Genomic DNA, 461,373 nt, shown 5'->3' with positions numbered 1-461,373 from the left:
TTCCATTTGAGCAAACCCTACAGCCTCGGCTAACTGCTCTTCTTGCAAACCTGTCGTTTGCCAAGCTATTTCAGCGATAGTTGCCGTATAATCCAAATGTTTTTCTGCTGGTAATGTTGTCATCAACGTTTGATTAGCTGCTCTACTAGCAATATGAATAATTGCAGCAAATAAATCCTGCTCTTTATTACCAGTTGCAGCTAATGCATGCTGCTCAGCAACTGGTATCCACAAGTCTGCTGGAAGCTTCCATAATTTAAGAAGCTCCGCTCCGCATTCAGCCCAACTAAAGCCAAACACTTCTTGCTGCTTTTTCCATGGCATTTCACCACTAGTATCCATCAATACCTGTTGGGTAAGTTCAGCATTATTCTCTAAAGCTACTAATTGCCCTATATCATGCAGTAGTCCAGCAACAAACAATTTCTCTTTTTTTCTAACTTTACAGGCAGAGGCAAGTTCTCTACCTATCAAGCCACAATGAACCCCTACTTGCCAGAAGTAATCTATATCAACGTCTTTTACATTCTCTGAAACCGAGGATACCGCTGAGGTAGCTAAAGCTAGGTTGAATAACTCTGCCATTCCAATAACGGAAATAGCCCGAGAAACTGTGTCAATTTGAGCAGAAAAATTATATAACGGGCTATTCGCCAATTTTAAAATTTTAGCCGTAAGCGCAGGATCTAACATGACTACTTCAGAAATATCATCTACAGTAGCACTGTCGCTCTCAATCAAGTCCTGAAGACGAATCACAATATCAGGTAATGTAAATAGTTCACCTGCTTTCTGTGCAAATTCCAGCGCAGTGGCCATAGTTTTCTACCCCTTATTACTGCTTTAGCTTTGGTTAAAGCATAGAATAAAAAGTATCATCCTACAGCCAGATTAAATTGACTAAAAAAGATCAGAAAGAAGTAAAAAAAACATTTAAATTACTTTTAGCATTAAAAGTCTAGCAAAATCCGTAATTACATATCTCTCGGGCTGTCAGGTCATAAATATCGTATTTTCCAGGTGCATAGTAAGTCTCACCATATGGGCTATACACCTGAAAGATATACCAACCACTTTTATCATTTGCAGCAGGTTGTGCGACATAATCGTTCTTACATTGGCTTTGGATTTCTTTATACTCCCACTTGTACACACTGAAATATTGAGCATACTTAAAGTTTGCCAAGGGATAACGGCCCCAATATCCAGAAATCGTTACTTGGTTATCATTCCCATCTTTCAACCAATACCAGTCACTGCCATCTTCCTTTGCACAATAAACTTTCGTCCATGCTGCATTCGCTGTTGAATAAATCAAACAAGCAGTAGCAAACACCAATCCAAGATAGCTTTTTTTAAATATGTCCATGTGTCATTCCCTTTAATCTTTAAAAAAGATTAAACAGCATAGAACTAAATGAAGAACTATAAATCAGTAATTGTGTATAAATGTGTGAATAGTTGTAATCAATAAGTACAAAAGTACTAATTATCTCTCCCTACTACCTTTGTGCATACAATGAAGAAGCTGTATTAGACAACCTATGCTTAACAATCGAAAAACCAGTAGCATCTATTAGTTAGTTTTTTTCAACTACCCATAAAAGCAAAAAAAGGGTTTTTCTCTTCGATCATTGCTGAAGTTATTGAAGACTTGGATTTTGGCAATTCGTTGGATTGGGTGGCTACAACGATGGAGTACTAGAAAGGCTGGATGACTTAACTGGTCGTACTATTGGCAATGCTGATTTCTTTTCTATTGACGACTTCAAGAAAGTTCAAAATCAAGAACTATATGAACGCTTATTAAATGAATTTCCTGGTTGGTTACGCGAGGCCAAAAGAATAGGTATTCTCAATTAACCTAAGAGGCTGACAACAGCCTCTTGATCTGAATAATGCTCCAAAGAACACCTCTAATCAATGGTTCTAAACATTTAGATAAACAGCTTGAGCAATTTCTTGACATGCCTTGGACAATCCATAGCTCAAGTTAATCATCATCTTCGTCTTCATCATCACTCACTACATCAATTACAGCACCACCTACTTTGAATGGAACCTTAGCAACTTCAATAGTGGCATCAACAGCAGTACCTATAATTGTACTCACACAGCCATTCAATAGAGTAGTGACTAAAGCTAAAGCCAGTATATTGGTAACTGATTTTTTAGATATCATCAAAATGTCAACCCTAGTATAATAAGATTGCAGTATAATGGCTTTTTTAGCTTTCGCCTACTTTGCATTTGATATAAATTTTTCAACTTCAGCATAAAACCTGGATGGTTCGTTTTGCACCCAATGATTAGCCCCTTCAAATCGAACATTATCTAGCGTTTTGATGAACTTAAGAGCCCGCTCACAACCCTCAAGGCTTTTGGAACCCCAGAAGTAAATTTTGGGAATTGAAAGCTCCTCATAAACTCTTCCCCAACTGACAACACCGCGACTATCTTGAGTTGCATGCTGAGAATAAATTTCACTTGCGGTTTCCCCCAAAACAATAGATTCACAGCGCCTGACAGAAGAAAGGTATTTTATTCCAGCACCATGACGCCAAGAAAGTGAGAACTGCTTTGCAAAACCATTTCCTTTAACCCAGTAATCAAATTCCTGTTCATTTAAACAAGAATATTGCTCAGATATTATTTTAGATAAGACAACATTTTCTTCATGCAGCCCACCTTCAGCATTGATAAAGCCTTGAATAATGCCATTTCTATCCAGCTGGCATACCAAAGTTGAAGTATCTCCCCCCCATGAGTGCCCCAACAAAAAACATTTATCAATACCCAACAGCTTAAGTGCCTTTAAAATACGCTTTGCTTGAGTCTCTGTACTATGAGAAATATGTGAGGCTGGAGAATAACCATAACCACACATATCAAACAAAACTAAATTGTAGTTAGGCAACCAATCAATAGCATCAGAGAAGCATAAGTGAGACTCACCCAACCCATGTATGAACACTAAGGTATCTTGCGAGTCTACATAAGTTGAGAATAAGCAATAAAGCTTGTCACCCTCAATCTCTAGCCATTTTTCATTGAGCATATTACCCCCTCAAAGCACTGATAAATATATGCAAGCTAAACTATGCTACAGTACGTAATTTGCCGATTATAACCTAAAGGGTCCTGCTACTGGCTTAGTTTTAGCTGTTAACTTTTTCCTGAATGCTAAATTGAGCATGGCTAATCACTCTCAGCTGACATCAAGCTTGGCTTGAATGAGTTTCAGAGGCTCATAAAACATACATGCACACTAGCCGAGGTGACACAACTATTCTAAGCTTCTAGTAAGCAAGAGAAACAACATGGACTACGAGAATGTTACAGCCCAAACCAATACAACATCCTTTGTATGAACTTCTACAGGATGAAAAGATTAAGGAGTTTAATAAAAAGCGAGCTGCTGGTGAAACATGTGACTTCTCAGGTGGACACTTTCGAGGGCTTGACTTGAGAGGTATAAATGCTGATGGTCTCAACTTTTCAGGCGCTTACTTTCGTGCTGCAGATCTAAGAGGGGTTGATCTTTCCAATGCCAATATAGAGGGTGCCAGTTTTGCTGATGCAAAAATATCAGGCGTTTACTTTCCCAAACAAGTAAGCCCTGAAGAAATTCGCCTATCTGTCGATAAAGGCACTCGTGTAAGGTATCGTTAAAATATCCACTATAGGCTTATGTTCATATACAAAATACAGACTTTTTTATAAAACTCTCTTAAAAAGCCTGGTAATTAACTTACGTTGATTATCTTTAGCGTAATCTACAACCAAAACAATACTAGTCTAATACCTGATCTAATAGCATAACCGTATAATCGTCCACACTTCATTCACAGCTCTTGTATTTTTAAAAATCAACTGGTTTTATTGTGGAATTAAGTGTCGTTTTGATATCTTACACAGTCGCACATGAGTATCAAACAATATAACTATTAGCTAATGATACAGGCTCCAGGGAACTTAAATTATAGGACTAAATTAAGTGAACACTTTATCCAAAGCAGCTGTTTTCACAGCATTATTAAGTAGTACAAGTGTATTTGCTTCAACGTATTATGAGCTGGGCGAAGAAGCCAACGATGCCCTAGCAGGATTATCTGAACACTGTGTTGAAGCATTATTAAAAGTTAAACTAAAAGAAGGCAATTCTTGGATTGGCTCTAGTGCTAAGTGGTATAACCAGAACAATAATTATGGTTATAATTTTGATGTATTTTATAGACTAGGTTTTTCTACTGAAAAATTAGCCACCATTCACCTAACAGGAAAATACATTCCAAATCCACCAGCCGATGCATCAAGCTATAAGTATTCCTGTAGTGTAAGCTGGGAAAAATAAACCACATTCATAATAGTGATTTTTTAGGGCTAGTTTTGCTCCGGCGAACAGGCCCTAAATACCTTCTTTATTAATACACTATCATTTATTTTTTTTACCACATAGATAGTTACAAATATTAAGCCAACAATGCTATCATTAATATTTTGCTACACCATAGTTTTCCATTATTACTGATACTGCCCCATCTATATACATTGTACTCAAGGCTTTCTCTACTTTAGTAATCACCTCTTTCGAAACCTTCTGTGAAAAGACCATATATTGTTCTTTTGTAATAAATGGATTATCAACCAATATAATTTTACCTTTAAATTCATTATTCTTTTTTATATTCCATCCCAACCCAAGATTATGGTAAAACATTGCTTCAATCCTTTTATGTAATAACATCTTGTACCCTTGATCAATCGAGTGCAATGCAAAAATAGTTACTCCTTTAACCATTCCCAATCGCTTTGCAGAGTTAGTGCCTTGTAATACGCCAAAAGCGAACCCTTTGAGTGAGTTTTCACCATTAAACTCAAACGAATTTGTAGTTAGTTTTGCAAATGTATATTGCATCTTATACAGAGGAGTTGAATATTGGTAGATTTTCTCCCTATCCTTATTTTTGGAAAGACACAAAAACACATCCAACGCTCCACTTTTCAAATACTCCTTTAGTCGTGATATTGGCATATCTATATTGATTGATACTATTTTTATATTATTCTTTTCAAGTCTTTTATTCAGATCAGCTATAATATCAACACAAATGCCTTTTGCATTATCATCTTCTATAAAGTATCTCGGAGGCGCTTTTGATTGAAATGCTGTTTTTAGTTCAATCCCTAGTGCAACATTAAAATGAACCGCTCCAATAAGACCAAAAAAGATGAACTTCTCTTTGACAAGCATACGTTTTAACTACTTAAAACTGAATCATTAAAATAGACTAACTTTTAATTGTAGCAGATCCAACAAGGATAGCAGTTTAAAACTCATCATTTATATCAAAAGCCAAAGGGGAAAACATATAGCTTAACTATTCAATTAAATACTATGTCTTTATCCAGACATATACATCACATCCGTTCTTAGCACATATTTCGTACCTTCCGTTAATTTTTCTCCTTCATGCCAGGTTTCGTGGACAAACATCAGCACCTTCCCTGCTTCCGGCTTAACACTAAAACCACGAAAGAGAGTATCACCTCCTTGATAGCCATCATTCAAATAGATTAGAAAACTTAGCCGGCTTTCTAAGCCATCTTCCTTTAAACGACCATCTTTGTGCATTTTGAAACGCTGCCCTGGCGTATACTTGTAAAAGCGAAACTGACGAGATAAGCATTGCGCAGTACAACCATTCAATACAGGAAGCTCAACTTGCTCTAGTATGTGCCAGAACTGTTGAGCTAATTCAGGATCGTTAAGAAAAACCCTTTCGTTATTCCGAACAAACGGCATGGATTTATAGCCATTGTGGGTTCGCAAAGTGGCTTCGTCAAAACCAATATTTTCGGCTTGTTCAATTAGCTGGACACATTGATCACCTGATATAAAATCATCGATTGTCCAGATTCCTTCATTAATATGCTTAATAAACATATAAAACTAATATCTCTTGTATATAGGCCAATCATTTGGATCTATACTTAGATCTTTATCATCAAAGCTTTCAGATTCTATCTGTATTTCATTTCCGAAAGGATCAAGAATACAGGCAGCATATCCACCTGGATGAGAGCACATTAATGTAAACTTTACTCCCTGGTCTCTTATTTTTTTACAATATGACAAAAATTTTTTTTCTAAAAAGTATGTAAATATGGCAATTCGTCTTTGACTTCTATTCTTTTCCCTTATTTCTCTATCCATTTGTAGACGTATCCCAATTTCATCACTTTCTACACATTTAGGTACAAAAAAGTCTCTTTCTTGCTTAAAACCCAAAGTTTCAACAAAAAAAACTTTCGCAATTTCGGCATCATCCACAGGAATAAATATAAATATCTTTGGCATATTAGCAATCTAATTTTGATATTGGTCTTTGGCTTACAGGGGCTTCAGCTCTCGCCTTTTTAATTTGTTTAGATGCCCCCTTATAAACCTTAGCATCCAACTCTTCTAGAGTTCTTAACTCAGTTTTATAAAATGAGCTTCTATGTTTTGCAGCATATTCACCTATATCAATAAATACATAACCTTCTTTATGTCTATCTCTTATCCACTGAGCATTTGCTTCATTTGCAATTATTTCCCAATTTTTTGAGCCAAACCTTTCCATTACCGCCCCAGACTTTTCCATAAGAGATGTCCAGTCTTTCTTAATTGTTCTAAACTCTTCATTTGGTCTGAGTTTCCTCATATTTTTTGCATATGCTTCTACTGCTGCTTGCCCCTCTCCTATGAGTACGTAACTTGCAAGCCCTAAAGGATCAATCCAATGTACAGGATTTTGAACGTAGCTATATAAATTATTACCACCTAACAACCCAATTGGATCCTGATTAATAAACCGCCCTAACCCTGGATCATAATACCGGTGTCGGTTGTAGTGTAGTCCGGTTTCTTCATCAAAATATTGGCCCTGAAACCGTAGGTTATTTTGGATATGCTCAACTTGTTTTCTCGCTACATTACCATAAGCGCGATATTGAACGGACCAGACGATGTTGCCTAGCCCGAATATTTCATCAGATATCAAAGATTCTGGGCATTCTGGCTAAATAGTTTGCTTCAATTTCCGAGAAGCCTTGGTGGTTCCAAGGCTTGAGGGAAATGGAGCAAAATATAACGCCAGAAAGTTCAGAAATTTGATAAACAGACTTGAGTATAAATTATACCAATAATAAAAATGCTAAAGGCTTTGGTATCACTGAGCTACATGGGGTTTTTCTGTGGTTTGATGAAATATTCGGGCTAGCATCACTGATTCCTTGTGGAGTACCTAAATGATCCAGGTGATAAAAATAAACCTGATTATCCTGCACTAACGCGAGTGGTCGAAAAGATTCCAGCTCATATAAGTAGGTCTTATGAATGTTCTGTCTTGTTTCTGAAAGCAGGACATCGCCATTCCAGAGGAATTGGCCGTTTAGAGCCTCATTGTTATAAGCAGCTAAAAATCTAGCAGTCAATAAACTGATTCAATAGACCAAATTGTTAAAGAACATTAAAAACTTGAACGTTAGGTCTTGCTGTGTAAGTCAGCTATTTTCAACACATATTGCTCACTGTAGTATAATAACCCTTTTAAGGTGCCACATTACTTTAAACAGCTTGCTATAAGGTGAGTAGCAATGAAAGACCTAAACCTAGCATTTCTCTATACGTTACACCAAAGCAGGTCGAGCTAAAAATCAAAGTACTTGTCATTTGGAAAAAGCTCTTTTAGTTGGTTTATTGAATCAGAAGTCAGCCTATCTTCATCATAGGCTGAACCCAAGACAGACCTAAAAACGCTGTATTCAACTGTCTCACCTAACGGAAACAGCTCAGATATTTTAAACTTTCTTAAGGGTGAATCCTGCAATAAGATACTTGCTCTTCTTAGTACTAAAATTTCACACCAACGTCCATAATCTGGAATTTTTTTAATAAACTCAACATTAGCAGCCAATTCAACCAATAAATATGAACTAAAATAATCGCTAGATAACAGTAGTTCAAGAACAAGCGACCTTTTCTTTTTTGGGGTTATCTCATTAATAATTGCTTCTAACTGATCAATATTTAAAATTAATGATACCAGCTTGTTAACAAACGTACTTGCTCTCTTATGCTGGATATGCTCAGCATTATGTTCAATGTAGTTCATATATGCTCTATCAAGCAACTGAGCAGTTCTTTGGCTATTTGGAATAACTAAAGCCAAAAAATCCGGTCTCTCAGATATCTCTACAAACTGTTCGTCTACACTTAAACTATTAAAATAAATATAATCCACAATTAACAATCTCTCATATAACTTGGAAGCCCTCTCTTTCCAGCTTTAAATGGTCGACCACCTACTTTACCGCCATTAAACCGAATAAATTTCGCAATTCTTTTTTCTGCATTTCTCAACTTATTAATAGCGGTATTACCTGCTTTAGTAGGCTCAAGAAGCTCACCAAGTGACTTGTTCAACGATTTACTCAACCCTTTATTCGATTCTAGAATTTCTCCATTAGCTTTAATTTTCGCAACTGTTTTTCCTTTTGTATCCTCAACATGAAAGTGAATAGGGTCTGCATGCTCTCGTACTATATCATGATAATTATGTACAACTCTTAGTTTGTCATTTTCTAATAGCACTCGACTAGGCAGTGATGGCTTGCCACTTAACCCTAAAGGATCAGTCCAAGCAATGGGGCTAGGAGTATATTGATATAAGTTATCCCCGCCATCCAACCCTATCGGATCCTGATTAATAAACCGCCCTAACCCTGGATCATAATACCGGTGTCGGTTGTAGTGTAGGCCAGTTTCTTCATCAAAATATTGGCCCTGAAACCGTAGGTTGTTTTGAATATGCTCAACTTGTTTTCTAACAACACTGCCATAAGCCCGATATTGAACGGACCAAACGATGCTACCTCTGGCGTCGCTGATTTCCTGGGGTGTGCCTAATTGATCCAGGTGATAGAAATAAACCTGATTATCTTGTACTAACGCAAGTGGTCGAAAAGACTCTGGTTCATATAGGTAGGTTTTATGGATGTTCTCTCTTGTTTCTGAGAGCAGAACATCGCCATTCCAGAGGAATTGGGTTTCACCAAAGCTGTTTTTTTTACTGATTCTTCGTCCGAGTGCATCGTATGTAAACTCAGTAGTTTGGCTGGCGTTTTCAACTTTAATCAGTTGGTTTGCGTGATTATAGGTATAGCGGGTGACCAGTTTGCCATGCTTGCCCCGTTTTTCGGCGGTTAAATTACCACGACTGTCGTAGGCAAAATGGCGATCTCCTTGAAATAATAGGCGGTTACCTTGGGAATGGCCGTTTGGCTGATCGGTTTGCGCTAAAATAGTACCTGCTGGGTCGTGGGCAAAGCTTTCTTTTATCATGCCATTGACGACAGTTAACCGATCTAAAGCATCGTATTGAAACTGAGTTTCGCCTTTTTTTAAGTCTTTGATTAAGGCTAGGTTACCCGCATTGTCGTATCCGTATTCCCGTTGGATGATTAACTGCCGTGTTTCTCGGCTACCGACTCGATGGCGGGTGAGTCTTCCCATAATGTCGTATTCAAACTGGCTTTCGACTACCCCTTGAATACGATTGACTTCTCGGCCTTGGTTATCACGCCTTACCTGGGTGATCAGCTGGCCGTTTAAGGCGACATCCGTAAATAAACCATCTGGCGTATAGCGGTAATTGATGCTTTGCCCATCGGGCAGAGTAGTGCTAGTGCGGTTACCCAATGGGTCGTAACCGTGGCTGATAGTTTGACTATCTTGGCTTTCTTCGGTGAGTAAGCCAAGGGCATTATAGGTAAAGCTGAGTTTACGATGATTATTATTGGCTTCAGTCAAGCGCCCGGCAGCATCGTATTGAAATGTGCTAACTTCACCATCACTGGTTTGTTTTTCAAGCAGTAGTCCCAGTTTATTGCGTTTAAATTCGGTGATGGGGATACTAGGCTGATCGGGGCTTTCTGTTGTGCTTGTTGTTTCTGTTGCGTCCGCTGTTTTAGGTTCGCTGGTTGGAAGTCTTGGTCCGTCGATATGTTTTATTAGCTGACCAGATTTGTTGTATTCATAATGTTGCTCACGGCCATCAAAACCCACTTCTTGAATTAGATTTTCATTTAAATCATAAATCAGTTGATAGGTTTCACCATTTTCGTTTTTGAGGCCAGTTAGGTTACGCTCGGTATCATAAAAATACTCAAACACTTGGCCAGCAGGGTCAATGCGTTTTTTAACCTGTGCTAGCCCTTCATATTCATACTTTGTGGTACGCCCCACTTCATCAGTAAAAGCGGTAAGCTGTCCTGCGGGGTTATACGCCAGTTTAATCTGTTTGCCATTGGGTAATTGTGCAGCAATTGGCTGACCAAGAGCATCATATTGATAGTAAGTTTGGGCTCCCTGGCTGTCTTGGCTGGCGACTACCTGCCCAAGCTGATCATAACGGTATTGGGTGATTTGGCCTTCGGCATCGGTTTGGCTGACTAATTGTGCTTGTTCATTCCACTGTAACTGCCGTGCATTACCCATGGCATCGGTGATTTGCACAGGCAGGCCAAGGGCGTTGTAATCAATTTGAGTTTGGTTGGCTTCTGGATCAAGGGTTTTGACTAATAGCCCTCGCTCGTCGTATTGACGGCTCCAATGGTTGCCTAATGGGTCTGTTAATGTGGTTGGCCGACCTTCATCGTCATATTCAATCGCGTGGATGTTACCTTCTGGGTCAGTGACTTTAATCAGCAAGCCATCCAGGTTGTATTCGTAAAGGGTGGTATTATCAGCTGGATCAACGGTGCTGACGACATTACCGGCATCATCATATTGGTGTTCAGTCACGCCGCCTAGCGGGTCAGTTTCACTGATGATCTGGCCATTGTCGTTATAGCTATATTGGGTAATGGCACCACGACTGTCGGTGGCCGTGCTGCGATTTTCTTCTGGAAACCAGGCGAATTGATAATCATAAATGCCATTATCACCCCAGTTGCGAACACATTTACCTTGAGGGGTGTATTGATCCCACTCAAAATAAAAACTAAAGCCGCTTTTTAAAGTACGCTGAATAATAATGTGGTTGTTATAAGCGTATTTTTCCCCATGGCCTAGGGCATCCAACACTGCTACTAAATCACCATGGCTGTCATACTGATATTGCACGACAGGTTGGGTATCTGGTGGGGTGTCGCTATCCTGCCCTCGGGTAATAGCAATAATCCGGCCTTGCGGGTCATGATAAAACCAGGCGGCTTGTCCCCAACTAGTGGTCAGTTTAGTGGGTTGTTCATCATTACCATGGGTAATTTGAATAGTATTATCACAGTTATCCCGGATTCCCACTAATTGACCCTGCTTGTTTGAAGCACTGCCGGTTAAGCGGAAGATTTTTTCTGGGCCTTGCTGAGAGATAATCGAAATTAAATCGTTACCTAAATCAAGTACCTGTAGTTTTTCCGTTTGGTTGTAACTTTGACCATTGGCTGGTGGTATGGGTAAGGGGATTGAACGGCCTTCCTGATTGAAATAAAACAGTTGGCTACCTGCTTGTTGAAGCTTTTCACCTAATAGGGTGGTCCAGCCTGTGCCTAATTCGGCCGCTTTATTATTACTGGTGCGGTAGGTGCGATTCCAACTAAATGATAATGGCCCACTTAAGACAAAATCCGTTTGTTCAAGCAACTCTTCACCTGCCACCATACTGATTGGGCAACCATTGGTGCAGGTTTTATTATTGCTGGGGACTTTTTGGCCATTACCGTTTTCACCCGAGGCTTTATTGGTTTTTACGTCGGGTTTTTGTTTGGCTGCAGCGGCTTTTTGTTGTTTAGATTGCTTAGCGTTAAAGTCACAGGATTCACATTTGCCTTTTTTCTGCTTTTTGAATTGGCCTTTGACTTTACCCAAAGCATCGCCCACCATACCGCTCATTTTACTGGCTGCTTTTCCTACAGCTTGCTCGGCTTGATTAGCAACCTTGCCAACCTGCCCTGCCACATTACCTACTTGATCAGAAATTTGCCCAATCACTTTACCGGCTTTTTGCGCAGCAATTTCTGCCACTTTTTCCAGTTTTTTTAACTGTTTAATTCGAGCTCGCATTTTGGCTATTTTCTTGCCAATTTTTAATACTTTACTCGCCGTACGTCCTGCTTTTAAGGGCTTAGCAATAGCATCTCCCACATAAGGGATAACAGATACCAACGATAAAGCACCACCTAAAAAATCCCCACGAGCAAAACTCATACTCGCCCCCACCAAATCAGAGGCAGGTGTTGGGTCTATCAAACCAGCCACATCCACAGCAGCAATAGCCATTTCTGAAGCTTTGGCTTTTTCTAATGTCGCTAATTCCTTTTCAGCATTGGCAAGTGCTAGTTTAACATTCATTTACTTTACTGCTCGAATCTACAAAGTAACTGTTCTTTTAAAAATATTATATTTTAATGCAGTTATTGATATATAATCTCCAAAGTGAAGGGCTATTTAGGCGAGGCCATCAAGCAATGAAGCCCCAGGAGCTTATGTACAATAAGTGACTGGGGTGAATTGCGAAGATAACAAAGCATAAAAGTCATTCACGAAGGAGATTTAATCCCATGCTTCAATATCATATGCCTCCACTGCCGCCTCCCACTCCTCTTCTGTCGTGCTTTCTACCATATATTCAAACCGCTCATCTTCAGGAATCGACTCATCAGTAAGCCTGGCCTTAATCGCTGGCTGTTCTGCAAAATTCGGAGCCACGACAAACATCATCACTACAAAGCTAATTAAGTCCACTTCATCCGTTAGTCCATATTTAGCAGCTTTTTGTAGCCCTTTATAAGTCATTTCTTGTAGATCATGATCAGTTTGTTCTTCAACTAAATCCATGTGTTGTTCTTTTAAATGCTGAACAATTTGCCAGGATAAATTTAATTGTGCCTGAATCTCAAATGCATCGACTTGCTGATCAGTCAGTTTTAACCAAGGCATGGTTAGCTCTGGATTTAATTGAAAATCAGCCCCAGCGACATTATTCAGGTTAAGCCAGGTATTGGCTTCTGCCTGAATATATAACGCTTCAACTGGGCCTAAGAGTAGCTGCTGTTGCTCTGGTTTGCTGGCTCCTAAATAAGCAAATAAAACACGTGGATCAGCAAAGCGAAATAACATCGCTTCACCTTCTGGAGTATTCACTTTAAGTAGGCTTCGCCAGTGATTTAACTGGTTTTCAATTGAGTGTGAAGACAAATAAATTATAGGAAATAAATGATTATTAGCGGCCTCTGCTTGTTCAATGCACCACTTTAAAAACGGGCTATCAGGGGAAACCTTAACTAAATAAGGCGAGGCATCTACCAGCTTGGAAAGCTCTGTTTCCATAAACAATAAGTGGTAGTTTGGTTGCTCCTCTTTTAAAAACAACTCACCAGGTAGTGATTCACTGGCAGCGGGATCAAACAATATATAAATAGCCAGGTTTTCATTTTGATCCAACTGAACTTCAATGGCTGTTTTAATATCATCACATGGGGTCATTTCAACATCCTTAGCACTGGCTCAACTAGCATTTTTGAAGGTGCACTTAAGCTTTTAACTTACAATTTTGTACCAGTGCTTTAGCATTAGTCATCGCATCAGCCAAAGCAATTTGTTGGGCCATACTCGCAAACTGAATCCCTTGATTTTCAGCTGGTGCAGGTGGTGGCGTTGGGGTAAATTTTTGCCCACTAATATCTTTATCAGCTTCTACGGCAGTTGTCGGTGCATCTGGTGAAGCGTTGGTACCTTTTCCTGGCGAACCACCACTATTCAAGCTTACCGTAGGCCCACTCAGGGTAACCCCTGAAGGATCAAATTTAATAAATGAGCCACCGGCTTTAACCGTTAATTCCATTGCGGCATCAAGCACTGTTTTTTGACCACTTTTAAAGTGCACTTCTGAGCCAGCTTCTTCCAGATAATTATTGCCTACTTTTAATTGGCGGCTTTGCCCAATGGTTTCAGATACTTTTTGTGCCACTTTATTAAACTGACTGACATTCACCTGATGATGACTATCAGCTTTTATGTACTCAAAACGATCTTTTTCAACAATTAAATGGCGGTCGACCTCAACATGATCACGGCGGTCGTTTTTCACCCGAATATCCATGTCTTTTTCAGCATGAATGAAAACCTGCTCTTGGCCTTTTTTATCTTCAAACCGAATTTCGTTAAAGCCTTCACCCCCCAACGAGCTATTGGTTTTAGTCGTACTGCGGGTCTTATGCTCAGGCAAATCATAAGGCGGCATGCTTTCACCATTATAAACCGAGCCCATCACCAATGGCCGATTAGGATCACCATCGATATAATCAATAATCACTTCATGACCAATTCTCGGTAGCTTAAAAGCCCCCCATTCACCACCCGCCCAATCTTGGTTGACTCGAATCCAACAAGAGGTTTTTTCATCTTGCTGACCTTCTCGATCCCAATGAAACTGGACTTTTATTCGGCCATGTTCATCGGTATAAATTTCTTCACCGGAAGGGCCAGTGACAAAAGCCGTTTGGGTACCATCAATGGGAATAACTAAAGGCTGCTCTCCTTTTGGGCGAAACGGCGTATCAGCCACTATTGCAAAATATTCATTACTATAACTACTGCCTTGGTCACCACTGGCACTATCAAGTGACTGAGTTTGATATCCAGTGTGGCTGACCTTTTTAACCAAATATTCTTTATTGAATTCTTCTCGCTCATAGCTTGTTAAAGCAAATAGGTAACCTGGTATTAAACGGCAGCTATTACTCACCCCTCCTACGGAATAACGCTGCGCTTCATGCGCCTCTGTTTTTATTTTTGCATAACGCTGTCCTTCAGCTTGCTCAGTATAATTACCAGGGAAATAAAACTGTTGCAACTCACTAAGTTTTTCACCAGCTTGCTCTACTTCCAAAGTCATTTTTGGCTTTTCAAAGTTATAGTCACGAGTGACTACTTTGCCTGGCACTGTTTTTTCTTGACTCCAAAAAGTAAAGGAAACATCCGTTTCTGCCATCAATCCTGATCTAGGATGATACTCCAGCTCCTCCAAAGGGATTTTTTGAAAAACGGGCTTAGCATCCCCCATTATCATCACATGTTTATCTTCTGAATGTTCAAAGTGATAATGGATTCCCTCTTCTTCCATTAAACGGCATAAAAAATCATACTCACTTTCATTATATTGCAGGGTGTAAACTCTGGACTGATAATTGCCTGTCAACTTCAATTGATAGTGTTCTTCGGTTATATTGGCTTCATCCAATACTTTCTTAATAATTTCAGGCACAGACAAATTTTGAAAAATCCGTGTACCGATGCGATGCTGTAAAAACCAAAATTTAGGAACAAGCACCAACTGATAATGGGTGAGCTTTTGCCCCCAATACATATGTGAAAACGAGGCAATTTCACCATGAATAAAACGAGGGCTGTCTGGATCTTGAATTACCATTAACCCCGGCTTACCCACGAGCTCATCACCATCAATATTTTTGTCTGCACTGACTACTTCAACAGTGAAGTTGAACAGCCCAGACATATCCTCTTCGCCTGAAAACTGAACAACACGGCAATCCTTTAAACTGGCTACCTGAATACTAAAAATGCTTTCGTTTGCTGTTAATGCCATTACTCTTTCCTTATCAGCAAGGAGACTACCTCACTGAAAAACCCAACTCATAGGGTGTTAGCCCGACTGCCTTTTCATTTAACTGATAGAGTTTTACAAGTCACTTTTCGATTATCACTTTTTGCTTGTTTACATTTTATTGTAGTCTCATTTAACTTATTGTGATCATCACTTTACTGCTGTAACAACAGGCTTCGCAGAGTAAATCTCAACAAGTTCCTGTAAAAATACTTCGCCTGCCAGATATTCTTGCCTTATGCTACCATCCCTATGCATTACACTTAAGTTAGAAAAAAACACAATGAGAAACTGTTGTATCTGATCAAGCTTTATACGTATTGGAAAGACTGATGAACACTGCCTTTAATATAACAACTCGTTACTTAGCTTTTGGTTTGTTATCCATCGTTATCAGTGGCTGCGGTACCGGCGCTAAAAGCTATCGCCCGGTTGGCGCCTCTGAACCAGCTAATGTAGTGGTCCAAACCAAAAAGCCTGCTCCTGTCAGCCAACCACAACCAACAAGCTCCCAGCCAGAAACTCAACCTCTTCAACGTACTGAAAGTGATGTACATTACATCAGGCCTGGGCAGTCAGCACCCGATTACCGCCAACCGACTAGCAGCCGTCGCCCACCTCCAAGCAGCGCAACTCGCCAGCCATTTAGTAACAGGCCATCTTCTTATACAATTAACAAAATTTCTAAAACCGTTGCCGTACACTGTACCAAACAGCAGCTAAATCAACCCTTGCAATTTAATCGCGGTAGTACTCAACAAACCTTCTGTAGCTACCAGTTTCCCAAACACTGTGGCAACCATCGATTTAGTTTGATTGAATCAGGTGCAAAACAAATTTTGGTTTATCACGATCAACAACTGCAGCTTAATTTGTTAGATAGTCTAAGCCTAAGCAATCAATCAAAAGCAGGGGTTTGGGATTTAGATGATTATGTCAGTTCAGCGGCAAGCGATGTATCCAGCCTATTTAGCAGTGGCAGACAAGACCAGTTAGTAGGAAGGATTATTCAAGCCTCCGCGAGAGACAAGCAACAACTGGCAAGCAATTATATGAGAGCTGTCAGCCAAACAGCCAGTTGCTTCTAGTCTTTTTGCTATCCACAGAAGCCAACAGATATGGGGTAACAGGGTATTCTGCAGCTGCTGTCGGGAACAGCTTTAGCTCTAAAGGCCAAGGAAGGCCTTTTAGAGCGGAGGAAGAATACCTTGTTACCCCTATATCACACACCAAATTATTTTAGGTTTTTAATACCCGCCAGTCATCATGCCCCTCAGTACCACACACTTCGTGAGTCCAGGTAATTTTCCGATAAGTAAAATGAATATCTTCAAGATGGGTAAAGTGGGCTACACCTGGATCTTGGCAGTTTGGCATTGAAGCATTTATTGCCACAATAATGGCATCCTCTAGCTCTATGGTGAAATAATGCTCCTGAGTGCCTTGGGCAGAAGTACGATACCAATCGATCTTACATTTGGGCAATTTTTCACCACTGGTCAGCGCGTTGTAAAGTAAAGGTGAACTTTTATCAAATACTTTGGTAATCACTAACGGTTGGTGAACCCGTTGGCCCGTTGGCTGACCACTTTGAGGGTCTCGAGGTAAGATGACATCATGACGAAATGCTTCAACCAAAATCTGATCTTCATGGCCTTCTTGATAAATATTCCCCACTGAATCCTCAGTGAAGGTGCCTGCTGTGATTAAACCTTGCTTTTCGCCTTCAATGGTCATATACGCGGGAGTTGGCATAGTCTATTACCTTTCAATACAGCTAACTATAATCGTTAAAAATCACACAGCCCCTATTAGTTTCTCAGTCAAAGGTAACCAGTTTAGTCAAAGGCTAACCAATGCCAAAGCGAATGGAATAGCGGCTGCACCGACGACAATGGTTGAATAACAGTGTAGACGCCATCAGGAAGAGCGCCACATCAAAAGTTATCAGCACTGAGTGTGCTAGCACTCTGAAAAAAAATTACATCCAACCCCTTATCTATTTAATAAATTAACAATTAAAATCAAGTTTATGCTGTTTTATTGTTTATTTAACCAACCTGATAAAAGTCTTACAGATTTGTCTTTTACAATAATTCATAAGTAAAATGAAATTTACATTCTTTACAAAACACCAACCAAAATATAGCCAAAGCGAATGGTTTTTAGGGGAAGCCGTTGAGCGATGAGTTCCAGTAGCACTTTTTATATCAATTAAAGTAGCTACCGCAAGTCTTGCTGTATCAGACTTGCCCCCATGAGTTTATGTTTTTATAAATGATTGGGGTGAAGACAGTTTATTGCTCCTGTATAAACTGCATTCACACCATCCTTGGTGCTTAGCAACAACAACAAACCCTAAAAATCATTCGAGAAAGGTATAGTCACTTTTTGATGTTTATAGATTTAATTAGCTAAGCTTTAGTCTATACAGTCGAACATTTATCAATCATAACTATTCTTTTTATTATATAACTAGCTACGGTTACACATCAGCTAGTAAGAGCCACCAATCAACGCTATTTATTTTTAGACTCTAGGTCACCTCTAATACCAAAAATATAGTCTAACAATCTTGTTGTAATAAATTGTGTAACAAGCCTGACTAACCAGAGCAATAATAAAAATAAAAAGGAAATTATAATGAAAAAAATAACCTTACGATCTTACATTTATCTGTCTTCTTGTTTATTAGCTCTTTCCGCAGCAAAACCAGCTCTTGCTGAAATAGGTTTTAGCCAACCTGATCGAAGCCCACCTACAATTGTCGGAGGCTCTCCAACATCAGCAGGGGCTCGCCCTTATCAAGCCATGTTACTAATGAATGGACGACAAGGGTGTGGTGGCACCTTAATTGATCCTTATTGGGTTTTAACTGCGGCTCACTGTATTGATCAAGCTAATATTTATAACTTAACCGTTCGGGTTGGAGCAACACGGGTTAATAATAGTAGAGAAGGCCAAACTATTCCTATCAGCCAAATTATTATTCATCCATATTGGATGGGTATGCAAAACATTCGCAGTGGCTGGGATATTGGTTTAGTGCGTTTATCCTACCCTGCTGATTCACGTTACATACCCGCGAAACTTCCCACTAATGAAGTCATGAATAATACGGCTTCTGTAGGGCAGTCTGGGGTAGTTTCTGGATGGGGAGCAACTTATCACGGCGGTCAAGGTAGCAATCAGCTATTAGCAGCTTCGTTACAGATTATTTCTAACCAAGCCTGTCAGCAGCAGCTTAGATTCCCCGTACCAAACTCAGCAATTTGTGCAGGATATTCTTATCCTTCAGCTTGCAATGGTGACAGTGGAGGACCTTTTGTTACTTCTTATCAAGGCAACTTCTATAGTATAGGTACAGTTAGCTGGGGGGAAAGATGCGCAAGCACTAGTGTATTTACCAAAACCCATAGCTACAATAGTTGGATTACTCAACAAACGGGGATAGTTCCTTAATTACGAACATTTCGCTATAACTTAAAAGCACTGGTATCTTGAGTTATACTCTACTGGGCATAACCCAAGATACCGACATATATCGGACCTAGTTATTCAGTTAGCTGGCTTTTTTTATCTCTATTTGCTTCGTTTTACTGTCAGGCAGCTCTTTTCTAGGTAATGATATGCATAAAACACCATTTTTAAACGATGCATTAATCTCTTCAACATTTGCATCTTCTGGAATTGCTAATATTCGCTGGAAGTGACCATAGCTTCGTTCTACTCGATAAAGATGCTCCTCTTTGTCTTCTTTTTCATGTTTCTTTTCGCCACTAATAATTAATGAGTTATCTCTCATTTCAAGTTTGATATCTTTTTCATCAACACCAGGGACTTCCACACTAATTAAGTATTCCTTGTCCTTTGCACTAATATCAATATTTGGTTTAAACATATTATTAGGCAGCTTTGACCATTCCTCTGAAAAGTTGGGTAAGCCAACTCCTTTGAACATACTGTCAAATAACCTATCTACATCCCGATGGAATTGTATCAATGGATTTGCCATTGGATCACGGGGACTATTAGCGCTTAATTGCTTATTGTCTCTCTCTTCTTCTTTTTTTAGCCAATTCCAGGGGATTAAGTTTTTAACATTCATCACATAGTCTCCTTTTATTAGGTTAATACCAGTCAAATAAAGACATGCTATAAGTCTATTTTTTGTATCTATTCAACTTAGGACTATTCCTCCTTTTAACTAATTGATTGAATTACAGATAAATATACCTACAATTACTCGCCATCATCATTATTATTGACTAACACGAACACTGTTATACCTTCGGAATAGTAACAACAACTTCGTGTTTTTTATTATCTAGCTTCATCTTTGCATGATCCACTGGTTCCATTAAAGTAATAGACTGAGAAAACTGGCTTGTATAGAAAAGCCTACTCTGCCGGTTATCTTGTTGACTTTTAACTTTTCCATTTATAGTCAAGAAGTTGTCCTTTAATTCTGTATTAACTTCAACATCTCTCTCTTCAGGAACCGATATTGTGACTTTATATTCAGTTTCCGTTTCATCCATTTTAATTTCAGGATTTGAACTAGAATAACCAAAACCTTGCATATTAAAGAAGGAACTATCTGGTAACATTGCCCTCATGACATCATCTAAACGTTTTTGCAACACTGAAAAATGACCAGATGGATCCCAATTGTTCAACCATGGATCAATATCTTTAGGCCAAGGTGCTGGAAGTGGTTTGACTATGGTATTTGATGTAGCAGGCACACTAGCCTCAACTGTTTTAAGTTCAGAAGACAGCTTCCACGTAGTAAAAGTCAGTCCCACAATTGCAGCAGCACACAAGCCAATAACAATATATAGAACTCTCACTCGCTGTATATTGCTCACAACAACCACCTCCTTAAATATAATTTATTTTCAACAAATATGATGGGTTCTCTTACTATGAGTTCAACTGGGAAATATATGATTTTTTATTATTTTAATATGGCTATAAATGACTATATTTTATAAAGGGTATCTTTAGTTGTTCGATGTAGTCTTTTGGTCCGCTCACAATCAAAGCGTTGGCTTTACCTTATGCAGGCTCGCAATTCAGTAGCCGTGCCAGCACATTCGCTTTGATTACACTTTACTAAGCTCACTGAGTTAACTTCTGATACTTTTCTTTTGTTTTAAGCAATAAACGGCTATTGGGGTGATATTGTAGGCCTTTATTAGTAAACCGAATGGCTTGTTGATAATCACCGGCTTTGGCATGGTGCTCAGCTAAATTATGATACAGTTTAGCCATATACTCTAGTGAGTCTTTCAGCATAAACTTATCATTTGCACCAAGCAACCGACGTAATTTTTGATACGAACGCTCAGCACCTTTTTCATCTCTTGCCTTTACTTGAATAGCAAACTGAGTCTTTAATGCTTTCACTTGTGCAGATCGATTAGAGGCTTGTAACTCTGCTTTATAAGCAGCTTCAGATGCCTTTAGAATCACTTGCTCGTCAGACAAACCAAATAAATTTGGCGCTAAATTATAAGCTTTTTTTAGATTATTTCGGGCAGCTGAATAGCGTTGAGCTTGGCGCATTTGCTTAGCATGCTCTAAATAAGCTAAAGCCATTTGCTGTTGAATACTCATCAACCAATCATCACCATTGGTTAATTTTGACTTGACGGCCAAATATTTTTGCTCAAGCTCCATACTCCAGTTGTCATGACTGAATGGCTTTCGTAATAATTGCTCAATATCATCCTTAATATTTTCTAGGCTATTACTCGCTAAAATATTATTTACCGAGCTACTGGCGGCCGCTTGGGCATCCTGACTTCGCAACACTTTGATGCTATCAACTAAATTAATTAAACGCTTATCTTCTGGATAAAGTAAAATAGCTGTCGCCAAAATTTTATCAGCTAAATCAACGTTACCTTTACGAATTGCTTCGGATGCAGCAGAACTATAAGCAATAGCTAGTCGTGGGTCAGATAACATAATATGCTCAGGGTCTATTTTTCTCACCACTGCAATTATATCCAAGACATCTCGCTCACTTTCTTTTGGATATATTTTATTTTCATCCAGTAACGCGTTAAATTCCTGATAAAAACTATTAATTAACTGATCTTGACGAGCTTGAAGTTTATCAAATAATGCATTTAATTGTGCAGAGTCTGGATAGTAGCGTTTACCTTGAGAAATCACATTTCTTGCCCCAGCAAAGTCAAAACGCTGATTTACGGCGGAGATATGTTGCATAGCTTTAGCTTCTAATAATTCTAATATTGTTTTTTTCGCTTCTTCGATTATTTTTTCTTGAACATTTGACTCTTCTTGCTCAATTAAACTAAAAGCTTCTAACGCCCGCTCAGACGGTAATTGATGTATAGCACGAATAACCTCGTTAGCCTGTTGATTAGCAAGAACTGACTTAACCATATTATAACCAACAGGGGCTACTCCTAGTACAACAGCCACTAGTACACCCACCAAAGTCAGCGCCTTTCGTTTAGGTTGCCCAGCAAACGTGCCTATAAATGCTTCTACTGTGTTAGGTCGGTTTTCTTTACTAAATGCTAAAGCACTGGCTAAGGCTTTCCATTGATTACTAGAAAGCTGCTTGATTTTAGCCGGTTGTTTTTTTTCTTCTCGCGCCTTTAAGGCTGATAATTTATTAAAAGGATGCTTGCCAGTTATACATTCGTAAATTACACAAGCAAAGGCATACAAATCATCTCGTATATCCGGTTCTTGCCCTAATAGCATTTCCAAACTGGCATAGGCTGGGGTTAATGCACCTAACTGGCCTGCATCAAATAGGGTCTGGTCACCTTCACCATGGCCTTGGTTAGAGGCCGCCCTAGCGATACCAAAATCAAATACTTTAGCAGTGCCATCGGTGAGTACAAATACGTTACTGGGCTTAAAGTCTGAATGAATAATTCCTCGTTTATGGGCATAACTCAAACCACTGGCTACACTGCGAGCTATTTTCAGCATTTTCTGCATAGGCATGCCATCCGGGTAATCTTCCCGAATTAATTCGTCCAAGGCTTTACCCTGCAACCATTCCATGGTCATAAAAACCACGTCATTTTCTCGATCAAAATCATAAACAGTGGCAATATTCGGGTGTGCTAGCTCCTGAGCTTTACTGGATTCTCGTTGTAAAGCCACCAGCGATTCTGGATGCTGACGAAACTCTTCATTTAATACTTTAATAGCTACATAAGGCTGTCGATCATTGGCTTCCTGTTTGCGTCGATCCAGTGCTTTATACACCACCCCCATACCACCAGAGCCGAGTACTTTGGTAAGCTCAAAGCGTTCTTTAAGTATTGAGCCAATCCCTATAGAGGCCCTACGAGGACCGCTACTAGGAAAGCTGCTATTAGTCAAAGGCCTGGAAGTAATTGGCCTACCAGATAATTGAGTAATATCATCTGGTGGTGCAGGAGTACTTTGTACGGTAGATTCACTGTTAGCTAAAGAAGCAGCCGTATGCTGACCAGTAACGACTGTTTTATCCTCTACTACTTTCTCATCTGCAACTTTATTTTCAGTTTGATTAATGGCAGCTGCTTTGTCTTGCTGACGGGGAGGATGGGTAACAACCGTTTTATCATTATCAACTAATTGCGTTTTGTCATTGTTTACCAGCTCGGTTTTATCTTCCTGCACTGAAGGCCGACCATTTTTTTGCTCGTCAACACCATCGGTTGGCACTTCATATTTACTACCTAACTTTATTTTTTTATGCTGTGTTTTATCTGATGCCATGTGTATTACTAATCTATTAAATGGAAGAGGACCGGGGATTTTTTAAAATTCATCTTCTATAGACATTTCTTCATACACATCAATTACACTCACTGTCACATTATCTTTGGCCCGCCCAGCTATAGTTTGCTCAATCAATGCTGTCACACACACTTCAGGGGTTTCATGATCCAATGCAGCTTTAATTTCTGATGCAGGCAACTCGCCATATAATCCATCACTACACAATAACAAACGATCACCGGGCTCTAAATCAAAAACATTAACGTCTACTTTTAAATCAGTTTCAGTACCAACAGCACGAGTAATCACATTCGACTGTGGGTGAGTAATAGCCTCTTCAGCAGAAATGATGCCATTATCCACCATTTCCTGAACGACAGAGTGATCATGACTGACTTGGTATACTTTATCGCCACGATAGACATAAAGCCGACTATCACCCGCCCAAAGACAAGCACACTCACTCTCAAACAAAAAAGCAACAACAACTGTACTGCCAATAACATGATTACCTGGCTTGATCGTAATATCTTCCTGCAATCGCCGATTGACTTCTTTTAACGAAGTGACAATCTGTTCAATACCTTCATCTAGCGACCTTGCCAATGGCAACTTTGCTAGCGACTCTATAATTAAGCGGCTGGCAACATCACCGGCATAGTGCCCTCCCATTCCATCAGCGATTGCCCAAATATTATTTTCTTCACCGCTGTAATAAGCATCTTCATTAATTGCTCTCACATTTCCTGGGTGGGTATCAGCTGCAGACTGAAAACGAAGCTTGCAAGACATAGTTAGGTCGTTTTATTCCATAAGAGTGGCAGAGTCAGTATGACTGATTGCATTGCCTAAGTTCAACCATCCTCCTTCATTCCACATTCCAGTAAGTAGGCTAGTAAATGCAGGTAACGCTGGAAGCCCTTCGCTACATAAAAAAGCAGGTTGAATTTGGGTAGTCCCTTGCGACCACCAAAAACTGTAGCTGTTAAAAAGCTTATTAATTAAATACTCTGTAATAGCAGGCATTGCTTGTAAAGGGCGAGCTTTTCCTGCATCAAGTGTCACTTGTAAATGAGGACGGCTGTGCATTTTAGTGGTTGAGCTGCCTGCAAATAAATCATCCACCTGTCGTATTGTGGGGTTGCCTAGCTTATTAAGATCCTGCTCCATGGTTTCTAAATCAAAGTCATCATCCAGTACGCTATAGGCAATATCTTCTAACCGTTCTATCCAATAGCCACACTCTGCCATTAATTTCATCGGGCTGACTTTTTGTTGAATATGTCCGGCAAAGGTTAAGGGAAAATAACGCCCCACTTTATCCATGCTAGGGATAATTACACCATACCAGATACCTTCTCCACAAACCCCATCGGACAGCAAAAAGCGCCAAACTGGCGCATTTAAGTACAACGTCAGCCATTGATCAGCAAGCACTTTTTGGCTATGAGCCATCCCTCCTTGAAGCCACTCATCCCAATGATCTAAAAACTCCCGCGGCAACCGGCGAGAGATAAAGTCCCCATGGGAGGGGAGCTTGCCATAAAAGCCTGTTAACAACATAGCTAATCACTCTACCTTTTTCATTACCCACTGCGTAGGGTAATTTTATAATCTGTTTACTGCTCGATAACTTCTCAATAATCGGCTGTTAAACGGGTTAATAACGCTGTTTGCTGATATTTCATAATCCGCTCGTCGTCCATCTAACTGATAGGAGACTCTAAAACGATCAGCAATATTGGTATTAGATACTTTAAAGTGATCCATCATTCTAAAAAATGACCAGATACCTTTTTCTTTGTAACCAACCCGCAAGCCATTTAAGTCTTCAAAGATAATGCCAGACTCATTTACACTATTATCAACAGGCCATACGAGTCGTATAGGTACTCGCGGTCCATGTCGATAGACCAAACGTTGACCATCAATATTCAGTTGAAATTTACCAATATTGGCATCCAAATAAACAGGCTTCATTGCAAACTTAACATTGGGCTGTTTAGAGCCATCGGGGAAAAATACCCGACGAATTTTATCGGATGTTTCAAACTGTTTTAAGGCCCGACCACTAATTCTGATCGACTGGCCATCAACCTGTTTAATACTCCAGTTACGGCCACGAGTATTCACAAACGGCTTGATATATTGCTGGAAGAAACTGTCTTCTACACCACCAGGACGATAATACTCTGAGAAGTCGCGCAAAGTGACTTCACGCTGGCTGTTACCAAACAAAGGATAACGGCCATCGAGTCCTTTTTTATACAAAGGTAACACTGTATTAGCATAAATTTGATTTAAATAACCATTGGCACCACCAATCATTAATCGCCAGCTTTGATCAGCAATATCCATTAGCCAGTGTTTAATAGGCTCTGGTGTTGTTGCAGCGATAGTACGAATTTTACGAATATGCTCATCACTGCCACCAATTTTACTTTTTGCTGCACTATAGGCCGCTTCTGCTGGGTCACTGCTTTGGGCAATGGAAGCCACATAACCTTTTAATCCTGATAACGCATCGATAATTCCATCTAGCTCACTATCACGCTTACCCGTTGTATCACTTACCTGGTTAACATCACGAAAATGCTTTTCAACCGGCGTTGCAATGGCTCCACTGACTGCATCAGTTTTTATATCGGTGGTTTTGGCCACTTTTCCTGCCACTCGTGCTAGCCGATCAACTTTAGGCGTACGAATACGAGCCGCTTTTTTCACTTCATTAGCTTGTTTGAGTTTGTCTAAATTGCCCGAAGTAAGCAAAGACAACTGGGTATTTTGTTTAACATCATCCAGCACTTGTCGAAATGGCGAATAACTACCTGTAATTTGACTAAGTTGATTAGCTGCTTCTGTTAAGTTGGCAAACGGTTGTAAACGCAACTGATTCAAACCTGTATCCCAGTGTTTGCTATAGTCAGCAAAATACAGATCCTGTACCTGATCATGAAACTGTTTTATATCAGCTGGACTATAGTCCGTTTTTGAAGTACCCAATACCCAGTTATCTTTAGCCAGCTCAGTTAAGTATTTAAAGCTTTCTGGCTTAAAAGTACGATAGTAACCATCATAGGTGTATAAGTTAGGTATTTTGTAGTCAGTACTTTTAAATACCTTATTAATTTCTTTGCCTAAAACATCTTCAAAACTACGGTAACGATCAGGTTTGATATAATCTTTTTTAATTTGCGAATAAACCTGCACTGGTAGTGGTATTTTACGCAATTCATATCGAGCCCTTTCCACTAAGTCATTGTCCAACTCAATAGACTCAAAGCCACCTGCAATTAAATCATCCAAATATTCTTTAAGCGTATTCTGCTCTTTAGCCTGACCAGGCAAAGTGGCCTCCCAATCCAGTGCCATCCAGTTTTTAATAAACTCTTCATTACGCCGCTCAGGCAAACCCAACATCAAATAGGCTTTTAGAGCCAACAATAAATATTCTGGCTCATTAAAACCACTACGCATTTGTTCTTCCAGGCGTCGCTTTATAGAGGGTAAATACACTTCTTCTAATTGGTTGTAATAAGCCTGCTGGGTAACCGGCTTTACTCGATTACCCTGGTATAATCCCAAGCGCTCAGTGAATGCAATATTATCTGTATCAAACACCTCAATGGCTTCTTGCAATGGAGAAATAACCGGGATTGTATCTACCTCACCATAATGCCGAGTGAGTTGCTTTTTACCTTTTGCAAAGTCCTCTAACTGGTTTTCAACATCATTTAATTTCAGCTCGTTTTGGGTAAAACTGGTAGACCAGGCAAAAGCCCCTAAAGCAGCTGTCCCTACTACTGTGCCATATGAAGCACGTTGTACCCATAAACGCCCTGCTTCATAACGACGATTAAGCCCAACTAAACCTGCCTCAGCAAAAATTAAATCATTAAGTAGACGGGTTATAAAATAGCTTCTACCGGTTCCTGCTGCGTTAGGCTGAACAGCCATCCCCATTTGGTTAGCATAACTGTCTACCACGCGATCAATCATGGTGACATTCTGGGTACCACTGGTGAAGTAAAAACCTCGAATATAAGGCTTATCATGAAAACGGGAGCCAGAGAAAACTTTCTCAATAAAATCGCTAACAACTGGCTTTAACTGTTGCATTTGCTGACTAAAGGTTAAAATTCTACCCCGACGATTAACATCTCGCTCTTGGTGAATTTTTGTCAGCATTTGCTCATCAAGTCGTTGAACAAGTCGATCAAATCCTTGGTTGAAAGACTCAACTACATTAAACTCGTCTTTTTCTGGGAAAGTGGTTCCCCATACTTGCGCTCGTTCTTCACGACCTAAATCTTCAAAAAACTCATTAAAGCCAGCAATCAAATCACACTTGGTAAACATGAGATACACTGGAATTTTCATGCCCAGTCGTTTATTCAACTCTTGTAAACGGGCTTTAACCGCTTTGACATGAGCCGTTGTTTCTACTTCACTTTGTGCAGCCAAATCCTGCAGGCTAATTGCTAACACCACACCATTGATTGGCCTACGCCGACGATTTTTCTTCAGCATATCTAAAAAGCCTAACCAGGCTGTTGCATCAACACTGGCATGGCTATCTTGAGTAGTATAACGACCTGCTGTATCAATCAGCACGGCCTGATCAGTAAACCACCAATCACAATGACGAGTACCTCCAATCCCTTTTAATGCTTCTTTACCAAATCGTTCAGCTAATGGAAATTCCAACCCTGAGTTCACTAACGCAGTGGTTTTACCACAACCTGGTGGGCCAATAATAATATACCAGGGTAACTCATAAAGCCCTTGGCCTTTACCACCTTCTGTCTTTTTCAATACTTCCAGTGCTTCTGAAAAACGCTCTTGTAAAATGCCTAACTCTTCTTCCGACTCATTCCCCATATCAAACTGCTGAGAAGCAGCATCAGCTTGAATACCTTGAATAAATTCATTATTTTCTTTTCTCGCCTTCATTGACAGACGAATATTATTAAGCCCCCACAAAATCAAAATAGCCATAATAATCAGCAGGCGTGTCACTTCTCCTGCTAATGGCTTTTTCTCAGCAATGGCAATTAAAGGGCCAACAAACCAAATTAAAATACATAAGGCTACCACTCCAATTAAGGTGATTACCCATTTTTGTTTAATAAAATCTATGAATCGCTTCATGAATACTATCCATTAAAAAAGCTCATTAAAAACAGCCCATTAAAAAAGCAGATCATTAAAATAACCAATACAGCCCTTGGGTTATCAAGTTATTCTTCTGGAGCAATATCATCTTCAGCTATTGCTGGTTGATCTTCAGTTGGTTTTGCCTCAGCTTTGTTCGTTTCTGGTTTTTCAGGCTCAACCTCTTCAGGAATTACACGTCCCTCTTTTACCAGTGGTTTAAACCCTGTTTCCAAAGCCACCGTTTCTTTATTAAGGAAATAAGCAAAGCCTGAATACATACCCAATACAATTACCGCACCGACAACTGCAACCACCCATAGAGGTACAAACCGAATTAATACATTACGGCGATCTTGAATACCTCGCCATTGAGTAGAAAGTTCTCTTTCATGATCACCTTTAAGCATACGCAACTGACGGTATAAGTCATCGCGCAACTCTTCCAATTTAACATTGCCTCGGTCGAGAACCCGAAATTTACCTTCAAAACCCAGACTGATCAGGATATACATTAACTCAAGCAAGTCTTGATTACGGTGGGCATCGGTACGTAACCGCTCCAATAATACAAAAAACTTTTCCCCCCCCCAGGTTTCACCATGAAAAATACTCAGTAAGCTGCGTTTGCTCCACTGCGCCTGACTCCCCCAAGGGGTCAGTGCAATGGTTTCATCCAGATAAGTACACAGTACATAACGAGCAGCACCCACCACTTTTTCTTCTGTATTTTGCTGGCGTGCTTTCATTTCAAAATTTTTAATTTCCTGACAAAGCATGTCACGCAGCTGATCAACATTGCTTTCTTGCGCCTGGTTACGCAATCTAACCCCCATATTAATTAATGGAGATGCTGCATTAACCAAAGGATTAACCCCTGTTACCTCACGGCTGACGACTTGCTGCCACTCGTCACTAAAGGTTGCCGGCTGAGACTGATAAACAGGCTGGCCAGAAGGTGCCATAGATTGAGGAGCCATTCCCCGATTGCGACGACCTGGGGTGGGCTTCACCGGCTGACCCGAAGACTGGTTAAAGTTTACTACCGTTTTATCTGAATTCTCGTCGAATCCATCCATGCCAATGCCTCTGCTTTACTGCTGTTTAATTGCCCAGAACTCTAACTCCAAACCAGGAAAATCCCCTGCCACATGAAATGCAAAACCACCCGATTTAGCAATGCTTGGCCAAATATCAGAATGTGGGTCTAACTGGAAGTAGCAAAAACCAGCATGGTATGGGATTTGTCTTGGGGCTACGTTTAGAGGTGAAATACGAATACCAGGCAACTGTAGTTTAACTAGCTGCTCTATTTGCTCCACTGTGCCTATTTTTACCTGCGAAGGGAAACGGCTGCGAATTAACTCATTGGCCACACTGGCTTTGGCTGCTAATACAAACACTGCAGAGCGGAACAGATTACGGTCATTAACGGTAGCCACCCGCACACCATAACCGCGATCCTGCAGATCAAGCCGCACAGCATTTTGTTCCAGTACCGTACTAAGCGACTGACGTAAATCTGCCATGACTTTAATAAAAGTCGTTTCTAAGTCGTCGTGTTGGTATGCAGGAAAGTCTGTTGGCCGCTTTTGCTTGGTGGTAAAAGTAGCTAGCTCACCTGCAAGCATTACTAGCTGGGTATAAAGTGTTTGCGGATGAAGTATGTCTAAACTGGCAACATGTTTGTAATAGGGCTCACTTTTATTTACTAACTGCAGCATTAAAAAGTCTGCGATATCTGACATCCCCTGTTTTGCAGCCCCTTGCAATCTGGCAGCTAATGCTTCACCACGGTGGCTTAATAATGCTTGTACTTCACTTAAATAACTGACCAACTTGGGGATGGCTTTAATGCCAATACAAGGTGGAATGTAGTCTTCATCCAATACAATGCTTTTATCAGGGCGTGACTCTATAATTTTACAGACCCCTAATTTTACATAAGCCCCTTCAACTTCATCTTCTAGCTTTAACGTAAGCCGTAGCTGGCCAGTTTTAATTTCAGCAATGGTGTCATCTCCAGCATTACTGTCGTGTACTATGGTTTGGTTGTGGGTATAACGAGCTAGTAATTTATCGTCAGAATTCTGGTCAGCTTCAATATCATCTACTGAAGACAATGGACAAACCAAGTAAACCATTTTTTCCTGGATATTTTCTGGCACATCTAATGCTAGCTGGCCATTGGCAGTATTGCGCACTGAAAATAACGTACCATCAGGAAGCACACCATCACAGCTATTGATAACTATTTTCCCAAGCGCTAAATGCTGCTGATCAATACTTAAATTTTTTACCCCCCAGCTATAAGCCAAGCAATTACGTAATCGCTCTTTTAATTGAAAATCATAAAAACGGTCATGCTGCTGGAAGTGCTGCGGCCTTAAAAACATGCCTTCTGACCAGACGACTTTATCCTGCATGGGCATTGGATGTATTCCTTAACTTCTTGTGAGACTGTTACAAAAACTGCTTTTACCCTTCCTCTGAGATGAAGGGCTAAGAGCAGCTTTTGAACACTCTCTAAATAGGCTGTGAGTTTATTGGGTTAAATTAATACTTAACCGATTTATTAATAAAGTTGCCTTATTACGCTCTTTTGGCTTCACCGGAATAACCAGCCGCCAGTTAGCATTCTCAATATCTCGATAAGCAGCTAAAACAGCAACAAAGTGGGTATTGGGGTGCAACAACAATCGGTGCTGTACAGTTGTGCCTGGACTAAACTCGTGCTCTTCCTGGTTTAGTAGGCTACCACTCAGCACTTGTTGAGGTTGTTGATACAAACTAAAAAAATCAGCATTTTCGAACACACTAGGTGTCGTTAGCTCAAACAGTCGTATAACAACGGGAGAGGGACGCTGATTGTGGTCGGGATTAACATCGGCTGCCACTATATAATTTAAATCCAGCTTCGTTTCATTCGTTGGCATACAGGCACTAAGCAGCAGCATGGCTGTGAGTAGCCCTAGCCACTTTCCTAACTGCTTTCCTAACTGCTGTCCTAACTGCCTTCCAAACCACTTTGTAGTAGTCTGCATATACCATTTTTTAGCACTTAAGTACTTTGCTATTGCAAGCTTCACTATTAGCCTCCTTTTTTACCATTTAAATAGGCTTGCACTTGTTTTTCATAAGCATTGGCAAATTCATTTCCAAACAAAGATTGAAAAACGTTTTCTTCTTCTAAAATATCTTGATAAAACTCTTTATACGCTTCCCAGTAACGAGCACGTTTATTACCTAACATCACACCTTTACTTTTTGAGTCTTCAAACTTCTTCTCTAACCGCTCAGGGTCAAGCCGCTTTAACATATAGTTAAGTGCTGAGCGAGTTGCCGACATCACCGCTAACTGATGCACTTGAAAGTCATTAAGCGCCTCTTCCACTGCCTCTACAGGACCTAGATAACCTGTCATTGGATTAACCAACATTTGTTTTATAGCTTGTTCTTCATTTACACAAAACTTTAATGGGTTATTTTCTTGAGTTTGAATCATAGTGACTGACATTCGAAACTCATTTTTCAGATTAGCTCTACTCATTAATAATTGAATGAGCCCTCCGATAGTTTTTCGGGTAATTTGCCCAATGATTTTTGGTAATACTTGAAGTTGCTGGGCGGGAATTGTATTAGGGTCTATCCCTAGCTCATCCAGCAACATGAGAAATGCTTTGTCCATTTTCACAGGAGCCTCTGGTATTGCTGCTTGCGGTGGAGGCTCTGGCTGAACTGGTGGCTGGTTGTGGCTGTGATACTGTCTGATCACTGGCTCTTTATGGCGAGGTTGCGAGGGAGGTGGCTGTGGTGAAGGCTGTTGCACTGCAGCTGAGGCTTCTGCTGGGTGACTAACCGGTGGCTCTATACCAAATGGTGAAACCTCATCAAATGGTGCTGCCTCTGGCTGCAAATTCGGCTGAGGCTGATCTGGTGAGGCCTGGTCTGTAGCGGCTGGAGCCTCAAATGACTCAAACGGATTAATAGGCTCGTTAGCACTAAAGCTTTCTGCCTGAGAAAAACGTTCTGTTTGAGAAGTGTTTTCAGGCGACGCAGATTCGCTGGAAAAGCCAAACATATCAAGGCCAAACCCACCCTCTTCTACCGGTTGGTCAGTTTGTTCTGGCTGACCAAACATGTCCTGAGCAGGTGACTGTTCCCATGGATCAATAGACTCACTGGTAGCTATTTCATCATTTTGTTGAGCAGGCTCTGGCTCAAATGAAAGTTCAGGCTCTACTCGCTCAGGCTTCGAAATATCAGGCTGCTGCAAAGTTTCCGTAAATGATGGTGGTTGTGGCTCGGCAAAATCAGGGAATGAATCTTTATCATCACTTTTATTGCTTAAGTCATCCCTAGGCTGTTGTGCTGGCTGGTCTTGCTGCAGGCCTACGAAGTAATCCTTTGGGGGTTCTGTTTTGGGTGACTGTTCAGTCGCGCCGCCAAAATCAGCCAAAATATCCTGTTGGGCTTGTTGCCCCGATGGTTGCTGCACATCATATGGGTCTGGGTCTAGGGCAGAAAAGCTTTCAAGCTTTTCTTCTTTAGCTTGATCAGGCGGGGAGTTATCTAAACTGGCGTTAAAGTTATCCCACTGACTTTCGAAAGGCTTGGGTGGCTCAAAATAGGAGTCCATTACAGAGTCATGGTCTTTTTGCAAATCACCATCACCCAAAAACCCTTTATATGGATCATGGCTGCCACCATTACCAAAACCATTTAATAAATCATCTCCTCCAAAACCTCCAAATGAAGCAGACTCTGCCGGTTTGTCATCACCAAAAGCCGAGACAGGGTCAAAACGATCTTGGTCAACAGCTGAGTCAATTAAGTTATCATTATCAAAGCCTGCACCACTAAATTCTGTTCGATCAAAGCTACTTGGTATACGGCGAGGGTCGTCCCTTACTTCAACCACCATTTCATAGTCAGCAAGTTGTATTCGATCACCATGCCTCAGCTGGTATTGGTTACCACGCCCAAGGGGCTCTGCTGAACCATTAATAAATACACCATTAGTACTGGTATCCGTTAGATAAAAAGCTCCATCATGGTAGCTGACAGATAAGTGTTTTCCTGAAAGGTGCCGTAGTTTATCTGGCAATACCCAGTCACAACTGGCCGAACGACCAATAGTGCCACCTGAGGTATGAAACAAACGGCTGGCCTCAGAACCCATTTCATGCTTTTGAGCACTTACCACAAGAAGCAACAGCTCCATGTTTCTTATCCTTTACTGCTGATGAAAGCGGTGCAAGTGTTGAGTGCTATTTTTTGATGACATAGCAAGCATAATAATACTGCAACACCTTCTAGGTTTGACGAAAAAGCTAAATACAGCTGCCCGTTTATTCCGCCTCATGATAAAGCCTACATCCGCTTCCTTAAACTGGCAAAAGTAACGAAAGGCTTGCTTTGTTAGTAGTTGTCACTAGAAACTGTCTTATAATTCACATTTCTTAAAGACAGTAACGATTATTCAACATATTAATGAAGTTTATCTATTAGCCTCTGCCTAAAAAACACCCACTTAACCATTAAAAATAGTACAACTCTGCCTGACTGGGGGAGCTTTAACTGTAAATAAAATGTAACCTAACTTTTTAACAACTATTAACTAATCAGGCTATTAGACTTAGGGTGAAAATCTACTCTTCGCACTGGATATAGAACGTCTTGAGCACAGCTGGGTAATATTCATCCATATCAGCAAAGCAAATAAACCCTTCTTATTTTTTTCAATTTTGCTATAGCCAACTAAGTTTCATCTAGGTATAATCCTGCCTCCATTCCGGGCCCATAGCTCAGTTGGTTAGAGCGTCCGACTCATAATCGGCAGGTCCCAGGTTCAAGTCCTGGTGGGCCCACCAAGTTACTGCAATAAGAACAAGCTTCTTGTTGTTACAAGACACTAACAAAACGCCCAAATCACGGGTGTGTCAACAAAGTGTCAGCCCTGACCCGGGGTTACCCAATTATCTCGATTAACGCACCGAGATGGTTATTACAAAGCCGGCTTATGTCGGCTTTTTTGTTTAAAAACCCCCCATTAAAACCCCTGTTTATTTATTACCCTTATAACCCCAGTAATTACCATCGCGCTAACGACTAAAAAAAGACCGATGTAAAATTTAACCTATTTCAGTCAATATCCGTTAAATAAGGTTAAAATAGGTAAATATTTACACTCCCCTATTACACTAGTAATGCAGACAGTTGAAAAAAAAGCAGATAAAAAAATACCCAACAACCAAAGGGCTATTAGGTATTGATTGACACAAAAAAGCAGAATTAAAAAGTAACGCTAAAAGGTGGTAGTCTCAGCCGGTTGTTTGATTGCTAAAAACTGCATTAGCTTCATAATATAATCAATCACCAGCGTCATCCCTTCTCTATCAGCAGCGGCATAATTAATAATATTCCCGTCTGCTTCCTGCTCACCCAGCAAAGTTTGCAGCAAGAAATTCAGGGTTTCAGCCTGAGCAATTGCATCTTTTACTGACAGCCGAATAAACGGATTTAATTCGTGTAGCTCAGCCTCACACAACCAATACACTTTATTTTGTCCCACTACCTGGATTTTACCTGTAGCTAAGGCTTGTTCTTGTTCAGGGGTTAATTGAATCGCTTCCATTGTCGTTATACCCCCAGCCCTAATTGATTACGGTTTTGTCCTAGTAATTCCAGGTTAGGCATGGGTTCACCTAAACAATTACACAAGCTTGTTAGCCGACGTTTTAATAAATCAAAAATAAACGCATCCTGGGTATGGCTTAATTCCTTCACCAATTTCACAATGGTTTTAGTGATTTTAACCTGGTCCTGTTGGCTCACCTGGTCATAACAACCTTGCTTACGAATGGTAGGAATAATTTCACAGCACACCCAATTGGTAAAATCTACCGCCAGGGATTTATTCGAGCGAAACACCAATCGGTATAAAGCTGGCTCGCAAATAATATACATATCCTGTTGAAAATCCCCATTCGGTAAGCTGGCAATACTGATCCACTCGGCTGGAATATTCCGCAGGGATTTACCTACCCCCTGCCAGCGTAACCCCACCGCTTCACACACATCCTTAGCACAAAACCAAATCTCACCACTGTGATGTAAGGCGGTACGAATTTTAGCGCGGTTATATTCAAACGGATTGGGAACGATATGATAAGGGTTAGGTACTAGCTGAAAGGGAGTACTTGCATTTAAAGTAGCCATCCTGGCCTCCTTTTTGGTTTAAGTATATGTGTGGCTTTTGGGAAAGCCGGGTGTCAACTAGAGCCCAAAAAGGTGCTCCGGGCGCTATTTCCCTGAAACTCGATTCCGAAGTTTTTTTAGGTTGACATAACTGCTAATTTATTTATGCAGCCGCTCTGTATTTTAATGAGTCAGTGGGCTCTTGTTTGCCCAAATCTAAACCCGCTAAATGCTTTTTCGAGCGGCGCTCAGGAAGCACACTGATTATTGCAGCGGTAAAGGCTTTCAGTTGCTGTTTTGGTTCATCAGCCGTGACAACTGCTTCTACAGTTTTTATTAGGGCTTCTGTTTTGATTCGCTCAGTCAAACAGCCAACAGGAAGCCCGGGCTGCTTATTTTCAAGGCGGACGGATTGCTCTGGATGTAGCAGTAACATATGGTCGTACAGCAGGCTCATGATCACGCCTCGCGTTGATCCTTCTTCGCCTTGTTGTTTGGCCAATCGGTTCCAGCCAGCATGTTGCTTCCAGTCCTCAATGAAAACCTCAACTAACCATCTCAATGTATAAACCCTAGCAATATCACCATGCCGCCAGGACATGTCGGATGCCACTAGATATCGATAATTTTTTTCTCCCTCATATTTCAAAGCAACCACAAACCGCTTTTTACCATGGGCTTTCACATAAACCCGAGCCGCCAGCATGGTGATTGACTGTGTTTTTTGGCCTCGGATAATTAACTTGGTATCGACGCCTGTTTGGCGTGCAAAGTAATGTGTAAGTCGTACTTTTTTTCCTTGGGAAAGGATTAGTTGATTGGAGCGTAATTGACTCACCACTTGAGCACCACCCGTCGCAATGGAAGCCTTATCCATGAATTCTGCTGTGCTATACAGTGCATCAGCAATGACCGCATTAATCTTTATATCAGAAAATGACAATGAAAATGCTTCAACCATCTCAAGTGCTAAAGCTTGTTTGGTCGGATAATCTGGGTTGGGCTTAGGTTTTTTGGGTCTTTCTTTTCCAGGAATACCCAGCCTCTTTAGGGCTTTATTTTTCTGACGCCAAGCACTTAACGCTGGATCAGGTGTATAAAAGCGAAAAGCAATCGGTAAGGTAGCTACAGGTGTCACCAGTAGCATAAACACTAGCTCTTGCCCTTGAACATAGCCGCCGGATTTTTTATGTTTTATTTTATGCACACCTTTAATACGTCGTGTTCTCTTGGAGCGGACTTTATCACTATCGTCAAAAATGAGTACTCCTCTCGTAATATGATAGTGATTGAGTACTTGTCGGACACTGGCTTGCAACAACAATGACCAGGCAATTTTACTATGGTAAAACATCCAACGTAATTGGTCCTGCTTGAATGCTCCTAAGCTACACCGCTCAAAAACAGCCCAGCAAAATACACCAGTGACACCAATTCCCATCAGCATAATAGTTAACCAGCGACACTGGATACGACTTAATCCAGGAGATTGAAAAGAAACAGTCAAGGTGTCGTTTAGAGTTTGAACAAACTTTATCACATGGGGAATAGGGGTAATCAACACAAGTCGTCATCAAGTCGCTATTGAAATACAAGCGCGATATACTACACCATCACTGGTCTGCAGGTGTCGTGTTGATCGTTCTTTGCTAGGCGAAGAAATGGAGCAATACCTGTAGTCCAGTCTTCTGAATCTCTCTCATCGTGCTAGTCAAGCATTAAAAACTTCGGAATCGAGTGAAAGGGTATTTTATTAACGCCTCTCCACCCGGCATAACAAACATGCATGGCAAAGCTATATTTGTGCGCAAATTACAGGCACAAAAAAACCGCAAATCTATCGGGTGCGGATACCGCTTTTTGGTTCTAGTGATTTAAGGCTACACCTGAGGTGTGTTGGGTGTCAAGGTGTTGGAGTGTGAAGGTTTGGTGAAAGGCACTTACAACGGTATAAGCTTGAATTACCATCATAAGTTTTTCAATATTTTTAGGTAAACTTATGATGGTAACTTTCAAGCTTAATACATAGCTTTATTTATTAAGAAGACGCAATGCTCGACTTTTCAGCCTATTAATTTAGATAACTGTAGTGGGGCATTGCCTTGGTTCCTATTAAATAATACACATAAGCTGTGCGATAACAGCTTGCGGGTCATTCGATTAGTCAAACTCCACAGGGTTCTGCCTTTGGTCCGCTGAATATTAAACCTTTCTACTAGCTGACCAATGGTTGTCTCAACTCGTCGTCGTAACCGATTAAGCTGGCTCCTCCAGGACTTGGGTAAAGGATCAATCATGTTATCTCTAACCGGGGTTTCTAGCTGAAGCGATTTTAACTCTAACAATTCAGCTTTAAATTCAGCCCCCAAATAACCTTTATCCCCTAACAACATGCCTGACGGCATACCTTCTGTTAACTCCCATACAGCTTCCCTTTCGCCATCACTTGCTGGGGTTAATGTAAATCCTGCTATGGCTCCATGAAAGTCAATAATGAGGTGCCCTTCAAAGCCATAATAGGTTTCCCCCTTGGATGCACAATAGCCATACTCAGCCTCTTCTTTAAAGCGGCGGCAATTTCTTGCACGTTTAAAGTGGCTAACAGGCAAAGGAAAACCATCGACAACATGTATAGGATCATTAATAGTACCCAGCTCAGCTGTTACTTGCTTTTGTAATTGTTGTTTTATCGCCCATAAATTAGCAGCTTGTTTAGCAAACTGGCTTCTTGAGCCTATGCCTGGAAAATACGCTTTCCAATGCTCTTTGAAGTATTTCCAGATAGCGGTATCAGCATCAAGGCCTTGAAATTCACCAATTAACTCCATGGTAATGACTTCTGAATCCGACAGTGAGGGCTTAATTCCTCGCTGACGTAATCGCCGCCGTTTTAATAAATCAGTTAAAACATCATCGACCCAACAATAAGTAGTGATGATAAACTCTTCCAGTGACATTCCCTTTCCTTTATATCCCTGTTTTCGCAAAACTTAGGATGGGGTTAGGGTTTGTCATTTCAAGTTATTAAAAGTCGAGCATCGCGTTAAAGTAAGTAAATCATGTGTAGATTTAATGCATAGGCTATTCAATAGCTAACAGAAACAAGTATTCTATATTGATACATCGATTTACTCCTTACTTGAGTCTGTAATTTAAATTACAGACTCGTATATACTATTCTTCTAATTTTCATTCATTGCCAACTCTTAGTTATTACTTTTTCTGTATAGGCAAGTATTGATTTAAAAATGATAATACACGTTTTTCATACATTACCTTTGTTAAATGATGAAAATTGGCATGACCAACCCCAGGAATAATCCATAAACTTTTTTGAGGTGATCGGATATTGTTATACAACCACTGTGTATCCTTTAGTGTGGTGCGAGTATCTTGCTCCCCACCAATAACAAAGACGGACTTCATGATATTTACAACCTTTTTCACTGGCTGTAAATCAGTTGACTTAACCCCCAATCTCAGTGGTAATTGATAAGTGAGTAGTGGCTCAAAGTAAGCTCCCCACTTCCCCATTCGAACAGTAAGCCGATTCATAATTGCTTTTTCAATCGCTGGGTAAACAGACTCTATCACTATTGCTTCGACTGGTAATGGCATGTCACTCAATACAGTAGCCGCACCACCTAAAGATGTGCCAATAATTCCTACTGTTTTAAGTTTGGCTTGCCGCTTAAAAAAGCTAATGGCCAGCTCTGCATCTTTTGCTTCTAAATACCCAAATGTTTTATATTCCCCTTCACTAGCACCATGCGCTCTTAAATCGAATAACATCACTGAATAGCCGGCCTGATATAGAAACTTGGCTCTCGATAACATGGATAAGCGATTACTTTGATTACCGTGCATTAATAACACACCCACATTGGAAGTGGGGTTTTTGATAAACCATCCTTTAAGCTGAATATTGCCCTCCCCCCTAAAACTGACTGTTGATAATGGCAAGTTTGTTTCAGGTTTAACAATGTTACTTGGGGTTGGACGAATAAGTTGTGTCCCAACAGTGTAAAGAATTGCTAAGGCTAGTGTAAGAAAAGCTACGATGGACCCTACAATTAGTTTATTCATTACTTTATTAAAAGCCATATACCTCTTATAGCATCCAGTATTTCAGCAACCCTGAATAGGGGCATTAGTGAAAACAGTAGTATTATATTTCGAACCAGCTTCATTCAGCAACCTTAGCACTTTTCTTTAAAATAAAGTATCATTCAGAAGAGCCTGACTACTATCAATCAATAAATTGTTTAATTTAAAAGTATCAGCTGTTGATACCAATAGTATTATTGGTAGTGTAAAGATGATACCTGGGAGTAAAACAGCTAATTTGATGCACTCTGCTATATAACTGCTGATTATTCATACTTACTAGTTAATGATAACTTGCCCAAAGTGCCAGTACAGAAACCAAAGCGATTGAAATTATTAACTGTGAGTTAAAAAGTTTTTTGTCCTATCTTCAATATTGGCCCATTTATTCGTAAACCCCATTGTTAAATTATTAGATGACTTCCATTTACCATAAAAATCTGGACAGGCAAATACAGTTGATGAAACAAACGATAAGATAAAAAGGAGTTTTCTATTCATAACATGTAATTTTTAAATAGTTTTATTTGATAAATAAGTATGCATAAAGCACTTTCTCTTCAACTCTAAAATTAATTTTATGTAAGTCTGGACTGAACCGGCCTAATCCTTGTCCATTCAAAGACCATATCCACTCTTTATTGAAGGACTTAGAAGACTTCGTACTCAAGCATTTAATTACCTTTTGATCCAGGCTCACCTTCACTCCAAGCTCCCTACAATATCCCTCATGCTGCCCCCAAAATGATATAGGCATAAGGAATTGCTGTTCCCATGTAGGTACCCAATAAAGATAAAACGCTTCGCCCTCACCCCTTACTATAACCAAGGCATCACCTGGCTCCCACATACTTCCACTACCAAGCCCAACTTTTTTACTGCCTTTGATATGGACAGCTTTAACAGAATTTTCTTTCATTCCATTAATATCGAATCCCTTAGCATACTCAGGCAGGTGAGAAGGCGGATTAAGAGCAATTAAAAATGGACTCATCGCAAAACCAATTCCAATTATTGCGATAAGTAATGTAACTAGAGATAAAGCTTTTTTCCGACTCATGATAATGTTTAAAACTAATTTTCTTATATTCTACAACCAAAGTTCTTTATCATTCTGTTGACTGGGTAATGCTAATGCGTTCAGTAGTTGGTAACATTTACAAACTAATATCCCAATTAGTAAAATACCTATCAACTCATGAATACTGAGTTAGTTTTTCTGCGCTTTATTAATGGCTTTTTCTGGTGACATAGCACGGAATTCTATAGCCCTCTTTACATCTCTATAAATTTTAATTTTTTTTATTAATAATGGAACTATTCGCCAGCATAACCCACCATCCAACCATTTACTAGGAGATAAATTTATTATGGCAATCATTGCATTCAAATATCCTAAAATAATTAAAGGTGTACTTAAATACCAACCTAGCTGATCATCAAAAACATTATACAGTATAATACAAGGTACAAATACTAATGACTGAGCTACAACCCCTCCCCAGGAAACAATACATATATCAAATTCCGTACTAGCTTCAAACTCACAGACTCCATGTAATATGTGTAAATCTATTTTTACTGTTTGCAAGTTAAGCTTTGATGCAAAGTACATATGTCCTAATTCATGCAGCAGCAATATACTCCAAAATGATAATCCACCTAAAATAATGGAGAAATCAGACGCACCTCCAGCTAATATTAATAACAAAACAATAGCTAAAGACCAGTGTAAATTTATTGGCACACCTTTTAAGGTACATATTTTTATGTACTTAACATCTTTCATCAAATACTACCACTATCAAACTGAATATATTTACCACCGGTTTGACTGGTTATTTTTCAATTTAAATAGTTGACTAATACTTTTCAATAACGCTGCTTGGGGTTGGCTAAAGTCCCCCTCAAAATTACCAACAGCATTTAACATGGATAGAAGAGAGCTTTGGTGGCGGTTTTCATACTGAGAAATGGTTGGGTCGAGAATATGTTTTACTTCAGCTGAAATATTTATAGCGTCCTTCAGTAAGTATGACGAGGAAGCATACAATTGAATAGCCTCTTTTTCAGGTATATTAAACTCTGAAGCAAACAATAAAATAACTTTTTGTTTGAGCTCTTGGGTCACTGTACCGTTCAATTCAGCCATAGCAACCACCAGCACTGCAGCAGCTTCCATGGGGTTACTAATCGAGTGAAGGGGTTTCGTTCCTAGCTTCTTTTCCCAGTTTCGCCTTCTTACCCAGTGAAATGGATTAAATGAGTTGAGGTCAACACCTGAATTTTGGAGTCGATACAATGCCCAAACAAGACCGGCAACTGCAGTTAAAAACCCAATAATAATATGCATTTATTATCTACTTCCTTAATAATGAATCTCTAATAGCTTTTTCACTGACATATAGTGCTAAGCAAAACCGAACATATTTTAAACAAGTTGTTTTTTTATTACAAACTAATAATAGGCTATTGCTATTCGTTTACTACCAATGAAAATGCCATTTTTATTCGGATAATACCTATAAAACACTTCCATGATACTTTGATATAAATACCACCAGCCAAGTATTGTATAGCTAAACCTTTAGCAGACAGTCATAATATACATTTAAAATATTAAGTCACAGGATTGTAAGCTTGTTAGATTATCTATTGATTTTTTTCAGCGCATTTATGGCAGCAACAATACTGCCATTTTATTCAGAAGTACTAGTTGCTGCTCAAATACTTAAAGAGCCCAAGGCTTGGTTCCTGATTTGGTTGGTAGCATCAACAGGTAATACACTGGGGGCAGTAGTAAACTGGATTTTAGGGCGATACCTTCTGCACTACCAGGATCGCAGGTGGTTTCCATTTAAGCAAAAACAGCTATCCAAGGCTCAACATTGGTTTCAAAAGTATGGTGTTTGGTCATTACTCATGGCATGGGCCCCTATAGTAGGAGACGCTCTAACCTTTATTGCTGGGTTAATGAAAGTCAGATTCTGGATATTCTTTTTACTGACACTCATTGGTAAATCAGTACGTTATGCCGTGGTGGCCTATTTTACCATCATTACCCTAACCTGACCCTCTGAGCTATAGCGGAATATATTACTCTTCCATCAAAATACGCATCATTTGCTCGTGTCTATTTAAAAAGTCCTTTGTAACGACATAATGCTCTGTATCCTCATACTTTACTTCATATATTCCAGATTCAGAAAACTGGTAGATTTTTGATCTGGGATATGCCAGCAAGATTGGTGAATGGGTAGCGATAATAAACTGAGAGTTTTCTTCTACCAATTGATGAATGGCTGACACCGCAGCCATTTGGCGGGCTGGTGATAACGCCGCCTCAGGTTCATCCATAATATACAGGCCATTCCCATGTAGCTTGTTAGTTAAAGTGGCCATGAATGACTCACCATGGGACTGTTCATGTAAGGATTTACCTCCATAGCCCTTTAGATACCCCGTATCATCCATAAAGGTTGCCAGGTTATAAAAGCTTTCTGCTCGAAGAAAATAACCATCTTTAGGTCGTTTAAAGCTTTTAATTAATTTTAAGTATTGGTGAAGATCAGAATGTGTTCGACTTGTAGTGAAAGTTGATTGTTTGGTTCCACCTTCGGGATTAAACCCCAGGGCAACGGCAATGGCTTCGATCAAAGTGGACTTACCAGTACCGTTTTCTCCTACAAAAAATGTGACATCCGGGTGAAACTCTAAGAAATCCAGCTCTTTAACTGAAGGAGTACTAAAAGGATACACATCAAAGCTTTCGATATCATCTCGCTTTAGCTGAATTTCTCTTATGTAAGGCCTATCTTCAAAGTGCATACTTTCACTATATAATCATAAACTATGTGAGAATCACGCCATTTTGCCCTTGCCATAGTGTGTTGTCTAGACTATTCAAATGCACTCCACAAACCCATTCATTAATACCATTAAGCTCAATTGCATTAAGTTCACCATTTAAAACTTGTTTGCCTATTTCAGTTAGGTCAACCCTGGTTTCTCTCATATCCCCATCCTGACGATTTAAAGATAATAGCGGTTGATTAAGGTTCTCATTACCTAACTTTTTCATTATTGTAAATTGATACAAATCACCTGTTAAATCACATCCATCCATAGCATCACTTAACGTAAATCCAATTATTTTTGCTGCTTTAGGGCCAGCTTTAAGCGTATTTCGCAGAATAGACTCATCCCATATGGATAATCCTGTTTGTTTATTAGGATAACGATAAACTAAATATTTAAGTGCACATACTAAAAAGGGCAAGTCTTTTTTATCTTCTTGAATAAACTTGATATATAATTCCGGGGTTGACGAGACCAGTGCATACCAGCAATCTGTTAACTGGTATGATGTGTCTGCACTTAAGACTTTTTCATGGTTTAACATTCCTAAACCATGAATTTCATATTTAACGCCCTCTACTTTAGAAAATTGATGGATAAATACTCTAGAAAAATCAATTCCTAAATGCTCAAAAAGAAACACCAAAAAGCAGAGCATTACTTGATCACTCAGTGCCGTACCAACCCAAACATCAATTCTGTCTGATGATTGCAATTCTTCATAAGCAACATATAAGTCACGATCAAACCCTTGCATTACCAATGGTTCTATACCACATAACTTCTGCACATCATTCCAATAAGCCTGTCTATAAGACATCCAGTCGTCGATTGAAGTGATGGCCTGTAGTGGGCCACAGGAAAGCACATCATTAACTACTAAGAACTCAGACTTTGAAATACCCAATGCCTGTTTCAGTACCCCTGCAGCAGAGGTACCATTGGTTATGTGCATATTTCAACCCTCTATAGCCGTTTGAATTAAAGTCACTTGGTTTTGGCAACGCACAGTTTACAGTTATACCTGCAGAATAAAGTTAAGATATACCAAACCAGCTTTTGAGTTTGACTATTATTTTGTTGGTATATGCTTCAATGTATCAACTAAATAATCCCAAAATTTACTTACCGACTGAATATGTACTTTTTCATCAGGTGAATGGGCATTTCTAATGGTTGGCCCAAAAGAAATCATATCCCAGTGAGGATAAGGATTTCCTAGCAAACCACACTCAAGCCCTGCGTGGATAACTTTAACTTTCGGAACCACTCCGGATAATGCTTCATACCGCTCCTTCATTAAAGTTAATATTTTAGAGTTTGGATTTGGCTTCCAGCCTGGATATTCACCAGATATCGATACTTCAGCATCCGCCACTTTAAAAGTTGCAGCAATACTGTTGGCCAGATCATCACGAGCGGAATTAACCAAGCTTCTCACTAAAGATAATATCAGCACATCATTATCGTCAGATTTTACAATTGCAAGATTGTTAGATGTTTCAACAACACCTTTAAATTCATCACTCATCCTTGCTGGACCAGAAATGCAAGCAGTAACCGAGTAAACCACCTTTTTTATACTTTCAGGCGTATATACTCTCTCAGGTAAGTCCACCTTCAATGCCTCAATAGATAAGTTGGGTTCAACTGAGCTGTATTCGTTTTTTATTATTTGATGAAAATCATTTAACGCCTTTTTAAATTCAATTTCTTTATGCTGGTTGACAACAAGCATTGTGAATGACTCTCTAGGTATAGCATTACGTAACGTCCCACCATTAAATGAGGCGACTTTTACACCTAAGTTATCTACGTTTTCAAGTAAGAAGCGGTTGATGATTTTATTTGCATTACCTCGGCCTTGATCAATATCTAATCCAGAGTGCCCTCCCCGCAATCCTGTCACTTTAACTTCAAATGCAATATCATCACTACATGTATGCTGCCAATCCATCGCTATCTTAGCACTGACATCAACACCACCCGCACAGCCAACATAAAGCTCACCTTCATCTTCCGTATCCATATTCAGCAAGATGTCACCTTCAAAATGACCAGCCTCCAAACCAGCAGCACCGGTCATACCTGCTTCTTCATCTATAGTTAATAGAACTTCTAATGGACCATGCTCAATATCATTAGCAATCATAACCGCTAAAGCAGCAGCAACCCCTACTCCATTATCTGCACCCAGGGTGGTACCCTTAGCAGTCACCCACTCGCCGTCAATTAAGGTAGTTATTGGGTCAGTTAGGAAGTTATGTTCCGAGTCAGCGTTTTTCTGTGGCACCATATCCACATGTCCCTGCATAACCACACCACGTCGATTCTCCATACCCGGTGTTGCAGGTTTTCGGATAATGAGATTACCCACGTTATCTCTTTCATAAGACAGGTTATGCTCCCGACACAAAGACTCTATATAACATACGACAGCTTCTTCATGCTTTGAAGGTCGTGGAATTTGAGTAATTTGATGAAAAATACTCCAAAGAGGTGTAGGAGTTAAACTGGCAATTGATGTCAAAACTTCCTCCAAGTTTGGTACACTCTAAGATATCACTTACTAATCATTTTTATATCATTCACTTTTGCTTAGAGAATACCATCACCAATATAGTTATTAAAGCCAACTAATTTTCGACTCTTGTTAATTGTTGATTCAAACTCTCTTGATCAAATACATATACTCTTCGCGAATGATTTTAAATAACTAAGCCAATAGTGATCAAACTCTATTTTTTCTGAAACTCTATTCATACAATTATTTTTTTATAGTAAGCTTCACCTATACCAGGAATATTTGTAATAACAAACCCGGTTTTTTCTAAATGCTCACGAAGTTTCAAGTTTGGTTTAGCGCAGTCAATCGCATGGACAATACAATTTATCGCACTTAACTGTTTTAGCTTTGCTATATATTTAGCCACCTTCGCAATAGTAGGCAGTACCCCTTCTCCACCGCCATCAATTTGAGCTAGCTCTACAATAAGCTCAGTTTCTTTTTGAGCAAACTGACCCAAGACTTCAGCCGATCCAATAGTAAAAACTATCGGTTTATTGACTAATACGAAACTATCAAAGTACTCTGCAGGCCAGTTTAACACTTCCTTTAAAGAGGAGCCTTCAATTGCAATTTTCTTCATTGTCCTTCTTTCAGTTCTTCACTTATACGAATGCCAACACAAGCCCACCTCATTCCAAGATAATAAATACCTAAGTTGCTATAAACTCAATATCGGCTGTCAGATGTAGTTGTTGATGATTAGTAAATAATAACACCCAAACATCAGCAGTACTTAATATAAGCGCCCTATAAGTTTTAGAGTTCGACTATACTTAACAGAATACAGGATCAGGTTAAACCTATCAGAGTATTGAAGAGCAAACCTCCTCTCTTTTGTGTATAATACTTACTCAACCAAAGCAGGAGCTCCCATGGCACGTAAGAAGCAAGAAGAACTATCAAGTGAAACCCGCCAGAAAAACATTGACGATCAAGTGGCAGCTTTTCTTAAAGCAGGCGGCGAAATTCAAGAAATTCCAAAAGGTCAAAGCGGATATGAGTCTAGCGGCGGCCGAAAGAGCATAGTGCTTGGTAGCCCATCAGAGAAGAAAAAGTAGTTAAGTTCTAGCCATACTAACGATGGAATGCGAGCGACCTGATTACTCTTCCTAGCTTACAGGTCGTTATGCAGCCCCCGTTCTATCTAACCTTTCGAACTACCCTCCTTTAGGCAACTGATAACCACAATATTCTATATGCATTACTCTACGAGCGCTTGGATTGATTGCCTTACCAGATGAGTGCAATATTAAATTAGTCAATTAGTTTACCAAGCGCTCGTATAGGTAACATAACAAACTCAGCTGAAAGCTCAATGGTTACCTCAAACATATCAAGCCACCAATACCTGGCACTCTCACTGTCGTGATGAGACTTTTTGGGCCAAATATACCGTGCAACAATAAAGCCTGAAAGTGCCAGCACTAAAGTTAACCAACTAAAACCACCAATAAAAAGCTGCATGAGCAAAAAGAAGGATATTATAAATAAGGCTGTAGAAAAGAATATTCTGAGTGGGTACATAAACTTTATCTCCTTATTTAGAGACGCCTTCAGTTAAAAAAAAGCCCCTTACTCAAGGGGCAAAATGCTGATGGGCATGAAATTATTTAGCTTTATTTTTTCGCTTTTAAGCGCGCCAGTACATCATTAGCACTTGATGCATTAGCTTTAATACCGGCCGCTTTCATTTTGCTTTCTAAATCATTTTCAACACATTCTGTTGATAATTCATGTGCAGCCTCCATTTGTGCAGCACGCTCAGCTTGCTTTTGCTTAATCCTCTCTAAAGAGTCAGCAGCCGTAGTCATTTTAGAGTTTGCCCCACTATAGCGGGCGGCCACCGCTGCCTGGGCTTTTTGCACACTATCAGTTGCCTTAACGGTATCAACCTGCTGCCTTAAGCGCTTCAAATTGCTTTCTGCATGTTTGACTGCACTACGGAGGCTTTCAACACTTTTGGTATAGCCAGCTTTCACTTCTTCTTCTGAAGCCAGTTGCGCTTCAAGCTCAGCTATTTTATCTGCAATACTAACAGCTAATGTTTCATCACCTTTGTCCAAGGCCTGCCCAGCATATTGCTCATATTCGTTAATTTTGGCAGTCAGCTGAGCACATTTATCAGCGACTAATTTTTGCTTGGCCATGATATTGGCTAATGCTGTTTTAGAACGGTTTAGCTCTTCACTAGCATCACGAATTTCCTGGTCAAGAATACGGAGCGCTTGGCTATCAACAATTGCTTCCCCAGTTTCAGTTGCTGCACCACGAATAGCTGTCATTAATTTATTTAAAATACCCATGCGCTTTTCCTCTTAAATTTCAAGTTTTATTTAAGTTGGGGATAGGATAACTCCTTAACCACCATTACATGTAACAATGATTCACATGTTACATGTTAGGACAAAGTTTGTCCATATTATTTTACATGTAACAAGCCAAATAGCAGCTTTCATACCTCAATAACCATATAACATATTGATTTTTATATATTTTTATTGCTAGCACGAATATACACATAAAGCAATAACACACCTTCAATTGCTATTCTCACAGTCACCCACTATAAAATAGATATGTCTGATTACTTACTTATCGATGAAAGCAATGTTGAAATGTTTATTCGTAGCCATATCCTTGATTCTGTTTAGCAATACAAGTATCGCAGGAGAAGAGATTCCTATTTGGAGCTATTACGAATCACCACCCTTTGGTGTTAATGAAGACAAAAATGACATCACCAGTTTTCTGGCAAACCACTTAACCAGCAATAGTGGTGGTAAATGGGCTTTTACATCTAAGTTTCTACCCCGCCCTCGTTTAAATAAGTATCTTGAGGAGCAACAAAAAGGGATTGCAATATGGGCTAATCCAATTTGGTTTGGAGATAAAAGTGAAACTCGCTATAACTGGACCCATAGCGTTGTATTAGGTCGAAACGAAATCGTTTCCTTAAAAGAAAACCCTGTACCTTACCAAGAACCAAGCTCTCTCACTGGCAAAAAATTTGGTGGCGTTAGGGGGCACCGTTATGTAGGAATTGATGAGCTGGTAAACAATGGAAAGATCAATCGTAAAGACAGTGCATCCTTCGAGAAAAATTTTTTGAAATTATTAAGCAAGCGTGTTGATGTTATCCTTATTCCCAGAGGCGAGCTTTTTCACTTAATGAAAAAAAATAATGCAGAAGATAAAATCTATATTGCCAGCAAACCTCATCAAGTATACGAGCGAAAAATGCTAGTAACCAAAAACCTACCTGGCGTTCGTGATTTTATTAATAATCAGTTAGACAAGCTAAAAAATAACAACGACTGGGTTACACTATTAAAAAATGCAGGCATATATAAAGAAGCCCAATAAAATTGTAAATATTCACATATCGATACCCAGCTTTCTGTACACCTTTATCAATTGTTGGACTGTTTCAAATCCACTCTGCTCAATAGCATACTTAATAGAAGAATCAGGAATAAGTAGTTACCCGTTTTAGTACAAAGCAAACTGCAGCTCCTAACTTGTCCAGCAGCATTAGATTACTAGCAGTACGCCCAGCTAAAAACATACATAACTCGACGCTCACTAAAGGATAAAATCAATAGAAAGAAAAGGAACTAGCTATACTATACAGATAGCTTACACTTCACCACATTTCTTTTGATGGTTTAGCAAAACGCTACATATGATGAAAGACCACCATTCACTTTTATCTTTTCCAGTTAATCTCGACTATGCCGATGAGCTAAATAACGACTTTCGCAAACTTAAATTCAGCCCTGATATAGAAACAGTGTTTCGCAGCTACTATGATGAAGAAACCCTGCGTATGCGTCAACTGGCCATTTTAGTAGGCTGTTTTCTCTGGCCTCTGTTCACCATTATGGATGTTTTTATCGCGCCACCACAATATTTATCTATCTTTCTGTTTATTCGGTTAGCTATAGTGATGCCTATATTGCTAGCTATGTTAAAAGTGGTTTATTCCATTCGCTGGCAGAGTTATACACGATATTACGCTGTACTAGTCGGTGCATTTGTAAATGCAGGGGTTGTCATCATTGTAAACCTGGGCCATTCCTATAATCCCGACTACCCCTATGAAGGCATTATTTTAATTTGGCTATTTTGTTTCTTTCTCTCTGGCATGGTGGTAAGAGAAGCTATGTTGGTTACATTTCTACCTTTTATCTGTTACATCGGCATTGAGTTATTTATCATAGGCAATATTGCCCTGGCCATGACCAGTGGCCTTATTTTATTTGGTACATACATCATTTGCGCCATTGGATCTTACTTAGTAGAGTTTCGCACACGAGAAAGTTTTTTAACCAAAGGCATGTTAAGCCAGTTAGCCGATACAGATAGCTTAACGGGTATTTTCAATCGTCGGTATTTCAATAATCAGTGCTTAAGACTTTGGAAACAAGCATGCCGTGAAAACAAGTGCCTTGGTATCCTTTTATTAGATATTGATCATTTTAAACAGTACAACGATAATTATGGTCATAGTGAAGGTGATGAGGCACTAAAACAAGTCGCCAGTTTTTTACAAAAACTAGCAAAACGCCCAATGGACGTAGTGGCCCGTTACGGGGGAGAAGAGTTTGCCGTAATATTATATGATATTAATATGGAAGGACTGGAAAGATATTGCCAGAAATTGGTACAAGGTGTACACGACTTAAAGATACCTCACGGTTTCTCCCCAAGCGGGGATTTTATTACCATTAGCTGTGGTGCCCGCTTAATGGCAGCCAACAGCACCACTGTATTGAACCAAGCTATCAAAGATGCAGATCATAGTCTTTATGAAGCAAAAGCCCAAGGACGTAATCAATACAATATTTATGGTCTAGATTTACTTCCCCGAGAAGCTGTAATGAAAATTTTATAAGCCTAGCCAATACTCATAAGCTTGTTTCAACTGAAGCTCACTAAACACTTTAACTCCATACTTAACTAGCAAAGCAGTGGTTACACCCTCACCAACTCTTAGCTTCCCAGAAAAACTACCGTCGTATATTGTTTCACTACCACAAGAAGGGCTTTTTGCTTTGAGAATTGCGAGTTTTATTTGATGTTGATGAACCAGAGCCAAACATTGTTCAGCTCCTGCTTTAAAGGCCTGGGTAACTATTACATCTGGCGAGATAGCATCATTAGCATTAGTGTCAACTAAAGGTTTTATGATGACCTCAGCTCCTCTCTCCCAAACATCTTTACCTGCACCGCCTGAAATTTCTGCCGCAGGTCGAGGTATTGGTAAACCACCTGCAACTTCAGGGCAAAATGCAATAATAAGATTATGTTGATGCCATTCCTTTATAATAGGGTGCGTTATAAGACAGTGGCTTCCATTGTAGCGCACTTTTTCACCTAATAAACAACTACTTATTAATACTTTCTGGGTCATCAAACTACTTCTTTTCAAACTCGTTTTCCTCAGCTTATTCTTTTTCAAAGAAAGGTTTTATTAAGTCAACCGGCAAGGGAAATATGATAGTTGAATTCTTATCTACAGCAACTTCTGTCAGGGTTTGCATATAACGCAACTGTAATGCTTGTTGCTGCTGAGAAAGTACTTTCGCCGCCTGTAATAATTTTTCTGACGCTTCTAATTCACCAATTGCATGTATAACCTTCGCTCGTCGCTCACGCTCAGCTTCTGCCTGTTTTGCAATTGCCCGAATCATACTTTCATCCAGGTCTACATGTTTTATTTCAACATTGCTGACTTTTATCCCCCAAGTATCCGTTTGCTCATCAAGAATTGTTTGGATAGCCTCATTTAAATGATCCCTTGCTGTTAGCATTTCATCCAGCTCGTGTTGACCTAAAATAGATCGTAATGTCGTTTGTGAAAGCTGACTGGTTGCTTCTAAAAAATTTTCCACGTTAATAATGGCTTGTTTTGCATCAACCACCCTAAAGTAAATAACTGCGTTTACTTTTACAGATACATTATCACGAGAAATAACATCTTGAGTAGGAACATCAAGCACTCGTGTTCGCAAGTCTACCCTAACCATCTGCTGGATAACAGGAATCACAATAATCAATCCCGGTCCTTTTACTTGATAAAATTTACCTAGCAAAAATACCACAGCTCGTTCATACTCTCTCATCATATGAAAGGTATTGGCTAAAATAACTACAGCCAATAAAATAAGCGACGCCCAAAAATAATACATTAATTGTCTCCCCGTTCAACTGTTAATATCAAACCATTAACAGCTTTAACTGTAATCTTATCCCCTCGATTTAAGGGGATATCTGTTACAGCCTTCCATAACTCCCCATCGACTTTAACCATTCCCTGATCATTGAAATTGCTAATTACAACTCCACTTCGCCCTACAATAGTCGCGATACCAGATACAACAGGCTGTCGACGGCTCATAATCAATAACCTAAGCGTTACTATAAAGAGCAATACAGACACTAAAGTAAATGCCATAATCACAGGCAAACCAACTTGATAGGGAACCTCTGGAGAGTCAACTAACATAATCGACCCTAAAACAAAGGCTACAATCCCCCCAATGCCTAAAATGCCAAAACTAGGGGCAAATGCCTCTGCTAACATCAATAAAGCCCCTAAAATGATCAGCCCAAAACCAGCCCAATTGAATGGCAGCATTTGAAATGCATATGCAGCTAGTAATAAACAAATCGCTCCTGTTATACCTGCCACCCCAATACCAGGGTTATAAAACTCCAGAATTAGCCCATACAAGCCAATCAACATTAATATATAAGCAATATTAGGGTCGGTAATAACCTGCAAAAATCGATTGCGCCAATCAGGCTTAACATAGTGAAGTGGCTTATCAGCCACCTCAAGCATTATATTTGACTCATTAACTGCAACCTTTTTCATATGTAACTGTTTAATCAAATCAGTTACATCATTTGCTATTAAATCAATTACATTTTTTTTCAATGCTTCTTTAGCTGTTAAGCTTGCGGCATTCCTTACTGCTTGCTCAGCCCATTCGCTATTACGATTACGCTCTTTTGCTAACCCTTTTATATATGCTACTGCATCATTAATCTGCTTTCTTTGCATGGTAGTTTGTGCATCAATAGAAGCCTCTTTATTAGCTTTTTTGCCTGTAGTTTTATTCTGCTCTTCTTTTTCCGTTGGTTTTGAAGACTGTGGAGTTCCTATTTGAACGGGTGTTGCTGCTCCTAAACTTGTCGCAGGTGCCATGACAGCAATATGACTGGCATAGAGAATGAAAGTGCCTGCACTAGCAGCCCTGGCCCCTTTAGGATAAACAAAAGTAGCAACCGGTACGGTACTAGCTAAAATAGCCTGAACAATATCCCTCATGGCCATATCTAGACCACCCGGCGTATCCAGCAATAACACAACTAATGAAGCATTTCCCACTGCAGCATCTTCTACACCTCGAATGATGTAATCTGCCGAAGCAGGTCCAATTGCTCCTTTAACTTTCAACACCCATACAGCCCCTTTCACAGGCATGATGTCATCTTCGATGAATTCAGCTGCACTCAGACTAGGCGCTTCTACTGCCTCAATAAGAAAAAAAAGCATAAGTGTAAACAGCCTTTTTACATGACATAAAGCTTTAATGTGAATATATATAATCCTGGCGCAGCTATTCATTCTGGCTTTACACTAATTTAGAATCCCTTTTCTATATTTTGGCAAACAATTATTAGAGATGCCCTTTCATAACTATAGTCAATATAGTTAAATTGCCTCAGAACGAGCATGACCCTGAAGGGAAGTTATGAGTAAAAAAGATTATTGCAAATATCATCAACGCGAGCCTGCTACCTGGCGATGCAGAAAATGCCAAAAGCTCTATGGCGATTGTTGTATCATCAAACCACCTCAGGGCCTGACTGCCCCCAAGTGTTTAATGTGTACCGAACCGCTGAGCTATCTAGGCTCTGCTAATAAAATCCCCCCATTTTGGACACAAATTAATCGTTTTTTTCTGTATCCTTTCAATCAGGATTCAGTAATGTTTCTGGTCATTTCATCACTTGCCTTTGCAGCGTTAGAATTGACAGGACTCCTAGGTATCTTTAGCTGGCTAATACTGATAAGCATTATCTATAAATACTCTTATTCTATTATCGAATTAACCAGTCATGGGGATATGACTCCCCCCAGCATAACCACTTTATTTTCTGGCACTGGTTTTAGTTTGTTTTTTAGACAATTAATAGTATTTATTCTAACTGGTGTTTTTCTATACTATTTAGCCAAAATAAGTATTATTCTGTTTTTTGTTGGATTAATTCTGGCAATTTTTGCATTTCCCGCTAGTGTCATGACACTAGCATGGGAGCATTCAGTAACTGCCGCTATCAACCCATCTCGACTCTGGTTTATTATCTCTGGTATTGGCTGGCCTTACTGCATTCTTTGCGTGTTTTTAGTCATTTTATCTATCAGTAATACGGTGGTAGATGCCTTTTTGGCTACCAAGATTCACCCATTGCTATTCCAAAGTGTCAATACCTTTGTTAATGGATACTTCATTTTAGTCATGTTCAGCTTGATGGGGTATACACTCTTTCAAAGCCAGGAAAAACTTGGATATACAGCTGATATGGAAGATGATGAGTTAATATCAGATGAAGAATATTATATAAAACAAACGCTTGCCGATGCTGAAATCTATCTTAAAGAAGGTAATATGGATCAGGCATTAAGTATTGTAAGAAGTAAAATAGACCAATTTCCAAATGATCTGGATATTCACAAACGCTTCCATGAATTATTAACTGAAACCAACGATGAAAAGCGCTTGGTATACCATGGCATTGCTTACCTCAAGCTTTTACTGCAAACAAATAATAGCTACCAAGCTTCTCAGGTGTATCTAAATTGCCAAAAAGGTGCACCTAGCTTTCCAATAAAAGAGGCAATTGAAGACATAAAAATGCGCCACCAAATTGCAGAGGCTCTTATTAATTCAGGCAAACCAAAGGAAGGGTTAGTATTAATGAAAAACCTACACCAACTTGATCCTCAATACCCTGGGTTGGCAAAGGCATATTTATTAGCGGGCAAAACATACTCCGACAGACTACACATGGATAAACAAGCATTGCAGTTATTGAATTTTGTTGCAAAGAAGTTTCCAAATTCAATCGAGGCCAAACAAGCAACAGAGTTTATTAAGGTTATAAATAGCTTACAAGCTTCATAAAACCCTTCTCTCCCTTTCAAATAAACTGTAGTCCTCAAACCTAACCCCTTCTCCATCATGGAGTGGAGAAGGTTAGGATGAGAGAGCTAAAAATAAGATGGTAAAACTATTTTATTGCTAATGCCATGCTTGCTAACTTTGCCTCTTCAGTCTGAGGAAAGTGTTTAGTCAAAACACTAAAGTATTTTTTCTGGCCATTTTTATCGCCCTGTTTTCCATAGTTAACCCCCAACAAGTAAATAACTTTTTGTATTCCATCAGGAAATTGATTCGTTTGCAACAAGTTTCTTACAAGTATTTCCGCACCAGAATAATAATTATTATTGACAAATTTATTGGATAGCATCAGGCTCAATTTAGGCACCCTCAAAATTCCATCAAACTTAGTTTTATTGTAATAATCATCAAAGATATCCGCAATCAACTTAATAGTGTCAGTAGACGCAGGTAGTTTAAATATAGAAAATACTAACTGGTTGTATTCACTTTTAGGATCATCATATACAGGTCTGTTTTTTAACAAATTATAGTATTGACGATAAGTATCAAGTTGATTAGGGTATTCTCCAATAATTTTTTTACAAAGTGTACGGGCCTGATCAAGTTTCATATCTGAAATCAGCTGTTCCAGCCTAGCTACTTTTTGATGATAGTCAGCTAATGGATCAACCTTATCAATATAATCAGTATCTACCTTTATCAATCGTTGTTTCGTAGCCAATACGATAAAAAAGCCACTTATCAACCCACCTAAATGCGCCCAATAATTCACATGATCATTAGCAGCTAGAGCACCATAAAGCTCCTTGCCTACCCAAAATGGGAATACCCAAAAAGCGGGGACTTTTATATAGTTAAAATAAAATAGCACCCAATAAAAAAACTGAATCTTACGTGCTCCATATAGCGCTACATACATCCCCATTAAGCCAGCAATTGCTCCCGAAGCACCTACACCGGGCCGGTATTCTCCCCATTCCAAAGCCACATAAAGTACGTTAGCAAATATACCTGTTAACATATATAAACTTAAGTATGCTAATCGACCAAAAGCAATTTCTAGAGAGTACCCTAAGATAAACAAAAAAATCATATTTCCTAGCAAGTGATCGATGCTGCCATGCATAAAAATAGAGCCGAGCATACCCTCTACAGTAACATTACCAGGTATAATGCCAAACTTGATAAAGCTAGCTTCATTTCTTAGTGCTTCGAATTCCTGACGATTTTTGGTCCAAGCCTTAATTTCTTTAGTCCTTAGTTTTTTTTCGAGGGCCGTTTTTAAAAAATAATCAAATCCTAAGTCATTGATAATCACTAAACGCAGACTCTTATCATCTTCACGATCAACCAGTCTACTGGCTTGCTTATATTGCTCTACATCCTTGTTTTTCAGATACTGTAGATAAAGATCTCGTTCATTAGTATATAGCTCATGCTTTTCATAATAACGCATGGCTTGATAATACTTCTCATCATCACCTATTTGATAACCAAAATAAATAATACAATTAATCAGAATGACTAGTAATGTAGCAACCGGGGGATTTTTCCAGTTAATTTGATGTTCTACTGGTATGATTAACATTCACTTTAACCTAACATGATAAAACTTAGCCCAAACCCATTCAGGCATCCGCAAAAGCTAGCAAGAGCCCCTTTTGCAACAGTATTCATTGCTAAGGAGATAAGCTTCTACTATCTATATTAAAACACTAGCAAACGGTTTATACAGTTTGTAACTATAAAATCAATGTCTAAATCTAAATATGCATAATTATGAAGCAATGGTTAAACGATCTTATCTATATCATTGCTGGTCTAACCATTAGCCAGCTGAGCATTTGTTATGGGGATGAGTGGGAAACTATGCGCCAAGAAATGGTTCAAGAAATAGTCGAAGAAGTGAAAGAAACTAGCTATTTCATAGGTAAGTCAAGCTTATATGATACTGTAATGAAAGCGATTGCAACCGTGCCAAGACATAAATTTGTACCAGTATCAGAGCAACGTTGGTCTTATGATAACCGTCCACTACCTATTGGTTATGGTCAAACCATTTCTCAACCCTACATTGTTGCTTTAATGACCGACCTTCTAGAGCCCGATAAAGAGGATGTCATTCTTGAAGTGGGTACCGGCTCCGGCTATCAAGCAGCTGTATTAGCCTCTCTTGTTAAACAGGTATATACCATAGAAATCATTGAAGAACTTGCAACAATCTCTTCTGAACGACTAGCTAAACTCGGTTATGAAAACATCGCCACTAAGTTTGCTGATGGGTATTATGGCTGGCCAGAATATTCGCCTTTCGACGGCATAATTGTCACCGCTGCTGCTGGGCAAATTCCACCACCATTGGTTAAACAATTGAAGGTAGGAGGTAAAATGATTATCCCTGTTGGGGATCAATTCTTTACCCAACACCTCATTCTAATAGAAAAAATTTCAGATACACAGGTCACCACCCGTCAAGTGTTGCCAGTTAGGTTTGTACCTTTAACAGGGAAGCACTAACCTGATCACTTCAAGCTGGCACTTATCATGATAAGCAGTGGGTCAATCAATTTCAATTCTCACCAGTTAAAAGTGCCTTATTGTAGTATTTTTATTATTTCTGCTGCATTGCTTAGCTATGAAATTCTTCTTATACGGCTCTTTGCAATTATTCAGTGGAACCATTTCGCTTATATGTTCATTAGCCTAGCTATTTTAGGAATAGCAATAAGTGGCACTTTTATCAGCCTTTATCAAAAATGGCTTGCTAAATATTTCACATTATTTTTTTTGATTAGCTATTTACTATTTGGTATCAGTTCTTTTAGTTGCTTCTACTTAGTACAACTCATTCCTTTTCAACAACAAACATTACTTTGGAGTTACCAATCCTGGTTACAATTTTTCATTATTTTCATTCTATTGTTAATTCCTTTTTTCTTTGCAGCAAACTGTATAGTAATGAGTTTAAAATTTTTCAAACACAGCATACCTGCAGTATATGGTGTCAATTTAGTAGGTTCAGGTGTTGGAGCAGGGCTCATTATTGTTTTATTAGAGTTTCTACACCCACATACTATTTTGCTAGTAATTTGCAGCTTTGCTGTTGCTACATTGGTTATTGCTTGGTATGAATTAACAACAAAATACCATCTACACTTGTTTTTGTGTATTATTATTAGTAGTATCATTATATGTGCTATTTTTTCTATATTGCATCATCCATTAAATATTAATAATTTTAAACCACTACCGCAAATCCTCCAACTTCCACAGTCAAGTGTTATACTCCAGCTTTCTAATCCACAAAGTCTGATTCACGTAGTTAAAAGCCCTGTTATTCCTTACCGAGCTGTAGCAGGCTTAAGCCTCCAATCATCAGCTATTATTCCTGATCAGCTAGGAATGTTCATTGATGCCAACCATTTTTCAGCTATTAATCAATTTACTGAAAATAAACCAGACACCTTAGCATTTCTGGCTGACACCTCATCGGCATTAGCTTATCAAGTTATAAAAAAGCCTCAACAATTAATTCTTGGTTTAGCTGGCGGTAGTACTTTATTACAGGCTTTTTATCACCAGGCTAATCACATTGATATTGTTGAACCTAACCCACTGATAATCAATATTTTTACTGATAAACTAGCAAACTACACAGGCTGGAAACATCTCGCACCACAAACTCAGATATACAACCAAAGCTTTCGCAGTTTTTTTTTGGCTTTCCCTGACAAAAAATATGATGTTATTCAGCTCGATTTTATTGATGGTGGACACATAGGGAGTAATATTTATTCTCTTGCAGAGAACTATAATTATACCGTTGAGGCAATCGAGCAATATTGGCGGGCACTCACCCATCAAGGGGTAGTTCAATTTACTCACTGGTTGGACCTACCAGCTCGGAGCAGTCTTAAGTTAGTTAACACTATTCAATCAATGCTTAATCAACAAGGTATTGAGTCTCCAGGTAACCATTTAGTACTAATTAGAAGTTGGAAAACATTAACTATTTTACTAAGCAAACAGCCATTAAATTCTGGAATAATTTCAAACATTATTCAGTTTTGTCATGCAAAAGGATTTGATACTATTTATTTCCCTAACATCACTGCTGTCCAAACAAATAAAACCAATATTATTCCACACCCAACCTTTCATCAACTTATCAACGAAACAATTCTCAACAATAAGAATTTTAGGTTAAGTTATAAATTTGATATTTCTGTCACATCAGACAACAAACCTTTCTTCAACCATTTTTTCAAGTGGACTTCTATCAATGAATTCCTATCTCTTGCGAGAAAAGGTGGCATATCACTCATTGAAACCAGCTATTTATTACAGTTTCTTATTTTAATCATTTGCATTATTTTCAGTACCCTACTAATTATATTACCACTTATATTTCACAACAGTCACTCTACCAATACGGCCTTATTAAAAAGTCATTCCTTAGCTTTCACTGACTACTTTTTATTAATTGGATTCAGCTTTTTCTTTTTAGAAATAGCCTTTATCCAATATTTTGTTCTCTGGTTCGATAATATATTGATTGCTGTCACTGTAACAACTTGCAGCTTTTTAATATTTTCTGGCATTGGCAGCATATTAGCCAACATATTAATCAATAAACAATTCAGCTATAGCTTGCTCATTAATACTACCGTTATCTGCATTATCTTATCACTTATTTCATTACAGTTTATTCTTCCCTTGCTTTTCGAGTGGCTAAGGCATAGTACTTTATTAACTAAAAGCATCATTGCAATAATAATTATATCTCCTTTGACAGTAGCCATCGGGTTTCCATTTGCAACTGCGCTGGCATCATTAGGAAAACAACTAGATCAACTTATCCCTTGGGCATGGAGTATTAACAATAGCGCATCTGTAATCAGTATTTTACTTGCACCGATTATCGCAATAGAGCTGGGATTCAACAGCCTACTTTTAATCGCTGCTTGTTGTTATCTTGCTGCGGCTTATGCTTTTCAGAAGTTTACCGCACGACTTAACTATACAAAAGCAGGCTGATGAAGACTACACTGTCAAGTAACACTATCCATAGAATGTAGCTATCTATACCCAATACAGATGCGATAGTTAATATCCATAGTTAATACTAAAAAGGCAGTTTGCTATGAAGTTTTTCATCCTATTTGTTTGTTTAACTTGCACAAGCTTTCATAGCCACGCAAAAGAACTAATTCTTTTCAACTGGCAAGAGTATCTATCAGAGAAAGTCATTCAGCAATGGCAAGAACAAACAGGTGTTATCTTAAAACAGGTGTATTACGACAGTGATGAAATGCGTGATGAGGTATTAGCTACACAAAGCTCAGAACAGTATGATCTAGTTATTATTGATAGTACCTCAGCCCAGCTATTTGGCAAAAACAATAAACTTCTGCCAATTACTAGTACAGAAGTAAAAAACATCAGCAATACAGAAAGGCGTTGGTTACGAAGTTGTGGTAATTTTGGCGTTCCTTACTTCTGGGGAACAACAGGCATTGCTTACCGTGCTGATAAAGTTAAATCTCCCCCCACTTCCTGGCAAGATTTACTTGCCCCTTCTCCCGAATTAGCAGGTCATATTGGAATGCTTGAAGATTATACTGACACCCTAATCCCAGCTTTAAGAGCAAGCGGCCTCCCTATTTATAGCGAAAATGTAGATCACCTAAAGGCTGCTTATACTTTGTTAAAGCAACAACTCCCAAAGGTTCTGACTTATGACTATGTAATCAGTTATATTAGTGCCAAACCTGATGATGATGAGTTATTTATGGCGCTTGCCTATAGCGGTGATGAATACACTCTCAATGATATTGTTGGAAAAGAAGTATGGAAGTTTGCTGTACCTAAAGAAGGCACTTCATTATGGGTGGACTGTATCGCTGTACTTGCTAGTAGCAAAAACAAACAAGATGCTTTGGCTTTTATTAATTTTCTGAATAAGCCTGACATTGCTGCACTCAATGCTAATGACACAGGCAGTGCCACAGCCAATAAAGCAGCTATGCCATTAATAGATGAAGAACTTAAAAATGATAAAAGCCTATACCCAAGTGTTGAAATACTAGATAAAAGTGAGCCATACCGAATTATATCAGATAAAAGCATGACTCAACGCAATCGGATTATGCGAGCATTAAGCAAAGACCATGAGACTAAATAAACGCGTAAAATCGCTTATATTACCTGTCTTAATTTTTAGTTATTTAATAACTTTTTTGGGTATTTATCAGATTCAAAAGCAGTCTATCATCCACTTTCAGTCAAGTGAAGCCAAGCTACAACTTAATCAATTAGTTGCCAATTTAAATCTTTATTTAAGTTTTGCAGATACATACTTTCCTGCGTTAGTTCGTAGCGCAGAACTACAGAATTTTTTAAAAATTGAAGATAAACGCTTTAAAGCATTAGCTATTGAAGGTAACTTAGAGGCTGCAATTAAAGAGTTAGATGATGTTAGCATAGGTTATCTATCCTTATCTATTTTATCACCTGATAATCAGGTTGAGTTTTATTATGAAAACAGTGATGATCCTTTCAGTGAAATTGATCCTAGAATACCTGAAATTGTAAAAAAAAGGCGAGAAACCTTTACACCTAGCGCTAGAACACTAATTAAACACAATGGTTCAATTAGACTCGTTTATGTTCGATTTATTGACCGTTATACCTTACGTCAACCACTGATGAAAGACTGGTCCAAAGCCGTTGCAGTGGTAATGGCCTTTGATATCAAAGGCTTTGATCAACTAAGACAAACGCTGAAGCAAACGACAGGTAGAATTTCAGAGTTATATGCAGAGAACCAGCCTCTTCCTGTATCAGGTGCAATGATTCAAGTCTCACATGCTATCCCCAATTTAGGTTCAATTTACTTAGAAGTCGATAATAAGTTCATCCAAGAGCTGTTGAATGAACTTTACTTAAGAATTTCTGTTTCATTTATTTTGTTGACATTATGCTCTTATATTGTACTCAATAATCTAATTAAACGATATATAACTGGTCCCATCCAAAATTTAGAGCATGAAATTACTGAAGTACTAGAAGGTCATAAACAACAGCCTCTTCCCTATAAAAGTGATGATGAAGTAGGTAGCTTAAGCCGTGTATTTGCTAAATTATATAGCCAGTTACACGGTGCTTACGAAGTCACTAAAGAAATGGCTGAAAAAGATGCTCTCACTAAACTTTATAATCGTAGAATGTTTACTCGCTGTCTAGAAAGAGTATTACATCGAGCAGAGCACAATAATCAAAAGGTCGGTTTATTATATGTGGACCTAGATAATTTTAAATTTGTTAATGATAAATATGGTCATGAAACCGGCGATATTTTACTAAAAGCCTTTGCTACAAGATTACAAGATACCGTACGCACAACCGATATCGTACTAAAATTTTATGATCATGATTTAGCTCGCTTGGCTGGAGATGAATTTGCTGTATTGCTGCATGAGTTTAATAAAGATGCAGTATTATATAAAGTCGCTGAGCGTATTCTGAGTTTATTCGACAATGGCTTTACTTGTGAAGTTGGCCACTTCCCCATCTCTGCTAGTATTGGTATAGCTATTTACCCCAATGATGGTGCAAACCCAACAGAGCTTATTTCCAATTCAGACGCTGCTATGTACCAAGCTAAACATGCGGGGAAAAATCAATATGCTTTTTATTCTCAAGAGCTCGCCTCTCAGGCCCGCCGGGATAAAGAAATTGAAACAGAGTTAAAGAAGAAAAATTTTTCTGAATTTGAAGTTTACTATATGCCCATTATCGATACTAAAAAAAATCGCGTAGCAGGGGTTGAAGCTTTACTAAGATGGCATTCCAAAGCATTAGGCTTTGTTTCACCAGCAGAGTTTATCCCTATTGCAGAAAGCAGGGGATACTTTGAAGCTATCGATTTATGGGTTATACAACAAGTAATTCATGATTCTAAAACCTTATTGGAACTATTCGGAAACCATTTAAAACTTTCTATTAATATATCTTCAGCTCAACTTAGCTCTCAGCTATTTAGCGAACAAATTGCTAAATTATTTAATCAAACTGATCTTACATCTGTTGTTTTTCAATTAGAAATCACTGAAACGTTCGAAATTCAGGATTTAACAAAAGTTGAAAATAATTTACATGATTTAAAAAAATTAGGCTTATCTTTGGCCATTGATGATTTTGGCTCAGGTTATACCTCTTTGGTTCAGCTATTAAACTACCCAATCGATACTATTAAAATCGATAAATCATTAGTGGATATGATGGTGGATACTCGCCGTTGTGCGATGGTCATTGCACTTATTAAGTATTGTAAACAACAGGGTTTTCAAGTAACGGCTGAAGGCATTGAAAGAGAAGAGCAGGCTTCTATTCTTATTGAGGCTGGCTGCGATTACTTGCAAGGTTTTTATTATGCGAAACCAGAGCCATTATCCGCACATATTGAAAAAGCTAATAGCCAGCCAATTATTAAAAAATCCAGTTAAAGAATACCTTTAAATAAACTTGGCATAGGAGGGTATCCCCTCAGACTCACTAACTGGTTTAAACTGAGTTAACGTATAGTTTTCAAATAGACTTTGACCAAACTTCATCTCTGATAAAAGCTCTTTTGCTGAAAATGCCGTAAATCGATGGGGGTTTGGCATAATCACCGGGGTTAGCTGTTGTTGCAACAACAATTTATTAGCAACCAAAACACCAATTGTTCTGATATTACCATCGATAAAAGGTTTTGCCCTGGCCAACTCCTGGCAGCAGCGAGCAATGGCCGCTAATTTATCGTTTTCAGTTCGAGAAAAACTTTGTGCCTGATTGTAATCAGTTAATATATCGGCTGTCAGTTCCGTACATTGGGCAGCGGTTCTAGGCTTAATCTGTAAGTTAATTTGCTGAGCATCTTCATAACTTAAAGAGCCATCCTTTAATATCACTCCTAACACTTCAAACCAGGGCTCCAGCTGATAGCCCTTAATTAATTCAATTAGCCCAGTTTCAGAAGCGTTGACTTGTTTATCTATTAATGGATCTCCTGCCATCAGGCTTTTGGTAACTGCTTGTTGATCCTGGTAACCAGTTGGTAAGGTAATTTCTGGTAGTCCATATTGCTCCTGGATCAGCTGTTCCTGCATCGTTTTACCGACAGGTAATACGCCTGCTACAGCCTTACTCTGTAGTTTTTCCAATAATGTGGTATCTAATGGCTGTTCCACTGTAGAGAGCATATGGCTGAAGCCATAAAACATGGCGGCTAAATAACCAGCCTCATCTTCAAAACCATATTCACCTCTTAGCTCCTGTTGGCTATGATCAGTCATTAACCGCCAGGCCTGCTGCTTATCAAATGCCTGAAGCGCCTTATGATTGTTCATTGCTTTATGCAATATAGGCTCTGCTTCCAGCTTACGGTAAATACCTATAAGAATCGTCAGTAGTTTATCTTTTAGCCCTTTAAACTCAGGATTAATTTTATCGTTATCAAGAATTGCTTGCTTAAGCTTTGCTGCTACATCTATCGCAGCCAGCCCAGCTGAAGCACTTTTCTGCTTAAACTCGATAGCTTTTACCAGTGCGCTGGTTAGCTCTTGATGAGAAGACTGATCTGACAGCTGTTTCGCTATAAGATTGCTAATCGCCTTATAAGACGGGTTAGTCGCAAGTTTGCTACTTCCAGTTAATGCTGTTGAATTATTTAAAACACCACTGATCATTTATAAGCACCACGATCAATTATAAGCCTGGCAATGCCACACCAATATAATATGAATATAACATTGCATTGTATAACAATTTCAGCTTTTATATATGAACAATCGCTCACTTTAAAGACCAGTATAATTCAGACATTCCCGTTCTTTCATCCATTCGTTTTATATTGCGCTCATTTGCTTGAAAAAATGTATTCTCATCCTTTTGTACCAACCAAGTAAAGATTTTAAGCATCTCTTCTAGTTCGTATCAGCCATTGATAGTAATATCTGCCAGCAACGCTCTCCAGGCAAATATCAACAAGCCCTTTACTATCTAATGGTTTTATATTGTGGCAATTTCCAACAACATATTCCTTACCTTCATAACGAAAGTTAAAAATACCCATTTCACTTTAAACAAAAAATTGGCTGTATTGTTTAGCATTATCCTGATTATGTTTTGCAGCATCTTCAGCTATATTGCCTATGAAGAAATTAACACCAGTGCCCATCAACAGGCTGAGGCATTCGGCGAAACGATTAGTAAGCAAACAGCCAATATGGCTGGTGAGCTACTGATGACTAACGACCGAATAAGCTTAAATGTCCTGCTAAGTGATCTGGTAGAAAATCCCTATATATACAGTGCCAGTATTTACAGCACCAAAAACCAGCTGTTAGCTTCAGCTACCACCAAGTCTAAAAAACAACAGTTGGCTACCAAAAAAACTTATACAGCTCCAGTACACCACCAAGAAGTGTTTGTTGGTTTAGTCAGAATAAAACTTAATGACTTTTACATCAGCAAGCCAGCAAAAGATGCAACCACTATGGTTGTTTTTACCAGCATCATGTTACTAATCTGCGGCTTACTGTTGTTTATTCAGCAAACAAACAGGCTAAGCCTGGATTTACGAAAGCTCACTGCTATTATTCAGCGAAAAGATAAAAGCGCTATTTACCAGCTAAAAAATACAACGCGTAACGATGAGTTAGGCCTGCTTGCTCGCTCTATACCAAGCCTGTTACCGCCCGATACAGCACCTGTTGTTGAAGTGCCCAGCCACATTCTTAACCATTCTGCAACGATTTGTATACAATTTTCAAATATTGATACGCTTAAGCAGTGCTTAACGAGTGAGCTGTTTAATCAAATGCTTAATCAGCAGTTGAACTATATTGAAACACTTGCCAACCAACATAGTGGCCATATTAACTACTCAACAGAAGGCAATGTTTTTATCAGCTTCCTGCAAAATCAGGTTGAAGACTTCTTTTTCAAAGCAATTCAAACAGCAATTGATATTCTCAATTACCAACCTAGTGACCAACAAACCAATAAAATAACCATGGGCCTAGGAATTAGCATCGACAACCAACCACGTAAACATCCCACACTGAGTAAACACCCAGCGTTACAAGCTAGTGCTGCTTGTGAAGCTAAGCAAATTGCCTGCCTGGCAACTGACGAACTGTTCATCCATGAAGCTACTCTAGAAATTTTTAATGACAGTCGAGTTCAAACAGAATCCGTTTTGGAACTCCCTAATATTAAACGCGTTACAGCTATTGAGTTTGATGACAATGATGAGCAACAAAGCCAAGTTGGCTAGAAAGATAACAAGTCAGTTCTTCCCCTCAGGGAAGAACTGACTTGTTTTATTCTCCTTCAGCCTCTATCACTTCCACACCATCAACCTTCTGGAAGCCTCTCGGTAGTTTGCTACCACGACGCCCCCGCTCGCCAACATAATGCTCAATATCTCCGGGCTTAAGCACCAGCTTACGACGACCAGAGTACACCATTAAGCTATCTGCTCTACCCAACACCTGTAGGCTGACAACATATTCTTCCCGTTCTGCAGCTCGTGCGGCTGGGATATTAATAATTTTATTTCCCTTCCCTCTTGCCATCATAGGTAAATCAGCCACAGCAAAAACCAGCAGGCGACCTTCATTCGTAAATACCGCCAAGTCTTGCTCTTCTATATCTCGTACAACTGATGGCGTTAAAACCTCTGCTCCTTTTGGCAAAGTTAATACAGCTTTACCGGTTTTATTTTTAGTTAACAAGTCAGATGCTTTGGTAACAAAACCGTAACCAGCATCTGATGCCAATAACAACAGGGTATTTTCATCACCATTAAACATGCCTTTAAAGCTAGCACCAGAAGGTACAGATAAACGCCCAGTTAGTGGTTCTCCCTGCCCCCTGGCTGATGGTAGTGTATGTGTGGCAACCGTATAAGAACGACCAGTGGAATCTATAAATAAAGTAGGTTCATTACTTTTACTCCGCACTGAAAACATATAGTCGTCACCCGATTTATAGTTCAGTACAGTTGGGTCAACCTCATGGCCTTTTGCTGCTCTTACCCAGCCTTTCTTAGATAGAACAATAGTGACCGGGTCTGAAGATAATAAGTCCGCCTCAGTTAATGCTTTTGCCTCTTCGCGAGCGACCAATGGCGAACGACGATCATCACCGTATTGTTTAGCATCAGCTTGCAACTCTTTTTTAATTAACGTCTTCAGCCGCGCTGGTGAGTTAAGGGTTTTTTCCAGCTTGTCTCGCTCTTTGCTTAGCTCGTCCTGTTCACCTCGAATTTTCATTTCTTCCAGCTTGGCTAACCGGCGCAGTTTTAACTCTAAAATGGCTTCTGCTTGGTCATCAGATAAACCAAAACGCTCCATTAATGCCGCTTTCGGATGATCTTCAGTACGAATAATCTCAATGACTTCATCAATATTGAGATAGGCAATTAACAAACCTTCTAACAAATGAATTCGTCGATTAACTTTATCTAAACGATACTGAAGCCGTTTAGTCACAGTATCCCGACGGAAACCAAGCCACTCATTTAAAATAACATCTAACGACTTAACCTGTGGGCGACCATCCACCCCTATCATATTCAGGTTCACTCGATAGGTACGCTCTAAATCCGTTGTGGCAAATAAATGCGCCATCAGCTGTTCAATATCTACCCGATTAGAGCGAGGCACTATCACCAGCCGGGTTGGGTTTTCATGGTCAGACTCATCCCGTAAATCCGCTACCATCGGTAACTTTTTCTTTTGCATCTGATCTGCAATTTGCTCAAGCACCTTGGCACCAGAAACCTGATGAGGCAGTGCTGTAATTACTACATCACCATTTTCAGTATGGTAAATACCCCTCATTCGCAAGCTACCACGACCCGTTTGGTACATTTTTAAAATATCTTGCTTGGGGGTAATGAGTTCTGCCTCAGTAGGAAAATCTGGCGCTGGAATATATTCCAATAACTCAGGTAAGGCAGCCTTAGGGTTATCTAAAAGATACACACAAGCATTTACCACTTCTCGTAGGTTATGAGGAGGGATATCGGTTGCCATCCCTACCGCAATACCAGTACCACCGTTTAAAAGCACAGTGGGCACGCGGGCAGGTAACATCATTGGTTCATCTAACGAACCATCAAAGTTCGGCTGCCAATCAACTGTACCTTGCCCTAGTTCAGACAGTAAAAGCTCTGAAAAGCCCGATAACCGTGACTCGGTATAACGCATCGCCGCGAAAGATTTTGGATCATCTGCCGAGCCCCAGTTGCCCTGCCCATCAACCAATGGGTAACGATAAGAAAAGGACTGTGCCATCAGCACCATAGCTTCATAACAAGCACTGTCGCCATGTGGATGATATTTACCCAATACGTCACCCACCGTACGAGCAGATTTCTTATACTTAGCTGTATTTTTCAAGCCAAGTTCGCTCATGGCATACACAATGCGTCGTTGAACGGGCTTTAAACCATCACCAATATGCGGCAAAGCACGATCTAAAATCACATACATTGAATAGTTCAAGTATGCACTTTCTGTGTACTGGTGTAGCGACTGGCGCTCAACCCCATCATCGCCAATCACGATGTCATTCATAAAAGATTACCTACTTTGCTTGCTAACTTTCTAAACTTTCAAACTATCTAAGCCTAAACTTTCAAACTATCTAAGCTTTCCAGTTATCTAAAACTGTATATCAGACAGTCTTAACGTCAAAAGATTATGGTCATAGTATGCATACCCAATAGTAAAGGGTAAAGCTACGACTTTTGGATAAGATATATCACCTATAGTGGTGTTTATTTGAGCAGATGGCGAGCTATCAAGAAATAACCAAAGCAATAATAACTCAACAGTATCATTGAGATGCTTAAAACAGCAGTTGACCGATGTGTGTGCTCCATTTGATGGGGCTGCAATTTGAAAAAGACCATTGTGTAGTTCATGACTTTAACAGATACCGACCCTTATCTCTCAAATTTTTCTGGTGGTTTCACGATTAGCTACAAAACCGATCAGCAATATCAGCAGTTTTAAAGTTCATTTTTCATATTCGACCATTTTTTATTCTGATGAGCTATAGAGGTAGCTTAATACCTTTAACAACCGATTTACCAACAAACACAAAACACCAACACATCACAATAAATAAGACATTAAAATTATTTAATCTTAAACCATTACTAAAAAACTAAATAAATGAAATTATCTAAGCTATTATTCACTAGCGTTGTAGTTTTAGGGCCAACCTCAAGTGCTTACGCTGAAACCACACAGGTGTTTTGTGGAAAGCTTGATGGTAGTGAATGGCACTGGTTACAGGATCCAAATAAGCCATTAATACCAGTTGGTAGAGCTGGACTCTCATATGCTCCTTTAATTGTTTCAGGAGCTTGGGGGTCAACCATTCTACCTTTAGGAGAGTGGGGTTCATTCAATGTAAACATTTTTAGTATTAGCGAAGCAGACTACTTATCAATAAAAAATAAGTGTAGTTCTGGCTATGCTGTTCAACCGGCTAACAATGTTTTTAGCGCCTGGAGTTTGTTCAAAGTCAATAAAGCCAATGGTCAGTTTTTTATTGCTCCAGGTTATGTTGAAAAGAATAGAGTTTTAGCGAGAGATTATAGTTTTGGGCTCAGCGATATCCGCCTAAAACAAGATATTCAACCTTTGCAAGAGAGTTTAGATAAAGTCAGTCGTGTTAGTGGCTATAGCTATTCATGGCGACCAGACAGTGTTCAGGGACAATTAGCTGGCCAAACAGAATACGGCGTTATTGCCCAAGAAGTACAAGCTGAATTCCCAGAACTAGTAAAGCAAGATGACCAAGGTTACTTGCGTGTTGATTATCGCGGCTTGGTTCCAGTTCTTTTGGAATCTATCAAAGAACTAAATACACGAATTGAAGCCTTAGAAGCAAGACAGTAGTTACCCTAGCCGAATGGACTCTATTTTTTGGGGTAAAAACTGGTATTGGCCTAACGATAAAGAATTTTTTTAAAATGTAGAAGATCGTTTGAAGCTTGATAAGTGGGTACTGGATGGTAACTACCCCCGTAGCACACCAGTAAAATGGAAAGCGGTGGATACCATTATTTGGATAGACTACAGCTTTCCTAGAACCTTATACCAAGCTATAACGCGTGCTCTTAACAGATCCCTTACCAAACAAGAGCTATGGCCTGGCACAGGCAATAGAGAAAGCTTTGGTAAACTTTTCTCAAAAGATTCCATAGTCCTTTGGACCATAAAAACCTACTATAAAAATAAAGCTAAATATTCACAGTTAGCTGCGGATGAAGCCTACAAACATATAAAGTTTGTTCGGTTAAAAAATCCACGGGAGTGTCAGGGGTATTTGGATCCGCCTACCATATAGACCAAACAGGTGTTCTAAGTATTTTCAACTTATAACACCCCTAACAAAAAATCACAATACTCAAATTTAATCTACTAAATTGCATGATCTCCTTTGATTCTATAATTAACATCGTTTACTTCCTTTTCAATCCAATCTTTAATTAGCTTTTCCCTTTTTTCTTTTGGAGCAAGAATCCACTCCATTTCAACTGTCATTCTATGTTTACCTGAATTTTCTTTATTCTCTTGTAATCTTTTTATAGCTTCATCTATTTTGTCTTGATCCATTTGAATCCATGGTACACCAGAAAAATAATTCCAGGGTCGTGGTACTTGTAATCGAGTAGGAGTACTAAAAAAACTTGAGCCTTCGCCATCCTCGGATATATCTTGAATATTTACACCTGAAAGATCAGGGGTTTGAATGTTGGTAATTGTAAAGAAAAAGCTTCCATAATGAGATCTATCAGCTTTATCTCTATCCTCATTTGGGTTGAGAATACCATCTTTGCCTAGTTTAACCCTTTCTCTATTAGCAAAATCAGTTTTACCAAATGGCCGAAGAGAGTTTATTTTCTTACCAGTAGGTGCGGTATAACTAAATTTATGATGGCAGGCGAATACATGGCGTTCGTTAAGAAAATCAAAAAGCCCTGTTTGTCCTGACATTGCTTCTTTTTGATCTTTAGTACCCGTAGCCAATAGTCTAGTGATCTCACTAAAACGTTCTGGGTCATAGGGTATTTCAGAGTCTGTCCAGTTTAAATCTCCATCAAAATGACCCAGATAGTGTAGTCTTTCACCAATAACAGGACCTAAAATCATAGGGTTTCTTGAAGCTTCAGCTAACTGAAATGAGATAGGTATTCTTGTCCAGCTTTTTTTCTGCTGCTCGGCTCTATCTGCTTGGTATTCATAAGAGCCATCAGCAGATTTTGAATGTTTAATTTCTAAGTAGCCATTCTTGGTTAATTTATCACAAGCCACCAATAGCACAACTTCTACCGATGTACTCCAATCGAAATCTGGAATCCTTACGCGTGTGCCATTAAAAATTAAAGGTTGGCCTCTTACTTTATATTCATTCATACCAGGGATATCATCATCACCAACAAAGGAATCATGCAACATAAAGTAGGGGTTATTCTTTCCTATTTTAAATAAAGCAACACAAGTAATATTCCCATCAAATAAAGGTGGATACTCAAATTTATAAGATGATGATGTTAAAAATTTCTTATGAAGAAAAAGTTTTTCTAAGTAAACATCTCCATATTTTTTATTAACATCAATAGATACCTTATAATCATCTATCCTATCTTCACCTGTCTTTAGCCTTGTCAGCCAATGATACAAGTCACGTTTATAAATAGATATATGATATAAAGAAGTACTTTGGTTTGCGACTTCAATGGTAAATTCATAATTCATATCACCTAGAATACCAAGCTGGTATTGTTTGTATACATCCTCATCCAAGAATAGGTGACGTGCCGCTTTAGCTATTGGAGATGAATCATTAACAAAATAACGCTCCATTTTCTGAAAGTTACCTGTCATGGGTTTGGTGCCAAACACAACATTATTACCAAGCTGGTAATAAGGCATTATAATTGCGCCTTTTTTTCCTGCTAGAAATTTTTCATTATCAAGCAGCACATCTTCATTTAGTGTCTTTAAAAAACCATCATAAATAGGACCATCAGCAGACCAAATACCATCAACTCTTTTTAGCTGTAACTTAAATGGAACAGCTAATGCTTCCTTGATATCTTGTCGATCTTTCATTACCACTATAATCCTGATCTGATCAAGTGGTGAAATAGATATCAGATCACCATCTTTATCTCTATTTTTGTATAGTTTTTGCCATTCAGTTTTATTATTAGAGCCGTAAGGTCGCCAATAAACATTAGCATACTCGTAGTCTTCAGGGGTGATTTCAGATAAGTCGGTCCTGAAGGTTTTAGCAAATGTCCAAGTATCTTCAGCACTAAAATAATGTACTGGAAATACCCGCTGAAATTCCGCACGAACCGAGCCATCAACATCATTAAAGGCGCTATTAAAAAAACCACGCATGGATACTAACGGCCGATGAAAAAATTCTTTTGTTCCTCCCCAAGCATCAGACACCTCATGAGCAACCCAACTATCCCATGTTCTTTCACCCTTCTCTTCTCTCTCTCTAAGCTCATATTCAGCAACTCCCTGCATCCAAAACTCATCCAAGGATACTGGAAAATCTAAGTCCATAGGGTAGAGCCAGTTGTCGTTCATAATGTATTTATTTATATATAAATCGACTTTCAGCTTTTTAAGTTCCTGAATATAGCCTTCTTGACTATCCGATTCTATAGCCGCTCTTTTAAGCAGCCCCACTAATCCTTGGATAGCCTCAAAGCGCAAGCGATACTGAATATCAAGAAAATATTTTGCGATTCTTAAGCTATCTCGTGAAAGCTCTTCCCCTTTCTCAGGATTTTGTTTCACATTATGTTTTATGATTTCCTGCTTTTTATAATAAAACTTTTCAATTGACTCTTTTAGCAAAAGTTGATTTGCATACGATGTTTCTTCAACTGCATAAATACTGGCATATTTGTCTAGTTTGGATGAAAAATAACCTTCCTGACATAACCGATCAGCCATATCTTGAGCAGGGCCAAATAAAGTAGTAGCTTTATCTGCAACCTTGCCAGCCAGTTGGATCACGGTTATTGCATTGACGACGACAAACCCAATTGGAGTGAAGGAAGCAGCAACCATTACTAAATCGATACAAGTCGATACAAACTTACCTAACTCCTCATTAACTTTTTTGTCATACTTTATACTTTGTAAAATAGCCGCATGTATTTTCTGACTACCCTGTCTAAATGTATGATAAATAGGAATACGCTCACTATTATAAAATCGAGCTACAGCTTCTACACGACGACTAAGTACCTTATTCTCTTCTCCTTGTTTGTCGCGAATTGGTAAAGTTTCACCATAACCAATAATATGTAATTTATCAGCAGGTACACCGTATTCAATTAATTTGGCCTTTACATTCGCAACTCGTCGCTCAGAGAGCTTTTGATTATATTCAAATTCACCTTCAGTACTGGCATAGCCTTTCAAAGTAACAACTGTATCAGCAGAGCATTGATGCATTACGGCCTTTGCGAAGGCATGTATTGAACCTAACTGAGATTTACCATTAATTTGATAAATCTCATCTTTATCTTGTGGAAAGACAACATTCAGTTTGACCTCCTGAGTGCCTACTAAAGCTAATTGACCAGACAAAAAAGACTCATCCTTTAAAATTGCCTTATAGTCTTTTTGAGTTAAGATATTTTTTTCAACATAATTAGCGGTACAAGAACTTAAGTCATTTAAAGTTTGGGTTATTTTATGGTAATGCTCATTAATAGCATGTAGTTGATTAACTGCTTGACTACGGTTCTTGCTAGCATGATGTATAGCTTTTCCTGTAGACCATAAGTCACCTGTTTTATTTATTACATCCAGCACTGCTGCTGCTTTTATAATACCACCAGTTGTATGTCCCAGTAGTTTTACATGCAGTCTTGATAGCCCCATTCGACGCATTCTGCGGTATGCAGCTCGGTTACTGGTAAAACCTGCCTCATTTATCCAGCGATTTTGTAAAACCGTTGAGGTTAATGTACCATTACGCCATTCTTGCACTGATTTAAATAAAGCCGGGCCTTTACTGATCAAGTCATTAATATCTAAAATAGCTTCCATTGCCTTAAAAGTTGCTGAATTCTCAGGTATTGGTGCAAACTCTTTTAATGCGGTAAGGGTGGCCATACCATAACTCCACCGGTCACCAGCAGTAGCAAAGCCACCTACAGTATCATAAATGGTTTTGCCTACTTTTGTTGCATGTACTGCTGAGTCTAATCCTGTTAATACTTTTTTGGCAATATTGCTAGGTACCCGTCCATGAACATCTTCTTTATCTGCCCACATGGCGTGGCGTAAAATATGACCAAATATTTCAGGGCATTGCTGCACCATTACTTCTTCTAACGCAACTGGGTCACCATTAACAATGGAAATATCACCCACAGGAGTATTAATATCAAAGTCCAGATAGGCTAATAAATTATACTTATTATTGCCATCTATTTTATGTTGTTCACTCCCGGCAATAGTAGGGTGCCATTGACCTTTGGAAGCATAGTCAGTTCTTGATAAATCAATTTCAAACTGATATAACCCAGCTTTAAGGTCAGCCTTTGATTTAAACTGAGCAGTTAGATAAATAGGATCATTAGGGTCTGCTGATAACCTCACGGGGAAGAATTCAATATCTTTTTTGCTACTTCTAGCTTGGTTTTTTGTAAGATGCTTGGGCCAAGCTTTAACAGTAGCTCTTTCAAAGCGTTGGTCAGAAAAAAGTACGACTACCCCCCTAAATCTAGGAAATACAAAACCATAGACTTCACCCGTACGATGATTTTTGGCCAACTCTTTACGCCAAACCCGATATTCAGCACGCTGTTCTTTACTTCTTGTTAATAACCCTTGATTATCATCGTTCAATTGCTCCTCTGCTGGTAATGTAAAAATATCTTGTTCCTTGACATTTCTCTTGGTAACTTTATTACCCGTGATGCCGCTGTCTTTTAATACATTATTGATTGCTTTTGCCCAATTAGGCCCAGCCGCCGCCATAGCATAATTCAGCAATGCCTGGGGTGGGGTAAAAAATTCAATCGATTCGAACAACAGTTCGTCAGCATCACGTACTAAATGAAAGTTTTGCCCTTCACCTACCGTTAGCATCAAGTCGGTATTGTCGATATCTTTCTTGGTATACTTGGCATTATCCTGCTTACCATCTAATGTTGCTTTAACTGACTGTGGGGTGACAGTTGCCCACTTAATAACGCCATTTTCGGAGCTAACTAAGGGAGCCCATATGTCACCACCTGAGCTGTTTTCTCCAGCAGTTGTACTTTCATTTTGCTCTTTAGAATTATTTTTCTGTTTTTCTTGTAGTACCTTCGGTAGCTTAACATTAGCTATATGGCTTGGTACTTTGGCAAAAATGAGTTGATTTGGCAAAGGCTCATAACTACCTGTTGGTTCTCCTTGTTCATCAACCTCTACCGTCATAAAATACAAGAGCTGTTTATCTTTCGCAGAACCTGATTGACTAGCCATTTTCGCTCCTATCATTTACTTCCTGCTTGTAAGTTATATAGGGTGGCATCATTGAGTTTTAATGAAAAAGGTATTACTGGTTTTTTCTGTCTATATGGTGTTGTATCTAAGTCTCTTGCATCAAATTCTTTGTATCTAAAGTCATAAAATACTGGTTTTTCATTATCAATAAATGCTACAAATGAAGGGCGACCTTGTTCGCCAATATCATAGATTTGATCTAGGCTTGTATCAATTATAATATTTCCACCTTTAGCACTACCCTTTAGTGCAAACACAAAACGACCATTTGGACTAAATTTAACAAACATACCAATTCTTCTTTTTTTATACAGTTCAGGAAAAAAATTTTTCTTATAAGTCGGCTCTTTACCATCTTTTTTAAATTTATAAATAGTGCCTCCATAACTTACACCAATAAAGTCATCATTTGGGCCATAAATCTTAAATGCCATGTAAGGTTCTTCGTTTTGATATTTTTCTATTGTTTTACCTGTTTCAATATCATATTCACGAATTGTGGTCCCCCAACGATAAAGCAGCTTTTTGCTATCATGTGTGAAGTTCAAATACATCTCTTGACGGGACTCTTTTTCTACTGTCACTGCCGTATCATTTTTTAAGTCAATTAACATTATGGGATCATAGGCAAAGCGTTTACCTGTCATCATTAATGCTAAATAACGATTGTTTGGGCTGCGCACAGGGCGTGCAGTAGCAATAACTCCCTCTTCAAACTGATTTAAATACTCTTTAGATGCCACTCGACGTAGATCAGTACCATCTTTTTTAATACTCCATACTTCTTTGGCAAGGCTATCCAAGTCTTGTCGTCTCATGGTGAACTGAATACGAGGCTGATCAAATTGCCTAGGGTCATCTAAGTCTTCTTCCAACACCAAGAAATCATAAGGTGGTGTAGGTGGTCCCATTTTAGCATTTTGGGTTTTAGCCTCAGGGGTATCTAATGCACTGATAGTTTTATATTCTGGCTCACTGTTACAAGCCACTATCAGTAACAATGTATAAATTGTGACGAGATTTTTGAATATATTCATTATATTAATCTACTAATGTCAGTTTATTCAGATTAAGTCTAGCGATCACCTGCGGAAGCATAGCTATGTTCTCATCTTACCTCTTGTGCTTTAGAATCATCTTTCTGTTTTTCTTTTAGTGCTTTCGGTAGCTTAACATCGGCTATATGGCTTGGTACTTTGGCAAAAATGAGTTGGTTTGGCAAAGGTTCATACTTACCGGTTGGTTCTCCTTGTTCATCAACCTCTACCGTCATAAAATACAAAAGCTGTTTGTCTTTTGCGGAACCTGATTGACTAGCCACTTTAAAACTCCTTTTACTTATTACTCAAATTCAGATTATATAAAAAAGCATCTTTTAACTTCATAATTAGCGGAATCTCAGGTTTAACCTTACTATACGAAATATTATTGATACGACTTGCATCAAATTTTTTATAGTTGAAGTCATAATAAACAGGCTCTTCAGTAGCCATAAATGCAACTACTGACGGTCTATTTCTTTCTCCAGTTTCATATGCTTTATCGTTGATTGTATCAACTAACAAGTTACCAATAGCACCACTGCTTTTCGTTGAAAAAACAAATCGTCCATTTAAGCTAAACCTTACAACTTCTAGTATTCTAGACTTAGATTTTTTTGGGTAAAAATTTTTCTTATAAGTCGGCTCTTTACCATCTTTTTTAAATTTATAAATCGTACCTAGATAGCTAATACCAATAAAATCATCACTTGGGCCATAAATCTTAAATGCCATGTAAGGTTCTTCATTTTGATATTTTTCTATTGTTTTGCCTGTTTCAATATCATATTCACGAATTGTGGTACCCCAACGATAAAGCAGCTTTTTGCTATCATGTGTGAAGTTCAAATACATCTCTTGACGGGACTCTTTTTCTACTGTCACTGCCGTATCGTTTTTTAAGTCAATTAACATTATAGGATCATAGGCAAACCGCTTTCCTGTCATCATTAATGCTAAATAACGGTTGTTTGGGCTGCGCACGGGGCGTGCAGTAGCAATAACTCCCTCTTCAAACTGATTTAAATACTCTTTAGATGCCACTCGACGTAGATCAGTACCATCTTTTTTAATACTCCATACTTCTTTGGCGAGGCTATCCAAGTCTTGTCGTCTCATGGTGAACTGAATACGAGGCTGATCAAATTGCCTAGGATCATCTAAGTCTTCTTCCAACACCAAGAAATCATAAGGCGGTGTAGGTGGTCCCATTTTAGCATTTTGGGTTTTAGCCTCAGGGGTATCTAATGCACTGATAGTTTTATATTCTGGCTGTTCTTGGTTATCAGTCGAATCTGAAGGTTGACAGGCTATTAGGGAGAGTGCTGTTACAACAATAAAAAAGTAATGATTAAGTTTTTTCATCTTCTTACAATGCATTTTCATCTAACGCTTTCAAGTTCATTTAAATTATTTTTACTAGTCTGTTATAGACTAGTCCCTCACCCCAACCCTCTCCCTGAGGGCGAGGGAGTCAGGACTGAAGGTGCCATAAAAGCCCATATATACCTCTAAGGTCTTCCTTAACTAGCATTAAAAAACTATCCTGTTTTAGCTTTATCTGATTGCAATGCTTTAGAGCCAGCTATAGTTAATTCTTGTAACTTACTATAAGGTTGACCTTTTAAGATAAACTCTGGTGAATTTAATTCATTAACTGGCACACGAATCAAATCATATTCTCCCCCTTCAGGTGGATCTTCAAAAGCAATCTTGATCCAACTGTCATTAACAGGCTCTGCTTCTTTTAAGGTAATTTGTTCATACCAGCTCTCATCAGTGGTACCCAAATAAAAAATGTCATCCTTTTGTTCATTTATCAGCTTAATATCTTGTTGTATGTAAAGTTGAAGCACCTTGGGCACCGCATCCAAATACACCACTGCAAACTTATCCCCTCGATGTTCATCCAAATAGTTGGAATGCTTTTTTCTCGGGTTTTCTGGTGGGGGGACGACTTCTGGGTTTTGGTCTAATAATGCGGGGGCGATGGGGCCGACGGGGCCGCTGTTTAAATCGAAGTGCTTGCCGCTTTCATAAACATCAATAGCATCAATCGGTGTGGTGCGTTTTTCTAGAGCCACTGGGCTGTTTTCTAATTGGTCTATTTGTTCCCAGGTTAATTGTTTGCGGGAGTACATCATTCGATAGCCAGTGATAATGCTACCGTTGGCTTTAAATGGTATCCAGATGGTATGAAACACTGCTCCCAATGCTTTACGCTTTTCTGAATCGTCCATGGCGAATTGATTGGTTCGCATACTGCGGTAGTAGTGTAATCGTGTGTCGCGATAGGTTTGGTGATTATTGACTAGCAGTTCTCGCCATACTTTCCCCTCTTTAAATACATATACCCAGCCGCCATGGGGTAAGATATTCGACTCGGGCCGTAGTTTGTTTTCAGTAATGTAACCCAAAGGTTTCACAGGGATTATCACGTTATCCCATTCTTCCATTTCCGTATCTTTATGAACGGGGAGTACATTTTCAACAAACGGCAGGTTAAGTGGGGGTTCGGTAGCGGAAGCATTCGATTTATGCATTGATATGCGTAAACCCAGATTGCGGGGCTGATTAGGAATATTACTAATTGTGACCAGGCTTCGGTGCAAAGTGCCGTCTTTTTTGTAAGGAGTAGCGCCCTCGTTGAGTTCGATCAACCCGGCTTGACGATTGCCATATACCACTACCTGGTTCATATCCTGGCAGATGCCTGCTACTTCGACGACAATTTTATAATCCAGATCGAGCTCTTCTTCTCGATCAAGCCGAACAGGCTCTGGCACATACTCAGGCTCTTTCGGTTTTCGGGGTTTAACATTAAAAGGAATACGCGTTGGTACTCCACGAATACTGATTTGTAGAACGCCATCCTGGATTTTACGGACAATACGCTCTTTAACATCACCAGTGCCTGACTCGCCTGCAAGAGTGACCAGTTTACTTTCCAGCATAGGATCGCTTCTGCAACTTTCATCTAGAAACTGTTGCATTTCATCATAGCTAGTAAACAGTTTTTCAAAGAAGTCATCTTCACTGGGATACCCACGGTAGTGAATTTCGTAGGTTTTATCGCCAACGGTGAAACGGGTATGCATGTAAGGGCACCTTAGCAACAGCATATCTGGAAAGTCAGCTACTATATTTTTTCATTAAGGATAGTACTAGTGATCCATGCGCAAAAATAAGATAACCATTTCGTCAACACCAGCACTGTTATCAGATTACACTAGTTGTCATAGATATTTAGCTTTAGTGACCTGCCTTTCTGAACTGCAAAATAAAGCTGGAGCCCTTCTCAGTGTCGGCCAGGCGAATACTTCCCTGACAGGCCTCCATTAGCGACTTGATAATACTCAGGCCAAGTCCTGTGCCACTTTGTTCTCTCCTTGTGGTAAAAAAAGGTGTAAATATTTTGTCTCTATTTGCTTGAGATATTCCACTACCGTTGTCAGTAATTATTAACTCTACCAGTTGATTATTTACTTTCAGGGAAATATTAACTGCTGATGCATCATGTTGCTTAGCATTATCGAATAAGTTTATCAGGATTGTTTCAAGATTATCGGCTGTAATCCTCACCCAACAATTGTGTTGCTTTGGCAGCTCAACTTGTAAGCCAGTTGCTTGATGACGTGATGACAGTTTATTTAAGACTACCATTAAATCAGCAGTTTCATTATCACTGGTTTGACTATCTGCCCTGGCTAACTCTAACAAGCGAGTAACTAAACGCTTCAGTCTGTCTGTATCCTGTTGGATATTCGACAAAAATTGCTGTTTAGTTGCGTGCTCCATGTCATCAATATGATCCATCAGTAATTCTGCAGCCCCTTGAATACTGGTAAGCGGTGTTTTTAATTCATGAGAGACATGAGCGGCAAATTCACGAATATATTCCGACCGCTGATGCAGCGATTTAGCCATTTTAGAGAAACTTTTCGATAATAGCTCAAGCTCTTTGGTAACAGGGTATTCCAATGGTTCCATTGATTGATGGTCACCTTCAGATACCCTGGTGGTTTTTTTAATTAGTCGGTAAATCGGCTGAGATATCGCATAAGAAGTAAAAAGAGCCAACAGAAAAGTCAATACTACAATAGTAGCTCCTGCCAAAATAACTTTGTCTTTTTCGGCGTATAAATGTTTTAAAATATTTTTAGGCGTGCGTGAAAGATAAACCACTCCCCACAGTCGGCCATTATGAATAATTGGCAAGGCAACAAATACTCTAATGCCTGTCCCCCGACTGATTGAGGCCAATGCTGGTGGCGGCTCATCGGAAATTCGCTGTCGAATGACACTGGCATAATGGCCTTGCATAGCCGTTTTTATTTCACTGATATGAGCAAAAGATAACCCCAATTCTGACCGACCAGCAATAACATTGCCGTTATAGTCCAACAGCCTTATGCCTGTAAGGGTAGTTTTTTGTGAGTCACGCAATATCGCTGCTAATATTTTTCCTGCTTGGATAGCAACTCCATCGGGATGGGTTGTTGAAGTTATTCCATCCGGCCTGGAAGGTAGTGACTTATTTTTAGCTAAATCAATTTGAGGGTAAATAGGCGTATAATAATTATCTATTTTTGGTTTTGCCTCCCTATTTATTTTTACACCATAGCTCGACTTAGCTTCAACCAAATTCACCACTTGCTGTTTATAACTGGCGGCAATCACTGCTGCCTGAGAGATCAATGATAACTCTGTTTGCCTAACCAATTCATTTTCATAAATTCTAAAGAAAAATATGCTGCCTAAGGGTAAAACCAGCACAACTAAACTAACTATAAGAAACACTGTGCGTAACCGCAGCCTTCCTTGGTACTGTTTTTCGCTTGTTAACATACCTTTTTAGCTAACCGATAGCCGACACCATGAACTGTCTCGATGATTAATTCACAGCCAGCCTGCTGAAATTTGTTTCTGATATGTCGAATATGGCTATCGATTGTACGGCCACTGACGTGAATATTCATATCATAGGCAACATTCATGATGCTATCACGATCAAACACTTTTTCTGGACGCCGCATAAAACAATGAATAATTGAAAACTCCATTGCTGTTAGTTTAACCAGCTGACTACCCCAAAACACTTGGTGTGTTTCTGGTTCAAGCACCAATAAACCATGGGTTAGCTTTTCATATACTTCTGCTGACTGCTGATTAACCTGTTGCTCTGCATTAACAGGTTGTACTCGTTTTAAAATGACATTTACCCTGGCTACTAGCTCTCTGGGGCTAAATGGCTTGGTTACATAGTCATCACCCCCTATTTCCAAGCCAATTATTTTATCTACTTCATCATCTCGTGATGATAAAAACAGAATAGGCACCTCAGAGGTTTTTCTGATGGCTTTACACACCTCCAAACCATCCAGCTCTGGCATATTGATATCTAAAATAATCAAGCTAGGCTGATGTTGCTCAAACAGCTGTACGGCCTGTTGTCCATCCTTGGCTTCAATAGGCAACATACCAGCCTTCTGTAAGGCAAATACAATAACCTGGCGAATATGGGGATCATCATCAGCAACGAGTATTTTTTTCTCCATTTTATTCACAGGGCGCCTATCCCCCTCCTCGCTTAGCTGGATACCCTAATTTATTAAGCTCAGCTATCAGGGTATCGCAATGATCACCCTGAATTTCAATCACCCCTTGCTTCACCGCTCCGCCCGTACCACAACGCTGCTTCAACTTTTTTGCCAATGCTTTCAGGTCGTTTCCTGTCAGGACCAAGCCTTGGATAGTGGTTACCGTTTTACCCCCTCTACCCTTAACCTCACGACGCACTCTGGCCACGCCATCAGTGAAAGTATCCGATACAGTTTCCTCTGCTTCAGTAGGTTTGATCCTTCCTTGATCAGTAGAATACACTAGTCGACTATTATCAGATGGATCTCGTTTTGCCATAAGGGATATACTCTAACCATTAAATACACTAATTTTACTGTTGGGCTCAGTGAATTTTAACAGGCACCTAGCCTGCTTAACACCACGCTACCTGCTAGCCACTATAATTAAACAAGCGAACGCCTGAGCTGACGTATATAGGTGATGAGCTGTATCGAGAGATAACCATGGGCACTTTGCAAGAAATCTTCATGACAGGCAGCAACTTGATTGTTGGCCTCATTTTACTCGCCACCCTCTCCTTGATCATTGTAGCTGTTACTTTTTATATCATTGATATCACCCAAACCACCCACGCTATCCGTCGTAATTATCCAATTATTGGCCGGTTTCGCTATTTTTTTGAGCATTTAGGTGAGTTTTTCCGCCAGTACTTTTTCGCTATGGATAGAGAGGAGCTCCCGTTTAATCGCGCACAGCGCAGCTGGGTGTATCGCTCAGCCAAAAACCTGGATTCCACCATTGCATTTGGCTCAACCCGCAACTTAAACCCGCCAGGAACAGTATTATTTGTCAACTGCCCGTTTCCGACCCTAGAGGCGGATGCCGTTGATCCTCAGCCCATTACGATTGGCCCTTATTGCGAACAGCCGTACATCACCGCAGGTATTTTCCATATCTCTGGAATGAGTTATGGTGCTATCTCAAAGCCTGCTGTACAAGCCTTGTCACACGGAGCTAAACAGGCCGGCTGTTGGATGAATACTGGCGAAGGAGGGCTATCACCTTACCACCTAGAAGGCGGTTGCGACTTAGTGTTCCAAATTGGCACCGCTAAATACGGGGTAAGAGATGAGCATGGTAATTTAAGTGATGAAAAACTAAAAATCATCGCAGACCATAGCCAAATAAAGATGTTCGAAATAAAAATGAGCCAGGGAGCCAAACCCGGTAAAGGCGGTATATTACCTGCCGTAAAAGTGACCGCAGAAATTGCCGCCATTCGCGGTATACCAGAAGGCCAAAGCTCAATTAGCCCTAATGGCCACCCAGACATAAAGTCAGTAGCAGACCTGTTAGATATGGTTGAGCATATTCGCTCAGTAACAGGTAAGCCGGTTGGTTTTAAAGCCGTTATTGGTGCCTATGGCTGGCTTGACCAACTGTTTGCTTTGATCAATGAGCGTGGCATCAAAAGTGCGCCCGACTTTATTACCATTGATAGTGCCGATGGTGGCACTGGAGCAGCTCCAATGAGCTTAATGGATTATATGGGATTGCCTTTAAAAGAGAGCCTGCCACTGGTTGTCGATAAACTAGCTGAATATGGTTTAAGAGATCGTGTCAAAGTGATTGCTTCAGGTAAGTTAATTAATGCGGCCGATGTTGCATGGGCATTGTGTCTAGGTGCTGACTTTGTTACCTCTGCACGAGGCTATATGTTTGCCTTAGGCTGTATCCAAGCCTTACAGTGCAACAAAAACACTTGCCCCACTGGTATCACGACTCATAATCCAAGGCTACAAAAAGGGCTGGTAGTGATAGATAAAACAACTCGTGTCGTCAATTATGTAAGGAACATGACGTATAACGTTGGTGTAATTGCTCACTCCTGTGGAGTTAAAGAGCCAAGACAGTTAAAACGCTACCATGCTCGCATAGTAACAGACAATGGCCTATCTATACCGTTGGATCAATTGCACCCTAATATCATTGCCACAGATAAAACAACGATCAAATAGTCAGTTGCTACTACCGATTTAGCTGATTAATTATTAGTTTAATTAACGTTTACTCAAACAGTTTGATCAACTCACCAGTAAATACCAATTGCCAATTTGGCTAATAGCATAATTGTTATTCACAGGGTAAAGTTAGCAGTCAAGGCCTAAGTAACAAGCTATGTTTAGATAAGGTTATCTGTACATTGAATGCCCATTATTATTTAGACTTAAAGTCATAATGGGTTTGAGGAAAATCACATATCACGGATCAATTGGCACATTTTTTGGGTTATGCTTTGGACCAGAGAAAAACTACCGCTATTATTGGTCTCCGCTCAGGTAATTGCTTTATAGAGAGAAGTACAGGGAACATGACATGAAGAAAAAACTTTTGGCATGCGCCATTTGCACCAGCCTTGCTTTTAGCTCTGGCTGCGAGAACTTAAACCTCAATAAAGAGTCTCTTGGTACAGCAATTGGTGGTGTTGCAGGGGCTTTAGCTGGCTCACAAGTAGGCAAGGGTAAAGGTCGAAAAATAGCCATTTTAACGGGTGCCCTGATTGGTGCTTATGTGGGTAACCGCATTGGTGCTCATCTTGATGAGCAAGACCGAATCGCCTTACAGCAGCGTTCAGTAGATGTTCTTAACCAAACAAAAGACAACCAGCCAGTTGTCTGGAAGAGTAACAAAACTGATGCATCTGCTACTATCACTCCATCCAATAGCCGCTCTGAAAATCGCCCAGTTTCAATTGTTAGAGATAAACGGGTAGAACCTGTTGCCAACATGACATTAATTGGCAAACCCTATAAAGCCGTGAAAAGCGTGAATATCCGCAATATGCCCAGCACAATTGGCAATAAAGTAGGCGGCCTTAACTCTGGAGACGTGATTACCGCCGTCGGTCGTACTAAAAGCGGCTGGATTTTAGTGGCTAAAAACAACATTACCTTAGGTTATGTCAGCAGTTCTTTTCTAAAGCCCCACAGTGCTGCCGCTCCATCAGAATACCAAGCAGTGGCAATGCGTGATGGCGGGGTTACCCTAGAACAAGTTAAAAAAGATCAATCAGGTGCCATTGACCTGGATAGCGTCAACCTTGATGAAATTGAGTTGGTAGAAGATAAAGTCGTTGCTCAAACTGACTGCAGAAATGTGGATTACAAAATAACCAACAAAGGAAAAGAAACAACCGAGACCTTCAACGCCTGTAAAGGAGCTGATGGTGCATGGGAAATTATTTAAATCAGGATAGTTTACCCAACAGCCTGTTTTTTAATCTTCTGTCTCTTTCATCAGCCCTCACCAAAAACACAAAACGTAGCTCTGCTACGTTTTGTGTTTTATTAAATGAACGCTCTGGGCCAGGAAGTTTGCAGGTTGTTTTGGCCTTCTTTTAAAGGGGTGTTGCAAAAGGTCATGAGTGCAGCAAAATCGATTTTAAATGCAGTATTTACAAGCAGAGTGGTTTTACAGCCATCGCTAAAGTGGCTTTGCTACATTGTGCTGACTACCCTATCACTGGCAATTAATACATCACTGGCAGCTACTGAAAAACGTGTTGCCTACTCAAAGAAGTTTGGTATTGAAGTTTTTGCTATTTATCAAGGTGACAGCTGGTGCCATCGTGTTGTCAATATAGAGCTAAGAGCAGCAGACCCAGCTATTTTTAAATCCAATAGTATTGGTGCCTTTATAAAAAAAATAGGTGCCGTATTACCTACTGAGTGTGATCAAGCCCATCAATTGGATATTAAAGGTAAAGATAAGCACGGCCAGTTACACTTAACAGCAAAAGCCAGCACTAAAGACCAGTTAGCCTGGCAAGTAGCAATTTTAAAATCAGCACCCGCGGCAGTGGATGACACACCTCCAGCTTCACCCGTCACCACTTCACAGCCCGAAGCCAATTCACTAACGACTAAATCGCAGCCTAATGAAGAACCTGAACAACCTTCTTTGAAAAATGCTGCTGCATACTGGCAACCACCCAATTCACAACAAAACATTAAGTATTCAGCCGGTTCTCAAGATTTTGAAATATCAACTAATGACTGGCGCTGCAAACTTAAAATTAATCATCTAAATAACCCAAGAGAACAAAAACTACTTGTTCTTAAGCCTCAAGGGCTCGGTTGTGATGAAAACCGCCTGGCCTATGGGCAAGGGGTAGCAAATGTCAGTTTTTATGATGGTCGCGTTTATGAACAACTGAAGGGTAATTTTTATTTAGGCTACCACTTTGATTACAACGTTGTTATTAATAAAAAGATTTTACTTCATCGTACACGCTTAGATAAAAGAGAAGCATTAACCTTTTACCTTGGTGAACTACCAGTATTTGACACACAACTCATTGGTATTTTGTTCCATACCAGCCAGGGATGGAGTTTTAGTAATGGCGCTATTATTGCCCTTACTAGAAATAAATCTTTATTTCAAAATACTCGATTAATTAAACAATTTGAGCACGCGATAAGTGGCAAAGCAGCAACAATCAGCCATGCGGCTAAAAATTATAAGCTTTATGTGATGGAGCAGCTTAAATTGCCTTTAAAAGCAGATAGCAACATGCTGTATAGCGCTCAATTTACTAAGCAAAATGAGCAATGGCTGGTTGCTAGTGACACCATCAAAAACTATGTTGCAGGCAATATTAACCAAGCAACACAATCTGCACTATCACAAGGTTCCTTAGCAAATCGTATCCAGATTGATACTAAGCGCTTAAAAAAAGCTTCTTTAGCAGACCGCCTCACTTACCTATACGACGATGTTGATCAGATTAATAACCCGCTATTACAAGCAGCTCAGTTTTTCTATACCCATAACAAACTAAAAACCTTTGTTTTGGTTAAAGTCAACAGCATTGGTAACCCTGCCATTGTCGACTGGCCTTATCCCATTGAATTACACAACACAGGCCAAATAAACCAATTAGGCTGGTATCTGGTGTGGGGAGAGGTAAAAGGCAATCCAAATAAGGTATCTGACAGCGGCTTTTTAATTCCGCAAATATTTGTCAACAAAGTAAAGGCTTGCGAACAAGAAGCCTGCCGTGAATATAACGATGTGACTCAGCTGGTGCTAGAACGTTACCAAATGACAGAATGGCAATAAGGGATCATGCATTTATGACCAGAGTTCTAATAATTATTGGCTGTATTATTGGTATTCTCACTGGAGGCTGGTTTTATTTGCAATTTAATGCTGTCCAGCAGTTTGAAAACGCTTTAATAGAAGCAGAACTAGACCAGCACCTGACTTACCAAGGTATTTCGATAAACCCTGTTACTGGTATTATCACTCTCAGCCAGCCAGCATTAAAACATCAAGGTGGAGCTAGCAAATGGGGAAATTTGCCTGCATTTAATTTAGAGGCAGAAACACTTCAAACCAGTTTTACTCACTTTAAAAACTTAACCAGCCTACAACAAGGCGAGTTAAGTATAACTGGTTATAAAGCTAAGCTAATCGAAGATGCTGAATTATACCGAACCATTGGCGATAACCAGTTTGTATATATGTTGGTTGCAATGGGTTATGACAAACTACCTATTAATTTTCAGGTAGACTGGCTCTACGATCAGCCAGACGATTTATTAACCCTCAACCTAAAAACCAGTGCCAATCAACTAGGCGAAATCAACGCTAAATTATCTTTAGATAGATTATCATTACTTGAAACGAATGGTGTGCAACCTAGTCTTACTAACCTATTTAGCAACCAGGCGGACTGGGAAAGTGTTCGCTTAACACAGCTACAGGCTACTTATCAGGATCAAGGGTTTATTCGCAAATTTCAGCAGTGGTTCCAACTGTCCCAAGTTAAAACCCCAGACTCTACTATTATAGAACTGCTGTCTGAACCACACTACCAACAGCTATTAGCCCTATGGGAGTCTCAACAAATTGCAAAAAATAACGCGCAGGACTGGCTTGATGCATTGAAAAGTTTTGTTGACAACCCGAACCAATTAACCATTTCAGCCAAGTTCAATCGCCCCATTAGCTTCAGGCTTCTAAAGAGTCAGCCATCCTCAGGCAAAATCGCTGAACTACTTGAACTGGATTTAGATAACTAAGCTTAGTTATTAATTGCTTGAAGTTTCAACTTCAAACTGCGCCTGAACTGTTTTAGTTGCTTTCAGAGGGTTATACATACGTTTCTTTTTAAAGATAATTTTTGGTTGTTTTTTATTCTCATTCACAGGATTTTCAATTGAGGTATTTATTTGGTCTACAACAGGTAAATAAGTATGTTTAGCCCGATATGTTCCAAATTGAGGTGAACTAGAACTCTTTATCTGACTATCTTTAAAACTGTTACCTTTCAGTAACTGTTTTTTCTGCTTATTTTTCTTAACACGCTTAAAATAGTCATTTAAGTCCTTCTCTATTTCCTCTCTGTTTTCATAAATTTCTAAGCGCTTTACCGGCACCTCATCAGGAGCAAATATTTTGGTTTTGACATGAATTTTGTCTTTATAGTGCTCAGGTTCAAACTCTATACGAACATCATCCCCTATACAAATGGCATGGCCTTTTTTAATAGTTAATTTCAACATCGACTATTACTCTCCTAGTTACACCCTTCATTGTGGGTATTCATACTATCTTTCTACACCTATAAATAAGTCGTAACGAATCTAGCTTTGCTTGAATTCTTCATAGCCGACGTTGTAAGCCTTTGTTGGGGGATGCTGGAGCATAAGTAAATATTAACAATTTAATTTGCTACTTGTTCATTTCCCTATTATCATACGCGTGAACGCCAGTACTAATCATTAGTAAAAATAACTTGGGTTGTTTTTTTCTCTTTAATAGCCTTTCAAGCGCAGCTTAAAGGACTTACACCAAACCAAAAAGACGACAGTTTATACCCAAATTCCGAATAATCAAATACGCTATATTGTGAAGAGGGTCATAAATAATTGTGTTTACTACTCCACACCCTTCACTTTAGTAGACCAATTGTAAAACCACTGCTTTATTTCTACATATACCAATCTCAATCAAAAAATTATACGTCAATAGCGTCATACTAAAATAGGTTCTCGCTAAAATAGTTTCTCGCAACAGTAGCTCAGCTAGACTATACCCGTCGCGAATCATTTTTAGATTTTGTTATCATCGTTCCTCACCTAAAAATCCTACGCATTGGGTATATTTGTGAGCACTTTTTATAGCCGTACTCACTTTATAGTTACGCTTACTAATTTATACCCTTAGAAACGAATCACAATCTTCATTCTTAACTCTTATTTTATAAACGCTAGTCCTTAAACAGTTGCAGTAAATAAGCAATTCTTAAACCAGTTCTAGAATACGATAGAAATCAGCAAGTTAAAATTTTTTCTGGTTATACGTTACAAGCCTTGTAAAAATAACAAACAAAAAAGCCGTGATTTTGACACGGCTTCTAGATAAAAGTTTAATGTAAATTACATTTATCTGCTCAAATATTCAGACTAGCCTTTCTGCAACAGTTTTCTTAAATCAATAATTGCTGCATTAGCTCTCGATATATAGGATGCCATTACTAATGAATGATTCGCCCAAAAACCAAACCCTCCTCCATTGAGCACCATTGGACTCCACACTGTTTCTTGAGTAGCTTCTAGCTCACGGATTATTTGCTTCAAACTAATCAGGGCATTCTTTTTATTCAATACACCAGCAAAATCAACTTCTACCGCTTTTAAGAAATGGATCAACGCCCAAGCTGCACCTCTAGCCTCATAAAATACGTTATCTATTTCTAACCAAGGCGTTTTATCATATTGCTCGGATTGCTGGTAAGTTGCCCGCTCTGCATCGGGGTCTCCAGCAAGGTCTAGATTAAGCCGCTCTTTTCCAACACTGGCACTTAATCGTTGTGACAAGCTACCTAGTCGACTCTCCACATCTCGCAGCCAATCATTCAAATTATCTGCTCGTGTATAAAACTGGGCATCAGGCTTACTAGGATCAGCTAACTTTTCAATATATTTATTTAAAAGCTGAATGCCTTCTTTATATTTACTTTCTGTACTCGGCAAGATAAAGCTTTTATTATCAAAACTAAACTTAGGTTCTGCTTTAGCTAACGATTTATCCTCTACAGATTGTGACTGTGAGCGACTAAAACTTTTCCGCATAGCTCTAGATAAATCACGCACTTGAACTAAAACACCAAATTCCCAACTTGGAATATTATCTAATAATACACCTGGGATCATAATATCATTAGAAAGGTAGCCACCTGACTTATTTAACAGCGTGTCTGCAACCTTTGATAAAGTAGCGGATGTTGTAAAACCTGGCACAACCTCCACTTGCCATGCTTCAGCTTTTAGTTTGGCATTTTCCTTCACATTAAAGGAATCAGGCTCAATACTCCAGTAACTACCAATAGCAAAACTAACAACAGCTAGTACCGCCACAACGCCTATAACACTTTTCATGGCCTTGCCCCTTGCTAAAGGCACCTTTTCTACAAATCGAAATAAACTCAGTTTTATCGAATCAATTGACATATTGGCTTCTCTTCCATACTTAGCGCGATAGCGTTAGATTATATAACGATAAAGCCTGGTTTGAATAACCCTTAGCGGGTTATTTATACGACGATATAGGTAATTTAGAGCGATTCTGGGCGATGTAATAAATAACCCTGCCCGCCATCTATTCCTAAGCTCAGCAGCAATTGCCATACATCTTCTGCCTCAACCCCTTCCACTAGGATAGTGATATCGCGGCTATGGGCAATTTGCACCAGCGACTGAATAAAAAACTGGTTGTCTTTACTATCCAACAACTGCTTTAAATAACTACTATCGACTTTAAGATAGTGAACCGACAGGCTTTGCAAGTAAGCAAAAGCATTGGCCCCTACTCCAAAATGGTCAATACTAAATGCTCCTCCCAGCTTACTAAGCCTAGTTGCAAGTTGTTGCATAATAGGTAGTGCTAGTTGTACACAGTATTCAGGTACCTCAAACACCAACTGGGATAACAAAGAGCGGTGTTGATCAAATTTATCAAGTAACCAATTACTAAATGATTCACTTTGTAGTGATCTGGGCGATAGATTAACACAATAAGGACAATCAGCAGGTTGTTGCAGCAAGTGTTGAATAACTAATTCGACGATTAATTTATCAAACTCCTCTGCCAACCCAAAACGCTCTGCCATAGGCAAAAATACACCGGCTGAAATAATATCATTTTCCAATTGGATCCTGACCAATATTTCTCGTTGCAACAGCTGTCGTTTATTGTCGTAAATTTGCTGGTTATAAAGAATAAGAGACTTATTGGTTAATATGCTTTTCAGCTGCTGATGCCATTTATTGGCAGGCCAATCCATACAGCTAGCCTGCTCTGGTTCTACTTTACTACAAGACCAGCCGTTAACGCCTCTTGACTGCAATTGTCGTAGACTAATATCGGCATCTGTTAATAACTGCATTAAGTCACAACGGTTTAATCGTAATACTGCTGCCACATGCAAACTATCAGAGGCATGAATACTTTCTAGTAGTTGAAGGCCTATCAGCTGACGATAAAGTACTTCTGTTGTATTTTGTAGCAGCTCCATTGACATGCGCGGAATAAATACAGCAAAGTCACCTCCACTGCGTCTACTGACTACATGGCCAGGAAAACGATGAAACACTTCAGTAAGTTGTTCAGCTATCTGTTTAACAAGTGCATCCCCTGCTTCTCGACCTTGCTTTAAATTAAGTTGCTCTAAGTGCCTTATTTGCAACAGTACCAGTCCTCCACCTGATTCACCATGTTCCGACTCCATCCAGGCATTTACTCGATTATCAAATGCCTGACGATTTGGCAACCCAGTAATATGATCGCGGTGAGACTGATCTCTTAGCCGTTCAATAATTTCAACCTGCTCATTAAATAAATGCTGCAAGCGTTTAGCCATTCTATTCATAGCCTCAACCACTCGCCTTAAATCACGAGTTTTAGGTAGCTGTGGTTGTACTTCAAACTGTTTTTCGCAAATAGCCTTAGCTTGCTTTTCTAACAGGGAAAGTGGTTTTAAGATTAGTTTTAATAATAGTGTCAAAGCCAACCAGGAAGCTGCCGCTACCAACCCAAATAACACTAAGTTTGATTTGGTTTTCCGCCACAAATCACGATAAGCAATCCCAGGATGACTAGTAACCGATAGCTGACCAAGTACTACCCAACCTTGGTTCACTTCAGTTGTTGCCGTCGGAGCATCCAGGTTAATCCAATTCACAAACCAACCAGGAATATCTTCTAGCCTGACTGGCTGCTCACTATTGACTAATACCTTCCCATCATTATCTGTAAAAATAATTTGCTGATAATAGCCACGGTCAAATACTGCATCGATCATTGAGTCGATAATTGCAATATCATCACTTTGTACGGCAGCAATAGATACACCAAGTGAGGTAGCTGTATCCTGAGCATGGGATTCCAGCTGCTCTTGTAAATAAGCACGGGCATCATAAACATTCAACAAAAAGCTTGCTGAAAATAGCACGACAATAATCAGGGTTAAAAATACCAGTAACAGCCTTAATACCGTCATTTCAGGGCTCCTTATTTATAGGATGTAGCACTATTTACCACTCCCTTTTACAACTCTTCACCTCGTTGCTGTTTAAGCATCCTTTCTCTCAGCTCCACCCACAAACTAATTCGTGTCGATTTACCTACTCGCTTACCCTCACCACGTTGCTTGGCAAGCCATAATCCATCACCATTAAAGTTATAGACAGGTAATAAATCTTTACGCTGTGATGCAGGGACTATCTCTCCTATTAAATTATCTAATACCAATGGAATACGCTGGCCTTCAGGAAAGTAACTCAACACCATATGCGCCTGATTAAGGCTCAAGGCTTTAACGTAGGTAATCCGCATTTTTTTATCAGCCACACCAAGCAAACGTAAGGTGAAGTATTTTGCAATAGAAAAATCTTCACAATCACCAGCCCCTGATGCCATAAACTCAACAGGTGTCGCCCAATAATCTTCTTTTTTCCAGTGATCAATATCGTTAACAAAGCCTAACTGATTAAAAAATGTATTAACGGCCTTGAGTTTTTCAGACTCAGGTAAATGCTGGCTTTTTTCTACTAACTGTTGCCATTGCTTTAACCGATTCACGGCTGTTTGGCCATAGCTTGTTTGAACCTGCTGCAATAATGCCTGAGATAAACTCAGCTCATTTGCCCAGGTTAAGCTCAGCAAGCCAGCAATGGCGAGGAAGAGTCCTAATTGATGCTTAGTTCTTGCAGCTATTCCTAGCGTTACCACTCATTCCCCCTAACCTGCTTTATATAAGGAAGTTAGTCAGGCACTTAGCTGTCATAGAGAAGCAGTGACTTGCGTCTTAAGCCACCACTGTAAATAAGCATAGTCAAAGAGGAGTAGGTAAAGGAGATTACTTAGACTGGCCTTGTTTGATCAGATCAGCTATTTCCTTCAGGCCAGGGTGATCAGGCTTAATCTGCTGGGCTTTTTCCAGGTACTCGCTGGCTTTTCCCCAACGCTGTTGTGTAGCCGCCCGATGCGCCCATATAAAATATTGCTCTACGATTTGCTCAACGCCCTGATTTGCTTCAACGTTATCAGGTTGTAAGCGAATTACTTCACGATAATAACCTAAAGCATTATCGCCTTCTGGTGTAGTTAGACGCCGTTCCTTGAAGGCGTCCTCTGCCTCTAGTAAAAGCCAAGCTATTTGGGTTTGAAGGCGACTCTGCTCCTTCTCAGGTTGGCTATCGTCGGTCTGCTGAGCATCAGCAAATTCAACTAATGGTTGACAGCCAGCAAGGGTAACAGCCATAAAGGCTGACAGCCAAAAAAGTACTACGTTATGCAGCATAGTAATAATTATCCAGTTGCTTTATATGACTTAAGCGAGTTTATTGTGTCCAATATTAAGTAATAGGTGAATAGTTGAGTCAAACCTCGCTATAACCTATAACTTACAAGAAAACCAATGACTGTAAACCATGTTGCTTACTCACCACGGAATCGCCATTTTGTAAGATGCATTAAAGGGCCCTCAATTTTATTATGACTGAGCTTGTAGTAAAGCCATCAACCACTTCACAAACTGCACGTTTAAAGGATCATTTCGCCCAACGCGTTACAAATCGCGCCCGCCATGTTATTGAATGTTGGCACCGACTTAATAAAGAACACTGGTCAAAACAGTGGCTAGCTGAGTTTCAACGAGCCAACGAAAAACTGCTGAAATATGCAGAACGCTTTAAACAGCAAGCTCATTCCGATATTGCCAGGCAAATCAGTAAAGTTTTACAAGACTTCAATGAAGAAAAAGCCCCTAACAGCGACGTTATCCGCCACCTCAACGACCTAATTATCAAGCTCAGTTACACTGCCCTGCGTAAAGGTGATACGTCTATTGAAATTGGCTCAATTCCTACCAGCAAGCCGGTTTATATAGGCCTTAACCACTTCAGCATGGCCACCAAACTGCTGAAGCAAATGGAGTATTTTGGCTTAAGAGCGAAAGTATTTCACACCCATGATGAGTTTATGAAGGGGTTTGAAAACCGCTATCCCGCCGTAATCGTTATCGATGTTGACTTTGGTGGAGAAAAACGAGCAGGCATTGAGCTAATCAACAATATCCAGGCTCAAATAGAAACTCCGATCCCTATTCTGTTTTATTGTGACGAAGATGACAACATTCTTACTCGCTTAGAGGCAGCACGAGCAAATGGCTGTGAGTTTTACACCCATGGTTTAGAAGCTGGCCATGTAATCGAGCGGATTGAGCAACTGACCAGAATTACCCTTAACGACCCCTACCGTGTACTAATTGTTGATGACTCCAAAGCCCAGGCTTACTTCACCCAAAGCACCTTAAATAAGGCAGGTATTATCACCCAGGTAGTCACTAAACCCCTGGAAGTGATGGATGTTCTGGAAAAGTTTGATACTGACTTAATTATCATGGATATGTACATGCCAGACTGTAATGGCATGGAACTATCCAAGGTAATCAGACAGCAGGAAAAGTACGTCAGTATTCCTATTATTTACCTGTCGGCAGAAGGAGATATTGATAAGCAGCTCGTTGCGATGGGTGAAGGTGGTGATGATTTTTTAACCAAACCTATTAAGCCCCGTCACCTGATTATGACAGTACGAAATCGTGGTGAGCGGGCAAGAACATTACTGTCAAGAATGATCCGCGATAGCTTAACTGGCTTATATAACCACACCTATACCTTGCAGCAGCTGCAAACTGAAGTCATGCGAGCTGAAGAGTATGAACATCCACTGGTCTTCGCCATGATTGACATTGATAAATTCAAAAGCGTCAATGACACCTATGGCCACCCAATGGGTGATCGAGTGATCAAAAGTCTTGCTCTATTCCTGAAGCAACGCTTAAGAAAAACCGATACGATAGGCCGCTATGGCGGTGAAGAGTTTGCCATAATTTTACCTAATACTGGACAACAGGCTGCCGTTGGCCTACTAGATGATATTCGCGAGCACTTTTCGCAAATGAAACAGCCCGCTCATCCGACTGACTTACAAGTTACTTTTAGTTGTGGCTTAGCAATGTTTGATGGAAGTAATGGTGAACAGCTTTCAGCACAAGCAGACAAGGCGCTTTATGCAGCCAAAAATGGTGGCCGAAACTGTGTAAAAGTGTATCAGGCCAGCCAAAGCTAGTTGTTTAGTTAGATTTTTTTCTACTCGTTTATTATCCCATGTTATTCTCTTTCTCCAATTAGCGCTTGCTGATGTTTATCTGAAAGTTTTTCTTTGGCTAGCCGCTCTGATAAATAATAGAAGGTAGCGCTTTTGAGCAGTGTACTCATAAATACCTGAACTGGAACCACAACATAAAAACTTAGTCAAACGTCGTTAAATCATCAGCCCATAAAAACTACTGGAAGAACCTGGATATGTATCGGCTTTCCCATTTTTGTCTTATCTTTTTCTGCTTCTTTTCAGTTAATTTACAAGCCGGACTTGATGATTTATTCGGAAGTAATGATAACCCAGCCAATTATCTTGGTGACGCGGAGTTCTTACCTGTTGAAGAGGCCTTCCAGGTAAGTGGTCAACTGGTTAACCAAGAGGCCCACATTACTGTTAAAGTTACTCCCCAGCACTACCTTTACAAAGACCGTTTCCGCTTCCAGTCACTCTCTGAAGGGGTAAGCCTAAAAGAGCCGATCTACCCTAAAGGTGAGCTTAAATTCGACCAATTTGCCCAAAAAGACCTGGAAGTTTATCCAACAGATGTCGTAGTAAAAATTCCCCTCAGCCAAACCAAGGATATTGTTGAAGTCGCTGTCACTTTTCAAGGCTGTGCAGATGCTGGTTTATGCTACCCTCCACATACCATTAACTTAGCTTTAACACCAGAGAACACAACATCAACAGAAACCTCAGCGACAACCAATGACCCCCTATCGACTAATAAATCTTCCAGACAAGTTACTGCAGCGCCTCCCTCAGAAGAGTCACAACTTTTCTCTCTGCTTTCATCCGGCAGCTGGGCTCTGATTGTTTTCTCGTTTATTGCTGGAGGTATTGCCCTAAGCTTTACCCCTTGTGTACTACCCATGGTGCCTATTCTTTCCAGCTTGATTATTGGCCAGCAACAGCAGTCTAGCTCTCAAAGCCGAAGTCTGTGGCTAAGTATTACTTATGTAGCAGGAATGAGCCTAGTCTATACATTACTTGGCGTATTAGTGGGCATGTTAGGGATTAGCTTCAATCTGCCAGCCAAACTGCAATCTGCATGGGTATTGGTGCCATTTGCAATCTTTTTTGCACTGCTTTCACTTAGCATGTTTGGTCTCTACACCTTAAGCTTGCCGCAGTTTTTACAGGCAAAAGTACACGCTATGAGTGAACAGCAAAAAGCAGGGGCTTTTACTGGTGTGTTTATTATGGGGATGTTATCAGCTGTTATGGTTTCCCCTTGTGTCTCAGCCCCTTTAATAGCTGCATTAACTTATATCAGCCAAACGGGTGATCCACTGATTGGAGGTGTTGCACTGTTTAGCTTGAGTATTGGGATGGGTATCCCACTGATCTTAATTGGCGCAGGTGCAGGCAGCTTACTACCTAAAGCAGGCGCCTGGATGAACGCTGTGAAAAATGTATTTGGCGTTATGCTACTAGCAGTTGCCGTGTGGATGCTGGAAAGGATACTGCCAGGCCCTGTTACCCTAGTGCTTTGGGCTGCATTATTAATTGGCAGTGCTGTGTATATGGGGGCACTTCAGTTTGAAAGAACCAAAGGCTGGTCTGCTTTATGGCAGTCTCTGGGTATTGTCATGATGATTTATGGGGTTTGCTTAATTATTGGTGCCGCTCAAGGCCAGCAAGACCCACTTCGCCCCCTATCTTTTGCCAGCAAGGTGAGCGCAAGCCCTACCAACAACAACCAGGGCTTCACTAAAATTTACACAACCCAGGAGTTACAGCAGGCACTAGCTAAAGCTAAAAATCAGCAAAAACCTGTTATGGTTGATTTATATGCCGACTGGTGTATTTCCTGCAAAGTCATAGAGCGCGAAGTATTTCCTGCAGAAAATGTGAAACCTCTTCTTAGCCAATTTTCATTGATCAAGCTTGATATCACCGCTTTCAATCAAAACCAACAACAGCTGCTCAAACAATACTCAATTTTTGGCCCACCAGCGCTGCTATTCTTCAGCCGAACCGGTGAAGAATTAGCAAATCTTCGTGTACAGGGAGAGATAACCGCTAACTCCCTGGAAAATCACTTAAGATCGACGCTAAATCGCAGCTAACTCCTGCAAGCTTGAACATTTGCTTCTATAATTACCAGTTCAGCCCTAAAAATGGATAAAGTTACGCGATCTTGCATACAATATTAGAGATTTTGCGTTCAAAGTCTTTAATCATGCAAATAGTGGACAGCGGCTGCCATTTTATGCACAATCGGCCGTTACATTTTTGATCATTAACTCTGTCATTACCCGTTACTGTCAGCATAAACCAGTTAATAAGGTAACTGCTGGCAGCAGTTGAGTATGACCTCAGTCGGCATGATTTGTAGTACAAGCGGAGACAGCTCAAACTCTGAGAGCCTTAACTTATGGCAACAATCTTAGTGCTGCACGGGCCTAATTTAAATTTATTAGGCACTCGGGAACCAACTATTTATGGTTCAACTACTTTAGATGATATCAACCAGACCCTGACCACTCAGGCCGTTGATCATGGTCATCACCTGCAAACACTGCAAAGTAATGCAGAGTACGAGTTAATTGAACGGATTCATGACGCAAAGCGTGAAGGGGTTAACTTTATTATTTTTAATCCTGCGGCTTTTACGCATACGAGCGTGGCACTGCGCGATGCATTATTAGGGGTAGAGATTCCTTTTATCGAGGTTCACCTTTCTAACGTCTATCAACGTGAACCTTTTCGGCATCATTCTTACTTTTCGGATGTTGCTGTTGGGGTAATTTGCGGGCTGGGTAATCAAGGCTACGAGCTAGCACTACAAGCAGCCATCAAACAGCTAGAAAACTAAGAGCTAAAGAGGCACACCTGCTGCATTTTTTAGCGCTTTGCAAAACTTAAGACCAAACAAAAATTTAAAACCAGTAAAAGCACAACAAATATCAGTACGTCACTGTTTTGTTTTTGCTTCAACAATAAGTTCAATTTATCCGAGATGACGCTATGGATATTAGAAAAGTAAAAAAACTGATCGAGTTACTAGAAGAGTCTGGTATTGATGAACTGGAAATCAAAGAGGGTGAGGAGTCAGTTCGTATTAGCCGACACGCTAACTCACCTATGATTGCTCCTGCTCAATACGCAATAGCTGCACCAGCAGCGCCAGCGCCTATTGCTGCGGCAGCAGCTCCAGCGGAAACAAAAGAAGAGTCTACACCTGCTGCCAAGCCAACAGGCCACCAAGTAACTTCACCGATGGTAGGTACTTTTTACCGCGCACCTTCTCCTAGCTCACCTGCTTTTGCTGAAGTTGGCCAACATGTTAAAGCTGGCGATGTTTTGTGTATTGTTGAAGCAATGAAAATGATGAACCAAATCGAAGCTGACAAAACAGGCACAATCGAAGCCATTTTGGTGGAAAACGGTCAACCTGTAGAGTTTGATCAGCCGCTGTTTACCATCGTTTAAACCGACTCGACAGTAGCAGGATACCCACCATGCTTGAGAAAGTACTCATTGCCAACCGAGGGGAAATTGCACTACGGATTTTACGAGCCTGCAAAGAGCTTGGCATCAAAACCGTTGCAGTCCACTCTAAAGCGGATGAATCACTAATGCATGTACGCTTAGCAGATGAAAGCGTTTGCATTGGTCCAAACAACCCCACTGAAAGCTACTTAAATATTCCGGCTCTTATTAGCGCAGCAGAAGTTACTGATGCTGTCGCTATCCACCCAGGCTATGGGTTTTTAGCTGAAAATGCTGACTTTGCAGAGCAAGTAGAGAACAGCGGCTTTACCTTTATTGGCCCATCACCTGATGTGATTCGCTTAATGGGTGACAAAGTGTCCGCCATTAAAGCTATGCAAAAAGCAGGTGTTCCCACCGTACCTGGCTCAAATGGCCCACTAACGGGTGACAAAGAGCGCTCTCTTGCCATTGCCCGTGATATTGGCTATCCAGTTATTGTTAAAGCATCTGGTGGTGGCGGTGGTCGTGGTATGCGAGTTGTTCATAGTGAAGCCCACTTACTTAGTGCAATTAATGTTACCCAATCTGAAGCCTTGGCTGCTTTTGGTAATGAAATGGTTTATCTGGAAAAATTTCTGGAAAACCCACGCCACGTTGAAGTTCAAATACTCGCCGATGGCCAGGGTAATGCCATTCACTTGGGTGATCGAGACTGTTCACTGCAACGTCGCCATCAAAAGGTTATTGAAGAAGCACCAGCCCCAGGTATTCCTGAAGAAGCGCGCCACGACATTGCTATGCGCTGTGTAAATGCCTGTATTGAAATTGGCTATCGTGGTGCAGGTACTTTTGAGTTTTTATACGAAGATGGCAATTTCTACTTCATTGAAATGAACACTCGGGTTCAGGTTGAGCACCCAGTATCTGAAATGGTGACTGGGGTCGACATTGTGAAAGAGCAACTATTGGTTGCTAGTGGCCAACCTTTAAGTATCAAACAAGAAGATATCACTATTAAAGGTCATGCCATTGAGTGTCGAATCAATGCTGAAGACCCCAAAACCTTTATGCCATCACCTGGTGAGATTAAACACTTCCATGCTCCAGGCGGTATTGGAATTCGTGTCGATTCTCATTTATATAGTGGTTATAAAGTCCCTCCTTATTACGACTCGCTCATCGCTAAAGTCATTAGCTATGGTGAGACCCGAGAAGTTGCCCTGGCTAGAATGCGTCACGCGCTAGATGAGCTGGTTGTGCATGGTATTCGTACTAATGCTCCACTACATGCAGAGCTGGTAAGAGATGCTAATTTCGCCAAAGGTGGGGTTAATATTCATTATCTGGAACAAAAGCTATCTCAGTAATCTGTAGATAGTCATTGAGGCGAGCTTAGTTAAGCTCGCCTCAATGACTACTCAAGCTAAAAGCTATCCCCTCATGCCCTGGATTCAAGTCAAACTGGATACAACCCGCGACCAAAGCGAAGCACTGGAAGATTTACTGCTGGCAATTGGCGCCAAAGCCGTTACTTTACAAGATGGCCAAGACCAACCAGTTTTTGAGCCAGCCTTAGGTACAACCCCACTTTGGGACAGTACCCAGGTCATTGGCCTGTTTGAGGCAAATACAGAAGTGGATTTGGTATTGGCATTTTTAGCTAATGAACTTAGCCCACTGCCACTACCCAATTGCAAAGTAGAAATAGTTGAGGATAAAGACTGGGAGCGGGAGTGGATGGACAACTATCATCCTATCCAATTTGGAAAAAGGCTCTGGGTTTGCCCCAGCTGGCGAGAAACTCCTGATCCTAGTGCAGCTAACTTGATTTTGGACCCCGGCCTGGCATTTGGTACTGGCACTCACCCTACCACAGCGCTGTGTTTAGAGTGGCTAGGCAACAATGAAATAGCTAATCAACAAGTGATTGACTATGGCTGCGGCTCAGGGATCTTAGGTATTGCTGCATTAATTCTTGGGGCTACCAATGTAGCTGCTATTGATAATGACCCCCAAGCATTAGAAGCAACGATTGCCAATGGTCAGCGCAATAATATAGCAGCTAATCGTTTACACACATTCTTACCTGAACAAGCACCTGATCAACCTATAGACATTATGCTAGCGAATATCCTAGCAGGGCCTTTAATCAACCTTGCCGAACGGTTAGCTTCTTTAACCAAAACAGGTGGTAAAATCTTGCTTTCAGGCATCCTCAAAGAGCAAGCTGAAACTGTCATAGCGTGCTATAGCCAGTGGTTCACAATGGAGCCACCAACTATCAGGGAAGACTGGGTAAGCATTTGCGGAGTGAAAAACTAATTTATTCAGGTTATATCACTGTTATTTGCTGCTGACTGCTATTTGCCGTTGTGAGTAGCAACTACAAACTTAAACCTTAATGGAAACACCTTGCAAATATGAGGTCATATTTTTAGCCAACGCTAGTAATTGTAGTGTCTATAAAGCGAACATAAAAACTGCGAATACCTACACAATACTGGCTATTATTACTAATCATTAGTTAAGATATACCCCATGTGTAGGGCTTAGCCACCCACATTGGGTATAACACCAATTCAGTCGCTGGGAAGTTACGCGTACTATGGCAGAAACCTGGGTAACCCGCTGTCCTCAATGTGGCACCTCCTTTAGGTTAACCAAAAGCCAACTTAATGCCGCCAACGGCTCTGTACGTTGTGGTTCCTGCCTGCATGTATTTCTTGCAACCAACTACTTAGTTTCTGAAAAACAGTACTCCCAACAGCCCTCCGCTGTTAGCTCACCAGAAAACCTATCATCATCAAACCATCAGCCTTCATCACCACAAGTCGATTATGACGAACTGGGCAGCGACAACGACCTGTTGATTCATGATGACATGGATGAAAATGGTGATACTGATCTTAGTGATGAAATGCTGGCGATTGAAAACAAGCCTGAGCCAAGCTCTTCACCTACCAGCAAACCCACTACTGACCATGCACTCAATAATAACACCGATGAGTCCTGGGCTCTGGCACTATTAGAAGAGCTAGAACAAGAAGAACAGCGAGAAGCAGACGTTATAAACCAGCACTCTACCCAAAAAAAAACTCAGGAACACAAATATACTCCTGCACCTCAACCTGCGGTAACCAGAAAGCCTCAGCCCACAGCTGCGCCAGCAATCAAGATCAGCAAACCAGCTACTGAAGTAGCTGAACCTAAAATTGCCAACAAACAGCATATAGAAACAGCAGTAGCACCTCCCAAACCGACTACTATTGAGCCACCTACTAAACCACCAGAAGCCATAGACAAAAAACAGCCACAACCCGAAATAGCCGCTACAAATGACCATGATGACCTATTAGGAGACCTTAAAGCAGATCCTATTGAGCTGGTTTACCCCAGCAAGTTTGCCTGGTTGAGAAAACTCGGCTGGTTATCTGTCAACCTGATAGCCATTGCAGCTATTATCACCCAACTCGCTTGGTATAACTTCGATGAATACGCGACTAAACTCCGTTGGCGCCCATATTATGCAACCGCTTGCAAATTACTTGGTTGCCAACTTCCACCACTGGTTGATGTAGGCAAAGTAATCAGCCGCAAGCTGATTGTGCGAAGCCACCCCAAATTCCAAAACGCTTTAGTTATTGATACTGTCATCATTAATAAGGCTAGGTTCCAACAACCTTTTCCAGTTATTGAGTTCAGTTTTTCAGACTTAAGTGGTCAGCTGGTTGCTACCAGACAATTTGAACCTGATGAGTATTTATCAGGAGAAGCGGCAGGCTTGACGATGATGCCCTCAAATGTACCAGTCAGACTATCTATTGATGTAGTAGACCCAGGCCCGACCGCTGTTAACTACAATATCAGCTTTACTCCAAATCCTAACTAACATTAGGCGCTTACCACTTGCAGGCTGAGCGGATTTTTCACCGTTTTCTCATGCATAGCTAAAGTAATAGCCCACTAATATGGCTTGGCAGTGTGTTTTAGAGCAACCACTAGAATGAGCCGACTAATGAGCAAATCTCAGTAAACTAGCCAACTTACAGCATTTACTTAACCTAGCTACTGATATCCACAAGATTACTGACTTTAAAACAAACAATTTTTTCTTTCAGGTGCTTTATCCATAGCCAGCAACAGAGTATGATAGCCACCCCTTCCAATCAGTGAAGACGAACCCTAAAACCTAATCGCTATTCAATCAATCAATAGTATCTGATATGTTTGATTGATGAGTCGATTTGTTTGTAATTTAATCAGGTACTAAAGGCAAACAGTGTTTCAAATTGGCCCCTATGCAATTGAGCCACCTGTTGTACTTGCACCCATGGCAGGTGTAACTGACAGGCCCTTTCGGCAGCTATGCAAACGCATGGGGGCAGGCCTAGTCGTATCTGAAATGGTAACGTCAGATACCCGCTTATGGCACAGCAGAAAATCTCAGCTTCGCCTGGATCATACAGGGGAAACTGAGCCTCGCTCGGTGCAAATTGCGGGTGGTGACCCAAAGATGATGGCTGAAGCAGCAGCTATGAACGCCGATCGAGGCGCTCAAATCATTGATATTAATATGGGCTGTCCTGCTAAAAAAGTATGTAATAAAGCAGCAGGTTCAGCGTTACTGAAAGACGAACAATTAGTAGAAGCTATTTTAAAAGCGGTTGTTCAGGCTGTCCCCCTACCGGTCACCCTGAAAATACGCACCGGTTGGGATCAAGCAAACCGCAATGGTACAACCATTGCCAAAATTGCTGAGGACTGCGGTATCGCTGCACTCGCTGTACATGGCCGAACTCGTGCTTGTGGCTATAAAGGCGAGGCAGAATACGACACCATCGCAGCAATCAAACAATCGATCTATATCCCGGTTATTGCCAACGGTGATATACGATCACCTGAACAAGCCAAAGCGGTTTTAGATTACACCGGTGCTGACGCGGTAATGATCGGCCGGGCTGCTCAAGGGCGGCCCTGGCTATTTCAAGAAATTAACCATTTCCTGCAAACAGGCTCACATTTACCGCCTCCCAGCCTCAGTGAAATCAAAGCGATACTGCTCACACATTTGGATCACCTGTATCAGTTTTATGGCAACTATATGGGGATACGTATTGCTCGAAAACACGTCGGCTGGTATTTGGCAGCGCAACCTGGTGGTAGCTGTTTTCGCAAACAGTTTAACCAGCTTGAAACAATAAGTGCTCAGCGCGCCTGCGTTCAGGAGTATTTTGAACGTTTAATTAACGGAGAGGACATTGCGGCATGACTGCATCTGAAACTACTTCTCAAGAACAAGCTCACTCTGCAACTGAAAACCTTGAGCTTCGCCAACACTTGACTAGCCCAGAGCAAGAGTCACAGACATTACGTGACAGTGTAGAAAAAGCTCTTAGCAATTATTTTTCTCACCTTGAGGGCCAGACAGTAACTGACGTTTATCAAATGGTACTTTCTGAAGTTGAGGCTCCACTTCTGGAAGTAGTCATGGGCTATGTCAAAGGTAACCAAACCAAAGCTTCACAAATTCTTGGCTTAAACCGAGGCACGCTTCGGAAAAAGCTAAAGCAGTATGGCCTGCTATAATTAGTTCAAAAAACAAAAGGCGGATTTTATCCGCCTTTTTTATTTAACTTTAAAAAAATCTGCCACTCTGTAATATCGCTATGCACACTCCAACTATTCGACGCGCTTTAATTAGTGTTTCTGATAAAACCGGCATTGTAGAGTTTGCCTCTGCACTTCACCAACATGGTATTGAAATCCTCTCTACTGGCGGCACCTTTAAACTGCTTAAGGAGCAATCGATTCCAGCTGTTGAAGTTTCTGACTACACAGGCTTCCCTGAAATGATGGATGGCCGAGTAAAAACCTTACACCCCAAAGTACATGGTGCCATTTTGGGCCGCCGCGGTCAGGATGACCAGATTATGGCTGAGCACGGCATCCAAGCTATCGATTTAGTTGTTGTCAATCTCTATCCCTTTTCCCAAACCGTTGCAAAGCCAGACTGTTTACTAGCCGATGCCATTGAAAATATCGACATTGGCGGCCCAACCATGGTGCGTGCAGCAGCGAAGAATTATAAAGACGTCGCTATCGTTGTTAATAGCACCGACTATTCAGCCGTATTAAATGAGCTGACTGAAAATAACCATGGTTTGAGTGACCGCACTCGCTTCGACTTGGCAGTAAAAGCCTTTGAACATACAGCGGGTTATGATGCTGCTATTGCCAACTACTTAGGCAAACAAGTATTGCTGTCAGGTGATCAGACTACCGCTTTTCCCCGCACTCTAAACTTGCAGTTCAATAAAGTAGAAGATATGCGCTATGGCGAAAACCCTCACCAACAGGCTGCTTTTTATAGGGAAGCAGACCCAGTAGAAGCCAGCGTCGCTACTGCTAAGCAATTACAAGGTAAGGCTCTCTCCTTCAATAACGTAGCTGATACTGATGCCGCTTTAGAATGCGTAAAATCCTTTGCTGAGCCTGCCTGTGTCATTGTTAAGCATGCCAACCCCTGTGGGGTTTCCGTTAGCAGTGATATTCTGCAAGCTTACAACCTGGCCTACCAAACTGATCCCACCTCAGCTTTTGGTGGCATTATTGCTTTTAACCGACCACTAGACTCTCTCACTGCTCAAGCCATTATCGAGCGCCAGTTTGTTGAAGTCATTATCGCCCCTGACATTGATGAACCAGCTTTAAACATCCTTAGCCAAAAGCAAAATGTGCGAGTGCTTCAGTGTGGTGAGCTACCACAGATACCTAGCCCGCAGCTTGATTACAAAAGGGTAAATGGTGGGATATTGGTTCAAGGTAGCGACATCCATCAAATCAGCATAGAAGATTTAAACGTTGTGACTGATCGCCAGCCTACTCAAGAAGAGCTGACAGACCTTCAGTTTGCCTGGAATGTAGCAAAGTTTGTGAAGTCCAATGCAATCGTCTATGCCAAGAATGGCCAAACCATTGGCGTGGGCGCAGGACAAATGAGCCGGGTGTACAGTGCCAAAATTGCTGGTATTAAAGCCAAAGATGAAAATTTAACCGTTGCTGGCTCCGTCATGGCATCAGATGCCTTTTTCCCTTTTAGAGATGGTATTGATGCAGCCGCAGCTGCCGGAATTACCGCAGTGATTCAGCCTGGCGGTTCAATGCGCGATGAGGAAGTCATCCAAGCTGCCAATGAAGCTGGCATGGCTATGGTGTTTACTGGGGTTCGTCATTTCCGTCACTAAGGTTAGATAACAGAATGAAAGTATTAATTATTGGTAGTGGTGGGCGTGAACATGCCCTGGCCTGGAAAGTAGCTCAAGATGAACAGGTCACTGAAGTGTTTGTTGCCCCCGGTAATGCAGGTACCACACTGGAGCCAAAGCTTACCAATGTAGCGATTGATGTTTTAGCGATTGATAAGCTATTAGCTTTTGCTCAGGCCAATGATATTGGTCTAACCATTGTTGGCCCTGAAGCACCATTAGTGGCAGGCATCGTCGATGCTTTCGAAGCAGCCGGTTTAGCTTGTTTTGGTCCTTCTAAAGGAGCAGCTCAACTAGAAGGCTCAAAAGCCTTTACCAAAGACTTCTTAGCCAGACATCAAATCCCCACTGCGGAATACCAAAACTTCACCGAAATTGAGCCCGCTAAAGCCTATATTCGCGAAAAAGGTACCCCTATTGTAATTAAGGCCGATGGTTTAGCTGCTGGTAAGGGCGTTATCATTGCCCAAACTGAAGCTGAAGCGTTTGCTGCTATTGATGATATGTTGGCAGGCAATGCCTTTGGTGAAGCTGGCCACCGCGTGGTTGTGGAAGAGTTTCTGCAAGGGGAAGAAGCCAGTTTTATCGTGATAGTTGATGGTGAACAGGTTTTACCACTGGCAACTTCACAAGACCATAAAGCCCGCGATGATGGCGACAAAGGCCCAAACACAGGTGGAATGGGTGCTTATTCTCCAGCGCCAGTCGTTACTCCAGCAATTCACCAGCGTGCCATGGAAGAAGTGATTATGCCAACCGTTCGCGGTATGGCTGCTGAAGGTAATCGCTACCGTGGTTTTCTTTATGCTGGCTTAATGATAGCTGAAGACGGCACACCTAAAGTGCTGGAGTACAACTGCCGGTTTGGTGACCCAGAAACGCAGCCAATTATGATGCGCTTAAAATCTAGCCTGGCAGAACTCTGCCTATCGGCCATTCAAGGCAACTTGCATCAGACCAAGTGTGACTGGGATCAACGAGCAGCACTAGGTGTAGTAATGGCGGCTGGCGGCTATCCAGAGAACTATGCCAAGGGTGACATAATCAATGGTTTAAACAACGTTACTGATGCCAAGGTTTTTCATGCAGGCACCAAACAGCAAGATAACCAGGTTGTCACCAATGGCGGTCGGGTGCTCTGTGTTACTGCGCTAGGTAAGACTGTCCAACAAGCTCAGCAAGCGGCCTATAAGGCAACCCAGCAAATTTCCTGGAATAATGTCTACTACCGAAAAGATATTGGTCACAGGGCTATTGCAAGAGAGCAAGCTAAGTCATAATACACAAGCAACCTACCACCCAGTCTATATTGTCACTAATAATAACTGAGTGGTAGCCTAAAAAAGTAGCATAAGCTTATGAAATCTATAGGTTAAACAACCTTTTCACATTCGTTATAATGGTAATTTAGTCTAGAAGGGATATCGCTCGTGCACAGGTCTGAAGTAAAGGCTAATCGCCACAACATGCTCCGATACCTGCTTGCGATATTACTCTGGGCTTGCCTACCTGTAACAGCTGAAGTTGTTATCAACAATACTAATTACCAAATCGATCTAGCCAACTACTTTGAAACCTACGAAGACAAACAAGCACAGCTGACTATCGACCAGGTAAAGTCAGAAGGCTACACCCATCGATTTGCCCCTTACCGGCAAAAGTTTTTCCAGTTTGAGCAAAGCCCATCAGCAACTTGGCTTCGTACAGCGATTCATAACAATACTGCTACTGCTCAGTCACCTTTTATCACCTTAGTAGGGACCGACCTCTACTGGGTTGATGCTTATATTGAGCAAGATAACCAGCTAAAAAAAGTAACCTCCAGTAATCAACATCAAACGAATGGCCCACTGACCAGCCACCACCGTTTGCTCATTCCATTACACTTAGCCCCAAACCAAACAGCGATTATTTTTCTCCGCGTCCAGCCCCAGCAGGCTCTTCATTTTGCCAGCCATTTAAAGTCACCCACCCAGGCCCTTGTCAGCAGTAATCGTAACCAATGGCTAAGTGGGCTATTATTTGGCCTTTTTTGTTGTGTAGCGATATATAACCTGCTGGCATTTTTTCATTTAAAAGAACGCAACTTTTTGTATATGTTTGCCTTGGTTAGCTGCTCTTTGATATTCCAGGGCACTTGGCAAGGGGTATTCAGCCAATTTAGCACCCTATCTGTTGCATCCCAATCACAACTCAGTGATATCGCTCTGTTACTTGGCTGCGCCTTTGCTAGTCACCTTAACCGTCGCTACTATCAAATAGGCATCGACCACCCCAAATTAGACCTGTATTTTGCCTGGCTTTGCGGCCTGTGCCTGCTTGCCACACTATTTGGCATCTTGTTTCCCGCTTGGCAGCCCACCGAGCTGAGCTTGTGGCTAACCAGTTTTATCGTGTTGAATATTTTTGGTTGCTCCCTGTATTACTTAAAACAGGGAAATAAATATGCCCGCTTTATGCTAGCCGCTCAGTCTCCGTGCGCATTAGCAATTTTGATTAATATTGCTCTCACTCTCAATATTATTCAGCTAGCGCCGTATAAAGCTGACTGGCTATTACTCAGTATTACCAGCTTAACTTTATTCGGTGTTTCTTATGCATTTAGCTTACAGTTTCATTTACAAGCCAAGGAGAAACTAGCGGCTGCCGAGCAGCTTACCAGACGCCCAAATAATCAGCTGAATCAAGCAGATTTTCTTGGCAAGGTTAGTCATGAATTACGCGGCCCAATGAATGGTATCCTGGGAATGAGTGAATTGCTGATGGATACCAGCCTTACCCCAAAACAACAGGACTATGCCAATACTATTTACCATGCTGGGAATGAGCTGCTTAACCAATTAAATCAAATGCTTGATATCAGCCGCTTAGAGCAAGATACTCTCAAGCTGGAAAAGGTTGATTTTGAGTTACCAGGGTTAATCGAAGCGTGTGTTAATATGTTCAGGCTAACCGCTGAGCAGCGTGGCATTGAGCTGATCAGCTATCTACAACCCGATGTTCCCGCTGTTATTAATAGCGACCCAAACCGGCTTCAGCAAATAATGCTTTCGTTGTTAAACCATGCACTCAAGCAAACGAATGCAGGTGAAATATTACTGGCAGGAACAGCTGAGCAAAGCGAGCAGGGTCAACAATTACGCATTGTTATTAAAGATACCAGTGAAGGCATGAGCCAATTTGAAAGACAGCAGTTGTTAACTAAAAAAGTGACGACAACTGAATTACTTAGCAGCAGCCAGCCGGATATTGCCATTGGTATTATTGTCGCCAAAGCACTAATTCAAAAAATGGGGGGTACCTTTGGTATCAAGAGTGAAATAGGTATAGGCACCACCTTTTGGTTTACCCTGCCACTTACGCCTGTAAAACAGGCTAAGCAACCACAACAGGACTTCGACTTTAAGGGTATTCGCGTACTGGTTGTGGATGATAATGAAACCTGCAGAAAAGTCCTTACCCAACAATGCCTAAGCCTAGGTATGGATGTAACATCTGCACAAAATGGCAAAGAAGCACTGGCTTTACTACGGACTAAAGCAAACCTACAAGCACATTATGATTTAGTGATTTTGGATCAAAATATGCCTGTTATGAACGGGCTACAACTGTCGGCAAAAATCAAAGAAGATCCAAACATCAGCAATGATGTTCTGGTAATCATGCTCACCGGCGTCAGTCATATGCCCAGCATTGTTGAAGCCAGAAATGCTGGCGTTAAGCGAATTTTAACCAAGCCTATTGCTCACTACACCCTAGAGAGCGCTCTGAAAGAAGAATTAGCCAAATTTCAGCCTCAATCTAGCACAATGGCAAAAGACTTTTTAACCCAACAAGAACTGCCACAAAACTTAAAAGTGCTGGTGGTTGAGGATAACCCCACCAGCGCAAAAGTCATCAAAGGTATGCTTGCCAAACTGAATGTAACTCCAGTGATAGCAGCTAATGGTAACGAAGCAGTTGAAGTATTTAAAAATAAGCGCTTTCAAATTATTTTTATGGACTGTGAAATGCCTATTATGGATGGTTTTGAGGCTACTGAGCGGATTCGCCAATGGGAGCAACAGCAACACCTATCCCCTACTCCCATTATTGCACTCAGTGCCCATGGAATACAGGATCAAAAGCAACGAATTGCAGCGGTAGGTATGAATGGACAGTTAACCAAACCCCTTGAGCTGGCAGCACTTCATGAAGTACTACAAATATGGGCACTACCTACAGCAGCCGAGCCCGTAGCCGAAAGCTAACCTCTCTCCATATCACACATCAAATGACTCAATAATCTGCCGCTCTTGATCATTTAAGGCTACTTGCCGGAATTGATCAATCGCTGCAGCAGTAACAGCAGCTGCAGGTTCTTCTGCTGTGGTAGCTATTGCAGGAGCATTACTAGGCTGCTCTGCAGCCACTTCATTAGCAGGAGGGTTAAGATTTGGGTTAGGAATTGTTACCCCCCCTGCTTGAGCATTTGCTTCACTGACAACAGTTATGTCATTTTCTGCATCAGCACTCACATTAATGGTTTGATCAGCCGTATCTACTTGGCCTTGCTGATTTTGATTAACTACTTGTTCACTTTCCTCATCGGCATCTGGAATAACTTCCCGAATATCAATGGCTAATACCACTTCATTGGTAAGTTCATTATTAGCAGGTTGATTTAAAGGTGCTTGAGATTGACTTACCACTGCCGATTGAGCACCTCCATTGGTAACCGCTGGTTGATTTGTGGGGGTATTGTTATCAGCAATTGTGTTTTGTGGGCTACCAGCTGCTTGTTGGGCTGGCTGTTGCACTGTTTGTGTAATTTCTTGTTGGGTTTGTACAGAGGTTTGCGTAGTCTCCCTTGCGCCTGCAACATTGGGCAGAGAACTGATCTCATTTTCAGCTACACGAGCTTGGGGTTCATTATTCAGGCTAATGGTGACAGGCCGTGACTCAATCGCACTCGTTTGTGCGCTTGGGGGTGGCTCTGAGAGGGTTAGTGGTTGAGTCGCTAAACTGGCCTGGGAAGCGAGGGTATTTCGCGCCTCACGACTGATCTGTACTTCTACACCTACAGGTTGCTGGGCTCTAGCTTCTCGTTGTTGTTGCTCCTGATTTAGCTCAGGACGCTGTGCCACTCTATTAGATGCAACCGCTAAAGTATGACTCACTTCCATCGTCTGAACCACCATTAACCTTGGCTGATATCCCTGTTATAGCATATCTAGTCAGCTTATTTTACTAGTGGTTAGATGGTTTACTAATAACCGTCAGAGCTAAAGCTTATTTCAGCTGCTAGAGGCTGAGGTTAAAGCCATGTCTATCTATTCAAAACCCTCATAGGAACCTGGGGCTAAATTTTCAAACCGGGTGTACTTACCAATAAAAGCTAACTTAACTGCTCCAATAGGACCATTCCGCTGCTTACCAATAATGATTTCAGCGACCCCTTTCTGTTCAGTGTCAGGGTTGTAAACCTCATCTCGGTAAACAAACATGATTACGTCAGCATCCTGCTCAATCGCCCCAGATTCCCGCAAGTCAGAGTTTACTGGACGTTTATTAGGCCGCTGCTCAAGACTCCGGTTCAGCTGGGAAAGCGCAACAACTGGGGTATTAAACTCTTTTGCCAATGCTTTTAGGGAGCGCGAGATTTCCGATATTTCATTGGTTCGGCCTTCGTTATTACCAGGCACTTGCATTAACTGCAAGTAGTCCACCATGATTAAACCTATATCTCCATGCTCTCGAACAATTCGTCGCGCTCTTGAACGCATTTCAGTCGGGCTGATACCAGCAGTATCATCTACAAACAGTTTCTTCTCATTGATCATATTGACCGCTGCCGCCAGCTTCGGCCAATCATCTTCTTCCAGCTTACCTGTCCGAACCTTGGTCTGGTCTATTCTCCCAAGCGACGATAGCATCCGCATCATCAACTGTTCTGCAGGCATCTCCAAGCTAAAGACCAACACAGCTTTATCAGAGTTGAGTAGCGCATTTTCTACCAGGTTCATGGCAAACGTTGTCTTCCCCATCGATGGTCGACCTGCCACGATCACCATATCCGATGGCTGCAACCCTGCTGTCATATCATCAAGGTCATTAAAGCCCGTGGTAATGCCCGTTAAGCTATCACCAGCATTGAATAGCTCATCAATTCTATCGATGGCTTTGTTAAGCAGCTCTTTTACACCAACCGGCCCACCATCTTTGGGCCTATCTTCAGCAATTTGAAAAACCTCACGCTCAGCTTCATCAAGAATTTCACTGCTGGAGCGTCCGCTAGGATTATAAGCTCGATCAGCAATCCCCTGGCTTACTTTGATCAGCCGCCGCAAGATTGACCTTTCATACACAATATCAGCATAAGCACGAATATTTGCTGTACTGGGCGTATTTTGTGCCAGATCGGTTAAATAAGCTAAGCCACCACTTCCTTCCAGCTGATCAAGCTGGGTTAGCTCTTCAACAATAGTCAGAGGATCAAAGGGTTTTCCAGCGGCTACAGAGCTGGCAATAATTCGAAAAATATCTCGGTGTGGACGGTGATAAAAATCAGCGGAGGTAATTCGATCAGATACTAAATCCCAAGCATTATTATCTAATAGCAAACCACCAATGACAGACTGTTCAGCCTCCATAGACTGAGGGGCTTCTCTTAATGAAAGGGCTGTCTGCTCGGCTTGTTCAGTTGCTAAAGTGGGGCCTTGATCCATTGCCTACATTACCTGCTCGGCTAGGTATTCAATACAGATCTTCAGTCTACACACTACTTACAATTTACTCATACACTATAAGCAGTATAGTTAGATTGAGTTATAGAAAAATGCTTATAACACAGAATAAAAAGCACCCGCAATTGCAAACAATGCGAGTGCTTTTTACATACCGAATAAATAATTTAATTATTCAGCTTCTACAGTCACTTTCAGGGTTGCATCAACGTCAGTGTGCAGATGAATATTTACATCAAACTCACCTATGTGACGCAGAGGCCCTTCAGGCAAACGAATCTCACTCTTACTGACTTCAACACCGGCAGCAGAAATTGCTTCAGCCAAGTCACGAGTACCAATAGATCCAAACAGTTTACCTTCATCACCTGCTTTAGCAGTTAAAGTAAGCTCAAGCTCACCAATAACTTCTGCGCGTTTTTGCGCAGCTGCTAAGTTTTCTGCAGCAGCTTTTTCCAGCTCAGCACGACGAGCTTCAAACTCAGCCACATTAGATTTAGTAGCAGGAACAGCCTTATTAAAAGGAATCAGAAAGTTACGGCCATAACCTGGCTTTACTGAAACCTTGTCTCCCAAATTGCCAAGGTTGGCAATTTTTTCTAACAAAATCACTTCCATCTTGCTTACCTCAAGATTTTTCCCACTTAGCTAGCCTGAGCCTGCTGGCTTAATCAGCCGACCACGAAAGTCAATAAAGCTATCTAAGAGGGCAACTAAAACCGTCAAAAAGAACATAATTGGGGCGAGTAAGACTTGCACTGCATAAAATGTTGCTAAGCCTAGTGCATTATTGCCTTTAGTCACAATAATTGAGTGGCACATAGCTAGACCAGCAAAAAATAGTGGTGTTAATACGATTGGTAGTGTAGCTGCAAAACCAACCCCTACATTTACCCCTAAAAAGAACAATATCAATATTGTTACTGCTACCCTAGGAGGAAAACGTAGACTAAACAGCTCTTTATGAAACCCACCAGGTACATAAAGTACTGATTGCCACCATCGAGCTAGCATCAGTGCTACCACTGACAATAATAAACACCTGCTAGCTTTCGAGCCGGCTGATGCTGGTAATAAAAACTCTTTAATATAGCCAACAACTTTTTCACCGCCAGGCTCACTTGAGAGCTGCTGATAAAAACCCGCCTGAGTTAACGCCTGATGAAGCTGTTCAGCCACGGCCTTTAAGACATCCGGCTGAAACATCAACAGTGCTAGCATCATGGCTAAACCAACAAAAATACTGGTTAGCAAAGCCACTTGCCAGGACATTGATTTTCTTAATACCAGGGCTAAAGCACTCGCGCCCAAAATAGTCATTACTGGGCTAATATCATGCTGAAAGACTACCAGTCCTATTGCTGGCACCAACCCCCAGGCTAACACCATACTGCCAGCCTGCCAGCCTCGCCGTAAAATGACTAGGGCTACCGTAGCAGCGCTTAACCAATATGCAAAAGGCACCATCGCAGCTACAGCGGCTACTCCCGCTGCATGCTTAGGGCTACGCATAATAAGTTCAGCCAAGCCTCGCATTATATTCCCTTTATATTCAACAACTGTCGCCGACCACTACTTAGTGACGATCAGTGTAAGGCAGTAATGCGATATAACGCGCACGCTTGACAGCTGCTGCCAACTGGCGTTGATACTTCGCTTTAGTGCCTGTAATCCGGCTTGGGACGATCTTACCAGTTTCAGAAACATAGGCTTTCAGGGTATTGGTATCTTTGTAATCGATTTCCTTTACGCCTTCAGCGGTAAAGCGGCAAAACTTTCTGCGACGAAAAAAACGTGCCATAGCAACGTCTCCTATTAAATGTTAGGAAAAAACCAAATGAATTAATCTTCCGCGTGATCAGCTTCTTCAACGTCAGCTTTAGCTTGATCATCACGACGCTGCTCACGAGTATCTTCTGGCTTCATGATTATTGAAGGCTCAGTGATAGCTTCGTTACGACGAACCACCATATGGCGAATAACTGCATCGTTGAAACGGAAAGAGTTTTGCAATTCATCTAATGTTTCATTGCCACACTCAACGTTCATCATCACATAGTGTGCTTTATGAACTTTCTGAATTGGGTAAGCAAGCTGGCGACGCCCCCAATCTTCTAAACGATGGATCTTACCTTCACCCTGCTCAATCAGCTTGGTATAGCGATCGACCATGGCGCCAACTTGTTCACTTTGATCAGGGTGAACGAGAAATACAATTTCATAATGACGCATAGCATCTCCTTTCGGATTAATAGCCTTCTGCTCAAGCTAACAGCACTATTGCTATTAACTGCAGTAAGGCAAGGAGCTAAGAGAGTTGTTTTGCCGCACTGTCTAACAGTGCTTTAAGACAACTTCATTGGCTAGCCAGAAAGTCAATTAAATTAATTCCTGGCTTAAGGGTACCTCTAAGTGAACCGCGCATTCTAGTGAAGCCGGGTCAAACTTGCAAGCACCTACAAGCTTAGCTTGAATTTACAATCTTGATCATTTAACAGACTTGATTAATAGGCTTTCTTGATAAAAAAGCAGCCAGGTTTGCAGCAGCCATATTCACCAGGGTCTGTCTTGCCGCTTGAGTTCCCCAAGCGTTGTGAGGAGTAATATAAAGGTTCGGAATATTGGGCTGGAATAATGGATGATCAACAGGGGGAGGCTCTTCACTCACCACATCCAGTGCAGCACCACCCAACCATCCTGCTTTCAAGGCATCTACCAGCGCCTGCTCTTCAAGTAATCCGCCTCGCGCAGTATTAATTAATAATGCACCCGGCTTAACCAAACGCAAAGTATGGCGGTTAAATAAATGCTCTGTTTGCTCAGACAAAGGACAGTGCAAGGAAATAACATCGGCTTGTGGCAATGCAGTTTCAAAAGGCAAACGCTCAACTCCTTCAACCAACTGGCTTTGATGGCCTTCAAAGGTAGCTGCAATAACCTTCATTCCCAGCGCTTTAACCAGTTTTGCCACAGCCTGCCCCAGCTCACCCAAGCCAATAATAAGACAAGTTTTTCCAGCTAGCTCTAGAATAGGCTGATTTAATAGACAAAAATGTTCACTTTGCTGCCACTGACCTTGCTTAACAGCTGCTAAGTAATCTGGCTGACGGGTAGCCAGGTTAAGAATTAAGGCTAAAGTGTGCTGAGCAACACTATGAGTACCATACCCTCGAACATTACTCACCACTATCTGGCGAGACTTGGCTGCAGCTAAATCAATATTATTTGTGCCTGTTGCTAATACACCAATATATTTAATCTGCGGGTTTTCACTTAAAACTGGCTCAGTCATAGCCACTTTGTTGGTTAATACTATTTCCGCACCAGCTAACCTTGCATTTAACTGCAGGGCTGTTGTTTGATCATAACTCTGCCACTCTTTCAGCTGTCGTGTAATAGGCTGTAAGTCGAGATCATCCGGAGCTAATGAGGCCACATCAAGAATAATCCCTTTCATAAAAGCTACTCCATACTTGATTTTTGCTTCAATCGACGCTGCCTAACTGCTTCAAATAAACATACTCCGGTGGCAACAGATACATTTAAACTGGAAACTGTACCTGCCATCGGAATATTAACTAAATAATCACAATACTCTCTGGTAAGGCGACGCATCCCCTTTCCTTCAGCACCCATTACCAGGGCAATAGCGCCGCTCAACTCAACATCATAAACCGTTTGCTCTGACTCTCCAGCGGTGCCTACAATCCAAATACCTAACTCTTGGACCAGCTTAAGTGTACGCGCCAGATTAGTCACAGAAAATAATGGCATGGTTTCTGCCGCACCACAGGCCACTTTTCTTACCGTCGTATTTAGTCCAGCCGATTTATCTTTGGGGATAATCACCGCATCAACCCCTGCAGCATCAGCTGTTCGTAAACAGGCACCTAAATTATGTGGGTCGGTCACTCCATCAAGAATTAATAACAAGGGAGCATGGTTTAAACCTTGTAAAAAGCCTGCAAGCTCTTTTTCACCTGCTGCAGTAATCGGTTTAACTTTTGCCAACACACCTTGGTGCACTCCAGCAATATCTCTAAAAAATGCCTTATCAGGATAACTGACTCGCACGCCATACTGATGAGCCAACTCCGTCAATTTAACCAGGCGGTCTGGTAATTTTTTCACTTGCTGAATATTTAACTCAATCACTTGCTCAGGGTGCTGTTCTAATAATGCTTGAACCGCATGCACCCCTATAACCCAATCTGGTTTTGACATATGTTTACTATCAGTTACTTAAAAAACGACTTATGCTGTTTAACCCAAGTTTCAGCTTACAGGCTTTCGTTTAGCTGACCGTTTTCTTGGTATTTTTGTTCCACTTTTAGGCGCTGCCGCCTGACCACCAAGCGCCTCTTGATTAGAAGACTTCTTGGCTTTATGTTTAGGCTTATTTTTCCTATTCACGTTTTTTTCTGAATCGACTTTAACAGCTTTCCGCTTCTTTTTTCCTGGCTGCGCTTTTTCTACCGAACCTCTTAAGTGAGATTTCCTTTTAGCTGTTTTTTTTCTCGATTTATCAGCTGACTTTGCTTCATTTCTTTTCCCTTTATGCTTTCCTTTACGCTTGGAAGGCGTAAACTCAGCCACTTCAAAATCAATTTTCTTGTCGTCTAAATTAACGCGAGCAACAGTAACAGTAATTGGATCCCCCAAACGATAAGTCACGCCTGTGCGCTCACCCCGCAAGCGTTGATGAGCAGGATCAAAATGATAATAATCACCTGGCAGATTACTAATATGTACTAGCCCTTCAATATAAAAGTCAGTCAGCTCAACAAAAATACCAAACCCAGTGACTGCAGAGATTACTCCTGCATAAGTTTCACCAATATGACCTTGGATAAACTCACACTTTAACCAATCAACAACATCACGAGTTGCATCATCTGCACGCCTTTCTGTCATTGAGCAGTGCTCGCCCAATGCCATCATATCCGCTGGCTGGTAAGGGAGAATATTTTTCTTGGCTATCACCCGAGCGCCCTTTGCCCGTTTCACATTCGCTGATTCATTGTTACTACGAATCACATGACGAATAGCCCGGTGTACTAGCAAGTCAGGGTAGCGGCGAATAGGCGAAGTAAAATGGGTGTAGGCTTTATAAGCTAGTCCAAAGTGCCCTTTATTTTCTGGCTGATACACCGCTTGACTGAGCGAGCGCAATAACATGGTTTGAATAATATGAGCATCTGGTCGCTCAGCTATTTGTTCCATTAAGTCCTGATAGTCAGCAGGCTTTGGTTTATTTGATTTTAAAACCAACCCTAACTCACCTAAAAAGCTTTTCAAATTAAGCAGCTTTTCTGATTTCGGCCCTTCATGCACTCGATATAATGCTGGCAATTGATGTTTTTCTAAAAACCGAGCAGTGGCAACATTCGCGCACAGCATACACTCTTCAATTAGCTTATGGGCTTCATTACGCTCTGTTGGAATTATCCGCTCAATTTTACGGTTTTCACCAAAAACTATTTGTGTTTCTGTCGTTTCAAAATCAATGGCACCCCGTTTTTCACGGGCTTCACGCAACACATGATACAGGCCAAATAAATTATTCAAATGCGGCAACAGTGGTGCAAACTGCTTACAAAGTGATTTTCCCTCCTGACTATTGGCCAGGGTCAACATTTTATTAACCTGGTTATAAGTGAGCCTCCCATGGGAGTGAATCACAGCCTCATAAAAGCAATAACCACTAAGTTTACCTTTGGCACTTACGGTCATTTCACAAACCATTGCCAGCCTGTCAACTTTTGGGTTTAACGAACACAAACCGTTGGACAACACCTCTGGCAACATGGGTACTACATGCTCTGGAAAATAAACTGAGTTACCCCGTAAAAATGCCTCTTTATCTAGCGCACCATCTACTTTTACATAATGGGATACATCTGCAATTGCAACGTATAGTCGCCAACCTCCACCACGTTTGGCCTCACAATAGACTGCATCATCAAAGTCTTTAGCGTCTTCACCATCAATGGTAACAAAAGGCAATTGCCGTAAATCATGACGTGCTTTTTTATCGGACTCATCAACATGATCAGTAAATTGCTGAATTTCTGCTAGCACTTGTTCAGGCCATTGATGAGGAATATTATGGGCACGAATAGCTACATCAATTTCCATCCCTGGCGCCATATGGTCACCCAACACTTCTTTAACGATGCCAATGGGTTGTCGGTGTAAAGAAGGCTGTTCAACCAGCTCAACCATCACATATTGGCCCTGTATTGCCTGCAAAGGGCCAGGTTCAATTTGGATATCAACACTAACTCGTTTGTTATCCGGCACCACAAAGGAAACACCACTTTCAGTAAAGTAGCGGCCCACTAATTGATGGGTATTACGTTCCAGCACCTCAACAATTACGCCTTCTCTTTTTCCTTTTCGGTCCACAGAGGCCACTCGGGCCATAACCCGATCACCATCCAGCACCTGACGCATTTGCTTGGCTGATAAAAATAAATCATCACTGCCATCTTGTGGGATTAAAAAGCCGTAGCCATCCCGATGCCCCATGACCAAACCTTGGACTAAGTCCATTTTGGACGCCAAACCAAATGCGCCTCGACGAGTTTGCAGGAGCTGCCCATCCCTTTGCATGGCTCTCAGTCGCCTGCGTAGAGCCTCTTTATGTTCATCAGAAGTTAAATCTAGTGCTTTGCAAATTGCTGCATGACTAGCCGGTGCTCCACGCTCCTCAAGCAGCTCCATAATGAGCTCTCGGCTAGGAATAGGGTTTGCGTATTTTTCTGCTTCTTCCGCTGCTTGCGGATCTTTTTCTTTCCACCATTCAGGCATATTGTTACTTTTTTTCCTAAAATATTGTGGGCTTTTAGCCCTTAATGGCTAAATATAAATGCCCTTAAATTGTTAATTATAAAACCTCCTTTTTGAAGGTCAGTACATATACACACGATTTGTCGTAACAAAGGCTATGGATAATCTTCAAACCAACAAAGTTCATCTTATATCATTAAAAGATATTGTCGGTGGACTGTTAGCTCATCGTCAACTAAAGAATATACCTTTAGCGCTGGCTATTCAAAATGTGAGGATCTATTGGGAGGCTACAACTGTTTTCGAGCTTTTATCAATTTCTACTTCACTGTTTAGCTTTTTTCTTTGTTATTTCGTTTATTTACCGTGTTTATATCACTGCTTTACTTAAGCTGTTGTCGTATTTATAAGGTGACTTGCTTATAGACATGCTGCCCTGTTCAGGTTACAAGGCAGCACTTGGCTTAAACGGCTCAAAGTTTAACTAAAAGGGTGCCGTAGTACAATTGTTTCCTTCCGGTCTGGACCAGTTGAAATAATATCTATAGGTGCGCCAACCAGCTCTTCCACTCGCTTAATATAAGCTTTAGCATTTTCAGGCAGCTGCTCATAAGACTGCAAGCCGATGGTAGACTCCTGCCAACCAGGCATTTCCTCATAAATCGGCTCCATATTTTGATAATTATCAGCATCAAATGGCGAGCCAGTAATATTTTGGCCCTTAGCTAGATAGCCTTTACAGATTTTAATGGTTTCCAGGCCATCCAACACATCCAGCTTGGTTAAGCACAAGCCAGAGATACTGTTAATTTGTACGGAGTAACGTAAAGCTTCTGCGTCAAACCAGCCACATCGACGAGCACGTCCAGTAGTCGCTCCAAACTCATGACCTTTTTCAGCTAGATGCTTACCAACACCACAGTCTAACTCTGTTGGGAATGGACCAGCCCCAACACGTGTTGTGTAAGCTTTAGTTATACCCAACACATAGTCTAAATATAGAGGGCCAAAGCCACTACCTGTGGCTGTACCACCTGCTGTTGTATTGGAAGAAGTGACAAAAGGGTAAGTGCCATGATCTATATCCAGCAGTGAGCCTTGAGCACCTTCAAATAAAATATCATCGCCCGCTTTACGATAGTTATGCAAATCTTCCACTACATTACTGATTAACGGGGTAAGCTGTTCAGCCATTGTTAAGGCATCAGCTAATACTTGCTGATAATCTAATGGCTGTTCTTGATAATATTGAGTAAGGACAAAATTATGATAGTCCATCACTTCTTTTAGTTTTTCTGCAAACCGCTCTTTATTCAGCAGATCACCCAGTCGTAAGCCCCGGCGAGCAGCTTTGTCTTCATAAGCTGGGCCAATTCCACGGCCTGTGGTACCTATTTTCTCTTTACCACGGAATTTTTCGCGCGCTAAATCCAGAGCAACATGGAAAGGTAAAATTAATGGACAAGCAGGGCTAAGACGTAACCGCTCTCTAACAGGTACACCATTTTTTTCTAATTCGGCCATTTCTTTTAGCAATGCATCTGGCGCTAACACCACCCCATTACCGATATAACACTTGACGTTATCGCGTAAAATGCCAGAAGGAATTAAATGCAATACTGTTTTTTTGCCATCAATTACCAAGGTATGACCGGCATTATGGCCACCCTGAAAACGCGCAACGGCCGCTACACGCTCTGTAAGCAAATCAACAATTTTCCCTTTGCCTTCATCACCCCATTGTGTGCCAAGCACAACAACATTTTTACCCATGATCACATCTCTAAATTTAAATTAACTTAAATAACCTTTAGTCACTTATTAACCAAAAACTAATCAAAATGGAGCTATTTGCCAGCTCTCATTTATAAGCTGTAGTTTTCGATTGCACCCTAACTCTTTTGGCTGCTGTACTTGGTCTGGTAGTTCTCTAACAACCCTTTCACCCTGAGCTCGCAATGCCTGGACTGCTTCAAACGGCACATCAATAGGCGCCCAAATCGCATTATCAGCAGGCTCTGAAGGTGCTATTAAATCAAGCAATACTTTTAAGTCAGAACTAAATCCTGTTGCTGGACGAGAGCGACCAAATACTTTACCAATACCATCATAACGGCCACCCTGGGCAACTGCTTGTCCTTGGCCTGGTACATAAGCCGCAAATAAAATACCTGTATGGTAGTTATAACCTCTTAACTCACACAGGTCGAAGTAAATCGTTAGCGACGAACTAAACTGACGAACAGCTAAACCCACTTGTTCAAGCGTGCGAATAGCATTGTGCACATTTTCATTGGCATTTGATAAAACAGTTCTTGCCTGTTTCAATGTATCAAAATCACCTGATAACTCAGGTAGAGCCAACAACATATTGGCTACATCAACATCATCAACATAATTAGCTACAAAGTCCGCTAGCTCCGTAGCATCTTTACGCTGCAAAATATCAAACAATTCTTGCTGACGCTCTTCAGATAATTGGGCTTGAGCCACTAAGCCACGAAAAATCCCCACATGGCCCATATCCAAATAAACATTTTGAATAGTTAAGCTATTCAGTGTTTCCAACATTAAGCTAATGACCTCAACATCACTGGCTATACCAGAATGGCCATATAACTCTGCTCCCACCTGAATTGGGCTACGAGAAGCAGCCAACGAACAAGGCTTGGTATGAAAAACACTGCCTGCATAACACAGTCTAACCGGACCTTCTCGTTTTAAGGTATGTGCATCCATTCTTGCTACAGAAGGCGTAGTATCAGCACGTAACCCTAATAACCGCCCAGTTAGTTGATCAATTATTTTAAAGGTTTGTAAATCAAGATCATGGCCCGCTCCTGCTTGGAGGGACTCTAGATACTCAAGATGAGGAGGAATAACCAGGTCATAACCCCAGCAATGGTAAAGGTCGAGAAGTTTTCGCCTTAGCTGTTCAATTTGCATTGCTGCAGGCGGTAACACCTCATCTATACCGTCCGGCAATAACCAACGATCTGCAATTGTCATGTTATATCCGGCCTTTTTATGGATAGTGTCTCTGTTGGCTTTTTAACGTCAGCTTCTTTAAATCAAAAAAGCTCTCAATTTATTTAGCTTAAGAAGTGCACACTTATAGTCTACACCAGCAAGAATATTTTGGGCTTTACTGGTCAAATTACGAATTAATTAAATATAACAAGCCAGTCCCAGCTAGCATGCTTACCAAACCAGCTAGCCGTAATTGGCGGTCATCAAAGGTTGCTAGTTTTGCCACTAAGTCACGCCACCGACTGGGGTACAAAAAAGGAATAATCCCTTCAATGACCAACATGAGGCAAAATGCAACTAATAACTCGTGCCAAAAATTCATGCTTTCCCTTAGGCAATAAAAAAACCGGGTGATAACCCGGTTTGGATGATACTAACATGATTTATTAGCAGAATTGAAGCGATTTCAACCAGCTCATTACAAGCAGCTGATCAAATAACCAACTATTCTGCCAATAGCACTTCTACCATGTTTATTGATTATTTTCTGCACTAGAAGTATTTGTTATTGCATGAGGTGTTTTCAAATATTTAAAGAAATCACTTTCAGGCTTTAACACCATAATATCGCCTTGCTGCTTAAAGGCCTGACGGTAAGCTTGTAAACTACGGTAAAAGTTATAAAACTCTTGGTCACTGCCATAAGCTTCTGCATAAACAGCCGCTGCTTCCTGGTCACCTTCACCTCGTAATTGTTCAGCAATCTGATAGGCTTTCGCTAACAGTTCACGACGCTCACGATCCGCTTCAGCACGAATTTCTTCTGCTTTTTGCTTACCAAATGAACGAATTTCCTGAGCCTCTTTTTCCCGCTCAGTAATCATCCTTTCATAGACTGAATCACTCACCTGTTCTGGCAAATCAATTCGCTTAAAGCGCACATCCACAATTTCAATGCCATACTTTTCTTTAATTTGCACTTGTTCATTCAAGCTTTTTTTAATGCTGAAAATCAGCTTGTCACGCAGGTCTTCAGGCTCTTCTTCTGCGGCACTTGCTGCAGCTTTAGCTGCTGCTTTCTGTACAGCCGTTTTTGCTATTTCAACACCAGCAGCAAGCTGAACTGCACTATCATCTAGCACCAGCGTTTCCTGCGCACACTTAAAGCGAGAACGTTTCTTAATGTTAGACTTACCTGACACAACTTCTTTTAGCTCACACTGGGCAATCAAGTTACGCAAGCCTGATTCAATTAGCTGTGACAGTAGCCGATTGGCTTGAATAATGTTGCCTGATGTTGCTGTATAAAAACGCTGTACATCAGCTATTCGCCACTTTACAAAAGAGTCAACAACTAGCGCCTTTTTTTCCTGAGTAAAAAAGCGTTCTTGAGCTGCATCTAACGTTAGTAACCGGCCATCAAAGAGTTTCACCTTGTCAATAAATGGCGCTTTAAAGTGGAGGCCTGCTGGCACATCAGGGTTTTTAACCTGACCAAACCGTAGCACCACTGCCCGCTCACGCTCGCTGACAATATAAGCTGATTCCCAGCCAACAATAACAATAGCTAAGGCAATAATAATGGTTGCTAAGCTTTTACCTGTCATCTTGCAACCCTCCCACCAGTTCGATTTGAAGAAGTACGCTTACGTAGTTGTCCAGCTACTTTATCAGCTATTGCATCCATCTCTTGCTGAGTAAGAACAGGCTGACCAGTTAGAGAGGTAGGTGCCGTTGGGTTAGCTCCCATGAGTTTGTCTAGCGGTAAATACATCAGGTTATTACCACCTTCCACATCAACAATCACTTTATTGGTTTCACCTAGTACATCTTGAATCGTTTCTATATACATTCGACTACGGGTAATTTCTGGTGCTTTTTTATACTCAACTAGCACCTGCTTAAAGCGAGAAGTTTCACCATTAGCCTTCGCCGTTATTTCAGCTTTATAGGCCTGAGCCTCTTCTGTTATCCGCTTACTTTTACCTTTTGCCTGAGGAAGAATCGCATTACGGTAAGCAATTGCCTTATTTTGCACCCGCTCACGGTCTTCCCTAGCACGAATCACATCATCAAAAGCAGCTTGCACTTCTCTTGGTGGCTGAGTGCTTTCTACGTTGATTTTGCTAATGTAAAGGCCCGATTTATAGTCATTAACATAAGCCTGAAGTCTTTCAGCCACTTCAGCAGAAATAATACTACGGCCTTCTGTTAATACTGAGTGCATTTTTGAAGTACCTACCACATGACGTAAGGCACTTTGAGTTGCCTGTTCCAGCGTACTGATTGGATCAGCAATTTCCAGCACATAGTTTTTCAGGTTGGAAACATTGTATTGAACCGACAAAGAGACTTCGACGATATTTTCATCTTCAGTCAACATCTTCTGCCTTACATTGTAAGTTCGCAGCTCAGTTACATTTTCCTGAAATTTCGAGTCAATTGGAGGGAAGTAAAAGTGCAAGCCTGGCCCTACGGTTTCTTTATACTCACCAAACCGCAAGACAACTACTTGCTCCTTTTCATCCACAGTAAATGCAGCACTCCAAAAATATAAGACGGCAAGCAAAACAAAAGCGATTGGGAAAATACCACCCGCAGCAGAGCCAGATGATCTGCCGCCTTGGCCACCACCTTTGCCACCGAACAGGCTGCCAATTTTTTCATTTAATTTACGGAAAGCTTCATCCAGATCAGGAGGACCTTGGTTATTATTGCCACGATTCCCCCCGTTGCCCCAGGGATCTTTATCATTTCCGTTACCACCCGGTTCATTCCAGGCCATAAACTTCTCCATTACACCAGTGTTGGATTAGTAAGCTGATAGGTGCACTTCCCAATAACACATTCGCTATATTAGAAGGTGCTCCTTAACAAAGTTGTTGTTATGGCTATGATACTAGTTAATTCGGATAAATCTACGACTGTGCATTGTAAGAGCGACAGTTGCTGCCTTCAACCCGTACCCTTATTAATGGGTTACTGACAATAAAGCCTCTGGTTTTAACCCAGAACGACCTAACAACCTATCGTAGTCCTGCTTTGGCATTCTGATTTTTACCAGCGTATTGCCAGCTGCATCTATTGACTCAGACTGCACCACTCCCAACTCATAAAACTGTGCTCTTAACCGACTTTGCTGAGGGGTTAAAGTAATGGTTTGCTGAATTAATTGATCCCCCATATGCTCAGCAATGGCCTTAACTAATAACTCAGTGCCATTACCTTGTTGAGCAGACAACCAAACCCGGGTGGGCACTCCCTGTTCATTATAATCGACTCGTGGCTGTACATCAGACAATTGGTCTATCTTGTTGTATACCTGAAGACTAGGCAACTCATTGGCACCAATTTCTTTTAGGACGGCTTCCACTTGCTCAATATTGTCTTGATAGTTTGGGTCACTGATATCAACGACATGAACCAACAGATCAGCCATTACCGTTTCTTCAAGAGTTGCCCTAAAAGCCTCTACCAGCTTATGCGGCAAATGCCGAATAAAGCCCACAGTATCAGCCAAAACAACTGGACCTAAATCTGGTACTTTTATTCTTCTTAGGGTTGGGTCCAATGTGGCAAATAACTGATCAGCAGCATAGACATCAGCTGCCGTTAAATAATTAAATAGCGTTGATTTACCAGCGTTGGTATAACCTACAAAGGAGATACTTGGCACTTCTGCCCGCTTGCGGGCTCGACGCCCTTGGTCACGCTGTTTTCGCACTTTTTCCAAGCGTTTAGTAATTGACTTAATTCGTGCACGAAGCAAGCGTCGGTCTGTTTCTAACTGAGTTTCACCAGGCCCACGTAAACCGATCCCACCTTTCTGTCTTTCTAAGTGAGTCCAACCTCTTACTAAGCGTGTACTCATATGCTGCAGCTGAGCCAGCTCAACTTGTAGCTTACCTTCATGGGTACGCGCCCGCTGGGCAAAAATATCCAGAATCAGGCCAGTACGATCCAGTACTCGACACTGCAATTCTTTTTCCAGATTGCGTTCCTGAGAGGGACTTAAGGCGTGATTAAAAATCACCAGCTCTGCTTCATGGGCTTTAACTTGCTGGCGAATTTCTTCGAGCTTACCACTACCCACCAGATATTTTGGGTTGGGCTGTTGCTTGGAGATAGTTAGAAAGGCTATTGGGTTCGCCCCCGCAGAGCTAACTAGCTCTTTAAATTCACGGGGGTCTTCCCTATCTTGGTCACTGATTAACTCAGGATGTACCAATACCGCTTGTTCGCCACCTTGATGGCGTTCAAAAAACAAAGACAAACTCCTTAATTATTACCGGGCTCGCCAGTTTGCTCCTGCCCTTGCATTGGCAGTCTAACTGCTCGGGTGGGAACCACTGTAGAAATAGCATGTTTATATACCATCTGGCTGACAGTATTTTTCAGCAAAATAACAAACTGATCAAAAGACTCAATTTGTCCTTGCAGCTTAATACCATTAACCAAGTAAATAGAAACAGGTATACGATCTTTGCGCAACACGTTCAAGTAAGGGTCTTGTAGAGAATGCCCTTTTGACATTGCTGTACTCCTTTAATTAAATATCAAAAAAATTAAAAAATGCTTACTAATAATAAAATAATCCGCTTATAAAACTTCAAACCTAGAAGTTATACCCAACACGTAGTTTAAAACCATTTTGACGGGTATAAATAGGTCAACAGCTTTAGCAAAAAAGCTTCAATACCTGTTACCATTTCCAGTGTTAGCAGCGATAAGCGCAAACGTTAATAGCCGAGCTAGCTGTATATGATAGCTTAAAATTAAAACTTAAGCTCTATATAAGTGCCTGCTCCACAAATTTCAAGGTCTGGGCCGGTAAATCCTGATCAAGGCTGTCAAACCAGTGCAGCTTAGGCCAACTGCGCAACCAGGTAAATTGACGCTTCGCCAGCTGACGTGTAGCAACAATGCCTTTTTCGATCATCTCTTCATAGCTTAGTTCCCCCGCCAAATATTCCCAAGCCTGGCGATAACCCACCGAACGAATTGATGGCAGGTTACAGTTAAGGTCAGCGCGTTGTCTAAGCGCTGTTACTTCTGTCAAAAAGCCTTGATCAATCATTTGCAAAAAACGCTTTTCAATTCGCTGATGCAAGACTTTGCGCTCTTTGGGCGCCACAGCCAAACTTATAACGTGATAAGGAAAACTTTGCCGCTGAAACTGCTGTTCTCGTCGAAACTGGGTCATGGTTTTCCCCGAACTTCGATAAACCTCTAATGCTCGCTGCAACCGTTGAGGGTCATTTGGGTGAATCCGTTGCGCAGACTCTGGATCAACCGATGCTAGCTGAGCATGGATGTATGCCCAACCATGCTGACTTGCTTCTGCTGAAATCTGTTGTCTGATTACGTCATCAGCAGCAGGCATTTCCGCAAGCCCATCTTTAAGCGCTTTAAAATAAAGCATGGTGCCACCCACCAGTAAGGGGATTTTTTTTCTAGCAATTATGTCTGCTATTAATTGCGCTGCATCAACACGAAAGTCGGCTGCAGAATATGGTTCAGCCGGGTCTTTTATATCAATTAAATGATGGGGAAACTCAGCTAATATTTCAGGTGTTGGTTTTGCAGTACCAATATCCATCCCTTTGTATACCAGTGCCGAGTCGACACTAATTAACTCACAAGGTAATTGTTTATAAATGTCTATCGCCAAATCAGTTTTACCTGATGCCGTTGGCCCCATTAAAAAAATAACAGCTGGTTTAGTCTGATTGGTCAGGTTATTTGGATTATTTTTCACTACTTACTACGCTTTAATCACAATATTTTTTAAGGGTTATCGGCCCCTTAAAAACAGTTTATCCAGCTCGGCTACAGAGAGTTGTGTCCAGGTAGGTCGGCCGTGATTACATTGACCACTTCGCTCAGTTCGCTCCATATCACGAAGCAATGCATTCATCTCTGGATGAGTGAGTTTACGGTTAGCGCGCACGGAGCCATGACAGGCTATTGTCGCCAAAATTTCATTAATATGTGCCTGAATGCGATCACTGGTGCCATGTTCTATTAAGTCAGACAACACATCACGAACCAGCTGGCTGATATGGGCTTGTTTTAACAGCGAGGGGATGGCTTTAACTACTATAGTTTCAGGCCCCATTCGTAATAGTTCGAAGCCCAGGCTGGTAAATAATGTTTGAAATTCCTCGGCACAGTCTGCTTCTCGCTGGCTCACTGCTACAGACTCCGGCACCAGCACCGGCTGACACTTAATTCCTTCCGCTTGATAAGACTGTTTCATTCGCTCATAAGTAATTCGCTCATGAGCCGCATGCATATCTACCAGCACCAACCCATGCTGGTTTTCAGCCAATATATAGATACCTTTTAGCTGCGCTAACGCAAAGCCCAGCGGAGGTATTTCAGGCTCGTTATTAGCCTCTACTGACTCCATCGAAGGGCCCGACTGGGCTGCAATAATTTCATCGGCTGCCTCAGCCAGTTTGCCATAACCGGCCAGCTGCTCAGCAACCTGATGTTTGGTTGGCTGCTGAGTTGGCATACTGGGCTGACCACCAAAAATAGACTGACTACTAGCAGGCTGATTAAAGCGTATTTGCTCTTGCTCTTGAAACTCACCCGCAGATGCACCTGTAGCAGCAGGCTTACTTGTAGCAGTCAAGCGGTTATCAGTTACTGGCTGAGATGATGCTGAAGTCAGCTGATCACCGGGACGTACCTCTGCTAGGGCATGGTGCAAGGTACTAAACAAAAAGTTATGGACAGTGCGGCTATCTCGAAATCGCACTTCATGCTTGGTGGGATGAACATTGACATCAACAGAGGCTGGGTCAACGCTTAAATACAATACAAACGTTGGATGCCGGCCATTATAGAGTACATCTCGATAAGCCTGTCTCACAGCATGACTTACCAGCTTGTCACGAATCACCCGACCATTAACAAAGAAATACTGCAAGTCTGCCTGGCTGCGTGAATAGGTAGGTAACCCCACCCAGCCCCAAAGCCTCATACCAGCCGACTCAACATCCAGACAAACCGCATTTTCAATAAAATCTGGACCACAGGTTTGGGCTACTCGCCGATCTTTTTCTTGCTGCGTTTTTGCTGCTTTTAACTGATGAATAGTGCGCTGGTTATGACGCAAATTAAAACTAACATCAAAGCGGCTTAAGGCCAGTCGCTTTACAACTTCTTCCAGGTGACCAAACTCTGTTTTTTCCGTTTTAAGAAATTTACGCCTGGCAGGCGTATTAAAAAATAAATCCCTGACCTCAACCGTCGTACCTACTGGATGAGCAGAAGGAGACACCACTGGCTGCATGTCTCGCCCTTCGGTTTGCACCCGCCAGGCACTAGACTGGCCTTTAACTGCAGACGTTAATGTCAGTCGAGAAACCGAACTGATACTCGCCAACGCTTCTCCCCTAAACCCCAAACTAGCAACAGCCTCAAGGTCTTCTAGCTCAGTAATTTTACTGGTAGCGTGACGACTTAACGACAGAGGTAAATCGTCTTTTACGATGCCAGAGCCATTATCACGGATTTTCAGCAGTTTGATTCCACCCTGCTCAACTTCAATATCAACACGAGTTGCACCTGCATCAACAGCATTTTCCAACAGTTCTTTAGCAACCGATGCAGGCCTTTCTACCACCTCACCAGCCGCGATCTGGTTAGCTAATCGAGTACTTAATAATTGAATTCGTTTCATACAGCGTTAGTTCAAGCGACTAGTTTTAATTCAAGCTTTGGTTCAAGCGATTAATTGGGAATTTGCAGCACTTGCCCTTCACGAATCACATCGGCTGCCAATTTATTGGCTCGACGGATACTGGCAACAGACACATTGTGACGAGCAGCAATGGTAGAAAGGGTATCCCCTCTGCGAATGACATAACGAGTAAGCGTGTGACTTACTCGAGCGGCCAGTAGTGTACCTGGTGGTGGGCGATCTTCAAAATATTCTTTAATACCGGAGAAGATAGCTCTGGCCAACTGTCGCTGATGAGATTTATTAGCTAGTTTCTTTGACTCTGTTGGATTCGAGATAAAGCCAGTTTCAACCAAAATAGAAGGAATATCTGGCGACTTCAGCACCACAAAAGCTGCTTGCTCTACATGCCGTTTATGCAGCCGATTAAAACCACCCAAACGCCTTAACACCTTGCTGCCTACATCCAGGCTGGCAGTTAAGCTAGCGGTCATCGATAGGTCTAACAACACCCCTGCTAGCACTTTATCTTTATCATCCAGGCTGACACTACCTACACCCCCAATCAAGTCTGCATTATTTTCGCGGCTAGCTAGCCAACGCGCAGCTTCAGAGGTGGCTCCTCGTTGTGATAATGCAAATACCGAAGCTCCTCGGGCACGCCGATTTTTAAACGCATCCGCATGTACTGAAATAAACATATCAGCATTGGCCTCTCGGGCCATTTGAGTTCTGCGCCTTAGTCCGATGTAGTAGTCACCTTTACGAAGTAGTACAGGTTTAAAGCCAGGCTCCTGCTCCAGCAGGTACGCCAACTTTCTGGCAATTGAAAGCACCACGTCTTTTTCCCGCAATCGACCAAAACCGACAGCGCCTGGGTCTTCACCACCATGCCCAGCATCGATGGCAATAATCACATCTCGCTGACCAATAGGGGCCGTGGTTTTAGCCACATGATCTACTGATTTGATAGGAGTTTTAACCTGCTCGTACAAATCAATCACCAGTCGATCGCCATAGGTATTATTAGGCTTCAACACAAAGCTTTTTGGCTTAAGTGGCTGCTTTAAGTCCAGCACGACTCGCAGGCCTCCCGTTTTACGTCGACCTGAGCGGATTTTTTTAATTGGTGTTTTAGTAACATCCAGTTTATCAAGCGATGCTTTCAAGCTGGCTGACTCTAAATCAATCACCAGCCGATCTGGATTATCCAGCTTAAACACCTTGTGCTCGACAGGACCTGACAGGTCAAATACCAGGCGAGTGTTGTCAGGTGCAGGCCAAACCCGAATTCCTTCTATTGTTGCTGCTTGGCTTACTACCCCCAAGCCAAGCCAAATCAAAACAAAAAGACAACTGAGTCTCATCTATCTGATGACTCCTTATGATCATTTGTTAGAGGACGTGCAAAGTGTCATGTGCTCTGGCATTTTGCAAGGCTCTCACCTTGTTATTCTTTGGCAAACCTGATGGCCTTTCTCAGTATGAGCAGTGAGCCTCACTGTCCGCCCCTGGCTCCGATAGCTCAGTGTCACGGTAAGGTCTGCTATGGGTAAAAAGCCTTCACCTCTTTCTGGCCACTCAATCAAGCACAGGTTGTCATCCTGCAGATAGTCTCTTACCCCCAAGAACTCCAGCTCTTCAGGCTCCCCTAACCGATACAAATCAAAGTGGTAAACCTTATGATTGGCTAACTCATAAGGCTCAACCAAGGTGTAAGTAGGGCTTTTTACTGAGCCTTGATGACCTAGTACTTGCAGCACACCTCGACACAATGTGGTTTTTCCAGCCCCTAAATTACCTTCTAAATAAAAAATTCCTTTACCATCTGCGGCTAATGCAAGCTGCTTACCAAAATCAACGGTTGCAGCCTCATTTGCCAGCAGAAATGTAATATCTTCAACCATACTTACTCTTCACTGCCATCTGGTTTATCTGTTTTCTGATCAGAGGGATAAGCTCAGTTGCTCTCAACCCAAAATAACCACCCACCAACTTTACTAATTGATCTGCACTGTAACTATGCAACCAGGTGCCTAACCCGGCAGCCTCGGCTGTACTTAGCCCTTGAGCTATGAGAGCCCCAAGCAGGCCACTTAACACATCCCCCATACCACCCACAGCCATACCCGGATTGCCTACATTAGCCAGTTGGATTAGCCCTTTAGCACACACTAAACTACCAGCTCCTTTTAGTACCGCAGTGCTTTGATATTGACTAGCTAGCTGCTCCACTGAAGCAAAGCGATTTTGTTGTATTTGCTGGCTGGATACACCCAACAGTCGAGCAGCTTCCCCTGGGTGGGGCGTCAATAACCAGTCACTTTTCTTTTGCTCTAGTAAAGTTGGCTCCACCGCCAGCAAGTTCAACCCATCAGCATCCAATACCAGGGGCAGACCTGAATCAATCGCTGCTAACAAGCACTCACGAGACCAGCGGCTCTGACCCAGCCCAGGACCTATAACCAGAGCTGATTTACCAATTAACAGTCGGGGAATTTGCCCGGGGTTATCACAGCCTATCACCATTATTTCTGGGCAGCGTGCTTGCAAGCCGCCAACTTGCTCCGGGCGAGTCACTACAGAGACCAGCCCAACGCCTGCATGCAGGGCAGCTTCAGCAGCCATGGTAATGGCACCTCCCATACTATGATCACCACCAATTAGTACTAAATGGCCAAAAGCTCCTTTATGGCTGTTTTTATAACGCTCAGGTAAACATGTTAGGTAGCGACTGGGGTCAAGCAGATAACTGTTACAAGGGGTTGTATGATATACCAGTTCAGGTACAGCCAAGTCAGCAAAGTGAACTTCACCAGTCAACTCACATCCATGATGGGTATAGAGCCCTCGCTTACGCCCGATAAAAGTGATGGTGCTTCTTGCTTTAACTGCCACCCCCAACACAGTGCCAGTGTCTGCACACAAGCCTGAAGGGATATCAACTGCAATTACTGGCTTGTAGGTGCTATTGAGCTGCTCGATAACAGAAGCATAGGTTTCTCTCACTGGACCTTTTAGCCCTGTGCCCAACAAAGCATCTACAAACACATCAGCGGTTAGCTGCAAATTTTCTTGCCAAGGGGTTATTGATACTGATTGCGCCTGGCACCACTGATATGCAGTCAAGGCATCACCCTTAAGTTTGCCTGGATCACCTACAGCTATGACCTCAACTTCAATGCCTTTTTGCTTTGCCAAACCAGCTACAATAAAACCATCTCCTGCATTATTTCCTGAGCCACACAGTACCTGAAGGTGAAAGGACTCTTTTCCAAACCACTGTTCACAATACTGCCTGAGTAGCCGAAAGGTTGCTTTACCCGCACGCTCCATTAAGGTGTAGCCTGCAATCCCTTGCTGATGAATCGCATTATAATCTAGCTGCCGAACTTGCTCGGCTGTATAGAGCGTATGTGATAGACTATTGGCCATAAGCGTTATTGATGTTAACCCCCAATGCACTTTAAGGGTGCACATTGAAATGACGTTTTCTGAAACTGAAATGAACGTTGAAATTAAATGTATTTAGCAATTATACGTCAGCTATCTTCTGTCACCAATGAAAGCTAACTTTTGTCAAGCCTATCCATTACTGGCATATCAATATCGACACCCAGAAATATCAATTCGACCAATGCCCCACTATTCAAGTTCCCAATAGTTGTTGCTAGGCTTTTCATCTATCATGAAGCAGTTACCTGAAACTAAGCTGAATTCACTTGCAGCCGATATCAAACACTGGGGAAGAGAGCTTGGCTTTCAAGAGGTTGGTATCAGTGGCATCGACCTTGGCCCCCACGAACAGTACTTAAACGACTGGCTGGCTACTGGGTATCATGGTGAACTGGACTATATGGCAGTTCATGGTACTAAACGCAGCCGCCCCGCTGAGCTTGTACCTGGCACATTAACGGTGATTAGCGCCAGAATGGATTATTTGCCTGGAGATACAGAAACCATTCGAATTCTAGATGACCCCAGCCAGGCTTACATTTCTCGCTACGCACTTGGCCGTGACTATCACAAAGTCATTCGCAAACGCTTAGCCAAACTCGCAACCAAAATCACCGAGGCTGTTGGCGAATTCGGCTATCGAGCCTTTGTCGATAGTGCTCCCATTCTAGAAAAAGCCATTGCTGAGCAAGCTGGTATAGGCTGGATTGGCAAAAATACCTTAGTACTTAATCGCAAGGCTGGCTCCTGGTTCTTTCTGGGTGAGCTGTTTACTGATTTGCCGTTACCCACAGACTCTCCCACTGAAAAAAATCACTGTGGCCGCTGCACAGCTTGCCTAGATATCTGTCCAACGGATGCTTTTGCTGGCCCCTATCAGCTAGATGCCCGACGCTGTATTTCTTACCTCACTATCGAGTTAAAAGGCTCTATTCCTGTAGAACTAAGAAGCAAGATGGGTAACCGGGTTTTTGGCTGTGATGACTGTCAGCTGGTTTGCCCCTGGAATCGCTTTGCCAAACCAACTCAAGAAACAGACTTTTTACCCCGCCATAAGCTGGACAGCTCATCTTTAGTGGAGCTCTTCTTATGGACTGAGGAAGAGTTTCTTAATCGTACAGCAGGCTCACCTATCCGCCGCTCAGGGTATCAGGGCTGGCTTCGAAACCTTGCGGTAGGGTTAGGAAATGCACCCACCTCAACAGCCGTGATAGACGCTCTAAAAAGCCGCTTGGCAGGTGCTTCTGAGTTAGTCAGAGAACATATCGAGTGGGCATTAGAGCAGCATCTGAGCTCCAAGACTCAATGTTAGATGTTAGCTTGGCTCTCTGGATTTAGCATCTAGACGAATAAAGTGCTCTCGATAATAGCGAAGCTCTTCAATTGACTCGCGAATATCCTCTAAAGCCAGATGAGAGTTTTTCTTGTTGATGTGTTTCAAAATTTCCGGGGTCCAACGCTGGGCAAGTTCTTTGAGAGTGCTGACATCAATACTGCGATAGTGAAAGAATTTTTCCAACTTAGGCATATACTTCACTAAAAAACGCCGGTCCTGGCCGATGGTATTACCACACATAGGCGATATCCCTGCATCAACAAATTGTTGCAAGAACTCAATGGTAAGTTTTTCCGCGTGCGCTTCATCAATATTGCTGTTTTTTACCCGCTCGGTAAGTCCTGTTTGCCCATGGGTTGTGGTACACCACTCATCCATGGTTAGCATATGCTCTTCCGGCTGGTGAATAGCAAAAACGGGGCCTTCAGCAATTACTTCTAAATCCCGATCTGTCACGATAGTGGCAATCTCTATAATCCGGTGCTGTTCAGGGTCTAGCCCTGTCATTTCAAGGTCAATCCAGATCAGGTTTTCAGCTTTCGACATCAACGCATCCTTAATCGGATAAAGCGGCTTACATTTAATTTAAACGCGCCTTAATACATAGTGATAGTATTGATTCACAAATTTCGCTCAATGATAATGCCGATTAATGACTTCGAGCAAACTGTTTGGAATTATGAAATACCACTTTTATGAGTAAACGTCGCCTAAACCGCCGCCAAGCTTGGCGAATTGAAAAAATCCAGCAAGAGCGCGCCAAGCGAGCCGAAAAAAAAGGCAACACATCAGAGCAGCAACTTAGCTCAAGTGAACTTGGCCCTGAACAGCATGGACTGATTACTACCCACTATGGCACTCAAATTGATGTTGAGCCATTAGATCAACCAGGAACGCGCTATCGTTGCCATATAAGAGCAAACCTTCCAGCGCTGGTAACTGGTGATCATGTTGTCTGGCGTGCAGGTGCCGACTTTACTGGAGTAGTAGTTGCCAGCCTACCAAGGAAGTCATTGCTATCTCGCCCTGATAGCCGGGGCCAGTTAAAACCAGTAGCTGCCAATATAGATTATATCGTGATTGTGGTGGCTCCGCGGCCTACTCCTTATGCAAATTTAATTGACCGTTACTTGGTTGCTGCTGAGCTAACAGACATAGAGCCTGTAATCTTACTTAATAAAACGGACTTACTCACCAAAGAGCCCGAACTTGAAGCACCGCTGACAAATATGCTGAAAATTTACAGCGACATTGGTTATCAGGTACTGCAAGCCTCCACAGCATTGGACCATGGCCTTGACCAACTCACTTCACTACTTGATGCCCATACCAGTGTGTTTGTTGGTCAGTCCGGGGTTGGTAAGTCATCTTTGGTTAATATGCTGCTACCTGATGTTGAAGCTAAAGTAGGAGACTTATCAGTTGCCTCAGGGAAAGGCACCCATACCACAACAGCCGCAACACTTTTTCACTTCCCCACTGGCGGTAAACTGATTGACTCACCCGGCATTCGTGAATTTGCCCTGTGGCCAATGGATCGTTTTACTTTAGCGCAGGGTTTTAAAGAGTTTAGAGAAGTGCTTGGGCTGTGTAAATTTCGCGACTGCCAACATGAGCAAGAGCCTGGCTGTGCTTTGCGCCAAGCAGTAACAGATGAAAAAATTCACCCAAACCGAATGGCCAGCTTCAAGCATATTGCACAGTCTTTAGACGATGGTGACTCTTACTAAGCTCTATCTTCAGCACACTTATTTGCTAGAGCCCGCTTGCTGCCAACAAGGATATTAGTCAAAAAATAATACCTTGTTGACAGCATCTAAGGCTGATTTAGCTTAGCCTTATCTTTAGCATCAAAGATATTTAATTGGTTACGCTTTAGCAATGGTTGCTGCGGGTTTGCTGAGTCTTTCTCTACAGCTTTGGACTTACCAGATACTCGTGACAAGTTCAATTCTGCTTGCTTGCTTAAAATTAAAATATCAATTCGACGATTCACCGGGCTTTTTGGTTTTTTAGCATCAAATAATACCGAGTCTCCCAATCCAACGACTTGGGCAACTTGCTTTATTTTCACTCCCCCAAATAGCAGTGTTCTACGCGCAGTATTAGCTCGATCAGCTGAAAGCTCCCAGTTACCATAATCGTCTCGAGTACCAAATGGCGTTGCATCAGTATGACCACCAATACTTATTTTATTGGGTACTGACGCTATCATTGGTGCCAGCTCTAATAAAATATCTTCAAAATAAAATTTTAACTCAGCACTACCACTAGCAAACATAGGCTTTTTATCTGCATCAACAATCTGAATCCGCAAACCATTTGGCGTCACATCCATAATCAGTTGATCTTTGAACTTTCTTAATACTGGGTTTTCTTTTACTTTTTTCTTAAGCTCAGTCAGCAGGGCTTCCAAACGCTGCTTTTCCATTTGATCTGCCAGCGTAGTCTTGGCCCCAACCTCCGTCAGCTCATCCACCTTGTCTTGCTGCTTTTTGTGCTCTTTTGGCGACCCAATACCACTTTGATTTGAAACCATCGGGCTACCACCTAAGTCAATCGCATAGGGGCTAGCTTTGTCACTTTGACCTGTAGGGTCTTGGAAGTAGCCAGCAATGATAACTTTTTGTTCTTCAGTCGACTGGGAAATCAGCCAGAGCACCAGAAAAAACGCCATCATTGCTGTAGCGAAATCAGCAAATGCGATCTTCCATGAGCCACCATGATGACCATGCCCCCCCTTTTTATACCGCTTGATGACTATCGATTCTTCACGTTCCATAACTACCGTGATCTAATATGCTGCTCCAGCTCGACGAAGGATGGACGAGAATGGGCATAGAGTGCTTTGCGGCCAAACTCAACTGATAACGCCGGTGGCATCCCCCCTAAAGAGGCCACCAGACACGCTTTTACACATTCATATGCATTAAGCTCCTCCTGTACGTTATGCTCCATTGCCTGAGACATCGGCCCAACAAAACCATAGGCAAATAAAATCCCTAAAAAAGTCCCAACCAATGCAGCAGCAACATGAGCACCAAGCTCTTCAGCTGGGCCTCCCAGGTCTTTCATGGTAATCACAATACCTAATACAGCAGCCACAATACCAAACCCAGGTAGACCATCAGCTACTTTAGTGACTGCATGAAAGGGGTGTTCAAGCTCTTCAACTCGGGTTTCAATTTCCATATCAAACAGACTTTCCAACTCATGAGGTGCCATATTGCCAGATGACATCAGGCGTAAGTAGTCAGCAATAAACTCGGTCAAGTGGTGATCACGTAAAATAACGGGGTAACGGGAAAAGATGGCACTACCAGCAGGGTCTTCCAAATCGGCTTCTATTGCCATCATGCCATCACGACGACTTTTATTTAAAAGTTCATATAATAAACCCAATAAATCCATAAAAAAGGCATTATTAAATTTTGAACCAAATAAAACAGTAGGAATTTGCTTCAATACATCAGTAAATGTAGAAAAGGGATTGGCAATAAAAAAAGCACCTAACGAAGCGCCACAAATAATTAATAACTCCAGAGGCTGCCAAATAGCTAGCAACTCCCCTTTCGCCAGGACATAGCCACCAATCACACTACCGATGACAACTAAAATACCTATGATCTTAAACATCTTCGCTTAAGCTCCAAGGTTAAACAAACTCCACCTGATGATAAGTTGATAATCATGACAATATTTTCTAGTACAGCATTTAATAGTCAGGATAGTGGGAGTTACACAGCCCAGGTTGTGCTTCACTCTGTTGTCATTAATGTTTAAGCAGAAAAACGAAAATTCACCAATACTTAATAACCACTGACTATAATCAAGTAAAGGCCATTTGACTGTTTTAGACAAATTCAACCATGGAAACAACACAACCAGTGCATGGAGTAGCCGCATGGCAGCAGCTATTGAAAAAAAAGGCATTGCCTATTCCAAATCCCACCAAAGCTGCGCTATTAGAAGCTACCACTGAAAATAATACCCTGCCTCCACTGGCCGCTATTATCAGGCATTGCCCGTTGACCGCTTTTCATATTTTCCATCAAGCCAATAAAAACCGTGAAATTACTTATGACATTCGGGTAAAAAGCCTTGAACATGCTATGGCAATGCTAGGAGTAGATGCCATTAAAATGTTTATCAATTCAGTTAGCAGCTTCGACCCACTAACTGATGACCTTCAAGCCAACTGCCTTATAAAAGAGGTAAGCAATAGCCTGCATGCGGCCCATCAAGCCCAATACTGGTTCAAGCAAAAAACCCGCAAGACCAGTGAAGAAGTTTTCTGGTCCGCACTTTTTTTTAATGTCACCCGCTGGGCACTGGCTTTACAGATCCCTAAGCAAATGCAGCTCATCCAGCAGTGTGGCGGTAAGCATGTACAGGCAATAGAGCGTCAAGTTTTAGGTTGTACAATATCTACCCTACAGTTAGCCCTGGATGACTATTGGTCACTACCTTGCATCAGCCACCATGCATGGGAGCAATTTCGAGCAACCAAGCCCAGCAGCTGGATTGCCATGAGCCGATTTGGTAGGCAAAAGCCTGAGCATGGTTATACCCAAGCGAGTGAAAGGGCTGAACGACGCTTTCAAGACAAAAAGGAGCAAGATCCTCAGTTTAGATTGTTATTGGGTACTCCCGCTGCATTTATATTTTGGGCAAACGCTCTAGCCCAATGCAGTCGCTTTAGCTGGTTTAGTATGAATAGCAGCCGACTCAGTGGCCTAATGGCAGCACTACTCAATAAAGGCTGGGATAAAACCACACAAACAATCCATCAAGAAGCTGTTAACCTTTCCCACAAGTTAACTTATGGCTATGGACCTGCGCCTGCAGTGGGGCTGGTTAATAGTGACGTGCTTTATCATGAACCTAAATTGATGAAGACACAGAAAAAACCCTCTCCCGCCGCCCCTTCCCAAACAACAGAAGCTAAGCCCACAACACCCTTGGTTAAACCTATACCTGCACCCGCTACACCACACAGCATTGCTGAAAAACAGGGTGATATAACTCACTTTGAGCAAATTGTTGAAAACCTAAAGGATCATCCAGAAAGATACCCAACACTAGCATCTCTAATTGACATCTTAACGGAAGCAATCATAGAGGGATTAGCCTATGAACGGTTAATTATTGCCTTAACTAATAAAGAAAGAACCCGGTTAAAGAGCTATCGCTGCTACCCCAAAACAGAAAAAGTACAATTTGAAATTATTCTAGCAACAGCTCCTTTTTTTAACGACTTACTAAAAAAACAACAAACTATTTGGGTTAAAGGTAAAGAACAACCCGATATTTGGGCTAAAATACCTGGCCCATTTAAAAAAGCAGTTGGACATGACCACTTCATGCTACAAACCCTCACCATGCCAAGAAAAGCAATTGGAATGCTATATGTAGATATGCCCTACTCCAATAGCTTATTTAAAGTGGCTGACTTTAGATATTTACAAGCCCTAGGAAATGCCTGTCGTATAACACTATTATCAATGGCGCAAAGCAAAAAACGAGGTTAGCCAAAACATTTACTTAAACCTCAGATATTTTACATAAAGCTCAATGCATAAAAAACGCTGTAAATTTTGCTAACAATTTAATATCGATAAAGCCAGCATCTACCATCGCATGCAGTTAATTTAATATTGACTACTACCTCTAACGCAAAATAGATTTACCCACTCTTTACTAACAAGCCATTTTGAGTCAACTTTATTAGGCTCTTAACGCCAGCTAATTTGAAATATATTTTGCCTACCAAAAATAAGAACTGGATCATAAATAAAAGCAAGCACATCAACACTCTTTAAAAATTTGATCAGTTTTACACCAAACAAATAAATATACGCGAAGAAAAATATAAAGCTAACCAAATTCATGGAATCATTCAAAGTATTACGCCTCTAATACTTGCCAAAAAAACTGACATGAGTATTTTATTTAAGCATCGCATATAACCTGACAACAATTTATTAAGCGGATAAATAAAGTGGTCTGTAATCAGTTAAATCAATAAATCCATATATTTATAAACGCTTTACATAAATGATTTTGACATACAACCAACAAATTTTGTGACTGTATTCAATTAATAACTGATTTTCTATTAACAGGTTTAATAGCAATTAACTTTTATACCGATAACCAGAGGAGCGACTGAATGTCCCAATCAAACAGAACAAAGCTATACCTATGGTGTAGTCTCTTGCTTTGTCTGGTGGGCAATATGTTCAGTAGTTCCGTCATTGCAAGCCAAACCGTTCGTATTGAAGTCGACCGGCTTAATGTAAGAGCAGCCCCTAATACTCGAGCCAGCGTCATAGGTACTGTTGCAGTAGGTCAGGTTTATGTCAGCATTGCCAGCCAAAGTGGCTGGCGAAGAATTTGGTTTGATAATCGCACAGGCTGGGTAAGCAGCCGATATGTCAGCCGAACAAATAAGAAATCCAAAAAAGTTAAAGTTGGATCATTAAATGTTAGAAGTGGCCCTGGCACCCATTATCGAACCATTGGCCAAACCTCCAATAACGCAGAGTGGGCTGTAGCGGAAACACGAGGTGGCTGGGATAAAATTTACTTTGGAGGTAGCCACCGCTGGATTTACGGTAAATTCCTCAATAACCCCAATCCTCCCAGACCACCAAAATCCAATGCAGGCTTTATTCAGCTTCCGGCCAAAGGAAAAGGATTTTATTCAGCTAAACCATCCAACCGCTCCTGGGGGTTACCTCGCTTAGTCTATGGCTTACAAAAATCTTCTTTAGCCTGGCATCGTGACCACCCTAACTGGGGAAAAATTGGTATAGGAGACCTTTCTCTTAAGCAAGGAGGCCGAATATCAGGCCATGTCAGCCACCAGCGTGGAGAAGATGTTGATATCCGACTTATTCGCAAAGATGGTGCAGCCAAAGGCACAACAATTTATCAAAAGCACTACTCCAGCAAGAGAAATCTAGAATATATAAAAACCTATCTCAAAAAATACTTTGAAGTTGATTTGATTTTCTTTAATGACAACAAAGTTTTTAGCATGCTGCCTTCACACAATGGTAAGCGCTACGGTGATTGCCGTAAAAAACCTGGCAGTACAGGTGTTGCCTATGTGATGTGCTGGCCTAATCATCATGATCACTTTCACCTACGTATTAAGTGATAGATATGGACGTTACAGGACTCATCAACCAAACCGAGCAGCAATTAAAAAAACAACTTGCAATCAGTATTTGTATTTCTAGCCTGGTCAGCGGTGTTATTGGCTACTCACTTGGGCAGTATAATACAGAAACCACAGTAGATACTCAGATTGCTGCAACCGAACAATCCTCTCAAGAACAACCCGCTGTTAAAGACAACCCTTTTACTGTTTCACCTCAGCCTGATAGCCAGACATTAGCTATTGATGACGAGGCTGCTAACCAACAGAATGCCCCTGGTAATAGTAGTGAGGTTGTTAAAACCCGTCCAGAACAGGCAATTATCGATTTATTTGCCAAATTAGAGTCGCTAGCTGATCACCCAACGCCATTTGCAGAAGGGCTTCAGCAACAATTAGAAGCAAAACTTTTACAAGAAATACAACAAAACCCGGCAGCATTAAAATGGGCAATTGCGAAATTCCGCTCCAACCTAAACGAAGTACCAGGGCAAATGCTTGGTGTGTTACTTGGCACCATCCAAGACCCTGAAGTAGAAGAATTATCTTTAGAGTTAACAGGCAGCACAGTTAAATCTGAAAAAGTCGCGGGTTTGGAATTAATGAGCCGCTTGGGAATTTTCCAGGAAAAGCAGCGAGATAAAATTCTCAATGTGATTAATAGCGAAACTGACCCTGAAGTATTGGGCGCAGCTATCTTTGCAATGCAAAAACACCCCACCAGCCCTGATGATTCCCAACTCATAATGGACAGCTTTCAATCATTAAGCCAACATCCAAATCCTGAATTAAGACGGCGCTCCTTAATAGCTATTGCCGACTGGGCCTCCAGCACAAACCAACTCCAACCGGTAGTGACAGCTTTAAGCGATAGCTCTGTGGATGTGCGTGCTGGCGCTGCATTTGCCTTAGCGCGATCACGGTTTGTTAATGAATCAGCTACCAGTGCTCTCATCAGCACCCTGCAAGATAATGAAGAGGATTGGGCTGTACGAGAGCTTGCCTGGCAAGCGCTAGCTGAGATACCCATGAGTAAAGAACAGTATCAAACGTTTAAAGAGTTTGATGATCAACGCGCTGTGATGTTTGAAGCAAAAGATTACTCGCCTGGTGCAAATACTGATGTGATGGCACCTTAATCTATCCTATATTTGTCGCATTTCTCCTTTTGCTAGTTGTAATCAATACCCTAACACTTTGAGGAGTTGTTAGGGTATTGTCATTTTTGTTATGGAATGACCTCAATAATAATGAATCACCTAGCCAATGAAAAAGCACCCAGTTTTATTTTTGCCACTCTCCCTATAGTTATTACTCTACTCCTAATGTGTTGCCAAATTCTTTATTTTGGTGACTTTACTCCCCACGTATCACTCATAATTAGCTACTTGCAAAATGGCTACTCGATTAAAACCAGTATTGCTGCTGTCGATCAACTATTAAATCGAGGTGGTATATTATCAATGGCCTGGGTAATGACATTGATTTTAATCGCCTTAAGTTTTGGCGCCGCTCAGGAAAAAAACAGGCTGTTTAGCAACAATACTGAATAGTTTTATCAAACGTATAAAGCGATTTGGTAGCTTACAAGCCTCTACTATTGGCGCATCTATACCCAATGCGTAGGATTTTTAGGTGAGGCCATCAAGTGACGAAGCCTCATGAGCCTATATTAATAGGTGGTTGGGGTGACAGTTAAATGCTCCATGCATTAACTGCATTCACACCATCCTTGGTGATTAGGAATGATGATAACAAAACCTAAAAATGATTCGCGACGGGTATATTACCACTAATTTAGTGGGTGGTACCCCAGGGCAATTGCATATAAAAATACAACAAAATCAGTATAATAGAATAAAAAGCAACTGATATAGAGTGCAACATTGGTAAAAAATAGTACAGTTTTAGATCATTTTGAACAGTTAGATGATCCTCGAATGGAACGCCGTCGTCGTCATAAGCTCATTGATATTATTACTATTACGATTTGTGCTGCTTTATGCGGGGCAGATGACTGGGTCGCTATTGAGCGATTTGGTAACGCCAAAGAAGCATGGTTTAAGAGCTTTCTAGAGCTACCCAACGGAATACCCTCTCATGATACCTTTGGTCGTTTTTTCTCACGCCTTTGCCCTACATCGTTTCAAAGCTGCTTCATCCAATGGGTTCAGTCAATCACTGATAGCTTACCTGGCAAGTTGGTAGCCATTGATGGTAAAACGCTTAGACGATCATTTACTGAACCTGATAAGAAGAATGCTATTCACTTGGTTAATGCATGGTCAATAGAAAATAAGTTAGTGTTAGGTCAACTTAAGACTGATATAAAATCCAATGAAATTACCGCCATTCCTGAACTATTAGAAGCGATAGCGGTTAAAGGTGCTGTTGTATCAATAGATGCGATGGGGTGTCATAAAGCCATTGCTAAAAAAATTCGTGAAAAAGGGGCTCATTACTTGTTGGCAGTTAAAAATAACCAGCGTCGCTTATATTCTGCTATTCAAGAACAACTGTATTCTAAAAAAGCCAAAGTGTATCAACGTCCAGCTATTGACTTTCATTCTTCAGAAAAAGAACAGCATGGCCGTCATGAGATACGACGCTGCTGGGTTTATCACTCAGTGGCTAAACTACCTATAGCAACAGAGTGGATCGATTTAGCTGCTGTCATTAGGGTTGAGACAGAACGTACCTTGCAAGGCAAAAAATCAAAAGAACAACGCTATTATATTTCTAGCCAGCCCTTATCAGCAAAAGCTGTCAGTGAAATGATTCAACATCATTGGCAAATTGAGAACAGCCTACATTGGAGTTTGGATGTTGCATTTAGGGAAGATGATAGTCGAATTCGTATAGGTCATTCAGCAGAAAACATGTCTAGGATTAGGCAAATAGCCCTTAATATTCTTAAACAAGATGACACTTATAAAATTGGTATAAAAAATAAGAGGCTTTCTGCTGGTTGGGATCATGAGTATTTAATGAAGTTAATTTGCTCCGTGTAAATTTATATGCGATTGCCCTGGGTGGTACCCCTTACCTATCAATAGCATTACCAGGTCGAATGTTTGCTCCCGCCTATAAAAAGCTTGGCTATTCCAAATTAAACTTATCTCGTGCTATAGAAGAAGGCGGAACTCTCATCTCTCCGTTAATTCCCTGGAATGCAGGTGGTGCAGTTGTTATTACAGCCTTAGGATTAGGAATAACAGCAAGCAATATAGAAAATTTATTGTATATTCCATTGGCTTTTGCCTGCTGGCTATCACCGGTTATTGGAATCACTTATGCGTATTTGGGATTATTCAGTCCCAAAAAATCAGATAGCTCAGATAATAATACCCACGAAAGCAGTGTAAGAATGAGTGTAACTACAGTTTAAGTATGAGAGTTGTTAATTGTAATAGAAAGGCGCTCTATTTATTATAAAAAAGGGAGCCGCCTTTGCTCCCTTTTACATTCTTTTCAGTTAGACTTTACAGCGCTTGATGATTATGCACCACATTAAAAATATCAGAAAAGTTTTGGGCTTTTTCTGGGATATTTAATGCAGTGTCTGTGATTCTGGATAGATAGACTGAGGATACCACCCCTATCATGGCATCGCCTGCCACCACTAATAAATGCTGTGCGCCTTGTTGTTGCAGGGTTTTCACTAAATCGCCTACTTTAGCATGGCAAATGTCAGAGTATTTTAAAGTACCCAGGTACTCAATGGGTACCATAATATCTTTTACAGTTAGCTCTTGCCGTTGCTTACCCATTTTATTAGCAATAGCCAGCACTTTGCGACCTTCTAAGTCTGCAGTAGTAACAATACCAAGAATTTCATCATCATGATTAACCACAAATTTGAGGCAGTCATGACTGTTATGCATGATCAATAAAGCTGTATTAATATTAGTTTCCGCTTCCATCACATGAGCTTCAAGCTGTACAAACCGTAATAAAGCTTCTTCAGCAGGGCTTTCGAAACGAAGCCGCTTAGTCATTACAGCTGCTTTATTTGCTTTAAACTCATTTTTCATAACTACAGGAAGTTCATTGAAGCTAGTCATTTTGATACCCTCAATTATAATTTTAAAAATTATCTATACGTTTTTTAAGAAGAAAATTAACCTACGAAGATAACTTTTATACTGGTGGGGCTCTAGCTTCTAAATGACTTCTAAACTGAGAAAAGGGGTAAGTAGTTTTTGAAAAAAGAAATTTTTGATTAGTTACATAAGGTGTCAGGAACGTTTTTTGGGAGATACTTAAATCTACGTCATCGCTTTCACTATCTTCAATAGCCAATAGCTCAATACTATTGCTTTCGACATCAATAACGACTAATTTCTGATTTAAAACCCAACCAACAGCAATAACACAGATAAGCAGTAAGCTTAAAAGATGTTGTGTATAGCTGTTGTTTTTGAGACTTTTCATGACTACCCCAAAACCATGGGTAAAGGTTATAAATTGTTTGTAATTAATTTATAGGCCTCAACAGCATTAATCTCAATCAGTAGTAATACGTAACAAAATAGTAAACATACCAAGCACCAGTGGTAGCCATTGTATCGATCCATTACAATCCCCTTGATACCAACTGATAGCGATGACCCAACATGACACAGCCATCACAACTACCCTTAATAGTAGAGCCGGAAGAACTGCTCCCTCTGTTGTCAAACCCTGATATTCTGTTAATTGACTTGTCTCGCCAAGAGATCTACCTACAACACCATTTGCCAGGGGCTCATCATATTACGCCCCAACAGCTAATGTCAGGACAGCCACCCGCTCCAGGCAAGCTTCCAGCAAAAGCACAGATTGAGCAATTGTTAAGCAGCATTGGCTTTACAGGTGAACAGCACGTGGTTGTTTATGATGATGAAGGTGGTGGCTGGGCTGGTCGCTTTATCTGGACCTTAGATGTTATCGGCCATAAACGGCATTCTTATTTAAATGGCGGCTTACATGCCTGGCTTGGCCATAGCTTACCCGTGACGGCTGAGATGCCTCCTCAACCAAAATCAACTCAAGTTTCTGTAACTATTGATACGACCCCAATAGCCGATGTCGACTATATTAAAAGCCACCTCAACACCCCAAGCTTTGTAGTATGGGATGCACGCTCACCAGCAGAATATCAAGGTATAAAAGTATTAGCTCAGCGCGGTGGACATATACCAGGGGCTATTAATTTTGAATGGACTCGTGGTATGGATCAGCAGAATTATTTAAAAATACGTGACGATATCCAAAAGCTACTGGCAGATTGTGGTATTACTGCTGATAAAACCATAGTGACTCACTGCCAAAGCCATCACCGCTCAGGCTTTACCTATTTAGTGGCAAAATCTCTAGGTTTTAAAAATATTAAGGCCTATGACGGTTCCTGGTCAGAATGGGGCAACCTGGCAGATACCCCTATTGAGAAGTAGAGCTTCAATTTTTTATTATTTATTGTTTTTCAACAACAATTATATCAACTTTTAGAAAGCCATATTGATTGGTAAAAATGCTTCAGCCAGGGCAAACCTAGAAACTTTATACCCAACTCATGCTCTGAAAGTTATTGCTTGTTTAAGAGGTAGTGTGTGAAAACTCCATTTTTTGTTAAATTGCAACACTTAATGCCACATCATTGTTTATCCAGAGCCGCTCACTGGGTAGCTGAATGTCGTTGTGGCTGGTTTAAAAACGCTTTTATAAAATGGTTTATCAAACGCTACCAGGTTGACATGAGCTTGGCTGAAAATGAAAACCCCGAGTCATTTGCGCATTTCAATGACTTTTTTACTCGCCCACTCAAAGCTGACGCTCGGCCTATTCCAGCCGATGATAATATTATTATCAGCCCTGCTGATGGTGCTATTAGTCAGTTAGGAAAAATAGAATATGGCCGGGTTTTCCAAGCAAAAGGCCATGACTATAGCCTTACAGAACTAGTAGGAGGGGATGTCAACCTGGCTCAAGAATTTAATGATGGTTCTTTTGCCACGATATACTTATCACCAAAAGACTACCATCGTGTCCATATGCCTTATGGTGGTACACTACGCTCAATGATTTATGTACCTGGCCGGTTATTCTCTGTCAATCAAACCACTACCGAACACTTACCCGGCTTATTCGCTCGCAATGAGAGAGTAGTTTGTATCTTCGATACCGATATTGGCCCAATGGCAGTGATTATGGTGGGAGCAATGATTGTTGCCAGTATTGAAACCACTTGGGCAGGGTTGGTGACTCCTCCTAGACGCCAGTTGAAACAAACTGATTATACCGAAGCTGCCAGACAACCTATCAAATTAGCTAAAGGCGATGAAATGGGCCGCTTCAAATTAGGCTCTACGGCTATTGTGTTATTTGGTAAAGATGTCGTCAATTGGGAAGAAAGCTTAAATGCAGATACCAATGTATTAATGGGTAGTGCAATTGGGCAAAAAATGTAGTTAACAGAACAATATTGAAAAGGGCGTTTAACGCCCTTTTTTATTTAGTAAACAGCTCACTGACTGCACGATGCGCCTGATCAATCGCAATATCAGTATAAGCATCTCCACCCGAATCAGCATTCGCGATGGTAATAGGCCCAAATGGTTTGCGCCCTTTTATATGTGGACCATTTTCCTCAAAATCATCACTTTCGTTTAAATCAGAGTAATAATAAGAATATCCATGCCCCCAACGATTAATGGTAATAGCTTCAATATCGCGATCTGCATTAAAGCCAGCCGGGCCTAACATGCCATTTAAATGCTCTTTAATTTCTTGCTCAAATTGAGCATACGTTATACTGAGTAGCTTTCGTCGGCCTGCTCTGAACTGTTCTTTTAGTGCCACCCCGACTTTCCCCATAGGCACGGCAATCATCGTTAAGCTCATAGGCATGTCAGGTGTTGCACTATGCTGATAATCACCAATATCAACAGGGTAATCAACCTGAACTATCGTGTGGAAATTGCCCGGACAATATGCAACAGCTAATCCCTGCTTTTGTACTGCCTGCCAGTTTTTTAACAATACAGTAGTATAAATCAGTGGCATTTTAACTAATTCAGATAAAGCCTCTTTTTGTGCTTTAGGTAACTGGGGCACCAAATGAGGAATCATCATATTGTAGCAGGCCATTACACAGTGCTTACTTTTAACCGCAAAGGCTTTATTGTTATTCACATAGGAAACTGTAACACCATGAGTTTCACGCTTAACATTATAAACCGTGCTGTTCAGTCGTAACCTAACTAATGAGTTTGGCTTATCCAAACGATCATAATGAAACCTAGCAGTAACCAGGTCTTCCATCGTTTTACCATTCGCAACATCAGGAATCAGTCGTCGCACCAGCGCCCTAGCAATAGAGGCATTACCATCAGGGAAATGATAGATATAATCTTCCTCTTCATCATCACCCAGATCTTCTCCTGCCGCCTCCAAAATTTCATACATTTGGTCAGCATCTAGGCCAGGACAACCACTGTCAACTGCCTCATAAACAGACAGAGTATCGGTACCCATCGCCCAATCATCAGCAATCATATAACGTAGTAAACGTAATACCAGTGGATCAGTGACCCCATACTCGTCTTGTACAAACTGGTAATAAGAAGTGTTATGTAAGTATTTTGCCTGTTTTTTAATCGGCATTTCTAACAACTTACTTGGCTTACCTGTCGCTAAACGTAACAACTGTTGACGAGCCAATTCAGATAAAGGCATTTGCTTAATAGCTTGCTTAGCATCAATAGCATTGCCTTTTATGCCAGTCATAAACTCAGCAAGTTCTTTAAATACAAAAGGTACCAAGGTATCTTTTCCATAAACTGACTTATTAAAATAAGTCATTCCTTGTAAATTATTTTTCTTAAAGTAGTCTTTTTTATAGGCTTTTTCGAAAAATGAGGATTCAATACCAAGCTCTTTAAGCAGTAGTTTAGCGACTTTACTATATGAACCAGGGTTTTCAATTGACTGGGTACCCCCATAGCCCAGCCGCATTTGGCCATTAATAGTAAACTCATTACGTCGTGCATGACCACCAAAGTCATCGTGATTATCTAGCAATAAAATACGAGCCTTGTTGCCTAGTTGCTTTTGATAATAATAAGCCGCAGAAAGACCGCTAATACCCGCCCCCACAATGACTAAGTCATACTCTTCTTTTAGTTGAGTGAGAGTACCAAAATTTTTTTTACCAGCCCAAGCAACTGAGTGAGCAGCATCATAAGAACCTGGCTGACTCCCTCGCATACCTGTTTTTAATGGTGGGTAATCGACCAATTCACCAGCTGAAACTGTACCTGAAGCACTCAATACACCAAGCTGTGTCAGTGGTGCAGCAGCGGTACTAAGCAGTACGCCATTCAGGAAATCCCTGCGTGTTATAGACATAATCATGCCTCGTGATAATTATAATTTTGTAAAGCTAAGTTAATTAAAAAGATATAAAAATGTCGACAAATCCATTTATAACCCTGGAAGCCCTGAGATGGGTGCTCTACATTGCTCAGTAGAATGAGCACACTTTACTCGAGACCAATACCTTACCATTGAACGTTGCAGTCGTAAGTCATACTTTGGAATAGAGAAAAGTTGTGACTGCACACTCTCTGTTGGATAAATCGCCTGGTCATTAACTATCGCCTTATCCAATAATACTGTTGACGCAGGTATATTATTAGCATACCAAACGTAATTAGTAATCTTAGCGATGACTTCCGGCTCCATCAGATAATTTAAAAAGGCATGAGCAAGCTCTGGATTGGATGTATTGCTGGGGATAGCTACTGCATCTATCCAACGAGAAGTTCCCTCTTCTGGAATAATATACTGCAAATCAAAGCCTTTCTGTGCTTCTTTTGCTTGTGAAATGGCTTGAAAAATATCACCAGAATAGCCTATAGCAACACACACTTTACCTTCTTGTAAACGATCTAAATAACTTTCAGAGTCAAAGTAAGTAATTGTTGAAGCTAACTTCCTTAAATACTTAGAGGCATATACTATGTCTGTCCGTTTTTTAGAGTCACCATGCCTGCCTAGATAGTTTAAAACCAATGGAAAGATTTCAATTTCACTATCTAGGTATGAAATACCACAAGACGCAAGTTTTTCGGCATATTCTGGATTAAATACCAAATCCCAAGACTGTGGAACCTCGTCTACACCTAGCACCTCTTTAACTTGCTGTACGTTTATACCAAGTCCAACCGTACCCCACAGATAAGGGTGCGCATAACTATTTGTTGAGTCATATTTTTTTAAATCTGTGAGGGCAGTTTTAGATAAGTTTTTTATATTGGGCAGCAGTTTGTTATTAAGCTTATACAATATCTTTCGCTCAATGAGAGCAGGAATATAATCGACTGGAGGAAATATTATATCATAAGTGTCTTCAGGGTTACTTACTAGAAATTTTTGCCGAAATCCATCGATATCATCAAAAGTATCATACACAACATCTACATTATACTGATCACCAAAATCTTTAAGCACTGACTCATCAATATAAGCAACCCAGTTTAAAACTCTAAATGTCTTTGCAACCGCCATTTCTGAAAAGACCAGAACAATAAAAGCAAGCCAATACTTCATATGACAACTATTATTTAATACCATTGAACAATGGCCGCCATCCTAACACAAAAGCAAACAAGGCGCACTCTCATGTCAGCCTGTTATTCACGCCCCTTCCACCGAAATTGCTTATATTTTATACCGCTCCTGTCTTGAGCATTAACACCGCTTTTTTGAGTAAATTATAAACAAATCAATTAGTCATATATTTTTCAACCCACTTATTGTACATACCCAATACTTTCAGCAGCTACTTCAATTTATTTGAAAACGCTAATGGAACTCATCAGTCAGAGGCCTCAACCATGTGCCTTAGCAGGTACAAGTATTATCTTCCACTACACACATATGCCAGTTTGTTTTTAAATTAAAATTTACAATATCTCCAACAATAAATATTTGTTATTGCAAACTAAAATCATCCCACTAATACACTACTGACTCAAATAACTAAAATAATTGTCAACGACAAACAAATCATAACAATTAATTTAACACTATATAAAACCACCAACACTTCCTCTTACAGCTCATCACAGATAATTATAGAAACTTATACTCCTCACACTAGGTATAACATATTTTATTAAACACCACTAAATAAATGCACCCCTTCTCATTATTTATTGAATACTCCAAAAACTTAAAAACGGGCTTTCATGCTGTAGTTTTCAATTAAAAAGCAGACACTCAAAAACCATATTACAAATTTAAATAAATCAACATATTTAAATAAATACGCTTTTGTGAACTAATTGGCTCTTTGTTTATGCACTTTTTATAGTATAATTTTTCAGACAAAAGCTTAACGACATGTCTGTAACATTCATGCTTAGGAAAGCAAGTAAAAGCACCTTAATATATACCCAAAGCGTAGGGTATCGCTACTTAGCGCAGGGTTCAACTGCTTGGCATAGGGTATAGCCGCTTGAAAAACATACATTTTCGTAAACGTTCCTTGGTTGCTTAATTATATTTAGGTTAGCAATATGAGATCCACCGACATCACTCCTGAACAGGTTATTAAAACCGGCGAACAGCTAGAGCATGCGGGCATGTTAGTAACAGGATTTGCTTTACGTAAAAACCTCAAAGCAGGCGACCCGAAGACCTTAATGGAAATATGGAAGCACCATATTGCAGACAGGAAAATTCTTGATCCCAACCTAACCGATCAGTTTGTTGCAGCTGTTTCTAACAGCATTGAACAACAACTAGAAAAATTAGAGGCTAGTTTTCACCACAATTATCAAGCCATTAGTCAAGACGCCACAGCCGCTATCGAAGAATTAGAAATCGAATTAGAAAGCACTAAAACACAAATAGAGCAGCTCACTCAACAGTTGAAGCAAGCAGAACAACAGGCACAAACCCGTTCAGAAGAGTATTCCAGTCTAAACAAAGAAAATAAAACCCTTATTGAGCATCAACAGCAACTTACCCAACAGCTATCGATAGCAGAACAACAGGCAGATAGCTTAAGGTCTGAGCTGAAACAGGCTAATAACTTTATTGATCACCTAAAATCTGATAAAGCAATGCTATGCCAACAGTCTCAACAAGCAGACAAAGAACTTAATGAACTATATAGCCAACTACATCAAGAGCAACAAAAGTCCATTCTTTTAGAACAATCTAAAGTAACACTACAGAAACAGTTAAACGAACTAAACCAACAACTTGAAAATGTTCAACAAGAAACAGCTGAAAACTCTCAATCAACAGCTCAATATCAAGATAAAACACAGCAATTACAAATTGAGAGTGCAGAGCTAAAAGCAACTAATAAGGAATTAAAAAGCCAACTTACCACTGCACTGGCACAACAAGATAAGCTACTGTCTCATAATCAGGAGTTAGAAAAGCAAGTAATTGCGCTAGTCAATAAATATCGAATTTTATTAAAACAATAAATATATTCTTCACTCTAGCCATACAACAGGCTGAAATGTAGTTTCAGCCTGTTTTACTCACTTTTTTACTCCCCCTCTTTTCATTACTAGTAACGAACACTAGACAATACAGCTAGTGTTTATTTCCAACATTATTATTAGGCAGCTACCGATAAACTCTCTTTATATTTTTGATGGCAACAACTAGCAGTTGAGCAAAGTGTTTGCATAACCATAAATTGTTGTTTACTTACACCATGACCAGTAAATTGCCAGCGATGAACAGTAAAACTATCACTGAGATCTAATGAATCAGGACATACTGACAATTCAATAAAGCTCCCAGATTCTACATAAGGCGCAATGGGAATCAGCAGGTCATCAATATCTGCATCAGGTGCATTGATTAATACTAACTGATTCATATTACCTTGCCGATCAAAGCCAACCGAAAAACCTAACTGCTTAAATTCATCAATGATAAAGGGCTGTTGACTCTGCTCATTAATATCACATCGGTGATAACACAACGATTCTAATATTGGGATAAATTGTGACTGATGAATAAACACCTGGGCATGATAATGGCAATACCGCAACATGACTATCACTATCCCCTCCTAACCAAAAATAAAACCTATGCAGGCTAATCACCACATACCTAGATAAGAGTGATACCAATATCTAAGCCAAATGCTGTTTGGCTTTGTATCGTTGAGAGGCCTGCATTATTTACCATCAACATACTGTATATATTTACAGTATAATAACCTAAATTCAGACCTCTACAATCAGTAATTTCTATTAATGAGGTAATAGCTAATAGAGAACTAGTCTTCCTGCTTTTCTGTGGCAAGCTTAGAAGGCTTGAGAGTATACCCCTTACGCAGCTTTTCATGTTTAACTCTTTCGAGGGCAATGAGTGCTTTTTCATAACTATCAAAAGTGTCTACTTTAACTGCCCCCTTAGTGCCAACTCTTCCCCACTGGCGTAATAGAGCCCAGTTACCAAACAAGTCTTTTTGAATTAAAAGAGTGTAGAACTTATGGGTATTGGTTTCAGGGTCACTGAGTTTTAGGCAAATCATCCATGAGCACCAAGTTATAAACTGGCTTTGAGTTAAGCAGGGCAAAGAGAGTAGATCAATTTATATTTTTGTGACTAATACTTGACCTGAATAGCGTCTTTGATATTACTCCATTCTCGGTTGTTGCTCTTAGCATCCAACCGCTTGTCATACCACTATTGTATTTTTTCAGAAGTAATTTACTTTTCTTTGAGCATAAAAAAGCTCCAACATACGGAGCCCAAAGGATGCAAACTATTTTATATATAACTGGTTATAACCTAAATGCTGATGAAGGCAGATTTATAGGTGCTAGTTGACGAGAAGTAACATCATACCTTCCATCAGCTAAAAATTGGCTACCATCAGGTCTAGTAACCAAGAATACATACCAATCATCCAACAAATTATCTGCAGGTTGTGGTACATATTCAGAAGCAAATATTAACTGGCATGCTTGTTTAAGAAAATTATACGCTTCTTCAGATATGTTAAAATAGTCAAAGTACACGCCATCAGGCTTAGTACTTCTTCCCCACTGACCAGAGATCGGTATACGATTCCCTTCGTCAGTAGTCAACCATCTCCAATGGCTTCCATCAGCCTTAGCGCAAAATATATATGTAGTTTCAGGTTCAGCATAGGCACTACAAATTGTAAGCACAGCAAAAACTACAGTTAGCAACCTTTTCATAAGTACTACTCACTCATAATTTAAAGGCAGCGAATTATAGTACTTATGATATAGAAATAAATATGATGACTAAGAGACCAACAGTCGTAGACTGAAAAAAAAACCTGTAGTATGGGACTTAAAAAATATTAAGTATTTTGTGGCTGCCTTTTGGTGGTCTTGGACAACTGGGACCATCTTTAACAGCAAACGCTATTGACCCATATCTAGTTGCATTATCTTCTTTAGGGGGCTTAGGCCAGTGCGGGCCTCCCAGAGCAAACTCAATTGAAGTCTCTTGCTTAACTCTAAACGGGTCAAGTTCTGTACTTACACCTGCACTTACAGCTGAAGTTATGTTTATAGCTAAGATAAATACCATTTTCTGAAGCATATTAATCCTTTTACAGTAATATTCAAAACGGAGCAAAATATACAGCACTGACATTATAATAAATGTAAATTTTGTTTATAGTAATGTTTCTTGTGTAAAAGGTATTAGTGTCAACAGGCAGAAAAATAACTTCTTTGTAGTGGAAGTTACTTCTTTTATCATCTGTCATGATGAGGGGCCTCAAGTAAAATTAGTGTGTATTGATATTGTGCCAAATCAATATACACAAGCTGTTGAACGTGCAGATGCACTTAATATAGGAGGTTTTTCTGATAATGTGTTTAATGTGATAAATTATTTTAAAAAAGGCGAGCCAACTACTTGGCTTAACGAAATAAATTAGATAAATTATCTAATTTGGCCAAATGCCTATTAAGATTACACTCCCAAAATGTATTGCATCTTAACAATTTCTTGTTGGCCAATAGTATACCCTAATGGTAGGGTATACTTGGCGAATGCCAATGAGACTACATTGCTTTCTCCAATTAATGTTTCAGCCATTTTTATCACCGCTTTTACACCTTTTTAAAAAATCTGCAACTACAGTTTTTTCAAGCAAGAACATTCCCCCAAAATAATATTGAACTTTTTGACCCACTTCTACGAAATAAAAATTATTTCTATCATACTTTTTCTAAAAACCTTATCTTATCTAGATGATAAACTAAAGGGCTTTAACCAAAAATTAAACTTATTCCCCCTTCTCAAATGATTTTAGGGTTTATCGTCATCGATTTCACCCTACCGCTATTTGTCGAGAAGTCAAACAAACTATCCCCCCCTTGATACCCGAGGCTGTCGTCAAAAGTTATGAGCGAAACAAAAACAAGGCAGCAATCAGCAAAAAACTGCGTTCATACTGAATAAAAACTCTACACATCCTGTATTACGCCATAATGGGTCAACCAGAAGCTGTTCAAACTTGTCCCAGACACATTTGTAAGTATTTTGAGATAACTTTCAGCATCGAATTTGCAAACATAAACGCAAATCATTATCATTTAAGTATTAACTATAGCACCACTCAAAATGACTAAAAACATCTTTAAAAGGTACTATCGTGAACCTAAAGCAGCTCTCTCAAGAACTTTCCTCTCAAGCAGATACATTAACTTTAACTCGGTCGATTGAACTATCTGATCAAGCAACAAAACTAGTTGCAGGTTTTACTCAATCCATGATGAAAAAGCCCCAACAGTTTGCCCCTGGCCACTTCCCTGTCTATTTAGAATCAGGAGAAGGCGCCTTGGTAAAGGATGTTGATGGTAATATCTATATCGACTTTATTTGTGGCCTGGCCGCCAATACCCTTGGCCATAATCACTCTGCAATAGTAAACACTATTCGTGAACACTTAGGCAAAGGTATCATTCATTCATTGCCAACGCCTGTTGAAATCAAAACAGCGCAAGCCCTGGTGGATTTCATTCCTGGTGGAGAGATGGTGCGCTTTTTTAAAACCGGTGCAGATGCAAACTCAGCTGCAATCCGTTTAGCTCGCCACATTACCAACAAAGAAAAGATAATTGCTATTGGCTACAATGGTTGGCACGATCAATATATGTTTGATACCCCCGGGGTGCCCGATGCAATTAAAAACTACACATATCGCATGCCACTGTTTACGCCAGACAATGAACAACCTGTCTTAGACCTCATTACAGAACAAGGTGATACTATAGCTGCTGTTTTATTGTCAGTGCCCTACAACCGGGTACTAACAACAGAATTTGTACAACAACTTAGGGGGTTGTGCGATAAACATCAAGTACTACTAGTAATGGATGAAGTAGTTACTGGTTTCCGATTAGCCCTAGGTGGCGCCCAAGAATATTTCGGTGTAAAAGCAGATTTAGTTACCTTATCGAAGGGTATTTCTGCAGGTATGCCATTATCGGCTGTGGTTGGTGACACTAAGTTTATGAGTAAAATGGAGCAGTTGCAGGTGTCTACTACCTTTGGTGGAGAAATGTTATCACTGGAAGTGTGCTGCAGTGTACTTAACGAATATAAAACCACCAACTATATTGAACATATTGCAACATTAGGTCGCCAATTAAAAGATGGTATTAATCAGATAGCAACAAAACTTAGTGCACCATTGACTATTGTTGGTTACGACCCAATCCCCTTATTTTTGTTTTCAAAAAATCCTGAGCAGCAAGCTAAATACGCTGAGTTATTTCTCGCTCAAATGGCTAAACGCGGGGTATTACTACGCCGTGATGTTAACTTTATTTGTGGGGCACATACAACAGAACAAATTGATCACACAATTGCTGCTACCAAAGCGTCACTCATAGAACTAATGGAAAAAGGTGAGTTACCTAAAGTAGCTTAACAATTTTAGATTTCTCTAAACATGCTTTTTTTGATAGCTATTTTCTTACCGCAATCAATCTTGCCACTTTTAGAGATAATCTTGCTTTACTCCACCCTGATCAGTATTCGCGATGAGGTTAGTTTTCTAAACTCTTCGCGAATGATTTTTAGACCTTGTTACCGTCGTCCTTCCCCCCAGTCATTTAGTTTATCTAAACTTCTGGGGCTTCATCGCTCGGTGGCCTCGCCTAAATAATCCTTCGCTTTGAGTATATACCACTTTATTTTTACACCTAAAAATGATTCATGATGGGTATAGCTTCGTAAAATCAATAAATAACTTTAGAAACACCTTTTAGTGCATACAAACAATACCAATATAGTCACGCTTCATATTTCACACCAGCTGCTTATTCAAATATTAGATTAATTTATAACGACCCAATTCATATAAACAACTTGTCGGATAGTTAATGTTTATAATCATCCTAAAAATGATAATTACTCTAAAGATTGAATAACTTATTATAGTTTAGTGTCTTACTCTAACTGCACAGCTTTTTGTTCAGTATAACTCATGAAGATAATTCATGACAGCTATATTACTTAGCTTAATATTTAAGTTGACGTATAACAGTAGAATCAAAAAACAATAAATTGAAGGGAAATTTATGATAAATAAGTACAAATTATTTGTCGTGTGCACCTGCTTATTCTCAGTGATAAACAATGCATCTGCCCGTGAACCAACGTTTAGTGAAGCAAAACAGCTAAATTCACCTGTGAAAGCATTGCGCTGGGCAATCAAACACAGCGGCAACCAACACAACTTAACAGACACCCGGCTTAAAAACCTTTTATTAGTTGAGCCCAATAAACTATATTCATCAGTCAGAGACTACAGCGCCATTACCCAGCTTACCACTAATGAAGAAAAACAAATTCTATCAAATGCTGAGAATGCTTGGGATATTTTTGTAATGACACAAAACTATACACCAGGCACCTACCCTTTTTTTGCAGAATTGAAAAAGCAATTAGGTTATGAAAAGGCCACGTCACCCGGTGCACCTGATAAGTTTATATCATTACAGCGTGAACTCGCGGGTGTTGATGAGGACATATATAATGTCGTTAAAGATAAAATTCCAGGCATTGCCATGAGAGCTAAATATGCCATGGCTGCTCAACTAATGAGAGAGCAACAGCAGTTAATACCTGAAAATCAATGGTTCATTAATGGCATCGATGCGACTGCATTAGCAAACTTAACTACTAATGGTCAAACAATCAATGCAGAAGACTTACATTCTCTCAACGATTATTTAAGCTTTCAATTATCTCAGGGAAACTACCAATTTAAAAGCAAACTACCGACAGCCTTTCGTTTGGTACGACTGGCAGCAGCCTACCGAAATGACGCTGGCTTTTTATTTGGGGCCGTTTGCACCAAAGAAGGGACTCATATTTATGACCAAAGCTATGTAGACAGATTCTGCCTCAGTGACATGTCAAATAAGCAGTTATATGACCGCTGGTTTCCACGACAGTTGAAATTTGATCATCAGCGGTTAAAAAGGAGTAACCAAAAGCCTACCTTTGGGCAGAAATTATTGGAATTGGTTGGAGTGTTTTTTGCGATTGATGGTTTAGGTGCTGCTTTCTTAGACTTTTTTGAAGCAGCCGAGGCTACAGAGCTATCGGAAGCGGGGTTACTAGAGCAAGAAGAAGTGTCTGCCTTAGAATCTGAAGCAGCTTCTGAAGAGGCTTTGGCAGCAGAAGAATATCAAGGTCAATTCTGTCGCTTATAAGGTACATGATTATGAAAAAACTAATTACAATTTCAGCACTTTTCACTCTTTTAATAAACTCACCATTACAGGCTATCGAAATCACGACCGTTGAGCCCACAAAGTGGATGGATAACCGACTTAAAACAGGGATTAGAATGCAAACCCATTACCATATTGAGCAAAAAGGCAAGATTGGTAATGCAAAATATAAAAACATCACTAATAACACCATAAAGAAAGGCACAATTTCATTTTGGGAATATCACCCCCCCAATGGCAGAACCGTTAGATGGTACGCAAGAAGTAATAAGCTTCCAGATACTCTAGAACCAACCGTAAAATGGCATCATCCTTTTGCAAAATATGATGCAGAAGCTGCTAAAACATACACAGGAAGAACGACAGCAGATGGTGTCAATCGATTTTATGACTCAGAAGTTAAGTCGATTCATCATCTTTATAACCTACAACAACAAGGAAAAGTGGCTCCAGGAGGCACATTAAGAGGCTATGTTGATAAGCCAGCATGCACCTCTTGCAGAGAGGTATTAACAGCAGCAGAGCGGAATGGGCTTGCAAAAGAGGTTTTGGTATTTGAAGCCCCTGAGTCTTATACCCAAACAACCATAAAATCCTATCGAGAACGGATGGGGGAAATTGCTGAACAGGGTGAAAGCGCTTACGCTTGTAGTTTATAAACTGTAGGGCATATCTAAATAGTAATTTTGGCCATCCGTTAAAAAATAATTTAAATATGCAGTAACCAAATTTTCTTTATATACCACTTGCGAATCATTTTTAGGTGTAAAGAAAAGCGGTATAGACTCACAGCGAAGGGTTATTTAGGCGAGGCCACCGAGCGATGAAGCCCCAGGAGTTTAGATAAACTAAATGACTGGGGTGAAGAGCGACGGTAACAAAGCCTAAAAATCATTCACGAAGAGTATAGCTTGATAGTTAATGCATATTATTTAATAACTAGTTTTTAGAAAAATAAAGAATACTCTTAGCAATTTTTGTTGAGTCAAAATTTACAAGCTTGACTTCAGATAATGTACCTAGATAAGGGTCCCTAAACCTAACCTTCGCAGAATTAATCTCATCAATAATAATGAAGTGTCCATCATAATTAATAATAGCAGCTCTAGATTGACCTGATTGGGCAAGTCGAGATTGTAAGGCATGAATGGTATCAGTTTCAGTTACCACTTGAGCATGAATCTGTGGCGCCAATCTTTGCACATCGCTGAATATATCATCAATATACATACCTCTGGTTTGATCTAAAATCCTCGCATAAAGATAGGGGGTCTCAATATTATGGTCTTTCAAAACCATTGCAAGAGATGTTGTTCCACAAGAGTCAGCGGTACCTTGCTGCATAACATGCAAACCTTCGTGTTTAGTAAATTTTACTTTATTCTCACCAGCCGTCACTTGATCAAAATCATCTGGTGTTACAATATGATTTATATCTTTAATATCAACAGGGACACTATCAAATAAAATCTTACTAAAAGAAGATTTTCCAAGCTTCCGCTGAGGAAAATACACACTTCTTCCTATATTAGCCCCATCATCAAAGATTGTAATTTTGTTGATATCAAAAATATTTCTCTTAGCCTGACCATTAGGATCGCTACCAAAATCACTTAAACTCGAGTAAAGACCATCATCTATAGGTGCAAAATACTCCAATACCTGAGTAGTGAGTGAGGAACGATTATTAATTGGTATTTCAATAACTTCAACATCATCAAGTTCATAAGGGTCAGCATAGTAGATCTTTGCTTGTCCATTTTCGGGCAGTGCTTGTAATTGAGCAGGAAAAGCTATTCTTGGTTTAACTTTACTCGTATGAGCATGAGACAGTTTTAGCTTTTCAACCTGATCTATTTTATTTAATGTCTCTATAGCATACCCACTTGAAAATGTAGCTCTTTGCTCTTGAACAAATTGCTTTGTCCAGTTACTAATATCATTAATTATTTCCGGCCCACAGCTCAGGTTGCATGATATTTGCTCTAAGTATTCTTTAAAGTTAGCGACAGAGCCTACGTCAACCTGTAATGGCTCTGTTGGCAATCTATTAAAGCCCTTTGCCGTACGAAACACATCATACACTTGAGCTTGATCGATTCCTGTAGTAAGGCCAAAAACACGTTTTAGCTCTATCTCATCAAAAGACTTAAATAGTCTTCCATACTTTCTAACGGCAATTTTATGTACATCATGCAATATTTCTAGATAAGCGCTAATCTGTCTTTTTTGTACTGTAGTAAAAGTATCATTTCCCCTGTTTCCTATTTTTATAATCTCTATCAGTAGATCTACAACCCCACGTTTAATATGACGGCGCACTGTATCTTTAGAAAACCTTCCCTGCCCCATCACTGGTAAATTAGTTTTATATCCCTCTTTCGATTTATGTACCATAGGCGAGTCAGAAATGACTTCTCCTGTTTCAAAGTCAACTTGTACAAAGTTATTCTCTTCATGCCCAACTTTTTTTAGTGCTACAAGGCGCTCATCATTTTTTAACCGAACAATATATAAATTGTCACCAGTCACAGGATGTTGCCATCTTCCTTCATATGGATTTTCACCGGATAATGATAGCTGTCGCCACTCATCAGGGTCACCGACTCGTATATAATCAAATCGGTTAACTCTACTAAATATGCCTGTTTGCGGATCTCTTACATACTTTAGATATGTCTCCTGCTTAGGGTTTAAATAAAAACTATTAACATCTGTTAAATCTCTGGTTACCTTAATTAAGTGGCCATTATATTTGATCGAGGTTATCTTGTTACCAGTAGAATCATAAGACAGCCAAATACCATCATTTAACTCAATCGGATGAGAGGCATATTCATAGTTAGTTAGAGGTACTATATCAGTGGTATGATAAGCAGGACTCTGTTCAGCCCCATCGATAAGCGTTATAGAAACTAAATTATCATCAGTTGCTTGACCAGCAACATTGTAAAAACCAAATAAATTACCACTGTCGAGTGTGATTCTTTCTGTGTTTTCTAACAGCCGATCGAATGCTATCCCCCCTTTTTTAAACATAGCCATAGAAATACCTACATCTTCCGGCAATTCTGTTGCTATAAAAGCAACATCCATTAATGCACCTTCTGCATTCCCTTCAGTAAGATTCCAAACTAAATCTATTGGCTGACCAATAAAAGGTATGTAGGCCAGTAGTTCATGTAGGCCATCAACCCACATATCTTTGGTGGTTTTAATATTATTTAATGTTTTTACACGGTAACTATCTAATTCGCGTTCTAAGATAGTTTCAAATGGATGTCCATGATCAAAACTAGGAAAGTCGATCGCTTTTTCCCAAAAGGCAGCATTCCACCGCCAAGTCCAATTATCTCCGTAGATAAATTCTTCAAAATACTTAGGCACTGTATCATTCCATACAGTTTTCGGTATCTGAGAAAACAGCTGTCTAAAGAGCTTTTCATTTTTATAGTTTTTTAACCAATCTTTTAACCCTTGTAGGTTTTCAAACGTTTCAAGATGTATTCCATCCTTAATGTAAGCTAAGACATATTTGCCCTGCTGGCCTTGTTTCGGATCATAATACATCAGAGCCTGATCTGAAGCCTCATAATAAGCCATTTTGATATTATGAGCGTCACTATCATTTAATATTAAATCTACCGTTTCATCACTATAGTTTGCATTAGTTGCAATCTGGGAGCGAATCAATAATGCTAGGGCTTTTTTATATTTTGCATATTCATTGGAGCTTTTGAATGCATTAATTGCTTCTTGAAACTCAACTTTTAGCTCATGTAAGCGACTATATTTTTCTGCTGCATCAGCTGGATCTTCAAATGAACTATATGAAAAATCTGGTTTAATTAAAACATTGTATTTGCCTGTCCAAGACTCACTTCTTGAATAAAATTTCCACAACTCATCAGTACAAGATTCCTCATCATAAGCATTATCACACTCTTCTAAAAAGCCTACCTGAACACCAACACGCATCAACGGATCAAGACCAATATCTTGAAGTACTTTTTTAGCAACGGTTTCAATGGTTGGCACAGGCTTTATATTCCGAGCTTCTTGATAAAGCTTTATAGCCTCTGTATGTTCAATAGCAGCTTGATAATGCCGATGGTATAGCTTAACGGCTTTTTGAATATCAGCGACTGTTAAAGAATCATGAAGATCAATTAGCCCTTTTTTATGTGCAAAGAATAGGGCTGCTTGAGTATAAAGTGACTTATCAATATCAGTAGATAAGCTTGAGCTTCCAGCTTTATAAACTAACGCATTTTTATCTAGGGTTGACTGACTTAAGTCAAGTCCATTTTCATAGCCATTACCTATAGCATATAATTCTTTTATAGATAGCGTTTCAGGATTGATACCTTGAGACTTTGCATAGCGCGCAAATATAGAGAGGGTTGCATAACCAACCGAGTCTTCAGTATAAACTAAGTTATTTTTACAGTTTTTAACATTAATTAGTCCATCAGCCTCTAGAATCGGATGAACAGCTCCCGTTGTATGTAATGCAGTATCAAGCTTATGCTTATCGAGCCATTTAGTCCAGTAGTTTATAACCAAATATTCAAATTTCTCTATGGCTTGTGGGGTTTTAATGGCAGGATATGCATCTTCACTGAAAAATGTTTCATTAGTTAATTGAGCATTTCCAACATAATGCTTGATTAAGTCTAATTGGATGTTTGATGGCTGTGTTAATCTACCATCGCTCATTAAAGTACCTAATACTGGATTAATGATGATCGGCTTTGCAGGCTGCTGACTATCAGCTAAATAATCATGATAACCACCTGAATTCATTAATGTCTGCAGAACTACTTCATCTGTAGCTCTGACTGTAATTTCACCATTAACATTATTATTCGAAAAAATTGATCTAATTGAACAAGCATCATTCGCATATAGCTGTGTTGCGCTGGATGAAATAGCCAGCACTAATGGCAATATTTTAAAGTCTTTCATTTTATTACTTCAACTACTCAATATCTTATGATGTTCATTCATAGCAGCGGCCATGAATATATGAAGAGGCTTAATTGACGTAAAGTTAAGAAATAGCTCAACTATAAAGTTGGTTGTAGTACTTTATGGACAGGACAGCATTTATACACCTAATGTGAAGGTTATATCAGCTGCCACAATCATATTATAATAGGAGCAGGCATAAGGTTCATACACATGACTTTAAAGACTCAATAAACTTACATCACATCAATAATAAGTTTAACCTATGGAAAAATAACTCTGACTATTTAATGAATCACCGAACAAAGTTTGAGCACAAAAATCTGTTTACATAAAAAACTATCAAAATCGAACGTACATGACTAATACCTATGCGTCGTATTACTGACTAGAGGGTCACAACAATTATTATACATATTATGTAGTATAATTGAATACCTAGTTACAAAAATATCAACTTTGATATAATTGTTTACAGAAATATATGTTGTGATATTTATGATTTTTAGAAGGAATGAGTTTCCTATAATTGAACATATATTGACAGCTGTTAAAGAATAAAAAAATAGAGTATGAGTTACATAATTTTGAGGCATTAAGTTAAAGTTGCTTCTACTGGTTAATCATATAACAAACTTGTCAGATAGTTATTTTTTCTGCCTTAAAATGAATAATAAATGTCCACATATCAAAACTGTATATCTTTTGACAATTTAAGAGTATGATTAATCAAGCTACGATCACCTGTTATACCATGCCCTGGGATAACAATATTAATTATTTCATATCGATGATCAATATTTGTTACTGATTGGTACCAGTTTTTAAATAAGGCATTCCCTGTCCATCCTAGGTTTTTATTCTCGATACTTCGAATTATGCACCCCGCGACTAGAGCCTTAACAGTTGACAAATAGACAACAACATTATCAGCTGCATGCCCTCCTCCAGGAAAAAGTATTTCAATTTTATTGTTAGCCAATCGAAATACATTTGTTTTAAAACTATGGTTAGCTGTCGGCTTTCCTTGTTCTCTTAGCTGTGCATTCGTTTTTATAAAAGCATAGGTATCTACCCCTCTGCCATTTAGGTATCCTAGTCCTGCCGTTCTATCTTCATGAAAGTGCGTAACAATAGCTGCTTTTAGTGTTAGCTTTTTTTTCTTTAGCCATGAAAATAAAGCTGGCATATCAGACTCATTCCAGGGAGTATCAATCAGGTACGCAGCACTATTACTATCAATAAAAACAGCACCATTGGCGGATAACAGTTCATTATTAATTAGTTTATAAGATGTGTGTAGATACAGATTTGGAGCTAGTTTACTGAACTCCAGCATACTAGTTTTAGATGATGCATGAGCAGCTATACTAAACATCATAGCAATAGTCGAGATTACTATGTAACGATCCATTAGAGCACCAATATAAAAAATCATTTTAAAATTCTAACTAACTATCCTGGCAACCCTATGGATCAAAAATGACGAATAATGAATATTAATGCATCACCCCTTAAACCCCATAAAAAACCTACAAAAAAATTTATAAACAACTTCACTAAATATTCAAAACTCGACCACCCTATTTTAAATTTGAAACAAACATAGCACTTAAAACATTCGTCTCACATTTTCTGAAAAGTTTAAGCATTATGAGCGAATGGCTTTTGAGGGCGGCTGTCGAGCGATTGGAAGTAGACTACGGATATTATCTGAAAGGGTTTTATACGATGGATGTACTACCGCTGTAGAAGAGTTCAGAGGTGAATTGCCACTATTTACATTCCCAAAAACTTAACTTCAGGCAGAGCATTAGGGCTTCGGAATTAAGATAAGGGTACCTCAAATAACTCATTTAGCAACCACGTCAGTTAGTCACCTAACTGACGTTACTAAGCTTTTTTGTTTAATTATTTTCAGTCAATGCCGATTGGACTTCTTTATCTGTTAATATTTCTAAAAGCTGCTCACGATATGCACCTAGTACTTTATTCTGGGGAGAATCACCAGCAGATTCTTCTATAACATCACGACCAGCAAAATTCTTTTCCAAAACGTTTCCCTGCTTATATTTGTAAATATATACATTAGAGTCAGTGTCAAAGTTAAATGAAGACACCCAATTTAAATTAATACTGAAATACCACTCTTTTAATAACAGTACAAATAATTTGGTAGCTTGATCTTTTGCAAGTATAGCCTTTGCTTCATCCTCACTAGGTACTTTATCAAGTACCAAAGCACTTGAAGTCCAGCCTTTATTATTTAATCCAGTAACTATACGATGAGCCAAAAATTCAGATAAATTACGTTCTTTATCTTCTTTTTCTGTAGCTAATACCTGTTTTACATGCCAGTCAACAGGAATACCAAAGGATGCATGAGCCAATCCCACAAAGTCTTTTGGCTTGCCTTTTTTAACTCGTTTTCTTTCATCTACCACAGCAATGAGCACTTTGTCTTTGGTTACATACTCAACTGAAGGGACCTGTTCATTAAGAGGAATTGGCGTCACACAGCCAGACAAAATTGATAACGCCAAAACGACAAAAGCCAACCTAAACATCAATATACCTCATTGGTTAAATAGAAAGTGGAATGAATCTGATATGAGCTAAATAGCTTACTATCATGTTATACGGGGCGCGGATATTAATACATATTTAACACCAACTCCACCCTTATCACTTACCTATACCCAATACAAAGAGTATTAAAGCTAGATGTTTAAAATACAATCAGTGTAGCTTTTGCTAATATTTTTTCCCCGCAGTTGGATGCTGGATGTTATCAAAGTCAACCAACTCCCATGGCTGACCAATATTACGATAGATACGTTTATGTTGATTGGGGTAGTCAGCCACATCATGATTTAAACGTTGGCCCACCACAATGCATTTTAGCGGGATACTGCCTGTATTTTTCAGGGTGTGAGCAAGACCACCCGCTCTATAGCCAATAAAGTCCCCTGCACTGACTTTAGCTGAGTCATCGCCAATTACTGCTAAGGCTTCACCCTCAAGAATATACACACATTCTTCTTCAAACTGATGGGCATGGAATTCTGTACTTTCAGCACCTGGCGGTACTTCTATTATATGAAATCCAAGCCCAGTTAAGCCGGTTAAATCACCTAATGATTTGTTAATCCGCTTGGCATTAGCATTTAAAAAATGCGTTTTATTCAGCCCTTCCATATTATCAATTTCTGTTTTTTTTATTATGTATTTATCCATTTCATTACCTTAAACATAATCACGTCAAAATAACTGTTGCTTTTTTAACCACCCATTCCTTCAAAAACAGCCTATTCACTAATCAACGTCTAAAAGGACATATTTGATACAGCCAAAACGAATGATTTTTAGGGGGCGACCATCAAGTAACGAACCTCCAATGCATGACCCTCAACCTTGTTGTAGTTAGTTTTCTAAAAAAAATAAATTAATACCACAAGTATAAACAAGCATGTCTGGTTACTATTTATAAATATCAAATACAATTACAACAGGAACTATGTAACATATGACAAACGTAGGTGGGTTATCCACATATCTGATCAATAGCCAACCAGAAATAGCCTCCAAAACAGCTGGTTACCAGAAACAACTATCTTCTCTTGGCTACTCTATATCTCTACTTGACACTGGCAATAATGGCTTTCGTAAGTCTGTTTTCAGGCTGAGCTTTCACAAACAAAGCACTGAGCTTAAAGTATTGAAAAAAGAAATTAAGCTGACGCAAGCCAGTCAAAACCCCAAACAGCTTCAGCAACTTGAACATGCTCTTGAGCTTTGGATAAAAAATCAGCCCAAAGAAGTCAAGCAGAGAGGCAAATTAATTCCACAACTGAAAACAGCAATTAAAGAGCATAAACAGTTAGCTGACCCAAGCTATCAAGCCTTTGAGCAAAAAAGAAGGGATGAGGTCAAAACAGAATTGGCCAACTTAGCTAAAACGCAACAACTGAATAAACAACTGGCCGAGATAACCAGGGAGATGCTTGAGTTACAATTAGGACTTAAGTTTACTCGCCAACCAAAGTGTAATGCAGATATTAGAGAAGCCATTGTTAACGCCTTTTCTCCTCAAACAGTCAGCTATGTTTTGCATCGATACCCCGAACTTAAAGAAGATGGCCCTATTGATGTCAGCAAGCTGATATCATCAATTAATTCTCTCGAATCCCTGATCAATCCAGGTGTCATCACAGCGCAAAAAAGCAACGCAGAACTGATAACTCCATTTCAGCAAAAGCGCTTCCTTGGTGATAGAACGTTCGGCAAAGAAGGTATTTGTGCTGCTCTTTCTGCAAAATGGCTAACCACTCAACATACCAACATCAATTTTTATGAAGATATCGGCTTTGTTGATGGTATAAAAGCACATACTAAAGCCGAAGGCCACGAAGAGATAATGAATTTAGCCATTCAATACTATGGTGGACAATCTGGACATAAAAACACTGATGCTTATTGGTCTGCTGATGTTCCCCATGGTTTTTATGCTTTGCTAAATTATTTTAAAAATTACCAATTATCGATGGATATTCAAAAATCAGATACCGTAAAAGGCACAGACTTAAGTACTATTAGTAAGCCTGGTTTATACTATCTTGCAATACATAACAGCAAAGGTGGTGGACATGGCCTAGCAGCAAAAGTAGCCGCCACTTCTCCAGGTAAAATAACGGGATACACTCTGTTTGACCCTAATTACGGGGAATTTCATTTTAATAATGAGCAACAGTTTAAACAGTTTACTTACAGGCTAATTAACCAACTATATCCAGAGCTAAAATATAGTACGCTAGTTGTTGGCTTAAAATAATTTACGTGCCATCAAAATTAGTCGATAAGAAGTACGCTACCGCAAACTTTGCTATTGCAACGTATGTGGTAGCCTCTTCAATTGAGACAAAAGCGCTAGTCAATATCGACCACTCATTTTATTGTCAACGTCTTATCACAACTTTACCTGTTGTCAGGCCCGTTCAAAATCAAACGCTATAACATCTGCAATTTCATTAGTTTGCGCTAACAACATCAACAGTCGATCAACGCCTAATGCCACCCCCGCACAATCAGGCAAGCCTTCAGCCAGCGCTGCTAATAAATACTCATCATAAGGATTTTGCTGATAGCCTAACTCTTTACGTTTATCTTGATCATGCTTAAACCGCTTTGCTTGCTCAATACCATCAACCAATTCATGGTAACCATTAGCCAACTCTATTCCATTAATAAACAGCTCAAATCGACTAGCCACCTGCTGATTATCCACATCCGTATTGACTCTGGCCAAGGCAGCCATTGAGGCAGGAAAATCATAGATATAAACACCCGCTAACTTACCTTCAGCAGCCCAACCTAAACTTGGCTCAATATAATGGGTAAATAATAAATCTAATAATGAGTTTCTCTCTAAGCCAACCAGGTGATCATCAATTTTTTCATGGACTAGTTTTTCGAGTTTTTGAGTCGCAGTGCGGTGTGGGTTAATTCCCAAGTGTTCTTCAAATATTTGTTGATAAGATACCCTTCGTAGTTCAGTAAAATTGGCAATTGATGCCAGCAGCTTAGTCATATCATCCATTAGCTGATGATGATCATAACCAACTCGATACCACTCCAGCATAGTGAACTCTGGGTTATGTTTCCCACCCGCCTCACCATTACGAAATACATGACAGATTTGGTATATATCTTCATGGTAGGCAGCCAGCATTCGTTTCATATGAAACTCAGGAGAAGTATGCAGAAAAAGTGTTAGTCCTTCCGGTTTACCTATAGGTTTAAAATGAGTGACAAAACTGTCTAAGTGGATATCAGTCACTGCGGCTTGCGATAAAATCGGCGTTGCTACTTCTATGACTTGCTCTTTAGCAAAATAGTCTCTAATTTCCTTGAGAAGATTCGCTCTCAGCTTGATATTGGCCAATGATGCAGATGGTTGCCAAAGTTGTTGAGTCATGGGGATATCTCTATAGAGATGGGCGACGATAGCACTTGAAGGCTAGCACCCATCCCTGGGTTACTGATTATCTTATACAGGACTTAATTATTAGGCTTACTTAGTTGCACGACTCACGTAATCACCTGTACGCGTATCTATTTTCAGCACATCGCCTTCATTAACAAATAAAGGAACTTTCACTACTGCACCAGTGCTTAACGTAGCAGGCTTAGTGCCTCCTTGAGCCGTATCCCCTTTTAGGCCTGGGTCGGTTTGAGCAACTTCCAAAATAACAAAGTTAGGTGGTGTAACAGAAATAGGGCTACCGTTGTACAATGTTATAGTGTACACATCTTGTTCTTTTAGCCAGTTTATAGTATCTCCTACCGCTTTCGTATCTGCGGCATACTGTTCATAAGAGCCGTCAGTCATCATGAAGTGGTAAAACTCACCATCAGAGTACAAGTACTCCATATCTACATCAATAACGTCTGCTCCTTCCAAGCTTTCGCCAGATTTGAAGGTTCTTTCCCACACCCGCCCTGTGTTTAAGTTACGCAGCTTAACCCGGTTAAAAGCCTGGCCCTTACCTGGTTTAACAAATTCGTTCTCTAAGATCGAGCAAGGCTCTCCGTCCAGTAATACTTTGAGACCTGAACGAAATTCGTTGGTAGAATAGCTTGCCATTTTTCCTCACCACAAGTTTTAGTAAGCACCTATGATAACTCGAACCGCTGCCAGTGTTGATACCCATTTTACAAGTAGTCGCTGGCAACAGATATTATCCAGTGTTGTCACTGATGCCGATGAATTATTTCATTTATTGCGCTTAAACCCAGCTGAAGCACCGCCGCATCTAGAAGCAGTCAAACAGTTTCCGTTACGAGTACCCATACCTTTTATTAATAGAATAGAGCCTGGTAACTGGAATGACCCGTTACTACAACAAGTGCTGCCCATTGCTCAAGAGCTTGCTCCCCAGTCTGGCTTCACTGCTGACCCATTGGGCGAGCAAGATAAAAATGTGGCTAAAGGTATAATCCACAAATACCAAGGCCGCTTGTTGCTTATTGTTGGCACCAGCTGCGCTGTTAACTGCCGTTACTGTTTCAGGCGGCACTTTCCTTATGAAGATAACCGTCCAAATACTCAGCAGTGGCAATCTGCGCTGGAGTATATCACTAACGATACGAGTATCAGCGAAGTAATCTTCAGTGGTGGTGATCCACTTGCGGTTAATGATAAACGGTTAGCCTGGTTGGTTAAGTCCATCGCAGCCATTCCTCATGTAACTAGGCTACGAATTCACAGCCGTTTGCCCATTATGATCCCACAGCGAATTACCGATGAAATGCTGAGCTGGTTTACCCAAACCAGATTAAAGCCAGTAATGGTTATTCATTGTAACCACCCTAACGAAATTGATCAGGATGTCTGCACAGCCTTGCAAAAGTTAAGAGACCATAATGTCACTTTGCTTAATCAAGCCGTTTTGCTAAAAGGAATAAACAACCAGCTGGAAACGCAAATACAACTGAATGAAACATTATTTCAACAAGGCGTACTTCCCTACTATCTGTTTCTTCTTGACCGGGTGTTAGGTGCGGCTCACTTTGAGGTACCTGAGTGCGAAGCTAAACAGTTAGTAGGTGAAATGCTCAAGCATTGCCCTGGCTACTTAGTACCAAAGCTGGCTAGAGAGCAAGCTGGCGCACCGACTAAATTGCCTATTTTACCTGTCTTATAATCCTAACTATTATACTCACAAGCAGTCTTGCACTCTATTTGTAAATACTTATTCAAAATGGAGTGCAGCCCTACTTTGTGGTTGTCATATTTGCAATTGTCATAAAAACTCAACAATAAGTGCACGCTTACACTACACCTAATTAGTTATTAGGCTTTAACTATTGATTAAGAGAATCAGCTAAGGATTGATGATAATTTAATCTTAATTTTATTCAGGATTACAAGCGAAACTGGTCTATATAAATAGTAATAACAATAACTGATATAATACCGGCTGCTTTGCGCCCATGAATGGAATCATCACGCCAGCACTCAAAGTGCCAAAACAAATACGCACCATGCTGTCTTTTGCACCGATTAATGTGCGAAAAATAGAGGCCTGGCTAAATGACTTGCCTAGAGCCAATTTAGGGATGATGTCCAAGCAGCTTTATCATGCGGTAGTAGAGCTAAATCAACTGAAAGTCGCTCCAGACATTCGGCTGGAAATGATGGAGTCGATGCGACCCTCCATTTACTATGTCTGCCACCAGCTTAGCCAGCACTTTCTTGGACAAGTTATAGTATTAAGCCCGCAACAGCGTAAAGTAGCTAACCTAGCGCTTACCCTGCTGTATCACCTCAGCACAGGCTATAAGCACATTGTGCTGGATTTACTTGCCAGAAACAAACCCGGCCAAGATCAAGTATTATTAGCTAATGCAACTCACCGAGCCATCTCAGATATCAGTCACAATCTATTGCAAGCACTGCAGCTATTTGCTCCGATTCCCCAAAGTATCTGGCTAGAGCTGAATCAGCTTTACCTGCTTGCAGAACAAAAAAAAATACTTAACCATCAATTAGAAGACAACCAAAATACCCATCAGCACGCGATCTCAATTGCCGACTGCTATAAACGAATTGTTATGCTTTGCTGCAGTCGCCCAAACCAAGTCCGCCAACAAAGCTTATGTCAAATATTTCATAGTTTAGAACTTTGGGGAAATGTTATAGAAATAGCTCCTGCAACTAGCCATCATGGGGAGTTTATTATCGCTGTCAATCGTGATACCGGCCCTAAACATACGGCTCTTGTCAACGATACAATAAGCGACAACCACCGGATAATTAACTCTGCAGAATTGCGCAATAAACTTAAAGAGTTTATTAACACCCCCTCAGGGCAACGGGAAACGCTATCTCTCACGGTTCCAGAAGGATTAACAGATGACTTGATTAACCATTTGATAAAAGCCTGGGGACCATTACAGAGCAGAGCTTTTAAACGAACAAGCAGCGCTGGTAGCAAGCTAATGATTACCGTAGGGCTCAGTGCTACCCATTACTATTATACAGATGAAATTGAATTTAAAGAGTGGTTACATGGGCCTGAGCAAGACATAGCCCAGAAACACCACGCTAGTAGTGCAGATACTTGGTCTTCCAGCTTTGCTGCAGCAAACACCCAACGAATAACAAACAACAACAGCAGCAGCAGTACAATAGAGGGATCAGCCGCTAATAGACAAGCTGAAAACCAAGCCAAAAAGCCTTATCCCTTATTTACAACTGAGTTAATGAATAGCAGCCCAGGTGGTTACTGTGTGAACTGGCAAGGCAATCTACCTAATCAGTTACAAACAGGTGAATTAGTTGGCTTACATGAAGACAACAGTCGCAACTGGAGCTTAGCTGTCATTCGCTGGATTAAATTACTTTCTGACCAGCAGGCACAATTGGGTATTGAATTACTGACTCCTAATGCAAAACCTTGTGCTGTTGCCTTGCTAAAAAAAGTAGATGATGACAGTCAATTTATGCGAGGTTTTTTTATTCCTCCTATTAAAGCGCTATCGCAGCCAGCCAGCCTGATTGCACCAAAAGTCCCCTTTCAAGTTGGCCACAAAGTAAAACTCAGCCAAGGGGCCGAGATATATAAAGGCCAACTTGTTCAACAAATTACCAGTACTGGGAGCTTTTCGATGTTTGAACTTCAGGGGCAAGATACCCCGAAAGAAGATCACAAACAAACCGGTAGCAAAGACGACACTAGCGACGAAGACTTTAGTAGCTTATGGGAAATGTTATGAAAATATAACTATAGTCAAGGAAAGTAGTTTTAAGGGGCTAGCTCTATCTCTAAAAAGAACACACATGACATTACCATAGAGATGGGGGTTAGCAGCCATTTATTGAGACATGGGTAAAAAACACAAAATCAAATCATTTAACATTTAATCTGTGATGAGTATTATATTAGCTTCGTGAACTAACAAAACGAGCAATACCTCATACAGACACTGGCTTTATTCTCATTGACAAGGCCACCATAACCCCTAGTGCAACACACTCAGAGGTTTTGGAACAACAGTAGCAAGACAACAAGCGTTAGACAAATAATGACGTATAACCCAGCATATTGGTTTTTTAATACCAAATGCTGGCCTTGAAGTACACCTTTAACTTGAAGCAACTATGCAAAACGACAGTAATACAATTCGCTTATTGATCGTCGAAGCCTCTCAAAACGAAGCTGAGCAAATGGTTAGCCTATTCCGCAATGCTGGCCAGGCCACACGTGCCCACCGGGTTACCTCTATTGACGATTTAGAAGAAACTATCCAAACCCAAACCTGGGATCTGTTACTGGCGAGTCATCCCATGGATGAAATTAATGCTGATACTGCCAATGAAACTATCAACCGACTCAATAAAGATATTCCTATTATTGTAATGAAAGAGGAGTATCAAAAAGAGATCTTTACAGGCGCATTAAAAGCAGGCTTTAAGGACGTTGTACTGTATGACGAAGAAGAGCGTTTAGTCTTAGTCGCCAACCGGGAGTTACAAAACCTAGAAAACCGTCGCCAACGTCGCTTGGCTGAAGTGAGCTTGCGCGAAACAGAAAAGCGTTGCCAGCTGTTGCTTAACAGCTCAATGGACGCCATTGCCTACGTCCATGAAGGGATGCATATCTATGCAAACCAATCTTATGTTGATTTATTTGGTTACCCCGATGCAGATGACTTGGCCTGCGTTCCTATTATCGACATGGTGGCATCAGAAGATTTAGCTGAGTTTAAGCGTTTTTTAAAAAGTTATCAGTCTACGGAAAATGCTTCTGATGAACTGGCATGTCATGGTATCAAAGAAAATGGTGAGAAATTTAAAGCAAAAATAAGCTTTTCGCCTGCAACCTTTGATGGTGAGCCTTGCACCCAAATCGTTATTCGAGTAGACCAAGGTAATGCCGAATTAGAAGAAAAGCTGAAAGAAATCAGCACGCAAGATTTGCTAACTGGTTTGTATAATCAGCAGTATTTTTCTGAGCAACTAGATAAATCTATTGACCGAGCCGTTGGTGGTAAAGGTAACGCAGCTGTATTTTATATCACCCTAGATAGCTTTGATAAAATTCGTACTGAAATGGGTATATCTGATGCAGATTTAGTGCTTGCTGATTTCGGTACATTATTAAAAGAACACATACCCGCACCGAGTGTATTAGCACGCTCTGGTGATGATTTATTCTTAGCCTTAATCCCAACCGATAACCAAACCGAGCTATCAACACTAGCAACTAAAATTAATAAAAGTGTTGAAGACCACCTTTCTGAAGTGGGTGGTAAAACAGCACAAACCACCTGTAGTATTGGTATTACCGTTATTAATGAGACAACCGCTAAAGCAAAAGATATTTTAGCCCGCACCCAACGGGCCCGAGAAAAAGTATTGGATAAAGGCGGCAACAACTATCACTTCCATACCGCTAAAGATGATCTGGAAGAACAGGCTATCGAAGGCAATGTTATTGCAATGATCCAAAAAGCATTGCAAGATAATTCCTTCAAATTACTGTTCCAACCTGTCATCAGTTTACGGGGGGATAGTGAAGAGCACTACGAGGTACTGTTAAGACTAATCAACCCCAATGGTGAAGAGGTACCACCAAAAGAGTTTTTAGATGCCGCAGAAAAATCACAAATGGCGACCAAAATAGATCGCTGGGTGATTTTACAGTCAGTAAAATTATTAGCCTCTCACCGAGCAAAAGGCCATAAAACTCGGTTATTTATCCATTTAAGTGCATCATCAATACAAGATAAAACATTACTACCTTGGGTTAGCGTAGCCTTAAAAGCAGCAAGATTACCCGGCGACTCAATAATCTTTCAGCTTACTGAGGAAGATGCTACTACCTACATGAAACAAGCCAAGGAGCTGACTAAAGCAATTGACGAACTACGCTGCAAAGTGTCACTAACCCACTTTGGCTGTGCCATTAACCCATTTACAACTTTAAAACACTTAACAGTACATTATGTAAAAGTGGATGGCAGTTTCTCTGGTGATATTGGCAATCCAGAAACCCAAGAAAATTTAAAAACCATGATCAGTTCATTACAAGGTCAAGGCAAGCTCACCATAGTGCCCATGGTAGAAAACGCCACCATGCTGGCAACCCTTTGGCAAGCCGGTGTTAATTATATTCAGGGTTACTACCTACAAGGCCCAACCGCTGAAATGGATTATGATTTTACAAGTGATGAAGATGAGTAATTACCTGATTACAGAATAGAAACTTCACTATAAGCCCAGTTTTTCTGGGCTTTTTTAGTTTTCATCCAACCTTATGAAATCTTTTAAGGTTTTCAAAAAAACCACCACTTATAAAAACCTATATAAATTCAACTAAAAACCAGCTAAAGTTTTTTTATTATCACTAACTGCCATTCTTTTTTAAAAAATCTGTATCAACCTCCATAACTGGAAAACTTTCAGGCAGCTCTTCTTTAGTTATTTCATCAAAACCGTTTTTTTCATAAAATCGGTGGGCAGCTAAAAATTTTTCTGTGGCGCCTAGGAGAATTTCTTTAATTCCTTGCTGATTAACTCACTGCAGCAATTCACCTAGCAATAGCTGGTCTACATTATATGGTTTACCTCAGTAATTTTGCTGAACAAATATTTTCCGTAGTACAGCTTGTTGATTACCTATATCTAATAGCGCAATTATTTGGTTTTGTAAGTTTTGATTCTGTTTATTATATTGTTTGATTTCCATAATCCATTTACTCAAGTTTTAGACATTGAAGTGTAGGCTAGCTAAGCAGGCATAGAACAACATTTTATTTAATATGCAAATTATGCAACAATAGCAGCCACTCGCTATCACTAACATCACTTTACGCAGTATCACAATGAAGAATACAATATCATTTTTAGCATTAGTATCCTCAATTCTCGCAGGCTGTACCTATACCAATTATTCGTTAGATACCGCTAGACAAGCAAAAGTAGGCTGGAAATATTCATATTCTTCACCTACCATTACATACGTTAAACAAGCCAGTTTACAAAATAATAGACTACTATCATTGTGTTTTGCTGCTAAAGAAAGTGACAATCATTCTCAACGAGAGTTTACCTACACCATCGATTTAGCTGAGTCTAATATAGAAAATAATAGCAGTGTGAAAAGCGATTTTTTCACCATTCATGAAATGAACAACTTAGAATTTTATGAAGGCTGCGAAATTGCTGCCAATGATGAAAATAACATTCCCGTTTTAGAAACTGCGCCTAGAAAGCTAACCCAACTCACCAAAAATCTTAACAAAACAACTTTATACCTAGTTAAGAAAAATAATCCGCGATATAACTACCTGGCACTAAGCTCGTCTCAACCAATTATTCATGATTACAAAACTGTTTTATTAAAAGTCAAAAAACTAAAAAAAATTAACGGTATTTCTGTAGACAAAGAAATTTTATGGTATGCAGCCGTGCCATTTGCTGCAATTGCAGATACTGCTACAGCACTGGGATATGTAGTGATGGGCATCTGTTCTCATACAGACCCAACAACAGAGGGTGACCCTAGATTTGAAGACAACAACCCTTGTTTAGGTGGCTTTTAACGGTCGTTCAATTGGTGCCTTTGATAGAGTATTTAGTGGTTCATACCAACTAAAATAAAGTCAAAGGCACAAATAAAATATTCTTCAGGCTAACTCAACTGCTGTATATCATGCTCGGTTAAGCCTAATAAATATAAAATGGCGTCTAGCCCTAAATAAGAAATGGCATGTTTGGCAGACGCTTTGACTAAAGGCTTGGCTTGAAAGGCTACCCCCATCCCAGCAATACCTAACATGGGTAAGTCATTAGCACCATCACCTACGGCAATAACTTGTTCAAGGCTAATACCTTCCTGCTCAGCTAGCATTGTTAACAACTCTGCTTTACGCCGACCATCAACAATGGTGCCTTTCACTTCTCCAGTCACTTTGCCATCAACAATATCCAGCTGATTAGCATGTACATAATCTATCCCCAGACGCTGCTGCAAATACTGAGCAAAATAAGTAAACCCACCAGATAAAATCGCTGTTTTAAAACCCAGTCGTTTGAGTGTACAGATTAGCTTTTCAGCACCTGAGGTAATCGGCAAGCGTTGTGCTATTTCACTCAGCACCGACTCATCAAGCCCTTTTAATAAGGCCATCCGCTGCCGAAAGCTTTCGTTAAAGTCTAATTCGCCTTGCATTGCACGCTCAGTGATAGCAGCAACTTGCTCTCCAATACCAGCAGCTTTTGCCAACTCATCAATCACTTCTGTTTGGATCAGGGTAGAATCCATATCAAAAGCAATTAAACGGTGGCAGCGCCGAAAAATAGAATCTTCTTGAACGGCAAGGTCAACTCCTTGCTCACTGCTAATAGACAGCAACTGCTCACGAAACTTAATCAAATTACTAGGCTTACCCCTTAGCCTTAATTCAAAACAAGTAATTTGATCATTATTATCAGTGCTGATTGGCTGCCGTTGAGATAACCGCTTAATATGACTTACCGTTAAGCCATGCTGACTGACTTCCGCTATTACATCAGCCAGCACTTTGCCGTTAACTTCAGGAGCCAGCAGTGTCACCAGGTAATGTTCTGGAGTTTTATCTTGTAACCATGTCTGATATTCTTGCTTGTCTAGCTCACGATAACTCAGATGGGCTTGCCAAACTTCTTCAATAGGTTGCAGGCGTTCAGCAAGTTCAACTTCTGTGAAAGTCGGTGGCACTTGTAATAACAGTGTAAGCGCAACCTGATCTTGAGTCTGCATTTGCCCTAAGTCCAGCACTTTAATGGCTTCATCAGCTAAGTGCTTCATTAAGCTAGGCAAAATGTCTACTTTGTTTTCGCCAGCCACTGTCAATATTAATAGATTTGCCATGCCACAAGCCTTTGCTCAGTTAATATGTCAGGTATCGCTTTTATAACCCGGTAGTAAGTACCCAATTACATTCGAGCGGCACATTTTAGCGTCAATTTCCTTATTTAGCTATTATAACTCATGCTTTGGAACACTAACCTCGCGTTTGCCAAATTTGCTAATAATACATATACTGCTTTATTTTTTATCGTCCACGCTAGTGGTATATGCGTAAGGACTTGTTACCTTATTTTATCCATGAATCTCTAGCTTAATTATACGGATGTAAACAATGCAACAAACAGCTTTAGGACTTGTATTCTTTGTTAGCGTTGTAGCTATTCTACAAGTTCAAGTGTGCCCACAAGCTCAAGCAGGCTACATTGACCAAGAAGTTAAAATACCCGAGAAGTCAGTTACGATTAAACACAATAACGGCCAAACAACTATCCAGTTGTATCAAGAACATGGCAGCGGCGCCTATTACGACTTCACAACACAAAGTTTATACACAATCAGCGACCATGGCCCTAATATCAAATGCAAATATACCAGGGCATTTTTCGGTTCAGCAAGCTTTTGCTCCAAAGGACGAGTTATTTTAAACCCGGAATTCCAACCCGCTATTTTTCAATGGAAATATAATAGTGCACAAAATCAATTCAATTTAGAAAAAAAAATTCCAATCTTAACCCGCTATGGTACCCATGCCTTAGGCTTACCACTGCCAAGCCCCAAGCCTCATAAATTAATTGATGGCATGCGCCGCCCTATTCCAATTTCCACCAAGGGTATTGACCCAGAGTCTATCGTTAAACTGCACAATGGTAGTTTCTATATTTCCGATGAGTATGGCCCTTCATTACTTCATCTTGATAAAGATGGCCGCATTCTCACGCGCTATGTACCCGCTGGAGCAACCAACTTTATAGAGGATGAAGAAATTCCTGTGGTTGGCTTACTACCTGGTATTTTACACAAACATAAGCCTGGGAGAGGCATCGAAGGCATCGCTATTAGCCCAGATAATCGGTGGTTGTTTTTCATTCAGCAAAGTCCACTTGCTAACCCTAATAAAAAAACTTATGAACAATCTCGCTGGGTAAGGCTATTTAAAGCTCGATTAAATAAAAATGGTTCCATTCAGCAAGTGGTTAATGAATATATCTATCCTTTGGATATTCCAGCTACTTTTATGAGCAAAGATAAAACCCGAGGAGACTTTAGCGTTGAGCAAGATGATGTAAAAGTTAGTGACTTAGCCGCTCTAAGCAATGACACCTTATTAGTACTAGAGCGTATTTACATTACTACTAAAATTTATCGCATTAATCTAAACCAAGCGACTGACATATTAAACACTCAATGGGATGATATTGCACAAACACCAAGCTTAGAGCAATTAGATTATTTAAACCGTTTTGCCCTCAGTCCAGTGAAAAAACGCAAAGTGTGGAGCACACTCGACACTCCAGATAAGCAATACCCTGGAAAAATTGAAGGAATGGCATTAATTAATAAAAACCGTTTATTATTAACTAATGATAATGACTCAGGGGTTTATGGCACACATACACACTTTTTTTCTGTTGATGTCCCGCTTTGGAAGTAATCAAGAACATCTCTAATAATTATTTGCTTTCTCTGAACTCCTGATAAATTCGCGATAAAGCATAAACATTATTAGAGGTACTCTTATGAGATAGTGTATAGGGTACTTCTATTTCGCCCACCCTCTTTAGACTGATAAAGTGCCTGATCAGCTGCTTCAATCCATTCTTTTATGCTGGTAATCTTTTCACTAATTTCTGCTAGCCCTAAACTAATAGTGAACTGAATAGCGTGTTCATGATGGGCAACTGGCGACTCACTGATTTTTTTACGTAACCTCTCGGAGAAATACATTCCATCTTCAGCCTTAGTATTAACTAAAATAGCTCCATATTCTTCACCACCGTAGCGCCCTGTAATATCTGATGTTCGTTGGTTTTCTTGAAGCAATTTGGCAACAGTTTTAATAACTTCATCTCCTGCCTGATGACCATATGTATCGTTTACTTTTTTAAAGTGATCAATATCAAACATCACCAGGGTAGACTTCTGTTTAGTACGTAAATAACGATGAAACTCTCTAATCAGACACTCCTCCCAATACCCTCTGTTATATAAGCCAGTTAGGCGGTCTGTCCGGCTCATTACCTCTAATTGAGAGTTTGCTTGCTCCATGCCTTTCTTATTAACAGCAATATCAGTCACATCATAAATTAAGATACAAATATGATTAACCGTACCATCAGCTGACATTAATGGGTTGATTGTGAGATTTTGGTACATGAACTCTTCTGTACCAGTAATTGGCCTGAAGTTTTTAAAGCGGAAAATAAATGGACGCTGCTCCCAGGTAGAAAACGTTTTATTTTTTAACAAAAATACTGACTCAGTTTTACGCAAGAACCAGTCTTTAGGAATTTCGCCAAATAAATCAAATACGTTTTCCCCCCTTACTTCTAGCGCATTTTTTCCGCTATGATTCTCCATAAAGCTGTTCCAAATTTGGATTTTATAGTCTCTATCCACTACGACTAAGCCTACTTCTATATCCTGAAGCATCCCCATCATCCAATGAAGCTCTTTGAAACCAGTATCTACAGCCATTACTAACCTCAAGTTAATAGATAAGAAATTTTTTCTCGTAAGGCTTTCATTGAGTCATCAGTAAGTAGCAACAGCAAATCACAGCTAATATTATAATTTTCAATGCTATAACATAATTCAATGGCTAGTGTTTGCTTCCATTGCCAAACCCCTTGGCTTAGCAGCCTTGAAACATCAACATGCTGTCCAAGTACAATTGGGTGTCCTTGGCTGAAGGCAATATCCAATTGTTCAGCAATACCTTTAATGCAAGCGCCAATTAAAATATTGGCGACCTCCATTACCAACTCCAGCTCAATGGTTTCGGTTAACTTACCCTCATAGTGAAGTAACTTAGCCATATCTTCAAACGAAGAATCATAAAACAACAGCAAGGCTTCACCAGCGATACCAGAACCAATAAACCCCTGGCATACAGCCGAAAAGGTATCATTACCTTCTGAGGTTTGCAGCGCCATTTGTAACTCAGTTACCTCTAACATATTTACTTTTGGCACTGGCAATAAGATAAATACATTTAACAATTTTGCTAGTAATGCAGCTGCCTGCCCCATAGCCACATTCGCAATTTCCTGATAGCAATCTAATTCACCAATACTGGCATTTAGTTCTTGAATTTGGGCTTGATGGGTTTGAATAATGGCACTGTCGTTAGCGGCTGAATATAAACCATAGCGCTTTAATATAGCTTCAATGTCATCAGAAGTAACTGGTTTTTTTATAAACTCTATTGCACCTAATTGTAAAACTCGCTTGCGCGCATCTTCTTGAATATCACCAGATACGACTATTGTCATTACATCAAGATTATTCTTCTTAATTTCGCTAAGCACTTCATAGCCATCCATCACTGGCATGTTGAGGTCTAAAAATAAAACTTCTCCTTTACCACTAACTAGGGCCTCCATTCCTTCTTGGCCATGTTTAGCAAAGGAAACTTCAACATCCCATTCTTCAGGGAGGGCTCGCGCCATTTGCTTTCGTGCAACTGTGGAATCATCACAGATTAAAACATGTGTAGACATTGTTCTTAGTATGCATTTAATGAAACTACTTGTGATTCCTATAGCCAATCTAAAGGATATAGTTAAGTAATCACTTCATGTTTATTAATTAAAGATTAGACTAACCAGTAACGCGAATTTATTTCAACATTCTGTCTAGCAAAGAAAAAACACCGGAAAGGAATGGCATAAATAGATGAGGCAGGGTCAAATAACACTGCCTCATCTATTTAGAGTGAGTTCGAGCAAACCATAACACACCACCACCGACAGCCAACATAAAAATAGCCACTAGGTTAAATAGTCCCATTTCAGCACTACTACTTTGTAAACTGGCCATTGACTGCGACATAGCAACTAATAAAAAACTAAAGCCTAATAACTCATCCATAGTTGTAAGACATTATCTGTATAAAAATCCAATTTTAATAGCAAACGGTATTAAATAAAATATTTTTAATTAAATAAATTAGACAAAAGAATTAACACCCACTTGAAACAAGTGTATTAATCGAACCATATACCAAGCTTGAAAGCTCACGTTTCATCGCATCTTAAACGTTTAAGTTTTGAACCACAATCCACTTTTTATCTGATCAACCAGTAAGTATTTTCCGCAAGTTTAACTGTCGAAAACAGGTTTGAAAGTAAAACAAAATTATTTAGCTAACGAGTTGCTGACTACATTATAAGTTAGCCTCTCAGCTGTTTTAGCTTCTAGAGAGATGACGCACCCCGATTCTAATGAGAACAATTACTATTTAAGCCAGTATGAATTGTTTTTTTATGATTAAGCTGCCCCCCAGTTTAAAGCCGAAAAACTACGGAAGTGAAATTGGCAGCAACCTGATGATCCACTCTTTATTACCAGCCCACAGTTCCGTAGACTACCCAGCCAAAGAATATGATTAATAATCCAGGAGTGTCTCATGCCAGTTTATCGTTCACGCACCTCAACCCACGGGAGAAATATGGCAGGCGCCAGGGCCCTGTGGCGTGCTACTGGGATGAAAGATGATGACTTTAAAAAGCCTATTATCGCTATTGCCAATTCATTCACCCAATTTGTACCTGGCCACGTTCATTTAAAAGATCTTGGCCAACTAGTAGCCAGAGAAATTGAGCAGGCTGGTGGCGTAGCTAAAGAATTTAATACCATTGCCGTCGATGATGGAATCGCCATGGGCCATGATGGCATGCTATATAGTTTGCCCTCTCGAGAGCTAATTGCTGATGCAGTGGAGTATATGTGTAATGCCCATTGTGCTGATGCATTAGTTTGTATTTCCAACTGCGATAAAATCACTCCAGGCATGCTGATGGCGTCACTACGTCTTAACATCCCTACTATTTTTGTTTCTGGTGGCCCAATGGAAGCGGGTAAAACCAAGCTAGCAGGCAAAGAATTAAAGCTGGATTTGGTCGACGCAATGGTTGCTGCAGCTGATCCTACGATATCTGATCAGGATGCCGACACTTACGAGCGTAGCGCTTGCCCGACTTGTGGCTCTTGCTCTGGAATGTTCACAGCCAACTCAATGAACTGTTTAACGGAAGCACTGGGGTTATCACTCCCTGGCAACGGCAGCCTATTAGCCACCCATGCGGATAGAGAGCAGTTGTTCCTTACTGCAGGCCGCCGCATTGTTGAAATCACCAAGCAATATTATGAGCAAGACGACGAATCTGTTTTGCCAAGAAGTGTGGCTAGCTTTAAAGCATTTGAAAATGCCATGATGCTGGATATTGCGATGGGTGGTTCCACGAACACTATTCTGCACCTATTAGCCGCAGCCCTAGAAGGGGAAGTTAATTTTACCCTGGAAGACATCGACCGCCTCTCTCGCAAAATACCTCACTTGTGTAAAGTCGCACCTGCCACCCATCAATACCATATGGAAGATGTACATCGTGCAGGTGGTGTATTTGGTATTTTGGGTGAGCTTGCCCGTGGCGGGTTATTACACACAGATATCCCCACAGTCCATAGCAACAGTATGGCTGAAGCAATCGCTAAGTGGGACATCACCCAAACCACTGATGAGCAAGTGCATACCCTGTATAAAGCCGGCCCCGCAGGTATTCCTACCCAACAAGCATTTAGCCAAAATACCCGCTGGCCGTCATTAGATGATGACCGGGCAAACGGTTGTATTCGTAGCTTAGATCATGCCTTTTCCACCGAAGGTGGCCTAGCTGTTTTATACGGCAATATTGCTAAAAATGGCTGTATTGTAAAAACGGCAGGTGTTGACGAAAGTATTTGGGTATTTGAAGGCTCTGCTCGCATTTATGAAAGTCAGGATGCTGCCGTTAGAGGCATTCTAGAAGATGAAGTACAACCAGGCGAAGTGGTTATTATACGCTATGAAGGCCCCAAAGGTGGCCCTGGCATGCAAGAAATGTTGTACCCTACCAGTTATTTAAAATCTAAAGGACTGGGCAAACAATGCGCCTTACTTACCGATGGACGTTTTTCCGGTGGTACTTCCGGTTTATCCATTGGCCATGCCTCTCCAGAAGCGGCGGAAGGTGGTGCCATTGGTTTAGTAGAAAATGGTGACAAGATCAAAATCGATATCCCTAACCGCAGCATTCAACTACTAGTGGATGATAAAGAGCTGGCTAATCGTCGCCGCACGATGGATGCCAAAGGCAAACTGGCCTGGAAACCCATTCACCCAAGACAGCGCCGTGTCAGCACCGCTTTAAAAGCCTATGCAGCGTTGGCTACTAGTGCAGATAAAGGTGGTGTAAGAAACTTGGATCAACTGGATTAATTACTCATTATTTACCAATAAAAAAAAGTGCTTGTTGATTAATTCCAACAAGCACTTTTTATAAAAGGCATCTCTAATAACAAGTTAGCTATAAATCCGTCGCCGACGTGTCTGTCCGCCAAAACCTAAAGCTAATAAAACACCACCTAACATCAGTGATATCATATTAGGTTCTGGCACAATCCCAGGTTCACAGTTTTCACTTCGTCTACAAGCCCTAAGATCTCCCACAAACGCTACAGAATCATAAATAGTATCAGCTGTGTCAGCTATAACGATTTCCAAAGTATGCTCATCCAAGTCCTCATCTAGCAAACCAATCACGGTGAGCACATCAGAAACACCATCATACTCAATCGGTAAATTGTCACTGCCTAGTTCATTATTATTAAAGTTATGGGCATTAGCACCCGTTAAAAAAGAAATTAATGAGCCATCCTGAAAATAAGCAAAGTTTTTACCGTCGATAATAAACGTAAAAATATCCGTCACTGCCTGATCAGGAAATTCTTCCGTAGCAAATACAAACATTGACTGAATAGCTTTAATTCCTTCCTCCACAGTAAATTTTACTTTAACTGAATTATAATCCCGGTTAGCCCCCGGTAACCCCGCATTTTTTAGGATTTTTTCTACCCCAGCATGAGATGCTGTAGGCAGTGCAGGAGCTCCTGATCTTAAGTGGCTAAAGTCTTCAAAACTATTGGCTTTTGGTACATTAGCAGACCCAGTTGTAAGAAGGGCCCCCCGATTTAAGTTAATACGCTTGCCATTACTGGCATGGGTCATGTCTAGGTCTCTGAAAGTACCTGATTGAGCTGAATAGGCATTACTGCCATCCCCTAGCCGCCCATGAAATTCAGCACTACCTTCGATGATGTTAATGCCGCTGTTATTAGCAAGCATGCTCTTGATCAGCGTCATCGCAGGGTCTTGCCCTTCAGTCTTATTCAATAAATCTATTTCAAAAGACGCTTGGGCCTGAGACGACAGGATCACTCCCGCAAAACCTAACGCAGTAATGAGTTTTTTTATTGACATGAATTTAATTCCTTGTCTATTTTTATATCGCGCATCGCTATTAAAAATTCATGCCATTCTTTAAAAACGCTATAAACAAAGAACAAATCAGATCACAGCAAACCTGATAACCAGTTATCGTAAAATTTATTGACAGAGTGTGCGGTAGGAATGGTCATTTAATCTGCTTTTTTACTAAACGACCATTTAGTCAATCAAATATAAGCTTAAAAATCAGCAAGTTAAATGAATGTAAAAATTTGTAACGCAAATTGAAACTAGCTTGGCTTACTTCTGTAATACGGCTCGATCCAATATTTGATAGGAATACTTCAACGGTGGTTGATGATCTGTTTCTTGAGTTTCCTCAGCTGTCAGCTGCCACTGGTTATCATCAAACTCAGGAAAAAACGTATCACCTTCAAAAGACTTATGCACCCTTGTCAAGTAAAGTCGGGTTGCTACTGGTAGTGCTTGCTCGTAAATTTGCGCACCACCAATCACCATCATTTCTTCACAGCCATCAATTAGCCCTATGCTTTCAGCTAATGCTATTGCAGCTTCAAGAGTATGTACCACCTTAACGCCCTCAGCCGCAAATGCTGAATTGCGAGTAATGACAATGTTGGTACGCCCAGGTAATGGCTTACCTAGTGACTCAAAGGTTTTTCGACCCATGATAATCGGCTTCCCCATCGTAAGCCGTTTGAAGTAACGCAAATCACCTGGTAAATACCAAGGTAGCTTATTATTTATACCAATTGCATTATTTGCTGCAACCGCAGCTACCAAACAGATATGCACCTTATTAACACCTCTCAGCCCTAGCGGTCCACTACTGACAACAAAAGCTCGCCATTCTAGCATCAAGCTGTAACCAGCCAAACAGCTTTTATGGTCATAGCCGGGTATCTACTAATAGTTAAAGTTAGGGATTGCTTGCACTGCTTTCTTATCTTGCCACTAACACTACTTGTGTCTTATTTACAGTGAGCTATTTCTTTAATAACAGTACTATCTATGTATTAGAACCAGGCATGTTTACATAACAAACAGGAGCAAAACCATGCGTCTACCCTATTATGAGCTATCCAGTAAAGCACTAGGTAACTTCCGACAAGTCAAAGATTGCCTAGCTGATAGCTCTCTTGGTTTACCACTTATCGAACTAGTGTACTTACGTGTTTCGCAAATTAATGGTTGTTCATTTTGCCTTAAAATGCATGCCCAATCCTTACGAAAAGCAGGCGAAACAGACGATAGAATTGACTCCCTCGCCGGTTGGCAAGTAAGTGACTTGTATACCCCCAAGGAACGAGCCGCCCTGACCTGGGCTGAGGCGGTGACCCACATTGAATCAAGCTACGCGAATGATGAGTTTTATGAGCCTTTAAAAGAGCACTTTTCAGATCAAGAAATCTCCGACTTAACCTTTTCCGTTTCTTTAATGAACGCACTTAATCGTCTTGCTATTAGTATGCGGCAGTAATTGTGTATACCCTTCACAGATGATTTCTAGATACTGCTATCTTCTTTAAACACCACGGATGGTGTGAATTAAGTTACACTCAAAAATGAACCACGAAGTGTATACTCTTTAGGGGTACCGTCATCTATAGCCATAACGCTTAACTGTTAGGAGATAAATACCTATGGCATCTGGTTCCAAAAAAGTCATTGTTGCCGCTTTAATTGGTAATGGTTTAGTTGCTATTACCAAGTTTATTGCCTCATCTATTACTGGCAGCTCTGCCATGTTCTCCGAAGCTATTCACTCAGTAGTCGATTCCGGTAACCAGGTTTTACTACTTTATGGATTAAAACAATCGAAAAAGCCAGCAAGTGAAGAATATCCTTTTGGTCACGGCAAGGAGGTTTATTTTTGGAGTTTTGTCGTTGCTATTTTAATATTCGCCGTAGGGGCAGGTATTTCTATTTATGAAGGTGTTCATCATATTTTACATCCAGCTCCCATTACCAACCCCATTGTTAACTATATAGTACTTACCCTGGCTATTATTTTTGAAGGGGGTTGCTGGTGGGTAGCCATGAAGGAATTTAAAAAAGTCAAAGGCGAACTGGGTTATCTAGAGGCCGTACATAAAGGTAAAGACCCTTCATTATTTGTTGTCTTCTTCGAAGACTCTGCCGCTATTTTAGGTCTATTAATTGCTTTGCTAAGTGTTTTTTTAGGACAAGTCACCGGCAACCCTTATTTTGATGGAATTGCATCCGTATTAATCGGCATTATTTTAGCCACTACTGCTATTTGGTTAGCTTATGAAACCAAAAGCTTGCTGATTGGTGAAAGTGCCAGAGGTCATATTGTTAGAGGAATACGTCAGTTGGCCAGTGGAGAGTCTGGCGTTGCATATATCAATGAAGTAGTTACCATGCAAATGGGACCAGAATTTATTTTAGCCAACCTTAGTATTGATTTTGATAATGACTTACAGGCAACAGATATTGAACGCATAATCGTCAGGATAGATCAAACAATCAAACTGACCTACCCAAATGTAAAACGTGTTTTTATTGAAGCAAAATCAAGGGTTGATGCTATTGCTAGTCAGGTTCAACCTGTCAATCTTGAGGAGTAAATAAATAAAAATTATTCCGGCAGCGTCTGCCCACCATCCACGACTATAGTTTGCCCTGTGATATAACCTGCTTCATCAGCAGCAAAGAACAAAGCGGTATTACCGATATCCTCTACACACCCAAGACGGTTAAGCGGGATAGAGGATGCCATTGTAGCTAGATATTCTTCACCCAGATCCTGCAGCCCTTCAGTATAAATGTTGCCAGGCATAATAGCGTTGATGGTGATGTTATCCTTGGCAAGCTCTATCGCAGCAGTGCGGAGAAAACCCAGTTGACCGGCTTTAGAAGCACCATAATGTGACCAGCCAGGGAAACCCGTAATAGGGCCAGTAATAGAGGAAGTAATAACGATACGACCTTTTTGTTGGTTTTTCATATACGGCAGTACTGCTTTTACACAAAGAAACAGACTTTTCAGGTTAGTATCCATCACATGGTCCCAATGCTCGGGGAGCATATCAGCAATATTTGCCTGAGGGAAAATACCAGCGTTGGCACATAACACATCAATTCCTCCAAAAAGCTCATTAGCTGTTTGTGCTATTTTTTGAGCATCTTGCCACTTGGATACATCTCCAAGCAAAAATTCAGCTATACCTCCCTGTGCTCTGATTTCTTCAACAGATTGGCAGGCACTTTCTTCACCACGACTGACAATAAGTACTTTTGCACCTTGTTTTGCAAATACTCTGGCCATCCCTTTACCAATTCCTCTGCTTCCACCAGTTACGACAACTGAACGACCTGAAATTGAGTTGAACATTACCCCTCCTAATACGCTAGTGATTTTCTATAATTTAAACAGATAGTCCACTGAAAATAGAATGACATTGAATATAGATAATGAAAAACCAATTAATGCAATCATTGTCATGAAAGAAACAAGAAATTCACCTAACTTTTAAGATGACAAATAGACCATTAATAATTATTAAAAGTGTCTTGAAGTCAAACAATTTATAACACACACGTTGACTCCAATCAAAAAAGCATTAAAAAACTTACCAAGCCAACCAAGTGTTGTTAAAATATAGCACACAACTATTGTATTACTTTGGTACGAGCCAAAAGCTCAACCTGCCTTAAATGGCCAAAGAATACAACGGTTAATTTCTATAAACTGCGATAGGATCCACGTAGTATTATACCTACATCAATAGGTATTAAATGGTAATCGCCAAAATATAATCAAGGAGAGTATTTTGAAAATCACAAAAATAGCTGCTTTAGCAGGTGCACTTATTACCTCACCTTTTGTTGCAGCTGAAGGTACCAAAGAAGTATTAATGGGGGTTGATATTTTACCAAACTCCATCGAATTGCACGTTGCTTCAGGTGGCTGCACCAGCGCCAATAGTTTTACTATTAATGTCGATAAAACTGCTTCACCACATTCTGTAACCGTCCTACGTGTGCAACCTGATTTTTGCGAAGCACATATTCCTGATGGTATAAAAGTATCATTTGATAGAGCTGCTTTGGGCTTGGATGGAAAGGTAGAATTTATTCTTACTAACAAGATTGGCAACACCTCTACCCTTCAGTAAGCAGCACTTCTATAAACTTAAATTAGCTAATATAAATCTACCAAATTTATTTTTATGCCTTATAAAAGCTGACCAACAAATATTAAGTTAGTCAGCTTTTACTTCTATTGACATTAATAAACCTGTAATTAATACGGTAACAAATTTCGAAAAGTCTTTGAAAAGCAGTTTCCCATACTACTCAAATCTAATGAAATCAAAAGGCTTTATTATTAGTGGAACTTAAAGCCTTTCCTTTGGTAGACAATATGACAAAACCCCAAAATAAAGCTGGCTTGAGTTAGTCATACCGATTAATAATTGCTCCACCAGTCTACCCACCCTACATTTTGTCTACTTATCAGCCAAACAAGAGTATATCAGCCACATTCACCTTTTCATTACAAATGTTATAGTTACCCTTATTTGAGCTAGCTACTTATGTCGATGATCAATATTGATACCGCCACACAACAATGGGAACAGGAGCTGCAGAGACTAGTTAAGGTTCATTTCGCAGCGGCCCATCAACGAGTAGCTGTTGTTTATCAGCAGCACTTTGCCTCCTTACGCAAAGTGCTGCACCGACATTGGCAGTACCGTAAAGATATACCACGAGATTTAGCCAATATCCCTCGGGCAACTTGGCACTTAGCAAGGCGCATAGGTGGCCGACGAGTTGATGACACGATAAAGCTCAGCCAGAAAGAAATGGCTATCAGCCAGATTTTGATTAACGAGTTGCTTGCTCTGCCTCAGCTTGAACAGATGCTTATTGAACATATAAAAAACCATCCCAATATAGATGCTAATCACTGGGATGAACTACAAACCCTAATTAATGAGTTTACCCCAGAACAGGCTCAACAGCGTTTACAGCAAGCCCTTAGTCGCCTAACGCTAACCCATGAAGGCAGCCGGGATATGGTTATCTTTTTTACACTTGGTTTGGTGGGTCGCTCATTTAGTGACAAACTTGCGTTTGGTAGCGCTTTGGGTTTAGGGTCTGCTGCTGCAACCAGCCTTTATATTAGTCAGCAGTCGTATTGGGGCGCTCTGTGGGCAAAATGGGCTGGCGTACCTACCTGGATATCGGTGGGTGGTGCTATAGGCGGAGCAGTTGTGTTACTTGCTGCCACTCCCTTAATTGCACCACTCACTGAATATGGTGTTAATAAAATCAAAGCAAAAAAGTTTCTGCATGAAGTAGTTACTCGCGTGGAACAGAATATTTTACAAACCAAACCTGATGCCACCAGTGTCATTGCTCATATCGGTACTTATATACAACTACTGCCAGACTTAATACAAGCGCTGAGAATAATTAAGTAACTACAAAGCTGACACCTCTAATTAAAAAATATAAAGTGCTGATAAATCATAATCTACCTGTACAGGTAAATGTGCTGACTTATTCGACTTATATATACCGAATTTAAAGTAAGGCGCCCATTCATCATTATTACCAATTGGCCCATTATAGTCTGCCAATTCTTGACCCGTATCGGTATTATATAACTGAACTCTACCATGCCTCAACCTATTAAAATCATCATTTTCCCAGTTTGGCCAGTTAACAATAACCGTTAAAGTAATCCATCGATCAAATAATGATGGTGTAATTGGGTGCTTCCAAATGACACTCACACCAGATGCCCAATTACCATTAATGTTGCTTTCAGCATTATTAATTGAGTTTGTGATGAAATAAGGTTTCAACTGCTTTTCTTTATAATCACAAATATAAAATTTTCCTACCGTTGCTGACTCTTCTCCCGATAATGAAATTTTAGGGCATCTGGTTAACCGCCTATCATGTATAGGATATCTATAATAGTTTGCAATGAGGGCAAGATAACCATCTTTGATCTTTAAAGCCATTGGTGGAAAACCACCTTGATCAAATAAATAACCTTGGTGTTTAAGTGAGTGATATTGAGATAGTGTTTGTTCCACCCCTTTATCAGAATAATCCCTGACATCAAGTTGCTGATATTGCCATGGCTGATCAGTTTCATGACGATACTTCAATCGATCAGGCGTACCATGCCATTGCGCAATAATAACAGACATATCATCAGCTAAAATACTGGCTTGATTTCTTTCTTGCAAAAATGGCCCTAGTTCATCTCTAAATACTGAAGGTAATCTAAACCGCAACTGATAATATTGATAGTTAGAACTTGTAGGCCACTGACCAGCCATCATCGATTTGGTTTCAGCCTTAAACTGCAATGCCTTCATAGATAATTGATTAGACAAAAATTGACTAAGAGGAAAAAAACCAGTTGTAAATTCTACCCGCTGCCGCCCATCAGCCAACGACCCAAAGTCAGGTAAAATCGAAACCGGTATAGCAGCTAATGATAGCCTATTAAGACCATATAATGGATCAGGGATTCTGCCTAAGTGATGCTTAACGCCAACAGGTGCTATGTTTATTTGATTTAAATTAATCGTGCATTGCTGATCAATTAAATATCGTTGCGGGTTGACTTTTCCACTTATTTCAAAATCATCAATCGAACAATTCTGCTGTATATAATCGTCTATCGAATTATTTAGGTTTGGTTGGGCTAATACCTGAGCACTAAAGACCAAGCAACAACACAAAAAGTTAGCACAAACTTTCAAAATATTATCTCACTTCATTTTTATTACTTTGCGCGAACTATAAGCTTTTTCAACAAGAGCTTCAATTATTCCTTTATTTTTCAAAAAGAGCCAAATAATACGCTTATTATTACTTTCTATCCTCAGGCTCTGAAACTCCTGCGTTATAGCCCACCCAACGATTCATTAAGTTGGCTAAAGCTTCTTTATCAATAGGTTTAGAAATATAATCATCCATACCAGCATCAAAACAGTCAGCTTTATCTGATTCTGATGCATTAGCTGTCATTGCAATTATTGGTACATGACGATGCGGTGGTGTAACTTGCTTTAGCTCTTTTACTAGTTGTAAACCATTTTTATCGGGTAATTCGCAATCAAGAAATACTAAATCATAAGGATGCGCCTTATATAATAGTAATGCCTCTTTTGCATTGGCTGCAGTGGTAACATCACAATGCATTTTTGCCAACAAACGCACTGCAACCATTTGATTAATAGCATTGTCTTCTACTAACAGTACCCGATAATGCGGCTTTTCGACAGGCTGATTAAGTAATGGAGGATAAACAATGGCACTATCTCGAAGCATATCTCTGGTTACTATAGAGTCATCGTCTGTTGCTAATATCCGACAAATCATGTCCTTTAATACCTGAGCTCTTACAGGCTTCACTAAGAAACCAGCAAACCCTGCTTTGGCAAACTGTTCAAGAGCAATCGTTTCATCTGAAGAGCTGATCATGATCAGTTTTGTTTCAGCAATGGTTGGATCTTGTTTAATACCTCGGCCTAATTTTAAGCCATCCATAAGTGGCATTTGAAAATCTAATAGCGCTAATTGATAAGGCTGGTTGGCCAGGGCAGCTTGAGTAATTCGCTCTAACGCTTCGCGGGCTGAACTGGCTAGATCACATTGCATTCCCCACTTAACCAGTAAACGATCAAGAATATAGCGATTTACCTGGGTATCATCAACCACCAAAACTTTTATATCTGTGAGCGATACTTCGGGCACTGGTTGTTTATGTGCCTGTTCATCCGTATACAGTGGTAATACCACAGAAAATGTAGAGCCCACTCCAGGCTCACTAGACAACGAGATACGCCCTTCCATCAAAGCGACTAATTGTTGACAAATTGTCAGGCCTAAACCTAACCCCTGAAAAGCCCTAGTTACCGATGCATCACCTAATTCAAATGCATTAAATAAGCGCTCTTGCTCATCATCAGGGATACCCATACCCGTATCTGTGACATCAAGTAGTATATGAACTTGATCAGTTTCCTGCTGCTGTAAACTGATTTCTACCATTACATAGCCAGTTTCAGTAAATTTAGTGGCATTACCAATCAGGTGATAAAGAATCTGTCGTATTCTGCCAGGATCTCCTGAAAGTATTTCAGGAATCTCCTCTCCATATTGCATCACTAGATCAATGGACTTTTGTTGCGCCGCTCGTTGATAAAACTCAACCACTTCCTGAACCAGTGCTTTTAAATCAAAACTCACCCGTTCTAGCACTAACAGGCCAGCTTCCAATTTGGCATGATCTAACAAGTCATTTATGGTAAAGAGCAATATTTCACCTGAACGACGAATTTGTTCTACATAACTGAACTGCTCTCTATTTAATGAAGTCTCTTGTAGCAAACCTGTCAAACCAATTACTCCATTGAGAGGAGTACGAAGTTCATGACTTAATACTGCAAGAAAGTCTGCTGAATGAGGTTGTTGATAAGGGACTTTTTCAACCTCTAGCTGCTGATTTTCTGCTTGTTTAATTGTTTCAGAATTACCTTGTGTTTGCTCTGTGACTTTTTGAGAGATGTTTGTCGTTTTAGATAAATTGAATAAAATACCCAAAACAACAGTGCCATAAGCAAAGCTACTTAATAGCACAGCAGCTGTATAATAGATCAATTGTGGTTGAGTATAACCTAGCCCCCAATATACCAATGCCGCTAGCGTTAAAAATATATAACCACTTACGCTTGTGATAATGATGTCATTTTGTTCAGATTTTAATGCCAACAAAACCCATAATGCACCTGACATTGCAACAACACTTATACCTAACGTTAACAACGTTTTAAAGCCATCTTGCACTGTCAAAAATAAAAATAAACTCACTCCACCTGTAATAATTGCCAACATGCTTGCTACCACCCAGGCAGCTAAACGAGGAAATAAAACACTTAATTGCTTTTGATAAAATAAAGCCACTATAGAGGTAATTAAAATCAATACACTACTAATTACTTTGCTGTATAACACTGCATCTGCAATTCCTAATCGAGGAGGCATAGCAATAATGGCAGGCAGCTGAATAGCAGACAGTAGAATTACAATCTCTAGCGAACATCCTGCCCAAAAAGAAGTCAGTAGCAGTGAGATTAACGGGTTATGTTCTACCCCTTTCAAGCGTGGCCAAAAGATCAATATAGAAGTAAGTAGCAACCAACAAAGTAGTGAGTTTGAAAGGCAAAGCCAAAGTATTGGGTTATACTGCCAACTGGTATCAATAGGCTCTAGCCCTGGCAATTGCTGTGCAAGAAACCAAGGCATAGTGCCAGCAGTGCAAATAAATAGTAAGCTTAACCACTTAAATACAGCTGGTGTTTCTACTGAAGAAGCTGTGAGCGGTTGTTGCACATCCATTGTGTAAACCCCACATTGTGTAAACCCCAAAGTGTAAGCATTACCCTTTGCTTTGGCTTGAGACCATTCGCATTGGCTATAGGACGCCCATAATAATTGTAAAGTTCTTAATAAAAATATAGATGAATAACTATTGGCTTTCTTGTTTATTGCGAGAAGACTCTACTGGCATATCATATAACCAAGTACGCTTCGCCTTTTCTAGCACTCCAGACTTTGCCAAGGCTTTCATGCCTTTATCAAAAGCAGTTATTAACTCGTTGGCACGTGGGTTGTTTATTGCACTCACTACAAACTCATAAGTACTGTCAAATGCTGGCAACTTTCGGTATTGCGTTGACTTGTTAACTTTGTTTAAGGTGTAATCGAAAACTGGAAAGTAGCCTGCAAAACCATCAATTCGGTTGTTATCAAGCATTCTAAACCCCTGCAAGATATCATTGACAGGTATCTTTTTTACATTATTTAAGTCAGCCCACTGTTCTCCGTAACTCCAGCCTCTCATCAAACCAATCCGAAGTTTTTTTAACCCTTGCAACCCATTCCATTGAATACTACTGGTTTGATTTACATAAATTAGAAAATCAACTTTGTTAATCGACCTCTTGGAATACAATAAGTACTCACTTCTATCTTTAGTCCAACCTGCAGGAAATAGTAAATCAACTTTTTGTTTTTTTACTTCTTCTATGGCACGTACCCAAGGGTAAACTTTCAGATTGATGGTATAACCCTGCTGATGAAAACTACCACGAAACACATCCCAGCTATAACCCATAATACTATCGGAATCTAACCCAGGAGGAACAACCTCGTAATGAGCTGCACGCAAGTTTCGTTTAGCAATAATAAACGGAGGATAGCCTACTAATGTAGCTACGCTAAGTTGCTTTACACTTTGTGTTTGTGCTAACTGCTCTTGACTACTCGTTTGTTCTGTAATGCCAAAAAAAATCAGGCAAAAAGTAACTACGCACAAGGACGACCTAATCATACACTTACTACAAAAACTACAAAAAAATTCAATCAAAACAAATATTTAAATTACTGAATGACGTTACACACATATGTAACTAGCACTAAGTAAGTATATCCACCCAACAACCTAAAACTATAACCAAATTGTAGCATAACTATATGGGTGTACTTAACGTGCTTAACGAGCAACAAATATGTATTCTTCGGGAAAGTTACATAGCAAAACAAATGGTATAGTTAAAACATATCAGCTGTTACATTTTTGGATTGTTAATGGCATCATTCAATCGCACTGAGCTGCCATAAATAAGATACATAACAGGATGCGTATACTCTACGTTAATAGTAATATTACTATCATAATTATAGTCGGCTTAGGTTGTATACTATTTGTATTAGTTATGTTGTCTTGGGGTTAAATTATTTTTTACAAAAAAGGCTAGAGTAGCTCAGTGTTAACTATACTGATCTTTGCTTTGCTAGCTTGCCAACATTAAACATGGAGATGAATATGAAAAAACCAATCTTTAGCAGGAAGCTGTCTGCTTTGTTGGTACTTCCACTGATTTTAACTGGTTGTGCCACTCAAGGCCCTTGGTATGAAGACTGGCGCAATTGTGCTTATGTAGGAGCAACTACAGGCGCGGTAATTGGCTCATTTGAAGATTCTGAAGACGCCGCCATTGGTGCAGTAGGTGGTGCACTTATTGGAGGTATCACCTGTGCACTCATGAATCGAGACTCCGATAGCGATGGTGATGGAGTACTAAATAGCCGAGATAAATGTCCTGCAACGCCTAAAGGTGCTGCAGTTGATGTACATGGTTGTGCTTTAGATTCAGATAATGATGGCGTACCAGACTATCGAGATGAGTGTCCAAATACACCAGCGGGTGCCAAGGTAAATGCTCGCGGCTGCCTACTAGATTCGGATAATGATGGCGTTACAGATAATAAAGACCACTGTCCTAATACACCTCCTGGCGCCAAAGTAAACGCTTTAGGCTGTGTTGAAGCCCTAAAACTTGATGGTGTTGAGTTTGAGTTTAACTCTGACAATCTCACTTGGGCTGCTAAAGAGTATTTAAATACTGTAGCTGAAAAGCTCAAATTACATGCTGGCACTCGCCTTGAATTAGGTGGCCATACAGACAATATTGGTAGCAATAAATACAACAGAGACTTATCTCAAAGACGAGCAAACTCTGTTCGCAGTTATCTAGTTAGCCGCGGTATTAGGACAAGTGACTTAAGAGCAGTAGGCTATGGTGAGTCACGCCCTGTTGCCGATAACAACACCGACTCAGGTAGAGCTCGCAACCGTCGAGTAGAACTAAACGTTTTAGATTAACCCCATTAATCTAATAGTAAAGCCCGTCTGCTGACGGGCTTTCTGTTATCTATTGGTAAATATTTTCTCCATATCATAATCATTGGTTCTGATCTCTAACGCCTAAACCACTAAGCTGTACTAGGGCCTGTTAACACTATTTGAATCACCACTGCCAGAGGCTATTTTTTGTCCAGCAAGGCACTAGTAGTTTTTCCCCTTAAGCATTGGTGACCTTATTTTACTTGCACTACTAGGCAACGACCCACTAACACTTTATCCTTACGCTTTGTTTGACACCAGGTGATGGCTGATGAAGAAAAAAATATACATTGCCTATACAGGCGGCACTATTGGAATGCAACGCTCTGAAAAAGGCTATGTTCCAATGAGTGGGCTAGATGCACTTATCGCAAATAAAATTCCTGGTCATATGTCAGCCAACATGCCTGACTATGAATTACATGAATATGATCAGTTAATAGACAGTAGCAATATTATTCCTGAAAACTGGTTAACCATAGCAAAGGATATTGCAGACCGTTACAACGACTATGATGGCTTTATTATCCTCCATGGTACTGACACCATGGCTTATACAGCATCTGCATTATCATTTATGCTACAGGGAATTAATAAACCAGTGATTGTTACTGGCTCACAAATTCCGTTAAGTGAAATTCGTAATGATGCGCAGGACAATTTAGTGACAGCCATGATCCTGGCGAGTCATTACCAAATCCCTGAAGTATGTCTGTACTTTAATGGTCGATTATTACGCGGTAATCGTACCAGCAAGTTAAAAGCCACTGGTTTTGATGCTTTTGACACACCCAACTACCCCTGGTTAGGCCAAGTAGGTATCCACATTGAAATCAACCAGTCTGCTCTATTACCTCCCTCCAGTGCAGACCCGGTATTTATCTTGCCAGAAAGCTACCGTCAATGGCGTGTCATTCCGTTAGTACTTTACCCAGGTATGCCAGCAGAGCTTATTGATAAAGTTGCCGAGCTTGATACAAAAGGAATTATTCTCCAAACCTATGGAGTAGGCAATGCCCCTGACAATGATAAAGCACTACTTAAAGCACTAACAAAAGCGAATGAACGAGATATTGTGCTAGTTAATTTAACTCAGTGCATTCAGGGCCGAGTTGACCAATCCAGCTATGCTACTGGGTTTGCACTAGCCGATACAGGCATCATCGGTGGCTATGACATGACTTTAGAGGCAGCTTTTACCAAGTTACACTATTTATTAGCCCAAGACTTATCAGTGGAAGATATCCGTAAAAAAATGCAAGAAAGTCAATGCGGAGAACTTACCTGCTAAATTAAAAGCACCTCTAATAATATCAATAGTGGCAAATAATTATTAGAGGTGCCCATATGCTTAAGCTGGAGTCAAAATATCAAGATATTTCGAAAAACACCAAACCACTTAAGAAAAATAAGAAAAAATTAAGATAATTTAATCGAGGCGTAAAACACTTACTACTTGATGGTACCTATCATAAGCCTTTGAATAAGAAGAATAGCTCAAACCCAATAATATGAGTGATAAGTTTGTGAAAGCAATTATATCTTAATGGATTTTATTAGTAGTTCAATACATAAAAATAGTAGTTAAATACATAAAAAGTTCAGCGCTCAAACTTTAGAATATGTCCTTTGAATTTTTGGTCAAGGTAATCTGTATAATCTGGTTTATGCTGAGTACAAGTATAACCGAAATCAATCATACGTAAACTAAGCTTGTTTTTACGCCCTCGTCCTGGGTCGACTAATATTACTTCGCATACAGGCTTGGAATGCTCCTGAATAAAAGTAGATAGCAACTCTATATGCTCATCTTCATACAAAAGATCACTACCAATTATTAAGTCAAATAGCCCAAGCTGATCATTTTTATCTGCCCAGCCTACTCGTTCGAAGGCAATAGGAGAACCTTCATTAAGAAGAGTATTTCTTTTTAAAAAATTCTCTGCTTCTGGATGGTAATCTGTTGCAGTAATATCAGCACATTTTTTATTTAGAAGTAGGCTTGATAATGCAATGCCGCAACCAACTTCTAATATTCGCTTATTTTCAGTTTCATAACCATCCATAAAATGAGCAAGCACCATACTTGACGGCCAAATTACGCCAAAAATAGGCCAAGAGGCCGACGAGATACCAAGCTCTTCAGCAATACCATTAGGGTCATCAAATTGCTGTTTATCGCGTAAAGTACATAGATGAATATCTGTTTTTCCAAACTCTAGGGTTTGGTAGCACAAGCGGAGTGTAGTCATTAATTTACCTAAATATTGCTAGCGCTAAGTCAGCTATCTAGGATATATGACAAAACGGGGGGTGTTTCATGATAGTAGCGCGGCCCATGCTGTAAAAGCAAGGCATTTAAAGGTATATACTCACAACGAAGGAGATATTCACTAAGATGAAGTTTGTTTATCGTTACTTGCTTGCTCCACCCTAAGTGAGCTAAGCGTTTAAAGTAAGACAAGGGAAAACTGTTAGAAGAAATTAGCTTTAGATTATATAGCTATTGTGCTTGACTTTTGAGGCTTGAAAGCACAGCAGCGTCACAACTGCACTTTCGCAACTCCTACTACCTCATCAGCTCAAGCTGTTTTAGTAATTGCGAGGAGTCGCTGGCTCTGGTTTAGGCTTGGGCTTAGGAAAGTGCCCGCGGATAGGTTGAGGTGATGTATATATTGTTTTCATTTTGAATCCTTTTTTAGGAATAAGGTGACCTAAGAATAGCTTTTTCTGTTAAGTAAGTATGGACATGAGTCACCAATATACCATATGACTACAAAAAACCGACAAAAGATGATATTTCCTTAACCTTGATAAGCGTAACTAGCCTGTCACCAATCAAGCTCGCTAATTTTTTCTCGTTTAACTCTCTTTTTACTACTACAGTTTATAACCACTTTGCCAGTAAAGAAGAACTGTTCTCAACAAGGCAAGGGTTGTGGACTACATGTTATAGAGAGCAACATGGCTGGCTGGTTTTGTTGGGCAATCTTTTATAGGGATTGTCCTGAAAATATAATTTGCAAGCCTTTTTCACTCATTTTAAGTGTATGCTGGTGATCCCAATTAACCCTGCTTACAATTTTATCAATTGCGGGCTCCACCTGGCCAGACTGTTCAAAACTTAAGTCTAATTTGCAACTATTAGTTCTGCAGTCAATATTATTGAGAGAAGCACCCTCAATCTCCCCCACAGATATTGCTTGTCGAATAGAATAAATAGTTTCAGTAGCCCATGTATCATCAACTGGTTGAGCAAAATGCTGTTGCTCTGCTAAAAGCATTGGATCAACATCCACATTCTCACTTTCACTCATTCCATTAATAGAAGGTGTTTCAGCTATTTCAACAGCTGGATGAAATTTGTTAATTTGTTCTGATAGTTTCTGAATATCCTGCAATATTAACTCATAAGGACTTGCAGTTAACACTATATTTTTGTCATGATTCATCGTTGACTGCTTTAACTGTAACGATTTTGTTAGTTTATTTAGTTGTTTTTTTAAGCTTAGTAAATCAACTTTAACATCACTAAGAATAAGATTGTTAGTATCATGATTGTTTTTTTGCGCTTTTTTAGTTTCTTCTTGAAAGTAGAACAACAGAAGATTAACGAATAATGAGACAATAATTATTAACAAAAAAACAAAAAAATAATGTCTAGCAATTAACCTTTCCATGTTTTATACCTAATAACATACAGCTAATACCTACCAACATAACACAGGCATTAGCTAATTTAACTATTAAATTTATGAACTTTTAATACTAAACTTATAGTTCATTTGCTGAGTATGAATATAGTTTAGAAGATGGAGGTAATTTACACTTCATATGCATAGTATATTTTGACCCACCTTGGTTTAAGTTTGGAAAGTCAAGCTGCTGCATTGCAGTTGACGAGCCAGAAGAGCGCTTAACACTTCCACCAGCGACATTTCCAGTATCATAAACACGGTAGAAGGCACACTCTACATCTAGTGATGCATTCTGATCTTTTACTCTTACATAACCGGCAGACGCCTGATTATTAGCTGTAGTATCGTCTCTGACTAATGGACACTCAAGATAAAGCCACTTTGAGGATGATGTGTTCTGCACATAACCAAAAGGATGACTATATCTGTACTCTGATGAATACGTACTACTAGAGGTTATTGGTACACAATGTGTGCCTTGATAGTTTTTTATATCAGCAGCATAGCTAGAAACAGTCATAACACTAGACATTAGTACACCAAATACTGTTAAGGTTTTACTTTTCATCATTGAACTCTCCATGTTTATAATTAAAAATCAATTCACCTACTTACCTTGTAAATGCACGGTTTATCTTATTTTTTATCATTATTTACAATATAAGTACCAACTAAATCAATTTATGACACTTCATTGTTTTTAAACACAAGGAAAAATAATAATATTTTTTAGGAATCTAAAGATAGAAGAGTCTTTTTAAGCTGACAAAGAGTTTTCAGGAATAAGTTACTTCCTACTTATATAAAAATAAAAAGTTATATTTTTATATACAAGTCGCATTAAGCCCTACTTAGGAATGGAGACAAGGCTTTGTAAAACAATTTACAAATATTACGACGATAAATTTGTACTAAAGAAAAGCAAGTTAATACTAAGTAATCATATCATAAGCTAAAGATTAACATTTCATTTTTAGCTATAGAGAGTACTACAAAAATCACCACTATCGACTGCATTTTAGTAACCACTCACCAAAACATACTCTTTAATAAGTCATTCTACAAGCTAACAATTTGACACCAAATGCTTGTAAGTTTTTCAAGACTGGCAAACAATTCAACTCAGCGACAGAACCCTTCAGTCAAATATAACCAAATATTACTCTTAACTATTTAAAACTAACAAATACAACAGCCACATAGTAAGTAAGTTATTTTACACACGCACCCACTCTCAGTTTTTAAAAATCAAATTATTTCCAGCTCTATACAACAGCATTAAAATAACATTACAATACCATCTTGTTTACCAAACTCAGTTATAAAAGTAAGTAATCACAATAGATTCGAATTGAAGATAAATCTTTAAAATACTAAGCATTATTTGTAACTGGTTAAGGATTATTTATTTGCCTTAGTTAGGAGTTTAAACTTTGGAGGCACAAGAAAATATTTTCACCCCACTTCTTAATGATCAGTTATCAAAAATTAAGGTTCTGTCTTATAAAGAATTGCTCGAAAATAAGTCATTTAGTGGCCTAGGTCTACATCACAGGAAAGTTACTGGGGTAACATACCCTAAAAATAGCACCGAAGTACAACATATCATATCTACTGCAGCCGAAAATAAAACCCCTATATATCCAGTTTCATGTGGTAGAAATTGGGGATATGGAAAGAGCTGCCCTCCAAAAACAGGCTGTATCGTTCTAGATATGCATAAAATGAATCGCATTAGTGATTTTGATCCAGTATTAGGAAGTGTAGAAATTGAACCCGGTGTAACACAAGGACAACTTGCTAACTTCTTAAAAAACACAGATTGGATGATGGATTGTACAGGAGCAGGACCAAACACTAGTATTATTGGTAATATATTAGAAAGGGGGTTTGGACACTCTCCACTAGGTTATCGTGTACGCCATTTTGCTGTCACTGAGTTAATACTATCTAACGGCAGTGTTTATAATCTATCATCACCCGGTCAATATGTTGGCCGTATAGGATTAAGCGCTGGAATTCACGAGATATTCACCCAAAATAATATAGGTGTTGTTACCAAAATACGGCTTGAACTAAACCCTCGTCCTGAGTGTAGCTTACGCTGTATTATTAAACTTAAAGATCACTCTGCAATTAGTGAATATATTAATGCAATGCGAGAGCTTAAATCCGAAGGGACTGTTGATGCATTGCCGCATATAGGCAACCATTATCGTATGCTTGGTATGTTTTCTCAGTTTGACTTTGCCAACTGGGATACTAAAACAGGCAGCAATCAATACGATATCAATAATTTGCTGAACAAGTTCAACATATCACCTTGGATGGCCACATTTTCTATCTTTGGTAATACCTCTGTTGCCAAAGCAAAAGCCAAAAGAGTTAGGCAAAGGCTAAATAAAATAGCAGCTGTATATACGATTCCCTATAGTCTATTCCAAAAGGTTCAATCTTTAGCCAACTGGCTATCAAGCAATGCCAGTTGGATTCCTAAAATAGACACTGCAAATAATAAAATTACTGAAATATCAAAAGCAATGGGAATTTTTGAAGGTATTCCAGATAATGTCGCATTAAAAGGCTGTTATTGGAGACATAGAAATAGCAAACCTCAACAAGAGCTAGACCCTATTGATAATGGATGTGGTTTTTTCTGGCTTGCTCCCTCTCTACCAATGATTGGAAAAGATGTCGAAAAGTGCTTATCAATAACAGAGTATGAATTCAAACAAGCGGGGTTTGAAATGGCTGTGACATTAACCGCTGTTACATCAAGACTATGTCAAGCCATTATCAGCTTGTATTATGATACATCCAATTACGATGAAACGAAGTTAGCTCACGAAACCATAAAAAAATTAAGAAAAAAATATGTTGAGCTTGGCTGGATGCCTTACAGAAGAGCTGTTGATGAAATGCCTCTTAACGATGGACTAGAACAAGATGCCCTTTCTTTAAGAAAGATAATTAAACAGGCTATGGACCCTAAAAATACTATAGCGCCTGGACGTTATGAGTGTTAGGTTGTAAAAATGAAATTAACTTCAACAAAAGTAATTAAAGACAAACAAGATCTGCAAGAATTCAAATCCAGATATCACTATATTTCTGGAAATCATGTTGACAGAAAATATCTTGAAACCGCCTCAATTGTTCGCGGTATTTACAATAAAAACTCTGAACTAATTGGTGGTTATGTATTAAACTCAAACATTCCACATCGCTATCTCTCTGATATCCCCAAAGAAGCCATATTACAAAGCAGTACCCCATCACAAGATGATTTAGTGGAAGGTTGTTGTATATGGATGAGCAATGAACTTAGCTCATTTAAACGAGGCTGGGTTTATCTGATGACATTTTATGATTATTTGTCTTTAGGCAAACGTTATATGCTCGGTGCATCTATCGAACCAAAAGTAGCAAAATTGCAAAGGTTAGTTTTTCCAAATGTATTATATGAGGGCCCCCTTGCACATGCACCTTGGTGTTGTATGTATTATGGAACTCGTCGTCATATGGCAAAGCTGATATTAGTTATTATCTACAAATACTGGGTATCAAGCTTTATCAAACACAGAATAAAAGCTTTCAAAAGCCTTTTTACTTTACAAAGTAAAGCTTAATGATCCACACACTAAAGTAGGGAAATATAGAGTGATAGGGTGTTTTGGAGCTGCTGTCGGGTTGAGCTTGCTACTCAAAGCAAACGACAGCAACTTTAATACATAAAAAGGCGCCTCTAAAGCTCATTCCCTGACGCTTTACCCTCATAAAAGCACTTTGCATTAAATAGAGTAGTATTGGCTATTGAGCTAAGTGCATCTTTTGTGAAAAATCCTTGATGTCCTGTAATCAGCACATTAGGGAATGTTAACAGCCTACCTAAAACATCATCAAGCAGTAGCTCATTAGAGTGGTCATCATAAAGCATTGGCTTTTCATTCTCGTAAACATCAAGCCCTAGATTGCTAATTTTTCCAGATTTTAAGCCTTCAATAACTGCTTCAGTATCAATTAAACCACCTCTACTGGTATTAATTAACATTACTCTTTCTTTCATTATGTTAATAGCTTGCTCATCGATAATATGATAATTATCCTCCGTCATAGGACAATGTAGTGTAATGACATCAGACTCAGCCAGTAGCTTAGAAAGGCCTACATAATTAACGCCCAAATCGATACAAGTATTATTTTCTATAATGTCATGGGCAAGTATTTTACAGCCCATTCCATTTAAAATTTTTACTACAGCTGTTCCAATTCTACCTGTACCAATCACACCAACTGTGCAGTTATGAAAATCAAAACCAATAAACCCATTTAAAGCGAAATTATTTTCTTTCACTCGGTTATAGGCTCGATGTATTTTACGATTTAATGTTAACATTAAACCTACTGTGTATTCTGCAACAGACTCTGGTGAATACGCAGGCACATTCGCAACAGTAATGCCATATTGCTTAGCAGCACTCATATCAACATTATTGTAACCAGCAGAACGTAAAGCAATGAGCCGAGTACCTCCTTTTGCAAGCTGTTCTATGACCTCCCTATCAATTACATCATTAACAAATGCACAAACTGCTGGATAATTTTCAGCCAACTTTGCTGTTTCAGATGTTAAACGAGGCTCGAAATAACTAATAGACAAACCAAACTGCCCATTGGCTTCAGCAAAAAATGCCTTATCATAACTATGGGTGTTAAATACTGCTAACTTCATTAGCATACTACGTCCTCACCTATTGCTCTTGCTTTCATGATAAATCAACAGACCAATATTTAGTTGATTTGCAGCAGTATAGTCTCGATAAGACTTAACGCCTAGCGCCTGCTAACTCAATAAAACTACCAGAACAATAAGAGGCCTCTTCAGATAACAACCACATAATTGCATTGGCTACTTCTTCAGCAGTACCACCTCGTTTCATCGGAATAGCTTCTTTTAGTCGGTCAACACGACCCGGTTCACCACCACTGGCATGGATATCGGTATAAATCATTCCTGGTCTAACAGCATTCACTCTTATCCCTTCAGCAGCGACCTCCTTAGCCAAACCTATTGTCAGGCTATCAATAGCCCCTTTAGAAGCAGCATAATCCACATACTCATTAGGCCCACCAATAAATGAAGCGGTCGAGGATACATTCACTATTGCCCCACCCTGCCCCCCATGCTGAGTAGACATTCTCAGGATCGCTTCACGAGCACAAAGCATACTGCCAATAACATTAATATTAAAAATACGTTGCCAGCGCTCAACCGACATATTTTCAAATTTAGTTTGTTGATCAAGTACACCCGCATTATTGACTAAACCGGTAATCGGCCCTAATTCACTTTCTGTAACTGCAAATAATCGCTTAACATCTGCTTCCTTGCTCACATCAGCAGCAACGGCAACAGCCTTACTACCCGCCGCCTGAATTGTGCTGACTACTTTTTCAGCAGCAGCTTTATCATTTTGATAATTAACACAAACAGCGTAATTTTGCTTCGCAGCCAACAATGCACTAGCTGCACCAATACCACGACTTGCTCCAGTAATAATAATTACCTTTTCCATTGGTATTCCCCAGGTTATAATTTAACTATTGTAAATAGTAACGAGTTTGCTTAGTTAGGTAAATAACGTTTACCTATAGCAGGGTAGGTTTTAAAAACAAATGCAGCTATTTTTATTTATCTTAGGTATTTTATGCTTACCCTTAATGCTGGTGGCATTAGCAAATAAGAGACTAGCAACAGGTGCTACTCTTTTAGTTGTATTTTTTGCGCTTATTATGTCTGGGCTAAATAGCTCGTATGCTTTTCTTAATGGCTTATTTTTTATCCCTTTAGTTATATTAATTGGATACCGATGTTTAGAAGCCTTTGTCGGGCTATCTATAGTAACTAAAAAAATTTTAAGCGTATGGACCGACCCTGAAAATAAAGTAGATTCAATAGTCAATAAAAAAACCCTTAAATTAATTTTCGGCCCTATCCTTATTTTTATTATAGTGGCCATTACAGCTGCAGCTATTCTACTGCTCAACCCAAAGCTAGCTGAGCTTTTCATCTAGCAAAAATGAAAAGCCTAACTATCTACATGCAGACTATCTCCAAAAGCTACATGACGTATACATCAAACCGTTTCGAGAGAAACTAGAAGAGTTATTAGCACACAAGAAATAAAAACATTCGCGCCAGTGGTTTCCTTAATCAAATTTACTTTTTATATAGACCTCTTCGAGAGTTTTCAAAATAGGTATTATATTTACCACTAGCTTTCAACTTTTTAAGACCAGCATTGAACAACTTTATTAAGTTTTCATTCTGCTTGATTTTTTTACTTAAAATTAAGTGATAGGTTGTAGTATTATATGGCCGAGGGTGATGTGTCACTTTATTTACTTCATCGTCAGAATAATTACTATATAAAATAGCATAGCCTGCATCTAAATCAGATGGCAATATATCAACCCTTTTATTCAATAACATTTTAAATATGGCTATTTCGGAATATGCTCTTTCAATTTTTATATCATTGATTGATTCAAACTGATATTTATAACCAATCACACCACCCACTTTTAAATTGATAAAGTCTGAGTATTCTTTCCAATCAAAAGACGTAGACTTCAGGTGAAATATAACTGATTTCCCATGAACAATAATATCACTAAAGAAAAAGTCTTTTTCACGTTCAGAGTCAGGACTCCAGATAAGGGAACCATCAAATCGCCCTTCTTTTGCTTCAATATAAGCCCTTTTCCACGGCATAAAAACATACTCTACCTTTACATTTTCATTAGCAAATGCTTCTGTCACTATATGAGAAGCAACACCAAAGTGTTTAAGGTTTGCAGATTGAAAAGGAAGCCATTCACCATTGGTTAAACGAACCGTTAGTTGACTGGCTGCATATACGAAGTTAATAGATAGAAAGCTAATTAATAAATAAAAATACAGCTGCATATCGGCAGTCCTATACAAACTGCGTGCTAACTATAGTATAGCCATGGCTACTCCTTATTTACTATTTTGTACTACAGAGCCACCTCGCCTTAATAGTAAGGCGAGGTGGCTTAATAGAGATGAATATCGTTAGAATTGCTCAACCACAGTGAAATCATCCTCAACTAGCAGCCATTGATCATTTTCCTGTCGCTGCCATAACTCTTTACTGATATAACCACGACCTACATTCATTTGCCAATTTGCTGACAAAACAGCATTATTCTCATCCAATACTTCAATATTGATATCTTTATAGATTAAATCAGCAGCCCCAGTAGACTGAATAAATTGTTGCCAAAATGCCAGAATTGATTCACGCCCGACAAATTGACCGACAGGCCTTGCATCCATTACGGCATCAACTATATAGCCTTCTGAACAACCTTTGGCATCTCCTTTATTAAAGGTTTCAATCCATTGCTTACTCGTAGCTAATACTTGCTCTTCAATTGACTTAACATGACTCATCTGCTTGCTCCGTATTCACCTGTTAACTTGAGTACCATCATATTAGTATTTATTATGTTGATAATTAGCTTTTTTATAAAAAGTTTGGTTAAGATTATTGAACAATAGCTAGTGAGCAAGTTTCATGAAAAATATTTACCGCATGTTAGTGTTTGCAGAAGTTGTTCAAACTGGCTCATTTACCCGTGCAGCAGAAAGCCTGGGGCATACCCGCTCAGGGGTTAGCCAGCATATCAGTCTGTTAGAAGATGAGTTAGGGGTTAGACTGATGAACCGCTCTACTCGCCGGATCAGCTTAACCGAAGAAGGCCGGGTTTTTGCCCGCCGCTGCCAATCAATTAAGGCGTTAGTCAATATATCCTTCGAGGAGATACAGTCCCAAGCCAGCAGCCCAGAAGGCCCGTTAGTTATTACCGCCCCCCATGCTTTTGAAAACCAGTTAGTACTACCAACACTTACCCAGCTCTATAAGTTATTCCCTAAAATTGAGCCAAAATTAATGATTAATGACCAACGCTTAGACTTACTTAGCCATAAAATTGATATAGCCATTAGCGTAGGCACATTACCTGACAGCAACTACAAAGCTAGAAAATTAGGTGAATTAACCGAAATTTTCTGTGTAGCCCCAGCCAAGTTGGAACAATTAGGTAAGATTAACCAACCAGAACAGCTGGCCGCCCTGCCTCATATAGCAACCAGTTGGCAGGAAAAACGCAAACAGCAAACGCTTTTATGGAATGGTGAAAAAATTAAGTTAAAACTACAACATCGCTTTAGGGTTAATACCTTGCCATCAGCTGTCAATATAGCTGAGCAAGCATTAGGCATTGCCTTACTACCTGATATATATGCCAAAGACTTCATTAAGCAAGGTAAACTAGTTCAAGTCTTTCCCTATGTAAGCACCGAACCAAGAGAAGTTTATTGTGTTCATCCTTACAGCCAGCAGGTGCCGCTTAAGGTACGCACATATATCAATTTGCTTATAGATAGGATGAACATCGACAGAAATTCTTAAGCAAGAATTTGCTTTTTTTATTTCTAAAGATAATTTATTCAACAAAAAAATTATAATCGTAGCGAAGGATCATTTACAACTAAAAAATAAATCACTATTAATGTATAAAACTAAACTTATCAGCTGTATATTGGCATATTAGTTTATTGTTAGAAATTATAAACAACTGATAGCTCCATTATCAGCTGTTCTTTTAGCTTAATAATAGATTACTTCTTTACCGGCATCCGGCTCGCTTTTAAGCTATCTTTTATTGCCTTCAGGTGTTTTTGAAAATCTACCCCACGTTTCAAAGTAACACCTGTTGCTAATACATCCAGTACGGTTAAGTGCACCATCCGCGATGCCATGGGCATATACACGTCAGTATCTTCCTGGGTGGTTACTCCAATTGTCAGGGTACATTCTTCTGCCAGATAAGAGTCTGGAGCAGTAATACCTATCACGGTAGCGCCAGCTTCACGGCCTATTTTGGCAACTTCGACTAACTCTTTTGTACGACCAGTGTAGGATATAATGACTATAACATCGCCCGTTCTGGCAACTGATGCCACCATTCGCTGCATTAAAAAGTCATCATAAGCCATTACAGGGATATTAAAGCGGAAAAACTTGTGCTGGGCATCCATTGCTACCGGGCCAGAGGCACCTACCCCAAAAAAGCTAATTTGTTTTGCCTGAATCAGATAATCAACTGCCTTAGTGATTTCATTAGCATCAATACTTTGTCTGGCTGCATCCAGGCTGGCGATGCTGAAAGAAAAAATCTTGTCTGTGTACTCTTGAGCAGTATCATCTTGCTCCACATTACGACTGACATATGGGGTACCACTAGCCAGGCTTTGGGCTAGCTGCAACTTGAAATCTGGATAGCCTTTCGCATCAAAACTACGGCAAAACCGGTTAACAGTAGGTTCACTTACCCCTGCTTCTTGAGCTAATGCAGCGATGCTGTAGCGCGTAGCAGAGTTCGGGTCTTTCAAAATAACATCAGCTACTTTGCGCTCTGAACGGTTTAACGTATCTAAGCTGGTTTTAATACGTTCAATTAAATTTATAGGTCGATTCATAAAGCAATCAGAAGACCGGTTAAGTAACAGATATGCCTTCAGGGCAGTCGCTGCCGCTAAAAGCGATGTTCTTTGGCTATACAAATCAGTACTTTACCAAGCACAGAGAATAGGCCACCCCAGACATATGAGAAAGTATGCGGTAACTCAGGGTGTCCCCCTTTAGGATGACTATACTGAGTCTAAAAACGCGGCTTATCATAACTTGGCTTACATAGTCCTACCAGTATTTAAATGGTCCAAACTTATAACATCATACTACTTACTCTACTGATATGTAGTAAATTTAACAAACAAAATTGCAATATCAAGGTTTTAGCCCTATCATCAGGCTAAAAAAGTAATTAGATAACTACAAATTGATCGATACTATGAAAGCTGGTTGTCAGTATGAACCCCAATCAAGACAAAGTTTGTGACTTAGCCATATTTGGTGCTCAAGGAGACCTGGCACTCCGAAAGCTATTTCCTTCTCTGTTTCAGCTGGATAAAGCAGAACTGCTGGATGCAGAAACACGCGTGATCGGGCTGGCTCGCGATAATGTCGACCAACCTGGCTTTAAAGAAAATGTTACAGAACACCTGAAAAAATATATTCCAGCAGACGAGCTTGATAATGAAGTACTACAACGCTTTTGTAGTCGACTTCAATATATCAAGCTGGATTTTGCCACAGAAGAAGGCTATGACCAGCTGGTTGCCACCCGTGCAAAGGTGAAGCACCGCTTGATATGTTATTTTGCAACACCAGCCTCTGTTTATGGCCCCATTTGTGAAAACTTGTCCAAGCACCAGCTAATAAACGGCGAAACTCGTGTAGTACTAGAAAAACCCATTGGTTACGACCTGGCATCATCTTGTGAAATTAATGATCAGGTGGCCAAGTATTTCGATGAGTGCCAAATCTATCGTATTGACCACTATTTAGGGAAAGAGACTGTACAAAACCTTATCGCTTTAAGGTTTGCCAATAATTTGTTTGGCTCACAGTGGGATTTAAACCATATCGATCACATTGAGATCACCGTAGCCGAAAAAGTGGGTATTGAAGGCCGCTGGGGCTATTTTGACAAAGCAGGACAACTGCGAGATATGGTCCAAAATCACCTTCTACAATTACTCTGCTTAATTGCAATGGACCCCCCCAGTGATTTATCGGCTGATAGTATTCGCGATGAAAAAGTAAAAGTGCTCAAGGCACTACAACCCATTACGCCAGAGCTATTGACGACTCATGTAGTACGCGGCCAATACGGCGCTGGCACTATTGATGGCAAGCCAGTACCTGGCTATTTAGAAGAAGAGAATGCCAAATCCAGTAGCAGTACAGAGTCGTTTGTTTCACTAAAAGTAATGATCAATAACTGGCGTTGGGCCAATGTTCCCTTTTACCTTAGAACAGGTAAACGGATGCCTGAAAAGCTGTCGCAAATTATCATCCACTTTAAACAACAACCTCATTATATTTTTGCTCCAGAACAGCGGAGCATTGCCAGCAATAAATTAATTATCCGCCTCCAGCCTGACGAAGGTATTTCACTACAAGTGATGACTAAAGACCAAGGCTTGGATAAAGGTATGCGGTTAAGAGCTGGGCCTTTGCAATTAAGTTTTTCCGACACTTTCCACACCGACCGAATCCCTGATGCTTACGAGCGTCTACTGTTAGAGCTAATGAAAGGTAATCAATATTTGTTTGTCCGGCGTGATGAAGTGGAATACGCCTGGCGTTGGTGTGATCGAATTATTCAGGGCTGGGAAGACCAAAATACCCGCCCACAAAAATATCCTGCAGGCTCCTGGGGGCCGGTTTCTTCAATTGCAATGATTACTCGAGACGGGAGATCCTGGTATGAAGACTCAGCTTAATCAGCTAGAAGCTCTGTTAAATAACAAACTGGCTAATTTTGATAATGCTGAGCAGCTAACAACTGCCCTAGCCACGGATATTACCAAACAATTAACCAAATCCATTGCCGAAAAAGGACTGGCCACTCTGGTTTTATCGGGAGGACGCACTCCTATTCCATTATTTAAGCAATTGGCCAACACAGACATTGAATGGGAAAAAGTTTATATCACGTTAGCCGACGAGCGCTGGGTAAGTCCTGATGATGAAGCGAGTAATGAGCGATTAATTCGCCAACACCTGTTACAACACCAAGCATCCAAAGCTAATTTTACCGGTTTAAAAAATCACCATGATTTAGCTACTGCTGGCGAAACTGAATGCAACAACTTAATAGGCAAATTACCTTACCCATTTGATGTGGTAGTGCTGGGAATGGGCAATGATGGGCATACTGCTTCTTTATTTCCAGAATCTACACGCCTGGCAGAGGGGTTAGATCCTAGCAACCCTAACCACTGTCTTGCTATTACCCCAATGCACGCTCTCCATGAGCGAATGAGTTTAACCTTTGCCTCATTAAAACAAGCCAAACAGATTATTTTACATCTTTGCGGAACAGATAAATTAAATACCTTACAAACTGCCTGTGAGGATGGGCCCATAGAAGACATGCCAATCAGAGCATTTCTCCGCAGCCAGTTGCCATTGACAGTCTATTGGAGTCCATAGTTAGGGATTAAAGGTTTTAAGAATTATGACAACACAACTGCCAACGTCCATCACCAGCCAAATTGACCACATTTGTAGTCAGTCTCTGATAATGCCTGTTATTACGATTAATACCGCTGAACAGGCATTACCTTTAGCAGAGGCATTATTAGCAGGCGGCATCAACGTATTAGAAATCACCTTACGTTCTGAATATGGCTTAACCGCCATTGCTGAGTTAAGAAAAAAACTACCAGAAGCCTGGATTGGAGCCGGCACAGTTACCAATCGCGAGTTATTAAAGCAAGCTCAAGAAGCAGGTGCACAATTTATAGTAACGCCAGGCAGCACTGATGATTTATTAGCAGCCGGCGTAACAGCCAATATTCCACTATTACCAGGCGTTGCTACTGGCTCCGAATTAATGATGGGGCTGGAAAAAGGCTATCAACGGTTTAAATTCTTTCCTGCCTCCATAAATGGAGGAACAGCAGCATTAAAAGCATTTTCAGGCCCATTTGGCCAGGCAAAATTCTGCCCTACCGGCGGAATTAATTTAGACAATGCAGCTGAATACCTAGCCTTAAATAATGTAATGTGTATAGGCGGCAGTTGGGTAGTGCCTAAAGATGCTGTAGAAAATGGTGACTGGAAAAAGATCACTACTATTACCAAAGAAAGTATTGAGCGGTTGAGTTAACAATATAGTGGTCCCCAAAAATGAGACAGTGGTTTAAGATAAAACTAATGTTGAAAAAGGGGAACCAATGGCTCGTAAAAATTTTTCTGCTGATTTCAAAGCTAAAGTGGCTCTGGAAGCGATTAAAGGTCATTTAACCGTTAATGAAATCACTGCAGAGTATGGTGTCCATCCATCTCAAATCAATAGCTGGAAAAAACAGTTACTAGAAGCCTCTTCTGATGTATTTAGTCGCAAGAAGCAGCGTCAAAGCCAGGACCTTCAAACAGAAAAAGACCAACTCTATCAGCAGATAGGTCAACTGCAGGTTGAAGTCAATTGGTTTAAAAAAAAGCTAGGGCATTGAGTTTAACGGTAATGCATAAGCAAGCGATGATAGACCCTGGATATAAGGGGTTGAGCATTAAGCGTCAATGTGAACTCATTGAACTACCCAGAGCAAGTTACTATCGTTCCCCAGCACCTGAAAGTGATGAGAACCAGCAGTTAATGCGACGAATGGATGAGCTTTATACCGATTATCCTTTCTTCGGCAGTCGGCAAATGCGAAATAAACTACGTCGAGAGGGGTACAACGTTAATCGTAAGCGAATTCAACGCTTGATGAGGTTAATGGGGCTAGTGTCCGTTGCACCTAAACCACACACCAGCCAAGCCAATAAGGAGCACTTAATTTATCCTTACCTACTAGGAAATGTGTTGATTGAGCGGCCTAACCAAGTCTGGTGTACAGACATCACGTATATCAGGCTAGCACATGGTTTTGTGTATTTAGTCGCCGTGATGGACTGGTATAGCCGTCAAGTACTGTCTTGGGAGGTGTCAGTAACGATGGACGATAGCTTTTGCGTTAATGCCCTGGAAAGAGCGTTGAGGCTTTATGGCAAGCCAGAAATATTTAATACTGATCAAGGGGCACAATTTACTGGTCGTGCCTTTACAGGGGTATTGAAGCGAGAAGGTGTTGCTATCAGCATGGATGGAAAAGGCAGAGCCATGGATAACATTATGGTGGAACGGCTCTGGCGTAGCGTGAAATATGAGGAAATTTACTTGAAAGATTACACGTCTGTTGATCAGCTCAGGCAATCATTAAAGCGTTACTTTCAGTTTTATAATTATGAAAGGCCACATCAGTCATTTAATGGGCAAACACCTGCAGAGGTATATAATGGTGAGAGACTAAATAAAATAGCAGTATAATATCTAAAAATTCAGATTTGCTGTCTCGCTTAAGGGGTCCACATTACAATACAGCTAGTGAGGCACTTACAATAGCAATTACTAAAGGGAGTAATGACTCCCTTTACATTTGGACATTATATTGCTCCCCACCCCGCAAAAGTAATCATTAGCTCACAAGAATAATAACAATTTCAAACCGATACAAACATAATACCAAAATAGCGTTTGATAAACATAAGCAGTCATTTTTAATTAATAAGGTAGATACAAGAGCCATAAAGGCACTTCTTGACTTATATCAACCATTTCTTTTTATTATAATCAGAAGATTAATTTAGGGCTTCCATTACTCTAATTGTCAAGTAATATAAGAACACTTTTATGATCAATAACCAACCATTTTAAAGGAGTAACCTATGTTAGCTCGGATGGCACTAGCTTTTATTATATGGGCATTAACTGTCACCGCCATCAACTTACAAGCAGCTGAAACTAGCAGCTACCATATCGAGCAAACATGCAACAATTAACAACAAGGAAAGGTAAGTAAAAATCTATAAGTCACCAACACCATTTAATTCTAGAAATTCCTTGTGGCTGCTGATTCAAACAACTACAAGGAGCTTTATATTCTCTTCGCGCCTTCGCTGTGAATCCATACCACTTTTTCTTTACACCTAAAAATGATTCAAAAATGGCATATATAGCGTTTACTGCTTGCTAAATATTGCATTACTTCTTGATAGGCAGTTTTTACTCTTATATGCAAATATTCAGTGCATGAAGACTAATGAATTCATATAAAAATAGAACAAATCATTATATAGATTTTTTTATTTGTTATGGCAATAATTTGCTAAAATAAACTAGTAAATCTGTAAAATTATCATACTATTAATTAAGAATTAATACACAAACTTGCTTTTGGTACAACTTTTAATGCTTCAAAGCAACACCAATAGTTTAAAAATCAAGCCTTTACCTGACCCTATTAAGTCAAAGAACTTACTAGTTGAAAGACTTCAAACCAATTCTTCTCCTCTATCATATCGCCTTGATATTTTACTCACTGTATTTGGGTTTCTACCTCCAAATAACAAGTTGAATGAGGTGGAAGCGTTAAAACAGCTAAATACAGATTCGGATATAGGACACTACTTATTAGATAAAAAACTTATTACAAATAGAGAATTTCAACGTATTTTTGCTTACAAACTAGACATTCCTTTTGTATCACTTGTAGACTTAGATTTTGACTTAGACATTATTAACCTTTTATCCGAAGAAGTAGCTAGAGAGTACTCTATTATTCCAATATCAAACCTTGGAGAGAAGTTAATTGTAGCAATGGAACTTCCCATTCAAGATCAAACTATAAAGTATTTAAGTTTTTTAACCAGCTTGGTTATTGAACCAGTAATTGCAGAGAAAAAAGATATTGAATTTGCAATAGCAAGATTATATGGAGCTAATAGTGAGCTTGAAGCATTAGAAGAATTTAAAAACAATTACCATGAGGGAAACAAGTTAACCAGCAGAGAAAACCTATTACTAGGTCAAAAAAAACCAATTGTTAAACTTGTTCATAATATGATTTTTGATGCTATTGGTAGCAAGGCCTCCGACATACATTTAAGACCCGGTGAAAATGGAGTAGAATTATTATTTAGAATTGATGGCAGCTTAATAAAAATACGCACATTTACTAAAGGCCTACTTGCACCCATAATAGGCAGACTAAAAGTCATGTCGGGAATGGACCTTGCCGCTCACCATCTACCACAGGATGGACAAGCTTATTTAAAAAAAGGTGATCGACAAATTGACTTACGGTTTTCAGTTATACCTACTATTTATGGGGAAAGTGCTGTCATAAGAATTCTTGATGCGAAATACGGTATGAAGAATTTATCTGGTATTGGTTTCTCAGAAAAGGACTTAACCTTATTTACTAATTTATTACACCGTTCAAATGGTATTATTCTAGTTACAGGGCCTACTGGCTCCGGCAAATCCACAACGCTTTACGGTGCTTTACAAGAAATAAAAACTCGTAATGTTAATATTGTTACTGTAGAAGATCCTGTTGAATATCATATTGATGGCCTTGTACAGATACAAGTCAATCATTCGATTGGCTACACTTTTTCACGGGCATTAAGGCATATTTTAAGACATGACCCTGATGTGCTTATGGTAGGCGAGATAAGAGACTTAGAGACAGCACAAATGGCTATAGAGTGCAGCCTTACTGGGCATATAGTACTCTCTACCCTACACACTAATAGCGCAGCAGCCACAATAGCCCGTTTACTAGAAATTGGTATTGATCCTTATCTTGTAAATACTTCCTTGCTAGGTGTTTTAGCACAGCGACTAGTTCGTTGCAACTGTAAGCATTGCTTGGTGGAAGAAAAAGTAAGAGCAGGTGTTCATTCTTCATTAGACCTTAAGGACAATGAAGTTTTTTACCGAGGCAAAGGTTGTGACCACTGCCGTAACACAGGTTATTCAGGCCGACACGCAGTTTATGAGCTACTGATTATGAGCAATGAAATTCGTCAAGCAATAATCAATGGAAGTGGTGCTGAGCTTATTAAAAACTCAGCTATAAAAGAAGGTATGACACCACTCACACAAAAAGCACTTAGCTTGGCTCGTAATAAACTAACCTCCTTAGAAGAAGTATATCGGACCATTTTAGATTAAAAAACCAAACCTTTTATTAATGGAATATTTACTATGCATACCTCCTTAACGAAAGCAGAGCTAGATAGAGCATTAATCAAAGCCACAGAAATGTGGGAAAAAAGCGATGATAGTGACTATTTAGCAAAATCATTACTTTATCATAATCAGTTAGTGAAAGAATTAGATGCTGTTTATAAGGCAGCTAAGCTATATTTACACTCAGGCAACGGAGCTAAAGAGCATACAAAACTTATTAGAGCTATAGATAAAGTAGAACAAATTGAACCAATAAAAAAATGGTAAAAATCATATCATAATTCAGGCAATAGCTTTTAAAACTATTACCTTCCCAATTACAACGAAGTTAACTTCATTAACTACTATGATCTAATCTGACTAAAACTCAAACCAAACTTAGACAAATAAACCCTTAAACGGTGGCTATCATTACTAGATGCTTTTTGTGTTCGAGAATAGTTAAACAGCACACGTCCTGCAGCTGATATCGAAGGCTGTTGCTGACAAGCAGCGATGACTTGTTGTAATTGCAGCTGATCAAATAGGTCTATTACAGCTAACTGCTCTTCACTGAAATAATGCGCTAAGTCGATCTTCTTTTGATTGAGCTTTGCCTGATTGATTTGCCAATGGTGAGAAAGCCGTTCAACTTCCTGGCTCACAATTTCTTCATTAATCCTTCCACCTTCCGCTAAAGTCAGCATTCGTTGTACACTGGCATTTAAATCACGAAAATTGCCTCGCCAACTGGCCTGTGAAGATGTAGTAAAAGCTAGGTACTGTTGCTTTGCCTGTTGATTAAAACTGGCTTTATGGGCCGTTTTTCGCTCATACTCCTGTAATTCATAATTCAAGTTTGGCTCAATATCTTCTTTACGCTGAGCTAAGCCAGGCAACTGATAAGTCCATAAATTGATACGGGCTAATAAATCATCACGAAATCCTCCTTCTTCAACCGCCTGATATAAATCTTTATTGGTGCCAGCTATTAGTTGAAAATCACTTTGGACAGGCTTATCACTACCTAACGGATAGAATGTTTTTTCCTCGATAGCATGTAACAGCATGGCTTGCTCATCTAACCCTAGCTCACCAATTTCATCAAGAAATAACAACCCAAGGTTTGCTGCTAACAATAAACCATCCCGCTTATTTTGTGCCCCAGTAAATGCCCCTTTAATATGACCAAATAATGCTGACATAGCATTATCACCTTTCAAGGTTGCACAATTAACTGCAATAAAATCACCGGCTACCAAGCCTTTTTGCTGTTTAAGCTGATAAATCCGTTTCGCCAACATCGATTTACCCGCTCCGGTCGGCCCGGTAATTAACATTGGTGCTGTGCTGCGAACAGCGACTTTTTCGATCTGCTCGATCATTTGGTTAAACGCTTTATTTTTAGTTTGAATACCACTTTTTAAGAAAGATTGATCATCTAAAGCTTCTTTTTGAAAACGCTGGGCTAAGGCATCATATTTAGACAAATCCAGATCAATAACTGAGTAAGTACCAATCGCATTACCTTCTTCGTCTTTAACTCCTGGAGAAGACTGCAATAAACGGGCAGGTATATAATTCGCTTCACACAACAAAAACCAACAAATCTGTGCCACATGGGTCCCAGTGGTGATGTGCAGATAGTAGTCTTCCTTTTCAGGCTTAAATGAGTAAGACTGACAGAACTCCAATAACACACTATAAACTTCTTCAAAGTCCCAAGGGTCAACAAAACGGACAGAGTATAAATTGTAAGTCGTATGACTAGACACCTCCTGCACATCTTCACACACCTTAGTCGCCAGGTTTTTATCCCTTGGCTGATGCAACAGCTCTAGACGATCTAACTGAAAATCCTTTTGCTGAAAAATACTCACGGTTGGCCGCCAGCTGCTCCAACGCTTAGCTCCTTTACCTCGACGATCTTTCGTTGTACCCAGCAAACCAATTACCACCTTAGTTTTGTTTGTTTTTTCAATCGTCACACTAACCTCGCTTGCTTGTATTGCATGTACTTACAGCTACCTGGCCCTACCGATTAACTGTTAGAGTATTATTTATATAGATCAATATTATATCCATATAGATATTTCAACAACAAAACTTCAGCGACAACAGTTCATCCTGGTCTCTCAGGCGATCCTTTCCAGACCTTGTATATCAATGCCTCCAGCACTACTAATAAAGAAAATCACAAAGTTGGCACGTTAATCGCTATATGAAGACTGTGCAAAGCGGAATGCTTTAGCGGGTCTGGTTTTTTGCTTCAAACCAAAGCCAGCCTGGTAACTCTTGTTTCAAGTAAGTTGTACCAAAGCTTCCCAAGACACAGTGCCCTTTCAAGGCATAAGTTCGTAAGAATCTTATTGGGTTTTTTATGATATGGCATACAACTGGGTTCAAGTCCCTAAAAACCACCATTCATACTGGCTTTTAACCAGTGCTTGATAGCTCATTTGGTAGAGCAGTTGCTTAGGGAGCAATGGGTAGAAGGTTCGATTCCTTCTCAAGCTGTATATATGCAAAAAGACTACACAAGTGGTCTATATGTAAATAGAAGTTAGCGGTTTTTACCGCTGTTTAGGTTAATTAAATAACAACACTAATCTTGCCAAAGCTAAAAGTGAATGCAGGAAGCAAACACTAAAAAGAGGGCGGTTTTAGTGAGGTGACTTAAGCTGCATTAAAAGTTACCAGTTATTTAATTAGTTGGTTCGTTGTTGAATCATTCCTTACAGGGTTACATTCTGTGGATCAACCACATGCGATGTACAAATGTAAGCGAACCATTCTTTAGCCACCACTATTCAAGTAACCGCCCCTAACTTCTTTAGTTATGATGAGTCGCTGTTTAGTAGCCAATCAACTACTGAGCAATACTCATCATGACTAATAAGCCCTGCTTTTAAGGGTATTTAGATTTAATGGAGATGTATTGTGTTTAAGAAAATAGTTGTCGGACAAAATGAGCGGCTAATTGTTGTTAAAGATAAAAGATTAAACAAAGTCCTATCGACAGGCGTACATTATCTGCCTATTTGGCAATATGATGATGTAGAGTTGATTGGTACTGCATCAGTACGCTTCACTCATAACAGCCTAGAACAATGGCTAAAAGAGCCAGCATTTTTACAACATTTCGATAAGCTGGAATTAGGTCGATTTGAAGTTGGGTTAGTTTATAAACATGGTCAGCTTTGCCAGTTATTAAATCCGGCCACTACCCACTATCTATGGAAAAATATAGATGATATTGAGGTGCGTACTATCAATATCGAAAATAGTTATTATCTTGAAGATGAGCTATTGTGGCAATTAACAAACAAAGAACAGGTTGTTATTAATGCTAATATCAGCAATGTTACTACCCATAAGGTTAATGCTGGGTTTGTTGCGTTAATCTATGTGGACAGTCAACTTATCGATTTGCAAGGTGAAGGTGAGTTTGGGGTTTGGCAGTATCAACGCAAAATTGAAGTAGTCATGATGGATACCCGCAAAGGGTTAAAGCTTGATTATATATTGCAGGAAAACTGGTTAGAAACTCCAGCTGTTGCAGAACAAATTGCGCTATTTAAAACTCAAGCACAGCAAGTTGGACTATTGTATGAAGTACAACATGGCCAACGTCGTTTTAATCAGTTACTGGCACCAAATACTGAAATAGCTGTATGGCAACAAAATAAAGTATGGGAGCTTGACTTGGTTGATATCAGAAACGATTTTCGAGTACCCAAACCATTGCTAGATAGCTTACGCCTGTACTTAAGCGGACAGTGGTTAACAACCTCTATTGACCAGCAGCATATCGGCCTGCTACTGCAAGACGGTCAATTAGTAAGCACCCTAAATACTGGGCTACACGCTTACTGGCCTTTTGGTCGCCAACTGGACATAAAACAGTTTGATTTACGCTGGCAAACAGTGGAAGTCAGTGGGCAGGAAATATTAACTAAAGACAGGGTTAGTGTGCGGATTAATCTAAACGCTAACTATCGTATATTAGATGCGGTAACGGCTTTTGAAAGCGTTAACAATGTTAATGAATTTATTTACCGTACCTTACAGCTAGCATTGCGAGAAGCAATAGGAACACGGAACTTAGATGACTTGTTAATGGATAAAGAGCAGGTAAACCAGCTGCTAGTAAAACAATCTGTAGAGCACTTATCATCTATTGGGATAGAACTTGGTCAGCTGGGGATAAAAGACATTATCTTACCTGGCGAGATGAAGGAAATTCTTAATCAGGTGGTTAATGCCCAAAAATCGGCAGAAGCTAACAGCATCAAGCGTCGGGAAGAAACAGCTGCTACCCGTAGCTTGCAAAACACCGCAAAAGTTATGGAAGGCAACCCCACTTTACTGCGCTTGAAAGAGCTGGAGTCACTGGAAAAAGTAGCAGAAAAAATTGACCAACTGAATGTATATGGAGGATTAGAGCAAGTAATGAATGGTTTAGTTAAGCTAAAATAAATCTTGTGGTGCATATATATGCACCACTATTTTTTATAAAACAAGCACTAGTCTAATTAGCATTACAAGAATATTTACTTACAAATTTGCCATCAGGATTTTTGGTTTTTGCAAGATCAGCCGCCGGGTATTTTTCACACATTTTGGTAATTTTGCTACCAAGATTAAACTTATCTTCGATATGGTGTTCTTCCGACGCAATAACTTGTCCATCCTTATAAGCATAAAACGTATATACCCCCTTTGGCAGACCACCAACTGCATTTCTTATCCATTGTCCACTACATCCACTTAGCAAAATTAAACCAATGAACAACAAGACCAATCTTTCTTTCACAATAATCCACCCAACTCTACAAATAATTAGAAAAAATTTTCTATGAGACTCAAGAGACCTATTAATCAACGTTACATAAATGTAACTTTTATTTCAACAACCTCCAAACTTATAGCGTATAAATACTTATACAACAACCGCCAATATAAGTATGATTAACTAGATCCTGCATCATTTATCAATATTGAATAAATACAATTTAATGTTAAGTTTTCTGCAACACCTAACTCAAAATTTCTCAAATTTAAGCAACTTCTCGCTACTGTTACTACTGAACCAATCATTAATAACGCCCATTCTATAGTTATGTCTTCTCTTAACTTCCCTTTAAGCTTCAAAGAAATTAGCTCATTCTCTAGCTTACCAGCAACATCAAATTTATCATCCTGAAGAAGTTGTGTTATTAAATATTCTATATTACAGTTTTTCCTTTCAAATATAGCTGACAAGTTTTCACTCATAACCATTCTCCGTACTATGAAGTGACATTTACCTAAAATAATATATAACTCAAATATTTATTAGATTTACATTCACAAACATATACCAAGACACTATATCATTTCATGACTTTCAGAGGACCAATTATGACAAAAAATGACATTTGACTAATATCTATACTTATCATGAGTAATTCTTTTATCAATTAAAGCAGCTACTGCAAATCTTACAGTAGTAGACTGTCCACATAAGTCTATTGAAATAGATAGTTGGAGAAGGAACGGGGACAACAACAAAAGTTAAATCTGCTTCACGATAGGCATACAACAGCTACGTTAGCTATTATATACCACTACGCACTAGCTATATACATCATAGGTATCGGGAATTTCAACTAAAAAATCTGTAACACCAGCATCTATTCCTGACTGATTTAATATAGTAGTTAATTGGCCTCGATGATGTGTTTGATGATTAAATAGATGATAAAGCAGTTCCGCAAAATTTCGCTCACATTTTTTACCTTCTGTATCTATATACTGAATAGACCTATGAAAATCATCTTCTTTCACATCTTCTGACATCCATTTCTGTATTAATAAATCCAATCTTTTTCTATTAATACTAAAATATCTAATATGATGAAATAAAATTTCATCGAGTAAGCTTGGTGTTTTATATTCAATCAAACTATCAGATAAGAAGCTATAGTGCTCAAAATTTATTGAAAACCTTGTTAACCATATTAAATCAGCCACAAAAATATGGTTAAAAGTTCCAATAATAGAATTAAAAAAAGCACCTCGATTTTCATTAAGCTCATGATTACTTAATGTTTTAGAGGCGCTAATAACCTGCTGGTTCATACGCAGATTGTAAGCCGCCATCAGTATAAAGTGGCCTTTGATATCCATATCTATCTCCTGCTTGTGCTTCCTGCACTCTTAATTAACTAAAAGTTTTTATACAATATTCCTCTTACAACTATAATCACGAAGACAGTATTTTTAAGTACTTTCGGATAAGGTAGCGCGCGATGACGACATCTTGTACAGCGAGCCCTACTGACTTAAATACAGTTGTCACCTTTTTAGGCCTCACCCATTTTTTACTTATTAGGCTGCCAATCTCAGTTCCAATGTTTGGTGAAACCAGATAGCCCTTTTTCACTGCATCATTTACTGAACTAGAGGCAGCCAAAACAGCTTTATTACAATCAGTAAACAATAATGAGTCTTTGTAGATCTTTTCATCTAACTCACGAAACCCTAACGCTGACGCACCAATGGCATTAACATGCACACCTTCAGGTAAATCACTATTTTGCAAAATGGCTTCATTTGATGATGTTGTAGTACAAATGATTTCTGCATTTTGCACCGCTAAGCTTGGTGTTTCCTTAGGGCTAACGTCAATATTCATAGTATTCTTAGCCCATTCCATAAAGTCTATTACCTTACTTTTGCTTCTTCCCCATACCCATACACTTTTAATAGGTCTCACAGAGGCAATAGACTTAAGGTGTGCCCGAGCCTGTACACCAGTTCCTATAATAGCGAGCTTACTTGCTTTTGGATCAGCTAGTATATCAGTAGCAACAGCCGTTGCTGCAGCAGTACGTACTTCTGTTACTGCTCCAGCATCAACTATTGAAAATGATGATTCTTCAGGTTCATCATAAACTAGAATAGCTCCCATATGAGAGGGCTTGCTATGATTTTCACGATTAAACTTAACAGAAACCGACTTAACTCCAAATCCCTTATATTTTCCTTCTTTAATAAAAACAGGCATTGTACCCATTATTCCATTGCTCTCACCATTGACTATATTTCTAAGTGGCTGAACTAGACTATCGCTTGATTGAATCAAATACGCAGCTTCACTTAGTCTTATAGTTTCTTCTACCGTCAATAGTGAATGAACTTGATCAGAATTTATGTATATCATTACTAACACCAAATAAAACTAGTATTTAAATCCCATTACTAAATACTTCATCTACTGGCGTATCTACAATATTATTCATAATATTAGACATTGTTTTCTGTGATACGCCTAAAATCACTTCAAACACTTGAGCCCGAGAAAAACCTGCCTTCATGAAGGTTTCTACATCACTTGGGAGCACACGTCCTTGGCAGTTAGCCAGCTTAACTGTAAATTTTCTCAGCGCTTCCAGCTTTTCAGGTAAAGGCTCCCCATATTTTAATGCATGAAAATAATTTTCATCAACACCACTTTTTCTAGCGATATATTCATGAGCTTTAATAGTATAGTCACAATTATGCTCCATCCCCATACAAATCCATACTACAGCCATTTCTGTATCATTTAGAGAACTTTCAATAAAAAGGTCATGGGCTTTCTGGTAAGCTTCTAGCAAGGTAGGCGCTTCTGCCATAATAGCACTTTGGTTTGGTATCCAACCAAAGTTAGCAATTGAGCTTGATAGTAATGGCTTACTACCTTCGGGCGCACTTTCTAAGGTATGTTGTTTAAACTCTTTCATTATTTTGTATCCTTGAATATTATAACGACAATGCAATAAAACTATATCCTACTCAAATAATTCAAACATTATTTAAGCAATTCTAATATAAGGGTTTTACTTTTTTGATTAATTATCTATTCACTTTGATAAGACTTAATGCTACTATTGTCAGACATTGTGAAAACTGACCAAAGCATTTGGATTGGCCTAATATTGGATATAAACCTTAAGTTGTGTAGTTTAGCAGCTACTTCTGTCGTTAAAGCTGCATCAACTTCACCATTGACAACAGAAATTGCAGCTGAACTGGTAGAGCTTTTAAACTCAATGTTTTCAATACTATAGCCAGAGGGTAGCAACTCATTAATTAATACTGTTGGTGCTGGATGAGTAGCAATCCTTAATACTCTTTTTGGATTGCCCACATTTGTTGCTATTCCATAATTCGGCGTATTTTTTAAAAAAGCTGCAGATAAGTTTAAGCTACTATCCATATAAAACTCACTTATTCCATGATAAGCATTTGCCACTACCAAGGCTTCACAAGTTTGATTGAGTAGTAGCCTGTTAGCATGCTCATATGTATCACATAAGTGAATTTTAAAGTCACTGGTTATTTTTGAGCTAACAAGTAAATGTCCAAAATGAACTGCAGATCTTTCACTACTAGTTCCCTTTGGCCCTAAAGTCGCTAAATTAATAGTATCATAGGTAGTTTTTTTAAAATTTAAAAATACATTTTTCACTTTTACTGCTTCCCTACAACTTTATTCTAAATAAAATAGAACCTACTAATACACAGGTGTAATCCAATGACTAAATGAGGATACACGATTTTTCTTAATATCATCATATAATTCAGATATTTTTGTAGTCATCCTTCCTGCACTATCTCCAAATTTTTTCTGATTAAGCCCAATAACAGGTAATATCTCAACTCCAGTTCCAGTCAAAAAGCACTCATCAGCAGCTAGTAAATCTTGCTTATTTAAATTTGATTCAATACAGCTTATACCTAGGTAAGAACATAATTCAAAGACTGACTGTCTTGTTATACCATTAAGTAATCCTGCACTAGGAGGTGGTGTTTTAACAGTATCATTACTTACGATAAAAACATTTGATGTTGTAGCCTCTGTACAATCACCTTGGCTATTTAGCATAATCGCATCATCAAACCCTTCCTCACGAGCTTCTTCATATGCTAGTGCAGAGTTAACATACAATCCTGTGATCTTCGCATATGATGGAATAGCTTCTTTAGATACCCTTTGCCAGCTTGACAGTAAGCAGTTTATACCTAAGGAATTAACGTATTGCCCCATAGGCATGGCATTTATACATAGAGTTGAGCTAACCCCACTTAGTTTTACCCCAAATTTTTCACCTGGCATTAATGATTTTTTTAGTGCCATAGGTCTAATATAAATATCTTGTTTAAAGTTATTTATTTTAATTAATTCTATTGTAATCTCTACTAAATCATTAATTGTTAGACCTAAATCAATTTTGAGTGCCTTTGCCGATTCAATAAGTCGAACATAGTGCTCTTCAACTCTAAACAAGTTTAACTGACTAGAACTACTAGACCAATAAGCACGTATTCCTTCAAATACGCCTGTACCATAGTTTAAAGCTTGATTATTTGTGTAAAAGTTCACTTCATCAAGTTTTTTAAAGTCACCATCAGAATAAACAATCCAGCTTGCCTTTGGTGCCGAGGTATCATGTATTAATGCACTCATACTTCAACCCTTTTTAAAGCAATATCTAATGCTACTTTACGCTCACTGTTAACAGCATTCTCTCTATTGTCTTTAATTCTTGCTGCCTTCCAGCTAACCATTGCTCCAGTACCAATTAAATTACCTACATTTCCTACATTAATATTTACTTTTACATCAAGTTTTTCTACCAGTTTTTTTTCTATAAGGCCAAGTAATTTTTTATCTTCAAGCTCTTTACATTCCTCAAGAATAATAGACAACGAATCATTCAAACCATCACTATCAATTTCTACAAAATATTCATAGCAATGCTCTAACTCTTCGAAAATTAAATTCTCTAAATCAAACGCATAAACTTTCTGATTATTAATAGTCAAAATATCTTTTACTCGACCAATAGGCTCAATAATCCAGCTCCCACTTTTGTTTGACAACCTACTCTTAAGCATGTCACCAGTTCGATATCTAATGAGAGGTTTATGGCCTTTGTATAAATGAGTAACAACCAACTCACCTGATACTGATTTTTCACCAATAGAAAGCTTCTCATCAGTAAATGGATTTAATAATTCATAATAGTTATTTAGTGGAATTGTTTCTAGCTCATTATTTTGATTGGCAGCCGCTAATATGGAAGTCTCTTGAGAAGCATACATACAATTATATATTTTCGCTCCCCATGCAGTTCCTAAATTTCTTAGCCTATTAGGGGTAATCAACTCACCTAATACCAGTATAACTTCAACACCTAACCGCTTAACATCAACTCCATTTTTGATACCATGTTTTACTATTTCAGAAGCTACTGCAGGTGTACAAACAAGCGCTGTAATTTTAAGCTCTTTTATCAGCCTGATAACTCTATGCAATCCAACCACTGGTGAGCGCGGCCACATTTTTACTACTGTATGTCCTAGGCTACGAAAAACATCTTCAAATGTATCGCCAGTAGAGTGAAGCTCTGTTGGCCCCATAACACCTACAATATGAGAACCATTTTCTTTTTGAAAAATATTCTCATATTGCAAAGCTAAAAAAGCATTATTAACCAACGAATCCTCTTCATTGCGCGGGCATGGTGTTGCAGGCCCAGTTGTTCCAGTTGTTTCATAGTATACCCAGGCATCACTCAGTCTCTGCGAAGAAATTGTTTCTCTAGCTTTCCTTAAGTCATCCTTAGTTGTATAGGGCAATTGGGATATATATTGGTCAAGCTCTGTGCCTACTTTTATACAAGAAATATCTTTTAACCTTTCTTTATAAAATTGAGATCCTTTTTTAACATATTCAAGCACAGACATGAGCTGATTGGATCGTAGCTCATCCAGCTCTTCTTTCGATATAAGACCATCAAGATATTTTCTTATAGTCTTTAGATAAGCTAATGATCTTTCATGCAATTCTGGGCGAAAACTGGAATACACTTTACTTCACCTTTATTTATACAACGACAAACTACCAGTATACTTATTTACTTGTTTTTTAAGACCAACAATTCCAATACCTGATAACTCTAGTTCATCACTATTTGCACTGGAAAGTTTATTTTCATATTCATCATAAGTACGACAAGACTGCGCTAAACAAGAAAAAGGGGTTAGCAGCACATCTTGATTATTTGCAAAAGTTGCATGAATAGAATTAAGTGTAGATTGACAGGCCTTTAGAATTGGCAGCGGACTATTAATAACGCCAGGATACATAAATTGATCCTTGCTATATATATCTGGCCCTACAATCCCATCAAGTGTTCTACCTAATGATACTCCTATTACACTTAATGCATTCATTGCTAGCCCTAAGGGTAACGCTTCATTTATAACGATAACACTTTTATGAATACTTGGATCAAATTTCATGCATTATCCTTTACTAACTTTGCTTCTGTAAATTTACTAACTCCCCTGGCTTCACCAACATAAACACTTAGGTATACACCAAGAATGACTATCATACAGCCTACTAGCTGTATACTTGTTACGGTTTCTTTTGCTATAACAACTGCCCAAAACAAACCAAATACTGGCACTAAATTTAAAATGTTAACAGCATTGGCAGAAGTAACATTTTTTAAGCCTGCATTATATAAGACAAACGCAATTATTGAACAAAAAACAGCCAAATAAGCCAATACTGAAACCTCTGTCAGTGAAACCTCTTTTAAACTATTTATTTCAGTTACACTTGCAAGTACAAACCCAATAGCTCCAGCAAGACACTGATAATAGATGATTATGAGTGGGCTATATGATTTCTTTGCTGTATTTGAGGCCAACATATTATAGGCAGTCCATGCTACACCACCTAAAAACAATAAAACTATTCCTAACGACCTGTTTATAACAACATTTGTTGACTCACTTGTTACTATAAGTACAACACCAGCTATGGCAATTATCATGCCCGTTAGTTTTATTTTATTAAAATCGCCTTTTTTAAATATCCATTCAGCTATTAATGATAAAATTGGATACGATGCAACAATTAACGTTGCATCACTTGCTGTAGCATACAGCACACCATAGTTTTCTAATGCGAAATATATAAATACTCCTACCATCCCAGCAAGATAAATTTGATTTTTTTCTTTACTACTTAAGTTTAATTTCTTTCTTGCGTTTGCTGTGATAGCACCTAAAATAACTGTTGCTAGCGCAAATCTAATAGCCCCTATCATCATTGCAGGAACAACAGGCAATATCATTTTTGTTAGTGCGTATGATGTACTCCAAATCATTGCCGCAGCAACAATGTACAACACACTTATATTCTTACTGTTCATCTAAATGCTATTTCCCTTCATTTACTAATGACATTGTATTTACTATTAACTTCAATTGATCTGTATCAATTAGAATATCAGATACCTTCCATGTACTTATGTTTCGCCACATGAGAACCCCTTTTTGATGGTCAGGATGAACCATATATTCATCTAAGTCACTGTAACTTTTAAAAAAACCTATTAGACTAAAGTCTACAGATTGGGCTCTATCAACTGTACTTCTACCACAATACCAACCATGTATTTGCTCAATTTCATTAATATGATTTTTAGTCGTTTGCTCAGCTTTTCTTGCTAGATCAGAGTTCCAATCGATACCATCTTTAAACGTAAAAAAGACTTGATGCGCAATTAGTTGATTATTTTTTAACACATTAACCTTCTTATATTATGCCAACTAGTTTTTTGGGACTAACATGCGTAATTAGCTAACTTAATGATTTCTTGCTCATACTTATTCAAGACATTGACTTTTCAATAACAGACAAAATCAACTTAAAAACAGGTTGACTATTTTTTATCCAAAAAGTTAGCTAGCAGTCACTATAAAAGTCTCTTTGTTTTTCTAGAACTCCCTTTACCAATTAATAAAATTTCATTATTTTCTTGTATAGCTGTACGACAACTTTTACTTAGTAATAAATTGGCACTCAAACGATTAAGTCTTTAGTTATTGCTTTGACTATATTGGGTATGGGTATATACCACTTCAGGGGAGGGGTGTTGTTTCACCAATAATAAACATCCTTTCAACTACAATAGCTGTTTATCCATTTACTTCCCATCTTATAGTATTTTAGTTGCCTTTTAAGCCAACCAAGTAGCTCTAGCACTTTTTTGCTAAGGCAGACTAAGCTATAAACAGAACTACAATAATACAGCATACCTCAAAAATAAATACGAAACCTTTTTGATACCACTACTTATATTTTCAGGAGTTTTGATAAACTGTATTCACACCATCTTTGGTGATTAGAAACGAAGATAACAAAGCTGGCCGAAGGAAATGCCAGAAAGGCATTTATATAAATAATTCACGAAGGGTATATTAGCCCTGAAGATAAGCTTTTCTGGGCTAACACAAACTGTAGGACACCTTTAATCAAGCAATATAACTATTATTAAGTGCAGCTGCTGCACCAATTAACCCAGGATATTCACTTAATGCTAAATAGGTAGGAATTTTTTCTGCGTAGCTTTGTAACCGCCCTTTATTTTCAAAAGATTGCCTAAACTGACTCGCAGCAAAAAAATCTTTAACGCGTGGAATAATGCCCCCCATAATATAAACCCCACCTTCAGCTCCCAGGGTAAGTGCTGCATTGCCTGCAACAGCACCCAGCAAATTACAGAAATGGGCTAGTACTTGATGCTCTATTGAGTTTTCATCACTTAGTGCTATAGATGATATATCAGCTGCTGATTGCTGTTTAACAGGCACACTATTTAATTGGCAATGGGCTTCATATAAATCCACTAAACCGGCACCACAAAGCAGTCTTTCAACTGATACTCGTGGGTATTTTTTTAAGAAAAACTCCAGAATATCCATTTCAAAACGGTTACGGGGGGCGAAATCCACATGACCGCCTTCTCCGGATAATGCTAACCAACCACTACTGGTTGAAGCTAATCCCCCCATCCCTAGCCCCGTACCTGGGCCAATCACCAATTTAGTTTTATGAGCAACAGGTTCACCGCCGCCTATTTGCATTAATTCATCGTTAGTTAAATACGGGACTGATAAGGCAAGTGCAGTGAAATCGTTAATTACCTTAAATGAATCAAAACCAAATTGCTGCTGCACGGCTAACTGAGAAAAATCCCAATGGTTATTAGTCATTTTGATTCGGTCTTGGTGGATAGGGCAAGCAAAGGATAAACAAGCTTGCTTGATATCTGGCTTGCCCACCGATACTAAATAATCAGCTAATGCATCTGGCATATTGTTATAGTCTACGCAGGGAAGCACTTTGATTAACTCTGGCTGCACCCCCCCATCTAACACCATGGCAAACCGGGCATTTGTGCCCCCAATATCACCAACGACAACTGGCTGGTTCATTTAACTTCCTCATTCGCAAAACCAAATACTGAAGCGCCCTGCTCAGCACCCCCAGCAAACGCTCGCATTTGGCCAAACAGTTCTCGGCCCATGCCTTGGTGAGAAGGGGATAAATCCACCTCAACTGTTGTACGCTGCTGCCATTCTTTATCATCAACTAATGCAGTCAACTCTCCAGTTTCTGCATTTAAACGCACAACATCACCTTCCCGCAGTTTAGCAATTGGACCACCTTGAGCAGCTTCAGGATACACATGAATAGCAGCCGGCACTTTACCAGAAGCACCAGACATTCGGCCATCAGTAACTAATGCAACTTTAAACCCCTTATCCTGCAATACACCCAAATAAGGCGTCAATTTATGTAGTTCAGGCATACCAATCGCCTGTGGCCCTTGAAAACGTACGACTGCAATAAAGTCTTTTTCCAGCTCTCCGCGTTTAAATGCTTCTGCTAAATCATTTTGATCATGGAAAATTACCACGGGGGCTTCAACTATTTGATTTTCTTTAGCGACCGCAGATACCTTAATAACACCGCGGCCTATATTGCCATTTAATAGTTTTAAACCACCTTCCGGACTAAATGGATTTGTTGCAGGTCTTAGCACCTCAGCATCATGAGTTTCTTTAACTCCATCTCGCCACACTAACTTACCCCCATCTAAGAAAGGCTCTTGAGTGTATTGGCGAAGCCCCTTGCCCACTACAGTTGTGACATCATCATGAAGCAAACCACTATCCAATAACGCTCGAATTAAAAAGGCCATCCCACCCGCTGCCTGAAAATGGTTAATATCTGCTTGGCCATTGGGATATATCTTGGTTAATAAAGGCACCACCGAAGAGAGTTCTGAAAAATCATCCCAAGTTATTTTTACCCCAGCTGCTGCTGCCATCGCAACCAAGTGCATGGTGTGGTTAGTGGAACCTCCTGTCGCTAGCAATGCCACCACAGCATTGATAATCGTCTTCTCAGATACCACCTGATACATTGGTGTAAAATCACTACCTAATGCAGTAATCCGAGCCGCTTGTCGGGTGGCTTCTTTTGTCAGTTCATCACGTAGCGGAGTATTAGGGTTAACAAAGGACGCTCCTGGTAGGTGTAAGCCCATCACTTCAACTAGCAGCTGGTTGCTATTAGCCGTTCCGTAAAAAGTACAAGTACCAGGGCCATGGTAAGACTGAGATTCTGCTTCAAGTAATTCTTCCCTACCCACTTTACCTTCAGCAAACAACTGGCGAATTCTGGCTTTTTCCTTATTAGGTAAACCTGATGGCATAGGGCCTGCGGGCACAAATATCACAGGTAAATGACCAAAGCGTAAAGCACCAATAAATAAGCCAGGCACAATCTTGTCACATACCCCCAAGCACAGAGCTGCATCAAACATATTGTGGGAAAGTGCTACTGCAGTAGCCATGGCAATTACATCACGACTAAATAGGCTTAGCTCCATACCCGGCTGGCCTTGAGTCACTCCATCACACATGGCGGGTACCCCACCAGCAAACTGAGCCACTGAACCAATGTCATGGGCAGCTTGTTTAATTATTTCAGGAAATACTTCCAAAGGCTGGTGGGCCGACAACATGTCGTTATATGACGAAATAATCCCAATATTGGCCTGATTCATCATCTTAAGTGCCTGCTTATCTCCTCCAGAGCAAGCAGCAAAGCCGTGCGCTAAATTACCACAAGACAACACCCCTCGATGAGGGCCCTTTTGCTCCGCATGCTCCATCGCTTGCAGGTAGGTTTGCCGAGAGCGACGGCTTCTCTCGATAACCCTGCGGGTTACATTATCTACTACTGGGTGCATGGGGGCCTCCTCATCTTTTTTCCCGAAACATCGAATATGGGCTCAGGTTCCTAGCAAATATTGTAATATTACATAACTTTATAAATTTATTTCACCATTCCAGCTTGTTAACTGGAATTTTTATTTGTAATATTACCAAACAAACAGAATAAGAGTCTTCTTTTTATTTTCTCATAAATTTGGCAAGAGTCGCCTGTTATGTGAACGCTTATTTCAAAAGTACATGGTAAATGTGGCTTGTATCAGCTTGTTAGGAGGTTTAAATGACCATTCGTGTTGCCATTAATGGTTATGGTCGTATCGGTCGTAATGTCTTGCGTGCTCTGTACGAAAATGGCTATCGAGACCAAATCCAAGTCGTTGCAATTAATGATTTAGGCGATGCAGAAATCAATGCCCACCTAACCCGTTTTGACAGTGTTCATGGTCGCTTTGCTAGTGAAGTAAAAACAGATGGCGATACTATGCTGGTCAATGGCGATGCCATTCGTATCAGCTCAGAGCGTGATCCGGCCAAACTAGATTGGGGCTCATTAAACGTTGATGTGGTTTATGAGTGCACAGGCCTGTTTACCAGTAGAGAGAAAGCGGCCGCTCACCTGCAAGCAGGCGCCAAAAAAGTCATTATCTCTGCGCCTGGTAAAGATGTAGATGCCACAGTCGTATATGGTGTTAATCACGACATATTACGCCAATCTCATCAAATTATTTCCAATGCATCTTGTACTACCAACTGTTTAGCGCCTGTTGCTAAAGCATTAAATGACAAAATTGGTATTGAGTCAGGCCTGATGACGACTATACACGCCTACACCAATGACCAAAATTTATCTGATGTCTATCACTCAGATATGTATCGCGCACGTTCTGCCACTCAATCAATGATTCCAACTAAAACCGGCGCTGCAGCTGCAGTTGGGTTAGTGTTGCCTGAACTTAATGGCAAGTTGGACGGACAAGCGGTGCGGGTACCCACGATTAACGTTTCACTTGTCGATTTGAACTTTGTTGCTAGCCGTGCGACCTCAATTGAAGAGGTTAACAGCATAATGAAAGCAGCAAGCGAAGCTTCAACTATTCTTGATTATAACGATATTAAATTGGTGTCTATCGACTTTAATCACAGCACAGCCTCAGCCACTTTCGACTCTACCCAAACTCGGGTAAACGGCCAACTAGTAAAAGTAATGGCTTGGTATGACAACGAGTGGGGCTTCTCTAATCGAATGCTCGATAACACCTTAGCTTTAATTAATGCGCCAGCATAAATTAAACAATAGCCTGTAGAAGATTATCTGATGATTCGCAGAACTAAAATTGTAGCAACCCTTGGTCCATCCTCTAGCGATATTAAAACGTTAGAGCAGATGATCGCAGCTGGGGTTAATGTTGTTCGCTTAAACTTCTCCCATGGAGAAGCCCAAGACCACATCGAACGCGCCCAGCTGGTTCGTGAGGCAGCTGCCCGTCAGCAAGCGTTTGTTGCAATTTTAGGTGATTTACAAGGGCCAAAAATTCGTATTTCTCGGTTTAAAAACAAAAAGATAGAATTAAAAAATGGCGATACTTTTATCTTAGATGCCAAGCTAGATAAAGAAGCAGGCACTGAAGAGCGAGTTGGTATTGAATATAAAGCGCTAGTCGCTGATTCAATACCTGGCGATATTTTATTATTAGACGACGGCCGTATTGAGCTTGAAGTAACAAGTGTCACTGCTCACGAGGTTATCACCAAAGTCATTATTGGTGGCCCACTGTCTAATAATAAAGGTATTAATCGTCAAGGTGGTGGTTTATCAGCGAAAGCATTAACCGAAAAAGATAAACAGGATATAAAAACTGCAGCAAAAATTGACGTCGATTATGTAGCGGTTTCCTTTCCACGCTCTGCTGAAGATATGGAGGAAGCTCGTCAACTTTTAAAAGAAGCTGGCTCCAATGCAGGCTTAATTGCCAAAATTGAACGGGCAGAAGCCGTTAATGATGATGATATTTTAGATGGCATTATTAAATCGTCTGAAGGAGTAATGGTTGCTCGCGGTGATTTAGGTGTCGAAATTGGCAATGCCCAATTAGTTGCAGTACAAAAACATATTATTGAACGTGCTCGCACTTTAAATAAAATTGCGATTACGGCGACTCAAATGATGGAGTCGATGATCAGCAATCCAATGCCAACTCGGGCCGAAGTATCCGATGTTGCAAATGCTGTTTTAGATGGCACTGATGCTGTCATGCTTTCAGCTGAAACCGCAGCAGGACAATATCCAGTACAAACCATCGAAGCAGTACATAATGTGTGTATTGGCGCTGAAAAACACCCATTAGCTTTTCGATCCAAACATCGAATTGACGAGCCATTTCAGCGCACAGATGAATCGATTGCATTGGCAGCTATGTATATTGCCAACCACTTACAAGGCGTTAAAGCAATTATCGCAATGACAGAAAGCGGCGCTACTCCACTGCTGATGTCTCGTATTCGCTCACATTTACCTATTTTTGCTTTTTCACGCCGTAAGGACACCCAAAACCGGGTTGCTCTCTATCGAGGGGTCATTACCGTACCTTTCGATACAGATGAAATTGACAACGCTCAAGTCAATCAGTGCTCAATTGATAAACTTAAAGCACTAGATGTTGTTAATGAAGGCGACCTGGTAATTATCACCAAGGGCGACTATGCCAATGCCCAAGGTGGCACCAATACCATGAAAGTGGTTAGAGTGGGTAACAAAATTCTCTAAGTTAGTAAAAGCCATAATCACTTTTACTGGTTTAGAGAATCATGGGAAATTTTACTTAAGCTCCCAAGTGCAAGGCTGTTTTCAGTCCTGTGGACTTTTTAGAGGGTACTTTTAGTACCCTTTTTTTTGCCTTATATAAACTATTCCAACCCGATAACATCCATATCAGCAAAACCGTGTTTTGCCATAATTTCGGCTATTTTTCCAGATTGCTTTAACTTGACAAGTCCTTTCTCAAAGGCCTTCTGAAATACTTTGGCTCTTTCTGCTTGTTTAGCAAATAACACATACAGACTGTTTTCTTTTAAAGGTGGTTTAAGTTCAATCAGCTGTCCTTTATATTCAGAAAATTTCCTTTCAGTTAAATTGTGTAACACTAATCTACTACCTGCAATTATGTGTATTCTATTCAAATAAAGTAATTTCAAATTCACCTCACTGTGCACCTCTTCCAATTTAGTTAAATAGCTTGCTGCAGCAAAACTATCAGTATAGTGATAGCCTCTAACCACTCCAATCAAATACCCCTTAAGCTCTTCTAATGATTTATACTCCAAGAGTACATCACTACCTTTTTTAGTGTATAAAGCCATAATTGACTTCGAAATAGGCGTTGAGTACAAAAAATACTCTTCTCGCTCTTTTTTATAAAACCCACCTAAAATACCATCATACTTTCCCTTCTTTACCCATTATTTAGATTCATTAACATCCCAGCCATGTTTTTTCATTATTTCTCTTACCTTTCCCTGCTGCATCAGTAAACTAAAACCCCGATTAAAGTCAGCTAATACACTATCATGCTTATGGGATTCTTTAGGTATCATTAAAAATAGTTTGTGGGTTACTAATGGCTTATCCAATATATCTACATCCAAATTTTTATTTTTAAATTTTGTTTTAAGCAGATACTGAGCTACCTTCTCTTCTGCCACAATAAGATCTAATCGACCAATTAACAGTAAATTTATGTTTCGCTCAGTATGGACCTCTTCCAGCTTTTGCAAGTAGTCAGCTTTATTGAACTCATCTGTATAGTGGTAACCTCTAACAGTACCGATTCGATATGGAGATAAGTCTCTCAGGGTGTTATAGCTTATCTGCTCTCCCTTTTTTTGAAAAAAAACCAAGTTACTACTTGATATAGGTTTTGAATAGCTAAACAGTTTTTCTCGTTCTTTGGCATAAAAAGCTCCAACCAACCCATCGTATTTGCCCTTCTTGCCTAACTCAAAAGCTCTATTCCATGATGTATATAAAATGCCTGCGGTTTTGCCTACTTGTTGAAAAGCCTGATAGATAATATCAGCAAAGTAACCTTCATCGGGCAGCTTTGGACCAAAATGAGGAGGCCAAGGCTCAGTCGCTAATAAATAATCATGTTCCTTCTCTGCCATAGCCATAGAACAGACAGAAAAGATATAAATCAAAATTATCCTTAAAAGGATAAGCAGAATAGGCATAGCGAATGTAAATTTAATTACTATTAACTAAAAATAGCATATAAGCTCTGCCTATGTTTGGTGGAGACTTATTTTACCAGTGAACTACCCCCTTGGCGGTATTTAACATAAAACCCCAAATATATTGATAAGCTGTTTGACTTTCAGCACTGTGGTCTATACTATAGCCATAGCTTGAAAGTTAGCCTATTGTTTATACTCTTCATTTCGTTGCATCTTAGCTGTTCTTCGTCCTGTAGTTTCTAAATCTAAGTCTGTTTTTCCCGCTATGCATGCCTTATATGGGCACCCTTATACTTTATCTACAGGATATTAATTTTATGTCTAATGTAACTACTGGCACAGTTAAATGGTTCAACGAATCAAAGGGTTTTGGATTTATTGAGCAAAAATCTGGACCTGATGTATTCGCACACTTTAGTGCAATCATGAGTTCTGGCTTCAAAACACTAACTGAAGGCCAACAGGTTGAGTTCACTGTAACTCAAGGCCAAAAGGGCCCTCAGGCTGAGAATATTGTTGCTATCTAACAGTTTCTAAACATAAAAAAGGCAAGCTGTAATAGCTTGCCTTTTTTTATGTTTAGAATATAAGTTTTAGTGCAATACTTAGAAAGGAATTAGTGATCAATACGTTCGTCAGTATTAGGATCAAAAAACACCGCTTTGCTCATATCAAAACTTAAGTCCAATAGTGCATCTGGTCGAGCATCACAGTCAGGGGAAACTCTGGCAGAAATCTCCACTCCATTTAGCTCTGACATAACTAACGTGTCAGACCCCATTGGTTCAGTAACATGAATAGGACATGAGATTGTCCGATTAAGTGGCTTTGATACTAAATGAGGAAGTGGCTCAGTAATTTGCTCTGGGCGAATACCTAAAATTACTTGCTTGCCAACCCAACTTGAAAGCCCTTGGCAACGCTCAGGCACTGGTAATAACTGTGGTTGCCCCCCCTGATAACTCACTTCAATTTGCAAGCCTGTATCAGACTCCACAATTTGCGCAGGAATAAAGTTCATTCCTGGTGAGCCCATAAAACCAGCTACAAATCGGTTAGCTGGATCATCATAGATTTCTTTTGGCGTGCCCAACTGTTGTAACTCACCATCTTTCATAACTGCAATACGGTCAGCTAAGGTTAGTGCTTCGATTTGATCGTGAGTTACATAAACAATAGTGGTGCCTAAACGCTTGTGCAGTTTTTTAATTTCTGTACGCATTTCAACCCGGAGCTTGGCATCTAGGTTACTGAGAGGCTCATCAAATAAATAAATTTGCGGTTTTCTGGCCAAGGCACGTCCCATCGCTACCCGCTGCCGCTGTCCACCTGATAAGTGGGCTGGTTTACGATCAAGCAAATGCTCAATCTGCAACATTTTCGCTACTCGCTCTACCTCTTGAGCACGCTCCTGCTTAGAAACACCCCGCATTTCCAAACCAAACGCAATGTTATCTCGTACCTTCATATTGGGGTATAACGCATAAGACTGAAACACCATCGCAATATCCCGGTCTTTTGGTGCGCTGTTAGTAACGTCATTGCCATCAATTAAAATTCGGCCATCAGAAATATTATCAAGGCCAGCAATTGAGTTCATCAGGGTAGATTTACCACAACCAGATGGCCCTACTAAAATCAAAAACTCACCACGATCTATGGCGATATCAATGCCTTTTAATACTTCGTGATCACCATAGCGTTTTTTTACATTATCAATAGTTAAAGCAGCCATTATTTATCCCTCCATTACCCCTTAACAGACCCAGCAGTTAAACCACGCACAAAGTACTTGCCAGCCAGAACATACACTAACAAAGTAGGTAATGCAGCAATGATGGCAGCAGCCATTTCAACATTATATTCTTTCACACCAGTGCTGGTATTAACCAAGTTATTCAATGCAACTGTTATTGGCTGTGTATCACCTGCAGCATAAACAACACCAAACAGGAAGTCATTCCAGATTTGAGTAAACTGCCAAATAACACAAACTACAATAATTGGTGTAGAAACAGGTAATAAAATTCGCCAAAAAATTGTAAAGAAACCAGCCCCGTCAATTTTAGCAGCACTCACTAGCTCTGAAGGCACCGACACATAGAAATTACGAAAAAATAAAGTAGTAAATGCCATTCCATAAACCACATGAACAAATACTAGGCCTGCTGTAGTATTGGCTAAACCTAACCAGCCTAGCGTTTGCGCCATAGGCAATAGCACTACTTGGAAGGGAATAAAACAGCCAAATAGCAACAGACCAAAAAATAAGTCGCTACCTTTAAACTTCCACTTGGTTAATACATAGCCATTTAGTGCACCAAGAAAAGTCGAGATAAGGACTGCAGGCAAAACAATTTTTAGCGAGTTAAAAAAGTAGCCTGAAACCCCTTCACAAGCTACCCCAGTACAAGCACTGGACCAAGCCTTGCCCCAAGCATCAAACACAAACTCTTTTGGCCAGGATATTAAAGTACCAGTACGAATATCAGCCATGCTTTTAACTGATGTTAAAAACATAACCACCAATGGCATCAAGTAAAACAGCACTAAAAATGCCAAAATAGCGTAAATAAATACCCGCCCCAATTTTGCAGAAGAGGTTTGTGGCCCTAATACAGTACTATCATGCATTGCGGGTACCTCTCAGCTCTGAATATAAATAAGGAATTAAAATCGCTAACACACCAGCTAACATCATCATTGCACTGGCAGAACCTAACCCAATTTGGCCACGGGTAAATGAGAACGCATACATAAAGGTTGCAGGTAAGTCAGTTGAATAGCCAGGCCCACCATTGGTTAATGCTTTAACCAAGTCGAAGCTCTTGATGGCAATATGGCAAAGGATAATAAAAGCACTGAAAAATACAGGACGTAAGCTGGGTAAAATAATCCGCAAATAGATTTTTGGTAAACTGGCGCCATCAATTTGAGCAGCTTTGATTATTGAGCTATCAATTGATCGTAAACCAGCCAAAAATAATGCCATAACAAACCCGGAAGACTGCCACACCGCGGCTATTACCAGGGTATAAATAGCCATATCAGAGTTAATTAACCAATCAAAGGTGAAATTTTCAAACCCCATGTCTTTCACTAGACGCTCCAGGCCTAAACCAGGGTTTAAAATCCATTTCCAGGCTGTACCAGTTACAATAAAAGAAAGCGCCATAGGGTAAAGAAACACTGTTCTTATAGCACCTTCAGCACGAATACGCTGATCCAGCAAAATAGCCATAAATATGCCTAGCGCCAGACAAATTAAGATAAATAAACCACCAAATATGAATAAATTATCTACCGCTACGCCCCAGCGTTCATTTTCAAATAATTTTTCGTACTGCAAAGTTCCTGCAAATTTATAATTGGGCAAAAAGCTGGATTTAGTGAAAGAAAGTACACCGGTCCAGATAACATATCCATAGATAAACACTATGGTCATTAAAATAGTTGGTGAAAGCACCAACTTAGGAATTTGATCCGCAATAAAATCAAGCGGCTTCTTTTTTGTTTTAGCAATAACCACTTGCATCTCTTCTGCATGCACACTCATAGTACAAGCTCTCTTATACTGTAACGCTGTTTATAGAGCCTTAACCTGATAAATCAGACTAATATTTTTTGTCAGCAATTTAATATGGATTATGGAGTAATCCTAAATGCCAACAGCAGCCGTATTATCTTCCACTGTTGGCATTGACTTCTTATATACTGGCTTTCACAGCCTTGGCTAATTTTTGAGTAGCTTCTTTAGCAGTTATTTTATCACTGTTAAAGTAGTTAGAGACCACATCAAAAATTGCACCTTGTATATAGGAAGTTGTAGACATGCCATGAGCCATACTTGGTACTAGCCCACCAGACTTACTGGTAGATACAAAACTATTCATGGAGTCTTTGGCACAACTATCAAACTTCTCCATATTCATGCCTAAGCGTACAGGAATTGATCCTTTGTTTAGGTTGAAGACTTCTTGGAACTCAGGCTCAAGGATGGTTTTTGCCAAGGCAGCCTGCGCCTTTTTGTTTTCTGGATCTTTCACATTAAACATGGCAAAACTATCAATGTTAAAGGTAAAGCTGTTTTGTGTGCCTGGCGCAGGTACACAGAGGTAATCTTTGCCTGGTTTTTTGCCTGCTGCAGCAAACTCACCTTTAGCCCAGTCACCCATCAGCTGCATAGCCGCTTCACCTTTAATTACCATAGAAGTGGCAATATTCCAGTCACGACCTGGCGCATCTTTATCCATATATTGCTTCAAGCTTTTGAATACCTCGAACACCTCAACCATCTTGTCGCTTTGCAAGGTTTTCATGTCATGTTCAACAAAAGCTTTTCGGAAAAACTCTGGACCACCAACGCCTAATGCCACTGATTCAAATACAGTTGCATCCTGCCAAGCTTGACCACCATGTGCTAAAGGTACAAAACCCGCTTTTTTGATTTTTTCAGCAGCTTCTTTAAATTCAGCCCAAGTAGTCGGTACTTTTGCACCAGCTTTTTTGAAGATTTCTGGGTTAACCCATAACCAGTTTACTCTGTGCACATTGACAGGCACAGCCACATACTGGTCATCATACTTCATGACTTTACTGACAATTTCAGGCATTAAAGAAGACCACTTGTTCTCCTCTGCCACTTTATCCAGATCAGTAAGGAAGCCTAGTTCTCCCCACTCTTGGATATCTAACCCCTTAATTTGTGCTGCAGAAGGAGGGTTTCCGGAAACTGCACGAGACTTCAATACAGTCATCGCACTTTCACCACCGCCTCCAGCGACAGCGAAGTCTTTCCAGGTATGGCCTTGTTTTTCAAGCAGTTCTTTCAGTACTGCGACAGACTTGGCCTCACCACCAGAAGTCCACCAATGCAATACCTCTACTTCACCAGCATAGGCACTTAAGCTCATAACACTGGAAGCAGCAATGGCAAGTAATGACTTTTTAAATTTTTTCATAAATCAGACCCTGTAAATAATTATTATCGTCGTCTGTCTCTGACAAATGCCCCTAAAGAGTGCACTCCTGCACTATAGCGACTACCTGGAGTGTATTAAGAGCGCTAGAGGATGTAACGTAAGATAACGCAAGCTAATGTAACAAAGTCTTACAAGTGTGGCACTTATTCTTTAAGAAGCTGCAGTTCTGGATATTTTTCATCCAAATCTATTAAGGTTTGGTTACAAAAAAGTAGCGGTGTTTTAGGGCTGTTAACTTTAAGTTAAAGCAGTTTGCTACAAAAGTCACACTCCAACATTGCTGTAAACAGAGTTAGTCAGTTCTTCCTTGGTAGCAAAGATAAGTCTAAACAATAATAGTGAATCATTGATGACAAAAAACGAACAAACGGCAGCATGAGATTACAAGCTGGCTTGAACAGCTGCTCCAAGCTGCCGAGTTGCCTCTTTTGGTGAGATTTTGTCATTTCGAAAAAATTCAGTAATAACTTCAAAAATTGCATTTTGTGTATAAGTTGTAACAGCCATGCCATGAGAAAGACTAGGTATAATCTTAGCGTCTTTACTGGTAAGCACCTTTTTACTCTCCTTAGCACATGCATCAAAGTTATCAAGAACCATATCTTGGCGAACAGGTATAGACCCCTTATTCATATTGAATGTTTGCTGAAACTCTTTATTCAGAATGTTTTTGACTAAGTCGGCTTGCGCTTTTTTATTCTCAGGATCAGATATTTCAAACATAATGAAGCTATCAACCACATAAGGAAAAGACATTGATGTGGATGGAATTGAAACACATAAATAGTCTTTACCGAGCTGTTTTTTTTCAGTAATAAACTCCCCCTTTGCCCAATCTCCCATAATTTGCATAGCGGCTTTACCATTAATGACCATGCTAGTCGCAGCATTCCAGTCTCGATCTAACGTATTTGGATCCATATACTGCTTGAGTTTTCTAAAAGCCGTAAAAACATTCACCATCTTTTCACTGGTTAAACTTACATTGTCTAGCTCCACAAATGCCTTAACATAGAATTCAGCGCCATTCATAGCTAACATTAACAGTTCAAACACTGTCGAGTTCTGCCATGATTGGTCTCCGTGAGCAATGGGTGTGATACCTGCTTTTTTAAGTGTTTCAAGAGTCACCCAAAACTCATCTAAATTAGTGGGAATCTTGGCTCCTGCTTGTTTAAATAATCTTGGATTAACCCATAGCCAATTTACCCGATGAACATTAACAGGCACTGCGACATAATGGCCGCCATAGCTGACAAGCTTTCGAACAAAGTCTGGCAATATCGCTTCCCATTTCTGCTCGTTAGCAATTTTGTCTAAATTTGTAAGTAGGCCTAGTTTGCCCCACTCTTGAATATGATGCCCTAAAATTTGTGTTGCTGTGGGAGGAAAACCTGACAGGGCTCTGGACTTTAATACCGCCATTGCTTTATCACCACTGCCACCCACTACAGCAAAATCTTTCCAGCTATGGCCCTGTTTAACCAGTTTTTGTTTGAGCACGTCCAGCGAGCGAGCTTCTCCACCAGAGGTCCACCAGTGTAGTACTTCAACCTCCCCAGCAACTGAGATTTGGCTCAGCATCAAAATCAGAGCACCAAGCATAGGGAAAAATCTCTGCTTAACGTTCATACCTTTACCTTATTATCATTCATTTCAGCTATATCCATAACTTGCTGCAACTCTATTCCCTTTCTACACTAGTTGGACTAACAATTGCTTCCACACACTTATAGCTTAATATAGATGTTAGACACTCGTTTTTGTACAATAAATTAATTAACTGGTATTGCTTATTGTATATTAAAAATATTTTTTCCATTTTATCATGTAAGCTTTCAGCCTGGCTTAACTTAGTACTATTTCTAACTGTTTATATTCAGTACTTGCATGCAGCTTCTACTCCTGCTTCTAACTGTCTGAAAACACCGTTGACTTTTGCTGCACCATTATCTCCCCCATACCATACTAATAACCAACAAGGCTTTATCGATAGATTTTTAAATTTAATTTTTTCTGATATAGGTTGCAAAATAAAAATTATTACGCTACCTGCTATGCGAACATTAAGTGAAACCAATAAAGGTAAGCTAGATGGTACTTTTATGTTTTCAGATGAAGTTTATATTGACGAATACCCAAATCTAATAAGAATTGAGCCAAGTTACTTTAGTTACTTTTTAGCTTTTACCGGGTTTGGTAAGTTACCTAGGTCAGATAAAGAGGTTTCCACCTACAGACTAGCAACTATTAGGGGCATGTCATTACCGCATACACTTATAGATCATCAGCATATTTTTCTTGCTAAAGATTTAATTCAGTTGACCACTCTACTACAACGCAACCGGGTAGACGTAGCCATAATGCCTGTAGCCGTTGCTTACTTTTATAAACAACAAAGCTGTTTCAAGTCATTAAATATAACAGTTTATTCAGAGCTAAGTGTTAATTTATATATTTATTTACACAAACGGCACCATAATATCAAAGTCCCTCTCGGTAACAGCGTGCGCCGACTTAAACGAAGCAAACAGTATCAGCACCTTTTGCAAACGGCCATCAGAAAAGGACTGGATATTCCGTTAGCAACATGCTAAATGCGCAAAGCTGAGAATACCACTCACTAATGCCTAGGCAAGACAACTCTTACGATAAGCCCACACTCAGGATGATTATCAAGTATTAGCTCACCACCATGGGCTTTCACTATACTTCTCGCGATACCTAATCCTAAACCAGTACCACCTGTATTACGATTACGGGATTTTTCTATGCGGTAATAAGGCTCAAAAACCTGATCAAGCTCTTTTTCAGAAATACCTGGTCCATAATCACGAATAATAATTTTAATTTCATCGACACCATCTTCAAGGTTTAACTCTGCTCGTTCACCATAAAAAATGGCATTGTCAATTAAGTTGGTTAAACAACGTTTAAGAGCCAACGGTTTACCCATATAAGGTTTTTTGATTTTCCCATAAATGTTAATTGAGTGGCCCGCTTCTTCCACATCTCGTTTTAATTTATTAATAATATCCATTAAGTTTGTTGGTGATTGCGGCTCGTCAAGCTCAGTATCCTTGGCGCATTGCAAGGCGCCTTTGACCATTATTTCTAACTCCTCCAAATCGGTAACAAACTTTTCTCTGCTTACTTCCTCTTCCAGCATTTCTGCTCTTAGCCGCAGCCGGGTAATCGGGGTTTTCAAATCATGAGAGATAGCAGCAAACAATCGAGCCCGGTCATCAATATAACGTTTAAGCCGCTGCTGCATTGCATTAAACGTTCGCGCAGTGGCTATCATTTCCTTACTGCCTTTTTCTGCAAGCGGGGGATGGTCTAAATCTCTGCCCAAATCATCTGCAGCTTTAGATAACCTTGCTAACGGCTCTGTCAACCAGCGTACAGCGAAAAAAGAAATTAATAACACACATACCATGGTTAACCCTAAAAATAATACCCGCTCAAATGATATAAATTCAGTCTTAGCTAAAAAAGTCGGGTGAGGTATGAGCGCAGCTACATATAGCCACTCTTTTTCTGCTAGTTTTATCTGAGTAACTAAAATTGGAGGCGATAAGGGTTTAATCAGTAAGCTATGATGTGCCCAGCGGGGAGGCAAGTCGGTCAAGTAGGTATTATTATTAAAGACTTTTAGCTTTTCTGACTCAGCAAATTGCACAATTATTTTTGGTTTGCTACCCAGCTCTTTCCGTAAAATTGTATAAAACTGGTCAATTACTATGTCATGCAGATAACTGTCTGCCAGATCATCTACTAATATTTGTGCTTGGTTAACACTAACAAAAAAGCGTGTTCCTCCCATATTACGTAACTGATCAAGCACAATATGCCGATATTGATGCGGCAATGATTGGAAAAATTTTACTGTAGAAGCCACACCATAAGCCATATGATTCGCCATATTCGTAACACTGGCTTCCTCTGCTCGGCGAGCTTGAGTAATCCAAACAACACTGCTGATTACCTGAGCCAGCAAGACACCCAGCAACAGCACAACGACCAATCGCCAGCGTAACGACCCAGGCCAAAGCTTTTGTTTACTAAGTTTAGAAATCGACTTCATCTTGCTGAACGACAGGTACTGCTAATACATAGCCTACCCCTCTTACTGTTTTAATAATCTGAGGGTTCTTGCCATCATCACCTAGGCGATGACGTAGCCGGCTGATATGGACATCAATAGAACGGTCAAATGGGCTGGCTTCTCGCCCTCGAGTTAAATCAGAAATCTCATCTCGTTTTAGAATGGTTTGCGGGCGCTCTAAAAATAACATCAATAAAGCAAAATCGGCACCTGATAAGGTGACTTCATTACCCTTATCATCAACCAGTTTTCTGGCAGTTGAGTCTAACACCCAGTTCAAGAAACAAAAAAAGCGTTTGGCAGCAACCACCTCCTGCTGCCTATCTGACGACCCTGTTCTTCGTAAAATTGCTTTAATTCTAGCCAACAGTTCACGTGGATTAAAAGGCTTGGCCATATAGTCATCAGCCCCCATTTCCAACCCCACAATACTATCGGTTTCATCTGAGCTGGCAGTCAACATAATGATTGGTACATCCGACAATTGACGAATTTTCTGACAAAGTGAAAACCCATCTTCGCCAGGCAACATGATATCCAGCAAAATTAAATCGACTGCCTGAAGAGGAAATAAACGAAATAGTTCTGTCCCATCACCGGCTTGAAGAACTTGAAAACCATTTTTCGCCAGATAATCATGGAGCAACTGCCGTAGCTCAATGTCATCATCGACAACTAAAATTTTTTTTTCATTATACATGTAGTGTTTAATTGCCCCCTATCATCAGAGGACTTCGCAAAACGACCTCATTCGTCAACTTTTGCAACACCCTCACCACCTGCTATAACCAACAGCATTATTTACGACTGTATAACTATACCTAATGCATAGGGTTTCACCAACCTGCATGATGGAGGCGGAATTTTTGTGTTCTTTTCCTGCTTTAGCCTTTCAACGTTCTCTCGAAGCTGCCAAATTTCTCGCTCTAACTCTCGTATCCGCTGTTCTGTACGATAAGCACGTTCTCCTTGCCGCCATGCCTGTAAAAATTCAGGCTCTTCCTCAGCAGAACAGACCCCAGAGTAACTATAGCCATGCCGCCCCAAATAGTAGCCATTGGCTGGACGACAATAATGCCGAACCCCTTCCTCACGCCCCTGTTGATAAGTCGTTAAGTCCGGGGCTATGCCATACTTTGCACACGCTTTACGGTGTTCTGCAACAAACCCAGGCAGCCTTCCTTTTGTACCGTCTTCATAGCCAATAGTTCGCCAGTTTGCAGACAAACACTCTTCCTGGCTTAGGGTGACACATCCGTCCAAGCCAACAATAGCAAGCCCTACCAAACCCCAACGCCACACAGTGGCTATGTTTGTTGCAGTTTTGAACACCACTTTACCTGCCAACCCGTAACCCTTCATTACATTATAGAGCCAAAGCGAATGGCTTTTGGGCGAGTCGTCAGGTAACGAAGCTTTATGCAGCTTCGCGAAGGCTATACAGCTTATCTATTTTATGTGCTATCAAGCAGCCAGTTATTATTCTGAGAATCATTCTATATTGAACTTTCAACCAAATGACGTAATCTTTTAAATACTACCTAAGTAGTTTATCTGTTCAAATAGTCAGTAACCTTGATATAAGAGTAATCTACAAACCCAATGAAGCGATATTATAAACCAGCTGTTGCCCTTCTGTTAATTTGCATATTTACATTGACCGGTTGCTCCAACCAATCTTTCCAAATTGAAAATCTTGCAAAAACAGATACCGATTTAGTGACTGATTCAGTTCGGCAAAACATGGAGAAATTGCTTAAACGATTATTAATTAAGCTTTATAAACGTAATCCTGCTGAGCTAGCTAAGAACCCAGATCAAACCATTAAAACACGTACTAAGCAGTTGTTTAATGAAGCGGGCCTTAAACGTTATCCAGAGCTTTCTGGCAAACAAGCTATCGACGCCATGTTATTGGCATTTGATGATCACTTTCATGGTGATCGAGTATTTGCTTTAATGGCAGGCTTAACCGATATGATCAAACAGTCTTATAATTATCGTAACGAGTTTTTTGTATTAGATGAATTAGACCAACAAAAACTTTACAATAGCGCAAGAAATATTGAGGTACTGGCCTGGCGGTTAAACCATCGACTTAATTCACAAGAAAAGCCTTATCTACTAACTAATGCGACCAACAGTAACTCACTCAACTTAAGTTTTGAGCGGTTATTTGGAAAAATGATTGCCTTACAGGATATGATGGCCATGATCATTGCAGATAAAACTAACAGAACAATTAATTTTATAGTTAGAGGTGTAGCAACAGGAACATTTATACCTATTTAATCAAACGACATTAATAGTAGCTTGATGTTTTCATATACCTTACCCACCAGTTTAAATTGGTGGCAATGAACTCCCTTCAAATATAGAGTTATTCATAATTCAAATAACGAATTAACACTTATAGTGATAATAACTAAGCTATAGTCATTAGCTAATAGTTAATTATAAATTGTTTCATTAATTCTTTGGTTAAAGCTCCTTACTTAAGCTAGGATTGAAAAGTCAGCTGTCTGCATATGAAGGAGCCTCGTAGCATGTATCTTAGGAAAATAAAGTCTCACCACCTACCTATTCATGAGCTCAACATTATTTCCCATGAAGGGGACATATATTTAGCAGAAGTTCGCATCCATGATCACATCAGTGTCATCCGAGACGAAATAACAGACCAGCCAGTTATTTTTCATAGTGTTAACAGCGTTAAGGAAAGCTTTCAAGGTATTAGTATCGCTTGCATGAACCTTGTGCACTATACGCCTTACGATGAAATGATAGGCAATGATACCGAGTGCGCAGGAAAGATGGTTATACATTCGCATGTAGCATAACCAGTGGTATAAAGTTCTAGATAACTTAGTTGCTAAGTATACCCTTCAGGATTCATTACATTGTTCAATTGCCTAACCTAAAAATCCTTCGCACTGGGTATACTATTTTCGTTTCACTTAGAACATGTCAACTTTTAGTATTACTCAATTCCGAATTTTTTCTTGCTTGGGGATGGCTCTAGCGTAAACGCCTGGTCCTAAAGTTACTTCACCAGTAGCTATATTGGATAATCCACCACTTTTATTAAAAAACACCCATGTAGCTGATATCAATGCAATGATAACGAGCACTTTTTTCATACCAGACCACCAATATTTGCCCCCTCCTATATATTCTAGATCATCAAGGCTATTACTCCTCCCATGGAGGCTTGCTTTCTAACAGCTCTTGAAGGGCTGGGCTTGGTTCTTTTTCCAGCATCTCTAGAAACTCCTCGTAAATATCATCCTTTAAAATAATGTTTGCTTTGGGGTGATCAAAGTCAATTTCATCCACACCTGGCATATACAACAGATCAGCTATACTGTCTGAGTCACTCATTTTTTCACCAATCTAGAATCAAATCCAAAATCAACAATTTCACTTATATCAAGCTTATCAAAATCCGGGTGCTCTGGATTAAGTATGTAATTTGACTCTTCAGGAACAATTACGCTCGGCACCCTAAGCAGCAATGACAGCTTGTTTTGCACCCAGTAATCACCTGTAGCCTGTGTATCTGGCTCCATTTCGTAAGACTGCCAGTTTGACGGTAAACTATCCGTATCTAAATCCATTGCTAACGACTCATCAAACGATACTGATAGCTTATAATATTGTGTCAGTATATCCGACTGCTTGAGGTGCACTAACAATTCCATAGAGGCTAGCGCCAAGCTCTCAGCAAAATATACAACTCTTGTTCCCTTTGAGTTCCAGCGCCCACCAAATAAAAAGGCCTCTTCGCCTGATAACATCTCTTGTGGTGTTTTTGAGTATTCCGGTGCTGCTATTCTCCATCCTTTTAGCATTAACTAAACACCCCATGCCGGATACGCCCGATAAGGTCTTCTACTTCCTTAGCGCCGAATTCTGTTCTGGCATACTCCAGTGGGGTTTTACCACCAAATAAAGGCTCTGGTGTCTGTAGCCAGTCTCTTGCCTTCTCGTCGTCGTCCAGCATCATAGCTTTTACTAAGTCATATAGCTGAGCAAACCGATACACCTTGCTTGATTCATCTGGCGTCAGGCGTCCTGCTTCTTTTCGACGGCTTAGGGTAGCTTTTGACATACCAGAAATTAGCAGGAAAGTTTTTTGATCAATTCCTAGCGCCTTTTCAATATCAGCAATAGCCTTTACTGAAAGGCCTTCTAACAATGAGGTCTGAACTTTTACCCGGTCAACGCCAATTACACGAGCAATTAGCTTGCTCTTTTTGAGAGACTTGGCGGGGTTAAATTGAAGCTTTGAGCTTCCGCTTTCTACTCTTCCAGAGGCAGTCATTTTGCTCTCCTTGTTGTTTCATATGATATTTTTAATTGTATCATATGATCCTTCCTCTGGCGTAAGAGAACTACCCAGCCACTAACATCAAGCTATTTTATTGCTTGCACTTAGCAGTCTGACTCATCAATAACTAAGATATACATAAATAGGCAACATGCTTGTTATTGCTTAACAAGCTCGAAAGGGTTCTACTCTATGGCAAGAATTTTAATCGTAGATGATTCAGCAACAATGATAGAAGGACATAAAGCAATTCTTGAGGGGCTTGGGCACACTATATATTCAGCCGAAAGCGGTGAAGAGGGTGTTGAAAAAGCAATTGAGATTTTGCCAGACTTGATCCTGATGGACATAGTTATGCCTAAAATGAATGGATTTCAAGCCACGAGAAAAATCACTACAGATGATCGCACCAAACATATTCCAGTAGTGATCCTGTCAACAAAAGATCAGAAAACAGATATCTTGTGGGGTAAGAAGCAAGGAGCCAAAGGGTATTTGATCAAGCCTGCTGACAAAAAGGAGCTAGCAAGCACTATCGACCAACTTTTAGAAGAATCCAACAAGTGACACTCTCAGGCTTTTGAAAGAGCTTTGACGCTTAAGTAATGCCCTAATTCAGCTAGCTAAATTAATAGGCTGAAAAGTCGAGCATTGCGTAAATAAAATCCTCTCCGATAAACCAGGGGGGATTCAGTAGAGCTAGACCAGCATCTTTCCTCATTTTTAATATGGCAAAAATGACCACAATTGAAAGTGCAAATTCGCAAATGGTTGCCAGCCAGAAGTCTATGGGATTACTTGATCGTTCAATGTGGAGGCGACGCTGAACCAAAGTGTCTATTTTCCCAGTTAATACAGCAGAAATGGAATTTCCGAACCACATACCTCCAGCGATAGCGACTAAAGCATAGCCTCCCCAACCTATTAATAATCCAATTACAAACCATGAAAATGCGCTATATGCAACAAAGTTCTTCATATTGAAGTCCAGCAGCAGGTTCAAACCATAAGTTTTATTATAAATAGGTTTCGAAACCCCCTCCATTTCCCCCTAACCCGCTAACACTCACAAAGGACAGCCCAGCAATGCCAGGCAAGAAACACAAGCCCCTAATCGAAATCACATGCAGAGAAATAACAGAACAAACCACCGCATTCTTGAAGGCTAGCGGCAAGATAAAGGAAGTGCCACCGGCTACCTAGCATTAAGGACGTTAAGGGATCGTATCAGGCGATTTCTTTCTTAATGGTTTTAATCATCTAGTGTAGCTGCTATAACTATGTTAAACATACACACTACATGATAATGAAAAAGTACTGTTATTTCTTAGTTATTATCGGAATATTTCTCAATAATACCAGCAAAACACAAGCTGAAAGTACACACTTAACTGCTGCTACACTACATTACCCCCCTTATGAATATAGCGAAGATGGCACTGCCAAAGGGCTTGCCATTGATATTATCAAGGAGATTTTTAAACGAATAAAGCCTACCAAGAAAGTCAGCTTTATTTTTTACCCATGGGCCAGAGCAGTTAGCCAGGTGAAGACTGGACAAAACGATATTCTATTTAATGCTGGTAAAAACAATGCTCGTCAAAAATGGGGAGTCTATGCCAATAGTATTCTAATTTTACAAAAGTATGCTTTTTTTGCTCGTAAAGGGGCTAATATCCGTTTAACCCAGGAGCTTAATGGTATTCATAATTACTCTGTAGGCATTCGTCGAGGTTATTTGTATGGAAGCGGTTCTTTTAGAAAAGCGCTTGATGATGCTCAGTTTAAAACTGTATATGAAACTGACTCTGTAGAACAAAGCGTACAAATGCTACTTGCTGGGAGAACTGATTTTTTTATAGCCGATATTATTCCTACGCAATATTATTTAAAAATACAGGGGCTGAGTGACAAACTGGAAATGGTCTATACACCTGATCATAAAACTCTGATTATACTAGAGTGGCCAACCTATTTGCTGTTCTCTAAAAAAACAATCTCCTCTTCTTTTGTTTCCAAGGTTGAAGCAATATTAAACCATATGAAACAAGATGGAACGTATGACCGCATTTATCAAAACTACCTTATCCCAGAGTAAACGGTGATACTTAATGAACAATGGTTTGTCTCACTTAACAACCTCCCCCGGCTAGATCAACTCCCCATCACACCTATATACCTTAGGACAGCAGGCTGCCCCCTTTTTGTGTATAATACCTGGCTAACCAAAGTAGGAGCTCTCATGGCACGTAAAAAGCAAGATGACCTATCAAGTGAAACCCGTCAGAAAAGCATTGACGATCAAGTAGCAGCCTTCCTTAAAGCGGGTGGAGAAATCCAAGAGATACCCAAAGGTCAAAGCGGCATAGCAAAAGGCAATAACACTCGCATAGGCATAGTGCTTGGCAGCCCCTCTACACAGAAAAAATAGCTAGGTAGTATAATTTATAGTGGTCCCCAAAAATGAGACAGTGGTTTAAGATAGAACTAATGTTGAAAAAGGGGAACCTCTATACAAGGACAAATACCATCAAAACTTGAAGAATTGGCCGATATACAAGAATACAACGACATTAAAAAATCTATCAGAAATGGCGAGACAGAACTAGTACCTGATGCTGTTGTAACTCGCTTGCTTGATGGTGAAAGCCCTGTAAAGGTATGGCGCGAGCATCATGGACTAACACAGTAAACGCTTGCTAAAGCTGTTGAGATTACAGCGGTGTATTTAGCACAGGTGGAACAAGGCAAGCTGAGTATTTCTACTGAAGCGCTGGGGTTATTGCAGAAAAACTAGATATTGAGCTGGGTGATTTGATGTAAGTCAGCGCCCAAGCTAAACGGCAGTAACCGTCTAGCCTGCGAATAACCTATAAAGGCACTACATTCTCAGCCTGCGGTCCTTTAGGGCCTTGGCCTTGAGTGAATTCTACTTGCTGACCTTCATTAAGAACTTTGAAGCCTGAAGTCTGGATAGCGCTGTAGTGAACGAAAACGTCTGGCCCACCTTGCTGCTCAATGAAACCAAAACCTTTAGATTCGTTGAACCACTTAACTGTACCAGTTTTTTGATTAGACATATTTTCTTGATCTTCAAATAATAAATTGATAGTAGCTAAGGGGCTCAGCACCCCTAGCGTCTTACGCCAGTTATGGCCTAGCGTAAGAGTGAGGCTAATCTAACAGGGTGTTATTGTCTGGTCAAGTTTCATACAAAGCAAAACTGATTTGTGGCAACAGTTCCATAAGGGTAGTTTATCGAGGGAGTGCGTAGCACTGCTAAGTAGTTGCCTTTTTGAGCTTGCAAGCTAAGTTACATGTTATTGATGCTCTTTGACCTTTCCTTAAAGGGGCTATTTCAGCACTAAACACCCTGTGATTACTACTGAAATTACATCCCATCTCTTGTACTAGGTGTGGTGCAAATAAATTGAAGCCTACATAAGCACATGATGAGTATCGATTAGACAATACACCGTTATTAATATATACCTCACATGTAGTTAAACTGGCTCTTTTAAAATAATTTTTCTTTCCTTCTGCCTTTATTTCCTTTACTGCAGCTTTATTGCACAAGAATAGGAATGATGTATATGCTTCTAGTGCAATATATAAATTTTCAAACTTTTCAGATACGGCAGTAGGCGATTATATAAAAATAACAACTAAAACTTTTACAGATTGCTTTGCAGTTAGCACCATAAATTTAACCTTTCACTTAGAATATTTGCTCCCTATTAAAAAGGTAGTATTGATGAAAAAATATGCACTAATTGTTGCCCTTTTGCCTTGCATTGCTGTTGGAAAAAGCATCAAAGATAAGGAGTTTGGTACTGCGGTAGTAAAGGAAGTAACCAGTATCTATGATGGCGACACGTTCCGTGTAAATATTAAGGGCTGGCCTAATATTGTTGGTGAGCGTATCTCAATCAGAGTTAAAGGCGTTGATACGCCTGAGATCAGAGGTCAGTGCGAGAAAGAGAAGAAGCTGGCCAGGAAAGCTAAACAACATACTGTTAGCTTGCTGCGCTCAGCTAAAAAGATTGAGTTGCGCAATATGCAGCGGGGGAAGTATTTTAGAATACTGGCGAATGTCTACATAGACGGCAAGAGTCTTACCGATAGCCTGATCAAAGCCAAGCTTGCTAGACCATACGATGGCGGTAAACGACAAGGGTGGTGTAAGTAAATTTATAGCTAGGAGGCTCAGCACTCCTAGCACCCTTCACTGTCATGGCCAGCTCAAGGCGGGCCAACACTAACAAAAACCCACGACAGCACAACTTTTGTACACATATTGCTGTATATCAATGTTACATGGTTTCGCGTGGAACATTTTGTGTTTTATAGAGCAACGGACCTAGCCCCATGTGGGCTTTGTTATCCCCTCAACACCGTGAGTTATTTATAATCATCCACGGTAATCTGTCCCGCCTCACGACAACGGGCCACTAGCCCAGCGAGCTTGATTTGTTGTTTATCCAATTCCATCAACTGCTTTTTATAAGTATCAGCTGTTGTCACCAGCTCTAATGATTCCAGTAAATCAATCAGCTCAACCACTGCCTGACGGGCATTACCCGCTTTCCCCATGACATTATCCAGCTGGGTTGGGGTAGGTAAACTTTGAGACATAGTGAAGTCCCCCTTTCATTTCAGTCATACGATAATGCAATGATACCGCAAAAAACGAACTCCCCCTAAGTAAACGGCAACGGTCTTTTATTTTTGCTTGGTTAACCCGAGGGGATGGAGTGGTTTTTGTGGTTTGCGGGTATTTTTACATTAAATAATTCTAATTTAGATGGTATCAAACCAAGGGATACATATTATCGTTTTCGATAGTATACTACGGGTTTCGTTCAAAAATAGCCGCTTCTCTGTCTTAGCGGGAATAATCGGCTATGTAAGCCTTAAAAACTGGTTAACTTTTGTATAATAGTTAACCAGTTTTCACTATATAAATCAATCACTTCGGATTTTACTACAAGCTTAGACTTGTTCGTCCAATAAAGCAGCTCTCATAAGTAGCTATACTGGTTACAAGGCTTTATATCTAGTAGAACCTATATGCTTAAACACATTCGAATACCTATACTGTCACTGTTATTATTTAGCCCTTATTTAGTAGTAGCAGAAGACCAACCAACTATTATAGCCACTGGGGATTGGGCACCTTTTACCGGCAAAAGTTTGCTAAATGGCGGGATGCTAGTAGAAGTGGTTGAAGCGGCATTAAAGCAAACAAAGCACCGGTATAAGATAGACTACCTACCCTGGAAAAGAGCCTATAAAAGCCTAATAGAAGGTAACATAGCGGCATCCTTCCCATGGATGTTGACTGAAGAGCGTCAAAAGTTATTCAGCATCTCAGATAGCATCTATAAATCAACAGAAAGGTTTTTTGTAAGTAAAAATTTCAGCATAGATTATAAAAAAGATCAGGACATTAAGGGATTGCGTGTATGCTTACCATTAGGTTGGACACAAGCTCCAATTCAAAAATTTTTAGACAAAAAAACTTTAAGTTTATATCAGCCAAAGACAGAAGAAGATTGTTTTGAAGCCATAACTCTAAAACGCGCGGATTTGTATTCTGTCAACTCTATATCAGGATGGGAAGCAATTAGGAAAGCAGGTTTGAAATCAAGTGATTTTAAAATACTAGGACCAGTTATTAGAGAAAATACATTTGTTCTTCTTGCTTCAAAAGAGTATAAAAATAGCGCTGAACTTATAAAAGATCTTAATGAAGGTTTGAGAGTCATTAAAAATAAAGGTATTTATCAAAAAATAGTTGATAAACATATATCTGCTATACAAGGGAAGTAGCGGTCAACTACACATTTACAGTTAGACACACTCAAATCTCATAAAAATACAACTTGTGTATCTCCTTTTCTTCAATACCCAGATAGTCCAGCGCCTGCATTTGGGTAGCGTGTCCGAAGGCTTCCATCAATACCGGTACCAGGGCATTGTTGCCTTTGCATTGCCAGTAGCCCCATGTCTTGCGCAGGGTGTGGCTGCCGTAGTTTCCCTTAAGTACAACGTTCTTGCACCATTGCTTAACCAGGCGGTTAACGTAGGGCACAGTGATAGGTCCTCGCTGGCCTTGGAACAATAGCTCATCTGGCGCATAGCCTCGGCTAGCGAGTAGTTGCTGTATTGCATCGGTGGCAGCTTGGTTAAGTACCACCTTGCGATATTTATTATTTTTTTATCAGAAGAGCGGAGTGCAAAACTTCACTTAAGAGCCAATCTTATCAATCCTGTTTTGCTGCTGAAATTAATACCCATACTTTTATTGAAACGGTATATACTGTACAACAACCGCGTACCCTGAACGCAGTTACATATTGATCTGTATAATTATCAGGGTTAAGTAGGTAATTACATTTATGGATAGTTTTGTATCTGAGTTTCTCACTCCAAAAAATATTCATGTACAGCCAGCCAGTGCTACTCGTGCAAAAGTAACTCTAGAACCATTAGAGCGTGGTTTTGGGCATACTTTGGGTAATGCCCTTCGTCGAATCTTGCTTTCTTCAATGCCTGGTTGTGCAGTTGTTGAAGTGGAAATTGAGGGTGTATTACACGAATATAGTGCGATTGAAGGTGTCCAGGAGGATGTCATTGAGATCCTGCTAAACCTAAAAAGCATAGCTGTAAAAATGCATGGTCGTGATGAAGTGATTCTCTCTTTATTCAAAAAAGGGGCTGGAGTAGTCACTGCCGGTGATATCCAACTTGATCACGATGTTGAAATTGTCAACCCCGACCAAGTCATTGCTCACCTGAGTGGTGCAGGTGAGCTTAATATGAAGCTCAAAGTTGCTCGTGGTCGTGGCTATGAACCTGCTGATGCTAAGTCGGGAAATGAATATAGTAGCCGCTTAATTGGTCATTTACAGCTTGATGCCACATATACTCCAGTTATCCGTGTTTCTTTTGCGGTGGAAAATGCTCGTGTTGAACAAAGAACAGACCTTGATAAACTTGTGATTGATTTAGAAACTAATGGCACATTAGATCCAGAAGAAGCTATTCGTCTAGCTGCAACCATTTTTCAGCAGCAGCTGGCATTTTTTGTTGACTTAGAAGAAATTAAGGAGCCTGAACCAGAAAAAGAGGATGAAATTGATCCAGTTCTTTTATGCTGTATTGATGTTTTAGAGCTTTCCGTACGCGCTTCGAACTGTTTAAAAGCAGAAAATATTTATTACATTGGCGATCTGATTTTACGTACAGAAGTTGAGTTACTAAAAACACCTAATATGGGTAAAAAATCTTGTGTTGAAATTAAAGATGCGCTTGCTTCTAGAGGATTATTTTTAGGTATGCGTTTAGACAATTGGCCTCCTGCTAGTTTAAAAAAAGACGATAATATAAAAATTTTTAAGCCATTATTTTCAAAATATTAAACAATATTTATTGATAAATAAAAACCACGTCCTGTGGGCGTGGTCATCGTCAGAGGGTGAATTATTTACTAGTAACTCGATTCCGAAGTTTTTTTAGGTTGACATAACTGCTAATTTATTTATGCAGCCGCTCTGTATTTTAATGAGTCAGTGGGCTCTTGTTTGCCCAAATCTAAACCCGCTAAATGCTTTTTCGAGCGGCGCTCAGGAAGCACACTGATTATTGCAGCGGTAAAGGCTTTCAGTTGCTGTTTTGGTTCATCAGCCGTGACAACTGCTTCTACAGTTTTTATTAGGGCTTCTGTTTTGATTCGCTCAGTCAAACAGCCAACAGGAAGCCCGGGCTGCTTATTTTCAAGGCGGACGGATTGCTCTGGATGTAGCAGTAACATATGGTCGTACAGCAGGCTCATGATCACGCCTCGCGTTGATCCTTCTTCGCCTTGTTGTTTGGCCAATCGGTTCCAGCCAGCATGTTGCTTCCAGTCCTCAATGAAAACCTCAACTAACCATCTCAATGTATAAACCCTAGCAATATCACCATGCCGCCAGGACATGTCGGATGCCACTAGATATCGATAATTTTTTTCTCCCTCATATTTCAAAGCAACCACAAACCGCTTTTTACCATGGGCTTTCACATAAACCCGAGCCGCCAGCATGGTGATTGACTGTGTTTTTTGGCCTCGGATAATTAACTTGGTATCGACGCCTGTTTGGCGTGCAAAGTAATGTGTAAGTCGTACTTTTTTTCCTTGGGAAAGGATTAGTTGATTGGAGCGTAATTGACTCACCACTTGAGCACCACCCGTCGCAATGGAAGCCTTATCCATGAATTCTGCTGTGCTATACAGTGCATCAGCAATGACCGCATTAATCTTTATATCAGAAAATGACAATGAAAATGCTTCAACCATCTCAAGTGCTAAAGCTTGTTTGGTCGGATAATCTGGGTTGGGCTTAGGTTTTTTGGGTCTTTCTTTTCCAGGAATACCCAGCCTCTTTAGGGCTTTATTTTTCTGACGCCAAGCACTTAACGCTGGATCAGGTGTATAAAAGCGAAAAGCAATCGGTAAGGTAGCTACAGGTGTCACCAGTAGCATAAACACTAGCTCTTGCCCTTGAACATAGCCGCCGGATTTTTTATGTTTTATTTTATGCACACCTTTAATACGTCGTGTTCTCTTGGAGCGGACTTTATCACTATCGTCAAAAATGAGTACTCCTCTCGTAATATGATAGTGATTGAGTACTTGTCGGACACTGGCTTGCAACAACAATGACCAGGCAATTTTACTATGGTAAAACATCCAACGTAATTGGTCCTGCTTGAATGCTCCTAAGCTACACCGCTCAAAAACAGCCCAGCAAAATACACCAGTGACACCAATTCCCATCAGCATAATAGTTAACCAGCGACACTGGATACGACTTAATCCAGGAGATTGAAAAGAAACAGTCAAGGTGTCGTTTAGAGTTTGAACAAACTTTATCACATGGGGAATAGGGGTAATCAACACAAGTCGTCATCAAGTCGCTATTGAAATACAAGCGCGATATACTACACCATCACTGGTCTGCAGGTGTCGTGTTGATCGTTCTTTGCTAGGCGAAGAAATGGAGCAATACCTGTAGTCCAGTCTTCTGAATCTCTCTCATCGTGCTAGTCAAGCATTAAAAACTTCGGAATCGAGTAGTAACCTAATTGCCAAACTGTATTGGATAACCATTTCTGTCAAAAGCCATAAAATTCGATAGCTTTCCTCCCGTTTCTACAGTTTGGACCATCATCTTTAATGGCTGTTCTGCCTCATCGGAACTCGGAGCCATGCCACCCCTACCAGAAAGACTAGCTACTAATACAATTTGCCAATCTTGTTCCATCCTTTCTGATTCTGTCACTAAATCAGAAAAACTACCCAATTCATCCAAAGTTTTGTCAACACACATGATTGGTTGCAATGCTCCCCCTTGGCCAGAATGAAAGCGATTTGCTTCATCATCCTTATGGTCTTTAGGCAGAAATGTCTTTAAAAAAACAAATAGTAAACGTTGCGGCTCGGCCTGCTTTCTTGCCACTGATAGCAAGGACTCGTAGCTGGTTATATTAATTTGTATACTCCTTTGGGTTGCTCACTATTAATGATTATCACTCAGATGTAAAATAATACCCTGACATCTTTCAATACAGTAAAGACTAGCATGTTAGTTGATATCTACCCATCACCTTGCTTTACTCTCACTCGATTCCAAAGTTTTTCATGCTTGACTAGCAGGATGAGGAAGATTTAGAAGACTGGACTACAAGCATGGCTCCATTTCTTCGCCTAGCAAAGAACGATCAACGCGAGGCGTGATCATGAGCCTGCTGTACGACCATATGTTACTGCTACATCCAGAGCAATCCGTCCACCTTGAAAATAAGCAGCCCGGGCTACCTGTTGGCTGTTTGACTGAGCGAATCAAAACAGAAGCCCTAATAAAAACTTTAGAAGCGGTTGTCACGGCTGATGAACCAAAACAGCAACTTGAAGCATTTACCGCTGCAATAATAAGTGTGCTTCCTGAGCGCCGTTCGAAAAAGCATTTAGTAGGTTTAGATTTGGGCAAACAAGAGCCCTCTGAGTCATTAAAATACAGAGCGGCTGCATGAATAAATTAATGGTTATGTCAATCTAAAAAAACTTCGGAATCGAGCATTAACAAAAACCATAAGTTATCTTTTACTTACAAGGATTAATTAATCCCAAGAAACCTCTCGACAATTCGACAGAATAGTTCCGGTTTTTCAGCATGTAACCAGTGGCCTGTGTTCGGAATTTCTCTTACTTGAGCATTTGGGAACATTGTTATAATTTCTTCTCGATGCTTTGGTAATAAATAGTCAGAATTCCCCCCCTTAATAAACAATACATCTCCATTGTGAGGCTTATCAAATGTTTGCCCATCAATAATATTTTCATATTGATTATGTAAAGCAGCTAAGTTCATTCGCCAGGTAAAGCCTGTTTCAGCATTTTTAACCAGATTTTTCAACAAAAAGCTTCTTACCGGCAATTCCTTAATATGCTCCTGTAAAATTTTATCTGCTTCAATACGAGATTTTATCGCTTTTGGGTTAATGGCCTGCAACCCTGCAAATACATCACTGTGCCTGGCTGTATATTTAATTGGCGCGATATCAGCTACTATCAATTTATTTACATACTGAGGGTTGGTTAAGGCAAGTTGCATTACAGCTTTTCCACCCATAGAGTGCCCTAATAAATGCGCCCTTTTAATCCCATTTTCGTCCATAAAGTGAGCAATATCACCCGCCATTAATTGGTGATCCATTCTGTCAGAGTGAGGAGAACGTCCATGATTTCGCATATCAAGAGAATAAACCATAAACTGTTCAGCTAAAATTTTGGCAATGCCTCCTAGGTTTTCCAGCGAACCGAATAAACCATGGACCAATATTAAAGGCTCGCCAGCACCCAATACCTTATGATGTAGTTTCAACATAGTTATTTCACAGCAGTAACATAACAATAATTTATATAACAACAATCTACCAAATCAACCTATCATCGCGATGTGATTATAATAGAATTTCGGTTATATTAAAATACACTTTTAAATTTATTTCGTTATACCTGCACGCAATTAAAACTGTTTTATCACGATTAAATCAAGATCCAGTAGACTCTAGAAATTATAAATTTAATCTGAACTATTCGACAAACTGTATTAGTATATTACTATACCCTACTTATTGGGTATAATAAAAAGGAATTTTGTACGAAAAAATGAAAAAGTGGTAGCAAAATGGAAATTTCTCCTTTTATCTTTTACGTTGGCATTGAAGCAATTACTATTCTAGCGTTCTCCTGCTTCTTTCTTGCCCTTCTTTTATTTAAGGCTAAAAAAATTCATGTAAACATATTACAAGCACTATACAATTATCAGCCCGACAAAAGAGTTTCATTTATTGAAGTTTTCAAACACTTCAGAAGTAACTCTCCAACAACAAAAATACATCAGCTTATGTCAGTTTGTGCTGAACAAGAACAAACTATTAACATGATGAAATTACAACTAGAGAAGCTAAGCTATCAAACAGAGTCTGATTCAGATGAAGGTATCTCACAAGAGTTAGTTGCCCAACAGAATGAAGTGATCAGACAACATGAAAATACGATTAACAATCTACAACAAGAACTTGAGAGTGCAAACTTAAAAATCAATGAGCTTCAAGCCTTATTAAGTAAAAATGATCTTATATCTGGATCAGAAGAAGACCTTCGTTCTATTATCCAACGATTCATTATCGAAATAAAAGAGCTGATGAACTGTATCTATACTCTTGAAAAAGAAAATGACTCATTAAAATCTAAGCTAGGCATGAACTCTTTTGAAATAAGCTAATTACAAGCAGTAATGATTGATTTGTATAACTAAATGTAATCACCAATAGCTAAAACCTAAGCTATAACAACTTTATCAGGCTTCAGACCATCAACAAAACCAACACTATTACGGCCAAATAAAGAAGGAATTGTTACTTTATTTTGCATATAGACTATTATCTACCGTAAATACTCCTACCTGAATAAGGGATATCAACAGCATCATAAGCATTTCCGCTTATTTATTTTTCTGCAAAAAAACACAAAATAGCCGCTATAAATATTCACCGTTTTTGAAATCTTAAATATGTGCTACAAACAATCGGCTACTAGCCTGTGTCCCACAGCACACGGTGCCTGCAAAGGTAAACAAGCCCTTTACTGTAGCCACCGCCACCTTAATTAAAACCAATTCACGGATTTGTGATTTAAGGTGATTTATAGCAAATGGCTATCAAAAACTGTGAATTCAAGATTTGAGTTTATCTCTACTTGGAATTATGTTTTATCGCCTGTTATCACCTAATTCAAGGTGAAAAAGGACACCTACTTTATAAAGGACAATCTCATGAAAAAAGTGATCTTTTTTTTATTATTAACTGGTTTACCCATCGCAGGTTGCTCACAAAATACTATCAACAATGAATCCCAGTTCATTTCTGAAGTAGTAACAGAAGAAGCAGCTTCAACTTGCACTGAGTGGGCAGCTGAAGACAAAGTACCCTCAGACTCTGTTAACAAATATGTTAATGAATGTGTAGCCTACTTAATAGGTGAGCGTGACGAGCCAGCTTATTTATGATCCTACATATCAATAACTTAATTAGAGTAACAGTAGCCTCTTCGATTGCTAGTTAGCCGGGCTGCTACTGTCGCTCTAATTATGTTTATTGATTAATCAACTCTCTTTTAAGTCACTTCTGCTAAACAGCAACCACAGCCTTTATATGTGGATGCGCCTGATAGCCAATCAGCTCAAAGTCATCGTAGTTAAATGAAAATATATCGGCAACTTGTGGATTAATTTTCATTTTTGGTGATGGAAAGGGCTCCCTTGCCAGCTGTTCTTCTGCCTGTTGCAAATGATTACTATATAAGTGGGCATCGCCCAATGTATGGACAAACTCACCATACTCCAGGCCACATACCTGAGCAATCATCATGGTTAGCAAACTATAAGAAGCAATATTAAAAGGCACGCCCAGAAAAATATCAGCACTGCGCTGATATAGCTGGCAAGACAACTTGCCATTTGCCACATAAAACTGAAACAAGCAATGACAGGGAGGCAGCGCCTGCTTACCATTTGCAGCATTTTCACTAGGCTTAAGCCCTGTATCAGGTAATACAGCCGGGTTCCAAGCACTAACCAGTAAACGGCGGGAGTCTGGGTCACGCTTGATGGTTTCTACCAACTCAGCTATTTGATCGATTGTTTCTCCATGACTTCCCTCCCATGAGCGCCACTGCTTACCATAAACAGGGCCAAGCTCACCTTCGGCAGTTGCCCATTCATCCCAAATTGAAACACCCTTTTCTTGTAGGTATTTAATATTAGTATCACCGCGTAAAAACCAAAGCAGCTCATGAATAATCGATTTCAAGTGACATTTTTTTGTGGTTACCAAGGGAAACCCAGCAGCTAAATCAAAGCGCATTTGATATCCAAAAACGCTGTAAGTGCCTGTACCAGTCCGATCTGCTTTATAAACACCATGTTCTTTAACATGGCGCATTAAATCTAAATACTGTTTCATATTGTTTTACAAATAGTGCTTTTGAAAGTTATTTAGAAGAAGCCTAGGCCTGTCTCTATGCTCAAACATCAACGAGCTCTATGCACTTGCTTTGTGCTTATCTAAAAAAGCTTGGTCATCACTATTGATCCCATTAACTAAAGGATAGCGCTGGTAAGCCAAAATGATAAAGACCAGTCCCAGGATAATCATTGGCAATGACAAGATTTGCCCCATGGTTAGCCAGTCAAATGCGATATATTGAAGATGATCATCAGGTAGGCGGACAAACTCGACTAACGACCGGAATAAGCCATAACCAAGTAAAAATACCCCTGACACCGCCATTCTTGGACGAGGTTTTTGAGAAAACCAGTATAAAATCAAAAACAATACGACACCCTCTAGGGCAAACTCATAAAGCTGGGATGGATGCCTGGGTTCTACGCCTGCATTAGGAAAGATAACTCCCCAACTACCATCTGTAGGTTTGCCATATAACTCTCCGTTAATGAAATTACCAATCCGGCCAGCACCTAACCCCAGAGGCACCAATGGAGCAATAAAGTCTGTCATTTGAAAGAAAGATTTATTAATTTTTCGGCCATAAACAAACATGGCGACTAGCACTCCTAGCAGCCCACCATGGAAAGACATTCCACCTTCCCACACTTTTAATAACATCCATGGTCTAGCAATAAAGTCGTCAAAATAATAAAACAACATCGAGCCTACACGGCCACCGATCACAACACCTAAAGCACCATAGAAAATTAAGTCAGACACTTGGTCTTTGTTCCATAGCCCCTGAGATTTTGCTGCTCGGCTATTCGCCAACCACCAAGCGAGAGCAAAACCAACCAAATACATAAGGCCATACCAGTGTATCTGAACTGCCCCTAGATCCAATGCAACCTTATCTATGTTATGGGTGTATACCATTATTTCATCCCATTAAATTAATTGAGTCAGTAACCGCGCAATAAAACTGATACTCCTTGTGACACCCTCTCTGACTTGAGGAAAAGGGTGTATGAGTACTTAACTGTCGTAAAAACCCTTAGAGTTAGTCTAAATTTTATACAAACCTATAAAGCATCAATTGCTTAAAAAAACATCATATATCCACCTACAGTGCACAACAGCAAGGCAAACAATTGACGTACATAATTTGAAGGAAGCCTATGTGCTAGCCATGCTCCTAACTTGGCAAAAATCACACTGGTTAAGATAATTCCTAACAAAGCTGGCAAGTATACATAACCAACTGCCAGCTCGGGTAGTGTGGGATCCCCCCACCCTACCACAATATATGTGCAGGTTCCGGCAATTGCGATGGGAAGACCACATGCTGCAGAAGTCCCTATTGACTGCTTAACAGGCACTCCCTGCCAGGTAAGAAAAGGCACTGTCATTGTGCCACCACCAATTCCAAAAATGGCAGACAAGAAACCGATCACACCACCACCACCACTTAATAATGGCTTATTGGTTTTTTCTCGCTGTTTACCAGGAGACCAGTTTACCGCCATTTTTAAACCAACTAATAATGCAAAAATTCCAAAAACCAGTTGCAGTTTATCTCCAGAAAGTGAAGCAGCAAAAAATACTCCTAATATAGAGCCAATAATAATGCCCAAGGTTAGCCACTTCACCAGTAGCCAGTTAACAGCTTGTTTATCATGATGAGCTTTTACGGAACTTAGAGAAGTAATTACAATGGTTGCCAAAGAAGTGCCTATAGCTAAGTGAGTTAGCGTATCAGGTGCAAACTGTTGTAGTTCAAAGCATGCAATCAACACTGGTACAATAATTAACCCGCCACCTACCCCAAACAAGCCAGCCAGTGTACCTGCTACCATTCCCACTAAGATATAAGACAAAAACAAACTCATAAAATTATCTGCCAGGTATAGATAAACGTGTTTTCAGAATATTTTTTCATACATTGAACCTACAGGTATACAACGGGTCTTACATATGCATAATTACTCACATGAATGAACGCTCAACAATACTAATAAAAACCTAAACCGTTCAATTTTTAAACACTTTTATTTTTGGTCTTGCAAATTTGATCAAAGATTTAATTCTTGAAAGGTATTAATTGTGCGCAACCGAAGCATGGAACAGAAGCTGTCTCGTCGCCAGTTTCTTATGTGTTCTGCTGCTACACTAACCACTGCAGCATTATCAGGTTACAGTCAAGCCTCTATTTTTAAAGACTTTGCTCAGCCAGCTTATAAGTCTATCGTACTAAATAATACCCACACGGGGGAAAAAGCATCTGTTACTTTTTGGGAAAAAGGCCAAGTTGTAAAAGGTGCGATGTCTGAAATTAATCGGGTACTTCGTGACCATCGATCAGGTGAGACATGTAATATGGACCCTGAATTAATGGACCTGCTCTTCTGGTTACAGTATCAGCTCGACCTTCCTGCCAAGACACCTTTTAATGTTATTTCAGGCTATCGCTCACCAAAAACCAATGCAATGCTACGCCGTCAAGGCCGTAATGTAGCTAAAAATAGCTTTCATATGAAAGGAAGAGCCATAGACATAGCTGTGCCTGGCCGTAACTTAAAAGATGTCAGAGGTGCAGCACTCAGTCTAAAAGGTGGAGGAGTGGGTTATTACCCGGGCAGTGGTTTCGTCCACTTAGATACCGGCCCCACACGCATTTGGTGAAACACTGATCTCGGTTGGGTTAAGCTCTTTGGCAGGGGTCAAAATTTTTCCCAACCCCGCTTTTCTTAGCTCCAGCTCAAGCGTACTGTGAATGATCTTGGCGTCATCAAGAACAAGAACCTTACTCAGCACTTCTTTTGCCCAGCCAACACTGATATTACTCAACACCCATTTTACTTTGGGTAAATTCGTAGCATTCATAGACAGCACATCAAATCCCATTGCAACCAATAGCACTACTGCTAGCGGCTCTCCAGCCATCTCACCACAAATACTGACAGGCTTTCCTGCAGCATGAGCATCTTTCACCACTGACTGCAATGCATATAAAACAGCTGGATGAAATGAGTGGTATAAATCGGCTACACGTGGATTATTTCTATCAACAGCCAGAATATATTGGGTTAGGTCATTGCTACCAATAGACAAAAAATCAACGCGTTTTACAAATTCGGATACTTGATATACAGCACCTGGCACTTCAATCATCACCCCCACTGGAGGGAATTGTACATTAACGCCTTCGCTGACGACTTCTCCATAAGCACGATGAATTAGGTGTAAAGCATCATCAACTTCAGCCACACTCGAAATCATTGGCAACATAATACGTAAATTATTAAGACCAGCGCTGGCCTTTAGCATAGCGCGAATTTGCACTAGAAAAATTTCAGGATGATCTAACGTAACTCGAATGCCGCGCCAACCAAGAAAAGGGTTATCTTCTTCTATTGGAAAATAGGACAGCGATTTATCACCACCAATATCTAAGGTTCGCATTGTAACGGGGCTTGGAGCAAACGCTTGCAATTGTGCGCGATAAATTTCCTGTTGTTCATTTTCACTCGGAAAACGTTCCCGAATCATAAAAGGTACTTCAGTACGATACAGCCCAACTCCTTCAGCCCCTCGATCTAATGAACGCATCACATCTGTCATTAGCCCAGTATTTACCCATAAAGGAATACGAAAGTTGTCGCGTGTGATACAAGGACGCCCTTTTAAACCTTCTAGGCCAGCAATAAACTGTTTCTCTTCATCAACCACTTCTTGGTATTGATTGCAGAGCTCACTAGATGGGCTTAAATAAACCCGACCTAAATTCCCATCCACAATCATTTTTTTACCACTGAGTTGATTATACGGCAGATCAACTGCTCCCATTACAGTGGGAATTCCCATTGCACGAGCCAATATAGCTACATGGGAGTTAACTGAACCTAATACTGACACTAGGCCCACTAGCTTTTCTTTAGGCACTTCTCCTAGCATGGTAGGAGTAACTTCTTCACTTATTAGAATGGTGCTTTCTGGGTATGTGATATTAACTCTATTTTCTTCTTGAAGATAAGCTAAGACTCTTCTGCCTAGGTCTTTAACATCGACTGCCCGTTCTCTTAAATATGGATCTTCCATCATTTCAAAGGCACGAACATGTTCTTCAATAACTTGCCTCAAAGCACCTTGAGCCCACTGCCCCTGCCGAATCAGCGCACTAACTTCAGCCCCAATGGCATTGTCATCCAACATACGCAAATACACATCAAATAACGCCTGTTCTTCCGGGCGAATTCGATCAGCTAGTTTACTGGCAGTACGGCGCATATCCTCACGCACAGATTCCAACGCCTGCTGGAATGAATGCAGCTCATGACCTGCATCCTCCGCTTCTTTATCAGGCACAGCACTTAAAAAAGCAGGTGGCAATATCACTACTGCTTCACCAATAGCCACCCCTGGAGCACCCGCTACACCACTGAACTTAGCTTCATAGGGTTCGCCACTTTTACGGTTAGACTTTTTAATAGAGCCTGTTGCTTCTGCATGAGCAATGACACCAGCCAGCTGTGCTGACATGGTCACTAAAAATGACTCTTCACTTTCTCTGAAACGGCGACGCTCTCGTTGCTGTACAACAAGTACACCCAAAATTTGCCGGTGATGAATAATAGGGACGCCTAAAAAGGCATGAAAACATTCTTCACCAGTTTCTTCTAAATAAAGAAACTTAGGATGAGTAGGAGCATCTTCCAGATTTATAGGCTCTTCCCGCAGCCCAACTTGGCCTACTAGCCCTTCTGAACGACCAATGGTGATACCAATAGCGGAGCGATTAAGCCCTTCGGTTGCCATCAGCGTATATTGATTGGTTTCATGATCAAATAGATAAACAGAGCAAACCTCTGTATGCATGGCTTGACGCACTTGCGTGACAATAATATCCAATGCCGTCTCCAGGTCGTGAGCGGCATTCACTTCTTGGACAATCCTCCTTAACGTATTGAGCATACTTACCTATCCGCAACCTTAACCATTGTGGTAGCTGGGTTGGACTAACGGTTATTATTATTGTTCAGTCGACTCATTCGTGGCGCCAATTCTTTTAACGCACGACGGTATACCTCACGCTTGAACGAAATCACCTGGCCTAAGGGGTACCAATAGCTGACCCAGCGCCAACCGTCAAATTCCGGCGAATTTGTATGACTAACGCAGACCTGATCATCGGCCGTTAATAACTCCAGCAAGAACCATTTTTGTTTTTGTCCCACACAAATCGGATGGCAATGATGGCGGACTAATCGCTTAGGTAAACGGTACCTCAGCCAACCCCGAGTACAGGCTAAGATATTAACGTCTTGAGGCTGCAATCCCACTTCTTCATGAAGCTCTCGATACATAGCGTCTTCTGGAGACTCATCAGGATGAATCCCCCCTTGTGGAAATTGCCATGCATCTTGACCAATCCGCCGTGCCCACAATACCTGGGCGTGCTGATTAGCAAGGATTATACCTACATTAGGCCTAAATCCGTCCGCATCTATTGTTCCAGTCGACTGTTGTAACTCACGATGACTATCACTCATAGCGTGCATCGTTATCAGAAATCTGTAAACATTAACTGCATTGTTCCACAAATCAGCAACTTTCAGCAACGTACTTTAGAATCTATCTTCAAAAAAATAACTAAGGCCACAGGCCTCTTAACACCTTCTTGAACAGCCTTCACTGAAAAACCCCTTCAGTAATATGGTTTACATCAGGTGATGCATCCTGTAAATAAGAGTGCTAAATGCCTCTTATTTACAGGATGCATCAGTTAGCAATATAGCTTATGAATAACATAGCTGTCGGCTATTAAGACTATATTGTCTTAGTTTGTTATAGCTATAGATATTTTAGTTATATCAAAAAAAAGTAAAACTATAACTATAACCTCTGTGATATCGGGTGTTTTTTTACAGACTCGAAATTTACTTGGAGTATGGAGTTTAAGCGTGGCACTGGCAATCTTTGATCTTGATAATACATTATTGGGTGGTGATAGTGACCACGCCTGGGGTGAGTTTCTGGTTGAGCAGGGAATAGTCAATGCTACAGCCTACAAACAGGCTAATGATTACTACTACCAGGCTTACCTAAACGGCAATCTGGATATCAATGCGTTTTTACAGTTTTCCTTGAAACCACTCAGCCAGCATAGCACTGAGCAACTCAATAAATGGCATCAGCAGTTTATGCAGGAAAAAATTGAGCCTCTGATGTTAAGTAAAGCTACTAGTTTATTAAACGATCATCGCAGCAATGGTGATTATTTATTAATCATTACAGCTACTAATGCTTTTGTTACCTCCCCTATTGCTGAACGCCTGGGTGTTGATCACCTTTTAGCAACCACTCCAGAGTTTATTAATGGCCGTTACACTGGACAGGTGTCTGGTACTCCTTGCTTTCAAGCAGGTAAAGTCAAGCGCCTACATAATTGGCTGACAGCAACCAACCACAGTTTAGATGGCAGCTACTTTTACAGTGACTCTCACAACGACTTACCATTATTAGAAGAAGTGGATAACCCAGTTGCCGTGGATCCAGATGACACACTACGGGAAGTGGCTCAATCCAAAGGCTGGCCTATTATTAGCCTGAGATAAATCTAAGATAAAAAGGGAGCAAAAACTCCCTTCTTACTAAATCAATGTAACCCTACAAAATAAGGCTTTTAAATATTCCGTTTCAGGAATGGCAGGTAATACCGGATGATCCGGGCCTTGGTACCCCTGTTCGATTATTTGCAAATTACGATCTAAGTGGCGACTTGCCTGCCGCAAAATATCCACTAGGACATCTCGTTTTAAATGCATAGAGCAAGAGGCTGACAATAAAATACCATCTTTTTCCATTAACCTGATAGCCAGCTCATTAATCCGCCGGTATGCAAGTTCTCCATTGGTTAAGTCTTTCCTACGTTTGATAAAAGCAGGCGGGTCTACCACAACAATATCAAACCGTTCGCCATTGTCCTTAAGCTGCTTTAATGTCTCAAAGGCATCACCGCATAAAGCTTCAACTGTATTCTTTACGCCATTTAATTCAGCATTCGCAGTAACAAATTCAAGTGCTGATTTGGAACTATCAACACATACGACTTCTGAAGCACCTGCTTTAGCCGCTTGAATACCCCAGCCACCTACATAGCTAAAAACATCCAACACTCGCTTACCTTTTGCATAGTTTTGTAACCTGGCCCGACTCATCCGGTGATCATAAAACCAGCCTGTTTTTTGCCCATGTTTAGCAGGTGCCAAGAAAAACACATCATTTTCTTCCAACTGTAAGTTATCAGGTACTTCTCCAGAAACAACTTCCACATACTCAAGCAACCCTTCTAAAGCTCTGGATTGGCCATTGTTTTTAAATAAAATCCCTTTTGGTTGCAATGCTTGTTCAAGAGCAGCAATGATTTCGCCTTTCGCTAATTCCATCCCAGCAGTACTTAACTGCACTACGAGATAGTCACCATAGCGGTCAACAATTAGCCCAGGTAACCCATCACTATCGCCATAAACTAAACGATAAAAAGGTTTACTAAAAACCTGTTCACGCAAAGACAAGGCAATATTTACTTTATGAACAATAAATGACTTAGTTAGGCTGTACTGAATATCTCGACTAATTAAACGCCCACATATCAAGGTATTAGGGTTAATTGTCGCAACACCCAAAGGTTTACCTGTAGAACTTTCCACAACAGCCTGAGTGCCAGGTTCAAAATTACTAAATGGGGTGACTTTAACATCAACCTCATTGCTAAAAATCCACAAATGCCCCGCCCGGAGCCTGCGATCTGCTTTTGCTTTTAATCGTATAGTTGGAAGTGACATAGCACTATTCTATCCACTCAAATTTAGCTTAACTTGCAAGTTACACCGCCACATAAATTAAAGGATACACCCTTCTTAAGAAACAATTTTACATGAAGAAGATATACCCGCCGCGAATCGTTTTTAGGTGTTGTTATGACCACCATCGGTGGTGAAAATGCAGTTCATGCAGGAGCATTAAACTGTCTTCGTTCCTCATCCAAAAGCCCTTCGCATTGGGTATAGTCAATGAACCTTTAAAAATTGGCCAGTTAACGGTAATACAACATATTAATAACATACTGCCATACTTTGGCTTAGCATAATAGTAGTGCTCTATTATCAAGTGTTATCTGCTAGAGCAGCTAGTCTCTTTTCAATTTGCCTTATTTTGATTACTGTGTAATGTCAATAGACTGAGAACTCTTTCTATTATCAAAGCAGTTTACAACAATTAAATAAGTACTATTGAGGGATTCTTGATGCAAACAAGTCTTATATTATCCATTATTGCCGATGATAAACCCGGCCTTGTAGAAAACCTCTCTAACATTATTAGCCTACATCAAGGCAATTGGTTAGAAAGTAGAATGAGCCAAATGGCTGGTAAATTCGCCGGCATCGTTCGAATCGAAATACCCGAGCAAATGGTAGATCAACTCGTCAAACAGCTAGAAAATATTAAATCTAATAACTGTCATATCCATTTTGAAGTTAGCAACTTGCCTCCAATCCCCCAAACAATGACTTACCAAGTAACCCTCCAACTTGTTGGAAATGATCACCCAGGTATTGTCAAAGAAATTTCAGCTGCTTTAGCGCAGCGCCATATAAATGTTATAGACTTAGAAACTGAGTGCAGTCCTGCCCCTATGTCTAGTGATATGTTATTTAAAGCAGAGGCCACCCTGCAAGTACCAACCAATATAAATAAAGAAAAACTTGCCCAGGATTTAGAATCACTAGCAAATGAATTAATTGTTGAAATTAACATGAATTAATGGTTACTAACAAAAGTCTAATCTACCTCACCTATATCAGAGATTAAAATAACTATAAACTGATTTAGGTGTAATTAATCACAATCACTAAGAATAGCATGAATAGATACCAATTAGCTGTCATTGCTGTGGTAACAGGAGGATTAATTAGTTATTTATCCTTTTCATTAACAAACAGCAACCACCAAGAAATTAAAAAAGATATTATTACCAATAAGACTGACCAGTCAATACACTCTGATTTACAACCAGTTTTCATAAAAAAAATAACTGCTAGTCATTATATTATTCAGCAGCTACTGTCTTATGATAAGAGCTCCCTATTGCTTGCAGCAATCGAAGGACAACCACAGTTAACCAATAGCTTTGAGTTGATAACCCAGCAATGTCCCAGCACCCAGACACACACCTGCATTGCTCTCTTTGGTAATTTATTACCAAAAAACCATCCAAAAGACTTAAAAAAACTACTAATCAACCTTTACCGCTTATATCTAGCTGACCAATTTTCAAACAGTAAAACACCCGAACCACTAATTGCTAATAGCTTACAAGAGGTTTTAGGTAATGAACTATTTCAAACACTGAAAGAACCACAAGCTAGCCAACAGCTAACGTCTTTATTTCAACGTCTGGAAAATGAGTCAAAGGAGAGTGAACAATATGAACAAACACTTTTTGAAATAGAGTCTCTGTTAGACAACTCTTTAACCAAGCAGGAGTCATTAGCTGCAGAGCTCAAGCTCTTAGAGCATTCTTCAAATAAAAGTGAGCAGGAAATTCTGAAACAAGCAAAAGCTATTCAGGATAAATATTACTCAGCCGAAAAGGCTCATGCAAACCCGCTAACACAAAAGCAACACCAAGAGTACCAACAACAAGAGCTAGCTGTATTAGAAAACATAGACAAGCAGTACCCACACCTGACTGAAGTTGAAAAGCAACGAATTATATCAAGTCAACTGGCCGAGTTAAGAGCAAAAATATATTATCCTACCAAGTCAAATACCTCTTCTGAACAAAATAGCTCTTCTGAACCAGCACTTCAGTAACTCCCCATAAAACTTATATTCAATGATGAAAAGATTTTTCTAGCCATTTTAAATTTTATAAAAGCGTAAGTGGCCATACACAAAAGAAGGTAACAACTTTACATATGGCCGCTATACTCAACACAAAAACTAGACAGCTAATCATTTACCCCCATCATAATATTAATGATACGATACAACCAGCTCACAGGACGCTGGAAATCACGAGTGCCATCATACTCCACTTGCTTTAAAAGCGGCGATGACCGGTTGAATAAATTGTCTACAAAGTCATTAAATTCTAAGCCAGCTTCTTGAATGTCACTATTCGTAAACTCCAAAATAGTTGTACAGTGACTACCAGCTAATCCTCTATATTGAGGAAAGAAATAACCCCAGTTACCATACTTGTCCAACTCAGCTATCAAGTTGTCAGTATCTTGATACCAATATTTGTGAAGCAACTTTTTACGTTTCTTCTTATCTGATTGATTATAAATTTCAGGATAAAAACGCTCATAGGAATAAGCGGAGTAGATCAAATCCTCTCTAAAGTGACTATATGCTAACCTATCTTCAGGATAATAGTCCGCCAATGCACCATAAAAACTACCTAAGTTTTGCTTAGTTAACCCTACTAACTCTTGGCTTAACTCGTCAATTAAAGGGTCTAACCCCCATGACTTTCGAATGGAAAGATGAGCAGGATAAGATTTCCAATGGTTAGAATTATCCAATGCATTAAATACAGGCCCTGAATCATTTAGCATATAGCTATATGTAGGCTGTAAATCTCTTCTCAGGTAATGATAGTTTATAATCGCACCGTTACCGCCTGCACTACAGCCTGTTGTAAGCATTTGCTCTGGCTGACTAAGGTTTTCTCTTATCCATGCAACCACCGCTCTAGCATTACGAATACCCCGATGGTGCCATACATAAGGTTTACCTTCTCCTTCTGGGTCTTTATAGATAACTGTTCGATCTCCAGCATGCACATCACCGGTACAATAAGGTAGAAATACTTGGGTCCAGTCTTGTGCAGGAAAGTCATCTCTATAATGATTACGGTATAAGAAAGGTGTTAAATAAGCAGTTTGCACCTTATTCATATAATTATTTGGTATTCCATTTATATTTCGCGCCCCTCTAATCCCATTTTCTCCTTTACAACTAGGATAATCCCAACAAGCACCGCCAGGCTCAAAGTTAATACTTAAATTTGTCGTACCCTTACTCAGATTTACATAGAATTTGTATGGTGACCCGTTACCACAAGTTGCTCCTGTATAAGGATGTAGCTCAACCTGCTGCCACTTACCAAAGCGTTTAGGATCAAAACTATCATTAAAATTTTCTGGGTTAGCTATTAAAGGAAAAGCTCCTTGTTGTTCCTCAACCGTCAACTTATTTATTCTATTAGAAATAGATAACTGCTTTTTGGCATAATCAACCATCATTGAATTAGCCGCAGCATAATCAATTAATGCAAAAGGCATGAATAAGATACCTAATGTTTTCCATTTTGATAATTGCAAAACCACTGTTTAACCTCCTTGTTTTTTTTATTTTTATTAGTCACTAGTCAACTGCTGACCACTAAGACAATCATTTATAGCCATTAACCAGTATAGGATATTTTGAAATCATTACTTAATAGCAAGCTATCAAGTGAAGCAATCCAATGCCCTTTTCGAAGATTTGCTAAAATAGAAGTAACATTAAGTTTTTGGTTTATTACAGCTAAAACAAGCGGTTTAAGCTCAGGATGACCTATTAAAATTGCCCCTACAACTCTACCCTCATTAATGATCAATTTACGATATTGGTAATTTTTATTGTTTAACAGCACAATAGATGGAGATTGACAACCGTTTTTTGTGAGTTGACCAACCACGAGCAAGTCAGTCTCAGCCAGCTTTAATTGCAGTATTTTTGCAAGAGGTTGATAACTCTCTATTTTTCCTAAAACATTATTCGCAACAAGGCTTCCTTGCTTCTCAGCAACTGACCAAAGTTCATCAACTCTCAACGTGTTTTCAAGTTCTGCTAGATCTCCTATGGCATAAATATCTGGGTTCGAAGTTTGCAACCATCTATTAACAACGACCCCTTTATTCGTTTTCAAATTAGCCGCTGCTGCAAGCTCTATATTAGGTTGATTACCAGTAGCTAATATCAGCAAGTCACATTTCAATTGACGTCCATTATTTAGTTTGATTGCTTCAACATTTTCATTACCAATACACCTCTCCAACTTTGAATTAAATAGTAAATTTAATCGACTTTTACGTAATTGTAATGCCAATACAATAGCAGCAGTTCTATCAAGATGATGTTTCATTAGTTGATTGGATCGCTCCAATATAATCACTTTAATTCCCATCGAATACAGTGAATCTGCGATCTCTAAACCCAACGGACCTGTGCCAACAACCACAGCTACTTTACAGTTACGTTGCTGATTTACCGCAGACAATCCAGCAATTCCTGTCCCTATAACAACAATATGTATTCCTTGATGATATTTAGGTAGTTGTTTGTAGTCAAAGGCTTCAGTATTTTTTGGTAATAACTTAGCTACACCTAGCTCAATAGTAATATCACCAAGTACTTTCACACAGCAGGCCAGTCGAGCAGTTAACAATTTTGTCAATGAAGATAAAGTCATTTGCTTTGCAGGCATACAGAAATCAAGTACGGAATTGCCAGAAGTCCCTTAAAGGCTCACCCTAACAAGCAATTGAACTATCTTTGCTTGCTTGGAAAGATAACCAGCTTTACACTGCGCAAGCCGTCTTGCACGAAAGAACGCCAGGTTTCACAGTGGACATAAACTGTTGTTAACGATGTCCAACAATAAGAAAAAGGAGCTCTCTGTATGCGTATACCAACTTTACTGTTTTATTTTCTATTTCTCCTACCAAGCATAGCTTTTAGCTTTCCCTTTGATGAATTAAAAGCGTATGTGCAAAAAAAACATAACATTAATGAGTACTTACTTGAGTTTACCAGTAACCTTAACAATCAGATGAAGTATGATATAGAGTCCATCAAAACATTGATGACTATTTTAGGAATGGCGACTGAAAGCAGTGAGATTATATCCATCATAAAAAAATACTACTCAACAGAAAGTAAACAAGCAGATGAGTTACTCAGTTTACCTACAGTCAATATTAAGTTACTAGACTATAAGCAACAGCAATACCGTTCAGCGTTAATTGTAAAACATAAAGCCTATGGTTGGACTAATACTATTAATGAGTTTAAGGGCTTAGCACTGCTCGTATATTCCTTTTTACCCACAGAACAACAAGAACAATATCAACCGCAGCTTAATCAGGCAATCACAACTCTTAATTCATTGCATAATAATATAAAAACTATTGTTTGGGACGCGCACCCAGGTTTCAGCAAAATTAATACAAAACGATTACAGCAAGCATTTACAGGTTCTGGTACTAGAATAGCCGTTTTTGACCTATTTGAAGAGTCCTTATTAGCTACTCAAAGAAAAGAATACAGTACATCCATCAAAAGAAGCCAGGTTTTTGGTGATCCTGTAGAAATGAATCATGGTAATGCAGTTATTGATATCATTTTATCAATTGCCCCAAACGCCATAATCATACCTATTAGCGCAGACACTAAAAATTATAATAAAGCTCTAGAATTTATTATCAATCAAAAAGATATCACAGTTGTCAACATGAGCAGGACTTTTTTAGAAAAAGAAAAAGAACTAGACCAAACTTTCCAAAAGCTACTAGTAAAGTTAGCTCAGCAGACTATTGTCACAAAATCACTAGGAAACTGTGGTACAGATTTATTTGGTAACTTATCACCTATCAGACAGCGGTTAGGCTTAGGTGAAGTTGGTGCAATTACATGCTATGACACTAAGCTCATTAATCAGTTTTTAACCGATCCACTTTCTAGGCAACATCAACAAAACATTCTCTATGCAATAAATGTTAATCCTTTTGCTGATCAAACCTCCTTAACTGCAACGATACCAGGCAATTTACCAAAAGCTCAGTTACATAGCATAGCCATCCCAGCTGAAGGTGTTTACACTGCAATAACTAATAATTTTGAATCTGGTAGTTCCTTTGCTGCACCACAACTTGCAGCAGTTATCACTTTACTCTATCAAGCGTCAAACAATAACTACCCTTATCAGGATAAATCATTCCATCTTTGGTATGTAATACAAGCAATCAAAGAAACAACAAATAATAGAATAAAAAACAGCAATGAATTCGGCTTAGGGTTATTAAATGGAGATGAAGCTTTAAAATTTATAACAGGAAACCCTAAAATATAAAATCAACTGCTTTATAAATAATTATTCTAGTTTATTTATCTACTATCAAAAGTATTGTCGAGCCATACAGCTGAAGACTCGACAATATTATCATACAGGTTTTAACTCAACCCCATCATCGCAAAACTTGTGGCAGTCGTTTCAACTTATAGCCTAGCTCTCTATCCAAACCAGCCATTGTTACTGATACTAAACAATTTATCATGCATATAGCCAAATAAGATATAAATCACTATTAAAGCATACAAATCGTCTATTATTCGAATATATAAGAACTTCATCACAAAACAGCTATTAGAGATCCAATGCTGTTAGGAGAAGTTTATATTTATACACTACTAATAACATGAATAGAAAATACATAAGCAGCCGAGAAATATCTACTAAAGTCATTATACCTCTTATAAAGCATATATAGCTAACCCGTTCAATTATCCTTTTACAAATTATTATTTAGTTTTTCAAATCAAGGAATTTTATAACTATTGCAGTTAAACTTAAAAGAGGAAGAGGTATAGGCCATGGAAAAGGTTTCTAGTTGGATTTGTATATTATCGTTAGTGACATCTGTAATTTTATCTCCAGCTACTAATGCTATTTTGAATATTCATGAAACTAGCTTAGAACTTAATAATATTACTAACCATACTGTTCTAGCTTTTACCGTAGATGTAGCGATCGTCTCAAAAATAAAAGCAAAAGTAGCTAGACCTCGCAAGCGACTTAATTAATTTTTAATTACTCTAGCAATTTTCATAGTTTATACCACAAGTCAAACAAAGCTGGCCAATAACTTGCTAACTAAAACAGTGTTAGTTAGTGGATATTACGTTTTGGAGCCGCAATGAATAAACGAAGTGTTTCTTTATGTCATAATGGGTGCAACAATAGTGAAACAGAAATGGCACTATTACTTATTAAAAAGCATGAACTATTTCTTAAGAAGAACTATCCAACTCGAATAAGTAAAAGTCAGCAAGGCTTCTTCCAGTGGGCATGGTTTACTGTACTGGAAGCTATGTTATTAGCATCCTTTTATAACCTTCCAAATGATAACTTTGAGGAGTTGCTATTATTTATCATTGAGTCTCACACCTCTCATGCTAATGCAACAACCCAACAAGTTGAGCTTGAAAGCTTTGCTTAATCACAACTAAACTAAATACCTAATACAAAAGAAGGGTATGGGTACGGCCATCAAGTGACGATGGCCCCATGTACCTCTCCATCGTTGGTGAAAGGTATCACTCCAGTAACACTTATCGATGTTTACCCGTCCACTTTTTATACATTATTAATGTGGGTAAACCTAATAGTTTAATCCTGTCCGAAATAAATACCTATCGTCTCCGCTGCCATTGGTGAAACTTTTCCAGCAAAGATAAAATTGTGGGGGAGACATGAGCTTTCTTCCACATACCCGCAGCATACTTGTTTGCTTCAGACAAAGTGGGATAAATATGAATAGTACCGAGTATTTTATTCAAGCCCAAGCCATGTTTCATTGCACTCACATATTCAGCTATTAATTCAGCTGCGTGATAACCAACAATTGTGACACCTAAAATTTTATCTTTCCCTGGCTGAGTAAGCACTTTAATAAAACCATGATCTTCTTCATCCGCAATGGCCCTATCCAAATCATCAATACCATAATAAGTCACTTCATAGGGTATTCCTTGGTCTTTCGCATCTTGCTCATTTAACCCTACTCTGGCCACTTCAGGGTCTGTAAATGTAGCCCATGGAATTACAGAGTAATCTACCTTAAATTTTTTTAATCTACCAAACAACGCATTAACACAGGCATACCAGGCTTGATGAGCTGCTGTATGGGTAAACTGATAAGGGCCAGCTACATCACCACATGCATATATATTTTTATAATTTGTTTGTAGATATTCATTTACCTTTACTGTGCCTTGTGGATTTAGTTCTACCCCTAACGCTTCCAAACCTAGTCCTTTAGTATTTGCTTGGCGGCCTACAGCTAATAATACTGCATCACATTCAATTTCAATATTTTCTCCCTGGTATTCAGCTATCAGCACTTTTTTATTTTCTTGTTGCTTAAACTCTATCGCTTTATGGTTTACCCGAACGTCAATACCTTCTTCTTGAAATTTTTCAGTTACAAATCTGGAAACATCATCATCTTCACGCGGCAGAATACGTGTGGCCATATCCAGTTGAATTACCTTCGATCCTAACCGAGAAAATGCTTGCGCCAACTCACAGCCTATCGGCCCGCCTCCGAGTACTAGTAACCTATTTGGTTGTTCACGCAACTCCCAGATAGTATCTGAAGTATAATAATCTATAGTTTCTATTCCTCGAATAGGGGGTATAAATGGACGAGCTCCAGTAGCAATTACTATATTTTTTGTGGTGATTATTCTTCCATCAATTTCTACTTCATAAGGGGATTTAATTAAAGCATTACCAGTAATACAGTCAACACCAAACCCTGTATAACGTTCAATTGAGTCATGAGGCTCAACTTTTTTAATAACACGCTGTACCCGCTCCATTACTTTGGCAAAGTTTACTGTAACAGCTGCCTGCTCTAGCCCAAACTCTTCGGCTCTATCTATATAATGTTTAATTTTTGCAGATCGGATTAATGCTTTTGAGGGAACACAACCGGTGTTCAAACAATCACCACCCATTTTATGACGTTCAACTAAAGCGACCTTTGCTTTAACGGCTGCAGCGATATAGGAAGTTACTAAGCCAGCAGAGCCTGCTCCAATTGCAATGATATTCGTATCAAACTGGCTAGGCTTTGAAAACGCTTGAGGCTGTTTACTCATATTGAAAACCTTATTTTTAGCATAAGAGTTAAAAATTTATTTTTCACTTTAATTAGACTTTTTGAGCTTAACCAGCTTAATAATGCCTTTTGCAATCCATGGAAATGCAGCTAATAATAAAAATGACATAATAATACCTGGGGTAAACAAGCCAGTGAGAGATAGCTCTTCTATATTTGATAAACTAGCCCCAGCATTTACATAAACAATTGTTCCAGGCAGCATTCCTATTTGGCTGACAAAGAAAAACTGCAGTACCCTGATTGGGGTTAAACCCATGACTAAATTAATTACAAAAAAAGGAATTGCTGGTATTAGACGTAGAGTAAATAAGTAAAACCCACCTTCTCGCTCAACCCCATCATTAATCGTTTTAAGGTGAGAAGAAAATTTATTCTGTACCCATTCGCCTAACAAAGTTCTTGAAATTAGGAAAGCTAAAGTCGCACCTATTGTACTGGCAAAGGAAACAATAATAACGCCTGTTAACAACCCAAATATAAGCCCCGCAATAATGGTCATTATTGCTGCACCAGGTAAAGAAAGTGCAGTGACAAACACATAAATAACAAAAAATATTGCTATAAGGATATAAGGATCATTTTCTTGCATAGGCCCTATTTGCTCTGCATATAGGGTTTTTATACCATCAACGGTTAGATGCTGATGTAAATCAAGACTAAAAAATATCCCTACACCAATAAGCACTACTGCCAATACAATTAACTTCGTTTTAGACATAAATACAAGCCCTATAACCGTTTGAATGGTTGCATCATCATCCAGCCGATAGATGATGTATTACTGTGTTGATATTGAATTAAGCCAAGAGGCATGGTAGCTTCATTTGTTGCAGGCTTATCTCGATAAGTGCCAAACAAATAATCCCACCAGCTTAAATTAAAACCAAAGTTAGAATTTGTTTCTGTTACTACTACTGAGTGATGAATCCGATGCATACTAGGGGTAACCAGTATTTTTCTTAATAGTAGGTCAACCCTTGTTGGCAACCGAAAATTAGCATGCTCAAATAGCGACGAAGTACTAAGTAATATTTCAAATATGATTACAGCAATAACAGGAATACCTAATAAAATTATTAATAAAGACTTAAATAATGCTGAAATAATCATTTCAACTGGATGAAACCGAACACCAGTAGAGAAATCAAACTCTCGATCAGCATGATGTATCTTGTGGAAGCGCCATAACATGGGTAACTTATGCATCAATCGATGTTGCCAATAAATTGCACAATCTAGCATAATAACCCAACCTATCATCATAATGACATTATCTGTCAACTCTGACAGGCCTAGCCAATGGATTACCCCCCAATTATTATTAGCTGTCATAATAGCGACTGAAAAGGGTAATAATACTTTAAATAATACCCTCAGAATGATGGTTGATATGCCAATAAGTGCAAAGTTACTCAGTAAATGAGCCCACTTATTTTTCACTACTCGATATGGATACCGATACTCAAAGTAGCCCAACAAAGCAATAGCTACTAAAAAAACTAACAAACGGGATGCGCTTACAATATCAAGCCCTATCATAACCAAACCTTATATCAAGCTTTTATTAAGCTATTATCTTATAGAACCTGATTTAAATAAATTTATTTCATAATATTTACCAACAATTATACATTCCTGTCAGATATCACTGATTACCTGATAGAGAGGTCAAATAGTGGCTAAGCAATAACTCCCATACCACGAGGTTACAATAAGCCTTGAAGCTCTATCGCAGAGAGAATACAAACTGTCCGACAAAAAAATAGAGCCTATATAGGCTCCGAATGATCGCAGAGGACAACGAGAGATTAAGAGAGGAATATATATACTATAGAAACTACCCAAACTCTTCTAAACAATATTCCTAGGCACAAAGGAAAAATTACGAAACTGACGTTTATAAGGTGACTCACTCATTTTTTTTACTCTAGCAACGCCCATTTTGTAGTTGTAATTTCCACTGATATTGTCAACCACTCTGGCAGTTAGGGCATTGGTTGGCTGACGCATATCTAACATATTGGAATACAGCACACCTTGCTTAATTGCAGATGTTACCATTGCAATGGCTGTGACCGCTGCTTGCTCCAGCTCAATGTGTCCCTTTGCTAACAGCTCAGAGAATTGAAATTGCCCCTCATAACTACCATGCAAAGTATCTTTATAACAGGGTACCCGATCAGAATATAGAATAACTCTGTCACCAGACTCAATTCCTCTGGTTTTAGCATCAATAGGATGTATCTCTACCCAGTTTTCTGGCCAACGTTGCATGGTAAAAGCGCGCCGTTGAGTATCATCAAATCCTGACTGCCATATTTCATTTATTCGACCATTGGTAAACCAAAGTTCATCTTCTTTAGGCTGCATCCATTGATGAAAGTCTGAAAATAAACTCCACGGGTGTTTCTGTAAGTTAATTTTTCCTGTGTGTGTATTAAAAGCTAGTAATGTTTTAGGTATAATATTAGCGCCTTGAGGGCCATTTTCTAAACCTTTTTCTGCAAGCTCCTCCAGCCCCATTTCTGTATCATGTAACCGTTTAGTACCTATCAATTTATTAGTTTTGTAATTAAAAAATACTGGGGCTTGAATTCCTTCTGTACCCATTTTTCTGAATTGTTCATGTAAAGTAGTACCTGCTTTCTTTGCAGCCACTTTGACCATATAAAAGTCTTTTCTAGACCCTCTGCTAAATCGTGCGGCTTCTTCTGCAACACTATTAGAATCTTTCCACTCAAAACCATCATACCCCATTTTGCGCGCTAATTGCGCTATAATCCACCAGTCTGGTTTAGCCTCACCTGGTGGATCATAAAACTTCTGATATAACCTTAACCGTCTTTCTCCATTAGCCCGAGTAAAGTTTTCTTCACCCCAGGTGGCTGCAGGAAAAACAATATCAGCAAATCGAGCACCAATGGGATCTCGCAAATAAATATCCTGGTTAAATACTACCATTCCTCCTGAGTCAACTCGTTTTTTAAGTGTGGTAATAATTTTCTCTTTTTCAAAACTATTAATTTGATGAGGGTTCCCTTGGGTTAATTCACGAAATTTTCGATATAATCCTTGTGAGCCCGTCATCGCTTGAATCCAGGTGGTGCCTATGACATGAGCTAATCGAGTATGACCTGATACCAGCCAACGATCAACATCCAAAGCCCTACGTCTTCTACCGGGTAATTTTTCAGGAGATTTATTTCTTGGTAATTTACCTCCCCAAACACCACCCCGTTGATGACCACCAAAACGACCAATCACTCTTCCAGAACGCCCACCTGCACCACAAATAGTTGCCAGACTTGAAATTGCATTAGTATTGCCTGTGTTATTACTCCAATAAAAACCTTTTTCAATACCAAAAGAGGCTTTTATCCTAGAACCATCAGGATTAGGTTTTGCTAGCATTGCTGCTGCTAAATATATTTTTTTAACATCAATGCCAGCAACTTTTGCAGCATAGCCTGGCTCATATTCTGGCTGTGAAAAATTCCATTGTTTATAATCAACAAAACCATTTGTTTGAAATTTTCCCCAGGTGGTTCGCCACTGCCACGGTGTATTACGTGTGCCTTGCCCAAAGCCTGAGTTTGACTCCCATTTATTATTTACCCACTGCTTAATCCACTCGCTATCTTCCCAGCCATTTTCCATGATAACTCTTGCAATAGCGCCTAATACTAAAGTGTCAGTGCCAGGATATAAATCTATATGCAGCCCCCCCATTTTTTTCATATAAGCAATGCCTGAGGTTTCTCTCGGATTAAGGGTAATTGTTTGCATCCCTTTTTGAATTGCAGGCATTATATACTGAGTAAATAAAATTGTTTTTGTTTCATACGGGTCAGTTCCACAAATCATTAATACATCAGCAGCTCCCCAATCATCATAACTAGGGCCAAAATTATCAAACCCTGCATCACGAAACCCTGGTGTCGATGTGACATCAGAGGGAGTATCATGAAAAGTAAAGTTAGCCGTATTTAAATGACGTAAAGCATATTTGGTAATTGCATAAGTATTTTCAATATATTGATATGAATAGGTTTTAACACAATATGCATTTGCTCCAAATTTATCTCTTACATAAACAGCAATTTCACCTGCTACATCCATAACAAAATCCCAGCTAGCAGGTTGTAAAACACCGCCAACACGTATTAACGGTTGCAATAAACGATCTTTAGTCGCTGTTAATGGGTTGTATACCTTTTGAGCTAATAACCCTCCACGCATACTTGAATCGCCCATTTTATTAACCACTTTTGTTTGTTTATCAGGAACAATAACGATATGGTGGGGCTCTCCCTTATGCATAATGACATTATATTGAGAAGGAGCAACCCAAGCTTGTAGGGGAAAACTAGGGAAATCAATCCCAAAGGCATTTTCATTCGCTTTCATCCCTCCACTTGGCTCACTAACTGGCCATCGATAAACTTTAAATCCACAGGCAACCACACAGTAATCACAAGCAGTTGTAATAACATCGGCATTAGGGGGCGGTAGAGGGATATGATCTTCTTGGGAGCAAATATGTCTAACCATTGTTTTACCCTCTTGCCGTTGCTATTAAATTATCAGTACGTCCAAACAGTAGCCCCATAATGCCTGTAGCAACTACATTGTCATTTTGCATTTCCAGCACAATTTGCGGCAAACTTTGATAAGCTTGCCCGGAAACTAAAATACCATGACGAGTTAAGTCAAATAAGGATAAATGAAATGGACAAGGGCCTAATACTCGATGTTCATCAACAGCTTTATAAGTACCTTGCAGTGGTCCTCCCTGATGGCTGCAGTAATAACTAAATGCGACAATATCTTCATCAGGACCAATCCCACCGCCTGCAGGTACACCTAATTTTACTAAAATAGCAGCTGTATTATTCCCATCATCTGGATAATTAATATTAATTGGCTCATTGACCTTGAGTTCACTTAGCTTAGTCAGCTGTCTATTTGGGTATTTAACCATTTTGGCTGTTAATGATTGAGCTTCGCCAACTTGGTTATATATTACTACTGGAACAAAGGATGCTATAGCGGCTGTACTTGAATTAAGCAAAAATTGTCTACGATTGATTAAACAAGAGGCGTTTTTATTATCCGCATTATTTGTTATTTCTAGTGACGTCATTTTTTCACATCCTTTAACTCATTTTTACTAAACAACGGCTTATAAGCTGGTAAGCTAGGACGTTCAATTGTAATTTTCTTGCCAGAAAATGCCTGTAAAAAGGCTAATAATTGTTTTTTTTCATTGTTATTAAGCCCTAACGGCTTAATAAGCTTACTTTTTGTTGCTGGGTAAGCTGTCGTACGACCTTCACTGGTAAAACCACCAGCATCATAGAAATCAATAACTTCTGTTAGATTAGCTAACTCTCCGTTATGCATGTAGGGAGCGGTATAAAGGGTATAACGTAATGAGGGAGTTCTAAACTTCCCTTTCATAGAAGGATGCTTTGTTCGAAAATAAGCTCCTGGGTCTGCTTTAGTGTGTCGATACTGCTGTTCATCCATTCCTTTAGCATAAAGCTCATAGCGCATAGTGATTTGTGCAAGCGGATTTGTTTGCCACTCTCTACTGGGTGGCACACCAATATTATAATAAGCTTGATCAGAAGCTAATGCTCCATTATGGCATTGGATGCAGCCAGCTTTACCTTCAAATAATTTTTTCCCTGCAATTTGTTCTATTGTTAGTGCGCCGTTATCGCCATTTAAAAAGCGATCCAAAGGGGTATCAGTTTGAACCAAAGTACGTTCAAATGCTGCTATTGCATTCCAAGCATTATTAATTTTAGGCCATTCATCGCCAAATACAGTTTTAAATTGTTGGCGATACTCAGGAATGAGTGCCAACCTAGCTTCCATTAAATCATCTTCGCCATTTCCCGCAACGGCTCCTTTGGCTGCAGACTTCGCTTGCTCCTCCAACGATTTAGAAGCGCCAGCCCAAAATAATTTATCATAGTAAGCGGCATTGATTATCGTTTGAGCATTTCGCCAATGAATGGTACCGGGATAGCCCAATGATAACTTACCAGGCCAATCCCAACCCATTTCTGGTACATGGCAAGAAGCACATGATGTTGATCCATCACCACCTAATCGACCATCAAAAAAAAGAAGTTTTCCTAAAGCTATTTTTTCTGCTGTAGTTTTATTATCCGGCGGTTCTGGTACTTTTCCTAGTGGAGTAAGTGGTGGAAACTGAGAGGCACTAATGTTCTGGTTTAAAATAAATACTAAAATAATAAACAATCTAACATATTCATGTTTTAGTCTATTCATTAGCAGTCCCTGCCTTCCTAAAACTTTAAGTATAGATAATACAGTTCCCTTAGTATCAGTATAGAATAAATATCAATTTGTTTTTTGTTGCCATTTTTCAATTAAGTAATAACTATACTGCTGTTCCTGGTCAATATATTTCTTAGCTATATCTACTGGAGACGACAATGATTTTAAAAAGGCAACCAGTGCCTTTTGCTCTACCTTTGTTAAGCCTAACGGTTTAATTTTTTTATCAAGGTAACGATCTTTACCACCACCTTTATTATAAAAAGACACTACCTCATCTAATGTTTTAAAAATACCGTTATGCATATAAGGGGCTGTATAGATTAACTCTTTAAGGCTTGGAGTGATAAACTTACCAATATCACTACCATCAGCTTTATGGGTTAATATATGTGCACCCATATCTCGTTTAAGTGACATATAATCAGAAACTCCCATAAACATATTAAAAGCAATAAAGGTTTGGTGTCTTAATGGATCAAGAAATACAGACAAATTCTCTGGCACACCAGTATTATGAGGAAGCTCATCTGTAAACAAGTGTCCACTATGGCATTGACTGCAACCAGCTTTTCCATAGAATAATTTTTTACCTTGCTTGGCTTGTTTAGTTAATTTATTTAGATCATGATTATTCTTTGCAGACTTAAGCACTGTTAGAAAAGCAGGTATTGCTTTTCTAACCCCACTATTGCTTGGTTCACCTAAACCTGCTTTAGCGAATAGTGCTAAATAATTTAAGTCCTGTTTAAGTCGCTCTTGCATTAACCGCATATCCATATTCATGATATAGTCCTCAGTTAGCATTTCTCTGACTACATCATTTAAATTGGTAGCAATTCGTCCATCATGCAACCAACGGGTTTTAAGTGCGGTATTAATTAAACTAGGTGCATTACGAAAATGTTTATTACCTGGATAACCTGGTGATAATGCTGTGCTGTGAGTAAAGCCATATTGTGGTTGATGGCAATCACTACAGGCAATATTACTATCACCTGATAGCCTTTTATCAAAAAACAATCTTTTTCCTAATTCAATCAATGCATTAGTAACATTATCATTGTGCTGGACAACAGCCTTAGCCTTGGAAGCTGACTTCGTCAACACTTCAGCACTAGAGAAGCCACTATTCACAAAACATACAAACAGCACGATCATTGAGGAAATGTACACCTTCAACGGCACTAACCTGCTGATTAAACAGCCTATAAATACAACTATGGTTTGCTTTCTAACTCGTACTATGATGAAGTTCATAATTAGTGACATCCTTGTCTTCGCATGATCTAAAGCATGACGCTTTGTTTTATACCACAGTAAATCAAATATCACTTTAGCTACTTCATTCATAGCAATATCTACACCAGCTATCAAGTTTAATAACTCACTGTAAATATTATATTTTTTGTATATTAGCGAATAGTGTTAACACACAAAACGTTAAATGCATCAACATAATTTCAACAAATCGTCCAACATTTTTTTGTTTCACCTATTCATAAAGTATTCATTAACTAGACTTATAACTGTTTAACGGCTTTCACCTCCAATCCTTTGTAAAGTTTCATATATTTAAGAGTAGACTCACTGGCATAAAATGAAAATCTATACAAAACTGCAGATATTATTAACAAGCCATCTTATTTTTTTATTATTTAGCTTCTTTATCACTGCTAGTACAGCAGCAACCGATTCTAGTAAGACTGAGAAAAATATTAAAAATACCGCTTCTACTAAAGTAACTTGCTCTAGCTACTTTTGCGACTATACTGCAAAAGAAGTAAGCTGGCCTAGGGAGCCATTAAAAACCAGCCAACTAGTCCCATTATTATATAACAATTACAGTATTAAACTAAATAGCAACACATCTTTTATTGCAGTAATTGATAACGAGCTAATAGTCAAATTAGCTAATGGCAGCAAAGTATCATTCAAAAAAATAAATAAAAAATCAAGGCCAGCATTTAATAATACAAAGATTCCCACTAATGATATACCTAAGTTTATGTTTGAAGTTTCAAAGGCTTCATTATCAACATCAACTCCATTTTATAATGAAAAGTTGACTTTATACAAAATAGCAAGACAAGTTGATTTTAAGCGACCTGACCAGGTGACTTTAACAAGAAAAGGGAACTTAGTAGCTTATATTATTAAGGGAGAAGAAAATCAGTTTATTAAAAGCTGTTGGGTTGTTGATATAGAAAACCCTAATTGGTTCTTAATTATTGATGCTGAAAACAACGCAGACAAAACCATCAAGTATATTCTCAGCCATCTTTCTACTATTTAGTTCACTTTAGACATAAAAAAGCTTACCTGGCTAAGCCAGGTAAGCTCTATTACATGCTATTTACACAAGCAATTCATGTAAATCTAAGTTTTCCATTTCAGCAATCTTATCTCGTAAAAACTTCTCTACTGTAGTACAAGCTAACAACCAAGGGCGATCTGTTATTGTAATAGTAGCTACCTTACCATTGACTACATACTTACCCTTAATCTGACCAATAACTGGAATAGTCAACTGAAATGATGCTTGTTGCTCATTACCTGTAACGGTGCCATTATACTGCGCTAGCATGACTTTAACTTTTTCGAAAAGTACTGCAGGCTCACTTTTAAATGCAACATCAAATGGGTTACAACTTGCCATAATTATTCTCCTTTTGTATTTTTTATTTAGCTCTAACATCCTGTAAAGCAGCCTTGCTCAACAGGCAGTGCCAATGTTAAGGAGATTTAAGTTAAGAAGTAATCTGGAAATGATACCCTAGATAAATAAGGGTATCATTTTGAGGAGAGAGTAAAACCACCCATGCAGTTTGCAATATAGGGTGATCTTAGGGTATTAGGTAGCAAATCGATTACTGCCTATACGAATGACGTTTGGCTAGCAGAATAAAGTGGTGCATTCACTAAGTCTGAATTACTAGTAGTTCGGTTTGCAACAAGAATTTCTTGCTCAAGTTCTTCCAATCTGACCAGTTTGACAGGCTTTTGTACCGTAGCTGTTAACGTTTCAGTAAATGTGTCATTGATAAGATCAGCTTTGTCTGCATTTGCAACTATAAAGCGTAAGTCACCTTTGGCTGTTACAGCACAGAAACAAGCTACAGAAATGTCACTTTCATTATCAAGCACTATTCGCTGATTTGTTACAAAGTATAATACTTCTTTACTTTTTTTAGCCTCTAATTTAAGAATAGACACTTTTTCACTAAGATTTTCATTAGCAGAAAAATCATAGTTTTCCTTGCTGTAAATACCCAGCTTAGCTAGTAAGCGGCTAACGCCTGTCTTACTGATTTTTACATGAAATTCTTGCTCAATGATTTGCTTAAATGAGTCTCTATCCCATAGCACTTTTTCAATACCAAACTCAGTTGGCTTTTTCTCTAGCAACAATATTAGCTGCTTCAAATGTTCCTCAGTCAACTTAGGAGGACGCCCGGTAATTGGCTTTGCTTTCAGGCCATCTTCACCATGTACTTTATACTGAGAAAGCCAGTCATAAATACATGAACGATGAAAGCCTATTGACTTAATGACCAACTCTGGACTTTCTCCTGCATGAACTCGTTTCACAGCAGCAATTCTGATTTTTTCTAACTCTTCATGAGACAGCTTTCTACCATCAATCTTAGTCATATTTACAACGCACCCATGGTTATTAGCATATAACAAACTTATAATCGAAAGGCTGTTTTTATAGTTAATGAAGAGGATTAGTATTATCTATTAAGCAGCTATCGCTTGCTTTTTATACCAAAATCTAAATTTGTTGTGTTCAACCGGCCTTCAGCAATTGCTATTTGCAAGAGCTATGTGTTTAGTTGATCACAATCAAATCACCTATGTTATTCCTCTTAATTGCCTACCATCGATTACTACCTTTCTAGAAAGTTCCATAAGAATTCCTAGATTTTTTTTAACTTCCTGTCCAAGATTCCCTGCTTCTCCCCTCATCAATAAACCTTTAAACATAAAACTATACTGGCCTATTGTACTGATTACTTTTCTAAAGAAGCATGCTTACTACTAGATAGTATCTTCTCAATGTAATATGACATGCTTAATCAATATAAACTTTCAACCTAAATGAATTTTCTGTAATTTTCTTTATAAGCTTAATTTATACTTCCAAAAGCTTTTTCTGCATCAAAAAACTCTGGCAATGAAGTATAAGTTCCTTTGTTCTACACTGGCCATTTAATAGACAAAACGATCAACAAAATACTAATATTGACGTGTTTTAGACTAGTTAGGCCTCATCTATAGATTTCCAGAAGAGCAAGCAGCTAAAAATGGTTCAAGCTTAGAGCGAATGCAAAAGCAATTTTTTAGTTTCAACTTTATGTTCTGGAAAGCTGTAGAGCTTTTGTAGCTAAGCTTTCTAGCACTTTTTACAATGCGTGGGACATCAAAACCTTTAAAACCAAGCCCTTTACTTGATTCATTAAAGACATTGACTAGATGTTCAGTTTGAGTTGCCGATCACACTGTCAATGAAAATATTTTTCAGCCCAGGTATATGTACTAACCGAAGTCGCTTATGGGTAAATACGCTTCAATATATACCTTACAATAAGAGTTACTATTTGTTACTCCATTATGTCTTGCTTTTTTGTATAAAAACCACCTAAAAAAAACTATTGGGCTGATAAATAAAACTTATAGAATAACCACTCACTAGAAAGTTTATCGTATCTTTATTGAGTCTCTTTTTGAAGCCAAAATGGGTCTTAAATATCACTCTTAATCCGACTTTTTACGCCATGTTTTAACATTTTACGCCAAACGTACCATTATAATGCTGCTTTATGTAAAAAATGCTAATGCTGACAGTTACATACCACTATTTGTTTGTTTATAGCAAATACTGATATGTCATTGAAGATAAAGCTTTTTTTCTTTTTGTTAGACCAAACAGGCAGGCTTGCACGATTTACTTCAATATGTGGGCAGTTACAGAATAACCTAGTGAAATGATCGGATAACGCGAAATACATTGGCTTTAGCCACTTCTCAATATGCAGCAGCTGATCACTCTTTATACACCATGGCTTTTACCAACTAGATTAAAACTTCCCGCATCCATGCAGCCATTCATGTGTCGCGATCTTATTCTCATGAAAAATGATTATTATTAAAATTTCATGAATTTATGTTTGGTTTATCCTGACTCATTGATAACAACTGAGTAAGTAGCATACTACCCACTACTCCACAGGTGAAAAGGTACAGGCCAACATGAACAGAAACATTAGCTATAACGCCAAACTTAATGGTCACTAACATAATTGCTACGATAAACACATCTAACATTGACCATTTGCCCAGAATTTGTAAAAGCTTTATATATTGTGCTTTTCGGTGGGAGGATATACTGCTAAATAATATTACAAAAATCAGGCTAAGCTTAAAAACAGGTATAACGATACTAAAAATAAATATAGCCAAAAAGAGAATCAGTTGCTTTTCTTTAAATAAGTCAATAACGATAGAAACAAGCGATACTTGGTTTTCTAAAAAATAAAACCTTTCTAAAGTAAACAAAGGCAAAAACATACCAAATAAGATAAATAATGATATAACCAACCAACTAACTTTTAGTAATACATTTATTTTCATATCAATAGCGTATATTGGTCCTGCTCATTGTTTGTATTTTAATCAGAACTGAGTAATCCATACGCAAAATAAGGTAATAACTTTACGCATAGGCCACTAGCTTTGTTCACGAAGCGTATTTAAACCATAGCGCTCCATTTTTTTTAGTAGTCCCTGTCTTGATAGTTTTAGTTTTTGTGCAGCATGCGTTCTATTCCCATTACACTGTTCCAAGGCAGCTGTAATTAAACGAATCTCTAGCTGCTTCACTTGCTGTTCCAATGACTCATCACTTAACTCAACTAGCATGGTTTCATTACCAGTAAACAAAAAACTAATCTCATCAGTAGTTACCTGCTGCCCTTGAGCGATCGCAGCTAAGCTTTCGATAGTATTTTTTAACTCTCGAACATTGCCCTTCCACTGATTATTAGTCAGCCATGCGAACGCATCTGCTCGAATAGTAATCACTGTCTGATTTTTAACATTGTAGCGGAGTAAAAAGTGTTGAATCAGAGCAGGTATATCCTGTTTACGCTGTAGCAAGCTTAACGTTTGAATCGTTATACCTTTAATTCGATAAAATAGGTCATCACGAAAGTGCCCAGCAGCAACAGCCCCAAGCAAGTCGCGGTTGGTAGCACTAACAATACGGATATTCACTTTAACCAGATCCCTTCCACCTACTGGATAGAAGCTTCCTTCCTGCAATACCCTTAGTAACTTAACTTGCATTGCACTCGGCATTTCACCTATTTCATCTAAAAATAAAGTGCCATTATCCGCCAATGCAATTAAGCCAACCCGGTCTTTATCCGCTCCAGTGAATGCCCCTTTTTTATAACCAAATAGCTCACTTTCTAATAAATCAGCAGGGATTGCGCCACAATGCACAGAAATAAATGACTGACTTTTTCGACTACTATGTTGATGAATGGCTTTTGCAATAATTTCCTTCCCTGTGCCCGAAGGGCCTGTAATTAATACAGGTACGTCGGTAGGAGCAATTCGCGAAATTAATTGCCTGGTAGACTGAATATTTTCGCTGACACCTACCAACCCCATATCATCATCTTGCACCAGCTGTTGACGTAGTTGACTTAATTGCAGCTCTAATTCATGCTTGACTAAAGCACGCTTTACAACAATAGCCAACATATCTGGGTCGATCGGTTTAGCTAAAAAATCCCATGCCCCATTTTTGATTGCTGTTAAAGCAAGTTCTCTATCAGCATGACCTGTCATGACAATCACTGGCGCTTCACACTCAGGAATCAACTGCAACCCTTCTTCTGGAGTAAAGGAAGGTGGCAAAGCCAAATCAAGCAAAATTAAGCCAATTGTTTGTTTTACTAAAATTTGTCTAGCCTGCTCAGTATCAGATGCAACAGATACTGTATAGCCTTGTTGCACAAGCCATAACTTACATAACTCACAAAATGCCGGCTCATCATCAACTACTAAAATATGTTCATCATTCATTTTATTGCTCAATTTTCAGCAGCCTTAGGGTAAGGAAACAGACAGATAAAACTGCAATTCCACCCCATAGAATCTGAGTGATACACACGCCCTTGATGAGCTTCCATTATTCGCCTAATTATTGCTAGCCCTAGCCCACTACCTCCAGCACGCTTACTAACAAATGGAATAAATAGTTGCTTTTTCATCTCTTCAGTAATTGCTGGACCATTATTATGGACAATAATTTCACAACAATTATCGCCATCATCTTGTTGTATATTGCTTGCACTAACCAATATTTGTGGCGTTGGTTGATTTCGAGTAAAAGCTGCAGCATTTTCTAAAAGATTAGTTAATACTTGCTGTATTTTTCCGCAATCACCATATACTGTCAGATCACTCTCAATATTAGTTGACACTTTTATTTGATAATTCTGTTCTATATAACTTGCTACCGTTGATACTATCAACTTCAGTTTATTCACCTCACAATTAAGCATCAGCCTGCCCGAATAACTGAGCATATCACTAACCAGCTGGTCCGCCCTTGCTACTTGGGCTTGGATATAACTGCGAGTAGTTTTATCAGTTTGGGCAGCTGCCATTGAAATAATATTAAGTGGATTACGTAACTCATGAGCCATTGCAGCAGATAAACTGCCTAGCTCCACCAAATGCTGCTCTGCAAGCCGTTGTTTTTCTTGTTTTGCTAGTTGTAAACGCTGCTCAACCAAGCGAGCACTGCTCAATAATAATGCAGCAAAAACCTCTCCTACATGGCGCAAACTTGGTGTTAAATCCTCCCACCCAATCAACTTAATTTCCCAGTCTGAATGCTTTAAACAATAAATAGTAGGGTCTTGATGCTGCTCATCTACAGCAAACTCAACACGCAACATTCGTCCAACATGCTGTTGAAGCAGCTGTTCAGCCGTTGTTTTTAGCGACTCCCAACTCTGAGATTGCTGCAAGGTTGCTAGCCACTGATCAAGCGTTCCTTGATCCAAATGTGCTCCTGGATAAATAATCCGATCAGCTAATAAATGAGCAGGCTGGCTTAGCATCCAAGCCACTGCTAATACAAACAATGAGTAAAACCATAACTGAGGTAGTGGTACACCAGCAAAAGCTGTTATTCCGAATGAACCCGCTATCGCACTAAATAATGCAATAGCAATAAATACCCCAGTGACTAATGCCAACCAATTGATGGCTTTTCTAGCCCATTGATTGACCTCCACTAGCTGATAGCGAGTTACTCCATAAACCAGTAAAACGGCATAACTAGGCAGTAACAACATGGGATAAGGAAAAATATCAATGTCTATTGAAGGAAATACAAAACTCGTTGCTAAGAGTAATCCCCAGCCGCCAACAATAAACATTGCTACAATAGAGCGCCGTTTATTTGCAGAACTAACTTGCCATCCCCAGATAAGTAACGAATGTGCTTCTAAACCGACAAGTACGGTATAAGCTAGATTCACCCAGCCAAACCCAGCCAAATGAATAAAGGCACTAAAAGATAACCAAGGTTGCAAGAAGTTATCGGCAGCCAACCAGCTAATAATAGATACAACCGCAGCAAGCACATACCAAATACCCACACGACGTTGCATTGTTTTTATCAATGCTGGTGATGATTGAGATTGACCAGTCTCACCAATAAAATTAAGCGTAAAGTGAAGAAAAAAGGTGGGAATAAACGGATTGGCTAATAAGAGTGCCAAACCTGTTTGGCGAATGATCATCTCCTCAAACTGCACAAGTAAATGCCCAGCACACCATCCAGCCATTGCCAAACAAAAACCAGCCAAAGGCCGCAAGACCTTATGATGTGTTGATTTTATGATCAACCAAGCTCCTGCCAGAACAGCCGTAATAACTGTTAGGCTCATGGATATATAGAAAGCGGTTATCAAAGTCATGGCTTCAGTGTTAACGATGTTGATAGCTGACTCCCACCAATCTGTAAATGATGTTTACAGGCATTCTATCAAAGCCCATTTAATTGCGCTAAATCATTGTAATCCACTTGACGGTTGAAACTGGCATGCTCTTTGTAGAGCAACAAGCAGTTGTAATAAATAAAAGCATGTTGAGAGGTAGGCTGAAATGAATAATAGCGTTCTTATGATGGACTTACTATCTGTTGGGCTGATCATTACTATAGCGTTGCTTCCTGGCTTAGTTCAATTAGCACACAATCAACGTAATGCGAGTTAGGGGACAGTATTATGGAACTTGACCCCGCCTTACTCTCACGTATTCAATTTGCATTAACTATTAGTTTCCATATTATTTTTCCCACACTTTCTATTGGGTTAGCTTGTTATATTGCCATTATGGAGGGGCTATGGCTAAAACTTCGACAACCCATTTATCTACAACAAGCAAAATTTTGGATTAAACCATTTGCGATTACTTTTGGTATGGGGGTCGTATCAGGCTTGGTGCTTTCTTACCAGTTTGGCACCAACTTTAATAAATTTTCTGAAATCGCTTCTCCTGTTATAGGTCCTTTGCTCAATTATGAAGTACTCACAGCCTTTTTCTTAGAAGCAGGCTTTTTAGGTATTATGCTATTTGGTTGGAATCGAGTAAGCGAAAAAATTCATTTTGGTGCATCAGTGATCGTAGCGGTTGGTACCATTTTATCTGCATTTTGGATTTTGGCTGCTAACTCATGGATGCATACACCTGCTGGCGTCATTATCGAAAATGATCATATTTTAGTCACCAGCTGGCTAAAAGTGATATTTAACCCATCTTTTCCTTATCGTTTTGCTCATATGTTAATTGCCAGCTTTATTACTACCTTAGTGGTGATAGCCAGTGTTTCCAGTTATTACTTGCTTAAAAAACGCCACCAGCCATTTGCTAAAAAGAGCCTAGGAATTGCAGTTGCAGGACTGGTTGTGCTGACTCCAGTTCAAGCAATGGTAGGAGACCTTCATGGCCTTAATACCTTGGAGCACCAACCAGTGAAAGTGGCTGCAATGGAGGGTATATGGGAAACTGAACAAGGAGCCGGTCTACGGCTATTTGCTATTCCAGATCAAGCACAAACTAAAAACGACTTTGAAATTATTATTCCCAAACTGGCAAGTCTAATTTTAACTCACGACATTAATGGCACAGTACAAGGTTTAAATGCCGTACCAGAAAATGAACGCCCACCCGTTGCTGTCGTTTTTTATAGCTTTCGCTTAATGCTAGGGATTGGAGTATTTTTACTTATCATGGCTTACTTAGGTCTATGGCTTGCTAAGAAAGGCTCTTTATTCACTAACACTTATTATTTAAAGGCTTTAAAGTGGTCAGCACCATTAGGCTTTATCGCAACTTTATCGGGCTGGTATGTTGTTGAAGTGGGCCGACAGCCCTGGTTGATTCAAGGTTTATTCCGTACCAGTGACTTAGTAACCCCTTTGCCCGCCGAAAGAATTCTCATCAGTTTAATTGGCTTTGTGGTTGTTTATACCTTGCTATTTGGTGTCTACCTTTATTTTTTCAAAAAATTAATTCGCCAAGGGCCTGAAGTTATTAGTGCAGAAAACTCAACAGACCCAGTAGACAGTAATACAAAGCAAGTTAAACCTGCATGAGCATACACATAACAAGCCAAAGGTAATTTTTATGGACTTAGCAGTGGTGTGGTTATTAGTTATCGTATTTGGGATATTTGTTTACGCTATTCTAGATGGATTTGACCTTGGCATAGGTATTCTTTACCCTTGGTTAAATAAGCAAGAAAGAATGACAGCATTGCATTCCATTAAACACGTTTGGGATGGTAATGAAACCTGGATGGTATTTGCTGGAGTTTGCTTGCTAGTTGCGTTTCCAAAAGTATATAGCCAAGTGCTAGGTACGTTATATATACCAGTATTTCTTATGCTGTTTGCTTTAATTTTTCGTGGTGTCGTATTTGAATATCGTTTTAAAGCTGACAGTAGTAAAGTCTGGTGGGATTTCAGTTTTTTTGCCGGTTCCACTATAGCTGCATTTAGTCAAGGTACAATCTTAGGCTCAGTATTACTGGGGTTACAAACAAACAGTGAACAGCTAACACCCTTATGGTTACATCCTTTTTCACTAGCGATGGGAGCTTTAATTACTATTGCGTATTGCACACTTGGCAGTTTATGGTTGCAAATTAATACTGAGCCTATGCTAGAGAAAAAGTGTAATCGCATTGCTAATAAAATGATTGGCCTATTCAGCCTACTTAGCCTAATAGTCGTCTATAGTTTTTTTGGCAATTTCTCATGGGCAGAAACTGCTTTCATACTTTCTTTTATAAGCTATAAATGGATGGCTATCTTAGTAGTTGGACTCTTTTGCTTCCTTACAATGAACAGTAATATCAGTATTCATACTTCATCTAAAAAGGTATTCCTATTATTTTGCAGTTACCTACTCGTATTATATTTAGGGTTATTAAACTTGGTATTTCCTTATATTATTCCTGGACAATTAACAATCTGGCAAGCGATGGGAAATGAGAATAGTTTACAGTTTGCTTTAGTTGGCGTGGCAATTTTACTTCCAGTTGTACTTGCCTATACAGTATATAGCTATAAGGTTTTTTCAGGAAAACCAGACAGCAGTATTAATGCTTACTAAATATATGGTCTTCTCTCTCGCTTACTACTTGCTTTAAAAGCTCTTCATATTAATTATAGCTACTAGTCTTTAGACTAATAGCTATAACTCTTAAAGTTGTCATATTATGCATAAAAATATCTTACATAAACATCTTGGAGAATCTTTTAAAAATCTCCCGCCACTATTACAACAAGCCCATAGTGGAGACATCCACTTACATGGCTCAGTTGTTGTCAAACGAGGCAATTTACTAGCCAACCTTATTGCTAATATAATTAAAATGCCTCCAGCCAACTCAAACTGTAATTTAGATGTTTATGGCAGCCATAATGAAGACGTTATGAAATGGCAAAGGCATTTTGAAAATCATGTTATGGAAAGCACTTTTAGATTGCAAGGTGATTATTTAACTGAGAGTCTAGGACCCATAAACCTTTTACTTAAGCTAAGCATAATAAACAATAAACTTATTTATAACGTGGAGCAATCGTCTATCTTTGGCATTACCATTCCCAAACCATTTCAGCCAAAACTTACTGCGTTTGAAATGGAATATAATGGGCTGTATAGATTCCATGTTTCTATTAATCTACCTATCATTGGTTTATTGATAGGTTACAATGGAGACTTACACATTACGTGAAAACCAAAAAACTAAAGGGCACCTTCAATAAGTCAATGACAATCAACAAAAAAGAGTTAAAACAACTATCTACAGTTACAATTATTTAGCAAACATTATGTTCTATTTATGTTGTATACAGCTTTAAACCAATACTTCATACTAGATATAACCATTGATTACTCTTGCCTGTTGATTACTGGCACACCACAACGAAATTTAAGCTAAAATTATACTAAACACTCCCCAAAAAAAGCACGGTGATAGCTTTACAAGAGTTGAATGGATACACAACTCGAGTTTGCATGGAGCGCAAAGATGAAGAAAAAAAACCATACACAGAAGCCAAACTTCACAAAATTATTAGCAATAATATTTTGTTCACACCTTATAGTCGCAGCCATCATTATTACAATAAACAACAGCTTACTCAGCAAGAAAGATATCAAAAAAAACGAAGCGTCCAGTGATTTTTCTTACGTTAAAGTTGCACTTTCAGATCGTATAAATAACATAAAGCAAGATATACGTATTATTTCAAATTTAATTCAAAGTACTACCAATAATCCTCATGTTGAAAAAGATAGCTCGGTTATCGAGCTATTTGAGTCAATGATTGAAACCAGAAAGTACTATGACCAAATCAGGCTATTAAATTCTAAAGGTAAAGAAATATTGCGCCTAAATAAAAGTGGTGATGGTGCTATCAAAGTAGCTGAAGATAAACTACAAGATAAGTCCAACCGTTATTACTTTACAGATATCTACTCAAGCTCTCCCGATAAGTTTTACATATCAAAACTAGACTGGAATATAGAAGCAGACTCTGTAGAACTACCCTTAAAAGCAACAATACGTATCGGCATTCCAATAAAGCTTGATATTGCTTCCAGTAGTCAAGGTGTACTACTTATAAACTATTTAGCCGCTGGTCTGGTTAGTAGTTTAACCAACACTGTAGCAGGAGAAGAATACCTGGTTATCAGTCAAGATGGAATCACCGCTTTTAACCCAAATGCTGCCAATTTATTAGACTCTGATCATCTATTCAATCAGAAATACCCTGATCTATGGCGTGTTATGCAAGAGAATAAAAAAGGAACTTTTAAGAGTGCTGACCATAATTATCAATATGAAAAAATTTCATTTGGTAATATAAATAGTAAATCTTATTCCACCATTTGGTTAGTAAAGAAAGCAAAGGTTGCACCTATTGTAGAGTCATCTAACTCAACAACTTTGGTATATTTTTCAGCACTAGTACTATCCTTTGCCTTTGCTGTACTGGTTGCCCTAATACTTAATATCACAAGGAGAGAAGTTAGTAGTCTGTCTGATCAAAGTGCTGTTACTGCCTAAAAACTATAAAATGGATTAAACCTTTCAATGGATGAAAAGGCGGGTTTTATGATAAAATTACCTTTTATTGTAATAGCTTTATTATATATCCAATCAACAAGTGCTAATAACGACCAGTTTAACGACTTATTAAAAAGTAAGCTTTCTGATCCTATTGCTTTAGATAAGTCGTTAAGTTCTGCCAAAGATAAAGTATTTATATGCACTTATTGCCATGGAATTGATGGTAATAGTCAAAAGGAATATATACCCAATCTTGCTTCACAAAACCCTGAATATACTATTGCCCAGCTTATAAACTACTCTTTAGAAAAACGAAAAAGTCTAACAATGAATAAAATATCAGCTGATCTTTCATTAGAAGATAAAGTTGATATTGCTATCTATTACTCAAAATCCAATATAAGGACCAAACATAAAAAAGAATCACCACTAAGCAACCGAGGGGAACAAATATTTAACACCGCCTGCTTTATTTGTCATGGCAAAAAAGCTAAAGGTAACAAAAACATACCCTCACTAGCCAAACAAAATGAAAAATATATTAAAGATACATTATTAGAGTTCAAAAATAATAAAAACTATAGACCTGACTCTCCTATGTTCGAAATTGCAGCTAAATTATCACAAAATGACATACAGTCTATCGCTGCTTATATATCACGTATATCTGATGAAGACAGTTAGTTACAAGTATACTATTGCAGGATATATAAATGGCAATTCAACATTCACAGTACCAGTTCAACTATATAAAGTTGCTCTTTATATATTTTATTCCAGGTTTCATAGCCATATTAATAATAGCTACCATTCACTGCTATTTTTTAATCTATCAAAATAGAATCTCACTTGAAGCTAATGAACACAATAAAATTTTGCATACTAAGTACTTGATAAAAGAAAGAATCAGCTTAATGATCAATGATATTGAGTTAATCACATCCTATATAAGTGACCACAAACTTAAAAAAATAAACTCTAGTTCAGGCACTTCAATTAAAAATCGTATTATTAGTTTTGTTAGCAAGCTAATCAAAACCAGGCAATTCTACGATCAGGTTCGCTTTATAAGCAGTGATGGTATGGAGCTTATCAGGATAAATAACAAACAAGGCTCACCTATAGTTGTTGAAGAAAAAAAACTACAAGATAAAAGTAATAGATACTACTTTAAAGCAGTAAAATATATAAGCAAAAACTCTGCTTATATTTCACCATTAGACTGGAATATGGAAGGAGGTAAACTGGAATACCCTTTAAAAGCGACAATTCGTATTGTTAAGCCTATTTACCAAAACACTCAGTTTATGGGGGCTGTTGCTATCAACTATCATGCACATAGCCTTATCAATCAGTTATATGGTAAAGCTACTTACTCACAGAACAACAAAATATTTTTAATAAACAATTCAGGCTATTCTGCTATCTCCCCTGTATCATTGACTTCACCATCGACAGACAAGACTAGTCAATCAAAGTTAATACAAACAAAAGCTTATTTCAATCAGGAAAAGCCAAAGTTATGGCAAACTATGCTTAAAAAAAATTCAGGCCATTACTATAATGAAAATCTCTTATATACATACAGTCAGATTAACCCACCACTATTTCAGCGACACAAAATCCCACCTTTGTGGATAGTTTCAAGTACGATAAAAATCAATTACTCTCAACTATGGTACTTAATTCCCCTATATACAGTTATTGGTATACTTGTTTTCTTTGCTTCTTCTCTTTTCGCCTATTTTCATCAAAAGAACAGGCAAATTCAAACCCTACATCAATATGCAGAAAGTTACCGGCAAGTATTGAAAAAAATACAACTGGCTGCAATCACTATAAACCAGAATGGAGACATTGAATTTTGTAATGACTTCTTCTTATCTCTGACTAGGTTCAGCAAAGATCAGCTAGTTAGCAAATCTTTTATGAAAGTTTGTATACCAGAGAAGCTGCGTCATCAACTTCAAAATAAAATCAATCAAGCCTTTTTCCAACAGCAAAGTTTTCGTCATTATACTACCTTACTGAAGTGTAGTGATGAATCAGTAAAAATAGTTAATTGGACTATTACATACAGCCCAGCATTAACTCATCATTCACATTCAGTAACATTAGTAGGTGAAGACATCACTGCCCAAGTAATCAACGAAGATCAACTACTAAGATTAAGTCATGTCGTCGATCAAAGTCCATTTGGTGTCATATTAACAGATCCGAAGGGTATCGTTGTTTATGCTAATGATACATATATGAAAATGGCCGAGAAATTAGCAGTAGATGTTATTAATAAACCTGCTCAGCTACTTAACTCAGAGCTTGACCCAGATTTAAAAGAGATTATTTTTCAAGACTTGCATGAAAACCAACACTGGACAGGAGAAGTTAAATTAAATAAAACTCACTCTACTCAACATCAATGGGTTCGTCTGGCCATTTCAACTATCAAAGAGCAAGATCAGGTGCTATATATTGCAGTTCTATTGCAAGATATTAATGAAGAAAAGAGACTTGCCAAGCAAGTACAACAAGAAAGTCAAAAAAGACAAACCAGTGAAAAATTAGCCGCCATTGGTCAAGCATCAACAACTATAGCTCATGATTTACGCAACCCACTTTGTTCAATTAAAATGGCACTGCAAATGAGCCAACACCACTATGCCAAACAAGAAAACAAAAGTAATGAGTTGTTTTCTATTGCTCTTGAGCAAATCAGCTATATGGAAAAAACATTAGATGATTTACTATCGTTCAGTAGGCCTGAAAAACTTACCTCTGAATGGACTTCAATAAAACAAATTATTGAAAGCACTCTTTCTTGCCAGCATAAACTAATAAAAGAAAGCCATGTAGTGATTACATTAAATATAGAGAATAATTCGCCGCATATTTTTGCAGATACAACCAAGCTTCGCCGTATTTTACAAAACTTACTTGTAAATGCTATCCAAGCAACCTATATCCTGCCTATAACTAAACGAAATATCACGATCAAAGCAAAAAAACAAGTTAATAACTCTAATCAGTTTTTACAAATTGTGATAGAAAATAATGGTGAAACGATAAATAAAGCTGACCTTAATAAAGTTTTTCAACCATTTTATACAACTAAAAATAAAGGCACTGGTCTTGGCCTAGCTATTGTAAATCAACTAACTTTACAACATCAGGGCTCAATAACACTAGAACCAATGCAGCCCCTTGGCACTAGAGCAATACTTTACTTGCCAATCGATTACACTCGAGTCAATAAGCAATCGAGTAACTATGAATTACCTGAAGCAATAGCCATGGAACAATGACTCACCTCCTTATTGTTGATGATGACCAACCCATTCGCCGCACTTTAGAACTTCACTTAAGTCAACATTACCAAACGACCTTAGCCAGTAATGTAGAAGAAGCGCTAGCAACACCTAATATTCCTGATATTATTTTACTTGATATTTGCATGCCTGGCATCAGTGGTTTAGAAGCAATTCCTGACTTCAAACTGAAATGGGTTAACTGTCGAATTATAATAATGACCGCTTTTCATGACATGAAAAGCACTATTGTTGCAATGCAAAGAGGGGCAGATGAATACATTTATAAACCTATAGATATATTTGAATTAGATAAAGCTATTCAGCAAGCTATTAATTATCAAAACTCTTGTATTGATAAAAACTTAGTCATTCCAACCGCTATTCAGCAAACAATTGTTGGTTCCAGTTCATCTATGCGAGAGATTTTTAAAACAATTGGTAAAATTGCTAACACTTGTACAACAGTTATGATTACTGGAGAAAGTGGTACAGGGAAAGAAATGGTAGCAAAAGCTATTCATCATGCTAGTGATCGACACAATAAACCTTTTATAGCAATAAACTGCGCTGCATTAGTTGATAGTTTATTAGAAGCCGAACTGTTTGGTTATAAAAAAGGGGCATTTACTGGTGCAGTTACAGATCAAACCGGAAAATTTCAATTAGCCCATAATGGCACCTTATTTCTTGATGAAATTGGTGAACTGTCTCCTATTATTCAAGCAAAACTGTTACGTGTTTTACAAGAACAGCAAGTAAGTCCTTTAGGTTCTCAAGACCCAATTAGTATTAATACACGTATTATCAGCGCAACTAATGTTGACTTAGAGTATGCTATAGAAAAAAATCAATTTCGTAAAGATCTTTACTACCGGCTACAGGTTGTTAACATTAACCTGCCTCCTCTTCGCCAGCGTAAGTCTGATTTACCAGAATTAGTTAGTTTTTTACTATCCAAAGCAAGCAAAATGCTAGGTCGTCAAGTAAATAAAGTTGCTGTAGGGGTAATGGATAAACTTTATCAACATGACTGGCCAGGTAATATTCGCGAACTTGAAAATACGCTTACCAAGGCAGCAGCTTTATGCTGTGGAGAAATCATTACTCTTGCTGACTTACCTGATAATATTTACCAACAACCAGCTAAACCAAATATGACTACCAACAAGGTTGCTTCAACTGAACAAAACAAACAAGCGATATATAGCTTAAAAGAAATGGAAAAAAAGCATGTAGCTAAAGTACTAAACTATACTAACTGGCATAAAGGGCACGCTTGCGAAATTTTAGGAATTTCTCGACCTCGTTTACAACGACTAATTGCTCAATTTAATTTAGTAAAAAGTGAATTATAAGCTTAAAAATTGTATCCCCTAGCCTAAAAATTATTCGCAAAGAGTATACGAAAAAATATTCAGGCTAGAATCTTTTAAAGTGAGCTATACCTTACTGTAAACTGCTGTAGTATGCCGATAAATTTGCAATATCTTCATCAGACAAGCTAGCCGCTTGAGCCTGCATAACAACCGCTTGCCCTCCTTGACGCTGCTTCGCTCGGTAGGCTTTAAGTGAACTTTCCAGATAAGCCTGATTTTGTCCAGCTAAATTGGGATAAATAGGCACCATCGCCACTCCATTTTTTCCGTGGCAAGCAGCGCATACTCCAGCTTTCGCTTTCCCTTTATCTGGGTCTCCTGCAGCAACAGATACACCAGGTAACAACATACTAACTAAGACTAATAGAACCACTCGTTTCACTAGCTTCTCCTCATCTCATCAGGCTTGCTTTTAAAGGCACTATTTTTACAAACTAAAGCCTTTCGCATTTTACAAACCAAAGCCTTTCACAGGTTTTGATTTTTCAACGCTTGGTTTACAAAGACTTTGTCTACAAAAGCTTCGACTGTAAAAATTCCATTTTATTTATTGGTTATTTTGTTAACAATGCGCTCAGTCAAACTTTTACTTTATCACGATTTCTTTATATTGAAAAATGAAGCTAGCTCTACCCCCAAAGAGAATAAAGCACACTATAGTTATAAATAATTAACTAATGACCATGCTGAATTAATAATGCAACTCCTCACTTTACCATTAACCTCTCTCATGGTGTGTTCCAGTTGTAATGCAGACTCTATGCTTTATGAATGTCGCTTTACAACACTTATTGAAAATCAGCAATTTATCCCTTTATTAAGGGACAAAACCCTCTTTTATGTCGACACTCATGCTGGTGCTTTTACTGTGGATGATAACGGGGAAGCGACTGTTGAAAAGGTAACAGCTAACCGCCAAAAAACCTTTATTTTAAATGATAAACTTACTCACTTATCACATGTCACAACTATTAAGGAAAATGGGCTTGCTTATCATGTAAAAAATTTAACATTACTAGGCGAAGATAGCTCGACAATTTTACAAGGACATTGCACGACTCATCAAACCTTTCTATAACCTACCCTCGGCAAGCTCAATAACACCTTATCAGTCCTATATACTAATGCTTAATTCTTATATAATCACAATCGTTTTCCAGTAATCAGGTGATTTGTGATGAAAAGTCAACGCAACTATCCCGCTTGGCGCCCACGTCGTATTAGAACTCATTCATTTTCTCGCCAGCTAACACAAGAACACGCTGTTACGGTTAATGACTTAATTTACCCGATGTTTGTTATTGATGGACAAAACATCTGTCAACCAATTCCATCCATGCCTGGTATACATCGCTACTCAACTGACTTACTGTTAAAAGAAGCAAAAGAAGTACATGCTCTGGGTATCCCGGCAATTGCTCTGTTTCCTGCTCCTGGCGCAGAGAGTAAATCACTAACGGGAGAAGCCGCCTATGCCCCTAATGGACTAATTCAAAGGGCTGTAGCAGCCCTAAAAGAGCAACTGCCAGAATTGGGGGTCATTACTGATGTTGCACTTGACCCTTATACTAGCCATGGCCAAGATGGCATCATTGACCAAGCTGGTTATATTTTAAATGAGCAAACGATTGAGGTTTTAGTTAAGCAGGCCCTATCCCATGCAAAGGCAGGGGCTGATGTGGTCGCCCCCTCTGATATGATGGACGGTCGGGTTGGCGCTATTCGCCAAGCATTGGAACAAGAAGGATTTATTAATACTCAAATTTTGGCTTACTCAGCCAAGTATGCTTCCAATTATTATGGCCCATTCCGTGATGCTGTTGGATCTGCCAGCAATTTAGGGAAGAGTGATAAAAAAACCTACCAAATGGATTTTGCTAATACTGATGAAGCACTCCACGAAGTAGGTCTTGATTTGGCTGAAGGGGCTGACATGGTGATGGTTAAACCAGGTATGCCCTACTTAGATATCGTTAGGCGGATCAAAACGGAGTTTAAAGTGCCAACCTTTGTCTATCAAGTGAGCGGTGAATATGCCATGCATATGGCTGCATTCGAAAAAGGCTGGCTTAACCAAGAAGCGGTCATGATGGAATCATTAATCTGCTTTAAACGCGCGGGGGCAGATGCCATACTAACTTACTTTGCTAAGTCAGCTGCCCAACTGCTGAATCGCTGACGGCCAAAGTGAACTGCTTTTAGATGCGGCCATCAAGTATTGAGCCCAAATAGCTCTTTTAGATAAATTAATGTAGCTACCGCAAGTCTTACCGTAACAGGCTTGCCCCTATGGGATAACAGTCCAAGCTCTCCTTTACGCCCTTGATTAGATAAAAAAGACACATCAAGTGCGGAAGAAGAATACACTCTTATCCCGTATCACATACTAAACTTAATTCCGCCATATAATTTATATATTAATGCAATAATACTTTCAGAAAAATGCTGCAACTGTTTCAGCTAATGAGCAAGGACTATTATGAGCCTAACCCCTGCCACAGGTAATAACTCTCTACAATCTAAAGAGGAACCAACCCCTCCTGAAGTAAGTGACTCTTTAAATAATGAAGAACCACTGAGAATCACTGACTTATCGAACCCAGAATATTATATTAATCGCGAGCTTAGCCATTTACAATTTAATGCTAGGGTATTGGAGCAGCCACTCAATGATAACTACCCTCTATTGGAACGGCTGCGCTTTTTATTAATCTTCAGTAGTAATCTGGATGAGTTTTTTGAAATCAGAGTTGCTGGGTTAAAACAGCAAATCGCCTTTGCTAGAGAAAAGTCCAGTATTGATGGATTGCAACCACAGCAAGCCCTTGACGAAATCAGTCGTATCTGCCACCAAATGGTGCAGCGTCAGTACGAAATTTTAAATGATGTCTTGCTTCCAGCCCTGGCTGAAGAAAATATTCGTTTTTTGCGCCGAAGCCAGCTTAATGCTAAACAGGCCGCTTGGGTAAGCGAGTATTACTATCAGCAAATTATGCCTGTTATTAGCCCAATTGGTTTAGACCCGGCACACCCGTTTCCTCGATTGGCGAATAAAATCCTTAACTTTATTGTCTCCCTTGAAGGCAAAGATGCCTTTGGCCGAGAAACAGGAATGGCCATCATCCCAGCACCACGCTCTTTACCCAGACTGATTAGAATTCCTGATGAGGTTTGTAATGGTGGCGATAACTATATCTTTTTATCATCAATCATTCACCACCATGTTGAAGACTTATTCCCAGGGATGACGGTCACTGGCTGCTATCAGTTTCGATTAACACGTAATAGCGACTTAAGTGTTGACTCAGAAGAAGTGGAAGACTTGGCCCGCGCTTTACAAGGTGAATTATTAGCTCGACGTTATGGTGATGCCGTACGTTTAGAAATAGCTGCCAACTGCCCAAAAGAGTTGTCGACCTTTTTACTGGAACATTTTGGCCTTTCTAGCGATGAGCTTTATGAAATTCAAGGGCCTGTTAACCTCACCCGATTAATGGATATATGCAACGCAAAAGAACGACCTGACTTGTTGTACGTTCCATTTAGTCCTGGGTTTCCTAAAATCATCCAGAAAAAAAATGCGGATATGATGCAGGCTATTCGGCGTAGCGATATTTTATTGCTTCACCCTTTTGAGTCGTTTACCCCTATTGTTGATTTGGTACGACAAGCCGCTAAAGACCCAGAAGTACTGGCTATCAAGCAAACTTTATATCGCACGGGCTCAAACTCAGAGCTAGTTGATGCTTTAGTTGAAGCAGCTAGAAACGGCAAAGAAATCACTGTAGTTATTGAGATTAGAGCCCGCTTTGATGAAGAAGATAACCTACTGTTAGCCAGCCGACTTCAAGAAGCAGGTGCTGTCATTGTATATGGGGTTGTCGGCTATAAAACTCACGCCAAGATGCTACTCATTGTGAGGCGAGAAGGGAAAAAAATGCAGCGTTATGTGCATTTAGGTACAGGTAATTATCATGCAGGCAATGCTCGAATCTATACGGACTACAGCCTGCTAACTTGTGATAAAAGCCTAACTGAAGATGTACATAAAATATTTCAGCAACTCACTGGAATGGGAAAAGTAGTACAACTGAAAAAGCTATTGCATGCCCCTTTTACTCTGAAAAAAAGCTTGGTAGAGCTGATCTATAAAGAGGCTCATAATGCTAAAGAAGGCAAGCCAGCCCATATTATTATTAAGGTAAACGCACTTACCGAAACAAAAGTGATGAAGGCTTTGTTTCGAGCTTCCCAAGTTGGCGTTAAGATCGACTTGATCATCCGTGGTATCTGCTGTCTTCGCCCAGGCATTCCAGGCTTATCTGAAAATATAAGGGTTCGCTCAATTGTTGGCCGCTTTTTAGAACACACCCGAGTATATTATTTTCAAAATGATGATGCGCCCAAGGTTTACTGCGCCAGTGCAGACTGGATGGAGCGCAATCTGGATAACCGAATCGAAACCTGTTTTCCTATCGAGAACCCCAAACTGGTCAGTCGGGTTAAGCGCGAGCTGGATATCTATCTGACAGATAACTGTATGAGCTGGCAACTACAAAGTGATGGTAGCTATACACTCAACACCCCAGGTGAAGGGGAAGACAACATCAATGTCCAACAGAAGTTGTTAGAGAAGTTAGGAAGTTAACGCTGCTTAAGCCCCCTTTTTCAAAGGGGGAAGCTAGTTTGTATCATATCTAATTCCACCTTTTTGGAAGAAGGCTGAGCAAGGAAATACTACTCCGCTATCAACTGATAACCTGCCTTGGCAAAATACTTTTTCTCCCCTTCAAAGTCAGCTTCTGTTAGTGGGTGCTGCTCAAGCCAGCCAGCGCCTAGTGATACTTTCAGCCAGTCAGGTCCAGCTGTGACAGTATATTCAGGCAGTACTTCATCCAAACGAATATGGTTTAACACAATTGACAGTCGCAATAACATACATAGCTTTTTTAGCCGAGTCGCTAAACCAGGAGGGAATTCAGCTAGTAGATCCAAGGGAAAGGAACGACGGTGACCACGTACCAAAGCAGCTAGTTGCTGTTGGTAATCCTTAGAGAAACCCAGTAAGTCAGAATGATTGATTACATAAGCACCATGCTTATGAAACTGGGTGTGCGAGATATCCAAGCCAATTTCATGAATAAGTGCCGCCCAGTTAAGTAACTCACGATCTACTTTTTCTAAGTGCCACTGATCAGCTACATAATCAAAACACATTAGAGCATGGCGAGCGACTCGGCGAGCATGCTGCCTATCAACATGATAGCGCTTCATTAAAGCGGTAATAGTACGCTCTCTAACATCTTCGTGACGCAATCGGCCTACCATGTCATATAGCAATCCTTCCCTTAGCGCGCCTTCTGAATAGTTCATTCGATCTATTTTAAAAGCGTCAAACACTGCCATTAAGATTGCCAGACCTGCAGGAAAGATACTGACACGTTCAGGCTTTAAACCTTCAAGCATCATTTTGTCAATATGGCCAACACTGACAATATACTTACGCAGCTCCTCCATACCCTCAGCCGTAATACCCGTACTGGTTAAGCCTTTTGCAAGCAAAACATTTTGTATAGATTTTACCGTTCCAGATGAGCCAATCACATCTTCCCAGCCAGCCTCTTTGTAAGGAGCGGCTATATTTAAAAGCTCCAGGCGAGCAGCATAATAGGCTTCCTGAAACTGTCTGCTGGTAATGGTGCCACCCTCAAAAAATTGCTGACTGTACACTACACACCCCATATGCAAGCTTTCGAGCAACTGAGGTTCAAAGCGCTGACCAATAATAAACTCTGTACTTCCTCCGCCAATATCCACCACTAACCGGCGCCCCAAGTCATCTGCCTGAGTGTGAGAGACACCAAGATAAATTAAACGTGCTTCTTCCCTACCAGAGATAACGTCTATAGGGTGGCTAAGAATTTCTTGAGCACGTTTAATAAAATCATCACGATTGTGGGCCACTCTAAGCGCATTCGTGCCTACCACTCGCACCTTACCCACCTCTAAGTGCTTAGTGTATTGAGCGAATCGCCTCAAGCAGTCAAGGCCGCGCTGCTGGGCTTCTTCACTTAAATAGTCATCATCGTCAAGCCCCGCAGCCAACTGGACTTTTTCCCCCAGTCGTTCCAACGGTCTTATTTCTCCTTGGTCCAAACGAGCCACAATCATGTGGAAGCTATTTGAACCAAGATCAATTGCAGCAATTAAACACTGGTCAGAGTGATTTGAGCGAGATATCCTTGCGGTCATTAGCTATGCCAATAATTTCAATGACAAAGTGATATAGCTTAACAAAATAAACCACTGGTTAGGGATAGTTTCGGCATATTTTGTTTCCTACTATTTGCAAACCTACAATTTACAAGTCTGTTATTTGCAAACCTGTTATTTGCAAGCACAATAGTCGTAAAGGAAAGCAACTGTCGAATACAACGTTACCCCTCATAGTTTCTCGACTATGGACTATATAGCTTCTCAGCCATATAGCTTCTCAGCTGTTACGGCACAGTGCTATGATAGGGGCAATTGACTGACTTGCAATAAATGCTGGAGATTTCAACAATGAGCGAACATATCATTAATGTAACGGATCAAAGTTTTGATCAAGATGTACTCAATGCCGAAGGGCCGGTTCTTGTCGACTATTGGGCAGAATGGTGTGGGCCATGCAAAATGATCACTCCCATTCTTGATGAAATTGCTAACGAATATAAAGACCGCCTGAAAGTATGTAAATTGAACATCGACGATAATGAAGAGACGCCTCCTAAGTACGGTGTTCGTGGTATACCAACTCTCATGTTGTTTAAGAATGGTAATGTAGAGGCCACCAAAGTTGGCGCCCTTTCAAAAAGTCAGCTTGTAGCATTTCTGGAAGGCAACCTCTAAAAGAAAGGCTTTAAAGGGGGAATCCCCCCCCTTTCTGCTTCGTTAATAACAACCGCAGTTATCCTACAGCCCTTGGTACTTCTGAGGATTGACTTCAACTTTTGGTATTTATCCAATTATTTTTCAATTAATACTGGACTTAAATCTCGACAGTTTCTATTATTCAGTGTTAGATTAACCTTAATAACCACCGTTACTCATAAATCTATAGTCGTTAAATATTCACATATAGATGTCAATCGTATATAAATAGCAAGCAAGCGTCTTATATAATGACAAGCATCTTAATAATGAAGACTGTTATATAATTGGCGATCTGTAGATTAAGTTACTCTCACTATTTAAACCGCCTTATAGATAGGTCTTGCGGATAAATATGGTTACTCTTCACACAGCTGTGAATAACACCACTGTGTATAAAGAGTATTTTATAAAGAGACACTTATTAGAGGCACCTATAAAAAGGTTCTTATATAAGAGGTTTTATAAAGAGTTGCTTATAAAAACTACAGTGATTAATAATCCGAGTAACTCAAAATGATAACGGCGACCAACTACCACTTAGCTACAGCTAAGAAATAATCAGGCGATAGAAGGTAGAGGTTATTTAAAGCAATCCAGACAAATTAATCTTAACGCTACCCAAACCAGAGAGCAGTTCCTCCGTTGCATTCAGCATCTACAGAGAGTTACCTTTCATCAACGTATCTTAGTTTACTATGAACCTTACCGAGCTAAAGCAAAAATCCGTTCCTGAATTATTAAAATTAGCCACCGAGATGGGGCTTGATAACCTAGCCCGCTCTCGTAAACAGGATGTCATCTTTACCATATTAAAACGCCATGCGCGCAGTGGTGAAGATATCTATGGCGATGGAGTATTAGAAATTCTGCAAGACGGTTTTGGCTTCTTGCGTTCTTCTGATAGTTCTTATCTAGCCGGTCCTGACGATATCTACGTTTCACCTAGCCAAATCCGCCGCTTTAATCTGCGCACTGGTGATACCGTATCAGGAAAAATTCGTCCACCTAAAGATGGTGAGCGCTATTTTGCACTTTTAAAGGTTAACGAAATCAATTTCGATAAACCTGAAAATGCAAAAAATAAAATTCTTTTTGAAAATCTCACACCATTGTTTCCTCAAGAACGATTAACAATGGAAGCAGGCAACGGCTCAACAGAAGACCTCACTGCCCGCATAATTGACTTAGTTGCTCCCTTTGGTAAAGGCCAACGCGGCTTGATTGTATCACCACCAAAGGCGGGTAAAACCCTAATGCTGCAAAATATTGCATCTAATATTGCCCGTAACAATCCAGAATGCCACCTAATTGTACTATTGATTGACGAGCGTCCAGAGGAAGTAACAGAAATGGCTCGCTCAGTTCGAGGTGAAGTCGTTGCCAGTACTTTTGACGAGCCTCCCGCTCGCCATGTTCAAGTGGCAGAAATGGTGATTGAAAAAGCTAAACGACTGGTTGAGCATAAAAAAGATGTCGTTATTTTACTTGACTCTATTACTCGTTTAGCCCGTGCCTACAACACTGTTATTCCTTCATCAGGTAAAGTATTAACAGGTGGTGTGGATGCTCATGCCCTAGAGCGACCAAAACGTTTCTTTGGTGCAGCCCGTAATATAGAAGAAGGTGGCAGCTTAACCATTATGGCTACCGCATTAGTTGATACCGGTTCAAAAATGGATGAAGTTATTTTTGAAGAATTTAAAGGAACCGGTAATATGGAATTACACCTAGATAGAAAAATATCTGAAAAACGTGTATTCCCTGCTATTGGCATCACCCGCTCCGGTACTCGTCGTGAAGACTTACTGACAACCGAAGAAGAGCTACAACGGATGTGGATTTTACGCAAAATTCTGCACCCTATGGATGAAATTTCTGCGGTTGAATTCTTATTAGACCGGATGAAAGACACCAAAACCAACGAAGAATTCTTCCAATCAATGAAACGGAAGTAACTTTCAAAGCAAGAGAAGTTTTTAAAACTTCTCTTGCTTTAATTTTCCTCTCTCCTAATTAATGACTCCTCAATTCCTATATTTACTCAAAATATGCCAATAGCTATCGCCAGGGGTATTAATGAAATATAAAGACCTGCGAGACTTCATTTCCCAACTAGAAAAACAAGGCGAATTAAAACGCATCTATACGCCAGTTGATCCTTATCTGGAAATGACTGAAATTGCCGACCGCACCCTTCAAAAAGGCGGCCCTGCATTATTATTTGAAAACCCCAAAGGTTTTAATATACCTGTTCTGGCCAACTTGTTTGGTACTGCTGACCGAGTAGCCATGGGAATGGGAGCAAAAAACACCCAAGCACTTACCGAAATCGGTGAATTATTAGCTTTTTTAAAAGAGCCTGAACCACCCAAAGGAATGAAAGATGCCTGGGAAAAATTACCTATTTTTCGCCAAGTAATGAATATGGGACCCAAGTTGGTTAAAACAGCTCCCTGCCAACAAGTCATCATTAGCAAAGAAGATGTAGATTTAACTACCCTCCCAATTCAAACCTGCTGGCCAGGTGATGCCGGCCCATTAATTACCTGGCCTCTAGTGGTTACCAAAGGTCCTAATAAAACCCGGCAAAACTTAGGGATTTACCGTCAGCAAGTAATTGGTCGCAATAAGGTTATTATGCGCTGGCTTTCCCACCGCGGTGGAGCATTGGATTTTAAAGAGTGGCAAGCCGCACACCCTGGTGAACCTTTCCCTGTAGCAGTTGCCCTGGGAGCAGACCCTGCCACTATTTTAGGGGCTGTTACACCAGTACCCGACACTTTATCTGAATATGCTTTTGCTGGGTTATTAAGAGGCAGTAAAACCGAATTGGTTCGTTGCATTAACCATGACTTAGAAGTACCTGCTTCTGCCGAAATTATTTTAGAAGGTTATATTTATCCTAATGAAATGGCTGATGAAGGTCCATTTGGTGATCATACTGGCTATTATAATGAAGTAGATCAATTTCCTGTATTTACAGTTGAAGCTATTACTCACCGCAAACAACCCATTTATCACAGCACATACACCGGTCGACCACCTGATGAACCAGCCATTTTAGGTGTAGCACTAAATGAAGTGTTTGTTCCTATATTGAAAAAGCAATTCCCTGAAATTGTCGATTTTTATTTGCCTCCCGAAGGCTGTTCTTATCGACTTGCTGTTATATCAATAAAAAAACAATATCCTGGACACGCCAAACGAGTCATGCTCGGTATCTGGTCGTATTTAAGACAGTTTATGTATACCAAATTTGTCATTGTTACAGACGATGATATTGATATTAGAAGCTGGCAAGATGTTATTTGGGCAATGACCACCCGGATGGACCCCAAACGAGACATGACCTTTATTGAAAATACCCCTATAGACTACCTGGACTTTGCCTCACCAGTATCAGGCCTAGGATCGAAGGTTGGCCTTGATGCAACAAATAAATGGCCAGGGGAAACTAACCGGGAATGGGGTACTGCCATCACAATGTCTGCTGAAGTAAAGCAGCGAATTGATGAGTTATGGCCCGAGCTTGGTATAGACTAACGAAAAAAGCAGAGCGAAAATAAGTTTGGAGTGCATACGTAGTGACAATTCACACCCTTCCTATTCTTCAAGTCCACCAGCCTCATAACAATATTTATCGAGTGGAACTCGACACTTCTGCTCACCCAGATATTCAGTTTTTTCCTGGTCAATATTTAGAAGTCATTTTACCTGATGAGAGCCGCTGCCCATTATCTATTGCCAGTGCGCCCTGCTCCATGCACACCAACCAATGGCTAGAACTCCATATTCAGCATCAGTTTACTAGCAACCTATCCAATCAGCTTGTTCATATTATTCAAAGCCAACCAGAAATAACCGTGGATATTGCCAAGGGTAATTGCTACTTGAGCCATCCCCCTACTCACCCTTTAGTATTTATAGCTGCAGGCACAGGATTTGCTCAAGTGAAAAGCATGATCGAACATTGCCTAAGCTTCAAGCATAATCAGCCACTTTTTCTGTATTGGGGAGTTAGAAAAATGTGTGATTTTTACCTGCTTGACGTGCCTAACCGCTGGGCTCAGCAAGGCAAGGTAGAGTTTCATCCAGTCGTTAGTGAAGATGATATTTCAGGAGTAGTACAACGCGCCGGGTTATTAGTTGATGCTGTAATTGAAGATTTAAGTAACTTTCCTGAAGCTCACTACTACATCAGTGGATCCCCACAAATGGTCTATGCCAGCTTGGACCGCCTAACAGCAGAAGGAGTGGATGAAAGTCATGTCCATTCGGATGTATTTGATTACGCACCAAGGTAAATATAGTTAGGTAGTCCATGCGCAAAATAACTTGCGCATGGACCACTAGCTCTAATAAAAATACTCTACAGATAACGTCTGGCTAACAGGTCATATGTCCCATCTTTTATCATATTATCCAGCGCTTGTTGTAAAGCACGGGTTATTCTACCTGGTGTTTCTTTATTAAACGCTAAATACATTTCTGTCTTTTTGAAAGTTAACAAAGGTTTTAAACCAACAATTCCTTCTTGAGATGCAAAATAAACACCTGACAAATGCCCAGAAGCCCATAAGTCAATTTTATCAGACATTAACTTAACCGCATTTTCATTATCTCTAAACGATGTGATTATTTGAAAGCCTACTGATTCTAAGTAGTTAGCCAAAGCATCACCTTTGTAGCCTCCTACCCGCAGCTGTTTAGCATCATCCAATTTGGTTAGTTTAATTTCACTATCAGGCTTTGCTAAAAATACCCATTTATTCACCACCAAAGGACCCACCCACTTAAACAGGTCTTCACGTTCAGGCGTACGAGTAGTTGAAAATAATCCATAATTTGGTTTTTCCAGGGTTAACCTAAAAATCCTTTTCCATGGAAAACGTAATGTTAATGAGTAATTTATATTAGCTCGCTTAAACATTTCACGTACGATTTCTGTCGAAAGACCAGTAATATTATCTCCTCGTGCAAAATTTTTCTTATTAGTGCTCATATTAAAGGGAGGGTAATTCTCTGTTAGAAGCACTACTTTATCTTCAGGCCCTGCATTGACAGATGTTGCTAGTAAGCAAACGTATACTGCCAATAATAAACGACATATCCAGCAGCTATTTCTCACTGACTTATCCCCCTCGGCTGTTGAACTACTAGCATTTGTATATGCAATTTTTTTGTTAGACGACACAACCCACATCAATATCAAAAGCTGCTTACCACCTAGTACTACATTTACCCATCACCTAATGCAAACCAACTGAAGTACTTGTATGGTATAAAACAACTGAGTGATAACTTACTTTCAAATTTGACCCAATTACACTGATAATTGTATTTTTTATTAAACAAGCGAAGAGTATAACAAAATACTCTACCTATTTTTACTGGCAATTGAAACTGAACAAACTAACGTGGCGTATGATACAGCCTGATTTCTAATTGAAAAGCAAAAATTCAGTTTTACTTTTAGCTACAAAAATTAAAATAGTAAACTAACTTTCCTATAAGAAACTTTATTTCTTATAGGTATCTAGTCAGCCTTGGAGGTAGCTTGAAGGAATCTAAACTGGAACAAATGTCACTGATTTGGAGGAAAGTATTAGAAAGGTATTTATATCAAGCATTCGTGGAAAGCGTATAAAACTCCCATACGGGAGCTTTATATGCAATTACAAATTATTTGTTTAGTTTTATTGTTTGGCAACACTTTACATGCTAACTCTTATGTATACATTATAAATAGTCATTTGTTAGCGTTTGGTGAGTACCATCTCGCACCATCTCATCCAATGCATTCTGTAAGACATCAATTACTTCATCTGAAGTTTCTTTATTAAATGCCAGGTACATTTCTGTAGATTTAAAAGTCAGCACATTCTTTAGGTTCTCAACACCTTCCAGTTGAGCCAGGTAACGACCTGAAAGGTTACCAGTTGCCCATAGGTCAATTCTGCCATCCACTAATTTCGCCACGTTTTCATTGTCTCTAAATGACAGCACCAAATTAAAGCCATTATTTTCAAGGTGATTTGCAATAGCATCCCCCTTATAGCCACCTATTCGGTACTTCCTTGCCTCATTTAAGTTTCTCAGGCGAATTGGTTTATTGTTTAAAGTAAGAAACACCCATTCGTTGACAACCAGAGGGCCAACCCATTTAAATAAATCTTCTCTTGCTTCAGTTCGAGTGGTTGAGAATAATCCATAGTTTCGTTTTTGCTGGGTAAGTTTATATATTCTACTCCAAGGAAAGCGTAAGCTTAATCTATATTTCACACCTGCGCGCTTGAACATTTCCCTAACAATATCAGTTGATAACCCATCAATATTATCCTCCCTAGCAAAATTCTTATCATTTACACTCATATTAAAAGGAGGATAGTTTTCGGTAAGCAGGATAATCGTGGTTCGGGGGTTGATTTCTGCTTTGGCTACACCCAAGCAAAATAGTAAAGGCCATAATACGAGCAACTTCAAAAAGTGTCTATAATTCATTTTCATTCTCACTTTGCTGGCTTTTTAAGCTATACTCAAAGCTTTGAGTAATTCCCTCCTTTATTTCACCAATCCCTGTGGGCCACCTGCATATCTATTATTTATAAGCTTCTTTCTAGAATACACTATAGTGCAATGCAACTAATTTTCCGTAACCATATAAAACCAATAGCAAATTTCAAGTAGTACTCTAAAATCAATTGATAATAATAGTTGGTAACTAATGCTTATCACCGATAACCATTGCGAACGAAATTTTATTTATGATTATTAAATTTATTTTCTGAAAAAATGTGACAAATTATTGTCAACTAGTCAACAATAATACTTATGACAGTTTAAACTAGATAATATCGTTACCATTACCAACCACAATATAACCCTATATCTGTAGAAAATAACCAAGGGATTAATTACAGACTCTAATAGACAAATGATAACCATCATGTGCTACAGGCCACTAAAAATGTAACCTGCAGCGATTTAGGCGAGAAAATATAGACAAGTGGTATGAATAATAGCTTTGACCTTTAAGATGATAGTGCAACTAGCTGACGACGCTGATCCACTAAAGCCAAGCCTTCTGCTAAATATTGAGTACTTTCCTCCACTCGGCCTTTTTTAGCAAAAACTTTGCTCAACTCGATATAAGCAGCTTCCGTTTTATGAAGTTGCAAACTTTCTCGTAATGCCTGTTCAGCTTTGTCTAGCTGATTTGCGTGTAAATACAACCGGCCCTGCGCCAAAGCTACCTCAGGGTACTTGCTATATTCACTGCGAAGCTCCTCAATAAAGGTCAGCTGAGCATTTAAGTCTTCTCCTTTGGCTAGTCCGTAAAGCTCGACCAATTCAGCATCATAATTTCTTTCTAAGGCTTTACGTAGCTCTTTTTCTGCATAACCTGTTGCTCCGACTTTTATTAATCCCCTGGTATAGGCTGCCAACACAGCAGGTATTTTACGCAGTTTGCGAGGAACATTAGACCACGCCTCTTCTAGCAAACCAATTCGTTTACTGACATTGTCACCAACGCTCTGGCATTTGGCGATAGCTTTATTCAACTGGCAAATAGAGGCTTGCTGTTGTAATGCTTGATACTCTTCTTCATCCACTACATGGCGTTTACGCAAGTCAGGTAGCAGCTCTGTCAACTGTTCCCATTCATGCAGCTTGACATAAACTTGCTTAAGCAGCTTAAGCACATATTGATGACGTGGTTTGTGTCGACGAATCTCTTCCAAGGTAGCAAGTGCCTGCTCCCATTGACCATTAGCTAATTGAATTTGCGCCTGGGTAATGCCAATACCAATTTTCCCATTAGGTACCTGATCATCCGCTTTACGCAGATATTCAATAACTGTATTGCTATCTCCAATTTCATTGGCCGCTCTAGCAGCCGTGAGATAATTAATTAATGGCGCTTCACCTTGATCAGCTGCTTTACCCAACAACCTGCCTGCTTGCTCCCACTCACCATTTATCAACAGATCCAAACCTTTTGAAGAATACCGCTTAGCCCTTTTTAGCTTACTGGCTGAGGTGACTGGCACTAAAAAACCAACGGAGCGTAAGGAAGTAATAGCAACTCGTTTTAACAGGTTATAAATAATAACGGCTAATACAATGACGGCAAAAAACATCCACACACTGGTTTCAAAAGACATATCGCCATAGGCAATCAATACATAACCACTGTCATGTACTATCCCCAACGACACAGCACCAGCCAAAATAAATAATAACAACAGTTTTGTAAAAGCCTTCATTAGTGTGCCTCCCCACTCAGGTTAACACTAATGGATTGTTGACTAGACTTGGCGACTTCTTCATCCTTACGCGGTAGCTTGCCTTTATGTAGACGATGAAGCTCATCAATGTATTGTTTGGTAGCTTTCAATGAACCAGATATATCTGGCAATTTGGGATTTAATTTTATCGCAGCTAATTGCTTCAGCTGCTTATTAATAGCAGCGACTTTAGTACTCTCATAAATAAAATATTCTTTCAGCCAACTTGCTGCCTTCTCTAAGCTATTACTATAAATCAGCTGGTTTTGTTGCAACAACGCTAATTGAGCCTGCTCAAACATCATGCGCAGATTTTGCCGTAAAAACAATTCTTCTTTAGGTGTTAACAAGACTTGTACAGGCTTATCTCGGCTAATATTGATACGCAAATGATCGCTAAAATTACTCCAGGTTTGTTTTAGTTTTGCAGAAACCTTATCAGAAAAGCCGGTATCTGCTTGTTCTACTTTTTTAGCAGGCGCCGATTGGCTTTTTTGATAATCCGAAACAGGCATCAAGGGAAGTTCCATTACTTGACTCACCAATGCACTTATCTTCAAGTATGTACCTTCTACATCTGTTTGCTCAACCGCTCTTACGGCAGCCAAGTCATTTGCTAACGCCTCTCTAACACTATACAGCGAATAGTTATCCAGCCCTCTTAAAATAGCATCTGCACTAACTAAAATAGCTTCAACACCACGGATATCACCTTCAGTTAATAGCCGCTGATTAGCCAGACGTAACATGTATTCTACTTCTGCTAACTGCCAGTCATCCCGACTTGTGCCTTGCATTTGATTAAATTGACGTCGTAAATTACTGATGTTTTCTGCTACTCCCAATACATCTTGCTTGAGCTTCTGTTCTGTACTGCTTAGCTGTTGTTGTTGCTGGGTCAATTGAGCAGATACTTCGTCAACCTGGCTGCTCATCTGTTGCCTTGCTGCATTCACTGATTCTGCAAGTTTTGATTCAACCTTAGCAGCTTCGGCCTGACTCACTTCAACTGGGTTAAACGACTGCTTTTTATCAAAAAAATAACGAACATCGTAATCGAGATAAGCAATGCCTCCGACACCAACCAATGCAGCCAGGCTTATCGCTAAGGCTACTGGACCACTCCACCCCCGCTTGACTACTGTTGCAGCTGACTGAGTATTTGACTCTAAGTTATTATTACCCACAGGCTGAGCGGTTGAATTCGTTGACGTTTGTCCAGCCTCACCTTGGGCTGATGCAGAAGAAGTAAGTGGTGTCAGTGGTTCCCGTGCTGATTTTGTCTCAGACTCTGTTTTTTTCTCAGACTCTGTTGTTGCAGCTGCCTGATATTTATTACTAGTACTATCACCTTTACTTAAATCAGCTGGTGACTGCTCTTCAGTTACAGCTGACTTGCTTTCCGTCGTCTGAGATTGCGTCGTCTGAGATTGTTTTGACTGCTTTTTTTGCTTGGATAGCTGCTCTTTGGCATTGCCTGACGATTTCGCGTCAGTAGGTTTATTTCCATTTGTGTTGTTTGTCATTTATCTAGATACCAAATGCTTTCAACTTGTAAATGTAAATTAACCTGGATGACCCATAAAGTTATGGATTTTATGAATCATCCAGGTTCAGGATCTCTATTTTTCTTGTAACAATTTCTCTTGTAGCAATATAAGAAACTTAAACACTTGTTAGGAGCACCCGAGAAATAACTTGAAAAAGTTTTGACTCAAAGGTGCCCGTCTGACAAGACGCAAAAACGAAGGCATAGTGGGCCTATGTCAAGTTTTTGCAACACTGTCAGGCGGGATGGATTGGTGGCAAAAGTTCAAGTTAATTCTTGGGTGCTCCTTAATCACAGTTTGAAAATACCGCCTATGTAAGACTCTTGTAACCTAAATTAGTGCAGACGACGGCAATTAGCCATACCACTCTGTAAGCCACCTCAAATAATGGTGACAACTTTATAATCATACTAGTGCTTGTTGACGTTTGCCTGAAGATCGCTGCTGTGATTAATAGCTCAATCAAGACCTAGTGAGCACAAATAAGCTACATGAGCACTTTTATCATCGCCTCTTCACTGGCTCCATTAGCATTAATCACTTGGCTAAAGCCCAGTTCTGCAGATAAATCAGCAACTCTGGCACTGGGTACAACTAGCTTCATCTCATTTCGCCACTGTGGATCTAACAAGCTTGCCAAGTGAGTAACAATTTCACCACTGGTGGCCACAATGGTATCAGTCTGATGGCTAGCAAGCAGGTGTTGTACATCAGTTTTGTTATATTGTGCTGGCACACGCTGATAAAGTGGCAGTTCAGTTACCCGGGCTCCTCGCTGCTGCAGCACTTGATTTAATAAGTCTCGCCCACCTTTACCTTTCACTATCAATATTTTATTTTCAGCCACCTGCTGTAACTGCGGACTTGTCAATAATGCTTCACTATCAACACCTGCAGAGCAACTTGCCTCAATATCCCACTCAGCTAAAGTAGCAGCAGTTTTGTTACCAATAGCAAACCACTGAATTTCAATTGGCCACTGAGGCCAATATTGATCCATCAGCATCCCCAAGCGTTTTGCACTGTAAGGGCTAATGACAATCACCTGCTTAAACAAATCTACATTCAGAATGAGTTGCCTGATTTCAGCCGTTTCTGGTAAATCAGTCCGCTCCAGCATAGGTAATGCCCAAGCCTGTAGTCCCTGCTGCTGAAGACTAGCTACTAGTTTAGAGGCTTCGGGCTCTGGTCTGGTAATTAATATCGACATGTTTATTGATAAAGTTTACTGAGGATGTCACCTGCTCCTTGGTTGAGCAGATCTTCTGCTAGGTCGACACCAAGCTTTTCAGCCGTTTGCAGATCATCCACCCCTGAGACTTGTTGACTTTGCTGGCTGGTTATAAAGTGCGTGCCATCAGGCTCAGCCACCAATCCACGCATTGCTAGTTGCTGATCTGACAATTGTGCAAAACAGGCAATAGGCACTTGGCAACCACCTGCTAACCGACGATTCATTGCTCGTTCAGCACTGACACATAAGGCAGTTTCTGCATGATGCAAAGGGGCTATTAGCTTGATAATAGCCTCATCAGTTGTACGACACTCAATACCAACAGCCCCTTGGCCACCTGCCGGAAGGCTTTGTTCAGGGCTTATAAAACTACTGATTCGATCAGCAAACTCTAGTCGTTTTAGACCTGCAGCCGCTAAAATAATGGCATCATATTGACCATCATCGAGCTTGGCGAGCCGAGTATTAACATTGCCGCGTAAAAACTGGATAGTTAAGTCTGGTCGTAGCTTAAGTAATTGTGATTGGCGACGCAGGCTGGAAGTACCAACGACAGCGCCTTCTGGCAACTCTTCAATAGTCGTATATTGATTAGAGACAAAAGCATCACGAGGGTCTTCACGCTCACAAATAACAGGTAAACACAACCCTTCAGGAAACTCCATGGGAACATCTTTCATAGAGTGCACGGCAATATCAGCCTCATTGGCTAGCAGGGCATTTTCCAGCTCTTTTACAAACAAGCCTTTGCCACCCACCTTAGCCAGAGGTGAGTCTAAAAGCTGATCACCTCGACTAGTCATTGGCACTAATTCAACTGTTAAGTTGCTATGATGGGAAAGTAATTGCTGTTTGACGAAATTAGCCTGCCATAGGGCTAAAGCACTTTTACGGGTTGCTATGCGTAACGTTTTCACATCTAAATCCGGCTACAATCGAGTAAATTCTTATGCTTATGATAAGTGAGCAAACCTAATTTAGCATCTATACCATTCACTAGATGTAAATACTGGTATGTACTCACAGCGAAGGGTTTTTAGGCGAGGCCACCGAGCGATGAAGCCCCAGGAGTTTAGTAAACTAAATGACTGGGGTGAAGAGTGATGGTAACAAAGCTTAAAAATCATTCGCAAAGAGTATACTATTGCCAGATTCATTGGCTAAAGTGTTTGCAGCAATTTACGCAACCCTGCTACATGACGTCGACTAATTTGCAATGGCTCAACAACCCCTTTTAAACGCACTTCATAACCACCTTCATCGTTTCGGTTCATCCCTTCAATGGCATTTTTTGCTACTAGTGCATTACGATGAATTCTAACAAAAGCCCCTTCAAATTCTCTTTCAAGATCTTTTAGGGTTTCATCAATAAGCACTTCTCCTTTTGCATGCTTTACTGTTACGTATTTATTATCAGCAATAAAATAGCAGACTTCATTAAGGGGAATTAACTCTACCCCTTTGTAAGTTTTGGCACTGATATGGCTTCGTTTTTCTGACTGCTCCCCAGGCCGAAACTGGTTAATGGCATTTAATTGAGAGCGATTAGTTTTTTTCGCATTATTTAATGCTTGTTCAAGCGCACTTTGCTTGACTGGTTTTAACAGATAGCCTACCGCCTGAACATCAAATGCATCTAAGGCATATTCGCCATAAGCCGTACAAAAAATAACAGCGGGAGGGCATTCCATTTCACATAAATGTCGCGCGGCTTCCAGGCCACTCATATTGGGCATACGAATATCCATCAGTACTACATCAGGGTTGAGCCGCTGGGCTATTTCCACTGCGTCCACACCATTACGCCCTTCTTCTTCCAGGGGGCTATAGCCATCAACCTGCTCTAACATACGTCTTAGTCGATCTCGAGCAAGTGGCTCATCATCCACGATCAATACTTTCATTACACCCTCTAAATGTCTGCTTGATCACTAGTGCTACATGGATAACTTAGCTGGGTTACAAAAACTTTCTCTTGTTGTTGGACTGATAATGACGCTTGCTTTCCATAAAGCGCCTGAAGTCGAGCTTCTATATTTTGGATAGCCATTTGGTTGCCACTTTTTGGCTTAGCAATATAAGCAGCATCAACTGGGTTATGAATACTAATAGTCAGCTGCTGGTTATCATAATGACCTTCAATGCTAATCGTTCCTCCTTCAGCTAACGGTTGAATGCCATGATATACCGCATTCTCTAACAGTGGCTGTAGAGTAAGAGGAGGAATCGGCAAGCTATCTGGCACCCCCTCCAGGTTCCATTTCACCTGAAGTCGCTCACCTAAACGATGCTTCTCTATACGTAAGTATTGCTTACAAATCTCTAACTCGTCAGCCAAAGTGACTTTGGCCGCCACCTCATCCAAACAAGCACGTAATAATGCCGCTAAGTCTTCAACAGCTTGTTCTGCTTTCTCTGGTGAAATCTGAATTAAGCTGGCAATACTGTTCATGCTATTGAAAAGAAAATGAGGGTGAATTCTGGCCTGTAGGGCTTGTAAGCGAGATCGAAGTTCAGCTTGTTCCTGTTTACGTAGCTGTTGTTGAACATAAAAATAACGGAGCAATAGGCTGGTAATAATCAGGGCAACCAACAGATTTTTTGAAACATGCCAGGTATCTAGTTGCGGCCAAAACTGATTCCAATCGAACGGGTAAATCACCCACTCAGCAGCAAGCGAAAATACCAGTGTGACAAGTAAAACAATGCTATAGCACGCAGCTAAAGCATATCCAAGCGGTGCCCCCAAAATCAGAGGCCTGATCCAACATAGGCAGCCTGCACTCACTAGCACTACCCATTGAACAAAGAATGAAGTTAATGCCAGATGGTTCCAATCAAAGCCCATAGAGCTGGGAAGCGCTAAGACTAAAATCAGTACAAATAACTCTGCAAGCACCACCAGCATAAATACTGCTCTGGTAGTACAAAGATCTGGCAAAAAGAACTCTTGATCTAGCCAGTCACCAGTTTCAGATGCTTTCACGACACTATCCGCCAATCGTTATCTATATTATTTTTAACACGTATAAAAATACTCACAAGGATAGTGGATAAATAAGATCCTTTTCTTGTCAATTGTGTGAATTAAGTCGCCAACAATAGCGAAGAAGAGAGGGACAGGCTCAAAAATAACAAAAATGAATGGAGTAATAGGCTATCACTCCATTCATTCAGACACCCTCAGAAAAGGTTAGGATGAAGGTATAATTAGTTTAAAACCACCGTTATGTTTCTAAATAGCGCTTCTTAATTCCAATGCCTTCAAGGGCAGAAAGCTCAGCCTTAGTAAGAGAGCTAAGACCACCAATATAGCGGGACTCAGGCAAAGCAATGGGTGCTTCTTTACCCAGCCGCTGAGCTGTGACTTCGGCTAACTTTTCCAATGTAGTCGTCAGCTTTGTAGGCAACGAGATAAGTACCTGACCTGCTTCGGTTTCCATTAGCTCATCAGATAAGCTCAACTTCCCTGTTGCAAAGTCAAAAACCCCACGCCATTGCGCACTGTCATTCCCTGTTGTTTTTTGGAATGCTGCGCTTATCGTAGCCTGTGGTAGTTGGCTCACCTGTTGTTCCAACTCACTCGCTATAAATTGATTACGCTTTACTGCATCAAATTGATCTTCTGGGTTTTCTTTATTTTTCTCTGCCCACAGCTTATCTGTATTATTAATGAAATGCTTCAATGTTGTTGCTATAACACCAAGATTGGATTGCTTGGATGACAGTTTATTACCTAATAGTTCATTACCTAATAGTTGAATGGGGCTTGAAACTGCAAGCGTCCTTAACCACTGTAAATCTGCTGTCGTTTTTACTTGCCCTTTAATATCATAAAAAGACAGCTGGTTTTCAAAAAATTTATTCGCTAAAGCTTGTTGCTGTTCAGGTGACAGCATCAGCTTATTCTTTGATTTGACTGTAGAACTTAAATAGCTTGTTGCATCCAATAGAGTTTTTGACTTGTCATCAGTTACAGAGCGGCCATAGAACCCTGTAGCCTGATCCAAATTGATTTTTTTACCAGTAAAGGAATCTTCTATAACAGCTGATTCATATTGACTTTCAAGCGCCTGAATCTTCAACTCTTGATCTAAGGCCTCAATCTCTTCATCTAGTTTAACCATCTCTTGATCAAGCTGATTCCGCAAGTTATCAAGTTCTTGTTCTTCTTGAATAACCTTATCTAGTAACTCAGCTTTCGCTGCCACCTTTTGCAAGTCACTCTGCACTTTTGCAATTATGTCTTGTTTTTGTTCATCACTAAGTGCTTCAGGTAATTGCTTGGTTTCAATCACTGCAGCTTTCAGTAGTGCACCTTTATCACCCCATTGCTGAAAAGCAACACTTGTAACTGACATAGCAAGAATTTCTTTTGCTAGATCTTTAATTCTTGCATTATCACTATCCGTCAGCGCTGTAAGAGCCGTGGTCATTTTTCGAAAAGCCCCATTACCACTCGCAAGAGCATCATGACTATCAAAACTTAACTGGCCGACTGCTTTACCAAATTCTTTTACTGTAAAAGTAATCTCTTTTTCCCGTTCTTTAGCATATTCGGCTTTTTGTTTTAGTATCTCAGGGCTATCGTTCTTAGCCTGTAAGACTGGTGAGCCAATACTAATACTTGAGTGAGGATGAGCCTGGCTAAAAAGTGTGGTCATCTTTTCAGATAGGACTGCTTTAGCCTGGCTAAAAAATGAGGCGAGTCCTCGTTTAGCCTGTTGAAGTGGCTGCATCAGACGCTCAAAAAAATTTTTACTTGCATCACCAGCCTGATCAAGCTTAACGGTTCTTCCAGATAAGCTTCCTTCGGGTGATTGCTGTACTTGCTGTACAGCTAGTCTCCCATCATCATGAGTTTCCGATACGGAACCCCTATTTACACTTAATATACTCATCAACATCTCCTAACTGTCCTAACAGTTAATTGTTAATACAAAAAGACAGTAGTTAAATGGTACACGCTGTGATTAAGCGACTACTTATCAACAAGGCGTAACTTTTTAGCTTGGAGTAACTTCAGATACATATTGACACAACTACCTATGGCACGATGACAGACTGATAGTTGTATAATCTATTTTTCACCAATTAGTTTTAATCGGGAATCGGGGATAACCAATGTCGGATAAATCATCAAATCATGCCAACCAACAATGGGGGGGACGCTTCTCAGAGCCAACAGATCAATTTGTGGCCAAATTTACTGCATCAATTGATTTTGACAAGCGACTTTATCGACAAGATATCAGCGGCTCCCTGGCCCATGCAGCCATGCTAAATAAGGTTGGCATTTTAACTGATCAAGAGTTGTCCGATATTCAACAAGGCTTGCAGGATATTCAAACAGCCATTGAAGCCGGTGAAATTGAGTGGTCTGTGGCCTTGGAAGATATTCATATGAATATTGAAGCACGCCTAACTGACCGCATTGGCATTACTGGCAAAAAGCTCCACACGGGCCGCTCTCGTAATGATCAAATCGCTACCGATATACGCCTGTATTTACGCGATGAAATTGATGTTATCTGCCAGGAAATCACCCGGCTACAACAAAATTTGGCTAATCTGGCTGAGCAAGAAACTGAGACCATTATGCCAGGCTTTACCCATTTACAAACCGCCCAACCCGTCACTTTTGGTCACCACCTAATGGCTTGGTTTGAAATGCTCAGCCGTGATTATGAACGCCTACAGGACTGCCGCAAGCGGGTGAATATATCACCACTTGGCGCTGCAGCCTTAGCGGGCACTACCTACCCGATTGATCGTGAGTTTACTGCGCAGCAATTAGGCTTTAGCAAACCCAGTGAAAATTCGTTAGATTCTGTTAGCGATCGGGATTTTGCCATTGAGTTTTGTTCAGCGGCCAGTTTAATCATGACTCATTTGTCGCGTATTTCTGAAGAATTAATTCTCTGGACTTCAGCCCAATTTAATTTTATTGAGTTGCCCGATAGGTTTTGTACTGGTTCTTCTATCATGCCACAAAAGAAAAACCCCGATGTACCTGAGCTGGTAAGAGGAAAAACAGGGCGTATCACCGGCCATTTAATTTCATTACTCACTTTAATGAAATCTCAACCATTAGCTTACAACAAAGATAACCAAGAAGATAAAGAGCCTTTATTTGATACCGTAGATAATCTGAAGGGCTGTCTGCGTGCTTATGCTGATATGGTACCAGCGATAAAAGCTAATAAAGAAAGTATGTATGAAGCAGCCAAACGTGGTTTTTCCACTGCCACTGATTTAGCCGATTATTTAGTAAAAAAACAGATGCCCTTCCGCGATGCCCATGAGGTTGTAGGTAAAGCAGTTGCCTATGGCATTGCCCAAAATAAAGACCTTTCTGAAATGAGTTTGGAAGAGCTACAGCAGTTTTCCAACACAATTGAGCAGGATGTATTCGATGTACTCACCCTGGAAGGCTCAGTGAATGTGAGAAACCATATTGGCGGCACAGCACCCGCTCAGGTGAAAGCAGCTATTGAAAGAGCTAGAGAATTATTAGCATCAAGATAAAAAAGACACTGCTAAAATAAAATAACCAATAAAAAAGGGTATACGATGTATACCCTTTTTTAATTCGGTTGTAATGAGTAATAAATTACGCTTTTTGCTTACGCTTTTTCATACCCATAGCAGAAAGACCTAAACCCAGGCCCAATAGTGCAATACTACCTGGAACAGGAACCGGATTGACTGGGTCAACATAGTGAAGGCCACCAGCACCAGCAAACTGCACATCAGATCCATTACCAATTTCAACGTTAATGAAACGACCGTTATAAGCACCAATTGTTTTACGGGAAGCTGAAATTTGAATGCTATTAATGCTTTCACCTACTGAAAGGTTAAAGTCAGAAAGGTCAAATAAACCAGCAAAAACACCTCGGCGTTGATTAGCTGTACTTATTCCAGGGCCAATCAGGTTATCAGCAAAAATATCTTTATAAACGCCATTAATGGTTACACCAATAGTACCACCCCAGATAATAGAAGGCCGATACATAAAAATAGCACCATCTTTACCAGCTCTATTTTTAATTGGATTTGCATAAGTTAAGGTGAGGTTTTTGTTCATGGCGTTGCCATGAGGCCAGAAGGTATATCTGCCAGTATGAGGATTAGCATCGCCAACCGGATGCAGACCTGGACCAAAGTTTTTCCCACCATAGCTTACTGACGCCACTAAATCATTCGAATCAATGCTATGTTGATTATCAATTTTAATTAAACCAGCCTGAGCCTGCATGCCAACAAATGTAAGTGCGCAAGTCATTAGCCCTATTTTCGTTATTTTCACTTCGTAATACTCCTGAGAAAATTATTGACCTACTTCACAAGATGCTTCCCTGCTCTTTTCAGACTTTACTGAGAAGGTTTAGCAACGTGAACAATGCTTTTAGCAAGCACTAGATAGGCAAAATTCAGGCCAACAAAAAATTCCTTTAAATCACGCTACTTAGCAAGATTTATGGCAATAAATGTAAATTAATCTGACTTAATTATTAAGATAAAATGAGACTTTATTAAACTTTAGAGTGTGAAGCAGAAGCAAGAGAGAAGTGAGTTTGTAGAAAATATAATTGAAGTTTGGCGAGAATTAAAGGGTGGTAAGCAAACCACCCGGCCAGGAAAGTCGTTAAAAAACAAATATAATTAGCAAGCCCCCCAAGGAGATACGATGACTTTATTATTAATTCCACCTTTCATCTGTGGACCATTATATGTGAACTCTTTACCACTTTTTAAGACAAACCGTATTTTATAGCTACCCGGCTTAATACCAGAAAACTGATAGTTTCCATTTAATGCTGTTACTGTAGAAGCTACCTGAGTACCTTTACATGTTAGCAGCTGAACCGCAGCACCATTAATGCCTTGCTCGTTATCTTCTTGAATACCATTGGCATTTTTGTCATTCCAAATATGGTCACTAATCGAAACATTATCAGCCGTTGCGACAGCAGAAAGAGAAAATACGCTTAATAAAATTGAAACTGAAAGTATTTTTTTCGACATTGTAAAAACCCTGGCTAAAAGAGAATTGATATTCAAGTTCTTAATCAATGCCGATAAGGTACCAGAATTGATCAATATTCAAACAACCTGGTTTTATTAGTATGACGCGTATAACAAAAGGAGTTGAGTAAATATGATGTGGTTCATAAAGCAGGTTTCAAACCCTGCTGAGATACTTACAGAAAGCCTACAGGGATAGGTGCAATTACCTACCCCTCCTTAAATCATTCGCGAGATGCATGACAGCGCTGATAATCTATTTTAAATTTAACCGTTGCTGCTCCTTCATCAATATTAAGTACGGTTTTTAACCCTTTAGCTATAAGGTTAATTTTTGCAACTAAATAAACCCGCTCATTACCACAGCTCGTATAAATTGGCTCTCCCCAAGAGTCGAAAACAACATCTTGCAAGCTGCCATAATCATAATAGTAATTTTGCCGCCCCCTAACAGCATAATAGGGGGAGGTTATACCATCATCAGACATACTTTGATGAATGATAACTCCAGCCTCTCCCTCCTCATTTAAGCTAACGGTGCCCTCTATCCCTAAACGGCTAAAGCTTACCTGATAGCCTTCAGGAATGATCAGTGGGATTTGAATAGAACAACTTGTTTCTACTTCATTACTATTCATTGAAACTGCTTGAAATTGGTTAAATATTAAGTCAATTGTGCCATCATCATTAGCATCAGCAGCTACCCCTTTACAAGTACATAAAGGGTTAGTCTCTGGGCACCAGGTACTGCTGGGTATAACAATGCGTTCAAACTCCGGGGTAATAGCAAAACCAACAACAGGGTATAAACTAATTGCGTAAACCAATATATTTTTTGAGAAGGGCATTTTCTATTTACTCTATTATTCTGCCAGACAGTCTTGCAACTCTACCTTAGGTAAAACCAAGGAACGAATAACCGTAGATTGATACTCTGTGGGGACACTCAGTCGATTTAGAAACTCTGTATCAACAGTTATGGATACTTTTAAATTAAGAGATTGGCCACAGCTATTGATTTTATTGCTCATAGGCTTAGTTAAGGCAACATTACCTTTCGCCAACCCACTAAACTGCCAGATAGATGCCTCCCCAACCCCACCCGCTTGTCGATAGCGTAAACTTACCGAGTGTTTACTTGCTTCTGTAGACTCGGTTGCACCAGTTACAGTAATGGCTGGGATAATTGCTCGTTGTTGTTGTGGTACTAATAATACATATTTGATAACACATATCGCCCTATCTTGAAGCTTCTCAGGCCCTATTGTCGTTACCAGATTTTCAAAACTAATAAGGGTATTGCCAGATACCGGATCATATTTAACCGTTGCACTTTCATTGCAACTGTCGCCTAAAAATTTAATATCACTAATTATTGAGTCAGTGCTATTTGATGAAATAAGTTGATTTGCATTTAAATGAGTAACAGCAGAAATCAAAAATAATGCTGATACGCTCTTAAATAAAAGCTTTTTATATTGCATGGTAAAAGCCTTTTTACAGTATAAGGAAGCCTAACCCCAAATGATTCAACAGGCTACAGAAAATATTTTCATGCACCTCAGTGAAGAAATACTCAGGTTAAAAGGCTTCCAGATTACACATCAGTTATTTGCCTGGTTTTCAGTTAAAACTGCCCACACTGAACCATTTCATAACCATAATTAACAGTTCTTCCTGCAGCTTCATCGATTACTACCCGGCCATTTTCTGCCTCTACGGTTATAGACGTTTTAAATGTGACTGTCTGACCGCAAGGCGAAAATGAGTAACCAGCAAAGTTTTTATTAACTGTTATATTTTGAGGAAAGTTACTTGGGAAAAACTCTTGAATCGCCGCATTTCCAGTAGTACCTGCCAAGCGGTGACGTAATACAATTTGTCCTTTCCCGTTATATTGAATCATTGCAACCCCTTCAAACCCTACCCGACTAATTGCCAGCTGATAACCAGCAGGCATTTGAATCGGAAACTTCACAACACAGGTTTTCCGCTCACGCCCACCATAGGCCTCAGCCTGGGGTTGCTCATCAAAAATAATATCAAATGACTTATCAGGGTTAGTATCAACCAAACCGGAACAGCCACCTAAGAAACGAACCTTTTCTGGATCTATCCCTATACCATCTCCATAAGCTAATGAAGAAGCTGAAATAACCAAACTGGAAACAAGTGCAACGTATTTCATGGTCTATCCTTATCTATTCATCCTTGAAAGTAATTAAGAACTACCGAGAAAACCGCTTATTTTATTGGATACCCTAACATCAGGGCTAATTACAGCTGCTAGCAAACCAAATAAGCTTCAATGGTTATTGCTAAAAAATACTGCAACAATAAAAGGACAAAATAATGCCAGCTGCATAGACTCAGATCAACAAATATTCTCTTTTTAATTTTTTTGTTTTTTGTAATGTTACACAAAAATAAAACTATGAAATATATTCATATGCAATAAGCTACACTTCTATACTCTTCGCGAATTATTCTTTGGAAAAATCGTCTAGGACTCTTCTAACAAGAAAATCCAGACATTCTAAAGTCATTCGTGACGAGCATATGTTTTTTATTTCTCTAATACTATTCTATAACGCGCCTTGCCACTTTCTAAATGGGCCAAAGCTTCGTTGACTTGACTAAATTTAAACATTTCAACCATTGGCTTGATATTATGTTGAGCGGCAAATTCTAACATTTTTGCAATATTGCCAGGACTGCCTACTGGCGAGCCAGAAATAGAACGTTGCTGCATGATTAAGCCAAAAACATTGATATCAAGCGGCTCCAAAGTTGCCCCGACAAAATGTAAACGTCCTTTGGGTTTGAGTGTTGAAAGGTAAAGATTCCAGTCCAGCTTGACGTTAACGGTAGAAAGCATAAAATCAAAGCGCCCAGCGGCTGCCGCAATGGCTTCAGAGTCACGAGAGTTGAGTGTGTGGTGAGCACCTAATGACTTTGCCTCTTCAGACTTACTCTCACTAGAAGTAAATGCTGTTACCTCACAGCCCCAAGCATTCAAAAACTGCAAAGCTAGATGCCCTAAGCCCCCAATGCCGATTACCGCCACCTTATCCGTTGGTTTAATGTCAAACTGCACCAATGGATTAAACACCGTAATGCCACCGCAAAACAATGGGCCCGCCGACTTTACATCAATACCTTCTGGTAGCGACACCACACATTTAGCATTAGCCCGCACCTTATCCGCAAAGCCACCATGATGTCCCACAATGGTTCCTTGAGCGGTTAAACACAAATTATGATCCCCCGCATTACAGTGTGAGCAAGCCTGGCAATAGTCAGCATGCCAACCTAATCCAACCAACCGACCCGCCTGTAAATGGGTAACATGCTCACCCACTTGAGCAACCCGACCAACCACTTCATGCCCAGCAACCAGTGGATATTCAGATAACCCCCATTCATTATTAATCATCGATAAATCTGAGTGACAAATACCGCAATAATCCACATCAATCTCAACTTCCTGAGGCCCCAACTCACCTGGGTCATATTCAAATTCCGTTAATTTACCTTTGGGTTCTAAAGCGGCGTAGGCTTTGATCATGGTTTGTCCTTAAAAATTTTATGATGTATTTGAAACACTAAAAATAGCTCTTTTGATTTTTAGTCTATGATAATGACATTTAGTTTAACCAATGTCGTTAAGTAGTGTTTCTTTAGGTTAGATAAAATCTATGAGCAAAAAAACAATAGTAATTCAAGGTTAGACTTCAAATTTAATAGCTTAACTCAGCTGTCTTTAACCACCAGAAAACACAGGCACTCCATAGCACTTTGGCCTCTTTATGAATACAGCATAAAGTGCCTCAGATATATAAACTTGGTATAATCCAAGGGCAGTCTGCGCATATTTTATTGCTTCAACTGTTTTATAGAACATTTTTTATACAAAACCCTAAACTAAATATTAAGTTAGGTTTATAGGTATGACATCCATTAATCAAGATTCTATCAACAAGGCCTTATGGGCAGCCTGCGATACCTTCAGAGGTACCATCAGTGCCGATACCTATAAAGACTTTATTCTGGCTATGCTGTTCTTGAAGTACATCAGTGATGTATGGCAAGACCATTATGAAGCATACCAAAAAGAGCATGGTGATGAGCCAGCGTTGATTGAAGAGCTAATGAAGCAAGAGCGCTTTGTGCTCCCCAAATCCGCCAGCTTTTACACGCTCTGGGAACACCGCCACGAGCCTGGTAATGGTGAGCGCATTGACCAGGCACTGCATGCGATTGAAGAAGCGAATGGCAACAAATTAAAAGACGCCGGTAAGAGTGTATTCCAGGATATATCTTTTAACACTGACCGGCTCGGTGAAGAAAAACAAAAGAACACTATCTTACGCCACCTGCTAGAAGACTTTGCCAAACCTGAACTCAACCTGAAGCCCAGCCGGGTCGGTTCACTGGATGTCATTGGTAATGCCTACGAATACTTAATCAAAAACTTTGCTGCCAGCGGCGGACAAAAAGCGGGTGAGTTTTACACCCCACCTGAAGTATCTGAACTGATTGCTGAGTTACTGGACCCAAGGCCCGGCGATACCATTTGCGACCCAGCCTGTGGTTCCGGCTCGTTATTAATGAAATGTGGCCGAAAAGTAAAAGAGCACCACAACAGCAAAAACTATGAGCTCTACGGTCAGGAAGCGATTGGTTCAACCTGGTCATTAGCCAAAATGAACATGTTTTTGCACGGTGAAGACAACCACAAAGTTGAATGGGGCGATACCATCCGCAATCCTAAATTGCTGGATAAAAACGGTAATTTAATGCTGTTTGATATTGTTACTGCCAACCCACCCTTCTCGCTAGATAAGTGGGGCCATGACGAAGCAGCGCACGATAAATTCAGCCGGTTCCGCCGAGGCATTCCACCTAAAACCAAAGGGGACTATGCCTTTATCCTGCATATGATCGAAACCCTCAACCCCACCACTGGTCGAATGGGTGTAGTAGTCCCCCATGGCGTATTATTCCGCGGCAGCAGTGAAGGGAAAATCCGCAAGCAATTAATTGACGAAAATTTATTAGATGCCGTAATTGGCCTGCCAGAAAAATTATTTTACGGCACAGGTATACCCGCCGCTATTTTATTATTTGCTCGTGATAAACAAGATGATTCCGTCATGTTTATCGATGCCAGCCGAGAATGTAAAGCCGGCAAAAACCAAAACATACTCATTCAAGACAATATCGATAAAATCGTTAACACCTATCGTGGTGGTGAAAATGTCGATAAATACGCCTACGTCGCCAGTTTAAAAGAAATTCAAGAAAACGATTACAACCTGAATATCCCTCGTTATGTAGATACCTTTGAAGAAGAGGAAGAAATTGATTTGATAGCTGTGCGACAACAGCGGGAACAATTAAAGGCTCAGTTGGCAGAGCTAGAAGTGGAAATGGCTGGGTATTTGGAGGAGTTGGGATACGATTCACTGGCCGGGGGAGTATAGCATGAAACTACCCAATAGTTGGACAAAAGAACCTCTGCATAAAGTGCTACTTACTCTAAAAGACGGAACCCATTTTTCTCCAAAAAGCACAAGTGGAGCATTTAAATATATTACCTCAAAGAACATTAAATTTGGTACTATGGACCTATCAGATATATCATATATTTCTGAGGAAGAACATCGAAAAATATTTAAGGCTAGTCCAGTTCAATATGGAGATGTATTATTAACTAAGGATGGTGCAAATACAGGTAATGCTGCGTTAAACGTTTTAGCAGAAGAATTCAGTCTATTATCAAGCGTTGCTATTCTAAGTGGAAAAAAAAACATACTAGTAAATAACTTTCTTATTCAAATATTACTAAGCCCTATGGGGCAGTCACTAATCAAGTCCCAAATGGCAGGCCAAGCCATCACAAGATTAACTTTAAAAAAAATTGGAGAGCTAGTATTTCCCATCCCCCCCCTCCCCGAACAAAAAAAAATAGCCAAAATCCTATCCACCTGGGACAAAGCCATTACCACCACAGAACAACTACTAGCTAATAGCAAACAACAGAAAAAAGCATTAATGCAGCAGTTGTTAACAGGTAAAAAGCGTTTGCCGGGGTTTAGTGGACAGTGGTGCAAAAGACTAATTTCTGAATTTATAATAGAAAGTCGAACTCCAGGAAATACTGGCGATATAGCAAAAAAAATCACCATAAAACTTTATGGTCAAGGTGTTATACAGAAAAAGGAAACTCGCTCTGGCAGTGAGTCCACAAAATACTATATTAGAAAATCAGGCCAGTTCATTTATAGCAAACTTGACTTCTTAAACGGTGCATTTGGAATTATACCTGAAAACTTAGATGGGTATGAGTCAACTCTAGATTTACCTGCTTTTAACTTTTTACCTGAAGTTTGTCCTAAATGGTTCCTTTACTTCGTTTCTAGAGAGGAGTTTTATAAAGCTAATCTAGGGCTCGCCAATGGTGGTAGAAAAGCTAGACGTGTCAATCCTAAAGAACTTTTAGAGTTAAAAGTACATTCACCAAGCCTTAAAGAGCAACAAAAAATCGCCACCATACTCTCAACCGCAGATAAAGAAATCGAAACCCTACAACAAAAACTCGACTGTTTAAAGCAAGAGAAAAAAGCCTTAATGCAGCAATTATTAACCGGCAAACGCCGAGTTAACGTTGACGAGTTGGAGGTTGCCTAAATGGATTGGTCGGTGGAGGAGGTTTATCAGGAATTAATAGCGCTGGATGAGCACCCTCGCATCGAGGCGAAACGCGCCACACATATTGGCGACTCTATTATGCAAACCGTTTGTGCATTTGCTAATGAGCCTGGGTCAGGTGGCGGTTTTTTATTACTAGGTATTTCTGAACCTGATGAAACACACAACAATTATTGGGTAACAGGTGTTACTGATACCGATAAACTACTGAACGAATTACAAGGCAATTGTCGTACCCAATTTGATATTGCGATACCAGTACAAAGCCAGCATACCGCTATTGAGGGTAAGCTGGTGATAGGCGTATTCATACCTGAGCTAGACCCAGCCGCCAAGCCCTGTGGTTTTATTGGCAAGCATGGCAGTAAAAACAAACGTAAAACGGGGGTATGGCGCCGCGGCTTAAATGGTGACTATGAATGCTCTCAACAAGAATTAGCACCATTATTACTGGCTAAATCAGGAATGAGTTTTGAGCAGGTTATTTTATCGGGTGCTGAATGGGATGATTTAGACCCTTCTGCCATTGAGCTTTACCGGCAACTACGCTCCCGAGTGCGTCCTCAGGCAGAAGAGCTGCAAGCCTCTGATGAGGAAATGCTGCGTGCATTAAGGCTGGTAGAAAAACGTAATGGCAGCTATCTACCCAATGTAGCTGGGTTATTGTTACTAGCTAAACCGCTATCTCTACGCCGTTTACTGCCTGTCGTCAGGGTAGATTATGTACGTATTCAAGGCACCCAATGGGTAGAAGACCCAAGCCAGCGTTTTGCGACAACCCAAGATTTTCGCGAACCGATTATTCGGCTAATTACCCGGTTAGAAGCCACCATTTTGGATGATATGCCTCGTCACTTCATTTTAAAAGAAGGCGAAACGCAACGAGCAGACCAACCATTACTGCCCCACAAAGTGGTTCGAGAGGCCGTGGTCAATGCACTTATGCATCGTGACTACCAAGTAAATCAACCAACCTTGGTGGTGCGTTACAGTAACCGGCTGGAAATTCGCAATTCGGGTTACTCCTTAAAGCCAGAAACCATGCTGGGTGAAATGGGCTCGCAGCTCCGCAACCCGATTATAGCCGCCGTATTATATGACCTAGACTTTGCCGAAACCAAAGGCACTGGCATTCGCACCATGCGCCGCTTATTAACCGAAGCAGGGCTTACTGTGCCGGTTTTTACCAATCACCAGCTGGAAAACCAATTTACCGCCACCTATTTATTGCACCAGTTAATGGATGCAGAACAACTAGAGTGGTTAAAGCAGTTTTCATCATTGCAGCTAGCCGATGTAGAAGCAAAAGCGCTGGTGCTGGCGAAGGAAATGAGAGCTATCGATAACGGGGCATTACGGTCTATTACTGGCTTGGACACTCTAACAGCAAGCCAAGTGCTAGGAAAACTATGCAAAGGTTATCAGCTGCTAGTAAAAGGGGGAAAAGGGCCTGCAACTTACTATCGCTTATCAGCTGAAAGTATTAACCAAACAACAGAGCAACCTTCAAATAGCAGTGACCTCAAACTAAATAGCAGTGACCTCAAACTAAATAGCAGTGACCTCAAACTACATAGCAGTGACCTTAAACAAGAAAACCGTGACACGCCGGAGTTATCGGATAGTTTGCAGCAAGCTATTACAGAACTAACCCCTAAGGCACGTAAAGAAAAGCTATGGCCCATTATTTTAATGCTGATTGCAACTACCCCAAGAAATGCTGAAGCACTTGGTGCTCTATTAAAACGAGATGTCAGCAGACTTAAAACCAGCCATTTAAACCCGCTAAGAGAACAAGGGCTAATTAATTATCTTTACCCAGAGGTGGTTAACCACCCTGAGCAAGCTTATCAAATTACTCCTAAAGGGAAAGAGTGGCTAAAGGATCACCCTATTTAACTTTGTAACTTATTGATTCAAAGCCTTAACTGAGTCAAATATAAAGCAGTATCTGTATAGAATAAGGATTCATCATGCAAACTGGCCCAAAATTTCAAGAAGAATACAGCGCCAAAATCCCTGCTTTAACATTGCTGAGCAAACTTGGCTGGACATTTTTACCCCCAGAGCAGGCATTAAAAATTCGTAACAATAATACCAGTGATGTACTATTAAAAAGTGTTCTCAAACAAGAGTTAAAAAAGCGCAGCTTCCCGTTTAATGGCAAAAACCACAGGTTAAGCGATAAAGCAATCGACAATATTATCAGCATAATTGCCAGCCCAGCGCTTAACGAAGGCTTAGGAGCAGCTAATGAAAAGCTCTACAACCATTTGCTCTACGGTATTTCAGTTACAGAGTTTATTGAGGGCAAAAAAGCCAACCCCACCATCCCCTTGATTGATTGGCATAATACTGAAAACAACAACTTTCTCTTTACTGAAGAATTCACTGTGTTACGCAGTAATGGCATAGAAAGTCGCCGACCTGATATTGTATGCTTTGTTAATGGCATTCCTTTTGTCGTCATTGAAGCGAAACGCCCAGATAGCCAGGCCAAAAAAGGCCCAACAGTTGAAGAAGGGATTTCTCAATGCCTGCGTAATCAGCACAACGATGAAGTTCCACAACTATTTGCCTATAGCCAATTATTACTATCAATTAATGGTACTGACGGACGTTACGGCACCTGTCATACACCGGCAAAATTTTGGGCAACCTGGCGTGAAGAAGATATCAGTGAAACTGAAATGACAGGTTTGAAAAACCAAAGACTTTCTACAGAACAAAAATCGGCTATTTTTACGCATCGACCAGCGAAAGACTCAGATTGGTATGAAACACTCATTGCTAGCGGCGAACTGATCGTAACAGGGCAAGATAAATTACTCATCAGTTTATTAACACCTAAGCGATTACTAGACATGACGCGCTTCTTTACCTTGTTTGATAAAAAAGCCGGGAAAATAGTCGCCCGTTATCAACAGGTATTTGGAATTAAGCGCTTAATTGAACGCATTAGCACTCACAACAATAAAGGTGGCCGCGAAGGTGGTGTAATTTGGCATACCACAGGATCAGGCAAGTCCTTCACTATGGTGTTTTTAAGTAAAGCATTAATATTACATGATTCACTCAAACAGTGTCGCATTATAGTGGTAACCGATCGGATAGACTTGGAGAATCAACTCAGCAGCACTTTTATGTCCAGTGGCGAGCTGGCTGCAAAAAAAGATAAAGCTGCTGCCATGGCTACATCAGGACAACGCCTGGCAGAACAAATTGGCCAAGGCAATGAGCGTATTATTTTTTCATTAATTCAAAAGTTTAATAGCGCCACTCAGCTACCGGCTTGTAAAAATAATAGCGCCGATATTATTGTGCTGATTGATGAAGGACACCGCAGTCAAGGCGGCGGAAACCATATGAAGATGAAGCAGGCATTACCAAACGCAGCATTTATTGCATTTACAGGCACCCCTTTATTAAAAGAAGACAAAACAACCAACAAATTTGGCCCCATCATCCACGCTTACACTATGCAACGCGCAGTGGAAGATCAGGCGGTCACACCTCTGCTTTATGAAGAACGTATCCCTGATTTAGATGTTAATGAACGAGCAATCGACAGCTGGTTTGACCGTATCACTGAAGGGCTGACTAGTGAACAAAAAACTGACTTAAAACAAAAGTTTGCTAAAAAAGGTCAAGTCTATCAATCAGAAGACAGGCTTCGCTTAATCGCACTGGATATTGCCAATCACTTTGTCAAAAATATTGATGATGGGTTAAAAGGCCAACTAGCTTGCGACAGTAAAGAATCAGCTATTAAATATAAACAGTATTTAGATGAGGCAGGGTTATTTGAAAGCGCAGTGGTTATGAGCCCACCTGATACCCGTGAAGGCAACACGACGGTTGATGAAGCTTCAATTCCAGAAGTAACACAATGGTGGAAAGAGAATGTAGGTAACCAGGAAGAACAAGCCTACACCAGACAAGTGATCGACCGCTTTAATAAAGACGACGAGCTTAAACTGTTGATTGTCGTGGACAAGCTACTCACCGGTTTTGATGAACCGAAAAACACGGTGCTTTATATTGATAAACCACTTAAAGAGCACAACCTCATCCAGGCGATTGCCCGAGTGAATCGTTTACACCCACACAAGAAGTTTGGCTTATTAATTGACTACCGTGGTATTTTAGCTGAGCTTGATACCACTATCCAAAAATACCAGGACTTAGCATCTAGAACCCAAGGAGGCTATGACATTAATGACATTGCCGGCCTCTATAATCAAATGAACACTGAGTATAAGCGTTTACCCCAGCTGTATAAAAGACTGTGGAGTATTTTTAGTGGCGTTAAAAATAAAAGTCAAATTGAACAATTACGGCAGGTATTGATCCCAAAGATTGTTGAAAAAGACGGCGAGCTAGTCGATGCCAATTTAAAAGTGCGAGATGACTTTTATGAAGCACTTACCGAATTTTCCAGCTGCCTGAAAGTGGCATTACAATCCGCTACATTTTATGAAGATAAAAGCTTCAGCGATGAAGATCGCCGCCACTATAAAGAAACAGTTAAACAACTGTCTAATTTACGCCAAGTAGCCAAACGAGATGCTGGCGAAACCGTTAACTATGATGAATATGTGAGCCAGGTGAAAAAGCTGTTAGATAAGCATGTAGTAGGTGTAGAAATAAAAGAACCAGATGGTGTTTATGCGGTAAGCAAAATGGGTCAGCAACAAAAACCCGAACAATGGAGTGAAGAAAAAACCCGTAATGAAACAGATATCATAAAAACCCGAGTAACAAAAATGATTGAGCAGGATTTACGTGATGATCCTTATGCTCAGGAAGCTTTCTCAAAGCTACTACGCAAGGCTATTGAAGAGGCTGAGCAGCAATTTAACCACCCACTCAAGCAGTATTTGATTTTTCATGAACTTGAAACAAAAGCCAGCGCCCGTCAACTGGATGATATACCCAAGGCTCTGTCAGGAAATATCCATGCACAAAAATATTTTGGTGTGTTTAAGAAAGTATTACCAGCAGCTTTTTCTGTATTTAATGAAGACGAGCAAAAGACTTGGATTGATTTAGCATTTAAAATAGAAACACTGGTTGAAAAGGCTGTTGCAGAAAATTCCATTAATCCACAAAATATAGAAGCCGCTATTCGTAAACAATTGTTACCTATACTATTTAAAGAATGCAAAACCATCGGTAGCGGTATGGACCAAGCGAAAGCTATAGTAGAGTGGGTGGTACAAATTACCCGTGTAGGTATATCAGACACTTAGATTCTTCACTACTAGCTAGAATGAGTACATTTATTGAGCATAACAAGACCACTACTACGCTAACAAACCGAATGTTAGCGTTTTACTATGGCGATGAGTGTATTACTTTTGAGCGAACAAACCGAGTTAACTCAATACAACGAGTGCTTATTAAAGTATACCCGGACTGCCGGGTATGTGCTCATGCTCCATCTACTGCAAGTGACGCAGAAGTATTAGAGGCCGTTAAAAAGCGAGCCCGCTGGATTTATCAACAATTACGAAACTTCCGTGAACAGTTAACCCATATCACCCCCAGGCAATATATCAGTGGCGAAAGTTATTATTATTTGGGCAAGCAATACATGCTTAAAGTACTAGAAGCACCTGAAGCAGCTCCGAACGTCAAGCTATTTAGAGGCAAGCTTGAAGTTACCGTACAAAAGCGAAACCCTAAAAAGGTTCAGGCTTTAATTGAAAGTTGGTACAAGTCCCGAGCCAAAGAAATATTTGCTAAACGCCTTGACGCAGTTATAAACCAAACCCTATGGGTAACTGAGCAGCCTCCATTACACCTTCGTACCATGAAAACCCAATGGGGTAGTTGCTCTCCTAATGGCCGCTTAACCCTCAACCCTCATCTGGTTAAAGCCCCGTGCGAATGTATCGATTATGTCATACTTCATGAACTCTGCCATATTGCAGAACATAATCACAGCGAACAGTTTTACCGCTTAATGAAACAAGTAATGCCTAGCTGGGAAAAAGTAAAATCCAGATTGGATGGCATGGCAGCTAGTTTTCTTAATGGGATTCAAAAGTAGCGTAGCAAAAGAGCTGCCAATAGCTTTTTTCGCCTAAAGCTGTGGAGCCAACAAGATTTAATCGATCAATTATTTGCTAATTACGATAAATTAGGCAAGGAAATTAAGGCGGAATTACCTCTAAAGCAGGTTTGGGCTGTCGCAGTACAAGAATAACCTGTATTTAAGGAGGCTATACCAAGCCTCCAACACTATTCACTTCGATTTCTTATCAATCCACCATTTTCTCACCAAACAGCACCTTTAATTCTTCCTGCAAACGTCGTTTGGGCTTGTGCTCAACACGTGCTCTTTCATTTAGTTTGATACTAAAGCAGCTGTTGCTCTATCTGTAATTTTATTGAGTCGCTATAAAAGCTTGCCCATTTATAATAAGCGTGGCTATCTATAAACAAAAAACTCAGCCCGAGTTCATTTACTTTTACTTTGTACAGGTTAGAAACCAAGATAATAGTCTCTGCTTCGCTGAGTGACTTATTATTTATTGTTGAGATATTGGCTACCATCAGTGGTGTTCCTTATGTGCTTAACCATAGGAATGTGCATATTTCATCATTACAAGACAGATTATGCATTAATATCAACCTGAAGACTAAAGCTGAGTGCATTATGCACATCAAATGATGTAGATACGGGCATAAAGTCATTACTCAACAACTATTTATATATTGTTATCCCTACTTAGCTTACTTTGACCTTTCCAGAATCACTCACCAAAAGGATACTATTATATCTATAATTGGACTATATCTATAATAATAGCTACTATTATATCTATAAAGTAGCTTACAAGGTGATGTATGAAACGCTTATCTTTGCTGTCTCCTGCCGATATTCAGCAACAGCTAGCAGAGGCCATTCGTCAAAAGCGCAAAGCCATGAAGCTTTCACGTGAAGCACTGGCGGAAAAAAGTACTGTTCCCGCCCCCACGATTAAGAAGTTTGAAACTACAGGGCAAGTCTCGCTGCGACAGTTTATTTTATTATGGCAGTGTGTTGATGATTTGGAGCGACTAGCTGAACTTTATAGAGTACAACCAACAAAGCCCCAAAGTATCGATGAGGTACTTGGTAAATGAGCAACTTTAACCCAATCAATAAGCTAGAGGTGTTTCGTCGACTAAGTAGTAATGAGAGAGTAGCTGTTGGCACTTTGGCTCAAAATGCTCAAGCTGTATTTTTTCAATACCATAGTGATTACTTGCAGCACTATGACAACCTCTCGCCATTTAACCTTCAGTTTGATAATAGTCTCCAGCAAGCACCAAAGTCACCTCATATGGGTTTACATATGGCAATTAATCCACCCACCGAGCAGTTCTGGTGCAATAGCTTGGTTAGCGTTGAAGCGCTTTGACTACTCACCAGAAAACGGGCGCTATCACCTTCATAGCCTATGTGGATTAGTAGATGCGGATTTTAGGATGCCGTCCATGGATTATGAAGACCTAATTAAAGTTAGTGCAGTGCTATGTAAAAGCCCTGCTGCTGGAAAAGCCCAGTTTCGCCGAGCAGTATTTAACCTATTTGCGTTAAATCAAGATGACCACAGTAAAAACTGGGCATTTTTGCAGGATGACCTTGGTCAATGGCAGCCTTCCCCTTTTTATGATGTAACCTTTAGCCCCACGCCTCATGGTGAGCACAGTACTGCCTTTGGTGGTTTTGGTAAGACCCCTCCATTAAAGGTTATTCAACAATTAGCACGGCAAGCTAATTTCCCAAGCTGGAAGCAGGCTCAAGAAGTGGTTACCGAGGTGGTTGACGCTTTATCCAAATGGAACGATGTAGCTAGCCAGCTGAGCATTTGTATAGAAACCAAACGCTTAATTAGCAAACAGCACCTTTAATTCTTCCTACAAACGTCGTTTAGGCTTGTGTTCAACACGTATTCTTTCAATAAGCTTTTGCCATTCATTTAGGCGATTTAATTTTGTATAAAGTTTTCGCATTTTCCGTAAATAGCCAACAGCAGAAATATAAGAGTTCGCCTTTACCTCTGCTATTAGTGATTCAACTATATTGTCCCAAATAGTTATTGTAATATCAGGGTGCGTGTCTTTAACAGCTTCTGCCACATTTTGGCTTGTGTGATTATAACGGCTATAGAGTCGTCCCTTATTCGCTTTTTTGCTTTTCAAATAGAAGCTAACCACGTCTTCATTACGCTGCTCTTTAATTGCTATGGAAATTAATAAGTCATAGTTGGGAAAGTTTTCTTTATATTTTTTAACTAAAGGATATAGCACTTCTGGCTTAGGTAAAGGCCAATTCCTTTTAAGATTATTTTTAGCTGTTACATCAGGGCGTTGCCCTGTTTCTAAATAGCCTAATATTTTGTTTCTCACTTCAGCCCAGCAGCCTGCTTTGGTACAAGCAGTTTGTAACTTCTCATAGGCTTCTAACGACGGCCTATCGAAAAAGCTTTGTGCTCGGTATGCTGCAACTAAGTCATACTGACTGTTTTGTGCAGCCATCTCACGCAGCAGGCTTTGCAACTCACCTGCGATTCCTGGCGCGTCATCTAGTGTTTTATAGAAGCCATCAATACACCACTGACGAGCTTTTTTTATTTCACCTATAGCTAACAACTCATTTACTAAGTCTTGGTAATCTTGAGAAGATTCAACCTCTGCTTCCATTAGTGCTATCATTTTTTCATGTTGTCTACTCGCTTTTAACGAGTGTATTACTGTTCTCAGTAGCTTCTTACGGTGATACTTTTTAGTAAAGTCATGTATAGAGGGTGGCATAGGAGTCGCTTTTAACCTTTTCATAAGACTGTCTACGACTTGTTGCCAATCAGCTGGAGTATATATCGGGCTTTCTAAAAACTCATTAGCATTTTCCAATAAGCCAATATCATCTTCTAACTGTCGTTCAATTACCCACAACAATTGCTCCGAATGAGAAAAGCTTGACTCAGGAAGTGACTGGAGAACAACTTCCAAACATTGCCCAATTTCAAAAACAGTTTCACCTTCATCATTGGCCTGTTCAGCTTGTTGACAACATTGCTCCCATATGTACTCCCCAAGTTGTAATACATCATCCCCGTGACCTTGTTTTAATAATGATGTCAATTGGGTTTTAACTGGAGAATAGTCTGGTATATTACTCTCATTATCCCAATGGTTGGACCAGGCATCTATGCGACTCAGTTCTTTGATTTTTTTCCGCAGTCGTTTAACTTGCTGACTAACGTCACTATTACTAAAGCGATGGTTTTCTAGTATTAACTGCCTTATTTGAGGATGTTTATTGGTTATATCAATTAATAAGTCACACAAATCTGCATGAGTTTTTTTAACCAAAACCCTATACAATTGCACTTCATGGCCTGTTAATGTTTTTTCACATTCTCCCTCTAAATATAACTCAGCATCTTCCTCGATCTCATCATCAAGCTCATGATAAAGATCATTATCTTCAGTTAATAGCAGGATTTTTTTATGCTGCTTTAAATACTGACCAGCTTTTAAAATTAGGGCCACAGCGTGCTTACAGTTGTCATAGTATGGGCAGCTACACCCTGCAACTAATTCATTTTCATCATCTAAAAATACACGAGTAATATAAAGCTCACTTCCTTCAACCTCAGCAACTAACTCGTCATGTTCAGTAATGAAAATATCATCACTAACATAATTTATATAGCCTTTCCCTCGGCTAACAATGGTCGAGCCAGCCCACTCATATAAATCATCAATTGTTAACTTGCGTAAATATTTTTGAATATCTGACATGTATTATTTGATTCTTTTGTAGATAGAATAAAGTAAGCTCAACCTAAGTAAGGGGGTTATAGCGACTCAACAAGCCATATCAACCCAACTCCAACTCTACTTCCTCTCCACCCTGCTCAGTCATAAACCGGTTCAACATACTAATGAATTCTTCGCCAGTGCTGTCACATACCCACTGCTGTTCGTTTGGTTGCTGTTCTTTTGATTGATAGTTAAAGTGGAATCCACCACTTTTGGCTGCCAGCCACAGTTGTCGTAGTGCTGGCTGACGACTTAGGATGATCTGGCTGTGGTTTTCAAACTGCATGGTTAGCATACCGTTGCCAGATTCGCAGTCTATATCTATCTCTAGCTCATCAATGGCATCTTCAATAGCCACCATTAGTTCGTCTAATAACTCATTAAATTCTGCTTCTGTCATTCGCTTGTAACCTGTTTGATGTGACTTCTAAGCTGTTCCCAACCTGTTCTAGCCCATTGTACAAATTTGTTTAGTCGCTATCAGTTTAACTGTTTGAACATTAGCCGAGCTATAACAGACAAGGTATACTTTGCCGTCATTATTGTACTATTAGTGAGGGATATCCAATGCGCATTCTATTTGCTGTGCTTCTACTTACCTGGCTGGCTGGTTGTGGTCAAAAAGGACCTCTTTACTTACCAGATGAATCTGAGCAAGAATCTACAGAATCTGTTAACCAATAAGCGATTTGATTAAGAAGCAATATGGATCACTTTCTTTACCGCGATGGCGAATTATTTGCCGAAGATGTTCCGGTTACGGAGCTTGCTAAGCAGTATGGCACGCCCTGCTATGTCTATTCCCGGGCCACACTGGAACGTCACTACACAGCCTATACCAAGGCGATGGGTAAACACCCCCATTTGATCTGCTATGCGGTAAAAGCCAACTCCAACCTGGCTGTTCTCAATGTTCTGGCTAAACTAGGCGCAGGCTTTGATATTGTTTCAGTAGGTGAGCTTGAACGCGTCCTAGCGGCTGGTGGTGATCCAGCCAAAGTGGTTTTCTCTGGAGTAGCCAAGCAAGAGGCAGAAATTGCCCGGGCCCTTGAGGTCGGCATCCATTGCTTTAATGTGGAGTCGGAGTTTGAGCTTGCACGCATTCAGAAAGTCGCTGCAGAAATGGGCCAGCAAGCTGCTATTTCATTACGAATTAACCCCGATGTTGATGCTAAAACCCATCCCTATATTTCAACAGGGTTGAAAGAAAACAAGTTTGGTATTTCTTTTGATGATGCAATTTCCGCGTATCAAAAGGCCGCTCAACTACCCAACCTGCAAATTATAGGCGTCGACTGTCATATTGGTTCGCAATTAACCGAGATTGATCCATTTTTAGATGCAATGGATCGCCTGTTATTTTTAGTTGATGAGCTAGCCAAACTGGGTATTGAGCTAAAACACCTCGACTTAGGCGGTGGCCTTGGGGTCCGTTATCAGCAGGAAATACCACCAGAGCCGGATACCTATGCCAAAGCCGTTATGGAAAAAATCCAGGGCCGCAACCTCACCTTAGTATTTGAGCCAGGCCGCTCAATTGCTGCCAATGCCGGTATTTTAGTCACCCAAGTTGATTTACTGAAAGACAATGGCCATAAACACTTTGCCATTGTGGATGCAGCTATGAATGACCTGATTCGCCCTTCTCTGTACAATGCTTGGCAGGACATTGTTCAAGTAAAACCAAGAATTGATGGCCTACAAGCTAATTTTGATATCGTTGGCCCTGTGTGTGAGACAGGTGATTTTCTGGGCAAAAACCGAGAACTAAACCTGAAGCCAGGCGACTTGCTGGCCATTCGTTCTGCTGGCGCGTATGGCTTTGTTATGAGCTCTAATTACAACAGCCGTAATCGAGCAGCAGAAGTGATGGTTGATAAAGACCAGCACCATCTAATCAGGGCTAGAGAAACTGTTAGCCAACAAATAGCAAACGAATACCTACTCCCTAACTAAGTAAAACTGGATATCTCTTGTAACCTTAACTAATGAGATATCCAGGCTTTAGATTCGCATAGACTTACAACACCATGCTGTTACGTTTTACAAAAATGCACGGGCTTGGCAACGACTTTATGGTTGTCGACTTAGTCACCCAACACTGCAAACTCAATGAAGATTTAATTCGGTCATTGGCCGATCGCCATCGTGGGATAGGCTTTGATCAACTACTGGTTGTTGAACCACCCAGCCACCCAAACAACGACTTCAAATACCGAATTTACAATGCAGATGGCGGTGAAGTAGAACAATGCGGAAATGGAGCGCGCTGTTTTGCTCGTTTTGTGCTAGACAAAAAGTTAACAACCAAAAACCATATTAAGGTTGAAACACTGTCAGGTGATATAGAATTAATAGTAGAAGCCGATGGCAATATTACTGTAGATATGGGTATACCAAAGCTAGCGCCAAGCAAAATTCCTTTTAATGCACCTCAACAGCAGACTACTTATAAAGTACAAACTGTTAATGGCGAAATGGAATTAGGTGCTGCTTCAATGGGTAACCCCCATGCAGTATTAAAGGTAGACACTATCAATAACGCACCTGTTAACACATTAGGGGCGGAATTAGAGTCACACCCAGACTTTCCTCAGCGGGTTAATGTTGGTTTTATGGAAGTACTCAGCCGCCAGGAAGTCAATTTGCGAGTGTTTGAGCGTGGCGTAGGAGAAACTCAAGCTTGTGGTACTGGAGCTTGTGCGGCAGTTGTCGTTGGTTGTATTCAAGGCTTGCTGGATGAGCAGGTAACTGTGAATTTACCAGGCGGTAGTTTAACAATTCAGTGGCAAGGTGAAGGGCATAGCGTAAAAATGACAGGTCCTGCCTGCCGGGTATTTGAAGGTCAAATTAGGTTATGACAAAACCAACCAATAAGCTGGCGTTTTCGGAAGAAATCACCGAACAGCAGGTGGTTGCTTATCTCGAAGCTAACCCTGACTTCTTTCTGCACAACCCTGATTTACTGAAAACTCTCACTGTTCCCCACCCGAGTGGTAAAGCAATTTCTTTATTAGAACATCAAGTTAATTTGTTCAGAAAAGAAAACAAAGAGCTGCATAAACGCTTAAGCAATTTAATTGCTATCGCCCGAGAAAATGATCAGCTTTTTGATAAAACCCGCCGACTCATTATCAACTTGCTAGCTGCCAGTAGCTTGGAAGATATTCAAGTCATTATTGAAGAGCACTTTAGAGAGCAATTTAAAACAGACGCCTGCTGCCTACTTTATTTTGCAGACCAACCTCTCAACACTCATGGCCGAACCTTTGCCTTAGCAGAAGCTAAAAAACAGTTAGGGGATATTCTTGAAAGCACCAAGCCTATTACTGGTTTATTAAAACTAGAGCAAAAGCTTGTACTTTTCCCTGATCAAGCCCATCAAGTTGGCTCTGCTGCCGTGGTGCCACTTTATCATCAACGGCTATTGGGTATTTTGGCTATTGGTAGTGAGGATATGAATCACTTTCGAACCAGCAATGGTACCTTGTTTTTAACCCATATTGGTGAAGTACTCAGCCAGCTGGTTTACCATTTTCAAGAGCAATCTAATTAACAAAAGCAGCCAATTAACAAGAACAGCTAAAGCGTGTTAAAACAAACACTACAGGAATACTATAAATACCTGGGTATAGAGAGACAGCTGGCAAAACATACGCTTGATAATTACCAGCGTGACCTAAACAAGCTGGCTGTCTGGCTAGATAGCCAGCAGTGCCCAGGCTGGGAACGAGTAACACCTCAGTTACTCAGACACTACCTAAGCCAGTTAAAACATGATGGTTTAGATCACCGCTCAATACAGCGTCACTTATCTAGCATTCGCTCTTTTTATTCTTTTTATTGCAGCAAACATTCCAGTCAACAAAACCCGACCCTTGCATTGCAGGCACCAAAAGCATCTAAAAAATTACCCCAACTGTTGGATGTCGATCAAATTGCCCAGCTGTTAAATACAACACCTGATAATCCACTATTAATCAGAGACCATGCTATTTTAGAGCTTTTTTATTCATCAGGCTTAAGATTAAATGAACTATCACAGCTTGATATCAGTGGAATCGATCTAAACCAACAGCAGGTAACTGTAGTTGGCAAAGGCAGCAAAACCCGACTAGTACCAATCGGTAGCTACGCCTGTAATCGCTTAAAGAAATGGCTGACAACCCGCAGCCTGTTAGCCAAACAAGGTGAGAGCGCCCTGTTTGTTTCTAAACTGGGCAGTAGAATTAGCAATCGACAAATTCAAAACAGGGTTAAGTATTTTGCTCAGCTCATGGGGTTACCAGGTAACCTGCACCCTCATATGTTGCGCCATAGTTTTGCTACTCACTTATTGGAGGGAAGCGGTAACTTACGCGCTATACAGGAATTACTGGGCCATAGTGATATTAGCACTACACAAGTGTACACTCATGTAGATTTCAACCAATTAAGCAACGTATACGACAGCAGCCATCCAAGAGCCAGGCGTAAAGAATCCTCAACTAGCAGTAATACTAATGACAATTAAAGCAATCACTTTTGACCTTGATGACACCCTATGGAATAACACACCTGTTTTACTAAAAGCCGAGCGAGATGTTATCAAATGGATACTAGACCAATTCCCCAATATCAATGATCACCGCGATATAAATACAACCATCACGGAGTTTAGAGAATTTAAAGATCAAATAAAACAAGCCAACCCAGCCCTCACCCACCAGGTAACCAACTTAAGAAAAGTCACACTGGAACAACTGCTAACTCAAGCAGGCTATGCTGAACAAGCAGCCAAAGGAGCTGAACAAGCCATGGAAGTATTTCTCCATGCCCGCCACCAGGTTGATTACTTTGATTATGTCGAATCCATATTAGCAGAATTAAACCAACAATATACTTTAGGCGTGCTCACCAACGGTAACGTCAATATAAAACGTCTGTCGATAGGGGATTATTTTGATTTTGCCTTTTGTGCAGACGAGCTAAACACCAGCAAACCCGATCCTATGTTTTTCCAAGCCGGCATCCAAGCAGCCAAAGTGCTTGCTGAAGAAATTGTACACATCGGCGACCACCCAGAATATGATGTTATCGGTGCCAAGGAAGTCGGTCTAAAAGCCATCTGGTTCAACCCCGAACAAAACTCATGGGATTACCATATAAAACCCGATGCAATGATTAGCTGTATTAGTGAGTTGCCGAAAGTAGTAAAAAGTATAAAAATATAATTAAAAAGTATCCAGGCTTATACTCATCGCGAATGATTTTTAGGCTTTGTTACCGTCGCTCTTCACCCCAGTCATTTAGTTTATCTAAACTCCTGGGGCTTCATCTCTCGGTGGCCGCGCCCTTGTGCCCTAGGGGTATAAATACCCCTCGCTGTGAATATATACCACTTTATTTTTACACCTAAAAATGATTCACGACAGGTATATTTTCACAGTTATTCTGGTTAGTTTCGAAAGCTCTAACTTTGAATAAAATCACAAGATCGAAGCCAATTTATTCGTTTTAAATTACCCGACTGAAATTTATTTTCTTCCTATCCTGTCTTTAGGATTGAGTTATTGATAAATGCTCAATTTAATGAAATTACTATGAGTAGTAGGAGTATATGATGAGTGCACCAAAAAAAGTTTCAGGTACTGCTTTAGCTGTTGTTGCTGCGGGTTTATTTACTTTAGGCTCTCAAGTAGCAGCCAGTGCTGAAGCCAGTCAAGTTCAATGCTGGGGTGTTAATAGCTGTAAAGGTCATAACGACTGTGCCACTGCAAGTAATGCCTGTAAAGGCCATGGCTCTTGTAAAGGCCAAGGTTACTTGAATATGTCTGCTGAGGAATGTGAAGCTAAAGGTGGTACTGTTAAAGAAGAAAAGTAATTTTTTTCTTTAGGACGCCTTTAACTAGGGCCTAATAACACTAGTTGAACCGGCAGTGGTGATTCAAATAGTGTTAACAGGCCCTAAAATAAATGGATTTGGTCATTATTAGTAGTTCGCTACTATTGATAACACCCAACGTCCATTTATCTCTAACTGGCATATAACACTTGTTTCTATATCAACCTATGAAGGCAACCCGAATGAATCGTCCTTTTTATGGTTTTGGCCTAGGGTTGCGCCATGACTATTATCAAGAAATTATCGAAACCCAACCCAATATTGATTGGTTTGAAATAATATCAGAAAACTATTTTGTTGCAGGTGGCAAACCTCTGTATTATTTAGATGCTATTCGAGAGCAATATCCTCTAGCTATGCATGGGGTATCTCTTTCTATAGGCAGCACCGATCCTTTAAACCAAGATTATCTAGCACAACTTAAAAAATTATCCCAAAGAATTAACCCTATTTTTATTTCCGATCATTTATGCTGGACAGGGGTTGACCATATTAATAGCCATGACTTATTACCTCTTCCATATACAGAGCAAACAATCCAACACATTGTTTCTCGTATTCAACATGTACAAGAATTTTTAGGCAGACAGATTTTATTAGAAAATTTATCCAGTTATGTCACTTTTGCTGATTCAGAAATGACTGAGTGGGAATTTATTAGTGAAATAGTAACACGAGCAGACTGCTATCTTTTATTGGATATAAATAATATTTATGTAAGTGCTCGCAATCATCAGTTTAATCCCACAGAATACTTACATGGTATTCCTGCTGATCGTGTGATGCAACATCATTTAGCCGGTCATAGTGACTATGGCGATTATGTTATTGATACTCATGATATGCCCGTCGTTGATAATGTCTGGAGCTTATATCAGGAAGCCGCTCAATTATTTGGCCCAGTATCAACGATGATCGAACGTGATGATAATATGCCTACTTTTTCAGAGTTACTGGCAGAGCTAAACCACGCCAGAACCATTGCAGAGCCAATCTATACAGACTATAACGGTTATGCCAATGCTAGCTAATTTACAAAAAGAGTTTCTTGCGTTTTTGCAAGACAAACCTAGTAAAGTTAAGCAGCTGGTGACCACTGAAACACCTGGACTGGCCATTTATAAAAATGCCTATCATCAACGCTTAAAAGAAGCGCTAGATACTGATTTTCCCTGTTTAGGTAAATTACTTGGAGATGATTTATACGACCAATTGATTGCCGGCTATATAAAACATATGCCTTCTACTAAACCATCACTTCGTTGGTTTGGTAGTGATATGCAATCCTTCTTAAAACACCATCCCTTATTCTCCAAGCAACCCATAGTTATTGAGCTCGCAAACTGGGAATGGCAACTTAGAGCCGCTTTTGATGCTGCAGGCAGCAAAATTATTACTCTCGAACAACTTGCCACTATTGCCCCAGAACAGTGGCCCACCATACAACTTAAGCTAGTTCCTAGCCTACGCGTGCTTCAATATCAAACCAATGTGGTTAACATCTGGCAATCACTTGAAGCGAACCATATACCACCTGCCGTTGAACAAAATACCAGCTATTGGCTGATATGGCGCAAAGAGCTGGTTACACAATTCCGTTCTGTATTTGAAGATGAATGGCAAATTATTCAGTTGATTATTGAAGGGGTTACCTTTGCTGACATTTGCGAACAACTTTGCAGATGGCACTCTCCAGAACAAGCGCCACAAAGGGCTGCACAAATTATCCAACAGTTGACTAATGATCAAGTAGTAATGTCTGCAAGCTGAAATGGGATTTCAGAGCAGACACACTCACTCTCTCTTTAGACCAGTAACAACCTTTCTTGCCAGCCTTCTTTATTAGGTAACTAGCTTTTCTCTACTGAAGTATCATAAAACCCCAATATCTTAAGAAAAAAACTCTATTCCCTAACCTTGAGTAAATAGTTATTTTGAGCCACAAGAAAGTAAGTAAAAACAAACTCTACTTTGGTATCTGTCTTATCTTAAATTGAATGCTTGATTAATCATTATTAGCCTGATACCGTGTCTTATTGTTCATAAAATAGTAATATTAGTACCGCTCATTTTGCGAGCACGAAAAGGAGATTTTCGCTTACTTAAGGACAGAAACAGTAAACTATGTGTTTCTGATCGGGGATGAGTAAATAAAAGGCATAGATATTTGGGAACAACAGGGGGATGACTGCCACTGTCCCCCTCCTAACATTGAGTATTGATAAGTAATTATAGTAGAAGCAAAGCTAAAGATACTACTTCATATTACTATGATGAGTAATATTATCTTTAAAGCCAACTTTACTAACTAACACTCATCACCATCCAATAAGCAAATATTTCTCATATTTTTTCCTCCACAAAATAAACGATAAGCTACAACGAGTTAAGTATGGCATGTTACTTTTTAGTACACAATCTTTACTATAGCAAAAGCCTAAGCTTTGACAGCACATGACACTATTTTATATCAATATATCAGCTATCCGCGGACTAAAAAAACTCACGTTTGTTTGTATTTACATACTTAAAAGTTTATTTCTATTAGCCAAAATATAAGGCATTCTATTTTAAAAATGCCAAAAGATTATGTCAGCACTAAGCACATGCTTAGTTGTTACTCAGAAGGAACTAATATGTCCAGTATTTATACAGAAAAGCTGTTGAGGCAATTTGGTCATACAGACGGTTTGTTAAGCGGTGGAAATCTGGCTACTGGCTTAATTGTTTATTGTATTATTGCTACTACAGAAGGTTTTGGACGAGAAGGAATTGTTCTATCTACTTTTCTGCTATTTTTTCTATCTGCAATTTTAGAAATACCTACAGGATATTTAGGAGACCGTGTTGGCTGGAAGTTCTCTGTTCGACTAGGGCTATTTTGTGACTTTGTATCTACTTTATTTTTCGGTTTAACTATTTTTTTCGCAATACAGGGCTATTATATATTGATGCTCTCTTTTTTAGTGATGCGCCAGCTTTTCAGCGCACTTAATGGAGCATTTACCAGTGGCTCGTACCAAGCAGCTTATCAACGTTGGTATCAAGAAAAACTTGAGCAGAGCACTATTAAAATCAGCGATGCCCCCCCTCTTTTTCTTGCTAGTTATAAGTACGGTATATGGATTCGCCTAGGACTACCACTAATAGCACTAGGTATTGGACTATTATTACAAACAGAGTTTTTTTCTCAGGTTTCGAAGGAGTATGTCGCACTAGTTCCACTTGGAATGGTACTTTATGTACTATTAATTCAGATAGTAGCCTATTTTAAAATGGCTAAAGATCTAGACTTTAGCACCATTTCCATAAAAAAAGGTAACTCTACCAGTGATATAACCATAACAAAACTATTCCTATCTGCTCAGGCTACTTTTCCAATTTTATGTACCTATGCATACTCACATATTTTCTTACAAGTCTGCAATCTATTCTTGGTTGGTGAATCTTATTACTTATTCAAAGAAGCAAACTTGCCAATGATTTTTGTTTGGGGCGGGGGTATGGGAGCCGCTGTAATAATTACTTTTTTTGGTATAGCAATTTCTCGTTTTTTTATCCCTTGGCTTTCCAAACAACCTAAACTAAGATCTATTCGCTGGCTAGGGACGCTGTGCTTAAGTTTATTATCTGCAGTAGTAGCACTTACTTTCTATAGCAATATATCAACAGTTGCAAAACTAGTCTGTATTTTTTCAGTGATATTGATTGCTTATCCAATCTCTTTTGCCTTACGTGCCGAAATTACTTCTGATAGCCACCGTTTTGTACCAGATGAGTTTAAGGCCAGCTGGTTTAGTGGCGGCTCCTTACTGGCTCGGCTTACCTACGCAATGATTGCTGGGCTAATTCTAATTGCAGGCGTTCCTCATATGGGCATTTTTGTTATGATGTCAGTATTAGGGATTATTGGTACTTCACTTGCTTTTATTAACTATCAAAAAGGGGAAAACGTCAGCAAGTTTGAACGAGCCAGTTTAAAGAAATGCCTAGGCATGATAATAGGTGTTATGTTTTTTATTACCAGCTTTTTGGTATTTTTAGGTGAGACCTGGTACTTTGTAAAACATGCCACAGACGCACAACGTCAGCAGGACCAAATTATTGCAGAACAATATGCTGGACAGTTTGCTCATCTAGAAGATATTTCCCAGGCCACCCAATTACTTGATATCCTTAGTCAAAAGCTGAATGTGGATTGCGTAGATATCAATACAAACTTGATACAACAAACCCATTGTAATACAAACGATTCAAGTTACTCTGTTTCCAAGGTTATTTATTACAACCCTCTACTTAAACAGGACCAACGGGGCACCATTACTGTTTACTTTAATGACTCCATTATTCACCAAAAAATCTTGCACCACTTAATTATTGTAGCGGCCATTTATATTGCTTTTGTCCTTTTGGTGTTGTCTATCACTTACCGAATTGTAAAACGTATTTGTAGCGAAGCAAAAATGGTTCTAGATGTAGCAATGGATAAATTGTCAAACAATATTAAAAAAGCAAATGGTGAAGAGCGTTATTTTATTGATGAGTTTGCCACCATGGCTAACAAATTTAATGACTTTATTGAAAACGAAAAGCGCATGGCTAACTTGAAAGGAATCAACCAGATAGCTGCACAGGTTGCCCATGATATCCGCTCCCCACTGACGGCCTTGGAAATGATTGCGGAACAATCCATAGAGACTATCCCAGAAAGAAATCGTATTCTCTTTCGTAGTGCCGTTGATAGCATCAATGATATTGCCAATGGCCTTTTAGTGGTGGAACGAGAGCAAAATGCAGATAAAGACCCTGCTAAACAACAAATTTCTAAGCAGCTATTATCTACTTTACTAGAAGAAGTAGTATCAGAAAAGCGAGTACAATATCGCCGCCAACCCTCAGTAGAGATACAGCTACAAGTAGATAATGATGCTTATGGACTATTTGTCAATATCCACGCCAATACCTTACGACGAGTACTGTCTAATTTAATTAATAATTCGGTAGAAGCTAAAGGAAATAAGCCCAATATTAATATCCAGCTAAGGTTACAGGAATTAAATAACAGGGCGGCTATTACTATCATTGATAATGGTCAAGGCATTCCAAATAAGCGAATTAATGACGTATTAAAACGAGGGGTAAGTATTGGCAAGCCTGGTAGCACAGGTTTAGGATTATCTCATGCCAAAACTACTGTAGAATCGTGGCAAGGAGAGCTGGCTGTATGCTCTGAGCCTGGTGTTGGCACCCAAATCACTATTATATTACCACTACAAGCAACTCCTTCCTGGTTTTTGCCTTTATTAGTATTGCCTGCAAATTCACAAGTCATGATTCTAGACGACGATATCAGTATGCATGGTATATGGCAGAGTCGCCTAGCTTCTCTCCCTTTGACAGCTTCTCGCATAGAGGTTAATTATTTTCGTAATGAAACGCAGGCCATTGAATTTTACCAGAAAAAAATTAATCCCCACCGTCCCTTGTTGTTTTTATCAGACTACGAACTAATAGGTAGAGCTAAAACTGGGCTTGACATCATCGAGGCTCTGCAGATAGCCCAACACAGTATTATAGTGACTAATCACTATAAAAGTAGTAGTGTGCTAGAACGTTGCGCTCAACTAGGAATTAAAGTTTTACCGAAGCCTCTCACTAATTGGCTATCCATAGAGGTAAGCACGTTAGCATCTGTTAATTATGATGCTGTGCATATTGAAGATAATAAAGGTATCCGTGTTTGTTGGGAGCTAGATGCCAAAATATATCCAGCCAAGCTACTATCATTGAAAAGCCCAGTCGAGTTTGAAAGATATGCTGATCAAATCTCTAAAGATACGCCAATTTATATTGATAATGAATTTATTGGAGAAGAAATAACAGGGTGTGAATGGGCAAAAACCTTATATGAACGGGGCTTTAAACGGCTGATTTTAACCTCGGGTTTGATTCCAATAAATGCCAGTGAAATGTACTGGTTTGAGTCAATTGGCGATAAACGCTCACCCTGGGCAAAAGCCAGGGAGAGAGATAGACTATCTATTGCTGTTGATTAGAATTATTTTTTAAACCTATCTCAGCAATCATAGGTAAGTGGTCAGACCCAATATCTGGCCCTACCTCTACACTAATTACTTCCAATGACTTGCTTAACAAAATATGATCAATAGGAATTAAAGGTAATTTACCTGGCCAAGTAGGGAGCAAACCTGCACCTGTACGAGTAGACTTTAAATTCGCTGTATTAATTAGCTTTTTAAAGCTATACCCCCAAGGAGTTGTATTTAAATCACCCAATAATACAACAGGATTTGACTGGTATTTTAGCCACCAGGCAATATCCTCTAGCTGTAAATCGCGAGAAATTGCCATAGATTGAGACATTGGTGGCACAGGGTGGGTAATTAATAGTTGTATTTTAAATTGATTCCAGAGTACTACCCCTGTAATAGAAGGTAGTCGGTCTGGACCAAAGTGTTGAATTTGTAAATTATCAATGGGGTATCGGCTAAAAAGTACTATACCAAATCCGTCATTTCTTGGCCTCTCTATTTTATATGGATAAAGATTACCCAACTGATTAAGCGCTTGTGACCAAGTAGGTGTATATTCTTCAACAGCAACAATATCTGGCTGTCGCTGCTGTAACCATTGTAGCAATAATTCTGTATTTGTATTGTTCAAGTTAACATTAACCTGAGCTGCTGATATGACAGCAAAATTCTCCTCCGTTATATTCCCATGATCACCATCAAGCTGGCTCTTATACAAATAAATAATCTCATAGTTTAGCCCAGCCACTATGATTGCAAAGACAAACCAGTGCCACTTTCTCACCAGACTAGACACCATTATTCCCAATATGGCTACAGCCAGATAATACCAACGAAAATGATTTGTTAGATCAGCTAGCCAGTGATACTGCCCAAATAACCCAATAAAGCTTGCTACACCAGCCAGCACAACTGCTAACAACAGCCATCTAAATATCCACACAATCTAGTTGTCTCCGATAGATGTTTCAGACCAAAACAGTACTTGTATAAGTTTACATAAAAAATTATGCCTACACTCACTTTCTAGTGTATATCTTTTCAAGTTCTTGTGAGTTGATTGCAAGCTAAACAATTTCTGTGAGTCTTGACAAATATTACTAAAAACTGATGTGTTTAGATTGTCACCTGTTTAAGGTTCAAGCTAGTTAATATAATTGATATTAATTGTAATTTTAATGATTCCTTACTCAACTTTAATGTTTGTTATTTATCTCTCAATCTGTATTACCTGACATTTTGAAATGATCGTTAAAACATTATTTAAATTACTCAATTTCAATTAAGTCGATTCTTTCAGAAATATACTGAATTTGGATATATCTGAAAATGGCTAGTACGTCATGGAAGGTCTATGGAAAGCCTCATAGTAAATTGTAAGCAATATAAGCAATAAAGGCTCCACACAAAAGAGAATGATCAATGAAGTGGCTAATATGATGACTCCTAAATTTGCAAAAACCTTATTATATAGCGCCTGTGTCATGGTGCTTACGGGTTGCCCAGGTGATGATGACGATAAACCAAATCCACCAGGCAATAAAAAACCTGTCGCAAAGTTTTCTCATTCTTGCAGTGAGCTAAGCTGTAGTTTTGATGCGAGTGCTAGCTCTGATCCTGATGGCAATATTACTCAATATAGCTGGAATTTCGGTGACAGCATGAACGGTGATGGCCCTACTGCAAACCATAGTTATAACAGTGCAGGCAGTTACATGGTTACCCTAACAGTGACGGATAACAAAAATGCCACCGCAGAACATAAGCTAGAAGTGACTGTTAATACCACTCCAGATACTCCAGATGATGACGACGATGATGGGGATGGAGACGACCCAGTTGGCATGAATGAGTGTGAAAACTGGCAAAGCAAGCACCCTGAGTGGCTATGGTGTGATGACTTTGAAACCACTGCCTCATTAACAGAAAAATATGGTAAAAACAGTGTTAAACCAGGCAAGGATGCAACATCACTACAACGAGTTGAAACTAACCCTGCCCATGGTAAATATGCTTTACGTTTAAAAGCAGATAATGAAAGTAAAAATAGTGGCAGCTTTCGACGTAACTTTGGCCGAGTCCCCTATAACAACTCCATCGATGATTTAGGTGCCAAACCTTACTTTGACGAAAAAATTAATGAAGTATATTACCGTTTCTATGTGAAATACCCGAACAGTACTCCGGGCTGGCCAACTCATATTACACGAGCATTTGGTGTTGCTGCTGGCTCAGATCAGTTTGGCCCACAAGCATTTGTCTCTACACTTTCACATGATAAATCCAATACAGCTGTCATTTCTGGAGAGCCAAACCTTCAAGCTTATAGTGGTTTTGATCCAAACAACCCAGATTCCACATTAAAAACCACCAAGTGGGATGACATGGAAAATTTAACTCAGCTTGGTGAAAATACTGACCCATTACCACCTGTGCCGCCGCCCCCAGCTCCACCAGAAAAACCTACACTTAGTCATTTTGCGGTAAATCAAGTGGATGATGATATTCCACCACCTCCGCCACCTCCTGGTGACCCAGAACCACCTATTCCTCCGGTACCACCCGATAAGCCCGATGGCGATGATAATAATCCTTTAAGTAAAGGAAAATGGCACTGTGTTATTGTGCACCTTAAGCTGAATAGTACTACTCCATACAAAGCAGATGGTGTATATGAAATCGCAATAGATGGAAAACCCTACTCAAAATACACGCTAACTGATTTAAACTGGACAGGTAAATGGCGAGAATACGCTATTAATGGTATTCAGTTTGAAAACAGCTGGACAATGATGGGGCAAAACAGCCAACAACCGGTCAACAACCGTTTGGCAACAACCCAAACCCAAGCAATTGAAGGGGAAATGGAGAGCTACCTGGATGCATTAGTCATCTCGAAAAAACCTGTAAGCTGTTTAGATACCAGCAACCCAGATGACCCAATGCCACCACCGCCACCTCCTGGCGACCCAGATAAGCCGGATGATGATGATCCTGTACCGCCGCCTCCTAAACCACCAGGAGACGATGATGATGACGATACACCACCGGATATTCCACCACCGCCACCACCTGGCGATCCAGATAAACCGGATGATGACACGCCGCCGGATATTCCGCCGCCACCACCTCCACCTGGTGATCCAGACAAACCAGATGATGATGGCGATGATCCTGGCCCAGTACCTCCACCACCTACACCGGATGATGACGATGATGGTGACTTACCGGATGATATTCCACCACCGCCACCGCCACCAACAGAAACGGTTAATTTATAACGTTTATTACTCCTTAACTAAGCCAGTTTTAAAGCTGGCTTAGTTTTTTTAAGGCTGCCCTTGAGTGTTGTCCATTACTGAAAAAACAATATATTTAGCAATAAACCAGCTAATCAAAAAAATGACCAAACTAAAACAGCCTACAAAAAATAAGCTGACTTTTATAATGTGACTTCGAAAACTATAAACTTTTTTAAAAGCCTCTGCTTCATCGATTTCACTTAAAATAGCCCACTTTAAACCAGAAATGAAAACCGGACTAAAAGCAGAAAGTACCGGAACCCCTCTATAATCTTCCAATACTTTATATCCTCGTTCACCAGTTAATGCGAGCGTTGCTCCTGGAGTAGTCACAGGCTGCAAACCAATGGAAGTATTTTTTGCTAATATTTTAGCAACTGTATTTCTTTCAACTCCAGCATTGATAAGCCCCTGCTCATATTTTCCAGGCGTTTCTATCAAAAACCGGCTAATACTTCGCATGGTGAAGTCAGAGCCTACTAAATACGTTTCTCCAGTCTCTCCCAGCCCTGATTTACGCCACAACCGCCCATGAGTCATTATTAAGTTAACTTTATCGACTGGCATCTGAAAAATTAACACACCAATTTTATTGTTATCATCATAAATAGGGGTAGCTATAAATGCAGCGGGATCATCATATGATGGCACATAACTGGAAAAGTCCGTTAAATAGACAGATCCTTGAGGATCATTGACTACTTTTTGGAATGCTACAGCTATAGCAGAGTCAGCATATGGGCCATCAATTAAAGAGGTTGTATAGTCCAGCTCTTTAAATACAGAATAAACAATATCACCCGTTTCATAATCAACTAAAAAAATATCATAGTAACCAAATCGTTTTAAAAATTCTCTAATATGGGGATGATATTTAGCATGTACAGTTCCGTAGCTTGTATTATTATTTAAGTTGATTAGCTCATCCTTCTGTCCAGTTGAAAACTCATTAGCTTTAATAAAGGCATACTGTAAAGCTATGGATTCAATATCTAATAATTGAAACTGCGACTCTAATAATCTTTCTTCACCACTGTTACGGCGCTTATATTCAACATTATAATCCTCTCGATAATACTTCAGCAGTTCAGCCTTCAACTGTTCAACATCATTAACTTCGAGCTCTTTTGTATAATTCTTATAAGCATGTTTAAAATCTCGCATTGCATTTATAATCATTCTATTATCGGCATAACTAACAACTTGATCATGAATCGTTTCAAAATATTGCTCCACCTGCTGTTTTTTTATTTCTAAAATAGATACTAACTGTTCTTTTGCTTGCTCCTCTATTGACTCTCGTGCAGACTGATAGCTTTGATAAGCAAAAATAGCAGCCAATACAGTTATTGGAGTAAAAGTTACAGCCATTATGGTTAGCGTTATTTTTATGTGACTTTTTCTTATCATTAGCATTAAACAACTATATCATCTTTTCACAACTATTTTTATACAGTACACATTCTAAAAGTAGTACTTTTTCAGCAGAACACAGCAATACCACTCAGACGTAGAAGAAACTGAGCATAAAGCCAACACAGTATCTTGGATAAAGAACATTTTAAGGTATACTTTATAAGTAATTTTATTTCTTCTGCATCAAATACATATAAGAAAGTGTAAATGGTTTTTGCTAGTAAGCAGTAAAAACATCAGAAAAATTTACGACAAAATCCGTCTAGTAGTGTTATCATTATTACTAAAAGCCACTAATATATTAAAAGTCTTCAAGACTGGTCACTGGAGTTAGTAAAATAGATACCTGTTACTTGTGAAGGTTATAATCTATATGCAAAACTTAAAGCATAAAGAAAGCCGTCAATTCTCACGCAAAAGCATTAAATGGCCTGCAATAATTAAACATTCAGGTAATATGTTTAGAGTGACTACTCTTAATATTTCTGAAACAGGTGTTTTAGTAGAATCTCCCATTAAACTTAGAGTAGGCCAACAAGTAGCCCTTATGATTAAAGGGCATCATAATGGGGATAAAATGACTATTTATGCAAAATCTCATATTAAACATGTTGTTATTAAGCTTCATTACTTTCAACTCGGACTAGAGTTTATCGAAATACCAAAAGCAGCAAAAACATTTCTTGCAAAATTTATAGAGGGTTTATAACAAACACTTTACTAACAGTATAAACTTCCACTCAAGCAATCTTTTTATATTCCCCTGCTCACTCCTTTCTATAAGCCCAATTAGTATATCAATAAAAAAGCAAGCAATAATATGTAAATATTTATGACACAATAATAGTACAACTATCATACCCTCTTAAATGAAATAAATGATTCACTTATTTCCTCAGCGGATTCATTTAAAACTGTGAAATAACATTCAGTTTACTGGTGATTATTGATTGCTCACTAAAGCAAAGACATTGTAATTTAAAATAATCATCAATTGCAGTAAACAGGAAATATCCTAATGAATAACTGGCTTAAGAGAGTAGCTTTCGCTTCTGGGCTACTATGCTCTGCAACGGTACTTGCCAGCCCAATCAACATCACTAATGGCGGGTTTGAAACAGGCCAAGGCAATGATATCAGCGGCTGGTTTCACGAAATTGGCCATCAGGTAGCCTATACAACCAACCAATTGACACACAACGGAACCCGTTATACTGCAGCTGAAGGTAATCGTTTTGCAGTGTTACCAGCTAATGCGTCAATCCGAGCAGAGACCAACTGGAAAGCAGGAGACACAATTAGTTTTAAGTGGCTCGCTTTAGAAGCTATCAATCCCACTTTTCAGCTTTTTGAAAACGGCCTTATTGTAACTAAAAGTATTGACCTTGTTGGCAGTACAGGCACCTGGCATGAATTCAGCTACACTTTTGTGAGTGCTGTAGGCCAAAACAACTTACCAAGCTTTATTAGCTTTCAAGGGTTTGCCGATGATGCTGATCTAGACCAGTCACTACTAGTAGATGATGTGAAAATTACTCGAATTCCTGTTCCAGCCACTTTTGGTTTAGCAATGTTAGGATTGGGTTATTTAGTTGCCAGACAACGTTTATCTAGCTCGAAATAAGCGCAGTGCAATAGAAACCCCATAAGCAGTGAAATAACACCATTCACTGCTTATTGCTTCTTCAGTTAACGTCACCTCTATTATACAGCTACCCTTACATTACTATTTCACTTCAACCTCAACTGTTCTTCCTCCTCGCCCATTTCGAGTAAATGCCCTTAATTTAACAGGAGGCCCTATCGCACTAAAAGGCGCTTTATAGATTTTAGAGTTAGTTGTTGGTTCTGTGCCATCCGTCGTATACCTAACTACAGTGCCTGGCAAACTAATATTAACTGTCACTAGACCACCTTCATTTAACACAGCTCCAGGTATAGGTAGTCGATAGTCAAAACCTCCAAATAAGCTGTCAAGCTTAGGCAACTCAACTTGACCAAGTCTATTAGCAAAACGATTCCAAGCCTGGTTATACAACTTAGTATTTATTTTTTTATTACCAACCCAGCTTGGCTTTTTAGACCAAGCGCGTTCAGACAAGCCGAGTAATTTAGGCAAAGCAAAATATTCCAATAAATGAGCCGTTTTCATGTTTTCACTCCATAACTGTCCTTGTAATCCTCTAATATAACTAGCATTTTTACTCTTCAGGCGCTGCTTATTTTCAAACTGATCAGGTTGAATCACATTTCCCATTCTGTCTGTTCTAGCACTTTGAAATAAATCCAAAGGTACAAATTGATAAGATGACTCGGTATTCGTAAAGTTAGCCCAGTAATAACCAGGCTCTGCAGGGTGTTTTTCATAAGCTAAGTCAAAATACAAATTGGTTGCATTAGCCAATACTACTGGATAATGGTTATTGGCAAGTTGATAAGCATTATCTTCATCCCCCCAACCCCACACATTATTCCATACATAGGGGGTTAATTTACCTTCCGTATAAAAAGGGTTAACTCGCTTAGCACCATAGCCATCTTCACCTAATTTGGTAAAAGCAAGCTCTTCCCAGCCAGCTAATTTTAAATTATATTTACTATAAATATTACTTATCCGATGCATAAAATACTGCTTTAATAAGGCCACATGAGCTAAACTAATATTATTTTTTTGTATTAGTTGTTGGCAAACTGGAGATTTTTGCCACACTCCCTGAGGCACTTCATCTCCCCCAATATGCACACTTGTTAATTCTGCATTAGCTTGTTGATATAGCTCTTTTATTTCTTTTAAAACTTTTTCAATAAATGTATAAGTAGATGGTAAACACACATTGATAACATTATCTTTCCATCCTTGCACAGACTGATAACTTGATTGATCTGCCAAGTCAGATAACAAATATTTATTCGCCTGTTCATCTTGCAGCTTAATCAAACGTCTATAGCGTGCTTCCATTGATTTAATGGCAGCTCTAGCGTGACCTGGTAAGTCAATTTCAGGCACTACTGTTATATGACGTGTTTTAGCAAACGTTAAAATATCAATAAAATTATTCGCTGAGTAAAAACCACTCCCTTGATTCACACCAGGAAATGGACCTGACCCAAAGGACGGCAAGAGATGGTCATCTTCTGTTGTGGTATGTCCCCTACGACCGCCTACTTGGGTTAACTCCTCTAAACCGTTGATTGCAAGCCGCCATCCCTCATCATCAGTTAAATGTAGATGCAATCGATTTAGTTTGTAATAAGCCATTACCTCTATCAGTTTTTTTACTTCTGTTACAGGTTGAAAGTGCCTAGCAACATCCAGATGAAGCCCACGATAAGAAAACCTTGGATAGTCTTTTATTTGCATTCCCGGGATATCTATCGATATTTCACCCACAGGATTTGTATCAATCTGAGCCAATAATGTTTGAATCCCATAAAAAATGCCTTGGTTTGTATTTGCAACAATCTGTACACCTTGATCAGTTATAGCAAGCCTATACCCCTCACTATGTAAGCCTTGAGCTGAATCTTCCACAAGTTGCAATACAATATCAGACACTACAGGCTGAACCGAACTTATTACCTGTGGCTGATAGCCTAAAACTGTAGCCAATTGCTTAGCCAAATAATCTGCTTCATTAGCTAAGCTTTTACTTACAACAATTCTAATTAACTCATTTGGCTGCCAGTTCGACTCAAGCTTTTTCACTTCAACAGGCTCAGGTATTGCCACCGGTAACTGCTCTTTTGGCAAAACTTGCAACCTTTTATTATTTTTAAAGTGCCATTTTGAGTTTGCAAGCGGCCAAATATCTTCTTTGATTCGATTCCACTGCTTGGGTTCATCAGGCTTAATAAACTCAACTTCAGATAATACTTCTATGTGTTCTTCGCCTTTATCTGGGTTAGTATAAACAATATAAAAACCTGCTGGTTTATCAGTATGATTAATTGCCCAAAAATTTGCATCAAATGGAATAGACATGCTTTTTCCCGATTTTAATGGCTTGAGCTTTTTCCCTGGTACTATTTTATGAACATCGCCATTAACATGCTGTATATCAACAAAGTCAGGATATGAGCCTAGTGTAATAAGCCGGGCAAAGTTGAAATAGATTTCCCAGTCTTGTGCAGGCAATGAATCTTTTCCATTATTTTCAATAATTAACTGAGACCGGAAAGTATTGGCACCATCCTGGTAATTATCTAATATTTGCCAACTAACCTTTAGTTGATCACCTAAAGGTAATGCGTGGGCTAGAGAACCTGACAACATAGTGATCATAGTACATTGAAGTATCTTCATTATTAGCATTCCTTTGCTTTTGAGTACCTCAATTATAGCTAAACACTTATGGAGAGTTCTGCAAAGCTTAGACTAAAGCCTTGCTTTCTCTAATTGAAATCGATCCAATATACTACCAATAACACCCTTTGAGCATAACTCTAAATATCCATTATTAAAACTATCGACTAAGCTCTTAGGTGTATATTTCTTTGATAACCCCACATAGTAATATAGTTTTTTATATGAGCCTGCATAGCGAATTCTTTCAAGGCCATTATTCTTGATAATTTCATAACATCTCAAACCACGCTATTCTAACGAAGCTGCCTCCATATGAAATTTTGATAGTATTTCTTGAAGCTTACCACTTTTATGTAATTTTGTTAGCCCTTCATTAAACTTATCAACTAGCTTTTTGTCTGTATATTGTTTACTAAATCCAATAAAATATTTAAGCTTTTTTTGTGCCCCAGCATATCGTATATTCTTTAATTTCACTTGATTAATTATTGCCAAACCTACATCTTTATTGGAGTATACTCCTTTAAGATTTCGATTTGGATCATCTAGCATTTTAAATATATTAACATCGTCAGACACCATTTTTATATCAATAGGTTTTATCCCCTTCGAAGCCATAGACTCCTTTATTTTATTCAATGAGTTAGATGTATTTGATGGGCCAAAAACTCCAATTTTATATCCAGCAATATCCTTAGTATCCAAATAATTAAGGTTATTATTATTTCTGACAAAAAATCCATATTCAGTCTGCATTAGAGGAGGAGAATAATATAACCACTCAGCTCTAGCTTTATTCCAACCAATCACAAACATAGCATTAGCATTACCGTTTTTCACCTCGTTTTGAGCTCTACGCCATGGCAATAAATTAAACTTGCAGTTAAACCCCTGCATATCACATACCGATCTGATTACTTCAGCCGCTGGTCCTTCTACAACATTATTAATTTCATAGTTGAACGGCGGAAAATCTTGTGTATTAAAAATCAATGTATTTGCTTGGGCAGGGATAACTGAAACTGCTGCCATTGTAATAATTGATAATATTGATGCTATCTTATACATTAGGATACCCTCTCATCTACACCCTTCAACTATCTACACATCCATATATAACCAGCATCCATCTATGGAGCTTGTTCGATTTAAAGTTAGACGAAAAAACTAATTTGTGTCAGATAAGTGATATCCAGCCGTCTCAAATCAATAAAACCATTAATAAGAAGACTTTTTTTAAATAAACACTACCCTATTATCAGTTTTTTGATGATGTTGTAATTCATATTAGGTCATTGTTCATGGCCACAAGGGAGGTAGAAAACACTTACAAGCCTTGTTCTCAGCTCTACCTTACTTGCAACTGGCTGCGCATCAATTGTCAGTGACTCGACTCACCCAGTAAACATTACCAGTACACCAGAAAATGCCGCTTTCACCATAACGAATGAGCTGGGTGAAACGGTTCATACAGGCACAACCCCAGAAACAGTAGAATTAGCAAGCGGTGATGGTTATTTTTCAAGCAGCTCTTATACAATTGCTTTTGCTAAAGAAGGCTATCAACAACAGAGTATTATGATTACCAGCACCCTAGATGGTTGGTATTTTGGTAATCTATTTCTTGGTGGTTTAATTGGTATGTTGATTGTTGACCCTTTGACTGGTGCGATGTTTAAACTTCAAGATACTGCACAAGTTGACTTAATTGCTAGCAGTTACCAGTCTAACAACAACCTTGATAAAACTTTACAAGTTGTTTCTCTAAACGATCTTCCAGAAGAATATCATTCTAAATTAGTTAAAATAAATTAAGTTTATAAAATTTCCAGGCTGCTCATATATCCTTGATGTTAAGACATATATGAATAGCCATGGAAATGTTTGTACAAAAGTTTCAGGTTTTATAAAAATTTAATGTACTGAGTGGTCGCCTGTTTTCCCTGTTTCAATTTCCTGAATTTTACCGCCTGAATCAAGAAATTCTTCTATTTGCTTCTCGATAACTTCCCTTACTTTCTTTCTTGATTGAACCGTATAAGTTTCAGCATCTCCTCCTCTGCTACCCCAATCACTATCAGTTCGTTTTTTTGGTGTAGTGCCTTGTTCTCTTGCCATAATTATTCATACCTCATGTATTTATAACTAAACATCCTAAAGCTTACAGACGGTTTTTTTACTCCTCTTTCAGACGCCATTAAATACATTTATAGCTCAATGAATAATTAAGAAAAGGGAAAATATTTAATTATTTAGTTTTTTTTCACCTTAATAGCAATATATATCCAAGCGAAACGTCATTTATAATGATCTAGCGTTATATAAATAACAAAGTTAATAGCTACAAACCTTATCATTCTTTTATCTTTCAACTACTTACGCAACCTGGCTAATTTAATTTCTAAATTTACTAACTTCCTTTAGCACAAATATTTATTTTTTCTTATTTTTCAACTAGTTATAAAGCAATACCAAATTATGACACAATTAATATCACTTTGAACAATCAAATAATTTTCCCAGCGTTATTCACAAACATCTCTAGCTTAATACTCTTATACTCAACTATCACTTCTTTATAAACCTCTTGTAGTCAATTTTTAGGCAGTTTTATAATCTAAAATCTTTCGCCTTGTATTGTGACAATTACTCGACGGCTTCCGCCATGCTTACGATGCTCTCCCAAATAAATACCTTGCCAGGTGCCCAACGCTAACAACCCACTACTTATCGGGACTGTTATACTAGCCCCTAGCAAACTAGCTTTAATATGTGCAGGCATGTCATCAGGACCTTCGTAGGTGTGCTGATAATAAGCAGCATTCTCTGGAACAAAGTGATTAAAATGAGCCTCAAAATCACTTCTTACAGTTGGATCAGCATTTTCATTAATAGTTAAAGATGCCGACGTATGCATAATGAAAAAGTGGGCTAAACCTATTTTAAATTCACTTATTTCTGTTAATTTTTTAACCAACTCATCAGTAATAAGATGAAAGCCTCGCTGCTTTGCCGTTAACTGTATAGTCTTTTGAAACCAAGCCATCAAGATACCCTCCTATGCAATAACTTATTTTCAATCAACTATACATCAGTTGCTCCAAAAATAGAAAAACTCCCAAAGGGAGCCTTTCTGTTTATATACCTATCTAGATTTCTAACAATAGTAATTTTTTGCGATGCTCTTCTTTAGGCTTTAGTTGAGGTAAATTCTGGATAAGCTTCCATACCACACTCTACCAAGTCTGTGCCGGCAAACTCTTCTTCCTCTGTGATTCTAATACCAACGAGTAACTTAATAACATACCAAAGGATCAAGCTTGTAATAAATACCCAACCAAATATCATGACAATACCCAACAGTTGCGACCACAGGCTTGCTTCATTATTAGTGAGAGGTACCACCAATAACCCCCATATACCACAAATACCATGGACAGAAATAGCACCAACGGGATCATCTATTTTCAATTTCTCTAATAAAATGATGGCAAATACTACCAATCCACCTCCTACACCACCAATAAATGTAGCAGCAAATGCACTGGGTGTAAGTGGTTCAGCAGTAATCGAGACTAATCCAGCCAACGCTCCATTTAATGCCATGGTTAAATCTGCTTTACCAAATAACAGCCTAGCGATTATCAGGGCTACTATCACCCCCCCAGCAGCCGCTGCATTTGTATTAACAAATATTTGCGCCACTGCATTAGCATTTTCAACATCCGCTAATTTGAGTTGTGAGCCACCATTAAAGCCAAACCAGCCTAACCACAAAATAAAAGTACCTAGCGTTGCAAGAGGTAAGTTAGCACCTGGTATCGCATTCACCTGACCTTTAGCTGTATACTTCCCTTTTCTTGGGCCTAATAATAATACCCCAGCCAAAGCAGCAGCCGCTCCACACATATGTACAACACCTGAGCCTGCAAAATCTAAAAATCCTTTTGCATCTAAAAATCCACCACCCCATTTCCAGTATCCTTGTACTGGATAAATAAAACCGGTTAATACAGTAGCAAATAATAGAAATGACCAGAGTTTCATTCGCTCAGCAACAGCACCCGAAACAATAGACATAGCAGTGGCGACAAAGACAACTTGAAAGAAAAAGTCTGAACGAGTTGAATAGTAAGGTGCGTCTTCTCCACCTTTTAGCACACTAGATAACTCATTTTCTGAGCCTAACAAAAAGCCCAAATAAGGAATAATTTCACCTTCACCTTGACCAGGGTACATGATGCTATACCCACATAATAAAAACATGGTGCAAGCAACAGCGAATAAGGCAATGTTTTTAGTCAGGATTTCAACTGTGTTTTTCGCTCTAACCAAGCCCGCTTCTAACATAGCAAAGCCTGCAGCCATCCACATGACTAATGCTCCACACATTAAAAAGTAAAATGTATCTAGTGCGTAAGACAGTTGTAAAATAGTATTAGACGTATCTTGTAACGTTTCCATTATTGTGCCCCCCCACTGGCTCAACTAATTGAAAAACTAACTGATTGATTAAGGTTAAATTGCTTCCGTTCCAGTTTCACCGGTACGAATGCGTATGGCTTGTTCCAGAGGGGTAATAAAAATCTTACCGTCGCCAATTTTTCCTGTATTAGCTGCTTTAGTGATTGCCTCAATAACTGGGTCAACCAGTTCATCAGAAATAGCAATTTCAATTTTTACTTTGGGCAAAAAATCTACAACATACTCAGCTCCTCGATAAAGTTCTGTATGGCCTTTTTGACGCCCAAACCCTTTCACTTCTGTTACAGTAATTCCCTGCACTCCGATTTCAGAGAGTGACTCCCGCACATCATCTAATTTAAAGGGTTTGATAATGGCTGATACTAATTTCATTAGTAGTCTCCTAACTGGTTAGTCTTGCCTTGGGGGCAGTGACAAGTCTACGTTTAGCTATCAGGGTTAAGCAATTTATTTTACTTGCTAGCGATAAGCTTTTTTCAGCCATTCATCCTTGGTTATTGCGCGGCTTATTTCTTTCCACTTGATTAAAATGGTTCCTTTCCCATTAACTATTATCAAGTGAGTCACTGCCAACTGCTGCCTGCCTTAAAGGCAAAACAAGCGCTATCAGGCACTATTTGGTCTTTAGCACTGTTTACTCTCAGCACTCTATATTTACCTGCTAGCGTTGTTTATCCTTCAGCACTATTTATGCCAGGAGCAATTAAGCCCAATTTTTAGCTACCAGATGAGGCTCCCCCTATCACACAAGCACCTTTTTGTTTCAGCATTTAGAAAGGCGCACCAATTTAGTTCAAATTTCATTCAGATATCATCAAGCTGCGATCATGGGAAACACCAGCGTCTCCCTTAATCATAAATTCATTGCTGTGATAGACTACGACGAGTCCTAATTCACTTGCATAACTACCCTATTTGAATACAGCCATGATAAATAAAACTTTCATCCAGTCCCTTAGCGAACAAATTGGCCAAAATATCTCCAATAAAGCACAAAGCCTTTTACAAGGTGACAAGTCTCAAATACAAACTGAGCTTGAAGGCCATGTTAAACTGCTGCTGCAGTCTACTTTTAATAAGCTGGACTTAGTCACTCGCGATGAGTTTGATACCCAAACAGCTGTTTTACATCGCACCCGAGAAAAACTAGAACTGCTCACTAAGCAAGTTGCCTTAATGGAGCAAGCGCTAGCATCTGCTGAATCAGAAGATAAAAAACAAACCAACGAGGATGCTAAAGACAAAACCTTATAAGCTTCATTAAGCAAAATTATGTAGCGCTTTTGGCACCTGAAGAGCAATCAGTAAACTCTCTTTCTTAGTATCTTGAAGTCATATTTGTGAAACTTCTGATTTAGTAATTCACAAACTTTACTGAAATAGTTCGATAGGATATTGAGCAAGTTTTAAACTCCTGTACAGTATTTAACTAAAGTCAGTTAATGTTGATCAGGGATGAAGTATGTCTCTTGCAGTCGTTTATACACGTGCCCAAGTGGGTATTTATTCACCACTTGTTACAGTCGAAACTCATTTAGCTAACGGCCTGCCTGGTTTTTCAATAGTCGGTTTGCCAGAAGCTGCCGTTAAAGAAAGTAAAGATCGGGTAAGAAGTGCACTGCAAAATGCTAACTTCGAGTTCCCTACTAAACGGATAACAGTCAACTTGGCGCCAGCTGACTTACCAAAGGAAGGTGGCCGCTACGATCTAGCGATAGCCATTGGCATTCTGGCTGCTTCTGGCCAAATTGCCACTGAGCAATTAGCAAACTATGAATTTCTTGGTGAGTTGGCTTTATCGGGTGAGTTAAGAAGTATTAAAGGTGCTCTGACTTCAGCAATTGCATGCCAGCAATCCAATCGGCACTTAGTGGTGCCTACTGGCAGTAGCAGCCAGGAAGCCAGCTTAGTTGAAAGCTTAACAGTATTTGAAGCAGACAATATTTTATCTGTTTGTGGCCACTTCAATCAGTCTACACCTCTAAAGCAAGCCACTCACGAAGCCAAATGCAGTAAAATAACCAACACAATGCCTGATCTTTGTGAAGTAAAAGGACAGATGCACGCAAAACGAGCATTGGAAATAGCCGCAGCAGGTGGTCATAATCTGCTGTTTTTTGGTCCACCAGGTTCAGGCAAAACTATGTTAGCCAGCCGCTTACCTTCTATCTTACCGCCACTAACAACCAACCAGGCTCTTGCTACTCAAGCCGTTTATTCCATTGCAGGCAAACCCGTTAACCTAGCTCAATGGGGGCAACGACCTTTTCGAGCACCCCATCATACAGCTTCTGCAGTCGCATTGGTTGGCGGTGGTAGCCATCCAAAGCCAGGGGAAATTTCTCTGGCGCATAATGGTGTACTGTTTTTAGATGAGCTACCTGAGTTCAGTCGTAAAGTATTGGAAGTATTAAGAGAACCATTAGAGTCGGGAGAAATCGTCATTTCCCGGGCATCCCATCAAATTACTTATCCTGCTCAATTTCAGTTAATCGCAGCGATGAATCCATGCCCTTGTGGTTACCTTGGAGATAGCCAACACAATTGCTATTGCACTGCTGAACAAGTGCGGCGTTATCGTAATAAATTATCTGGCCCATTATTAGATCGTATTGACATGCATGTTGAAGTTTCAGCTATGCCACAAACTTTATTAACTCAGCCGTTACCTCAACTTAAAACTGAGCCTTCTATACAAGTAAAAAAACGTGTCGAAAAAGCCCAACAAAAGCAATTAGTAAGACAACAAAAAACCAACCAAGGACTATCCACGATCGAGCTAGAAACCCATTGCCAATTAACCAAATCAACTCGTCAATGGTTAAGCCAAGTCATTCAAAAGTTAAAACTATCAGCTAGAGCCTATCATCGAGTATTAAAGGTTGCTCGAACCATTGCTGACCTTGAAGAGCAAAGTCAGATTAATCAAAAACATTTAATGGAAGCTATTAGCTATCGTAAATTAGATCGAGGGACTTAACCCAAATAGCTAACTAATATACATAAATTGAATTATATAGCGAAAGTCGGTTATTTTTGTAACTGATGTTTATTGTTACTTTCAACACACTACGTACAAATACGTAATCTTGCTTATAAACAGCCCAAAAGCTCACTTAAACAGTGATCCATTAGACTAAATTTAATTTAATCGCAGATTAATTAATAAATACAACAAAACTCTTTCACAAAACAGTTGTCAATCATTTCTAGAAAGTACAAATGCTTGTTATAAAACATATTGTATTTCTTTATAGAGATAGTTAGTTGCTTCGGCATAAACTGAATTTCCACCTCAAAGTGGTATTGATAGTTAGTTTCTATAGCACTCTATAAGATCAAGAAACTAGCAACAGCTTTATTGATTTATCCTTGTTTTCAAGGCTATTCAAAAAAGATATACATGGAGATGAAACAAATGAACTCGACTAAGTTAGAAAGAGTAGCAGGCCCAGGAAATAAAGAGACATTCTTTATCGGCAGTTATCAGGTTTTACCACCCAAACGATTAAAAACCCCTGTAATGATAGCAAGCAAAAATACAAAAAAAGTTGTAGCCGCTATTGCAAAAGGTGAGGAAAGAGAGTTTTTGCTTACAGAAGACGAGCTAAATGGCTTTGCACCACAAGAAGAAATAAAAACACCTTCTTATCTGATTTTGCTTCGGCTGGATAAACCCAAAACCTCAGGTTTTTTCGAATAGTTAATTAATACTTAGCTTTAAATCTATTTTATTATGTAAGCAGACAGTTGGACTATAAATTTAGGTATATAACTAGTTATACTAAAAGCACCATAATTTAAACAGCCACACAACACTCATGTGTAGCTGGTTCAACTAGTATTTATATAAACCTTGGAAATAAGGAGAAAAACTATAGTGTATTTAATTTATTGCTGAGCTATTAAGGCTGATTATTAATTCAAAAAAATCTTTTCATGCAGAATGAGTTAATATGCTCTAACCGCTTGTTCTTCTACCAAGCGCTGGCACAACTCTTCTACGTTTAAAGGCTGGCTTAATAAAAAACCCTGCATTTCATCGCAACCAGCCATTTTTAGCCACTCAGCTTGTGCACAAGTTTCAACACCTTCGGCAACAACAGTTAGGCTAAGGTTATGAGCCAATTCAATAATAGCCCCAACTATTACCTGATCACCGCGGTTAATCAGCATATTTTTAACAAAGCTACGGTCTATTTTTATAGTATTAATAGGTAGGCCTTGAATATGGCTAAAAGAAGAAAAGCCCGTACCAAAATCATCCAATGCAAAGTTAATCCCCAACTGTTGCAACGCTTTCATCTTGGCAGCCACGTCAGCTTGCTCCTGCAACATGGCAGTCTCAGTTAACTCAAACTCTAGCAAATGAGGTCTTACCTGATGTTTTTTAATAATATGAGAAACGGTTGCTAATAGTTTGGCATCTTTAAACTGCTGGAACGACAAGTTAATGGCCACATGTAAATCACCTATCCCCCATTTACCCAACAAGTCTATATCGTGACAAGCCTGGTTAATCACCCAATAACCAATTGGTACTATTAGGTTGGTACGCTCTGCCAACGGGATAAAGTCGGCGGGCATCAATAGTCCTCGCTGTGGATGATGCCACCTTAACAAGCCTTCAACAGATGAAACTCGGTTCGTTTGACTGTCTACACGAGGTTGATATAACAGTTGCAGTTCATTGCGGCGTAATGCTTGTCGTAGCTCAGCCTCCATCAGCAGGCCATCACTTACATCTACTTTTAAGCCTGGCTCATAGATGACATAGTGATTGCCCAGTTGCTTCTTTGCTTTAGAAAGTGCGACATGAGCATGGGTGAGCACTTCATCTATCGTACTCCCTGCCATTGGACAACAGGCTAAGCCTATACTGCAGCCAATTAACACTTGGTGACCAGCAACAAAAAAAGGGTCTGCAAGTGCTTGTAGGGTCTGTTTGGTTTGTAGTATCAACTGAGCCTGATGATTCACATCTGGGATAATCAACCCAAACTCATCGCCATTCACCCGGGCAATATAACTTCCACTATCGCTGTATACTTGCTTCAATCGCTCTGCTACTTGCCATATCAAACTGTCTCCTGCCTGATGTCCTAAGGCTTGATTAACCTTGCTAAAACCATCTAGGTCGATCAACAACACACCCAACAGGGAACTATTGGTTAACAGTGTCAACTCTTCGGCTAGTGTTTCTTGAAACCAGGCCCTATTAGCAATGCCCGTTAACCGGTCATAGCAAGTCAGTCCTTTGATATCTCGCTTACTCTTGGTTTGCTCTAAGTTATAACGAAGCGTTCGCCGAATAAACTCATCATCACTGAGACGCGAATAGGGAATGAAATCTACCGGAGGAATCTTGGCGCTTTGTTTCAACTGATAACAGGTAGCTTCTTCACACAGTAATATAATTGGTGGGTGGCTATCATTCAGCTCAGCAACAACTCGCTCATAGTTTTCGTAACTGATCAGAACCAAATCAGGTTCTAAATAATTAAGTGATCGTGGAAGTTCATCAATTGACTGACAATGACTCCACTGCCAACGGGGCTCATTATATTGCCAACTAGGCAATAGTGAAACCAGATGCCGAAACAGGTCAGGCTGTTCACCTACTAGTAAGATTTTGACTTTACGTCTTCTTAACTGCCTGACCACCCGCCACATACCCCTTCAACTGATAGGTCATCGATAAACCGGCAAGTATTATATGAACATAACGCAAAGTAAATAAAAACCAGCCAAGATCCAAAATAGAAATTAAATTTAACAACTAGATCAATTTTTTCAGTCTTCTTGAAGCATATGTCTTGACGGGACCGCTTCTGGTAAACTGCGCCACTCGGTAAATTTGAGGTAAAACGGTAGTGAGACAATTAAATCCAAGACAAGCGGAGGCAGTACGCTACATTGATTCCCCCTTATTGGTATTAGCAGGGGCAGGCAGTGGTAAGACCAGTGTAATTACAACAAAGATTGCATATCTGGTTGAAACTTGTGGGATTAAAGCTCGCCATATCTATGCAGTTACTTTTACCAATAAAGCTGCTCGTGAAATGAAAGAACGGGTCAGTAAGCTGATTAAAGGCAAAGAATCCAGAGGGCTAACGGTATCAACGTTCCATAACCTGGGTTTAAATATTATTCGTCGAGAACATAAAGCACTTAGCTTAAAACCCGGCTTTTCATTATTTGACGACTTGGACTCCCGTCAGTTAATAACAGAATTGAAAGCCCAATACGAGGTATTAGCAGAAGAAGCAGCTGATTATCTGCAACATCATATATCCAATTGGAAAAATGATATGTTATTACCTAGTGAATGCCTTTCTCATGCCGAAAATCCTAAAGAACAAGCAATTGCCTATTTATACCAAGATTATGACCGAACACTTAAAGCTTATAATGCTGTCGATTTCGATGATTTGATTTTATTGCCTGTACTGCTGTTTCAGAAAAATCCAGAAATTCTGGAAAAATGGCAAAATAAAGTACGCTATTTACTCGTAGATGAGTACCAAGATACCAACTCTAGCCAATATTTATTAGTTAAATTACTCGTCGGTAGTCGCGCTCAGTTTACTGTTGTGGGGGATGACGATCAGTCTATTTATGCCTGGCGAGGGGCGCGTCCAGAAAACCTGATAAAGTTAAAAGATGATTTTCCATCATTACACGTTATAAAACTGGAGCAAAACTATCGCTCTACCGCTCGCATATTAACTGCTGCAAATACCTTAATTGCTAATAACCCTCATGTTTTCGAGAAAAAGCTATGGAGTGAATTAGGCTTAGGTGATGATTTACGAGTCATCCGCTGTAAAAATGAAGAAGCAGAAGCTGAGCGTGTTGCCATTGAAATTATTACCCATAAAATAAAATTTGATACCCATTATAAAGATTATGCCATTCTGTACCGAGGCAACTTTCAGTCCAAATTGTTAGAATTAAAACTACAACACCATCAAATCCCTTATCATATTACCGGCGGCACCTCATTTTTTAGCCGAGCTGAAGTTAAAGACATAATGGCTTATCTGCGGTTAATTATTAATCCGGATGATGATAACGCCTTTTTACGAGTAATTAATGTGCCTAAACGGGAAATTGGTGCTGCCACTTTGGAAAAACTGGGCACATATGCCAATCAACGACATATCAGCTTATATGCTGCTTGCCAGGAATTTGGTTTAAGCCAGTTTTTGAACGAAAAGGCTTTAGATAAACTAAAACGCTTTACACTATGGATTGACCGTATTACTCAAAAATGTCACCAAGAAGATCCTGTGGCAACCATCAAAGAAATGATTTATGACATGGACTACGACAACTGGCTGAGGCAAAACAGCAGTAGCGAAAAAACTGCCAGCCGTCGTCTAGAAAATGTTTGGTTTTTAGTGGAATCATTGGCTAAAACTATCGAAACTGCCGACCCTGATGAGCCGATAACAATTAAAGAAGCTATTGCCAAATTAGTACTTAGAGATATGCTGGAACGTCAAGAGGAAGAAGACGACCAAGACCGAGTGCAATTGTTAACCTTACATGCATCCAAAGGGTTAGAATTTCCCCATGTATTTTTGATTGGTATGGAGGAAGATTTATTACCGCATCGCACCAGTATTGAAGAAGATAATATTGAAGAAGAACGACGCCTGGCCTATGTAGGCATTACTCGCGCCAGAAAGTCATTAACCATGACCTTGGCTGGCAAGCGAAAGCAGTATGGCGAAATAATCGAAACCACTCCCAGTCGATTTTTAGACGAAATTCCTCAAGAAGATTTAACCCGCATAGGCTTTGGTGAAGAAACCACCCAAGAAGAAAAGAAAGTAACAGGCAATGATGCACTCGGAAGCATTAGAGGGTTAATTAATCGGTAATTTTTTTGAATGCAGCTTTTTGCATTAGCTTCTAGCTGCATTCATTATCTATAGTAGCTCTGATGTAGTGGCTCTGGCCTGATAGTACCGTTACCCACTAGTATTGCAACGTTAATTAGCAACTTTTATGGCGTTTACCTTATCTCCATCAAAAATCACTTCTCTTGGTTTTCGACCGCCAACACCTTTATACAGCCATACTTCCTTTTCTGTGTGAAACACTTTTCTAGTACCATTTTCTTGTTTTTCTATTATTTTTTCACTGTAAGTGTGTTTAGATTGAGGTTTACCACAAAGCTTTAATACCTTACTTTTTGAATATCCTTCTAATACAAGCTTACTTCCACAGCGCATTGCGTAACTTTCTATTGAAAATAATATCATCACAATAAAAATTATTTTACTACCAGCAGCACTCATATTATTTCCTTAAACACCACAAATAAAACCACAGTGTTTTCTGTTTACTCCGGCAAATCAATATGCTTTACATTTTTTACAAAAGACCACACAAAAACCTATTTTTTATCCGCCTAATCGATTAATCCATTCATTCATAACTACATGGGTTTTAATTTTAGTAACTCCTTCAATTTCATTGAGTGCTTCATATAACTGCATTATTTTTTGCATATTTTCTGCTCGTACATAAATAATTAAGTCCGTATCACCGCTTACAGCAAAACATTGTTTCACTTCTGGAAAACGTGTAATAACTGGTATTACTGCCTCTTCACACTTCGCTCCGAAGTACTGAATCTCTATAAGCGCTGCCACATGGCCTTTTTCTGACTCACGAAGTAAAACCTGATACCCCTTTATCGTACCATTTTGCTCAAGCTTTTTTATTCGTTCAGACACAGCAGAACGAGACAGATTTACTTGCTCAGCGATAGCGGCAACCGGTTGACGCGCATCTTTGCTAAGGGCTTCGATAATTAATTGGTCAAACTTATCCAAAACATTCATACCTAACAGGCTTTATTTCAGGGTTTGTGCCATATTGTAATACCAGACAGAGCCTCAAACCATCTTCATAGCCACTATATCTCATCGTCACTATACTTCTTCTAGCCCATAGCGGGTGTAATCAGACAAGCAAATGCTCTCCACCATATCGACGGCAATTTACCACCTACACCAGGGCAATCGCATATAAATTTACACGGAGCAAATTAACTTCATTAAATACTCATGATCCCAACCAGCAGAAAGCCTCTTATTTTTTATACCAATTTTATAAGTGTCATCTTGTTTAAGAATATTAAGGGCTATTTGCCTAATCCTAGACATGTTTTCTGCTGAATGACCTATACGAATTCGACTATCATCTTCCCTAAATGCAACATCCAAACTCCAATGTAGGCTGTTCTCAATTTGCCAATGATGTTGAATCATTTCACTGACAGCTTTTGCTGATAAGGGCTGGCTAGAAATATAATAGCGTTGTTCTTTTGATTTTTTGCCTTGCAAGGTACGTTCTGTCTCAACCCTAATGACAGCAGCTAAATCGATCCACTCTGTTGCTATAGGTAGTTTAGCCACTGAGTGATAAACCCAGCAGCGTCGTATCTCATGACGGCCATGCTGTTCTTTTTCTGAAGAATGAAAGTCAATAGCTGGACGTTGATACACTTTGGCTTTTTTAGAATACAGTTGTTCTTGAATAGCAGAATATAAGCGACGCTGGTTATTTTTAACTGCCAACAAGTAATGAGCCCCTTTTTCACGAATTTTTTTAGCAATGGCTTTATGACACCCCATCGCATCTATTGATACAACAGCACCTTTAACCGCTATCGCTTCTAATAGTTCAGGAATGGCGGTAATTTCATTGGATTTTATATCAGTCTTAAGTTGACCTAACACTAACTTATTTTCTATTGACCATGCATTAACCAAGTGAATAGCATTCTTCTTATCAGGTTCAGTAAATGATCGTCTAAGCGTTTTACCATCAATGGCTACCAACTTGCCAGGTAAGCTATCAGTGATTGACTGAACCCATTGGATGAAGCAGCTTTGAAACGATGTAGGGCAAAGGCGTGAGAAAAAACGACCAAAGGTATCATGAGAGGGTATTCCGTTGGGTAGCTCTAGAAAGCTCTTAAACCATGCTTCTTTGGCGTTACCAAATCGCTCAATAGCGACCCAGTCATCTGCCCCGCATAAAGCAGCACAAATCGTAATAGTAATAATATCAATGAGCTTATGACGACGACGGCGTTCCATTCGAGGATCATCTAACTGTTCAAAATGATCTAAAACTGTACTATTTTTTACCAATGTTGCACTCTATATCAGTTGCTTTTTATTCTATTATACTGATTTTGTTGTATTTTTATATGCAATTGCCCTGCCACCTACACCGACGATACGTCGGTAGAACCTAACTATTGGCTAACGAATCAGTCAGTTTGTTATTAGGAAAAAAATTAAACTTTGCAAGTGTTGTAGATAAATTTGTGGGCTTTGTAATGAACCAACTAAATAACACTATCACTCTGCCACAAGGTGTTGGCTTATTAGTGACCACCATGATGGGTACAGGTGTTTTCGTATTACCCCAGCTTACTGTACAAGATTCTGGGTCTGCAGCGATGTTAGCCTGGCTACTTCTGATTATGGCAATGCTGCCTGTTACCTGGATATTTGCTGAACTGGGTAAACGATACCCTCATGCAGGTGGCCCCTCCCACATCGTTAGCCAAGCATTTGGGGAAACTCAGGGCAAAGTGGTTGGCCTCATGTTTTTGCTTTTAGTTCCCGTAGGGGTGCCTGCTGCGATTGAAATTACCATGCAGTTTGTCCAAACCTTAGTACCATTAGCTGCTAGCGAAAAGTTTGTTGTAGAACTGGTATTTATTTTTAGCCTACTGGCTTTAAATTGGAAAGGTGTACAAGCTTCTGGTCGTATACAAGCTGCTCTCACTATTACCATGATAGTGGTTGTACTGGCAGTATCACTCAAACAGTTTTCAGGCCAAACGGAACCAGCCCTGACTAGGATAAACTTCAATCAATGGCCATTAGTCGCATCTGCAGTCGGTTTAGCTTTTTGGAGTTTTATGGGCGTTGAAACCATGAGTCACTTATCAGCAGAATTTAAAAACCCCGAACGAGACTTCGGCCGCGCCTTAATACTTGGAGTAATCATTGTAGGACTTATTTACTTAGTCTGCACCTGGTCAATTTTGCAAGCTGCACCAGGCACCAATACACTCGCAATGGTTGATGTATTTAATCAACAATTTGGTCAAGGTGGCCGCTGGGTTATTGGCATCCTAGGTATATTCAGTGGAGCAGCTACGGTCAATGTTTATCTCGCCAGTAGTGCGCGATTAGCATACAGTCTAGCAAACCAAGGAGCATTACCTAGCTATTTACATCGGTTAAATCAGTATAATGTACCAGGCAATGGGCTGATGACAATTAGCGTCTGTACAACCCTAATACTAGCTATTGCAGAAGTAATTAGAATTCCTTTTGATGATCTTATTCGCTGGACTAATGGAGTATTTGTTCTAATTTATTTATTTACTATGGTTGCTGCCTATAAGTTACTGCCAGGCAAATTCAAACTAATAGCTGCCTTTGGGTCAATTGTTTGTTTATTGCTAGGCATTTCACTGGGTATTAATATGACATATGCGCTGGCATTATGGGCATTACTTATACTGTTTTATGCTATAGCAAGAGTCGCTTTACAGCGCCCCAGACCAACAGCACCTTAGAATATAATTTTTCCTTTTCAAGCTATCTAACAATAATTAGACGACATTATAAAAGAAACTAATATAAGCTTTTTAGATCCTTATGAGCCATGGAAGGCCACTCAAAAAATACCTTTATTCTTGCCAACACATAATAAATTATGACTGATTTTGCTAACCCTAATAACACTGAAGTACTTAATCTCACAAAGTAAAATCATTACATGGTTGGCAAGGGGGTTAATCATGAAAACGGGTATCAGCTCAATTAATCCATTTAGTCGATTAAACTCAAATGATTCCAACAAAGCAAATAAGCAACCAGTTCAAATCATTCCAGCAGGTTCATTTAGTGGTCGACAAGTCTCTTTATTAACCCCACAAGATAATGTGGCGGTTGACCAACCCTCTATTTCAAATTTTAAAAAAAAATTTATAGCTAAAATTAGCAATTCTAGAGGCAACGTAGTTGTAGGTTCTACAGCAGCCCAAACTAGTTATGAAAAGAGCATTCAAGAAATTGCTGATGAACTAAATGAGACTATTAAACAATATGTAGCTAAAGATAATACACTTCATAGTGGATATATGCATTATTATGCAGAAGATCCCCGCTTCTCAAAATACTTAGTTATAAAATCGAACTCAGAAAAGGAAGTGATTGGTTTTTCACATCTACCTAAAAATATAAAAGAGCTTCGCGACCTTTTAAACAACTTATTGGAAGGTCACAGCACAAAAGGTTCATTATATAAATCTATCAATAGCAAACTAACACCTGATCATGCTTTAGGTCGTATATTTAAGGCTGATGGTATTTTTTCACCCCACGTTTCAGTTCGCAAACCACCTTTACCTGAGCCAGTAGCCAAGAGTAAGCTCAATCAAGCTCTCACAGAGCCTACGATAACAAAACCGCCAGTTACCCCTGAACGAGTTAAACAGCAACTAAAAAAGATCAAACAAGAGACTTCACAACAACTAAAAGAAAGAGCTGCACTACATACCGCGGCAAGGCTGACCACAGCAATTATTTCAAAACGAGCGGGAGTATCTACAACGGAGCTGACAACTCATAGAGCGGAACTTAAGTCATTAGATGTAAATTTTTTATACAGCCAAGATCTAACCTATTTACAATCAGTAAAAACAACTCTAAAAGACGATATTAACCATTTAAGTGATATCATCCAGTTAAATCTTAACCAGCTACCTATTAAGGGAGAATATGAGTTAACTTCTCTTGGGAAAAGCGCAAAAGATGCTATCAAAGAGTCACTAAGCCTACTACATAGTCACCGGCCAAGTTTTAAAGAGCGCTTGTTAAAAGTTTTTTTTCCAAAAAAATATACTGAACAACTAATAGCTAAGAACCAATTGCTTGCAGAATTACACGAGTTACAATACCTAAGAAACGAAATAATCACACAACCAGGCTGGGAAGCAATGGATAAAACAGCCTGGTTTCAGGACACCGTCTATCAAGTATTACAAAAAGGATCTGAAACAAAGCTATCCTTAGGGCCTTCAAGTTTCTCTCCCTCTTTTAGCAAAGCACTCTCTAAACAACTTGCGGAGTGGACACCAGAGAGCCGCTCTACATTTTATATAACGGCTAACGATAAAATCAAATAGCGTATTTTATTATCAACAAATCTATACCCAATGCGTAGGATTTTTAGGTGAGGCCATCAAGTGACGAAGCCTCATGAGCCTGTATTAATAGGTGACTGGGGTGAGGAACGATGATAACAAAACCTAAAAATGATTCGCGATGGGTATAATTAAACTAAATCAATTAATTTCACTCTGAACATTATTGTTCTTTTTAGCAAGAAGGACTAATTTGGTTAAGGATAACCAACAAAAACAGGAGCAAGCTGTGAAGCAGTTTATTAGAACTCCCTCTTATGTTACTACCGCTCTACTTGTTGTTGCACTTGTTTGTCCCCTCCATGCTAAAACCTTAAATGTCACCAGCGGCGATTGGCGCCCTTATATATTTGAACATCAAGGCACCATTGGCTTTGAGGGTACCAAAGGGCTCGCAGTGGACGTAGTGGAAGCAATCTTTGATCTCATGAATGTCTCTAGACAGTACACAACTTATCCCTTTACCCGACAACAAGAATTTCTAATAGCAGGCAAGGTGGATGCACTCGTTGGCATTTACCGTGCGGGCTTGAAAGGACCTCAATACCCACAAGAATCACTCATTGATACCCAAATGTGCTTTTACTCTACACCAGATTTGCAATGGACTTTCAGCGATACAAATAGTCTTAGTAAGGTTCGAGTAGCAGTAGTGAATGGTTATACCTATTTCGATGCCGATGCTTATTTATATAACTCAAAGAACAGCAGTAAAGTAACACTCATTTCTGGAGAAGAAACCGAAGTTGTGAAGCGTCGACTCCTTTTATTGGGAGCAAACCGTATAGATACTTTCCCTGAGGATATTCGGGTATTAAACTACCATCTTAAAAAGAACCCCGTAACAGGCAAATTCACTGGGTGCTTTCAGAAAACTGGGTTAGACATCGCTTTTTCACCTTTATTAGATAAAAAATTTGTTGAGCAATTTAATCAGCACCTGACCCAATTCAAACAAACACCTACTTACTCAAAAATAATACAACAGTACTTGAAACAAAACTAACCTGTCCCCCACTAAAATATAAGCAGGGTACAAGCTAAAAAGCTCAGGAACTATGCAATTTTTTTACCGGCCAGTTTTTATCTTTGTCCAAGACCTTGTAACAAAGCGCTGAATCTTTTTTGGCATTTCTGTGAATAAAAACAGCTTTTCATTCACATCATCAGATGGATAAATTCCTGGGTTTGTAGCAACTTGTTCGCTAATAAATGGTTTAGCTGCATCATTGGGGCTGGCATACTTTACATAGTTAGTTACACCTGCAATCACTTTTGGTTCCAGTAAATAATTTAAAAATTGATGAGCATTTTCTACATTTTTAGCATCTTTAGGTATAGCTAACATATCAAATGATAGTGGTGCCCCTTCCTTTGGAATAACATACTTAATTTTGACCCCATTTTTTGCTTCTATTGCTCTTTCTTTAGCCTGAAACACATCACCTGACCACCCAATCGCTACACAAATGTCACCATTAGCTAAATCACTAATATAACGAGCAGAGTGATAATAAGTTACATATTTGCCCACATTGCCTAACTGTTTTTCTGCTACTTTATAATCTTTAACATTACTTGAGCTAGGATCTTTACCGAGATATTTCAATACAATTGGGAATATTTCACTTCCAGAGTCTAAAAAAGCAACACCACATTTTGATAGCTTTTTCATATTTTCAGGTTCAAAAACTATTCCCCAACTATCGATAGACTCTATGCCTAATACCGCTTTCACTTTGTCTGGATTATAACCAATACCAGTAGTGCCTTCTAAATAAGGGATCGAGTATTTGTTGCCAGGATCAACTTTGGCAGCTAATTCCTTCATTATGTGCTTGTTTAAGTACTGGTAGTTGGTTAATTTGGCTTTATCTAGTGGCTGAAAGGCACCTGCTTTAATTTGCACTCTTAAAAAATTATGGGTAGGCACAACAAGATCATAACCTGACTGCCCTGATAATAACTTTGCCTCTAACACTTCATTATTATCAAATACATCATAATTAACCTTCACCCCAGTTTGTTTCTCAAACCCAGGGATTGCTTCAGGATCTATATAATCATTCCAGTTGTAGAAATTAAGCTGGCCAGCCGTTAACTGAGAGGCAAGGATAGCTAAGCTTCCACAGACAATTTTTCTCATAGTATACTCTTCGTGAATGGTATAAATGACCAAATATACCCATCGCGAATCATTTTTAGGTTTTGTTATCGTCGCTCCTCACCTAAAAACCCTTCGCATTGGGTATAGATGGACACAAATCACTAAGTATACCGAAAACTAGCCAAAATCAAATATCAAATAGTGACCACCTACAGGGCAAGCACCACGATCATTTAATAACCACCCCCTCTCAGCTCAGCAATATACTGATCATAAAGCCCAAGGGTTTTAAGTTGATGCAACCCTTTATTAAACTTAATAATAATAATATTGGCATGAGGATTTTTTTTACTCACGATTAGTCGATAAAGTCTTGTTTCAGCAATTGCCTTTGGGTGATGAGTTATTAAGTCAGCTTGATCAGGCTTCAGATACTTTCGCATTTGGTAATAGCCAGCATCTAAACTAATTGGAAACAATTGAACCCGATTGTTAAGTATTAGCTTATAATTTTGCTCATCTTTTTTCACCCTTACCACATCAATTATTTTATTAGCTTCTGCCTCTTGGAACTCAGTGCCATAATTATAGCCAAGAGTGGCGCCTATCTTCATTGAGCCTAAATCAGTAAACTTACTCCAGTTAAACGATAGGTTTTTCAAATGAAAAAAAACTAGCTTATTTTCAAAAATAGGATCACTGTAATATACGTCTGCCATTCGCTTCTCAGTCTGTATCCAGCCCGGCGAAGCATCTAAACTACCATCAACGACAGACTGATATGCTCGTTTCCAGGGTAGCCAGTCATAAACAGCCTTAACTCCCTCCAGCTTAAAAGCTTCTGTCACAATATGAGTAACTACCCCATAGTTTTTCATTTTGCTCGATGTATAAGGCTGCCATTCGCCATTGGCAATTTTTACCTGCTTCAACTCCTCAGCAGTCAAGTGAGTAAGACAACAAACTAACAACGTAATAAGTAAAACGGCTACTTTTGTTAGAGGGAATATCGCTTTCATTTCAACCTCCAAATGCTGCTTAGTCTAACTATAGTCTTTAAAGCCACAACTCATCCGTTAATAACACTGTACCTATATACAATAGCTGCATACATAGTCACCATACATACAACCTATTAACTATGATTTAGAATGGAAGAGGTTTATCGAGCCAATACCTATGCTGAGTGCCGGGCCATTAAAATACAAACTAACCACCTCAGAGCTGGTCATCAAGCTTATACAACCACTGTTATTTGTGTTTTTACTCACTAACAACCATGCCTTTAGTTACTGTACTACAGACAATTTGCAGCTTGGAGGGAGGTTAACCGCGCCTTATCATACAGACAAGGGGGAAGGCCTTATTGATCAACACGTTCAGCTCATCTTTGACGGCCTCAACTGTAAAGTTCAATTACTGACCATTCCATCTGAACGATCACTGCGAAACTCCAACCGTGGCCTACTTGATGGTGACTTCATTCAGTTATCAGACCTAAACTTGACACTTTATAGTAATTTAATTCAGGTAAACCCTAGCTACTTCTCTTTTTTTATGGCCTACGTCAGTCTGCAAAATATTACATATGCCGATAAAGATCTCAGTGGTTACAGAATTGGTGCAATGATTGGAATGCCTCTATCTGATCAATCGTTAAACGATGTTAAAGTTGTTCGAACCAAAAGCTACGATCAATTAATTACTTTACTTCAACGCAAACGCATTGATATTGCCGTATTACCTATTGCTGTAGCTTATTACTATCAAAAGCAAACTTGCCTTACTCAACTGCACATTGAGGTAAAACCAGAGCTTAAAGTCAAACTACATATTTACTTACATAAAAAACACCAAGCCTTAGTTGAACCATTAAGTAAGGAAATTGAAGGGTTTAAACATAGCAGAAAATATCAAAAATTAATGCGGCACTTTTTAAAAAAGGGGCTAAATATATCAGCTCCAAAGTGTGATTGATGAAATATGTATCAGACTAAAGCCATCATACTAAACTCAATAATAGTTTACGCTTACCAAACAAGAAAATAGCTAGTACTACAGGTAAAATCACTACTGTTGTTGTAATAATATCAAGTAACGAGTGGTATTGTTGATATAACATTAATACGCCATAAGCCATCAGCGATGCAACAAAATAGTTTACATACTTCTGCTTATAAATAACCAAATAAACCACTACCGTTAATGCTAATGCTGTATGGGTACTGTAATCCAATTCCAGTGCAGACCATAGTCGCAGCCGGTTATCCAAATACCAAATGATATAGACAGGTATAATACCGACACCCAACACTAATAAATAAGTAAGAGCAAGCTTCAGCCCTTTCTTAGTAGCTACAAGTCCAATCAACAGCAAAGCATAAATAATCAATAGTGGTATATAACAATCAGCAATAAAATCCAATACTTCATATGACAACATTATTAAGCACTCTATATACTATGTATCTATTCTTATTCAGCTAACCACTCAATCGCTTTTTCTCGCTCTTCAGGAGCAAAAGATTGTACTTCAATACTTGGAAAGAGCTTATCACTGATTACAACAGCTTTTTCAATCCATGCCTTATCAGACACAATAGCCTTCTTGCCAAACTTTTTAAAATGAGAAAGTGCAAACTTCAGCTCCTCAATCAAAGCATCAAGTGCTATTCCAGAAAAGTTTTTCATCTCAACAAAGATATTCAATTGACTATGGTGTTTTAACTTGTCATCTATGATTTTGATCAACCTGTCAACATCTATTTTTTCAATTTTACCATCAACCTCAATTGCAATAATTTTATCACTAATTAGCGGAAATATTTCAAGCATTCTTACCTCCTTTATTTTGAAGCTTTATACAGGTTATTTTTCAAACTTTCATTATAGGACTAAAACTATTATGTCTTAACCTACTATTAGCAAGCTAAATAAAATATATGTAAAATTTAGTTAACCAAGTATTAATAATAAAGTGACTTATTAGGTATCATAATGGTTTTAGAAAAGCTATTCCATCCAATTTACCTCTTCTCTGTAGAAGATTTTGACATCAGCCCTATTACATTCTGTAGTAACATAGCAAGCTATTTTTACCAACTGTCGTGGGATAACTACCTTCATCGCCAGAATCAAATTGCATACCTTCAAAAATCTTTAACACAACGTCAAAACACAAGGTTATCTAATGAATTCTGGTACTACTTTTTTCAAGGAAAGATACCCTATAGCGACTTTAAGCCCATATATCAAGACCTATCTCCTATACAACAGAAGGAGTTTGACTCAATCCAGCCCAATCGCAGGCGCGCAGTCTCTGCATACCTATTATCATTTCATAATAACCAGTGGATAAGTGAACAGATAAGCGTACCTGGATATAACCAAAATCAAGCAAAAGTTATCAACCATGACCAGCTTGATTACCGCCTAGCAACTCGGTTTTTTCCAGAATTACCTAGCCACTTTGTCAATGATGACTTGTTTTGCTTATTAGAAGGCATTGCTATTTTTATACGATCAAAACTTGGCTGTTGTCAGCTAAAGATTACCGTACACCACAATCAAACCATTGCAAGACCCGGTTCTTTTGCCTCTAATGCCCCCGAGGGTATTCATCAAGATGGACAAGACCTGATTGTTTCAGCGTTAGTGGTTGAAAGAAAAAATTTAACCGGAGGTAAAAGTATTATTTTTGGTGCAGATAAGACGACTTGTATTGTAGAAAAAACCCTTTACTCTGGTGAAGGCATCCTCCAGCCAGATCTAAATACTGACCTATGGCATACCGTTGAAGCTACTTATAGCGCCGATGGTAATAATGAAGGATATCGTTCAACCATTGGTTTTGATATAGAGATTATAAAATAACTGGCTATTTAATCAGGCTTGTCGCTATCATACAAGTACAAGCCTTATTAGATTAGTGGAATATTTAAGCAGCCGCCGCCACTCCTTTTTGAAATGATTTTCTTTCTGAAACTCTATTAAGATAGTCTTGTAGCTTACTATGTTTTTCAATCATGTATTTAATTTCAGAATGGCTGAAAAGATAGTCCAATATCGGTACTAATAATGCGTCAGCTATAGTAAAACTGTCTCCGACTATATACAACTGATCAGCTAATTGATGACTTAACACTATCAATGCTTTTTCTACCCCTGGTTCAGCAGCCTTCACTTTATCAACTCGAATAGTGCCGTTTTCTCCTTTGGGAAAAGCAAACTCAAGTAAATACTTACGCACTATTGCTTGATCAATGTCCCCTGCTATTAAACTACACCACTGATCATGCTTAGCTCTTGCTACAGGATCCGAAGGTTGTAACTCTGGCCCAGGAAATTCTTGATCAAGATAGCGGCAAATTGCTACTGTCTCACAAATACTAGCATCAGCGTGAATCAATACTGGTAGTTTCCCAAATGGATGCAGTTTATAGTGTTTATCGCTCTTAAAAGGAATTTCCTCTCCATTCACAGAAAATCCTGTTGTATAGCTAATATTTTTCTCTTCACATACCAGCCTGACTGAACGAACAAAGCTACTAAAGTTAGGCCCATAAATATGTACTTGTTGACTCATCCTATCCTCCTCTTAAACGGTGTCGCAAAATTACTGCCTCATAACCTTTTGCGACCTTCTAATCGGTTAACTTAACTCAGGCATTCTAATGTAGGGTTAATGAGAATATGATCAAGGACATATTTTAAAACTATGTAAAAATGTTAAAACAGCTGAGCTTATGACTAACCGGAGTAACCATAATGCCTTGGACAGATAACCATAAACAGGCCAGTCGCCAACGAATCTTAACTAGCGCTGCTCGCTTATTCACTCACAAGGGTTATGACAATGTCAGTATTAATGAAGTAATGGCAGATGCTAGCCTAACCCGTGGTGCTTTTTATACCCATTTCAGTTCTAAGTCTGAACTATATGCTGAATCCATTATAACTGCCGCTATGTCTGGTAGCTCCCTATTGCAACAACTAGCCTCTGGCAAACAGTCTCTTGCTAGTTTAACGAAAGCTTACTTAAGCCTTGAACATCGAGAAGGTGAAATGATGCATTGTCCACTGGCTTTTTTAGTAACTGATGTTAGCCAGCGCGATGACACGGTTCGTAATGTTTATACCAAAGCATTTCGAGGGTTTGTGAATAAACTGTCAACCACAAAACCAGATAAAAATACAAAGCCTTCCGTAAAAGCACTTCAGGCTGCTGTATTAATGATTGGAGGCCTAGCGATAGCAAGAGCAATCAATGAAGAAGAACTGGCAGAGCAGTTATTAAGCGCCTGCCAACAAGGTGTTCAAGTATAACTAAAAAAATAAAACTTAAGGGCACCTCTAATAATTGTTTGCTGTCTCTGGCCTTCTGGTAAATTCGCAGTCAAGGCTATAAACAATTACTAGAGGTGCCCTAAGTGGTTGTTTGTAGTCAAAACGAATTGTTTTTAGGGGCTAGCCTACTACTGTGAAGTTAGCAATAGCAGCATTAGTCGAAATGCTGGGGCTCGTATTCAACAACAACCCCTAAAAGTCATTCGCGAAGAGTATAGTTAGTGGCTTTTCTTATACCACTGTATTACCCCATAAATACTGATTAGTGCCCATGCTCCCTCAATAATAACCGCCGATAAGTTAAAGTCAAAATAGAGAGAAATCAAAATTAAAATTGCACCAATGAGATTACCTAATGAATACACTAAACTGTCGTTGTTTAACTTATTCATCTGAATGAATAAGTAGCATAATAAAATTAAAAAGACACCTATATTACCTACTAAATCATACCAGTAATAGTTCATTATTCTCCCACTTGAACTAATGCAGACTCTGTTGCCAGCTCCGCTAATAATAACAGCGCTTCTTCAGCTTTTGCTGATTGTATAAATATATGGTCATGATAATATCCAGCAAACATGTTAGCACTTATTCCATTATCAGCCAATTTTCTTGATACCACTGCTGTTAATCCCACAGCATCCAAGCTGGAATGCACCTGCAAGGTAATCATTTTATACACACTATCAAATGCGATGCTTTGTTGGACAGCAGTTTCCTTTTTTAACACCAGAGTTATCCCTTCCATCTCTCTAAAAGTAGCTATCGGCTGATATTTAACCAAATTAATGTTATCAAACTCTTTTAAAGTACAAAACACAAACTCATCTGCAACCAACACAGGTTTTAAATTCATTAATAACTGGTTCAAGTCTTTAATTACTATCATCACAAACACACCTTTATATTATGAGTGTTACAGCGATAAACCACATCACTGTGCCTACTACAATATCAATAGCTTTTTGTACTTTTTGATTTGACAACCATGGTGCTAGTCTAGCAGCTAATATAGCAAGGAAATAAAACCATGCAGCTGAAGCCAACATGCAACCTATTGCAAACTTAATTTTTTCATCACCAGTATATTTCAGGCTTGCTCCACCTAAAATCATAACGGTATCTAAATAAACATGGGGGTTTAATAAAGTAACCACTAAGGCCGAGAATATAACAAACTTAAATGACAGCATATTTCTATTACTAGACAGCTCTACATCATGAACAGGAGACTGAAATGCTTTTTTAAATGACATGACTCCATAGCTAAATAAAAATATTACTCCCCCCCAAATCAAAGCCTGATAAACTAAATCACCTTCAGTCACTAAACTACTACTACCAAACACTCCAAGAGCAATTAAACCAATATCACAAAGCATACAAATTGTAGCAGCAATTAAGTAGTGATTTCTTTTTATACCCTGATTAATCACAAAGGCATTCTGAGCCCCTATTGGAATAATCATCGCGCCCCCCAATAGAAACCCTTTAAGCATAGGAAGAAACAGCATTTGCAACCTCTTACAAAAAATTCTGAATTCATGATAAGAGTCATGCTATTATTAGTAAAATTAAATTTTCTTAATTGATATTAAATTTTCTTATGAAACAGGTTAGCCACAAAATGTTCGACTATAAGCTACTACAAGCGTTAGATGCGGTAGTACAAGAGCAAAGCTTTGAGCGAGCTGCAGCTATCTTATCAATCACTCAATCTGCTATTTCACAACGTATTAAGCAACTAGAAGAACAAGTAGCTCAGCCGCTCTTAGTACGTAGCCACCCAGTAGAACCAACAGTAATGGGCCAAAAACTGCTTGGCCACTTTCGCCAGGTAAAGCAGCTTGAGCAAGAGTTAAGACAAGAGCTGTTCCCCACAGAACCCAACCAACGGTTAAACATTACCATCGCAGTTAATGCTGATAGTTTGGCAACCTGGTTTATTCCTGCCATTAACCTTCTCCTAACAAACCATCCTATTGAGCTAAACTTGCTGATCAGCCATGAGAGCCACACATTAGAAAAAATTAAAAATGGAGAAGCATTTGCAGCCATCAGCAGTAACAATCAAGTTTTACCAGGCTGTAAAGCAGATAAACTAGGAGACATGGAATATGTGCTTACAGCCGCACCCAGTTTTAAGAAAAACTACTTTGGTAAAGCCGTAACAGCTGAAAAACTACTGTATGCTCCCGCTGTAGCTTTTGATCAAAAAGATGATATGCATGCGATTTTTCTTGCACAGCACTTTAATCTACTACCTGGCACTTATCCTTGCCATACGGTAAGGTCATCAGAAGCATTTGTTAGCTTAGCTAAGGAAGGCGCCGCATATTGTTTAATCCCTAGAATACAAGTTCAAACTGAGTTAAATGAAGGTTCACTAATTGAGTTAAGCTCCAAATATAAGTTAAAAGTCCCTTTATACTGGCACAGGTGGATATTAGAAAAAGGTATCCATAAATTAATCTCTGAATCAGTGATAAAGTATGCCAAAAATAATCTTTTTTAGATATAACACCAATTAGCAAACACAGCTCTCTCAGCTGCAAATTAAATTAAAGCTAAATTAAAAAAGTACCTTCTCGAAAAGCCAATTGATAACTATCCAAATTTTTCATATACCAAGCCTGCCCAAAGAACTTCCAGCTACTGCCGTCTCTAACACCAATAGCTGATGATCCTCCATAATAGTGGTCATTCCCATAAGTTGCATCGTTATATAGCCGTTTCTTATTTGTATCAGGTAGCGAATCCAACATTTTATCATTAGGATATTTTTCTCCATCTATATGAAAAACCTGAGGACTAGACGTACTCTCTATTGCTAAACCACAACCTGTCAATCCTGCTGACAAAAACAGGTCTGCATCATCCCCTAACTTTATCGACTCAATTCCATCTTGTTTATATGCTAAAAAATATGCAGTAATCATTGACTTTGAGTACTCTGGTATTTGTTTTAATAAACAACAATTAATTTTTTTGCCATTATGATCAACTGCATGCTTGCCTGCCAGCGGCTCTATTTGGAAATTATAAACGCCTGTTTTTATTGGTACATGTGTTGGCTCATTATTTATAAGTAGTAAATTTTTCTTTAAGAATTCGTTTGGGTTTTCTTTAAACTCCTGCGTTAACTGGTAACTACTAACATCTGTATCGGACTTACGTCTGATTTCATTCACCATATTTATGTTATTTATAATTTTAAGCATAAATTACGCTATCCTTAGGCTAGATTATAATTATCAAGATAGCTAATTTAGTTTTTTTTCTTCTTCGTAAATATAAAATTTAGTAGCTTTTTTTTAAGCTTTGAAAAAGTAACTAGTTACAAGGCTCTTTACTATAAAACTCATACCCTCTTCCTGGCCAGCATCTATGGGCTACTGTTACTGAATGGGTTTGCCATTTACCAGTAGGCTGCTTCATTAGTTTAATATCCCAACGCTCTCCTCTTGTACTATCATCCAAAAAGCCATCCCGAATAACCGTTACAGTAGTCTTATCAGCACTTTCAGCGCTATCGTTCTGCTGGTGTATTAACTGTTCCTTTGCTTCTTCAAAATCCCCAGCAATTTCTAAAGAAAAGTCAACCGCGGACTGATTAAGCTCAGATACTTGGCCTTCCGCTTTTAAGATTGGCAAAGAAGACATTACGGGAATCGTTAAAAGCGATTGATGCCTCTCTTTATTAGTAGGCACCAACCGACAGTTTTGCGTTTGTATGTATTTGCTTGTAACCCACCCTTTATTGTCTTTATATTCCACTCTACACCAACTATTTTTACACCCAAGGTTTACTACACATTGTTCATCAGCAGGAATACTGCCAATTATTTCAGCTTTAGCCGATGCATTAGCCCGAATATTCAATACATCACTTGCCACCACACCTTTTACCTTAATATAAACTGCTCCATAGGCACTCAAAGCAGTGAACCCCTGCAACAATACAATCAGACAGGTAAATAACGGCTTTTTTTGCTTCATTGTCATTTTTTCCTCTATTACTATAAAAAAACAAGCTCTAGATCATTGAGCAATATCGTCAGACAATAATAATCCAGCTAAGCTTTTTTATTAATTAAGAGATAGTAAAAACTAAAAAGGTTCATCCAAAAGCAAAGAGTGCAGTAAGGAGAAGTTATGTCTAATACTGTAAAGGACCAATGTCATACATTCTTTTATGGTCACCACGAGTTAACGGCAGCAGAAGAGTTCTACGCTATGGCTGAGTGGTGCCAACAAAACAATATAAAACACGATATCTATGGTGAAGGAGAGCTAATCCAACAGTTTGAGCAAAGAGTTGCAGATTTACTTGGTTTTGAAAAAGGACTATTTATAGCAACAGGAACATTAAACCAACCAACCGTATTGCAACTTGTATGTCGACAAAAAAACTTTGATTGCGTTGCTATGCACCATACTGCTCATATATTAAAACATGAATGCCAGGGTTATCAGTTGCAAAATAGATTCAAAGTACTACCTATTGGCGATCCTTTTTCAGTTTGGACAATCGAAGACCTTAAAGATATAAAAGATGACATTGCAGCTGCATTATATGAGCTTCCGATGCGAGAAATTGGTGGTCAACTACCCACATGGGAAGCACTTACGGCAATAAAAACATACTGTCACCAGCATAACATTCATCTACATATGGATGGTGCAAGACTTTGGGAAACTAAAGACTACTATGCAAAAGAGTATGCTGAAATAGCCCATGGCTTTAATAGCGTTTATATTTCACTATATAAAGGTATTGGTGGATTGGGTGGTTCCATACTAGTAGGTAGTGAAGCACTGATTGAAAGAGCATCAGTATGGGTAAAACGACAAGGTGGTAATCTAGCCAGACGTTCACCTTATATTGTTTCAGCTGCGATGAAGTTTGATCAACAGTTACAAAAAATGTCTGCCTATTATCTGCGAACTAAAGAAATTTACCAAGTATTAGCTAATTACCCTTTTATAATTCCCAATCCTGAATATCCTCAAACAAGTATGCTGCATCTCTATCTACCTATTAGCTGCAACCAAGCAACTCAGGTTCGAGATAAAATAGCAAAAGAACATGGCATTTATTTTTTCAATAGAATACAAAGTTCACCGTTCGCTAATCAGTGCTTTTTTGAGTGGGATGTAGGGGACTGCTTACTTGATATGCCAGATAAACAATTAATAAAATCACTTGATCTATTAGCCAAAGAAATCAAATCATTATAAAGCACCTATAAACGCTAAAAAGAGCATTAGCTCTTTTTAGACCTAATCAAGTTATCATACCATTATCTATAACTAATATATCCCCAACTCGAAGGGCTATTACTCACTAAACTGCTGCATAATAACTTTAATTGCATGATCAAAAGTCTTTATTTCACCAAGAGTATGAGCCACCATCATAGCGCCCTCCAAACTCGATAATAAATATACTGCCTTATTATTCGCGCTCCCTTCTTCTTGCTGATTGTACCGTGCAAAAACTGCTGTCAGCCACTTAATATTATCTTTAAAAAACCGTTTGGTTTCTCTAACCACCTCTTCTGGTAAAGAGTCTGTTTCAGCACCCAACATTCCACATAAACATAACTTTTGATCTTTTATCAGTGAGTTTCGGAATGTTTCAATATACCGTTGAATAAGCTGCTCAGGTTTGATTGCTGAATCTTCTGGATCACCCAGAGCACTTAAAAACCGCTCTGTATATCGCTTAACCACTGCGGCCCCCAAATCACCTTTTGTAGGGAAGTGATAGTGAACACTCGCGCTTTTGATTCCGACAGCACTTGCTATTTCACGGAAGCTAAAAGAGTTATACCCCTTACTTCTAATGCAGGACTCAGCAACATCTTTAATATTCTCAACAGTATCTGCCTTCATTAATATTCTCTACTAACTTATTAAGGTTATAATAATACTTTATACCTACTGATAGATTGATATCAATTCATAGTTTCAATCACAAAAGGAGAACTAATAGATTATGAAAATATTTTTCTTACTTGTCCAACGCTTTCAATGACAAACAACTTAAAGGCAGTAGCATCCGTGCCATCATGTATACACTACATTCCTAATATCTTTGCTAATCAAGATTAGTGTTTATAAAAATAGAAAGAATAAATCCAGATTACTTCAACCTTTCAATCAATGCATCAGCCAATGGAGGAGCACTTGCAGGGCTTTGACCAGTCATTAGAAATCCATCAATTACCACATTCGGCTCCCAATTTTGCTTACTTTTATAAATAGCCCCTCTTAACTTTAATTCATCTTCAAGGGAGAACAGTAAATGTTGTAGTAATTCAACCTCATTATCTTCTGCATTTTTAAATCCTGTTAGCTCTTTTCCTTTTACCAACGGCTCACCATTATCTTTTTTAGCATCACGTAAAATAGCAGGAGCATGACACACCATAGCTATAGGTCGACCAACTCGCGCAAAGTCTTGAATCATTTTCAACACTAAAGAGTTATTAGCTAAATCCCATAATAGGCCATAACCGCCAGGGAAGAATAATGCGTCATACTGTAAATACTCAATACTTTCTAGAGAAATTGTATTAGCTAATGCAAAGTTGGCTACAGGGTCTTTAACAAAACGTTCAGTGTTTTCTGTTGTAAAAGGTGGCTTCATACTTAATAAATCAATTGGTGCCAATCCACCTTTAGGTGAAGCAAACACAACTTCAAAGCCAGCTTCAACCATTTTATAATAAGGTGTGGCAACTTCTTCAAACCAAGTACCAGTCAATTTACCACTAATGCCAATCTCATTTTCAGATGACATAATAAGTAAAACTCTTTTTTGAATATTGTTTGTTTTCTTTGTTGCTACAGTGTTCATAAATAACTCCATATACCAATAAATAAGGAAAAACCTTCTCAAGACAATCTATCTATCGAAAGGTAGATTCACTTTACATCAACAAACCCTAATCAGCAACCCAAATCTACCTAGTGATAGATTGAGTTATATTATTAATCTTGAACAAATAATAGTCATACACTATAAAAGTATTTTGAGGTAAGACATTAGGATAAGCCTATCAGCCCTAGAGAATAGTCATCAAACACCAATTGAAGAGACTTTGATTCAAGGTTCCTGCTTATAGATCTTTCTTTTAAGCTTGATTGAAGAATAGATTTTACTTAGCCTGCCTATCAAAAGGTAGGTACCATATATAGAGATAATCTTTATACGCAAATTGACCAATAACGAACTTAAACTGAATTATTATATCCAATACGAATGTTTTTTAGGTGGGATTATTCAATGACTGAATCCACAATCTTATAATAACAGGTTATTGATGTAAGGAATAAAGACAGCATATACTACACTTCTACTATTTATAACAGATAGGACAAATTTTATAAATTAAATATGAATGATATATTTCATATTTAATTTATAAATATAGAGAGCAATTTATGATTAATGATGAGAGAGGCTTAGAGTTATCCGGTACAAGTAAGCAAGGGGCCCAAACGCTAGATAATATAATTTCTCATATTTATAATTATCAGCTCGGTATCCCAGAAGCACTGGAAGCTCTATTAATAGAGCATCCCCAGTTTACTATGGCTCATATTGTTCAGGGCTATTGCGTAGCAAGCGAAGGTCGATTCTCATCTCTAGAAGCAGCAAAAAGTATTGTCACGAAACTCAATGAGCTAATAGAAATTGCAGCCCCAAGAGAATTATTACATATAAAAGCGTTAGACTTGTGGTCTCAGGGTAATCTTAAAGATAGTTTTGATATTTGGGAATCTATACTTAGAAATTGGCCGCTTGATCTACTGGCTTACCGTCAACTAACAGGTAATTTATTCTGGCTTGGTGAACGCCGTCGAATGTTAGATGTAGCCGCGAAAACGTCTATAGTCTGGCATCAAGGTATTCCTGGTTATGGTTATTTTCTAGGGCCATTTGCATTTGCTTTAGAAGAAATGGGTGAATATGTACTAGCAGAAAAATATGCTCGCCAAGCTGTTGATATAAATTCTGCTGATTTATGGTCCAAACATGTTGTTGCACATGTGATGGAAATGCAAGGAAGATCAAAAGAAGGTATTGGCTGGTTGGAATCAAGCGCTGCAACTTTTGAACAGCATAATGCATTCAAAGGCCACTTATGGTGGCATTTAGCTTTATTTAATTTTGAATTAGGCAACTTTGATAAAGTATTACAGTTATATGATGACTTTATTTATCCCAAACCGTCTACTTTTTATTTAGATATCCAAAATGCAGCTTCAATGCTAACTCGATTGGAGTTTCAAGGTATTAATGTTGGTAACCGTTGGCATAAAATTGTAGAGTCAGCAATGGAAGTAGCCGGTGATGCTAGTATATTTTTCACAGAACCTCACAATACAATGGCACTGGCTCGCACAGGCCAAATAGAACAGGTTGAGAACCAAATAGAGTCACTGCATCATTTAAAACACAGTAGTTTACAACAAGAACAGTATATTGCCCGTGAATTAGCCACTGCAATCAACTACTTTCATCAACGTCAATATGAACAAGTTATTACGCGCATGCAACACTTACGCTACCAACAACATATTTTAGGTGGTAGTCACGCCCAGCATGATATACTACAGCAGTATTTAATTATGGCAGGAATAGAAACTAACAGGTTTTCATTAGTTAAAGATGTCAATGCCAACTTAAAAAGTCCGCTGTTTGCCAATTTAAAATGTCCGGTTTTTAGCACCATTATGATGCCTCTTCTTTTGATTTAGTCGCATTTGTTACTTTTGTTAATATGCCTGCTTTACGTTTATCTTTCAGTCGATAGCTTTCTCCTTTAATATTGATTGTCGTTGAGTGATGAAGAAGCCGATCTAAAATGGCTGTTGCAATCACTTGATCACCTAGCACATCACCCCAGTCAATAAAGCTTTTATTTGACGTCAGGATGATACTGGCTTTTTCATAGCGTCTGGCAATTAAGCGAAACAGCAAGCTCGCTTCTTGATGAGTTAATGGTAAATAGCCAATTTCATCCAGCACGAGTACCCGAGGGTAAATTAATTGTTGTAACTGACGATCCAGCCTATTTTCTAATTCCGCTTTTTTGAGTTTTGTCATTAATTGTTCAAAGCTAAGAAATAACACACGCTGGCCTGCTTCAGCCGCTTTAACCGCTAAGGCAATGGCTAAATGGGTTTTACCAACACCGGGAGGACCAAGTAGGACGACATTTTCAGCCTGCTCAATAAAACGAAGTGAGGTTAATTGACGAATCACTTTTTTATCTATGCTGGGCTGAAAACTAAAATCAAATTGCTCTAATGACTTAACCCATGGTAATCGGGCCTGCGTGAGCCGTCCTTCTAGCCCTTTTTGATAACGGCCTGCCCATTCCACTTCCAATGCTTCGGTTAAAAACTCCTGTAAATTAAGGCTTTGTTGTGTGGCTTGTTCACAGACACTATCAAGCTGTAGGGGTAAATATTCAAACCGGAGTCGTTCAAATAGTTGGCAGAGGTTCATCGATCACCTCCTGATAAATGGCTAAACTACGTTGCTCTACGGTACATTGAGCCCAGAGAGCACGATGATGATCTGCTTGTGTTTGCCATCCTTGCTGTATCGGCTGCAGTAAATGCCTCGTCAGAAGTTGATGATTTTCTCCATCATAAATACGTAACTCACCGTCTAAGCTAATACGAATGATGACTTGTTTACCCACTTCAGAGTCCGGCACGCTATAGCGATTACCCGATACATCAATGTAGCCATCCCAATTGACCAAGCGACTTTCACGGTAACTGGTGTCATAACGTTGCATAGGAAGGGGAATTAACGCCGTTTGCTCTTGGTGAAACCGTTCCATCACGGGCGCTTTGTAGGTGCCATGAATACGCTGATCGGCTTCTGTTTGCAACCATTGTTGTGCCTGCTGATTTAAATGATCCAGGCTGTCAAATTGGCGATAACGCTGGAAAAAGTGGTGCTTAATATACCCCACCATCCGTTCATCCTTGCCTTTGGTTTGCGGGCGCCTTGGACGACAGGCTTTTGGCATAAAATCATAGTGACTGGCCATATCCAAAAAGCGTGGGTTAAAACGGACATGACCACCTGGGCTATGGGCTAATACTAAGGCTTTTTGATTATCAACAAGCACTTCCTGTGGAATGCCACCAAACCATTGGAAGCTGAGAATCAGGCTTTCTAGTGTATGCTCCGCATCCATACACTCTGTTGCCCAAAAATAAAAACGACGGGAGTAACCTAAAGTGTTAACTGAAAAATAAATTTTCTTTACTTGACCTGCAATGAGGGTCTCGATTTCTCCCCAGTCATGCTGCAACTGCTTCCCTGGTGGGGTTTCAAATCGTACCGTTGCTTTTGTTTTTCGTAATGGTCGCTTCGGTGTAATATAAGCGCGCAACAAACTGGTGCTGCCATCATAACCTAGCGCTACAATTTCACGAAAAATAACCACTGCATTCCAGACATCTTCTTGCAATAAACGATCAATCGTTGGCTTATAAGGATCGAGTTTACTGGGTTTTGGTTTGCGCGATTTTGATGGCGGCGATCCACCTTGCTGTAATACCCGCCTTACTGTTCTTTCACAACAGCCTACACGTTTAGCAATATCTTTTTGGTAAATCCCTTGGCGATGTAAGTGGATTATCATGTGATAGTCCTCCTGGCACAGCATGACCACACTCCAGTGTTGGTGATATCACTAACAGCATGGTCGATTTAATGAGAGGACATTTTATTTTGGCAATCATAGGACTTTTAGCACTGGCACTGACAAAGACTTACTAAAAGAGCGTATCGCCAAACGAACTCAAGGGGCAACCTGGAAATTATTTAAGAACAGGACTACTGAAATCGATTCCTTATCATCACGAAAAGACTTCATAGCATGCTTGAAAAAAGTGTCTTAGTCTATTAACACCCCAATTAAGGGGTGTTAAATTCTTTAGCACGTCGCTTTGTCTATATTCAACAGGTTCTAAGGTATTTACTCATACTTCGTTTTAACTCAAATTCAAATCGCCCAATAGGCAAATCATAATATTTATGAGGATTGAAAGCCTTTCTAACAATCAACCAAGCCCATCGACCGTAACTCATCGACCGACCTTTAGCTAAAAAAACTAAAAAGCCCTCCTTTAATAAATGCTCATACTTTTTAATTAATTGAGTGATTTCTTCTGCATCTTTTTCACAACAATCATAGGGATACTCAAGATTCTCAACCTGACCATAATCCATTACTGCTTACCTCTAAACAACTTAATATTAACGAATACTTAACTCAGTTAATATCAAGCAATTTATTCGCCAGCTCCGATGATATTTAGCTGGCTATAGAAAATTAGAGGAAATTAGAAAGACTTAAGGTAAAGTTTAATTTTTTATTAATATTTTTTTACCAGATAAGCTGTATAAAAAATCAACTATGACTAGACAGAAGAATAATAGAATTAAAGCTATACCCCCTGAAATCCACTAGCCAAATGACTTAAGCATTTCTATGTGCGGTATTCCATCTTCATCATAAAAATCGACTTGTACAGGCAAATAAAACCAATTATTTCTTGATCAAAGTGGCCTGTTGCCTAAGACATGCAAGTACTGGGAGTATAGGGCTCAAAAGAAAAAGGAAAGGAGTAACATCCCTAAAAGTAAAAAACCCCCAACACATTGTGCTGAGGGTTTTTAAAATAAGGCGCTTGACGATGACCTACTCTCACATGGGGAGACCCCACACTACCATCGGCGCGGAGCGGTTTCACTACTGAGTTCGGGATGGATTCAGGTGGTTCACACTCGCTATAGTCGTCAAGCAAAACTGGAATTTGGAACTGTTTTGCGTTGGTTTTCGTAATTTGAATTCTGCGTTGTACTTTTTTGGTGATACTCTTTAGCTTATTTTTAAGCTTTGCGTTCGATGTATTATTTCGTTGTGCTTGTCTATTTCGCTTTGGATTTGTACTCAAATCACTTTGGCGTTATATGGTCAAGCCTCACGAGCAATTAGTACGGGTTAGCTCAATGCCTCACAGCACTTACACACCCCGCCTATCAACGTCTTAGTCTTAAACGGCTCTTTAGAAGGCTCAAGGCCTAAGGGAAGTCTCATCTTGAAGGGGGCTTCCCGCTTAGATGCTTTCAGCGGTTATCCCGTCCGAACTTAGCTACCGGGCAATGCGTCTGGCGACACAACCCGAACACCAGTGGTTCGTCCACTCCGGTCCTCTCGTACTAGGAGCAGCTCTCCTCAAACTTCCAACGTCCACGGCAGATAGGGACCGAACTGTCTCACGACGTTCTAAACCCAGCTCGCGTACCACTTTAAATGGCGAACAGCCATACCCTTGGGACCGGCTTCAGCCCCAGGATGTGATGAGCCGACATCGAGGTGCCAAACACCGCCGTCGATGTGAACTCTTGGGCGGTATCAGCCTGTTATCCCCGGAGTACCTTTTATCCGTTGAGCGATGGCCCTTCCATACAGAACCACCGGATCACTAAGACCTACTTTCGTACCTGCTCGACATGTACGTCTCGCAGTCAAGCGCGCTTATACCTTTACACTAACCGCATGATGTCCGACCATGCTTAGCGCACCTTCGTGCTCCTCCGTTACTCTTTGGGAGGAGACCGCCCCAGTCAAACTACCCACCACACACTGTCCTCGATCCCGATCAGGGACCAGAGTTAGAACCTCAAACATACCAGGCTGGTATTTCAAGATTGGCTCCACGATAACTAGCGTTACCGCTTCAAAGCCTCCCAGCTATCCTACACAAGTAGGCTCAAAGTCCAGTGTGAAGCTGTAGTAAAGGTTCACGGGGTCTTTCCGTCTAGCCGCGGATACACTGCATCTTCACAGCGATTTCAATTTCACTGAGTCTCGGGTGGAGACAGCGTGGCCATCGTTACGCCATTCGTGCAGGTCGGAACTTACCCGACAAGGAATTTCGCTACCTTAGGACCGTTATAGTTACGGCCGCCGTTTACCGGGGCTTCGATCAAGAGCTTCGCCGAAGCTAACCCCATCAATTAACCTTCCGGCACCGGGCAGGCGTCACACCCTATACGTCCACTTACGTGTTTGCAGAGTGCTGTGTTTTTAATAAACAGTCGCAGCCACCTGGTATCTTCGACCGGCTCCAGCTCCATTCGCAAGGAATTTCACCAGCTCCGGCGCACCTTCTCCCGAAGTTACGGTGCCATTTTGCCTAGTTCCTTCACCCGAGTTCTCTCAAGCGCCTTGGTATTCTCTACCTGACCACCTGTGTCGGTTTGGGGTACGGTTAATAATGACCTGAAGCTTAGAAGCTTTTCCTGGAAGCATGGCATCAATTACTTCCTCATCCGAAGATGAGTTCGATATCGGCTCTCAGTATTAGCACCCCGGATTTGCCTAAGATGCCTACCTACAACCTTAAACCTGGACAACCATCGCCAGGCCAACCTAGCCTTCTCCGTCCCTTCATCGCAGTCATTATTAGTACAGGAATATTAACCTGTTTCCCATCGACTACCACTTTCGTGCTCGCCTTAGGGGCCGACTCACCCTGCGCCGATTAGCGTTGCGCAGGAAACCTTGGTCTTCCGGCGAGGGAGCTTCTCACTCCCTTTATCGTTACTCATGTCAGCATTCGCACTTCTGATACCTCCAGCAGACCTCCCGATCTACCTTCGCAGGCGTACAGAACGCTCCTCTACCACCCTAACCTAAGTTAGGATCCGTAGCTTCGGTGTCTAGTTTGAGCCCCGTTACATCTTCCGCGCGAGCCGACTCGACCAGTGAGCTATTACGCTTTCTTTAAAGGGTGGCTGCTTCTAAGCCAACCTCCTGGCTGTCTGGGCCTTCTCACATCGTTTCCCACTTAACTAGAACTTTGGGACCTTAGCTGACGGTCTGGGTTGTTTCCCTTTCCACGACGGACGTTAGCACCCGCCGTGTGTCTCCCGTGATTGCACTCATGGGTATTCGGAGTTTGCATCGGGTTGGTAAGTCGGGATGACCCCCTAGCCGAAACAGTGCTCTACCCCCCATGGTGAGACACGAGGCGCTACCTAAATAGCTTTCGAGGAGAACCAGCTATCTCCGGGCTTGATTAGCCTTTCACTCCGATCCACAAGTCATCCCCTGGCTTTTCAACGACAGTGGGTTCGGGCCTCCAGTCAGTGTTACCTAACCTTCACCCTGCTCATGGATAGATCGCCCGGTTTCGGGTCTATTCCCAGCGACTGTTCGCCCTATTAAGACTCGGTTTCCCTACGCCTCCCCTATTCGGTTAAGCTTGCCACTGAAAATAAGTCGCTGACCCATTATACAAAAGGTACGCAGTCACATGCCGAAGCATGCTCCCACTGCTTGTACGCATACGGTTTCAGGTTCTATTTCACTCCCCTCAACGGGGTTCTTTTCGCCTTTCCCTCACGGTACTGGTTCACTATCGGTCAGCTGGGAGTATTTAGCCTTGGAGGATGGTCCCCCCATTTTCAGTCAAGATATCACGTGTCCCGACCTACTCGATTTCACTTAAAATGGCCTTTCGTGTACGGGGCTATCACCCTGTATCGCGGAACTTTCCAGATCCTTCCACTAAACCATAACAAGCTTAAGGGCTAGTCCGCTTTCGATCGCCTCTACTCACGGAATCTCGGTTGATTTCTTTTCCTCCGGGTACTTAGATGTTTCAGTTCCCCGGGTTCGCCTCATACACCTATGAATTCAGTGCATGATAACCACCTAAGTGGTTGGGTTTCCCCATTCGGACATCGACGGATCACAGTTCGTTTGCCAACTCCCCGTCGCTTTTCGCAGGCTCCTACGTCCTTCATCGCCTCCAGCTGCCAAGGCATCCACCGTATGCGCTTAATCACTTGACCATATAACCCAAAATAATCTGAGTCACACTTACAAACAATTACAACGATATTTTACGCCGAACGCTTGAGTATCACATTTCTGTATACTCAGCAGTTATTTTCAAATTACTACAGTTCCAAATTGTTAAAGAGCAAGTGGCTTAAAAAAAGCCATGGATAAAAAGTAACTTCCTAACCTTTTATCGATGACTTCTTGTTCCCTATCGTATTCCCAGTCGCTTGTTGGTGGAGCCATGCGGGATCGAACCGCAGACCTCCTGCGTGCAAAGCAGGCGCTCTCCCAGCTGAGCTATGGCCCCATACTTGGTGGGTCTGGCTGGACTTGAACCAGCGACCTCACCCTTATCAGGGGTGCGCTCTAACCAGCTGAGCTACAGACCCAAATCTTCCGGGTCAGCGACCCAATAGGGTTTTAACCTTTCAATCAGACAATTCATGTGGACTCTTAACTGCAATGACGAGCTTCGTTTAAGGAGGTGATCCAACCCCAGGTTCCCCTAGGGTTACCTTGTTACGACTTCACCCCAGTCATGAATCACACCGTGGTAACCGTCCTCCCGAAGGTTAGACTAGCTACTTCTGGTGCAACCCACTCCCATGGTGTGACGGGCGGTGTGTACAAGGCCCGGGAACGTATTCACCGTGACATTCTGATTCACGATTACTAGCGATTCCGACTTCATGGAGTCGAGTTGCAGACTCCAATCCGGACTACGAGACGTTTTATGAGATTAGCTCCACCTCGCGGCTTGGCAACCCTCTGTACGCCCCATTGTAGCACGTGTGTAGCCCTGGCCGTAAGGGCCATGATGACTTGACGTCGTCCCCACCTTCCTCCGGTTTGTCACCGGCAGTCTCCTTAGAGTGCCCACCATCACGTGCTGGTAACTAAGGACAAGGGTTGCGCTCGTTACGGGACTTAACCCAACATCTCACGACACGAGCTGACGACAGCCATGCAGCACCTGTCTCTGCGTTCCCGAAGGCACCAATCTATCTCTAGAAAGTTCGCAGGATGTCAAGGCCAGGTAAGGTTCTTCGCGTTGCTTCGAATTAAACCACATGCTCCACCGCTTGTGCGGGCCCCCGTCAATTCATTTGAGTTTTAACCTTGCGGCCGTACTCCCCAGGCGGAACACTTATCGCGTTAGCTTCGCCACCAAGCGATCAAGTCGCCCAACGGCTAGTGTTCATCGTTTACGGCGTGGACTACCAGGGTATCTAATCCTGTTTGCTCCCCACGCTTTCGTGCCTCAGTGTCAGTATCAGTCCAGGCAGTCGCCTTCGCCACTGGTGTTCCTTCCTATATCTACGCATTTCACCGCTACACAGGAAATTCCACTACCCTCTACCGTACTCTAGCCTAACAGTTCCAGATGCAATTCCCAGGTTGAGCCCGGGGCTTTCACATCTGGCTTATCAAGCCACCTACGCACGCTTTACGCCCAGTAATTCCGATTAACGCTCGCACCCTCCGTATTACCGCGGCTGCTGGCACGGAGTTAGCCGGTGCTTCTTCTGCGAGTAACGTCACAGATGCAAGGTATTAACTTACACCCTTTCCTCCTCGCTGAAAGTGCTTTACAACCCTAGAGCCTTCTTCACACACGCGGCATGGCTGCATCAGGCTTGCGCCCATTGTGCAATATTCCCCACTGCTGCCTCCCGTAGGAGTCTGGGCCGTGTCTCAGTCCCAGTGTGGCTGATCATCCTCTCAGACCAGCTACGGATCGTCGCCTTGGTAAGCCTTTACCTTACCAACTAGCTAATCCGACGCAGGCTCATCTGATAGCAAGAGCTTATAAATAGAGGCCCTCTTTCCCCCTTAAGGCGTATGCGGTATTAATCCGGATTTCTCCGGGCTATCCCCCACTACCAGGTAGATTCCTACGCGTTACGCACCCGTCCGCCGCTCGACAGCGGGAGCAAGCTCCCCTGTTTCCGCTCGACTTGCATGTGTTAGGCCTGCCGCCAGCGTTCAATCTGAGCCATGATCAAACTCTTCAGTTTAAATCAGGTTGCCTTGCTTAAAGTGCAAAACGAAACTTGGCTCATCGCGTTATCTAAATCTCAAATATATTGACTTTTAGCGCAATGATAATTTTTGTCTCATCATTACAGCTAAAGCCCACATGAATTGTCTGATTAATTTGTTAAAGAACTTGTTAGCTGCGCTTGGCTCGCTAACTGAGGGCGCTCATTCTATCGTTTAACCTTTTAAAGTCAAGCGATTTTTTTTCGCCCTTCCTGAAGATGTTTTTGAAAAGTTTTTCAGCGTTACCTCGGTTCGAAAACCTCCGGCAGCTGCTGTCTTTTCTGCTCATCTCCAGTCAGTGGCGGCGCATTCTACGCACTTTAGATTTTAAGTCAACAGCTAAGTGAAAATAATTCATCCAAGGCTATTTTTTAACCAACATTTAACGGACGCACTTCTTCTACGTCTACCCCTATAGGCCCATTTGACTCTACTTCCACTTCGCCAATGATTTCTACAGGTTTATTAACTAGTGGCTGCTCTTGAGGCCACTCTTCAATATCAATCTCTACTTGCACCTGTCCTGTCTGATCTTTAAACAGATAAGTTTCATGAGACAGTTGTTTTACAATATAGCCCTGCATGACTATTTTTTGATCAACCACAGGATGACTTTTTACACCTGCAACAGTAGAAATTACTTGAGCAAAAACTTGCATTGCAAAGCAAGCAAAGAAAGTAGTAATTACCTTTACCATGATTTTCATCCCACTATTCTTCTATAAATACAAGTCCACAAACAACAAGTTCATAAACTAAAAGCCATATGCTTAGGCCATTGATTAACGCATTTCATTAGCGTGAACTAAAAAACCATGGAATACCTTACGGACTTCTACCTGACTATTTAGGTAAAGCCCGTAAGCGAAACAGGGATTAACTTTATGACGTACTGGTGACAGGCAACTATAACTGTTGCCGTTGTTTAAGCTCTGCTTTTCTAGCAAACCACCAAGCCATAAAGGCAACCAAAGAAACAATCAAGATAATCAATGTGGCTAGAGCATTGATTTTAGGGCTAACACCTAAACGTACAGAAGAGAACACAACCATTGGCAATGTTGTAGCACTCGGCCCAGATACAAAACTGGCAATAACCAAGTCATCCAGCGACAAAGTGAATGCTATCAACCAACCCGACAATAGTGCTGGAGCAATCACTGGAACAGTAATAAGAAAAAAAGTCTTTAGTGGCGATGCCCCCAGATCCATTGCTGCCTCTACCAGCGAGATATCCATTTCTTTCAGTCTCGATGAGACCACTACAGCCACATACGCTGTACAAAAAGTGACATGAGCAATCCAGATAGTCATCATTCCTCGCTCTGCAGGCCAACCAAAAGCTTGTGACATTGCAACGAACAATAAAAGCAGTGATAAGCCAGTAATCACATCAGGCATAACCAGTGGTGCCGTAATCATACTACTGAATGCAGTTTTTCCTTTAAACCGCCCGAATCGCACCATAATATATGCTGCCATGGTACCCAGCACGACCGCCATACAGGCTGACATAAAAGCTATACGCAAGCTCATCCATACTGCTGCTATCAATTGTCGATCAGAGAATAGCTCCATATACCACTTTATGGAAAAGCCAGCCCACACTGTAACTAACTTAGACTCATTAAAAGAGTAAATTATTAGCAGCACCATTGGCAGATAAAGAAATAACAAGCCAAAAGCCAGCACGTAATTTGAAAAAGTTAAGCGACCCTTTTGCATCACTAGCTCTCCTGCTCTTTAGCTTGGTACTTATGGAACAGGGTAATAGGGATAATCAATATTACTAACATCACCATGGCTAATGCAGCAGCGATTGGCCAATCTCGATTATTGAAAAACTCTTGCCATAGCACTTTACCAATCATCAAGGATTCTGGCCCACCCAACAGCTCTGGAATAACAAACTCCCCTACCACAGGAATAAACACCAGCATGGAACCAGCAATAATGCCATTTTTTGACAGTGGTAATGTTACTCTTAAAAATGTTTGCCAAGGTTTCGCCCCTAAGTCAGCAGAGGCTTCCAATAACGAATTATCCAGCTTTGTCAAAATGGCATAGATAGGCAGTACCATAAATGGCAGGTAGGTATAAACAACACCGACATATACAGCAAAATTAGTATTTAACATGGGCAGCGGGTTATCAATAATCCCCAACCACATAAGCAAGTTATTGATTAACCCATTATTTTTTAATATCCCTATCCAAGCATAAACTCGAATTAAAAAAGAGGTCCATGAAGGCAATAATATCGACAACAATAAGATAGCTTTCCATTTATCTGATGCTTGTGCCATAGCATAGGCCATTGGATATCCCAACAACAAACAGAATACTGCTGAGAAAAACGCAATTTTTAGCGAACTTATATAAGCAGCTAAATAAAGATCATCCTCTAACAAAAACAAATAATTACCCAAATTAAGGATAATTTTGACTGTTTCATCTACATATTGAAATACATCAGAATAAGGGGGTATTGCAGTTTCTGCTTCAGATAGACTTATTTTTAATACAATAATAAAAGGAACTAAGAAGAATACTAACAACCAGCTATAGGGTATCCCTACAATAAAACTACGCCCGGAAGGTATCCAGCGCAAAAGGTTATGCTTATTGATATTAAAGCTCATGATGTAAGTACCACACCACTGTCATCTTCCCAGCTGATATAAACCGGCTCATCCCAGGTAGGCCGATCCATTTTACGCTCTACATTTGCCATTGTGGACTGAATAATTATGCCATTAGCCAACTTAATGTAATAAACAGAATGGCCACCTAAATAGGCAATGTCATGAACAATCCCTTTTGCCCAGTTGTATTGGCCTCTTGGTTTAGCTGTAGAAACAAGCGTTTTTTCCGGGCGAATAGCAACATAGACCCACTTTTCATCCAGTGCACTAATAATACCGTGACTGAAATAAATATCTCGTTCTAGTTGTGGGGAACTGATAATGACATGATCTGCTTCGTCTTTTACTACTTCACCTTCAAAGATATTAACTGAACCAATAAACTCCGCCGTCATACGACAGTTAGGCGCTTCATAAATATCAACCGGCGTTCCTACCTGAACGATCCAGCCATCATTCATGATCCCAATGCGCTCAGCCATGGTCATCGCTTCTTCCTGATCATGGGTAACCATAATGCAGGTGACGCCCACTTCTTCAAGAATTTGCACTACCTCTAACTGCATTCGGCTTCGCAGCTTTTTATCTAAAGCCCCCATTGGCTCATCAAGTAGCAACAGCTTAGGTCTTTTGGCCAAACTTCTGGCTAACGCGACTCGCTGCTTTTGTCCTCCTGATAACTGATGCGGCTTTCGTTTACCATATTGCTCCATATGCACCAGTTTCAGCATTTCATTTACCCGAGCCAAAATCTGCTCTTTAGGTAACTTATCTTGCTTTAACCCAAAAGCAATATTTTGCTCAACCGTCATATGGGGGAACAGCGCATAAGACTGAAACATCATATTAATAGGTCGCTGATAAGGAGGTAAGTCTGTTATATCTTCTCCATCAAGATAAACCCTCCCCGCAGTTGGTTGCTCAAAACCGGCCAACATTCGAAGCAAAGTAGATTTGCCTGAGCCAGAACCACCTAGCAGTGCAAAAATTTCACCTTTTTTAATTTCAAGCGACACATCATCCACTGCTAAGGTAGTACCAAACTGTTTGGTCAGTTGTTTAATTTCTACCAACATGTGATCACGCTGAGGCGGCAGCCCTTTATCTAACAGGCCCCCCACAACCGTCTTTACCATAATTCACTGCTCTCCCGTTCGAAGCTATTCCAAGGCCTACTAGTATTCATTTAAAGATAAGCACCATCAGACCTAAGTAAGAATCTTTCGCGCAGGGTATACCGGCTTGATACTGGAAAGCAAAAAGTTGGGAAATAAACTTTTATTAGCACATGTCTATTTGGCTGTTTTACCTGTCTCTTATTATTTAAACCAGCCCTTCCCTGTAATAACTGAATAATTTTCAGTCAAACTGAAAGCAATAAGTATTTGCGTTCCCAGGAGCTAATAATACGTTTGAAGTTTTCACTTTCGGTTTCTTTTACCGCCACATAAGCATCAACAAACTTCCGCCCCAACATATCACATAAGGGTTTGCACTGTTCAAAGCCCATCAAGGCATGCTCTAAACTTAACGGTAAACTGTAATTTTCCAGCTCATGAGCATTACCTATAGATGGTTCAGTGGACTTTAAATTTTCCAGCATGCCCATATAGCCACATATTAATGAACCTGCGACCGCTAAATAAGGGTTAGCATCGGCCCCTGCCAGCCGGTTTTCAACCCGGCGATTTTCAGGTAACGATTCAGGCACCCGAAATGCAACTGTTCGATTATCAACCCCCCACTCAACATTTAAAGGTGCTGACTCGCCAGCTAAAAAACGTCGATAAGAGTTAACATTAGGAGCAAATAGTGGCATAGCACTTGGAATGTATTTTTGTAATCCACCAATAAAGCTTTCAAATAAAAGTGTGCTGCTACCTTGCTCGTCATTGAAAATATTTTGACCAGTTTTACAGTCATGTACACTTAGGTGAATGTGCATCGCGCTACCAGGTTCATCAGTGATAGGCTTAGCCATAAAAGTCGCAGTGACATTATGCTTAAGTGCCACCTCACGCACTGTTCGCTTAAATAAAAATACTTGATCAGCTAAAGTGAGTGCATCACCATGCTGAAAATTAATTTCCATCTGCGCGGTGCCCTCTTCATGGATCAAAGTATCCACATCCAGCCCTTGAGCCTCACAGTAGTCGTATACATCTTCAAACAGGGGATCAAACTCATTGACCGCATCAATACTAAACGACTGACGTCCAGTTTCTTGCCGGCCCGAGCGTCCTACTGGGGGCTCTAACGGATGATCGGGGTTAATATTGGTCTTAGTTAAATAGAACTCTAGCTCTGGTGCAATAATTGGTTTCCAACCTTTGTCCTCATACAGCTTAAGCACTTTTTTTAATAAATTACGAGGTGACAGGTCAATTGGATTGTCATGTTTATCATACACATCATGAATGATCTGGGCTGTGGGCTCTTGCGCCCAAGGCACTAGATAAGCTGCGTTAGGATCTGGCAATAGTTTAATATCAACTTCAGCAGGGTCAGTTAATTTATAATACAGCTCATCAGCAACATAGTCCCCTGTTACCGTTTGAATTAAAACTGCTTCGGGTAGCCTAATCCCCATATCCTGACAAAATTTGTTTGCCGGCATTATTTTCCCTCTGGCAATACCTGTAAAGTCAGCAATTAAACACTCTACTTCAGTAATATTGTATTTTTTAATCCAAGCTTTTATTGACTCCATAACTGTCTCTATCATTTTTCTATTTTTTATAGACTTACAATGAATATAGCCGCCGCTCATGATACAACAAAAAAAGCTACCAAAGCGGTAGCTTTAAATGAAAAATAGATAGCAACGTATAGCTGTACTTAGCTGATTTTTTGTAACTTATCTTACCTTTATAGCCTATCTCACCTTTAACAACAGGCGCAGCTCTGACAGATTTTCTTTAGTTATCCACAACCAACGCTGATTATTACCACCATGGTACTTCCACAATCCTATTTTGAGCTGACGGACATAAAAGTCCAACACTTGTTCCGAGTTAGCTGCACTGCGGATGATTTCTTTATCAACTTGCCAAGAGTTTAATTTGCTATCCTTGCAGGGCGCTACAAAACTAATCCCACCATTAGCTGCTTTAGAAGCCTGCAGGCAGTGGTTTGGATGAGACTTAGGCATTATCCTACCTGTATCGTCTTTATACCAAAGCTGATTATCTTTACCCTGGCAGTAGTGGGGCTTCACAGCATATTGAGCATTCTCTAGGCGGTTTTTAGTGACAGTGACACAAGCGCCTAGTTTAGAAACCAGCAGTTTATATGGTTTCTGACTACCATCATCTTTCACCACTAGAGTAAAGCTATCTTCTGCTGTACCACCACTAGTACTAAATACAGACAGTTTTACATTGGCTTTGCCCACAGCATCTTTAAGTGGTTTCATCTCTAGTAAGAATTTACCTGGCACTTGGGTTTTCTTAATAGTCAAATTACCATCAGGTAATAATGCTTGATTATCAGAGTTGGGTACGAAAGTGAGATCACTTGGCTCAGCACCTTTTACTATAAAGCCAGCACTGTAGGTTTGACTTTTTGGTATTTCTGCACTGCCCTTACTAAAACTAACTGATAATTTACTACTGCCATCATCCTTCACTATTAGAGTGAACTTAGCTTCAGCAACACCACCATCAAAGTCAAACACAGTAATAGTAACTACTGCCGTACCTGTAGCCGTAACTAACGGCTTCATATGAAGAATATAACTGCCTTTTTGCGAGCCTTTTTTCAACTCAAGGTTAGAGTCTGGCAATAGAGCCTGATTATTTGAATTGGTAACAATAGATAGCTTGTCATAATCATCATCAATGATTTCCAGTGGTAAATCATATGTCTGACCTTTTTTAATTTCAGCTTTCTTATACTTCAACTGAATTTTAGGGTCTTTACCTGGTCCTGGCCCTGGATCGCCATCAGGATACAAGTAATTAACGCCAGCAACATCTTTATCGCTTAACCCACTACGATTACCCAGTTTGTCTGCTGGAACATTGGGGTCTTTAGGGGTGATCGTGGGTCGTCGGTTTTTAGAAAACGCATAAGCAGAATAATGCATGACTGAATAATAATCATAAGGCCCTACTTTTAAATCAGTATCTGCTTTTCTAAAATTCCCCTCCATGCCTGACTGTATATTATTCCAATGAATCGTAACGTAATTATCACGATCGGCTCGAGATTGCTCATGATAAAAACCTAAGGCATGTAAAAACTCATGGGCAATTATACCTTGATAAACACAGCCAGGGTAACTTAACGATAGCTGCTGTTGCCTACCCGTCATACCGACATAAGACCAACAACCAGAACCATTAATGACTTTTACATAGTTACTTTGATTTGTTCTCTTTACAAACTTAACATTGGTTTTTGAGGCAACATATTTAAGTGCAGCTTCAATTTTTGATCTACCTTGGCTGGGATAATTAGAGTCTATTTGATAATAAAGCACAGCATTAGGCCATAAGCTACGTTTGTTTTTAGTTGGTGCACTAAATTCATTGGTTGCTTCACCATCTTCTCCAACATCATCAACGTTAGTCCATGGCGTTATTTCAAATGATGGCACACCATATTGCTGTACTTCTTCATGGGTGCCTAAAATAATATCTCCTTCATAAATAGCTAAACCATCTATTACCTGGTAATAAATCCGCTCACCAGTACCATTTAAATAAGTAAAATCAACAGGAGCACTAATATGACGATTAATTTCGTGCTCTGTTTGCTCTGCGTAAAGTCCTGTACTCCCTAAAACAGAAGCCGATAATAATACAGCTGCCGTGTGCTTTAAATTAAGGTAATGCATTTGCTAACTCCTTGCATATCAAACACCTAAATTTGACGATATTCAGGTGTTGGTGATTATCCAACTCATGCAAGTGTAATTATAGAAATAACAGGTTTTATTGAGACTAAAAACAAGAGAAGTGGTTCACAGGTTTATAGGAACAATCTGCAATATATGGCGAGTTAGTTTGTTACAGTTTCTGAAAACAAAAGCGGCTATACCTTTGCAAGATATAGCCGCTTAAAAAATGTCTTATTAATTCACTTTTGGTTCTAATTCACCGGCCGCATAACGTTGAAACATTTTTTCCAAACTTAATACGTTAATCTTACTAGCTTGGCCGGCTGTACCAAATGCTTCATAGCGTGCGACACAAATGTCTTTCATCGCTTCGGTCGCTACAGCCAGATATTTACGTGGGTCAAACTCAGACTTGTGAGTAGCTAAAAAGCGGCGGATAGCACCAGTAGAAGCTAAACGCAAGTCTGTATCGATATTTACTTTACGCACACCGTACTTGATACCTTCCTGAATTTCTTTTACTGGCACACCATAGGTTTCTGGAATTTCACCACCAAACTCATTGATCACTGCCAACCAATCCTGTGGTACTGAAGAAGAACCATGCATTACCAGGTGAGTATCAGGAATACGTTCATGAATGGCTTTGATGCGCTCAATCGCTAAAATGTCACCAGTTGGCTCACGAGTAAATTTATAAGCGCCATGGCTGGTACCAATCGCAATCGCTAATGCATCTACTTTAGTCGCTTTAACAAAGTCTGCTGCTTCTTCTGGATCTGTCAGCATTTGGTCATGACTTAATGTGCCTTCAGCACCGATACCATCTTCTTCTCCAGCCTGGCCTGTTTCTAATGAACCCAAACAGCCCAATTCACCTTCGACAGAAACACCACAGGCATGAGCCATTTCAACAGTACGACGAGTGACGTCAACATTATATTCATAAGAAGTTGGCGTTTTACCATCTTCTCCTAACGAGCCATCCATCATTACGGAAGAAAAGCCTAGTTGAATTGAACGCTGACAAACAGCTGGAGATGTACCGTGATCCTGATGCATCACCACTGGAATATGAGGGAATTCTTCAATTGCAGCCAGAATCAAGTGCCGCAAAAACGGTGCACCCGCATATTTTCTAGCACCTGCAGATGCTTGAACAATCACTGGGCTATTGGTTTGATCAGCCGCTTCCATGATCGCGCGCATTTGCTCTAAGTTGTTAACATTAAATGCTGGAACGCCATAACCATGCTCGGCTGCATGATCAAGCAACTGTCGCATACTAATCAGTGCCATCTTCAGTCCTCAAAGTAACAGCGGCAGTTAAATGCGTAATAACTGCCGGGTTCATTTATAAGTGCAAGCTGTGTGGATTTATATACCCTGCAAGTCAGGTATACTTTTATTGCTTTATTATTATGAACGTGACTCTTTGGCCCGTTCTTCTAATATCGCTACTGCTGGTAAAGTTTTCCCCTCCACGTATTCTAGGAAAGCACCCCCACCAGTAGAAATATAGGACACTTGTTGCTTGATACCGTATTTATCTACCGCAGCCAAGGTATCACCTCCGCCTGCAATAGAAAAAGCCGCACTATCAGCAATCGCTAATGATAAAGCTTTGGTCCCTTCACCAAACTGGTCAAATTCAAACACCCCAACTGGGCCATTCCAAATAATGGTGTTAGCTTCTGCCAAAATGGTTTTGAACAATTCGGATGTTTGTGGCCCCACATCGAAAATCATGTCATCTTCAGCCACATCAGATACTCCCTTTAACTCTGCTTTTGCAGATTCAGAGAATTCTTTGCCAGTAACTACATCAATAGGCAGAGGGATATCAGTTTGCTCCAGCAGCTTTTTGGCTTCTGGAATCAGATCGGCTTCATACAAGGAGTTACCCACCGGATGGCCAGCAGCAGCAAGAAATGTATTGGCTATACCACCACCCACAATAATTTTATCGGCCACTTTGGCAAGAGACTCTAATACAGTGAGTTTAGTGGAAACTTTTGAGCCACCAACAATGGCTACCAAAGGCTTCTTTGGATTATCCAACGCTTTGCCCAAAGCATCCAACTCATTAACCAATAGCGGTCCAGCACAAGCAACAGGCGCATATTTAGCAACTCCATGGGTTGAGGCTTGCGCTCGGTGAGCAGTACCAAATGCATCCATCACATAAACGTCACACAGGTTGGCCATTTGCTTAGCTAACTGGTCATCATTTTTCTTTTCACCTTGGTTAAAGCGAACATTTTCCAGCAGCACCACTTCACCAACATCCAACTCGACACCATTTAACCAGTCACGCTCTAGCCTTACTGACTGATCTAGCAACTCAGTTAAATATTCGGCGACAGGTGCTAGCGAATATTCTTCAGCAAACTCACCTTCTGTTGGCCTGCCCAAATGAGACATCACCAATACTTTAGCGCCAGCCTCCACCGCCTGTTCAATAGTGGGTAAAGCTGCACGAATGCGTGCATCGCTGGTTACTTTTCCGTTTTTCACTGGCACATTTAAGTCTTCGCGGATTAATACCCGCTTGCCAGCAAGATCAAGATCCTTCATTTGGATCACAGCCATTGAAATCCCCCTTAAAATACAACAGCAGTTATATAGTTAACCAATGATAACTGACGTCTAACATTCTATTAGCAAACGCCCATTCATTATCAAACCAGGCAATCACTTTCACCATATTAGTGCCACTGACTTTAGTTTGAGTTAAGTCAACAATTGCTGAGCGGTCATCGTGATTAAAATCACACGACGCCAGTGGCTCCTCCGTTACTCCCATTAACCCCTGTAATCGGCCATGGCAGGCATCACGAATAACCTCATTAACATCAGCCACATTCGTTGCTCTGCTTACCTGAACAGTTAAGTCCATTGCCGATACATTAATAGTGGGTACCCGCATGGCTAATGCCTGAAATTTTCCAGCAAGGTTTGGCAACAACCGGTCAATCCCCTTTGCCAAGCCAGTATCTACTGGGATAATTGACTGCAAAGCACTGCGCGTTAAGCGTAAGTTACTGTGATGATAGGCATCAATGACTGGCTGATCATTCATAGCCGAGTGAATGGTCGTGATAGTACCGTGCTCAATACCAAATGTGTCGTCTAAAGTTTTAATGACCGGCACAATACAATTAGTTGTACATGATGCACTGGAAACAATTTGATGATTCGCCTGGAGCGTTTCTTCATTCACACCATATACAATAGTCGCGTCTACCGACTCAGGCTCAGCAGGCTGAGAAAATAGCAACCGAGGTGTTCCACTGGCTAAATGTTGCTCTGCTGCTTGTCGATCAGTAAACGAACCTGTGCACTCCAGCACTAAATCAATACCTAGCGCTTTCCAAGGCAGCTTCGTTGGATCTGGCTGATTAATCACTTGAATAGGGTCACTATTAATGACCAAGTGATCGCGTTGCCGTTTTACCGAAGCCGGAAAACGGCCATGGGTAGTATCATAACGGGTGAGATAAGTAATAGTATCTAAATCTGATAACTCATTAATGGCCACCACCTGCATGTGTTGACGGTGACTGGTTTCGTACAGTGCTCTTAATACGCTTTGGCCAATCCGACCATAGCCATTGATAGCTAAACGAAATGCCATGTTAGCTAATTTCCGATTTTTACAAGTGACCTAATATAAAAACAGCAGCAAAAATAAAAAAGGCGGTAAATACCGCCTTTTTGTTTTACTCTATGTTGAGCAAATCTTCCGCTACTGTGACAACATTTTCAACGGTAAAGCCGAATTCTTTGAATAAGTCACCAGCAGGTGCAGATTCACCAAATGTCTGCATACCTACCACACGACCATCCAAACCTACATACTTGTACCAGTAGTCAGCATGAGCCGCTTCAATAGCCACTCTGGCTGGCACCTCTAAAGGTAACACTTGTAGCTTATATTCTACATCTTGCGCTTCGAATACATCCGTTGAAGGCATAGAAACCACTCTTACCTTCGTACCTTTATTTGCTAACTGCTCTGCTGCTTCCATTGCCAAACCAACTTCTGAACCAGTGGCAATTAAAATCAACTCTGGCAAACCATCACAATCACGGAGGATGTAACCACCTTTCGCAACATTTACTAACTGTTCATCAGTACGCGTCTGGTGTGGTAAGCCTTGACGAGAAAATACCAGAGAAGTTGGGCCATCTTTACGCTCGATCGCTGCTTTCCAAGCTACTGCAGACTCAACCGTATCACAAGGGCGCCATAGCGACATATTAGGAGTAGTTCTTAAGCTAGCCATTTGCTCAACTGGTTGGTGAGTTGGGCCATCTTCGCCTAAGCCGATAGAGTCGTGAGTATAAACAAAAATGCTGCGCTGCTTCATCAATGCAGCCATCCGCACGGCATTACGCGCATATTCCATAAATATTAAGAAAGTTGCACCGTAAGGAACAAAACCACCATGTAAAGCAATACCATTCATAATGGCAGACATACCAAATTCGCGAACACCATAAAAGATGTAGTTACCACTAGCATCTTCTTTCGCTACGCCTTTGCTTTCCTTCCATAAAGTCAAATTAGAGCCAGCTAAGTCAGCAGAACCACCTAACAACTCAGGCAATAATGGACCATAGGCATTCAAAGTGTTTTGAGAGGCTTTACGACTAGCCAAGGTTTCCCCTTTGCTTTGACACTCTTTAATATAAGCTTGTGCCTGTTCAGTAAAGTCAGCGGGTAATTCACCGGCTAAACGGCGCTCTAATTCTGCTGCCAACTCTGGGTGTGCTTCTTTGTATGCGGCAAATGCTGTATTCCATTCTTGCTCTACAGCCTGACCTTTTGTTTTAGCATCCCAGACTTGATAAATATTTTCTGGGATTTCAAATGGACCATAAGTCCAGCCTAACTTTTCACGAGTTAAGGCAATTTCATCATCACCTAATGGAGCACCGTGGCAAGACTCTTTACCTTCTTTGTTAGGGGAGCCAAAACCAATAATAGTTTTACAGCAAATTAAGGTAGGCTGATTTGGGTTAGCTCTTGCCGCGTCGACTGCTTGTTTGATTGCTTCTGCATCGTGGCCATCAACACCAGGAATCACCTGCCAGCCATAAGACTCAAAACGTTTAGGCGTGTCGTCGGTAAACCAGCCTTCGACCTCACCATCAATAGAAATACCGTTGTCGTCATAAAAAACGACCAGCTTGCCTAAGCCTAAAGTACCCGCTAAAGAACATACTTCGTGGGAGATACCTTCCATCAAGCAGCCATCACCCGTGAAAGCATAGGTGTAATGGTCAACTACTTCATGCCCGTCACGGTTAAACTGGGCAGCCAGTGTTTTTTCGGCAATCGCCATCCCCACCGCGTTAGCTATCCCCTGGCCAAGAGGCCCGGTAGTTGTTTCTATCCCAGGTGCATAACCATACTCTGGGTGGCCGGCAGTTTTTGAGTGTAATTGACGGAAGTTTTTCAGGTCGTCGATTGAAAGGTCATAACCTGTAAGGTGCAATAAAGAATAAAGCAGCATAGAGCCATGACCATTGGATAGCACAAAACGGTCACGGTTAACCCAGTTTGGGTTAGCAGGGTTATGTTGCAAGTATTCGCACCAGAGTACTTCAGCAATATCAGCCATTCCCATTGGCGCACCAGGGTGGCCACTTTTGGCTTTTTGTACTGCATCCATACTTAATGCACGAATGGCATTGACGCGCTCTTGACGGGTCGACGACATGAAATAGTCTCCTACAACCTAATTGGAGGGCGTTGCAAAGCACTTTAATTCATGACCATCTGACTCATGAAATGCTGCAACCCCTGCTTAGCAAGTTAACTTTGGAACAGCTTTAAAAAACGGCCAGTATTGTCTCTTTTTCTGGCTTTATCAGCAAATGTATTAACCGCAAAATGGCAAAGGATTGACTCGCCCACAGTAAACTGACGCAATGGCCAGCTTTCTACATACCCAGTTCAGCAACTAAAGAGAGACCCACCTATTTTGGCTCGCTATAGTTACTTTCTTATAGTTACTTTCTTAAACTCGCTATAGCTACTTTATTAAAATAGCTACTTTCTTAAAATAGTTGCCTCTTGACTAAATAGTTACTTCCTCACTGCCGATAGTTTTCCAACTATGCTTAAAGAAACTTAGGTATTATGAGCAAAACCAGTGGCATCATTGAGAAAGAGGCTTAGTGGATTATTGAGCGGAATACTAATGTTCGCCACCGCTACCGTTTCACCCTGCCCTTTGCAACAACTCACTTATATTACTGAAGACTACCCACCTCATAACTTTATGGAAAACGGTAATTTACAAGGGATATCCGTTGACTTGCTGCTTATTGCAACAAAGTCTATAAACTGCCCGATTACTAAAGCTGACATCAAACTTATGCCATGGACCCGCGGCTACAGAATGGCTCTTAACCAACCTAATATCGTCTTGTTTGGTATGACCAAAATTAAAGAGCGAGAAAAATTATTTAAATGGGCATGTTCTTACATGAACACTCAAGTTGTATTAACTGCCAGAAAAGACTCTGATATTAAAATCCACAACATAAATGACCTAAACCGCCTGACTATTGGCATAGTAAAGGATGATATCGCCGAAAAATTATTTCAAGGGTTACAGATAAACCCGGATAATTTTAAATATGGTAATAATCATCCAGAAACGTTAGCAAAAATGCTAGCTTCTCATCGTTTTGATGCCTGGGGATATGATATCAATGTAGCCAGCTGGATCCTGGCAAGACTAGGTTATAACCTAAATGACTTTGAAACCATCTATTCATTTAAGCCTATTCCCACTTGCTATGCCTTTAGTAAAAGTACAGCTGATAATACTGTTCAACTACTACAAAAAGCGCTTACTACTGTTTACCAACAAAAAGGAAAGTCAAATAATACATTACTAAATGAAATTTACGCCAAGTACGGATTAATTCACTGAATTATTTCTTTTTATGTCCCTCAAATTAATTGAGTCGCCAGTTCAAGCAAGTTTTAAAAGCAATCGAAGTAAAAGGGAGTACACTTTTATGAGCAGTAACAAACCTTCAACTACTGACTCTCCTTGTGTACGCAACTGCTGCTTGGATAATAACGATGTATGTGTTGGCTGTTTTCGCTCTCTGGCTGAAATTTTGGAGTGGCATACTGCTACAGAGGCCAGGCGTAAACAAATAGTAGAAAATGCCAACAAAAGAAAAAAACACCAATAACAATCATTAATTTTCTTTCATCAACCCCGAAATACTATTACTTTCCTCAGCCGATTTATAAGAAAATACTTTGTCTATTTCACTAGCAATTTTATCTTTAGTTATAGGTTTAGTAATCACACCATTCATACCTGCTTGGAGACATAAAGCCTTATCTTCCGGCATTACATTGGCTGTCAATGCAATGATAGGTGTTTTACCTTTATCTCCTGCAAGACTTCTAATTTGTTTCGTTGCTTCTATTCCATCCAACACTGGCATATGCATATCCATAAACACGATATCAAACTGATGGTTTAGTATTTGAGTAATTGCTGCTTTGCCATTTTCTGTAATTACTACACTAAATCCTAGTTTATTCAATACAGCCCTCGCAATCATTTGATTACTAGGCGTATCATCCACCACTAATACATGCTTATTATAATCTCTTGCCTGCTTTTTATCAGCCATTTCAGATGTGACTGTATTTTCAGATACTATCGCAGGCTCTAACGGAAGTTTTAAGGTAAAAATTGAGCCTTCACCTGGTTTGCTACTCACCAATAATTCACCATTCAACAACTGCGTTAACTTATAACTGATAGCTAAACCTAACCCTGAACCACCATAATTGCGAGTACTGGTATGTTCGACCTGATAAAAACCTTTAAAAATATTATTAACATCTTTTTCTTTAATACCAATCCCCGTATCACGCACATTAATAAAAACACAATTTTTATAATTTAAAATTACTGAGTCGACATCAACTACGATACAACCTCTATAGGTAAACTTCACTGCATTACCGACCAAGTGCAGCAAAATTTGTCTTAAACGTCCTTCATCACCGACATAATAATCAGCCACTCTTTCATTACACTTCAAAAAGAATTTGACATTCTTTTGCTCTGCTGAACTTGCAAACAATAATTTAATTTCCTCAAGTAACTTTTTAAGTGAGAACTTTTTATTTTCTGCGGCTATTTTTCCCGACTCCAAACTAGAGTAAATCAAAATATCATCTATCACGGATAGCAGTGACTTACTAGACTGGTAAATCAATTTAATAAAGCTTGACCGTTCGCTGCTATTAGGTGTTTCTAAAAGCAGCTCAGCCGTCGCTAAGACCCCATTAAGAGGAGTTCTTATTTCATGACTCATGTTCGCCAAGAATGAATTTTTCTCTTCACCCACGGCTCTTGCATACTCAAGACTTTCCGCTAAATAGTTTACTTCTTTTGCCAACTCGCCTATTTCATCATTTGACTCAATCTCACAACGCCTAGACAGTTTACCACTTGTCATTTCTTTAATATTGGCGATAGCAACTGATAAACGCTTAGTAACCTTCCTTACATAAAACACACTAAACAAAAAAACTAGAATACAAGACACTAGGGTAATACATAAAAAAATAATTAAACTACTCTTTGCATGAGATTCAACCAAACTTGCTTTTTTAGCTAGATTTTTATCTAAGGATGACATCAAACCACTAAAATTTTTAATTATTTCACTATACTTTAACGTTAACTCGGCCATTGCTGTGTAGGCACTATCTACACTTATAGAAGCCTGACGAAACAATGAAGACGTCATAGCATTGTAACTCGTCATATTTGAGATTAGATTATTGAGTTTATCTTCAGGGAAATCCTTGCCTGTATTATTTATTTCCTCCGCCAATACCTCTACACAATTAAGTGCATTTTCAGTACTTTTTAGTCGATCCTGAACATTTCTGTAATAATTTTGTTTATCAAGACCTAATTGAATTTCACGCAGGCTGCCGTAAATTAACGCATGATTTGTTGCAAACTCAGAGTATGCATGGATAAGCTGGGCATAATGGTCAAGTTTCTGTTCTTGGAATTCCTTAGCAAAGAAAGACTGCTCAATATAAATGTACACAAAATTGGATGAAACCAACAACATCACCAATAGAAAACAAACCGGGAACATTAGCATCTTTGTACGAATTGACCCGAACCGTTTCATCTAGCAATCTCGAGCAACCAATAATAAAACTAAGTAAGATGCTCTTAAAGACAAAATTGCGACAAAAAAAGTATACCAATTATGAATGATTAATAGCTTTTGCATTAATATACTACACGCTCCGTGTTAGTAGACTTTTGTATTTTAAATTATAGTCAAGTTTTCTCTTTCTATTTATTTACTATGGCCTGGCTGGCAGGCCATAGCACCTCTTATCTCTACCAGTCACAACATCTATATCAAAAAACTTTGATATAGATGTTGTGACTGGTTAAAGCAACTGCTACACTGGCTGCCATGACTACTAACTCGTTATCTCAAGACAGCATAGCTCCCACCCCTGACCAAGCACTCGTCAGCTCTGAAACGCTGGCCAGTTTTTGTAAGGCCAGTGCTGACCCTTTACGGCTTGATATCTTACGGGCGCTTAAAGCAGACTCATTTGGTGTGTTGGAGTTGTGTGCAATTCTCGATATTAAGCAGTCAGCCCTTAGTCATCATTTAAAAATCATGGCAAAGGCTGGGTTAGTGACAACCCGGCGAGAAGGCAACACAATTTTTTATCGGCGAGAATGGCCAAAGCCAGACCAAGCTACTGCTCAGTTACTAACAACTTTGTATAAAACTGTTGACTTACTCCCGATAAGCGCAGCAACACAGGAAAGGCTCCAACAAGTTAAACAACAACGAGCCGAAACCGCTAGAGCGTTCTTTGCAAAGTTTGCTGATAAGTTTCGCCAGCAGCAGGAGCTAATTGCAGAATACGATATTTACGCGGCCAGTATTAAAGAAGTCCTAACTACTCTGGCAATTCCCAAAAACAGTACAGCAATTGAAATTGGGCCAGGAGAAGGTCTGTTTTTAAACGTATTATCTCCTTTATATAAGCAAGTCATTGCTGTTGACATTTCTCAGGAAATGCTAGAGAAAGCTAAATTGTTTGCTGATGAGCAGCAATTAAATAATATTCAGTTTATTCATCAAGAAGCTGTCGAGGCTTTAGCTACACCACTGACAGCTAACTGTATTGTGATGAATATGGTGTTGCATCATGTACCTTCTCCAACTGAATTATTTATTAAAGCAAGTGAAGTACTAATACCAGGCGGCTCATTATTAATTAGCGACTTATGTGCCCATGATCAAAGCTGGGTGCAACAGGCCTGTGGTGATATGTGGTTGGGCTTTGCTGAAGACGAGGTAAATGGCTGGGTCCAACAGACTGACCTAGAGCCACAAGAAAGTTTATATCTGGGGCTGCGTAATGGATTTCAACTCCAAGTGCGGCATTTTATTAAGCCAGCATCAAATATAACGAACTAACCCATTAATTTAGGAAAAAAACAATGAGCGAATATTCTGTATTTACTTCTGAGTCAGTATCAGAAGGACATCCCGATAAGGTGGCAGACCAAATTTCAGATGCAATATTAGACGCCATTATTGCAGACGATAAAGACGCCCGGGTTGCAGTAGAAACGCTAGTTAAAACTGGAATGGTATTAGTTGCTGGTGAAGTACGTACTCAAACGTATGTGGACATTGAAGATTTAGTGCGTGAAGTTGTACTAGATATTGGCTATAACCACTCTGAAATGGGATTTGATGGTGCTTCTTGCGCAGTAATGAATGCTATCGGCAAACAATCAGCTGATATTGCTATTGGTGTAGATGAAGCAGAACATAAAGAGATGGGTGCCGGTGACCAAGGCTTAATGTTTGGTTATGCTACCAATGAAACTGACGTATTAATGCCAGCCCCTATTACCTACGCCCATCGGTTGGTTAAACGTCAGGCTGAAGTACGAAAAAATGGCATTCTTCCTTGGCTAAGACCTGACGCTAAAAGTCAGGTAACTTTTTTATATGACCAACAAGGCAAACCCTGCGGTATTGATGCTGTTGTGCTATCCACTCAACACGAAGATGGTATTAAACAGTCAGAAATACGCGAAGCTGTGTTAGAAACTATTATTCAGCCAGTTTTACCTGAAGAATGGTTAACCCCACAAACCAAATATTTTATTAATCCTACTGGCAAATTTGTTATTGGTGGCCCAGTCGGAGACTGCGGCTTAACTGGCCGGAAAATTATTGTAGACACCTATGGTGGAATGGCTCGCCATGGCGGCGGAGCATTTTCTGGTAAAGATCCTTCAAAAGTCGACCGTAGCGCAGCCTATGCTGGCCGTTATGTGGCAAAAAATATTGTTGCAGCCGAGCTTGCTGAACGCTGTGAAATTCAAGTGTCTTATGCCATTGGTGTAGCCGAGCCTACTTCTATTAGCGTCAATACATTTGGCACCGGCAGAATCAGTGATGACCAAATCATAGAGCTAATCCGAGAGCACTTTGACTTACGACCAAGAGGCTTAATTGACATGCTTGACTTAAAGCGCCCCATTTATAGATCAACAGCAGCTTACGGTCACTTCGGTCGTGAAGAAGCCAAGTTTACTTGGGAAAAAACTGATAAAGCCGATCTTTTGAAGCAAGCAGCTAAAATCTAACTAAATATTAAATAATTCGTTACAGGTATAAGCTCATGGCTAACGACTATAAAGTTGCAGATATTTCCCTCGCCGACTGGGGCCGCAAAGAAATTAAAATTGCTGAATCTGAAATGCCAGCACTCATGGCTATTCGTTGCAAATACAGCGACAGCAGGCCACTGGCTGGTGCCAAGATTCTTGGCTGCATTCATATGACCATCCAAACTGCAGTATTAATTGAAACTCTAGTTGAGCTGGGGGCAGAAGTACGCTGGTCATCTTGTAATATTTTCTCAACTCAAGATCACGCAGCTGCAGCTATTGCTGCCAGTGGCACACCTGTTTTTGCCTGGAAAGGTGAAACAGAAGAAGAATACGTTTGGTGTATTGAGCAAACTATTCTTAAAGATGGTAAACCTTGGGATGCCAATATGGTGCTGGATGATGGCGGCGACTTAACTGAAATCCTGCATAATAAATACCCTGAAATGTTAGATCGTATCCATGGTATTTCAGAAGAAACCACCACTGGCGTACATCGCCTGTTAGAAATGCTGGAGAAAGGTACTTTAAAAGTCCCAGCTATTAACGTGAATGACGCGGTTACCAAGTCTAAAAATGACAACAAATACGGCTGCCGTCATAGTTTAAATGATGCCATCAAACGGGCAACAGACCATTTATTATCAGGTAAAAAAGCGCTTGTTATTGGTTACGGTGATGTCGGTAAAGGCTCTGCTGCATCATTACGCCAGGAAGGGATGATTGTTAAGGTAACAGAAATAGACCCTATCTGTGCCATGCAAGCCTGTATGGACGGTTTTGAAATAGTTTCGCCTTATATCAATGGCGTTAATACTGGTACCGCAGAATGTATTAATCGCGAATTGTTAGGCACAACTGATTTACTAGTTACTACAACCGGCAACGTACATGTATGTGATAGCAATATGTTGCAAGCACTGAAATGCGGTGCAGTTGTTTGTAACATTGGTCATTTTGATACCGAAATTGATACAGCCTTTATGCGCAAAAACTGGGAATGGGAAGAAATCAAACCCCAGGTACATAAAATCCATCGTAAACCAGCAACTGAAGATCATATTTTACTATTATCAGAAGGTCGTCTAGTTAACTTGGGGAATGCAACAGGCCACCCATCCCGAATTATGGACGGCTCATTTGCCAACCAAGTATTAGCGCAAATTCATTTATACAAAGGTAAATTTGGTGAGTTAGCTGCTGACGAAAAACCACAGAACCTATATGTAAAAATTCTACCAAAAAAACTGGACGAAGAAGTTGCCCGTTACATGGTAGAAGGCTTTGGTGGGGTTATTACCCAAATGACCGAAGCTCAAGCTAAATATGTGAATACCCCTGTTGAGGGGCCATTTAAACCGGATAATTATAAATACTAATATACTCCCCTCCCTCATCCTCACCTTCTCCCCGAAGGGGGAGAAGAAACTAGGGACTGAGTCCTTTTGCAACAGTGTGAAATAAAATCAGCTTCGGGAAAGCAATAATATTGCTTCTAAAAACATTATGAATACACAATCATCGCTTCCAATCAGTTTTGAGTTTTTCCCAGCAAAAACTGAAGCTGGTGCAGAAAAATTATTAAACACAGCTAAAAAACTAGCAGCCTCAAATCCGGAATTTTTTTCCGTTACTTATGGCGCAGCAGGTTCAACTCGTGATCGTACTGCAGGCACAGTATTTGACATTAAAAGCTTAACCAATATATCCACAGCACCTCATTTATCCTGCATCGGTGCAAATAAAAGTGAAATAGCTGAATTATTAGCGCTTTACCAAAAGCACGATATTAAGCGCATTGTTACTTTAAGAGGGGATTTACCATCCGGAATGGGACTAGCATCAGGTGAACTTAGATACGCTAATGAATTGGTTGAGTTTATTCGCGAACAAAGTGGCGATCAATTTTACTTAGAGGTTGCTGCCTACCCAGAAATTCATCCACAAGCACCCAATGCAGAAAAAGATTTAGAAAACTTTAAACGCAAGGTTGATGCAGGTGCCAACTCTGCTATCACCCAATATTTTTTCAATGCTGACAGCTATTTTTATTTTATCGAGCGTTGTCAAAAATTAAATATAGAAATACCGATCATCCCAGGGATAATGCCAATCACTAACTACACTAAACTGGCTCGTTTTAGCGACGCCTGCGGCGCAGAAATCCCCCGCTGGATTCGCAAACAACTAGAAGCATACGGGGATGATGCCACCAGCATCAAACAGTTTGGCGAACATGTAATCACCCAATTGTGCGAAAAACTAATCAGCCAAGGTGTACCAGGCATACACTTTTATACTCTAAATCAAGCTGAACCCAGTTTGGCTATTGTGGATAATTTGGGGTTAGGGAAATAAAGAGGCTGGTTCAACCAGCCTCTTTATCAACATCATTAGCCTACAGTCGATGTATAGTTATTACTGAGGCAAACAGACTGTAGCAAATGATTCACTAGTAGCGCCACAATAATCAGTTAAGCCACTCTCTACAAACTCTTCTTGTTCAAAGCCAGCCAATGCCTGCACTAAATCATCTATTTGGTCAGCAGTAAACTCTCTTTTACTTAAAGGTGGGCCTATCAAACTGCTATCTTTCTGACCATATGAGCCATTACCAAGAAGGGTGTCATTACCAGCACCACCTAAAAGGTAGTCTGAACCACCTGCACCTGAAAGATTGTTGTATTCATTTTCAGTCAGGTAGTCGAAATCGTCATTCTTTGTACTCAAATCAACTGTAGGTGTAGATTGAAAAAACTCATCAATTCTTGCAGTATCGCCATCACTCTTAGCTGTTATGGTTAATCCATATTCAATATTACCAAATAAGCTTTGGCTATCACTGTCATCAGATATTAAGTCTTTATTATTAGATTGATGATAGATAACTGCACCCAAACTAGTTATTTGAGAATCTGACTGGAAATTACTAGTTTCTATACTATCACTTATGCTAGCTACTGCTGCTATGTCACTATTACTCATATTTCTCTTTTTAAAATCTAAATATTCACAGAATCAGAACTGTAAAATAAATGCGACAAATAGAACATAGCTGATAACATTATATAACCAAATTTAACCAAATATCATCATGAATATCTACCTAGATATTGCTCCATTTAGCAACTACCAGACCTTCCTCGAATAATGCTCAAAAGCAGTGATCTTTTGATAGCCAACCTTTTCATATAAAGCTTTTGCTGCATTGTTATCCACTGCTGTTGCCAATTTCACCGTTAATGCATTTGTTTCTATAGCTAATTGCTGGGCTTGCTCTAACAAAGCCTCGGCAATACCTTGCTTACGGTAATCAGGATGCACATATAAGTCATTGAGATACCACATTCGCTTCATGGCTACTGATGAAAACGCAGGATAAAGCTGAGTGAACCCCACTGACTGGTTGTTAACTAGCGCTAAGTAGATGACCGAGTCTTCATTTACCAATCGCTCTTTGATAAAAGTTGTTGCTGCTGGTAAATCAGCGTCCTGCTTGTAAAATTGGCGGTATTTATCGAATAAATTTGATACTTGATTAAGTTCTTCGATAGTTACTTTTATTATTTCCATTCAATCCACCCTACAGGTTTCGTATTATTCACACAATATGACTCTAATAAGCAGTCACTTTTAACTATGAATATACTCCTACAGAATAGAATATTAATACAAGCAAAATCAGCAGCAGGTATAGCCTGTTTAATAAAAATAAGATTAACTGGTCTTAACCACCATCAACTCCAATTGCTTAGCGATACTTCTAGCCGCTGATGCTAAAGCAGCTAAATCGTCAGCAACTCGATATAAACAAACGGCATCCAGTGGATTAAGCTGATTTTCGAGGCTGTAGATAGCTTTTCGATTTTCTCTTAGCTGAGTTCTAGCGGCATCTTCTAAATCTTCTATTTCTTGGGTCATTTCAGCTATAATTTCTGCCTCTTTACCTTTGAAGCCGGTTTCTAATAAATAATCTAATTCGCCAACACACCGGTGTGCTAATATAGTCGTGTTTACTGTCACCTGAACAAACTGGCTTAACTGCTCTGTCATGCCTTCAGGTATAACTAATTGGCGGGAGATAATTCTGGTCGTAATATTATCAGCAATATTAGCAACCTCATCTTGATCATAAACCAGCTTAAATAATAATTCTCTAGGCACCGGCGTTAATATACCAGCAGGTAAACGGTGGAGAATTTCTTTTTTCAACTCGTCGGCTTCATGCTCTAGCTCATAAATATGTCGTTCTATCACAGCCGCTTCATCCCAATCATCACTTACAGCTGACTGCATAAATGTAGGGAGCAACTCCACACAGCTAAGCACTTTAACCATATGTTGTTGGATAGGATGGAAGGGGGAACGTGCAAAAAGATCAATAATAGCATTACGAAACATTAGACTTGCCCCTTCCTCTTATTCTTCATTGCTTTCTTTTAAGCTTAGCACTTGAATAAATGTTAGAAGGGGTAAGATGACTGTCAGAAAAACTCAACTTATCTGACAACCATCTAGTACCCTAATATGAAGGGTATATAGCTACCATACATTAATTATGGTGTGGGCAGCAGTATATACTCACAGCGAAGGGGTATAAAAATCATTCGCGAAGAGTTACTTAATCCAGATTGATTTAGTGTTCGTAAACTCTTTAATACCTTCTGCTGCAAGCTCTCGTCCATAACCAGAGCGTTTTATACCGCCAAAGGGTAAACGCACATCACTTTTTACCAAGCCATTAATAAAGGCGTTACCTACTTCTAGCGATAAAGCTAGCTGTTCTGCTCGCTCATTATCCTGACTCCAAACACTGGCTCCTAGCCCATAAGCACTGTCATTGGCTACTGCTATTGCTTCTTGTTCATCTGCCACTTCAATTATGCTGGCAACAGGTCCAAATATTTCTTCCTGATAAGCTAGCACACCAGGTTTTACATTAGCCAAAATTGAAGCCTGGTAGAAATTACCCTCTCCTTGCTCACAGCCCAATAGGCTAATAGCACCCTGCTTAAGAGAATAACTTACCTGTTGATGTAATTCTGAGCGCAAATCAGCTCGTGCCATGGGCGCTAAAGTGGTAGCAGAATCTAAAGGATCGCCCAAAGTTAGTTGACTAACCGCTTGTTTAAATTGTTCAACAAATTGATCGGCTATTGCTGATTGCACAATAAAGCGTTTAGCTGAAATACAGGTTTGTCCTGCATTCATATAACGAGATGTCACTGCCGTTGGAATAGTGATATTTAAATCGGCATCATCTAATACAATAAACGCATCAGACCCACCCAGTTCCATCACAGACTTTTTCAAGTTATACCCTGCTAATTTGGCAACTTGCCTCCCTGCTAATTCACTGCCTGTCAGTGCTACGCCTTTAATACGTTTATCAGCAATGATTTGCTCTACTTTATTTGAGCCTATCATTAAAGTGCGAAAACACCCTTCCGGTAAACCTGCTTCTTTTACTAATCGCTCAATAGCTAAAGCACATTGAGGCACATTAGAAGCATGTTTAAGCACAGCTGTATTACCAGCCATTAATACAGGAACTAAAAACCGAAAAACCTGCCAAAAAGGGAAATTCCATGGCATTACCGCCATAATAATTCCGAGTGGCTGATAAGTAATATAGCTGCGGCTAGCATCAGTAGCCACTTGCACCGGTGCTAACATTGGCTCAGCATTATCTGCATAATACTCACAAGCCAACGCACACTTATCAACTTCTGCCAACGCTTCTTTATAAAGCTTCCCCATTTCGCAAGTAATTAACTTTGCAAGTGAGTCACGTTGTTTTTTTAGTAGACTGGCTAGTCTTTTTAAAGCATCAGCTCTTTTACTATAAGTAAACTGACGCCAATGATTAAAAGCCTGATCAGCTTTAGTTATTGCTTGCTCCAAGCTGTTATTATCAAACACCTCGAATTCATCAAGCAGTTCTTGGTTAAAAGGATTAACTGACTGGAGCTTCATGCTGACTCCTCAACGGCCTTATTTCTTCTCACCAGTAATTCGCAAAACAATACCCCTAAAAGTTGACTCAAGCAAAACCCTTTTCAGATCAAGTGTGAACAAATAGTATTATTTGCCTACTATTAGACAACAATCGTTTTTTTAAGTTATATATGCTTCGTAAATGGTTTTGCATACATCAATAATGTTGATAAATCATTTGTGATGGGTATACCTTCAGGCATGATTTCTAGGTTTTGTTGCCTTTATTCCTCACCTAGAGATCACTCATATTGGTCATATATTCCACTTTTATGCGCCGCGTTATTCCTGTGAATAACTCATAGGCTATAGTGTCTGCCCACTCTGCTACCTCATGAGCTGGCAACTCCCCTCCTCCCCACAGTACCACTGGATCATTTAGTTGAACATTAGTCGCTACCGGGCGCAAGTCGACAGCCAACATATCCATTGAGACCCTTCCAATCAGTGGGCAGCGAACGCCATTGACTAACAAAGGAGTACCTGACCTGGCATGACGCGGGTAACCATCTCCATAACCAATGGCCACTACCCCCATATACATTGTTTCAGGCGCTTGATAGGTTGCTCCATATCCTACAGTATCTCCTTTTTTTATGGTTTTTATCGCAATTAGTGATGACTGTAGTGTCATTGCTGTTTGTAGTGCTGTAGCAGAATCAGGTTGTTTTTTCACAAATGGGGAGGCACCATACAGCATAATACCAGGCCTAACCCAACCCAGATAGGTTTCAGGCCAACCCAATACAGCAGCTGAGTTGGCTACGCTAACTGAGGCATTTAAAGGTTGCACCAGTTGCTTGAAGCGGGCTAATTGATCATGGGTCATGGGATCAGTCAGCTCATCTGCACTAGCCAAATGGGTCATGCAAATCACTTGTTGTACATTGGGCGAGTGGAGCAATTGCTGATAAGCAGTTAAATAATCATTTGCCGACAACCCTAAACGATGCATACCACTATCAAACTTCAACCACACATTAATCGGCTTACTTAAAGGTTCTGCAAGTAATGCCTGTAACTGCCATTGGTTATGTACAACACAAGCAAACTGTTGCTCAGCAATAACCGCCAATTCATCTTGGGTAAAAAAACCTTCTAGTAATAAGACTGGCTGACTAATACCAACCCTTCGCAGTTGCAAGGCTTCTTCAATACAAGCTACAGCAAAGCCATCAGCAATATCTTGCAATGCCAACGCTACAGCAGTTGCACCATGCCCATATGCATCTGCTTTAATGACAGCAAGTGCCGGCTGTTTGGTTAATTGCTTCGCTAACTGGTAGTTATGGCGAATGGCGGATAAATTAACTACCGCTTTGGTAGGACGACTCATTCAATTCAATTACCACATAAATCAGTTATTCAACTACTATTTACAGCTACCTTATTTACTGTAGCGACTAATTGCTAACCCTTCAGGATCAATTTCTGGTGTATTTCCTGTTATTTGGTCAGCTAGCAATTTGGCAGAACCACAGCACATAGTCCAGCCTAACGTACCATGTCCTGTATTTAAATATAAGTTAGTCAACGACGTTGAGCCGACCACTGGGGTTCCATCAGGCGTCATTGGTCGTAATCCTGCCCAAAACTCGCTGTCTGTCACATTGCCAGCATTGGGAAATAAATCTGATACTACATAGGCAAGCGTCTTGCGTCTCGCCTCCTGTAGAGAAAGGTCAAACCCTGCCAGCTCAGCTGTCCCTCCTACTCTTAGTCGCTGATCAAAACGAGTCACCGCCACTTTGTAGGTTTCATCCATTACCGTTGAGCAGGGTGCCATTTCAGTATTTTGGATAGGAATCGTCAGCGAATAACCTTTTACAGGATAAACAGGTAATTTGATCCCCAACCACGTTAATAAAGCTGGGCTGTAAGCGCCTAGCGCCACTACATAGCAGTCACCATCAATAACACCCTCTTCTAAGACCAGGTTCTTTACCTCAGTACTGGTTGCATTGATACCTAATATTTTTTTATTAAATAAAAAGGTGGCACCCAACTGTTTAGCCTGCTCCATCAATACCTGACTAAACAAATAGCAATCCCCAGTTTCATCATAGGGTAGCCGTAAGCCACCCACTATTTTATGTTGCTGATCACTTAGTGCTGGCTCAATATTAATACAACCTGCCACATCTAAACGCTCATAAGGCACTTGATACTGTTCAAGCACTTTGATGTCTTTATCAATTGCACGTAATTGTTTGGCTGTCCGAAACAACTGTAGTGTGCCTAGCTCTCGGCCTTCAAAATTTAACGCCAGGCTTTCTCTTAATGAAACTAGACACTGCTTACTATAAGTTGCTAGTCGTACCATTCTGGCTTTATTTATGGCATAACGCTTACTGGTACAATTCGCTAACATTTGCCATAGCCAGTGCAAGAATAAAGAGTCTAGTTGAGGGTGAATTACTAGGGGGGAGTGGCTTTGCAACATCCATTTTAAAGCTTTTAATGGAATACCTGGCGCTGCCCAAGGCGCTGAATAGCCAGGAGATATTTGCCCAGCATTAGCAAAGCTAGTTTCCAGTGCCGGCCCAGGCTGCCGATCAACAACGACAACCTGGTGACCTTGCTTTGCCAAATAATAAGCGGTTGTTACTCCAATAACACCACAGCCTAAAACGACTACTTTCACTATCCCCCCTATACAGAGCAATACAAGCCTACCACGTTCTTTTCTTTGTAATTGCACTCACATCGACTTGCAATAGTAAAACAAAACAATTACAACCTATTTGAACAGCTAATGTGGTGCTTTTTTAAAAAATAAATTACATTAAACTGTAACAATAACGACCAACTTAGATACCAATGAGAAATAAACGCGAAACCAGCCGTCAATTAGATCGAATTGATCGAAATATTTTGCGGATCTTACAAGAAGATGGTCGAATCTCCTATGTAGATTTGGCTGATCAGGTAGGCTTAAGCACCACCCCCTGTCTTGAGCGAGTCAAACGACTAGAGCGAGAAGGCTACATTGAAGGTTATGCCGCCAAATTAAACCCTCAATTACTACAAGCTGGATTATTAGTATTTGTTGAGATCAGTTTATATTCAAAGTCTGCAGATATCTTCGATGAGTTTCGCCGAGCAGTGATTAAACTTCCCCATGTTTTAGAGTGTCATTTAGTCTCTGGGGATTTTGACTACTTAATTAAAGCCCGTATATCAGAGATGGCTTCTTATCGAGAATTATTGGGCGATATTCTACTAAAGCTACCAGGTGTGAGGGAGTCAAAAAGTTATATTGTGATGGAAGAGCTTAAAGAAACCTTAACCATCCCGATCCTTGAAAATCCATCTTAAAATGCATCAATAAAGGCTTTTAATATGGGGAGGTGGGATTTTTTTATGCGTTTAAACTCAAAGCCTGCCCCAAAGTCACTGGAAAAGTTTGAGCCCTGGCACCACATACATTCAGCTTCGAAGTTAATCAATGTTCCTTGCTGTTTACCATCCGGCAACACAAACGATAATGCATACTGCTCAAAAGGATTTACCTGGTTAGAAGATAGCAGCATAAACCCTTTTATATTGATATCAAATACTTTGCCAAGAATATCTCCAGTTTGTTGACTTAACACTTCTATATGGCAGTTTTTTAGTCGCTTCCTTGGCAGACATCTTCGCTCATCATCTCGTTGGTGACCATCTGTCATCAGTTACTCCATAGAATTTACAGCTACTTATTTATAGTAGCTCTTAGATATAGCCAATTAAATGAAAGTATTAATTTACTTACCAATAATCTGACACTGCATGTCTAATAATAAGGATTACAAATCAACCAAGGCAAAATTACTATGATCAGGTGAAATATCCGGGCTAGAGTTACATAATGGTTAAAAGCCATAGCAGCATTAATGTGTTTAGCGGCAACGGAGGACCCCGTTATGTTTAAACGCATGACAACAGCGAGAGTCAACGACCTTCACTTTAAATATGATGAGGAAACTGGCTTAAAAGCGATTATTGCTATCCACAATACACTATTAGGCCCTGCACTCGGCGGCTGCCGGATTATTGAGTACCAAAATGCCGATCAAGCAATAGACGATGCTATCCGCTTAGCCAAAGGCATGAGTTATAAGGCAGCATTGGCAAATTTACCTCTGGGAGGGGGTAAGGCAGTTATCCTCAAACCCACCAAGATAAAAGACCGTGCGTTACTATTCGAAGCTTTTGGCCGCTTCGTCAATGAGTTGGGAGGCCGTTATATTACTGCTATGGATGCAGGTACTACCACTGAGGATATGGATGCCATCGCTAACCAAACCCAATATGTTACCTGTACTTCTACCGGTGGTAACCCAGCCCCTTATACCGCCCTTGGCGTATTTAACGGGATCAAATCCTGCTTACAACTAAAAGGACACCAGGCAACCAACCTTCAAGGCGTGCATGTAGCTATTCAAGGGCTGGGGAATGTTGGCTACGAGCTAGCCAGATTACTATATGAAAATGATGCTAGGCTCACTGTTGCAGATATCGATAAAGCCAAACTAGCCCGCTGTGTTAATGAGTTTAATGCCACTGCTGCAACAGCTGATGCCATTCATAAAGTTCATTGCGATGTCTTTAGCCCCTGTGGACTTGGCAGCATCCTCTCTAAACCAACTATCAATGAACTAAACTGCCAAGTAGTAGCAGGATCAGCTAATAATCAACTAGCTCTTCCCCATTGTGGTGAGTTTATTCACCAGCGGAATATTTTGTATGCGCCTGATTACTTAATCAATGCAGGAGGCTTGATGTTTGTTGCACTACAACACAAAGGCGCTAAGCTGGACGCCATTAAAAAGAAAATAGAGGAGATTGGCACAACCCTGCATACTCTGCTCAAGCGTTCAATTAGTCAAAATATACCCAGTAGCGAAATAGCCGATCATATGGCTGAAGAAGTACTTTACAGCTCCCAGTAGTCTAACAAGCCAGTTATCTAACAGGATAGTTTTTGGTGCCGGTCAATAACCCATGACCAGCCCCACGCTTGGTTTCTCAATAGATCTGAGACAACCACTAGCTTAATGATAAATATAAAAAAGGGGGATTACATGTCCCAAAGCAGTTTTTCCCAAAAGAGCATTTCTCAAACCAAAGTCATCATTGATTATGTTCAATACCTAAATGAGCACGCTGAACTCACCCAACCGTTACCAGAATGGGCAACTAAGCCTGACAAGCTGGTTTATTACTATCGAGAAATGGTGCAAGCCCGTCAGGCCGACCAAAAAGCCATTGCACTACAGCGGACAGGCCAACTAGGCACCTACCCCTCCACATTAGGTCAAGAAGCCATCGCGGTAATCATTGGCAGTGTGATGGCCAAAGATGATGTTTTTGTTCCCTATTACCGAGATCATGCCGCTATGGTAATACGGGGCATGAAGCAAGCCGATGTGTATCGTTATTGGGGAGGTGATGAGCGAGGCAGTGCCAACCCAGACTGCAAAGAAGACTTACCTTATTGTGTTCCCATCGCCACTCAAGTACCACATGCTGCTGGGGCAGCGGCGGCTATTAAGGTTCGTGGCCAGCAACGGGCTGTTCTCTGTACTTGTGGTGATGGCGGTACTTCTAAAGGTGACTTTTTAGAAAGTATTAATCTGGCGGGTATTTGGCAGCTGCCGCTGGTGTTTATTATTAACAATAACCAGTGGGCTATTTCAGTACCAAGAAGGCTTCAGTGTGGGGCACCCACTTTAGCGCAAAAAGGTATTGGTGCAGGCATTCCTGCCTTACAAGTCGATGGCAATGATGTTATTGCCCTCCACGAAGTTATTAATCAAGCCCTCCACCGAGCAAGAACCGGCAAAGGTGCCACCCTGATTGAAGCCATGAGTTATCGGCTCAGTGATCATACCACGGCTGATGATGCTACCCGCTACAGAAATGCAGAAGAGCTTAAAACCGGCTGGTCTAAAGAACCCATTAAGCGACTACAGCAATACTTGCATAGCCATGGTTGGTGGGATGAACAAAAAGAGCAACGCCTCCAGGCTCAAGTTGCAGACCATGTACAGCAATCAGTTGATGAATACTTAAAAACACCCTTGCCTCCTGTCAGCGATTTATTTACACATCACTACCAAACAGCACCAGTCAGTTTGACAGAGCAACAAATGGCAATGGAAGCCAAAGTTACCAAAGGAGGTGGTCATGACTGATAAAATCACCTTAGTGGAAGCCGTTAATCAAGCACTACACCACGCCATGACCAATGACCCAGATGTAGTAGTACTTGGCGAAGATGTAGGAGTCAATGGTGGCGTTTTCCGAGCGACCCAGGGGCTTAAAGAACAATTTGGCTTTAGACGAGTAATGGACACCCCTTTAGCCGAAGCACTGATTGCGGGAGTCAGTATTGGCATGGCTACCCAAGGGCTAAAACCTGTCGCAGAAATTCAGTTTATGGGCTTTATCTTCCCAGCCCTTGAACAGCTCATGTGCCACGCCGCTCGAATGCGAAATCGCACCCGTGGCCGACTCACCTGCCCGTTGGTGGTGCGTGCACCCTTTGGTGGCGGTATTCATGCACCAGAGCATCACTCCGAAAGCACCGAAGCCTTGTTTGCCCATATTCCAGGTTTTCGAGTAGTAATCCCTTCTTCTCCCAAACGGGCTTATGGTCTCTTGCTGGCAGCCATTCAAGACCCTGACCCAGTGCTGTTTTTTGAACCTAAACGTATTTATCGAGCATCTAAGCAAGTCGTCCCTAATGACGGTGAGCCCTTGCCTCTGGATATCTGCTTCACCTTAAAAGAAGGCCACGATGTCACGCTGATCAGCTGGGGCGCCTCGGTTCAGGAAACCCTGCAAGCAGCCAAGCAACTAGAAGAAACTGGTATCTCTGCTGAAGTCATTGATCTTGCTTCTATTAAACCCATTGACTACGACACCATCCTTGCCTCAGTCCAAAAAACCGGCCGTTGTGTCATTGTCCACGAAGCAGCCCGAACTGGTGCTGTTAGCGCTGATATTGCTGCAGAAATTAGCTATCACGCGGCTGTTGAGTTAGAAGCGCCTGTAGAGCGAGTCACTGGTTATGACATCACCATGCCTTACTACCGTATGGAGCAATATTACATTCCTAGCAAAGGCGACATCATCAATGCAGTAAATAAGACCATGGAGCAAGCATGAGATTTTTTAAATTACCCGATCTTGGTGAAGGTATCCCCGAAGCAGATATAGTGAAATGGCATATAAAGCCTGGTGAGCAGATAAAAGAAGATCAAATACTCGTATCTGTAGAAACAGCTAAAGCGATTGTTGAAGTGCCTTCCCCCCAGTCAGGTGTGATTGCCAAGCTTTTTGTCAATGAAGGGGACACCATCCATACGGGTGAGCCATTAGTGGAATTTGCTAATGAGGAAGATGAAGATACAGGCACCGTTGTAGGTGAAATCAAGCAAGCTACAGAAGGTGATAACGAAGAAGATGAATTCATTATCGGTGCATCACCCAGCACTAGCCGTCAAGCACAGATAAGAGCTACTCCAGCAGTACGAGCCCTAGCGAGGCGCCTAAATATTGACCTTTCAACCGTTAAGGCAACAGGAGCCAATCAGTTTATCAGCACCGAAGATGTCGAGCGGGCAGCCCGTTTGAACTCCATATTGGGTAGCCAGGCAGAGCCACTGACCGGTGTTAGAAAGCATATGGCTAAAAACATGACACTGGCTCATCAGGAAATTGTGCCTGTTACCCTATTTGATGATGCAGACATTAATCATTGGCAGCCCAAAGAAGATATGACCATCCGCCTGGTAAAGGCACTCGCTCAGGCTTGCACAATAGTACCCCATTTAAATGCCTGGTTTGATGGCGAGCGAATGGCCCGTCGGCTTCATAAAAAAGTGGATGTAGGTATCGCCGTTGATACTCCACAAGGATTATTTGTTCCCGTGTTACGAGATGTAGCAAATCGTGATGAAGCTGACTTGCGTAAAGGGTTGAACCGCCTGCGCAAAGATGTTGAGGCAAGAACCATCCCTCCATCAGAGCTACAAGGTGCTACACTTACTCTAAGTAATTTCGGCACCATTTCTGGCCGTTATGCTAGCCCGATTGTAGTGCCGCCTACTGTTTGTATATTAGGCACTGGACGTGTCAGAAGAGAGCCTGTCGCAATAAATAACGAGATAGTTATACATAAAATAATGCCTTTATCTCTGACTTTTGATCATCGCGCTGTGACAGGGGGAGAAGCGGCCCGATTTCTGCAGGCAATTAAAACTGAGCTAGAAAGTTAAGTTCTAATTGCTTCGCAATATTCATAACTTTTTTATTAACAATTTAATAAATCATAAGTCTAAGGGTTTGATGGATTTGGAATTTTAATTACTTACATGTCAGCGGGTGAATATAATGGATATATTTAGTTCTATTAAAAGTCGTTATGAGTCTATTCAAGAAGAAGAATTAAACCTACAAGAATACTTAGAACTTTGTAAAAAAGACCGAATGGCATATGCCAATGCAGCTGAACGCATGTTAGCTGCCATTGGAGAACCAGAGTTAACAGATACTTCTCGAGACCCTCGACTAAGCCGCATATTTTCAAATAAATTACTAAAAAGATATCCAGCATTCGCTGAGTTTTATGGCATGGAAGAGTGCATAGAACAAATTGTTGCTTATTTTAAACATGCTGCCCAAGGATTGGAGGAAAAGAAACAAATCCTTTACTTATTAGGTCCTGTTGGTGGGGGTAAATCTTCGTTAGCTGAAAGACTTAAAAACTTAATGGAGCACATTCCTTTTTATGCCATTAAAGGTTCACCTGTATTTGAATCCCCATTAGGTTTATTCAACCCATTGGAAGACGGCAATATTCTGAAAGAAGAATATGGAATTCCGAAACGATACTTAAAAGGTGTTATGTCTCCTTGGGCAGTAAAACGTTTAAAAGAATATGGCGGGGATATTTCAAAATTTAAAGTAGTGCGTTTATATCCTTCTATTCTTAACCAAATTGCGATTTCTAAAACCGAGCCAGGTGATGAAAATAACCAAGACATCTCTACCCTAGTGGGAAAAGTCGATATTAGACAACTTGAAGAGTATGCTCAACATGACCCAGATGCTTACAGCTTTTCTGGCGGTTTGTGCCGTGCGAACCAAGGTATGTTAGAATTTGTAGAAATGTTTAAAGCCCCAATCAAAGTTCTTCACCCTCTACTAACAGCTACTCAAGAAGGTAACTATAACAGCACTGAAGGTATGGGCGGTTTACCTTTCGAAGGAATTATTTTGGCTCACTCTAACGAATCAGAGTGGCAAAGCTTTAAAAACAATAAAACTAATGAAGCATTTATTGACCGGGTATATATCGTCAAGGTGCCTTACTGTGTACGCGTTACCGAAGAAGTTCGCATTTATGAAAAATTACTGCATAATAGTTCTTTATCTGACTCACCATGTGCACCTGACACGTTGCGTATGCTAGCCCAGTTCTCTGTATTATCTCGGATTAAAGAGCCAGATAATTCCAATATTTTTTCTAAAATGAAGGTCTATGACGGCCAAAACCTTAAAGATACCGACCCCAATGCCAAATCATTACAGGAATATCATGACTCTGCTGGAGTAGATGAAGGAATGGAAGGTTTATCTACAAGGTTTGCCTTTAAAATATTGTCGAAAGTTTTTAACTTTGATCCCAGCGAAATTGCTGCAAACCCAGTTCATTTACTCTATGTATTAGAACAGCAAATTGAGCAACAACAATATGCTCCTGAGGTTCAAGAACGTTATTTACGTTTTATTAAAGAGTTTCTAGCTCCAAAATACATCGAATTCCTTGGTAAAGAAATTCAAACTGCTTATCTTGAGTCTTATTCTGAATATGGCCAAAATATTTTTGACCGTTACATTACCTATGCTGATTTCTGGATTCAAGATCAAGAATACCGTGACCCTGAAACAGGTGACATACTTAATCGACAAGCAATCAATGATGAATTAGAAAAAATCGAGAAGCCCGCAAATATTGCTAATCCAAAAGATTTTCGAAACGAAATTGTTAATTTTGTATTACGAGCACGAGCTAACAATAAAGGTAAAAATCCAAGTTGGCTCAGCTACGAAAAAATGCGCGCTGTTATTGAGAAGAAAATGTTCTCAAATACTGAAGATTTACTGCCAGTAATTTCTTTTAATGCTAAAGCGTCAAATGAAGATCAGCGCAAGCACAACGAGTTTGTAAAACGCATGATTGAAAGAGGTTATACCGAAAAACAAGTCAGACTACTTTCAGAGTGGTATATCAGAGTAAGAAAATCACAATAATTGGTTGAGTTAACCGGCAGGTAAGTCCATGAGTCATATTATAGATAGACGCCTCAACGGTAAAAATAAAAGCACGGTTAACCGCCAGCGTTTTCTGCACCGTTATAAAAAACATATTAAACGGGCAGTGGCCGACGCAGTTAACAAGCGAAGTATTACCGATGTAGAAAGCGGAAGCCAAATTACCATACCTGATAAGGATCTATCTGAGCCTATCTTTCACCATGGTAGGGGTGGGCAAAATACCATTGTTCACCCAGGTAATAAAGAATTTATCAAAGGCGATAAAATTCGTCGCCCAGAAGCAGGTGGCGGTTCTGGGAGCGGTTCTGGACGCGCAAGCAATCAAGGTGAAGGCATGGATGAGTTTACCTTCCAGATTAACCACGATGAATTTCTTGAATACATGTTTGAGGATTTAGAATTACCTCACCTAGTAAAAAAACAGTTGAAAGAGTCCACAGCCTACAAGTTTAGGCTGGCAGGTTTCACCAGCAAGGGAACACCAGAAAAACTTAATATCATTCGTTCATTGCGAAGCGCTCATGCCCGACGAATTGCTTTGTCTGGTTCTAGTCGTAAAGAAATTCGCGAACTTAAGCGTGAACTACGGGAAATGGAAGTCAACCCTGGTGCTTATGATGAAATTCGTGCCAAAGAGATCAAAGACCGCATTCGTGAATTAAACATAAAGCTCAGGCGCTTGCCCTTTATTGATGAGTTTGACTTAAAATATAATAACTATATAAAAACCCCCGTACCAAGCACCAAAGCCGTGATGTTCTGTGTAATGGATGTTTCTGGCTCCATGACCCAGGAAATAAAAGACATTGCCAAGCGGTTTTTTATTTTGCTCTACCTGTTTTTAAAACGAACCTATAAAGAAATAGACGTTGTTTTTATTCGCCATCACACCTCAGCCAAAGAAGTGGATGAAAATGATTTTTTCTATTCCCGAGAAACAGGCGGAACCATTGTTTCCAGCGCTTTAGAGTTAAGCCGAGATGTGATTAAAGAGCGCTACCCTGTCCAAGACTGGAATATCTACGTTGCCCAAGCATCCGATGGTGATAACTGGGAAGGTGATTCTACTATTTGTAGTGACATTCTGGTGAATCACATTATGCCTCTGGTTCAATATTTTGCTTATGTCGAAATTACCGACCGGCACCACCAGAACTTGTGGCGAGAATACGAAAAAATTGTAGAAGACTTTCCAGAAACCTTTGCCATGCAACAAATCAAGTCGGTTAATGATATATACCCAGTCTTCCGGCAATTATTCGAAAGGAAGGAAGCATGAAAAAGAAGCAACCTATTTCAACAGGCTCTGAATGGACTTTCGAATTAATTGAAAAATATGACCAGGAAATCGGCCGGGTTGCCGAGCACTACCAATTGGATACATACCCTAACCAAATAGAAGTGATTAGTTCTGAACAAATGATGGATGCCTATGCTTCAACAGGTATGCCATTAATGTATAGCCATTGGTCTTTCGGCAAACAGTTTTTAAATACACAGCAGAACTACCGTCGTGGTTATATGGGGCTAGCTTACGAAATTGTTATTAATTCCTGCCCCTGCATTGCCTATTTAATGGAAGAAAACACCATGACCATGCAAGCACTGGTTATTGCCCATGCTAGTTATGGTCATAATTCCTTTTTTAAAGGCAACTATTTATTCCGTACTTGGACTGATGCCACTTCAATAGTCGATTATTTATTATTTGCTAAAAATTATATTAGTAAATGCGAAGAACGCTATGGTATTGATGCTGTTGAAGACTTAGTCGACTCTTGCCATGCTTTAATGAATTATGGTGTTAACCGCTATAAAAGGCCAACACCACTTTCAACAGAAGAAGAAAAAGCCCGACAACAAGAGCGAGAAGAATATCGCCAGCGCCAGTTAAATGAACTTTGGAATACTATTCCCAAGCAGGAACCAAAAGGAAAAGGTAAAAAAGAAAAGCGTTTTCCTGACGATCCTGAAGAAAATATCCTTTATTTCTTTGAAAAAAATGCGCCATTATTAGAAACATGGCAACGGGAAGTTATTCGAATTATTCGCAAAATTGCTCAGTACTTTTATCCACAACGACAAACTCAGGTAATGAATGAAGGTTGGGCCTGCTTTTGGCACTATACCATTTTGCATCATTTGCATGCAGAAGGTCTGGTAACTGATGGGTTCATTATGGAAATGCTGCACTCTCACTCCAATGTGGTGTTTCAACCTAGTTTTGATGACCCTCGCTATTCTGGCATTAACCCCTATACGCTCGGTTTTCATATGATGACGGATATTCGTCGTATTTGTGAAAAACCAACGGAAGAAGATAAACACTGGTTTCCTGATATCGCCGGTTCAAATTGGCTTGAAACCATGCATTTTGCAATGAAAAATTTCAAAGACGAAAGCTTTATACTGCAGTTTTTGTCCCCGAAAGTCATTCGAGACTTAAAACTGTTTTCCATTAGAGATGATGAAAACTTACCTTACCTGGAAGTTGAAGCTATTCACAATGATGAAGGATACCGGATAGTACGGGAAGCCTTAGCTGCTCAATATAACCTGGGCAATCGAGAGCCTAATATTCAAGTATACAATGTTGATGTAAGAGGAGACCGCTCTCTTTCACTGCGCCATTATCAGCATCAACAGCGTCCTTTAGGAAAAACCACTCCAGAAATGTTGAAGCACATCCATAACCTATGGGGGTTTGACGTACATCTAGAGTCAATCAGAGATAAAAAGGTACATAGCAGTTACCACTGCCCGCCTAAAGAGGTGGAAGAAGAAAAGTCCCTAATCGAGCTGACATAGCCAACCCTTCCCTATCGTTAAGTACAATCATTTCTTTCGCTTAAAGGCTGTGCAAGCCTTTAGGCCAAACCATCTTAACAAAACCACGATTATATCCTTTATGGTTTTGTTCACATACTTCCAGCAACAATTTACCTTCAGCCGCTTTACTCATTAGTGTCTTTTAGCAATCATTAAAATGGTAAAAACCACTACATTTGACTTACTTCTCCACCGATTAATTAATAAACCAACTTCACAGTAACCTATTGAACATGATTACAAAACACTCAGAATTACATTTAAATTAGTGCTGAGTATTTTCATTTCTTACTTTGTCCAATAAATAATGTTGCACTTATTTTTAAAACGCTGTATCACAATCGTTAAAATTATTGAATAAGCACTCTATGAAACTCCCCTGTGCTTAGAACGAGAGACAGTACTAAGGCTTAGTAAGAAGGTAATACCATGAAAAATATATCCGTCGCCACCATAGCTGGTCTGGTGCTAATCATTTTATCTGGCTGCCAAGCAGCAACTAAAAAACCAGCTGGATCAGAAGAAAATACAGACCAAACTGAACTAGTTGAAATTTGGGAGTTTGAACGATCTCACATTTTAAAATGGACGCTTTGGAGTTATGACAGTGAAATTGATCTTTCGTCAATTTCTGATCAGGATGAAAGCGTAATTCAGCAAGCATTTGCTGACTTTGGCGAAGGAGAGTATCGTCAATGGCGCAACCAAAAACTAGGCACCTTTGGATTTTCTGCTGGTAGCACTTATACCAATAGTGAAGGAGAAGCTTGTCGTAATTACTCTATTTCCGTTGAAATAGATAGCAATGGTTCTATCACTCGCGAATCTCGCCCCGCTATTGCCTGCCTGCAAAGTAGTAATAAATGGGAGTTTAAGCGGTCTATTCTTTAAACTGGTTCTACAGCCAATTGAACTGTAGACAGTAAAAAGCGATAGCGCTTCTGTTAACATGGGCACTCATTCTGAGAGATTGCCCATCAACACAATAACGGACCTCTGTTTTATTAAAACAAAGAAAACTCTCAATGAGATGCCCTGAGTGCAACACACCGATTGTAGTAGATAGGCTAAAAAAGTCCGCACTAGAAAATCTATCTTTTAGTAATGAGTTTTCCTGCCCCAAATGTGTTGCAGCGCTTCAAGTTACAAACCATAAAAATCTCTTTTTAGGTATAGCCCTTGCTCTAACGAGCGTCATTGCAACTCATTTAATATGGCCAGCTTCATTCAAAAATATTGTCTTCAATAAAAAAAATAAATAACTTATTAAAAAGCGCTCTGCACTTTTAGCTTTTTAGAGGCAAATGCCCTACTTTTACATAGATCAGCGCACCCTCTTTTTTAGTACACGGTGTATGCCGACTATAAGGTGGGTTACGCAGCCAAGTACCAGCTGGGTAAACTCCCTCTTCATCATAGAAAGTCCCTTCTAACACCAAAATTTCCTCTCCCCCTGGATGGATATGCTGCTTAAACTGAGTATTTGGAGCCCACTTGACCAGAGCTGTCTTTTCTCCTTGAAACTCATGCAGAGGCATTACAGTTAAGCCTACTACCAATCCAGGATGCCAGCTTTGAGTTTGAGTATTAATTCTGACTAGGCTTGTATCAGCCGGATCAAACTGATGTAACTTAACAAAAATTAATGCTCCATCCTCACCTACCTGTGGTGAATGAGAGGTACCAATTGGGTTACGTATATAACTTCCCGCAGGATACTGTCCATGCTCATCAACAAATATCCCCTCAATAACAAATATCTCCTCCCCTCCTGTATGTATATGATCCGTAAAAGAGCTATTAGGCTCATAGCGAACTAATGAGGTTGCCCTACCAGCTTCCATACCAACTCGATCAAGCATCATCCTAGTAACACCTTTTACTGGCGACTCAACCCATTGATAGCTATCGGTACTAATCACTATTCGCTTACTGAAATCTGCATTTACTTTTGAGCATTGTGCAAAAGTTGATTCATTACTCATTTTTCCTTCCTTTGTTGTAAGTCTAATAGCACTTCTATTGGGCTTTCTATTATTGGGCTTTCTATCGAGCTTAAGCTACAGACAACAACCTGCTTAGCCTATCTATCTATAGATAGATATTATGGTCACCCTTTATCTCAGTCAATTAAATTAAGAGAGTTCGCTTTAACAGCTTGTACCAACTTAACTGGCTGTAAGAATGAAAGTGAAAAAGCAGCAGAACAAGGAAAAAGCCCCTAACACTCCATGTCGTGTACTTTTGAAACAAAAGGAAAAATATTCCAATAATTTTCTATATAGGTATAGACCGAAATGAATTTAGGGAGTATTATCGAGCAAGCAAAAAAAAGCCCTAGCGTATTAGGAGGGATGCTAGGGCGTGAAAGTGTACCAATTAGGAGTCAAGCGAGTAACTTAACTGCGTGTAAGTGTATCAGCTGAAGAAAAATACAAAATTCGTAGTTGTACCCACTACATTGTGGAAACTACCTACAAGCGAGTAATAACAAACATACAAACTCTCTCTTCTTTAGATAGCCAGTACTGAACATACAGCACTGGCTTTTTTCTTTGCTGCTTTTCTACCATAGATAAGGCCACCTCACCCTCTACACCGACTACCCAAAAACCATTCGCGAAAGCTACACCTCCAGGTGTATAATTTTTTGTTTTCGATAAGCCTATATTAGATAACTGCAAATGCCATGAGTAAAACCAGAGTATTAACAGGGATTACCACCACAGGGACTCCTCACCTAGGAAACTATGTAGGGGCCATCCGCCCTGCAATTGAAGCCAGTAAGCAAGACGATGTACAGTCTTACTACTTTTTGGCCGATTATCACGCTATTGTAAAAGCCCGTGATCCTGAAAGGATTCATCAGTCTACTAAAGAAATTGCAGCAACCTGGTTAGCATTTGGCTTAGATACCGATAAGGCTTGTTTTTATCGTCAGTCTGATATTCCAGAAATTATGGAGTTGAACTGGATCATTTCCTGCCTCACAGCTAAAGGCCTGATGAATCGGGCTCATGCATACAAAGCCGCGGTACAACTAAATGACGACGAAGGCTCAAGTGACCCTGATAAAGGCATCACTATGGGGCTGTTTGGTTATCCCGTATTAATGGCTGCAGACATTTTGGTGCTAAACGCACAAAAAGTACCTGTAGGCAAAGACCAAATTCAACACCTGGAAATGACTAGAGATATTGCAGGGCGAATGAACCATCACTACAAAGTTGGCTTCAACCTACCTGATGCAGTCGTTGATGTAGACTCAGCAGTACTGAGTGGGCTTGATGGACGGAAAATGAGTAAAAGCTATGACAATACTATTCCGTTATTTGTGCCAGAGAAAAAGCTGCGCAAGCTAATTATGAAAATTAAAACCAATTCTTTGGAACCAGGTGAGCCTAAAAACCCGCATAGCTGTACTTTGTTTGAGATCTACAGCGCCTTTGCCACGGAAGAGGAAATCCAAGCCAAACGCGCGCAATACGAAGCAGGTGCTGCTTGGGGTGAGCTAAAACAAGAGTTGTTTGAGTACTTAAACAATCACCTTAAAGAGCCAAGAGCCAAGTATGAAGAGCTGCTAAATAACCCTGATTATATTGAAGATATTTTAAATAAAGGTGCAGCCAAAGCTCGGGCCGAAACCACTCCTCTTTTAGAAAAGATCCGCCACTCAATTGGTATTAGACCAATTAATGTGTAAGAGCCTGTATTTTATAAACCAGCAGCTTGAAGTATTGCTACCAAGCCGCCGGTTTATACTATAGCTGCAATATATTACTTCACCATTTCCAATACTAAATCTGCTTTATTTTCGCTGCCTTTAGTTAAGACACTGTATCGCTGTGTATTAATAAACAAAAGCTTACCATTAACCGTTATATTCGCTTGCACTGCATAATCATGGGTTGGCTTAATCTCTTTCGGTTCATAAGACAAACTGTAGTGAATAGGTACCTGCTTACCTGTGTAGGTTTGCTCGCTAATCACTATTGCAGGTGCATCTTGCAAAGAGACATCAACCAGCTGCACCTCTACAACAGCTTCTTTAGGTAAGGCAATTCGCTGTAAATAGGAGACAGAGCCAGTAACAACGCTAGAGGCCTTTTCAGCTGTCAGCTCTGCAGCAGCAGATAAATTACTTACAAAGGGTAATATAGCAGCAAACAAATACACTAAATGTCGCCTCATAAGCTCCTCTCATTAGTTTCAGTGGCTATTAGTCTGAGAACATGCTGAATTAACTATTGTTCCGAGATTAGACATCAGACTTTTATGATAGTTGGGTATTGTGATCTAAAATTCTTTATTAGAGGAGCCCTTATAATTAATCAGCTTAATTTTTTGCTGACGAGAGAGCCGCTTAATACTGCTTTCCCGTTTGGTTGCGCTTGAGCGGTCATGGCCCGATTCAATATAAATAGGTTTTACAGGCTTGCGGCCCTTCAGGTATTTAGCACCTGTTCCTGCATTATGCTGACTTATTCTTCTCTCCAAATTATTGGTAATACCTGTGTATAAAGTATTATCTGCACATTCTACTATATAAACTAACCAATCTTTTTTTGATATTTTCATCAGCAACTTAAAAGCTCACCATAAAAAACGGCTATATACCATTCTCTTTAGTTGGTATATAGCCGTTTTAATAAAAAAGATATACAAGTATATATCTTTTTTAGAAGCTACCGTCTCTATTTGTCAATAATCAAGTTATTATCATCCAATAGATTAGTAAGAATGACATTTGAGTCCATAGTTCCATATTGAGCAGACAGGTCAACATCTTTTAAGATAATTTTATAAGTCACATCTCCGTTGGCTTCTGGACTGACATCAATTGTTGTTGAGCCATTTGCAAAGTTAAGAGTCAAATACTCGTCCAGTGGGTTATTTTCCTCATCAACTAACAAGTCTTTTAGGTTTAATGAGTCCCCTTCAGTCACATCAAATTGATCAATCATATCCACAACAGGATTAGCAGCTGTTGCTTTACTAGGACCAAAGTAAAACTCATCCTTTTGAGAAGTGGTAATAGGGCTAGGGTTAACAACATCAACCGTAAAATCAACCTGGTTACCCTTTTCTCCTGTAGCATCAACACCAATGATTGAAATGCTAAGTTCACCGGCATTCAAAGTGGCATTATCTTTAATATATAACTCGCCGTTTTCCTCTACTACCAGGTCTTTATCTTTACCAGAAATTTCATATCTTTCAAAATTACCTTCTGGATCAGTTTCAGATAAAGTACCAATAAACACTTTAGAAGAAGTACTTCCAGCCTCCAATAATGTTAGGCTGCTATCTAAATCGATAGTAGGCGGTTGTTCATCTGTAATGCAAACAGTGACATCTTCGGTTACCGACTTTCCTGTCTCACTCGTGACGGTCACCCGAAGCGTATCTGTATTAGGGACACACTCAAAGTTCAATAACCCATTAGCCTTTGTTGCTTCTCCAAGGGCCGTTAAGGTAATGACACCTGTAACGGAGTCAATACTAAAATAGCCGTCTTTACTGGTTTGCGTACCATTTTCAAACTTGAAGGTCAGCTTGCCTGAACCGCTTGCTTCAACTTTACCAACTTCTTTACCGGCAACACTATTTTCTTTTAAATAAAACTTCTGTTGATCTTTGATATCTGGAACGTTACCAGGAACAACGTCAACGCTAAAATCAACTTGATTACTGGTTAAGCCGCCTTCATCTATACCCACAATCGAAATATTGATTGTCCCTACGTTTAAAGTAACCCCAGGCTTTAGCTGTAGCATGTCGCCTGAAATTTCAACCAGGTCTTTATCCTTGCCTGTAATAACGTAGTGGTCGAAATTATTATCAGGGTCAACGGCTTTTAAAGTACCAATCTTGATGGGATTAGCGGTATCAATACATTCATCTAAAACCGTTAGTTGGCTAGTGAGGTCAATTGTGGGCGGCTCATTAACATCTGTAATACAAACAGTGACATCTTCGGTTACGGACTTCCCTGCCTCATTCGTAACTGTCACCCGCAACGTGTCCACATTAGGAGCACATTCAAAGTTCAGTAGCCCATTAGCGTTTGTGGCAGCGCCAAGGGCTGTTAAGGTAATAACACCCGTTACAGCATCAATACTAAAGTACCCATCTTTACTGGTTTGCGTGCCATTTTCAAACTTGAAAGTTAGATTGCCTGATCCATTGGCTTTAACAGTACCAACTGCTGTACCTGCGGCACTATTTTCTTCTAAATAAAACTTCTGTTGGTCTTCAATATCTGGAACGTTACCAGCCACAACATCAACGCTAAAATCAACTTGATTACTGGTTAAACCACCTTCATCTATACCCACAATCGAAATATTGATTGTGCCTACGTTTAAAGTAACCCCAGGCTTAAGCTGTAGCATGTCGCCTGAAATTTCAACCAGGTCTTTATCTTTACCCGTAATGATGTAGTGACTGAAATTATCATCAGGATCAACGGCTTTTAAAGTACCAATCTTGATAGGGTTAGACGTATCAATACATTCATCTAAAACCGTTAGTTGACTATTTAAATCAATAGTAGGCGGCTCATTAACATCGGTAATACAAATATTAACTGCTTCACTGGTTGAATTACCTGCACTGTCTGTTACTTGTACCCAAACAGTCGCCATATTTGGATCGCTTTCAAAATCAAGCAGCCCATTTTGATTAGTTTCCGAGCCAAGTAACGTTAAATATATTATGCCGGTATCTGGATCAATTTCAAAATAACCATCCTGGCTAATTAACGAACCATTCTCAAAACTGAATTTAATTCCATTTCCAGTTGGATCAGTAGCCTTTACCTTGCCAACCTCAGTACTTGACTGACTATTTTCAGGTAAATAAAACTTATTAGTAGTTATATCGGGCGTTTCTGGATCTACTGGATCTACTGGATCTACTGGATCTACTGGATCTACCGGATCTACCGGATCTACCGGATCTGTTGGACCATCTGGTGCTTCCTCTTCACCTGTATTATTTTCATCATCATCGTCATCAACAAAACCTGCAACTGGTCCACCAATAAAAGGAGCAGTATCAAAACCTGCTGTCGCAATTGTTGAACCTCCATCTCTATCAATAACAGGAAATTCAGGAGATCCTTCATTTTCTTCAATTGCAGGTGGTGCAGTATTTTTTGGGCCAGCAGCAGTAGGAGGTAATAATTTTGTGGGGTCAGCACCTAAATCGATAGCTGCAATGATTGATTTAGCATCTACAACAGACTCTGGTACATAATGGGGTTCAGCAGTATAAACCGACTCATCAAGTAAAACTCTATCCCCTGGACCTAAAGTAACATAACCATTGCTTTCAAAAAACTCTATGTGAACCGTGCCAGAAATTACTGTGATTTTATCATTTTTAAAAATATTATCATCAGTGTGTAAAATTCTTTGCGTGCCATTTTCAGATGTTGCAATTGCTTTTCCTGAAACTCCTTTTACTTCACCAATAATAACTGTCGAATCGTTCAGATTATTTTGTGAATTATTTAACCCCTGTTGATCCTTCATAATAATTAATTAACCTCCATCAACTGAATTGTGTTGTCTGGGGCTAATATTTAATTAAGGGGTAAAAAGCAACAATCGTACAAAGGTACGAATTAATTATTGCTGAGAAATAAATCTCACTGCCGTAAACATAAAGCGAGTTGCAGTCGATCTTTTACATTGAGTTTTTTAAAAATATTC

The 461,373-nt window shown here is 39.8% G+C and carries 396 protein-coding genes, 4 tRNA genes, 3 rRNA genes and 3 pseudogenes (2 of these 406 only partly in view); 164 read left to right on the top strand and 242 right to left on the bottom strand.

What is annotated here, in order from left to right:
• A protein-coding gene (locus OQE68_RS15965; RefSeq protein WP_180571249.1) for an HDOD domain-containing protein crosses the window boundary here: on the bottom strand, nucleotides 1–819 show its 5' portion. The gene continues 51 nt to the left of window position 1, outside the view; the window shows 819 of its 870 coding nt (coding positions 1–819); its start codon is at nucleotides 817–819; its stop codon lies off the left edge, out of view.
• 139 nt (nucleotides 820–958) lie between these two features.
• Nucleotides 959–1,369 carry a hypothetical protein gene (locus OQE68_RS15960; RefSeq protein ID WP_180571250.1) on the bottom strand — a complete coding sequence of 137 codons (411 nt, stop codon included), beginning with the start codon at nucleotides 1,367–1,369 and terminating at the stop codon, nucleotides 959–961.
• 302 nt (nucleotides 1,370–1,671) lie between these two features.
• Between OQE68_RS15960 and OQE68_RS15955 the strand changes: the two are divergent.
• A pseudogene (locus tag OQE68_RS15955) lies at nucleotides 1,672–1,863 on the top strand (VWA domain-containing protein); the annotation flags it as partial.
• Between the two features lie 130 nt (nucleotides 1,864–1,993).
• On the opposite strand, the gene OQE68_RS15950 reads toward OQE68_RS15955, so the two are convergent.
• Both OQE68_RS15950 and OQE68_RS15945 read right to left on the bottom strand, forming a co-directional pair.
• Nucleotides 1,994–2,182, bottom strand: a complete 189-nt coding sequence (locus OQE68_RS15950) for an NF038104 family lipoprotein (RefSeq protein WP_180571252.1) — start codon at nucleotides 2,180–2,182, stop codon at nucleotides 1,994–1,996.
• Between the two features lie 57 nt (nucleotides 2,183–2,239).
• The gene (locus OQE68_RS15945) at nucleotides 2,240–3,058 is read right to left on the bottom strand and encodes an alpha/beta fold hydrolase (protein ID WP_180571253.1); all 819 of its coding nucleotides are present in this window, start codon (nucleotides 3,056–3,058) and stop codon (nucleotides 2,240–2,242) included.
• A gap of 275 nt (nucleotides 3,059–3,333) precedes the next feature.
• Between OQE68_RS15945 and OQE68_RS15940 the strand changes: the two genes are divergently transcribed.
• Together OQE68_RS15940 and OQE68_RS15935 are read left to right on the top strand one after the other, a co-directional pair.
• On the top strand, nucleotides 3,334–3,672 hold the full coding sequence (locus OQE68_RS15940) for a pentapeptide repeat-containing protein (RefSeq protein WP_180571254.1): 339 nt from the start codon (nucleotides 3,334–3,336) through the stop codon (nucleotides 3,670–3,672).
• A gap of 325 nt (nucleotides 3,673–3,997) precedes the next feature.
• Nucleotides 3,998–4,354, top strand: coding sequence for a hypothetical protein (locus tag OQE68_RS15935; protein WP_180571255.1), 357 nt, complete (start codon nucleotides 3,998–4,000; stop codon nucleotides 4,352–4,354).
• A 138-nt stretch (nucleotides 4,355–4,492) separates the two neighbouring features.
• Here the strand turns inward: OQE68_RS15935 and OQE68_RS15930 are convergent, their stop codons facing one another.
• The 9 genes from OQE68_RS15930 to OQE68_RS15895 all read right to left on the bottom strand — a co-directional run bounded on the left by OQE68_RS15930 (nucleotide 4,493) and on the right by OQE68_RS15895 (nucleotide 15,653).
• Entirely contained in the window at nucleotides 4,493–5,254 is a 762-nt protein-coding gene (locus tag OQE68_RS15930) for a substrate-binding periplasmic protein (protein ID WP_180571256.1), read from the bottom strand.
• Between the two features lie 150 nt (nucleotides 5,255–5,404).
• Complete coding sequence (locus tag OQE68_RS15925) at nucleotides 5,405–5,947, bottom strand: 2OG-Fe(II) oxygenase (RefSeq protein ID WP_219340212.1); 543 nt, start codon at nucleotides 5,945–5,947, stop codon at nucleotides 5,405–5,407.
• 6 nt (nucleotides 5,948–5,953) lie between these two features.
• Complete coding sequence (locus OQE68_RS15920; RefSeq protein WP_180571257.1) at nucleotides 5,954–6,361, bottom strand: VOC family protein; 408 nt, start codon at nucleotides 6,359–6,361, stop codon at nucleotides 5,954–5,956.
• A 1-nt stretch (nucleotide 6,362) separates the two neighbouring features.
• Nucleotides 6,363–7,046, bottom strand: a complete 684-nt coding sequence (locus tag OQE68_RS15915; protein ID WP_180571258.1) for an RHS repeat domain-containing protein — start codon at nucleotides 7,044–7,046, stop codon at nucleotides 6,363–6,365.
• Nucleotides 7,047–7,179: 133 nt separating this feature from the next.
• On the bottom strand, nucleotides 7,180–7,332 hold the full coding sequence (locus OQE68_RS31145; protein WP_491899820.1) for an RHS domain-containing protein: 153 nt from the start codon (nucleotides 7,330–7,332) through the stop codon (nucleotides 7,180–7,182).
• Nucleotides 7,333–7,694: 362 nt separating this feature from the next.
• Nucleotides 7,695–8,288: a hypothetical protein gene (locus tag OQE68_RS15910; protein WP_180571259.1), complete on the bottom strand. Its 594-nt coding sequence runs from the start codon at nucleotides 8,286–8,288 to the stop codon at nucleotides 7,695–7,697.
• A 2-nt stretch (nucleotides 8,289–8,290) separates the two neighbouring features.
• Nucleotides 8,291–12,397: an RHS repeat-associated core domain-containing protein gene (locus tag OQE68_RS15905; RefSeq protein ID WP_266195694.1), complete on the bottom strand. Its 4,107-nt coding sequence runs from the start codon at nucleotides 12,395–12,397 to the stop codon at nucleotides 8,291–8,293.
• A gap of 201 nt (nucleotides 12,398–12,598) precedes the next feature.
• Nucleotides 12,599–13,531 (bottom strand): DUF4123 domain-containing protein, encoded by a 933-nt coding sequence (locus OQE68_RS15900; protein WP_180571059.1) that lies wholly within the window; start codon nucleotides 13,529–13,531, stop codon nucleotides 12,599–12,601.
• A 46-nt stretch (nucleotides 13,532–13,577) separates the two neighbouring features.
• Nucleotides 13,578–15,653, bottom strand: a complete 2,076-nt coding sequence (locus OQE68_RS15895; protein ID WP_180571060.1) for a type VI secretion system Vgr family protein — start codon at nucleotides 15,651–15,653, stop codon at nucleotides 13,578–13,580.
• 350 nt (nucleotides 15,654–16,003) lie between these two features.
• Between OQE68_RS15895 and OQE68_RS15890 the strand changes: the two genes are divergently transcribed.
• Entirely contained in the window at nucleotides 16,004–16,759 is a 756-nt protein-coding gene (locus OQE68_RS15890; protein WP_180571061.1) for a hypothetical protein, read from the top strand.
• 151 nt (nucleotides 16,760–16,910) lie between these two features.
• On the opposite strand, the gene OQE68_RS15885 is transcribed toward OQE68_RS15890, so the two are convergent.
• Nucleotides 16,911–17,426: an Hcp family type VI secretion system effector gene (locus OQE68_RS15885; protein ID WP_180571062.1), complete on the bottom strand. Its 516-nt coding sequence runs from the start codon at nucleotides 17,424–17,426 to the stop codon at nucleotides 16,911–16,913.
• Nucleotides 17,427–18,314: 888 nt separating this feature from the next.
• Between OQE68_RS15885 and OQE68_RS15880 the strand changes: the two genes are divergently transcribed.
• On the top strand, nucleotides 18,315–19,133 hold the full coding sequence (locus tag OQE68_RS15880; protein WP_180571063.1) for a serine protease: 819 nt from the start codon (nucleotides 18,315–18,317) through the stop codon (nucleotides 19,131–19,133).
• Between the two features lie 100 nt (nucleotides 19,134–19,233).
• On the opposite strand, the gene OQE68_RS15875 is transcribed toward OQE68_RS15880, so the two are convergent.
• The 10 genes from OQE68_RS15875 to tagH form a co-directional block, all read right to left on the bottom strand.
• Nucleotides 19,234–19,779: an Hsp20/alpha crystallin family protein gene (locus tag OQE68_RS15875; protein WP_180571064.1), complete on the bottom strand. Its 546-nt coding sequence runs from the start codon at nucleotides 19,777–19,779 to the stop codon at nucleotides 19,234–19,236.
• Nucleotides 19,780–19,954: 175 nt separating this feature from the next.
• The gene (locus OQE68_RS30870; RefSeq protein WP_180571065.1) at nucleotides 19,955–20,542 is read right to left on the bottom strand and encodes an Hsp20 family protein; all 588 of its coding nucleotides are present in this window, start codon (nucleotides 20,540–20,542) and stop codon (nucleotides 19,955–19,957) included.
• Nucleotides 20,543–20,795: 253 nt separating this feature from the next.
• A complete protein-coding gene (locus OQE68_RS15865; RefSeq protein ID WP_180571066.1) occupies nucleotides 20,796–23,432 on the bottom strand; it encodes a serine/threonine-protein kinase in 2,637 nt (878 codons plus the stop codon).
• 42 nt (nucleotides 23,433–23,474) lie between these two features.
• Entirely contained in the window at nucleotides 23,475–24,227 is a 753-nt protein-coding gene (locus OQE68_RS15860) for a PP2C family protein-serine/threonine phosphatase (protein ID WP_180571067.1), read from the bottom strand.
• 12 nt (nucleotides 24,228–24,239) lie between these two features.
• Nucleotides 24,240–24,998 carry a type VI secretion system-associated protein TagF gene (gene tagF / locus OQE68_RS15855; RefSeq protein ID WP_180571068.1) on the bottom strand — a complete coding sequence of 253 codons (759 nt, stop codon included), beginning with the start codon at nucleotides 24,996–24,998 and terminating at the stop codon, nucleotides 24,240–24,242.
• Nucleotides 24,999–25,043: 45 nt separating this feature from the next.
• A complete protein-coding gene (gene tssM / locus OQE68_RS15850; protein WP_180571069.1) occupies nucleotides 25,044–28,586 on the bottom strand; it encodes a type VI secretion system membrane subunit TssM in 3,543 nt (1,180 codons plus the stop codon).
• Between the two features lie 89 nt (nucleotides 28,587–28,675).
• Nucleotides 28,676–29,668, bottom strand: a complete 993-nt coding sequence (gene icmH / locus OQE68_RS15845) for a type IVB secretion system protein IcmH/DotU (protein WP_180571070.1) — start codon at nucleotides 29,666–29,668, stop codon at nucleotides 28,676–28,678.
• Between the two features lie 15 nt (nucleotides 29,669–29,683).
• Complete coding sequence (gene tssK / locus OQE68_RS15840; protein ID WP_180571071.1) at nucleotides 29,684–31,021, bottom strand: type VI secretion system baseplate subunit TssK; 1,338 nt, start codon at nucleotides 31,019–31,021, stop codon at nucleotides 29,684–29,686.
• A 111-nt stretch (nucleotides 31,022–31,132) separates the two neighbouring features.
• Nucleotides 31,133–31,678, bottom strand: a complete 546-nt coding sequence (gene tssJ, locus OQE68_RS15835) for a type VI secretion system lipoprotein TssJ (protein WP_180571072.1) — start codon at nucleotides 31,676–31,678, stop codon at nucleotides 31,133–31,135.
• 2 nt (nucleotides 31,679–31,680) lie between these two features.
• On the bottom strand, nucleotides 31,681–33,813 hold the full coding sequence (gene tagH, locus OQE68_RS15830; protein WP_180571073.1) for a type VI secretion system-associated FHA domain protein TagH: 2,133 nt from the start codon (nucleotides 33,811–33,813) through the stop codon (nucleotides 31,681–31,683).
• 572 nt (nucleotides 33,814–34,385) lie between these two features.
• Here tagH and OQE68_RS15825 point away from each other — a divergent pair.
• Nucleotides 34,386–34,462 (top strand) — tRNA-Ile (locus OQE68_RS15825).
• Nucleotides 34,463–34,896: 434 nt separating this feature from the next.
• Here the strand turns inward: OQE68_RS15825 and OQE68_RS15820 are convergent.
• From OQE68_RS15820 to OQE68_RS15785, 8 genes are all read right to left on the bottom strand, one after another.
• Nucleotides 34,897–35,226 carry a hypothetical protein gene (locus OQE68_RS15820; RefSeq protein WP_180571074.1) on the bottom strand — a complete coding sequence of 110 codons (330 nt, stop codon included), beginning with the start codon at nucleotides 35,224–35,226 and terminating at the stop codon, nucleotides 34,897–34,899.
• 5 nt (nucleotides 35,227–35,231) lie between these two features.
• Nucleotides 35,232–35,810 (bottom strand): BRO-N domain-containing protein, encoded by a 579-nt coding sequence (locus OQE68_RS15815; RefSeq protein WP_163831892.1) that lies wholly within the window; start codon nucleotides 35,808–35,810, stop codon nucleotides 35,232–35,234.
• Nucleotides 35,811–35,952: 142 nt separating this feature from the next.
• Nucleotides 35,953–37,353: a transposase gene (locus tag OQE68_RS15810; RefSeq protein WP_266195417.1), complete on the bottom strand. Its 1,401-nt coding sequence runs from the start codon at nucleotides 37,351–37,353 to the stop codon at nucleotides 35,953–35,955.
• 499 nt (nucleotides 37,354–37,852) lie between these two features.
• Nucleotides 37,853–38,746, bottom strand: a complete 894-nt coding sequence (locus OQE68_RS15805) for an IS982 family transposase (protein ID WP_266195693.1) — start codon at nucleotides 38,744–38,746, stop codon at nucleotides 37,853–37,855.
• Nucleotides 38,747–39,002: 256 nt separating this feature from the next.
• Nucleotides 39,003–39,893: an alpha/beta hydrolase gene (locus OQE68_RS15800; RefSeq protein WP_180568657.1), complete on the bottom strand. Its 891-nt coding sequence runs from the start codon at nucleotides 39,891–39,893 to the stop codon at nucleotides 39,003–39,005.
• A 526-nt stretch (nucleotides 39,894–40,419) separates the two neighbouring features.
• Entirely contained in the window at nucleotides 40,420–40,956 is a 537-nt protein-coding gene (locus OQE68_RS15795; protein WP_180568658.1) for a hypothetical protein, read from the bottom strand.
• Between the two features lie 150 nt (nucleotides 40,957–41,106).
• On the bottom strand, nucleotides 41,107–41,685 hold the full coding sequence (locus OQE68_RS15790; protein WP_180568659.1) for a zinc metalloprotease: 579 nt from the start codon (nucleotides 41,683–41,685) through the stop codon (nucleotides 41,107–41,109).
• Between the two features lie 30 nt (nucleotides 41,686–41,715).
• Nucleotides 41,716–42,249 (bottom strand): TerB family tellurite resistance protein, encoded by a 534-nt coding sequence (locus OQE68_RS15785; RefSeq protein ID WP_180568660.1) that lies wholly within the window; start codon nucleotides 42,247–42,249, stop codon nucleotides 41,716–41,718.
• A 323-nt stretch (nucleotides 42,250–42,572) separates the two neighbouring features.
• Between OQE68_RS15785 and OQE68_RS15780 the strand changes: the two genes are divergently transcribed.
• Entirely contained in the window at nucleotides 42,573–42,968 is a 396-nt protein-coding gene (locus OQE68_RS15780; protein WP_255490870.1) for a YqaA family protein, read from the top strand.
• A gap of 24 nt (nucleotides 42,969–42,992) precedes the next feature.
• Here the strand turns inward: OQE68_RS15780 and OQE68_RS15775 are convergent, their stop codons facing one another.
• The 4 genes from OQE68_RS15775 to OQE68_RS15760 all read right to left on the bottom strand — a co-directional run bounded on the left by OQE68_RS15775 (nucleotide 42,993) and on the right by OQE68_RS15760 (nucleotide 46,903).
• Nucleotides 42,993–43,724 (bottom strand): AAA family ATPase, encoded by a 732-nt coding sequence (locus OQE68_RS15775; RefSeq protein ID WP_180568662.1) that lies wholly within the window; start codon nucleotides 43,722–43,724, stop codon nucleotides 42,993–42,995.
• A gap of 22 nt (nucleotides 43,725–43,746) precedes the next feature.
• On the bottom strand, nucleotides 43,747–44,709 hold the full coding sequence (locus OQE68_RS15770; RefSeq protein ID WP_180568663.1) for a DUF1835 domain-containing protein: 963 nt from the start codon (nucleotides 44,707–44,709) through the stop codon (nucleotides 43,747–43,749).
• Between the two features lie 117 nt (nucleotides 44,710–44,826).
• Nucleotides 44,827–46,284 (bottom strand): aminoacyl-histidine dipeptidase, encoded by a 1,458-nt coding sequence (locus OQE68_RS15765; RefSeq protein WP_180568664.1) that lies wholly within the window; start codon nucleotides 46,282–46,284, stop codon nucleotides 44,827–44,829.
• Nucleotides 46,285–46,513: 229 nt separating this feature from the next.
• Nucleotides 46,514–46,903 (bottom strand): hypothetical protein, encoded by a 390-nt coding sequence (locus OQE68_RS15760; RefSeq protein WP_180568665.1) that lies wholly within the window; start codon nucleotides 46,901–46,903, stop codon nucleotides 46,514–46,516.
• Nucleotides 46,904–47,195: 292 nt separating this feature from the next.
• Here OQE68_RS15760 and OQE68_RS15755 point away from each other — a divergent pair, with 292 nt between their 5' ends.
• A complete protein-coding gene (locus tag OQE68_RS15755) occupies nucleotides 47,196–47,381 on the top strand; it encodes a hypothetical protein (RefSeq protein WP_180568666.1) in 186 nt (61 codons plus the stop codon).
• 196 nt (nucleotides 47,382–47,577) lie between these two features.
• On the opposite strand, the gene OQE68_RS15750 is transcribed toward OQE68_RS15755, so the two are convergent.
• The gene (locus OQE68_RS15750) at nucleotides 47,578–47,847 is read right to left on the bottom strand and encodes a hypothetical protein (protein ID WP_180568667.1); all 270 of its coding nucleotides are present in this window, start codon (nucleotides 47,845–47,847) and stop codon (nucleotides 47,578–47,580) included.
• Between the two features lie 92 nt (nucleotides 47,848–47,939).
• Complete coding sequence (locus OQE68_RS15745; RefSeq protein ID WP_180568668.1) at nucleotides 47,940–48,626, bottom strand: PspA/IM30 family protein; 687 nt, start codon at nucleotides 48,624–48,626, stop codon at nucleotides 47,940–47,942.
• Between the two features lie 334 nt (nucleotides 48,627–48,960).
• Here OQE68_RS15745 and OQE68_RS15740 point away from each other — a divergent pair, with 334 nt between their 5' ends.
• Both OQE68_RS15740 and OQE68_RS15735 read left to right on the top strand, forming a co-directional pair.
• Nucleotides 48,961–49,686 carry a substrate-binding periplasmic protein gene (locus OQE68_RS15740; protein ID WP_180568669.1) on the top strand — a complete coding sequence of 242 codons (726 nt, stop codon included), beginning with the start codon at nucleotides 48,961–48,963 and terminating at the stop codon, nucleotides 49,684–49,686.
• Between the two features lie 319 nt (nucleotides 49,687–50,005).
• A complete protein-coding gene (locus OQE68_RS15735) occupies nucleotides 50,006–51,217 on the top strand; it encodes a GGDEF domain-containing protein (protein ID WP_180568670.1) in 1,212 nt (403 codons plus the stop codon).
• Here OQE68_RS15735 and OQE68_RS15730 read toward each other — a convergent pair.
• The 3 genes from OQE68_RS15730 to OQE68_RS15720 are packed head-to-tail and all read right to left on the bottom strand — an operon-like array spanning nucleotide 51,212 to nucleotide 53,887.
• A complete protein-coding gene (locus OQE68_RS15730; RefSeq protein WP_180568671.1) occupies nucleotides 51,212–51,736 on the bottom strand; it encodes a 2-thiouracil desulfurase family protein in 525 nt (174 codons plus the stop codon). The two genes, OQE68_RS15735 and OQE68_RS15730, sit on opposite strands and share 6 nt — an antisense overlap.
• A 34-nt stretch (nucleotides 51,737–51,770) precedes the next feature.
• Complete coding sequence (locus OQE68_RS15725) at nucleotides 51,771–52,514, bottom strand: slipin family protein (protein ID WP_180568672.1); 744 nt, start codon at nucleotides 52,512–52,514, stop codon at nucleotides 51,771–51,773.
• Entirely contained in the window at nucleotides 52,514–53,887 is a 1,374-nt protein-coding gene (locus tag OQE68_RS15720; protein ID WP_180568673.1) for an NfeD family protein, read from the bottom strand. Before OQE68_RS15720 ends, OQE68_RS15725 begins: the two co-directional genes overlap by 1 nt.
• Nucleotides 53,888–54,086: 199 nt before the next feature.
• Between OQE68_RS15720 and OQE68_RS15715 the strand changes: the two genes are divergently transcribed.
• Nucleotides 54,087–55,520, top strand: a complete 1,434-nt coding sequence (locus OQE68_RS15715; protein ID WP_180568674.1) for an MATE family efflux transporter — start codon at nucleotides 54,087–54,089, stop codon at nucleotides 55,518–55,520.
• A gap of 106 nt (nucleotides 55,521–55,626) precedes the next feature.
• Here the strand turns inward: OQE68_RS15715 and OQE68_RS15710 are convergent, their stop codons facing one another.
• The gene (locus OQE68_RS15710) at nucleotides 55,627–57,108 is read right to left on the bottom strand and encodes a rhomboid family intramembrane serine protease (RefSeq protein ID WP_180568675.1); all 1,482 of its coding nucleotides are present in this window, start codon (nucleotides 57,106–57,108) and stop codon (nucleotides 55,627–55,629) included.
• Between the two features lie 191 nt (nucleotides 57,109–57,299).
• On the opposite strand from OQE68_RS15710, the gene OQE68_RS15705 reads away from it, so the two are divergent.
• The 4 genes from OQE68_RS15705 to OQE68_RS15690 all read left to right on the top strand — a co-directional run bounded on the left by OQE68_RS15705 (nucleotide 57,300) and on the right by OQE68_RS15690 (nucleotide 64,027).
• Nucleotides 57,300–58,037 carry a protein-L-isoaspartate(D-aspartate) O-methyltransferase gene (locus OQE68_RS15705; RefSeq protein WP_180568676.1) on the top strand — a complete coding sequence of 246 codons (738 nt, stop codon included), beginning with the start codon at nucleotides 57,300–57,302 and terminating at the stop codon, nucleotides 58,035–58,037.
• Between the two features lie 441 nt (nucleotides 58,038–58,478).
• Entirely contained in the window at nucleotides 58,479–60,557 is a 2,079-nt protein-coding gene (locus OQE68_RS15700) for a polyamine aminopropyltransferase (RefSeq protein WP_180568677.1), read from the top strand.
• Nucleotides 60,558–60,663: 106 nt separating this feature from the next.
• Entirely contained in the window at nucleotides 60,664–61,704 is a 1,041-nt protein-coding gene (locus OQE68_RS15695; RefSeq protein WP_180568678.1) for a polyamine ABC transporter substrate-binding protein, read from the top strand.
• Nucleotides 61,691–64,027 (top strand): putative bifunctional diguanylate cyclase/phosphodiesterase, encoded by a 2,337-nt coding sequence (locus tag OQE68_RS15690; RefSeq protein WP_180568679.1) that lies wholly within the window; start codon nucleotides 61,691–61,693, stop codon nucleotides 64,025–64,027. Before OQE68_RS15695 ends, OQE68_RS15690 begins: the two co-directional genes overlap by 14 nt.
• Before the next feature lie 9 nt (nucleotides 64,028–64,036).
• On the opposite strand, the gene OQE68_RS15685 is transcribed toward OQE68_RS15690, so the two are convergent.
• A complete protein-coding gene (locus OQE68_RS15685) occupies nucleotides 64,037–65,251 on the bottom strand; it encodes a hypothetical protein (RefSeq protein WP_180568680.1) in 1,215 nt (404 codons plus the stop codon).
• Nucleotides 65,252–65,580: 329 nt separating this feature from the next.
• Between OQE68_RS15685 and OQE68_RS15680 the strand changes: the two genes are divergently transcribed.
• Nucleotides 65,581–66,843: an AhpA/YtjB family protein gene (locus OQE68_RS15680; protein ID WP_266195690.1), complete on the top strand. Its 1,263-nt coding sequence runs from the start codon at nucleotides 65,581–65,583 to the stop codon at nucleotides 66,841–66,843.
• Between the two features lie 46 nt (nucleotides 66,844–66,889).
• Here OQE68_RS15680 and parC read toward each other — a convergent pair whose 3' ends face one another.
• Entirely contained in the window at nucleotides 66,890–69,151 is a 2,262-nt protein-coding gene (gene parC, locus OQE68_RS15675) for a DNA topoisomerase IV subunit A (protein WP_180568682.1), read from the bottom strand.
• 603 nt (nucleotides 69,152–69,754) lie between these two features.
• Here parC and OQE68_RS15670 point away from each other — a divergent pair.
• Nucleotides 69,755–70,486: a tail fiber domain-containing protein gene (locus OQE68_RS15670; protein ID WP_180568683.1), complete on the top strand. Its 732-nt coding sequence runs from the start codon at nucleotides 69,755–69,757 to the stop codon at nucleotides 70,484–70,486.
• 88 nt (nucleotides 70,487–70,574) lie between these two features.
• Nucleotides 70,575–70,937, top strand: a complete 363-nt coding sequence (locus OQE68_RS15665) for a P-loop NTPase family protein (RefSeq protein WP_180568684.1) — start codon at nucleotides 70,575–70,577, stop codon at nucleotides 70,935–70,937.
• A gap of 74 nt (nucleotides 70,938–71,011) precedes the next feature.
• On the opposite strand, the gene OQE68_RS15660 is transcribed toward OQE68_RS15665, so the two are convergent.
• The 8 genes from OQE68_RS15660 to OQE68_RS15625 all read right to left on the bottom strand — a co-directional run bounded on the left by OQE68_RS15660 (nucleotide 71,012) and on the right by OQE68_RS15625 (nucleotide 83,085).
• The gene (locus tag OQE68_RS15660) at nucleotides 71,012–76,105 is read right to left on the bottom strand and encodes an OmpA family protein (protein WP_180568685.1); all 5,094 of its coding nucleotides are present in this window, start codon (nucleotides 76,103–76,105) and stop codon (nucleotides 71,012–71,014) included.
• Between the two features lie 11 nt (nucleotides 76,106–76,116).
• The gene (locus tag OQE68_RS15655; RefSeq protein ID WP_266195689.1) at nucleotides 76,117–77,163 is read right to left on the bottom strand and encodes a WD40 repeat domain-containing protein; all 1,047 of its coding nucleotides are present in this window, start codon (nucleotides 77,161–77,163) and stop codon (nucleotides 76,117–76,119) included.
• Between the two features lie 71 nt (nucleotides 77,164–77,234).
• On the bottom strand, nucleotides 77,235–77,447 hold the full coding sequence (locus tag OQE68_RS15650) for a hypothetical protein (RefSeq protein WP_180568687.1): 213 nt from the start codon (nucleotides 77,445–77,447) through the stop codon (nucleotides 77,235–77,237).
• A gap of 13 nt (nucleotides 77,448–77,460) precedes the next feature.
• Entirely contained in the window at nucleotides 77,461–78,531 is a 1,071-nt protein-coding gene (locus tag OQE68_RS15645; RefSeq protein ID WP_180568688.1) for a hypothetical protein, read from the bottom strand.
• A 176-nt stretch (nucleotides 78,532–78,707) separates the two neighbouring features.
• On the bottom strand, nucleotides 78,708–80,264 hold the full coding sequence (locus tag OQE68_RS15640) for a hypothetical protein (protein ID WP_180568689.1): 1,557 nt from the start codon (nucleotides 80,262–80,264) through the stop codon (nucleotides 78,708–78,710).
• Between the two features lie 154 nt (nucleotides 80,265–80,418).
• Nucleotides 80,419–82,014 carry a sensor histidine kinase gene (locus OQE68_RS15635; RefSeq protein WP_180568690.1) on the bottom strand — a complete coding sequence of 532 codons (1,596 nt, stop codon included), beginning with the start codon at nucleotides 82,012–82,014 and terminating at the stop codon, nucleotides 80,419–80,421.
• Nucleotides 82,008–82,724, bottom strand: a complete 717-nt coding sequence (locus OQE68_RS15630; protein ID WP_180568740.1) for a response regulator — start codon at nucleotides 82,722–82,724, stop codon at nucleotides 82,008–82,010. The genes OQE68_RS15635 and OQE68_RS15630 overlap by 7 nt, the downstream gene beginning before the upstream one ends.
• A 16-nt stretch (nucleotides 82,725–82,740) precedes the next feature.
• The gene (locus tag OQE68_RS15625) at nucleotides 82,741–83,085 is read right to left on the bottom strand and encodes a translation initiation factor (protein WP_180568691.1); all 345 of its coding nucleotides are present in this window, start codon (nucleotides 83,083–83,085) and stop codon (nucleotides 82,741–82,743) included.
• A gap of 191 nt (nucleotides 83,086–83,276) precedes the next feature.
• Here OQE68_RS15625 and OQE68_RS15620 point away from each other — a divergent pair, with 191 nt between their 5' ends.
• The 4 genes from OQE68_RS15620 to OQE68_RS15605 all read left to right on the top strand — a co-directional run bounded on the left by OQE68_RS15620 (nucleotide 83,277) and on the right by OQE68_RS15605 (nucleotide 88,835).
• Entirely contained in the window at nucleotides 83,277–84,767 is a 1,491-nt protein-coding gene (locus OQE68_RS15620; protein ID WP_180568692.1) for an FMN-binding glutamate synthase family protein, read from the top strand.
• 358 nt (nucleotides 84,768–85,125) lie between these two features.
• A complete protein-coding gene (locus tag OQE68_RS15615) occupies nucleotides 85,126–85,995 on the top strand; it encodes a glycine zipper 2TM domain-containing protein (RefSeq protein WP_180568693.1) in 870 nt (289 codons plus the stop codon).
• Between the two features lie 174 nt (nucleotides 85,996–86,169).
• A complete protein-coding gene (locus OQE68_RS15610; RefSeq protein ID WP_180568694.1) occupies nucleotides 86,170–87,870 on the top strand; it encodes a hypothetical protein in 1,701 nt (566 codons plus the stop codon).
• Between the two features lie 14 nt (nucleotides 87,871–87,884).
• Nucleotides 87,885–88,835 (top strand): aq_1923 C-terminal domain, encoded by a 951-nt coding sequence (locus tag OQE68_RS15605; protein WP_180568695.1) that lies wholly within the window; start codon nucleotides 87,885–87,887, stop codon nucleotides 88,833–88,835.
• Between the two features lie 9 nt (nucleotides 88,836–88,844).
• On the opposite strand, the gene OQE68_RS15600 is transcribed toward OQE68_RS15605, so the two are convergent.
• From OQE68_RS15600 to OQE68_RS15580, 5 genes are all read right to left on the bottom strand, one after another.
• Nucleotides 88,845–89,318, bottom strand: a complete 474-nt coding sequence (locus OQE68_RS15600; protein ID WP_180568696.1) for a carbon storage regulator — start codon at nucleotides 89,316–89,318, stop codon at nucleotides 88,845–88,847.
• A gap of 903 nt (nucleotides 89,319–90,221) precedes the next feature.
• A complete protein-coding gene (locus tag OQE68_RS15595) occupies nucleotides 90,222–91,196 on the bottom strand; it encodes a DUF2333 family protein (RefSeq protein ID WP_255490871.1) in 975 nt (324 codons plus the stop codon).
• Nucleotides 91,197–91,372: 176 nt separating this feature from the next.
• The gene (locus tag OQE68_RS15590) at nucleotides 91,373–93,316 is read right to left on the bottom strand and encodes a bifunctional diguanylate cyclase/phosphodiesterase (protein WP_180568698.1); all 1,944 of its coding nucleotides are present in this window, start codon (nucleotides 93,314–93,316) and stop codon (nucleotides 91,373–91,375) included.
• Between the two features lie 47 nt (nucleotides 93,317–93,363).
• On the bottom strand, nucleotides 93,364–94,047 hold the full coding sequence (locus tag OQE68_RS15585) for a transglutaminase-like cysteine peptidase (RefSeq protein ID WP_266195688.1): 684 nt from the start codon (nucleotides 94,045–94,047) through the stop codon (nucleotides 93,364–93,366).
• Nucleotides 94,048–94,174: 127 nt separating this feature from the next.
• Nucleotides 94,175–94,579, bottom strand: coding sequence for a hypothetical protein (locus OQE68_RS15580; RefSeq protein WP_180568699.1), 405 nt, complete (start codon nucleotides 94,577–94,579; stop codon nucleotides 94,175–94,177).
• A 233-nt stretch (nucleotides 94,580–94,812) separates the two neighbouring features.
• On the opposite strand from OQE68_RS15580, the gene OQE68_RS15575 reads away from it, so the two are divergent.
• The 12 genes from OQE68_RS15575 to OQE68_RS15520 all read left to right on the top strand — a co-directional run bounded on the left by OQE68_RS15575 (nucleotide 94,813) and on the right by OQE68_RS15520 (nucleotide 111,436).
• Nucleotides 94,813–96,450, top strand: coding sequence for a GGDEF domain-containing response regulator (locus tag OQE68_RS15575; protein WP_180568700.1), 1,638 nt, complete (start codon nucleotides 94,813–94,815; stop codon nucleotides 96,448–96,450).
• 236 nt (nucleotides 96,451–96,686) lie between these two features.
• Nucleotides 96,687–98,552 carry a protein-disulfide reductase DsbD gene (gene dsbD / locus OQE68_RS15570; RefSeq protein ID WP_180568701.1) on the top strand — a complete coding sequence of 622 codons (1,866 nt, stop codon included), beginning with the start codon at nucleotides 96,687–96,689 and terminating at the stop codon, nucleotides 98,550–98,552.
• Between the two features lie 308 nt (nucleotides 98,553–98,860).
• A complete protein-coding gene (aroQ, locus tag OQE68_RS15565; RefSeq protein WP_180568702.1) occupies nucleotides 98,861–99,301 on the top strand; it encodes a type II 3-dehydroquinate dehydratase in 441 nt (146 codons plus the stop codon).
• A gap of 152 nt (nucleotides 99,302–99,453) precedes the next feature.
• Nucleotides 99,454–99,918, top strand: a complete 465-nt coding sequence (gene accB / locus OQE68_RS15560) for an acetyl-CoA carboxylase biotin carboxyl carrier protein (RefSeq protein WP_180568703.1) — start codon at nucleotides 99,454–99,456, stop codon at nucleotides 99,916–99,918.
• Nucleotides 99,919–99,947: 29 nt separating this feature from the next.
• The gene (gene accC / locus OQE68_RS15555) at nucleotides 99,948–101,288 is read left to right on the top strand and encodes an acetyl-CoA carboxylase biotin carboxylase subunit (protein WP_180568704.1); all 1,341 of its coding nucleotides are present in this window, start codon (nucleotides 99,948–99,950) and stop codon (nucleotides 101,286–101,288) included.
• A gap of 43 nt (nucleotides 101,289–101,331) precedes the next feature.
• Nucleotides 101,332–102,243: a 50S ribosomal protein L11 methyltransferase gene (gene prmA, locus OQE68_RS15550; RefSeq protein WP_434801428.1), complete on the top strand. Its 912-nt coding sequence runs from the start codon at nucleotides 101,332–101,334 to the stop codon at nucleotides 102,241–102,243.
• A 283-nt stretch (nucleotides 102,244–102,526) separates the two neighbouring features.
• Nucleotides 102,527–103,810, top strand: coding sequence for a DUF3426 domain-containing protein (locus OQE68_RS15545; RefSeq protein WP_180568705.1), 1,284 nt, complete (start codon nucleotides 102,527–102,529; stop codon nucleotides 103,808–103,810).
• A gap of 390 nt (nucleotides 103,811–104,200) precedes the next feature.
• The gene (gene dusB, locus OQE68_RS15540; protein WP_180568706.1) at nucleotides 104,201–105,190 is read left to right on the top strand and encodes a tRNA dihydrouridine synthase DusB; all 990 of its coding nucleotides are present in this window, start codon (nucleotides 104,201–104,203) and stop codon (nucleotides 105,188–105,190) included.
• On the top strand, nucleotides 105,187–105,507 hold the full coding sequence (gene fis, locus OQE68_RS15535; protein WP_180568707.1) for a DNA-binding transcriptional regulator Fis: 321 nt from the start codon (nucleotides 105,187–105,189) through the stop codon (nucleotides 105,505–105,507). Before dusB ends, fis begins: the two co-directional genes overlap by 4 nt.
• A gap of 80 nt (nucleotides 105,508–105,587) precedes the next feature.
• The gene (purH, locus tag OQE68_RS15530; protein ID WP_180568708.1) at nucleotides 105,588–107,165 is read left to right on the top strand and encodes a bifunctional phosphoribosylaminoimidazolecarboxamide formyltransferase/IMP cyclohydrolase; all 1,578 of its coding nucleotides are present in this window, start codon (nucleotides 105,588–105,590) and stop codon (nucleotides 107,163–107,165) included.
• Between the two features lie 14 nt (nucleotides 107,166–107,179).
• A complete protein-coding gene (purD, locus tag OQE68_RS15525) occupies nucleotides 107,180–108,466 on the top strand; it encodes a phosphoribosylamine--glycine ligase (RefSeq protein ID WP_180568709.1) in 1,287 nt (428 codons plus the stop codon).
• A 150-nt stretch (nucleotides 108,467–108,616) separates the two neighbouring features.
• On the top strand, nucleotides 108,617–111,436 hold the full coding sequence (locus OQE68_RS15520) for a hybrid sensor histidine kinase/response regulator (protein WP_180568710.1): 2,820 nt from the start codon (nucleotides 108,617–108,619) through the stop codon (nucleotides 111,434–111,436).
• Nucleotides 111,437–111,448: 12 nt separating this feature from the next.
• On the opposite strand, the gene OQE68_RS15515 is transcribed toward OQE68_RS15520, so the two are convergent.
• The 21 genes from OQE68_RS15515 to OQE68_RS15415 all read right to left on the bottom strand — a co-directional run bounded on the left by OQE68_RS15515 (nucleotide 111,449) and on the right by OQE68_RS15415 (nucleotide 134,801).
• Nucleotides 111,449–112,351, bottom strand: coding sequence for a hypothetical protein (locus OQE68_RS15515; protein ID WP_180568711.1), 903 nt, complete (start codon nucleotides 112,349–112,351; stop codon nucleotides 111,449–111,451).
• A gap of 147 nt (nucleotides 112,352–112,498) precedes the next feature.
• A complete protein-coding gene (gene dnaB / locus OQE68_RS15510) occupies nucleotides 112,499–113,893 on the bottom strand; it encodes a replicative DNA helicase (RefSeq protein WP_180568712.1) in 1,395 nt (464 codons plus the stop codon).
• A gap of 189 nt (nucleotides 113,894–114,082) precedes the next feature.
• Nucleotides 114,083–114,529: a 50S ribosomal protein L9 gene (rplI, locus tag OQE68_RS15505; protein WP_180568713.1), complete on the bottom strand. Its 447-nt coding sequence runs from the start codon at nucleotides 114,527–114,529 to the stop codon at nucleotides 114,083–114,085.
• Nucleotides 114,530–114,559: 30 nt separating this feature from the next.
• On the bottom strand, nucleotides 114,560–115,447 hold the full coding sequence (locus tag OQE68_RS15500) for a hypothetical protein (protein ID WP_180568714.1): 888 nt from the start codon (nucleotides 115,445–115,447) through the stop codon (nucleotides 114,560–114,562).
• A gap of 40 nt (nucleotides 115,448–115,487) precedes the next feature.
• The gene (gene rpsR / locus OQE68_RS15495; RefSeq protein WP_180568715.1) at nucleotides 115,488–115,712 is read right to left on the bottom strand and encodes a 30S ribosomal protein S18; all 225 of its coding nucleotides are present in this window, start codon (nucleotides 115,710–115,712) and stop codon (nucleotides 115,488–115,490) included.
• Between the two features lie 41 nt (nucleotides 115,713–115,753).
• Nucleotides 115,754–116,143 carry a 30S ribosomal protein S6 gene (gene rpsF, locus OQE68_RS15490; protein WP_180568716.1) on the bottom strand — a complete coding sequence of 130 codons (390 nt, stop codon included), beginning with the start codon at nucleotides 116,141–116,143 and terminating at the stop codon, nucleotides 115,754–115,756.
• A gap of 259 nt (nucleotides 116,144–116,402) precedes the next feature.
• On the bottom strand, nucleotides 116,403–117,368 hold the full coding sequence (locus OQE68_RS15485; protein ID WP_180568717.1) for a D-2-hydroxyacid dehydrogenase: 966 nt from the start codon (nucleotides 117,366–117,368) through the stop codon (nucleotides 116,403–116,405).
• A gap of 5 nt (nucleotides 117,369–117,373) precedes the next feature.
• Nucleotides 117,374–118,135: a 23S rRNA (guanosine(2251)-2'-O)-methyltransferase RlmB gene (rlmB, locus tag OQE68_RS15480; protein WP_180568718.1), complete on the bottom strand. Its 762-nt coding sequence runs from the start codon at nucleotides 118,133–118,135 to the stop codon at nucleotides 117,374–117,376.
• Nucleotides 118,136–118,186: 51 nt separating this feature from the next.
• Complete coding sequence (rnr, locus tag OQE68_RS15475; RefSeq protein WP_180568719.1) at nucleotides 118,187–120,724, bottom strand: ribonuclease R; 2,538 nt, start codon at nucleotides 120,722–120,724, stop codon at nucleotides 118,187–118,189.
• A 459-nt stretch (nucleotides 120,725–121,183) separates the two neighbouring features.
• Nucleotides 121,184–122,476: an adenylosuccinate synthase gene (locus tag OQE68_RS15470; RefSeq protein WP_180568720.1), complete on the bottom strand. Its 1,293-nt coding sequence runs from the start codon at nucleotides 122,474–122,476 to the stop codon at nucleotides 121,184–121,186.
• Between the two features lie 63 nt (nucleotides 122,477–122,539).
• The gene (locus tag OQE68_RS15465) at nucleotides 122,540–123,712 is read right to left on the bottom strand and encodes an ATP phosphoribosyltransferase regulatory subunit (RefSeq protein WP_180568721.1); all 1,173 of its coding nucleotides are present in this window, start codon (nucleotides 123,710–123,712) and stop codon (nucleotides 122,540–122,542) included.
• 148 nt (nucleotides 123,713–123,860) lie between these two features.
• Entirely contained in the window at nucleotides 123,861–124,055 is a 195-nt protein-coding gene (locus OQE68_RS15460) for a DUF2065 domain-containing protein (protein ID WP_180568722.1), read from the bottom strand.
• A gap of 151 nt (nucleotides 124,056–124,206) precedes the next feature.
• The gene (gene hflC / locus OQE68_RS15455) at nucleotides 124,207–125,280 is read right to left on the bottom strand and encodes a protease modulator HflC (RefSeq protein ID WP_180568723.1); all 1,074 of its coding nucleotides are present in this window, start codon (nucleotides 125,278–125,280) and stop codon (nucleotides 124,207–124,209) included.
• On the bottom strand, nucleotides 125,277–126,458 hold the full coding sequence (gene hflK / locus OQE68_RS15450; RefSeq protein WP_180568724.1) for an FtsH protease activity modulator HflK: 1,182 nt from the start codon (nucleotides 126,456–126,458) through the stop codon (nucleotides 125,277–125,279). The genes hflC and hflK overlap by 4 nt, the downstream gene beginning before the upstream one ends.
• Nucleotides 126,459–126,644: 186 nt before the next feature.
• Nucleotides 126,645–127,940 carry a ribosome rescue GTPase HflX gene (gene hflX, locus OQE68_RS15445; protein WP_180568725.1) on the bottom strand — a complete coding sequence of 432 codons (1,296 nt, stop codon included), beginning with the start codon at nucleotides 127,938–127,940 and terminating at the stop codon, nucleotides 126,645–126,647.
• A gap of 11 nt (nucleotides 127,941–127,951) precedes the next feature.
• A complete protein-coding gene (hfq, locus tag OQE68_RS15440) occupies nucleotides 127,952–128,206 on the bottom strand; it encodes an RNA chaperone Hfq (RefSeq protein WP_180568726.1) in 255 nt (84 codons plus the stop codon).
• Between the two features lie 256 nt (nucleotides 128,207–128,462).
• Nucleotides 128,463–129,374, bottom strand: coding sequence for a tRNA (adenosine(37)-N6)-dimethylallyltransferase MiaA (gene miaA / locus OQE68_RS15435; RefSeq protein WP_180568743.1), 912 nt, complete (start codon nucleotides 129,372–129,374; stop codon nucleotides 128,463–128,465).
• Between the two features lie 93 nt (nucleotides 129,375–129,467).
• Nucleotides 129,468–131,366, bottom strand: a complete 1,899-nt coding sequence (gene mutL, locus OQE68_RS15430) for a DNA mismatch repair endonuclease MutL (RefSeq protein ID WP_180568727.1) — start codon at nucleotides 131,364–131,366, stop codon at nucleotides 129,468–129,470.
• Between the two features lie 50 nt (nucleotides 131,367–131,416).
• Nucleotides 131,417–132,733, bottom strand: a complete 1,317-nt coding sequence (locus tag OQE68_RS15425; RefSeq protein ID WP_180568728.1) for an N-acetylmuramoyl-L-alanine amidase — start codon at nucleotides 132,731–132,733, stop codon at nucleotides 131,417–131,419.
• A 75-nt stretch (nucleotides 132,734–132,808) separates the two neighbouring features.
• Nucleotides 132,809–133,273 (bottom strand): tRNA (adenosine(37)-N6)-threonylcarbamoyltransferase complex ATPase subunit type 1 TsaE, encoded by a 465-nt coding sequence (gene tsaE / locus OQE68_RS15420; protein ID WP_180568729.1) that lies wholly within the window; start codon nucleotides 133,271–133,273, stop codon nucleotides 132,809–132,811.
• The gene (locus tag OQE68_RS15415; RefSeq protein WP_180568730.1) at nucleotides 133,266–134,801 is read right to left on the bottom strand and encodes an NAD(P)H-hydrate dehydratase; all 1,536 of its coding nucleotides are present in this window, start codon (nucleotides 134,799–134,801) and stop codon (nucleotides 133,266–133,268) included. Before OQE68_RS15415 ends, tsaE begins: the two co-directional genes overlap by 8 nt.
• A 253-nt stretch (nucleotides 134,802–135,054) precedes the next feature.
• On the opposite strand from OQE68_RS15415, the gene queG reads away from it, so the two are divergent.
• Entirely contained in the window at nucleotides 135,055–136,134 is a 1,080-nt protein-coding gene (gene queG, locus OQE68_RS15410; RefSeq protein ID WP_180568731.1) for a tRNA epoxyqueuosine(34) reductase QueG, read from the top strand.
• A 3-nt stretch (nucleotides 136,135–136,137) separates the two neighbouring features.
• Here queG and orn read toward each other — a convergent pair whose 3' ends face one another.
• A complete protein-coding gene (orn, locus tag OQE68_RS15405; RefSeq protein ID WP_180568732.1) occupies nucleotides 136,138–136,704 on the bottom strand; it encodes an oligoribonuclease in 567 nt (188 codons plus the stop codon).
• A gap of 149 nt (nucleotides 136,705–136,853) precedes the next feature.
• Between orn and rsgA the strand changes: the two genes are divergently transcribed.
• Nucleotides 136,854–137,888, top strand: a complete 1,035-nt coding sequence (gene rsgA, locus OQE68_RS15400) for a small ribosomal subunit biogenesis GTPase RsgA (RefSeq protein WP_180568733.1) — start codon at nucleotides 136,854–136,856, stop codon at nucleotides 137,886–137,888.
• Between the two features lie 86 nt (nucleotides 137,889–137,974).
• Here the strand turns inward: rsgA and motB are convergent, their stop codons facing one another.
• Together motB and motA are read right to left on the bottom strand one after the other, a co-directional pair.
• The gene (gene motB / locus OQE68_RS15395) at nucleotides 137,975–138,940 is read right to left on the bottom strand and encodes a flagellar motor protein MotB (RefSeq protein WP_180568734.1); all 966 of its coding nucleotides are present in this window, start codon (nucleotides 138,938–138,940) and stop codon (nucleotides 137,975–137,977) included.
• Between the two features lie 2 nt (nucleotides 138,941–138,942).
• Nucleotides 138,943–139,794 carry a flagellar motor stator protein MotA gene (gene motA, locus OQE68_RS15390; protein WP_180568735.1) on the bottom strand — a complete coding sequence of 284 codons (852 nt, stop codon included), beginning with the start codon at nucleotides 139,792–139,794 and terminating at the stop codon, nucleotides 138,943–138,945.
• A gap of 233 nt (nucleotides 139,795–140,027) precedes the next feature.
• On the opposite strand from motA, the gene OQE68_RS15385 reads away from it, so the two are divergent.
• The 6 genes from OQE68_RS15385 (at nucleotide 140,028) to OQE68_RS15360 (ending at nucleotide 146,711) form a co-directional block, all read left to right on the top strand.
• Nucleotides 140,028–141,689: an HDOD domain-containing protein gene (locus tag OQE68_RS15385; RefSeq protein WP_180568736.1), complete on the top strand. Its 1,662-nt coding sequence runs from the start codon at nucleotides 140,028–140,030 to the stop codon at nucleotides 141,687–141,689.
• A gap of 707 nt (nucleotides 141,690–142,396) precedes the next feature.
• On the top strand, nucleotides 142,397–143,323 hold the full coding sequence (locus tag OQE68_RS15380; RefSeq protein WP_180568737.1) for a penicillin-insensitive murein endopeptidase: 927 nt from the start codon (nucleotides 142,397–142,399) through the stop codon (nucleotides 143,321–143,323).
• A 5-nt stretch (nucleotides 143,324–143,328) separates the two neighbouring features.
• Complete coding sequence (locus tag OQE68_RS15375; protein WP_180568738.1) at nucleotides 143,329–144,462, top strand: HEAT repeat domain-containing protein; 1,134 nt, start codon at nucleotides 143,329–143,331, stop codon at nucleotides 144,460–144,462.
• A 111-nt stretch (nucleotides 144,463–144,573) separates the two neighbouring features.
• Complete coding sequence (locus OQE68_RS15370) at nucleotides 144,574–144,876, top strand: hypothetical protein (RefSeq protein ID WP_180568739.1); 303 nt, start codon at nucleotides 144,574–144,576, stop codon at nucleotides 144,874–144,876.
• A 333-nt stretch (nucleotides 144,877–145,209) separates the two neighbouring features.
• On the top strand, nucleotides 145,210–146,334 hold the full coding sequence (locus tag OQE68_RS15365) for an ISAs1 family transposase (protein WP_219340303.1): 1,125 nt from the start codon (nucleotides 145,210–145,212) through the stop codon (nucleotides 146,332–146,334).
• Nucleotides 146,322–146,711 carry a Na+/H+ antiporter NhaC family protein gene (locus OQE68_RS15360; RefSeq protein ID WP_219340219.1) on the top strand — a complete coding sequence of 130 codons (390 nt, stop codon included), beginning with the start codon at nucleotides 146,322–146,324 and terminating at the stop codon, nucleotides 146,709–146,711. The genes OQE68_RS15365 and OQE68_RS15360 overlap by 13 nt, the downstream gene beginning before the upstream one ends.
• Before the next feature lie 94 nt (nucleotides 146,712–146,805).
• On the opposite strand, the gene OQE68_RS15355 is transcribed toward OQE68_RS15360, so the two are convergent.
• Nucleotides 146,806–147,387, bottom strand: a complete 582-nt coding sequence (locus OQE68_RS15355) for a CBS domain-containing protein (protein WP_180571332.1) — start codon at nucleotides 147,385–147,387, stop codon at nucleotides 146,806–146,808.
• 76 nt (nucleotides 147,388–147,463) lie between these two features.
• On the bottom strand, nucleotides 147,464–147,757 hold the full coding sequence (locus OQE68_RS15350) for a hypothetical protein (RefSeq protein WP_180571331.1): 294 nt from the start codon (nucleotides 147,755–147,757) through the stop codon (nucleotides 147,464–147,466).
• 182 nt (nucleotides 147,758–147,939) lie between these two features.
• Between OQE68_RS15350 and OQE68_RS15345 the strand changes: the two genes are divergently transcribed.
• Both OQE68_RS15345 and asd read left to right on the top strand, forming a co-directional pair.
• On the top strand, nucleotides 147,940–148,758 hold the full coding sequence (locus OQE68_RS15345; protein WP_219340218.1) for a sulfurtransferase: 819 nt from the start codon (nucleotides 147,940–147,942) through the stop codon (nucleotides 148,756–148,758).
• Nucleotides 148,759–148,914: 156 nt separating this feature from the next.
• Complete coding sequence (asd, locus tag OQE68_RS15340) at nucleotides 148,915–149,772, top strand: archaetidylserine decarboxylase (RefSeq protein WP_266195687.1); 858 nt, start codon at nucleotides 148,915–148,917, stop codon at nucleotides 149,770–149,772.
• A gap of 40 nt (nucleotides 149,773–149,812) precedes the next feature.
• Here asd and OQE68_RS15335 read toward each other — a convergent pair whose 3' ends face one another.
• Both OQE68_RS15335 and OQE68_RS15330 read right to left on the bottom strand, forming a co-directional pair.
• On the bottom strand, nucleotides 149,813–151,711 hold the full coding sequence (locus OQE68_RS15335) for an FAD-dependent oxidoreductase (RefSeq protein ID WP_180571330.1): 1,899 nt from the start codon (nucleotides 151,709–151,711) through the stop codon (nucleotides 149,813–149,815).
• A 75-nt stretch (nucleotides 151,712–151,786) separates the two neighbouring features.
• A complete protein-coding gene (locus tag OQE68_RS15330) occupies nucleotides 151,787–152,938 on the bottom strand; it encodes an extracellular solute-binding protein (protein ID WP_266195686.1) in 1,152 nt (383 codons plus the stop codon).
• 947 nt (nucleotides 152,939–153,885) lie between these two features.
• Here OQE68_RS15330 and OQE68_RS15325 point away from each other — a divergent pair.
• Nucleotides 153,886–154,809, top strand: coding sequence for a DNA-binding protein (locus OQE68_RS15325; protein WP_180571328.1), 924 nt, complete (start codon nucleotides 153,886–153,888; stop codon nucleotides 154,807–154,809).
• A 137-nt stretch (nucleotides 154,810–154,946) separates the two neighbouring features.
• On the opposite strand, the gene OQE68_RS15320 is transcribed toward OQE68_RS15325, so the two are convergent.
• The 4 genes from OQE68_RS15320 to OQE68_RS15305 all read right to left on the bottom strand — a co-directional run bounded on the left by OQE68_RS15320 (nucleotide 154,947) and on the right by OQE68_RS15305 (nucleotide 156,922).
• Complete coding sequence (locus OQE68_RS15320) at nucleotides 154,947–155,399, bottom strand: hypothetical protein (protein ID WP_180571327.1); 453 nt, start codon at nucleotides 155,397–155,399, stop codon at nucleotides 154,947–154,949.
• Between the two features lie 219 nt (nucleotides 155,400–155,618).
• Complete coding sequence (locus OQE68_RS15315; RefSeq protein ID WP_180571326.1) at nucleotides 155,619–155,876, bottom strand: WGR domain-containing protein; 258 nt, start codon at nucleotides 155,874–155,876, stop codon at nucleotides 155,619–155,621.
• Nucleotides 155,877–156,129: 253 nt separating this feature from the next.
• Nucleotides 156,130–156,549: a hypothetical protein gene (locus tag OQE68_RS15310; RefSeq protein WP_180571325.1), complete on the bottom strand. Its 420-nt coding sequence runs from the start codon at nucleotides 156,547–156,549 to the stop codon at nucleotides 156,130–156,132.
• Between the two features lie 118 nt (nucleotides 156,550–156,667).
• Nucleotides 156,668–156,922, bottom strand: a complete 255-nt coding sequence (locus tag OQE68_RS15305; protein WP_180571324.1) for a hypothetical protein — start codon at nucleotides 156,920–156,922, stop codon at nucleotides 156,668–156,670.
• A gap of 139 nt (nucleotides 156,923–157,061) precedes the next feature.
• On the opposite strand from OQE68_RS15305, the gene OQE68_RS15300 reads away from it, so the two are divergent.
• The 4 genes from OQE68_RS15300 to OQE68_RS15285 all read left to right on the top strand — a co-directional run bounded on the left by OQE68_RS15300 (nucleotide 157,062) and on the right by OQE68_RS15285 (nucleotide 161,738).
• Nucleotides 157,062–157,265, top strand: a complete 204-nt coding sequence (locus tag OQE68_RS15300) for a hypothetical protein (protein WP_180571323.1) — start codon at nucleotides 157,062–157,064, stop codon at nucleotides 157,263–157,265.
• 720 nt (nucleotides 157,266–157,985) lie between these two features.
• Nucleotides 157,986–159,266 carry an aminotransferase class III-fold pyridoxal phosphate-dependent enzyme gene (locus OQE68_RS15295; RefSeq protein ID WP_353618591.1) on the top strand — a complete coding sequence of 427 codons (1,281 nt, stop codon included), beginning with the start codon at nucleotides 157,986–157,988 and terminating at the stop codon, nucleotides 159,264–159,266.
• A gap of 652 nt (nucleotides 159,267–159,918) precedes the next feature.
• A complete protein-coding gene (locus OQE68_RS15290; RefSeq protein ID WP_180570200.1) occupies nucleotides 159,919–161,058 on the top strand; it encodes a hypothetical protein in 1,140 nt (379 codons plus the stop codon).
• Nucleotides 161,059–161,069: 11 nt separating this feature from the next.
• On the top strand, nucleotides 161,070–161,738 hold the full coding sequence (locus tag OQE68_RS15285) for a hypothetical protein (RefSeq protein ID WP_180570201.1): 669 nt from the start codon (nucleotides 161,070–161,072) through the stop codon (nucleotides 161,736–161,738).
• Nucleotides 161,739–162,018: 280 nt separating this feature from the next.
• On the opposite strand, the gene OQE68_RS15280 is transcribed toward OQE68_RS15285, so the two are convergent.
• The 4 genes from OQE68_RS15280 to OQE68_RS15265 form a co-directional block, all read right to left on the bottom strand.
• Nucleotides 162,019–166,047, bottom strand: a complete 4,029-nt coding sequence (locus OQE68_RS15280; RefSeq protein ID WP_180570202.1) for a hypothetical protein — start codon at nucleotides 166,045–166,047, stop codon at nucleotides 162,019–162,021.
• Nucleotides 166,048–166,738: 691 nt separating this feature from the next.
• Nucleotides 166,739–167,464, bottom strand: a complete 726-nt coding sequence (gene bla / locus OQE68_RS15275; RefSeq protein WP_180570203.1) for a subclass B1 metallo-beta-lactamase — start codon at nucleotides 167,462–167,464, stop codon at nucleotides 166,739–166,741.
• Between the two features lie 493 nt (nucleotides 167,465–167,957).
• Nucleotides 167,958–168,617: a hypothetical protein gene (locus OQE68_RS15270; protein WP_180570204.1), complete on the bottom strand. Its 660-nt coding sequence runs from the start codon at nucleotides 168,615–168,617 to the stop codon at nucleotides 167,958–167,960.
• Nucleotides 168,618–168,804: 187 nt separating this feature from the next.
• Nucleotides 168,805–169,287, bottom strand: coding sequence for a cupin domain-containing protein (locus OQE68_RS15265; RefSeq protein ID WP_180570205.1), 483 nt, complete (start codon nucleotides 169,285–169,287; stop codon nucleotides 168,805–168,807).
• A 289-nt stretch (nucleotides 169,288–169,576) separates the two neighbouring features.
• On the opposite strand from OQE68_RS15265, the gene OQE68_RS15260 reads away from it, so the two are divergent.
• Nucleotides 169,577–170,881 (top strand): YopT-type cysteine protease domain-containing protein, encoded by a 1,305-nt coding sequence (locus tag OQE68_RS15260; protein ID WP_180570206.1) that lies wholly within the window; start codon nucleotides 169,577–169,579, stop codon nucleotides 170,879–170,881.
• Nucleotides 170,882–171,034: 153 nt separating this feature from the next.
• On the opposite strand, the gene epmA is transcribed toward OQE68_RS15260, so the two are convergent.
• The gene (epmA, locus tag OQE68_RS15255; protein WP_180570207.1) at nucleotides 171,035–172,024 is read right to left on the bottom strand and encodes an elongation factor P--(R)-beta-lysine ligase; all 990 of its coding nucleotides are present in this window, start codon (nucleotides 172,022–172,024) and stop codon (nucleotides 171,035–171,037) included.
• Nucleotides 172,025–172,120: 96 nt separating this feature from the next.
• Nucleotides 172,121–172,693, bottom strand: a complete 573-nt coding sequence (gene efp, locus OQE68_RS15250) for an elongation factor P (RefSeq protein WP_180570208.1) — start codon at nucleotides 172,691–172,693, stop codon at nucleotides 172,121–172,123.
• A gap of 31 nt (nucleotides 172,694–172,724) precedes the next feature.
• On the opposite strand from efp, the gene epmB reads away from it, so the two are divergent.
• The 4 genes from epmB to OQE68_RS15230 all read left to right on the top strand — a co-directional run bounded on the left by epmB (nucleotide 172,725) and on the right by OQE68_RS15230 (nucleotide 179,658).
• On the top strand, nucleotides 172,725–173,753 hold the full coding sequence (gene epmB / locus OQE68_RS15245; protein ID WP_180570209.1) for an EF-P beta-lysylation protein EpmB: 1,029 nt from the start codon (nucleotides 172,725–172,727) through the stop codon (nucleotides 173,751–173,753).
• A gap of 289 nt (nucleotides 173,754–174,042) precedes the next feature.
• The gene (locus OQE68_RS15240) at nucleotides 174,043–175,827 is read left to right on the top strand and encodes a cyclic-di-GMP receptor FimW-related protein (protein ID WP_180570210.1); all 1,785 of its coding nucleotides are present in this window, start codon (nucleotides 174,043–174,045) and stop codon (nucleotides 175,825–175,827) included.
• 385 nt (nucleotides 175,828–176,212) lie between these two features.
• Complete coding sequence (locus tag OQE68_RS15235) at nucleotides 176,213–178,297, top strand: EAL domain-containing response regulator (RefSeq protein WP_180570211.1); 2,085 nt, start codon at nucleotides 176,213–176,215, stop codon at nucleotides 178,295–178,297.
• A 641-nt stretch (nucleotides 178,298–178,938) separates the two neighbouring features.
• Nucleotides 178,939–179,658, top strand: a complete 720-nt coding sequence (locus OQE68_RS15230; RefSeq protein ID WP_180570212.1) for a hypothetical protein — start codon at nucleotides 178,939–178,941, stop codon at nucleotides 179,656–179,658.
• 89 nt (nucleotides 179,659–179,747) lie between these two features.
• On the opposite strand, the gene serB is transcribed toward OQE68_RS15230, so the two are convergent.
• A complete protein-coding gene (gene serB, locus OQE68_RS15225; RefSeq protein ID WP_180570213.1) occupies nucleotides 179,748–180,968 on the bottom strand; it encodes a phosphoserine phosphatase SerB in 1,221 nt (406 codons plus the stop codon).
• Nucleotides 180,969–181,239: 271 nt separating this feature from the next.
• On the opposite strand from serB, the gene OQE68_RS15220 reads away from it, so the two are divergent.
• A complete protein-coding gene (locus tag OQE68_RS15220; RefSeq protein ID WP_180570214.1) occupies nucleotides 181,240–182,559 on the top strand; it encodes an esterase-like activity of phytase family protein in 1,320 nt (439 codons plus the stop codon).
• A gap of 83 nt (nucleotides 182,560–182,642) precedes the next feature.
• On the opposite strand, the gene OQE68_RS15215 is transcribed toward OQE68_RS15220, so the two are convergent.
• The 3 genes from OQE68_RS15215 to OQE68_RS15205 form a co-directional block, all read right to left on the bottom strand.
• Nucleotides 182,643–183,602, bottom strand: a complete 960-nt coding sequence (locus OQE68_RS15215; RefSeq protein ID WP_180570215.1) for a sensor domain-containing diguanylate cyclase — start codon at nucleotides 183,600–183,602, stop codon at nucleotides 182,643–182,645.
• A gap of 8 nt (nucleotides 183,603–183,610) precedes the next feature.
• The gene (locus OQE68_RS15210; protein ID WP_180570216.1) at nucleotides 183,611–184,627 is read right to left on the bottom strand and encodes a response regulator; all 1,017 of its coding nucleotides are present in this window, start codon (nucleotides 184,625–184,627) and stop codon (nucleotides 183,611–183,613) included.
• Nucleotides 184,628–184,832: 205 nt separating this feature from the next.
• Nucleotides 184,833–184,997, bottom strand: coding sequence for a hypothetical protein (locus tag OQE68_RS15205; protein ID WP_180570217.1), 165 nt, complete (start codon nucleotides 184,995–184,997; stop codon nucleotides 184,833–184,835).
• A gap of 538 nt (nucleotides 184,998–185,535) precedes the next feature.
• Between OQE68_RS15205 and ilvD the strand changes: the two genes are divergently transcribed.
• Nucleotides 185,536–187,386: a dihydroxy-acid dehydratase gene (gene ilvD / locus OQE68_RS15200; RefSeq protein ID WP_180570218.1), complete on the top strand. Its 1,851-nt coding sequence runs from the start codon at nucleotides 185,536–185,538 to the stop codon at nucleotides 187,384–187,386.
• An 84-nt stretch (nucleotides 187,387–187,470) separates the two neighbouring features.
• On the opposite strand, the gene OQE68_RS15195 is transcribed toward ilvD, so the two are convergent.
• Both OQE68_RS15195 and OQE68_RS15190 read right to left on the bottom strand, forming a co-directional pair.
• A complete protein-coding gene (locus OQE68_RS15195; protein ID WP_180570219.1) occupies nucleotides 187,471–188,427 on the bottom strand; it encodes a choice-of-anchor L domain-containing protein in 957 nt (318 codons plus the stop codon).
• A gap of 267 nt (nucleotides 188,428–188,694) precedes the next feature.
• A complete protein-coding gene (locus OQE68_RS15190; RefSeq protein WP_180570220.1) occupies nucleotides 188,695–189,273 on the bottom strand; it encodes a dihydrofolate reductase in 579 nt (192 codons plus the stop codon).
• A gap of 199 nt (nucleotides 189,274–189,472) precedes the next feature.
• Between OQE68_RS15190 and OQE68_RS15185 the strand changes: the two genes are divergently transcribed.
• Both OQE68_RS15185 and OQE68_RS15180 read left to right on the top strand, forming a co-directional pair.
• The gene (locus OQE68_RS15185; protein ID WP_180570221.1) at nucleotides 189,473–189,895 is read left to right on the top strand and encodes a carboxymuconolactone decarboxylase family protein; all 423 of its coding nucleotides are present in this window, start codon (nucleotides 189,473–189,475) and stop codon (nucleotides 189,893–189,895) included.
• Between the two features lie 163 nt (nucleotides 189,896–190,058).
• A complete protein-coding gene (locus OQE68_RS15180) occupies nucleotides 190,059–191,006 on the top strand; it encodes a cation diffusion facilitator family transporter (protein ID WP_180570222.1) in 948 nt (315 codons plus the stop codon).
• A gap of 11 nt (nucleotides 191,007–191,017) precedes the next feature.
• Here OQE68_RS15180 and fabG read toward each other — a convergent pair whose 3' ends face one another.
• Nucleotides 191,018–191,773 (bottom strand): 3-oxoacyl-ACP reductase FabG, encoded by a 756-nt coding sequence (gene fabG / locus OQE68_RS15175; RefSeq protein ID WP_180570223.1) that lies wholly within the window; start codon nucleotides 191,771–191,773, stop codon nucleotides 191,018–191,020.
• Between the two features lie 439 nt (nucleotides 191,774–192,212).
• Here fabG and OQE68_RS15170 point away from each other — a divergent pair, with 439 nt between their 5' ends.
• Nucleotides 192,213–192,557 (top strand): hypothetical protein, encoded by a 345-nt coding sequence (locus OQE68_RS15170; RefSeq protein ID WP_180570224.1) that lies wholly within the window; start codon nucleotides 192,213–192,215, stop codon nucleotides 192,555–192,557.
• Nucleotides 192,558–192,977: 420 nt separating this feature from the next.
• Entirely contained in the window at nucleotides 192,978–193,868 is an 891-nt protein-coding gene (locus OQE68_RS15165; RefSeq protein WP_180570225.1) for a hypothetical protein, read from the top strand.
• A 21-nt stretch (nucleotides 193,869–193,889) separates the two neighbouring features.
• Here the strand turns inward: OQE68_RS15165 and OQE68_RS15160 are convergent, their stop codons facing one another.
• From OQE68_RS15160 to OQE68_RS15150, 3 genes are all read right to left on the bottom strand, one after another.
• On the bottom strand, nucleotides 193,890–195,137 hold the full coding sequence (locus OQE68_RS15160) for a heparin lyase I family protein (RefSeq protein WP_180570226.1): 1,248 nt from the start codon (nucleotides 195,135–195,137) through the stop codon (nucleotides 193,890–193,892).
• Nucleotides 195,138–195,279: 142 nt separating this feature from the next.
• The gene (locus OQE68_RS15155; protein WP_180570227.1) at nucleotides 195,280–197,811 is read right to left on the bottom strand and encodes a hybrid sensor histidine kinase/response regulator; all 2,532 of its coding nucleotides are present in this window, start codon (nucleotides 197,809–197,811) and stop codon (nucleotides 195,280–195,282) included.
• Between the two features lie 130 nt (nucleotides 197,812–197,941).
• On the bottom strand, nucleotides 197,942–198,805 hold the full coding sequence (locus tag OQE68_RS15150) for a substrate-binding periplasmic protein (protein WP_180570228.1): 864 nt from the start codon (nucleotides 198,803–198,805) through the stop codon (nucleotides 197,942–197,944).
• A gap of 495 nt (nucleotides 198,806–199,300) precedes the next feature.
• Here OQE68_RS15150 and OQE68_RS15145 point away from each other — a divergent pair, with 495 nt between their 5' ends.
• Together OQE68_RS15145 and ansA are read left to right on the top strand one after the other, a co-directional pair.
• Nucleotides 199,301–200,140: an OmpA family protein gene (locus OQE68_RS15145; protein WP_180570229.1), complete on the top strand. Its 840-nt coding sequence runs from the start codon at nucleotides 199,301–199,303 to the stop codon at nucleotides 200,138–200,140.
• 292 nt (nucleotides 200,141–200,432) lie between these two features.
• Complete coding sequence (gene ansA, locus OQE68_RS15140) at nucleotides 200,433–201,452, top strand: asparaginase (RefSeq protein WP_180570230.1); 1,020 nt, start codon at nucleotides 200,433–200,435, stop codon at nucleotides 201,450–201,452.
• Nucleotides 201,453–201,762: 310 nt separating this feature from the next.
• Here the strand turns inward: ansA and OQE68_RS15135 are convergent, their stop codons facing one another.
• From OQE68_RS15135 to OQE68_RS15125, 3 genes are all read right to left on the bottom strand, one after another.
• Entirely contained in the window at nucleotides 201,763–202,413 is a 651-nt protein-coding gene (locus OQE68_RS15135; RefSeq protein WP_180570231.1) for a class I SAM-dependent methyltransferase, read from the bottom strand.
• Nucleotides 202,414–203,154: 741 nt separating this feature from the next.
• Nucleotides 203,155–203,841: a hypothetical protein gene (locus OQE68_RS15130; RefSeq protein WP_180570232.1), complete on the bottom strand. Its 687-nt coding sequence runs from the start codon at nucleotides 203,839–203,841 to the stop codon at nucleotides 203,155–203,157.
• A gap of 94 nt (nucleotides 203,842–203,935) precedes the next feature.
• A complete protein-coding gene (locus OQE68_RS15125) occupies nucleotides 203,936–204,430 on the bottom strand; it encodes a hypothetical protein (RefSeq protein ID WP_180570233.1) in 495 nt (164 codons plus the stop codon).
• Between the two features lie 862 nt (nucleotides 204,431–205,292).
• Here OQE68_RS15125 and OQE68_RS15120 point away from each other — a divergent pair.
• A complete protein-coding gene (locus OQE68_RS15120; RefSeq protein ID WP_219340142.1) occupies nucleotides 205,293–206,885 on the top strand; it encodes an FAD-binding oxidoreductase in 1,593 nt (530 codons plus the stop codon).
• 9 nt (nucleotides 206,886–206,894) lie between these two features.
• Nucleotides 206,895–207,488, top strand: a complete 594-nt coding sequence (locus tag OQE68_RS15115) for a hypothetical protein (protein WP_180570234.1) — start codon at nucleotides 206,895–206,897, stop codon at nucleotides 207,486–207,488.
• Nucleotides 207,489–207,604: 116 nt separating this feature from the next.
• Here the strand turns inward: OQE68_RS15115 and OQE68_RS15110 are convergent, their stop codons facing one another.
• Both OQE68_RS15110 and OQE68_RS15105 read right to left on the bottom strand, forming a co-directional pair.
• Nucleotides 207,605–208,597 (bottom strand): 2-hydroxyacid dehydrogenase, encoded by a 993-nt coding sequence (locus OQE68_RS15110; RefSeq protein WP_255490990.1) that lies wholly within the window; start codon nucleotides 208,595–208,597, stop codon nucleotides 207,605–207,607.
• Nucleotides 208,598–208,685: 88 nt separating this feature from the next.
• A complete protein-coding gene (locus OQE68_RS15105) occupies nucleotides 208,686–209,435 on the bottom strand; it encodes an SDR family oxidoreductase (RefSeq protein ID WP_180570235.1) in 750 nt (249 codons plus the stop codon).
• 100 nt (nucleotides 209,436–209,535) lie between these two features.
• On the opposite strand from OQE68_RS15105, the gene OQE68_RS15100 reads away from it, so the two are divergent.
• Complete coding sequence (locus OQE68_RS15100; protein WP_219340143.1) at nucleotides 209,536–209,934, top strand: hypothetical protein; 399 nt, start codon at nucleotides 209,536–209,538, stop codon at nucleotides 209,932–209,934.
• A gap of 145 nt (nucleotides 209,935–210,079) precedes the next feature.
• On the opposite strand, the gene OQE68_RS15095 is transcribed toward OQE68_RS15100, so the two are convergent.
• A complete protein-coding gene (locus OQE68_RS15095) occupies nucleotides 210,080–210,829 on the bottom strand; it encodes a substrate-binding periplasmic protein (RefSeq protein WP_180570237.1) in 750 nt (249 codons plus the stop codon).
• A 129-nt stretch (nucleotides 210,830–210,958) separates the two neighbouring features.
• A complete protein-coding gene (locus tag OQE68_RS15090; RefSeq protein ID WP_180570238.1) occupies nucleotides 210,959–211,339 on the bottom strand; it encodes a YybH family protein in 381 nt (126 codons plus the stop codon).
• 124 nt (nucleotides 211,340–211,463) lie between these two features.
• On the opposite strand from OQE68_RS15090, the gene OQE68_RS15085 reads away from it, so the two are divergent.
• Complete coding sequence (locus OQE68_RS15085) at nucleotides 211,464–212,360, top strand: LysR family transcriptional regulator (protein ID WP_180570239.1); 897 nt, start codon at nucleotides 211,464–211,466, stop codon at nucleotides 212,358–212,360.
• A gap of 209 nt (nucleotides 212,361–212,569) precedes the next feature.
• Here OQE68_RS15085 and OQE68_RS15080 read toward each other — a convergent pair whose 3' ends face one another.
• Entirely contained in the window at nucleotides 212,570–213,430 is an 861-nt protein-coding gene (locus OQE68_RS15080) for a MurR/RpiR family transcriptional regulator (RefSeq protein WP_219340144.1), read from the bottom strand.
• A 390-nt stretch (nucleotides 213,431–213,820) separates the two neighbouring features.
• On the opposite strand from OQE68_RS15080, the gene zwf reads away from it, so the two are divergent.
• From zwf to OQE68_RS15050, 6 genes are all read left to right on the top strand, one after another.
• Nucleotides 213,821–215,299 (top strand): glucose-6-phosphate dehydrogenase, encoded by a 1,479-nt coding sequence (gene zwf, locus OQE68_RS15075; RefSeq protein WP_180570240.1) that lies wholly within the window; start codon nucleotides 213,821–213,823, stop codon nucleotides 215,297–215,299.
• Nucleotides 215,283–216,011, top strand: coding sequence for a 6-phosphogluconolactonase (gene pgl / locus OQE68_RS15070; protein ID WP_180570241.1), 729 nt, complete (start codon nucleotides 215,283–215,285; stop codon nucleotides 216,009–216,011). The genes zwf and pgl overlap by 17 nt, the downstream gene beginning before the upstream one ends.
• Nucleotides 216,012–216,036: 25 nt before the next feature.
• Nucleotides 216,037–216,690, top strand: a complete 654-nt coding sequence (locus OQE68_RS15065) for a bifunctional 4-hydroxy-2-oxoglutarate aldolase/2-dehydro-3-deoxy-phosphogluconate aldolase (protein ID WP_180570242.1) — start codon at nucleotides 216,037–216,039, stop codon at nucleotides 216,688–216,690.
• A 67-nt stretch (nucleotides 216,691–216,757) separates the two neighbouring features.
• Nucleotides 216,758–217,893 (top strand): IS3 family transposase gene (locus tag OQE68_RS15060; RefSeq protein WP_434801530.1). Its coding sequence is split into 2 segments (ribosomal slippage): nucleotides 216,758–217,031 and nucleotides 217,031–217,893, totalling 1,137 coding nucleotides; the frame shifts between segments, so codons are not numbered across the junction.
• A 921-nt stretch (nucleotides 217,894–218,814) separates the two neighbouring features.
• Entirely contained in the window at nucleotides 218,815–220,584 is a 1,770-nt protein-coding gene (locus tag OQE68_RS15055) for a GspE/PulE family protein (RefSeq protein ID WP_180570902.1), read from the top strand.
• 33 nt (nucleotides 220,585–220,617) lie between these two features.
• The gene (locus tag OQE68_RS15050) at nucleotides 220,618–220,869 is read left to right on the top strand and encodes a hypothetical protein (protein WP_180570901.1); all 252 of its coding nucleotides are present in this window, start codon (nucleotides 220,618–220,620) and stop codon (nucleotides 220,867–220,869) included.
• A 77-nt stretch (nucleotides 220,870–220,946) separates the two neighbouring features.
• Here OQE68_RS15050 and rtcR read toward each other — a convergent pair whose 3' ends face one another.
• Entirely contained in the window at nucleotides 220,947–222,569 is a 1,623-nt protein-coding gene (rtcR, locus tag OQE68_RS15045; protein ID WP_266195685.1) for an RNA repair transcriptional activator RtcR, read from the bottom strand.
• A gap of 457 nt (nucleotides 222,570–223,026) precedes the next feature.
• Here rtcR and OQE68_RS15040 point away from each other — a divergent pair.
• Nucleotides 223,027–223,098, top strand: a tRNA-Pro gene (locus tag OQE68_RS15040).
• Between the two features lie 423 nt (nucleotides 223,099–223,521).
• The gene (locus OQE68_RS30865) at nucleotides 223,522–225,060 is read left to right on the top strand and encodes a slipin family protein (RefSeq protein ID WP_266195684.1); all 1,539 of its coding nucleotides are present in this window, start codon (nucleotides 223,522–223,524) and stop codon (nucleotides 225,058–225,060) included.
• A gap of 52 nt (nucleotides 225,061–225,112) precedes the next feature.
• On the opposite strand, the gene OQE68_RS15030 is transcribed toward OQE68_RS30865, so the two are convergent.
• The 13 genes from OQE68_RS15030 to edd all read right to left on the bottom strand — a co-directional run bounded on the left by OQE68_RS15030 (nucleotide 225,113) and on the right by edd (nucleotide 236,735).
• Nucleotides 225,113–225,397 (bottom strand): hypothetical protein, encoded by a 285-nt coding sequence (locus OQE68_RS15030; RefSeq protein WP_180570900.1) that lies wholly within the window; start codon nucleotides 225,395–225,397, stop codon nucleotides 225,113–225,115.
• A gap of 155 nt (nucleotides 225,398–225,552) precedes the next feature.
• Nucleotides 225,553–225,858 (bottom strand): hypothetical protein, encoded by a 306-nt coding sequence (locus OQE68_RS15025; RefSeq protein WP_180570899.1) that lies wholly within the window; start codon nucleotides 225,856–225,858, stop codon nucleotides 225,553–225,555.
• A 339-nt stretch (nucleotides 225,859–226,197) separates the two neighbouring features.
• Entirely contained in the window at nucleotides 226,198–226,752 is a 555-nt protein-coding gene (locus OQE68_RS15020; protein WP_180570898.1) for a DinB family protein, read from the bottom strand.
• 76 nt (nucleotides 226,753–226,828) lie between these two features.
• Nucleotides 226,829–227,788 carry an ornithine cyclodeaminase family protein gene (locus tag OQE68_RS15015; protein WP_180570897.1) on the bottom strand — a complete coding sequence of 320 codons (960 nt, stop codon included), beginning with the start codon at nucleotides 227,786–227,788 and terminating at the stop codon, nucleotides 226,829–226,831.
• Between the two features lie 25 nt (nucleotides 227,789–227,813).
• Nucleotides 227,814–228,350 (bottom strand): carboxymuconolactone decarboxylase family protein, encoded by a 537-nt coding sequence (locus tag OQE68_RS15010; RefSeq protein WP_180570896.1) that lies wholly within the window; start codon nucleotides 228,348–228,350, stop codon nucleotides 227,814–227,816.
• 116 nt (nucleotides 228,351–228,466) lie between these two features.
• A complete protein-coding gene (locus OQE68_RS15005; RefSeq protein ID WP_180570895.1) occupies nucleotides 228,467–229,078 on the bottom strand; it encodes a type 2 periplasmic-binding domain-containing protein in 612 nt (203 codons plus the stop codon).
• Nucleotides 229,079–229,123: 45 nt separating this feature from the next.
• Entirely contained in the window at nucleotides 229,124–230,077 is a 954-nt protein-coding gene (locus OQE68_RS15000) for a branched-chain amino acid transaminase (RefSeq protein WP_180570894.1), read from the bottom strand.
• Nucleotides 230,074–231,483: a phenylacetate--CoA ligase family protein gene (locus OQE68_RS14995; protein WP_180570893.1), complete on the bottom strand. Its 1,410-nt coding sequence runs from the start codon at nucleotides 231,481–231,483 to the stop codon at nucleotides 230,074–230,076. The genes OQE68_RS15000 and OQE68_RS14995 overlap by 4 nt, the downstream gene beginning before the upstream one ends.
• Nucleotides 231,484–231,495: 12 nt before the next feature.
• Nucleotides 231,496–231,918 (bottom strand): DUF2000 domain-containing protein, encoded by a 423-nt coding sequence (locus tag OQE68_RS14990; RefSeq protein WP_180570892.1) that lies wholly within the window; start codon nucleotides 231,916–231,918, stop codon nucleotides 231,496–231,498.
• Complete coding sequence (locus OQE68_RS14985) at nucleotides 231,915–232,841, bottom strand: DMT family transporter (RefSeq protein WP_180570891.1); 927 nt, start codon at nucleotides 232,839–232,841, stop codon at nucleotides 231,915–231,917. The genes OQE68_RS14990 and OQE68_RS14985 overlap by 4 nt, the downstream gene beginning before the upstream one ends.
• 7 nt (nucleotides 232,842–232,848) lie before the next feature.
• Nucleotides 232,849–233,217, bottom strand: a complete 369-nt coding sequence (locus OQE68_RS14980; RefSeq protein ID WP_180570890.1) for a Dabb family protein — start codon at nucleotides 233,215–233,217, stop codon at nucleotides 232,849–232,851.
• Nucleotides 233,218–233,946: 729 nt separating this feature from the next.
• Entirely contained in the window at nucleotides 233,947–234,909 is a 963-nt protein-coding gene (gene glk / locus OQE68_RS14975) for a glucokinase (protein WP_180570889.1), read from the bottom strand.
• Entirely contained in the window at nucleotides 234,906–236,735 is a 1,830-nt protein-coding gene (gene edd / locus OQE68_RS14970) for a phosphogluconate dehydratase (RefSeq protein ID WP_180570888.1), read from the bottom strand. Before edd ends, glk begins: the two co-directional genes overlap by 4 nt.
• Nucleotides 236,736–236,998: 263 nt before the next feature.
• On the opposite strand from edd, the gene gap reads away from it, so the two are divergent.
• Nucleotides 236,999–238,003 carry a type I glyceraldehyde-3-phosphate dehydrogenase gene (gene gap / locus OQE68_RS14965; RefSeq protein WP_180570887.1) on the top strand — a complete coding sequence of 335 codons (1,005 nt, stop codon included), beginning with the start codon at nucleotides 236,999–237,001 and terminating at the stop codon, nucleotides 238,001–238,003.
• A gap of 30 nt (nucleotides 238,004–238,033) precedes the next feature.
• Nucleotides 238,034–239,482, top strand: coding sequence for a pyruvate kinase (gene pyk, locus OQE68_RS14960; RefSeq protein ID WP_180570886.1), 1,449 nt, complete (start codon nucleotides 238,034–238,036; stop codon nucleotides 239,480–239,482).
• A 140-nt stretch (nucleotides 239,483–239,622) separates the two neighbouring features.
• Here the strand turns inward: pyk and OQE68_RS14955 are convergent.
• Nucleotides 239,623–240,159, bottom strand: a pseudogene (locus tag OQE68_RS14955) (substrate-binding periplasmic protein); the annotation flags it as partial.
• 15 nt (nucleotides 240,160–240,174) lie between these two features.
• Nucleotides 240,175–240,879 carry a substrate-binding periplasmic protein gene (locus OQE68_RS14950; RefSeq protein ID WP_180570885.1) on the bottom strand — a complete coding sequence of 235 codons (705 nt, stop codon included), beginning with the start codon at nucleotides 240,877–240,879 and terminating at the stop codon, nucleotides 240,175–240,177.
• A gap of 386 nt (nucleotides 240,880–241,265) precedes the next feature.
• Here OQE68_RS14950 and OQE68_RS14945 point away from each other — a divergent pair, with 386 nt between their 5' ends.
• Nucleotides 241,266–241,475 (top strand): cold-shock protein, encoded by a 210-nt coding sequence (locus OQE68_RS14945; protein ID WP_180570884.1) that lies wholly within the window; start codon nucleotides 241,266–241,268, stop codon nucleotides 241,473–241,475.
• 89 nt (nucleotides 241,476–241,564) lie between these two features.
• Here the strand turns inward: OQE68_RS14945 and OQE68_RS14940 are convergent, their stop codons facing one another.
• From OQE68_RS14940 to OQE68_RS14920, 5 genes are all read right to left on the bottom strand, one after another.
• On the bottom strand, nucleotides 241,565–242,683 hold the full coding sequence (locus tag OQE68_RS14940; RefSeq protein ID WP_180570883.1) for an ABC transporter ATP-binding protein: 1,119 nt from the start codon (nucleotides 242,681–242,683) through the stop codon (nucleotides 241,565–241,567).
• Between the two features lie 14 nt (nucleotides 242,684–242,697).
• Nucleotides 242,698–243,582, bottom strand: coding sequence for a carbohydrate ABC transporter permease (locus tag OQE68_RS14935; protein ID WP_180570882.1), 885 nt, complete (start codon nucleotides 243,580–243,582; stop codon nucleotides 242,698–242,700).
• A complete protein-coding gene (locus OQE68_RS14930; RefSeq protein ID WP_180570903.1) occupies nucleotides 243,575–244,483 on the bottom strand; it encodes a carbohydrate ABC transporter permease in 909 nt (302 codons plus the stop codon). Before OQE68_RS14930 ends, OQE68_RS14935 begins: the two co-directional genes overlap by 8 nt.
• A 172-nt stretch (nucleotides 244,484–244,655) precedes the next feature.
• Entirely contained in the window at nucleotides 244,656–245,909 is a 1,254-nt protein-coding gene (locus OQE68_RS14925; RefSeq protein WP_180570881.1) for an ABC transporter substrate-binding protein, read from the bottom strand.
• Between the two features lie 402 nt (nucleotides 245,910–246,311).
• Nucleotides 246,312–247,562 (bottom strand): ABC transporter substrate-binding protein, encoded by a 1,251-nt coding sequence (locus OQE68_RS14920; protein WP_180570880.1) that lies wholly within the window; start codon nucleotides 247,560–247,562, stop codon nucleotides 246,312–246,314.
• 164 nt (nucleotides 247,563–247,726) lie between these two features.
• On the opposite strand from OQE68_RS14920, the gene OQE68_RS14915 reads away from it, so the two are divergent.
• The gene (locus OQE68_RS14915; protein WP_180570879.1) at nucleotides 247,727–248,527 is read left to right on the top strand and encodes a hypothetical protein; all 801 of its coding nucleotides are present in this window, start codon (nucleotides 247,727–247,729) and stop codon (nucleotides 248,525–248,527) included.
• A gap of 26 nt (nucleotides 248,528–248,553) precedes the next feature.
• Here the strand turns inward: OQE68_RS14915 and OQE68_RS14910 are convergent, their stop codons facing one another.
• The 3 genes from OQE68_RS14910 to OQE68_RS14900 all read right to left on the bottom strand — a co-directional run bounded on the left by OQE68_RS14910 (nucleotide 248,554) and on the right by OQE68_RS14900 (nucleotide 251,400).
• A complete protein-coding gene (locus OQE68_RS14910; RefSeq protein WP_180570878.1) occupies nucleotides 248,554–250,017 on the bottom strand; it encodes an ATP-binding protein in 1,464 nt (487 codons plus the stop codon).
• Complete coding sequence (locus OQE68_RS14905; protein ID WP_180570877.1) at nucleotides 250,001–250,738, bottom strand: response regulator; 738 nt, start codon at nucleotides 250,736–250,738, stop codon at nucleotides 250,001–250,003. Before OQE68_RS14905 ends, OQE68_RS14910 begins: the two co-directional genes overlap by 17 nt.
• A gap of 101 nt (nucleotides 250,739–250,839) precedes the next feature.
• Nucleotides 250,840–251,400, bottom strand: coding sequence for a DUF2799 domain-containing protein (locus OQE68_RS14900; RefSeq protein WP_180570876.1), 561 nt, complete (start codon nucleotides 251,398–251,400; stop codon nucleotides 250,840–250,842).
• A 357-nt stretch (nucleotides 251,401–251,757) separates the two neighbouring features.
• Here OQE68_RS14900 and OQE68_RS14895 point away from each other — a divergent pair, with 357 nt between their 5' ends.
• Nucleotides 251,758–252,330: a hypothetical protein gene (locus OQE68_RS14895; RefSeq protein WP_266195683.1), complete on the top strand. Its 573-nt coding sequence runs from the start codon at nucleotides 251,758–251,760 to the stop codon at nucleotides 252,328–252,330.
• Between the two features lie 236 nt (nucleotides 252,331–252,566).
• Complete coding sequence (locus OQE68_RS14890) at nucleotides 252,567–252,878, top strand: DUF6482 family protein (protein WP_180570874.1); 312 nt, start codon at nucleotides 252,567–252,569, stop codon at nucleotides 252,876–252,878.
• A 144-nt stretch (nucleotides 252,879–253,022) separates the two neighbouring features.
• On the opposite strand, the gene OQE68_RS14885 is transcribed toward OQE68_RS14890, so the two are convergent.
• The 4 genes from OQE68_RS14885 to OQE68_RS14870 are packed head-to-tail and all read right to left on the bottom strand — an operon-like array spanning nucleotide 253,023 to nucleotide 254,362.
• Nucleotides 253,023–253,178 carry a hypothetical protein gene (locus OQE68_RS14885; protein WP_180570873.1) on the bottom strand — a complete coding sequence of 52 codons (156 nt, stop codon included), beginning with the start codon at nucleotides 253,176–253,178 and terminating at the stop codon, nucleotides 253,023–253,025.
• Nucleotides 253,179–253,230: 52 nt separating this feature from the next.
• Nucleotides 253,231–253,419 carry a type II toxin-antitoxin system TacA family antitoxin gene (locus OQE68_RS14880; RefSeq protein WP_180570872.1) on the bottom strand — a complete coding sequence of 63 codons (189 nt, stop codon included), beginning with the start codon at nucleotides 253,417–253,419 and terminating at the stop codon, nucleotides 253,231–253,233.
• The gene (locus OQE68_RS14875; RefSeq protein ID WP_180570871.1) at nucleotides 253,416–253,889 is read right to left on the bottom strand and encodes an RES family NAD+ phosphorylase; all 474 of its coding nucleotides are present in this window, start codon (nucleotides 253,887–253,889) and stop codon (nucleotides 253,416–253,418) included. Before OQE68_RS14875 ends, OQE68_RS14880 begins: the two co-directional genes overlap by 4 nt.
• Nucleotides 253,889–254,362 carry an Xre family toxin-antitoxin system antitoxin gene (locus tag OQE68_RS14870; RefSeq protein ID WP_180570870.1) on the bottom strand — a complete coding sequence of 158 codons (474 nt, stop codon included), beginning with the start codon at nucleotides 254,360–254,362 and terminating at the stop codon, nucleotides 253,889–253,891. Before OQE68_RS14870 ends, OQE68_RS14875 begins: the two co-directional genes overlap by 1 nt.
• Before the next feature lie 198 nt (nucleotides 254,363–254,560).
• On the opposite strand from OQE68_RS14870, the gene OQE68_RS14865 reads away from it, so the two are divergent.
• The gene (locus OQE68_RS14865) at nucleotides 254,561–254,935 is read left to right on the top strand and encodes a response regulator (RefSeq protein ID WP_180570869.1); all 375 of its coding nucleotides are present in this window, start codon (nucleotides 254,561–254,563) and stop codon (nucleotides 254,933–254,935) included.
• Between the two features lie 61 nt (nucleotides 254,936–254,996).
• On the opposite strand, the gene OQE68_RS14860 is transcribed toward OQE68_RS14865, so the two are convergent.
• Nucleotides 254,997–255,413 (bottom strand): hypothetical protein, encoded by a 417-nt coding sequence (locus tag OQE68_RS14860; RefSeq protein WP_180570868.1) that lies wholly within the window; start codon nucleotides 255,411–255,413, stop codon nucleotides 254,997–254,999.
• A gap of 261 nt (nucleotides 255,414–255,674) precedes the next feature.
• Between OQE68_RS14860 and OQE68_RS14855 the strand changes: the two genes are divergently transcribed.
• Both OQE68_RS14855 and OQE68_RS14850 read left to right on the top strand, forming a co-directional pair.
• On the top strand, nucleotides 255,675–256,466 hold the full coding sequence (locus tag OQE68_RS14855; protein WP_180570867.1) for a substrate-binding periplasmic protein: 792 nt from the start codon (nucleotides 255,675–255,677) through the stop codon (nucleotides 256,464–256,466).
• A 144-nt stretch (nucleotides 256,467–256,610) separates the two neighbouring features.
• The gene (locus tag OQE68_RS14850) at nucleotides 256,611–256,799 is read left to right on the top strand and encodes a hypothetical protein (RefSeq protein WP_180570866.1); all 189 of its coding nucleotides are present in this window, start codon (nucleotides 256,611–256,613) and stop codon (nucleotides 256,797–256,799) included.
• Between the two features lie 439 nt (nucleotides 256,800–257,238).
• Here OQE68_RS14850 and OQE68_RS14845 read toward each other — a convergent pair whose 3' ends face one another.
• Nucleotides 257,239–257,448: a cold-shock protein gene (locus OQE68_RS14845; RefSeq protein WP_180570864.1), complete on the bottom strand. Its 210-nt coding sequence runs from the start codon at nucleotides 257,446–257,448 to the stop codon at nucleotides 257,239–257,241.
• A gap of 674 nt (nucleotides 257,449–258,122) precedes the next feature.
• Between OQE68_RS14845 and OQE68_RS14840 the strand changes: the two genes are divergently transcribed.
• Entirely contained in the window at nucleotides 258,123–258,557 is a 435-nt protein-coding gene (locus OQE68_RS14840; RefSeq protein WP_180570863.1) for a thermonuclease family protein, read from the top strand.
• A gap of 212 nt (nucleotides 258,558–258,769) precedes the next feature.
• Here the strand turns inward: OQE68_RS14840 and OQE68_RS14835 are convergent, their stop codons facing one another.
• The gene (locus OQE68_RS14835) at nucleotides 258,770–259,003 is read right to left on the bottom strand and encodes a hypothetical protein (RefSeq protein ID WP_180571751.1); all 234 of its coding nucleotides are present in this window, start codon (nucleotides 259,001–259,003) and stop codon (nucleotides 258,770–258,772) included.
• 435 nt (nucleotides 259,004–259,438) lie between these two features.
• Here OQE68_RS14835 and OQE68_RS14830 point away from each other — a divergent pair, with 435 nt between their 5' ends.
• Nucleotides 259,439–260,200, top strand: a complete 762-nt coding sequence (locus OQE68_RS14830) for a substrate-binding periplasmic protein (RefSeq protein WP_180571750.1) — start codon at nucleotides 259,439–259,441, stop codon at nucleotides 260,198–260,200.
• 31 nt (nucleotides 260,201–260,231) lie between these two features.
• On the opposite strand, the pseudogene OQE68_RS14825 reads toward OQE68_RS14830, so the two are convergent.
• Nucleotides 260,232–260,576: pseudogene (locus tag OQE68_RS14825) on the bottom strand (tyrosine-type recombinase/integrase); the annotation flags it as partial.
• A 193-nt stretch (nucleotides 260,577–260,769) separates the two neighbouring features.
• Here OQE68_RS14825 and OQE68_RS14820 point away from each other — a divergent pair.
• Nucleotides 260,770–261,792: a DNA-directed RNA polymerase subunit alpha gene (locus OQE68_RS14820; RefSeq protein WP_180571748.1), complete on the top strand. Its 1,023-nt coding sequence runs from the start codon at nucleotides 260,770–260,772 to the stop codon at nucleotides 261,790–261,792.
• 119 nt (nucleotides 261,793–261,911) lie between these two features.
• Here OQE68_RS14820 and OQE68_RS14815 read toward each other — a convergent pair whose 3' ends face one another.
• Together OQE68_RS14815 and OQE68_RS14810 are read right to left on the bottom strand one after the other, a co-directional pair.
• Nucleotides 261,912–263,312, bottom strand: coding sequence for a transposase (locus tag OQE68_RS14815; protein WP_266195417.1), 1,401 nt, complete (start codon nucleotides 263,310–263,312; stop codon nucleotides 261,912–261,914).
• Between the two features lie 181 nt (nucleotides 263,313–263,493).
• On the bottom strand, nucleotides 263,494–263,871 hold the full coding sequence (locus tag OQE68_RS14810) for a ribonucleotide reductase subunit alpha (protein ID WP_219340325.1): 378 nt from the start codon (nucleotides 263,869–263,871) through the stop codon (nucleotides 263,494–263,496).
• 280 nt (nucleotides 263,872–264,151) lie between these two features.
• Here OQE68_RS14810 and OQE68_RS14805 point away from each other — a divergent pair, with 280 nt between their 5' ends.
• Nucleotides 264,152–264,445, top strand: coding sequence for a hypothetical protein (locus OQE68_RS14805; RefSeq protein WP_266195682.1), 294 nt, complete (start codon nucleotides 264,152–264,154; stop codon nucleotides 264,443–264,445).
• A gap of 83 nt (nucleotides 264,446–264,528) precedes the next feature.
• On the opposite strand, the gene OQE68_RS14800 is transcribed toward OQE68_RS14805, so the two are convergent.
• Nucleotides 264,529–265,299, bottom strand: a complete 771-nt coding sequence (locus tag OQE68_RS14800) for an alpha/beta fold hydrolase (RefSeq protein ID WP_180568378.1) — start codon at nucleotides 265,297–265,299, stop codon at nucleotides 264,529–264,531.
• Between the two features lie 303 nt (nucleotides 265,300–265,602).
• Here OQE68_RS14800 and OQE68_RS14795 point away from each other — a divergent pair, with 303 nt between their 5' ends.
• Nucleotides 265,603–266,202, top strand: coding sequence for a hypothetical protein (locus OQE68_RS14795; protein WP_180568379.1), 600 nt, complete (start codon nucleotides 265,603–265,605; stop codon nucleotides 266,200–266,202).
• A 549-nt stretch (nucleotides 266,203–266,751) separates the two neighbouring features.
• Complete coding sequence (locus OQE68_RS14790; protein WP_180568380.1) at nucleotides 266,752–266,985, top strand: hypothetical protein; 234 nt, start codon at nucleotides 266,752–266,754, stop codon at nucleotides 266,983–266,985.
• A gap of 121 nt (nucleotides 266,986–267,106) precedes the next feature.
• On the opposite strand, the gene OQE68_RS14785 is transcribed toward OQE68_RS14790, so the two are convergent.
• The 3 genes from OQE68_RS14785 to OQE68_RS14775 form a co-directional block, all read right to left on the bottom strand.
• A complete protein-coding gene (locus OQE68_RS14785; RefSeq protein ID WP_180568381.1) occupies nucleotides 267,107–267,940 on the bottom strand; it encodes a thymidylate synthase in 834 nt (277 codons plus the stop codon).
• Nucleotides 267,941–268,018: 78 nt separating this feature from the next.
• Complete coding sequence (gene lgt / locus OQE68_RS14780; protein WP_180568382.1) at nucleotides 268,019–268,861, bottom strand: prolipoprotein diacylglyceryl transferase; 843 nt, start codon at nucleotides 268,859–268,861, stop codon at nucleotides 268,019–268,021.
• Nucleotides 268,862–269,025: 164 nt separating this feature from the next.
• Nucleotides 269,026–269,814 (bottom strand): sulfite exporter TauE/SafE family protein, encoded by a 789-nt coding sequence (locus tag OQE68_RS14775; protein ID WP_180568383.1) that lies wholly within the window; start codon nucleotides 269,812–269,814, stop codon nucleotides 269,026–269,028.
• A gap of 214 nt (nucleotides 269,815–270,028) precedes the next feature.
• Between OQE68_RS14775 and mepK the strand changes: the two genes are divergently transcribed.
• Nucleotides 270,029–270,607, top strand: a complete 579-nt coding sequence (gene mepK, locus OQE68_RS14770; RefSeq protein ID WP_219340016.1) for a peptidoglycan L,D-endopeptidase MepK — start codon at nucleotides 270,029–270,031, stop codon at nucleotides 270,605–270,607.
• Here the strand turns inward: mepK and ptsP are convergent.
• Together ptsP and OQE68_RS14760 are read right to left on the bottom strand one after the other, a co-directional pair.
• A complete protein-coding gene (ptsP, locus tag OQE68_RS14765; protein WP_180568384.1) occupies nucleotides 270,578–272,896 on the bottom strand; it encodes a phosphoenolpyruvate--protein phosphotransferase in 2,319 nt (772 codons plus the stop codon). The two genes, mepK and ptsP, sit on opposite strands and share 30 nt — an antisense overlap.
• A gap of 44 nt (nucleotides 272,897–272,940) precedes the next feature.
• Nucleotides 272,941–273,474, bottom strand: coding sequence for an RNA pyrophosphohydrolase (locus tag OQE68_RS14760; RefSeq protein ID WP_219340017.1), 534 nt, complete (start codon nucleotides 273,472–273,474; stop codon nucleotides 272,941–272,943).
• A gap of 411 nt (nucleotides 273,475–273,885) precedes the next feature.
• Here OQE68_RS14760 and OQE68_RS14755 point away from each other — a divergent pair, with 411 nt between their 5' ends.
• Nucleotides 273,886–274,539, top strand: coding sequence for a histidinol-phosphatase (locus OQE68_RS14755; RefSeq protein WP_180568386.1), 654 nt, complete (start codon nucleotides 273,886–273,888; stop codon nucleotides 274,537–274,539).
• Nucleotides 274,540–274,575: 36 nt separating this feature from the next.
• On the opposite strand, the gene OQE68_RS14750 is transcribed toward OQE68_RS14755, so the two are convergent.
• On the bottom strand, nucleotides 274,576–275,769 hold the full coding sequence (locus tag OQE68_RS14750) for a class I SAM-dependent rRNA methyltransferase (RefSeq protein WP_180568387.1): 1,194 nt from the start codon (nucleotides 275,767–275,769) through the stop codon (nucleotides 274,576–274,578).
• A gap of 461 nt (nucleotides 275,770–276,230) precedes the next feature.
• On the opposite strand from OQE68_RS14750, the gene OQE68_RS14745 reads away from it, so the two are divergent.
• Nucleotides 276,231–276,749, top strand: a complete 519-nt coding sequence (locus OQE68_RS14745) for a glycine cleavage system transcriptional repressor (protein ID WP_180568388.1) — start codon at nucleotides 276,231–276,233, stop codon at nucleotides 276,747–276,749.
• A gap of 98 nt (nucleotides 276,750–276,847) precedes the next feature.
• Nucleotides 276,848–277,801, top strand: a complete 954-nt coding sequence (locus OQE68_RS14740; RefSeq protein WP_180568389.1) for a hypothetical protein — start codon at nucleotides 276,848–276,850, stop codon at nucleotides 277,799–277,801.
• A gap of 137 nt (nucleotides 277,802–277,938) precedes the next feature.
• Here the strand turns inward: OQE68_RS14740 and OQE68_RS14735 are convergent, their stop codons facing one another.
• Together OQE68_RS14735 and OQE68_RS14730 are read right to left on the bottom strand one after the other, a co-directional pair.
• Complete coding sequence (locus OQE68_RS14735) at nucleotides 277,939–279,324, bottom strand: pectin acetylesterase-family hydrolase (protein WP_180568390.1); 1,386 nt, start codon at nucleotides 279,322–279,324, stop codon at nucleotides 277,939–277,941.
• A gap of 77 nt (nucleotides 279,325–279,401) precedes the next feature.
• Entirely contained in the window at nucleotides 279,402–280,466 is a 1,065-nt protein-coding gene (locus OQE68_RS14730) for an NAD(P)/FAD-dependent oxidoreductase (protein ID WP_180568391.1), read from the bottom strand.
• A 345-nt stretch (nucleotides 280,467–280,811) separates the two neighbouring features.
• Here OQE68_RS14730 and OQE68_RS14725 point away from each other — a divergent pair, with 345 nt between their 5' ends.
• From OQE68_RS14725 to OQE68_RS14715, 3 genes are all read left to right on the top strand, one after another.
• Nucleotides 280,812–282,110 carry a S8 family serine peptidase gene (locus OQE68_RS14725; RefSeq protein WP_180568392.1) on the top strand — a complete coding sequence of 433 codons (1,299 nt, stop codon included), beginning with the start codon at nucleotides 280,812–280,814 and terminating at the stop codon, nucleotides 282,108–282,110.
• 521 nt (nucleotides 282,111–282,631) lie between these two features.
• Nucleotides 282,632–282,841, top strand: coding sequence for a hypothetical protein (locus OQE68_RS14720; protein ID WP_180568393.1), 210 nt, complete (start codon nucleotides 282,632–282,634; stop codon nucleotides 282,839–282,841).
• A gap of 113 nt (nucleotides 282,842–282,954) precedes the next feature.
• The gene (locus OQE68_RS14715) at nucleotides 282,955–283,257 is read left to right on the top strand and encodes a hypothetical protein (protein ID WP_180568394.1); all 303 of its coding nucleotides are present in this window, start codon (nucleotides 282,955–282,957) and stop codon (nucleotides 283,255–283,257) included.
• A 193-nt stretch (nucleotides 283,258–283,450) separates the two neighbouring features.
• On the opposite strand, the gene lpdA is transcribed toward OQE68_RS14715, so the two are convergent.
• The 7 genes from lpdA to OQE68_RS14685 form a co-directional block, all read right to left on the bottom strand.
• The gene (lpdA, locus tag OQE68_RS14710) at nucleotides 283,451–284,923 is read right to left on the bottom strand and encodes a dihydrolipoyl dehydrogenase (protein WP_434801426.1); all 1,473 of its coding nucleotides are present in this window, start codon (nucleotides 284,921–284,923) and stop codon (nucleotides 283,451–283,453) included.
• Between the two features lie 48 nt (nucleotides 284,924–284,971).
• Nucleotides 284,972–285,664: a TVP38/TMEM64 family protein gene (locus OQE68_RS31120; protein ID WP_434801427.1), complete on the bottom strand. Its 693-nt coding sequence runs from the start codon at nucleotides 285,662–285,664 to the stop codon at nucleotides 284,972–284,974.
• An 11-nt stretch (nucleotides 285,665–285,675) separates the two neighbouring features.
• Entirely contained in the window at nucleotides 285,676–286,485 is an 810-nt protein-coding gene (locus OQE68_RS14705) for a sterol desaturase family protein (protein ID WP_180568395.1), read from the bottom strand.
• A 312-nt stretch (nucleotides 286,486–286,797) separates the two neighbouring features.
• A complete protein-coding gene (locus tag OQE68_RS14700) occupies nucleotides 286,798–289,497 on the bottom strand; it encodes an arsenate reductase (azurin) large subunit (protein ID WP_180568396.1) in 2,700 nt (899 codons plus the stop codon).
• A 4-nt stretch (nucleotides 289,498–289,501) separates the two neighbouring features.
• Nucleotides 289,502–290,089 carry an arsenate reductase (azurin) small subunit gene (locus tag OQE68_RS14695; RefSeq protein WP_180568397.1) on the bottom strand — a complete coding sequence of 196 codons (588 nt, stop codon included), beginning with the start codon at nucleotides 290,087–290,089 and terminating at the stop codon, nucleotides 289,502–289,504.
• Nucleotides 290,086–291,249: a cytochrome-c peroxidase gene (locus OQE68_RS14690; RefSeq protein ID WP_180568398.1), complete on the bottom strand. Its 1,164-nt coding sequence runs from the start codon at nucleotides 291,247–291,249 to the stop codon at nucleotides 290,086–290,088. Before OQE68_RS14690 ends, OQE68_RS14695 begins: the two co-directional genes overlap by 4 nt.
• Before the next feature lie 72 nt (nucleotides 291,250–291,321).
• Nucleotides 291,322–292,611 (bottom strand): cytochrome-c peroxidase, encoded by a 1,290-nt coding sequence (locus OQE68_RS14685; RefSeq protein ID WP_255490847.1) that lies wholly within the window; start codon nucleotides 292,609–292,611, stop codon nucleotides 291,322–291,324.
• A 247-nt stretch (nucleotides 292,612–292,858) separates the two neighbouring features.
• On the opposite strand from OQE68_RS14685, the gene OQE68_RS14680 reads away from it, so the two are divergent.
• Nucleotides 292,859–293,554 carry a hypothetical protein gene (locus OQE68_RS14680; RefSeq protein WP_180568399.1) on the top strand — a complete coding sequence of 232 codons (696 nt, stop codon included), beginning with the start codon at nucleotides 292,859–292,861 and terminating at the stop codon, nucleotides 293,552–293,554.
• A gap of 60 nt (nucleotides 293,555–293,614) precedes the next feature.
• On the opposite strand, the gene OQE68_RS14675 is transcribed toward OQE68_RS14680, so the two are convergent.
• The 5 genes from OQE68_RS14675 to OQE68_RS14655 all read right to left on the bottom strand — a co-directional run bounded on the left by OQE68_RS14675 (nucleotide 293,615) and on the right by OQE68_RS14655 (nucleotide 300,236).
• Entirely contained in the window at nucleotides 293,615–293,917 is a 303-nt protein-coding gene (locus OQE68_RS14675) for a hypothetical protein (protein ID WP_180568400.1), read from the bottom strand.
• Between the two features lie 218 nt (nucleotides 293,918–294,135).
• Nucleotides 294,136–294,912 carry a helix-turn-helix domain-containing protein gene (locus tag OQE68_RS14670; RefSeq protein ID WP_180568401.1) on the bottom strand — a complete coding sequence of 259 codons (777 nt, stop codon included), beginning with the start codon at nucleotides 294,910–294,912 and terminating at the stop codon, nucleotides 294,136–294,138.
• Nucleotides 294,913–296,418: 1,506 nt separating this feature from the next.
• On the bottom strand, nucleotides 296,419–296,895 hold the full coding sequence (locus OQE68_RS14665; protein ID WP_180568402.1) for a paraquat-inducible protein A: 477 nt from the start codon (nucleotides 296,893–296,895) through the stop codon (nucleotides 296,419–296,421).
• Nucleotides 296,896–296,991: 96 nt separating this feature from the next.
• Nucleotides 296,992–298,356, bottom strand: a complete 1,365-nt coding sequence (locus OQE68_RS14660; RefSeq protein WP_180568403.1) for a sigma-54-dependent transcriptional regulator — start codon at nucleotides 298,354–298,356, stop codon at nucleotides 296,992–296,994.
• A gap of 8 nt (nucleotides 298,357–298,364) precedes the next feature.
• Nucleotides 298,365–300,236, bottom strand: coding sequence for a sensor histidine kinase (locus OQE68_RS14655; RefSeq protein WP_255490848.1), 1,872 nt, complete (start codon nucleotides 300,234–300,236; stop codon nucleotides 298,365–298,367).
• A 339-nt stretch (nucleotides 300,237–300,575) separates the two neighbouring features.
• Between OQE68_RS14655 and OQE68_RS14650 the strand changes: the two genes are divergently transcribed.
• The 7 genes from OQE68_RS14650 to OQE68_RS14620 all read left to right on the top strand — a co-directional run bounded on the left by OQE68_RS14650 (nucleotide 300,576) and on the right by OQE68_RS14620 (nucleotide 309,596).
• The gene (locus tag OQE68_RS14650) at nucleotides 300,576–301,946 is read left to right on the top strand and encodes a cytochrome ubiquinol oxidase subunit I (protein ID WP_180568405.1); all 1,371 of its coding nucleotides are present in this window, start codon (nucleotides 300,576–300,578) and stop codon (nucleotides 301,944–301,946) included.
• Between the two features lie 31 nt (nucleotides 301,947–301,977).
• Nucleotides 301,978–302,967, top strand: a complete 990-nt coding sequence (gene cydB / locus OQE68_RS14645) for a cytochrome d ubiquinol oxidase subunit II (RefSeq protein ID WP_180568406.1) — start codon at nucleotides 301,978–301,980, stop codon at nucleotides 302,965–302,967.
• Between the two features lie 106 nt (nucleotides 302,968–303,073).
• On the top strand, nucleotides 303,074–303,592 hold the full coding sequence (locus OQE68_RS14640; protein WP_180568407.1) for a DUF4166 domain-containing protein: 519 nt from the start codon (nucleotides 303,074–303,076) through the stop codon (nucleotides 303,590–303,592).
• A gap of 297 nt (nucleotides 303,593–303,889) precedes the next feature.
• Nucleotides 303,890–304,930 (top strand): hypothetical protein, encoded by a 1,041-nt coding sequence (locus tag OQE68_RS14635; protein ID WP_180568408.1) that lies wholly within the window; start codon nucleotides 303,890–303,892, stop codon nucleotides 304,928–304,930.
• A gap of 27 nt (nucleotides 304,931–304,957) precedes the next feature.
• The gene (locus tag OQE68_RS14630) at nucleotides 304,958–305,617 is read left to right on the top strand and encodes a c-type cytochrome (RefSeq protein WP_180568409.1); all 660 of its coding nucleotides are present in this window, start codon (nucleotides 304,958–304,960) and stop codon (nucleotides 305,615–305,617) included.
• A gap of 230 nt (nucleotides 305,618–305,847) precedes the next feature.
• Nucleotides 305,848–308,235, top strand: a complete 2,388-nt coding sequence (locus OQE68_RS14625) for a PAS domain-containing sensor histidine kinase (RefSeq protein ID WP_180568410.1) — start codon at nucleotides 305,848–305,850, stop codon at nucleotides 308,233–308,235.
• Nucleotides 308,232–309,596 (top strand): sigma-54-dependent transcriptional regulator, encoded by a 1,365-nt coding sequence (locus OQE68_RS14620; RefSeq protein WP_180568411.1) that lies wholly within the window; start codon nucleotides 308,232–308,234, stop codon nucleotides 309,594–309,596. The genes OQE68_RS14625 and OQE68_RS14620 overlap by 4 nt, the downstream gene beginning before the upstream one ends.
• A gap of 91 nt (nucleotides 309,597–309,687) precedes the next feature.
• Here OQE68_RS14620 and OQE68_RS14615 read toward each other — a convergent pair whose 3' ends face one another.
• Nucleotides 309,688–309,999: a c-type cytochrome gene (locus OQE68_RS14615; protein ID WP_266195681.1), complete on the bottom strand. Its 312-nt coding sequence runs from the start codon at nucleotides 309,997–309,999 to the stop codon at nucleotides 309,688–309,690.
• A gap of 315 nt (nucleotides 310,000–310,314) precedes the next feature.
• Here OQE68_RS14615 and OQE68_RS14610 point away from each other — a divergent pair, with 315 nt between their 5' ends.
• The 3 genes from OQE68_RS14610 (at nucleotide 310,315) to ppk1 (ending at nucleotide 314,265) form a co-directional block, all read left to right on the top strand.
• Nucleotides 310,315–310,695 (top strand): hypothetical protein, encoded by a 381-nt coding sequence (locus OQE68_RS14610; protein WP_180568412.1) that lies wholly within the window; start codon nucleotides 310,315–310,317, stop codon nucleotides 310,693–310,695.
• Between the two features lie 99 nt (nucleotides 310,696–310,794).
• A complete protein-coding gene (gene hemB, locus OQE68_RS14605; protein ID WP_180568413.1) occupies nucleotides 310,795–311,796 on the top strand; it encodes a porphobilinogen synthase in 1,002 nt (333 codons plus the stop codon).
• Nucleotides 311,797–312,096: 300 nt separating this feature from the next.
• On the top strand, nucleotides 312,097–314,265 hold the full coding sequence (gene ppk1, locus OQE68_RS14600; RefSeq protein ID WP_180568414.1) for a polyphosphate kinase 1: 2,169 nt from the start codon (nucleotides 312,097–312,099) through the stop codon (nucleotides 314,263–314,265).
• 89 nt (nucleotides 314,266–314,354) lie between these two features.
• On the opposite strand, the gene ppx is transcribed toward ppk1, so the two are convergent.
• On the bottom strand, nucleotides 314,355–315,869 hold the full coding sequence (ppx, locus tag OQE68_RS14595) for an exopolyphosphatase (RefSeq protein ID WP_180568415.1): 1,515 nt from the start codon (nucleotides 315,867–315,869) through the stop codon (nucleotides 314,355–314,357).
• Between the two features lie 312 nt (nucleotides 315,870–316,181).
• Between ppx and trxA the strand changes: the two genes are divergently transcribed.
• The 4 genes from trxA to OQE68_RS14575 all read left to right on the top strand — a co-directional run bounded on the left by trxA (nucleotide 316,182) and on the right by OQE68_RS14575 (nucleotide 320,836).
• Nucleotides 316,182–316,508, top strand: a complete 327-nt coding sequence (trxA, locus tag OQE68_RS14590; protein WP_180568416.1) for a thioredoxin TrxA — start codon at nucleotides 316,182–316,184, stop codon at nucleotides 316,506–316,508.
• Between the two features lie 719 nt (nucleotides 316,509–317,227).
• On the top strand, nucleotides 317,228–318,487 hold the full coding sequence (gene rho / locus OQE68_RS14585) for a transcription termination factor Rho (protein ID WP_180568417.1): 1,260 nt from the start codon (nucleotides 317,228–317,230) through the stop codon (nucleotides 318,485–318,487).
• A gap of 121 nt (nucleotides 318,488–318,608) precedes the next feature.
• Complete coding sequence (ubiD, locus tag OQE68_RS14580; RefSeq protein ID WP_180568418.1) at nucleotides 318,609–320,075, top strand: 4-hydroxy-3-polyprenylbenzoate decarboxylase; 1,467 nt, start codon at nucleotides 318,609–318,611, stop codon at nucleotides 320,073–320,075.
• Nucleotides 320,076–320,116: 41 nt separating this feature from the next.
• Nucleotides 320,117–320,836: a ferredoxin reductase domain-containing protein gene (locus OQE68_RS14575; RefSeq protein WP_180568419.1), complete on the top strand. Its 720-nt coding sequence runs from the start codon at nucleotides 320,117–320,119 to the stop codon at nucleotides 320,834–320,836.
• Nucleotides 320,837–320,901: 65 nt separating this feature from the next.
• Here the strand turns inward: OQE68_RS14575 and OQE68_RS14570 are convergent, their stop codons facing one another.
• From OQE68_RS14570 to OQE68_RS14530, 9 genes are all read right to left on the bottom strand, one after another.
• On the bottom strand, nucleotides 320,902–321,660 hold the full coding sequence (locus OQE68_RS14570; RefSeq protein ID WP_219340018.1) for a substrate-binding periplasmic protein: 759 nt from the start codon (nucleotides 321,658–321,660) through the stop codon (nucleotides 320,902–320,904).
• A gap of 611 nt (nucleotides 321,661–322,271) precedes the next feature.
• Complete coding sequence (locus tag OQE68_RS14565) at nucleotides 322,272–323,033, bottom strand: substrate-binding periplasmic protein (protein ID WP_180568471.1); 762 nt, start codon at nucleotides 323,031–323,033, stop codon at nucleotides 322,272–322,274.
• Between the two features lie 530 nt (nucleotides 323,034–323,563).
• On the bottom strand, nucleotides 323,564–324,799 hold the full coding sequence (locus OQE68_RS14560; RefSeq protein ID WP_180568420.1) for a heme biosynthesis HemY N-terminal domain-containing protein: 1,236 nt from the start codon (nucleotides 324,797–324,799) through the stop codon (nucleotides 323,564–323,566).
• Nucleotides 324,799–326,346 carry a uroporphyrinogen-III C-methyltransferase gene (locus OQE68_RS14555; RefSeq protein WP_180568421.1) on the bottom strand — a complete coding sequence of 516 codons (1,548 nt, stop codon included), beginning with the start codon at nucleotides 326,344–326,346 and terminating at the stop codon, nucleotides 324,799–324,801. Before OQE68_RS14555 ends, OQE68_RS14560 begins: the two co-directional genes overlap by 1 nt.
• Nucleotides 326,347–326,857: 511 nt before the next feature.
• On the bottom strand, nucleotides 326,858–327,580 hold the full coding sequence (locus OQE68_RS14550) for a uroporphyrinogen-III synthase (protein WP_180568422.1): 723 nt from the start codon (nucleotides 327,578–327,580) through the stop codon (nucleotides 326,858–326,860).
• A 2-nt stretch (nucleotides 327,581–327,582) separates the two neighbouring features.
• A complete protein-coding gene (hemC, locus tag OQE68_RS14545) occupies nucleotides 327,583–328,521 on the bottom strand; it encodes a hydroxymethylbilane synthase (RefSeq protein WP_180568423.1) in 939 nt (312 codons plus the stop codon).
• 243 nt (nucleotides 328,522–328,764) lie between these two features.
• A complete protein-coding gene (locus OQE68_RS14540) occupies nucleotides 328,765–329,508 on the bottom strand; it encodes a LytR/AlgR family response regulator transcription factor (protein WP_180568424.1) in 744 nt (247 codons plus the stop codon).
• A gap of 8 nt (nucleotides 329,509–329,516) precedes the next feature.
• Nucleotides 329,517–330,590, bottom strand: coding sequence for a sensor histidine kinase (locus OQE68_RS14535; RefSeq protein WP_219340020.1), 1,074 nt, complete (start codon nucleotides 330,588–330,590; stop codon nucleotides 329,517–329,519).
• A gap of 241 nt (nucleotides 330,591–330,831) precedes the next feature.
• Entirely contained in the window at nucleotides 330,832–332,505 is a 1,674-nt protein-coding gene (locus tag OQE68_RS14530; protein WP_180568425.1) for a hypothetical protein, read from the bottom strand.
• Between the two features lie 223 nt (nucleotides 332,506–332,728).
• Between OQE68_RS14530 and argH the strand changes: the two genes are divergently transcribed.
• Nucleotides 332,729–334,132: an argininosuccinate lyase gene (argH, locus tag OQE68_RS14525; protein ID WP_180568426.1), complete on the top strand. Its 1,404-nt coding sequence runs from the start codon at nucleotides 332,729–332,731 to the stop codon at nucleotides 334,130–334,132.
• A gap of 85 nt (nucleotides 334,133–334,217) precedes the next feature.
• On the opposite strand, the gene OQE68_RS30860 is transcribed toward argH, so the two are convergent.
• From OQE68_RS30860 to ahr, 6 genes are all read right to left on the bottom strand, one after another.
• Nucleotides 334,218–334,916, bottom strand: coding sequence for a PEP-CTERM sorting domain-containing protein (locus tag OQE68_RS30860; protein WP_180568427.1), 699 nt, complete (start codon nucleotides 334,914–334,916; stop codon nucleotides 334,218–334,220).
• A 356-nt stretch (nucleotides 334,917–335,272) separates the two neighbouring features.
• On the bottom strand, nucleotides 335,273–335,635 hold the full coding sequence (locus OQE68_RS14515) for an SdrD B-like domain-containing protein (protein WP_180568428.1): 363 nt from the start codon (nucleotides 335,633–335,635) through the stop codon (nucleotides 335,273–335,275).
• Nucleotides 335,636–335,859: 224 nt separating this feature from the next.
• Nucleotides 335,860–336,483 carry a DUF4360 domain-containing protein gene (locus OQE68_RS14510; RefSeq protein ID WP_180568429.1) on the bottom strand — a complete coding sequence of 208 codons (624 nt, stop codon included), beginning with the start codon at nucleotides 336,481–336,483 and terminating at the stop codon, nucleotides 335,860–335,862.
• 15 nt (nucleotides 336,484–336,498) lie between these two features.
• Nucleotides 336,499–337,119, bottom strand: a complete 621-nt coding sequence (locus OQE68_RS14505) for a hypothetical protein (RefSeq protein WP_180568430.1) — start codon at nucleotides 337,117–337,119, stop codon at nucleotides 336,499–336,501.
• A 143-nt stretch (nucleotides 337,120–337,262) separates the two neighbouring features.
• Nucleotides 337,263–337,823 carry a DUF4360 domain-containing protein gene (locus OQE68_RS14500; RefSeq protein WP_180568431.1) on the bottom strand — a complete coding sequence of 187 codons (561 nt, stop codon included), beginning with the start codon at nucleotides 337,821–337,823 and terminating at the stop codon, nucleotides 337,263–337,265.
• A gap of 378 nt (nucleotides 337,824–338,201) precedes the next feature.
• Nucleotides 338,202–339,203 (bottom strand): NADPH-dependent aldehyde reductase Ahr, encoded by a 1,002-nt coding sequence (gene ahr / locus OQE68_RS14495; RefSeq protein ID WP_180568432.1) that lies wholly within the window; start codon nucleotides 339,201–339,203, stop codon nucleotides 338,202–338,204.
• 382 nt (nucleotides 339,204–339,585) lie between these two features.
• Here ahr and OQE68_RS14490 point away from each other — a divergent pair, with 382 nt between their 5' ends.
• The 8 genes from OQE68_RS14490 to OQE68_RS14455 all read left to right on the top strand — a co-directional run bounded on the left by OQE68_RS14490 (nucleotide 339,586) and on the right by OQE68_RS14455 (nucleotide 350,254).
• Nucleotides 339,586–341,121, top strand: coding sequence for a type I restriction-modification system subunit M (locus OQE68_RS14490; protein ID WP_180568433.1), 1,536 nt, complete (start codon nucleotides 339,586–339,588; stop codon nucleotides 341,119–341,121).
• A gap of 1 nt (nucleotide 341,122) precedes the next feature.
• Entirely contained in the window at nucleotides 341,123–342,328 is a 1,206-nt protein-coding gene (locus OQE68_RS14485; protein WP_180568434.1) for a restriction endonuclease subunit S, read from the top strand.
• Nucleotides 342,329–344,248, top strand: a complete 1,920-nt coding sequence (locus tag OQE68_RS14480; RefSeq protein ID WP_180568435.1) for an RNA/DNA-binding domain-containing protein — start codon at nucleotides 342,329–342,331, stop codon at nucleotides 344,246–344,248.
• A gap of 74 nt (nucleotides 344,249–344,322) precedes the next feature.
• Entirely contained in the window at nucleotides 344,323–347,601 is a 3,279-nt protein-coding gene (locus tag OQE68_RS14475) for a type I restriction endonuclease subunit R (RefSeq protein ID WP_180568436.1), read from the top strand.
• Nucleotides 347,602–347,621: 20 nt separating this feature from the next.
• On the top strand, nucleotides 347,622–348,404 hold the full coding sequence (locus OQE68_RS14470; protein WP_255490849.1) for a M48 family metallopeptidase: 783 nt from the start codon (nucleotides 347,622–347,624) through the stop codon (nucleotides 348,402–348,404).
• A gap of 800 nt (nucleotides 348,405–349,204) precedes the next feature.
• Nucleotides 349,205–349,483, top strand: a complete 279-nt coding sequence (locus tag OQE68_RS14465) for a helix-turn-helix domain-containing protein (protein ID WP_180568437.1) — start codon at nucleotides 349,205–349,207, stop codon at nucleotides 349,481–349,483.
• On the top strand, nucleotides 349,480–349,761 hold the full coding sequence (locus OQE68_RS31115) for a hypothetical protein (protein WP_255490850.1): 282 nt from the start codon (nucleotides 349,480–349,482) through the stop codon (nucleotides 349,759–349,761). The genes OQE68_RS14465 and OQE68_RS31115 overlap by 4 nt, the downstream gene beginning before the upstream one ends.
• On the top strand, nucleotides 349,646–350,254 hold the full coding sequence (locus OQE68_RS14455; protein WP_266195886.1) for a type II toxin-antitoxin system HipA family toxin: 609 nt from the start codon (nucleotides 349,646–349,648) through the stop codon (nucleotides 350,252–350,254). The genes OQE68_RS31115 and OQE68_RS14455 overlap by 116 nt, the downstream gene beginning before the upstream one ends.
• Nucleotides 350,255–350,260: 6 nt before the next feature.
• On the opposite strand, the gene OQE68_RS14450 is transcribed toward OQE68_RS14455, so the two are convergent.
• Together OQE68_RS14450 and cyaY are read right to left on the bottom strand one after the other, a co-directional pair.
• Complete coding sequence (locus OQE68_RS14450) at nucleotides 350,261–352,150, bottom strand: SWIM zinc finger family protein (protein WP_219340021.1); 1,890 nt, start codon at nucleotides 352,148–352,150, stop codon at nucleotides 350,261–350,263.
• 79 nt (nucleotides 352,151–352,229) lie between these two features.
• Complete coding sequence (cyaY, locus tag OQE68_RS14445; RefSeq protein WP_180568438.1) at nucleotides 352,230–352,571, bottom strand: iron donor protein CyaY; 342 nt, start codon at nucleotides 352,569–352,571, stop codon at nucleotides 352,230–352,232.
• Between the two features lie 167 nt (nucleotides 352,572–352,738).
• On the opposite strand from cyaY, the gene lptM reads away from it, so the two are divergent.
• The 10 genes from lptM (at nucleotide 352,739) to OQE68_RS14395 (ending at nucleotide 364,111) form a co-directional block, all read left to right on the top strand.
• Nucleotides 352,739–352,855: an LPS translocon maturation chaperone LptM gene (gene lptM, locus OQE68_RS14440; RefSeq protein ID WP_180568439.1), complete on the top strand. Its 117-nt coding sequence runs from the start codon at nucleotides 352,739–352,741 to the stop codon at nucleotides 352,853–352,855.
• A gap of 21 nt (nucleotides 352,856–352,876) precedes the next feature.
• Entirely contained in the window at nucleotides 352,877–354,127 is a 1,251-nt protein-coding gene (lysA, locus tag OQE68_RS14435; protein WP_180568440.1) for a diaminopimelate decarboxylase, read from the top strand.
• Nucleotides 354,128–354,201: 74 nt separating this feature from the next.
• The gene (gene dapF / locus OQE68_RS14430) at nucleotides 354,202–355,032 is read left to right on the top strand and encodes a diaminopimelate epimerase (protein ID WP_180568441.1); all 831 of its coding nucleotides are present in this window, start codon (nucleotides 354,202–354,204) and stop codon (nucleotides 355,030–355,032) included.
• Nucleotides 355,029–355,727, top strand: coding sequence for a DUF484 family protein (locus OQE68_RS14425; RefSeq protein ID WP_180568442.1), 699 nt, complete (start codon nucleotides 355,029–355,031; stop codon nucleotides 355,725–355,727). Before dapF ends, OQE68_RS14425 begins: the two co-directional genes overlap by 4 nt.
• Before the next feature lie 33 nt (nucleotides 355,728–355,760).
• Complete coding sequence (xerC, locus tag OQE68_RS14420) at nucleotides 355,761–356,684, top strand: tyrosine recombinase XerC (protein WP_180568443.1); 924 nt, start codon at nucleotides 355,761–355,763, stop codon at nucleotides 356,682–356,684.
• Complete coding sequence (locus tag OQE68_RS14415; protein WP_180568444.1) at nucleotides 356,674–357,384, top strand: HAD family hydrolase; 711 nt, start codon at nucleotides 356,674–356,676, stop codon at nucleotides 357,382–357,384. Before xerC ends, OQE68_RS14415 begins: the two co-directional genes overlap by 11 nt.
• A gap of 386 nt (nucleotides 357,385–357,770) precedes the next feature.
• Nucleotides 357,771–358,034, top strand: coding sequence for a BufA2 family periplasmic bufferin-type metallophore (gene bufA2, locus OQE68_RS14410; RefSeq protein ID WP_219340022.1), 264 nt, complete (start codon nucleotides 357,771–357,773; stop codon nucleotides 358,032–358,034).
• Between the two features lie 203 nt (nucleotides 358,035–358,237).
• A complete protein-coding gene (bufB, locus tag OQE68_RS14405) occupies nucleotides 358,238–359,086 on the top strand; it encodes an MNIO family bufferin maturase (protein WP_180568446.1) in 849 nt (282 codons plus the stop codon).
• Entirely contained in the window at nucleotides 359,076–359,825 is a 750-nt protein-coding gene (locus OQE68_RS14400) for an HvfC/BufC N-terminal domain-containing protein (RefSeq protein WP_180568447.1), read from the top strand. The genes bufB and OQE68_RS14400 overlap by 11 nt, the downstream gene beginning before the upstream one ends.
• A gap of 866 nt (nucleotides 359,826–360,691) precedes the next feature.
• Nucleotides 360,692–364,111 (top strand): ATP-binding protein, encoded by a 3,420-nt coding sequence (locus OQE68_RS14395; RefSeq protein WP_180568448.1) that lies wholly within the window; start codon nucleotides 360,692–360,694, stop codon nucleotides 364,109–364,111.
• Here the strand turns inward: OQE68_RS14395 and OQE68_RS14390 are convergent.
• The gene (locus OQE68_RS14390) at nucleotides 364,095–365,051 is read right to left on the bottom strand and encodes an endonuclease/exonuclease/phosphatase family protein (protein WP_180568449.1); all 957 of its coding nucleotides are present in this window, start codon (nucleotides 365,049–365,051) and stop codon (nucleotides 364,095–364,097) included. The two genes, OQE68_RS14395 and OQE68_RS14390, sit on opposite strands and share 17 nt — an antisense overlap.
• Before the next feature lie 493 nt (nucleotides 365,052–365,544).
• On the opposite strand from OQE68_RS14390, the gene OQE68_RS14385 reads away from it, so the two are divergent.
• Entirely contained in the window at nucleotides 365,545–367,389 is a 1,845-nt protein-coding gene (locus OQE68_RS14385; RefSeq protein WP_219340023.1) for a PKD domain-containing protein, read from the top strand.
• 48 nt (nucleotides 367,390–367,437) lie between these two features.
• Here the strand turns inward: OQE68_RS14385 and OQE68_RS14380 are convergent, their stop codons facing one another.
• Entirely contained in the window at nucleotides 367,438–368,781 is a 1,344-nt protein-coding gene (locus OQE68_RS14380) for a cache domain-containing protein (protein ID WP_180568450.1), read from the bottom strand.
• Nucleotides 368,782–369,199: 418 nt separating this feature from the next.
• Here OQE68_RS14380 and OQE68_RS14375 point away from each other — a divergent pair, with 418 nt between their 5' ends.
• Both OQE68_RS14375 and OQE68_RS14370 read left to right on the top strand, forming a co-directional pair.
• Nucleotides 369,200–369,535, top strand: coding sequence for a PilZ domain-containing protein (locus OQE68_RS14375; protein ID WP_180568451.1), 336 nt, complete (start codon nucleotides 369,200–369,202; stop codon nucleotides 369,533–369,535).
• Nucleotides 369,536–369,844: 309 nt separating this feature from the next.
• Nucleotides 369,845–370,450: a hypothetical protein gene (locus tag OQE68_RS14370; RefSeq protein ID WP_180568452.1), complete on the top strand. Its 606-nt coding sequence runs from the start codon at nucleotides 369,845–369,847 to the stop codon at nucleotides 370,448–370,450.
• 102 nt (nucleotides 370,451–370,552) lie between these two features.
• Here the strand turns inward: OQE68_RS14370 and OQE68_RS14365 are convergent, their stop codons facing one another.
• Both OQE68_RS14365 and OQE68_RS14360 read right to left on the bottom strand, forming a co-directional pair.
• Nucleotides 370,553–373,129: a family 20 glycosylhydrolase gene (locus OQE68_RS14365; RefSeq protein ID WP_180568453.1), complete on the bottom strand. Its 2,577-nt coding sequence runs from the start codon at nucleotides 373,127–373,129 to the stop codon at nucleotides 370,553–370,555.
• A gap of 291 nt (nucleotides 373,130–373,420) precedes the next feature.
• Nucleotides 373,421–374,200: a substrate-binding periplasmic protein gene (locus tag OQE68_RS14360; protein WP_180568454.1), complete on the bottom strand. Its 780-nt coding sequence runs from the start codon at nucleotides 374,198–374,200 to the stop codon at nucleotides 373,421–373,423.
• A gap of 510 nt (nucleotides 374,201–374,710) precedes the next feature.
• On the opposite strand from OQE68_RS14360, the gene OQE68_RS14355 reads away from it, so the two are divergent.
• A complete protein-coding gene (locus OQE68_RS14355; RefSeq protein WP_180568455.1) occupies nucleotides 374,711–374,947 on the top strand; it encodes a hypothetical protein in 237 nt (78 codons plus the stop codon).
• A 99-nt stretch (nucleotides 374,948–375,046) separates the two neighbouring features.
• Here the strand turns inward: OQE68_RS14355 and OQE68_RS14350 are convergent, their stop codons facing one another.
• From OQE68_RS14350 to glnK, 4 genes are all read right to left on the bottom strand, one after another.
• A complete protein-coding gene (locus tag OQE68_RS14350) occupies nucleotides 375,047–375,250 on the bottom strand; it encodes a hypothetical protein (RefSeq protein WP_180568456.1) in 204 nt (67 codons plus the stop codon).
• A gap of 499 nt (nucleotides 375,251–375,749) precedes the next feature.
• Complete coding sequence (locus OQE68_RS14345; RefSeq protein ID WP_180568457.1) at nucleotides 375,750–376,178, bottom strand: secondary thiamine-phosphate synthase enzyme YjbQ; 429 nt, start codon at nucleotides 376,176–376,178, stop codon at nucleotides 375,750–375,752.
• Nucleotides 376,179–376,321: 143 nt separating this feature from the next.
• Nucleotides 376,322–377,596, bottom strand: coding sequence for an ammonium transporter (locus OQE68_RS14340; RefSeq protein WP_180568458.1), 1,275 nt, complete (start codon nucleotides 377,594–377,596; stop codon nucleotides 376,322–376,324).
• A gap of 54 nt (nucleotides 377,597–377,650) precedes the next feature.
• The gene (gene glnK / locus OQE68_RS14335; RefSeq protein ID WP_180568459.1) at nucleotides 377,651–377,989 is read right to left on the bottom strand and encodes a P-II family nitrogen regulator; all 339 of its coding nucleotides are present in this window, start codon (nucleotides 377,987–377,989) and stop codon (nucleotides 377,651–377,653) included.
• Nucleotides 377,990–378,544: 555 nt separating this feature from the next.
• Here glnK and OQE68_RS14330 point away from each other — a divergent pair.
• The 3 genes from OQE68_RS14330 (at nucleotide 378,545) to OQE68_RS14320 (ending at nucleotide 381,320) form a co-directional block, all read left to right on the top strand.
• Nucleotides 378,545–378,871 carry an accessory factor UbiK family protein gene (locus OQE68_RS14330; RefSeq protein WP_180568460.1) on the top strand — a complete coding sequence of 109 codons (327 nt, stop codon included), beginning with the start codon at nucleotides 378,545–378,547 and terminating at the stop codon, nucleotides 378,869–378,871.
• A gap of 208 nt (nucleotides 378,872–379,079) precedes the next feature.
• Nucleotides 379,080–380,597, top strand: coding sequence for a YifB family Mg chelatase-like AAA ATPase (locus OQE68_RS14325; protein ID WP_180568461.1), 1,518 nt, complete (start codon nucleotides 379,080–379,082; stop codon nucleotides 380,595–380,597).
• A 438-nt stretch (nucleotides 380,598–381,035) separates the two neighbouring features.
• On the top strand, nucleotides 381,036–381,320 hold the full coding sequence (locus OQE68_RS14320; protein ID WP_180568462.1) for a hypothetical protein: 285 nt from the start codon (nucleotides 381,036–381,038) through the stop codon (nucleotides 381,318–381,320).
• A 248-nt stretch (nucleotides 381,321–381,568) separates the two neighbouring features.
• Here OQE68_RS14320 and OQE68_RS14315 read toward each other — a convergent pair whose 3' ends face one another.
• Nucleotides 381,569–383,290, bottom strand: coding sequence for a putative bifunctional diguanylate cyclase/phosphodiesterase (locus tag OQE68_RS14315; protein ID WP_180568463.1), 1,722 nt, complete (start codon nucleotides 383,288–383,290; stop codon nucleotides 381,569–381,571).
• Nucleotides 383,291–383,490: 200 nt separating this feature from the next.
• Between OQE68_RS14315 and rep the strand changes: the two genes are divergently transcribed.
• A complete protein-coding gene (gene rep / locus OQE68_RS14310) occupies nucleotides 383,491–385,506 on the top strand; it encodes a DNA helicase Rep (RefSeq protein ID WP_180568464.1) in 2,016 nt (671 codons plus the stop codon).
• 111 nt (nucleotides 385,507–385,617) lie between these two features.
• Here rep and OQE68_RS14305 read toward each other — a convergent pair whose 3' ends face one another.
• The 3 genes from OQE68_RS14305 to OQE68_RS14295 form a co-directional block, all read right to left on the bottom strand.
• Nucleotides 385,618–385,926, bottom strand: coding sequence for a DUF2845 domain-containing protein (locus tag OQE68_RS14305; RefSeq protein ID WP_180568465.1), 309 nt, complete (start codon nucleotides 385,924–385,926; stop codon nucleotides 385,618–385,620).
• Nucleotides 385,927–386,031: 105 nt separating this feature from the next.
• Nucleotides 386,032–386,466, bottom strand: a complete 435-nt coding sequence (locus tag OQE68_RS14300) for an Lrp/AsnC family transcriptional regulator (protein ID WP_180568466.1) — start codon at nucleotides 386,464–386,466, stop codon at nucleotides 386,032–386,034.
• A 201-nt stretch (nucleotides 386,467–386,667) separates the two neighbouring features.
• Nucleotides 386,668–387,792 (bottom strand): ISAs1 family transposase, encoded by a 1,125-nt coding sequence (locus OQE68_RS14295; RefSeq protein WP_219340303.1) that lies wholly within the window; start codon nucleotides 387,790–387,792, stop codon nucleotides 386,668–386,670.
• A gap of 191 nt (nucleotides 387,793–387,983) precedes the next feature.
• On the opposite strand from OQE68_RS14295, the gene yjeH reads away from it, so the two are divergent.
• The 3 genes from yjeH (at nucleotide 387,984) to OQE68_RS14280 (ending at nucleotide 391,878) form a co-directional block, all read left to right on the top strand.
• Complete coding sequence (yjeH, locus tag OQE68_RS14290; protein WP_180571225.1) at nucleotides 387,984–389,240, top strand: L-methionine/branched-chain amino acid transporter; 1,257 nt, start codon at nucleotides 387,984–387,986, stop codon at nucleotides 389,238–389,240.
• A 225-nt stretch (nucleotides 389,241–389,465) separates the two neighbouring features.
• Nucleotides 389,466–390,854: a hypothetical protein gene (locus tag OQE68_RS14285; RefSeq protein WP_180571224.1), complete on the top strand. Its 1,389-nt coding sequence runs from the start codon at nucleotides 389,466–389,468 to the stop codon at nucleotides 390,852–390,854.
• A gap of 247 nt (nucleotides 390,855–391,101) precedes the next feature.
• On the top strand, nucleotides 391,102–391,878 hold the full coding sequence (locus OQE68_RS14280; protein ID WP_180571223.1) for a substrate-binding periplasmic protein: 777 nt from the start codon (nucleotides 391,102–391,104) through the stop codon (nucleotides 391,876–391,878).
• Between the two features lie 63 nt (nucleotides 391,879–391,941).
• Here OQE68_RS14280 and OQE68_RS14275 read toward each other — a convergent pair whose 3' ends face one another.
• Both OQE68_RS14275 and OQE68_RS14270 read right to left on the bottom strand, forming a co-directional pair.
• Nucleotides 391,942–393,018 (bottom strand): polyamine ABC transporter substrate-binding protein, encoded by a 1,077-nt coding sequence (locus OQE68_RS14275; RefSeq protein WP_180571222.1) that lies wholly within the window; start codon nucleotides 393,016–393,018, stop codon nucleotides 391,942–391,944.
• 194 nt (nucleotides 393,019–393,212) lie between these two features.
• Nucleotides 393,213–393,998, bottom strand: coding sequence for a substrate-binding periplasmic protein (locus OQE68_RS14270; RefSeq protein WP_180571221.1), 786 nt, complete (start codon nucleotides 393,996–393,998; stop codon nucleotides 393,213–393,215).
• A 160-nt stretch (nucleotides 393,999–394,158) separates the two neighbouring features.
• Here OQE68_RS14270 and OQE68_RS14265 point away from each other — a divergent pair, with 160 nt between their 5' ends.
• On the top strand, nucleotides 394,159–394,956 hold the full coding sequence (locus OQE68_RS14265) for a substrate-binding periplasmic protein (protein WP_180571220.1): 798 nt from the start codon (nucleotides 394,159–394,161) through the stop codon (nucleotides 394,954–394,956).
• 25 nt (nucleotides 394,957–394,981) lie between these two features.
• Here the strand turns inward: OQE68_RS14265 and OQE68_RS14260 are convergent, their stop codons facing one another.
• Nucleotides 394,982–395,422 carry a hypothetical protein gene (locus OQE68_RS14260; protein ID WP_180571219.1) on the bottom strand — a complete coding sequence of 147 codons (441 nt, stop codon included), beginning with the start codon at nucleotides 395,420–395,422 and terminating at the stop codon, nucleotides 394,982–394,984.
• Between the two features lie 32 nt (nucleotides 395,423–395,454).
• A complete protein-coding gene (locus tag OQE68_RS14255) occupies nucleotides 395,455–395,814 on the bottom strand; it encodes a SpoIIAA family protein (protein WP_180571218.1) in 360 nt (119 codons plus the stop codon).
• Between the two features lie 162 nt (nucleotides 395,815–395,976).
• Between OQE68_RS14255 and OQE68_RS14250 the strand changes: the two genes are divergently transcribed.
• Nucleotides 395,977–396,852 (top strand): 2OG-Fe dioxygenase family protein, encoded by an 876-nt coding sequence (locus OQE68_RS14250; RefSeq protein ID WP_180571217.1) that lies wholly within the window; start codon nucleotides 395,977–395,979, stop codon nucleotides 396,850–396,852.
• 64 nt (nucleotides 396,853–396,916) lie between these two features.
• Here OQE68_RS14250 and OQE68_RS14245 read toward each other — a convergent pair whose 3' ends face one another.
• Nucleotides 396,917–397,564 (bottom strand): glutathione S-transferase family protein, encoded by a 648-nt coding sequence (locus OQE68_RS14245; protein ID WP_180571216.1) that lies wholly within the window; start codon nucleotides 397,562–397,564, stop codon nucleotides 396,917–396,919.
• Nucleotides 397,565–397,746: 182 nt separating this feature from the next.
• On the opposite strand from OQE68_RS14245, the gene OQE68_RS14240 reads away from it, so the two are divergent.
• A complete protein-coding gene (locus OQE68_RS14240) occupies nucleotides 397,747–398,304 on the top strand; it encodes a TetR/AcrR family transcriptional regulator (protein WP_180571215.1) in 558 nt (185 codons plus the stop codon).
• Between the two features lie 239 nt (nucleotides 398,305–398,543).
• Here the strand turns inward: OQE68_RS14240 and OQE68_RS14235 are convergent, their stop codons facing one another.
• From OQE68_RS14235 to OQE68_RS14225, 3 genes are read right to left on the bottom strand one after another with little or no spacing between them, the layout of a single operon-like run.
• On the bottom strand, nucleotides 398,544–398,792 hold the full coding sequence (locus tag OQE68_RS14235; RefSeq protein ID WP_180571214.1) for a CBU_0592 family membrane protein: 249 nt from the start codon (nucleotides 398,790–398,792) through the stop codon (nucleotides 398,544–398,546).
• Entirely contained in the window at nucleotides 398,792–399,217 is a 426-nt protein-coding gene (locus OQE68_RS14230; RefSeq protein ID WP_180571213.1) for an ACT domain-containing protein, read from the bottom strand. Before OQE68_RS14230 ends, OQE68_RS14235 begins: the two co-directional genes overlap by 1 nt.
• A gap of 13 nt (nucleotides 399,218–399,230) precedes the next feature.
• Complete coding sequence (locus OQE68_RS14225) at nucleotides 399,231–399,797, bottom strand: LysE/ArgO family amino acid transporter (protein ID WP_266195679.1); 567 nt, start codon at nucleotides 399,795–399,797, stop codon at nucleotides 399,231–399,233.
• Nucleotides 399,798–399,955: 158 nt separating this feature from the next.
• On the opposite strand from OQE68_RS14225, the gene OQE68_RS14220 reads away from it, so the two are divergent.
• Entirely contained in the window at nucleotides 399,956–400,843 is an 888-nt protein-coding gene (locus OQE68_RS14220; RefSeq protein WP_180571211.1) for a LysR family transcriptional regulator ArgP, read from the top strand.
• A 52-nt stretch (nucleotides 400,844–400,895) separates the two neighbouring features.
• Here OQE68_RS14220 and OQE68_RS14215 read toward each other — a convergent pair whose 3' ends face one another.
• Both OQE68_RS14215 and OQE68_RS14210 read right to left on the bottom strand, forming a co-directional pair.
• Nucleotides 400,896–401,549 carry a hypothetical protein gene (locus tag OQE68_RS14215; protein WP_180571210.1) on the bottom strand — a complete coding sequence of 218 codons (654 nt, stop codon included), beginning with the start codon at nucleotides 401,547–401,549 and terminating at the stop codon, nucleotides 400,896–400,898.
• A gap of 112 nt (nucleotides 401,550–401,661) precedes the next feature.
• A complete protein-coding gene (locus OQE68_RS14210; protein ID WP_180571209.1) occupies nucleotides 401,662–402,327 on the bottom strand; it encodes an SH3 domain-containing protein in 666 nt (221 codons plus the stop codon).
• A 156-nt stretch (nucleotides 402,328–402,483) separates the two neighbouring features.
• Here OQE68_RS14210 and OQE68_RS14205 point away from each other — a divergent pair, with 156 nt between their 5' ends.
• Nucleotides 402,484–403,569: a threonine aldolase family protein gene (locus OQE68_RS14205; RefSeq protein ID WP_180571208.1), complete on the top strand. Its 1,086-nt coding sequence runs from the start codon at nucleotides 402,484–402,486 to the stop codon at nucleotides 403,567–403,569.
• Between the two features lie 99 nt (nucleotides 403,570–403,668).
• Here OQE68_RS14205 and OQE68_RS14200 read toward each other — a convergent pair whose 3' ends face one another.
• Together OQE68_RS14200 and OQE68_RS14195 are read right to left on the bottom strand one after the other, a co-directional pair.
• On the bottom strand, nucleotides 403,669–404,226 hold the full coding sequence (locus tag OQE68_RS14200; RefSeq protein ID WP_180571207.1) for a TetR/AcrR family transcriptional regulator: 558 nt from the start codon (nucleotides 404,224–404,226) through the stop codon (nucleotides 403,669–403,671).
• Nucleotides 404,227–404,476: 250 nt separating this feature from the next.
• Complete coding sequence (locus OQE68_RS14195) at nucleotides 404,477–405,193, bottom strand: type 1 glutamine amidotransferase domain-containing protein (RefSeq protein WP_180571206.1); 717 nt, start codon at nucleotides 405,191–405,193, stop codon at nucleotides 404,477–404,479.
• Nucleotides 405,194–405,780: 587 nt separating this feature from the next.
• On the opposite strand from OQE68_RS14195, the gene OQE68_RS14190 reads away from it, so the two are divergent.
• Nucleotides 405,781–407,100: a tetratricopeptide repeat protein gene (locus tag OQE68_RS14190; RefSeq protein ID WP_266195678.1), complete on the top strand. Its 1,320-nt coding sequence runs from the start codon at nucleotides 405,781–405,783 to the stop codon at nucleotides 407,098–407,100.
• Here OQE68_RS14190 and istB read toward each other — a convergent pair.
• The 18 genes from istB to tkt form a co-directional block, all read right to left on the bottom strand.
• The gene (gene istB / locus OQE68_RS14185) at nucleotides 407,075–407,854 is read right to left on the bottom strand and encodes an IS21-like element helper ATPase IstB (protein WP_180571877.1); all 780 of its coding nucleotides are present in this window, start codon (nucleotides 407,852–407,854) and stop codon (nucleotides 407,075–407,077) included. The two genes, OQE68_RS14190 and istB, sit on opposite strands and share 26 nt — an antisense overlap.
• Nucleotides 407,832–409,034: an IS21 family transposase gene (gene istA / locus OQE68_RS14180; protein WP_180571876.1), complete on the bottom strand. Its 1,203-nt coding sequence runs from the start codon at nucleotides 409,032–409,034 to the stop codon at nucleotides 407,832–407,834. Before istA ends, istB begins: the two co-directional genes overlap by 23 nt.
• Before the next feature lie 293 nt (nucleotides 409,035–409,327).
• The gene (locus OQE68_RS14175; RefSeq protein WP_180572107.1) at nucleotides 409,328–409,600 is read right to left on the bottom strand and encodes a hypothetical protein; all 273 of its coding nucleotides are present in this window, start codon (nucleotides 409,598–409,600) and stop codon (nucleotides 409,328–409,330) included.
• Between the two features lie 459 nt (nucleotides 409,601–410,059).
• Nucleotides 410,060–410,175, bottom strand: a 5S ribosomal RNA gene (gene rrf, locus OQE68_RS14170).
• A gap of 169 nt (nucleotides 410,176–410,344) precedes the next feature.
• Nucleotides 410,345–413,236 (bottom strand): 23S ribosomal RNA (locus OQE68_RS14165).
• 223 nt (nucleotides 413,237–413,459) lie between these two features.
• Nucleotides 413,460–413,535: transfer RNA gene (locus OQE68_RS14160), tRNA-Ala, on the bottom strand.
• Nucleotides 413,536–413,540: 5 nt separating this feature from the next.
• Nucleotides 413,541–413,617, bottom strand: a tRNA-Ile gene (locus OQE68_RS14155).
• Between the two features lie 88 nt (nucleotides 413,618–413,705).
• Nucleotides 413,706–415,246 (bottom strand): 16S ribosomal RNA (locus tag OQE68_RS14150).
• Together the 16S, 23S and 5S rRNA genes with 2 tRNA genes alongside form the textbook arrangement of a ribosomal RNA operon.
• Nucleotides 415,247–415,642: 396 nt before the next feature.
• Nucleotides 415,643–415,969, bottom strand: a complete 327-nt coding sequence (locus tag OQE68_RS14145; protein WP_180570436.1) for a NirD/YgiW/YdeI family stress tolerance protein — start codon at nucleotides 415,967–415,969, stop codon at nucleotides 415,643–415,645.
• A gap of 208 nt (nucleotides 415,970–416,177) precedes the next feature.
• Nucleotides 416,178–416,996 carry an ABC transporter permease subunit gene (locus OQE68_RS14140; protein WP_180570437.1) on the bottom strand — a complete coding sequence of 273 codons (819 nt, stop codon included), beginning with the start codon at nucleotides 416,994–416,996 and terminating at the stop codon, nucleotides 416,178–416,180.
• A 2-nt stretch (nucleotides 416,997–416,998) separates the two neighbouring features.
• Complete coding sequence (locus OQE68_RS14135) at nucleotides 416,999–417,913, bottom strand: ABC transporter permease subunit (protein ID WP_180570438.1); 915 nt, start codon at nucleotides 417,911–417,913, stop codon at nucleotides 416,999–417,001.
• The gene (gene potA, locus OQE68_RS14130; protein WP_219340163.1) at nucleotides 417,910–418,992 is read right to left on the bottom strand and encodes a polyamine ABC transporter ATP-binding protein; all 1,083 of its coding nucleotides are present in this window, start codon (nucleotides 418,990–418,992) and stop codon (nucleotides 417,910–417,912) included. The genes OQE68_RS14135 and potA overlap by 4 nt, the downstream gene beginning before the upstream one ends.
• 287 nt (nucleotides 418,993–419,279) lie before the next feature.
• On the bottom strand, nucleotides 419,280–420,626 hold the full coding sequence (locus OQE68_RS14125; protein WP_219340162.1) for a glutamine synthetase family protein: 1,347 nt from the start codon (nucleotides 420,624–420,626) through the stop codon (nucleotides 419,280–419,282).
• A gap of 165 nt (nucleotides 420,627–420,791) precedes the next feature.
• Entirely contained in the window at nucleotides 420,792–422,756 is a 1,965-nt protein-coding gene (locus OQE68_RS14120; protein ID WP_180570440.1) for a M12 family metallopeptidase, read from the bottom strand.
• A gap of 237 nt (nucleotides 422,757–422,993) precedes the next feature.
• Nucleotides 422,994–424,058 carry a class II fructose-bisphosphate aldolase gene (gene fba / locus OQE68_RS14115; protein WP_180570441.1) on the bottom strand — a complete coding sequence of 355 codons (1,065 nt, stop codon included), beginning with the start codon at nucleotides 424,056–424,058 and terminating at the stop codon, nucleotides 422,994–422,996.
• 120 nt (nucleotides 424,059–424,178) lie between these two features.
• A complete protein-coding gene (locus OQE68_RS14110; protein WP_180570442.1) occupies nucleotides 424,179–425,351 on the bottom strand; it encodes a phosphoglycerate kinase in 1,173 nt (390 codons plus the stop codon).
• Between the two features lie 28 nt (nucleotides 425,352–425,379).
• Complete coding sequence (locus OQE68_RS14105; protein WP_180570443.1) at nucleotides 425,380–426,396, bottom strand: type I glyceraldehyde-3-phosphate dehydrogenase; 1,017 nt, start codon at nucleotides 426,394–426,396, stop codon at nucleotides 425,380–425,382.
• An 85-nt stretch (nucleotides 426,397–426,481) separates the two neighbouring features.
• On the bottom strand, nucleotides 426,482–428,488 hold the full coding sequence (tkt, locus tag OQE68_RS14100) for a transketolase (RefSeq protein ID WP_180570444.1): 2,007 nt from the start codon (nucleotides 428,486–428,488) through the stop codon (nucleotides 426,482–426,484).
• 129 nt (nucleotides 428,489–428,617) lie between these two features.
• Here tkt and OQE68_RS30855 point away from each other — a divergent pair, with 129 nt between their 5' ends.
• The 3 genes from OQE68_RS30855 (at nucleotide 428,618) to OQE68_RS14090 (ending at nucleotide 429,983) form a co-directional block, all read left to right on the top strand.
• Nucleotides 428,618–428,695 (top strand): hypothetical protein, encoded by a 78-nt coding sequence (locus OQE68_RS30855; protein WP_180570477.1) that lies wholly within the window; start codon nucleotides 428,618–428,620, stop codon nucleotides 428,693–428,695.
• A 276-nt stretch (nucleotides 428,696–428,971) separates the two neighbouring features.
• Nucleotides 428,972–429,712, top strand: a complete 741-nt coding sequence (locus OQE68_RS14095; protein ID WP_180570445.1) for a substrate-binding periplasmic protein — start codon at nucleotides 428,972–428,974, stop codon at nucleotides 429,710–429,712.
• Nucleotides 429,713–429,800: 88 nt separating this feature from the next.
• Nucleotides 429,801–429,983: a DUF1289 domain-containing protein gene (locus OQE68_RS14090; RefSeq protein ID WP_180570446.1), complete on the top strand. Its 183-nt coding sequence runs from the start codon at nucleotides 429,801–429,803 to the stop codon at nucleotides 429,981–429,983.
• A gap of 6 nt (nucleotides 429,984–429,989) precedes the next feature.
• Here the strand turns inward: OQE68_RS14090 and OQE68_RS14085 are convergent, their stop codons facing one another.
• Nucleotides 429,990–431,897: an ATP-binding protein gene (locus tag OQE68_RS14085; RefSeq protein ID WP_180570447.1), complete on the bottom strand. Its 1,908-nt coding sequence runs from the start codon at nucleotides 431,895–431,897 to the stop codon at nucleotides 429,990–429,992.
• 366 nt (nucleotides 431,898–432,263) lie between these two features.
• On the opposite strand from OQE68_RS14085, the gene OQE68_RS14080 reads away from it, so the two are divergent.
• The 4 genes from OQE68_RS14080 to metF all read left to right on the top strand — a co-directional run bounded on the left by OQE68_RS14080 (nucleotide 432,264) and on the right by metF (nucleotide 436,858).
• A complete protein-coding gene (locus tag OQE68_RS14080; protein WP_180570448.1) occupies nucleotides 432,264–433,289 on the top strand; it encodes a metalloregulator ArsR/SmtB family transcription factor in 1,026 nt (341 codons plus the stop codon).
• A gap of 23 nt (nucleotides 433,290–433,312) precedes the next feature.
• Nucleotides 433,313–434,476 carry a methionine adenosyltransferase gene (metK, locus tag OQE68_RS14075; RefSeq protein ID WP_180570449.1) on the top strand — a complete coding sequence of 388 codons (1,164 nt, stop codon included), beginning with the start codon at nucleotides 433,313–433,315 and terminating at the stop codon, nucleotides 434,474–434,476.
• A gap of 35 nt (nucleotides 434,477–434,511) precedes the next feature.
• Nucleotides 434,512–435,879, top strand: coding sequence for an adenosylhomocysteinase (ahcY, locus tag OQE68_RS14070; RefSeq protein ID WP_180570450.1), 1,368 nt, complete (start codon nucleotides 434,512–434,514; stop codon nucleotides 435,877–435,879).
• Between the two features lie 127 nt (nucleotides 435,880–436,006).
• Nucleotides 436,007–436,858: a methylenetetrahydrofolate reductase [NAD(P)H] gene (gene metF / locus OQE68_RS14065; protein ID WP_180570451.1), complete on the top strand. Its 852-nt coding sequence runs from the start codon at nucleotides 436,007–436,009 to the stop codon at nucleotides 436,856–436,858.
• Nucleotides 436,859–436,918: 60 nt separating this feature from the next.
• Here metF and OQE68_RS14060 read toward each other — a convergent pair whose 3' ends face one another.
• The 6 genes from OQE68_RS14060 to OQE68_RS14035 form a co-directional block, all read right to left on the bottom strand.
• Nucleotides 436,919–437,485 (bottom strand): hypothetical protein, encoded by a 567-nt coding sequence (locus OQE68_RS14060; protein ID WP_180570452.1) that lies wholly within the window; start codon nucleotides 437,483–437,485, stop codon nucleotides 436,919–436,921.
• Between the two features lie 144 nt (nucleotides 437,486–437,629).
• Nucleotides 437,630–438,073: a GNAT family N-acetyltransferase gene (locus OQE68_RS14055; RefSeq protein WP_180570453.1), complete on the bottom strand. Its 444-nt coding sequence runs from the start codon at nucleotides 438,071–438,073 to the stop codon at nucleotides 437,630–437,632.
• Between the two features lie 144 nt (nucleotides 438,074–438,217).
• Nucleotides 438,218–438,901 (bottom strand): TIGR00153 family protein, encoded by a 684-nt coding sequence (locus tag OQE68_RS14050; protein WP_180570454.1) that lies wholly within the window; start codon nucleotides 438,899–438,901, stop codon nucleotides 438,218–438,220.
• Between the two features lie 216 nt (nucleotides 438,902–439,117).
• Nucleotides 439,118–440,476 carry an NAD-dependent succinate-semialdehyde dehydrogenase gene (locus OQE68_RS14045; protein WP_180570455.1) on the bottom strand — a complete coding sequence of 453 codons (1,359 nt, stop codon included), beginning with the start codon at nucleotides 440,474–440,476 and terminating at the stop codon, nucleotides 439,118–439,120.
• Nucleotides 440,477–440,732: 256 nt separating this feature from the next.
• Nucleotides 440,733–441,833: an alanine racemase gene (gene alr, locus OQE68_RS14040; protein ID WP_180570456.1), complete on the bottom strand. Its 1,101-nt coding sequence runs from the start codon at nucleotides 441,831–441,833 to the stop codon at nucleotides 440,733–440,735.
• Nucleotides 441,834–441,884: 51 nt separating this feature from the next.
• Nucleotides 441,885–443,141: a D-amino acid dehydrogenase gene (locus tag OQE68_RS14035; RefSeq protein ID WP_180570457.1), complete on the bottom strand. Its 1,257-nt coding sequence runs from the start codon at nucleotides 443,139–443,141 to the stop codon at nucleotides 441,885–441,887.
• 176 nt (nucleotides 443,142–443,317) lie between these two features.
• On the opposite strand from OQE68_RS14035, the gene lrp reads away from it, so the two are divergent.
• Nucleotides 443,318–443,815 carry a leucine-responsive transcriptional regulator Lrp gene (gene lrp / locus OQE68_RS14030; RefSeq protein WP_180570458.1) on the top strand — a complete coding sequence of 166 codons (498 nt, stop codon included), beginning with the start codon at nucleotides 443,318–443,320 and terminating at the stop codon, nucleotides 443,813–443,815.
• Here the strand turns inward: lrp and OQE68_RS14025 are convergent.
• Nucleotides 443,812–444,168 carry a PilZ domain-containing protein gene (locus OQE68_RS14025; protein ID WP_180570459.1) on the bottom strand — a complete coding sequence of 119 codons (357 nt, stop codon included), beginning with the start codon at nucleotides 444,166–444,168 and terminating at the stop codon, nucleotides 443,812–443,814. The genes lrp and OQE68_RS14025 overlap by 4 nt on opposite strands.
• Nucleotides 444,169–444,402: 234 nt before the next feature.
• On the opposite strand from OQE68_RS14025, the gene OQE68_RS14020 reads away from it, so the two are divergent.
• The 8 genes from OQE68_RS14020 (at nucleotide 444,403) to OQE68_RS13985 (ending at nucleotide 454,546) form a co-directional block, all read left to right on the top strand.
• Nucleotides 444,403–445,431: a Leu/Phe/Val dehydrogenase gene (locus tag OQE68_RS14020; RefSeq protein ID WP_180570460.1), complete on the top strand. Its 1,029-nt coding sequence runs from the start codon at nucleotides 444,403–444,405 to the stop codon at nucleotides 445,429–445,431.
• A gap of 132 nt (nucleotides 445,432–445,563) precedes the next feature.
• Entirely contained in the window at nucleotides 445,564–446,676 is a 1,113-nt protein-coding gene (pdhA, locus tag OQE68_RS14015) for a pyruvate dehydrogenase (acetyl-transferring) E1 component subunit alpha (protein WP_180570461.1), read from the top strand.
• Nucleotides 446,669–447,652: an alpha-ketoacid dehydrogenase subunit beta gene (locus OQE68_RS14010; RefSeq protein ID WP_180570462.1), complete on the top strand. Its 984-nt coding sequence runs from the start codon at nucleotides 446,669–446,671 to the stop codon at nucleotides 447,650–447,652. Before pdhA ends, OQE68_RS14010 begins: the two co-directional genes overlap by 8 nt.
• Complete coding sequence (locus OQE68_RS14005; protein WP_180570463.1) at nucleotides 447,649–448,764, top strand: dihydrolipoamide acetyltransferase family protein; 1,116 nt, start codon at nucleotides 447,649–447,651, stop codon at nucleotides 448,762–448,764. The genes OQE68_RS14010 and OQE68_RS14005 overlap by 4 nt, the downstream gene beginning before the upstream one ends.
• A gap of 115 nt (nucleotides 448,765–448,879) precedes the next feature.
• Entirely contained in the window at nucleotides 448,880–450,802 is a 1,923-nt protein-coding gene (locus OQE68_RS14000) for a PrkA family serine protein kinase (RefSeq protein ID WP_180570464.1), read from the top strand.
• A gap of 28 nt (nucleotides 450,803–450,830) precedes the next feature.
• The gene (locus OQE68_RS13995) at nucleotides 450,831–452,105 is read left to right on the top strand and encodes a YeaH/YhbH family protein (protein ID WP_180570465.1); all 1,275 of its coding nucleotides are present in this window, start codon (nucleotides 450,831–450,833) and stop codon (nucleotides 452,103–452,105) included.
• Nucleotides 452,102–453,634 (top strand): SpoVR family protein, encoded by a 1,533-nt coding sequence (locus tag OQE68_RS13990; protein ID WP_180570466.1) that lies wholly within the window; start codon nucleotides 452,102–452,104, stop codon nucleotides 453,632–453,634. The genes OQE68_RS13995 and OQE68_RS13990 overlap by 4 nt, the downstream gene beginning before the upstream one ends.
• A 450-nt stretch (nucleotides 453,635–454,084) precedes the next feature.
• On the top strand, nucleotides 454,085–454,546 hold the full coding sequence (locus OQE68_RS13985) for a hypothetical protein (RefSeq protein WP_180570467.1): 462 nt from the start codon (nucleotides 454,085–454,087) through the stop codon (nucleotides 454,544–454,546).
• Nucleotides 454,547–454,941: 395 nt separating this feature from the next.
• Here the strand turns inward: OQE68_RS13985 and OQE68_RS13980 are convergent, their stop codons facing one another.
• Nucleotides 454,942–455,640 (bottom strand): cupin domain-containing protein, encoded by a 699-nt coding sequence (locus tag OQE68_RS13980; protein WP_180570468.1) that lies wholly within the window; start codon nucleotides 455,638–455,640, stop codon nucleotides 454,942–454,944.
• A 704-nt stretch (nucleotides 455,641–456,344) separates the two neighbouring features.
• Here OQE68_RS13980 and OQE68_RS13975 point away from each other — a divergent pair.
• On the top strand, nucleotides 456,345–457,358 hold the full coding sequence (locus OQE68_RS13975) for a tryptophan--tRNA ligase (RefSeq protein WP_180570469.1): 1,014 nt from the start codon (nucleotides 456,345–456,347) through the stop codon (nucleotides 457,356–457,358).
• Nucleotides 457,359–457,432: 74 nt separating this feature from the next.
• On the opposite strand, the gene OQE68_RS13970 is transcribed toward OQE68_RS13975, so the two are convergent.
• From OQE68_RS13970 to OQE68_RS13955, 4 genes are all read right to left on the bottom strand, one after another.
• Nucleotides 457,433–457,846, bottom strand: a complete 414-nt coding sequence (locus tag OQE68_RS13970) for a YbaY family lipoprotein (protein ID WP_180570470.1) — start codon at nucleotides 457,844–457,846, stop codon at nucleotides 457,433–457,435.
• A 105-nt stretch (nucleotides 457,847–457,951) separates the two neighbouring features.
• Nucleotides 457,952–458,233, bottom strand: a complete 282-nt coding sequence (locus OQE68_RS13965; protein WP_180570471.1) for a GIY-YIG nuclease family protein — start codon at nucleotides 458,231–458,233, stop codon at nucleotides 457,952–457,954.
• A gap of 116 nt (nucleotides 458,234–458,349) precedes the next feature.
• Nucleotides 458,350–461,193 carry a retention module-containing protein gene (locus OQE68_RS13960; RefSeq protein ID WP_180570472.1) on the bottom strand — a complete coding sequence of 948 codons (2,844 nt, stop codon included), beginning with the start codon at nucleotides 461,191–461,193 and terminating at the stop codon, nucleotides 458,350–458,352.
• A 116-nt stretch (nucleotides 461,194–461,309) separates the two neighbouring features.
• Nucleotides 461,310–461,373 carry the end of a response regulator transcription factor gene (locus tag OQE68_RS13955; RefSeq protein ID WP_180570473.1) on the bottom strand. The gene runs 557 nt beyond the window's last position, so only the last 64 of its 621 coding nucleotides appear in the window; its start codon lies off the right edge, out of view; its stop codon occupies nucleotides 461,310–461,312.

Source organism: Spartinivicinus marinus (assembly GCF_026309355.1).
Classification (GTDB): Bacteria; Pseudomonadota; Gammaproteobacteria; order Pseudomonadales; family Zooshikellaceae; genus Spartinivicinus; species Spartinivicinus marinus.
The sequence above is the reverse complement of the archived record's forward strand: the minus strand, read 5'-3'. Positions and strand labels throughout refer to the sequence as shown.

Excerpts from the sequence above, each read along its gene's own strand:
- OQE68_RS15865 (WP_180571066.1), bottom strand. The coding sequence starts at position 23,432 with ATGGCATCAGATAAAACACAGCATAAAAAAATAAAGTTAGGTAGTAAA.
- istB (WP_180571877.1), bottom strand. The coding sequence starts at position 407,854 with ATGAACCTCTGCCAACTATTTGAACGACTCCGGTTTGAATATTTACCC.
- OQE68_RS14795 (WP_180568379.1), top strand. The coding sequence starts at position 265,603 with ATGGAAATTTCTCCTTTTATCTTTTACGTTGGCATTGAAGCAATTACT.
- motA (WP_180568735.1), bottom strand. The coding sequence starts at position 139,794 with ATGTTTAAGATCATAGGTATTTTAGTTGTCATCGGTAGTGTGATTGGT.
- OQE68_RS15780 (WP_255490870.1), top strand. The coding sequence starts at position 42,573 with ATGGCAGCAACAATACTGCCATTTTATTCAGAAGTACTAGTTGCTGCT.
- OQE68_RS15215 (WP_180570215.1), bottom strand. The coding sequence starts at position 183,602 with ATGGCTGTAGATACTGGTTTCAAAGAGCTTCATTGGATGATGGGGATG.
- OQE68_RS15205 (WP_180570217.1), bottom strand. The coding sequence starts at position 184,997 with ATGGATGAGTTATTAGGCTTTAGTTTTTTATTAGTTGCTATGTCGCAG.
- OQE68_RS14355 (WP_180568455.1), top strand. The coding sequence starts at position 374,711 with ATGATTACCAGCACCCTAGATGGTTGGTATTTTGGTAATCTATTTCTT.
- OQE68_RS14490 (WP_180568433.1), top strand. The coding sequence starts at position 339,586 with ATGACATCCATTAATCAAGATTCTATCAACAAGGCCTTATGGGCAGCC.
- istA (WP_180571876.1), bottom strand. The coding sequence starts at position 409,034 with ATGCTGTGCCAGGAGGACTATCACATGATAATCCACTTACATCGCCAA.
- OQE68_RS15130 (WP_180570232.1), bottom strand. The coding sequence starts at position 203,841 with ATGGAAAGGTTAATTGCTAGACATTATTTTTTTGTTTTTTTGTTAATA.
- OQE68_RS14630 (WP_180568409.1), top strand. The coding sequence starts at position 304,958 with ATGGATGAAAAGGCGGGTTTTATGATAAAATTACCTTTTATTGTAATA.
- zwf (WP_180570240.1), top strand. The coding sequence starts at position 213,821 with ATGAACCCCAATCAAGACAAAGTTTGTGACTTAGCCATATTTGGTGCT.
- OQE68_RS14885 (WP_180570873.1), bottom strand. The coding sequence starts at position 253,178 with ATGAAAAAAGTGCTCGTTATCATTGCATTGATATCAGCTACATGGGTG.
- tssK (WP_180571071.1), bottom strand. The coding sequence starts at position 31,021 with ATGCCCATGCAGGATAAAGTCGTCTGGTCAGAAGGCATGTTTTTAAGG.
- rpsF (WP_180568716.1), bottom strand. The coding sequence starts at position 116,143 with ATGCGTCATTATGAAATTGTATTTCTCGTTCACCCTGATCAAAGTGAA.
- serB (WP_180570213.1), bottom strand. The coding sequence starts at position 180,968 with ATGGCAAATCTATTAATATTGACAGTGGCTGGCGAAAACAAAGTAGAC.
- OQE68_RS14340 (WP_180568458.1), bottom strand. The coding sequence starts at position 377,596 with ATGGAAACGTTACAAGATACGTCTAATACTATTTTACAACTGTCTTAC.
- OQE68_RS15605 (WP_180568695.1), top strand. The coding sequence starts at position 87,885 with ATGACCAGAGTTCTAATAATTATTGGCTGTATTATTGGTATTCTCACT.
- OQE68_RS15640 (WP_180568689.1), bottom strand. The coding sequence starts at position 80,264 with ATGCATACCCGTTTCACCGTTGGCGATAAAACCTACGAAATTCACTAC.
- OQE68_RS14200 (WP_180571207.1), bottom strand. The coding sequence starts at position 404,226 with ATGAAGGCAGATACTGTTGAGAATATTAAAGATGTTGCTGAGTCCTGC.
- OQE68_RS13990 (WP_180570466.1), top strand. The coding sequence starts at position 452,102 with ATGAAAAAGAAGCAACCTATTTCAACAGGCTCTGAATGGACTTTCGAA.
- ahr (WP_180568432.1), bottom strand. The coding sequence starts at position 339,203 with ATGATCAAAGCCTACGCCGCTTTAGAACCCAAAGGTAAATTAACGGAA.
- OQE68_RS15800 (WP_180568657.1), bottom strand. The coding sequence starts at position 39,893 with ATGGCTTTTAATAAAGTAATGAATAAACTAATTGTAGGGTCCATCGTA.
- tsaE (WP_180568729.1), bottom strand. The coding sequence starts at position 133,273 with ATGGTTGAAGATATTACATTTCTGCTGGCAAATGAGGCTGCAACCGTT.
- OQE68_RS15805 (WP_266195693.1), bottom strand. The coding sequence starts at position 38,746 with ATGTCACTGGAAGAGTTTATCATCACTACTTATTGTTGGGTCGATGAT.
- OQE68_RS14655 (WP_255490848.1), bottom strand. The coding sequence starts at position 300,236 with ATGAGCCTAACAGTTATTACGGCTGTTCTGGCAGGAGCTTGGTTGATC.
- OQE68_RS15715 (WP_180568674.1), top strand. The coding sequence starts at position 54,087 with ATGAGTAAAAAAGATTATTGCAAATATCATCAACGCGAGCCTGCTACC.
- OQE68_RS14325 (WP_180568461.1), top strand. The coding sequence starts at position 379,080 with ATGTCTCTTGCAGTCGTTTATACACGTGCCCAAGTGGGTATTTATTCA.
- OQE68_RS15285 (WP_180570201.1), top strand. The coding sequence starts at position 161,070 with ATGAAAAAACTAATTACAATTTCAGCACTTTTCACTCTTTTAATAAAC.
- OQE68_RS15210 (WP_180570216.1), bottom strand. The coding sequence starts at position 184,627 with ATGTCTACACATGTTTTAATCTGTGATGATTCCACAGTTGCACGAAAG.
- OQE68_RS14230 (WP_180571213.1), bottom strand. The coding sequence starts at position 399,217 with ATGATAGTAATTAAAGACTTGAACCAGTTATTAATGAATTTAAAACCT.
- OQE68_RS15500 (WP_180568714.1), bottom strand. The coding sequence starts at position 115,447 with ATGCGAGGCTTGGCTGAACTTATTATGCGTAGCCCTAAGCATGCAGCG.
- ansA (WP_180570230.1), top strand. The coding sequence starts at position 200,433 with ATGAAGAAAAAAATATACATTGCCTATACAGGCGGCACTATTGGAATG.
- queG (WP_180568731.1), top strand. The coding sequence starts at position 135,055 with ATGAAGCAGTTACCTGAAACTAAGCTGAATTCACTTGCAGCCGATATC.
- OQE68_RS14625 (WP_180568410.1), top strand. The coding sequence starts at position 305,848 with ATGATCAATGATATTGAGTTAATCACATCCTATATAAGTGACCACAAA.
- OQE68_RS15925 (WP_219340212.1), bottom strand. The coding sequence starts at position 5,947 with ATGTTTATTAAGCATATTAATGAAGGAATCTGGACAATCGATGATTTT.
- OQE68_RS14205 (WP_180571208.1), top strand. The coding sequence starts at position 402,484 with ATGTCTAATACTGTAAAGGACCAATGTCATACATTCTTTTATGGTCAC.
- OQE68_RS14235 (WP_180571214.1), bottom strand. The coding sequence starts at position 398,792 with ATGAACTATTACTGGTATGATTTAGTAGGTAATATAGGTGTCTTTTTA.
- OQE68_RS14905 (WP_180570877.1), bottom strand. The coding sequence starts at position 250,738 with ATGTATAATGAAAAAAAAATTTTAGTTGTCGATGATGACATTGAGCTA.
- OQE68_RS15685 (WP_180568680.1), bottom strand. The coding sequence starts at position 65,251 with ATGATCAGTGGTGTTTTAAATAATTCAACAGCATTAACTGGAAGTAGC.
- OQE68_RS14045 (WP_180570455.1), bottom strand. The coding sequence starts at position 440,476 with ATGAAGCTCCAGTCAGTTAATCCTTTTAACCAAGAACTGCTTGATGAA.
- OQE68_RS15760 (WP_180568665.1), bottom strand. The coding sequence starts at position 46,903 with ATGAAGAAAATTGCAATTGAAGGCTCCTCTTTAAAGGAAGTGTTAAAC.
- OQE68_RS15545 (WP_180568705.1), top strand. The coding sequence starts at position 102,527 with ATGGCAGAAACCTGGGTAACCCGCTGTCCTCAATGTGGCACCTCCTTT.
- OQE68_RS14695 (WP_180568397.1), bottom strand. The coding sequence starts at position 290,089 with ATGACGTCACTAGAAATAACAAATAATGCGGATAATAAAAACGCCTCT.
- OQE68_RS14425 (WP_180568442.1), top strand. The coding sequence starts at position 355,029 with ATGACAAAACCAACCAATAAGCTGGCGTTTTCGGAAGAAATCACCGAA.
- OQE68_RS15195 (WP_180570219.1), bottom strand. The coding sequence starts at position 188,427 with ATGTCAATAAAAAAACTCATTACTGCGTTAGGTTTTGCGGGAGTGATC.
- OQE68_RS15920 (WP_180571257.1), bottom strand. The coding sequence starts at position 6,361 with ATGCCAAAGATATTTATATTTATTCCTGTGGATGATGCCGAAATTGCG.
- OQE68_RS14940 (WP_180570883.1), bottom strand. The coding sequence starts at position 242,683 with ATGGCTGCTTTAACTATTGATAATGTAAAAAAACGCTATGGTGATCAC.
- OQE68_RS15240 (WP_180570210.1), top strand. The coding sequence starts at position 174,043 with ATGAATGGAATCATCACGCCAGCACTCAAAGTGCCAAAACAAATACGC.
- OQE68_RS14550 (WP_180568422.1), bottom strand. The coding sequence starts at position 327,580 with ATGTCGATATTAATTACCAGACCAGAGCCCGAAGCCTCTAAACTAGTA.
- OQE68_RS15105 (WP_180570235.1), bottom strand. The coding sequence starts at position 209,435 with ATGGAAAAGGTAATTATTATTACTGGAGCAAGTCGTGGTATTGGTGCA.
- OQE68_RS15875 (WP_180571064.1), bottom strand. The coding sequence starts at position 19,779 with ATGAATGTTAAAAACTTAATCCCCTGGAATTGGCTAAAAAAAGAAGAA.
- hfq (WP_180568726.1), bottom strand. The coding sequence starts at position 128,206 with ATGTCAAAAGGGCATTCTCTACAAGACCCTTACTTGAACGTGTTGCGC.
- ptsP (WP_180568384.1), bottom strand. The coding sequence starts at position 272,896 with ATGCTCAATACGTTAAGGAGGATTGTCCAAGAAGTGAATGCCGCTCAC.
- OQE68_RS14055 (WP_180570453.1), bottom strand. The coding sequence starts at position 438,073 with ATGGAAATAATAAAAGTAACTATCGAAGAACTTAATCAAGTATCAAAT.
- OQE68_RS15880 (WP_180571063.1), top strand. The coding sequence starts at position 18,315 with ATGAAAAAAATAACCTTACGATCTTACATTTATCTGTCTTCTTGTTTA.
- OQE68_RS14450 (WP_219340021.1), bottom strand. The coding sequence starts at position 352,150 with ATGTCAGATATTCAAAAATATTTACGCAAGTTAACAATTGATGATTTA.
- mutL (WP_180568727.1), bottom strand. The coding sequence starts at position 131,366 with ATGAAACGAATTCAATTATTAAGTACTCGATTAGCTAACCAGATCGCG.
- miaA (WP_180568743.1), bottom strand. The coding sequence starts at position 129,374 with ATGGGGCCAACGGCATCAGGTAAAACTGATTTGGCGATAGACATTTAT.
- OQE68_RS14935 (WP_180570882.1), bottom strand. The coding sequence starts at position 243,582 with ATGCATGATAGTACTGTATTAGGGCCACAAACCTCTTCTGCAAAATTG.
- OQE68_RS14470 (WP_255490849.1), top strand. The coding sequence starts at position 347,622 with ATGAGTACATTTATTGAGCATAACAAGACCACTACTACGCTAACAAAC.
- OQE68_RS15085 (WP_180570239.1), top strand. The coding sequence starts at position 211,464 with ATGAAAAATATTTACCGCATGTTAGTGTTTGCAGAAGTTGTTCAAACT.
- OQE68_RS15230 (WP_180570212.1), top strand. The coding sequence starts at position 178,939 with ATGAAGAATACAATATCATTTTTAGCATTAGTATCCTCAATTCTCGCA.
- OQE68_RS15930 (WP_180571256.1), bottom strand. The coding sequence starts at position 5,254 with ATGCTTGTCAAAGAGAAGTTCATCTTTTTTGGTCTTATTGGAGCGGTT.
- OQE68_RS15695 (WP_180568678.1), top strand. The coding sequence starts at position 60,664 with ATGAAGTTTTTCATCCTATTTGTTTGTTTAACTTGCACAAGCTTTCAT.
- dapF (WP_180568441.1), top strand. The coding sequence starts at position 354,202 with ATGCTGTTACGTTTTACAAAAATGCACGGGCTTGGCAACGACTTTATG.
- OQE68_RS15630 (WP_180568740.1), bottom strand. The coding sequence starts at position 82,724 with ATGGAGAAAAAAATACTCGTTGCTGATGATGATCCCCATATTCGCCAG.
- OQE68_RS15655 (WP_266195689.1), bottom strand. The coding sequence starts at position 77,163 with ATGAATATATTCAAAAATCTCGTCACAATTTATACATTGTTACTGATA.
- OQE68_RS15090 (WP_180570238.1), bottom strand. The coding sequence starts at position 211,339 with ATGAGTCATGTTAAGTCAATTGAAGAGCAAGTATTAGCTACGAGTAAG.
- OQE68_RS14680 (WP_180568399.1), top strand. The coding sequence starts at position 292,859 with ATGAAAATCTATACAAAACTGCAGATATTATTAACAAGCCATCTTATT.
- OQE68_RS15095 (WP_180570237.1), bottom strand. The coding sequence starts at position 210,829 with ATGCAGCTGTATTTTTATTTATTAATTAGCTTTCTATCTATTAACTTC.
- OQE68_RS14375 (WP_180568451.1), top strand. The coding sequence starts at position 369,200 with ATGCAAAACTTAAAGCATAAAGAAAGCCGTCAATTCTCACGCAAAAGC.
- tssM (WP_180571069.1), bottom strand. The coding sequence starts at position 28,586 with ATGAAGCGATTCATAGATTTTATTAAACAAAAATGGGTAATCACCTTA.
- lrp (WP_180570458.1), top strand. The coding sequence starts at position 443,318 with ATGAGAAATAAACGCGAAACCAGCCGTCAATTAGATCGAATTGATCGA.
- argH (WP_180568426.1), top strand. The coding sequence starts at position 332,729 with ATGTCGGATAAATCATCAAATCATGCCAACCAACAATGGGGGGGACGC.
- OQE68_RS14840 (WP_180570863.1), top strand. The coding sequence starts at position 258,123 with ATGAAAAAATATGCACTAATTGTTGCCCTTTTGCCTTGCATTGCTGTT.
- lpdA (WP_434801426.1), bottom strand. The coding sequence starts at position 284,923 with ATGAGTAAACAGCCTCAAGCGTTTTCAAAGCCTAGCCAGTTTGATACG.
- bufB (WP_180568446.1), top strand. The coding sequence starts at position 358,238 with ATGAATCGTCCTTTTTATGGTTTTGGCCTAGGGTTGCGCCATGACTAT.
- purD (WP_180568709.1), top strand. The coding sequence starts at position 107,180 with ATGAAAGTATTAATTATTGGTAGTGGTGGGCGTGAACATGCCCTGGCC.
- OQE68_RS14610 (WP_180568412.1), top strand. The coding sequence starts at position 310,315 with ATGCAACTCCTCACTTTACCATTAACCTCTCTCATGGTGTGTTCCAGT.
- OQE68_RS15725 (WP_180568672.1), bottom strand. The coding sequence starts at position 52,514 with ATGTATTATTTTTGGGCGTCGCTTATTTTATTGGCTGTAGTTATTTTA.
- OQE68_RS13965 (WP_180570471.1), bottom strand. The coding sequence starts at position 458,233 with ATGAAAATATCAAAAAAAGATTGGTTAGTTTATATAGTAGAATGTGCA.
- OQE68_RS15350 (WP_180571331.1), bottom strand. The coding sequence starts at position 147,757 with ATGAAAAGTCTCAAAAACAACAGCTATACACAACATCTTTTAAGCTTA.
- OQE68_RS14095 (WP_180570445.1), top strand. The coding sequence starts at position 428,972 with ATGTTCGCCACCGCTACCGTTTCACCCTGCCCTTTGCAACAACTCACT.
- OQE68_RS14775 (WP_180568383.1), bottom strand. The coding sequence starts at position 269,814 with ATGAGTTTGTTTTTGTCTTATATCTTAGTGGGAATGGTAGCAGGTACA.
- OQE68_RS14385 (WP_219340023.1), top strand. The coding sequence starts at position 365,545 with ATGATGACTCCTAAATTTGCAAAAACCTTATTATATAGCGCCTGTGTC.
- glnK (WP_180568459.1), bottom strand. The coding sequence starts at position 377,989 with ATGAAATTAGTATCAGCCATTATCAAACCCTTTAAATTAGATGATGTG.
- OQE68_RS15150 (WP_180570228.1), bottom strand. The coding sequence starts at position 198,805 with ATGATTAGGTCGTCCTTGTGCGTAGTTACTTTTTGCCTGATTTTTTTT.
- lgt (WP_180568382.1), bottom strand. The coding sequence starts at position 268,861 with ATGGTATACACCCATAACATAGATAAGGTTGCATTGGATCTAGGGGCA.
- OQE68_RS14890 (WP_180570874.1), top strand. The coding sequence starts at position 252,567 with ATGAAGGAGCCTCGTAGCATGTATCTTAGGAAAATAAAGTCTCACCAC.
- OQE68_RS15580 (WP_180568699.1), bottom strand. The coding sequence starts at position 94,579 with ATGGCTGTTACCCTTGCTGGCTGTCAACCATTAGTTGAATTTGCTGAT.
- OQE68_RS15620 (WP_180568692.1), top strand. The coding sequence starts at position 83,277 with ATGACAGGCAGCAACTTGATTGTTGGCCTCATTTTACTCGCCACCCTC.
- OQE68_RS14635 (WP_180568408.1), top strand. The coding sequence starts at position 303,890 with ATGAAGAAAAAAAACCATACACAGAAGCCAAACTTCACAAAATTATTA.
- OQE68_RS14480 (WP_180568435.1), top strand. The coding sequence starts at position 342,329 with ATGGATTGGTCGGTGGAGGAGGTTTATCAGGAATTAATAGCGCTGGAT.
- OQE68_RS14345 (WP_180568457.1), bottom strand. The coding sequence starts at position 376,178 with ATGGCTTGGTTTCAAAAGACTATACAGTTAACGGCAAAGCAGCGAGGC.
- OQE68_RS14010 (WP_180570462.1), top strand. The coding sequence starts at position 446,669 with ATGACTGATAAAATCACCTTAGTGGAAGCCGTTAATCAAGCACTACAC.
- OQE68_RS14675 (WP_180568400.1), bottom strand. The coding sequence starts at position 293,917 with ATGGCAAGTTGTAACCCATTTGATGTTGCATTTAAAAGTGAGCCTGCA.
- gap (WP_180570887.1), top strand. The coding sequence starts at position 236,999 with ATGACCATTCGTGTTGCCATTAATGGTTATGGTCGTATCGGTCGTAAT.
- OQE68_RS14730 (WP_180568391.1), bottom strand. The coding sequence starts at position 280,466 with ATGCCTGCAAAGCAAATGACTTTATCTTCATTGACAAAATTGTTAACT.
- epmA (WP_180570207.1), bottom strand. The coding sequence starts at position 172,024 with ATGACTCAACAACTTTGGCAACCATCTGCATCATTGGCCAATATCAAG.
- OQE68_RS14785 (WP_180568381.1), bottom strand. The coding sequence starts at position 267,940 with ATGAAACAGTATTTAGATTTAATGCGCCATGTTAAAGAACATGGTGTT.
- OQE68_RS13960 (WP_180570472.1), bottom strand. The coding sequence starts at position 461,193 with ATGAAGGATCAACAGGGGTTAAATAATTCACAAAATAATCTGAACGAT.
- OQE68_RS15795 (WP_180568658.1), bottom strand. The coding sequence starts at position 40,956 with ATGAGTCGGAAAAAAGCTTTATCTCTAGTTACATTACTTATCGCAATA.
- hflK (WP_180568724.1), bottom strand. The coding sequence starts at position 126,458 with ATGGCCTGGAATGAACCGGGTGGTAACGGAAATGATAAAGATCCCTGG.
- OQE68_RS14110 (WP_180570442.1), bottom strand. The coding sequence starts at position 425,351 with ATGGCTGTGATCCAAATGAAGGATCTTGATCTTGCTGGCAAGCGGGTA.
- hflC (WP_180568723.1), bottom strand. The coding sequence starts at position 125,280 with ATGACAGGTAAAAGCTTAGCAACCATTATTATTGCCTTAGCTATTGTT.
- cydB (WP_180568406.1), top strand. The coding sequence starts at position 301,978 with ATGGACTTAGCAGTGGTGTGGTTATTAGTTATCGTATTTGGGATATTT.
- accC (WP_180568704.1), top strand. The coding sequence starts at position 99,948 with ATGCTTGAGAAAGTACTCATTGCCAACCGAGGGGAAATTGCACTACGG.
- OQE68_RS14500 (WP_180568431.1), bottom strand. The coding sequence starts at position 337,823 with ATGAAATACGTTGCACTTGTTTCCAGTTTGGTTATTTCAGCTTCTTCA.
- OQE68_RS15950 (WP_180571252.1), bottom strand. The coding sequence starts at position 2,182 with ATGATATCTAAAAAATCAGTTACCAATATACTGGCTTTAGCTTTAGTC.
- OQE68_RS14225 (WP_266195679.1), bottom strand. The coding sequence starts at position 399,797 with ATGATTATTCCAATAGGGGCTCAGAATGCCTTTGTGATTAATCAGGGT.
- pdhA (WP_180570461.1), top strand. The coding sequence starts at position 445,564 with ATGTCCCAAAGCAGTTTTTCCCAAAAGAGCATTTCTCAAACCAAAGTC.
- OQE68_RS15905 (WP_266195694.1), bottom strand. The coding sequence starts at position 12,397 with ATGAATGTTAAACTAGCACTTGCCAATGCTGAAAAGGAATTAGCGACA.
- OQE68_RS15515 (WP_180568711.1), bottom strand. The coding sequence starts at position 112,351 with ATGGAAGTGAGTCATACTTTAGCGGTTGCATCTAATAGAGTGGCACAG.
- metK (WP_180570449.1), top strand. The coding sequence starts at position 433,313 with ATGAGCGAATATTCTGTATTTACTTCTGAGTCAGTATCAGAAGGACAT.
- OQE68_RS14510 (WP_180568429.1), bottom strand. The coding sequence starts at position 336,483 with ATGCCCTTCTCAAAAAATATATTGGTTTACGCAATTAGTTTATACCCT.
- OQE68_RS15705 (WP_180568676.1), top strand. The coding sequence starts at position 57,300 with ATGAAGCAATGGTTAAACGATCTTATCTATATCATTGCTGGTCTAACC.
- OQE68_RS14650 (WP_180568405.1), top strand. The coding sequence starts at position 300,576 with ATGGAACTTGACCCCGCCTTACTCTCACGTATTCAATTTGCATTAACT.
- OQE68_RS14750 (WP_180568387.1), bottom strand. The coding sequence starts at position 275,769 with ATGTCACTTCCAACTATACGATTAAAAGCAAAAGCAGATCGCAGGCTC.
- OQE68_RS14210 (WP_180571209.1), bottom strand. The coding sequence starts at position 402,327 with ATGAAGCAAAAAAAGCCGTTATTTACCTGTCTGATTGTATTGTTGCAG.
- OQE68_RS14530 (WP_180568425.1), bottom strand. The coding sequence starts at position 332,505 with ATGAGTATATTAAGTGTAAATAGGGGTTCCGTATCGGAAACTCATGAT.
- OQE68_RS14920 (WP_180570880.1), bottom strand. The coding sequence starts at position 247,562 with ATGAACGTTAAGCAGAGATTTTTCCCTATGCTTGGTGCTCTGATTTTG.
- OQE68_RS15315 (WP_180571326.1), bottom strand. The coding sequence starts at position 155,876 with ATGATTTGCCTAAAACTCAGTGACCCTGAAACCAATACCCATAAGTTC.
- ppk1 (WP_180568414.1), top strand. The coding sequence starts at position 312,097 with ATGAGCCTAACCCCTGCCACAGGTAATAACTCTCTACAATCTAAAGAG.
- OQE68_RS14370 (WP_180568452.1), top strand. The coding sequence starts at position 369,845 with ATGAATAACTGGCTTAAGAGAGTAGCTTTCGCTTCTGGGCTACTATGC.
- rho (WP_180568417.1), top strand. The coding sequence starts at position 317,228 with ATGAACCTTACCGAGCTAAAGCAAAAATCCGTTCCTGAATTATTAAAA.
- fabG (WP_180570223.1), bottom strand. The coding sequence starts at position 191,773 with ATGTTCAACTCAATTTCAGGTCGTTCAGTTGTCGTAACTGGTGGAAGC.
- OQE68_RS15265 (WP_180570205.1), bottom strand. The coding sequence starts at position 169,287 with ATGGATAAATACATAATAAAAAAAACAGAAATTGATAATATGGAAGGG.
- OQE68_RS14330 (WP_180568460.1), top strand. The coding sequence starts at position 378,545 with ATGATAAATAAAACTTTCATCCAGTCCCTTAGCGAACAAATTGGCCAA.
- ppx (WP_180568415.1), bottom strand. The coding sequence starts at position 315,869 with ATGACCGCAAGGATATCTCGCTCAAATCACTCTGACCAGTGTTTAATT.
- OQE68_RS14255 (WP_180571218.1), bottom strand. The coding sequence starts at position 395,814 with ATGCTTGAAATATTTCCGCTAATTAGTGATAAAATTATTGCAATTGAG.
- OQE68_RS15235 (WP_180570211.1), top strand. The coding sequence starts at position 176,213 with ATGCAAAACGACAGTAATACAATTCGCTTATTGATCGTCGAAGCCTCT.
- OQE68_RS14465 (WP_180568437.1), top strand. The coding sequence starts at position 349,205 with ATGAAACGCTTATCTTTGCTGTCTCCTGCCGATATTCAGCAACAGCTA.
- OQE68_RS14265 (WP_180571220.1), top strand. The coding sequence starts at position 394,159 with ATGCTGAGTGCCGGGCCATTAAAATACAAACTAACCACCTCAGAGCTG.
- OQE68_RS14240 (WP_180571215.1), top strand. The coding sequence starts at position 397,747 with ATGCCTTGGACAGATAACCATAAACAGGCCAGTCGCCAACGAATCTTA.
- lptM (WP_180568439.1), top strand. The coding sequence starts at position 352,739 with ATGCGCATTCTATTTGCTGTGCTTCTACTTACCTGGCTGGCTGGTTGT.
- OQE68_RS14665 (WP_180568402.1), bottom strand. The coding sequence starts at position 296,895 with ATGAAAATAAATGTATTACTAAAAGTTAGTTGGTTGGTTATATCATTA.
- OQE68_RS14690 (WP_180568398.1), bottom strand. The coding sequence starts at position 291,249 with ATGAATAGACTAAAACATGAATATGTTAGATTGTTTATTATTTTAGTA.
- motB (WP_180568734.1), bottom strand. The coding sequence starts at position 138,940 with ATGGAACGTGAAGAATCGATAGTCATCAAGCGGTATAAAAAGGGGGGG.
- OQE68_RS14215 (WP_180571210.1), bottom strand. The coding sequence starts at position 401,549 with ATGCTTAAAATTATAAATAACATAAATATGGTGAATGAAATCAGACGT.
- OQE68_RS14135 (WP_180570438.1), bottom strand. The coding sequence starts at position 417,913 with ATGAGCTTTAATATCAATAAGCATAACCTTTTGCGCTGGATACCTTCC.
- OQE68_RS15465 (WP_180568721.1), bottom strand. The coding sequence starts at position 123,712 with ATGACAATTGCAGATCGTTGGTTATTGCCGGACGGTATAGATGAGGTG.
- alr (WP_180570456.1), bottom strand. The coding sequence starts at position 441,833 with ATGAGTCGTCCTACCAAAGCGGTAGTTAATTTATCCGCCATTCGCCAT.
- lysA (WP_180568440.1), top strand. The coding sequence starts at position 352,877 with ATGGATCACTTTCTTTACCGCGATGGCGAATTATTTGCCGAAGATGTT.
- OQE68_RS14245 (WP_180571216.1), bottom strand. The coding sequence starts at position 397,564 with ATGAGTCAACAAGTACATATTTATGGGCCTAACTTTAGTAGCTTTGTT.
- OQE68_RS15895 (WP_180571060.1), bottom strand. The coding sequence starts at position 15,653 with ATGGCATTAACAGCAAACGAAAGCATTTTTAGTATTCAGGTAGCCAGT.
- OQE68_RS14350 (WP_180568456.1), bottom strand. The coding sequence starts at position 375,250 with ATGGCAAGAGAACAAGGCACTACACCAAAAAAACGAACTGATAGTGAT.
- OQE68_RS15055 (WP_180570902.1), top strand. The coding sequence starts at position 218,815 with ATGCTTCAAAGCAACACCAATAGTTTAAAAATCAAGCCTTTACCTGAC.
- OQE68_RS14670 (WP_180568401.1), bottom strand. The coding sequence starts at position 294,912 with ATGACTAAGATTGATGGTAGAAAGCTGTCTCATGAAGAGTTAGAAAAA.
- OQE68_RS14845 (WP_180570864.1), bottom strand. The coding sequence starts at position 257,448 with ATGTCTAATCAAAAAACTGGTACAGTTAAGTGGTTCAACGAATCTAAA.
- OQE68_RS14855 (WP_180570867.1), top strand. The coding sequence starts at position 255,675 with ATGAAAAAGTACTGTTATTTCTTAGTTATTATCGGAATATTTCTCAAT.
- OQE68_RS14145 (WP_180570436.1), bottom strand. The coding sequence starts at position 415,969 with ATGGTAAAGGTAATTACTACTTTCTTTGCTTGCTTTGCAATGCAAGTT.
- OQE68_RS14870 (WP_180570870.1), bottom strand. The coding sequence starts at position 254,362 with ATGACTGCCTCTGGAAGAGTAGAAAGCGGAAGCTCAAAGCTTCAATTT.
- OQE68_RS15220 (WP_180570214.1), top strand. The coding sequence starts at position 181,240 with ATGCAACAAACAGCTTTAGGACTTGTATTCTTTGTTAGCGTTGTAGCT.
- purH (WP_180568708.1), top strand. The coding sequence starts at position 105,588 with ATGCACACTCCAACTATTCGACGCGCTTTAATTAGTGTTTCTGATAAA.
- OQE68_RS13995 (WP_180570465.1), top strand. The coding sequence starts at position 450,831 with ATGAGTCATATTATAGATAGACGCCTCAACGGTAAAAATAAAAGCACG.
- OQE68_RS15730 (WP_180568671.1), bottom strand. The coding sequence starts at position 51,736 with ATGACCCAGAAAGTATTAATAAGTAGTTGTTTATTAGGTGAAAAAGTG.
- bla (WP_180570203.1), bottom strand. The coding sequence starts at position 167,464 with ATGGATCGTTACATAGTAATCTCGACTATTGCTATGATGTTTAGTATA.
- fba (WP_180570441.1), bottom strand. The coding sequence starts at position 424,058 with ATGGCACTGATTAGTATGCGACAGTTGCTTGATCATGCAGCCGAGCAT.
- OQE68_RS15690 (WP_180568679.1), top strand. The coding sequence starts at position 61,691 with ATGAGACTAAATAAACGCGTAAAATCGCTTATATTACCTGTCTTAATT.
- edd (WP_180570888.1), bottom strand. The coding sequence starts at position 236,735 with ATGCACCCAGTAGTAGATAATGTAACCCGCAGGGTTATCGAGAGAAGC.
- OQE68_RS15310 (WP_180571325.1), bottom strand. The coding sequence starts at position 156,549 with ATGAAAAGGTTGCTAACTGTAGTTTTTGCTGTGCTTACAATTTGTAGT.
- OQE68_RS15790 (WP_180568659.1), bottom strand. The coding sequence starts at position 41,685 with ATGAAAGATGTTAAGTACATAAAAATATGTACCTTAAAAGGTGTGCCA.
- OQE68_RS15890 (WP_180571061.1), top strand. The coding sequence starts at position 16,004 with ATGAACACTGCCTTTAATATAACAACTCGTTACTTAGCTTTTGGTTTG.
- OQE68_RS14365 (WP_180568453.1), bottom strand. The coding sequence starts at position 373,129 with ATGAAGATACTTCAATGTACTATGATCACTATGTTGTCAGGTTCTCTA.
- OQE68_RS15610 (WP_180568694.1), top strand. The coding sequence starts at position 86,170 with ATGAGTGCAGCAAAATCGATTTTAAATGCAGTATTTACAAGCAGAGTG.
- OQE68_RS15050 (WP_180570901.1), top strand. The coding sequence starts at position 220,618 with ATGCATACCTCCTTAACGAAAGCAGAGCTAGATAGAGCATTAATCAAA.
- icmH (WP_180571070.1), bottom strand. The coding sequence starts at position 29,668 with ATGGATGGATTCGACGAGAATTCAGATAAAACGGTAGTAAACTTTAAC.
- OQE68_RS15425 (WP_180568728.1), bottom strand. The coding sequence starts at position 132,733 with ATGAGACTCAGTTGTCTTTTTGTTTTGATTTGGCTTGGCTTGGGGGTA.
- OQE68_RS15885 (WP_180571062.1), bottom strand. The coding sequence starts at position 17,426 with ATGCCAACTCCCGCGTATATGACCATTGAAGGCGAAAAGCAAGGTTTA.
- OQE68_RS14285 (WP_180571224.1), top strand. The coding sequence starts at position 389,466 with ATGAAAACGGGTATCAGCTCAATTAATCCATTTAGTCGATTAAACTCA.
- OQE68_RS15820 (WP_180571074.1), bottom strand. The coding sequence starts at position 35,226 with ATGGAAGCGATTCAATTAACCCCTGAACAAGAACAAGCCTTAGCTACA.
- OQE68_RS15100 (WP_219340143.1), top strand. The coding sequence starts at position 209,536 with ATGCAGCTATTTTTATTTATCTTAGGTATTTTATGCTTACCCTTAATG.
- OQE68_RS14220 (WP_180571211.1), top strand. The coding sequence starts at position 399,956 with ATGTTCGACTATAAGCTACTACAAGCGTTAGATGCGGTAGTACAAGAG.
- OQE68_RS15145 (WP_180570229.1), top strand. The coding sequence starts at position 199,301 with ATGAAAAAACCAATCTTTAGCAGGAAGCTGTCTGCTTTGTTGGTACTT.
- OQE68_RS14800 (WP_180568378.1), bottom strand. The coding sequence starts at position 265,299 with ATGTTGAAACTACATCATAAGGTATTGGGTGCTGGCGAGCCTTTAATA.
- OQE68_RS15750 (WP_180568667.1), bottom strand. The coding sequence starts at position 47,847 with ATGTACCCACTCAGAATATTCTTTTCTACAGCCTTATTTATAATATCC.
- prmA (WP_434801428.1), top strand. The coding sequence starts at position 101,332 with ATGACTACTCAAGCTAAAAGCTATCCCCTCATGCCCTGGATTCAAGTC.
- OQE68_RS15700 (WP_180568677.1), top strand. The coding sequence starts at position 58,479 with ATGAGTTTAAAATTTTTCAAACACAGCATACCTGCAGTATATGGTGTC.
- OQE68_RS15010 (WP_180570896.1), bottom strand. The coding sequence starts at position 228,350 with ATGAAAGAGTTTAAACAACATACCTTAGAAAGTGCGCCCGAAGGTAGT.
- OQE68_RS14395 (WP_180568448.1), top strand. The coding sequence starts at position 360,692 with ATGTCCAGTATTTATACAGAAAAGCTGTTGAGGCAATTTGGTCATACA.
- OQE68_RS14835 (WP_180571751.1), bottom strand. The coding sequence starts at position 259,003 with ATGTCTCAAAGTTTACCTACCCCAACCCAGCTGGATAATGTCATGGGG.
- OQE68_RS14125 (WP_219340162.1), bottom strand. The coding sequence starts at position 420,626 with ATGGAGTCAATAAAAGCTTGGATTAAAAAATACAATATTACTGAAGTA.
- OQE68_RS15720 (WP_180568673.1), bottom strand. The coding sequence starts at position 53,887 with ATGCTTTTTTTTCTTATTGAGGCAGTAGAAGCGCCTAGTCTGAGTGCA.
- OQE68_RS15375 (WP_180568738.1), top strand. The coding sequence starts at position 143,329 with ATGGACGTTACAGGACTCATCAACCAAACCGAGCAGCAATTAAAAAAA.
- OQE68_RS14880 (WP_180570872.1), bottom strand. The coding sequence starts at position 253,419 with ATGAGTGACTCAGACAGTATAGCTGATCTGTTGTATATGCCAGGTGTG.
- OQE68_RS15710 (WP_180568675.1), bottom strand. The coding sequence starts at position 57,108 with ATGTTAATCATACCAGTAGAACATCAAATTAACTGGAAAAATCCCCCG.
- rnr (WP_180568719.1), bottom strand. The coding sequence starts at position 120,724 with ATGCCTGAATGGTGGAAAGAAAAAGATCCGCAAGCAGCGGAAGAAGCA.
- OQE68_RS15180 (WP_180570222.1), top strand. The coding sequence starts at position 190,059 with ATGGCATCTGGTTCCAAAAAAGTCATTGTTGCCGCTTTAATTGGTAAT.
- OQE68_RS15290 (WP_180570200.1), top strand. The coding sequence starts at position 159,919 with ATGATAAATAAGTACAAATTATTTGTCGTGTGCACCTGCTTATTCTCA.
- OQE68_RS15110 (WP_255490990.1), bottom strand. The coding sequence starts at position 208,597 with ATGCTAATGAAGTTAGCAGTATTTAACACCCATAGTTATGATAAGGCA.
- epmB (WP_180570209.1), top strand. The coding sequence starts at position 172,725 with ATGATAACTCGAACCGCTGCCAGTGTTGATACCCATTTTACAAGTAGT.
- rsgA (WP_180568733.1), top strand. The coding sequence starts at position 136,854 with ATGAGTAAACGTCGCCTAAACCGCCGCCAAGCTTGGCGAATTGAAAAA.
- OQE68_RS14315 (WP_180568463.1), bottom strand. The coding sequence starts at position 383,290 with ATGTGGCGGGTGGTCAGGCAGTTAAGAAGACGTAAAGTCAAAATCTTA.
- potA (WP_219340163.1), bottom strand. The coding sequence starts at position 418,992 with ATGTTGGTAGAAATTAAACAACTGACCAAACAGTTTGGTACTACCTTA.
- OQE68_RS15330 (WP_266195686.1), bottom strand. The coding sequence starts at position 152,938 with ATGGTATTAAATAATAGTTGTCATATGAAGTATTGGCTTGCTTTTATT.
- OQE68_RS14305 (WP_180568465.1), bottom strand. The coding sequence starts at position 385,926 with ATGAGTGCTGCTGGTAGTAAAATAATTTTTATTGTGATGATATTATTT.
- OQE68_RS15345 (WP_219340218.1), top strand. The coding sequence starts at position 147,940 with ATGACACAGCCATCACAACTACCCTTAATAGTAGAGCCGGAAGAACTG.
- OQE68_RS15635 (WP_180568690.1), bottom strand. The coding sequence starts at position 82,014 with ATGTTAACAAGCGAAAAACAGTACCAAGGAAGGCTGCGGTTACGCACA.
- OQE68_RS15125 (WP_180570233.1), bottom strand. The coding sequence starts at position 204,430 with ATGATGAAAAGTAAAACCTTAACAGTATTTGGTGTACTAATGTCTAGT.
- rlmB (WP_180568718.1), bottom strand. The coding sequence starts at position 118,135 with ATGTCAAAACCAGATTGGGTTATAGGGGTGCATGCGGTTCAAGCATTA.
- OQE68_RS15775 (WP_180568662.1), bottom strand. The coding sequence starts at position 43,724 with ATGCACTTTGAAGATAGGCCTTACATAAGAGAAATTCAGCTAAAGCGA.
- OQE68_RS14415 (WP_180568444.1), top strand. The coding sequence starts at position 356,674 with ATGACAATTAAAGCAATCACTTTTGACCTTGATGACACCCTATGGAAT.
- OQE68_RS15470 (WP_180568720.1), bottom strand. The coding sequence starts at position 122,476 with ATGGGTAAAAATGTTGTTGTGCTTGGCACACAATGGGGTGATGAAGGC.
- OQE68_RS13975 (WP_180570469.1), top strand. The coding sequence starts at position 456,345 with ATGAGTAAAACCAGAGTATTAACAGGGATTACCACCACAGGGACTCCT.
- OQE68_RS14910 (WP_180570878.1), bottom strand. The coding sequence starts at position 250,017 with ATGAAGTCGATTTCTAAACTTAGTAAACAAAAGCTTTGGCCTGGGTCG.
- OQE68_RS15670 (WP_180568683.1), top strand. The coding sequence starts at position 69,755 with ATGAAATTATCTAAGCTATTATTCACTAGCGTTGTAGTTTTAGGGCCA.
- OQE68_RS14175 (WP_180572107.1), bottom strand. The coding sequence starts at position 409,600 with ATGGATTATGGTCAGGTTGAGAATCTTGAGTATCCCTATGATTGTTGT.
- OQE68_RS14945 (WP_180570884.1), top strand. The coding sequence starts at position 241,266 with ATGTCTAATGTAACTACTGGCACAGTTAAATGGTTCAACGAATCAAAG.
- OQE68_RS14685 (WP_255490847.1), bottom strand. The coding sequence starts at position 292,611 with ATGAATGAAGTAGCTAAAGTGATATTTGATTTACTGTGGTATAAAACA.
- OQE68_RS14105 (WP_180570443.1), bottom strand. The coding sequence starts at position 426,396 with ATGGCATTTCGTTTAGCTATCAATGGCTATGGTCGGATTGGCCAAAGC.
- OQE68_RS14560 (WP_180568420.1), bottom strand. The coding sequence starts at position 324,799 with ATGAAGGCTTTTACAAAACTGTTGTTATTATTTATTTTGGCTGGTGCT.
- OQE68_RS14140 (WP_180570437.1), bottom strand. The coding sequence starts at position 416,996 with ATGCAAAAGGGTCGCTTAACTTTTTCAAATTACGTGCTGGCTTTTGGC.
- OQE68_RS14190 (WP_266195678.1), top strand. The coding sequence starts at position 405,781 with ATGATTAATGATGAGAGAGGCTTAGAGTTATCCGGTACAAGTAAGCAA.
- OQE68_RS15770 (WP_180568663.1), bottom strand. The coding sequence starts at position 44,709 with ATGCACATAACCAATGGTACCTCTGCTGCAGGGGTACTGAAACAGGCA.
- OQE68_RS14195 (WP_180571206.1), bottom strand. The coding sequence starts at position 405,193 with ATGAACACTGTAGCAACAAAGAAAACAAACAATATTCAAAAAAGAGTT.
- OQE68_RS15625 (WP_180568691.1), bottom strand. The coding sequence starts at position 83,085 with ATGGCAAAACGAGATCCATCTGATAATAGTCGACTAGTGTATTCTACT.
- aroQ (WP_180568702.1), top strand. The coding sequence starts at position 98,861 with ATGGCAACAATCTTAGTGCTGCACGGGCCTAATTTAAATTTATTAGGC.
- OQE68_RS15020 (WP_180570898.1), bottom strand. The coding sequence starts at position 226,752 with ATGGATATCAAAGGCCACTTTATACTGATGGCGGCTTACAATCTGCGT.
- glk (WP_180570889.1), bottom strand. The coding sequence starts at position 234,909 with ATGAACCAGCCAGTTGTCGTTGGTGATATTGGGGGCACAAATGCCCGG.
- OQE68_RS14485 (WP_180568434.1), top strand. The coding sequence starts at position 341,123 with ATGAAACTACCCAATAGTTGGACAAAAGAACCTCTGCATAAAGTGCTA.
- OQE68_RS14260 (WP_180571219.1), bottom strand. The coding sequence starts at position 395,422 with ATGTTGTCATATGAAGTATTGGATTTTATTGCTGATTGTTATATACCA.
- OQE68_RS15135 (WP_180570231.1), bottom strand. The coding sequence starts at position 202,413 with ATGACTACACTCCGCTTGTGCTACCAAACCCTAGAGTTTGGAAAAACA.
- fis (WP_180568707.1), top strand. The coding sequence starts at position 105,187 with ATGACTGCATCTGAAACTACTTCTCAAGAACAAGCTCACTCTGCAACT.
- tagH (WP_180571073.1), bottom strand. The coding sequence starts at position 33,813 with ATGGAGCTGTTGCTTCTTGTGGTAAGTGCTCAAAAGCATGAAATGGGT.
- OQE68_RS14715 (WP_180568394.1), top strand. The coding sequence starts at position 282,955 with ATGAATAAACGAAGTGTTTCTTTATGTCATAATGGGTGCAACAATAGT.
- OQE68_RS14720 (WP_180568393.1), top strand. The coding sequence starts at position 282,632 with ATGGAAAAGGTTTCTAGTTGGATTTGTATATTATCGTTAGTGACATCT.
- OQE68_RS14990 (WP_180570892.1), bottom strand. The coding sequence starts at position 231,918 with ATGAAATTTGATCCAAGTATTCATAAAAGTGTTATCGTTATAAATGAA.
- OQE68_RS14060 (WP_180570452.1), bottom strand. The coding sequence starts at position 437,485 with ATGAGTAATAGTGACATAGCAGCAGTAGCTAGCATAAGTGATAGTATA.
- OQE68_RS14000 (WP_180570464.1), top strand. The coding sequence starts at position 448,880 with ATGGATATATTTAGTTCTATTAAAAGTCGTTATGAGTCTATTCAAGAA.
- OQE68_RS15080 (WP_219340144.1), bottom strand. The coding sequence starts at position 213,430 with ATGAATCGACCTATAAATTTAATTGAACGTATTAAAACCAGCTTAGAT.
- OQE68_RS15735 (WP_180568670.1), top strand. The coding sequence starts at position 50,006 with ATGATGAAAGACCACCATTCACTTTTATCTTTTCCAGTTAATCTCGAC.
- OQE68_RS15000 (WP_180570894.1), bottom strand. The coding sequence starts at position 230,077 with ATGAGTGCATTAATACATGATACCTCGGCACCAAAGGCAAGCTGGATT.
- ubiD (WP_180568418.1), top strand. The coding sequence starts at position 318,609 with ATGAAATATAAAGACCTGCGAGACTTCATTTCCCAACTAGAAAAACAA.
- OQE68_RS14705 (WP_180568395.1), bottom strand. The coding sequence starts at position 286,485 with ATGATAGGGCTTGATATTGTAAGCGCATCCCGTTTGTTAGTTTTTTTA.
- OQE68_RS15335 (WP_180571330.1), bottom strand. The coding sequence starts at position 151,711 with ATGTCTATAACACGCAGGGATTTCCTGAATGGCGTACTGCTTAGTACC.
- OQE68_RS15280 (WP_180570202.1), bottom strand. The coding sequence starts at position 166,047 with ATGAAAGACTTTAAAATATTGCCATTAGTGCTGGCTATTTCATCCAGC.
- OQE68_RS15165 (WP_180570225.1), top strand. The coding sequence starts at position 192,978 with ATGTCGATGATCAATATTGATACCGCCACACAACAATGGGAACAGGAG.
- OQE68_RS14725 (WP_180568392.1), top strand. The coding sequence starts at position 280,812 with ATGAAGTATGATATAGAGTCCATCAAAACATTGATGACTATTTTAGGA.
- OQE68_RS14270 (WP_180571221.1), bottom strand. The coding sequence starts at position 393,998 with ATGAAAGCGATATTCCCTCTAACAAAAGTAGCCGTTTTACTTATTACG.
- bufA2 (WP_219340022.1), top strand. The coding sequence starts at position 357,771 with ATGATGAGTGCACCAAAAAAAGTTTCAGGTACTGCTTTAGCTGTTGTT.
- OQE68_RS15325 (WP_180571328.1), top strand. The coding sequence starts at position 153,886 with ATGAGATCCACCGACATCACTCCTGAACAGGTTATTAAAACCGGCGAA.
- OQE68_RS14930 (WP_180570903.1), bottom strand. The coding sequence starts at position 244,483 with ATGCAAGTGGTTATTGCTAAAACAAAAAAGAAGCCGCTTGATTTTATT.
- OQE68_RS15305 (WP_180571324.1), bottom strand. The coding sequence starts at position 156,922 with ATGCTTCAGAAAATGGTATTTATCTTAGCTATAAACATAACTTCAGCT.
- OQE68_RS14865 (WP_180570869.1), top strand. The coding sequence starts at position 254,561 with ATGGCAAGAATTTTAATCGTAGATGATTCAGCAACAATGATAGAAGGA.
- OQE68_RS15595 (WP_255490871.1), bottom strand. The coding sequence starts at position 91,196 with ATGAAAAGTGTTATAGGCGTTGTGGCGGTACTAGCTGTTGTTAGTTTT.
- OQE68_RS15485 (WP_180568717.1), bottom strand. The coding sequence starts at position 117,368 with ATGAAAGGGATTATTCTTGATGTGGCCTCATTAGCTCCGGATGATCTC.
- OQE68_RS14740 (WP_180568389.1), top strand. The coding sequence starts at position 276,848 with ATGAATAGATACCAATTAGCTGTCATTGCTGTGGTAACAGGAGGATTA.
- OQE68_RS15785 (WP_180568660.1), bottom strand. The coding sequence starts at position 42,249 with ATGCATATTATTATTGGGTTTTTAACTGCAGTTGCCGGTCTTGTTTGG.
- OQE68_RS14790 (WP_180568380.1), top strand. The coding sequence starts at position 266,752 with ATGAAAAAAGTGATCTTTTTTTTATTATTAACTGGTTTACCCATCGCA.
- OQE68_RS14745 (WP_180568388.1), top strand. The coding sequence starts at position 276,231 with ATGCAAACAAGTCTTATATTATCCATTATTGCCGATGATAAACCCGGC.
- rpsR (WP_180568715.1), bottom strand. The coding sequence starts at position 115,712 with ATGGCACGTTTTTTTCGTCGCAGAAAGTTTTGCCGCTTTACCGCTGAA.
- OQE68_RS14380 (WP_180568450.1), bottom strand. The coding sequence starts at position 368,781 with ATGGCTGTAACTTTTACTCCAATAACTGTATTGGCTGCTATTTTTGCT.
- OQE68_RS13970 (WP_180570470.1), bottom strand. The coding sequence starts at position 457,846 with ATGAGGCGACATTTAGTGTATTTGTTTGCTGCTATATTACCCTTTGTA.
- OQE68_RS15755 (WP_180568666.1), top strand. The coding sequence starts at position 47,196 with ATGGCACGTAAGAAGCAAGAAGAACTATCAAGTGAAACCCGCCAGAAA.
- OQE68_RS14860 (WP_180570868.1), bottom strand. The coding sequence starts at position 255,413 with ATGGAGGGGGTTTCGAAACCTATTTATAATAAAACTTATGGTTTGAAC.
- tkt (WP_180570444.1), bottom strand. The coding sequence starts at position 428,488 with ATGTCGTCGACCCGTCAAGAGCGCGTCAATGCCATTCGTGCATTAAGT.
- OQE68_RS14830 (WP_180571750.1), top strand. The coding sequence starts at position 259,439 with ATGCTTAAACACATTCGAATACCTATACTGTCACTGTTATTATTTAGC.
- tagF (WP_180571068.1), bottom strand. The coding sequence starts at position 24,998 with ATGTTGTTAACAGGCTTTTATGGCAAGCTCCCCTCCCATGGGGACTTT.
- OQE68_RS14090 (WP_180570446.1), top strand. The coding sequence starts at position 429,801 with ATGAGCAGTAACAAACCTTCAACTACTGACTCTCCTTGTGTACGCAAC.
- OQE68_RS15615 (WP_180568693.1), top strand. The coding sequence starts at position 85,126 with ATGAAGAAAAAACTTTTGGCATGCGCCATTTGCACCAGCCTTGCTTTT.
- accB (WP_180568703.1), top strand. The coding sequence starts at position 99,454 with ATGGATATTAGAAAAGTAAAAAAACTGATCGAGTTACTAGAAGAGTCT.
- OQE68_RS14320 (WP_180568462.1), top strand. The coding sequence starts at position 381,036 with ATGAACTCGACTAAGTTAGAAAGAGTAGCAGGCCCAGGAAATAAAGAG.
- OQE68_RS14475 (WP_180568436.1), top strand. The coding sequence starts at position 344,323 with ATGCAAACTGGCCCAAAATTTCAAGAAGAATACAGCGCCAAAATCCCT.
- OQE68_RS14565 (WP_180568471.1), bottom strand. The coding sequence starts at position 323,033 with ATGAATTATAGACACTTTTTGAAGTTGCTCGTATTATGGCCTTTACTA.
- OQE68_RS14950 (WP_180570885.1), bottom strand. The coding sequence starts at position 240,879 with ATGGCAGAGAAGGAACATGATTATTTATTAGCGACTGAGCCTTGGCCT.
- OQE68_RS14025 (WP_180570459.1), bottom strand. The coding sequence starts at position 444,168 with ATGACAGATGGTCACCAACGAGATGATGAGCGAAGATGTCTGCCAAGG.
- OQE68_RS15415 (WP_180568730.1), bottom strand. The coding sequence starts at position 134,801 with ATGGCCAATAGTCTATCACATACGCTCTATACAGCCGAGCAAGTTCGG.
- OQE68_RS14515 (WP_180568428.1), bottom strand. The coding sequence starts at position 335,635 with ATGTCGAAAAAAATACTTTCAGTTTCAATTTTATTAAGCGTATTTTCT.
- OQE68_RS14820 (WP_180571748.1), top strand. The coding sequence starts at position 260,770 with ATGGATAGTTTTGTATCTGAGTTTCTCACTCCAAAAAATATTCATGTA.
- OQE68_RS15355 (WP_180571332.1), bottom strand. The coding sequence starts at position 147,387 with ATGACTAGCTTCAATGAACTTCCTGTAGTTATGAAAAATGAGTTTAAA.
- parC (WP_180568682.1), bottom strand. The coding sequence starts at position 69,151 with ATGAATGACATCGTGATTGGCGATGATGGGGTTGAGCGCCAGTCGCTA.
- OQE68_RS14805 (WP_266195682.1), top strand. The coding sequence starts at position 264,152 with ATGAGCCTGCTGTACGACCATATGTTACTGCTACATCCAGAGCAATCC.
- OQE68_RS15380 (WP_180568737.1), top strand. The coding sequence starts at position 142,397 with ATGTTCAGTAGTTCCGTCATTGCAAGCCAAACCGTTCGTATTGAAGTC.
- pgl (WP_180570241.1), top strand. The coding sequence starts at position 215,283 with ATGAAGACTCAGCTTAATCAGCTAGAAGCTCTGTTAAATAACAAACTG.
- OQE68_RS15960 (WP_180571250.1), bottom strand. The coding sequence starts at position 1,369 with ATGGACATATTTAAAAAAAGCTATCTTGGATTGGTGTTTGCTACTGCT.
- OQE68_RS15370 (WP_180568739.1), top strand. The coding sequence starts at position 144,574 with ATGAATCACCTAGCCAATGAAAAAGCACCCAGTTTTATTTTTGCCACT.
- dnaB (WP_180568712.1), bottom strand. The coding sequence starts at position 113,893 with ATGGATCAAGGCCCCACTTTAGCAACTGAACAAGCCGAGCAGACAGCC.
- OQE68_RS15015 (WP_180570897.1), bottom strand. The coding sequence starts at position 227,788 with ATGATATACATAAATTCTGATCAAGTTCATTCACTATTGACGGTAGAA.
- OQE68_RS15590 (WP_180568698.1), bottom strand. The coding sequence starts at position 93,316 with ATGACGGTATTAAGGCTGTTACTGGTATTTTTAACCCTGATTATTGTC.
- efp (WP_180570208.1), bottom strand. The coding sequence starts at position 172,693 with ATGGCAAGCTATTCTACCAACGAATTTCGTTCAGGTCTCAAAGTATTA.
- OQE68_RS14360 (WP_180568454.1), bottom strand. The coding sequence starts at position 374,200 with ATGTATAAGATAGCATCAATATTATCAATTATTACAATGGCAGCAGTT.
- OQE68_RS13980 (WP_180570468.1), bottom strand. The coding sequence starts at position 455,640 with ATGAGTAATGAATCAACTTTTGCACAATGCTCAAAAGTAAATGCAGAT.
- trxA (WP_180568416.1), top strand. The coding sequence starts at position 316,182 with ATGAGCGAACATATCATTAATGTAACGGATCAAAGTTTTGATCAAGAT.
- OQE68_RS15600 (WP_180568696.1), bottom strand. The coding sequence starts at position 89,318 with ATGTTGAAATTAACTATTAAAAAAGGCCATGCCATTTGTATAGGGGAT.
- OQE68_RS15645 (WP_180568688.1), bottom strand. The coding sequence starts at position 78,531 with ATGAAAAAACTTAATCATTACTTTTTTATTGTTGTAACAGCACTCTCC.
- OQE68_RS14660 (WP_180568403.1), bottom strand. The coding sequence starts at position 298,356 with ATGAATGATGAACATATTTTAGTAGTTGATGATGAGCCGGCATTTTGT.
- OQE68_RS14700 (WP_180568396.1), bottom strand. The coding sequence starts at position 289,497 with ATGGTTAGACATATTTGCTCCCAAGAAGATCATATCCCTCTACCGCCC.
- OQE68_RS14080 (WP_180570448.1), top strand. The coding sequence starts at position 432,264 with ATGACTACTAACTCGTTATCTCAAGACAGCATAGCTCCCACCCCTGAC.
- dsbD (WP_180568701.1), top strand. The coding sequence starts at position 96,687 with ATGTATCGGCTTTCCCATTTTTGTCTTATCTTTTTCTGCTTCTTTTCA.
- OQE68_RS15025 (WP_180570899.1), bottom strand. The coding sequence starts at position 225,858 with ATGAGTGAAAACTTGTCAGCTATATTTGAAAGGAAAAACTGTAATATA.
- OQE68_RS14640 (WP_180568407.1), top strand. The coding sequence starts at position 303,074 with ATGCATAAAAATATCTTACATAAACATCTTGGAGAATCTTTTAAAAAT.
- OQE68_RS15945 (WP_180571253.1), bottom strand. The coding sequence starts at position 3,058 with ATGCTCAATGAAAAATGGCTAGAGATTGAGGGTGACAAGCTTTATTGC.
- OQE68_RS14275 (WP_180571222.1), bottom strand. The coding sequence starts at position 393,018 with ATGAGAAAAATTGTCTGTGGAAGCTTAGCTATCCTTGCCTCTCAGTTA.
- OQE68_RS15260 (WP_180570206.1), top strand. The coding sequence starts at position 169,577 with ATGACAAACGTAGGTGGGTTATCCACATATCTGATCAATAGCCAACCA.
- OQE68_RS14540 (WP_180568424.1), bottom strand. The coding sequence starts at position 329,508 with ATGAAAGTATTGATCGTGGATGATGAGCCACTTGCTCGAGATCGACTA.
- rplI (WP_180568713.1), bottom strand. The coding sequence starts at position 114,529 with ATGGAAGTGATTTTGTTAGAAAAAATTGCCAACCTTGGCAATTTGGGA.
- OQE68_RS31120 (WP_434801427.1), bottom strand. The coding sequence starts at position 285,664 with ATGTCTAAAACGAAGTTAATTGTATTGGCAGTAGTGCTTATTGGTGTA.
- OQE68_RS14555 (WP_180568421.1), bottom strand. The coding sequence starts at position 326,346 with ATGACAAACAACACAAATGGAAATAAACCTACTGACGCGAAATCGTCA.
- hemB (WP_180568413.1), top strand. The coding sequence starts at position 310,795 with ATGAAAAGTCAACGCAACTATCCCGCTTGGCGCCCACGTCGTATTAGA.
- OQE68_RS14050 (WP_180570454.1), bottom strand. The coding sequence starts at position 438,901 with ATGTTTCGTAATGCTATTATTGATCTTTTTGCACGTTCCCCCTTCCAT.
- OQE68_RS15940 (WP_180571254.1), top strand. The coding sequence starts at position 3,334 with ATGTTACAGCCCAAACCAATACAACATCCTTTGTATGAACTTCTACAG.
- OQE68_RS14850 (WP_180570866.1), top strand. The coding sequence starts at position 256,611 with ATGGCACGTAAAAAGCAAGATGACCTATCAAGTGAAACCCGTCAGAAA.
- OQE68_RS15860 (WP_180571067.1), bottom strand. The coding sequence starts at position 24,227 with ATGTCTTGCAAGCTTCGTTTTCAGTCTGCAGCTGATACCCACCCAGGA.
- OQE68_RS15900 (WP_180571059.1), bottom strand. The coding sequence starts at position 13,531 with ATGACCCCATGTGATGATATTAAAACAGCCATTGAAGTTCAGTTGGAT.
- pyk (WP_180570886.1), top strand. The coding sequence starts at position 238,034 with ATGATTCGCAGAACTAAAATTGTAGCAACCCTTGGTCCATCCTCTAGC.
- OQE68_RS13985 (WP_180570467.1), top strand. The coding sequence starts at position 454,085 with ATGAAAAATATATCCGTCGCCACCATAGCTGGTCTGGTGCTAATCATT.
- OQE68_RS14985 (WP_180570891.1), bottom strand. The coding sequence starts at position 232,841 with ATGAACAGTAAGAATATAAGTGTGTTGTACATTGTTGCTGCGGCAATG.
- OQE68_RS14120 (WP_180570440.1), bottom strand. The coding sequence starts at position 422,756 with ATGCATTACCTTAATTTAAAGCACACGGCAGCTGTATTATTATCGGCT.
- OQE68_RS14005 (WP_180570463.1), top strand. The coding sequence starts at position 447,649 with ATGAGATTTTTTAAATTACCCGATCTTGGTGAAGGTATCCCCGAAGCA.
- OQE68_RS15385 (WP_180568736.1), top strand. The coding sequence starts at position 140,028 with ATGGAAACAACACAACCAGTGCATGGAGTAGCCGCATGGCAGCAGCTA.
- OQE68_RS31115 (WP_255490850.1), top strand. The coding sequence starts at position 349,480 with ATGAGCAACTTTAACCCAATCAATAAGCTAGAGGTGTTTCGTCGACTA.
- OQE68_RS15185 (WP_180570221.1), top strand. The coding sequence starts at position 189,473 with ATGCGTCTACCCTATTATGAGCTATCCAGTAAAGCACTAGGTAACTTC.
- OQE68_RS14250 (WP_180571217.1), top strand. The coding sequence starts at position 395,977 with ATGGTTTTAGAAAAGCTATTCCATCCAATTTACCTCTTCTCTGTAGAA.
- OQE68_RS15460 (WP_180568722.1), bottom strand. The coding sequence starts at position 124,055 with ATGAATTTTTGGCACGAGTTATTAGTTGCATTTTGCCTCATGTTGGTC.
- OQE68_RS15115 (WP_180570234.1), top strand. The coding sequence starts at position 206,895 with ATGAAATTAACTTCAACAAAAGTAATTAAAGACAAACAAGATCTGCAA.
- orn (WP_180568732.1), bottom strand. The coding sequence starts at position 136,704 with ATGTCGAAAGCTGAAAACCTGATCTGGATTGACCTTGAAATGACAGGG.
- OQE68_RS15745 (WP_180568668.1), bottom strand. The coding sequence starts at position 48,626 with ATGGGTATTTTAAATAAATTAATGACAGCTATTCGTGGTGCAGCAACT.
- OQE68_RS14020 (WP_180570460.1), top strand. The coding sequence starts at position 444,403 with ATGTTTAAACGCATGACAACAGCGAGAGTCAACGACCTTCACTTTAAA.
- OQE68_RS15575 (WP_180568700.1), top strand. The coding sequence starts at position 94,813 with ATGACTGAGCTTGTAGTAAAGCCATCAACCACTTCACAAACTGCACGT.
- OQE68_RS15190 (WP_180570220.1), bottom strand. The coding sequence starts at position 189,273 with ATGCTAGAATGGCGAGCTTTTGTTGTCAGTAGTGGACCGCTAGGGCTG.
- ahcY (WP_180570450.1), top strand. The coding sequence starts at position 434,512 with ATGGCTAACGACTATAAAGTTGCAGATATTTCCCTCGCCGACTGGGGC.
- OQE68_RS15065 (WP_180570242.1), top strand. The coding sequence starts at position 216,037 with ATGACAACACAACTGCCAACGTCCATCACCAGCCAAATTGACCACATT.
- cyaY (WP_180568438.1), bottom strand. The coding sequence starts at position 352,571 with ATGACAGAAGCAGAATTTAATGAGTTATTAGACGAACTAATGGTGGCT.
- OQE68_RS14505 (WP_180568430.1), bottom strand. The coding sequence starts at position 337,119 with ATGCAATATAAAAAGCTTTTATTTAAGAGCGTATCAGCATTATTTTTG.
- OQE68_RS15270 (WP_180570204.1), bottom strand. The coding sequence starts at position 168,617 with ATGTTTAGGTTGGCTTTTGTCGTTTTGGCGTTATCAATTTTGTCTGGC.
- OQE68_RS15815 (WP_163831892.1), bottom strand. The coding sequence starts at position 35,810 with ATGGCTACTTTAAATGCAAGTACTCCCTTTCAGCTAGTACCTAACCCT.
- OQE68_RS14620 (WP_180568411.1), top strand. The coding sequence starts at position 308,232 with ATGACTCACCTCCTTATTGTTGATGATGACCAACCCATTCGCCGCACT.
- OQE68_RS14925 (WP_180570881.1), bottom strand. The coding sequence starts at position 245,909 with ATGAAAAAATTTAAAAAGTCATTACTTGCCATTGCTGCTTCCAGTGTT.
- OQE68_RS14875 (WP_180570871.1), bottom strand. The coding sequence starts at position 253,889 with ATGCTAAAAGGATGGAGAATAGCAGCACCGGAATACTCAAAAACACCA.
- metF (WP_180570451.1), top strand. The coding sequence starts at position 436,007 with ATGAATACACAATCATCGCTTCCAATCAGTTTTGAGTTTTTCCCAGCA.
- OQE68_RS14900 (WP_180570876.1), bottom strand. The coding sequence starts at position 251,400 with ATGAAGGGTTACGGGTTGGCAGGTAAAGTGGTGTTCAAAACTGCAACA.
- OQE68_RS15155 (WP_180570227.1), bottom strand. The coding sequence starts at position 197,811 with ATGGATGTGCAACAACCGCTCACAGCTTCTTCAGTAGAAACACCAGCT.
- OQE68_RS14400 (WP_180568447.1), top strand. The coding sequence starts at position 359,076 with ATGCTAGCTAATTTACAAAAAGAGTTTCTTGCGTTTTTGCAAGACAAA.
- OQE68_RS14760 (WP_219340017.1), bottom strand. The coding sequence starts at position 273,474 with ATGAGTGATAGTCATCGTGAGTTACAACAGTCGACTGGAACAATAGAT.
- OQE68_RS15660 (WP_180568685.1), bottom strand. The coding sequence starts at position 76,105 with ATGGCTAGTCAATCAGGTTCTGCGAAAGATAAACAGCTCTTGTATTTT.
- ilvD (WP_180570218.1), top strand. The coding sequence starts at position 185,536 with ATGCCAGTTTATCGTTCACGCACCTCAACCCACGGGAGAAATATGGCA.
- yjeH (WP_180571225.1), top strand. The coding sequence starts at position 387,984 with ATGAACCAACTAAATAACACTATCACTCTGCCACAAGGTGTTGGCTTA.